The following is a 461,373-nucleotide window of genomic DNA, read 5'->3' on the forward strand; positions in this document are numbered from 1 at the left end:
AATTCGGCGTTTTGTGCTTTATCCAAAACCGACTCCAAACTGAGTCCAATGCTCCCTGTTTCCTTGGTATTGCTCCATAGATAATCGGCATTCGCATCTTTTAGAAATTTGGCCATCCAGCTTTCTCCCCCTGCTACGTACCACACATCCTTATAAAGTCCTCCGGTTAAAACAGTTGGTTTGGATGTTGCCTTTTTTGCCAATGTGGCGGCCTTTTTATAAGAGGATTCAATTTCTGTGAAAATACTATCGCCCAAAGTTTCCTTTCCAAAAAAAGGAGCGAAGAACTTGATCCATTCAGCTTTTCCCATAGGGGTTTGTTCTGCCCAATCACCATTATAAACTACGGGAATACCTACGCTTTCAATAACATCATAGGCCTTGTTCTCATCATTGATGCTGAACCCGATGATCAATTCAGGGTTTACCATAAGAACCATTTCCGTGTTGAGAACATCGTTCATCCCCAAATTTTTAATGTGTCCGCTTTCCACTCGCCCCCTTGCTTCGGGGGATGAGATATAATCTGTGTTTGGAAAACCCACAATGGAATTCAATTCCCCCAATTGTTTAATCGGTTCAATATGCGTGGTAGAGGTAAGCACTATCTTCTCCACAGGCGTGCCGATAATGGCATCGTACTCCCCTTTGGGGAAAGTTGCGGACGGTAATTTTTCCTTCGGTACCAATACATATTTAAAGCTATCTGCTCCTGGCCAGGCAGCGGTAATTTCGATTACGGTAAAGTCGCCCTCTTTTTCCACGGTAAAACCGGTTGCATACTTTATTGCGGAGGTTGATTTTTGGTTTTTAACGGATTGTGATTTTTTTTCTTGATTGCATCCTACAAACAGAGCCAGAAGAAATCCCAAGAGCAGAATTGTGTGCTGTTTTTTTGCCATGAGCCAAAAGTAAGATTATTTAAGTTTTGCGGAAAAAGATTAAACAGATTGATTAGCTTTGGCCCAGAATTTTGGTTCGCACGGAGTTTCCGTGGGATTAAAAGGGAATCCGGTGCAAAACCGGAGCTGTTCCCGCAACTGTAAGCTGTGCCGAATAGACACTGATGTTTTTAGCGTCCGTACTTAGTAGGTGATTGTCTCAACTTCAAAACCACTGCCCGACCGGGTGGGAAGGTAGACGACGATACGCAAGCCAGGAGACCTGCCAGGTTCAAACAAACAATGTTAAACTTTCGGGATAAAAGTTTACGTATGCATCACATACTATTCTCCCGTTTATTCAATTAAACGAAATGAAAAGAAATCATTTATGGTTGATTACCGCCCTATTGGCGGGTAAGGGGATTTTTGCGCAAAATGTACAGCAAGATTCACTTAAAGTGCAACAACTGGACGAGGTTGTTGTAAGCGATTCAAAATTTGAATTGAAAAGAGAAAACTCCGGTAAAACGGTGATCAAGATCACCGCTGAGGAAATGCAACGCAACCAAGGCAGGACGGTTGCGGAAATCATTAACACCAAAAGTGGTATTGAGCTAGCTGGTAGCCGCGGCCGGGACGGGGCAGTGCTAGGGGTTTATGCCCGTGGTGGCCGTGGACGTCAGGTTTTGGTAATCATTGATGGTGTCCGTGTGTCGGACCCGTCTACATTTTCTGCGGAGTACGACCTTCGTTTACTGTCACCCAATACCATCGAGTCCATCGAGATCATTAAAGGGGCGGCCAGTACACTTTATGGCACCAATGCGGTTACGGCCGTGATCAACATCACTACAAAAAAAAGCTCCAAAAAGAAGATTTCAGGGAATTTTGAAACCACTGTAGGGACCAATCAAACTGCCAATGACCAAAATTATAATCTTGGGAGCGTTCAAAATTCGGCAAACGTAAACGGTACTTTGGGCAAGTTCAATTATGGGGTTGATTTTTCCAATAGATATAAGAGTGGACTCTCGGCAGCGGTGACCACAGAGAACGAAGAGGATGTTTTTTCGCACTTTAGCACCAATGTAAAGTTGGGCTATCAGTTTTCGGAAAACTTCGGAATTCAGGTCTATGGGAACCAGACCAAGTTCAAAAATGAATATGACGCTTCGAGGTCTGAAGCCCCCAATTTGGGTGTGAACGAACAGCAACGCGTTGGTTTGTCCTCAGAGTTGAGCTATGGCAAAGGCTCGGTGCACTTAAATGCGGCTTTTGCAGATTATGAGTCCGTGGCCAACGATACTTTTGGCGAGAGCATTACCAAGGGCAGCAATTGGGTCTTGGATATGTATAACAAATATGTTTTTGGTGAGCAATTCCATACCATACTTGGTGTAAATTATATAAAGGACGAAGCCATTTTTGCAGATGAAGTGGACTTTACCATCGTGGATCCTTATGTCAATGTGGTTTATGTTTCGGATTTTGGGTTGAATTTGAATACGGGAGCCCGCTTGAACCATCATTCTGAATATGGAAATCATTTTGTATACAATGTAAACCCGTCGTATGTTCTTGATACCGATAATGGGTATGTGAAGCTGATGGGGTCTTTTGCCACATCGTACATCACGCCTAATTTAACACAACTTTTCGGCGCCTTTGGTGGCAACCCGGAGTTGGAACCTGAAGAAAATTCGACCCTTGAAGGTGGTGTGGAATTTAAACTGAACAATGCATTCCGAATAAGCGCAGTTTATTTTGATAGAAACGAGACCAATGCCATTGGGTACGATGCCAATTTTATGAGCATTAATGTAACGGACGAAATCGATGCCAATGGGGTAGAGGTGGAAGCTACGTGGTTGCCTTGGAGCAGTTTTAGCGTAAATGCCAACTATACCTATACGGAGCGAAAAGGGGACAATGCCATTCGTATTCCAAAGCATAAGGCCAATGTATCCTTATGGTATCAGCTTTTTGAGCGCACCAATGCATCATTGACATACGCGTACACTGGAGAACGTTTTGATACGGACTTTGCAACCTATTCGGACATTGCTTTGGAGCCTTTTTCCTTATTGAACTTTTCCATTAGGCACGAATTGGTTCCGAGCAAACTGAATGTGTTCTTTAACGCGGACAATCTGTTGAATAAAGATTATAGGGAGTTACTTGGCTTCACGACCCGGGGAAGAAACTTTAGAGTGGGTCTCAACCTGAGCCTTTAAAAAAAAGAAAAGCGGCCGATTGGCCGCTTTTCTTTTTTATTTGTTCAATTGCAATGGTTTTTCCAAATACATATTGTCCTTTAAACGAGTTTCCAGTCTGGAAGATGTAAAAGTCTCAGCAGGCATTTCAACGGTAAAGTCAAATTTACCGGATATTCCTGTAATTTCTTGAAGGGCGCGTGCCAAAAGAGGTTCGTTTACGTCACCCAATACACCAAGGTTGGTCAAATCCTCCCCAAGCTCAATATCAGGGATTAATCCGCTAGTGTAGTCATAAAAACCAATAGAGTTCTCATTTCTACCGACTAGGGGTTGTAATCCCCAAGAGTTTCCAGCGTTGATATCGCCCTCACGACTACTATTATATATATAGGAGTTGTTAGGATCATCTACCAAAGTAATGGAAAACTCGTTTTTCCCTCTGGTGGTTTCACCAATATGGATAACATCAATGTAGGGGTCAAGTCCGTTCATGACCAATTCACTGGCCGAGGCGGAATCACCTGTGGCTATCACAAAAACCCTACTCAAGTTAAGTGTGTTTATAGGGCTGGTCCCTGTAGTATTGGCAAAATAGTCGGTCAGGTAATCATCACTTAATTGCTCTTGTATCTTATCGTTCCAACGTTGTTTAATATAAACTTCATTGGTATTGGTACCATAGATCATACTGGCCAAGAGTCGCGATGTATTTACAGAACCTCCAGGATTGTAACGCATATCCAAAATAAGTTCGGTTGCACCTTGAGTTTTAAAATCCGCAAAGGCAGCGTTTAAATCCTCATTAAAGCTGCTTAAAAACCTATTGTACATCAAGTAAGCGACCTTTGTGCCGTTAACATCCAAAGTTTCGGCAATCAAAATAGGATCTTCCACTTGATTTTCTATTTTATTTAGGACCACCTCTTTATCACTGTCAGAAATGGTATTGTTCGTCACAGTGGCCATTCCAAGAGTATATGAACTATTATCCCCAAAAAGCAGATTGATATAATTGTTCACGGTGAGTTGAACGCCATTAACCCGTGTAAAGAACTCCCCTCTTTGAATATCCTTGGTGGAAGCATCGGAGTCTGGCCATATATATTGAACAAATCCAAATACATTATCGGTATCGCCGATTCGTCCCAATCCAAATTCCAGACCATTACTTTGGGATACCCCGGATAGGTTACTTACCAGCTCCGAATAATCTTCGTTGGCGAAACTAAATCGGTCTTCACCAAATAAAAGTGTATCATAAAAGAAACTTTCAGGGTCTTCATAAGATTCAAGGAACTCGGTATACTCGGTATTTGTGGAAAATCTGTCGTCAGCTAGATCATTTACATTGGCCTGCCAAAAATACCAGAGGTTCATGGCCTGCCACATAAAATTTTGCGACGTAATATCTACCGTCTCAGTTTCTGGTTCTGGAGTGCTGTTGGGGTTTGTAATTTGATTATCATCATTGCTACAAGCAACAATAAAAAAGGCAACTCCTATAAATAGGAAGAAATATTTTTTCATAGCTTCATTTTTTTTGAATTTACTCAAATTTTGTTCCAAATATATATAAGGTGTAGGCTGAATTGAGTAAATGAGCATGGGAGCCCATGCAAATTTTCCTTGCAAAATAGGTTTATATGGGGAAATTGCAAATTTTTTGTAACAAAATTCGATATGTATCGTCGTGATAGTGTAGGTCGATAAGAAAGACACAAAAACAACTAAGACAACCAAATGAAACAAACAGAATTTTTAAATGTGGTTTTACCCTTTCAGGATAAGCTATATAGGTTGGCAAAACGCCTGTTGGTCTCTCGAGAGGAAGCAGAAGACGCCACCCAAGAAATTTTGTTGAAGCTATGGTCAAAGAACGAGTCCATGGAGAAGTATAAAAACTTAGAAGCTTTTGCCATGACCATGACCAAAAACTTTTGTTTGGACCGTTTAAAGTCCAAGCAAGCAGGAAACTTAAAATTGGTTCACAGTAATTACACCGATGGAAACTCCTCCTTACAAAAACAACTGGAGGCCGAAGACAGTGTAAGTTGGATGGAACGAATTATGGAAGACCTGCCAGAACAACAAAAAATGATATTGCAACTACGGGATGTAGAGCAATATGAGTTCGACGAGATATGCGAGCTCATGGACATGAAACCCACAGCAGTGCGTGTAGCATTGTCGAGGGCGAGAAAAACAGTGAGAGAGGAATTAATTAAAAAACATAACTATGGAATTGGGTAACATAGAAAAAATATTGGAGAAGTATTTCGAGGCCACTGCCACAGTGGACGAAGAAAGGACACTTAGGGCATATTTTTCGCAAGATGAGGTTGCACCTCACTTGGAACAGTACAAGCCCATGTTCAACTACTTTTCCATGGCCAAGGAAGAAAAGTACACCAAGCAGGTACCATTAAAACCTAGAGTAAACTATTACAAGTGGCTATCCGTTGCAGCGGCAGTAGTTCTCACCTTTGGCATTTATTTTGGTAATCAGTACCAAGAAACAAAGCGTTTGGAACAAGAAAAGGCGGAGTACGCCTACGAGGAAACCGTAAAAGCTTTTGAGTTGTTAGCGGAAAATTTTAACCGTGGCACAGAAAAAGTGGCTTACCTCAACGAGTTCGAAGAAGCAAAACAAAAAATTTACAATAACAATTAAAAAACGAAACAAAATGAAAAAGTATATTTTAATCGCAGTAATGGCATTATTGCCTTTGGCAGGGTTCTCACAATCCCTTTTTGACAAGTTTGAAGATTTGGATGATGTAACATCCGTAGTGGTGAACAAAAGCATGTTCAATCTTTTGGCAAAAATCGATGTAGAGGTCGATGACCCTGAAGCACAGGATTTTATTGATATTACCAGCAGTCTTAAGAGTTTGAAGGTGTTCACAACCGAAAACAAGCAAATAGGAGAGGACATGAAGTCTTCTGTGGACAGCTACTTAAGATCTTCTAAAATGGAAGAGTTGATGAGGGTTAAGGACAAAGACGCCAATGTTAAATTCTATATTAAAGAAGGACGGGATGCAGACCATGTGAGCGAACTGTTGATGTTCGTAACAGGAATGAAGAACGTGGAGGCCGATGGCAGAAAGTTCGAAACCGTGATCTTATCCCTTACAGGTGATATAGATTTGAACAAGATCAGTTCGTTGACCAAGAAAATGAACTTGCCGGAAGAGCTTAACGAAGCAAGTAAGAATAACTAAATCAGGAATATCGGTTGGCAATAATCGGTTGGGAATTGTAACAAAACACAAAAAACTCCAACTAATTATTGTCAACTGATAATCAATTGATAGAATCAATCAAAAACAAAACAAGATGAAACATATTATTAAAACCATGTTGGTGGCCGGAGCAATACTTCTGGCTTCATGCGCTTCGCAGCCCAGTCTGCAAGAGTATTATGTGGACAATTCGGAAAACCCGAACTTTTTGTCTATCGATGTTCCCGCCAGTATTCTAAAACTAAATGAGGAGGATTTGAATCCAACTCAAATAGAAGCCATAGAATCCCTACGTAAATTTAATTTATTGGCCTTTAGGAAGAATGCGGACAATGAAGCTGAATATGAAATTGAAAAGAAAAAGGTACGCGAGATTTTAAAAAATGATGACTTTGTGGAGTTAATGAAAATCAACTCGCAATACGGTAAAGGTGTTATCAAATATTTAGGCGATGAGGATGCCATTGATGAGGTCATTATTTATGGGGATAGCAAGGACAAAGGTTTTGCCTTGGTACGTGTACTCGGTAAGGATATGAACCCGGCACACATTGTACAGTTAATGCAGGCCATTCAAAAATCCGATTATAAAGGTGAAGGCCTTGGCGAAATCGGAGACTTCTTAAAAGGCTAAGACCAAACATTATATATTTAGGAGAGGGCGACATTGGTCGCCCTTTTTTTAGTTGTGGCAGATATAAAGTGACCTAGTTTAGTATCTTAGTGTCTCACTATAAGAACACTAACAAAACCTAGGTATCATGGAAAAAGCACAAGAATGGTTTGATTACGGGATTGAACTGGCCAAAGAATTCGGTCCTAAATTAATTACGGCCCTTATCATCTACATTGTAGGTATGTGGGTGGTAAAAAAGATTATTGGAGGAACCCGAAAGGTAATGTCGAAAAGCAAGTACGACGAATCCCTGCAAAAGTTTTTACTCAACCTTTTTTCTTGGGCGTTAAAAGTATTCTTGATCATTATTGTAATCTCCCGATTGGGTGTGGATGTTACCACCTTTGCTGCCGTTATCGCAGCAGCAGGTCTTGCGGTGGGCTTGGCCTTACAAGGTTCACTGTCGAATTTTGCAGGAGGTGTATTGATCATGATTTTCAAACCTTATAAAATTGGGGACCTGGTTGAAGCACAAGGCATTTTGGGAAAAGTAAAGGGAATCGAAATATTTACCACAAAGCTGGTAACTCCGCAGAACAAGCTAGCCATTATTCCAAATGGTGCCATGGCCAACGGTAACATAATCAATTACACAGCTGAGGGGAAAATGCGTGTGGATACTGTAATAGGGGTTGGGTATAATGAAGATATCAAAAAAACCAAAGAAGTATTATTAAAGGTGTTGACCTCTAATGAAAAAGTACTTAAAGATCCTGCACCATCTGTAAACGTATTGGAATTGGCCGATAGCTCTGTGAATTTTGCAGTAAGGCCTTTTTGTAAACCAGAAGATTATTGGGATGTGTATTTCGCGACCCATGAAAATTGCAAAATCGCTCTGGACGAAGCCGGAATCGAAATTCCATACCCCCATCAGGTGGAGATTCATAAACAAGGATAACTGTAAAGTTGGATTCTTGGATATCCCGATTATTGGATTGTTGGCTTGATTGATTGTTAAGTTCTCAGGTCAACGGTAAAAGGGTTGGATAGGGATCGCAATGAGCATTGTGAACCGGTTCCTTTGTCACATCGAGCGCAGTCGAGATTTCTTAACTGGTTCTTGACTGCGGTAAATCAGTCTATAATCGAACCCCGGTGTAATTCGCTGGGGTTATTTTGTGGATGTATATCATGATAATTGTTCGTTTTTTCATCATAACAATAAAAATACTACATTTAAACATCCAAAGCCTTAATAGATTTCCATTCGGATTCTAATCGTAAGGCTTATCATTTTCTAGCCTGCTCCGGCAGATAACCTCCTTGAAAAATTTCAATCTCACTAATCAACCTTGTTAGGCAAGGGCTTTTTGCACATGTCTATTAAGGAAATAATTGTGTATAGCTAAAAAGGCACAACTAATTCCAAATCAATAAACTTTAATCTATTTATCATGAAAAATCTATGCTTAATCCTTCAACACTTTCCAATGAACCACCACCATTTACCCTTCATCGTGTTAAGCCTGTTCTTGTTAACTTTTATATCCTGCAGCAACGACGACAAACCCGAAAACCCCGTGGATGCCCTCCCGCCCATAACCCAGACCGGGGAGAATACCTTTGCCTGCCTGATCAATGGGAAACCGTTTTTTTCCAGTAGGGATAGGCGCGCTTTTTACACTTATGCTGACGGTGCTTATACCCTAAGTATAAGTGGATCAAGGTATGATGACATAGGTTTAAGATCAATACACCTATCGGGGTTGGATATTGTTAATGGAGTTACTGAGGGACTTCATCCATTAAAGGCTCGAATGAGTGGGGGTTATAGTGCAGAATATTTAATTGGTGGAGGTATAACTCTTGATACTGGAACCACTGATGATGCTCCAGGGCTTTTGACCATCACACGTTTTGATCTACAAGAATTTATTGTATCCGGCACCTTTGAGTTTTCGGTCAAGGACAAGGAGGGCAACACCCTGAACTTTACCGATGGCCGTTTCGACCTAAAATTTTGAATAACTCAACATTCAACATTTAAAATTTACCAAGTCAGCATACCCCAAATTCATAAACTATAAATCTATTTATCATGAAAAATCTATGCTTAATCCTTCAACACTTTCCAATGAACCACCACCATTTACCCTTCATCGTGTTAAGCCTGTTCCTGTTAACTTTTATATCCTGCAGCAACGATGACAAGCCCGAAAACCCCGTGGATGCCCTCCCGCCCATAACCCAGACCGGGGAGAATACCTTTGCCTGCCTGATCAATGGAAAACCGTTTTTCTCTAGTTCCGGAAGGAGAGCCTCCTATTCTCCTGCAGATGGTGCTTATACCCTCAGTATAAGTGGGTGGAGAAATGATGATATCGGACTTAGGTCAATACTTTTATCATGTTTGGATATTAAAGGGGGGGGTTAAAGAAGGAGCTTTTCCTCTCACTACTCGCATAAGTGGAGGTTATAGTGCTAAATATCTGATTGGAGGTAGTCGCTTACTTGATGCCAGAACTTCGGATGAAACCCCTGGTCTTTTGACCATCACCCGTTTTGATCTACAAGAATTTATTGTATCCGGCACCTTTGAGTTTGCTGTCAAGGACAAGGAGGGCAACACCCTGAACTTTACCGAAGGCCGTTTCGACCTAAAATTTTGAATAACTCAACATCCAACATTTAAAATATACCAAGCCAGCATACCCCAAATCATTAAACTTTAATCTATTTATCATGAAAAAATTACTGATTGCCATTATCCCTTTATTTTCTTTTTGGACCCATGCCCAATTGCATTTTGACCTTGAGGTGGCCGATAAGACCAATGCGGTTTTTCGCCTATTGGACAAAAGCAAGATTCCACACAGTATGTTATTGGACCATGGTTACGATTTTGTGGACGTGCCCAATTACGATGGGGTGTTACGGGACAACAATTATATAGTTCCTTCCATTTACCGCGATCTGTACAATAGCTTGGTATCCATGCGCACCTCTTTGGTGGTGCCCGAACTGGTAGACCCTGTCGCTTTGGAACAAGGTTGGAAAAGCGCTACCAAGACGGCTGCGTCCAAGTTGGGAAAAGGGGCACAAGCCACTGCGGTTTCCCTAAATGGGCTGTACTACCACTATTCCCGTATTCGTGAAGATGCCTTGGACCAGGGCTTGATCCAAGTTCTGGACGGTAAGTTTTACGAAGACGTGTACGAGAACAACGAATGGCAAAATCCGTATGAGACCTTGGAAGTTTTTGCTATGTCCTTGGCCTGTACCCAGATCAGTAACTCGAAGGTGTCACTGTTGTTGGAAGATTCCCAATGGCGCACCAACCAAGGCACCTTGGTGGAAAGTTTTGCCGTGGACTTTGGCGATGGGGGTGGTTATCAGTCCTTTGAGCTGGGAGAAGCGATTGAACATCAATTTCAAGAAGATGACGATTATGTGTGGACTTTTAGGATGAAGCTTACTAACAACACCTACCGCTATTGCCGTACTCCGGTAAAGGTTACGGGCAAGGCCGCCCAACAGACCTTGACTGCCCGAAATCCGGAATGTACGGCACCCTGGGGAGAGACGATTACGGATTCAAAGGCCTATTTGGGTGTACAGGGAGTTGCTGAATTACAGATTGCAGCCGCAAAGGAATGTAAAAAGATAAGCAGACCTTTGATTGTCGTGGAAGGTTTTGATTCGGGATTGACCCAAGATCATCCTTTGTATGGAGATACGCATTTGAATACTTTTTTGACGGAAGCTGGGGAGAAATCAAATAGCCAAGAATTACAGAACTTAATTTCCGAAGACACAGAAGAAAGCTTTGACATCATCTACGTAAATTGGGCAGATGGTACCGATTGGTTGCAGCGCAATGCCTATGCGTTGGAAGCTGTAATAAAGTGGGTCAATGAGAACAAGGAAGACGGTGCCGAGCCCAATGTAATCTTGGGGCAGAGTATGGGCGGTGTTATTGCCCGTTATGCACTGCGCGATATGGAGAACAATAACCTCGACCACGATACCAGCCTCTACATTAGCCACGATGCCCCGCACCAAGGCGCCCATGTGCCACCTGGCTTTTTGTATATGGCTAGGCATGTACTCAATGAACTGATCACTACACCTATCGGGGATATCTCGGTTGCGGTGGCAAGCGGTCAACTTCCAGTACACGAAGCCCGCGAATTGATAGATAAGCCTGCCGTAAAACAAATGCTCATCAATTATGTGGATTCCGACTACCAAATCAACAACGATGTTCACAAAGCCTGGCAAGAGGAATTGATGGCCATGGGCTATCCACAGCAAACATGGAATATTGCACTCAGCAACGGTAGCCATTGTGCACAGCCGTATGGTGTAGAGCCGGGACAAAGCTTATTTCGGTTACATGGGTCGGCCTCCACAAACTTTGGAGGGGATTTACTTTCATTTATCTCGCCTTTTCTTGGAGGGGCCGTTGGTGTAGCTTTTGGAGATATACCCACTATACTATTGGGTTTTCTTCCTGGGAAGGCCAAATTAAAGGTGGATTTTCAGACTTGGGCCATTCCGGGAGGCGATGATTTTGTCTATAAAGGTTGGATACAGTATGAAAAGAAAAACCTTTGGGTCCTGCCTATTACGCGTACAATTACCAACAAGGCATTTCCTTGGAACGAGGAAAACCTTTATTTGGCAAATTATCCAGGTGGTGCTATGCCCTTTATAAATACCATAAATGGGTTTGAGGAATTTGAGGCCAACTTTTTAGCCACTTATAACCTAAATTTAGAAATATTAGATTCCCCCATTAATTTTATTCCTGCGACCAGTGCTTTGGATGTGGGCAATAACAATACTCTATTGATGGAAGACGATTATTTGCGGATATACACCACAACAAACCCACCACCACAGGAGTTGGAAATTCCATTACACCACCACCTACGATATTTCCGGGGCCAACGCCACACATATTTCGTTTAATCGTACCAATGGGGATTGGCTGGCCAGTGAACTCAATAATGCCAGCACTTCTTTTGACTGCTCCTTTCTGTGCCAAGAATTTAAAATAGAAGGCAGTCCCAAACTTTGTGACCAAGAACTCTATTTTGTAAACGTTGGCGATAATGTACAAGTCCATTGGAGTTCCAGTGACCCAGAGGTGGCCTCCCCCACAGACCCCAATAGTTCGGCAACTGCTTTTAGCACTGCCCCTAATACCTTTAGCGAGCAAGTCACCATTACCGCTATGCTGACCTCGGAGGGCTGTGGTAACGACCCTTTGATCCTGCAAAAAGTAGTTCAAGTCGGAAAACCTGGCTTACCATCCGATTTGTGGGGTCCGGAAATTGTATTGACCGGTGCACTTGTTAAATATTACGGAGGACCTGCAGAGGGTGCCGATTCTTATGAATGGTGGTTGCCACATCCCTTTGATGTAGTGGACCAATTTGATTATTTTGGGGATAATTGGCAGATAAGGAATACTAATACTTATTATGATGTTGCTAACGTTTTTACCGGGTATGCAAAAAACGAAGGCTATGTTCAGCTTATGGGGGTAAATGAGTGTGGAAAAGGTCCGGCTAGGAAAATTTTTGTTCACCATGTGGAAGACGGTGAAATGGGTGAAGGAGGTATACCTTTTCAACAAGACCCAGACCTCGATTTGGGAATTAATTCAAATGCGAAAAATGATGGTATCGTACTTTACCCCAATACTGCTTCTGAAGTTGTAAATATTACTTTGGAATCAGCCTTTGTTCCAGAAGGGGCAACTCCTTCAAAAATATTAGATGTTACTTTGTACCAACAGTTGCAGCAAATACCGAAAAAGAGGTTGAATTTCCCAAGCCCTGGAGTTACATCAACAATTTTGGATGTGAGCGATATGAGGGATGGGTACTACCTTGTCGTAATACATACTGACGTGGGACCAATTACCAAGATTCTTCTGGTAAAATAAGAGTGGTTGTCACATCGAGCGCAGTCGAGATGTCTTAACTGGTTCTTGACTGCGGTAAATCAGACTATAATCAAACCCCGGTGTAATTCGCTGGGGTTATTTGTTTCAGCTCTGCTTTAATGGCATCGGAAACGTCCAAGGTTTCAATAAAATCGGCAATGGACTTTTGATTGATTTTCTCATTGGTACGCGTGAGACCTTTTAAGGCTTCGTATGGGTTGGGATAGCCTTCTCTTCGCAAAATCGTCTGAATGGCTTCAGCCACAACGGCCCAATTGTCTTCCAGATCCTTTTCGAACTTGGCCTGGTTCAATACCAGTTTGTTCAACCCTTTTAACGTGGATTGAAATCCAACTATGGTATGTGCAAAAGGTACACCTACGTTTCTTAAAACGGTGCTGTCCGTGAGGTCGCGTTGCAATCGGGAAATGGGCAGTTTGGCCGATAAATGCTCAAAAATGGCATTGGCCAAGCCCAAGTTTCCTTCGGAATTCTCAAAATCAATAGGGTTTACCTTATGTGGCATGGCCGAAGACCCTACTTCTCCTTTTTTGATTTTCTGCTTAAAGTAATCCATGGAGATGTACGTCCAAATGTCCCTGTCCAAATCAATCAAAATGGTGTTGATTCGCTTGAGGCAGTCGAACAAAGCGGCCATATGATCGTAATGCTCAATTTGAGTGGTGGGGAAGGAGTGGTACAACCCTAGCTTTTCCTGTACAAACTGTTTTCCGAAAGCTCTCCAATCGTTGTTCGGATATGCCACTTTGTGTGCATTGTAATTTCCTGTGGCGCCACCAAATTTTGCTGCACTGGGGATATCGTTCAATAAATTGAACTGCTCCTTGAACCGCTCCACAAACACGTCGATTTCCTTACCCAATCGGGTAGGGGAGGCGGGCTGACCATGTGTTCTGGCCAACATAGGGATGTTCTCCCATTCTTTGGAAAGCTCCTTCAGTTTTTCAAAAACTTCCAAATAGGAGGGCACGTAAACTTCGTTCATGGCCTCTTTGATAGAAAGTGGAATGGCCGTGTTGTTGATATCTTGGGAGGTTAACCCAAAGTGGATAAATTCCTTGTATTTTTGAAGCTTTAACCCATCGAACTTGTGTTTGATGAAGTATTCCACGGCTTTTACATCGTGATTGGTGGTTTTTTCAATGTCCTTTATGGCCTGTGCATCTTCCGGAGAAAACTCTTGGTAGATTTTTTGCAATTCTGGGAACAGAGCCGCGTCAAAATCGGCCAACTGTGGCAAGGGCACCTCACATAGCGCGATAAAGTATTCAATTTCTACTCGAACACGGTATTTGATCAGGGCCTCTTCCGAAAAATAGTCCTTTAAGGCCTTGGTTTTGTTTCCATACCTACCGTCAATAGGTGAAATGGCATTTAGTTGGTTCAGCGACATGGTCCAGAAAATTTTGAAAGCATCAAAGATACTTAAACGCTACGGTTTACACACCCAATTTGGCCAACTTATCCAGAGTTTTTTTAGCTCGGTTTTGATATCCTGTGCTTCCCAAGGCATAGCTATCTTCCAAAACCAATTTAAGTTCCGGGTGGACCCAATCAAACTTCAGGCCCAAATAATAAAGACTGGTCATGGCAAATACTTTTGGCGCAACGTTCATGGAGCTGATCAACCAATCAAAACAAACAGCCATGACTTTTTCCAATTGTGTATCCGTTATGTTTTGGACAAATTCAGGTTTCTTTTTTTTGAAATAGGCTTCACATATCATTTCGCAAACATGAGCCATGGGCCGAATGCAGGATTCGGTCTTTAAGACTGGCAAACCATTGACAAAATCTTCAAAAAAAGGAAGTAGGTAGGTAAGGTTTTTGCGCATCAAGTGATCAAATGTCCAGCTTGCATTAAAGGTGCCTTCTTTGTCTTCCAATAAAACCTCATCGTACAGAACTTGGGCCAATTGGGGTTCTTTCGCTAACTGGTTGACCAAGTCATCAATTTGGGATTTGGATATTCTACCAGAACTAAGTGCGGTATGAAGCTGCTCTTCGGTCACAAAAAAATCGATATATTTACTAAAATCCTGTATGTGATGAAAATAGTGAAAAAAACAGCAATTGTTCTATTGATCGTATTGATCGGGATGCAGTTCTACCGTCCTGAAAAAAATAGGGCCGAAGCCGATTATGTGGCCGCCTTTGAAGCCGAGACACAACCTTCCGCTGAGGTAAAGCAAATTTTGAAGACAGCTTGTTATGATTGCCATAGTGCCAATACCGAATATCCTTGGTACAATAACATAGCACCGGTATCCTATTGGCTGGCCGACCATATAGAGGAAGGAAAAGAACATTTGAATTTTTCCGATTGGGAAAGCTATGACACGAAAAAGAAAGATCACAAGCTCGAAGAGGTTATCGAAGAAGTGAAGGAGGGTGAAATGCCGTTAAATGAATACACTTGGACCCATGCCGATGCCAACTTATCCGAAGAACAAATAAGTGCTTTGGTGGCCTGGGCGGATCAAGCTAGGGCCAACTATTAAAAAGCTCTTTGACCAATTGGGGAACCCCCTCGGCGGCAGTTTCCGGAATCACGGTAAGGTTATTAAAATCGGCCGACCGAATATTGGGCTTGGGGTCAACAAAGTAAATTGGGGCCTGTTTGGGCGCATAGTGTATTAAACCTGCAGCCGGGTATACCTGCATGGATGTTCCCACGATGATCAATATTTCGGCCTGTTGTGTGATTTGCGCAGCGGTTTCCAGCATGGGAACCATTTCACCAAACCACACAATGTGCGGACGCAATTGGTTACCCTTATCGTCCGTATCGCCCAAAACCAAGTCTTTTTTCCAGTCCAACACATGGTCTTCATCTACCGTACTGCGCACTTTGAACAGTTCGCCGTGCAAATGCACCACATGGGAACTACCAGCTTTCTCATGAAGATCATCAATGTTTTGTGTAACAATGCTTACATCAAACCCTTGTTCCAGTTCTGCTAGCGCCAAATGGCCCTTGTTGGGCGAAACGTTCAATAACTGGCGTCTTCGTTGGTTGTAAAATTCAAGTACCAGTTCAGGGTTTCTGGCAAATCCTTGCGGTGAGGCTACTTGCATTACATCATGACCTTCCCAAAGTCCATTTTCGTCGCGAAAGGTTTTTAGTCCACTCTCGGCACTCATTCCTGCACCGGTCAATACAACTATTTTCTTCTTTGCCATTTATGGTGGGTAATTTATTGTTTTGGAACAAGTTGATCTTTGTCAACGGTGATCGATTCTATCTTATCTCTTGTGTAATAGACCGGAAAATATGTGTCGTTGGCCCAATCTTTAAAAAGGTTTTTGTAAAACGGACTATCAGGGTCACCGGATTGTCCGGGTGAATTTGTCCCTACGGATTCATTCCAGTCGTTTACATCAACAATAATCCTGAACGTAGCTCCCGATGTTTGGTTGTCGTTGCTTCCGGTTACTCCAGGAGTATATTGGTTGCCCCCTCTGGGCAATTTGTCCGTATTCAACTTGGATTGTAATTCGGCATTGACCACTTTGCCCAATGGATGTATGATTTGTACATGTTTGTAATCCGCTTGACCATACTGCCATGTTGCCATATCACTTCCAAATTTTTCGGAAAGGCCCTTTACGGCAGAAGCAAAAGTCCCAGATAGATAACGATTCCTTTTGTCTATTGCATTTTCACCAAACTTTGATTCTGGATGAAGAATCCATTGCATCAATTTGCTCATTTGTATCCTGGAAATGACCGATTGTACTTCGGGATCTGGGAAATATTCAAAATACTCATTCATCAGTTCCCTTTCCCAAGCCACATATATAGCTGCATTCACCGAGTTTTTATCCAAAACAAAATCCCAATCCAGCAACCCTTGTTGGGCTTGTATCAATAGGTCATCGGTAAAAGTTTGATTTTCCAATAGTGGAATAAGGGTGCGGGCCGGTATGGAGAGATAATCCGTTTGCAAAGCCTTCATGTCCTCCATGGACAATTTTTCACCAGAGCCCAAAACCTCTTTCAATCTATCCCCTCTAAATGGGTCACTCCACATAAACCCTATAGCATCCCATTCCGTATAATCGTCGGGAGTTACATTCTGATTGGCAGTTGAGATAAAACCGTTGGAAGGATTATAGTCGTTAGGTTTTTGTTTGATAGGGAGGTAACCGTCCCACTCGTACCTGCCGTCACCGGGAACGGGAACCAATCCGCTGAAATTTTTTCGGACAGGTGCGATTCCCACTGCTTGCCATCCTATGTTACCTTCTTTATCGGCCCATATCATGTTTTCGCCTGGAATGTTACTGTAACTACAGGCATCCCTGAATTCTTCCCAATTCTTAGCTTGATTCATTCTCAGGGAAGCTAGGTAGGGGGAGCTTCCAGGTTCCATCCAAGCACATCGCACAGCATAGGCCACATGATTCAGGGAATCGATATAGGTGACAGGACCATGGCGGGTATATCTCAGTTCAACCTGGGCATCTTCACTGTTCTTTACCGGAATGGTCTCGTTGATCACCTCCATGTCCTCCCAAGTGTCCTTATATTTATATTGATTGAGATTTTCGGGATTCAGCTCATAGACCATCAAGTCTTCCCCATCTGTTCTGAAAACCGTCAAACCCCAAGCACCATATTGATTGTGTCCGATGGAAATTCCAGGAATCTCTGGTTCACCACCTCCAATTACGTCCCAACCAGGGGCAGATAAATGTGTCCAATAGCGAAGGGAGGGTACTGCCACGGTTCTGTGCGGATCGTTGGCCATATAGGCATGTCCGTTTTCCGCAAGTGAAGGACTGGTTACCCAATTGTTGCTGCCAATCCACAGTTTATCGGATTCCGATGGATACATCTTTAGCTCGGAATTTTGGCTCAGACTGGGCTCAACACGGTAATCCGGCAAAATATCCTCTGGCTCAAATTTTACAGGAGTTCGATAGGCTTCATATAGCTCCAATATGTTATCGGACAATAGCTCTGGATCAATTACTGGATCTAACTCCAATTTAGGTTCTTTGGGGTGAAACCAATAGTATTCTTTTACTTTTTCAGGACCTAATTGAGCGACCGCCCTTCCGATGACCAGTTCATTGGTAATATTGCCCAAAAGGCCTTGATGACGTGAAATGACGACTTCTGGAGTCCATTTTTGTGGCTTGATGCCCAGCGCCTTGAAAGTGATGGGCAATAATTCGGGATTTTGCAGTACTTCTTCAATATATGCGTTTACACCATTGGTATATGCTGTGATAATTTCTTCTCCATCGGGGTGGTACTGTTGCATCTCGGTCTTCATATCACCTCTAAACTTGAACAATCGGGTACCGATATCTCGTTTAAGTTCCCTTTTCCCCAAAATTTCGGCTACTGTGCCCGTGGCTTGTCTTCGCCATATCTCAAACTGAAAGAGACGGTCTTTTGCGGCATAATATCCTTGGGCGAAAAACAGGTCGTGCTGATTTTTTGCATAAATATGGTTGATACCCACTTCATCACGAAGTACCTCCACAGTATCGGTCAGGCCATCAATTTGAATCGCATTGGTGGTATCTTGCTTTTTGCAGGAGGTGGCAAAAAGAAGAAGCGAAAACAGTAGACTTTGAAATGTTTTCATGGTAAATGTTGTTGGTTTCAGTTGGTTCATGTGTATTTTTAATAAGCTCTAGGATTACACCAGATTGGTAACTAAGATAAGGAATCTATTCTCTTAATGAAGGTATTACACTATTGGGACTATGTTTGTTTTCTGAATAAATTACGTACTTTCAACTTACAGTATCCAGCGAATCACAAACAATAGATGGTTCGATCCTAAAACAACCCAACCATAAACCAATGAAAAAAACTATTCTCTCGTTAGTTGCAGGTCTTTTTATGTTGACCGGTTTTTCCCAAAAAAACGATCAAAATGCTGAGAATGACAGTATTTCAATGACTACTGCCAAAATGGATTCCATAATGGGGGAGAAAGCAAAAGAGAGGCAAGAAATGATGGCCAAAATCGAGGCCGCTGTCACATATCCGGTACTTGAAGCTGGAACATTTTCCGGAGTTATTCCCGTGGAAGACATTACTGAAACCCCTGATCCAAATCTGGAATATAAATTGATGTTCGAACTGGTTAATTTTGATAGTGAAGCCCCCTCCAAATTGGACGCGAGCATTGTTGAGGTAGCGCGTATCATTAATTTACATGTGGCATCCGGTATTCCTTTGGAAAATATTTTTCCCGTGATCGTGGTCCACGCAGGTTCGCTGAACGCATTTACCACCAATGAATTTTATAACGAGAAATTCGGAATGGACAACCCGAACATGAAACTAATTGGGGAGTTGGAAGGTTTGGGAGCCAAGTTCATTTCGTGTGGACAGGCCATGTTTTTCTTCGAAGTGGACAAGGAGGCTTTACTTCCAATGTTCAAAGTGTCATTAACGGCCCAAACCGTACTTAGCTCCTATCAAATGAAGGGGTATGTGAAATATCGCATTAATAGATAAATCGATAATGTAAATGTGCTTAGGGGGATAATGGGAACTCAATACGTGGATTTGGTGTTCGAGAGCTCTATTATCCGGTCCATTGTTTTAGAAATATGATTTAGTTCCCCTGTCCAAGTGTTTGTGTTTACAATATTGTTGAGGTCGTTATACCTGTCGAGTACATAATTGTCAAAAGCGAGGGTTTCTAAAAAGGTCAAATCAATTCTTGGGTCCGACAACAGTTCTTTGTAGTCCAAACTATATTTAAAGTGCTCTTTTTCAAAAGGTTTTAAATGGTTGAGATAATTTTCACTGGCCCGTAATTCCTCTTCCTGATAATCGGACAGTACATCCTTCCAGCCAATGAGCAGTTGCCGTAGCTCATCATTGGAAATAATTTCTATCGTTGAATTGTTGAGCAAACTGTTTACGATTCCCGTGGAAGGGTTATAGGTGTAGGCAAAACTGACTGTAAATAGGTGATACGACAATGAGTCCAGGTTGTCTATAGTATTAACATCGATTGGCAAGCGCGATTTTAAGTATTCAGAAGACTTAAAGGTTCGTTTATGGTGGATCATTATAGAATCCAAAAGCTTTTTATTAGAGACGAATTCTTGGTGCAGGTCATTTAAAATAAATGTTTCCTTTTGTTTTTCCTTTCGCCTATCGTTCCAATTGTTTATTTGTAGCGCCAGTAAAATCCCGATTACTACAAGAAAAATTTCTCCAATGGCGTAGAGCACGTATTTTGTGAACTTGTTTTCGGTAAGCAATCGCTGCCGAATTTTTCGGAAAAATCTGATCATGGGAGGTTGGTTTTTCTAAAGATATGATTTTTATGTAATTAGGTGTTTGAGTATTACTTGGAGCTCTTGATAGATAGTATCCCACGTAATTATTTTTCTTTTAAAACATTTAAAACTATCGATTTGAACATCGAAAATCCAGTGGGGATTATGTCATCGGGAAAATCGTAATCCGCATTGTGCAAAGCTGGGGTCGATACCCCTGCACCAACACCAAACATGGCAGTTTTGTATGTTTTGGAGAACCAACCAAAGTCCTCCCCGAATTTGAAGGGTGTTTTTCTTTCGGTTAAGGTGAAATTATTTGCCTCGGCCGCTTTTCGAACAAACGCGTTACTTTCTTTGTCGACCATACTGGCCGGAAAATATTCCAACCATTCCAGCTCAAGTATCAGATTATGTTTCTTGGCGATAGTTTCCAATAAGAGGATCAAGTTTGATTTTAGCCTGTCCATTTTTAAAGTACTCCATGTGCGTAATGTATAGTGCAATTCGCCATTGGCCGGTGAAATCCCATAGGATTTTTGTCCCATGTTGATGTGGACAGGTGTTAAAATGGCAAAGTTTGCATTCGATGGGTCCGAAACATTCAATTGAGCTATTTTTTGAATCATATCTGATAGTCCCATGGCCGGATTGATTCCATTTTCTGGCTCTGATGCATGGGATTCTTTGCCCTTTACTTTTATGATGAGACTTTGCACTTCTGCAGAAAACCCGCTATTCATTAAGATAATTCGATGCCTAGGTTCCTTAGGGATATTGTGCAGTGCAAAGATATAATTGGTATGCAGGCTTTTGAATTTTTGATCCTCGATAATCCGTTTTGCGCCCTCTCCTGTTTCTTCAGCGGGCTGAAACAGTAAAATAACCGTACCCGAATCCACAGGTTTTTGTGCTAACCAATGTGCTATACTTGCAACAATGGCCATATGCCCATCATGACCACATTTATGGGATATACCCTTTTTTTGGGATTTATATTCCAATTTATTGGTTTCATCAATGGGGAGTGCATCCAATTCACAGCGAAAGGTGATGGTTTTGCCCTGCTTGGGAAATTTATATATGGCAGCTAAACCAGCTCCACCGATCCCTTCAATAATTTCAGTGGGATGGTGCTGTGCTATAAATTTTTTGATTATCTCCGCTGTTTTATACTCTTCGTTTGATAGTTCAGGGTTCGTATGCAATTTGTGCCGTAACTCAAGTATTTCCTTTTCAATCATTTTTAGATGCTGTAACCGCTTCAATCAAAGCTTTTAATACTGTTTCGGTTATCTTTTAGACTTAATGACCTCCCCGCCTCAATGGTCCAAATATCGTTTTCTTTTTTCTAAAGTTCAGCATTGAACTTGGTTCCCGCTTGAATGGTTTGCATCGGGGTCATTCCAAGATACCATTTCTATTTTTCTAAAACTCACATTTTCAATTTTTCCTATCTTGGTTTTATGTTTGATGATGATTTGTTGACATACCTTGAAACTTATCTTACCGAAGAACGAAAACAACGTTTTTTGGATGTCCTACAAAAGCGAACTAGGCATATCACCGTTGCTATTGAGGATGTTTACCAACTGCACAATACCAGTGCCATTATTCGTAGTTGTGATGTTTTTGGGGTGCAGGATGTTCATGTTGTGGAGGATCGATTTGGCAAACGTTTGGACAAGAATATTGCCATGGGCGCTGAACAATGGGTGGATGTAAGCAGGTATAAAGACACCACGGATTGTATTGCCCAATTAAAAAGTAAGGGTTACCAAATTATCGCTACCACACCGCACAATAATTCCACCTTACTGCCCGATTTTTTTCCTTCGAAAAAATCAGCTGTTTTTTTTGGAACGGAAAAGGAAGGATTATCTGAAGAGGTAATGCAGCAGGCGGATAGCTTCTTAAAAATTCCTATGGTCGGTTTTTCCGAGAGCCTGAATGTCTCTGTTTCAGCAGCCATCATAATACAGCAACTGGCCCAAAAAGTACGCGATTCCCACCTTGATTGGCAATTGACTGATATAGAGGTTCTTGAAAAACGATTGGATTGGACCAAAAAATCCATAAAAGATGTTCATGGCATCATAAAGAGATATCTGGCTGAACAATAATTTTTGTATTTTTAACTGTGAATCAATCAATTACACAGTTATGTTAGTACTTTATATCATTTTGGGCGTGGTGGTCCTTATTCTTATTTTGGCCGCCATTGCACCAAAAAACTACGATGTTTCCAGATCTATTGAGATCAATCGCCCCAAAAGTGTTGTTTTCGAATATCTCAAATCGTTAAAAAAGCAAGACGAATGGTCCCCATGGGGGAAACGCGACCCAAACATGGATAAGGAGTTCACGGGAACTGACGGTAAAGTGGGAGCCATCAGCCGGTGGAAAGGAAATAAGGAAGTAGGGGAGGGAGAACAGGAAATCACAAATATTGTGGATGGTGAGCGTATCGATTCCGAACTTCGGTTCTTGAAACCTTTTAAATCCACTTCGGATGCCTACATCATCACCAAAGAAGTTGATACGGATGTAACCAAAGTGGTTTGGGGCTTTTCTGGAAAGAACAAGTTTCCGATGAGCATTATGATGCTGTTCATGAACATGGACAAAGCGGTGGGAAAAGATTTTGAAGAAGGTCTTGAAAGTCTAAAACAAATTCTAGAAAACCAATAGTTATGGAAAGAAATATGGTAGGATGGTTCGAGATTCCTGTAGTGGATATGGACCGCGCAAAAAAGTTTTATGATACCGTATTCCAAATTACTGTCCAGTTGCACGATTTGGGAGGTACAAAGATGGGATGGTTTCCTGCGGATTATGATAAGCCTGGAACATCTGGGTCTTTGATTCAAAACAAGGATTGGTATAGACCGAGTAACACGGATGGGGTACTGATTTACTTTTCCAGTGCCGATGTGGACAACGAATTGTCGCGAGTGGAGAAAGCAGGGGGCAAAATTACGCAGCCCAAAACCCAAATCAGTCCGGACATTGGCTATATGGCTTTGTTCGTGGATACAGAAGGCAACCGAATTGCGTTGCATTCCAGACAATAAAGGTTATTCCACAAGCTCCAAGAGGGCGATGTCAAAATCATTTTCCAAGATTACCTTTCCGTTGGCCACAGTAACCTCGGTCCCGGAATAGGTATCGTACAGTTGGGTGCCATCACCGAAAAAACCTTTTACCCAGAGCGACTTTTTACCTTTTGGTAAATCCAATCCAACTACCACTTTGTCCCGATACTCCCCATTGTTATAAGTTCTGGAGAAAACATAGGGCGACTTGGCTAAACGCTTGTGCTTTCCAGCACCCACAGCAGGGTGGTTGGCTCGGAACTGACCCAATTTTTGCCAGTGCTCATGTATTTTTTTCGTTTCCGGTAGGCTGTCCAAATCTTCCCAATTCATAAATGATCGAAGCGAGGCATCGCCTTCGGTCCCTTCAATGGTCAAACTTCTTGAGGTTTCATCTCCATAATATACCTGTGAGGCACCTGGTGTGAGCAAAAGTACATTTGCTGAACGATAAGGCTTTGTTCGGTCCTTATCATATGGAGCGCCATCATCGTGCGAGGTTAAATAGTTGAGTACGCTTTTATCTTTTAGTTTGGTGTGGAGCAGTTTACTGTACTTTTTGAAAATGGTTTCGTAGCTTTTGTCCGCATCGTTTTTGAGTTCAAAATTGATAAGACTCTTGAACCCATAGTCAAAGTAGTCTACTTTTTTGTCACCAAAATCAAAATTTCTTCCGCCGGAAATACCGTAATTGTACACTTCACCGACCATATAAAATGGATTGTCGTCCAGAATTTTGTCCTGATGCTTTTTTTTCCACATTTCAAAAGCGTAGTTGGCCTCCTTGTGAAGGTCGGCCCATGCGTTTTCGTTTACATGCTTTACGGTATCCACACGGAAACCATCTACTCCTAAATCGTTAATGTAGTCCGTAAGCCATTTGATAATGTAGTATCGGGGTGCCCTAGGGTATCCAGTGCGGTCAAAAAACAACTGTAGTTCGTCGAGTTCCTTGCTCAAGCGGCCTTCCTCTTTCCATTTGGCCAACAGTGCGTCGGGCAGTTCCACGGGTTCATCCGATTCTGTAAGAATATCGGGCAAGTTTGCAACCAAAGTACAAGCGGTGGTATTCTCATAAGTTGTAAATTCACATTTAGGACCTGTCCTCACCCAATCATCTGGCCAAACGGGGTCTTTTTCGGTGACTGGTCCTGTATGGTTCAATACAACGTCCAACAGAATTCGTATACCCTTGCTGTGTGCGGTTTTTACTAAATTTTCAAGGTCTTTTTTTGTTCCAAAATTAGGGTCTATGGTGGTCCAATCCTTGGCCCAATACCCGTGATAACCATAGGTTTTCCCTGTGCCTTCGTCCGTTGCACCGTGAATTTGCTCTACAACCGGGGTAAACCAAATGGCATTTATGCCAAGGTCAGTAAAATACCCTTCTTCAATTTTCTGTATGATTCCCTGTATATCTCCGCCCTCAAAGCCTCTTAGAACAGCGGTTTCTTCGGTTCGGTCAAAATTAACATCGTTATCGGGGTTGCCATTGTTGAATCGGTCCGTCAGCAGAAAATAAATATTTGCACCTTCCCATACAAAGGGAATGTCCTTTCTTGGAGCTTCTTCTTCAACTACCTGCGCCTGTGTGACTTGCTGCTCTTTTTTAACTTTCTTGCAGCCAATAAGTGAGGATATGGAAAACAAAACAACAAGTAGTTTTTTCATGAATTGGGATTTTGTCTAAAGCTATAAAATGCGGGCGTAAAAATAAAATTTATTTATAGCCCTTTAAGCCGATCCCTTAGGTTTGAAATAGCGGTAATTATTGGTTTCTGTTCAGCACTTTGTACTCTTCGTAACAACTGGAAATAGCGTCCAGAATTTGAAGGTCGTTGGCTGTTTTTATGAAGGATTTGGAATAATTACAGTTGTTGAGAATATCCTCGATATCCACTTTTTCCAACTGGAGCAACTCTGTCAAGGTTTCTCTATCAAACTTTGACGCCAATAGATCTCTAATATTGTCATCATCCTTGATTTGGCGAAGCTTGCGCATTTGCCTTGGTTTTTTTCCAAAAAGATTTCGCAATAGATCGGCGGGGTTAAGGATAGCTCCCAAAACTTTGGTGACTGCACTTGGATTTCGGTTCCCGGCCTCATAACTGGTGGGAAGTCCTGAAATACTGTACTGTCGGGCATTGTTTATAGGGAGATTCTTTACATCAATCTCCAAATAACCTGTTAGTTGATAGGGTCTTACTACCACTTCTTCAAGGGCATAGGCAAGCTCCGTGAGGGCAATCTCGGTGTTTCCAAATCGAAACATATCGTTGGTGACCCTCACTTTTTGGGTTTTAAAGCCTAAATACGAAAAATAAAGAGTATCGTTAACCGCAGCTGGAATGGTAAACTTACCTTCAGAATTGGTAATGGTGCCTTTTACCTGATTAAGGTTGATCACGTGCACACTTTCCAAAGGAAACTCAGTTTGGGCATTGATTACCGTTGCGGTAAAATCCTTTACCTCTTGATTTTCTTCATTGTCTTCGACCTGTGAAAAACCAAACAGCGGAATTAGGGACAATAGTATAAGTAGTACTCTTCTCATGCAATCTTTGTGATAATAAAAATACTAAACAAAGAAAAATAAATAGCAGAGACTTACCATTTAATATAGAATTAACTAATAAAAGCCTTGTCTTTTCTTGCCTCCTTTTTTACTGTAACCGCCTTTTTTCCCTCCTTTGTAGGACTTATTGCCGCCTTTTCGGCCACCACCTTTTCGGCCTCTACGTTTTTTGCCTCCTTTTCCGCCACCACCACCTGGGTTTTTGGAAACCTCCACATTTACAAAGCGTCCGTCCACTTTAAAATCAGTGAAGGTTTGAAGGATGAACTCGGTAAGTTGCGCATCGGTATTAAAAAAGGAAAAAGAATCCTTGGTGTCCACATTGTAGACATCCTCCTTTTCCAGGTTCAACGTATCGCGGAGAAAATCTTTTAGGCTCATCCAATCGTAGCCGTCGCGTTCCCCAATGTTAATAAAGTAACGAACAGAACCTTCGCTAGGGATATCCCCCTTGGAGGAACCTTTCTCCTTGCCTGAATCTTGACTGTTAAGGTCTTTGGTCTTGCTATAGTAGTTGTAGAATTGGGTAAACTCTACGGAGAATATCTTTTTAATGAGCTCTTCGCGATCAATGCCTTCCAGAACATCGTTGATGGCAGGCAAATAGCTGTCAATCTCTTTGTTGACTTTGGTTTCTTTGATCTTATTTGCCAAATGATACAATTGAATCTCACAGATTTCGATGCCATCGGGAATCTTTTTTGATATAAATTCCTGTTGAATCTTCTTTTCAATGGCCTTGATCTTCCTCAACTCAGATCGTGTAATGATCACCATGGAGATTCCAGACTTTCCGGCACGTCCTGTACGACCGCTACGGTGGGTATAGGTTTCGATTTCATCCGGCAATTGATAGTTGATCACGTGGGTTACATCATCCACATCGATACCACGGGCCGCGACATCGGTAGCTACCAACATCTGCACCTGTTTTTTACGGAAGGAGTTCATTACCAAATCTCTTTGGTTTTGGCTTAAGTCACCATGTAGGGCACCAGCGTTGTATCCATCTTCGATGAGCTTTTCTGCCACACGTTGGGTATCTCTTTTTGTTCTACAGAAGACCACGGAGAAGATTCCGGGGTTGGCATCGGCCAAACGTTTAAGAGCCGCATAACGGTCACGTCCACCTACCACATAATACTCGTGCTGTACGGTGGAAGCACCTGCATTTTTGGACCCAACGGTAATCTCGATGGGTTTGTGCATGAACTTTTTGGCAATCGTGGCCACTTCCTTCGGCATGGTCGCCGAAAATAGCCATGTGAACTTTTCCTTTGGTGTATTGGACAAAATGTCCTTGATATCTTCGTAGAAGCCCATGTTCAACATCTCATCGGCTTCATCGAGGACACAATAGTCAATTTTTGAGATGTCGACCATATTTCGGCCGATCATATCCTTCATACGGCCAGGAGTGGCCACAACAATCTGTGCGCCTCTTTTTATTTGTCTGGCTTGATCGGTAATGCTGGCACCACCATAAATGGCGACAACATTAAGCCCTTTTACGTATTTGGAGTATAGTTTCAGTTCATTGGTGATCTGCAAGCAAAGCTCTCTTGTTGGAGAGAGGATCAATCCTTGAGTGGTTCTGCTGTCCTGTTGTATCTTTTGGATCATCGGAAATCCAAAGGCAGCGGTTTTACCTGTTCCTGTTTGGGCAAGGGCCACCAAATCGGTTTCCTGCTCCAATAATATTGGGATTGATTTTTCTTGTACTTCAGAGGGGGATTCAAATCCAAGGTCGGAAATAGCATCCAATAGGGGTTTGTCCAACCCCAAGGCTTCAAATTTTGTCATAGCGGTGTAAATACCTTAAATCGCAAATATGTTTGTGTTGTATAGAGCGATTTTTAGTATTTCCCGTTCAAGCCCATCACAACACCTTGCCCATACCGGCGGCGTTAATAAAGCGGCAAAGGTACACTTATTTTGATCGATGCAAGCTAAGTGGCGTTCTTTTTTAAGAATGCAGCCAATTTTTGAATGGCCCTACCGCGATGACTGATGGCGTTTTTGGTCTTGGAAGGCAGCTCACCAAAGGTTTGGTCGTATCCATCAGGTTTAAAGATGGGATCATATCCAAAACCACCTTCTCCATGTTGTTCGGTAGTAATTCGACCCTCAACAATGCCATCAAATGTAAAACTTTCACCTTGCAGGTTTAAATGGACCACGGTTTTAAAGTGAGCGGATCGAACATTGGTTCCTTCCAGTTCGGATAGTAGCTTTGTCATGTTGTCCGAGGCATTTTTTTGCCCTCCGGCATATCTGGCAGAATATACACCGGGAGCGCCATCCAAAGCATCAACAAGTAATCCTGTGTCATCGGAAAAACAATCCAGACCATAGGTTCGGGTTACATAATCGGCTTTGATCTTGGCATTTTCTTCCAACGTATCGCCAGTTTCAGGGATTTCATCAAAGCACTCTATATCTTTTAAGGAGAGTAGCTCAATGTTTTCGGGAAGCAACTGCTGAACTTCCTTTAGTTTATGGTCGTTATGGGTGGCAAAAACTAGTTTCAAATCAAAAAGGATTCTATTTTGAGTTTCAAAAGTAGTAATTTCGGACTTTAAGCGATTTTTATGAAAATGAAAGTGCCACCGGCCATAGTGATGTTGGTTTTTGGAGGATTAATGTATGTATTGGACAAATTTTTGCCTGTGGGTGAATTTGATTTTTTTGGCAAGCATGAACTGGCAATGTTTCTTTTTGGCCTTGGTGTTGTGGTGATTTTGATATCGGTAATCCAATTTTTCGCCAGAAAAACCACAGTTGACCCATTGAATCCCAATAAAACTTCAAAATTGGTAACCAATGGCATCTATAAATTTACCCGAAACCCGATGTATTTGGGCATGCTTCTTTTTTTGTTGTCCTTTGGTCTAAAATTGGGCAATGCATTCAATACGTTGGTTGCAGCTGGGTTTGTATCGTACATGAACCATTTTCAGATTAAACCCGAAGAAGAGTCCTTAATGGAACTGTTCGGTAAGGAATATAACATCTATTGCAAGCTGACAAGGCGTTGGTTCTGAGAAACGGAAGTTAAAAAATGTACTTTTTTGGGTGGCATTTAAAACAAATCGTAACGGATTTTTGATTTATCCGCAAATGTGTAAGGTTTTTGATAAGTTCCGATTATAAGGATAGAATTAATGTTTAATTTTATGCCTTAATTTTTTTGAAACAACTCATGGTGGAAACAGGACGCAAATATGTGTTCGATTTTGATAGTACGCTCACACGTGTTGAAGCGTTGGATGTTCTTGCGGAAATGACCCTGCAAGGCAACCCAAAAAGAGACGAGATCGTGGCGGAAATCCAAAAGATCACCAATTTGGGTATTGATGGGGATATTTCCTTTACGGAATCCTTGGAACGAAGAATCCGTTTGTTGAATGCCAACAAGAGCGACTTGGAAGACTTAGTGGTCGAACTCCGTCAAAAGATTTCAAAGTCTATTGAAGCGAACAAGGAATTCTTTTACGAGTATTCCGATGATATCTATGTGATTTCCTGTGGTTTCAAGGAATTTATAGACCCTATTGTTGAAGCGTACAACATACCATCCGATAGGGTATATGCCAATACCTTTACCTTTGATGAGGAAGGCAACATTACAGGTTTTGATGAAAACAATGTACTGGCGGCCCACAACGGAAAAATAGAATGTTTAAAAAACTTGGATCTGGAAGGCGAGGTCCAGGTAATTGGCGATGGCTATAGCGACTACGTAATGCGCGAAGCTGGTATCGCCCATAAATTTTTTGCCTACACAGAAAATGTGCATCGTGAAAAAGCGGCCAACAATGCCGACCACGTAGCGCCGAATTTAGATGAATTTTTATTTATAAACGATTTGCCAAGAAACTTATCATACCCCAAGAACAGAATCAAGATCCTTTTACTGGAAAATGTGCATCCAGCTGCTTTTGAAAATCTTTCTGAAGAAGGTTTTTCGGTTGAGCTGATTAAAACCAGTCTTTCCGAAGAAGACCTTATTGAACGCATTAAAGGTGTTCATGTGCTGGGAATCAGGTCCAAAACCCAGGTAACCCAAAAAGTGCTCGATGCCGCCGATAAATTGATGGTAGTCGGTGCATTCTGTATTGGAACCACACAAATAGACCTCGATTACAGCAAAAAGAAAGGAGTAGTGGTCTTTAATGCGCCGTACAGCAACACCCGTTCCGTTGTGGAGCTTGCCGTTGGGCAGACCATTATGCTCATGCGAAGCATTTTTCCACGAAGCACGGAAATCCATAGTGGAGAGTGGAATAAGACTGCTGCAGGTTCACAGGAGGTGCGTGGCAAAAACCTTGGTATTGTGGGTTACGGAAACATCGGTAAACAAATGTCTGTTTTGGCCGAAGCCATGGGGATGAAAGTGTATTACTACGATGTAAACGATCAATTGGCGCTTGGTAACGCTGTAAAATGCGATACGTTAGAAAATCTATTGAATGTTTCCGATGTGGTCACCCTGCATGTGGACGATAATAAGGCCAACAAAAACTTTATTGGGGAGCGAGAGATCAATCAAATGAAGAATGGAGCCAAACTCATTAACCTCTCCAGAGGGTTTGTAGTTGATATCGATGCCTTGGCCAATGCGCTTAAAAGTGGAAAATTGGGCGGCGCGGCCATCGATGTCTATCCATCCGAACCACGAAGCAACGGGCCATTTGAGACTCCATTACAAGGGTTGTCCAACGTGATTCTCACTCCCCATATTGGAGGTAGTACAGAGGAAGCACAACGGGATATTGCCGATTTTGTTCCCAATAAGATCATGGATTATATCAATTCTGGAAATACAGTGGATGCTGTAAACTTCCCCAATATAAGATTGCCCAAACAGAACAAGGCGCACCGATTTTTGCATATTCACCGAAACGTTCCTGGTATTATGGCAAAAATCAATGAAATATTGGCGCAATACGGGCTTAATATTTCCGGACAGTATCTTTCTACTGATAGTGAGGTAGGTTATGTGATCACCGATTTGGACAAAGAGTATGATAAGGATGTGATCAAGGCTCTCAAGAAAATCGAGAACACCATCAAGTTTAGAGTACTTTATTGATTATTGGTGATGATAGGGCTCATTTCTTAATATGGTGAACCCCCTATAAATCTGCTCCACAATGAACAATCGAACCATTTGGTGGGAAAATGTCATTTTCGACAGACTTATTTTTCCAGAACTTTTGGCGTAAACGTCATCGCTAAAGCCGTAAGGTCCACCGATGACCAATACCAGGTTTTTAATACCGCTGTTCATTTTTTTCTGTAAAAACCGGGCAAACTCGACAGAGGTGTATTGTTTTCCTTTTTCGTCAAGCAAAATTAAAGTGTCCGTTGGTTGCAGTTGCGCTAGGATCAATTCGCCCTCTTTTTCTTTTTGCTGGGTTTCGGAAAGATTTTTGCGGTTTTTTATATCCGGAATCACTTCCAGTTGAAACTTGATGTAATGCTTCAGTCGTTTCTTGTAAACGGTTATAAGTTCTTCCAGTTCAGACTTATCGGTTTTGCCAATGGCGATCAAAGTAATCTGCATGCCCAAAAATAAACGTTTCACCTTAAATTAAGCATGTCAAAGTGATGTACAACGAACAATGTTTTTATTATTTTCGTTTAAAACCCCAATTGGATGATTTCCGAAGAACAATTTCAAAACGAACTGGATTTGATCATTGCCAATGCCGTTAGGGAGGATGTTGGTGATGGTGACCATAGTTCCCTGGCCTGTATCCCTGAATCGGCAAAAGGAAAGGCAAAACTACTTGTAAAGGACGAGGGTGTCTTGGCTGGAGTAGGATTTGCCAAACAAGTATTCAACTATGTTGATCCGGATTTGACCATGGAGATTTTGCTGGAAGATGGAGCGCACGTCAAATATGGCGACATCGCTTTTTATGTGGAAGGTAGCTCACAAAGTATTTTAAAGGCAGAGCGATTGGTGCTCAATGCCATGCAACGTATGAGTGCCATTGCCACCAAGACGCAGGATTTTGTTTCTATTTTGGACGGGACCGGAACCAAGATATTGGATACTCGAAAAACCACTCCCGGTATTCGTGCTTTGGAAAAATGGGCCGTTAAAATCGGAGGAGGTGAAAATCATAGGTTTGCCCTGTATGACATGATCATGCTCAAGGATAACCATATCGACTTTGCGGGGGGAATCACAAAAGCCATTCAAAAAACACAGGATTATTTAAAAGAAAAGGACAAGAACCTAAAGATTATCGTTGAAGCCAGGAATTTGGATGAAGTAGATGAAATATTGAAATCAGATGGTGTATACCGTATTCTTTTGGACAATTTTGATTACGATGATACGCGCGAAGCAGTGCAACGAATAGGGGACAAGTGCCTTACCGAGTCTTCGGGCGGCATTACAGAGGATTCGATTCGAAAATATGCCGAATGCGGCGTGGATTATATTTCATCCGGAGCCTTGACCCATTCCGTTTACAATATGGACCTAAGTTTAAAAGCCGTTTAAATGTCCGCAGCTATAGAAGAGAAATTGGAAAAAATACCCGTAATCAATTGGATTGTACGGTTGTTGAAAAAAATTAAGCTCAAAGCTTTTGAGGGACTCTCTTTCTATGATCTTATTGAAATGTATTTGATGGGAATTGTCAAAGGAGCACTTTCTTCGAGGGCCAGTTCTATCGCTTTCAGTATTTTTCTTGCGTTGTTCCCTCTACTGATTTTTTTGGTGACCATGATTCCTTTCATTATTCCATACGTAAGCGTGGGCAATGAGAACTTCGATGCACAGTTTTTGGACTTTTTGGAGTCTTTTCTTCCTTCGGCAACGAGTGATTACTTTGGCGATATCTACCAGCAGATAAAAGACCAAAAGCAAGGAGGCCTATTGTCCTCTGCGTTTATTTTGTCCATTTTTCTTATGGCAAATGGCGTCAATGCCATATTTGGGGGATTTGAGAATTCCTATCATGTTGAATTGACAAGGAACTTTTTTCGTCAGTATGCTTATGCCTTAATGGTAGGCCTGATTCTATCCATTTTATTGATTGTGGGTGCTGTGGCCTTCGTTTATTTTGAATTTTATATTGTGGAATATACCAGTGAATATCTGGGTAAAACGTTAGGGTACGATGTGGAGAAAGGGGATACCATTGGCATACAAGTGGCGAAAATCCTTTTCTTCCTTTGTTTGTCTTACTTTACCACTGCCATACTTTATTATTTTGGTACTGCGGAAGGTAGAAAAGCCCGATTCTTTTCTGCAGGTGCACTAATGACGACCCTATTGTTTTTATTGACTTCATATCTTTTCGGAATATACGTAGAGAAGTTTGCACGCTACAACGAACTTTACGGCGCTTTGGGAGGATTGTTGATTTTAATGGTGTTCATATGGCTGAATTCTAATATATTATTGTTAGGTTTTGAACTGAACGCAACCCTTAACTCTTTAAAAAAACGACATGAAAAGCAGCAAAACCCTGAATAAATGGATATTTCTCGCCTGTTTTCTGCTTTGCCAGATAACTTGGTCACAATCCGTTTTCGGAAAATGGAAAACCATTGATGACCGCAATGGAATCACCAAGGCTATCATAGAAATATATAAGGAAGATGGATTGATGCACGCCAAGGTTGTTGAAATTTTGGAGGATGGCAAAAAAGGGGCTTTGTGCACTAAATGCGAAGGTGATAAAAAAGATAAGCCCATTCTCGGCATGAAGATCATGGAGGATTTCGAGAAGAACAATAAAGGTATTTACAAGGGAGACACCTTGTTCGATCCTGAACAGGCCATGACTTTTAAAGGAAGGGTGTGGTTGGATGAGGATAATGAGAACCGACTTAAAGTAAGAGGGTATTTGGCATTTTTATACAGAACCCAAACATGGCACAGGGTTGTAGAGAATTGATGTATGGATTATTTTTTGGACGTTGTTCTGCCCATTCCTTTAGAAAAACTCTTTACCTATAAGATTTCGGAGGCCGAAGCGGATTTTATCAAGGAAGGAATGCGCGTGGCCGTTCCTTTTGGTAAATCAAAAATATATACGGCCCTTGCGTATCGCGTACATCAAAATGCACCTGAAGCCTACGAACCCAAGGAAATTTATCAAATTCTTGATGAGCACCCTGTAGTAACAGAAGTGCAGCTCAAGCATTGGGAATGGGTGGCCAAATACTATATGTGCACCTTGGGAGAGGTAATTCGGAGCGCCCTGCCCAGTGCTTTTATGTTGGAAAGCGAAACACTGGTTTTGCCCAATAAAAATGCAGAAGTTGATGAATCGGAACTTACTGATGACGAGTTTCTGATATTTGAAGCATTACAACATCAAACTGCTTTGAAAATTTCTGAGGTAAGCGACATTGTCGACAAGAAAAATGTACTGAAGCTCATAAATATGCTGGTCCACAAAGGCGTGGTGCTGCAAAAAGAGGAATTGTACGAGCAATACAAACCTAAATTGGTCCGCTACGTCAAACTTTCCGAAAAATATGATGACGAAGAAAAACTAGCCGATTTACTGAACGAGCTAGCCCGAGCGCCCAAACAAAGCCAAGTAGTACTGTCCCTATTTCAACTAAAGGCCAAAAGCACCAAACCCATTCCCATTGCCGAATTGGAAAAGGAAAGTGGGGCTTCCCGAGCTGTTGTCAAGGCGCTAATTGATAAAGATATTCTAGAGGAATACCACATCCGGAAAGACAGGGTAGAGTTTGATGAGCGCTCCGATGCATCAAAGCATATAGATTTAAATGAATACCAGCATCAGGCTTTGGAGGATATCCATAAAGGTTTTGATCAAGGTAAGCCCGTATTACTACATGGAGTTACATCATCGGGAAAAACGGAAGTTTATGTGAAACTGATTCAAAAATGTTTGGATGAGGGCCAACAAGCCCTTTATTTACTGCCAGAAATAGCATTGACCTCCCAATTGATTAATAGGCTGAGGCATTATTTTGGACATCAAGTATCCGTTTACCATTCAAAATATAGTATCCATGAAAGGGTCGAGGTATGGAACAACGTACTGAAAAATGCCGAAAAGGCCCGGATAGTGATCGGTGCCCGTTCGTCCCTCTTCCTTCCCTTTTCCAATTTAGGTTTGGTCGTGGTGGACGAGGAGCACGAAAGCTCCTTTAAACAATTTGACCCTGCACCGCGCTACCACGCCAGGGATGCCGCTGTGGTTTTGGCCGCCCTACATAAGGCAAATATTGTTCTGGGGTCGGCAACACCGAGTATTGAGAGTATGTTCAATGCCAAGACCCATAAATATGGCTACGCTTCCATTGCACATAGGTTTGGCGATGTGTTGATGCCTGATATCAACTTGGTGGATATCAAAGAAGCTACCAGAAAACGCCGAATGAAGGGCCATTTTTCCGAAGTACTCGTTAAGGCCATTACCGATGCGCTGGAAGAGGGGGAACAAATCATTCTTTTTCAAAATAGAAGGGGGTTCGCTCCTGTGGTGGAATGTACTACCTGCGGTCATGTGGCGCAATGTCCCAATTGCGATGTAAGCTTAACGTACCACCAGCATAGAAACCAATTGCGTTGCCATTACTGTGGTTATCACATGGCGTTGCAGCAGGCTTGTTTGGCTTGTGGCAGTCCCACTTTGGACAATAAAGGCTTTGGTACCGAACAAATTCAACAGGAGTTGGGGCAGTTGTTTCCAGATGTTTCCGTGGGGCGAATGGATTTGGATACTACTCGAGGAAAATATGCGTATGAAAAGATTATCTCCTCTTTTGAAAATCAAGAGATGGATATTTTGGTAGGTACCCAAATGGTGACCAAGGGGCTTGATTTCAGAAATGTAAGTCTGGTAGGCATCATGAATGCGGATTCCATGCTCAATTTCCCCGATTACCGAGCCCATGAGCGTAGTTTTCAAATGCTGACACAGGTAGCGGGTAGGGCAGGGCGCACTCAAAAACGAGGTAAAGTACTGATTCAGACCTATAACCCCTACCATCAAATATTGCAGCAAGTCACCACGAACAGTTACGATAAAATGTTCAAGGAGCAGTTTTACGAAAGGGAACAGTTTAAGTACCCACCTTTGGTGCGTCTTATCAGAATCACGTTAAAGGATAAGGACTTCAATAAATTGAACGAAGCTGCGGATTGGTTGGCGGGTTCGTTGCGCAATGTGCTCGGTGCAAACATTCTTGGGCCCGAATATCCGCCGGTGGCACGAATTCGACGAGACTATCTTAAAAATATAATGATCAAGATTCCGCGAGATCAACCGTTGGCACAAACAAAAAATAGCATTAAAAGAATTGAAAAATCTTTTAATGCTATTTCCAAGTATAAAAGTGTAAGACTGGTCTACAATGTGGACCACATATAATTATACATTGGCCAGCGCTTCTGCTAGTTCTGTCTTTTTGTTTCTACTTAAAGGAATCTGTCTGCCCCCTACTTCAACATTTTTACTGTTGAATTTTTCAATCTTCTCCAGATTCACAATATAAGATTTATGGATACGTAGAAATTTTTCGGACGGCAATTGCTTTTCGAAAGATTTCATGGTGGAAAGGATTACGATATTGGCCTCATCTGTGACCAATTTAATGTAATCTCCCAAAGCCTCGATCCATTTGATATCATTTAGGATCACCTTACGTTTTTTGAGGTTACTCTTAACAAAGATGTGCTCTTCGTCCTCATCAACCCTGTTCATTTGTTCGTATTTGGCAACGGCTCTTTTTACAGAAGCTTCAAAACGTGCCAAAGTAATGGGTTTGTGAAGGTAATCGGTAACGTCGTAATCGAACGCTTTAAGTGCATAATCAGGTTTTCCGGTAATCAGAATAACCTGTGGAGGGTTCTCTAGGGCCTCTAGAAGGTCAAAACCGCTGATGATTGGCATTTCAACATCTAAAAAGATAAGGTCAATTTCATGGTTTTTCAGGCCATTTTTAGCTTCAATGGCGTTACTGTACTCAGCAACCAAAGCTAGGTGTGGATGATTGTTGACCAACTTCGCAACAGCCATGCGCTGCATCGAGGAATCGTCTACAATTATACTTTTTAATTTCATAGAATGGGGTGATTTGTAGGGTTTTAAATCATCGGCAAATTACATAAAAAAGCCGTTTAGGAGCAACAAAAGATGTAAACATGGTATATTTTGTTGTGTAAATTGCCATATGTGTTATTTAGGTTCATTGGGTTTTTTATTGTTGATAACTCTTGTACTTAAACGAAGTTTTTTTACTTTTCTTGCAGGGTGAAAGAAATATTATTAATTTTGCGCTCCTTTAAAAATATATTATAATGAACCATTACGAAACTGTTTTCATTTTGAATCCCGTTCTATCTGAGACCCAGATAGAGGAAACAGTCAAGAAATTTGAAGATTTCTTGATTAAGAATGGTGCCAAAATGGTCTCCAAAGAAAACTGGGGACTTAAAAAATTGGCCTATCCCATTCAGCACAAGAAAAGTGGATTTTACCACTTGTTCGAATTCCAAGCTCCAGGTGAGGCTATTGGCCCATACGAGTTGGAATTGAGAAGAGATGAGCGCGTTATGCGTTTTTTGACCGTTAAATTGGACAAGCATGCAATTGCTTGGGCGGAAAAAAGAAGAAACAAACTAAAAGCAAAGGCATAAGGGTATGGCATCTATTGAGCAACAAGCAAAATCGAAAAAAGACGGGGAAATCAGATATTTGACCCCGCTTAACATTGAAACCAGCAAACAAAAGAAGTATTGTAGGTTCAAGAAATCAGGTATCAAGTACATTGATTACAAAGACCCGGATTTTTTGATGAAGTTGGTTAACGAGCAAGGTAAATTGCTACCAAGAAGACTTACAGGTACTTCCTTGAAATACCAAAGAAAAGTGGCGCAGGCCGTAAAACGTGCCCGTCACCTAGCGTTAATGCCGTATGTTGGCGATATGTTGAAATAAAAAACACCAGAGAATGGAACTTATTCTAAAAGAAGATGTACAGGATTTGGGATTTAAGGATGATATCGTCACCGTAAAGAACGGTTACGGCAGAAACTTCCTTATCCCTCAAGGTTTGGCCGATTTGGCCACACCTTCTGCCAAAAAAGTTTTGGCGGAGAACCTTAAGCAAAGAGCTCACAAGGAGAAAAAAGTTATTGATGAGGCTACTAAGATTGCCGATGCATTGAAGCAATTGGAAATTAAGATTGCTGCAAAAGTTGGTGCAGGCGATAAATTGTTCGGGTCTGTAACAAATATCGATCTTGCCGCTGCCTTGGACAAAGAAGGACACCAAATTGATAGAAAATTCATCAACATTAAAGGTGGAGCTGTCAAAAGGGTTGGTCCTTACGAAGCTATTATCAGACTACACAGGGAAGTTATTGTAGAATTCCCTTTTGAAGTGGTTGCTGAGGCAAAATAAGCTTTACATCCTATGATATAAAAAAAGCCCTCCAATTTTGGAGGGCTTTTTTATGCAAAATTTTTACTTGCCTTATTGTTGCTGTTCCAAAGCAGCTCGCAATCTACCTTGGAGGTCGGCATCTGTTTGCAAGGCCATAGCTATTTTTTGGTAGCGTTCCATGGTCAAGCCTTCGTTTCCAATTATTTCTTCGATTTGTTGGGTGAAACCAACCTGCATTTGTTGAATCTTGTTCATTAGCATGCCAAAACGTTCTTTTTCCTCATCACTGGCATCAACTGTTTTTTCGGGAGAAGCCGAGGCTTGGTACATTTCGTTGAATCGGTTGGGGTCAAACCCACTCTCCTTAACAGTTTGCATTACCTGTTGCTGGGCTTCCATATTTACTTTTTGAATATCTTGAAAAGCAGAAGCTATTTTATTCAGTTCGGCATCGCTAACCTCCACCTGCTCTTGCGCGTTCACATGCGAAAATCCACATGCACCAATGGCTGCTATACAAACCACTAAAGTTTTAAATGATTTTAAAAATCTCATTCTCTACGTGTTTTATTAATAATGTTAGTTTCCGAAACTACAATAAATAAAAGGGCTTGCCAAAAATCAAAGCCAATAAGGATGTTAATCTAAACTTAAAGGAAATGAGGGAAAATAAGGTATTCCATGGTTTTCTTAATGTAAAAACAAGGCGGTTCTCCCTAGCCTTTTATATTTTTGCAGCATGAAGTACAGAAGATTGACAAAGGAGCAATTAGAGGAGCTCCACCCTGAATTTATCAACTTTTTGGCGACTCAATCCATCACCGCGGAAGAATGGGATACCCTAAAAAAAGAAAAGCCTGAAGTTGCCGAGGAAGAGATAGATGTTTTTAGTGATTTAATCTGGGAAGGTGTGTTGAGCAAAGTGGAATATTTGGAAAATGTATCCGAGCGGCACATGAACCTATTTCATTTGACAGAAAAGGAAATGAAATTATTGTCGGTAAAGATTTTGAACCCGGAAATTGATTTAAGGACCGAGGTAGGCTTCGGTTGGTTCAAGCGTAACTACCAATCCGATTTTGTTGAATATCTGTCCGCTTCCAAGGCCTATAGTGAAGACAAGAATGTGGATAAGTTCGAGTTGATCAAGCAAGGTGCTGTAATCACAAAAGGGGAGCTGTACCAATGGTTTGAGCAGATCATGGAACATTGATGGATAATATTTTATAAGTAATATTATCCGGTGAAAGTTAAGCGACCATAGAACCCTAAACCCTTTCACCTTTCACCCTCGACCTATGGCCCTTGACCCTTGATCTCTTCACCTTTGACATCGACCAAAAACGTATATTTGCACGAGAATTTAATACCACATGGCAAAGAAACCATCTATACCAAAAGGAACCCGTGATTTTTCACCTGCAGAGGTAGCCAGGCGCAACTATATCATCCAAACCGTAAAAAAGCATTTCGAAACTTATGGTTTTCAGCCGATTGAAACTCCTTCTTTTGAGAATTCGGAGACCCTAATGGGTAAATATGGGGATGAAGGTGACCGTTTGATATTCAAAATCTTGAATTCGGGTGATTTTATCTCCAAGGTGGATGATGTAACTTATAGTTCCAAGAACTCAGCCTCTTTAACTCCTAAGATTTCAGAAAAAGCCCTGCGTTACGATCTTACCGTTCCTTTTGCCCGTTATGTGGTCATGCACCAGAACGAGATAGATTTTCCGTTCAAGCGCTATCAAATTCAGCCTGTTTGGCGTGCGGACCGTCCACAAAAGGGGCGTTTTCGTGAGTTTTATCAGTGCGATGCCGATGTGTTGGGAGCGGACTCTTTGCTTCAAGAAGTGGAGTTCGTGCAGTTGTACGATGCTGTTTTTACCGATTTAGGCCTAAAAGGGGCAACCATTAAAATCAACAACCGAAAAATATTGTCGGGCATTGCCGAAGTGATCGGGGCCAAACATTTATTGGTGGACTTTACAGTGGCATTGGACAAATTGGACAAGATAGGAGAGGAGAAGGTAAAAGCGGAAATGTTGGAAAAGGGAATCTCCGAAAACGCCATTGCCAAGGCACAACCGTTATTTGATATGTCGGGAACTGCATCCGAGCAATTGGAAAAGCTAAAAACCATCCTTGCCGACTCCGAGATTGGAATGTTGGGTGTCTCCGAATTGGAAGAGATTATCTCCACCATTGATATGGTGGGACTGCAATCGGCCAGCCTTCAATTGGATGTGACACTCGCCCGTGGTTTAAATTACTATACTGGCGCTATTTTTGAAGTAGCTGCACCTGAGGGAGTAAAAATGGGTTCCATTGGTGGTGGAGGCCGTTACGATGACCTTACCGGTATTTTTGGACTCAAAGATGTGAGCGGCGTCGGTATTTCCTTTGGACTGGACCGTATTTACTTGGTTTTGGAAGAATTGAACCTGTTCCCTGACAGCTTGGATACTTCGTTGGACGTACTCTGCCTCAATTTTGGAAAGAAAGAAGGAACAGCGGCCTTAAAACTGGTATCTGGACTGCGTAAGCAAGGTCTAAGGGCTGATTTGTATCCTACGGACACCAAAGTGCAGAAGCAGTTCAAATATGCGGATAAAAGGGGAGTGCCTTACGTGATTCTTTTGGGGGACCAAGAGTTGACAGATGGTAAATTTGTGGTCAAAAATATGAAGACAGGTGACCAGAAGGACTATTCTTTGGATGCAACCGAAGCATTTGTGGAAAAGGTCAAGTCCGGTTTTTAATCTCTTTTATGATGGTTTTGTAATACGTAGGTCCGTGTGGCACATATTTGCCCATGCTGGCCAAGCCCCAAGTTTCCTCAGCGAATTTAAATAAAGGAACCAAGGCCAGATCCGCCACCTCATTTTCCTGTTTTTTAAGTTGATTCAAGGGCACCTGCAACTTGCACAAAAAAATGTGATGCAGTTCGGCATCAATAAAATTTTCTGAGATTTTATGAATGGCCTTAAAAGTGCCCAAGGGCTCCAAATCGGATTCCGAGATGGTCAGGCCCACTTCTTCCTCGACTTCTCGAATGGCCGCGGTAATAATTTCCTCTCCTGCAGAAACGTGCCCAGCGACCGAAACATCCCAAAGTAGGGGATGGGTGGCCTTGTTTTCGCCCCGTTGTTGAATCAAAACTCGGCCATCTGGAGTGTAGAGCCAAACATGGATGGTCGGATGAAGCAAACCTTTTCGGTGCGCTTCCGATTTTAAACAGGATTCACCTGTAGGTTTTCCTTGTTCGTCCAAAATGTCAACTCGCTCATCCATATTACATAAAGATAAAAAAAAGTCACCCTGAAGATGTTTCAGGGTGACATAATTTTAAATCTGATCAAGGATGATGCCTGCTCAGTTAATCAAAATAACTGAAGGTCTCTCCTTCTTTAATGTTCAATAAGGTTTCGTATATCAAACGGATAACGTTCTCTACATCATCTCTATGGACTGTTTCCACCGTGGTATGCATGTAGCGCAAGGGCAGCGAAATCAAAGCTGAAGCTACACCTCCGTTACTATAGGCAAAAGCATCGGTATCCGTTCCCGTGTACCGTGACGATGCATTACGCTGGAATGGAATTTTATGGGACTCCGCGGTTTCCAAAATACGCTCGCGCAATTTGTTCTGTACGGCAGGGGCATAGGAAATTACGGGACCGTCACCAATTTTGGTCTCCCCCTCGGTCTTTTTATTGATCATGGGAGTAGTGGTATCATGGCACACATCCGTTACAATGGCCACGTTGGGTTTAATGGTCTGCGTGATCATTTCGGCACCTCGCAGTCCTATTTCTTCCTGTACCGAATTGGTAATGTACAACCCAAAAGGCAGTTCTTTTTTGTTTTCTTTGAGCAAACGGGCCACCTCGGCGATCATGTAACCTCCCATTCTATTGTCCAATGCCCTGCAAACAAATTTGTCCTTGTTCAATATCTGGAATTGGTCGGGGTAGGTAATCACGCAACCTACGTGTACGCCCATTTTTTCCACTTCTTTTTTGTCCTTGGCACCTATATCTATAAAGATGTTGTCCAATTTCGGTGGTTCCTCCTTGGATTTGTCCCTGGTATGGATGGCCGGCCATCCGAACACACCTTTTACAATACCCTTTTTGGTATGAATGTTCACCCATTTGGAAGGTGCTATTTGATGGTCGCTTCCTCCGTTTCGGATAACGTAAAGTAAGCCTTCATCGGTGATATAATTAACGTACCAAGAAATTTCATCGGAATGCCCTTCGATCACAACCCTGTATTTTGCATCTGGATTAATGACGCCTACGGCTGTTCCATACGTGTCCGTTATAAACTCGTCCACATAAGGTTTTACATAGTCCATCCAAATTTTTTGCCCTTCCCATTCATAACCTGTGGGAGAGGGATTGTTCAAGTATTTTTCTAAAAACTCGAGGGATTTTTTCGTGATGATTTTCTCTTTTGCCATGAATCTGATTTAGTACACAAACATAAGAATATTCACTTTTATTTAATAACCAAATCATACCTTTATACGTACTTTTGGCAAGACTATTGAGGAAGAAATGTTATGCTGCGTAACTGTTTTCTTATTGTTTTTCTGGCATGCACTGCCCTCGGGTTTGCTCAGGAACCGCAGAAGGATTCCATTGTAAGCCAAAGGGATTCCATTGCCAATGATTCCATAGAGGATTATTACGTTCGGTTTGAAGGAGACTCTATTTTGATGAGCTCTATCGAATTGGATGAAGTATACCTTTTTGGCAAGCTCGATTTTGCCAACCGAAAGGATAAATTGCGTTACTATATTCTCCGCAGAAAAACACTGAAGGTGTATCCCTATGCCAAATTGGCCGCTGAGCGATTAGTGGAGTTGAACGATAGTTTACAACATATTAAAAAACGGAGGCACCAAAGGCGATACACCCGAAAGGTTCAAAAATATATTGAAGGTGAATTTTCTGAAGAGCTCAAAAAACTGACCCGTACCGAAGGACAGATACTGGTAAAATTAATTCATCGTCAAACAGGTACAACCGCCTTTGATTTGGTCAAGGATTTGCGGAACGGATGGCGTGCGTTTTGGTACAATACCACGGCCAGTCTATTCAAAATCAGTTTAAAGGAAGAGTTTCTTCCGGAAGAAGTGCATGAAGATTATTTGATAGAGGATATTCTACAACGCGCCTTTGCGGCAAGTAGGTTGGAGCGACAAAAATCTGTTCTGGATTATGATTACGCCCAGCTTACGAACAAATGGAAAAACCGACCGCCAAGTACCGGCAATTAGTTTTTGGATTTTTTTCCAAAAATGGCTTCCATTACAATGCTAACGGACCTAAAACCTAAATATATGGCCAAAATGGCACAGATAAAGCCCAAGATCAAAACAGGCCAATAAAAGGGGTGTCCTTCATTTTTAAATGCTTCGTAGATTAAAAAGGGTCCCATAAACATGGCTAGCACCGTGTATCCAAACGATTTCATTCCTTTTACCAGAAGTTCCTTGTTAGTTCGCTTCATAGGACCAAAGTAGGAATATTAGCTTATATTTAGGGGATATTGCACTAAAAATCAACCATGGAAATATTAGTTCTTGGGGTAGTGGTCCTCTTCATTATTATTGCTACCGTAAAATTTAAAATGCACCCCATTTTCTCCTTGACCATTGCTGCTATAGCTTCTGGTTTTTTATTGGGGATAACACCAAAAGATATCATGTCCACCATGGCCGAAGGCTTTGGAAATACCCTATCGGGCATAGGGTTGGTAATTGCTTTTGGGACAGTTATCGGTATTTATCTAGAAAAAACAGGGAGCACGCAAGTTCTTGCCAATAGTATTTTAAAAGTGATAGGCTTAAAACGTTCTCCTTTGGCCCTGAATTTGGCTGGATTTGTCATTTCCATACCAGTATATTGCGATTCGGGTTACATCATACTTTCTTCCTTGAACAAAGCTATCAGTAAGAAAACGGGTATTCCCACCTTGGTTTTTGCCATCGCCTTGGCTACAGGATTGTATTCTGCCCACGTTTTTGTCCCTCCCACACCTGGACCATTGGCCGCAGCTGCTATCTTGGATGCCGATTTGGGTATGGTACTGATTTTTGGGCTAGTGGTCGCCATACCTGTTTCCATTTCAGGATATTTTTGGGCACGGTTCATTGGAAAATCATTACAAGAGGATCTAACTGCCCAGGATGTTAAAGAAAAGGAAGAAGTTTTGTCCACGGTAAAGCCATTTCAAGCTTTTCTACCTTTACTTGTCCCTATAATTTTGATTGCGATGAAATCTGTTGCGGATTATCCAACCCACCCTTTGGGTGAAGGTTTGGTATTCAGTATTCTCAATTTTCTGGGCAGTCCCGTAATTGCATTACTTATTGGTGTTTTCTTTGCCTTTGCTTTAGGTAGAAAAGTTTCTGTTGAAGAGAAAACGGGATGGGTGCCCGAAGCTTTTAAGCAAGCAGGGGCCATTGTGTTGATAACGGGTGCGGGAGGTGCATTTGGGGCCATTCTTCGTACCATGGACATTGCCTCCATCATTAATTTGGAATCCAGCACAGGTATTGGTGGGCTTTTGATTGCTTTTGTGATTTCTGCTGTGCTCAAAACCGCCCAGGGATCATCAACAGTTGCCATTATTACCACTTCGGCCATAATTGCCCCTTTACTGGAAACTTTCGGCTTGGTTTCCATTACCGATAAGGCGTTGGCTGTTCTTGCCATTGGAGCAGGAGCCATGACGGTCTCCCATATCAATGACAGTTATTTTTGGGTAGTCTCACAGTTTTCAAATATGAAAGTGAAAACCGCTTTGCGTGGGCATACCCTTGGCACTTTGGTTCAGGGTACCGTTGGTATTTTGATGATCCTATTGCTTTATGCAATTGTTTAATGATGAATCATTGAATGGTAAGGGTCGCAGTGTATTCTTGTACTACTGCAAAATATCCCAGCGCATAATCGTTGGGACGTTCCACATTATCCAAAACGGTCACGTTGTCGAGCCCTGTTACATCAAAAACGTTGCCTCGAACAGTGGCAACGGGCGTTTGAAAAACACCGCCATTGTTTTCTGTTTGCTCCAATATTAAATCCATGTAATTGTAGAAGTCTTCGGTAGCCCCCAAAATGCTTACGGTAATATCTTGTCCTACCTCTAAATTTTCATCATAGAAATAGGAAAACTCAAATTGTTGTCCCTGAAAGAATTCATCTTCGACAGTTTGAAATTCACTGTTCATAAAATCGAACACGTAAAAGTTGTCATTGTCCCCATCATCGGTAAATGTTACGATGATTTCCGTTTCCTCTTCATCAAAAAGCGTATCGTCTCCCTGTTCCAAATTATCCAATGGAACGGTTGGGGCGTATTTTGTCTGGGCAAAATATTGTTTTCCTTTATGGGTGACCTGCAAAATAAATGTCACGTTAGGTTCGGCTGCAGCGGTCCTGATGCGTTGGTCTGTTGTAAAATCGGGGTCCGGAACATAAACTCCTGTCCCTGGCGCTTCCTCGGTAAGGTTGGAGAAAGCTAGGCTTTCAAACAGTCCGTTATCGTTGAGCACTCCATAACCAATTACGGCACTTTCAACTTGTGTGGGTTGGTTCTCATCGAAAAAAACACTGGTTTCGCGCATGGTAATTCTCACATCCACAAACTCCTCACTTTTATCCACACGCAAGAGCCCATCCACAACCAATCTGGTCTCCACTTCCGGTAAATCTACATCAACAACGTCTTCACAGGAGCCGAGGAACAAAACAATAAGCATATAAGCCATTAGATTCTTCATACCCTTAAAATTTAAAGTTATAGGTTACCGATGGGATAATGCCAAATATAGAAGTCCGTATGGCCTCGTTTCTTCCCGTATCTTCATTTTCCCTAAAATTAATGGATGCTGCATTTCTACGACTATAGGCATTGTAAATGCTGAACACCCATTCCGATTGTATTTTTTTACGTTTGTTGCGTTTAGGGGTTAAGATTGCGGAGATATCCAGTCGATGGTAGTCTGGTAGTCTTTCTTTGTTCCTTAGTCCATAGTAAGGAACATTTACGCCTTCAAATTCAAATTGACCTATGGGATAATTGGTAGGTTGTCCTGTTTGATAGATGAAATTGGCATTAAAGCTCCATTTTTCATTCAACTCAAAACTTCCGTATAAGGATAGGTCATGTGTTTTGTCGTAAGGAGTACTGTACCAGTCGCCCAGATTGATCCCTGTTTCCAAATTGGAACGACCGGTATCAAAGTTTTGGGTTCGCCCCGGTGTCCTTTGTTCCGATCGGGACAGCGTATAGGCCAGCCAGCCCTGAAAGCGGCCTTGATTTTTTCTAATAAGAAGTTCCAGCCCATATGCTCTTGCCTGGCCATTCAATATGACTTGTTCGATGGCATTGTTGGCAATGAGGTTGGCCCCATCGATATAGTCTATCCTGTTTTGGATATCCTTGTAAAAGACCTCTGCTTCCAAATTATATGCTCCGCTATTTATATTTCTGAAATAACCAAGGGCATATTGATCCAAAAGCTGTGGTTCAACAAAAGGCCCGCTGGGTGTCCAAACATCCAATGGAGTAGGGGAACTTGTATTGGAAAGCAGGTGAAGATATTGTGCCAATCGGGTATAACTGGCTTTAATGGAGTTGATTTCTTTAAAGCTATAGGACATGGAAATCCGAGGTTCCAAATTGAAAAAGCTTTTGAGCGTATTGCTCCTTCCCGGATTGATCGTGTCAATGGGCTCACCTTCTCGATACGTTAATGTAAAGGGGTCAAATTCGACAGGGTTGTCGTTTTCGTAAACGAAGAATTCGTCTTGTCCCAATCTGGCAAACTGACTTGCCCTTAATCCGTATTCAACACTTAAATTATCCGTGATTTGATGCTCAATATCTATATAGGCCGCATTCTCGTTGGCATATTTTTTTGTGAGTTGTTCTTCCACAATTCCTGAATCTGGGCTGTTAGGAACGATTTTACCTGGATTAAATACATAGTAAATGCTGTTAATCCCATAGTTAAGCTGAAATCTATCGTTCAGGTAGTGTTTTAAATCGTATTTAACATTGAAGTTTTGGATTCCTGAATTCCACTCAAATCCAACAAAATCCAGCTCTAAGCCATAGTAATAATCTGAGTAGATCAGGGAAAGGTTGGAGAATAGCCTGTCGGAAAACAAATGGTTCCATCTAAAGTTCCCTACCGCATTCCCATACACATTTACAAATCTGTCACTAACATTAAAAAGGTCTCTTCCAAAGTAACCGGATAGGAAAACACTGTTGTTCTCGTTGATTTTATGGTTGATTTTGGTGTTTAAATCGTAGAAATAGGCTTTGTTGTTAACATCGAACAATGGTAAAAATAAATGTGCGTAAGAGGCCCTGCCACCTACCAAAAAAGCGGTTCTGTCTTTTTGAATCGGTCCTTCGATCAACAATCGACTGGCCACAGCCCCGATTCCTCCATTTACTTTTAATTCTTTACTGTTTCCTTCTTTCTGAAAGATTTCAAGAACGGAAGAAACCCTACCTCCGTACCTTGCGGGAATACCACCCTTAAATAGTTTAACATCTTTTATGGCATCGGGATTAAAAACCGAAAAGAAACCGAATAGGTGGGAAGAGTTGAAGACGGTGGCTTCATCCAATAAAATAAGGTTCTGGTCTACTGCTCCGCCCCTTACGTTAAATCCGGAAGATGCCTCTCCCGCACTTGTCACACCGGGCAAAAGGACCAAGGATTTTATGACATCCGCTTCGCCCAATACCACAGGGATTTGCTTGATGGTTTGGGAAGCCAGCGAGGTAACGCTCATTTGTGGTTTTCGAATATCCAATTTCTCCACATCGTCGGTCACCACGACTTCTTGCAATTCTTCCGTTTTCTCCACAAGGTTAAAATCCAGCTTTAGGTTTTTATCAAGTGTAATGGTTTTTACAACTTCCTGGAAACCTAAATAACTAACAACCACTTGATATTCTCCTTCGGGAAGGGTGATGGAATAAAAACCGTATTCATTTGTGGTCGTTCCCGTTTTTAGTTCGGAGATGGCAATGGTTACGCCAATTAATGATTCGTTACTGGTAGCTTCGGAAACAGTACCGCTTAGTGTATGTTTTTCTTGGGCCTGTAATATGAAAAAATGCCCAAACAGGGCTAGCAAAAATGCAAGATAATGTCTGGACATTTGATTGGTTTCTTTAAAAATACATATTTATGGAGTAGAGAAAAAATCTAAGTTGTGGCCACGGCATATTTTAACATATGGTGTTATAAAAAAAAAGGCAGTCATTGATTTGACTGCCTTGTTAAACTATTGATCTCTTGTGCTTGATTATCCGATAGAACTCAAAATACTGTTTAGAGTTTCACTTGGTCGCATAGCTTTTGATGCCATTTCTGGATTTGGAAGGTAGTACCCCCCAATATCTACCGGCGAACCTTGGGCATCTATCAACTCCTGGGTAATCTGATCCTCGTTGGAAGACATTGTTTCGTGAGCTTTGCTGAATATGGCTTTTAATTCCTCATCCTTATCCTGCTTTGCCAATTGCTCGGCCCAATAAAGTGCTAGGTAGAAATGGCTTCCACGGGTATCGATCTCGTTTACCTTTCTGGATGGTGACCTATCTTGGTTCAAGAACTCCTCGGTTGCTTTGTCCAACGCATCGGCCAGTACCTGAGCTTTTTTGTTGTTGTTTTTATCTCCGAAGAATTCCAAAGAAACGGCCAATGCCAAGAATTCACCAAGGGAATCCCATCTTAAGTGACCTTCCTCCAAGAATTGTTCGACGTGCTTTGGAGCGGAGCCACCGGCACCAGTTTCGAACAGCCCACCGCCGTTCATCAAAGGAACGATAGAAAGCATTTTTGCACTGGTTCCCACTTCTAAAATAGGGAAGAGGTCGGTCAAGTAGTCTCTTAATACATTGCCGGATACGGAAATAGTGTCTTTTCCTTCCTTCATGCGCTTCAAAGTGAACTTGGTCGCTTCAATCGGTGAGAGGATTCTAATGTCCAATCCTTCGGTATCGTGGTCTTTAAGGTAAAGGGTTACTTTTTTGATCAATTCGGCGTCGTGCGCCCTGTTTTCATCCAACCAGAAAACAGCTGGAGTATCTGTGGCCCTTGCTCGAGAAACGGCCAATTTGACCCAATCCTGAACAGGAGCATCTTTTACTTGGCACATTCTCCAGATATCACCTTCTTCCACTGGGTGCTCTATTAATGTTTCGCCTGCGGCATTCACCACTTTTACCGTTCCATTTTTCTCAATTTCGAAAGTTTTATCGTGGGAACCATACTCTTCGGCTTTTTGAGCCATTAAACCAACATTGGGAACCGTTCCCATGGTTTTGGGATCAAAAGCTCCGTGTTCTTTGCAAAAATCGATAGTGGCTTGATAAACCCCCGCATAACTGCTATCAGGTATGATGGCCTTGGTATCTTGAAGTTCACCGTTCTTGTCCCACATTTTACCGGAATTCCTGATCATGGCGGGCATGGAGGCATCAATAATCACATCACTGGGTACATGCAGGTTGGTAATGCCCTTATCGGAATTTACCATGGCCAAGTCAGGTCCGTTTTCAATACTTTCCTTTATGGCCCCTTCAATCTCTTTGTGTTGTTCTTCGGGCAACTTTCCGATTTTATCCAACAAGGTTTCCAATCCATCGTTTGGATTGATTCCCAATTTTTCGAAAGTATCTCCGTAGTTTTTGAACAATTCCGAAAAGTAAACTTGTAAAGCGTGACCAAAAATGATAGGGTCGGAAACCTTCATCATGGTCGCTTTAAAGTGTAATGAAAGTAAGATGTTGTTTTTCCTCGCATCGGCAATTTCCTTGGTCAAAAAATCGACCAATGCTTTTTTGCTCATTACCGTGGCATCGATGACCTCTCCTTTTAAAAGGGAAAGCTTGTCTTTTAATACGGTCGTGCTTCCGTCTTTACCTATCAACTCAATACGGATTTCATCCGGATTGGCCATGGTCAACGATTTTTCGTTGGATTTAAAATCGCCGTGAGACATGGTGGCCACATGGGTTTTGGAGTCGGAAGACCATTCGCCCATCGTATGCGGGTGTGCCTTGGCGTAATTTTTAACGGCCTTGGGTGCGCGTCTGTCCGAGTTTCCTTCTCGAAGTACTGGGTTTACCGCACTACCTTTTACTTTATCGTATTTGGCCTTGATTTCTTTTTCTTCGTCGGTTTTAGGTTCGTCCGGGTAGTCCGGTAATTTATATCCTTTACCCTGAAGTTCCTCAATGGCTTCTTTCAGCTGAGGAATGGAAGCACTGATGTTGGGAAGTTTGATAATGTTGGCCTCAGGGGTCTTGGCAAGTTCGCCCAAAATGGACAAATCGTCCGGAACTTGCTGTTCCTTGGTCAACAACTCTGGAAACACAGCGGCAATTCTACCGGCCAAAGAAATGTCTTTGGTCTCTACTGAGATATTGGCGGTTTCGGTGAATGATTTTACAATAGGTAAGAAGGATAATGTTGCTAAGGCAGGAGCCTCATCTGTTTTGGTATAATAAAGTTTAGCCATTTATATGTATTTGTTTGAGCGATTGCAAATATACGATTTATGGACGGTGAAGTATGGATGGAAATAACTAAAAGTGTGGGTTTTTAATGAGAATTTGTTAAAAAACAAAAGCCATATCTATGTTTTCACTTAGATATGGCTTTCAGAATGGGATCAAGTTTTCTTTGCATTGCTACAAAACCAAACAATCTGATGATTGCCCTTGAAACCCTTCGACGTTTACTCTGCTATGTTCTTAATTTTTCAACTAAACTACATTCTACAAAGTGTACTGTTGTATTCCTAAACTTTATCAAAACAGAAAATTGCTCTCCTGTTCGCACATAAAATTTATTATTTCTCATCAGGTTTCGCCGAAGCTACTCCTCATTTGAAATTCCTTTTGTGATCAGTAGTGTTACCAATTAAAAGGGAATCCACAGTTTTAAAGAACGTCAACTTTAAATCGACACAATCGTGATGGTATCACTATCATATCTTCGACTAAAGTAGAACGCAAAACTAAAATTTGCAACTTTTTAAAACATTAAAAATCAACATGATATGAACCGAAGTTATTAACAATTGTTCATAAAAAAAGCACCCTTTTGAGGTGCTTTTTCCTGTTGTATGGAATATGGATTATCCCTTAACTTCTTTGATACGGGCCTTTTTACCGGTAAGACCTCTAAAGTAGAAGATTCTAGATCTACGTACTTTACCTTTTTTGTTTACTTCAATTCTTTGCAAAGCAGGCATGTTTACCGGGAAAATTCTTTCCACACCTACAGTACCTGACATTTTGCGAATGGTGAAAGTTTCGGTGGCACCGCTTCCTCTACGTTGTATCACTACACCCTTAAAGAACTGGGTACGCGTTTTTTCACCTTCCTTAATTTCGTAATAAACAGTGATGGTGTCACCAGCTGAAAATTTTGGAAATTCTTTTTTTGGAACAAATTCGTCTTCAACAAATTTTACTAAGGATTCCATTTTTGTTTTTTTTAGTGTTTTTACAAGACCAACTTTCACGGATTTCGTCAGAGGTTGATTTTGAGATTGCAAAAGTAATGCAATATTTAGAAATAGCAAGCAGTTTTTTGGCGTTTTTGAATTTTGAGCGCCTTATTCCTCCAAAAGGTCGGGTCTTCTTTCTTGGGTCCGTTCCAAAGCCTTTTGTTCCCGCCATTTTTCAATCTTTGGGAAATTACCGCTAAGCAGTATTTCTGGGACCTTAAGTCCTTTATAATCTGCAGGTCGCGTGTAAACGGGCGGGGCCAATAAATTATCTTGAAACGTATCTGTTAGGGCAGAGGTCTCATCGTTCAGAACACCTGGCAACAATCGAATTACGGCATCGCATAATATGGCGGCGGCCAATTCGCCTCCCGACAGTACATAATCACCAATGGAAATCTCACGGGTAACGAACATATCCCTCACCCGTTGATCCACACCTTTATAATGTCCGCAGAGTATTATAATGTTCTTTTTCAGCGATATCTCGTTGGCCATGCCTTGATTAAGGGTATTGCCATCGGGTGTCATGTAAATGATTTCGTCGTAATCACGTTCCGACTTGAGCTTTGAAATGCATTTATCAATAGGTTCGACCATCATTACCATGCCGGCGCCACCGCCAAACTGGTAGTCGTCTACCTGCTTATAGTTGCCGATTGAAAAGTCTCTTAAATTATGAAGATGCACCTCGACCAGTCCCTTTTCGATAGCGCGTTTTAAAATGGATGCTTCAAACGGACTTTTTAAAAGTTCGGGCAGTACGGTGATAATGTCTATCCGCATGGACATTGTTGCTGTCTATTGATTTGCCGCAAAAGTAAGGAATGCTAGCACAATTATGGCATAAAAAAGAAAGGCTTCCTTTTTTTGGAAGCCTTGATTCTTATTTTTTTTGTTTGTTCAGCTCATCCTGAAGCTGTCGGCTTATTTTCTGTTCCCGCTCCAAGGCTCTTCGCCTATGGTTCTGGTATTCTTCCTCCAGATCGGCAAGGGCGGATTTGGCCTGCTGTGTCAAGAAATTACTATTTCTAAACCTGTATATAAAGAACAATAACAGTAATAACAGTCCAAAAATAATGGACCACAATATAAAGTTGTAGGTTCCTTTACTGATCATAGCACCAAAAAATGAGATACTATCCTTTTCTTCGGTAACCGCATTTAAGTTGTTGGTAGTTTCCTGCAACTTGTTATTAAGGTCTTCTATTTCAGCGTTGTTTGCGGAAATGGTGGAAGAAAGGTCTTTAATTGTCTTATTGGCTGTATCAAGGGAATCGAATATGTTGTTTTTGGTTTCGTACAGATCCGACAATTTGATTACCTCATAACGAATACCATTGGCCCGATAGTTTCCGGACTTTCTTTCCAACTCTTCAAATTGTCCTCTAAGGGTGTTGTCCGTTTCATCGGAGGACCCATCTTCTTGAGCTTGGATTGCCAAGGTCGGGATAAGTAAGGCTAAGACGAATAAAATGCGTAAATGCTTCATGTTCAATAATGTTCTCGTATTAAATTTAGATTAAGGGCGGGACGAAATTACATCAATATACCAAATTTCAAAAAAAGAAAACAGGTTCTTTGAACAAATCGCACTCCACTAATAATACGTATAACGCCTAACTTTCGCTATATATTTCGCCAAACGGATAACTTGATGGGAATATCCATACTCATTGTCATACCAAATATAGAGCACCACATTTTTTCCACCGGGAGCTACAATGGTCGCCTTGCTGTCATAAATCGAAGGCGCTGTGGCTCCTACGATATCGGAAGAGACCAATTCATTGCTCAATGCATATTTTATCTGCTCAACCAAATCTCCCTCCAAAGCGTACTTTTTAATTATGGTATCAATACTTTCTTTGGATGTCTTGTTCTTCACTTCCAAGTTTAGAATTGCCAAAGAACCATTGGGAACGGGGACCCTAATGGCATTGGAAGAAAGTTTTCCTTTTAAAGATGGTAATGCTTTGGCAACGGCCGAACCTGCTCCTGTTTCCGTTATTACCATATTGAGTGCCGCTGCACGCCCACGTCGGTACTTTTTGTGCATGTTGTCCACCAAGTTTTGATCATTGGTGTACGCGTGAATGGTTTCCAAGTGCCCTTTTTTAATTCCGAGCGAATCCTCTATTACTTTTAGGATAGGGGTAATGGCATTGGTGGTGCAAGAGGCTGCGGAATAGATTTTGGTCTTGTCCGGGTCAAAGTCCTTGTGGTTTACACCGTGAACAATGTTGGGAACTTCTTTTCCGGGAGCGGTCAACAATACCTTGCTGGCACCTTTGGATTTTAAATGACGGGACAATTCCTTGTTATCCCTAAACGCACCGGTGTTATCTATTATTAAAGCATTGAAGATGCCATATTTGGTATAATCAATGTCTTCGGGTTGATTGGCACTAATAAACTTTACTGTTGTTCCATTAATGATGAGTGCTTGTTTTGCATCATCAATATCCACGGTACCCGTAAAAGGACCATGTACCGAATCGGTTTTTAGCAAAGCGGCTCTTTTTTCCAGAACTTCTTTGTTCAATTCACCTCGGATTACAATGGCACGCAATCGTAACTGACTTCCGCGACCTGTTTTTGCCATTAGTTCCCTTGCTACCAAACGACCAATACGTCCGAAACCATAAAGGACCACATCTTTTGGTTTTATGGCTTTGGAAGATTGCGCGCCCTTCAGCTTATCAATAACAAATGCTTTCACATTAAGGTGGGAGTTCTCATTGGAATTGTACTCATAGGTCAATTTTCCTATATCCAACTTTGCTGGTGGCAGGTTAATATCGTTGATTGCCCTAAGGATTTCAACAGAATCAAAAATCGACATTGGTTTTTGTACAAATTCCCCCGCATATTCGTGCAGGTTAATGATATCGCTTACATTTTTATCGATGATCTGGTTTTTGAACAGGACCACTTCAATGGCCTTGTCGTACCATAGGTCGCTGATAATTTTTATGAATTCTGTAGTTGCTTTTCTTCTATCTGCCTGAAAGGCAAGCTCTTTTTCGTAAGATGAAATGTCACTCATGGGTTGTGGTTGCGATTGTATCGTTTATTTTGCGGCTAAATTATATATTTCAAACGTTTTCGTAAAACATATTCGATATAAAAAAAGCGCCCTTTTTAAAGGCGCTTTTAAGTGTTTTTTCAGCACTTTTTTACTGAAGTATCATATGTTCCTTTTCACCATTTTCGTTGATCATGGTAAAACTGGTTCTGCCATATCTGGATAGTTGGCCAAAACGTTCCTTGGCATCATCAATATTATTGATCGGCTCACCATCCAATTCCACAATGACCTTGTTCTCCAAACCGTATCTTGAATAGCTTTCAGGTACATTGGTAATTTTTACGCCTTTTGAGATTCCGAATTTTTTTATATCGGCTTCGGATAAGTTTTTAACGGTAAATCCAGTGGAGGGCAAAACAACGCTAAGCTGTTTTTTAAGGACCACATTTTTAACGAGGCTTTTTCCGTCCCTGTTTAATGTAACCTCAACTTTATCCCCAGGTCTTTTGGATGAGAGATATCCAGAGAGCTCAGAAAATTTACTCACTTGGATGTTGTCTATTTGCTTTATGATATCACCTTCCTTTAAACCGGCTTCATAAGCCCCGGACTCTTCTTCCACACTGGCAATATAAACTCCTTCCAGGTCATCTATTCCCATTTCGGTTGCAGCTTCTGGATTAAGGTCTCCGCCCCTGATTCCCAGAAGTCCTTTTTGAACATTGCCAAACTCCATAATATCCTCGACTACCTTTTTGGCAATATTACTGGGCACTGCGAATGCATAACCAACATAAGAACCGGTCTGGGATGTTATAGCTGTATTGATACCGATAAGGTCACCGTTGGTGTTTACCAAGGCACCACCACTGTTTCCAGGGTTTACGGCAGCATCGGTTTGTATAAAGGACTGTGATCTTCTTGGCGATAGCGACCTGGCTTTCGCACTTACGATCCCTGCCGTTACTGTAGACGTAAGATTGAAGGGGTTGCCTACCGCAAGTACCCATTCCCCGATTTTGGCATTGTCCGAATTACCGAAAGCCAAATAGGGAAGTGCTTCTTCTGTATCAATTTTTAATAGGGCGATATCGGAATCGGCATCGGTTCCAATGACTTCTGCCTCATAAGATTTATTGTTGTTCAAGGTCACTTCCAACTGACTTGAGTTGGCGATAACGTGATTGTTGGTCACAATATACCCATCCGGAGAAATGATAACCCCGGAACCTGTCCCCACTTGAGGGGTTTGTTGACGTTCATATCCATAAAAGAATTCAGCTATACTGGAAGGGCCTCTACTACTAAGGGTCATATTTTTAACATGCACCACTGAATTGACGGTTTTTTCAGCCGCCAATGTAAAATCGGCTTCATTGATTCCGGCCCCTCTTGCAGAAGTATCCAGATTGCTGGTGGTCACCAAAGGGGTTTCTTGCACCGAAGTAACCCACCTATAGCTTTCTTTCTCAAAAAATAATTTGTAAGCTCCTAGTGTAATTGCGCCTGCAAATACAGATACTAGGAATAAACTCGCTATTTTCTTCATAATTCTATAATTATTTAACATTTAGCTTTACCAAAATTAAAGTTTTCAATTTTTGATCAGGTCGGTTTAACGCTGTTTTAACTCCAAAAAAAACCTTAAAGAATCCCATATATTTGTTCCTTTGCAGATAATCATGGAACTACAGTTTTTTAAATATCAAGGAACGGGAAACGATTTTGTAATCATTGACAATCGTCAACAGATATTTCCCAAAAACAATACCAAGCTTGTCGCAGCACTTTGTGACCGAAGATTTGGCATAGGAGCGGATGGTTTAATACTGCTCGAAAATGACAATATGGCGGACTTCAAAATGGTCTACTATAATGCGGATGGCGCAGAGAGCAGCATGTGTGGTAATGGAGGTCGTTGTTTGGTGGCCTTTGCCCATTATTTAGGGGTTATTGAAAAAGAGGCCAAGTTTAATGCAGTTGATGGATTGCACCATGCTACGGTTGAAGGAGATATTGTTAACCTGAAGATGATCGATGTGGACAAAATCCACGAAAAACAAAACCATAGCTTTTTGGATACAGGTTCCCCGCACCATGTGCAAATGGTCAAAGAACTGGAAAAATTTGATGTACAGAAGGAAGGAAAGAAACTCCGCTATGGAATTTACGGTGAATCTGGGAGCAATATCAACTTTGTGGAACAGACCAACGACAATGCTTTTGATGTACGTACCTACGAAAGGGGAGTGGAAGGCGAGACTTTTTCATGTGGAACTGGCGTAACCGCCGTTGCCTTGGCCATGCACGAGTCGGGCAAAACCGCTGCCAACGAGGTGCATATACATACGATTGGAGGCGATTTGACCATTTCTTTTGAGAAAAAGGATGGGAAATACAGTAATATCTTTTTAAAAGGACCTGCCATACAGGTATTTAAAGGAACCATAGAATGCTCAGTCTAAAAGGAGAACAAATCTATTTAAGAGCTTTGGAGCCTACCGACCTCGATTTCCTTTACAACTTGGAAAACGACACATCGGTTTGGGAGCTGAGCGGTACGTTGAAGCCCTACTCCAAAAAAGTACTCCAATTGTATTTGGATAATGCCCACAGGGATATTTATGATGTAAAACAGTTACGTCTTTGCATCAGCAATCACCAAGATAATTGTATCGGTTTGATCGATTTGTTCGATTTTGACCCCAAACACCGTCGCGCGGGCATTGGAATCATAATAGTCGAACCCGGGGACCGAAACAAAGGTGCTGGAGCGGAAGCATTGTCACTATTGTGCGATTATGCCTTTTCCACATTGGACATGCATCAGTTGTATGCCAATATCTTGGAGGAAAATGAGGCAAGTATCCATTTGTTCCAAAAAATGGGTTTTGAGGAAATTGGTGTCAAAAAAGAATGGATAAGAACCAGTCGAGGGTTCAAGAACGAAATAATGTATCAAAAGATCAACACGGATGAATCTTAAAAAAGTACTTTGGGCAACGGCCGTTCTAGGCCTTGTGGTTTGTGGTTTTATCGCCTATCAAATTTATAGCGCGATATTTAGTCCCAATACCCAATTCAATAATAATGAGGCATATGTGTACATTGCTTCGGACGCTACTTTTTCCGATGTAAAATCTTCTTTGGAGCCTTTGCTGAAGGATTTGTCCACTTTTGAAGCTGTTGCCAAGCGTAAAGGCTACATTTCCAACATAAAAGCAGGTAAGTATGCACTGAAAAAGGGGATGAACAACAACGAGATTATCAACACCTTGCGCAGTGCCAATATTCCTGTTCAGGTATCTTTTAATAATCAGGAATCACTGGCCTTGTTGGCGGGAAGGATATCGGAACAGATTGAAGCTGATAGTTTGTCGTTGCTCAAAACGTTCAACGATACAAGTTTTTTAAAGGAATCCAAGTTTGATGACGATACCAAACTGGCGATGTACATTCCCAATACTTACGAGTTTTTTTGGAATACCGACGCAGAGAGTTTTCGCGATAGGATGAAAACCGAGTACGATCGTTTTTGGAACGAGGAACGCCTCCAAAAAGCAAAAAAAATGGGCTTAACCCCAAATCAAGTAACTTCGTTGGCGGCAGTGGTGCAAAAGGAAACCGCTAAAGTGGATGAGCGTCCGCGCGTTGCGGGCGTATATTTAAATAGAATTAGAAGAGGAATGTTGCTCCAAGCCGACCCGACAGTGATCTATGCCATCAAAAAAGAAACGGGCAATTACGATACTATTATAAAAAGGGTGCTTTTCCGAGATTTGGAAATGGATTCACCCTACAATACCTATAAATACGCAGGGGTTCCACCTGGTCCGATCACTATGCCGGATATCTCATCCATTGATGCGGTTTTAAACCCTGAAAAGCACGACTATTTATATTTTGTTGCTGATGTTTCCAACTTCGGATATCACATTTTTGCCAAGTCTTTAGCGCAACATAACCGAAATAAAGTGCAATATACCCGTTGGTTGAACCAACAAAAGGTTCTTCGATAGTGTTCTTTACCGTTGATTTTCATCACTTTAACGGATTTTAGGCCTGATTTATGAAATCTTTAAGAGCTTTAAGGTACCCATTAACTTATCTCCACCTATATTTGCCGGCCAAATTGATTTTTGATACGTATATGTATCGAGATCACAAATATGAACATTATGAAAAGATGGATAGGTTTTATACTGCATCTTGCCATGATCGTAGTTTTGACAAGTTTTGGTTCTTATACCGTAATGAAAAAAGGGGATGTTGAAATTCCTGAATCATTGAAGGTAACAACCAATTTGGAATTCTTTGCACCGCAAGATTCCATTGCACTTCTTGACGATGACGAGGTTACACCACCTCCTTTTCTGGGTAAAGCTTTTAATGGCTTTAAGGAAGCACTTGCTTTTAAAGAGTCCCAGGGTAAATATCATAGCGTAAACACATTGGGTTATTTAGGGAAATACCAATTTGGTAGCAGTACCTTACATTTGATGGGAGTTTATGATATGGATGAGTTTTTGGACAACCCAGAACTTCAGGAAAAGGCCTTTGAGGCCAATATTGCCCGTAACAAATGGATTCTTCGAAGGGATATCAAACGCTTTAACGGAAAAACTATCGGAGGAATCAAGGTAACGGAATCGGGTATTTTAGCTGCGGCACATTTGGCTGGAGCCGGGAACGTGAAAAAGTACCTACGATCATATGGACAAAACGATGTAACTGATGCTTATGGAAGTAGTATCTCGTATTATTTGAAAAAATTTGCGGGTTATGATATTTCCAACATCAAACAGCAGAAAAACGCCAAAGTATAATTGGTAAAAGGATTGTTACTAAAAAAAGCCCCGAACTTCGGGGCTTTTTTATGCTTGAATAACGTATATCGTTGGTCTTTTATCTAAATCTATTTCTATTTCACTCCATTCGTGTACACTTTTCGTGCGGATAAATTCAGTGGGTAAAGTAATGTCGCAAGCTATGCACAAACGGGTGGATTTTTGCAAGGTTCTTAATAGTTCCTTGAGCAATTTGTTGTTCCGGTAGGGGGTCTCCATAAAAATTTGGGATTGTCCTTTGTCACGGGACAATCGTTCCAAACTTTTTACCATCTTTTTACGTTCGGAATTGTCAATAGGTAAATAACCGTTAAAAGCAAAGTTTTGACCGTTCATCCCACTGCTCATCATAGCCATTAAAATAGAGGAAGGGCCTACCAAGGGAACGACCTGTATCCTTCTTTCGTGGGCAACCCGAACCACATCTGCACCAGGATCTGCAATTCCCGGGCAACCAGCCTCGGATAAAACCCCAATATCGAAACCGTGTATGCATGGATCTAAAAACGAAGGTATTTCTTCAGGATTAGTGTATTTGTTCAGCGATTGTATGTGGAGTTCAGGTTGAGGTTTGCTCGGGCTTACCCGTTTAATAAATCGTCTGGCAGTCTTTTCATTTTCCACAATATAGTGGTTGATACGTTCGATGGTCCCTTTTACGGAGATGGGCATTACCTCCAAAGGGGCGTTGTCTCCCAAGGTGGTGGGAATCAAATAGATTTTTCCCATGACCAAACCAGGTTTTTCCTCTTCCATGGGCTTAATTTAGTTTTTTCGCAATTGCCTCACAAGCCCTGTCGATCATTTGGTAGACATTTTCAAACCCATCATCGCCGCCATAATAGGGATCGGGAACTTCCTTGACGCCCAATTCCACTTCGCTTAACAACAGTTTTATTTTACCGGCTTCTTCTTGATTTTTGGCAAGACTGGCAACATCGGAAAAATTGCTTCGATCCATCACATAAATATAATCGAATTCCGAAAAATCCTGTTCAGAAAATTTTCTGCACTTCTGATTGGTTATGTTTAAACCATATTTTCGTGCCACAGCAATGGAACGTTTATCGGGAGGATTGCCAACATGGTATCCAGCAGTACCGGCAGAATCCACAAAAACGGAATCTGCATCCACTTTGGATTGTAGAATACCTTCGGCCAATGGTGATCTGCAAATATTTCCTAAGCAGACCATCAAAACTTTGGTTTTCATAAAAAATGTTGTGAGGTAATTAAGAGAATTTCTTGTTCAGATCCTCGATGTACTTTCTGAATTGCTTATCGGTTTCCGCTAGATTGTCCACAGTTTTGCAGGCGTGGAGTACGGTCGCGTGGTCGCGTTTTCCAATTTGTGAACCTATGCTTGCCAACGATGCCTTGGTAAACTTTTTTGCAAAGAACATGGCCAACTGCCTAGCTTGAACTATATGGCGTTTTCTAGTTTTGGATTGAAGCGTAGCCACATCCATTTCAAAGTAATCCGATACTACTTTTTGAATGTAATCTATGGACACTTCTCGTTTGGTGTTCTTTACAAACTTCTCTACTACCTGTTGTGCCAGCTCCAAGGTAACCTCGCGTTTGTTGAAGGAAGATTGTGCGATCAACGATATAATGGCACCTTCCAGCTCACGAATATTGGTTTTGATGTTCTTGGCCACGTGGTCAACGATTTCCTCTGGCATCTCAACCCCATCGCGGTACAACTTGTTCTTTAAAATGGATACCCGGGTTTCGTAATCAGGACTTTGTAATTCTGCGGATAGGCCCCATTTAAAACGGGACAATAAACGCTGCTCAATATCCTGCATATCCACGGGAGCTTTGTCCGATGTCAAAATTACCTGCTTGCCATTTTGGTGCAAGTGGTTGAAAATATGGAAGAACACATCCTGCGTTCCAGATTTACCTGATAAAAATTGTACATCATCAATAATGAGTACATCGATCAATTGGTAAAAATGTATAAAATCGTTTCGGGTATTCTTTTTTACCGACTCTATATATTGTTGGGTGAATTTTTCCGCCGAAATATATAGCACGGTCTTTTCCGGATACTTGTCTTTTATCTCAACACCAATTGCGTGGGCCAAGTGGGTTTTTCCCAAGCCAACACCCCCAAAAACCAATAAGGGGTTAAAGGACGTTCCACCTGGTTTATTGGCTACCGCCATACCTGCGGATCTTGCCAATCGGTTGGAATCACCTTCCAAAAAATTGTCAAAATTATAATTGGGATTTAACTGGGACTCAATTTTAATGTTTCGAATTCCAGGAATCACAAATGGATTTTTTAGTTCGGGACTTTTGGAAGTAATGGGCACGTCCAATTCCTGAGGCCCCACAGCGGTGCGGTTGGAACTTGGAATCTGTTCCGTAAAAGGTTCCTTGTTGCCGTACTTGTTTTCCATTTTTATAACATAGATCAGCTTTGCATTGGTCCCCAACTCACGCGTCAAGGAAACTTTTAAAAGCTTTACATAATGTTCTTCGAGCCATTCGTAGAAAAACTTACTGGGTACCTGGATACTGAGCGCCTTATCGGTCAGCTTTATAGGTTTGATGGGTTCAAACCATGTTTTGAATGCCTGCGGTTGGATGTTATCTTGGATAAAAGCCAAACAGTTTTTCCATACGGAATTAGCAGTAGCACTCATAGAAGTTTTTCCTTGTTTTAATGGTTAGCTTTAATATTTAAGAGTAAACATCTAAAGGGTTATAAGATGCTTATTGGATGCGACAAATATGTGAACAAATCTTTTAAAAAAAAAATCAAATTGTCATTGAAAGTTTTGTTTTTTTTTCGCATGTTACCCTCAAAATAAGCAAGCCTCTAAATATATAATTTTTCAGTTAAAAATGGGTCTAAATTCATATTCTTTTCGGGTTCGATATGCAGAAACTGATCAAATGGGGGTTGTTTACCACGGTAATTACGCACAGTATTTTGAATTGGGTAGGGTAGAGTGGTTAAGGGCTATGGGGATCACCTACAAGAGCATGGAAGATAACGGTATCATGTTGCCCGTAATTTCTTTACATATTGATTATAAAAAGTCTGCGTTATATGATGATTTACTTACTGTGCGCACTCACTTAAAATCCAAACCTTTGGTGAAAATTGAATTCGATTACGAATTGATCAACGAGTCGGGTGAATTATTGGCCACTGCAAACACCGTTTTGGCATTTATGGATAAAAAAACGGGCAGACCTATTAAGTGTCCTCATTATATTTTGGAAAAACTGGAAGACTGATCAATCCAATTGAGAAATTTCCACGTTTTGCATTTCATCGAAAATTTGAAGTGTTTCCTCTGATTCGGTCATTCGGACAGAAATAACAAGTTCACAATCCAACTCCATTTTTTGGGAAACAATGTTCAAGTTTTTCTGTTTGATGATTCGCATGACTTTGTCCATTTCCGGATATCCAAATTGCAATCGGAATTTAGCTTTGATGGTTTTCTTGACTATTTTGGCGTTTTCCAAGGCCATTTGAGCCGCAGTTTTGTAGGCCTGTATCAATCCACCGACTCCAAGTTTGGTGCCGCCAAAGATTCGGGTTACTGTAATCAGCACATTGGTAACATCAAAAGATTGTATCTGCCCATAAATAGGCATTCCCGCAGAATTGTTTGGTTCACCATCATCGTTGGCCCTGTACATTGGGTTTTCGGTTCCCAATTGCCATGCGTAGCAAACGTGATTTGCCGTATGGTACTTTTTACGGAGTTCTTCCACGATTGGTTTTACATCATCTTCCGAAGCAATGGGATGGATCTGGGCATAAAATTTACTCTTTCGGTCCTTATATAAAATCTCGGGTGAAGGTTTGGTTACTGTCCTGTAAACATCTTCTTTTTTCTCCATCAGAACAAAGCTACCAATATTATACTCAAAACGGCCAATGCAACACCGCTCCAGTTTTTAAGGCTCAGTTTTTCTTTAAACAACAATATCCCGAAAAGGGTAGAGAACATCACAATGGCAACATTATTTAACGTAAAGATGGCAGCACTGCTTAAAATGTCCGCCCGCAGGGCACGAATCAAAAAATAAATCGAGAAATAATTGGGCACGCCAAGGGCAATTCCTCCTATTATATTTTTCAGGTTGATTTTCAATGGTGTTTTTACTGCCTTCGCACCAATAAATATGAATCCGGTCAGGGCCGCAAATCCAAATATCATGGAAGAGAACACGGGTATCTCTTGGTCGGTCAAATGGATTTCTTCAAAATATTGGATGCTTGTATCAATAATACCAGAGCCCAGAAATACTAATAAGGGAAGAATTAGTGCTTTTCGGTTTATTCGTATGCTCTTTTCTTTGATGGAGGCCAAATACACGGCGACCAAGGCCAAAACAATTCCTGTGATTTGCAGTGCACTTAAATGTTCGTTGTACAACAGAACCCCCATCATTACAGGAATGGCCAACGACATTTTAGTGGCCACCGAGGCTACAGATACACCAGAGACCTGTGCTGTTCGGGCCATTAAATTAAAGATGACAATAAAAAGGACCCCTAATAATATAGGACCGATCAACCATGGTTTGTTAGTGAGGTCGTCCACACCGACCGGGCCGTCGTACAAAAAGAAACCAACCGTGCAGGCCACCACATAATTGGTGATGATGGCATAAAGCGTCTGGATTTTAAAGACATCAAATAGTTTGAAGACCACAAAAATCAAAGTGGAGCTAAGTACGCTCAGTACAAGGTATATCATTTACAATTTTGATTTTAGTTGGGTTATTTCCTCTTTGCCCACTTGTAGGTTCCATACCTTAATGCCCAAGGTAGCTGCGGAATAGGTATTCTCTTTAACATCATCCACAAAAAAGGTTTCTTCAGGTGTTAGCTTGTTCTCTTGCAGCACAAAGTCAAAAATCTCCGTATCTGGTTTCCGCATTCCTATTTCGTAACTCAGATAAAACACATCAAAAGCATTTTTAAACCTGCCGTACCGTTCCGCTCCCATTTGTGCTTTAACACATTTAATATGTAAGTCGTTGGTGTTGCTCAGCAGTATCATTTTATATTGATTCTCTGCGGCGAGCTGCTCAATAAATTCCAGTCTGTGTTCGGGGAAATCCAATAAAATGGAATTCCATGCTGTAGTTAAATATTCCCTACTGGCGTTGGGGAAGTGTGCAGATACTTCATCCAAAAAATCGGAAGATGTGATAAGTCCTTTCTCATAATTTTGAAACAAATTTTCCAGATTTGGGGTCACTTCGGTAAACCCGTGCTGTACCATAGCTTTTGCTGTCGCAGGTTTGTCCAGGTTGATGAGCACATCACCAAAATCAAGAATAATGTTTTTAATCATTGCCGTAAATGGATAAGGTATCGGTCAATATTTTTTTTTGATGCTGTAAAGTTCCTTTTAATTTAGGAGCTGGCAAACCATGTTTAAAGCAAAGGGTGCCTTTAAAAACCCGTGCTTCGTCCCACAAGTTTTCATCCATAAAGGTTTGAAGCGTTTTTGCCCCACCTTCAATGATCACGCTGGTAATGTTGTGTTCATGCAGCACATCGCAGATTTGTTGTCCCAAGTTCTCCGAATAGTCGATTACTGCATAATCAACACCTTCCCTATATTTTGATGTGTCCTTGACCGCTGTCAAAATAAGGGTCTGTGTGGATTTGTCAAAAACATGGTAGCTTGAATCAATTCTTAAATCCCTGTCCAAAACAATGCGCATCGGGTCTTTGCCAGCCCAGTTGCGCGTGGTCAGTTTGGGATTGTCCTCCAAAACGGTTTTGGTGCCAACCAAAATGGCCTGTTCTTGGCTTCGCCATTGGTGTACCAACTGTTTGGAACAGGAATTGGTTATCCAGAAAGGCTCGGGATTATTACTTCGGAAGGATGGATCGGGAGCCAAAAACCCATCATCGGATTCTGCCCACTTTAAAATAATGTAGGGACGTTTCTTCTCTTGAAAGGTCAAAAATCGTTTATGGTGCTCCCTGCATTCATGTTCCAGAGTACCGACAGTGACTTTACACCCCGCATCCTCCAATTTTTGGATGCCTTTTCCGGCAACCTTATCGTGTGGGTCCTGTAGGCCTATAGCAACTTCTTTGAGCTGGTGTTCAGCAATCAAATCTGCGCACGGAGGCGTTTTTCCAAAATGGGAACAAGGCTCCAGGGTAACATATAGCGATGCTTCTTTGAGCAAACTCTTGTCCTTTACCGAGTTAATGGCATTGACCTCGGCGTGCGGGCCTCCGTAGGGACTCGTGAAACCTTCGCCAATAATTTTATTGTTGTGTACGATCACACATCCCACCATAGGATTGGGGGCCGTTGTTCCCAGTCCTTTTTTGGCCAGTTCTATGCAGCGAAGGATGTATTTTTGATGTATATTCACCCCGCAAAAATAGAACAATAAAAACACAATAATGGGAGATACGGTGATTCGTGAAATAACCCCCGAAGACAACGCACAGGTGGCCCAGGTAATACGAAAAGTTTTTGAGGACATGGGCGTTCCCAAGGTAGGTACGGCTTATGCCGACAAAGCTTTGGATGATATGTATTCCAATTATAACGTGCCAAAGGCTGCTTATTTTGTGGTAGAGCACAAGGGCAAGGTGATCGGTTGCGCCGGCGTAGCGCAACTGGACAATTACGAAGGAAACGTCTGTGAGCTTCAAAAAATGTATTTTTTAGAGGAAGCCAGAGGGAAGGGGCTTGGTGCCAAAATGATCAAGGCCTGTTTGGACAAGGCGAAGGAGTTCGGTTTTGAGGCCTGTTACCTGGAAACGATGCCCTACATGGAAGCTGCCCAAAAATTATATAAAAAGAACGGTTTTGAATATATAGATGCTCCAATGGGAAATACGGGACATTACTCCTGTCCCGTGTGGATGCTTAAAAAACTGTAATGCTCTTAAAAGAAATCAAAGATATTTTCCATAAAGAGTTGGGCGCCATATATCCGAAAGAGGAAATTGATTCCTTTTTCTACGCCTGTATTGAGCATTACCTGAAACTGGAACGGTTTATATTGGCCATTCGACCAGGCATTGCATTGACCAAAGAAGAAGAGCAGCCTCTTTTTGAAGCATTGTCCGAGTTGAAACAGGAAAAACCCCTTCAATATATTTTGGGAACCGCCCATTTTATGGATATGGAGATTATGGTCAATGAAAATGTACTGATACCACGTCCAGAGACAGAAGAATTAGTACGATGGATTTTGGATGACACCAGAAGTCAGATGTCAGATGTTAGAAGTCAGAAGTCAGGAGTTAAAAATCAACATGGGGATGATGAAACCGTTCACCCTTCACCTTTGAACATTTTAGACATCGGAACCGGAAGCGGTTGTATAGCCATAGCTTTGGCAAAAAACCTTCCCGATGCTAAAGTGTTTGCTCTGGATGTTTCCGAAAGTGCGTTGTTGGTCGCTCAACAAAACGCCAGATCAAACGGAGTGGATATCGGTTTTTTGCATCAAGATATCCTTATTTCTCAATTTGATGCGAAACAGGTTTTTGATATTGTCGTATCCAACCCACCATACGTCAGGGAGTTGGAAAAGAAGCAAATCCAAAAAAATGTAAAGGATTTTGAACCTGAAACCGCCTTATTTGTGCCGGACGAAGACCCATTATTGTTTTATAGGGCTATTATTGAATTTTCAGAAAAACATTTATCCAAAAGTGGAAAGTTGTATTTTGAGATTAACCAATATTTGGGAGAAGAAACCAAAGCGCTTTTCAATACCCGTAATTTTTCAGAAATTGAACTGCGAAAAGATATTTTTGGCAACGATAGAATGCTAAAGGCAATTAAAAAATGAACATCCAAGATAAAATAACCTCCTTGCGCGATGAGCTGAGGGAACACAATTATAAATATTACGTGCTCGATGAGCCATCCATTTCGGATTACGAGTTTGACATGAAACTCAAGGAGCTTCAGAAATTGGAGGCGGAGCATCCAGAATTTCAAGATCCTACTTCGCCAACTTTGCGAGTGGGTGGGATGGTCACCAAAAACTTTGAGACCGTAGTCCATGAACATCGTATGTACTCTATGGATAATTCATACTCCAAAGAGGACTTGGAGGATTGGGAGAAGCGTATCCAACGAATTTTAGGGGGTGTTGAGGTACAGTTTACGTGTGAGATGAAATATGATGGAGCTTCCATAAGCCTTACTTATGAAGATGGGAAATTGATAAGAGCTGTTACTCGTGGCGATGGTTTTCAAGGGGATGATGTGACCAATAATATAAAGACCATAAAATCGGTTCCTTTGCAGTTGAAAGGAGATTATCCGCCAAAATTTGATATTCGAGGAGAGATTATCTTAACGCTGGAAGGTTTTACAAAAATGAACGCGGAGCGTGTTGAAGCGGGAGAGGATCCCTACATGAACCCACGGAACACGGCCTCGGGAAGTTTAAAGCTCCAAGACAGTGCCTTGGTGGCCCAAAGACCTTTGGAATGCCTGTTGTATAGTATTGCAGGCGATAATTTGGGAGTAACATCCCAGTTTGAAGTACTGGAAAAAGCAAGGTCATGGGGTTTTAAGGTGCCAACGGTGGCCAAACTTTGCAAATCAACCGAGGAAGTGATGCAGTTCGCGGATTATTGGGAGGTAAACCGCCACAATCTACCTTATGAAACGGACGGGGTTGTGGTAAAAGTGAACAGTATCCAACACCAGGAGGAACTCGGTTACACTGCCAAATCACCAAGATGGGCCATGGCGTATAAGTTCAAAGCTGAGCAAGCCATCACTACCTTGAACAAAATAACATATCAGGTCGGCCGTACCGGCGCCATAACCCCTGTGGCCAACCTAGAGCCCGTTTTATTGGCAGGTACTACGGTAAAGCGAGCCTCTTTGCACAATGCAGACCAAATAGCAAAGCTCGATGTTCGCGAAGGAGACACTGTTTTTGTGGAGAAGGGCGGGGAGATCATCCCAAAAATTGTAAAGGTTGATTTTACCAAACGAGATGCTGATTCCCAACCCACGGAGTACATTACCCATTGTCCTGAATGTGGCACAGAGCTGATTAGAAAAGAAGGGGAAGCGCAGCATTTTTGCCCTAATGACATTGGTTGCCCACCCCAGATTACGGGAAGAATTCAACATTTTATATCCAGAAAGGCCATGGATATTGAAGGCTTGGGAGCGGAAACGGTAGAATTGCTTTTCAATGAAGGGTTGATTGACGATTATGCTGATCTTTACACCTTGACCAAAGAACAGATTTTGCCTTTGGAACGAATGGCGGACAAATCGGCCGAGAATTTGGTAAATGGCGTTCAAGCATCAGTTAAAATCCCGTTTGAACGCGTACTTTTTGCATTGGGTATACGGTATGTGGGGGAAACGGTGGCCAAAAAATTGGCCAAAGCCTTTAAAAATATCGATGCTCTGATGGCAGCTTCAGAAGAGCAATTGATGGCTGTGGACGAAATAGGGGAGCGTATCGCAGAGAGCGTTGTCAACTTTTTCTCTGAGCCTAAGAACATGGATATTGTTAATCGTTTGAAATCCCATGGACTACAGTTTTCCCTATCAGAAGAACAACTGGAAAATCAAACCGAATTGCTTAAAGGACAGACGTTTGTGGTGTCCGGGGTGTTTGAGACCATCAGCAGGAATGATTTGAAAAAGATGATAGAGGACAATGGTGGTAAGGTGGCATCATCGGTATCTTCAAAAACCAGTTTTTTGATAGCCGGCGATAAAATGGGGCCCAGCAAGCGAACGAAAGCGGAAAGCTTGGGAGTGCCCATTATCTCAGAACAAGAATTTTTACAAAAGTTGGAATCATGATACCCAAAACTTACGAGGAATTTGTGTCCACATTGAATCAAAGCACGCCTCCGAAGGTATGGTCTGAACCCTTAAAATCCCTTTGGTTTGATGCAAAAGGAGATTGGGAGGCATCACATGACATTGCCCAAGATCTCCATTCCCAAATGGGCAGTTGGATTCACGCTTACCTGCACCGAAAAGAAGGGGATAAGTGGAATGCCGGCTATTGGTACAATAATGCGGGCAAGCCTTTCCCGGAATATAGTTTGGACGACGAATTGAAAGTTCTCGTGGAGGCCAATCTGTAAACCATCCCCAGCCTCGATACTAAACAGTGATGCTTACGCCATTGGCCAAAGCATTTTTATCCGAATCAAAATAAAAATCAATCCTACCTAGATTAATACCGTAACAGCCTACTTGGTTTACAAGCACAGAATTCCCGTTCTGGTTGGTACGTACGTCTGGTTTATCCAAAAAGGTATGGGTGTGCCCACCAATGATCAGATCGGTATGGAAGGTTTGTTGTGCCAAACGGGTGTCGCATGGCCTTTCTGGATTTTTGTAATCGTATCCCAAGTGTGAAAGACAAATGATCAAATCACATTGCTCTTCTTCCTTGAGCTGCTTTTCCGTATCCAAGGCTATCTCATAAGGATTCAGATATTGGGTCTCTTTGTACAATCTTTTGGTCACCAAGCCATCTAGCTCAATGCCAATCCCGTAAACCCCGATTTTAATCCCATCAACCATATAAACCTTATAAGGTTTTACGTAACCATCCATCACCGTGTTGGAAAAGTCGTAGTTGGCGCTGATCATCTCAAAAGTGGCATATGGCATTTGGGCCAACAAACCCTCAATTCCATTGTCAAAGTCGTGGTTCCCAATAGTTGCAGCGTCGTATTTGAGCTTGCTCATCAACTTAAACTCCAACTCACCTCCATAAAAATTGAAATAGGGCGTGCCTTGGAAAATATCCCCAGCGTCAAAAAGTAGCGTGTTGGGGTTTTCATTCCTAATCTGTTCCACCAAAGAGGCCCTTCGGGCAATTCCCCCCAAATTTGGATACCTGGAGTGGGAAGATGGGAATGTGTCAATATGGCTGTGCACGTCGTTGGTGTGCAGAATAGTGATTTGCTTTTTTCCAAGATTGGCACACGAGCTCAAACTAAGACCTCCTAAACCGATTAGGGTAGAGGCGGCTGTGGTATTGGTAATAAAATCCCTTCTTTTCATCTAGTTCAATTGTTTTATACGATCATCAGCCACTGCCTTTAGAGTGTCCACTTTTTTAAAGTAGTCGATCAAAGCATTTCGTAATAGGTAATCGGTTTCTGTTGTTGAGATAATTTCGTCAAAAAAACCTACGCTTGGGCCTCCATTTACCAGATAGTCAGAAGTGGCCACATAATAATTTCGGTTTTCGTCAAAAGGTTGCCCCTGAATGTTTACCGATTCTAGCGAGCGGTTTTTATCAGTTACAATCTGAATATGGGACACAGGATGCCTACGTGAAGACTTGGCTACAAAATTGATCAATTGTCTCGTGGCCGAACCGCTAAGTTCAACCACTTCGATATAATTTTCAAAAGGCATTACTTCGTAAGCATTGCGAGCGCTTACATTGCCCTCTGAAATTACGGAACGTACACCGCCGGCATTCAGCACTACAAAATCCAGTTCTTTGCCTGACCTGGAATTAAATACGGGAGCGGTTTGCTCAAAAACAATATCAGCCATAAGGTTGCCCATGGATGAGGTACGTTCACCATCTTTTAATAATAATGGATTGGGCGCATATGCCAAAGTACTGTCCAGCACCTCGTTAATTCTGTTTCTGTAGGGTTCCACAAAACTGGCAATGGAATCCGTCTCAGCTATGGTAGAATCAATGGGGATTTGCCTGCCCTCAATTTCAGTAAGTTTCTCTGTATCGGTTTTACAGGATATTAAAAAACAAAAAGTTGTAAATACAACAAATTGTTTGAATTTTAGATTGTTCACGTGCGTATATTTGTTAAGTCGTCTTGGTAGATTATTTACCTTTGTAAAAATCATCAAAAATATGTTTTTGAAAGGACTCCAAGACAAATTTAAGGTTAAATCCGGGCTTAAATATTTAAAGGAGGAGATGGAAAAGCCTCCTAAGTCCGTGGCCAGGGAACAGGGGATTACCAGCATTGGTTGTATTGTGGATGTGGATAATTTTAAGAAAGCAGAGGCCTTTTACGAACTTATTGATGAGTTTGACTTGCGTCCCAATGCCATAAAAATAATTGGTTACAAGCGCGAGTACGACAAAAGCTCACCTTATGCCATCCAAATGTTTTCCGATAAGGACCTGGGATGGAAAGGTCAAATTGAAAATGGTTACGTACTCGAGTTTTTGGGCAGGGAGTATGATATGTTGATCAATTATTATGAAGATGATAATTTAATGATGAAGCTATTGTCGGTTAAAACCCAAGCGCGTCTCAAGGTAGGTCTTGGTGCACAAGACCCCAAGGTCAATGATTTGATTTTAAACACGCCCTTAAACGATTTTGAGTTGTTCAAGAGTGAATTAAAAAAATATTTAAAGGTCTTAAAAGAAATTTGAACGAATGGAACAATTGATCGGAACAGGAGTGGCATTGATAACTCCGTTCAGAGAAGATTTAACGGTTGATGTAGAAGCTTTGGAAAGCGTGGTGGAGCACAATATTCAAGGCGGTGTGGATTATTTGGTGGTGTTGGGGACAACGGCCGAATCAGCAACACTCTCACCTGCGGAAAAGCAGTTGGTGGTCGACGTTGTGGTGCGTACCAATGCAGGAAGACTTCCGTTGGTACTGGGTGTAGGAGGCAATAATACCATGTTAGTGGCAAATGAGTTGAAAACATTGGATTTATCCGATTTTGATGCTATTCTATCCGTTTCTCCCTATTACAATAAACCGACGCAGGAAGGGATATACCAACATTTTAAAGTTATTTCAGAGGCATCACCAATCCCGATCGTGTTATATAATGTGCCGTCAAGGACCGGAAGCAATATGTTGCCCGAAACCACCTTGCGGTTAGCTCATGATTTTTCAAATATTGTGGGCATCAAAGAAGCTTGTGGTGATTCTTTGCAAACAGATAAGATCATAAAAAACAAACCAGATGGTTTTTTGGTGATTTCTGGGGATGATGGAACTGCGCTGCCTACCGTGTTGGCTGGCGGTGCCGGGGTTATTTCGGTTTTGGGACAGGGATTGCCCTCACTTTTTTCCGACATGATCAAGTTGGGCCTAGAAGGCCGTGTAAAAGAAGCATACGCGATCCACCACAAACTATCACCTTTAATGTCCCTGATTTTTGAAGAAGGTAACCCAGCAGGCATTAAAAGTATTTTTGAAAGCAAGGGTGTTTCTAGAGCAACCGTAAGATTGCCGCTCGTAGAGGCTACTTCAGGTTTAAAGGGGAAAATTGCATCTTCCTTGAAGATGTTGGGCAGGGCACATGCATAAAATTCGTTAAATGTTGCCCAATTCCTTGGTTATTGGCCTTACTACCCTTTACATTTGAGTAGTGAAAATTCTTTTTTTATATCCATTCAATATCACTAATTTTGCAAAATGTTTTTGAAAATGAGGTCAATACTCCTTTTTTGTTGTGCAACACTGCTTCTCTTATCCTGTAGCGAGTACCAAAAGGTACTAAAGGAAACCGATGCGAAGGCTAAATACGAGATGGCCGAAAAGCTGTATGAGGAAGGTGATTATAAGAGAGCGGTTCGCTTGTTCGAGCAAATTGCGCCTAAATATGTAGGGAAACCTCAAGGTGAGCGTGTAATGTTTTTCTTTGCGGATAGTTACTTCAAGAACGGCGATTATTATTTATCGGGTTACCAATTCGAAAGATTCATAAAGTCCTATCCAAGAAGTGATAAAATCCAAGAAGCAAGTTTTTTGGGGGCAAAAAGTTACTATATGCTTTCTCCCAGGTATTCATTGGACCAGTCGGAAACCGACAAAGCCTTGTTAAAGCTCCAAACATTTATAAATAATTATTCTGAATCGGAATATTTTGAGGAAGCCAACAACATGGCACGGGAGTTGACCACAAAAAAAGAGAAAAAAGAATTGGAAATTGCCAAGCAATATGGTAAAATAGGTTCTTGGGATTTGCCAAGGCTTATTTCTGCAATAACTGCTTTTGACAATTTTCTTTTGGATAATCCAGGTTCCATTTACACGGAAGACGCCTTGTATTATCGGATTGAAGCAGCTACCAATTTGGCTGTGAACAGTACAGAGGACAAGAAGAAAGAGCGATTGGAAGAGGCTCTTGACTCATATAACAATTTATTACGTTATTTCCCAGAATCGAAATTTAAAGAAGAGGCGGATAAACTAGCCGAAACAATTCAAAAGGAATTGAGCGTATATAACACCACTTCCGTATCCAAATAAAAACTAGTTTTTAAACCACTGCATATGCAAGATTTGAAAAACACAAAGGCCCCAGTTTCCACGGTAACACTCAATAGAAACGAGTTTGACGAAAAAACTGGTAATATTTATGAAGCCATTTCCATTGTGGCAAAAAGAGCTATCCAAATCAATTCTGAAATAAAAAAGGAATTGTTGGAGAAGCTAGAAGAGTTTGCCACTTACAGCGACAGCTTGGAAGAGGTGTTCGAAAACAAAGAACAGATCGAAGTTTCCAAATTCTACGAAAAGTTGCCAAAACCACACGCTTTGGCGGTACAAGAGTGGTTGGAAGACAAAATCTACTACAGGAATACAGAGAAAGACGCTTAAGAAATGCTTGGCGGTAAAAATATCCTTTTGGGAATTTCCGGGGGAATTGCCGCGTACAAGACCACATTTCTTGTTCGTTTACTGATAAAAGCTGGTGCCCAGGTCAAAGTTGTTATGACCCAGAGCGCCAGCTCTTTTGTTTCCCCCCTCACATTGTCCACACTTTCCAAGAATCCTGTTTTGATGGATTTCATCAATGAGGAAGATGGGAGCCTTTCATGGAACAACCATGTGGAGCTTGGTCTTTGGGCCGATATTATGTTGATTGCTCCGGCCACAGCCAACACCTTGTCCAAAATGGCCAACGGAACGTGTGATAATCTTCTTTTGGCCACCTATTTATCAGCAAAATGCCCCGTTTATTTTGCTCCGGCCATGGATTTGGATATGTACAAGCATCCATCCACTAAAAACTCTTTGGATAAACTGGAATCTTTTGGCAATACCATGATTCCTGCAGAATCAGGAGAGCTCGCCAGTGGATTGCATGGGGAAGGACGTATGGCGGAGCCTGAGAATATTCTGGCCTTTATGCAAGAGGATTTGGCCAAAGGCTTACCGCTATCGGGAAAAAAAGTGCTCATTACTGCTGGACCGACACAAGAAGCCATTGATCCCGTTCGATTTTTAGGAAACCGTTCCACGGGCACCATGGGATTTGAATTGGCGAAGAAAGCGGCCAATCTTGGTGCAAATGTAATTTTGGTTTCAGGACCTACCCACTTGAGCATTGACCATTATAATATTCAATTGATTCGCGTGACCGCTGCACAGGAAATGTACGATGCCTGTCATGAACACTACGCGGACACCGATATTGCGATATGTGCTGCTGCTGTGGCGGATTATCGACCTAAAACCATTGCTTCGGAAAAAGTGAAAAAGCAAGAGGGTGATTTGAGAATTGATCTGGAACGAACCCCGGATATTCTGATGTCCCTTGGGGAGGCCAAAAAGAATCAGTTCTTAGTGGGATTTGCTCTGGAAACCCAAAATGAGCTGGAAAATGCCAAAGGCAAGCTGAAAAGAAAGCATTTGGATGGCATTGTGCTCAACTCGCTCAAAGATGATGGCGCTGGGTTTGGCGGAAGCACGAATAAAATCACCTTTATAGATAAGAATTCGGAGATAAAAACGTTTGATTTAAAGACGAAGTCCGAAGTGGCTTCCGATATTTGGGAAGAAATCATCTCCAGAATCCATGCGTAACATACTTTTTTCCGTTTTTCTTTTATTTGCTGCCTTCGGGATTTATGCACAGGAACTGAATTGTGAGGTGACCGTGAACTCAGACCAAGTAGGGCAGACCAATCAGCAGATTTTTAGAACTTTGGAACGTTCGCTCAACGATTTTGTGAACAAAACCAAATGGACAAACCGAACCTATCGTGAAAATGAACGTGTGAATGCGCGGATGTTCATCACGGTAACCCAATACGAATCGGACCGTTTTGAGGCCAATATCCAGATACAGTCCACACGCCCCGTTTTTAATACGACCTACGAAAGCCCTGTGTTCAACTATAAGGACAATGCTTTCAATTTTCAATATCAGGAGTTTCAGCCTTTGGTGTACAATCCGAACAATTTCAACTCCAATTTGGTAGGCGTTATTTCGTACTATGTTTACATTATTCTGGGATTGGACGCCGATACATTTTCGTTGGAAGGAGGCAATGATTTCTATCGACAGGCCCAGAATATCGTCACTCAGGCACAAAGTTCCAGTTACAGCGGTTGGAGTCAGGAAACCGGGGACCGTAGTCGTTTTGAATTGGTGGACAACCTATTGAGCAATTCTTTCAGGGAATATCGGATAGCCATGTATAATTACCACAGAAAAGGACTCGATATATTGGCGGACAATAATAGTACGGGCAAGCAAATCATTATGGGAAGTCTTCGCTTGTTTGAAACGCTCATTAGTCGTAGGCCCAACGCCTTCTTGATTCAGACCTTTTTTGATGCCAAATCTGAGGAAATACAGAATATATTCTCCGATGGTCCCAAGGTGGACATTGTAAAACTCAAGGAAACCCTCAACAAAGTGGCCCCATTTTATTCCACTACGTGGAATGAAATAAATTACTAGTGCAGTTCTCTAAAGAAATTTATCTTTACGGGTAAATTCTTCAATATTGCTAGCAAATCTATCCATCCAAAATTATGCACTCATTGATGACGTAAGTGTGTCTTTTTCCAATGGTTTCACCACCATAACTGGGGAAACCGGTGCTGGAAAATCGATACTGTTGGGAGGTCTTTCCCTGGTTTTGGGAAAGCGTGCCGATTTATCGTCCCTTAAAAACCAAGAACAAAAGTGTGTAATAGAGGCAGAGTTCGATGTTTCAAAATACCAACTCCAACCGTTTTTTGAGGAAAACGACTTGGATTACGAAGAAACTACGATACTTCGAAGGGAAATATTGCCCAGCGGAAAATCCAGGGCGTTCGTAAACGACTCTCCCGTTACTTTGGATGTTATGCGGGCATTGGGCAATCAATTGGTTGATGTGCACTCGCAGCACCAGACCATGCAACTTGCCGATAATGATTTTCAGATGAAAGTGCTCGATGCTTTGGCAGAGAATACCGAAAATCTTTCCGGATACACCCAAGAACTGGAAACCTTGAGAACAGCCTCGAAAGAGCTTCAAAAGTTGGTGGATTTTCAAGCGGATGCCGATAAAGAACATGACTACAATAGTTTTTTGTTGAAGGAACTGGAAGATGCAAAGCTCAAAGAAGGTATGCAGGAAGAGTTGGAGGAGGAGTATGAGCAGCTGAGCAATGTGGAGCAGATCATGGAGCACTTGTCCGCAGGACATCAGTTGTTGAACGATGAGCAATTGGGTATTGTTGGCCGACTTACAGATCTAAAACGTGCGTTCCAAGGGCTAATGGATTATGGATCGGACTACAAATCTTTGTACGATAGGATTCAATCGGTTTTGATCGAAACGGATGACATCGCCTCAGAATTGGAGCAGTTACAGGAAGGGGTAGAGGCCAACCCAGAACGATTGGAAGTGGTCAATGGACAATTACAGCAATTGTACGACCTTCAGAAAAAACACCATACCGATTCAGTTTCGGAGTTGATGGATATTCGCGAAGATTTGGCCCAAAAAGTGGACGCCGTGGCCAATATCGAGTCCAAAATCAAGGAAAAACAAGAAGAGGTCGATGCCATCACCGAAAAAGTGAATGCATGGGCCAATAAAATAAGTGATGGCCGAAAGGCCGTTATCCCCAATTTGAGTGAAAGACTTCAACAGAACCTGTCATCTTTGGGAATGCCGTCCGCTACTTTTAAAATTGAGGTAAACCCGTCCAAGTCGTTCAAAGCCAATGGAAAAGATGATTTGGTATTCTTGTTCTCCGCCAACAAGGGTTCCAGTTATGGCGAATTGAAAAAGGTGGCATCGGGAGGTGAACTTTCACGAATAATGCTGACCATAAAATCCATTTTGGCGGAGTACGAAAATTTGCCCACCATGATGTTCGATGAAATCGACACAGGGGTTTCTGGGGAAATATCCAATCGAATGGGGGAGATCATGCAGCAAATGAGCGGCACCATGCAAGTATTTTCCATAACGCACTTGCCGCAGGTCGCTTCAAAGGGGCGTTATCAATTCAAAGTATATAAAGAAGAAGGAGCTGAGGGAACAAGTACGCATATCAAACAATTAAGTACGGATGAACGTATACGGGAATTGGCGGAAATGTTAGGCGGCAAGTCTTTGTCCGAATCCGCTTTGGCGCACGCCAAGGAGCTGTTGCAATAAAACCGTTGAGCAGCCTCCCAAACTTCAATTAGTTTAAATATCTTTGTCACACAATCAACAATTGCAAGAAATTATGGCATACAATCTTTTAAAGGGTAAAAAAGGAATCATTTTTGGCGCATTGGACCCTAATTCCATTGCTTGGAAAACCGCAGAACGCGTTCACGAAGAGGGGGGCGAATTTGTTTTGACCAACGCACCTATTGCTATGCGAATGGGACAGATCAATGAACTGGCGGAAAAAACCAATTCAGAAATTATTCCCGCAGATGCCACTAACGAAGAGGATTTGAAGAACCTAGTGGAGAAGTCCATGGAAATTTTGGGCGGAAAACTGGATTTTGTGCTTCATTCCATAGGAATGTCCGTAAACGTTAGGAAAGGAAGACATTACACAGATGAGAACTATAGCTTTACTGAAAAGGGGTGGGATGTATCCGCTCTATCCTTCCACAAAGTAATGCAATCACTATACAAGGCGGAGGCCATGAACGAATGGGGAAGTATTGTTGCTTTGACCTACATGGCAGCCCAAAGAACGTTCCCAGATTATAATGATATGGCGGACAACAAAGCCTATTTGGAGTCTGTTGCAAGGAGCTTTGGCTATTTCTTCGGGAAAGAGCATAAGGTAAGGGTGAACACCATTTCCCAATCTCCGACCCCTACAACAGCGGGTCAAGGTGTGAAAGGGTTCGACGGATTCATCAATTACGCTGAAAAAATGTCTCCATTGGGCAATGCCACGGCGGATGATTGTGCCAACTATACCGTGTCACTTTTCTCCGATTTGACTAAAAAGGTGACCATGCAGAACTTATTCCACGATGGAGGTTTCTCCAATACAGGAGTAAGTCAAGAGGTAATCGATGAATTTTCGGAATAAACTGTAAAAAATACATGAGAAGCCATCCTTTTTCGGGATGGCTTTTCTATTTCAAATGAATATTCTTTTCTCCATAGTAGTTCCTGTATACAACAGGCCCGAAGAGGTCAGGGAGTTGTTGGAAAGTCTTCAAGAACAAAATTACCAGAAGAATTTTGAAGTGGTTATCGTGGAAGATGGCTCTTCGGAATCTTCAGAGGACATTGTGCTCAAGTTCCAGGACAAGCTCAACATATCCTATTACTTCAAAGAAAACTCAGGCCCGGGCGATTCCAGAAATTTTGGAATGCAAAACGCAAAAGGGAATTATTATATCATCTTGGATTCGGATTGTATACTGCCAAAACAATACTTGTCCGAAGTAGACAAGGAACTTGAAAGGGATTTTGTGCATTGTTTTGGGGGACCCGACGCGGCCGATGCATCGTTTACCACTGTACAAAAGGCCATAAATTATGTAATGACCTCCTTTTTGACCACTGGGGGCATCCGAGGAGGTAAAAAAGCCGTTGGCAAGTTTCAGCCACGTAGCTTTAACATGGGCATTTCCAAACAAGCATTTGAAAAAGCAGGAGGTTTTGGTAGAATCCATCCAGGAGAAGACCCAGACCTGACCTTCCGAATATGGAAAGCCGGATTTGATACAAGATTATTCCCCAAGGCTTATGTTTACCACAAAAGACGAATTGATTGGAATAAATTTTACATTCAGGTGAACAAATTTGGAATGGTACGCCCCATACTCAATAAATGGCATCCAGGAACGGCTAAACCCACATATTGGTTTCCTACTTTGTTTATGCTGGGTTTATGTGTGGCCTTCGTTCTTTCAATTTTTGAACTTTGGTTGCCCCTCATGTTGTATGTATTCTATTTTTCTATCCTGTTCGTGGATGCATTGATCAAGAATAAGAGCCTAAAGGTTGCCGTCTTGGCCATTTTTGCTGCTTTGGTTCAATTCACAGGATATGGCATAGGTTTTTTCAAGTCCACAATGTTGCTTAACTTTAGTAATGAGGAGCCTGAAGAACTCTTCCCAAAACTATTTTTCAAGAAAAAGTAAAAAGTGTTTAAAAAAGTATTGCGCGGCCTCAACCAAAAGAAAGTGAAGATATTTTCGCTGTTCTTGCTATGCTCTTTTTTGGCTTGGTTCATCAGTAACCTATCCGAAACCTATGAATCCCGTGCGTATTTTACATTAAATTATAGAAATCTTCCAGACTCGTTGTTGTTAGGTAAAAATTCCAATGGTGAGATTGAAGCTAAACTTAGGACCAGTGGCTTTCAGTTCTTGTATTATAAAATTTTCAAAAGCAGAATGGATATTGATGTGTCCCAAGCTGAATTGTTTAATGGGGAGTACGTACTAAGCGAAGATGCTTTAAAAAAGCAGATAGACCAACAATTGTCTCAAAACATCTCCCTCTTGGAATTGGACCGAAGTCAACTGGTAGTGGATATGTATCAAGTTGACACTAAAAAAATTCCAATTAGTGCGAAACTGGACCTCCAACTACAACAAAACTATATTCTTGACGGTAAAGTTAAGATAACCCCTGACTCGGTAGAGGTAAAAGGACCTAAAAGTGAGATTGATACAATTCGAGCAATCAATACATCCCTCATACAGTTGACCAATGTTAACGATGATTTTTCCAATGAAGTCACCTTGGTTTTTCCCAAAGGGTTGGACAATAGCATTTTTTCGATAGGTCGAGCCACTGTTTCCGGCAAGGTGTCAAAGTTTTCCGAAAAAGTGTTCGAAGTGCCTGTTCAAGTCATAAACATACCCGAAGGTTATCAAATAAAGACGTTCCCCAACCAGGTTACTATACTTTGTAAGGCAACAATAGAACGATTAAAGGAGATATCTGCTTCTGATTTTGAAATTGTTGCAGATTATAGTCAGCTTAAAGGTTCGGAGAGCAGTTCGTTGTTTTTGGAGGTTACAGAAAGCCCTCAAAAAGTTTACGATGTTCGCCTGGAAGAGAATACGGTAAACTTTGTTTTGGAGCAGCAATGATGATAGTTGGACTTACTGGAGGAATAGGCAGCGGGAAAAGTACTGTGGCCAACATGTTCAAAGAACTTGGGGTTCCTGTGTACAACTCCGATTTAGAGGCTAAAGTGTTGATGGAGACATCAAAGGAGGTCAAAACCGCCATTACGGATTTACTGGGCGAGGAAGCTTATACGGAGAGAGGGCTGAATAGGTCTTTTATAGCCAACAAGGTCTTTAAGGATGCAGAACTTTTGGAAAAACTGAATGGAATTGTGCATCCAGCGGTAAGGAAACACTTTTTGGATTGGGTCAGTCATCAAGATTCACCTTACGTTATACAAGAAACAGCGTTGATTTTTGAAAATGGCGTCCAAGACAAGTATGATCGCACTATCTTGGTTACAGCACCCGTAGAAACTCGAATTGAAAGGGTGGTGGATAGGGACAAGATTGAAAGACAGGCTGTTGTTGATCGTATGAACAATCAGCTGGATGATGAACAGAAGCTTGATTTGGCCGATTATTCAATTGAAAACCTTGAACTGGACAAAACCAAAGACAAGGTTAAAGAACTACACCTCAAACTTTTAGCGGTAGCATCTAAATTTTAACATTTATGTTAAGTTTTGGTTAAACGCTAAAATTACTAAATGTTAAATTTTTAATTTTACAAAAATGAACAAGAAGCTATTCGTTCTTCTGGTTGTTCTTATGAGCTTATCCCTTTTAGGGATAATTTTCGTGCAAGTTTATTGGATTAGAACCTCGATAAACGACAAAGAAGAACAATTCTCAAGGACAGTTACGGACATACTGGATAAAGTAGCGAGTAGGGTGGAGAAACGCGAGATGAAGGAGTACTCGGACCGTTTGGCCTCTCTTGCGGATAGTGTCGGCGAGCCAAAAAGTGCTCAGTTCAAAAATTTCATGTTCGTAGAAAGGGATCTGGATTCAGATGAAATCCTTTTTTATTCCCATGGGATTCTTGAAGAGGATTACAATATAACATCAGCGTTCTTTGATATCAACAATACTTTAGGTGGTGAGGACAGCACAACGCTGAAGAACTATACAAGTAGAAGAACCAAGCAGGTGTTCAAGCGGGAAACGGGGCTTGATGGTCAAAGCTACAGCTTAACTCCTATTGAAAAAGTTACAAGTATAGGTAACCTTAGTAGTATTGAAAGGGCGGCATGGGAAGATGTATTCATGGAATACGCCAAAAGCCAGCCCATACATAAAAGGGTTTCCAAACAAGAGTTGGAACTGCTACTTAGTCAAGAATTAAGCAATAGAAATATTGATATAGACTATGAGTATGGGGTGTACAGTCAAGGTTACCCGACCAAAGTCCGGTCCAGGAAATTCAAGTTTTCTGGTTCTAAAATATATAAATCCCCCATTTTCAAAGACAGTGAGGGAGTATCCAATTTCTCACTATTGCTAACATTCCCAAGCATGAAGAGGTATATTTTTGGATCGGTAATGGGAATGGCAATACTGTCTTTGGTCTTTACACTGGTAATTATGTTGGCATATTCCAGTGCCATCTATCAGCTGATCAAACAAAAGCGGATTTCTGAAATTAAATCCGATTTTATCAACAATATGACGCACGAGTTTAAAACTCCGATAGCGACAATAAACTTGGCAGTGGAAGCGATTCGAAACCCTAAATCCATCGAGGATAAGGAAAAGGTGTTGAGGTATTTGGGGATGATTCGTGATGAGAACAAACGAATGCACGCCCAAGTAGAAAATGTGCTCAGAATATCAAAACTGGAAAAAAACCAGTTGGACATCAGTAAGGATAGGGTCAATATGCATGATATAATTACAGATGCCATTGCCCATGTTGAACTGATTGTTCAGGACAGGGGAGGATATGTAAACGCCCACTTGGATGCTGAACGATCAGAAGTATTGGCCAATGAAATGCACATGACCAATGTGGTGGTTAACATTCTGGACAATGCAGTGAAGTATTCGCCGGAAACTCCTAAAATTGATGTGTACACCGAAGTGGTGAAAAACAGCATCATCATAAGGGTAGAGGACCAAGGTGCGGGTATGAGCAAGGCGGTGCTTAAAAAAGTTTTTGAAAAATTTTACCGGGAACATACCGGAGACATACATAACGTTAAAGGCCACGGATTAGGGTTGGCCTACGTAAAAAGAATTATAGACGACCATCAGGGTGAGGTTTATGCAGAAAGCGAAAAAGGAAAAGGAAGTACTTTTTTCATAAAACTCCCTTTAATTTAATAAACGAACTATGGATACAGAGAAAAAAAAGATACTATTAGTTGAGGATGACCCAAATTTTGGAATTGTCCTAAAGGATTATTTGACCATGAACGATTTTGATGTTGTCCTGGCCAAAAACGGAATGGAAGGATTTGAGAAGTTCAAAAAAGACAACTACGATGTATGTATCTTGGATGTCATGATGCCTTATAAGGATGGGTTTACCTTGGCAAAAGAAATCCGTGAAAAGAACGAAAACGTTCCGATTATCTTTTTGACCGCTAAGACCATGAAGGAGGATGTTCTTAAGGGCTATAAGGCAGGTGCGGATGACTATTTGAACAAACCTTTTGATTCCGAGGTTCTTTTGATGAAGCTTAAGGCAATACTTCAAAGGAAAGCATCAAGTTCTTTGGCCGATAGTAAGCAGTTTGAATTTCAGATCGGAAATTTCCATTTGAACTCGAAACTACGCTTCTTAAAGTACAAAGAAGAAGAGCCGATAAAACTGTCACCAAAGGAAAACGAATTGTTGCGCTTGTTGGCGCTACACGAAAATGACCTGATGCCACGTGAATTGGCGTTGACCAAAATTTGGAGGGATGATAACTACTTCACTTCCAGAAGTATGGATGTGTATATTGCCAAGTTGAGAAAGTATCTTAAGAAAGATGACTTGGTTGAAATCCTCAACATTCATGGAGAAGGATTTAGGCTCGTTGTAAAAGCAGAAAACGAACAATAATCAGTAATAAATAAATGAAAAAGCCACCTTTTTGGGTGGCTTTTTTTATACCAGAACGTAGACTATGGATACCGTGACGACTCCAATAAATGCCAGAATAGTGGTCATCATGGTCCACGATTTAAATGTTTGCTTTTCCGTAATCCCTAAATATTGACCAACAAGCCAAAAACCACTATCGTTGACATGGGAAAAAATACTGGCCCCGGAAGCAATGGCAATTACCATACAGGCCAACTCCAATGGGGCAAGGGATGTGTTTGCCAATAAGGGGGAAACCAATCCTGCAGCCGTGATCATGGCAACGGTAGAAGAACCCTGGACGATACGTACAATTGCTGCGCTGATAAAAGCAAACGCTAAAATAGGTATACCTGCATCGCTCAAAGAAGTAGCTAAAAGTTCACCGGCTCCGGTGTCGGTCAAAACCTGCTTAAAAACCCCGCCAGCACCTGTCAATAGGATAATGGTGCCAGCTGGCGCCAAAGATTTCGTTGAAATCTTCAGCAGTTGGTCTTTAGTGAAACCTTTGCGCAATCCAAAAAAGTACCACGCCAATAGATTGGCAATGATCAGGGCGGAAAACGGATGCCCGATCAAGGCAATGGTGTTTAAAAACAGCGGATCGGTGGCCCCGAATGTACCAGCAGCGACAATAGTGTTGAGCAGAATCAGTACAATGGGCAAACCAATGATCACCAATGTCTGACCTATGGGCGGTAGCTTTGGGTGATTTTCCTCTTCAATTTCTTCGGGAGCGGCAACAAAAATCTTTTTTGAAATACGTTTTCCGAACCAGAGCCCGGCAATTAAAGCAGTTGGAATACCAGCTATAAACCCCATTAAAATGACCCAGCCCAAATCCACCCCGATAATATCGGCAACCGCAATGGGTCCGGGGGTGGGGGGTATAAAGGCATGTGTAATGGCCAATCCGGCCAACAAGGGAATGGCATACAGCAACAATGATTTTCCCGTTTTACGTTGAAGGGCATACATCATCGGCACCAATATGATGAAAGCTACATCAAAAAAAACCGGAATGGCGATCAAAAATCCAGAAACCACCATTGCAGACGGAGCTCTTTTTAGTCCAAACTTGGATATCATAAAATTGGCAATTGCCTTTGCTCCCCCAGAAGCTTCAAGGATACCGCCAAAAATAGCACCGAGGCCCACGACCGTGGCAACAAAGCCCAGAGTGCCGCCCATCCCCTTTTGGATGGTGTTTATAATTTGGTTTGCATCTAAACCAGCAATAAGTCCAACAGCAATACTACCTATCAATAAGGCAATAAAAGCGTGTATTCGCAACTTTAGAATAAGAAACAGCAGGATGGCAATTCCTATAATGACTGCCATGAAAAGGTTGAATTCCATGATGTGTTAGAGTTGTTTTACAATTTCCTTGACAATCTTTTCCGGTGTCTTATCTATGGAAACTTTAATTGCTTTGGATGGAGGTTCCAATGTATCAAATTGCGACTTTAATAAGTCAATGGGCATAAAATGGCCTTTTCGCTCGTCCAGCCTGGATTTTATCAAGTCAAATGAACCCTCTAGATAAACAAATGCCAAACAACTTCCCATACCTGCCCTTAGCAGGCTTCTATAATTTTTTTTTAGGGCAGAGCATGCAATGATGGCACCTGTATGTTTATGTTCCACGGCAAGCTTGTTAAGTTGAATCAGCCATTCTTTCCGGTCGTCATCATTCAATGGATTGCCAGCACGCATTTTTTTTATGTTAGCTTTGGGATGAAAGTCGTCACCATCGAAAAAAGGTCGAGATAATTCTTTTGATAGCAGTTTTCCGATTTCGGTCTTACCCGAACCACTGACTCCCATAACCACTATCACAGTTTTACCGTTAGGCATAAAGGTCGGTTTTAAGTCGGTCTGTTACCATTTGGAGCACCTCTTTTGGTTCAGCATTGTAAGGTACCCACAAAATAGCATCGTTTTTTCGCAACCATGTAAGTTGCCGTTTGGCGAAGCGCCTGGTGTTCTTTTTTATTTCCGAAACGGCAAAATCCAAGGTGCAATGACCTTCAATATATTCAAAAAGTTCTTTGTAACCAACTGTTTGTAGCGCGTTCAGTTCTTTGTGGGGATAAAGTTTTTTGGCTTCTTCCAGCAGTCCTGCATCCATCATCAGGTCCACTCGGGTATTTATCCGCTGGTAAATCGTTTCTCTGGGGGCGTCAATGCCAATATAAAGGGTTTTGAACCGTCGTTCTGCTTTGGGCTGGTTCAAATACGATGAATAAGGTTTATCAGCTGTCAAACACACCTCCAGAGCCCTAATCAATCGATGTGGATTGTCCAAGTCAACAGTTTTGTAGTATTCGGGGTCCCGTTGTTCGAGTTCTTTCTGGAGACTTTCCAAGCCCTCTTCTTCCAGTTGTTGATTGAGCTGTTTCCGTATTTTCGGGTCAACCTCTGGAAAATCGTCCAATCCGGATACAACGGCATCAACATAAAGCCCACTGCCGCCGACCATAACCACGATATCTTTTTTCTGGAATACATCATCCAACAGATTAATGGCCTCCTTTTCAAAATCACCGACCGAGTAGGGCTCAAAAATACTTTTATGCTGAATGAAATGATGAGTGGCCTCGCTCAACTCTTCTTTGGAAGGTACTGCGGTACCAATTTCCATCTCTTTAAAAAACTGGCGGGAGTCAGCAGAAATTATTTCTGTGTCAAAATGTTTGGCCAATTGAATACCCAACGAGGTTTTCCCAATGGCTGTGGGCCCTACTACGGCTAACAAAACTTTTGTATTCATAAAGGGTGTCCGCAATTAAAGCAATGTGTGGCATCATCTCTATGGCCTTCTATTCCGCAACTAGGACAGGCCTGGGTGTTCACATGCACCATAAATCCATCATCCTCTTCGTCATGGCTATTATTTTTGTTTCGAGCAAATTCTGCCGTAACAATTCCGGTAGGCACTGCTATAATACCATAACCCAAAATCATGATCACGGTTGCCAAAAACTGCCCTAGATTGGTTTGGGGGGCAATATCGCCATAACCTACCGTGGTAAGGGTTACAATAGTCCAGTAAATACTTTTGGGAATGCTTGTAAAGCCGGACTCATCACCTTCTACAATATACATGATGGTACCCAGGATCACGGATAAAATCAAAACCACATAAATAAACACAGCGATCTTGGCTCGACTTGCTTTTAACGCTGACTGTAATTGTGAGGCCTCGCCCATAAATTTAACGAGCTTGAGTATCCTGAAAATCCGTAGCAAACGAAAAGCCCTTACTGCCAATAGAACCTGTGAGCCCGCTAAAATGTATGATAGGTAAAGTGGTATGGTGGATAAAAAATCAATGATGCCGTAAAAACTGAAAATATATTTCAAAGGCTTTTTTATGCTTATCAACCGCGCAATATACTCCAGGGTAAAGAAAATGGTAACTATCCATTCAAGGCTCAGTAACGTATCGTGGTGATGCTCATCAAAATCATCAATACTTTCCAACATCACCAAAATTACACTGATGATGATCAGTATAAAAAGCAGGATATCAAAAAACTTGCCCGATGGAGTGTCCGCTTCATAAATAACTTCATGAAGTTTATTTTTCCATTTGGGAAGTGGTTTGTTATCTTTCAATGATCAGGAGGTTAATGGTATGGTTTTAAGCCGATTGTTTTTTCTTAGATAGGTTTCAACAATAAATGTGGTATTTTCATCACCCCTCATGGGAGTCATTATAGATTCTAAGATATGAATATTATTGATTTGATGGTTGAGTTCTACATAGCCAAACCCTTGGAGCCTACCATTTTTTATCAAAATAAAACTACGCTCCCCTGTTTCCCTGCCACGATCTGTTAATGCAATGCTCTTTTCTCGAACACTGTACTTTTCAAAAGCGGACAATACTTTTTCGTTACAATTGGATGCATTTAGTTCGGATTGCTCGTGAACGCATTTATTTTCTGTTCCCAGTGAGGATGGACAAAGTTCAAATTCTGTAGATAACTTCTCCAAAAAGCTTTTGGCCGCTTCAGTTCCGTTGAAGGCCATTTTTTTGTGTTCGAGCGACCGATTCTTTTCAACTTCCAATATGATATGCTCCGTTCCGTTCTGGCTAAAGTCTATTGTATGTGTAAAGAGTTTACTTTTCGAAACGTGATTATGGCGAGGCTTGTTCTTTTTTTGCTCTACATAGGCCTTTAAAATGGCGATGAGCTCGCTGCCCGTGGTTTCATACGTGACTTTCTTGGTTTCTTTTTGAAGTTTGCGTGCCAGTTTGCCCACATTGGTAAAATGCTGGTTCACCCTTTTTTTAATGTCCTTGGTTTTTCCCAGAAAGATGATTTCACCATCCTTATCGTGCATATAGTACACACCGGTTTCCGATGGGAGGCTAAAAACCATATCCAATTGGTTTGGGGACAGTTCGCCATGCGTCTCTTCTCGGATAACTTCAGTAATGATTTTCTTGTCCGAATCTTTATCCAGCAACAATTTAAAGAGCTTCAAGGTGGCAAGTGCATCTCCATTAGCGCGATGTCTATCGCTCATGGGAATGCCCAAGGAACGGGCCAATTTCCCCAAGCTATGTGATTCTGCCTCCGGAATGAGTTGTTTGGATAAATCCACTGTACAAAGGGTCTTTCGCTGAAAATCATAGCCCAATCTTCGAAACTCCGTTCTAAGAATACGATAGTCGAACTGAGCGTTATGCGCTACCAAAACGGTACCTTCGGTAATCTCCACAATACGTTTGGCCACTTCGTGAAATTTGGGTGCCGAACGTAACATTTTATTGCTGATGCCCGTGAGTTTGACCACAAAGGGCTGGATTTCCCTTTCCGGATTGATCAAACAAATAAATTTATCCACGACCCGTTGCCCATCAAACCTGTGGATGGCGATTTCGGTAATGCCTTCCTCATTGTATTTTCCTCCTGTGCTTTCAATGTCTAGTATCGCGTACATGGAAATTACTGGTTATGAATAGTTTCTAGCCCCAAATATACTGCTTCCGATCCGTACCATGTTGCTGCCTTGCTCCATGGCTATCTTATAATCGCCGCTCATGCCCATGGAAAGGATGGTAATGTCGTTCAGTTTTGTTTTAAGGTCGTCAAACATGGATTTAAGTTGGGCAAACTCTTTACGGACCTGTTTTTCGTCATCTGTAAAAGTGGCCATGCCCATTAAACCAACAATTTTGATGTACTCCATGGCCTTAAATGCATCAGACTCGATGAGTTCATCCAGTTCTGCTTTGTCCAGACCAAACTTAGTATCCTCTTCGGCAATATGGATTTGAAGCAGACAAGGAATTACACGATCGTGCTTTTTTGCCTGCTTGTTGATTTCCTTCAGTAGGCGAGGACTGTCCACACCATGGATCAGTGAAACAAATTCGGCCATATATTTAACCTTGTTTCGCTGCACGTGGCCTATCATGTGCCATTCGATGTCCTTGGGCAGATCTTCCCACTTTTGGACCATCTCCTGCACCTTGTTTTCCCCAAACACCCTTTGCCCCGCCTCGTAAGCCTCCATAATATCCTTGTTGGGCTTGGTTTTGGACACGGCGACCAGGGTAACTCCTTCGGGGAGTTCGGATTTTATTGTATTTAGATTATCTTTTATGGACATAGTTTAAAATGATGTCATTCCGCACTTGATGCGGAATCTTTTAAATTTATGGATTCCTGCTTTCGCAGGAATGACATTTATTACAATTCATAAATAGCTAGCCCGCTGCGGAGCTTAGGTTCAATATACGTGCTTTTTGGGGGCATTACCAAACCAGCATCTGCAATTGCCTTGATTTCTTCAATGGTGGTGGGAACCAGGCTGAAACCCACCGCATAGCGGCCAGAGTCTACCAAATCCTTCATTTGGATAAGGTTGTTTTTGCCATAGCCGTAGCAAATTCGCTTATCGTTTCTAAGGTCTGTGATGCCCAAAATAGGCTCTAAAATGGTTTTGTAAAGGATTTGAGTGTCCAATTTGCTCAGTGCATCTGTAAACTCATGGTTGGTTTTCCTGAAATGCAGGGTGTAGAACTCTCCTTCCAAATACATACTGAACTCATGTTTTTTGGATGGTTTGCACAGTCCGTCTTCCCTTTTCTCTATTCTGAAATGCTCGTCCAACTGAATCAGAAATTCCTTTTTGGAATAACCGTTCAAATCTTTGACCATACGATTGAACTCAGAGATCTTCATTTGGGATTCAGGAATCAGGTAGGCCATAAAATAATTATAAGCCTCTTCTCCGGTATGATTATCGTTTTCGGACATTTTTAGTTCTGCCAATAAGCTGGACGAGGCACTGCGATGGTGTCCATCGGCGATATAGAGCGTATCGAGGTCACCAAAGGCCTTTTCCAGTTTTTCAATCCCTTCGGGATAAGAGATTTTCCAAAGTTTATGGTTCACCCTATCCGTTGTGGTGAAGTCGTATTCGGGCTTTCGTTCAATTTTACGCTGAAATATCTCATCTACCAATGCATTGTCCTCGTAGGTCATTAAAACGGGCTCTGCATTAAAACCTACGGTATGTAGGTAGTCTGCAAACAGCTCTTCACGATCTTGGATGGTGTCCTCGTGTTTTTTTATGACATTGCTCCTGTAGTCATCCACGCTGCAGGCACAAAAGAAGCCCAAGCTCTTAAAATCATCTTTTTCGATTTGATACAGATAAAAACTGGGCTCATCATCTTTTTGAAAAATGTTTTCCTCCAAAAACTCCAAATACCGATTGTGGACAAGTCCAAACCGTTCCTTGCCCTTGATGTTCTTTTCAAACTTGAACCCTGGGTTGATGATGTGCAGAAAAGAGAACGGGTTGTACTGCAATACCGCTTTCAGTTCCTCTTTGGAGTATTCCTCGTAGGAGCGCGATGCAACAAAAAAAGCTTTGTCCTTTGTTGGGCGTATGGCCTTAAAAGGTTTTACAATGGCCATGAAATCTTATTTGAATTGTGTGGAAACGTTTTCAGCTTTTCTGGATTCGGAATAATCGTAAAAACCTTCGCCCGATTTCACCCCCAATTTACCAGCCATTACCATATTGACAAGTAGGGGGCAGGGGGCGTATTTTGGGTTTTTAAACCCATCGTACATGACATTTAAAATGGAAAGGCATACATCCAATCCGATAAAATCCGCCAATTGGAGCGGACCCATGGGATGCGCCATGCCCAATTTCATTACGGTGTCGATTTCTTGAACACCGGCAACGCCATTGTAAAGGGTTTCGATGGATTCGTTGATCATTGGCATTAAAATGCGGTTGGCCACAAATCCAGGATAATCGTTTACCTCGGTCGGGGTTTTCCCCAATTTTCTGGAAAGCTCCATAATGGTTTCCGTTACCTTGTCCGAGGTGCTGTAACCGCGGATGATCTCTACCAGCTTCATGATCGGAACAGGGTTCATAAAGTGCATTCCGATAACTTTTTCCGGCCGATTGGTGACGGCACCAATTTGCGTGATGGAAATAGAGGACGTATTGGTGGCCAAAATGGTTTCTGCTTTGCAGGCCTCGTCCAAATCCTTGAAAATCTTGAGTTTGATGTCCAGGTTCTCCGTTGCGGCTTCAACCACCAAATCCGTATCCGATACACCATCTTTAAGATTCGTATAGGTGGAAATATTGCCGAGCGTAGCCTCTTTTTTGGCCTCGTCGATTACCTCTTTGGCGATCATCCGGTCCAAATTCTTGGTAATGGTGGCCATTCCTTTGTCCAAGGATGCTTGTGCAACATCCACCAAATTGACCTTATATCCGTTCTGTGCAAAAACATGGGCTATTCCGTTCCCCATGGTTCCAGCACCGATTACTGCTATTTGTTCCATAGTATATTATTTACAACTGTTGTCAATTCGAACAAGATCGAAAATAACGACGATTAATTTTCAAAAGACTCGATTATCTGAAGGGCCACGCGCAGGGCATTGGTGCCTTGTTCCAAACTTACGATCGGGGTGGTGTCGTTGTTGATGGCATCCGCAAAAGTTTCCAACTCGTCCAATATGGCATTGTTGACATCTATTTCGGGGTTTTCAAAATAGATTTGCTTTTTATCGCCTTCAGCATTTTGAAGGATCATATCAAAATCTCCAGGGTTTTCAGGAGCGTCCTTCATTTTTACCACTTCCACTTTTTTCTCCAAGAAATCCACGGAAATATAGGCGTCACGTTGAAAGAAACGTGACTTTCGCATGTTTTTCAAAGAGATTCGGCTAGAGGTCAGGTTGGCTACACAACCATTCTTAAATTGAATGCGCGCATTGGCAATATCCGGGGATTGACTGATGACGGAGACACCGCTAGCGTTGATTTTTTCAACTTCCGAAGGAACAACGCTCAAAATCGCATCAATATCGTGGATCATCAAATCCAAGACTACAGGAACATCGGTTCCGCGCGGATTGAATTCGGCAAGTCGATGGGTTTCGATGAACATGGGATTTTCTATTTTGCCCTTTACAGCCAAAAATGCGGGATTAAAGCGTTCCACATGCCCAACTTGGCCTTTTACGCCATGTTTTTTGGATAATACCAATAATTGCTCAGCTTCTTCAAGCGTGTTGGTAATAGGCTTTTCTATAAAGATGTGCCTACCTTTCTCAATGGCTTTTTTAGCACAATCAAAATGAGACAATGTCGGTGTTACAATGTCGACAACCTCCACGGCATCTATCAAATTATTGATGTTGTCGTAATGGGTATAACCAAATTCGGCGGCCACTTTTTTCGCATTGATCTCATCGGGATCATAAAAACCCACAAGTTCATATTTGTCCGATTGGTTTAAGAGCCTAAGGTGAATTTTCCCTAAATGTCCTGCTCCCAGGACACCAACTTTTAGCATATTACCTGTTTTTGTCAAAAATAAGGATATGATGCCAGTTTCCATAAATTTTTGAGTGGAACTAAGGAGATATTTTTAGGAACTTTTTAAATTCGTGCCACCAGACCACAGACCATGAAAGATACGCTCAAACATAGGGGAATGCGTAAGAACTTGGCGGAGATTGTTGCCACCAAGGGTGTTACGGACAAAAAGGTGCTCGAAGCCATAAAAACAATTCCAAGACACTTGTTTTTGGATAGCAGCTTTGAAGATCATGCGTATCAGGACAAGGCGTTTCCCATAGGTGCGGACCAAACCATTTCCCAACCATACACCGTTGCATTTCAAACAGAGTTGTTGGAGGTGGCGCCCAATGCCAAAATTTTGGAGATTGGTACGGGCAGTGGATATCAAACTGCTGTTTTGTTGCATTTGCGAGCCAAGGTTTACACCATTGAACGTCAATTGGAACTGTTCAAGACCACGCGATTGTTCTTCAATAAAATGCATTACCGACCCAAGAAAATGATTTTTGGCGATGGCTATAAAGGATTGCCGGAAGAGGCCCCTTTTGATGGCATCATTGTAACCGCTGGCGCGCCCGAAGTGCCAAGACCACTCTTATCCCAACTGAAAGTAGGGGGTAGGTTGGTGATTCCCGTAGGGACGGACGAACAAATTATGACCTTATTCGTGCGAAAGTCTGAAAAGGAATTCGAAAAAAAAGAGTTTGGCTCATTCCGCTTTGTACCCTTGTTGGAGGATAAAAACTAGTTGTTGAAACTCTTTTTGATTCGGTCAAGGTTCCGTTTGTTGTCCCTGCTTTTGATGGTTTCCCGTTTATCGTATAGTTTTTTACCCCTGGCCAGGCCTATGTTCATTTTGGCCAGACCCCTATCATTGATGAAAACCTTGAGCGGAACAATGGTGAGTCCCGTTGTGGCCACCTCTTTTTGAAGCTTTTTTAATTCCCGTTTATTGAGAAGCAATTTACGAACGGCCTTTGGGGCGTGGTTAAAATGACTTGCATGGCTGTATTCGTCAATCTGCATATTGACCACGAAAAGCTCACCTTTGTCATTAAACTCACAAAAACTCTGGGAAATGGAAGCCTTGCCCATTCGGAGCGATTTTATTTCGGTACCACCAAGAACAATTCCTGCGGTGTAGGTATCCAAAATTTCGTAATCAAATCGGGCTCTTTTATTTTTTATGTTGATATTTTGCTGCATTGTGGACAAAAATATAAACTCTTTGCCAAGAAAATTGTAATGTTATGCTAGATTTTACGAATAAGTATCAAAACAATCTCATGAGAAAACTTTTAATTCCCCTGATGCTTGTTTTTGCCATTGGATGCAAACAAGAGCCGAAGAAAGAACTGACTGTACAAGAAATAGTGGATAATTCCATTGCCGATAGTGGTGGAAAACTATTCAATGACCACAAGGTAACCTTTGATTTCAGGGACAAGAGCTATGTTTCTGAAAACGTTGATGGTCAACGTGTTTTTAAACGAATATCGGATTTGGATTCCATAACCATTATGGATGTAAAACGGGGAAATGATTTTGAGCGTTATATGAACGATTCTTTGGTCATGGTTCATGATACCATGGCCGTCAAATATGCCAACTCCGTCAATTCCGTGCATTATTTTGTTCGCTTGCCGTACGGTTTGAACGATGGTGCCGTAAACAAAGAACTTTTGGGCAAGGAAACTATCGACAACAAACAATATTATAAAGTAAAAGTAACGTTTGACCAGCAGGGCGGGGGCGATGACTTCGAGGATACTTACCTGTATTGGTTTGATATAGATTCGTTTAAACCCAACTACCTAGCGTATGACTTTCATGTAAACGGCGGTGGACAGCGTTTCAGAAAAGCGTATAACGAACGCTATGTCAACGGTATTCGATTTGTGGATTATGAAAACTATAAGCCCAAAAACGACGGCACGGATATCTTGGAAATCGGTCAATTGTATAACCAAGGGGAACTTGAGCTTTTAAGCAAAATTGAGCTCAAAAACATTACGGTGGAGTAGAATTCTAGTCCATTTTTAGGCGTATATCCGTAGGGACTCCGTCAATTATTCTTACGATAAATAAGCTGCTGTTGTCCGAATCATCCATTTGATCGTACTTCTCCATACCAATTATTTTATTTACGAGCATTGGAGTGGTGTTGCTATGGCCAACAACGAGTACGTTTTTACCTTCGTTCATCAATTTAAACTCCTCGATATCCAAAGACCGGGGATCATAGTACGCAATATCGATGTCTTTTTTTATTGATGTTGGCGCTGCCGTCATTGATGTACGCTCGTAATTGGTGGAATAGACCATGTCCAAAGGAATAGGGTCAAATACTTCTGCCCATCGGATGGCCCTGTCCAGTCCGTCTTGATTTAATTCTGGGTCTGGGTTTTCAGGGTCGGTCCTATCTTTTTCTGCATGTCTGATAAAATAGAAGGTGGAAATAACCGGGTCTTCTGCAATTTTCGTATCTTTTTTGCAGCCGATACTTCCAACGAGTATAATTGCAAGGGCAATTAGAGGTTTGATGGTTCGCATAGTTCTATTCAAAGTTCCCGTGTGTTTTTGTTAATCAGTTTAAAAGTAACGTTTAATTTTCATTTTCTCGTATGCCCAAGTTTTTGGTTTATTTGTTTGCATTGACAGTTTGCACTTTGGTCTGGGGGCAAGAAACAACATTGCCATCCGATTTTAGGCAGCATTCACTTACACAATTCAATGCCAGTCTGTTCAATCCTACCTATGCTCTGGATTGGAACAAACCGAATTCCCTTTCGGTATGGACCCGTTGGCAATGGCAGAGTATTGATGGGGATCCAACGACCATTTTTGCCAATTATACCCACCAAATAAGTAGTAGGTCGATAGCAGCGGCCGGTTTTTTACAGCATAATACGGGAGTGTTTCTTTACACGGGCGGGAATTTGAATTTTTCCCAAACTTTTGAATTGGATGAAGGTATACGTTTGATGGCTGGATTGAACACTTTTGCTTATCAACAAACCGTTGCCGATGAACTATATGTTCAAAGGGATGTGTTGGATCCAGTTGCATTGGAAGATTTTGAAGGCTTTAAGGTGCAATTTTCACCTGGATTACGCTTGTCGGTGAATACGTTTAGTGTGGGTTTGGCCATGGAAAATGCCATTGGTTTCAACGTTTCAGGAAATAACGGTGAAAGCATGGAAAGCTTCCAAAGTTTTACGGGAACACTGAGCAACGACTTTCCTTTGATGTTGTCCGAAGGTTTGGGTGATAGTTACCTTCGTCCAATAGCCTATGTAAAATCGGTTCCCAATGGTGATACCCAATTCGGATTGAACGGTTTGTTCTCCACTTCAAAATTTTGGGTACAGGGCGGATACAATAGTTTTTATGGTGTTTCGGGAGGATTAGGCGTCACTATCTCGAATACATTTTCCATCGGAGGGCTTATGGAGTTTGGTACGGACAGTTTAATAAGTGAAGAAGACCCCACTATCGAAATTGTTGCATCCTATCACATTGGAAAAACAAAATTCAGGGAGAAGGAAGAGAAAAATGAAGAATCGAACAAACTTGAAGAGGAAATTGAACAGCAAAGGTTAGAACAGGAGCAAAGGGAACTAGAAGCAAGGAGGCGAGCTCAACGCGAAAAGGATTCTTTGGCCGAAGTACAGAGAATTAAAGAGCAATTGGAACTGCAACGAAAAAAGGATTCTTTGGCCGAAGTACAAAGAACTAAAGAGCAGTTGGAACTGCAGCGAAAAAAGGATAGCATTGAACGTCTTCAAAATCAAAAAGTGGAGGTGCAACCGAATGAACGCTATGAGGAAGTGGAAAACGAAGAAGGCCTGGAACCCGGTTTCTATTTGATAGCAAATGTTTATGGCACCAAAAAGTACTTTGATAATTTTATGAAGACGCTCAGGGAGAAAGGTTTGGAGCCCAAATCATTCTACCGTAGCTTCAATAAGTACAATTACGTGTATTTGGAGCGATACAATACTATTGGCGAGGCCAGAAAGGCCCGAGATAGTAAGTTTTTTGGAAAGTATGATGGCAAAACCTGGATATTCAGGGTAAAAGGGAACTAATTTACTTCTTAAGCTCTTGCTTCACCAAGTATTCCAAATAAGTTATGGTATTGACCAAATATTTTCGGTCCTGTGTCATGGTGCTCATGGCTACGGCTCCTTGAATCATCGTGAACATTTGTTTGGCAAATTGCAAAGGCGGTACAGGCAATTTAATCTCCTCTTTATTCGCTCCATTTTCCAAAACAAGGGCGATTTTCCCCTCTATCTCTTTAATGGTTTCCTTAACGGCAGCGGCCAAAAGTTTGTTGTTGCCCTGTGCGTCTACCCCAACATTTAATAGGGGACACCCCCCCATTGGTAGCGTGAAAACATCATATTGTTTGTAAAAGTTCAATAAGGAGAATAATTTATCCAATGCTTCCAAACCGATTTCCAACTTATTGTCAATCGCTTCCAACAGTATATTTCGATTGTGTTCAAATGCGGATAACGCCAATGCCTCCTTGTTCTCAAAATTCCCATATATGGCACCCTTGGTCAGACCTGTGGCCTCGGTCAAATCACTCATGCTGGTACCTACATAGCCGAATTTATTGAAAATAGGGGCCACGGTCTCAATGATATAAGCGGTGGTCCTTTCTGCTTTCTTAGTCATTATAGTAAGGTTGGTGTTGGTGGAAACTAAGATATAAAAAATCAGATACTGTATGGTATTTTTCAAAACAAAAGCCCCTACTTTAACACAGTAAGGGCTTGTTTCTAAAGTGATTTGGTGTTATTCCACCAATTCATTCTGATTTCTGAACACTAATTCATCATCGAAAGAATCCAAGAGTACAATACTGTCGGAGGTTATTTTTCCTGACAATAATTCCTTGGAAAGGTTGTTCAAGACCTCTTTTTGAATCAATCGTTTTACGGGTCTTGCACCGTATTGGGGATCGTATCCTTTTTCAGCCAAATAGGCAACAGCTTCTTCGGTCGCATCCAAGGTGATGTTCTGCTTGGTCAACATTTTCTTCAAGTTGTCCAATTGGAGCCTAACAATATCCTTGATATCGGATTTGCTCAACGGAGTGAACATGATGATATCATCTATACGGTTTAGGAACTCCGGTCTAATGGTCTTGCGGAGCAACCCCAAAACTTCGACCCTTGCGGCTTCTGAAGCACTGTCCACGTCTATTGCATCCTCAAACTTCTCTTGAATAATATGGCTGCCCATATTACTGGTCATTATAATAATGGAGTTCTTGAAATCTGCCACACGGCCTTTGTTATCGGTCAACCTACCTTCATCCAATACCTGCAATAGGATATTGAAGGTGTCGGGGTGTGCTTTTTCAATCTCATCCAACAAGATTACGGAATAGGGTTTGCGTCTTACAGCTTCTGTCAACTGTCCGCCTTCATCGTAACCCACATATCCTGGAGGTGCACCAACCAATCTACTCACCGAGTGACGCTCTTGGTATTCGCTCATATCTATCCGTGTGATGGCATTTTCATCATCGAACAGATAGGCGGCCAAGGTTTTTGCCAACTCGGTCTTACCTACACCGGTTGTACCTAGGAATAGGAAGGAGCCTATCGGCTTCTTGGCATCTTGTAATCCTGCCCTGCTTCTTCGAATGGCATCGGAAACCGCAATGATCGCCTCATCCTGACCCACTACTCGTTTGTGCAGTACATCTTCCAGTTTCAAGAGTTTTTCCCGTTCACTCTGCATCATCTTGTTCACGGGGATACCGGTCCATTTGGCAACTACTTCGGCAATATCCTCATAGGTTACTTCCTCCTTGATCAATGTGCCTGCAGATTGTTGTTCCGCTAATTCCTCCTGAAGTTTATCCAGTCTTTCTTGGGCTTCCTTGATTTTACCGTATCGTAATTCCGCTACTTTGCCGTAATCGCCATTTCGCTCGGCGCGTTCTGCCTCTACCTTGTAGTTTTCAATATCCTCCTTTGTTTTTTGGATGTTGTCCACCACCGTTTTTTCACTCTCCCATTTGGCAAAGATCTCGTTACGCTCTTCTTTAAGATTGGCGAGCTCCAAATTCAAGGTTTTTAATTTGGCCTGATCATTTTCTCTTTTTATGGCTTCGATCTCAATTTCCAACTGCATTATCTTTCTGTCCATCACATCCAATTCCTCGGGTTTGGAGTTGATTTCCATGCGAAGTTTGGAAGCGGCCTCGTCCATGAGGTCGATTGCCTTATCGGGCAGGAACCTGTTGGTAATGTAGCGTTGAGAAAGTTCCACCGCACCGATTACCGCATCATCCTTGATACGAACCTTGTGGTGTGCCTCATATTTTTCTTTGATACCCCTTAGGATGGAAATGGCGCTCTCGGTATCGGGCTCGTCCACCATAACCTTTTGGAACCTACGCTCCAAGGCTTTGTCTTTTTCGAAATATTTTTGGTATTCGTCCAAAGTGGTGGCACCTATGGCTCTCAATTCGCCACGGGCCAAAGCAGGTTTCAGGATGTTTGCGGCATCCATGGCACCTTGTCCGCCACCTGCACCTACCAAGGTGTGAATCTCATCAATAAAGAGAACAATGTTCCCATCGGATGAGGTTACTTCTTTAATTACCGCCTTTAAACGCTCCTCGAACTCACCTTTGTATTTGGCACCTGCGATAAGTGCACCCATGTCCAAAGAATAGATGATTTTGTCCTTAAGGTTTTCGGGCACGTCACCCTGAATAATTCGGTGGGCCAAACCTTCGGCAATGGCAGTTTTACCCACACCGGGCTCACCTACCAACATAGGATTGTTTTTGGTGCGTCTGGACAAAATCTGCAAGACTCTTCGGATTTCCTCGTCCCTGCCGATTACGGGGTCCAATTTTCCACTGTCGGCCAGTTGGTTAAGGTTGTTCGCATATTTGTCCAAGGAATTGTAGGTTTCCTCCGCACTTTGTGAGGTGACCTTACCACCTTTGCGAAGTTCCTGTATGGCTACTTTCAAATCTTTTTCGGCTACGCCTTGATCTTTTAGGATTTGCCCGATTTTACTTTTGGATTTGAAAATAGCCAATAGCAAGTGCTCAACGGAAACATATTCATCGCCCATGTTTTTGGCAATGATACTTGCTTCGTTCACTGTTTTACTTGCTTCTCTGGAAAGCATTATTTCCCCTCCCGAAACTTTTGAAAAGCTTTGGAGTTCCTTGTCCAATATTTGGTTGATAAGGTTGGTGTTGACGTTCAATTTTTTCAATATGAAAGGCAACACGTTTTCATCGACCTCGCCAATGGCCTTGAACAAGTGTTCGTTCTCAATCTGTTGATGCCCAAATTCTTGGGCCAATTGCTGGGCCCTCTGAATGGCTTCCTGTGATTTTATCGTAAAATTATTAAAGTTCATAGTCGTTGTTTTTTTCTATAATGTCAACAACCTTACCAATGCGCCCCTACCGTCAAAATGTCCGACAAACCCTTTAAATACAGGACATTTAGTCAGTTGTAAGCTTTTTGTTCACTCACGACTTATCCCATAAATTTGCATTATGGGAATATTTGACAGCGTCTTCGGAAAGAAGGAGAAAACAAAAAAGGAAAAGAAAGCATTGCCGTGGATCCAATTGGAGTCTTTTGACCAATTGGAAGCGATCGCGGAAAACTCAAAAAACAAACCTCAGGTGATCTACAAGCACTCCAGTACGTGCGGTATAAGTAGAATGGTGTTGAACATGTTCACCGAGTCTTACGATACAGATTTGGATATAGACCTGTATTTTTTAACGATACAGCAACATAGGGATGTGTCCAACGCAATTGAGGACAAGTTCGGGGTTAGGCACGAGTCCCCTCAACTATTGATCATTAAAAACGGAGAGGTGGTTTTTCACACTTCGCACGGTGCCATTTCGGATACGGACCTTACAAAGTACTTATAAAAACGAAAGCCCCGAATCAACGGGGCTTTTTTTAATTGAACTGATATTGTGAGACAATGCTCTTGAGGCGCAATTTTAGGTCCTCTCCTGCATCGTAGACCATTTGTTCGTTGGAGGGAAATGGAACTTCCCTGGCGTTCAAGTACAGCATCAAATCATCTTCCAAAGCCCTCTTATCACCTTGATAGTTGGCGAAGATGTGTTCAAAGATAAATTCGCTGGACAGGGGGTAGGAATTGATTTCCTGCCCGTTTCTAAGGTCCGTAAAGCTGATTTTTGCTCCGATCTGGGCACTTTTAGTTTGCGTAAACTGGAACAATTTGCAAGTAACAGTTCGCATCTTGTCCACTTTTATTTTGTTACCCAGACTATCCTTCACCACATTTCCATCAGCATCCAAAAGGTATTGCCATCCATCTTTGATTTGTCTTTCTTTAATCACCTGTGTCTCGTTGATACGCTCAGGGGACACATTGATCTCCATGAAATCCAGATTCATGGCATAATCATATTTTACGCTTTCCAAAGGATTGGTGTGGTATTGCAACCAGAAATTGTCAATACCGAAAGCATTAAAATCCAAAAGTTCAGTTTCCAAACGCTCAGGAATGATCTGTTGGGTCTGATTTGCGATATCAACCCTAACAAACTCCAATCCTTTATTGTAGGCTTCATCCATTTTGGCGACGGTTTCCCTGTACCCTGGATTTATCTCCTGCAAATACTTTAGATCTTCGTAAGCGGTTCTGTAATCGGTTTTGTATTTGGCAGATGCCAATAGATTCAAAGCGTTTTGGTACAAATGTTCGGAAAGGTCGTCCTTGGTGTTTAAAATTCTGTTATCGTAGTTCACAAAACTGAATTCGGCCGTTCTTCCCTCGTCTTCGATATACAATGGTAATAGCGGTCTAATGCGTTGTTGAATCTGCTTCAATTGCAAATATTTATTGTAGATGGTCTCCAGATTGGATGGGTTACCATCATTTTGGAGAAAAGCAATTTCCTGCTGTTCCCTTTGGGTGTTTTTGGCAAATGCTTCTTCCAATAAAATAATATATTCCTGATGTCCTTTTTTGGTCTTGTTCTCGGCCAAGTTTTTAATGGCCTTGTTCATGGCCGCGGAATAATTACCCGTATTCAGGGCCTCCTGTGTTTTCTTTACGCCACTACAAGCGCTTAAAACTATAATCGTGGTTAAGAGTAAAACTTTTTTCATACTGGTCAACTTTATGGTTGTTTAGGGAGATTCAATAGCTGTGCCAAAAATCCTCACCCTATTAACGAAAAAGGACGCACGGTAGTATATTTTTGATAAAAAGCTTTGAAAACAGTAGTCCAGTGCCTCATTCCATTTTTTTAAAAATTGTTAATTGTCGTTTGATAAAATTAGGTCCCGATTGCATTTTAATAGATGGAAATCCCCTTTCAATTCGTAATTTTACGCCCTTAATTAAACAATGGGCAACATGCAACGAGACCAGAAAATTTTTGAACTTATAGCGCAAGAGAAAGAAAGACAGTTGGAAGGTATTGAACTGATAGCTTCCGAAAACTTTGTAAGTCCACAGGTAATGGAAGCCGCTGGATCCGTACTTACAAATAAATATGCCGAAGGATACCCTGGAAAGCGCTATTATGGTGGTTGCGAAGTGGTGGACCAAGTGGAACAGTTGGCCATAGACCGAGCCAAGGAATTGTTCGGTGCTGTTTATGCAAACGTTCAGCCGCACTCAGGCTCACAGGCCAATGCATCCGTTTACCATGCTTGCCTTAACCCAGGAGATACTATTTTAGGTTTCGATTTGTCCCACGGGGGGCATTTGACCCATGGTTCGCCCGTAAATTTCTCAGGGAAGTTGTATAATCCCGTTTTTTATGGTGTTGATGAGGAAACTGGTTTATTGAATTATGACAAAATCCAGGAAATCGCCGATAAGGAAAAGCCCAAATTGATTATTGCCGGTGCCTCTGCCTATTCCAGGGATATGGATTTTAAACGTTTCCGTGAAATCGCGGATAGTGTCGACGCTATTTTGTTGGCAGACATATCCCACCCCGCAGGATTGATCGCGAAAGGTATTTTGAGCGATCCTATCCCACATTGCCACATTGTTACCACCACAACCCACAAAACCCTGCGCGGTCCGCGCGGAGGTCTTATTTTGATGGGAGAAAACTTTGAAAACCCATTTGGTATCAAACTAAAAAATGGAAACTTGAGAAAAATGTCGGGTCTTTTGGATTTGGCGGTATTCCCTGGTAACCAAGGAGGTCCATTGGAGCACATAATCGCTGCCAAGGCCGTTGCTTTTGGCGAAGCACTCTCCGATGAGTTTTTGCACTACATGGTCCAAGTGAAGAAAAATGCTGCTGCTATGGCCAAAGCGTTTATGGACAAGGATTACAAAGTGATTTCTGGAGGAACTGACAACCACATGATGTTGATAGACCTTAGAAACAAAGGTATTACGGGCAAAGATGCAGAAAAGGTATTGGAGCACGCTGCTATTACCGCCAACAAAAATATGGTTCCATTTGATGATAAATCTCCATTTATTACCTCTGGAATACGTTTTGGAACTTCGGCCATTACCACAAGAGGTCTTAAGGAAGCCGATATGGAAACCATTGTAGGCTTTATAGATGAGATTATTACCGATGCGGAGAACGAGAAGAAGGTAGCCGAGATAAAACAAAAGGTCAACGACTTAATGAAATCGCGACCTTTGTTCAGTGTTTAGTATTTGCTTGTGAGGTTATTCATATAGGGAAATACCCTCTTCATAAAGTTTCTTTTTACCAAGAGAGTAAATAAGGGCTTCGTGCTCTTGTTTTTTGTCAAAGTACAAGCCCCAATAGTCAAAGTAGTTGCATTCGATACAGTCGTTGCTATTTATGGAGGTGTCTTCAAAAACAGGGATAAAAACTTCATACGGCATTTCGGTCAATCCTTTGGTGAAATATATGAAGTGCTTACCGATGGTGGTTAAAAGGGCACCGATTTGTTCCGGTATGCTGTACTGATAAAGTCTTGTTATAATTATGGAGGTATCCAAAAAGTGCATGGATATTTCCATTATATCTGCTGGATAGGTACTTTGTTCATTTAATTTATCTAGGGCCCCACTTACTACAAGTGAAATATCGGTACTGCTTTCTTCGGATAAGGAATAATTGACCCAGTCGCCATTGTTAAAATGTCTTAGGCAATCCGTTATGCCAAAATTAAAATGTAGGTCAATCACCAAATCCAGCTTTCCTTCAACCCTATTTTGTTTGCAACGAAGTTTGGCGTTGGCAAAAAAGTGCTTTTCCAAGACTTTTAAAAAATCATCCAAGCCCTCTGTGGCCTCGTATGTTTTTGCGCCTTGAGCGTTGTTTTTATTGTTGAATTTGTTAGGGAACGGCATGTTGATTGAATTCCAATTTTCTTTCAACATAAAATTAGAATGAATCTTTTGCATAGGATTACAGATAATCCTTAAAAATTCTGGGGTTTTCCCCTTGTTTGTAAGATTTTATGGTGATTTTAAACTTAAACCAACCACAAATGGTATGCGCTTAGTCTTTTTTAGGTATGGTCCATTAAATGAAACCTCTGTTTTTTGCCGCCAAAATCAACGCCAAATCATTTTCGTTCTCGGTGCCGAACAATGTTTTTAAGTGGCGCTTCCTATTTTCAATGGAGGAGGGGGAGAGCCTAATAAATTTTTCCAGATCCTTGTTTTTGGTTCCCTTGGAAAGATGGTAGAGAATCTGTTTGTCCTTTTCATCAATTTCAATGTCGTTGGCCATTTTCTTTCTAATGGCTCCCAATGCCTTGGATGAATAATACGGCGGATCCAACATTATTGTTTTTACTGCATCTTCAAGCGTTTTTGGGTCTATATCGGTCTTTACCAAATATCCATCGGGGTCCACGGATTTTAAAATACTGTTGATTCGAAAATTATCACTAAAAGAAGACATAAAAACAATTTTGCTATCAGGTACAATCTTGCGGGCCAATATTCCCAAGTCTTCACCGGTATAAGGTTGCTCCTCATTAGGGGCAAATAATTGAACATCCAAGAACAAAATATCGTACTGAAAAGAATTTACCGAGTCCTCGATCAGTTTTTTTCCCGTATCGTAGGAGGTGGCTGTATCAACAATTATATTGTATCCTTCAAATTCGATGCCTTCGAGTATAAACTTATACCCTAGCATGGTCATTTCGTGATCATCGATTGCCAGTATTCTCAATGTTTTCATTGTAGGTTTTATCTTTTTTTAATGGGGGATTTAGGCATTTAGTGCATTTATTTTCTCTGTGACACCCAATTCCATGTATTTGGCAGGTATCATTACTTTAATCTCAGTTCCTATTCCTGGTTTACTATCAATATCCAACTTTCCTTTGATCTTTTTTACCCTGGAAATTATATTTCTAAGGCCGATTCCTTTCTTTTTCTTATCAATATTAAATCCAACACCATCGTCTACAATGGTAAGTTTTAAAATATCGTCCACTACGGTAAATGAAATGGATACATTTTTACTTTTTGCGTGCTTCACGCAGTTTTTCAAGGATTCTTGAATAATCCTGTATGTATTGATCTTAATGTCCCCGAGTAAATTGTCCCAAGGTACTTTGTTGTCGTAGGTAAAGGAACAAGATATCCCGGAAGATTTTTCAATACCATCGATCATATCTTCCAACGATACTATAAAATTATGGAATTTTTCATAGGAGGCATGGTTAAGTTCATGGGAAATGGTCCGTATTTCTTCTTCAACTCCCTGCAATTTTTCAATAAGAGCTGCCCTTTGTTCAATGGAGGCTTGGTCCTCACGTTCGTTAAGCCCGCTCAAAATCAAGCGTATGCCCAACATTTCTCCCAAAATACCATCGTGTAGCTCTTCAGAAATACGTTTTTGCTCCAACTGTTTCCCTTCCTCCAGCTTTCCTTGTTGCGAGAGCATCAAATTATAGATTTCTTGGTTGCTTTCTTGTTGACGCTGTTTAAATTTTAATTGATTATTGCTTACATAAAGCGAAACAATGACCATAAAGCCGATACCAAAAACAACGAGCAGCATTGCGGCATATATCCATACTTGCTTTTCCTTGGCCAGGATTTGATTTTCCTCGATAATATCATCCGTTTCCATGCGAATACGGGCAAACTTGTCGCGCTTGGTGCGTTCCTCCTCTTTAATAGCTTCATTTAATTGAAAATACTCCTCGAAATACGATTGTGAATGGGCAGGGTCCAATCTGTTCAGTAATCTCAGGGCATCCAATGATCGATCATTGTTATAGGTTTCACGGGCAATGCTGTAAGCCTCTTTGGCTTCATCTATTGCCTTATCGGTCATTCCCTTGGTAGCTAATATTTCGGCGCGAAAATAATTAAGTCGCGCTTTATCGTAACGATTACCAGATAAAGAATTAATTAAAAAAGCTTCTTCTAAAAGTTGTTCTGCCTGCTCGGTATTATTGTCAACTTTTAGTATGGCATAGGCAAGACTGCCCAGTGCTTTTTCGTAGGTTTCCGGCAACTCTGATTTCAGGTTGTTATCATTCAGTAGTTGTTCATAAGATTGTTTTGCTTTTTCGAAATCACCAGAATTTAGATAAACACTGGCAATATTGTTTTCGATCTTCCATATCAGCTTACTATTGTCAGCCCTATTAGATTTGTATAAATATTCTTTGGCTTTATTGTATGAGGCTATTGATTTTTCACTGTCCCCCATTCCATTGGCCAAAACACCTAATATATTGTAAGCATTATACAATCTGTAATTGTCTTCAAGGTCATCAAAAATCTTGACTGCGGCAGTAGCGTTAATTTCGCCGCCCAAGTAGTCCTTGTAGGAATCCTGTACTCTGGCCATACTATAAAAAATGCGGGCTCTGAGTGATTTTGATGTGGAATCTACAGGTAATTGCTCAAAACTTTTCAATGCTTTTTTGTAATGGTAAAATGAACTGTCCGTAACCCCTTGGGAATTGAAAAATCCAGCTAAGTCCCAATGCGAGTACCCTAGAATGGTATTGTCTTTCAAGTTTTGCGACATTTCCAAGAGCAATTTATTTGTCCTCCTGAATTCAAGGGAATCCTCTAATCTTTTGTAAGCAAGCGAAATTTCCGAAAGTTGTTTTAACTGAACGGTGTCCTGCGATAATTCAGTAGTCAGTTTTTCAGCATCCGTTAAGTAAGATTTTCTATCCTGTAATGGGAGTTCCTTGGCCGTTTTGGCAATACTGATCAGTTCTTGAATAGAATCTACCTTAGATTTGGAAACCGATTCTTTTTCGGAGGTCTGCTGTGTACATCCCCATAAAAGAAGGATCAATAGTAAATAGGTTCCGTTTTTCAAGTTGAATAAGTTCATTAAATAAAATCCAAGGTAACAAAAAAGCCCCAAATCTCTTAAGGTTTGGGGCTCTGGTCAATATAGATGTCTAATTATAGTTGACGCTCATCGCTCAAACTACTGGCCAAACGCCTTCGACTTTTATTTTCTATGCCAATACGTACTTGATGAATTAAACTTTTCCTCTTGGTAATAGTGGACACCCTTTCTTTCTTAGTTCGGATACTGGGATTGTCCATAACCATTGTATCAGTTACATTTAAGAACATTATACATAAAACAGGCAGGTACAAAGTTGTGCGTAGCATTGATTTCATCTTTGGCAAAAGTAAATGGGGCGGTTATCTTGTTAAGTGCGATCGTCTGGATCAACTACATCACCATCAGTAGCATTCTGGTCCATTTGTAGTTGCTGGAACATTGCTTCGGTTTCCTGTACATCACTTTCTGCTTCGCAAGAGTAGAATCCAACGGTCAATAGTGCCAATGCTAAAATGCTAAATACTTTTCTCATAATGTTTGTTTTTAGGTGTAAATATTAGGTCTATACCACTAAAATAGAAGGCATTTTGAGCAGAAAGGCTACTTACAAATGGGGGATAGTATTTGCAGGGAATCTGAAAGAATTCTAACGTAATCTGAAAGAATTCTGCTAATTAAGGGTGTTTGTTGTGGTTTTGGAGAGCATTTCTTTAAGCCTATCCACTTTATCCTTATAGGTTTTGGAAAAAGGAAGTTCCTCTTCCTCACCATTTTTTAGGCTGCAGATGGATTTACCGTAGTTAATACGTGAAACATAGCTACTATTAAGGATATAGCTTTGGTGCACACGTATAAAATTCTTAGGCAACTTTTCTTCAAAGGACTTTAAGGTCTTGAACGCACTGATGACACTGCCGTCTTTCATAAAAAAATCCGTGGTGTTGTTATCGGATTTTAGATATAGAATGTTATTGGTGTCCAGATACCGATAGTCTTTATAGGATTTCAGACAAATCGTAGAGGGTGTATCTTGCTTTGGGTGCAGTTTTCTTAAACGTAGAATCGTTTTTCTGATATCGAACTCGTTATGCGGCAAGATCCAATAATCGAAAAAACCGCTTTTGATCGCATTGTAAGCGTATTTTTTTGATTTTGCATAGCCTATGATAAGGGGTAGGGTCTGCATATACTGGTTGAGTTCGGTAACCATTTGGAAGTAATCCATACCATCTTCCCCGAGATTGACAAGCACCAGGTCCGGATTGTATTTTAAAATGGAATTAAGACCGGAAGGAGCCGTGGTGTCAACACCCGCACAAACCAAATCTTGGTACTCCTCCAAATACAGCTGTAACTGTAGTTTTGAGGATGCGTCCGAATCGATTATGTTGTAGGTGTATTCCATGTGCAATTTGCTGATTGCAAGTTACTAACGCACAAAAAAAACTCATTGCAGTTTTCCCTTAAAAAAACTATGGGTTTCTTCCTAAAACGGGCTATTTTCCTACACTTTCCCATAAAAAATCGTTAAAATGGATTCAACTGTAACGAATCCCATGATTTTTTAATCCGATTTTATGGGGTGGAATTCTGGAAAATTTGGAATGTCAATTGGGTAAAGGTTGCGTTTAGTTGGTTCAACAAATAGGTTTAGTTCGTGTTTGGTTTACTACTATATTACAATTTGTTGGACCCGCTTCAAAATTTTGGGTAGTGGATTTTAAAATATACGCCTATATTTCGATGAAATACAGCATCTTATAACATTTGGGAGGGCTTTAACGCATAAAAAGCGCTTCAATTTCCTTTGGAACCCGTTTGGGACGAAAGGTTTTGGCATCCAATAAACACCATTCTGTGACCGCTTTTACCAAAAGCTCATCGGTTTCTTTGTTTTTGATTTCCACGACTCGTGTGGAAATAGGCCCTTTGTTACTTGCTATAAAGGTGTTTATTAGTATGGTGTTTCCCAATACGGCGGATTTGTGATAGGTGATATTGTGGTTCCGGACCACCCAGATCATGGAATTTTGAATCTCTTCCGTTGTCACATGCGTCCAATGCTTTTTGGAAATATCCTGAATCCACTCCACATATCTGATATTATTTACGTGGTTGAGGTCGTCCAGGTCGTTTGGGATTACATCAAAGGATTCCGTATATGTTTTCATTAGTCTTTTTTACGGATTTCCACTTCGAACAACTTGTCCCAATTTTTTCCTGTCACAAAAAATGTCTCCCGTTCCGGATGGTAGGCCACCCCGTTCAACACGGAGTTGCCCTCGTCCCATTCTGGGCCTTTTTTTACTTTGCTCTTGAGTCCACCAAAGTTAATGACACCTTCAATAGCACCAGAGGTCGCATCAATGATCATCATGCTTTCCTTTTGGTAGACGTTGGCATAGATCTTCCCATTAACGTACTCCAACTCATTGGCCATATTAAAAATGGATTTGTTGGTTACCGTTTCTATATAACCTTGCTCTTCCAAAGTCTCCGGATCCAAGAACCAAATTTTTTCGGTACCGTCGCTCTTGAATATTTTTTCATCATCGTGGCAAAGGCCCCATCCTTCGCGACTTTTGCCATAGGTGAAGTTTTTGATTTTTTCCAGATTGGATATATCGTATACATAACCTAAACCGCTCTGCCAGGTAAGTTGGTAAAGCTTATCGTTCATTATAGTGATGCCTTCTCCAAATACGGAAGCATCCATATCTATTTGCTGAAGCACTTCACCTGTTTCAAAGTTGACTTTCCTAACCGTGGAAGCGCCTTTTTTTCCAGTGCTTTCGTATAAAGTGCCCTCGTGGAACTCCAATCCTTGGGTGTAAGCACCTGTATCATGGGGATAACTATTTACAATTTCATAGGTGTAAACCTCTGGGGCTGCAGCGGCCAATAGCCTAAAATCCTTTTCCACCGCCACGTTCTGCTCTTCAATTTTAAATTTGGCAACCAAAGTTTTGTTCCCCAAGGCGGGTAGGTCCAACGTCAATTTGCCATTTTCAACGGGCATTTCCTTATCGTCTATATAATAGTGCAGGTCAGAAATCTCGATGTCTTTTTTGTTCTTGAGGGTCACGCCTAATTGCCCATTTTGCTGTATGGTTTTGTTTTCCAATTGAATGGAAAAATTCTTGGCCGGGTCTGCATTTCCGCCACAGGCCAAAAAGAAGAGCAATGCTCCTGAAATGGAAAAAAGTTTGCCCATTGTTCTTATTGCTTGTATCATAAATTATTGATCGTAAAACACCGAAATTAAGAATGAATTGGGATTGCCACAAATTTAAAAGGTCGTATATTTGCGGCCGGGCAAGTCCTACACGACCAGCTCCTGCAGAATCCCCCAGGGCGGGAACGCAGCAAGGGTATGCGGTCGTAGCGGTGCGATGTAGGTAGCTTGCCCTTTTTTGTACCCAAAAATCAGATGATCATGGATAAAAAAGTTGTACTGATCACAGGCGGTTCTTCAGGTATTGGTAAATCTATCGGGAAATACTTGACCCAAAAAGGATTTACTGTTTATGGTACTACGCGTAATCCTAAAAACTATCCCGATTTTACGGAGTTTGAACTTGTTCAATTGGATGTGAAAGATGTCGAAAGCATTCAAAATGCCGTTTCCTACATCATTTCCAAGGAAAACAGATTGGATGTATTGATCAACAATGCAGGTGTGGGTATCACAGGACCTATTGAAGAGACGCCCCACGAAGAAATACTCCATGTGTTCGACACCAACTTTCATGGCCCCGTACATGTAATGAAAGCCGTTTTGCCGCAAATGCGCAAGCAGGGAAAGGGAGTTATCATCAATATTACATCCATAGCAGGTTATATGGGGCTACCATATAGAGGGTTTTACTCTGCCACCAAAGGCGCTTTGGGGCTGATCACTGAAGCGCTGCGCATGGAAACCAAGGATTTTGGCGTAACCATAACCAATGTGGCCCCGGGTGATTTTGCCACCAATATTGCATCGGGCAGATACCACTCTCCGGTAATCAAAGGTTCCGCTTATGAAGAAAAGTACAGTCAAACCCTAAAAGGAATCGATGAGGACGTTGACAGTGGGGGAGACCCCATCCAAGTGGCCGAGGCGGTTTATAAGATCATCAACAGGAAAAAACCAAAGATACATAACCCAGTGGGTGCGTTTTTACAAAAGTTTTCCCTTAGGTTAAAGAAGATTTTACCCGACAAAGTCTACGAAAAATTGCTCCTCAACCATTATAAGTTGTAATTTTACACTTATTAGCGAACCAATTATAAATACTTAGAAATGAAGTTTTTTATTGATACTGCCAACCTTGACCAAATTAAGGAAGCCCAAGAATTGGGTGTGTTGGATGGTGTGACCACCAACCCTTCCCTAATGGCGAAAGAAGGTATTACAGGAAAGGATAATATTTTAAAACACTATGTGGATATCTGCAATATTGTTGATGGAGATGTTTCTGCCGAGGTAGTGGCCACTGATTTTGATGGAATGGTCAAAGAAGGTGAGGAGCTGGCAGAGCTGCACGAGCAGATTGTAGTGAAAGTTCCTATGATCAAGGATGGTGTAAAAGCATTGAAATATTTTTCCGATAAAGGTATTCGTACCAACTGTACATTGGTGTTCTCACCAGGCCAGGCCCTATTGGCCGCCAAAGCGGGAGCAACCTACGTTTCTCCGTTTTTGGGCAGATTGGACGATATTTCCACCGATGGTCTTAATTTGATAGCGGAAATCCGTTTGATTTATGACAACTACGGATTTGAAACTGAAATCTTGGCTGCATCCATCCGCCACACCATGCACGTAATTGATTGTGCCAAGCTTGGTGCCGATGTTATGACAGGCCCATTGTCTTCTATAGATGGATTGTTAAAGCACCCATTGACCGATATTGGATTGGCCAAATTCTTGGAAGATTATAAAAAAGGAAATTCCTAATAAGGAATCTAGATAAAAGCTAAGATAAGAGGCCCTGAATGAAAATTCGGGGCTTTTTTTTATAGGGAAGTATACAGGTTCGCAAACCCATCTACTACAACGGTGTCCTTTGCGATGACACATTTGTTGAGACCATCTATGATCATGGCCATTTGTAACTCTTTAAAATTCTCGCCAAAAAACTGCTTGCTCGTGTCCAGTTTGTAATCGTCCATGAGTTGCTTCCACTGGCTAAAATTGGTCCTTAAGTTAATGCCAACAAAGTTATAGTGAGGATATTTTTCCTCGAGGGAGGTAATATGTTTATTTACGTTTCTAAAATGACTCTTTTGATCGGCCGTCCAAAAATAGAAAACTGTATTTTTCTTATTGTTGGCCAAATCTTTTAAGGAAACAGATTCATTATTGATGTTCTTTACCGCAATATTGGGGATAGCGGTGTTTGGTTGCAAATTTTTAATGCCCTTGTACAATAAATCTATTTCCTCTTGATGTTCCTCGTTGGTGGAAAGGGATTTAAATTTATCTATAAACACGGTGGCCTCTTCACTCGGCTTGTGTTCCCTTAACAAATAATCCATCGCAACATTTCTGAAAAGGATATCCCTTAGCTCCGTCTGTTTCACAATACTGTCCACCAAAGTGAGCTTATGTTTATTGAAGTGCAATCTGTCGCTGACGGGTTGTCTGTTGGTAGAGCAGTTTTCCAAACAAGTCATGTAGGACATGTTTCCGAAGTGCCATTTCATAAAATCAAAATAAGGTCTAAAATACGTCAGGTCCTTATTATTGAGATCGATATTTTTTCGGTAACCATAAAAATCCTCACCAAGCTCATGAATGGTTTCCTCCCCAGTTTCCTTTTTATGGTAGAAAGGATATTTTTCCTTATTAACGTAAGTGTTGTAGTCAATTGAAGCTTCTGCCATGGCCAAAGCCTTAGGTGTAAATTGGTTGTCAGTGTTAAGTTCATTCAACAAAGCAGCCTTAATGGCATGCAAGGAATCTATTTTCTCACTAAATGCTTCAGGGGTTAAGCTGTAATACTCCTTTATAAGAGGCTCTTCTTTCTCGTTGGTCAAGAAAATCTCTATCAAAAAATTGTTGATTTCACTTCCTTTTCCGGAGTAAACCAAAGATTCATCAAATTCTACCGTATTCAAACGGGCCAGAAGGCTGTCGCCCTTGGTCAAATAAACGTATTGAAGTTCTGGTGTATGGTCAAAATGATAAAGTCCGTCCTCTATACCGTCAAGTTGAAAAGCAAAGTGATTGTTATCATCGAGCTTTACGGAATCCACATAAGAATCGTTGTGGTAGAGCACGACATACTCGCTTGTAGGGTTTACAATTTCTCCCCCAAAATATACTGAAGAACCGTTTTCTGGAGAATCAGAACACGATACGAGCGATAACAATAAGATAAGGCTGAGTAAAAATCTTACCATATATAGGGAACGATTCATTTGACTATCAAAAGTAAGCAACCCAAGAAGCCAAACTTGTTAAGGGGTAGTTAAATGTTGTTAAACGGCGATTTTTCATCGTTCAAATATGCGCTTTTAAATTAGAATTACGAATCCTATTTAGCTACTTTTGCAAAAAATAAAGATAGTTGCATGTTATCAGTATCGAATTTATCCGTACAGTTTGGCAAAAGAGTTTTGTTCGATGAGGTTAACGTAACCTTTGCCCAAGGGAATTGTTACGGTATTATTGGTGCCAATGGCGCTGGTAAATCTACGTTTTTAAAAATATTATCCGGGCAAATCGAACCTACTTCGGGCCATGTACATTTGGAACCTGGGAAACGGATGTCCATTCTGGAACAGAACCACAATGCATACGACGAGTACCCTGTATTGGAGACCGTGGTAATGGGAAATAAGCCCTTGTTCGAGATAAAAAAGGAAATTGATGCCCTCTACGCGGACTATACCGATGAGAACGCTGAGAAAATAGGTGAGCTTCAAGTGAAGTTCGAGGAGATGAACGGATGGAATGCCGATAGTGATGCAGCTGCCATGCTTTCCAATCTTGGCATTACGGAAGACCTGCACTATACCAACATGGGCGACCTGGATTCCAAACTTAAGGTACGTGTCCTCCTGGCACAGGCCCTGTTCGGAAACCCTGATGTGTTGATCATGGATGAGCCTACCAACGATTTGGATTACGATACCATCAACTGGTTGGAGAATTTCTTGGCCAACTACGATAATACGGTAATCGTGGTATCTCACGACAGGCACTTTTTGGATGCCGTTTGTACCAGTATTGCGGATATCGATTTTGGAAAGATCAACCTGTTTTCAGGAAACTATACATTTTGGTACGAGAGCAGCCAATTGGCAGCGCGCCAAAGAGCCCAACAGAATAAAAAAGCCGAGGAAAAGGCCAAGGAACTTAACGAGTTTATACAGCGTTTTAGTGCCAACGTCGCCAAAAGTAAACAGGCGACTTCTCGTAAAAAGATGTTGGACAAACTTAAGGTTGAAGATATTAAGCCTTCAAGCAGAAGATATCCTGCCATCATTTTTGACCGAGAGCGCGAAGCTGGGGATCAAATTTTGAATGTTGAAAAATTATCGGCCACTTCGGAAGATGGGGATTTATTGTTCAAAGATGTGAACATCAACTTGGCGAAGGGCGATAAAGTTGCCATTTTATCCAGGGATTCACGTGCGACCACGGCTTTCTACGACATAATCGCTGAAAAAACAAAGGCAGATAGTGGTAAGTTTCAATGGGGTGTGACCACCACCCAATCCTATTTACCTGCGGATAACTCCGATTTCTTTCAGGAGGATATCAACCTAGTCGACTGGCTACGTCAATGGGCCAAAACGGAAGAGGAAAGGGAAGAGGTGTACCTAAGAGGTTTCTTGGGCAAGATGTTGTTCAGTGGTGAAGAGGCCCTGAAAAAATGCACTGTGCTTTCCGGTGGAGAAAAAGTACGTTGTATGCTAAGCCGAATGATGATGCTCCGTGCCAACGTACTTATGTTGGACGAGCCCACCAACCACTTGGACCTGGAAAGTATTACCGCCTTCAATAACTCCTTGAAGAACTTTAAAGGAACAATTTTGCTCACCACCCATGACCATGAGTTTGTGAACACGGTGGCAAACAGGATCATTGAGTTGACACCCAACGGCGCTATTGACCGTTACTTGAGCTTTGATGATTACATGTCCGACAAGTCCATAAAAGAGCAGCGCGAAAAAATGTACGCGGTTACGGCCTAGGCATTAAAATACTTACTTTTCCAAATAGCTGGGTTAAAGTTTTTTCCCAGTGCAAATCCGTAGAAAATAACTATGGATGCTATGCATTTGAACATAAAAAAGTAGATGATCCAAAACTCTGCCGTGGTGCTTTTTTTGGAGAATAGGCCTTCAGGGATCATTAAGGTTACAAGATAACTGACCAAAAGGACCACCAACGTGAGGTTTGCAATGTTTTTAAATGGCCATGCAAACAATTTTCGCAAGGGGTGTAGATCGTTTCCCCATTTGTGGATCAAATAGAAATAGTCGTTTCCAATGGGAGCGAAGAGTAAAGGGTCGTCCTTATCTTCCAGTTTGAACAATTTGGAAGGAGCCATAATTTTAAATCCTTTGATTTCGGTATTGTGGGCAGTTTCCAAGTGCTTTATTTTGGAAATGGCTTCCTGTGGAATTTCACCTTTAAAGTAAGAACTGTTCAAAAAACGTAATCGGTAAGCAATACAGATGTCCTTGATTTGATCGATATGGAAGATTTTATCGGTTTCCAACAAATCAAAATCAAACTCATTGCTACGAGTATTGTTTTTGGAATTGAGCTGATCGGATATTTTCGATTCTTTCAATGCATCTTCCCGCAAAATTTGCTGGACTTCCGCTAAAATCCTCTCATGGTTTCCTTTCTTTTCTCTAATGTTTTGAAGTTTGTGTTCAATGTTTGTTCCTTTCAAAATCACGCATTTTTTTAGTAATCAACTCAAATTTAAGGATTTGAATTTTCGATACTGACATTTGTCATAAAAACGCAATGTTAAGTTTTTGTTAAATGAAATTTTGAAATGTTGAAATAGCGGGGATGTCATCAAAAAAGATGTATCTTATCGACGTTTTTGGCAGTTAGTCGTATAATTATACTAAAAAGAACAAGCCCTAAAATTTTGACCAATTATATGAATACCCCCGCAACTAAACTCTTGCTTGGCTTTTGCTTGGCTTTTTCTATTTATACAACTGCCCAAAATACTTCCAATGCGCTTTCTTACACCAGTAAGTTGGACAACCATAAAATTCTATTGAGTGCAGTAAATGCGACAGAGTTGGGTACGTTGCTCAAAAAATCAGGACCATTTACCATTTTCGCACCTTCCGATGCAGCATTCGAGAAATTTTCGAACAACAAAATGGCAGAGCTGATCAATGCAGAGGATAAAAGCGCATTAAAATCGTTGTTGTCCTATCATATTGTAGCCGGTCAGCTGACGGCATCTCGCATGCTTCGAGCTATAGGTAGAGGTAATGGGATTGCTCGTTTCACCACTGTACAGGGCAAAAAACTGACAGCACATTTGGATGGGTACGATATTGTGCTCACCGATCCTGTTGGTAATACCGCAAGAATAACTACAGCCGATCTTAATTTGGAAAATGAAGGTGTGGTTCACGAAATAGACAGTGTTATTTTACCTGCCCAAATGTAATTAGCGAAGTTCCGCTCCCAATTCCTTTTGATACTGGGCCAATAGTTTGCCCATTATTTTGTCGATTTGCTTGTCCGTCAAGGTTTTCTTTTCGTCCATCAAAGTAAAGCTTACTGCATAGGATTTTTTACCTTCAGGAAGGTTTTCACCTGTATACACATCGAAAAGATTCACTTTTTTAAGCAATTTTTTCTCCGTATTCCAAGCTATATCGTATACTTTTTGGAAAGAAACCGAGTCGTCCAGTAACAAGGCAAAATCCCTGGTTACTTCCGGGAACTTGGGAATTTCCTTGAAAGCCACGTTTTGAGTGCTTACGGACTCGAGAATGGCGTCCCAGTTCAAATCGGCATAAAACACCTCTTGTTTGATGTCCAATTGTTTTAGGGCGGCTTTGCCGACCAATCCGAGAGACACCATTGTTGTGTTGTTCTTCACATAAGAAATGCCTTCCGCATAATCTGGTTCCGATAAAGGTTTTGTATCAATGTCCCTGAGACCCAAGCGCTCAAAAACATTGTCAACAATACCTTTCAGGTAGAAAAACTCCGATTTTTTGGAGGCAACGGCCCAACTATTTTGTTTGCGGTCGCCAGAAATAAAAATAGCCAAGTGCTGCTTTTCTTTATGTTGGCCACTTACTTTGTGATAGGTTTTGCCAAATTCGAACAGTTTAAGATCTGTTTTTTGCCTATTGTGGTTATAGCTCACCGTTTGTAGGCCAGAATGAAGCATGGAGGTCCGAAGCACTGATAGGTCGGAACTCAAAGGATTCATCATTTGAACAGCGCTATCATCATCCGAAGTGATCTCGGATGAAACCAAACTGTTGGTCATGATCTCATAGAAACCTTTGGAAGCCAACATACTTCCGATAACATCCTGAATTCTGTAGTTTTCGAATCGTGAAGTTTTGGCGATGGAGGCATTAAGTTTTTCCTTGAAATCAATATTGTTATAGCCAAATACCCTTAGAATCTCCTCAATTACGTCAACTTCTCGGGTAACATCGACTCTGTAGGTCGGAATGGTCAATCCGAGACCTGACTCGGTAACGTTGTTGATTCGGATTTCGAGGGACGAAAGAATGGATTTAATCGTGTCCTGTGGGATTTCTTGACCAATCAGGGAGTTTATTTTACTGAACGTCAAGAACACCTGTCTTTCTTGTGGTTTCTTCGGGAACAAGTCGGCAATCTCAGATGTAATATATCCTCCAGCGATTTCCTTGATCAATAAGGCAGCCCTTTTAAGGGCGTATTTCGTTACATTGATATCGATACCTCTTTCAAATCTAAAGGAAGCATCGGTGTTCAATCCATGTCTTTTTGCTGTTTTTCTTATGGAAACGGGATCAAAGTAGGCACTTTCCAAGAAAATGGAAGTAGTGTGCTCAGTAACGCCCGAGTGGATTCCTCCAAAAACACCGGCAATACACATTGGTTTTTCGGCATCGCAGATCATGAGGTCATCCTCGTGCAGTTCACGTTCAACCTCATCCAAAGTGGTGAACTTGGTTCCAGCGGGCAAGGTTTTTACTTCAACCTTGTTGCCTTTGATTTTAGAAGCATCAAAAGCGTGCAACGGCTGTCCCAGTTCGTGAAGCACGTAGTTGGTAACATCCACCACGTTATTTATAGGGGTCAAACCAATGGCTTTTAACCTATTCTTTAACCAATCCGGGGAATCCTGTACCAAAAGATTGCTAATGGTAACACCGCAATATCGTGGTGCAAGGTCGCTGTCCATGACCTCCACATCCACCTTTAGCGAACGATTGTCAATGGAAAAATTACTAACCGATGGGGTAACCAGTTCCTTCTGTATTTCCTTTTGCTCCAAGCCTGCTTTTAAATCGCGCGCCACTCCAAAGTGACTCATGGCATCGGCTCGGTTGGGAGTGAGGCCTATTTCAAAAACTTCATCGTTCTCGATTTCAAAAACCTTGGAACAAGGGGTTCCAGGAGTCAATTCCTCATTGAGTACCATAATGCCATCATGGCTTTCACCAACACCGATTTCATCTTCGGCACAGATCATTCCCTGGCTCACCTCTCCGCGAATTTTACCTTTTTTGATCACCCAGGCTTCACCTTCTTTGGTGTAGAGCGTGGTACCTATAGTGGCAACGGGCACTTTTTGTCCAGCAGCTACATTGGGAGCGCCACATACAATTTGTACGGGGGCTTCCTGCCCTATATCAACAGTGGTTAATTTAAGTCTATCGGCATTTGGGTGTTTTACACAAGTAAGAACGTGACCGACTACAATGCCCTTTAGTCCACCCTTAACTGATTCGAATTCTGATATGCCCTCAACCTCCAGACCTAAATCCGTTAAAAGTTCACCTGTTTTTTGAGCATCCCAATCAATTTGTAAAAATTGCTTCAACCAGTTATAAGAAATCTTCATACTCCATTTTTAGAGGGCACAAATATATAACAATAGGGGAACAGATTCAACGATAATAATCACCATAAACCTTAAGTAGTGGTTTGTTTTAAAATGTATTTCCTACATTTAGGTTAAATCTTTCATTTTATGAACAACCTAAGAATAGCTATTATAGGATTTTTGGTTTTATGCGCTTCTTGTAAAAAAGAAGAAAAGCCCCAATTGATTACAGGTGATTGGTTGGCTAAAATTGAAGTTTCCGAATCTCAGGAGTTGCCTTTTGAGTTCACACTTTCCAAAAATGAAGATGGTGGATACGAAATGAAGGTCTACAATGCCGAGGAAGTGGTCACTATAGATGAATTCACGTTCAACGGGGATTCCATCAACATTCGCATGCCAATTTTTGAAGGCCATATCTCTGGTGCGTACACTGCGAATGGTATTACCGGTGAATTTATAGAAGAAAGTAAAGAGCGTAGAGTTCCCTTTAGGGCCGAACATGGAACAAGCGATCGTTTTGAAGTGAAGGAGGATGCAGCGGTGAATATTTCTGGTGTTTGGGAAACCTACTTTAAAGTTAATACCGAAGACGAGTATCTGGCAAAGGGTATTTTTATGCAGAGCGGAAATAAAGTTAAAGGTACGTTTAGAACCAAAACAGGTGATTATCGTTATTTAGATGGTGTTGTGACCGGGGATAGCATGAAACTTTCTGCCTTCGACGGTTCCCATGTATTCTTGTTTTTGGCCCATGTAACGGATAGCACTTTAAATGGCAAATTTTATTCTGGTAAACATACGGTTCAGGAATTTATGGGAGCAAGGAACGAAGGGTTTGAGCTTCCGGATTCCAATGAACTGACTTTTTTAAGGGAAGGGTACGACAAATTTGATTTTGCTTTTCCAAATGAAAAAGGAGAAATGGTAGGTTTGGATAATTCCATGTTCCAAGGTAAGCCCGTGCTCGTGCAGATTATGGGCACATGGTGCACCAATTGTTTGGACGAAACACGTTTTTATGTGGATTTCCTCAAGAACAACCCCGATTTGGACCTGCAGTTTGTTGGCTTGGCGTTCGAATATGCAAAGACAGAGGAAAAAGCTTTCGAGGGCATAAAAAGGCTTAAAGAACGAGAGGATGTCCCTTACCCAATACTATTGGCGCAATACGGGACTTCGAACAAACAAAAGGCCAATGAGAAATTACCAATGCTAAACCATATTCTTTCCTATCCTACAACTATTTATATTGACAAAACAGGAGAGGTGCGTAAAATCCACACAGGGTTTAATGGTCCTGCAACAGGTGAAAAATTTGTTGAATTCAAAGAAGAGTTTAATAAGACCATTCAGAAATTGACTTCTTCGGAAGAATCGGAAAAAGAAACCGATGAAGCTATATGATGGTTGATTTGCCCAAATCGATATTTTCATCGTTCATGAGGGAGTCATCTTCAATATCCACAATGTTGTGAGCAATAAAATCTCCGACTTGATTAGTTCCGTATTGGCTGTTTTCCTTTAAATCAGGGGTAACAACACCTTTTTTCAAAGATTTGTCGACCGCTTTTTTAACGGCCCAAGCCTCTTCGGTCAATCCAAAATGCTCCAACAGCATAGCTGCGGATAGGATGGAAGCAATCGGGTTGGCTATGTCTTTTCCCTTGGCTTGTGGATATGAGCCGTGAATAGGTTCGAACAAGGCGTTTTCCTCACCGATGGAGGCAGAAGCCAACAATCCGATAGAACCACCGATCACGCTACCTTCATCTGAAATAATGTCCCCGAACATATTTTCCGTCAAAATCACATCGAACTGTTTGGGGTTGAGTATGATTTGCATTGCGGCATTGTCCACAAACATAAAGTCCAAGGCAACTTCAGGATAGCTTTCGCCAATTTTGGTGACCACCTTACGCCAAAGCCTTGAAGACTCAAGAACATTGGCCTTGTCAATTAAAGTGAGTTTCTTTTTACGTCCCTTTGCAGCTTTAAATGCCAAATGGGCTATACGGCTTATTTCATCCTCGGTGTACTCACAAAGATCGGAGGCTTTGGTACCTTCGTCGTTCAATTTTTTCTCCCCAAAATATATACCGCCGGTAAGTTCTCGGTAAATCACAAAGTCGGTACCGTTGATCACTTTCTTTTTTAAAGGGGATTTATCCAACAAAGTCGGATGGGACAAAACAGGCCTGATATTGGCAAACAGTCCAAGTTCTTTGCGCAATTGCAGTAAACCTTGCTCAGGTCGGACCTTCGCATCCGGATCATTATCATATTTAGGGTCGCCAATGGCACCGAAAAGAACCGCATCAGACTCTTTGCAGAGCTTTAGCGTAGCATCCGGTAGTGGAGTTCCTTTTTTATCGATGGCAATGGCGCCAACAGGAGCTTCCTTAAAAATAAAATGTTGATTAAAGGTCTCTTCTACGGCCTCCAAGCATTTTACTGCCTGGGCCAACACTTCGGGTCCTACACCATCTCCAGGAAGCAATGCAATTTTTAATGCCATATGGTATGCGTAATTTAAGCTAGGCTTTTCATTCCGATATTGCTGGTCTCAACAATTTCGTGGATGTCCTCATCCAATATTTCTTTTTTAACATCGGCATACTTCAAAAAGTTTTGGTAAACGGCATCCAATTGAACTTTTGTTAGTTCGTAGCCAACATTTTTTGCTCTATAAGCCAAAGCGGCGCGACCACTTCTTGCTGTCAATACAATGGAAGATTCACTCACTCCAACATCTTTAGGGTCAATGATTTCGTAGGTTTCACGTTGTTTGATCACTCCGTCTTGGTGAATTCCTGAACTATGCGCAAATGCATTAGATCCCACAATAGCTTTATTGGGCTGGACTGGCATTCCCATTTTTTGTGAAACCATGGTGCTGGTGTCCCAAAGCAGTTTACTGTTGATGTCGGTGTCTAAATTTAAATAAGGGTGTTGCCTCATGATCATAACAACCTCTTCCAAAGAAGTGTTGCCCGCTCTTTCCCCTATACCATTGATCGTACATTCAATTTGTCTGGCTCCGTTGACTACGCCCGCGATGGAGTTTGCCGTGGCCAATCCTAAATCATTGTGGCAATGGCAGGAAAGAATTGCCTTGTCTATACCCTTTACATTTTCTTTCAAGTATTTCATCTTGGCACCATACTCCTCGGGCAAGCAATATCCTGTTGTATCGGGAATGTTCAGTACTGTTGCCCCGGCCTTTATGGCCGCTTCACAGATTCGAGCTAAAAACTCATTATCGGTACGACCAGCGTCTTCAGCGTAAAATTCAACATCTTCCACAAAAGTTTTGGCATAGGATACAGCTTCAACTGCACGCTCTATAATTTTATCCTGTGTGGAATTGAATTTGTATTTGATGTGAGATTCAGAAGTACCGATTCCAGTATGTATTCTTGGTCTTTTGGCATCCTTAATGGCTTCGGCTGCCACTTCAATGTCCTTTTTTACCGCGCGGGTCAATCCGCAGACCGTTGCGTTTTTGACCAACTTGGCAATCTCGTTCACCGATTTAAAATCACCAGGGCTAGATATGGGGAACCCTGCCTCGATTACATCAACTCCCAGTTCATCCAATCTTTCGGCAATGATTAATTTTTGTTCGGTATCCAATTTACAACCAGGTACCTGTTCTCCATCTCTTAGTGTTGTGTCAAAAATTTCTACCTTATCTTTACCCATTATATCAACCTGTTTTTTTCTATGACTTACGAAAATAGGGAAGGTGGGCTGAAGAGGAAAAGCAGTTAAGAGTATGTTACAACGTTAAACTGCTTTTTGAGTAATTTAAATAACTGAAAAACAAAGGTTTAAATAATATTTTTTACGATGACAAATGCCCACAAGGATGCTTTGTTTGTACTGGTAAAATCGCTTTCCAAGTCCGAAAAGCGCCAATTTAAGCTATATGTTGGCCGTTTGGGGGTGAATACGGATGCTAAGTTTTTGGCCCTTTTCAACCTTTTGGACAAGATGCGTAAGTACGACGAAAAGCAGATTCTGGATAGTGGCATCGTAAAAAAATCACAGCTTTCCAATCTTAAAGCACACTTGTACAAGCAAATTTTGGTAAGCCTTAGATTGAATCCCGTAAACCAAAATGTTCGAATTCAGATTAGGGAACAATTGGATTTCGCCACTATTCTTTATCAAAAAGGGCTCTACAAGCAGAGCTTGAAGATTTTGGAAAAGGCCAAAAGCTTCGCCATAGAAAATGAGGAAAAGAACGTGGCCTATGAAATTGTAGAGCTAGAAAAGGTAATCGAAACCCAATACATTACCAGGAGTATCCCTGATAGGGCAGATGAACTAGCGGTTGAGGCCAAGGAACTCTCCGAACAGAATGTTATTACAAGCAAACTCTCCAATCTTTCGTTGCAGTTATACGGAATGATGTTGAAAGTGGGCTATGTGCGTAGCGATGAAGATCTTCAAAAGGTAAAAAGCTACTTTGAAGAGCACTTGCCCAAGTACGATATTGAAAAGTTGGGCTTTCGTGAAAAATTGTGGTTGTACAAGGCACATTTATGGTATAACCTTTTGATTCAGGACTTTTTGTCAGCCTATAAATATGCCAGCAAATGGGTTGATCTGTTTTATGAAAACGAACATATGATTCCGTTGAATCCCGTGTTCTTTTTAAAGGGAAACCATTATTTGTTGGAGTCACTTTTCTTTGTGAAATACGCATCCCAGTTCAGGGAAACTTTGGAAAGATTGGAAGAGCAGGTAAAGGACCCTAAGTTTCCCAAAAATGATAATATTACCTCGCTTGCCTTTTTGTACATCAATACCAATAAGCTGAACCTTCATTTTCTGGAAGGGACATTTGACAAAGGGATTTACTTGGTGAACATTATCGAGTACGGAATCAAAAAACACAGGCAACAGATTGATGAGCACCACATTATGTTGCTCTATTACAAAATTGCCTGCTTGTATTTTGGAAATGGGGACAACAAAAACTGTATTGCCTACCTCAAAAAGATTATTTCCAACAAAAAGCTGAAGATGCGCGAAGATCTTATGTGCTTTGCGAGGGTATTGAGCCTAGTGGCACATTACGAAGCTGGAATGGACTATCACTTGGAAGTTCAGCTAAAAAGTACTTACAAGTTCTTATTGAAAATGAATGACTTACATGAAGTGCAAAAGGAAATGATCAAGTTCTTGAGAAATCTTGGGGACATTTACCCGACCGATTTAAAAGGAGAGTTCCAGAAGCTGTACAACGAGCTCAAAAAGTACGAGAACCATCCCTACGAAAAGCGGGCATTCTTGTATTTGGACATCCTTTCGTGGTTGGAAAGCCATTTGCAAAACAAACCGGTTTCCGAGATCATTAGGGAAAAGGCTTTGGCACTTACTCGCTAAGGCAGGCGTTCCAAACAGGGTCCTCTGGTGGAGGCGCCAAAAAAGCAATGGGCTCTTTTTGAACCGGGTGCATAATGGCCAGGCTTCTAGCGTGTAAATGTATGCCGCCATCCTTGTTGCTGCGGTCGGCACCATATTTCAAATCTCCTTTTATGTAACAGCCTATAGCGGCCAATTGCGCCCTAATTTGATGATGTCTACCTGTTTTCAAATCAATTTCCAGCAAGAAATAATTATCCAGTTCTTTTATGACTTTATAGTCCAACTCAGCCTTTTTGCTATTGGGAACTTCTTTGTTGTGCGCATAAGACTTGTTCTGCTTTGGATTGCGTACCAACCAATGGGTCAAAGTGCCGTTTTCCTGCGGAGGGGCATTTTTTACGACCGCCCAATACATTTTTTTAGTCTCCCCTTGGGCAAACATTTTATTGAGCCGGGGCAGGGCCTTGGAGGTTTTGGAAAAGAGTACAATGCCCGAAGTGGGTCTATCTAAACGGTGTACGACCCCCAAATATACATTACCTGGCTTGTTGTATTTTTCCTTTAAATACTGTTTTACGACCTCGCTCAAAGGATCGTCACCTGTTTTGTCTCCTTGAACAATATCCCCTACGCGCTTGTTGACCACAATAAGGTGATTGTCTTCATAGATCACTTGAAGGTTGGAGGGGGTGGAATGTGGGTTATTGTTACTTGACAATTGTTGATTGAAGTTTAGTATGATTCCTCGTCATTCGGGAAATCCCGACTTTTTACATCATCTACGTATTGGGAAATGGCATTGCTCATTTCATCATAAAGGTTCAAATACCTTCTCAAGAATCTTGGGTGGAACTCGTGTGTCATTCCCAACATATCATGTACTACCAATACCTGTCCGTCCACATGTCCTCCAGCTCCGATTCCAATAATTGGTATCGAAACACTTTCTGCTACCTCTTTGGCTAATTTTGCTGGAATCTTCTCCAAAACAATGGCGAAACAGCCCAATTCTTCCAATAATTTGGCATCCGACTTTAGTTTATCGGCCTCTTCTTCTTCCTTTGCACGAACTGTGTAGGTGCCAAATTTATAGATGGATTGTGGAGTAAGTCCCAAGTGGCCCATCACAGGGATTCCTGCTTCCAGGATTCGGCTGATGGATATTTTGATTTCTTCACCACCTTCAACTTTTACCGCATGTGCACCACTTTCTTTCATAATCCGAATAGCGGAGCGTAAGGCTTCTTTGGAATCTCCTTGATAACTCCCAAAAGGTATGTCCACCACAACCAAGGCCCTTTTTGCGGCCCTGACCACAGAGGTGGCGTGATAGATCATTTGATCCAGGGTAATGGGCAATGTGGTTTCATGACCGGCCATTACATTACTGGCAGAATCACCGACCAAAATGGCGTCTACATTGGCGCCATCCACAATTTTGGCCATGGAATAATCGTAGGAGGTAAGCATACTGATTTTCTCACCGGTCTTTTTCATATCCACCAACGATTTTACCGTTACCCTTTTATATTCTTTTTTAGCTGTAGACATCGTAATTGTATTTGATGGCTAAAAGTAAGCAGATTTGTTTAATTTAGGCTTCAATCAAAAAACTAATAAAATGAGAAAACTGTTCAGTTGTGTAGTGCTGTTTGCTATGGGGGTGTTCGGATATGCCCAAGGGCCAAATCCTTCAAACGACGAAACCAAAACCGAAATAAAACAAGTTATCGAAACTTTTTTTGATGGCTTCCACAAGCAAGATTCCACCATCATCAAAAGTACGGTTGCCGATAATATAGTCCTCCAAACTACTGGGAAAAATCAAGAAGGCAAGACACTTTTTAGGACGGAAGAATTCTCCAAATTTTTAAAATCCATTGTCGGCATTCCGGAAACGACAAAGTTTGAGGAAAAGCTCACTTCATTCTCCATTCAAGTAGATAGGACTATGGCCAATGCTTGGGTTGGTTATGAGTTTTGGTTGAACGGTGAGTTCAGTCACTGTGGCATCAACTCCTTCCAGCTCATCAATTTTAATGGCGAATGGAAGATTATCTACCTTATTGATACCAGGGGCAAGGAAGGCTGTATGGATTAGCAATCACTTAAGAATACGCCAACTGCGAGCCCGCCCTCGGAAGTTTCTTTGTATTTGTAGCTCATATCCTTAGCGGTCTCCCACATGGTGTTCACCACCTTGTCCAAAGGCACTTTACAATCTTTTGGGTCCGTGTCCAAAGCCAATTCCGCGGCGTTTATCGCTTTTATGGCCCCCATTGCATTGCGCTCAATGCAAGGAACCTGTACTAACCCCCCAATGGGGTCACAAGTAAGTCCAAGATGATGTTCCATTGCAATTTCGGCGGCAATCAACACCTGTTCGGGAGTACCGCCCATCAGTTCCGTTAATCCAGCGGCGGCCATAGCGGATGAAACCCCGATCTCTGCTTGGCATCCTCCCATAGCTGCGGAGATGGTGGCCCCTTTCTTAAAGATGCTCCCAACTTCACTGGCCACCAGTAAAAATTGTTTTACATCATCAAAATTGGCATCGTGGTTTTCGATCACCATATAATACATCAATACAGCAGGGATCACACCTGCACTTCCGTTAGTGGGGGCGGTAACCACTCGACCCAAAGAAGCATTCACCTCATTAACACTGAGCGCAAAACAGCTTACCCATTTAATAATTTGTCGGAATTTGACCTCCGTATCCCGAATACTTTCCAGCCATTCCTGCGGATTGGAGTAGGAGACTTCCCCTTTCAGTTTTTGATGCATCTCGTAGGCACGTCGTTTCACGTTCAATCCACCAGGGAGCTTTCCTTCGGTATGACAGCCAACATACATGCATTCTAGCATAGTGTTCCAGATGCGAGCAATACCTTCATTGATTTCAGTTTCGGTTCGCAGTGACAGCTCGTTTTCCATCACAATGGTGGAGATGTATTTGTTTTGTGCGGTGCAGTGCTGGAGCAGTTCATCGCCGGTCTTTACAGGATGCGGAAAGGTTTTGAACGTCTCTTTGTTCTCTTTGGCATGGATACGTTCTTCCTTTACTACAAATCCACCACCGATGGAATAGTAGGTTTCCGATATTTTTTTACCGTTGGACAGTTCAGCTTCAAACTGGATACCGTTGGCATGAAAGGGAAGAAATTCCTTCTTGAAGAGGATATCGTTCTGAAAACTGAAAGGAATCTCTCTTTTTCCACCAAAGTGAAGTTTGTTTTCGTCTTTAATCCTGTCAATTCTTCCTGAAATGCTGTCAATATCCACAGTCTCCGGGTCGGTGCCCAATAAGCCCATGACCACGGCAATATCGGTGGCATGTCCTTTGCCTGTTAAGCAAAGGGAGCCATACAAATATGCTTTGATGGATTGCACGTCATCAAAAACATGCTGCTCTTCAAGTTCGGCAATCCAGCGTTCGGCGGCACGCCAGGGTCCAAGGGTGTGCGAGCTAGAAGGCCCTACACCGATTTTTAGCATATCAAACACACTAATACACTCCATAAACTCAATTTACAGTTTCAAATATAGGAAGCTAAACGGGATAAAATTGCGAATATTTAAATATACAGGTCGCTTTTTCAATTTTCATTGTAGCATCTTCAATACAACCATGGTATTCAAGGGTTTTGGCAATAATCTGACACCTTGTCATATTCTTGGTCATGGCATAATCATTGACCTTTTATGATCGAGATAAAAAAGAATTTGTAAACAGATATAACTTTAGATACGATGAGCAAGATTATAGGTATAGACTTAGGTACGACCAACTCCTGCGTCTCTGTAATGGAAGGTAACGAGCCCGTGGTAATTCCAAATGCCGAGGGTAAACGAACCACTCCATCGATGATCGCATTTGTTGAAGGTGGGGAGATCAAGGTCGGTGACCCTGCAAAAAGACAAGCGGTGACCAACCCTCACAAAACGATTTATTCCATTAAGCGATTTATGGGTAACAAATACTCAGAATCCAGTAAGGAAGCGCAAAGAGTACCTTATAAGGTAACAAAAGGTGACAACGATACGCCACGTGTAGATGTGGATGGCCGTTTGTACACACCACAAGAATTGTCTGCCATGATTCTTCAAAAAATGAAGAAGACCGCAGAGGATTACTTGGGACAAGATGTAACGAGAGCGGTAATTACCGTTCCCGCATATTTTAACGATTCACAAAGACAGGCCACCAAAGAAGCTGGTGAAATTGCAGGTCTAACCGTGGAACGTATCATTAACGAGCCTACTGCCGCATCTTTGGCATACGGACTCGATAAAAAAGACACGGACCAGAAAATAGTGGTGTTTGACTTTGGTGGAGGTACGCACGATGTTTCCATTCTTGAATTGGGTGACGGAGTGTTCGAAGTATTGGCCACGGATGGTGATACCCACTTGGGTGGTGACGATGTTGACCAAAAAATAATTGATTGGTTGGCCGAAGAGTTCAAGAAGGATGAGGATATGGACCTTCGTGAAGACCCCATGGCGCTTCAGCGTTTGAGGGAAGCTGCTGAAAAGGCCAAAATCGAGTTGTCTTCTTCTGCACAGACAGAAATCAACTTGCCTTACGTTACAGCAACGTCTTCAGGACCAAAACACTTGGTAAGAACATTGTCTCGCTCCAAATTTGAGCAATTGATCGCCGATTTGGTGAAAAGAACAATCGAACCATGTGAGAAAGCATTAAAGTCCGCAGGACTTTCCAAAAGCGATATTGACGAGATTATCCTGGTAGGTGGTTCTACCCGTATACCTGCGGTACAGGAAGCCGTTGAGAAATTCTTCGGTAAAAAGCCATCCAAAGGTGTAAACCCGGATGAGGTTGTGGCCATTGGTGCCGCTATCCAGGGTGGTGTGTTGACAGGAGATGTAAAAGATGTACTCTTGTTGGATGTAACCCCACTTTCTTTGGGAATCGAAACCATGGGAAGCGTGTTCACTAAATTGATCGAGGCGAACACAACCATCCCGACCAAGAAATCACAGGTGTTCTCCACAGCAGCGGATAATCAACCTTCAGTTGAAATCCATGTGCTGCAAGGAGAAAGGCCTATGGCAGCGGACAACAAAACCATCGGTAGGTTCCACTTGGACGGTATTCCACCGGCACCAAGAGGTACGCCTCAAATTGAAGTGACCTTCGATATCGACGCGAACGGTATCATCAAGGTTTCTGCAACCGACAAAGCCACTGGTAAGTCGCAAGACATCCGAATCGAGGCTTCTTCCGGTTTAACCGAGGAAGAAATAGAAAAGATGAAAGCAGAAGCAGAGGCCAACGCCGAGGCAGATAAGAAAGCCAAAGAAACCGCTGATAAACTGAACGAGGCCGATGCCATGATCTTCCAGACCGAAAAGCAACTGAGCGAGTTTGGCGATAAATTGTCCGACGACAAGAAAAAACCGATCGAGGAAGCTTTGGAAGAGTTGAAAAAAGCCTACGAAGGTAAAGACTTAGCGGTTATTGAGCCTGCTTTGGAAAAAATCAACGAAGCTTGGAAAGTAGCATCCGAAGAAATGTACAAAGCACAAGCTGAAGCTCAAGGCGGTGCAGCCGGAGCAGGAGGTTCATCTGCAGGTGCCGACGATACAGCCAGTAACGGCGGTGCTTCTGAAGGTGACAACGTTGAGGATGTTGACTTCGAAGAAGTGAAGTAATTTAATTAGGTTATATAAATAGAAAAACCCTGACGATTTCGTCAGGGTTTTTTGTTGGATAAAGTTTTCTATATCCAATGCACTGAACGCAAGTTTTTCTGTGGGAAAACCCCTATGCTATTTTTTGTATATTTAAAACAATATAACAATGAGTTTGAAGAGGTTTCCACTCCATTGTTTAAAGTTCTCCCTACATCTGTAAACTTATATAACCTTAATGATGCAAAACAATAGCGGAGCAATCTTATTAATTTGTGCATTAACTTTTTCGCTGGTTGTGGGTTCTGCCCAAAACTCAAACTTTGACTATAAAAGTGCTCATTGGAAAGATTTCACGTTCAATTTTCAGGACAATTTCCAAGATTCATTGGCCATATGGCCCGAGCGTATATTGCTACAAGTAGCGAATAAACGAACGCAGCCTAATGTGCCCGTCTTTTTTAAGGCATATCTTTCTTCTTTAAACCTATCTTCAAATAATCGTAAAAGTGGTGTTTTAAATTTAGAGTTATTGGACGATGACGGAATTTTAATAAAACGGCAATTTCATAAAATAAAAAATGCAATGGTTCAAGGACAACTTGAATTGCCCAAGAATATTGAACCAGGCCAGTATACACTAAAGGCTTATACACGTTGGTCACAAAATTATGGGCTGTATTACTCTGCAATTGAGCAAATCCAAATTGGCGACCTTGACAATGTAATCAAAACTCCGAGCGAACATCCTGTCACCATCACACCAGAAGGAGGAACATTAGTAAATGGTTATAAGAATCGGATAATAATCAAAACTCCTACTGATGGCACATTGGAACCTATTAACAAAGGAAAAATAATAGATGAAAACCACGAAGAGATAGCTAAAGTAACTTTTTTTGCGAATGGCTTGGGAAGTGCCGTTTTTGAGCCGGAGGAGAACAAAAAGTATCACCTTGAACTGAAAAACGGAAGACTTGTCCCTTTGCCCAAGGTAACATCACAGGGTTATCTATTGCATGTTAACAATCTAGATGACAGTAACGCTAGTATTCGAATTACTGCTTCTTCCGGTACCCAAGAGCGCAATATATTACTTGTCGGAACATCTGGAGGCCTTACCTATTTTGAAAAGAAATTGAATTTCCAAAACGGTAAAGTTTTGGACTTGGAATTGGATAAAAGCAATTTTCCCTTTGGCGTTTTTGTGTTAAAGTTGGTGGATAACCTAGGTGATGAATTGGCAAAACGACCTATCTGGATAGCCCCTAAAAAGCTACATATTGCTATTGACAATATTGGCAAGGATATCAATATGGGGTTGAAAACCTACAAAATCAGGATAACCGATAGCAACAACAAACCTGTAAAATCAAAATTGGCCATAAGTGTTAATAGAGTGCAAGACGATTTCAGAGAGGAATTGAATTCAGGTTTTGTTGGACAACAAGGTCTCTTCACCTTTTTTAATGGTATGGATGGGAACAAAGTTTCGGTCTACAGGAAAGAATCTTTCCTCAAAGACCTTTATGTATTGTCCTCCAATGGAGAAATGGTAACACAGTTTTTGGATGAAGATTTAACGAAGGGTGTAAGATTCCCATTTCAAAAGGGATTGGAAATAAGTGGTCGTGCCTATGACCTAAACAATATGTTATTGAGGAATACCAAAATCCAGGTGATGGCTTCAAGCGATGAAGATTTATGGATCGGAGAGGTGAAAACGGACGCTATGGGATTTTTAAGGCTTAAGGACATTCAAATTGAAGGAAAGGCCACCTTGGTTGCAAGAACCGATGGTGATGAAACCAAATCGAGACTGGTGAAAATTGTGCCATTATCCGAATTCGAAGAGCAAACAGAAGTTCAGACACCAGTTATGTCAAAAAAATCACAACCATTGGAATATCAAAATCCAGACGGGGTGGAATCATTAAGTATGGAACAGCCAGAAAAAACCATAGAACTGGATGAAGTAGAAGTGTCCAAAGAAAACACCAAAAGAAATTATACACCATCACTTTATGGTCCCAGTGGACCATTCACAAAAGTAATCCGACAAGATTTTGAAAACCCCAAAACTTTGGCTCAAATGCTTATGAGCTTCCCAGGTGTTATGGTACGAGGAGCGGAAACGTTGAGCCCCTCCGTTAAAATTATGGGTACTTCCGGTACTATTCTATGGGTTTTGGATGGTTTTCCTTTATCTCAAGGTGGGAGTGGGGCCCAAATGGGCACCAGCGCCGCCAGTCCCTTAAATGAAATTTCGGCTCTGGCCAATAATCGCGATATTGAGCGAGTAGAATTGTTAAAAGGTCCAGATGCATCAATGTATGGGAGCAGGGCTTCTGCCGGAGTTTTTGTCATTTATACTCGAAAAGGAAATGAACGAGAATTTATTCGAAGAAAAGAAGGTCAGTTGGATTTTGAGGGTTATGTAATACCTATGGATTTTAACCGATACAAAGAGAGTCTTCCTCCAAGAAAAGGGAAAAAGATGAATCTAGTGTACTGGAACCCGAAATTGGAAACAGATGAAAATGGTGAAGCCGTTATTACTTTTCCTGCTTACCCTAATAATGCCAAAGTAAAAATTGAGACTACAACTATCGCTGCGGACGGTAAAATCGGTTTTGCAAGCCTTATTGATTGATATAGAAACCATGGAAAACAAAAAAGCGCGGCTTGCCCGCGCTTTTTTAAATGGAGAATCATCTATTTCTAAGCTGCATTCAACTGCTGCATTTCCATTTCCTTGAGCTTTCGCAAAGCTTCCGATTTTGAATTTACGTTGAGTTTAACGTAAATATTCTGAATATGGAAATTGACCGCGCTTGGGGTCACAAAAAGTTTGTCGGCAATCATCTTGTAGGTAAAGCCTTGGGTAAGGAGTTCAATGATCTCGTTTTCCTTTTTAGAGAACACATCGAACGACCTGGTTTGGAACGAATCAATAATTTTTTTCGCTACATCCAGTTCCAAAGCAATACCATGCTGGCCAAGAGCATCAAGCGCATTGAACAACCTATCCTTGGTGATTGGCTTGATCAGGTAGCCGCTAGCTCCTTTTTTGAAGGCTTCTTTTATGATCTTAAAATCATTTTCTTGACTCATCATCAATACCTTGAGGTCTTTGTTTTTGCGATAGAAATATTCAAGGCCATCAATGCCTGAAATTCCGTTCAGCAATGCCTCACAGATGACAATGTCCGGATGGGACCGCCCAAAATTGGACAATAGGTTGTGAACAGAGCTGTAAACTCCATGAAGTTCATACTGCTCATTGCCCTGAAAGTACTGATGGTAAATGCCGCCGAGCGTGCCATCATTGTCGATAATGGCAATTTTTAATACATTTTTTTTCATGATAAGAAAGATTAGGGGGATTAATGCTGTTACATAATTGTATTGTAGGTTAAGTTTTGGACAATATCGTCCGTATCCGCATTTTTAAAGTTGGGATAAACCAATGAGAATCAGGTGTATAATCCTAAAAAGGACAATACCAATGACAGTTCCATATTGGATTGCTTCAAAAATGGGTGTAATCCCTAAAGGGATTAAGCGCTAAAATTTGTGTTGGTCGAGGTCTGTTACCTCATCAAAAAAGTAAGGTGAAAAGAGGTTTTGGGACGCCTTTTTTTCGAGTGTTGTAGTTTTTGTTCATGACTTAATAGATTTGGGATTGTATTATTTCAAGAGTTAAATTATAATTTTTCACCTATTGAGCAGAATTTTTGTAGTGATTTTCGTTCAAATGCACTTTTTGTAAATCCCATCCATTTATAATAGTATAGGAAAGAAAAGAGGAGTGTATTCGTAAACAACTGCTTTTCAATTTATTGCATAAAAAAATAGGATGCCGTCCCATCAGCATCCTATTCTTGGAGTAAATCGGTCAGATTGAAATAATACAACCCGCTTTCTATGATAGTCTGTCAGTTTCCCCCTGTCTTTCTTATCATTGTCATGAGGAGTGTTTCTAAATTCGGCTATGAAACAACATCATTGGACACTTCAGGTTTGTTGACCGATTCAATAAGTTATTTAGTGAGCAGTTGTTATTCTTCGTCCTGGAATGAAGTATCCACGTATTCGTAGGTTTCCTCATTCATGGCGGCTTGGAGTCCTGCATCTCGCTCAGCAACATCGTTGTACTGATTCTGCTTACTTGAACGTCCATATGCCACAGTATATTGTGATATGGTGTTATTGAATCCTCTGTTGGATACCACAAACCCTAATTTTTTCTCTGGGCTCAACTGAATGGCGTACTCATCGCTATTACTATTGATGTGGGCACCAAGGTTCACCGATGTGGTAAGTGTGTTCTTTACAACTTGGGAAGCATAAAGGTCCAATCCACCAAAACCATCTCGTCCTTCGGAGGCAAAGAACAGCAATGTTTCGTTATAAATACTAGGATATAGCTCATCCTCTTTTGTGTTCACTTTAGGTCCAAGGTTTTTGGATACTCCCAAAGTTCCATCTGCAGCAATGTCGGCCACATATATATCGTATTTGCCAAAGGTGCCTTTCATGTTAGAGGCAAAGAACAAACGAGATCCATCAGCGTTAACAGTAGGGTGTTTGGCAGAGTAGTGTTTAGGGCATACATCCAATTTTGTTACGTTGGTCCATTCCCCGTTCACTTTTTCGGCACGGTAAACATGATATATCAATTCTTTTTTTGAGAAGACACCGTAAAGTGGCTTTTCGTACGTACCCTTGCTAAAGTACGCCGTTTTTCCATCCTTGGTAATCGACATGGATGGCACATAACCATCAATAGTGGAAACACTTCCTTCCATGGTGTCGTTGATCATATTTTCATCTGCCTGAGCAAAAACGTTTTGACCGGCCAGTATTACTCCTGAAATAAGTAGACTGTAAATCGTAGATCGTGTCATGATGTATAGATTTGGGGGTTAATACATGACAAAGATCAAAAACAATCGGAGTGATTACTTATTAATTTTTCATAGGTTTTTACTTTTAACGACTAAAAAGTGCATTTTATCGAATATTTTTTCGGTGTTTAACACTCGTTTAGGTTTAAAAATGCGTTTAAACGTTCATTTTGTGTCGTTTATCCATCAGAAGATACAATCCATTAGATTGGATAACATCAGCTAAATGTGGGTGGTGAAAGACCACAACTTAATCGTAAACTCTTTTAAAACCATGTATTAATTCGGTCTGTCTGGATGGAAAATTTGATCAATGGCCCTGGGAGGGTCGAATCGATATCCAAAGTAGAGCACTCCGTAAAACTGGTCGTTTTCTGTGGTCGAGACATCATCCTCGTTGTACCAATTTGTGCTAAAATTGATATTTACCCCGTAAATCACTCTTTTTGAGCTGTACCCTAAGTTTAGCCCACCGGATAGTGCCCGAGTGATATAAGTGTTGTTGTCAACGGTTAGATTGTTTTCCAGACCCGATTCAGCTTTGGAGATTCGCAAGCCCAGGGAAGGGGACAGGTTTGCGGACAAGAACCAATTATCATGAAGCACAAAGGTATAATAGTAGGCGGGTGCCAATCGTACATTAAAAAACTTCTCCCGGTTTACGGCGTTGGGTTCGTTCAAATCAAAAATATTGTAATCGTAATACAGGGAGCCAATAATACTCCCGCTACTTACCTTCTGCCACTCATTTTGGTACACGATATTTCTATAGGAAAAATTCGGATTAAAAACATAGGAAGTGGACATTCCGTATGTTTTAATGTATAGATTGTTGAATTGAATATATGGGTCTGACCCCTTGGTCCAAGTAGGAACAAAATCTTTGGTGTTTCTCACATAGTATCCGGAGATTTTTTTGTAAGATATTCCTTGAACCCATCTTCCCAGAAAAAACCGGAACTGATAATCGGTAAAGGATGATTCTCCTTTTAAATTTTCATCACTGTTCGCTCCTAAGAATTTCGGCACTATCCCTACACTAAAGCCTATAAACTCATAATCCAAGGAAAGGAACATTCGATATCTGTTATTGGGTTTGATATGTAGCCGACTACCATCTTCGTTGTTTTTGTAGAAAAAGGCATCGGTTTGGGTGTCGATATTTGCTTTGAGAATTATTTTGTCCCCATAGTTGACAATGGCAGTTGTATCTGTTTGGGCACTTAATTGGAACCCAAGAAAGGTTGCGAGAAGCACAAGACTCGCCGTAATGTGATGGGTGAAACCTCCAGAATAATCACAATATTCCATACGAGTACAAGATACACTGCTATTTGGATTAATCTGAACAGTAGTGTTCTATTTGTTCAAAAATGTAATTTGATTTCGGTTTGTCCACACTAGAACTACACAGAAAATAAAGGTAACCAATGCCAGAAAAAACAAGGTGCCCCCATCATTTTGTACAACAATGCCCAATGTGGTAAGATGCGAGAAGATGGCCCCGCCCATAATGCCTATACCGATCAAAGCACCCAGCCAGGTAGTTTTGGGAATAAGTATCAGTACGGCCACAATTAATTCAAGGACCCCAAGGCCTATTCTTCCCCATGGTTCAAGGCCAAGTTTTTCGAAAATATAGACAGATTCCGGGGCTGCGGTAAACTTAAAAAACAGCGTTTGCAATAAAATTACGGCGGGAACTATCCTTAAAATAGCGTTTACAATGGATTTTGTTCTCATAGTTGTGTATTGATAAGGTTGTTGTTTTTTGGTCGGAAAACTTGGATTTAAATAACCTTTGATGCGCAAATAATTCTACTTAAGGTTGGTTTTTGTATGAGGTGATGATGGGTTTGGTCGCAAAATCATCCTCAGAAATGGTTAATTTTACCGGCGTGAAAAATTTGTTTCTTGTATCCATAATATCAGTACTTTTTTTACAATCCTGCTCTCAAGAGGCATGGCTTTCCGGCACCCTGAACTTGAAAGGAGGGGGCGATTGGAAACCTATGGTTTACCTGGTTTATCCAGAAAAGTTTGAAGCGGTGGCCCAAAGTTTTGTGGGAAAGGTATTGGATTCCGCACAGGTAGATGAAAATGGTCGATTTGAATTTAAAGGCAACCCAGCATTTCAAGAACCGGTCTTGCTTGAAATAGTGGTTCAAAAGTTGGGGGAGAAGTACCCCAACCGATTATTGAACAAAAACCCTGAAACGGACAATTATTTCCCTTTGATTTACAATCCAGACAACCACCTGACGATTGACGCGGATATTGCCCATTTTCAATCCTCTTTTTCAATTAAGGAGCCATCCCCAAAAAATGAGGCTATGTTGGAATTGAGGGATTTGCGTTTAACGGCCTTTAAAAAATATCTGGAAGGTCAACAAGATGGGAGCGGGGCCGACGAGGATTTGTTGGAGCGGGAAAGCAACCAATATGGGTATCGGAAAGAATTGATTGATTTTTCAGACACTTCAGAAGAGTTGATGCCTGCAATGGTGGCTTTGCGATGGGCCAGTCCTGAGGGCGATTATGAACGAGTCGCTGAACTTGCTTATGCACAATCCAGAAAATGGAACAACGTATATCCGGAACATCCTTGGGCAAAGGAACTTGCTTCAATTGTAAGCAAGGAGAACCTTCCCATCTTGATCGGGAATACAATTCCTGATTTACAATTACCTATTAAGGATAATGGAACGGTTAACTTGAAAGAAATACTTGAGGAAAACAAGTTGACCTTATTGGATGTATGGGCATCCTGGTGCGCTCCTTGTAGGGTTGAGAACCGCAATGTTTTGGTCCCACTTTGGGAAAAATTCAATACTGAAGGTTTCCAAATTATGGCATATGGATTGGAAAGCAGTGAAAAAGCCTGGAATAATGCCATAGAAAAAGATGGCGCCCATAGATGGTTGCACGCTTCGCACTTGCAGGGTGATCAAAATCCTTTCATGGAAACCTTACGGTTAAAAACAATCCCTGCCAATTTTTTACTGAATGAGGAGGGGGACGTACTCGCCAAAAATCTTCACGGTCAGGATTTAATGGATTTTGTAAATGATTATATGTCCAGTCCTTAAAAACTTGAACACCGGGATGTCAGAATATCTAAAACAAAAAAGCCAGGTATAAGCCTGGCTTTCTTGATTATTTTAAAGCGTGCGTGTTTTAATTACCACCTTCGGTGGTATCCGTACTGTCGTCAGTGGCATCTGGATCCACTTCGAGCACAAAATGCTGTGTGGTAACATTAGCGGCATCGATCTGGACATCCAATGTATCGCTGGTAATGTAACCTTCCAATTCCGCAACTACTTCATACATGCCTGCCTCAAGACCAAGAACAGCATAATTCCCATCTACATCGGTAAATGAAGTAGTGTTCAATGTATCTGCGGCAAAAACGGAGATTTGGGTACCCTCCAAGGCAACGGATGTTTCTTCTTCAACGGTGCTGACATTGCCCGAAAGAGTACCTGCCGTTGACATATTGCTTGCCTTGATCACTGGTTTAAAATTGAAACCATTTAACCCTGCAGCGGTGTCCATGTTTCCTTTTGCAACAAAAGAACGACTTACGTCGAAATCCAATAGGAGGTCAGCCGAAAGTCCACCAACAACTGTAATTGCGGGTTCAACAAAAACTTTGATACCAGAAGCATCACCACTTGGTACTTTTAAATCATAAACAGTTCCATCGGTCAAAACCACATTTACTCCTTTTACATAAACACGAATCAAATCATAGGAACCTGCTGGAACATCAATTTCTGCCAATTGTTGTGTAAGTCCATTGGTCAATTCCAAAAGATTGACATCCATCTCTTCCTCCATTAATGTAATGTAAGGGGAGCTATCATCATCGGAAGAATCATCACTTGAATCATCATCGGTGGAGTCATCATTTGATGAGCTATCATCGTTCATATCATCCGAATCATCGCCATCTACCAAGCGGGCTTCGACCTTATAAACGGTGACATTGGCTTCTGCAACCAGTTCAGTGGGAAAAGGGGCATCTGTTAACTGAACTGATAAAGTTCCAGTACCTTCCGCGCTTCTTCCTTCACCATCTGAACAGCTCATTATAATAAGAGCCATTGCCATTAATAAACTGAAAATAAATTTTGTTCTCATAGTATGGGGTTTAAAAATTTTAGGGCATAATTATCCCTGCTTTGACTTTATCTTAATTCAACAATCAAAGTTTAAAAAACCCTACGGAATTCCATGAAAAAACCAATTTAATCGATGAAATGCATTTTTAGAAGAAAAATAAGTAGTCCTATTCTTACAATAATTAATTTTTGTAGATAAAATTCGGTGCCTGTTGATATTTATATGAAGTGTCCGTTAGAATCTTCATTTCTTTTGTTTCCCAATTCATTAATCCAATATGAAATTGGGATTGTGCATCATCAAAAAGTTCAATGGCCAGCCATTTTCCATCTGGGCTCCAATCATGCCAACCTTCATTTTCCTGATTGTCAGTCAATTTCCATTGTTTCTTACCATCAAGGCTAACAGCATACAGGCTATATTTTCCATCCTGCTTGCTTTGATAGGTAACAAAATTTTCGGTAGGATGCAGTTTCGGCGCTCCCGCCCTATAACCATATTTTCCAGCAGTGGAATCTGCTTCAGGATAATGTGTCAGCTGTTTTCTATTTTGTCCATCAACATCTATAATGTACAGTTCCTCATTAAACCCATCAATTAGTTTGTTTTTGGACAAACCACCTCTGAACACCACCTGCTTGCCATTGTTTACAAATAGGGGATCAGCGGCAAAGGGGAGGTCGGTATCTACTTCCTGAATCACTGTTCCGTCTTTATTTAGAATATAAAAAGTGGATTCAAACAAGGTTTTTGGTTTCACAATAATTTCGCTACCGTTTTTTCTACTGCTCATCCAGCTATCGGTAAGCTCAAGACCCGACACTTTTTGCGGGTTTTCTCCATTAAAATTTGATTTGTACAAGAAAAAGCAACGCTTACAGCTATTTCTGTCCGAAATAAAATACAGGGTATCTTGGTGTGAAAAATAAGACCATTCCACACCATAACGATTGGTGATGTTTTTTTTGTTCGAACCATCAAGGTTCATGGAGAAAACTTCGTAGTCGTCAATTTCGGCATCTCGAAGCACGTTGTACACAATGCCCAAATCCGGCTCTTCGGTTGAATTACAGGCAAAAAAGAGCGTGGTAAGCCCGATTATCACAATCATTCTCATCATAATCGATTTGTTTTTATACTAAAAGCTTTTAATTAGGTTATTAGCGGGCTGAAGTTACTAAACTCTACGATTTTTTAAAATGTTCTTTTGTGTTCCACTTTTGCCTTGTTGAGGGTAAAATATTTCTTTCTAAACCAAAAAGAAACTTTGACCAATAAGATCAGTGCAGGTACTTCCACCAAAGGTCCGATTACCCCTGCAAAAGCTTGACCGGAGTTTAATCCAAATACTGCTATGGCCACGGCAATGGCCAGCTCAAAGTTGTTTCCGGCAGCCGTGAACGCCACGGAGGCAGTTTTGTCGTATTCCGCGCCCATCGCCTTGGTAGCAAAGAAACCGACAATGAACATTAATGCGAAATAAATCAATAGTGGAATGGCAATGATCAAAACATCCATGGGTATCTCAACGATCAACTCTCCTTTTAAGGAAAACATGATTACAATGGTAAAAAGTAGTGCAATCAAGGTAATTGGGGAAATAGCAGGGATAAACTTTTTGACATACCATTGCTCCCCTTTCAGTTTCACCAAGATTTGACGGCTCAAAATGCCCATCAAAAAAGGAATACCTAGGTAGATGGCCACGCTTTCGGCAATAGTTCCAATGGAAATATCAACTATGGCCCCTTCAAAACCAAAATAGGGTGGGAGTATGGTGATAAAAATCCAAGCATAAAAGCTGTAGGCGAATACTTGAAAAATACTATTGAGCGCCACCAGCCCGGCGCCATATTCGCTGCTCCCTTCGGCCAAGTCGTTCCAGACCAACACCATAGCGATACAACGTGCCAAACCAATTAAAATAAGGCCTACCATATACTCTGGGTAGTCCCTCAAAAATATGATGGCAAGGGCAAACATTAACACAGGACCCACAATCCAGTTCAAAACGAGCGAAATGGACAGAATTTTAGTGTTTTTGAATACTTTCGGCAGCAAAGCGTATTTCACCTTGGTCAAAGGCGGGTACATCATCAAGATCAATCCGATCGCAATTGGGATATTGGTGGACCCACTACTAAAGGAATTGACAACATCGGGGAAGTTTGGAAAAAAATAGCCGATACCGACCCCTAGGGCCATGGCCACAAAAATCCAAAGAGTCAGGTTCTTATCTAAAAAGCTTAGTTTTTTGATGGCCATTATTTTTGAATTTGGGAAAAAACATAAAACATTTCGGTAGCAATCTGTTGGCTCCGTTCGCTGTATTTTTGGGCTTGCTGAGGCGTGTTATCGAACGCTTTTGGGTCTTCGTATGTGATTGGAATACGTTTTTCGGCACCGGGAACAAACGGGCAGTCTTCATCGGCCTGCGAACAGGTCATAATAGCTGCAAAGTCTGACTCAGGGTTGAAACCATCATCCATTTTTTTTGAAAAACAAATAACAGGGTGTTCGTTCTTCGAAAACTTGATGCCATAAACAGGATTACTTCCTTCAGAAAGCGTATGTACCTCAAAACCCGTGTGTGCTAAGGTAGAGGCCACCATAGGGAATAGGGCGGTCGCCTCCGTTCCGCCGGAATAGCAGTTCACATTGTTGATTCCAAAATGATGTGCCATGGCCTGTGCCCAAATCTGGGACAGATGGCTGCGTCTGGAATTGTGGGTACAGATAAAGTTGAGACGAATGGGTTTCTTGCTGTCCACTTTTTGTTGAATATACACTACAAGTGCTGACAAGATTTCCTTTCTGTCTTTTGAAATGGAGGCGATATCCAAATTAGAGACAAAATCGTTCAATGGGTTATTAAGGGCCATGTTCATGTATTGAAGTTAACAGCAACCACTTCCCGGAACGCATCCAGAATTTTGAAGCTCGGACAGTTTCACTTTTGGTTTTTCGGTAGGAACACCACATTTGTCCCTGGCCAAACAATCGGTTTGTTTAGTGGTCAACAAAAAGTTGGTACCGTCAAAGTCTAGGGCAAATTTCTCGATGGTCTGGCCTTGGTACTCTACTTCAACTTCCAAATTTCCGATATCCAATGTTTTTTGGGACAATTCAATAATATGGACCAATTTTTCGGGATGAAGCCTATGGTCGTAATCATTGGCATTCCAAAGCTGGAAGTTGACAACTTCCTCATGGCGAACGGTTCCGCCGCAATCGATAAAATGTTTTGTGATCTTACCTACTTCGGTCACGTGAAAATGGTTGGGGACCAAATCGCCATTGGGCAATTGAAAAGCTATGGTGTCCAATTGGGCCAATGCCGTTTTAATTTCTTCTAACTTCATGATTATGTTTATTTATTGTAATATTACGATTAATGAATTCAAATTTTTTTTAGCAACAATCCTTGTGGTCAAGATCTTGGTCCAAGAACTCCGACATAACGCTCTTCATCTTCTTCCAGTTGTCGGCATCAATACAATAGCAAACGCTTGTGCCCTCAACATTACCCTTGATCAAACCCATATGCTTCAATTCCTTTAAATGTTGGGAGATTGTGGGTTGTGCCAAACCGATTTCATCCACAAGGTCACCACAGACACAGGCATTCAGTTTGTATAAATACTGAAGGATCGCCACACGGGCAGGATGACCAAAAACCTTTGCATATTGTGCAATCCGGTTTTGTTTGTCGGTAAATATTTCAGTCTTCGTTAAACCCATGGATAATTTTATTCATTGCAATATTACGATTAATGATTGATAAAGCAAGGATTTCCTTTAAATTTTTCACAATGGTTTCAAAAATGTATGGAATTCGCCGTTATTCTTTTTAAATTGCGTTATGCACATCCATACATAACGACATAGATTTGTCACTGAAAGAAAAAATATATCTGGATTATAACGCAACTACTCCTGTCGACCCCAAGGTGGTACAGGCTATGCTCCCATATTTTACCGAAAATTTTGGTAACGCCAGTAGTGACCATTCTTTTGGTTGGTACGCTGATGATGCTGTGGAAACGGCGCGCAGTCAGGTAGCAAAGCTGGTAAATTGTAGACCTGTGGAAATAACTTTTACCTCGGGGGCAACGGAAGCTGCTAACCTAGTCTTGTTTGGATTTTGTAAAAAGAACAGGAGCAAGGGAAATCATATTGTTTCTTGTAAAACAGAGCACAAAGCGGTCCTGGATACATTGGAAGCGTTGGAGTCCGATGGTTTTGAAGTCACTTATTTGGATATAAATGGGCAAGGAAACATTGATTTGAATGAGTTGGAGGATTCGATAAGGCCATCGACCATATTGGTGTGTTTGATGCTTGCCAATAACGAGACAGGTCTTATACACCCTATAGAAAAGCTAACCGAAATCGCACATTCCAAAAATGTTCCCTTTATGTCGGACATTACACAGGCCGTGGGGAAAATTCCAGTTGATTTACGGCATTTAGGAATTGATATGGCTGTTTTTTCTTCACACAAGCTATATGGTCCCAAAGGTGTTGGTGCACTTTATTTAAATAAAAGGAACCATATTTCTATCGATAAACATCTTTTTGGTGGAAACCAAGAAAAAGGAGTACGACCAGGTACCTTGAATGTTCCCGGGATTGTTGGCTTAGGAGAATCATGTGAAATTGCCCAGCAAAGCTTGGAGGAAAACCATCAAAACTTTAAGGTTTTGCAAAATCATTTGGAGCAAGGGCTTTCAACCATGGAAGGAGCAACCATCAATTGCCAAAATCAAAATCGTTTGCCCAATACCACAAATGTTTCCTTCAAAAGTGTGGATGGAACTAAATTATTACGCCATTTGAACAGGTTGGCTTTATCCCGTGGTTCTGCATGTACTGCCAATCAAGTGAATCCATCCCATGTATTAAAAGCAATGGGGATTACAGATGAGGTGGCCCTTGCCAGTTTACGGATCAGCACCGGACGATATACCACTTTGGAAGACATTGAAAAAACCGTGACGGAAATTAAAAAAGCAGTCGACCAACTAAAAACCAGTACCGTATGAGGGAATTGGATGTCATTATAGAGCAATATCAAGAGCTGAGATCACGCAGTATCCGCTGTATTTTGGCCACCGTTGTGCACGTTGAAGGTTCCTCATACCGTAGAGCGGGCGCACGAATGTTGGTGGATGAGTACGGAAACATAACGGGAGCTATCAGTGGAGGATGTTTGGAGGGCGATGCGCTCAGAAAAGCACTTTTTGCCTTGGACAGACAAGAAAATAAATTGGTAACGTACGACACCAGCGATGAGGATGATGCGGTAATCGGGGCTCAGTTGGGCTGCAATGGAATAATTCAAGTGCTTTTTGAACCCATAGCTTATGGAGATGTAAATAATCCCTGCGAACTTTTGAAAATCGTTGCCGAGCAGGAGGTTCCCATGGCCATTTCCGTTGTTTTTAATCTGGATAAAACCAAGCAACAGCTTGGGACCAGTGTGGTTGTGGATGAAAATCAGACTGTTTTTGGAAAAAAGCTCCCCGATGATTTGCACAAAGTTTTGCTTTTTAAAGGTAGGGAGGTCATCAACGAAAGCGCTTCTTGCTTTGCAGAGCTATCAACTGAATGGAAAACCCATTTTGTTTTTATTCAGATACATCAACCACCTGTCAAGTTGGTTTTGGTAGGAGCAGGGAACGATGCCCAAATCTTGGCGCAGCAGGCCGAATTGTTGGGCTGGAAAGTTACCGTGACCGATGGTCGACCTACCCATGCCAACAAAGAACGTTTTGTTGGCTCTTGCCAGGTGATTGTGGCCAAACCAGAGGAAACGCTCAAGAATATCAACCTAGATAATCGAACCTGTTTTGTGCTGATGAGCCACAATTATAACTATGATCTATCGGTACTCAAGCTACTGCTAGGGAATTCTGAGTCACCCTACATCGGAATACTTGGACCATTGAATAAATATGACCGTATGCTCAACGAGTTAGCGGATGAAGGCATCGAAGTGTCGAAAGAAGATTTGGCCAAGATTCACGCACCTGTTGGATTGGAAATCGGGGCGGAGACACCCGCTGAAATCGGATTGTCCATTTTGGCAGAAATCCAAAGTGTATTGACCAACAAAGGGGCTCGACCGTTAAAACAGAAAACCGAGCCGATTCACGATATAAAAGAAAATCAATTTCAAAAAATATCCATGTGAGTGCAGAAGAAAACATAGCAGTAGTTGTTTTGGCAGCAGGAGGCTCCACTCGTTTGGGACGACCAAAGCAGTTGTTGGAATTCAGGGGAAAAACGCTTTTGGACCATACAGTTGACAAAGTGGATATGCTGGGGTTCCAGACCAAGATTTTGGTGCTGGGCGCAAAGCGGGAAGAAATTTTGGATAAGATTGATTCAAACGGCTTTAAAGTGGTCATTAATACCGATTGGGAGCAAGGAATGGCATCCAGTATCAAAGTTGGACTACAAGCTGCTTTGGCAGAAGAAGCCGGGTTGGACCATGTACTCTTCTTGGTATCCGACCAACCTTTTTTGGAGCGCGCTAATTTGATCAAGCTAGTCCACACGCAATTGATCAACAACCCAAAAGCAACGTATTCCCAATACGGGGGTAATATTGGGGTGCCAGCCATTTTTGGTAAGGCGGCATTTCCATTGTTGTTGCAATTGGAAGGAGACGAAGGCGCCAAGAAATTGACTCGCTTGGAGGATTTTAATTATTGTACGGAAACATTTAAAAAAGGTGGTTTTGATGTGGATACCGAAGAAGATGTGCAGCAACTAAAGCAAATGGATCTATGAAAGTGACCGTTAAATATTTTGGTTTGGTGGCCGAAGCTGCCGAAAAGTCGGAAGAGGTTTTGGAACTCAAGGGAGCACTTACGGCTTCCGAACTAAAAGCACAATGCCTGAACGGCTTGGCCATAGCGGACAAAGACTCCGTGCAGATAGCCGTAAATCAAAATTTGGACGATGAAACAACTATTAGCGATGGGGACGAAGTAGCCCTGTTGCCACCATTCGCTGGAGGATGAGCAGATACAATCGACAAATAAAACTCACAGAAGTTGGCCCAGAAGGCCAAGAAAAGCTTCACAATGCCAAGATATTGATTGTCGGTGTTGGAGGATTGGGCTGTCCTGCTGCTATGTATTTGTCGGGCACCGGAGTCGGCAAAATTGGTTTGATGGACCATGATAAGGTCGATGTGTCCAACCTGCACAGGCAAGTTTTGTTTCAAGAATCGGATGTGGGAAAATCAAAGGCCGTTGTTGCCAAGGAAAGGTTGGAAAAACAGAACAGTGATGTGCAGTTTGAGGTGTACAAAGAGCCTTTGACCATTGAAAATGCACAGAAAATCATTCAGGAATACGACGTTATATTGGATGGCACGGATAATTTTGAGACAAAATACCTCATCAATGATGCTTGCATACTTGCTGATAAACCTTGGGTTTTTGCCTCCATTTATAAAAATGAAGGACAATTGTCGGTCTTCAATTATGAGGATGGGCCCACCTACCGTTGTGTGTTTCCGAAAAGCACTCGGCAGAATATCAGTTGTGAAGCTACCGGGGTTTTAGGTGTGCTACCGGGCATATTGGGAACATTGCAGGCTGCAGAAGTCCTGAAAATTATTCTAGGGGCGGGCAAAGTGCTATCCGGTAAGCTAAAGCTTATCAATATGATGCAGGCCAGCGAGCAGACCATCAAAATAAACAAGCGTCCAGAGGAGGTCGAAAAAATAAAAAAAGAGGGAATAGCCCCTGTTTATATAGATTGCGATCTAAAAAATAAAGAACAGTGGTACCTCGATGTACGCGAAGTGTTCGAACAGCCAAAACCAAAAGGGAAAAAAGTACTGAGCATTCCTTTGGGCGATCTCACATCACGACACCAGGAGATACCGAACAATCAAGAAGTTTTTGTGTTCTGCCAGTCTGGAAAGCGAAGCAAAAACGCCATAGAAATCCTTAAGAATGAATTTGGCTTCCACAACTTGAAAAATGTGGAAGGCGGTATAGAAACAATAATTGATGGATAAGAAGAAACCAAAAAAAGTATTTGTACAAGGAGCGATTCCTCCCGAAAAAATAGCCAACTCGGTGGCCAACCACCAAAGCAAGACAAATATTGGCGCACACAGTATTTTTTTGGGACAGATAAGGGCCGACGAGGTGGAAGGCAAAACCGTGACAGCCATCGATTATACAGCGTATGAGGAAATGGCTGAAAAAGTGTTCCACGAAATACGTGAGGCCACTTTTGCCAAGTTCGACATTACCTGTGCCCATATTTATCACAGTTTGGGCAAAGTGAAGGTGGGGGAGCTCTGCTTGTTTGTATTCACATCATCAGCACATCGAAAGATAGCTATAGAGGCCACCAACTATTTTGTGGAAGAAATAAAGGCGAAAGTACCCGTATTCGGCAAAGAGATTTTTGAGGACGAAACCCATCAATGGAAAGTAAACAAGTAAATGGTAGATATTACACATAAAGTAACCACCTTGCGCGAAGCCACCGCGGAAGCCATCGTAAAAACGAGCGGTCAGGCAACTATTGATGCCATACAAAACAATGAGGTCCCCAAAGGGAATGTGTTTGAGATGGCCAAGGCGGCAGGCTTGTTGGGCGTAAAGAAAACACCGGACCTGTTACCCGACTGTCATCCACTTCCCATTGAGTATACAGGAATCGATTATGAAATCAATGGTTTGGAAATCATCATTTCAATGACGGTAAAGACCATTTACAAAACAGGGGTAGAGGTGGAGGCAATGCACGGGGCCAGTGTTGTGGCCCTCACCATGTACGATATGCTAAAGCCGATCGACAAAAATGTGGAAATCGGCACCATTCGCCTTAAATCGAAAAAAGGAGGGAAATCTTCGTACAAAATCCGTTCGGAAGGGCTGATTGCCGATGTTATTGTCTGTTCCGACACCATTTCCAATGGAAAAGGGGAGGACAGGGCAGGAGAGGCTATCATGGAGAAATTGAAGGCTTTGGGAGTGAAATCCCAAAAAAGCATTATTCCCGATGAAGCTGAGGAAATCACTAAAAAGCTGGAAAGCACTTCCGCAAACCTTGTGATTTTTACGGGAGGCACGGGTGTGGGGCCACGAGATGTCACCCCACAGACTTTAGAGCCATTACTGGACATTAAACTAAAAGGAGTAGAAGAACAAATGCGAAGCTACGGGCAAAATCGAATGCCGTATGCGATGTTTTCGCGTTCCATCGCGGGCATTAAGGACGGCAAACTCATTTTGGCGCTGCCAGGGTCCACCAAAGGAGCAGCGGAATCAATGGATGCGATTTTCCCCCATGTGCTCCATGCATTTAAAGTGATAGAAGGAAAAAGACATGATTGATACAAAACCACAAATAATAGACAATTTCGGTAGGCCACATACCTATCTCAGGATTTCATTGACAGACCGATGTAACCTGCGGTGCTTTTATTGTATGCCCGAAGAAGGTATTGAGTTGATGGAAAAGCCGAGCATCATGACCTTGGAAGAAATCATCGAAATGACAAGGAGATTCCGTGATTTGGGAGTGGATACTGTGCGGTTGACGGGTGGCGAGCCCTTGGTTCGTAAGAATTTCGGCTATTTGGTCGAGGAGCTGGCCAAGTTGGGCGTAACCCTAAAATTGACCACCAACGGAATAGTACTCGACAAATACCTGGACCTTTTTGACAAAATTGGACTGCGCAAGATCAATTTTAGTCTGGATACACTGGACAAAGCTAAATCCGTGTTCATTACCAAGCGTGATTATTACGAGCGTATTATGCGAAACCTGAACATGGCCTTGGATATGGACATGGACATTAAACTCAACATTGTACTGATAAAAGGTGTGAACGATAAGGAAATCAATGATTTTATCGCATTGACCAAGGATAAAAAGATAACGCCCAAATTCATTGAGTTTATGCCCTTTAAAGGCAATAAATGGGACTGGAGCAAGGGAGTATCCAAAGAAGAAATCTTAAAGACCGTTGGCGACAAGTTTGGTGAAATCGAGACCTTACAAAATCCACGACACAGTACCTCCACCAATTTTAGGGTGAAGGGCCACAAGGGCAGTTTTGGCATTGTGAGTACGATTACAAATCCGTTTTGTGATGAATGCAACCGTATTCGTTTAACCGCTGATGGTAAAATGAAAAATTGTTTGTTCGCAACTTCCGAAACCGATTTGTTGACACCGCTACGTAATGGAGAACAAATTGAAAACACCATTTTGGAGGCCATAAAATCCAAAAAGCATTCCCGTGATGGCATGGACGTGAAAATGGACGCCGACCATTACGAGCAAAACCGTTCAATGATTTCAATAGGAGGCTAATGGTTACGATTGAAGAAGCACTTCGTATTATTAAAGACCAAAAAATCAATTTAAAAAGTGAACCTAAACCTCTTGAAGAGGCACTTGGTCATGCACTTGCAACAAATACGGTATCTCCCTTTGATGTTCCAGAGTTTGACAATTCAGCGATGGACGGTTATGCCCTTTGCGGACTTTATCAGGAATACCGATTGGTGGGGGAGGTGGCCGCTGGCGATTCCAAAGACGTTTCTTTGAAAGATGGGGAAGCGGTTCGAATTTTTACAGGCGCAAAGGTGCCCAAGAACACGATGGCCGTGATGATGCAGGAGAAAACCTCCGTTAAAGAAAGCACGCTTTTTCTTGATGAAATGCCCAAAGCTGGGCAGAACATTCGAAGAAAAGGAGGGCAATTGACCGAAGGGCAGGCAGTATTTGAAAAAGGCCATATACTAAACCCACCTTCCTTGGCTTTGATGGGCAGTTTGGGATTGTCGCAATTGGAAGTTTTTTCCAAACCACTGATCAACATTATCACTACAGGAAATGAACTTGTAAAACCAGGCGACCCCAAATCTGTGGGACAGATATACGAATCCAACAGCTACGCAATTTCGGGAGCGCTCCAACAATTCGGGTTCCAGCACCATCAAAAAACACAAATAAAGGATGATTTTGAGGCTACAAAAGCGGGTATTAAAAGTGCATTGGAATCCTGCGATGTGTTGATCATCTCAGGTGGAATATCGGTAGGCGATTATGATTTTGTAAAACAGTCCCTCGAAGAAAATGGGGTCAATGAGTTGTTTTACAAGGTGTTTCAAAAGCCTGGAAAACCACTCTACTTTGGTCGAAAGGACAATCAGTTTGTGTTTGCGCTCCCTGGTAACCCGGCATCTTCATTAACCTGTTTTTATGTGTATGTACTTCCCTTGCTTCAGAAACTATCAGGGTATGGGAACTATGGTCTGCCCACCTATCAATTCCCCATAAAACATGCATATGAAAACCGTTTTGGACGTCCATCGTTTTTAAAAGCCGCTGTTGTTGATGGAAAAGTGGAAGTTTTGGACGGCCAAGGTTCTTCCATGATTCAATCTATGGCAAAGGGGAATGCACTTGCCTTTGTAAATGAAGGCGAAGTATTGAACGAGGGCGATTTGGTGAAGTGCAAATTAATAGCCTAAGGAATGAGCGTTGAATATTTGCCCATAGTCTTCTTTTTGATCGCATTGTTTTATAGCTCGGTCGGATTTGGGGGCGGGTCCAGTTATTTGGCAATCTTAAGCCTTTTCCTGACCGATTTTTACGAAATCCGTTCCACCGCACTTATTTTGAACATTTGTGTGGTAACCATTGGAACCATTGTATTTATCAGGAACCGGGTGTTTGATATGAAATTGTTCTGGCCCTTTTTGGTGATGAGCATTCCGTTTGCCTATTTAGGAGCTCAAATTCGCTTATCACAAACCGTGTTCTTTCTGGTATTGGGAAGTGCCTTAGTGATGGCAGGGGTTTTTATGCTGCTTCGCTTTGCAAAGAAAAAACTGGACTCCAAACAATTTTCCAACCCTAAAAAGTTACTGTTGGGAGGCAGTATCGGCTTGCTTTCAGGTATTTCTGGGATAGGTGGTGGTATTTTTCTATCACCCGTGCTTAACCTTTTAAAATGGGCAAACCCAAGAGTGGTGGCCTCTTTGGCCTCCGTATTTATTTTGGTGAATTCCATTTCGGGTTTAATTGGGCTCAATGTGGCGGGAACTTTCAAACTAAATAATGAATTGATGCTACAATTAGTGGTTGCCGTGGTTATTGGTGGAAGTATTGGTTCTTATTTGTCCAATAAAAAGTTCAACCTTAAGTTTTTGGGTGTGCTTACCAGTATTTTGGTGCTTTACGTGGGATTACGTTTGATTTTGCTGCACGGTTTCGGAATTAAGATTTAGATCAAGCCCAATATTTCATCCTTATGTTGCTCTAGGGTTTCATTTATGTTATCATTCATTTTTTGGAAGGTGCTGAGTACTTTTTTACCGGTCTCCGTTAATTCGGCCCCACCTCCCTTGGTACCGCCTTTATGCAGTTCCACATAAGGTTTTTGGCCGCGTTGGTTCATATCTTCAACCATTGCCCATGCCTTCCGGTAAGACATCCCCATTTCCTTGGCAGCTTTGGATAAAGAACCGTTTTTCTCAATCATTAACAACAGTTGTGCACGTCCAGGGCCAAAAAACTTTTTCCCGTCGATATCGATCCAGCATCTTGTCCGTAATTCCTTTTTACTTTCCATTACAGTTCAATTTAAGCATATAATTTTGAAAAGACGGCACGGAGTTTTGCCTTATAGTATGCCATCATTTCTTCTTGGCAAGTAGCAACAGGCCCTTTTTTACGGCCTCACTGTAATTATCATATGCTCCCCGATCGTATTTTTTCAAAGCGTTCAAAATATCCGGGATGTACTTAAAACTACGTTTGTTAATATAATTGTATCGGAGACGCTCTGCACGTTCCAGATTTCCCATTTTTTCCGCAATGATGATTTCACCTGCTCTAACGAAATGTTCGTAAAGGCATGCCTTCCAGGTATTGTAGCCTTGATTGGCCATTACTGACTTTATTGCTGTAAATAGGTGCTCCGATTTATTGAACAATTCGTTTGGTTGATCGGCAACCACGGGGTTTACAAAGGAGTGACCGTACTCATGGATGGTGAGTTCGGAAAGTTTGTCCAGATTGGCAAAGCCCATATCCAAGTTTTCGGGATTCTCAAAGTGTTGAAAGTCGACGGCCCCGAACACACTGTAGATCACATCGTCACTTTTTATTCCAAATCCCATTCCCTTTGGTATGGTCAAACTTGGTATCAAACGGTAGGAATCGAATTCGTTTTTATAGAATTCCTCCATTGCGGTGATAAAACCGTTATCGGATAAGGTCGTCAAAATCTCTTTTTTTGCCTGTACGTAATACGGTTTGGCATTTTCCATGTAGGAGTCAAGATCAATCTCTTGGGCAAAACCGTTCATTCCCTCAAGAAATATCTGTGCATTCTTTAAGGCTTCTTCTGGATTTTTATCCTTTGAAAAATTGAGGTAGTACCCCACATCCAATGAATCGTTGATTTTCGCGTTCGGCACATCATCCAATTGTAGTAAAAATGCGGTCAAGTAGTCGAGCCACAAGTGGTCTGCCACCGAGAAAGCCTTGAGTAAATTATCACTGTTCTGATAGGGCTCAAATTGCTGGTATATTTCAAAACCATAAGTATGCCATTCCTTTTTGGGTATGGTCTTGCCATCGACCTCCACGGTTTTATTCTCAATATCGATACCTTCAAACCCGATGAAGTAACCGATTCCCAATAATTCTATGTTCTTTTTCAGTTCAATATCCAGTTTGGAAGACCTGGTCGGACCAATTTGGGCACTTGTTATAATTGGCAATAAGAATGTAAATAGGATTGAAATTCGTTTCATTTTGTTTTTTTGGACAAAGCAATATTGATTTTTGGTCATTATCGCCTTTTTGGGTGTTTCCGGACGTCCGGAAACATGTTTCCGCACCTATTTGTTGTTAAGGTAGTCCGAGGGGTTTTTACCGGTTTGGGCCTTAAAGGACTGGTTAAAGGTGGATTTGGAATTAAAGCCCACATCCATGGCGATCCCCAGAAGGCTTTTATGGCTCTGCTGTGGATTCTGTATACGTTCAATGGCCTCCTTTACTCTAAACTGGTTCACAAAATGCCTAAAACTTGTTTTGTGGTGCGTGTTGATCAGTTCTGAAAGATATCTTTCGGGAAGGTCCAATTGCTCTGCGACTTGCGCCAAGGTCAGCTTTTGCTTCAGGAAAACCTTTTCTTTTTCGAACAAATACCTTAATCGTTCCAACTCCCTTGAATCATCCAGGTTTGGATAGTTGTTTTTTCTTTTTTGAAACTTGATGATTTCGGGGACATCAAAAAATCGGGGCTGAAAATAACCGAGGTAGCCCATGGCAAAGATGAACAGCAGCAGAAGCGTTTTTATAATATTGAACACTTCCATTTGGAAAAAGGATTGCAATGCCCAGAGCAAGGTCAAAAAAAGGAATACAGCAAAGAAGATGTAGAGCTTGGTGAGCGACTGTAACCCCATCTTTGAACGATAGTTTTTGAATTGAGCCGTCAATTGTAACAAAACGAAGCCGAAATATGCTAGAACCACGACCATTCCGATCAAAGGGAGTATTTCCGTCAGAAAAAACCAGAGTTGATTTTCGATCAAATGATAATCTGTGCCTAAAAGTCTGTTGGAATAAAATACAAAACCGGCCAACGCAATTTCAACACAGGCAGGAACAAAATATAGGATATCTTTTCTTCGGAACCGGAAGGAGTCTTTCGTATTGGCCCTCACAAAAAAGAGAAGTGCCGCCGGTAATATCAAATAAGACCCAAGAATCCAAAAAGGGAGCATATGTGGTGTGCTATGGTAACCAATGCCCGTTGCCCAAGCGTTTAAAATTTCCAGCGTAAAAACTAGAATGATCAGCCCCAAAAAAAAGGTTGACCATCTTCTTTTTAAAATGGTGGACAATAGGGCAAGACTTAAAAGAATCCCCTGACCCGAAATCAATAAAAGAACGATTTGTTCAAAATTCTTCAATACGGAACTTTTTTGGTAACAACTGAATTTTGTTTAGAATACGGCAAAATACAGAATTTGGGACGATTACCGATTTTTGAAATTACTGGTAATTTATACATTAGTGGACAACAGGACAAACAAATGGTTGTCACAATCTGTACATTGAACAAAGTGTTATATGTACGATCACTAAAATCAGATTGGATACCCAAATGGCCTTTTATACCCAGTATTGTAATCTTGTTCACAAAAAAATAAAAATGTTATTTCGCACTTTTAGCATCTTCAAAAAGTCGAGTTAAGGCCGATGTATGATGTCCACTTAAAGTTAGAGCCGGTTCTTTAAACAGTTTTAACCTTGATTAAACCCGCCATTTTATTTATTTTTTAGGAATCAACCAAAAAGACTGGACATTTACAGACCATTTCCACAATGCACTTATGGGTTCATATTAAGCACTCAGAAAATCAATCATATGGATTTATTTGAGAAGGAAATAATAAACCGATCGTGCATGCAAAAGGAAACTTTTAAAGTTTAAATGTCCAGTCATCCTGAAATATGAAAAGAACAACCTTAATTTTAAGTCTTTGCAGTTTGGTTTTACTAACCTGTAATACCAAAAACAAAGAAATTGATTCCAGTGTAGATAATTCAAATCATGTAAGCAAGGATTTTGAGGATATAAAAGAAGATGGGAAATTAAGAGCGCTTCTTGCCTACAGCAGTACAAGCTATTTCTTGTACAAAGGGAGGCCCATGGGTTACGAATATGAATTGTTGGAAAGACTCGCGGAACATTTTGATCTTGAGTTGGAAATCACAGTTTCAGAAGACTTGAATTCCTTACTATCAGAGTTGAACAAAGGCACGGTGGATATAGTTGCTTATGGTTTGGCCATAACTACCGAACGCAAAAAAAAGGCTGCATTTACAGATTACCTATATCTGACCAATCAAGTGCTTGTGCAGCGAAAGCCATCAAACTGGAGAAAATTAACCTTGGATAATATCAAAAAGAGATTGGTGCAGGACCCTGTTCAGTTAATAAACGACACGGTATCGGTCAGGTTTAGCTCTTCATACTTCGACCGTTTGCAAAATCTTTCCAAGGAAATTGGGGGACCTATTGTTATAGATACCCTGAAAGGAAAATTAGCTACAGCAGAGATTATAAAAATGGTTGCGGATAAGGAAATTAAATACACCTTGGCCGATAAAAATCTGGCTCAAATCAATGCATCCTACTTTCCAATTTTAGATGTGTCGGTACCCGTTAGTTTTTCTCAGCGAATAGCCTGGGCGGTAAATAAAAACTCCAAGGAATTTTTGGCCAAGATCAATAAATGGATTGAAAGCGAGAAGAAAAAAAACGACTATTATGTGATTTATAATAAATACTTTAAAAACAAACGAAACTTTAATCGTCGTATAAAAAGTGAATTTTATAGCCTTACCAACCATCAAGTAAGTAAGTATGATAGTATAATTAAAAAGAATGCCAAAAAACTGGGATGGGATTGGAGACTTTTGGCTTCATTGGTATATCAAGAATCGCGGTTCGATCAAGAAGCCAACTCTTGGACAGGAGCAGAAGGTCTAATGCAACTTATGCCAAACACAGCTGAGGAATTAGGTGTGGAAAACAGCTTGGATCCGGTAGACAATATAAATGCAGGGTCTAAATACTTAAAAAGTATTTACGAAAACTTTCAGGAGATTACGGATACCGTTCAGCGCATAAAATTTACGATGGGTGCTTATAACAGCGGTTACTACCACATTAAAGATGCTCGAAAACTTGCGACATTGAATAAATTAGACCCAAATGTTTGGGATGGGAGTGTCAATGAAATGCTTTTGGAGCTTTCTTATCCCAAAAACTATAATCACCCTTCAATTAACTATGGCTATGTGAATGGAATTGAACCCTATAATTATGTGAACCAAATTTTTGAAAGGTATGAGCATTATGTGAATGTTATTAAGGAGTAGCCGAATGACCATAATTTTTCAATTTGTTTTTTTGGAAGAAACGGAGTATAACCACGCCGAAGAATCGAATTGAAAACCGAGATTAAAGTTGATTAGGAGTTTGTTTTTGATGTATCATGAAGTATCGATTTACAAAAACTTTCAACCGAACAAAGCAAACGTGAAAATGTGAAGTTAGTTGATAAGAGGGCCGGTAATTACCGGCCCTCTATCTTCATTTGTATTTAAGACCTTGGAGGTAAATTCCTGATGTTTTGATCAAGGTCCTGCACATCAACTCCAAAGTCTGCAATACAAGAATCATCGTACTTACTGCAACTGGCTAGTCGCAGAGGCAACTAAGGCCAGTTCAACTGAGTAAATACGGGTCCTTTTAATGGATTAAATATTTGTTGTTGCACAATTAATCGTCCAACAGATCTATGTGCGCCTTAATGGCGTTTCGGATGCTTTGTGCCAATTCGTTGTTTCCGTCGGGGTCCGATGGACTGATTTCAATGGTGCCATCTCCATTTCCATCGGTAGCCTGTGATAGGTCCACGCCTGTGGTAGCGTCAAATATCATACTCAGATCAAAATCTATAACAATGCCCCCGGGGGTCGAGGAAATAGCGATATCGAAGGTCGGATCTTCAAAATCCACTTCGACCTCATCCTCAAAATTGTGCCAAAATATAAATGGAGTGTCCTGAACGGTACCCTGGATCAGTACCGATTTGCCAAAAAGATCACTGGTGGCATCTGTACTTTCATCAAACTTGAACTCCAATTCCTCAAAATTTCCCATGGGCATGGTCACGTTGATAAAACTGATTTGACCCGCCATGAGGTCTAGTTCAAAAGGCCCGGCCAGTTCAATTTCATCCTCGAAATCGTAATAGCCATCGTCATCCCATAGATCATCATCGGAATCTTGTAGGTCATCACCTGAATCTTCTAGGTCAAGCTCCAATTCAAATTCCTTAAGGTTCATTCGAAAATCAGTGACAACAACATCACTGTTGACCGTTTTGGAAGTAGCAGACTTTCCGGAAGCATTTGTAAAGGTGGTTTTAGCACTTACACTCAGCTTACCTGTGTTTTCGGGTATTTCATCCTTGGAACAACTGAAAAGTCCCATAAAAGAAAGCAATAATACAAAGGCTAAGGATTTTTGTGTAGATACATTAAAATTTTTCATGTTAAATAATTTGGGGTTTACCTATAAACAACTTGTTCTGAATAAACCCTACCGGAATGAAAAAAAATTATTGATAATGTAATAGTTGGCACGAGAGATGTGATTTTTTTGACGGAGTATGAAGAGAAAGAAGGGGGAGTTAAATTCTAAGCGGCTTCGTAATTTCAATAACGCATTTGATAAATGTCAATAGCATTAATGGTTGAAAAACAGAGTCAACTAAACGATTTGTAAATCTGAATCAGTATAAAATTGGAAGTTCTGTCAAGTAGACTGGCACCCAAAAAACAAAAGCCCCTAAAAAAGGGGCTTTTCACGTAATTAAGCGGAGGAAGAGGGTCTTCTTTAAATTGAAAAAACCACTGTTTTTAGGGGTTATGAAGGGTGGGTAATTTGTACTGACACCGAAAGGGACACCTTTTTAACAATAATTTAACGATTGTACACCTATAGGATACCAAATGGCCACAATAAGATTTAAAATAAATTAAAGAGCTTCAGAAGGACAAAATTTCAAATTGAACAATGCCAGGTAACGCAATCAAAATTTTAAAGAGACCATCTATTTAACTAAGATATGAAAATCGCTCAATGACATTTCCATTTAATTAACCATACTTTCCTGGCAGGCAAGCGGCCACCGGTTCGAATCCGGTATTCTCCACTAGGATTTATAGGGCTTCAAGAGTTTTTAACTTTTGAAGCTTTTTTTATTTGCACGCAATTTGCACGTAAACTCAGGTCAAATTTGTTTTTTGATTATTTGTTGCAAATTGGACTATTTCGATGTTTTTTCACATATTTCAGAGTAATTTGAAAAAGTTATATACCCATAAGATACCTTTAATCTTCTTTTCCTTTTATCAACCAGATTCCCGGCCATAGTAACTTTTGCCAACCAATCCTAACCGTTATTGTACAGATATCCGAATTCTAAAAAAAATGACTTCACAACTATTAGGGCACGATTCACAACAAAAACAGTTGATTTTATATCATCAGGGTAGGGAATTCGTAAGTATGATTGTTTAACCTATGGAAACTATCAAACAACAATTCTTAATTGATCAATAGTAAAGTATGAAAACCTCAAATCTATTTAAATCCTTAATAGCCGGAGTAATGGTCCTTACCGTCATTGCCTGTAGCAAAGATGATGACCCTTTTGCGAGTGTAACGGTCAATGGAACAACATTAAGAACAAGCCCTTCCGACTTTACCGTTGGTGACCGGTCGGATTTCAATGGTGACATCAATGCAAGTTTTACCGGCAACGGTGGTTCTACCACCCGTATATTCAGCTGGAACAACAACCTCAGTACAGCGGATTATAATGCCGATATCACTGCGACCACGGAAGGTACCTTCAATATGGTGGTAACAGATGCAGATGGAAATATCGTGTTGAATAGATCATTGAACGGTGCGATTGAGCCCGATTCTTTCTCTGGAGTAACCGACGCAGGCACTTCCGGAATATGGACCGTAACGATTACAGTAGAATCTTTTAGTGGTGATGGCAGTTTTTCTTTGAGCGAAGGAAACTAGTCAATTCTCCTACTTGTAAATACATAAAAGCACCTCATAAACGGGGTGCTTTTTTTTGAAGTAAAGTGAACAGGTTTAAAAAGCTAACCCTTTTCGAGACAGTATTCCAGAGCTACCTGAATGTTTTCATCCAATAATCAATCGTTTATTGGTGCCCAAAATTTTATATCTGTTTATTTCAATTGTTGATAACTCAATATCCTTGTATTCTAAGAAAATTCGATTGATGTCATTTGATTTGATTTAGAACAAAATTTTATTTGCCATTTTTCATTTGGTTTGATATGAACTGATATGATGTAAGTGTTTGCACATCAATTTTTTGTGGATAAAATTCAATCTATAAACCTTACTTTCCCTCCGACCTCTTTTATCTTTATCCAAAGAATTCTTCAAAGGAAAACAAAAGCGCTTTTGTTCATTTCTAATCGTTAAAAGAAACAAAATGGACAATTTTTTGATACTCGAACGGCTCGACCGTTTGGAACGACTTATGATAGCCAATAAAGAAGTACTGACCTTTGATGAGACCTGTGATTACACAGGCATATCAAGAAGTTATCTGTACAAGCTTACTGCTGCGGGGCAAATCCCGCACTCCAAGCCCAATGGAAAACTTATTTTCTTCGAAAGAAAAAATTTGGTGCGTTGGCTGCTCCAAAACGAACGAAAGCCTTTACCTGAAAACGATACGATTGGAGACAAAATGCTCTAGTCTGATTCATCATTAAAATTTGTCGATTCACCAAAAGTGGCTAGAATCACAAAATTTCAAAAACGACCAATATGAAAACCATTCCATATATTAGGGTGGGCACGTCTTTCTATAAAATCGTAAAGTACCCTACCATTTCAGGACATTTCAATGAGCAGCTGGTCCCTTGGAACGAGCATATCATCAAGCAGGACCATGGCAAGGACTATCTGGGCACGGTGCCCAAATATGATGGGTTCGCCTGTATTCCCTGCCATGTCGATTTCAAGAAGGAACACCATGGTTTCTACAATACCTATTCCCCTTTGGCGCACGAACCGAAAGAGGGAAGCATTAAAAAGACACAGGCTTTTTTGAAGCATATTTTCGGAAACCAGCTGGAATTGGGGCTGGACTATCTAAAACTTCTGTACCAAAGACCGGTGCAGGTGCTCCCCATCCTCTGCCTGGTCTCCACCGAAAGGAACACAGGAAAGAGTACTTTTCTCAAATGGCTCAAGGAAATCTTTGGGAACAACCTGACGTACCTGACCAATGACAGCTTTGCAAGCCAGTTCAATGCGGACTGGGCCAACAAGCTGCTGATATGCGTTGACGAGGTACTGTTCAACAAAGAGGAGCTTACCGAGCGCATCAAATATTTGAGCACGACAAATCGGAACAAACTGGAGGCCAAGGGAAAGGACAAACGAGAAGTGGAATTCTTTGGCAAGTTCATCCTCTGCAGTAACAACGAGGACAGTTTTATCAAGATCGATACCCATGAGACCCGGTTCTGGGTGAGGAAGATTCCATCGCTTAAGAAAGAGGACACTGATTTCTTGGATCAATTGGCCCAAGAAGTTCCCGCTTTTTTGCATTTCCTTTCAAAAAGGGAATACAGCACCAAGCAAAGAACACGGATGTGGTTCACTGCTAAACAGGTATACACAACTGCGCTAAAGAAACTGGTGAACAATAATCGGAACCGGGTGGAGAAGGAACTGGCCAGCCTACTGCTCAGTGCCATGGAAAAGTTCGAGATGGACTCGGTGGACCTTTGTCCCATTGATGCCCTTCACATGCTCAACCGCACGCGGGTCAAGACTGACCTGACCCAATTGAGGCGGTTGCTGAAAAATGATTGGAAACTGGACAACCAGCCCAATTCAAACAAGTACCTAAAAATCACCATTTGGAACAACGGTGAGATCAACACCGAGGACGCCAAGGGAAGGTACTTTACCATAAAAAAGAATTTTTTGGCCCAAAATTTTGATGATTTGATGACAGATTGATATAAGCCCAGTGTTTATAAAGGTTCAGGCTGTCATCACTTTGTCATCATTCTGTCATCAAAATAAAAAATGATGACAGGTACCATGAAGAAAAAAACAAAAGTGATGAAACGATGACAAAATGATGACGGGTAAACAACCAGTATTTACAGGGTCTCCCAGAGGTTTGTCATCAAATCATCAAAAATCGACTAAAAACAGAACCATGAAAGAAAAAAGAATGGACTGCGAAAAAGCCCGCAACATTGACATCGTTTCCACGCTTGCCAATTTGGGGCACTTTCCAGTCCGGAAAACGGAAAAAGAAGCTTGGTTCCTCAGCCCGTTCCGGAGCGAGACCCAAGCCTCTTTCAAGGTATCATTGAAGAGAAACTATTGGATAGACTTCGGGACCTTCGAAGGGGGCAGTACCATAGACCTGGTGATGAAAATGGAGAACTGTTCCGTAAGGGAGGCATTGGAACGATTGTCCGGGAACATGGACCATTTTTCTTTTCACCGGCGGCCGAATCCAACCAAAACAGAACACCGGTCCAATCCGATTGAAACCATCCAGGAAGAGGAAATCGAACACCGGGCCCTGCAAAACTATCTGAGCTCCAGAAAGATCTCGATCACAACAGCCAGAAAACTTTGCAAGGAGATACATTATCGAATAGGTGAGCGGACATACTTCGGCATCGGGCTACAGAACAGGTCTGGAGGCTGGGAACTGCGGAACAGCTATTGGAAAGGGTCCACATCACCAAAGGATGTTTCATTGATCAAGAACGATTCCAAAAACTTGACCATTACCGAGGGCATGTTCGATATGCTCACCCTATTGGAGCTGAAGCCGGATATCGTAAACAGCCATGACCTTCTGGTATTGAACACCACGGCCTTTGCAAAACGAATGATAAAAGAAGTAGGGGAATATGAAAATGTGGAGCTGTTTCTTGATAGGGACAAAACGGGAATGGGGATGACGGAACTTTTATTGGAAAAGTGCCCGAACAGTAGGGATATGTCCTCTCTCTATGAAGGATTCAAGGATATCAACGAATGGAAGGTAAAAAGCGCTAAGGATGAAGTTCGGCAACGAATTCAAGATGTGTCATTGTCATGACAAATCTTGCTTTTGCTCCCGAAGGTCGCAAAAGATGATGTGAAAATGAAGAAAGAGTTCGTCCAGTTCCGCTGCTCGGTCTACGAGAAGAAGCTGCTGAAGGTAAAGGCCCGGAAAAGCGGTCTTTCCATCAGCGAGTACTGCCGCCGTGCCGCCTTCGATGACCGGATCGTGGAGCGGATGACGGACAAACAGATAGAGGCGTATAAGCTATTGGTCAAATACCAACGAAATTTTAGGCTGATCACCAATATGTTCCGGAAGCGGAACCCCAGGTTGGCCGAGGAAACGGCGCAGCTGGCCAAAGAGATAAGACAACACCTTTTAAATTTCAAGAAATGATAGGCATGGGGAAATCCATATCGCACACCGCAGCTTCCATGAGCTACGGTATGAACGAGGAGAAGGAATCGGAGATCATCCACAGTCAATATCTGGCGGGGGAGACTCCAAGAGAGATCACCGAGGAGTTCAAGGTCATCCAAGAACAGAACGAACTGTGCCGTAAGAACACGCTCAGCTTTGTGCTCAGTCCCACCATCGAGGACGGCAGGAAACTCGAAAGCGAACGGCTCAAGGAAATGACCGAACGGTTCCTTAAGGAAATGAGGTTGAAGGAACGACAGGCTGTGGCCTTTGTACACAGGGATAAGGAACACGTACATGTCCACCTGTATGTGAACCGGATAAACTTTCAGGGCAAGGCCTATAACGACAGCTTTATCGGGAAGCGGAGCCAACAAGTAGCGGAGCGGGTGGCCAAACAAATGGACCTGACCACGGTAAGGGAGGTACAGCAGGAAAAACTCTACCGGATGCAACATGTCCGCTCTGAAATACAAAAGATCCATGAAAAGGTCATGGCCAGGGAACGGCCAAGGGACTTTGACCAGTACATCAAATCGATGGAGCAGAACAATGTAAAGGTCATTCCCAGCATCAATAAGCAGAACCAATTGCAGGGCTTCCGTTTTGAGTACAAGGGAACCAACCTAAAAGGAAGCGAGGTGCACCGGTCCATGTCCATGGGCAGGATCGCCCGTCAAATGAACTTTGAAAGAAATATGGCACAGCGGATTGCCAAGGAAAGGAGCATGCAGCTTTTGGGCAGGACAGTCAATGTAACAACGAGTTTGACCCAGACCATCATAAAGAAAACCATAAAATTGGCCATAAAAGTGGTCAGGGACAGTGGAATAGGAATCTAAACACAACATCATGGCAAAACTGGATGAAATAGCGGAACTGTTGACAGAGGAGATCAACGGATTTGAAAAGAGTATCGGCCGATTGGAAAAGGTTCATGAGGATTTCAAAAACTTTCCATTAAGGCCAGATACCAGCGAATTAAATGCTCTTCTAAAAGAGTATGGCAACAACCAAAATAACAACATTAAGGAACAACAAAGACTGATGGAAAGGATTCTTCATAAAGTAGAGCGGTCCGTTCTTTTGCCCAGTTGGGCCATAAAACTTACTTGGGGGTTGTTGGTCACGGTCCTGTTGGTCCTTGGTTTTTCAATCTATCAGGTATCAAGGATTTCCAAGAAAGAAGAGGCAGCATTCATCAAAGGTCAGGATGATGCCATTGAACACTACGGGACATTCCTTGACGATAGCCCAGAGGCAAAGGAACTCTATCAAAAATGGCTGGAAGATAATAACAAAAAGTAGGACAGCGCCCTATCCTATTTTTGCTACACGCTATTCTTTCCGAACCGCTACAAAAATAGGACGGGACCCTTGCGCGAAGTTCATGGTAAGTATTCTATGGACTTTCCAAATTAAATTGGATAATTTTTGGGCATTATTTTTCCCTATCAATACACCCCGTCCATTTGCGGGGGGCGATATTGAAGGAAAAAATAATAGTTAGGAGGCGTGTTTGTACACATTGACATACGGTGTTCCCCGATGAACGACGGCGAATGCCCGTGAGACGAGCTTGTTGCGGACGATGTTCACAGTGCTCATCTTGTTCTTTCCGGACGCGACCCTTTGTTCATAATAGCCTTTTATTTTCGCATCGTGCCTTATCGATGACAGTGCACACATATTCAACAGGCTCTTGATGCTCTTGTTGGCCATCTGGCTCACCCTGGACTTTCCCCTGATGCTGCTGCCCGATTGGTGCGGGTAAGGTGCTATCCCACAATATGCCGCGAACTGTCTGGCACTCTTAAACTTGGTGAACCCCTCGGTGTACACCAACAGGAGCATGGCCGCCTGTTTCCCGATGCACTTGATGCTCAGCAAGAGGGAGAAGATGCGGTCAAGTTCACTGTCCGATTTGATATTGGCCTCCATTTCGAGATCCAGGGCATCGATATGTACGGTCAGCTCCCTTATCATCTTTTCCTGGACCTTGAACAACAGTTTGAAGTCCTTTCGTCCAAGTACCTTTTTCTGTTCCTTGACACTTGCCTTGTAGCCCGCCCGTTGCCTTATGAGCCTTTCCCTTAGGGAGAGCAGTTTTTTCAATGTCCTGATGGTCCTTGAGGGGGACTTTGACAATGTGACCTCGTCCCTGAGCCTGTACCCATAAAGTGCAATTCTGGCAGCATCTATCCTGTCATCCTTTCCACGGACTATCCCGAGCGATCTCTTGATCTCAAGCCCGGACAGTATGGAATAAGGTATCCCTTCCTTGGAAAGGTGCTCCGAGAGCTTTTCCGAGTACAGTCCCGTGTGCTCAAAGATGAACAGTATATGTTCTTTGGAGTGCGGGCTGTTGGCGTAAGCCCATTTGACAAGTTTGGCAAACCCTTTTTCCGAGTTCTCAAAGACAGTACTTTGCCTGTTGGAGTGGATGTGGGCATCCAATGTCAATTTGCTGACATCGATGCCGATGGTCTCTTTGATTTCCATAACTTTATGATGTTTTAAAATGGTTACGTTGACTAAAACCTTTAACAGGAGGTTCCTAAAATTCTATATGGTCCTTGTAACCGGGTTAAGAGAGAATGGGGACTAATACTTACCATGGGCCATAAACCCTGATTTGGGCCGAGTTCACCCCATTCTCTTTTTGATTACTACCAAAGTTATCCATAAAATAAAGGACAAAGATTTAGTGCGATGACCAACTATTAGGAATCAACAATGACGGTTCTTAAATGGAAATCTAATCTAAAGGATTTGGGACGCATATTATTCTACGTATAAAAGCTCAGCTTTGATTATACTTAAAATAAAGATAGTTACCATTGTCTGTCCCCATTCACTTAGATTGAACATGTTCTTTTTGTAATGACTGGTCAGATGTGGTAAGTCTATTGTAGTCCCATAATGGCCATCCAAACTTACGTAAGTTGTTTTCGACTTTTCTATCGAGAAATTAACAATTATGAATTTTCCTGAAAAAGGAAAGATATCCAGATAATATATGTAACTTCATAAGGAACCCTCCTGCTTGATTTTGATATCAACATTCCGTGTACGTAAGAGTACAATAAAGTTGGTTTATGATTTTCGTCCAGCAAAAAATAAAGAAGACCATGGTGGTTTTCAGGCTATAATTGTTCCTTTTAATTTTAACATTCCATACCATGATCAACACACAATTTTCAAAGATGATTTCCAACGACATTACAGAAAAAATGACCTATGCCCCCAACGCCATATCCACAATCTCTGTGCTCAAGAAAAAAACAGGAGAGATCAAGGCATTGTCTTTTGATATGGGAATGGAACTGGAGGGTAAGGGGTCTACAAAATCTATATTTTTTGAGATCATAGAAGGTAAGGCCAAAATAACCATGGACGACGAAACGACCCTCTTGAAATTGGGAGACACCGTGGTTATCCCAAAATTTACGGATTATTTGATTGTTGCAACAAATAAATTCAAAATGATATTCATAGACTTAAATTTAACCCTGAAATGTTTACGACTGAATAAAAAGTCCACTGTAAACAAACTGTATAAAGCAGGACAAACGGTCTATTCTAGGAAGAACCCAAAAAAGGCTTTAATTGTCCGGGCATTTCTCAATAAAATATACTATTGCTATGTTAAGGATTCTCCGGACGAGAAGGAAGAGGTGTATTTTGAAAGAGAATTGTCCCTTTAACTTTCTTGTACGATATCAGGGTTCATTACTGGACACATCAAATGAAAAACCCCTGTTTCCAGGGATTCCACATTTATAAATCAGATCGATAGAACTTATTAGATACTAAGAGGTTTTGGGCCTTGGTTCTGGGTTGGGGCCATACTTTACAGACGTACTTCCAATTCGGAGCTTTTCCGTCAATTATCGCCAGAGCTTGCATGACCTCTTGGGCTCCTTTTGAAGCGGCATCGCCGCCAACGGTCAAGATCATTAATTGTTCCGGGGGTATGCCCAATGACTCCCGTACCGCCACAATTTTAGGGTCGCCCTTGTCAAAAGGGTTAAAAGATGTGGTGTCACACCCAACAGGGAGCACTTCGATAGTTGATGCCTTGATGCCATCCCTTACATACATTTCCTTGAACCAGTTGGAGGTTACCAAGATCAGCGGCAGTTCGTTCAGGACTTCTTGGTAGTTGGCAATATAGCCATCGGCAACCAACCAAGGGATGGGCACATTTCCATAGCGCTGAGGGTGCAGGACCAAATGTGGGGTATGGCCCCAATACCCAATGCCCACGACTACATCCGGCTCGAACCACCGGTAATACCATTCTTACTCCTGTGCTGATTCAAAATGGACCGCATGTGCGTCCACACCAAGTTCTAATAGGCCACGATAAAGCAGATCTCCCTGGGTCGCAAGACCACCGGGAGAGGGAGGATAATCGTAAAGGACCAGAACTTTCATGTTTTAAATCTTAAGTGGGTTGTTGTTGAATTCCCTCGTGTTCCAACCATTTTTGGGCATCTATACGGTCATCGAATATCCAAAAGGCTTCTTCCCTTGGTGTTGTTTTCGCTTCGAACCCTGTTTTTTCAAATTCGTATACTTCAGTAATTATCCGGTATTTTTCCTTCCAAATGGATTTTGGAAGCGTTTGATGGATATTTGCAGTTTTAATCGCTTGGGGATAGTATTTTTTGTAGCCATCCTCAAAAGCAAAGGTCCACAGTTCATCGGTGGAAATCTTTTGCTCGCTCCATAACTCGATTACCGCCCTGCCTATTTCTTCATGACGTAGATGCCTCGTATATTCACCAGTGGGACTGTGCGTTAGTACAAGGTGAAAATTCTGCTTGGGAAGCAGTTTTTCAATGGCCTTTTTCACCACTTTTTTGCTGAGCGGTCTTTGTTCCGCACTATCGTCCAGATTGCCCATGCGGCCCTCAGCTTTATAAATGGCAAGCACTTTTTTAAATTTTGGGCCACGATCAGGGTCATTTTTCCGGCATAAACAGGCAATGAACCAATGATGCTCTGGATACATAAGTAGGGTGCCACCGCACCACAAGGTTTCATCATCGGGGTGTGCAACAATGACCAAGATGTTTTTTTTCTCCTTGGTTTTGATGGTTTTCATAGCGTTTTTGGGTTTATTCCATTTTAGATTTTTTGGCAACCGGAAGCACTGCACCGGCCATTTCCCCGATAATGTTCACCAGTTCACTGCCCGCGGGCACCACTATTTTGGTATTCGTTTGTAAGGATGTTTCCACGGCCTGAAGTTTTCTGAGGATTTGTGCGTTCCCTATAAAAAATTTATCGGCAGCTTCGTTTACCAGCTTTATGGCTTCGGCCTCACCCTCGGCGTGGAGTATCTTCGTTCTTTTGTACCCTTCGGCTTCTTTTATTTTCGCCCTTTTTATTCCATCGGCGACTGTTTCTGCCGCAGTGGCGGAATCTATGGCCGCAATTTTTTCGTTTTCGGCCTTTACCACTTTGTTCATGGTTTCCTGCACATCCTTGGGCGGGTCAATTTCCTTTAACTCGGTCCTTACTATTTCAATGCCCCAACCCATGGTTTCCGTATGGAGCGTTTTGTACAGCTCCGCGTTGATCTTGCCCCGTTCACTATTGGCCGATTTCAAGGTCAATGTACCAATGATGTTCCTAAGCGTTGTACGGGCAAGATTTACGATTTGATACCTGTAATCGTTTACATTGTAAATGGATCCCTTTACACTCTCTTCGTTATCCTTGACCCTAAAATATACTTGGGCATCCACACTGGCATTAAGGTTGTCATTGGTGATGATCTCTTGGGGCTGCGCGTCCACCATTTGTTCCGTAACGTTGACGATGAATATTCGGTCAACGATCGGGATAATCCAATGAAAACCAGGACCGGCAAAACTGGAATATTTCCCCAATCTTTCAATCAAACCCCTTTGTGTGGGGCGAACGATTTTAACCCCTATTAATAGAGCAATCAGTACAGGAATAATAACCAGGAGGTAGGGATGCATATCACACGATTTAAATATTGTTGATGGGAAACTTTTATAAAATGATGTTACTCATAACCACTTTTAATAATGGTAGAGATCATTTTAAAGCGCTCATTGGCCTTAATGGTGTTTTTGGAATGTGCAGGGATGATAATGGCCTGTCCGGTTTCCAAGGTCTGTGAATTGCCATCGATCAAGATTTCGGCCCGGCCCTCGATGATTTGGATGAAAGTATCGAAAGGCGATATTTTTTCTGTTAGGTTTTCGCCTGAATCAAATGAGACTGCTGTAACATTACCAGTAGTCTTTTTTAAGATGGTCTTTATGACCACTGCATTGGGAACGTATTCAATGATTTCGACAATTATGAAGACTTTTGATTTTTCGACATCTACATTTTCCATAGCTAAGATTTTATGAGAAGGAAGGAAGTGGGGCTTTTATTCCCTCCATTCAACCAGCATAAAGGTGCAGAATCCTCAAGGATAATGTATTACACGGGAAAGAGGAATAGTTGCAGTTTTCCCACATTTATCGTGGGGTCAAGAGTTGGAGAAATAATCTCTTTGTTACATACCGAAAAGATTGAAATGGTAATTTTACCTTTCTAGAGCAATCACAGATCCTCCAGGTTTTTAAGGCGCTTCTTTTTTAGTTTTTTATAATACGAAGGCGTTAGTCCCGTAATTTTTTTAAACTGGTTTGATAAATGGGAAACACTACTGTAATGCAGTAAATAGGATATTTCTGTAAGGTTCAGTTCATCATATAGCAACAGTTCCTTTATTCTTTCTATTTTGTGCAAAATGATGAACTGCTGAATGGTAATTCCCTTCACCTCGGAAAAGGTATTTGCCAAATAGGTGTAGTCATAGCCTAATTTTTCGCTAATGTAATCGGAGTAGTTCATCTTGGGCAGTTCATCCGAATAATGGACCATTTCTGTAATAACGGACTTAATTTTTTCGATGATGATCTTCCTTTTGTCATCCAGAAGTTCTAGACCATATCTCTTAAGGTTCTTACGTAAAGCGTTTCTTTGAAAATTAGTGATGTCTCCCAAAATCTCTATGGTTCCTAAATCTACATTGACATAATGGAGCCCTAGCTTTTTGAGTTCTTCCTTGACCACCATCTTGCAACGCAAGCTAACCATGTATTTTATATAAAGGAACATTGTTCTTGAATTAGTTGTTCTTGAGCAAGCGAAGCGAAATGGTCGTTGATAGGTGATTTATACAACTCTTTTTGGAAATTATATAAACACCAGGATGGGATATATACTTACCTTTTAATGATATGAAAAGTAAGATTGTACATTACGAAAGAAAAGATAATCAACTGTTGCAAGAGATTTTTGATCTGACCCTTTCCTTTCAAATGGAGTTCCCTGAAATATACGACAATTTAATGGAAACACCACTCTTTTTAAACTATGAAAACAAAGGAATATCAGAAAATGAATTTGAGGAGTATTGCAAATTTCTTAAAGCACAGCTGCGGGTTTTCGAAAAGGGAGGCAGTATGATGTAAACCATTAAGGATATAAACGCAAGCTATGTTTGCTATTTATAGAAAATGTAATCAAAACACTGTTAACCTATGATATATGTAATATTTCTGAATATTTCTGTAGCTAATTCCTGAAGGGAATACACCAACTTTGTGTAGTTCATTTTTAATCAATAAACTAACAGTAATCATTATATGCTATGAAAAAGAAAAATGTTATACAACTAATCCCTTGGAAAATAAGATATTTCCTAAGACCGATATTTTATAACGGTACAAATGGAGCAGTCAAGATGGAGAAAAAAAACGACAAGGATTTTCCTTGGTTTGTTTAGATAAGAGAGGTTTTGGCAAGCCACATTAATTTGGCAAAGAACTTTCCAGTTACACAAAATGCCAATTTAATTATTAAGTAATCGTCCCTGATTTTATATCAGAGTCTCAAATAAGGGCAGGAACTAAAAAACACTGCCCTTTTTAATCCTTAAGTGCTGAACTCCCAAAAAGGACGATGGCCTGCATAATTTTAAGTTTTCAAATTAATATTCAATGGTAAATCAATATCCAAATGCGAAAATGTTTCATCTTTTTCACCGTCTATTTGGCAATTCTGTTTCTAGAGGCCATATTATGAAAAGTAAAATCCATATCAACTAAAAATAAGATCTATGTCCAAAGAAAAAGGAGGTAAGCGAAAATCAGACAAGACAGCTCCTTTAAAATCACCCAAAGAAAAAAAGGCGGCCAAAAAAGCAAAGCGGGATGCCAAAAATGGGTCTGAATAGAAGTAGAAATACCACAATCCTATCATAAATCATGCAAACCGAAGAATTTGAGGAGTCCAAAACGTTTAACCTCACCAATATACTGGAGTTTAATTCCAATGCCATTGTAGTAAAAAATATATGTATCCAAGATAATTGTGTACTACAGGCTTTCGCATTTGATTTCGGCAAGGTTTTGTCCCATGCCGAATCACCATATCTTCGGTTTGTTCATATCATTGAAGGAAAAGCTGAGGTGGTCATTGATGGCAATTCAACTTTCATGCTTAGAGGTGATTCCATAATTATACCCACCTCCACGGTCTGCTCTTTTGAAGCAAACCATAAATTCAAGATGCTATGTGCCACCATAAAAACTCTATGATCAGTTTTTTCATAATTAGAAAAGCATTTTTATCAAAAAGAATACTGAAGTGATAATATATAAAAAAGGCGATCTTGTTTTTGCCAAGGTAAGGCCCAGCGTCATTCTTGTGGTACGATTGTATGTACGTAAGGTCTATTATTGTACCATCCAAAACGGGCCTGGTACAAATGAACTGGTTTATTTTGATTGTGAACTTAAGCCGTATAGAGGTAAGTTATCGATTCTAAAACAGATAAATGATCATCATTGAAATTGAACATGGCATCTATAATTATTAAGTTCGTTCTAATTCACTTAACGGTGGGCTGTATCAGAGGAGGGTACAGATACCTTATGATTAAAAAACACCAATACAATTACTATCACCACTCCATGAAAATTGTAGGTAGATTGGCTCACAATTGGTTATATGGCACCTTCAATTCAACAACCCTTCTCATTTCAATCTGCTTGACTATTTTGGTATTTATCATCTCCATAGGCTGATAAGACATATCCCGATTCAGAATAACTGTGTTGATTTAGGCTTCTTAATCGGTCAAACTTTTTATGTCTTCATTTTAATGGACTTACTGCATTCGACCTGACTTTTTCCTGGAAACTCAGTTTCTTTTTCAATAACTGCATATCCTCACTGACTTTCCGGTTCAAAATTTTCGCATAATGTTGTGTGGTTCGGAGTGATTTATGCCCTAACATTTTACTTACAGATTCAATGGATACACCATTGGAAAGGGTTACTGTGGTTGCAAAAGTGTGTCTGGCCAAATGAGTGGTCAGGTGTTTTTTGATTCCGCTAAGGTCCGCTATTTCCTTTAAATAGGCATTCATTTTTTGGTTGGTCAATACTGGTAGCACCTTTTTATCTACAAGTAAGGGACTGTGCTCGTATTTTTCGAGTATCATCAATGCAGTGGGAAGAACAGGAATGTTGCTTTTGGTTTTTGTCTTGGTACGTTTGGTATTTATCCAAAGATCTCCATCAATTCCTATCACAAAATCATCATGTGTCAGTTTTTTTACATCTGCATAGGCCAATCCGGTAAAACAACAGAAAACAAAACAATCCCTTACATGCGCCAACCGTTCATTTGTAAAAGGATGATCCATTAGTCGTTGAAGCTCTTCATCAGTCAGGAATTCCCGTTCTACAGTTTTTAATCGTGCTTTCCAATTGGCAAAGGGGTCTGTTTTGATCCAACCATTGGCATAAGCGATTCTAATGATCTTTTTAAAGTTCACCACATATTTGATTGCCGTGTTATGGCTGCACTTTCTTTTTGTCTTTAGATAATATTCGAAACCGGAAATAAAGGAATGATCCACATCTACGACAGGAATATCTTTCTTTCGAAGCTCGTTCTGTAAATATTCGGCCAAATGACTTTTTGCGGTTTTGTATCGTTCTGCTGTGCCAGGAGCAAAATCTTTCCCAACTAATTTTTCAACCCTGTCATTATGTTCTTGAAAGATTTCCAATAACATTTTTGAGGGCTTATCCACACCTAGGTAAGAATTTTTAAGTGAAACAGCGGTCAATGGTCGGCCCTTGTCTTTCAATCTATCTGCATGCCGAAAAAGGTCGGTACGTATTTTCATTAATTGCGAATTCAGTTGACGTACTTCTTGGGAGAACCCCAATACCTTTCCATTGGTGGCATCCCAGGTGTTGGGGTAAATTTTGCGACCTGTGCTGAACTCCGAACGCTTTCCATTTACCGTGATTCTGATGTAGATCATTGCTCGACCTGCTTTATCGGTTTTGTGCTTTTTGATGTAGAATAAGAGAGATAACATAAAAGGGACACCTATTTTAACATTGTTCTCCTTGAAATTAGTAAAAAAAAATTAAAATTTAATCCTCGTAATGTATTGAATAACAATATTTTAACTGATATTAGGTGTCCCTTTTTGGCGAGATTGTAGGTGACACCGAATTGGGCACCTATTAGGATGAAATCAAATGATATCATTTGACATCAAAAAAAATAAAAACCCTGTAAATCAATAATTTACAGGGTTTCTTGTTTTGAGATGGTGTCTCTCAGCGGAGGAAGAGGGATTCGAACCCCCGGAGGTGTGACCCTCAACAGTTTTCAAGACTGCCGCATTCGACCACTCTGCCATTCCTCCTAAGCGGGTGCAAATATATAAAGCTTTTTGTTATCCCAAAAGACCTTTTTGCATTATTGTTTAATTCACTGGTTCAAATCATTTTACATCAACTGTATAAAAGTTTGTAAAAATCAGTTGGTGGGTTAAAAACAATGGTCATACCTTTGTTTTTATGCTAGAATGGTACCACTATTTGCTTTTGGTGGCTGTAGGTTTTGCGGTCGGATTTATAAACACTGTAGCAGGAGGTGGGTCTTTGTTATCATTGCCCACACTCATCTTTTTAGGCTTGCCGCCCGCCGTGGCGAACGGTACCAATCGAGTCGCTATTGTTATCCAAACAGCCATGGCAACCGCCGGTTTTAAGAGCAAGGGCATTTCCACCTACCCCCTTAATATATATTTGGGAATAGCTGCCTTTTTGGGATCTATTATAGGGGCCTATATTGCCGTGGATATAGATGGGGAAACCTTTAATAGGATTTTGGCCATTGTAATGCTGGCCGTAGTGCTCATTATCATATTTAAACCCAAGATGAGGGTGGGGGAATTAGAGGAACGGCTTACAGGCAAATATCTTTGGGTAAGTTTGATCGTATTTTTCTTCTTTGGAATTTATGGAGGTTTTATAAACGCCGGTCTTGGTTTTTTAATGATGTTGTTCATGCATTTTTACAACCGAATGAACTTGGTTCGGGTCAATGCCACCAAAGTTGCGGTTGTGTTTATATACATGTTGGCCGCCTTGGCCGTTTTCGCCTTTAATGATAAGATTGATTGGAAACTGGGGTTTATACTGGCCATCGGTAACGGTTCGGGAGCATGGTTCGCCAGTAGGTTCTCCGTAAAAAAAGGGGATGGATTTATAAAAACATTTTTAGTGGTTGCCGTAATCGTGATGGCTGTCAAACTATGGTTTGGAGACCAATTAATGGATTGGATCTGCAACTATATTCTAAGTGATGATTATTGTAGTTGAATAATTTTTTGATAAAGTAATATGCCTGGATTTGAACTTTTTGGAGACAAGGAAAGAAAAGAAGTACAAGATGTAATGGACTCTGGAGTGCTGATGCGCTATGGGTTCGATGGTATGCGCAACGGACATTGGAAAACCAAGGAACTTGAAGCAAATCTGTCCAAGCGTATGCAATCTAAATATACTCATGCCGTAAGCAGTGGTACGGCAGCATTGACGGTTGCATTGGCAAGTGCCGGCATTGGAGCGGGGGATGAAGTAATTATGCCCACCTTTACCTTTGTTGCCAGTTTTGAATCCATTCTAGCCCTCGGGGCCGTGCCGATTTTGGTCGATATTGACGACACCCTTACCTTGAAGCCCGAAGCGGTGGAAAAAGCCATCACACCCAAAACTAAAGTGGTAATGCCCGTGCATATGTGCGGTTCCATGGCCAATTTGGACGCTTTGCAGGCCATTTGTGACAAACATGGGCTCTTGTTGCTCGAAGATGCTTGCCAAGCTATTGGCGGCACTTACAATGGAAAACCTTTGGGCAGCATTGGCGACCTTGGATGCTTTTCTTTTGATTACGTAAAAACCATTACCTGCGGAGAAGGAGGGGCGGTAATTACAGATAATAAAAATTACTACGAAAATGCACATAAATACTCCGATCACGGTCATGATCATGTTGGAAATAATCGAGGAGCAGAAGAACATCCATTTTTAGGATACAATTTCCGAATCTCCGAGATGAATGCTGCTGTAGGAGTAGCCCAATTGGCCCGATTGGATGAGTTTGTCGGCATTCAAAAAAGGAATTATACCATTTTAAGGGAAGCATTGTCAACTATTTCTGAAATTGTTTTTAGAACGGTGCCCGATGGAGGCGAGGAGAACTATTCTTTTCTCAATTTCTTTTTGCCAAGTGGGGATTTTGCCCAAAAAACGCATCAAGCTTTGAGCGAAGTTGGTGTTGATGGTTGTTTTTATTGGTACAACAACAATTGGCATTATTACAAAAAGTGGGAGCATTTGACCGAAATGAAATCCTTGGGCAGGCTACCAAAAGATGTCCAAGAGTCTTTGCCCGATTACAGCAAGGCTGATTTCTCCGAATCCGATAAATGGATGTCCAGAAATATTTCCTGCTTGATCAAATTAGGATGGTCGGAAGAGGAAGTAACCGATCGGGCCAGTAAAATGGTGGAGGCTATTAAGTCGGTTCTTTAATATTTTACATACTCCACAATCTCCAGGCCGTAACCTACCATTCCCACACGTCGGGTTTGACCGGAATTGGTCAATAATCGAATCTTCGATATATTAAGGTCGTGCAAAATCTGAGCACCGATACCAAAATCCTTGTTGTCCATTTCAATTTTGGGCGCTTTGCTTATGCCTTCCTTTTGTAATTTTTTGAATTCGGATAACCTGCTCAACAAATTCATGGATTGGTTGCCTTGATTTATAAAGATCATGGCGCTTTTTTCCTCCTTGTTCAAAGCATCGAACATACGTTGTAAGCCTTCGTCCGGATTGTTGGTCAAGGTTCCCAACATATCGTTGTTTACCAACGTAGAGTTGATGCGGGTCAGTACGGGTTCACCACTTTTCCAATTTCCTTTGAGCAAAGCAATATGGACTTGGTCGTTGGTGGTTTGTTGGTATGCCCGTAATCTAAACTCACCAAACCTGGTGTTTATGGTAAAGGCTTCTTTAAGTTCGATCAAGCTATCATGCTCCATGCGGTAGGCAATCAAATCCTCTATGGAAACAATTTTAAGATCGAACTTTTTGGCGACTTCCAGTAGTTGGGGGAGTCTGGCCATAGAGCCATCCTCGTTCATAATTTCCACAATTACCCCAGCAGGTTCCAATCCGGCCAGTCGTGCAAAATCAATCGCGGCTTCGGTGTGCCCTGTTCTGCGCAAAACCCCTCCTTCTTTAGCAATTAGGGGAAAAATGTGTCCTGGTCGCGCCAATTCATGTGGCTTTGTAGTTTTATTGGTGAGTGCGAGAACCGTTTTTGCTCTGTCAGCTGCCGAAATTCCTGTGGTTACCCCATTGCCCCTTAAATCTACGGAAACCGTAAAGGCCGTCTCCAACGGGTCGGTATTGTGGTTTACCATTTTATGGAGTCCCAAATCCCTGCATCGCCCTTCGGTAAGTGGGGCACAGATAAGTCCTCGACCATGGGTGGCCATAAAATTGATGGTTTCAGGGGTAATCAGTTCAGCGGCTGCCAAAAAATCACCTTCATTCTCCCTGTTTTCATCATCTACAACAATAATCACTTTACCTTGTCTAATATCGGCAATGGCTTCTTCTATGGCATTTAGCTGTATTTTTTTGTCTTTGGCGATCATTGGTCTTCAGCTTCTTTTGCTTTCTTTTTAAATATTGATTTGATGCGGTCAATAAAATGACCAAACCCGATTAATCCTTTGTCTGCAGTGGCACGTCTGGTCAACGATATGCCCAAGGGCAACATGATCAATGTGGGGAGCCACGCCCCTAAGGCAGGGTGAATGTTTCCTTCTTTGGCATAGTTACCTGCAAAAACCCCAATAAAATAATAGGTCAAAAATAAGATGATTGCAACCACCATGGGCAATCCCAGCCCTCCTTTACGGATTATGGCCCCTAAAGGCGCTCCTACAAAGAACAAAATAATACAGGAAAGTGCAAGCGCGTATTTTTGGTGAAGCGATAAAATATGACTGTTATAGAACTTATACCTACTTTGCAGTTCGTCTTTTTTGGCAACTACTGTGTTTAAGATACTGGAAACCTCGTTTTGGGCTTTTTTCATTACTTGAATCTGCTCCCACTGCACTAAACTCTTGATGAACTCATCTATAGTTTTAATGGAATCTTGTTTGGCCTCTTCTATAGTGTCTCGCTTAATGGCCTCCAAGTTTTTCTGGGTACTGTCTTGAGGTACGGTATTTTGAAAAGCTCCCATGCGATTCACTACGTTTTTGGAGAATGCCGCTACTTTTTCCAAGTTGTTTTCACGGAGAGAATCAATATCCTTGATGAGTCGCCCTACGTTTTTCATCTTATTGGTGGTGATATTTTGATCCTCTTCCAAATCTTGTTCATTGAGCTCCGAAATGTCAATATTAATGGTATAGGTTTCGAAATTCGACTTAGCAAAAGGCTGTTTCCGCTTTTCTTTGGAGTCTTTCGGCAAAACTTCCTCATAATAATGTCCATCCTTCAATACCAGTTGAATAATATCGGATTCCTCACTACTGATCAATTCCCCCGATTTTGCCTTGATCACCGTGTTGTTGATGTTCTGCTCTGTTTTTTTATGGATGATGACATTGTCCAAAAAACGGTCTTGCTCTCCGTATTTTTTATCCACTTTGATGTTCATTCCCTCGCCAGTCCCTTCAAAATCACTGAAAACCCCTTCGGTGATGGCAGCCGCGGGCTTTACTTTAGCGATATTTCGCCTAAGGTTGAACATTTTTTGCTCAGATTTCGGTATCACATCATTTGCGAAAAAGAAGGTGACCAAACCTAAGAAGAGTACAAATACGATTAGACTTCGCATCCCACGTTGGAGCGATATCCCAGATGCTTTCATGGCGGCAAACTCGTAGTTTTCCGCAAATGTACCAAAGGTAAGGATGGAGGAGAGGAGTACCGTAAGGGGCAGCACCTTGTCCACCAATGTAGGGATAAAGTAGAAAATAAACTTGCCAATAATAACCATGCCCAGTCCTTTTCCCGCCAAATCATCGATGAACAGCCATATTCCCTGAAAGATGAATATGACGATCAGAATGAAAAAAGAACTGAAGAAGTTGTAAAGAAATCTTCTTAGTATATACTGATCAAGTATTTTCAATGCCTAGTTTCTTATGATATAGTACCCTTTGTCCTCGTACTTTTTCTCGTCAAAGGTAAACAGAGTACTCGATATGGGCTGATTGGTTTTGAAAGAATTAACGGTAATGGTGGTTTTGGTTCCATTATTGCCCGTTTGAATCAGCTTGTAGATATGCTTTGTTTGCGTATCAATCCCCAATAAAACTGATTTGATTTCTGTGTTGGAATCAATCGGAATCAATTTTACATATTGAATTTTTCTGCCACCTACATTTTGAAGAATGTCCCATTGGTAATTGTGTCCTGTTTTGTAAAAGGTCAACATTTTAGATGGGCTCACGTTGTCGTTATCCTCGTTTACGTCCTCAATGGTTACCTCCTCGTTTTCTGGAACCACGGTATATACTTTGTTTCCGTCGTACAATTGCTTGGCCCCGAAATAATTCAACAAATACTTTTCTCCTTGGAGTGTTACATTTCCGTTGGTTTCCTGTTTTAAATTGGCTTCAGTGTTTTCCAAAGTGGATTGGAAGTCAATATAAATATTGTCGTAGCTCTGCACTTTGTTGTATACCTCGTCCAAAAGCTCTTTGGCCTTATCTGAGTTTTGTCCATAGGAAAATAGCCCTACTGTAAACAATGTTATTAAAAGAATACTTTTCTTGATCATGGTTTTATTTTGCTTCATTTTCTAATAGTTGATCTAAGGAATACATATCGGGAACCAGAACTTGTCGCGCCTTGCTTCCTTCAAAAGGGCCTACGATTCCTGCAGCCTCCAACTGATCTATGATTCGACCAGCTCTATTGTACCCCAATTTTAATTTTCGTTGTATCAAAGAGGCGGAGCCTTGTTGAGCTGTTACAATTACTTCGGCAGCTTCCCTGAACATGGCATCTCTATCCGCGATATCATTATCAAGACTTGTGCCAGATTCTTCGCCCACATACTCTGGCAATAGATGAGCTTCTGGGTAGGCGCGTTGTGACCCGATATAGTCTGTGATTTTAGCCACTTCTGGCGTATCCACAAAGGCACATTGTAGCCTTGTTACATCGTTCCCTTGCGTGTAGAGCATATCACCTCGTCCGATAAGCTGGTCCGCTCCCTGTGCGTCCAAAATGGTCCTGGAATCAATTTTTGAGGTTACCCTGAACGCTATCCGTGCTGGGAAATTGGCCTTTATGATACCTGTAATAACATTCACCGACGGTCTTTGCGTAGCAATGATCAAGTGAATACCGATCGCACGGGCCAATTGTGCCAATCTGGCAATAGGTGTTTCCACTTCCTTGCCGGCTGTCATGATCAAATCTGCAAATTCGTCGATGACAAGTACAATGTAGGGCAAGAATTTATGCCCGTCGTTCGGATTTAATTTTCTGGCCTTGAATTTGGTATTATACTCCTTTACGTTCCTTACCATAGCTGATTTGAGCAACTCGTAACGGTTGTCCATTTCAATACAAAGGGAGTTCAACGTGTTGATCACCTTGGTGTTGTCCGTAATGATGGCTTCCTCGGAATCGGGAAGTTTTGCCAAAAAGTGACGCTCAATTTTGTTGTACAGGGTCAATTCCACCTTTTTCGGGTCGACCAAGATAAATTTGACCTCTGCTGGATGCTTTTTATAGAGTAATGAGGTGATGACAGCATTCAACCCTACCGATTTTCCCTGACCGGTAGCACCAGCCATAAGCAAGTGTGGCATTTTGGCCAAGTCCACTACAAAAGTCTCGTTGCTGATGGTTTTTCCGAAAGCGATGGGCAGCTCCATCTCCGCTTTCTGGAATTTGTTGGAAGCAATCACCGATCGCATGGAAACAATGGTTGCGTTTTTGTTGGGCACCTCTATACCCACAGTCCCTTTTCCAGGGATAGGGGCAATGATACGGATTCCCAATGCAGCCAAGGACAGGGCGATGTCGTCTTCCAAATTTTTGATCTTGGAGATACGGATCCCGGCCTCGGGAACAATTTCGTATAGGGTTACCGTTGGGCCAATGGTCGCTTTGATTTGGGCAATCCCTATTTTGTAATTTTTGAGGGTGCTTACAATCCGGTTCTTGTTTTCCTCAAGTTCTTCTTGGTTAATGGTAATGCCTCCCGAAGCCCCGTGGGCCTCCAACAGATCCAATGTTGGGAATTTGTAGTTGCCCAATTCCAATTTGGGATCAAACTCCCCAAAATCCTCTACCAACTTGGCAGCTTTGGCATCGGTCTCTTCCTCTATGGTGGTTTCTTCGACCTTTAGGTCGATATCGGATTCCTCTTCTTCTGGAATGTTTACATCAAGTCCTGCTTCATCCAAAGGAGGAATATCCTTTTTATGGGTGTAGGTATCTATTTTTTCGGGAACGGTATCCTCTGTGGTCAGCTCAATGCTTCCTTCTTCATTATCCAATGTGGATTCCGTAGTGGTTTCGGTTGATGGATCTTCATTAAAGTCCGACTTGATTTTTTGCTTTTGCCTTTTGAAGAAATTGGCGAATCCTTCTGGTGTAAAATTGAACAGTCTTACCAAAATCACCATCAAAACAAATATCAGAATCAAGAACACACCGATCTTACCTGTATAATCTTGGAGAAAATCGTTCATTTCATAACCAATGAGTCCTCCCAGCAGCGGAAAATCAGCAGCGAAAAAACCTAGGGCAACGGACACCCAGATGACCCCGACCAAGCCCCAAATCCATTTAGAGATCAAACGTGTTCCGTTTAGGCCAAGAAATAGATAAAGCCCGGTAATGGCCAATAAGATCGGAAATATAAAAGAGGCCAGGCCAAAGCCTTTGTACATGAAAAAGTGGCTTACATTGGCCCCGAATTTGTTCAGTAAGTTGCTGGCTTCGGCATTGCGGTCGGCAAACTGGGACAGCATACTCTGATCCTCCTGCCATGTAAAATAAAATGACATAAAGGAGAAGAAAAGAGCAATACTTAGAACAATCAAAAGGCTACCAAAAATAATCTTGTTCTGCTTGGAAGGCTTAAAGGAAACCTTCTTCTTGGCAGTTGTGGTAGTTTTTTTTGATTTGGATTTTGTTCGTTTTTTGGCCATTAATCAATTTTAAGCGGGGCTAAGTTACAAATTTACGTTGCTACTCGGGGTTATGGATTTTACTAAAAGATTTTGGGCACATAGATGATCAAACCAATAATACTTGCTATAACCGATACTATCATAACGGCTCCTGCGGAAATATCTTTTATCACACCAATTTTAGGGTCCATATTGGGCTGAATGTAGTCACAGATTTTTTCAACAGCCGTGTTCAACCCTTCGACGCCCATGACCAAACCAATGGCCAACAGCTGTAATATCCACTCTGTATTCGAGATTTGAAAGTAGAAACCGAAAGCTGTAACGACCACAGCAATAACAGCTTGAATTTTGATGCTGGATTCTGTGCGCAATAATAGAAACATGCCTTTTAGGGCATATCCCACACTTTTTATCCTGTCCCTAAAAAAAGATTCTTTTGGCATTTAAAATGCTTCAAGTATGTTTTGAAAATGGTTGCAATGCTGCAGTAAAGAGCAAGTTCGGTGCCAAAAATACTAAAAAACTCTCCTAAAAGTGTGTTGTAAAAGTATCTGGTCCACAACTATTTTAAAGGATGGCCCCATCGGCATTGAAACCATAAACAACACAATTGAAAAAGTTGGTCAGAATGACTAACTGCTTGGACTATTACTTGTGGCCAATTGCTTGATCTTTATTCTGAATGCAGCAAAAAGCAAGGTCATAAACGGGCTTAACCAGTTGAAGACAGCATACATGGCGTACTCTCCGACACCAACGCCCAAAACCCCACTATGGTAGGCTCCACATGTGTTCCAAGGTACCAAGACCGAGGTTACAGTACCTGAATCTTCCAAAGACCGGCTGAGGTTTTCAGGGGCTAGTCCACGTTCCTTATAGGCCTTGGCAAACATTTTACCAGGTACTACGATGGCCAAATATTGGTCGGATGCGGTTACGTTTAAAGCCAAACAACTCCCTACGGTACTGGCGAAGAGCCCAAAGGTGGTCTTGGCCAATTTCAGAAGGGATTCTGTAATACGCTCCAAAGCTCCGATACCGTCCATAATGCCTCCAAAAACCATGGCACATACAATCAGCCAAATAGTGCCGAGCATACCGGACATTCCGCCCGAAGAGAATAGGTCGTTCAAGGCTGGATCGTCGGTAGCTATGTTAGTATCAACGGTTATCGCATTTAAAATGCCTTTGTAGCCTGTTTCAAAGTTCAATGCGGATCCCCCACCAATGTTGGCGACAATATCGGGCTGAAAAATAAGTGCAAAAACACCGCCCAATAAGGTCCCGATCAAAAGGGCCATTAACGGAGGTGCTTTTTTTACGATCAATAAGATTACCACTAAGGGCACTAAAAACAACCAACCATTTATGTTAAAAGTGCCACCAATATTTTCTAGAAGAGAACTTGTATCTGCCACACCCGACGTATCAATGGTAAAACCAAGTATGATGAACACGATCAAGGTGACCACAATCGTGGGAACAGTAGTGTAGGTCATGTAACGAATATGGGAGAACAAATCGCCACCAGCCATGGCAGGTGCCAAGTTGGTGGTATCGCTCAATGGCGACATTTTATCACCGAAGTAAGCACCGGAAAGCACAGCTCCCGCCGTCATCCCTAAGGAAATGCCCAAGGCGTCGCCTATACCAATCAAAGCAATACCTACAGTTGCCGCCGTGGTCCAACTACTTCCGGTAGCTATGGATATTATGGCGCAAATAATTACGCTGGCGGCCAAAAATATAGTGGGATTCAGTATTTGAAGTCCATAATAGATCATGGCGGGAATAATACCGCTGACCAACCAAGTGCCCGATAAAGCGCCGACCATTAAAAGAATGAGTAAAGCTCCCGTGGTAGACCTTACATTTTCGGCCACTTCCGCAATCATCTGTTTGTAGGATACCTTATTGAAAATACCGACGATGGCGGCTACGGCACCCCCCATCAACAAAATGAATTGGTTGGAACCACTTAGGGCATCGTCCCCAAAAACATATACATTATAGGCCAACATGGCAACCAAGGCAAAAACAGGGATCAATGCTTCCCCAATGGTTAAATCTTTATTTTCTACAATGCGTTCATTCTCCCTAAATTTTGGCTTTTCCGTTTTTTTCGGCATTTGGTCTGAGTTTGTTAGAAGGTAATATTACGATTTTGCACTATGTTGTGCAAACAGCATATATTCCGTTCCGCTTAATCGTAGGTTAAGCGAATAAAGCCAATGTTCCGATATGTGTACTGGTTTTGGCAATTCAGAGTGGATTTAGTGGTAGTAGAATCCATTGGGATATTGAAAAATTGTTGTGAACGGTTTTAAATCAATTTTCTTTGGTTACAGGTCTTATTCCAAAAATCAATAAATACCCTATCATCCAGAACTCCCCGATCGTAGCAGGTAAAGTGAGTATTCTTGTCCATGAACCTGTTGTGACACCGGAATAGTTTATGATGGTACTTAACAGATAGCCAACTCCACCAACAATTAATGTTCTGCCCAACCACACAGGCATTCTTTTTGAACTGGTAATGATGTACCCCAATGGAATGAGCCAAAGGCCAAAGAACAAACCGCCAACGCTCCAAGAATTTGATATAACGTTGGACAGCACATCAATGGATATTATCTTATCTTCCAACAATTGAGAAGATAGGGCTATTTTAATGGAAGCGCCCATAGCTATGGCGCTGACCATGATAACAACTGCATTAACGGTTCCCCAGATCGCTGTTGCGAGTGCAGCCCATTCATTGCAACTTTTAAATAGGCGGTAAAACCAAATGGCAGTAAGTGCTTGTGAAACGATAATCACCAACTCCAACAATAACCTAAGCCTCGCAACTGTTTCTGCCTCTAGAATGTTGCTCAATGTTTGTTCGGGGTTGGCACTGTAGACCTGTGAGTGGAGTATGAGAAACCCTAAAATGCCGGATATAGCCATAAGTAGGTACCATATTCCGGCCGTTCTTGCTGTTGCCAATAACTTACTTCGTTTATCGTCAATATTCAGATTCAAACCTTTATCCATTCGCTCCTAAAATTTCAATTTAGCTGATTAAACTAATATGGGACGATAAAAAGTGCATTTTGATACAAGAAAACTTAGATTCTGTACTGCTAGCACCTATGTCAAACTAGTTTCGGGCGATAAAATATCCAGCTTTTCCATACAGCTTCGCATGGTAATATATGTTTTATGGATGTCGTTGTCCAGACCAATAGAGAAACGGATAAGTCCTTGGGACAGTCCGAGTTCTTTTTGTTCTTCTTCAGGTATTTCGGAAGAGGTGGAAGTTCCCGAAGCACTGAACAAGGTTTTGTAAAAACCAAGGCTTACCGCTAAATACCCCAACTTTTCTTTTTGCATCAATTCCATCAGTGCGTTGGCTCTTTCTACCGAACCGACATCGAGGGTAAGCATACCACCAAAACCGTATTCGTGGTTCATCTGTGATTTCATGAGGTCGTGGCCAGAATGACTTTCCAATCCAGGATATACCACTTTTAAACCATCCTTCTCAAATTGTTTGGCCAAGTAATGGGCATTTTCACTGTGTTTTTTGATTCGAATGTGCAGCGTTCGCATATTTTTTAAAATGGAAGCGGCACGTAAACTGTCCAATGTACTTCCCAATAACATTCCAGCTCCATTGTTCACATCTTTTAAACTCAAGCAGAAATCCGCCGTACCACAAACAGCGCCTGCCACACAGTCGCTACTGCCATTGATGAATTTGGTTAAACTGTGCACTACAATATCGGCACCTAGTTGTGCTGCATTAATGGTTAACGGAGAAAAAGTGTTGTCCACTATTAAAGGCATATCATTTTTCTTGGCGATTTTTGATAGTGACGGGATATCGGCAACTTCCAATAATGGGTTGCTAATGGCTTCACAATAAATCATTTTGGTTTTGGACGTGATGGATTTTTCTACGGTATCCAAATCGGTGATGTCAACAAAGGAAACATCAATGTTGAATTTCTTCACAAAATTCTTAAGAAAAGCATAAGTGCCCCCATAAATAGTTCTACTGCAAACAATATGATCGCCCGAATCACATAATTGTAGAATCACAGCGGTGATGGCGCCCATTCCGCTAGCGTACACATTGGCGGACTCCGTTCCTTCCAATTGTGCCATGGCTTCCCCCAAATATAGGTTGGAAGGGGAGGAGTGACGGCTGTACAGGTAGCAGCCTTCGGTGTTTCCTTCGAACGTATCGAACATGGTCTTTGCTGACAGGAAAGTGTAAGTTGATGAATCTGAAATAGAAGGGTTTACACCTCCGAATTCACCAAAATATTGAAGGTCTTGTATGTGTTCTGATGCTTTATAGTCCATAATGTACAGTTTTTAGTAAAATTATGAATTTGTAGACCCTAAGTCAAGAGTATTGTATAAATGAAGATTATTTGACATTAAAAATAATATTATTAGGAAAATAATCTATAAAATGTGATTTTAGCCGCATAGACTAGAAAATTCGTCGGTATGAAATTGGATAGCATAGACATTGAACTGATAAGATTGCTTCAAGCGGACAGTAAAAAAACAACCAAACAATATGCAGATGCGCTGAATTTGTCCAAAACGGCCGTTTATGAGCGTATCCGCCGGTTGGAGCGGAATGGGGTAATTACACAATACACCGCTTTGGTGGATAAGTTAAAGGTAGGGCGCGACTTTATGGTACTTTGTCAGATTCGATTGGTGCAACATACCAAAGAAAATGTCCTAAAGTTTGAACGCGAAGTACTGCAATTGGAAGAAGTCTCCGAATGTTTCCACGTGGGCGGGGATTACGACTACATTTTAAAGATCTATGTAAAGGATATGAAGAGCTATCGAGAGTTCATGGTCACTAAGCTCACAGCCATTGCAAATATCGGGAACACCCAAAGCTCTTTTGTGATCAACGAAGTGAAGAACAGCCCATCCGTTCATATCTAATATAAAATCAACAATTAACAATGACCAATAATCCAAACTATCTGACCATCTAGAAATCGAACCATCCAAAAATCAAATATTCTCCCTTCAGCCTTAACCCAACAATCCAACAGAATTGATTGGGACTGTCCCGAAAAACATTTGTATTTTTACGCTTGTTTTAACGAAACACAGTTTTTAAGCAATTATCCTTACAAATAATACAATATGAATCAATATGATGTAGCCATCATCGGCTCTGGACCAGGGGGCTATGTGGCGGCCATTCGATGTGCCCAATTGGGAATGAAAACGGCAATTATAGAAAAGTATGCCACGCTTGGTGGAACCTGCCTCAATGTAGGTTGCATCCCATCCAAGGCGCTTTTGGACTCATCACACCATTACGAAGATGCCGTAAAACACTTTGAGGAGCACGGCATTGATATTCCAGGTGAAGTAAAAGTGAACTTGGAGCAAATGATTGCCCGCAAACAAGGTGTAGTGGATCAGACCACCAAAGGCATCGATTTTTTGATGAACAAAAACAAGATTGATGTATATCACGGAGTGGGAAGCTTCAAAGATGCTACGCACATCAATATTGTAAAAGAAGATGGAGAGGAGACCATTGAGGCCAAGAAGATTATCATAGCTACAGGTTCAAAACCTTCGTCCCTACCGTTTATTGAAATTGATAAAGAACGAGTGATCACGTCTACCGAGGCGTTGAAATTGAAAGAGGTTCCAAAACACCTGATCGTAATTGGCGGCGGGGTCATTGGACTGGAGCTCGGACAAGTATACAAGCGCTTGGGTGCCGATGTAACCGTAGTGGAGTACATGGACCGTATTATTCCGGGGATGGACGGTGCATTGTCCAAGGAACTCACCAAAGTGATGAAAAAACAAAAAGTGAAGTTCAATCTTTCCCATAAAGTAAAATCCGTGGAGCGCAAAGGTGACGAGGTAATCGTAAAGGCCGATGACAAAAAGGACAAGGAAGTGACCATAAAAGGCGACTATTGTTTGGTCAGCGTTGGCCGTAAGCCCTATACCGATGGATTGAACGCCGAAGCTGCAGGAGTGAAACTGGATGAACGGGGCAGGGTAGAGGTGAACGAACACTTACAGACCAATGTTTCCAATATTTACGCTATTGGCGATGTGGTAAAAGGAGCCATGCTGGCGCACAAAGCTGAAGAAGAGGGAACCATGGTTGCCGAAATCTTGGCGGGTCAAAAACCACATATCGATTATAATTTGATTCCCGGAGTGGTTTACACCTGGCCAGAAGTTGCGGCTGTAGGTAAAACAGAAGAGCAATTGAAGGAAGAAGGCGTGGAATACAAATCAGGTCAGTTCCCCATGCGTGCTTTGGGAAGAGCCCGAGCCAGTATGGATATTGATGGTTTTGTGAAAATTCTTGCCGATAAGAACACCGATGAGGTATTGGGTGTCCACATGATCGGGGCGCGTTGTGCCGATTTAATCACAGAAGGTGTCACGGCCATGGAGTTTAGGGCATCCGCAGAGGATATTTCCCGCATGAGCCACGCCCACCCAACTTTTGCGGAAGCTGTTAAGGAAGCTGCTTTGGCTGCAACCGATGATAGGGCGCTGCACGTGTAGTCAGAGAAAAGTCAAGAAATATGAAAAGCATTCAGTCTTACGATTGGATGCTTTTTTTAGCTCCTAACAGTACGTAATAGACGACGTAGAAAAAGTCGGATACGAATAATACTTTCACGAAGTACGGGAACAGAAATCTCTTTCAATTCGATGAGCTGGTACTTGGCAAACGAAATGCCCCACGAGATTTGTGATTTGATGTTCGCTTCGTATTTATTGTATTGCAATGCCAAAAACGTACAGGCGACCATAAAGGCAAAGGCACCTGGGATCACAATTTCCGGTGACAGTGAACGATTGAAGAATCGATACAAGCCCAATCCGGTAAAACTTCCGTAAAGGATGACAAAGTGGATTACGTAGATGGAAAGTGTGCTCGCCCCGATTTTCAAAACGGTTTTGTTCGTCATAAGTTGGCGAAGTATCATAAATACGGCAAATACCACAAAAACATTCCCCAATCTTATGAACAAGTAGTTGTTGGACAAAATCAATTTAAGGAATTCAAAACCCGTCCAATCATACAAAACCGCAAAAGCCGAAGAGGATCGATAAATCAGCAAATAACCGATAACCAATGCTATGGAAATGGCAGCAGGGTACAAATATTTGTAATTTTTGAATCGGGTAAAAAGCACAGAGATAAAAGCACCTATAGTGGTATAGCCAAACCATGGAACAATGGTGAAAACCGAACCGTTGGCCTTGGTAAAGTAATTGGCCAAAAAGTCGGGCAAAAAGGCAAAGGACCAATCCTTATAAACTCTTTCGAACAAGAAAAGGACCAAGGTGACAATTACCAACACGGTAGGGAATACATACTTTTTCTTTTTAGCGGTGAGCACATAAATGCCAATAAGCCCTAAAATGGACAGCCCAATGCAATGCAGTACATCGATAAGATAGAAACCATTGTAGATCTGGCCCTTTAAAAGCCCGCCAAGATTCAACCGAAGCAAATAGCCAATGGCCAAAAGTTGCAATCCTCGCCGAATTCCTTTGGAAACTCTTGGATTTTTCATTCCGGTCTGGGGCACCCGAATCAACAAATAGGTGAAGATAAACCCAGAAACCGTAAAAAAGACAGGAGCGGTAATTCCCCTAAAATAAAGCCAAATATTGTAAATGGTACTGCTGGAATCCCTGAAAATGGGGTCCAACAATCCATCGATAAAGTGGCCTTGGAGCATCATCAAAATGGCCCATGCCCTCATGGCATCGATAAAAAATAACCTGTTGCTTTTGGCTGTCATCTGGTTCATGTTCACCCTATATACTTGTTTTGCAGGCCGTTTGGATGTTTGTCGCGCCAAAAATATGCAAAATAGTCGCACCTATGTTTTTATTGAGGTATTTTAGCGAAACAATCAATCAATTTAGGGTATGGCTGAAATTTTGGCATTTGCTGGTAGTAATTCTTCCACTTCTATCAATTTTAAATTGGTGGAACATACTGTTTCTTTGGTGCAAGATCATGATATTCAGACGCTCAACATGGCTGAGTATGATTTTCCAATGTACAGCGAGGACCATGAAGCTGAACATGGGTTTCCCGATGCTTTGGTGAAATTAAAGGAGCGATTGGAGCATTCGGATGCCATGGTACTATCCGTAAACGAGCACAATGGAAACCCTTCGGCCTATTTTAAAAATATATTGGATTGGCTTTCGCGTATGGACCGCAATTTCCTTCTTAACACGAAGTTCATGTTGATGTCCACTTCGCCAGGTCGTTTTGGAGGAGTCAGGTCTTTGGTTGTTGTGGAAGGTATGATTCCCAAATTTGGCGGAGAAGTAGTGTCCACTTTTTCCCTAAAATCATTCAATGAAAATTTCGGGGAAGCCGGTATTCTGGACGATGATATGAAATCGCAACACCAGAAGGCATTGGACACATTCTTGAATTCCTTAAATAAATAGGTATTGCGAACACAACGTTCCTTTAAGATTGATTCCCTTGCAAAGAGTAAAAAGGCTGTGTTTGAATGGTCACGAAATCATCGTCATGTGGTTTGGTTGGATAGTAATTCGCACATTGATAACTACTCGAGTTTTGAAGCCTGTCTTGCGGTTGGCGCTCCTAAAATATTCAAGGTAGCTGATGAACTCCACACTTTTTTAAAAGAAGAAAACGAATGGCTTTTCGGATACTTTTCCTATGATTTTAAAAATGAACTGGAGAATTTGTCTTCCGATAATTTGGATTCTTTGGCCTTTCCGACGATACAGTTTTTTTGCCCGAACAAACTTATCATTGTAGCGGACGGACAGCTTCATTTTAAGTATTTGGAAACTTTTGCCGATGAAATTGAAGTTGACCATAATGAAATAATCAAGAGTAAGCCACTTGAACCATCAAACAAAAAGGAGACCTCCATCAACATAAAAATGCGCATTCATAAAGATGCTTATTTTGAAAAGGCAAACCGTTTTTTGGAACACATTCACAGGGGAGACATTTACGAGGCCAATTTTTGCCAAGAGTTCTATGCAGATGATGTTTCAATTGACCCTTGGGAAACTTATCGTAAACTGAACGGTATATCCGAACCACCCTTTGCGGCCTTTGCTAGGTTGGGCGACAACTATTTGATATGTGCATCACCCGAAAGGTACGTTAAAAAAATCGGTGAGAAAGTGATTTCCCAGCCCATAAAAGGAACTGCAGGAAGGGGGAATAATGAGTTGGAAGATGAAAAAATCAAAAAAGAACTATCCCAAGATCAAAAGGAACGTTCTGAAAACATTATGATAACGGATCTGGTCCGTAACGATTTATCCAAAAGTGCATTACGGGGCTCTGTGGAGGTTGAAGAACTTTGTAAGCCATACACCTTCAAGCAAGTGCATCAGTTGATCTCTACCGTTGTTTCAAAGGTTTCACCGGATAAAAACCCATTGGAATTGATTAAGGAAACCTTTCCAATGGGTAGTATGACGGGCGCTCCAAAAATCTCCGCAATGAAAATCATTGAAGAACAAGAAGAGACTAAACGGGGCCTCTACAGTGGCGCTGTCGGCTATTTTGCTCCAGATGGGGACTTTGATTTCAATGTGGTCATTAGAAGTATTTTGTACAATGCCCCTGAAAAATATGTGTCCTTTTCCGTGGGGAGTGCCATTACCTCACAATCTGAACCGGAAAAGGAATATGCGGAATGTTTGCTCAAGGCCAAAGCCATGCGAACCGTTTTGGAAGAAGGCTAAGGTTTATTCGTAAATTCGCAACATGTTCCCAAAGTTCAAACAGCATATCACCAACGCAATGCCCTTCCTTAAAGGACAAAGTCTTCTATTGGCCTGTAGTGGAGGTTTGGATAGTGTTGTGCTGACTCATTTATGTATTGAAGAGGGAATGGATGTGGCCTTGGCCCATTGCAATTTTAACCTCCGGGGAAAGGAAAGTGATGGGGACGAGAAATTTGTACGGGAGTTGGCCTCAAAATTAAAGGTTGAAGTCTTTGTGAAGCGATTTGATACCGAGCAATATGCCGAAGAAAAGCGTTTGTCCGTACAGATGGCAGCCAGAGAGTTGCGCTATCAATGGTTTGATGAGCTTTTACGGACCAAGGGCTTTGATTATGTGCTAACGGCCCACCATGCTGATGATAGCTTGGAAACGTTCCTGATCAATTTGTCCCGTGGTACTGGCATCGAAGGACTATCTGGAATTCCTGAAGTGAACCAAAAAGTAGTCCGGCCCTTGCTGCCTTTTTCCCGCGACGAGATTTTGGGGTATGCCCAATCAGGAAACCACCACTGGCGAGAGGATAGTAGTAATGTCAGCACCAAATACCTTCGCAACAAGATTCGTCACAATATAGTGCCTAATTTAAAAGAGTTGCACCCAACCTTTTTGCAGAATTTCATCAATACACAGCATCATCTGCAACAAACCAATGGCATGGTCAAGCAGCATTTACATGAATTGAAGTCCGAATTGTTTTTAGAAGGTGAAGATGTGATCAATATACCTATTGCCGAACTGCAAAAGTTGCACCCCTTGGAATCCTATTTATACGGATTGTTCAAGGATTATGGTTTTACCGAATGGAATGATTTGAAAAACCTGTTGACGGCCATGAGCGGTAAACAGGTGTTTTCTAAAACGCACCAATTGCTCAAGGACAGAGACAATCTTGTACTATCTGAAATTAAAAATAGGGTGAATGGGACCTATACTGTCTATCTAGAAGGAAACACATCCAAGTTGCCCGTTCATCTATTGTTTGAGCATACAGAAACCGTCGAAAAACAGGGCGAAAATGTCGTATTTTTGGATAAGGAAAAGTTAAACTTTCCTTTAGTATTAAGGAAATGGGAAAAAGGCGACTATTTTTACCCCTTTGGAATGCAAGGGAAAAAAAAGTTGTCCAAGTTTTTCAAGGATGAAAAAATGAATCTTGTATCCAAAGAAAAACAATGGCTGCTCTGCTCAGGAGGTGATATCGTCTGGGTGGTGGGCAAAAGAGCCGACGAACGATTTAGGGTTGAGGATTCAACCGAAGAAATTATAAAGATTACATTAGTTAAATGAGATTTTTAGTACTCTTTTTAGGATTATTTTTTTTCAATACAACCATATTCGCCCAAACGGATGAGAATCCTGCAGTTTGGAGCCACGAAGTCCATAAATTGTCCGACACCGAATACGAATTGGTATTTAAGGCTAAAATTATGGACGGTTGGCACGTCTATTCACAATACACCGCCGAAGGTGGTTCGCTCCCAAGTGAGTTTACCTTTGAACAAGCTGGGGAGGATTACGAACTCGTTGGAAAAACAGAGGAAAGCGAGACCATAAAAGAGTATAGCGAAATTTTTGAGGTCGAAGAAACTTTTTTTAAGGGAGAAGCCACCTTTACCCAGAAAATTAAATTGTTGGACCCTGAGGTCAACCAAATTTCAGTGAATCTCTTTTATCAAATATGCAAGGAGGTTTGCCTTCCCGTTGATGAGTATTTTCAAATTTCGTTGGATGGAAGCGGGTTTGTTTCCGAGGAAACTTCTTTGGATGAAAGAAGCGTAGCACTGGGAGAATCCCTTAAAGTTGATCTAAAGAACAAACAACTGCTCAACCAAGGTGGAGTAACCGATTCCGAAGGAAAATCCAATCTATGGGTAATCTTCGGATTGGGCTTTATCGGCGGATTGATTGCCTTATTGACCCCTTGTGTTTTTCCAATGATTCCTTTGACCGTTTCATTTTTCACGAAACAAACACAAAACAAATCAAAGGGCATTGGTAACGCGTTGCTCTACGGTCTCTTTATTGTCTTGATTTATTTCTTGTTGAGTTTGCCTTTCCATTTATTTAATTCAGTGGATTCGCAGATATTGAATACCATCGCCACGAATATTTGGCTTAACGTGTTCTTTTTTGTCATTTTCGTATTCTTTGCCTTTTCGTTCTTTGGATATTACGAACTTACGCTGCCCAGCTCTTGGGCGAACAAGATGGATTCGGCCTCATCCAAAGTAGGCGGAGGACTTGGTATCTTTTTTATGGCTTTGACCTTGGCCATAGTATCTTTTTCCTGTACTGGACCTATTTTGGGCGGACTTTTGGGAAGCACCACATTGGCAGAGGGTAATGTGGCCACCAATTTAACCTCGGGAATGGTTGGTTTTGGTTTGGCTTTGGCCTTGCCATTTGCCTTATTCGCCATGTTCCCTGCTTGGTTGAACTCCTTGCCAAAATCTGGCGGTTGGATGACCACCGTAAAAGTAGTGCTCGGCTTTTTGGAGCTTGCGCTTGCGTTTAAATTTCTTTCCAATGCCGATTTAGTTGGGAACTGGGGCATTTTTAAACGTGAAATCTTTTTAGGGATTTGGGTGGTGCTCTTTATTTTAATGACGCTTTACCTTTTTGGAATCTTTAGATTTCCGCATGATGGACCAAAAAAGAATCTTTCGCCTGCAAGAAAATTAACGGGATTATTGAGCTTTGCCTTTACCCTGTATTTGATTCTTGGGCTATTCAACATCAGTAACTTAAAGCTGTTGAGCGGTTTTCCACCACCAAGTTTTTATAGCGTTGTGGAAACAGAAAGTGATTGTCCGTTAGGATTGGATTGTTACAAGGATTTTGAAGAAGGGGTGGCATACGCACAAGAAGTGAACAAACCCATTTTGCTGGATTTTACGGGTTGGGCCTGTGTGAATTGTAGAAAAATGGAAGAGAATGTGTGGAGCGATTCCAAGGTATACCCGATACTCAAGGAGGATTATGTGTTGATATCCCTTTATGTGGATGATAGAAAAGAACTTCCCGAATCCGAACAGTTCGATTTTAAATATGATTCTGGTAGGATAAAATCCATTGAGACCATTGGTCAGAAATGGGGGACATTCCAAACAATCAATTTCAACGCTGCATCACAGCCTTATTATGTTCTATTGTCCCCACAGTTGGAAATTCTCAATGAGGCGGTACAATACGTGGACGTTGAAACCTATGAGGAGTGGTTGAAATCCGGATTGGAAAAACACCATCTTTCCATGAACAAATAATTGACATTTGTCAAGATATTTTTTCAATCATCCAAAAAAATAGTTATACCTTAGGTTGGACTAAATTAACTTGACCCCATCTGTGAAAAAGTTCAAAAAGATTCTTCTTGTTCTAGTAGGATTGCTTTTACTTGTTGCCATTGGCATTGCTATATTTATCAATAGCTTAAAACCTGATTATAGCGGAAAAAAATCCCTACCGGGCATTTCCGATGAAGTAACCACATATTTTGACCCGTATGGGATTCCCCACATTTATGCTGAAAATGAAATCGATGCTGTAAAGGCATTGGGCTATGTCCATGCGCAGGATAGATTGTGGCAAATGGAGTTGTTGCGAAGGGTTGCAAAAGGAAAACTTTCCGAAGTTTTTGGCAAAGACATGGTTAAAACCGACAAGTTTTTCCTTTCGCTGGGAATAGACGATCATACAAAGGAAACCATTTCCAGTATTGATGACCAAAGTGAAGCTATACTGCTTTCCCATGCCTACCTACAAGGTATAAATGAGTTTATAAAGAACGGACCAACACCTGTCGAATTTTATTTGACAGGGATTGAAAAGGAGCCCTTTACTATTGAAGATGTCTACAATGCAGTGGGTTATATGGCTTTTAGTTTTGCCATGGCCCACAAGACCGACCCTTTGTTAACCAGTCTTCGCAATAAATTGGGTGAAGAATATTTAAGTGGTTTGGCTATAAGTTCAGATACTTCAACAGTGTGGATCAAAAACTACAAGGGAATGGATACGGATACTTTGGGAGCCAATATTACGGCAAGTGTTACCGCTGCCTTGGACAAACTCCCCATTCCGCAATTTGAGGGTAGTAACAGTTGGGTGGTTGCACCACAGAAAACCAAAAATGGCAAGGTGATTTTGGCCAACGACCCGCATATTGGATTTGCTCAACCATCGGTTTGGTACGAAGCCCATGTGAGCACACCTACCTACGAAAAATATGGTTATCATCTTGCAGGAGTGCCTTTTCCACTATTGGGGCATGATAGGAATTTGGCCTATGGCCTTACCATGTTCGAGAACGATGATATTGATTTTTATTATGAGGAAACCAATCCATCTGACAGTACACAATACAAAACTGTTGATGGTTGGAAGAATTATGAATTTGTAAACAAGACCATCAAAGTAAAAGATGGTGATGATGTTACGTTTACTTATAAGAAAACGCATCATGGCCCTGTTTTAAACAATATTGCCGATCAAATTTCTGGCGAATGCCCTGTAGCGATGTCTTGGATGTATACCAAACCCACGAATATGGTAATGCACGCATTATATGGGTTGAGCCATGCCACCAACATGGAAGAGTTTAAAAGCGCACTGCCCAATATTCATGCGCCCGGTCTCAATGTAATGTATGGTGACGCCGAAGGAAATGTGGCATGGTGGGCCACTGCCAAACTCTATGAAATGCCCGATAGCCTATCCACTAAATTCATTTTGGATGGGCCATCAGGAGATGAAGAACCACTACGTTTTCTGGATTTTTCAGAAAACCCTATGGCGGAGAACCCACCATGGAATTATGTGTATTCAGCAAACAACCAACCCGATTCCATAGCGGGAATGTTGTATCCAGGGTACTATTTGCCCGAAAATAGGGCAAAGCGAATTGTTTCTTTATTGGATGCTAAAAATGATTGGGACAAAGAGGCCATATCTAAAATGATACTGGATATAACTTCCCCAGTCAATACAGAGGTGGTTTCTGAGTTGATAAAGCTTTTCGACGTATCCCATTTTACAAGCGAACAATTGGTCTTGTTGGATTCCTTAAAGAATTGGAACGGTAAATATTCGCTAAATACGACCAGCCCGGTTATTTATCACAGAACATTGTATTATATAGTCAAGAACACCATGGAAGATGAGATGGGTCCAGAAATGTTCAAGCAATTCTTGTCCACTCACCTGTTTAAAAGACAAATTGCATGGGGAGCGAACGTGGAAAACGGAAAATGGTGGGATAATGTAAATACTCCCGATGTAGTGGAAACCAGGGAAGATATTGTGCTGATGTCCTTCAAACAAACATGGGAGTCCTTGGTAAAAGATTTTGGCGAGGATACTAGCCAGTGGACTTGGGATAAGGTTCATACTTTGGAGCACCAGCATCCTTTTGGACAAGTGGCATCACTCCGTAAATATTTTAATGTTGGACCTTTCCCGGTAGAGGGAACCCGTGAGGTAATCAACAATCTTGCTTTTCCTTATGACGGTACCGGTTTTTACAAAGTAAATTCCGGTCCATCAACTCGCAGAATCATCGACTTTTCGGATGTAGAAAACAGCATCAGTATATTGCCCACAGGGCAATCGGGCAACCCTTTAAGCAAACATTACGATGATCAAGCGGAAATGTACGTCAACGGTCAGTTCCGTAAAATGATGATGAACAAACAGGAAATAGAGGAAAAAGCGGAATCCATTTTAATATTCCGTTAATCCAGAAGATACTTTCATCAATTCAAATCGGGGTATCCATCAAAAGGGAATTCTTTTTGAAGCGGGATTGGCTACTTTTCAGTCTTTTTTCAATTAGAAACTCCATATGCTCATTAAAGTTTACGGAAGTGCTGTATTTGGCATTGAGGCAACCACCATTGTTGTCGAGGTGAATGTAGACAAAGGTATTGGGTATCATTTGGTAGGATTGCCGGATAATGCGATAAAAGAGAGCAATTATCGTATTGCGGCCGCTCTCCAAAATAATGGTTATCGAATTCCCGGAAAAAAAATCACCATAAACATGGCGCCTGCCGATTTAAGAAAGGAAGGTTCAGCTTACGACCTTACCTTGGCCATTGGCATTTTGGCCGCATCCAAGCAAATTCGTTCAGATAACATTGATAAATACTTAATAATGGGAGAACTTTCCTTGGATGGAAGCCTACAACCCATTAAAGGTGCCCTCCCGATTGCCATAAAGGCAAAAGAAGAAGGTTTTGAAGGATTTGTTCTTCCAAAATTAAATGCCAGTGAAGCTGCTATTGTCGATGGTTTAAAAGTATACGGGGTAGACAATATTAAAGAGGTGATCGATTTTTTTGATTCAGATGTTCCTTTGGAACAAACCTATGTGGATACCCGACAGGAATTTTACGAACACCTACAGTTTCCGGAATTTGATTTTGCCGATGTAAAAGGGCAGGAAAGTATAAAGCGATGTATGGAAATTGCCGCTGCAGGTGGACATAACATTATTTTGATCGGTCCGCCCGGTGCGGGTAAAACAATGTTGGCAAAGCGTCTGCCATCCATTTTGCCCCCGATGACACTTCACGAAGCATTGGAAACCACCAAAATACACAGTGTCGTTGGTAAGGTCAAAAACAATGGGTTTATGAGTCAACGGCCTTTTAGAAACCCCCATCATACCATTAGCAGTGCTGCTTTGGTAGGTGGGGGCAGTTATCCGCAACCTGGAGAAATAACAATTGATAATATTTAGGGTACCTACTGAATATTAAACAAGCCAAAAGTTTTTAACAAGAAGTCATACCTCAACAACATCCATTCATGTTCAATTTAATTAGGGCGTATGAGTACGTCCCAACTTTTTGATATGGTTGTTCATCTTGAAGATGATAAATCATTAAAAGGGTTTCCTGAAGTTCTTCCGAAGGGTTGTTCAAACTTTTTGAAGAGTTTGAATCTTCATTTTTCAAACAGATAAACGTAAAATCGAGACGCCACATTGAACAGAGGAACTTTTGTGTATTCTTTGGCCATGACCTACGATATACAGCTTTACATACAATAAAACACCGAAGTTGACCTTGCCATTGCAGTCCAGATGCATCAAAACATGATTTTTATCCTATTAAATAACCGTTTGGTGTAAGATTTTTGTTTTCAAGTATTTAGCATTTATATTTGAGAAAACCATTGACTATGTTGCCTTTTCAACCTCTGACCAACAGCCCCAAAATCTGGTGGCAAACAATTAGAAATACATTTTATGCCGTTATAGCAATCATTATATTAAATGGATGTGGAGGTGATAGCGGAGAAGAACCACCAAAACCAGAACCAACACCTACGCCAACTTCTTTAGTAGTAAATATTAATGCGCAGCAACCAGGCGTGAGATATGATGCGTGGAAAAATGGAGAGAGCTTAGATAGTGATACGAGTGGTTCAGATGGAGATGCACAATTAGTTATTAGTCCTGACTTGTTAAGCGTTACAGGAAAAGGTTCAAGCAACCCTACAGGAAAGACAGTTGGAACTCTAGATAGTATTACCGGAACAAAAAGTGGAAAACAAACATATATTCAAACAAATGTTTCCTTAAGTGATTCACAAGAAGTATCTGTAGATGTAAACGATTATGGTCACACTATTAATGTAGATTGCAATAGTGGAAATACAACCTATCACGGATATAAAAATGGAGAAAATATTGTTAATGGAACTGTTGATTATGATGGTTTTGGAGAAGCAACATTCTTCAATTTCGAACAACAAACAACTCTAGACAGTTTAGTTTTCAAACCTAACTATTTAGATTTCTTAAATCAAACATTTTTCAATCAAACTATAGGAGAATCAAAAGACTATTTAGTCACCTTCGTAAGAGAAAGCGCAACGCAAGCAGCAGTTGAATTTACTCCAACTCATGATGATGCTGTTGAAACTGGTTTTGAAGTAACTATCAATGGACAATCATACCAAACAGAAGGTTTACAATTAATAATTGAAGGTTTAGAACCAGGAACAAAAAATGTTACTATCGAAGACTTAGGCGCTGATGGAAATGCAAGTACTCAAGGCGACTCAGAGTTTTTACCTTACGAAACTACTTTAGAATTTGTTGCAGGAAATAATTCATTCTCACCAGATTTAGAAGATGTTCCAAATGTCGATACTATTGAATTTACTATCAGAAATAACGATACACAATCAATCGATACTAATGCAACTGTTGAAGTATATGATTCTAATAATAATTTATTAGGTTCTGGTTCTCCAGATGCAAATGGTGTTTTCAAAGTTGACAATGTTCCTTCAGGAACTGAATTTTATGTGAAAACAAGTGGCTCAGGAAAATATACTACCACGTTTCACGATAGAAATACACCTTCATCAAACGAAACTATTGATGACATGACTGAACAGTATGGCGCTATGACATTCTCACCAGGACAGTTAAAAGATGGTTCTCAAATGCAAGCTAGTCAAATCGATGCAATAATGCCAAAAATTAATTGGCCAATTACTTTGTTAACAACAGGACATCAAAGAGTGTATCTTCCAGATGATGGAAACATAAATAGAGGCGACATCATTGTTTTTTATGCAGAGATGTATGCTGCTCTTGGTAGAACTGTTGAAATTTTAACTACACCATTAGCTAATCCTAATGCAAATGGAGTTCAACCATATCAAGACCTTCCAAATTATTCATTTAACACAAACGAATATGGAGTAAATGTAGAAAGTTACACTGGTGGAGGAACAAATTATATTTTAGCACCCTTACCAAATAACGTATATGGTATTGCAGGTGTAGAATCTAATTTAGACAATGCTAATTTTGCAGGTACTGGACATGAAGCTTTATTACAAGTTGGTGTTCGACCATCTTCAGCAGCAGAAGTAGGTGGTGCAACAGCAACCCATACAAACAAAGCTCTCAATATTGATCCTCGAGAGTCTAATGTTGATTTTCCCATCACCAAGTATTTCTTAGATGCAGGAGAATATAGAATCAAACCAGATGCTAATGGTGATATGTGGTTATATTCATTTCCAAGAAGTTTTGAATAGAGGTATAGGCTTTGTATAATAACTTGGCCCGCCTGTACTGAATAATTCACAAGTATGCCTCCTACTTGGATGCTTTGGCATAGTTCCATTTTTCAATCGATTAATGGGATGGTCACACCTCAACCCTTGCCCGATTCCTATCAACCAAGTAAGGTGTTCACAATTAGAACAAACCGTTTCCGAATCTTTCAAAACTCTAACATTTATATCTCCTGTAAAATTATGGATAATGCTAAATACCAATGAGTTGAAATGATGTTGAGGTATAGAATGGAATTTACCTTCTCAAAATCATTTTAAGGGGATTTCCAGAGGCATCTCTATTTTGATGTATAAGTTGTTGGTTCAGATGAATGCTGTTCGTTAGAAGGATTTCCTGAAGTGATTTAGAATGAATGTTCAAGCTTTTTGAGGAGTTTGAATTTGAAGATTAAGGGATAATGAAACATCTTCTTTGGCAAATGTTAGGAATCTATAAGGCTTAATGAAATTCCTTAACTTGAATATTTTTCTGGCTGCTTTTTGAGTATCAAATACATTAAAATCTTCGAAGATGAATTAGTTGCCATTGAAAAGGTGGATGGTACTGTATATAACTGCGTGATAGATTCTACTAAAAATGATTTGAACTCACTTGAAAACCTTTCCTCTGATTTACAGGATTTTTATGGTATTACGGTTACGTTGGAGGGAAAAGAATCCTTGGATGTGGAGATTAGAATAAAGGATATTCATTCAATTGAAAGGCTGAATCAATTATAATTCATTCTTCATCCAATGTTTTACGGTTTAATTTATTTTCACGTTTCAATCTTTCATAATGGCTTGTTTTTTTAAATTCATTTTGTAAGTCGTGATTTAAATCGTCAAATTTTATTTGCTTTCTCCAAATCCATTTTGATATTTTGACGATATTTTCCCATTCAAGAGGAGTGGTTATTGTTTTTAAGATTTCACGAACGACAGGTATTGCTTCTTTATCAGCAATTTCAGTCTCCTTTTCATTTAGCTTAATTTCCTCTTTCCATTCTTCTTTACTTAACTTTTTTTGTAGTAGAACATGAATTTTGCCTTTTATTGTGTTTTCTCTTTGAAAATCATTAATGAAGTCAAACATTAAAGTTTCAATAAAAATATCGTCCAATTTTTCAATAAACTCTTCTTCCGATTCCACACAAATTCTCCATAATTCCCCTGTTGCCTCTAATTCCTTTTTTTGTTCCCTATATTTTTCTATGTAATGATTCCGTAATTTCATGAGAAGTGCAGATTGACATCAAGGATATGCATTCTATTGAAAGAATTGGTTAAGCTTAATTCCTTGTTATTTAGTGGTACTTAAACTATCAGGCATTAAACATTAGCTTTTCAAAAAACCCCTATTAATCAATTAAAATTAAATAAAAGACAATTACTTAATATTGATTCTTTACTACCGTTTTTAATGATTTATATCTCTTTCTATCAATGTGATATTTGAACACTACTAGATATCTTAAAATGCCAATTTTCCAAAGCTCCTTGAAATAAAATATAATTTCTATATACAATACATTTAATAACGATTATGTCAGAGGAGTCGATTTCTGATAAATAAATTTCTGTTACATCCGGAAGATTGTCAATTCGTACTATTTGAAAACGAGTATCATTAAAAACCTCTTCAAACTGGTCGCCTTGAATTAAAAATATGTTGGTTTCAAAGTTGAATATGATTTTTGTTAAACTGTTCTTTTTCTTTATTTGACTTTGTTTAATTGAAATTTCCATTTCATCTATTGAAGAAATGATCAGTCTTAATTGCAAGCTAATGGACTTTTGAAATTCTTCCTGTAATTTACTTGGTCCAAAAAGTTTACGTATCATACTCATATTTCAATAAATCTTATTACGAACGAACCTTTCTATTTCCATATCAAACTCTTCTTCAGATGCCCACTGATTTTTAAGCTCGTATTCCTGTCCGTTTTTTAACGTTATTGTTGCCTTTAGCTTCATAGTAAAAGGATGCACCTTTACCATAACATAAGCAATTGGCTCACCAAAATGGTTTATATTGTAACTTTTAACTTTTGCGTATAGATTCATAGTAAAAATTATTTAAAAGTTTAAATAGAAGAAAACGCTTGATGGAATTAATAAAAATAATAATGCAGCCAAACACCCAGTGCTTTTATTTTTTAATGAGCTTTCGTCACTATTGAATATAATACGATTAATTTCTTCATGCATGCTATCAATATCCTCATCTCCTCTAACTTGAGTGGATAGATTTGCTCGAAAACCATTTTTTCCAATTTTCTTGATTTCAGTTCTGCCTGGCAGAATGGTCAACATATAAAGTTCAGGAGCTTGAGGACAAAAATACATGTCCTTTGCATGGTATGGTTCACCATTGATTACCTTTACATCTCTGTATCCTAAATCTGTCAGCTTAGGATATATTACATTTACAAATTCTTCCCTTGTCAAATTATTAATTATTATGGTTTATAATTGATTGTAGGAAATTCGCTTGTTGTATTTCCTGCCGTAAATAAATATTCGTTCTTTTCCTCCAATAAATAATCTCTTTTTAATTTCAGTATTTGAGATTCAATTGAGTCGTTGGAAAACTTCAGATGGTTATTTTCATTTTTTTCGATTTTTAAACTGTCCTATTTTTAGGGAAGGCTACAAGAAAATATTAATTAAAGAAACCTTGTTCTGGAGCACCATATGTTCCTATCAGACTTGACCTGTCCAAAAGCCTATTGAATTCCTCACAACTGGTTTCAGGTACAATTGCACAGTTATGACAAGCTGCTCCGTTCAATGAATCGGGACCTTGACCGTTCGAAATTCCAACATCCATACAAACAGGATCGGCTGAACACCACCTAGCATCTTCTATAATTTCCTTCAGTAAGTCATAGAAATTGGACTCTCTTCCTTGTCTAACCAATCCTCCCATAGAACCTTCCGAATCACCTGATGATGTATATATTAATACTCCGTTCATTCGGGTCTGATCATTACTTGAAAAATAGATTCTCTCTCTTAACGATGAAGAACCATAACCACAATTGAAACAAAGTCTATTAATTAACAAATGAGCAAAAGTATGAATCATTACAAATGCCGGAGATAAATCACGTTCCTCATATCCATCCCAACGACGTAGTCTTTCCCGATGATATCTCGTGATAAGTTCATTGATTCCATTAGGTGCTCTTTTTAACCATTCATCAATTTTGTCATCTCTGAATTTGATAAATATTCCTTCTCCATAAACAACATGGGCAGGTAACCAATTGACATCATTTCTACTTAAATCTGTCATCTTATCAAAGATACTTCGCCCGTCTTCTGCGTTTATCCTTGAAAATCCAGCAAAAACTCGTGTCTCTCTGAGCTTTTCAATCAAAACTATGTGCTCGAAAAATTGTGACAGGAATTCACCCATTTTTGTATCTGAAAACTGACTAACTACAGCTTTGAAATCAGAGTTTTCCGAATCTCGTCCAGAATTTAAATAATCATATTCTTGAGTTCTTATGTCAAGCTCTGAAGTGACTTCTAATACATCCTCATCCGCACTAGCCAAATATTCTGTTACATGGCGTACTAAGTCTTCCAAAGCAATTATTCCTGAATTGACTTCTGGTTGGTTTTGAAGAAATATCCTCAATGACCTCAAATCGTTATCCACTTCCGATAACTGCTTAATTAAAGCTTCACTTCTTTCAATGATTCTAACTATTACCTCTGGTGTTGTTACTCCTGTATTTGGCAGATATAGGGCGGACCTAATGGCTGCATAATGTACATTGGAACCGCCTCTAATCAACACTCTTAAAGGATTCTCGCAATTCTGAGGTTGGGAAATACCCACGGGCCCAAGCCAAGGTCTATGACCTTCGCAAGTCGTTATGCTATCTAAAGCTCCTACATTCATTATTCCTCCAAGAGTCCTGCGCTCTCCACAAGAACATTCAATTGCTATACTTGATAAATCTCCTGAACCTTTTCCTGCTTTAAAACTGAGTATGTGATTTCCTTCCGGACGCTCTCCTTGGTGCACCCACTCCATGAAAGGAACATCTTGAATATGTCCTTGAGGACAAACCGCCACGAACCTTACAGGTATTAATCTACCTTTACATTTATCTTCCGAACACCTTGGATTCTCTTGTCTAGTTAATTCAATTTTTCTCATGACATCACATCGTATACAATAATGCCACTGGGGAAATCTAACAGCTGGAATGGTCAATTTGGAATTAACTCTATTGCTATCCCTAAATGGAAAAGGTTTCTTGAAATGATCCACATTCAATAGCCTTTCTAACCTAGGTTCATGAATTTCAAATTCAGTAATGTCAACATACTCCGGTCCAACATTTTGGATTCTTTGATCTAAAACACCCTCCCATGAATCTAACCCACAAATCATGAGGGTCTCATCATGAGGGAAATTCACTAATTGACCTATACCAAAAGGAGATAGTAATTGACCTAACCTAATATTTCTATTCATCCTAATTATTATTTAGTATTCCAACCTTACCTTCCTCATCAACTCCTCTCATAGAAGTCTGAGTCGGTAATGATAATCCACCCGATCTTATTTCTTCCGTCACTTCACTTCCTTGCGTATACATCAAAGGAATTCTACCTTGATTAAGCATGCCAGTGTTTCTAGCATCTCCATAATATTGGAACCCACTCTTCCAGAATTCTACTCTTCTTTCAAAGAGATTCATAGTATTCTGAAGTTCGGACGGATCAATAAGTGAACACCTATCATGAATCAAATCACGAATCCATGAGACCAATTCTTCAAATTCATTTTCATTGTTGCTAATATCTGGATTCTCTGTTAAACTAGAATCTGAAAAATTTCTAACAAGTCCAATTAGCACAGCATGCAGAGCCCTTTCTCTTGCACTTATTGAAAACGGAGTGACCGATGTTGGTTCTACATATGAGTAAATCTTATTATGAAAAGACTGAAAATGTTCATATTGAGATTTATCTCTAGGTTTAGACGGACTGTATAACATAACTACCAATCCAGGTCCTTTCTTTGTGTCTCGTCCGACCCTCGAACTTGCCTGAATATATTCTGCAGTAGTTTTTGGTTGACCATGAATAATCATCAAACCTAACCTAGAAACATCAACACCTGTCGCAATCATATTAGTTGCAATACAAACGTCTAATGCTGAATTACGAGTACCGTTATATTTTTTTTCAAGTTCCTTTAAAGAGTTTGGGATTTGAGAACTTGGGATACGGCTTGTTAACTCTTTCAATAAGTTGAGCCTTCTCCTTTCATCAAAAGGGATTAATTTTCTATTCTGAAGCGTAGATAAATACTCTCTGATATCGGCATATACTAAAGAAGCTGCCATACCCAATTCTCTTATGGAATTAAAAAACCCTAAAAGCGTCCAATAATAATCTTTGACTTCTGGAGTATACTCTGCTTCTTGAACTGATTGTAAAATCGAAGAGTACAATCTTACGACAGAGGTTTGTCCTGATCTATACCCAGGAGCCAAAATACCAATGTACTTTCTTCCTGGCACCCCCTTCGAAGGCTCCATTTCTTTAGAAAACCAAGTATTTCCAAAAGATATTCCTTGAGGTGGAAAAATATTAATATTTTCACTCGAATAAAGTGCTTTCACTTGTTCTGCTGCTCTACTTATAGTTGCAGAAGAAGCAACTATTTTGGCAGTGACGTAATTGTCTCTTGAGTAAAATGGTGAAGACGATCTATAGTAGTTATTACAAAGAGTTTGAATTAGCGTTTCATACAAACCAACCATAGTACCAAGAGGTCCTGAAATTAGATGCAGCTCATCTTGTATAATAAGTTCAGGTGGGGTAATTCTAACCTTATCGTTCTTCTCTCTAAAACCAAATATCGATGCGGATTCCGGCTTCCACGGAACCATGGCAAATTTATCTACAGTTCCTAGAACCAAAGTTGGACATATTTGAAATATATCTTCATCTACCACATATAAAGGAAGTTCTTCATTATGAAACTCACATCTGTCATTTTCACAGGAGAAGTATACTCTTGAATTGTTAGATTTACCATCAGATTTTCTAATTCCAACCAGTTTTTTCTGCCGAGAAGGTTTTTCCAACTGTCCGATACCAGATCCACAACAAGGACATTTCATAACGATGAAATTGTACTCGGCTGTTCTAAAATTATCTCCTGTTAAATCTTCATATAATTTAGAGGCATCTTTTCTTGTATTTGGGGTTGAGGCACTTCCTACCCATAATCCAATTGATATTGGTTCAATTCCTAATTCAGGATTCTTTCTTCGAATCAATTCACTTGCGCATATCAGTGATGATGCTCTTTCGTATTGTTGAGTCGTCAAAAGTCTAAGAGTATACCTCATGAGTATAGAAGTTCCTCCGTGATTTTTTATGTCTATAAAGTCTCTCCCTCTAATTCTTCTTGCGAAAATTGTAAACCCAGCTAGGCCCAGATAAGCTTCTGTTTTACCTCCTCCAGTGGGAAACCAAATTAAATCAACGATATTTCTAGCATCGGATTCAGGTTCCCAAATTGATTTAATATTCATCAATACAAAAGCAATTTGAAAAGGCCTCCAATTACCGCTATAAGGTTGATCATGAAACTCACTCAATGTCACAAAATCTTGAGAACCATCTGGCAGTGCTTCTAACGAATACTCAGAGTCTCTCCAAGTCCCACTTTGAATCCATTCTCTCCTTGGTGTTTTAGATCTTTGTTGTTGCCATATCATGGCTCTATTCATCCATCGAAAACACTTGACTATTTCACTTCCCTCACCAGCTTCCACCAACATATTCACCCCTTCTTCAATTCTTGATAGGTTGTCTCTACATTTTTCAATATTTCTCATAGCTGCATCAACAAATCTACCATCAAGTTCTTGCGCGGAGTCTTGAAGATTGCTTATCCATGTTCCATAGCTAGACACCAAATTTTGAAGACTCCTTATGGCGGATTCCCAATCTCCCATATCAGAAAGTTCAAACATGCTCAAATTCACAAAGTGGGTAGGAGAGACTTGTGGCAATTCGTAAACTGGGATTACAGTTGAATAAAGGTTGTTCACCGAAGAATCTTGTTCATCCCATTGAACTGAGCATCCATGACCAATTCCATAAGTCTTTTTGTCTCGATATAATAATCTTAACTCCTCTTCCTCAGGCGTATCATTCGCTGATTGTCTTTCAACATATGGCAATATTGATTTACCAGAATCATCTTTTAACATTAATTCATTCTGAAATAAAATTGCTCTATCATCTTCTTGAAAATCCCCTGTAGCTCTAATATTATTTATAATCGTAAAAGTGAATATCCGCTCACCTTTATCGATATCTTCTTGTCTTGACCTATCAAACACTTCTAATCTCAACCATCCTTGGCACTGATCCCATGGAGTATTTACCAAGGTCTGTTCAAATACTCTTCCTCGTCTGTTCCCAATTTCTGAAATGTTCAACCGAACTGGTTTTATTTCTAACACCCTTCGTCTCCAATTCCTTCTTAATACAACTTCCTGAGTTGCCATATTGAGTTTATCATCATATCCCGGTGGATCAGGGACAACTCTTTTTTCAGGCACCTCGTCATCCGACCTTTCATACCAAGCAGAATTGATATTTACAACAACTTCGTTTTCGCTGTATTTTAATTTACATGTGAAACCAAGTGCCGATGGAAGAAATTCATTTGCAAGTCCAATGGATTGATCGGAGTCCGGCTCATCAGAAAGTCTAGCCTTAGTATTGTGTATATCAGCTTCTACCTCATCATCGTTTTCTTCCTCTTCAGCTTCATTATTTTCATCAACTTCTGCTAATTCAGTTGATTGTGGGTATAACATTCCTGCACCATACCTCAACTTTGGAGAGCCGTGAACTCTTTCCAAAAGAACTTCTTCTCCAGTATCTGGATCTATATATGCAGGGTGAGGGTCTGGTCCACACACCTCTTTTTTAATATCCTCAATTATTTGATCTCTTATCATGACATCATTTCTTTAAATCTCTTATCCAATAATTTGTTGTAGGACTCCTCCACATCTTTATCAAAAACAACATATAGCTTTAATCTCGCACGACTAATTCCAATGTAAAGTAGGCTAGTCGAATAATCAGTATCCAATTCATCAAACTCAGCTAGAACAATAAATGAATTTTCGAGTCCTTTATAGGAATGTACGGTTGTATGCAATAAACCTTGTTCTTTCCATTTTAATGCTTTGTCTGAAACAAGTACTTGAGAGTTATCTATCCTCTTTTTGGAAAGAACGGTGATTTTGTAGAGGGGTATCCCTTTAGAAATAAGGGAGGATATTATTTCGTCCACCTTTTCTTCAACTTTGTTTTTTCTTGGAAAGAAATGTTCAACTCGCTCACCAGTCATCATCCCTTCTGGACTAATCTGCAATTCACAACCAGTAGAATTATGATTGAAGAGAACTATATTCTTAGTGTTTCTGCAATTGACTTTAAGTGGTGGTATCTTCGTAAATGCTGATTTACTTGCTACCTGATCAATTATTTCAGCTGGATTAGACCGATATATCAGTTGATTGCAAAAGTCCCCGAACATAACCCAATTACCATTAGAGATACCTCCTTTTATCATTGCGTCAAAAACTTCAACATAAAGTTCACTCATTAAGTCTTGTGACTCATCTATAATGATTAAATCAAACTTATCATTCTCATCTACTTCCTCAAGTTCTATAAGGCACTGAAAAGGTAAATCAACTTCAAAAAACTGGCTAACATCTATACTAGGTGGGGTCATTTTACATATGGACATCATGTAACCGTGAAAACTTCCTATTTCCGATTTCGATTGTGTTATATCAAGGGTTGAAGTGATATCCTTATAAAGCTTATTTCCAAGATTTTTATTGTAGCAGAAAAAACCAACCTTCTTGCCATCTTTATGATTTCGCATGAAGATTTCTGTTGCCATCAAGGTCTTACCTGTTCCAGCTCCTCCTTGAATTAGACAACGATTATTAAATTCCAAAATTGAAAGAATACTAAATTGCTCTTCTGTAAAATGATTAATTACTTTCTCCTCATCTAATATGGAGTTTATATTTGAGTAATCATAAGAAAAGTCACCTCGGAGTAATTTGTATATCAATTCACAGTCCTTTTTGGAAGGCCTAGACATTGTTGGATCATACCATGATTTTCTTTCAACTTTTTTATGGAATCCTTTAGATAAAGCATGGATAAAATGACTTGATGGAGCTCGAAAACCTGTTCTTGTAAATATTTGCCAAGTTTCAGCTTCAGGGCCATAATCATTAAATTCATTTAAGCTTGTAAACATAACTCCACAGCCAAATAGAAAATCGCCTATTCTTTCCTTTAGCCTTGGAACATCCTTTGCAAGTTCCTTTAGATAATTTCTTAATGAATGCATGGTGTCATTGACCTGTCTGAAAGGCCCAATCGTCGAAGTTGTTATTTTTCCATGCCGGTTCTCAAATTTCCAAGTACCGGCATTTCTACTCACCTTTCCATGTTTTACCTCAAGTGCAAATATTCCTAGCCCTGGCGCAAGAACCAAAAAATCTAATTCTCCAGAAATTCTTGTCAGGTGCTTACTAACGAAAAGGGAATGAAGAATTATGAAATCTTTAGCATTAATATCATTTTTGAAATGATTGAAAACTAGCTTCTCTCCTCGAGAGTTATCATTGGTTATTTTATTTGGAACTAACATTAGTCGTATATAAATTTCATTGTGGAATGATATTCAACTGATAAATCATTCCTTTTCTCAATTCCTACTATTTCGGCTTTCCTACCTGCTACATTAATTCCATTAATCGCCACTGTAAATTCATTCTCTAACTCAGAATATGAGTCAGTCATTAGCTTTGATAGTCTTTCCTTTACTGTTCGGTTAAGTTTGTTCTTCGCCTTTATTATTATTCTTCTTGATCTTACTATCTCATCAACCAATTGAGGAATATCTTCTTGGTTATAATGGATTGAAAGAATCATTCTCAGGTTCTCTTCATTTGGAGACAACAGGCTGTCATCATGTAACCATCTAGCAACATTGTAAATTTCAGGACTTCCACCTATGTCGAAATCATCATTTGCCTGAGATAATGAATCCATCAAACGATGAATATCTTGGTATTTTTCAAATTCAGAGATTAGAACATTTCTCCATACATCCAATTTATCTAAGTCATTTCTTATTGCTCCAGAATCTTCCAAATAATCACTTATAGAACGTCTAGAAACATTTAAATCTACTGCAATATCACCTATTGAAATATTATCTACGAGTGCATATTCAGACTTCATTTCATGTGTCTGAGACTCCCTGAGCAATAGGATTCTTCTTTTATGTGGCATAAATAAGTAACCACCATCATTAAAATGAAGAACATCACATTTCAAGATGTAAGCTCCATCTGATTCCCCGTTTGAATTTGAAGTTTTAAATTCTGAATACCTAATATCGTTCAATAACTTTTCAAAATTGTCAAATTCAATCATTTCTTCATCATTCCCTTGAATGATTTCTTTATCTGAAGAGAAAATATCAGCGATTAAGTCATCTACTTCTTCTTGGGAGGTAATCAAATAAGACTCTAACCCCTCTACTGTGTTTGGAAGTGATTCCACGAAATAACCAGCTTTAAACTTGCTTATCAGGAAATTCTTGGTTACTGAGGACTCGCATTCATTTAAATAGAGTTTCAATTTTGGAATTATGAAATTAAAACAACTTCTAGCTAAGAACTTGAAATAATAATCTCTATACGGGTACCCAAAGAAAGTAATTGACTCTTCTGATTCATCAATGTCATTATAATGCCTAACTAATGATTCATCTCGCTCTTCGGGTATGGTACATTTATGATCATTAATTAAAATGTTCTGAAAGAAATAAGAATCATCAACTTCTTTATGTGGTTTAGGCTCTTTACCCGTTAGAACATATTTTTTGAAGCCTGAAAGTCCCTCGAAAATCCTTTCTTTTATAGCCTCATTTAAACCTGCAGAAGATTCCTTAAAAATCTTTTCAAATGCATTAAGAGATTCAATGATTTCTGTAGTATCAATTCTTTGACTGGAGTTTTTAACAACATAAAGTATTGGACGAAGAATTTGATAGTATGCCTTTTGAAGTAGCTCAAAATCATTAAGCTGTCCAAGTAGATCTTTTGATTCGAATATTTGATAAATCGAGTCAAACTCTCCACTCTCAAACTCAATAATTTTAACCTCTTGATTTATTGAATTCACACACAAATTGTTTAAATGGAAGTCAATAAACCTTTCCCTGTTATCCCTTTGAAGGTTTAATAAATCTAATTTTATCTTGTCCCAATTAAATCTAAAACATTCTCGATAAGTCTCTGAATTGAATAGGTTCTTGTATAAATCGAATTCTTTAAATTCTGTTATTACACGATCTGAGATAATTATAACTGGAATTTTATTTGTTAAAATCGTTCCAATGGTTTCAGGGTATTCATTGAGTTGTTGTATCTCGTTTATGATGACTGCATCAACGCTTTCTAAAATGTTTTCTTCGATACCAGGATAATGGCTAAACAACCCTTTCAGCTTATTTCCAAACACAAGCAAGTCGTCTTCTTCAGATAAATCATTAATCAATTTAGTTAAGGCTTCTACGAATACTCTAGTCCTTAATTCAGTCTCTGCAATAGTGAGCAAATATTCAATATCTTTTCTGAGGTCACTATCATCTGATTGAATACTATTCAATATTGAAGTCATCGCAGAGGTAAAAAAGCTCTCGTTTGTACTTACTGATTTATCCTGTATTCCATCAAAGTAGGATAGATCAGGTGAAATTATAAGATTCTTGTCTAACAGGACTGTATCCGCTAAACTTTCATCATATAGCTCAGTGTCTTTAAGAGTTCTTCTAAATGAACCTACCTTTCCACGTCCCGAAATCAAAATAATCTTGGATTCTAAAGCATCCAAATTAGGGTTCAAATGCAGATTCAAAATCTGAGTTATTGCTTTTCTTTGCCTTAAAAAGCTTCTTTTTTTCTTAACGAAATGGGCGAACTTGTTAACCATGTTTTTTCGAGCACTATTGACGAATTGAGCATTCTGAATATCAATATATGCACTAGCACCATCTGAAAATGAAATAACCAATTCATCATTAGGATTAATCCCTTTAAAGATTGCCGTGGAAGAAAAAATATCAATTTTATCTCCCGCCTTTAAGCCTAGTTTTTTTATTCTATTATCACTTTTAGAAACACAATCATAGAAGAACTTATTAATCAATAATAGGCTTGACAACCACAGTGCAGCGTTATGTTTAGAAGGAAAGGTAAGAATCAAAGGACTAGAAGTATCTGAATTCTTTACTGCCTCAAAGTAGTCTAATGAAATTGAAGTTGAAAGTTGAACAACTGGACTGAACTCGTATTTACCTAATTTAAGGTGATACCTTCGTATCGAGTTATTTAGAAAATCTTTCATTCAACGATACCTTTTACGATGTTAGCTATTTGGAAGGCAAGGTATGGTGGTACGGCATTTCCGACTTGATGATATTGCGCAGTTCTTGAACCACAAAAAAGATAGTTATCTGGAAATGTTTGTATACGAGCAGCTTCACGAACAGTCAGACTTCTACATTGATCTGAATCATAATGAATAAAGTAATGCCCATCTTTTGATATGTGAGATGTTATTGTTGTAGCTGGCTCATGGGGCAATTGGACTCTGAATCGATCCGCAAACTTACCGGTAATGGCGCTCTTGTGATCGGGCACTAATTCTTCGTTATGCTTTTTGTATTCATGCAATCTCGGAAATCGTTTGTATTTAGCCGCATACAGACTAGAAAACATATACCTCATAAGATCTTGAGTTAAATGTGATCTCGAGATATGATTACAAACTCCTTTAAGACGAGGGTCAAAATACCAATTGTGAAGAGGGTTTTTCTTTGAAGGGGTCTTATATTCAATATACTCAGAACCAATATTTAAGAACCTTAAATCCTTATTTTTCGATTCTTTCTTAAACCCATTCCAAGAAAGAATCATTTCTTTGTATCTTGTTGTAAGGTCTTTCCAAGTATCAAAATCGTCATCAACTTTTTTGTAAACTCTTTTCTTTTTTCCAGAGCTTAAATAAGATTCAATAAAAGTTCTATTCAATCCACTTCGAACTTTAGGAAGATCTCCTATAATAGATTTCAAATCAATAGTAGATTTATTTTTGTTCAATACCTCTGGTTTTACTTTTATGTCTTCCCTTATGCCTAGCAAAATTACCCGATGCCTTTTTTGAGGAACACCAAACTCCTCCGATTTAATCAGGTAGTCAGAGTCTTTCTTATAACATGGATTGCCTTTATCGTCAAAGTATTCGGGTACGGTGGATAAAGAATACACGTTATACTTTGGAGATTCAAATTCAGGAAACAGCTTAGAGGGATTGCTCAAATCTCTTTTAATCCAATTAAAGACACTTTGTCCCCCAACTTTAGCGGATAATAAACCCTTGACGTTTTCCATTACGAAAACCTTTGGATGAAACTTTGCAATTATCCTGAGATATTGGCGATATAAATAAACTCTGTAATCTTCTTTATCTATTCCTCCTACACGGCTTCTGCCGGCAAGAGAATATGCCTGACACGGAGGTCCTCCAATCAAAAGCCAGTCCTTGCTTGCTCCAATGCTATTACGGATTCTCTCATCAATAAGTGATTCCGGATATTTTTCCGACCCCAATTCTGCATTCCAAGCTTCACTAGAAGCTGTTTCAAATTCTTTGGGGTATGTCTCATATAAGTGTTCTAATTTTTTGTCTCTTGAAGCTAAATCCTTCTCTTTTAGCACATCATAGTATTCTTCTGGCAATTCGTTTATTGGAAACTGTCGATAGAAACTCCTTAATTGAAGCGTCTTGTGAGCATTAATGTCTTTTTCAATTGATAGCTTAATATCAAACAATCTAGATTCATTTTGAATCACAGATGAAAATCCTTCCCCTAAACCTCCTGGACCAGCGAACAAATCAATAACTGGGATTGGTTTCATATAGTGATCTTTTTGTCTATCTCTTTTGTCATTTAAACTTATACCTTTCTATTATTTTATGTCGTTTTCATTTCTCAAATTCAATGGCATACAAACTTTTTAATTTACAATTACATCCATATACCCCAAAAATGGAATAAAATTGATGTATTTAATCGTCTTATTTTGAAATCGTTTATTTGAAGTTTTCTAAATGTAGGAAATTTCGATTAACCAAGATTCCGGTTTTCTGTAAAATGTAAATTATAATGGTCCTAAGGGCTTCTCAGTAGGGCTAATTAAATGTATACATTGCAAACCAATTAAGTGTACGGGAAAAGTAAACTCTTTAGAATCAGTGGAATCGTTTCACACTAAAAGTTCAATAAAACGGTGGATTGATTTCAGAGCGTAATTCTTTGTTCAATCCCAATAATAAGTTTGAACCTTCCCTATCATTCAAACTAAATTAAAAGTTTGAATCTCAATTCTTGATCAAGGCTGCCTGAGATATCCAATAAAAAACTCCCAACATTCCCACCATTTCAACATTCAATCATCACATTAAATTTTTATCCCATTATTCTGTTCGATTATTTCATTTCCCAATATTTATATATGGTACTGGCATCCAATCATAGGGTAAAATGCCAAATACGGCCACGAGGGCTTGAATGAGTAGTTAGTGGGTTAGACATCGGGTAGTATTCTGTGGGATTGAAATAACATCCAGACATAACGGAAGAGGTTTCTCCGGTAGTACCGAAACTGAGAATACTATAAATCAGATATGGGTGAATAACGGACTGGTCTGGTGAAATGTATGATCGATCACTGAGGAAGGGAACATTAATCTCCGAAAGGGGCTTTTTGTGCTTAGTTGAGAACTAATTAATAATGAGGAATAAAATGGAAAAGCTAGAAGAGATAATCACCAAGAAAGAACTGATGGACTACTATGGTATTCACAGGGATACAATAGAAGTATGGGTAAAGAAATATAATCTACCACTGATAGAAATATCAACTCATATAAAGTATGTAAAGAAAGATGAATTTTTAAAGTGGGAAGAAAATTTGAAAAAGAATTCAAAGTGAGAAGTTTGAAAAAAGCAATGGCAAGGACCACTTCAGCACTGTCCTTGCTACTGTTTTTAAAATACTCTGGTCAGGGATAATTTAAGTGGTTCCTGTGAAGTTTATTTCAAATTTAGATATTCCAGAGCTGTTTCAGTTCTTTTAAGTAATCATTCTCTGATTTGTTTTCAGGTTTGAAATGGATCTGGACTATGTCCTCTTCAGATTTGAACCGTATCATGTTCCGAGTATCTTTCAGTATATATTTATATAAGAATGGTTTTGAGTTTTCAAAGTCAGTAATATTGAACTTCAGCAGCGTTATATCCTTCAGTCCATAATTTACAGATGCCAGTTCAATTGAATCCTTATCTATTCTCAGTTTATTCTTTATATGGTGCCAATAATAATTACCTGATGCAGTACTGGCAATTCTACCAATAATTCCAGCCAATATTATTAACAATCCCAGAATAATTATCACTGTTTGATTTACATCTTCAGTTAACCAATTATAAAACAGAAGTGAAATGAGTGCCAGTACAGCAACTCCGTAGGAGTAAATACTCAATCTATAAACAGTGGTGTTGGTTATATATGAATCAGCTTTGATTTCCAAGTCAATTTTGGTTACATTAAATAATAGTCAACCTTTTTTCCTTAAGCAGGCCATATGCTATTTCCATAGCTTCAATACCTTCGTTCCAAGTTGGAAACTGATTTTTAAAATGCTTTATCATATTTATAAATCTTCGCCCTTGATGTAAAACCGAAGTTTCATTTTCGCTTAAACTCTTGAATTCTGAAAGCTTATTTATTACATCAACTAAATTTTCCCTAGGTTCAATTAAGTTATTATTATTAGCATGCATTCTAATGCTTATTTCAAATAATGCTGCAATACCGTAAATAGAATTTGGTATATCAGGATCTATTATTTGACCATACTTGTCATAACATTTTTTATGAAATTTAAGCAAAGATGGATTTGCATTGAATAGCCCTAAAAAATCAGAATCATCCTTTCTAGCAATATTGTCTGATTTAATCACGCCTTCTGAATAAACCACTGTATGCGGCACACCACCTTTTACAGAATTGATAAATTCAAAATAATCTCCATGCCTGATCATTTTGAATTCTTTGTTGAACTCATCAATAATCAGGTTCATTTTCAATACTTTCAACATGTATCCGACAGTAGTGGCAAATGGAATAATTAATTCTTTCATTTTTGTATAAAGGATAGGCCTAAATAGATTTTAATCATAATAGAACATATATAATTCATATAAGGGATTTTATAAATGTAGGGATTTGCTATTGATTGGAATTATGATTGGGTTCAATCCCCCTGGAAAGATTAAACATTCAAACTTTTTAAAATGTTTGAATTTCAGTCAAGATAGTAGAAAATGTATGAAGTAATTAATGAAGCTTATTGAATCAAAAGGAATCGAGAAGTAAAAATGACATACTAACTTAAAGGATAGATTACTTCCATTGTATAAAAGGCACAGGTTTATATTACTCTCTTTGTTGGCCTAATCATCATTTTCATCTGAACCCATTGTCATATAGGTAACCCATTCGAATGGAGAATATTCTTGCTGATCCAACTTTTCGAAGAACTCTTTAGCTTTCTTCTCTTCGTAGATTTTTCTGAGTTCTTTTTTTCTCTTTTTACTTATCATACTGTTTGATTTAATTGTTCGTTCATTTTTATCACCTTATAAATGGTGGAATTGGAACAGTTCCTCATTCTTGAAATCTCCCTAACCCCATAACCATTATTAAGATCCTTCAAGATCTCCTTTGATTTTGTTTTGTTCAGGAATGATTCATGGGTTTCTTTGGTTCCGATCTTCCTGCCTGAATATTTCCATGGCTCCAACTGTTTGGTTCTCTCAATCCCTTCTTTTCTCCTCATATCGATCATATCTTTTTCGAATTTGGACATCATGGAAAGAATGGAGACCATCATCTCGGAGAACCGATCTACTTCACCTTTTTCATCAAGATTCTGAATATTGGGATTACGGCAAACAACTCTAATACCCATATCAGTGAGTTCTTTCCATCTAGATAGAACATCAATGGTATTTCTGCCAAGACGGTCAATCGAGTGGATGTGCAACTCCTTCAGTTTTGATTCATCAATCAGTTCCTTAATCTGTTTGCCGCGGGGACGATCCCATAAAGGCATCGAACCTGAACACTTATCGGAGAGAATGTAATCAAATCCAACTTCGGTATCCTTTAGCTGCCTAGCATCTGATTGTTCTTTGGTACTTACCCTACTATAAAACACCTTCATATCGTTACTGTTTAAGGTTGTTAACTATCATACCTTAATTTACGATTTTTACCTGATGCCTGAAAGATTTTTGAACGCATTATCAGTTACTTACAAGGCTATTCCCTAAAATGATAACAGCTTTGTAGTTAAACCAGAGTGGAGACTGAATTTCTTGAAACCAGCAAAATTTGATTAGCCATCCATATGGTAATACTCGTTTTCATATCGAGGTTTATTTTTTTACCACGGTTTGAACTTTTTTGAGTGAAAAACCAATCTCAGTGATATTTATTGGAAACCACACGAACCAATGAGAACGGATATGATGAAAACTGAAAGGGAAGATATCTTTATGGATTATAAAACAAGATTGGAAGAATACAAATGGATAACTGTGGACGATCTATCAGAACTTATGGATATTTCCAAAAGGTCGGTATTTAAATTGTTGGAGAAAGGCTCTATCGAAGGAATAAAATGGAAAAATAGAAGATTGATCGATACCACTTCAGTAATAAAGTATCTTCACGATAAAGGATGCCTCAATTTGGTTTATGGAGTAAATATTTAGGAAATCATTTTATTGTCAGTTCAAAATCTTTAAATAGTTTGAACTTTATTATTTGGGGATATCGGAAACGGTTTCCCTTTTTTATGCTCAATAATTTATCCCATTACTGATCAAGATGATTCCGATGATTATTATGATTATACCTGAAACTATTCCAGAAACCACACCAACTGACAAACCATCGAAGTTCCTTTTGAACCAACTATCATTCTTCAAAGGATCATTCTTCTTTGTTCCAAAACTCAACGCATCCTGCATCCTCTTCATATTCCATTTTACTACATCACGAAGAATCAAGTTCCTGTCATAGTGTTGGAAACCAAGAGGATTCAACTTGAACCTTCTTGGTTCTTTCCTTACAAGATTCTTCCCTGAATTCGAATCGATCAACATATTGAATTTAAGTTCACCAGTCCTTTCATCCACCTTCCAAAGTTCATATATCCCATGGTAATCGGTTATGGTGTAATTACGGTACTTTCCCGAACTCAGGTATCCAGTCTGCCATGACCTAAGTGGGATAGGGTAAGATTCATCCATATCATTGTGTTTTATCTTCATAACTCACTGTATTTGAGGGTAAAATTACAACGATTAAAAGTTCTGCAGAATTCAAAATGCCAAATCACTATTTTAAGTTTAGTCTTTATAGTGATTTCCCCCGTTTTCAATAGGGAAACTGATCATTTCACGATTTTAAATTTGTTTTACTGAAGAAACCAATATTCAGATATATCATATGTCTGGTATTTTTTGCTAAATTGGTTCTATGTGCTTCAGTACCACATTACGGAAATCAGAAAGGGATGTCACCAAACGGTTTCAGGCTAAATTGTCCGTTCAACTCGAATTCACTCCCTACTACCACCTGAACGGGTTCACACATGGAAACCTTTATATAGTTCCTATGGAAGAACCTGATTCGATCTACCCATCCATGTGGGGTTATATTCCCCCGTTTGGTATGGATGATCCCAATGGATTCATGAAACGCTATAACACTTTGAACGCACGTAGTGAATCCGTTTTCAGTTCCAATACCTACAAACATTCCATCCATGATAAAAGATGCTTAGTAATCGCTGATGGATTCCATGAACCACACCATCATAAGAACATATCATATCCTTACTTCTGCCACTACAAGGATGATTCCCTTTTCGCATTTGCTGGATTGTATTCCGAACTGGACAATGAACTCTTTTCGTGTACCATATTGACAGTTGAAGCCAATGAGCGGTTTGAATTTATCCACAACAAGAAGAAAAGAATGCCATTGATACTTGATGAACATTGGGAAGAGGATTGGTTGTCACCAGACCTTCACGAACTTGGTATCAAGGAACTGATTAAAGCAGGGTTCACAACATCTGAAATCGAAGCCTATCCAATATCACGTAATCTGTACAAAAGAGGAATCGATACCAATAATGAAATCGCCATAACCAAAGTGGATTACCCAGAACTAAACGAACAAGGGAGTTTGTTTTAACAGGTGTGGGTTTTTGGATATTTTGGGGGTGATTGATATTGCTTTGGCAATGTCAACGGGTTATATAACCAATTCAGTACTGAAATTACAGTACCCCCTATCTTCGAGAACGCTTTCCTTCCTTACATCCATTAACCATATCGATGATTTTAAAATCAGTATGTTTTATCTCACGAACGTTCTTTCTTTCTTATATCACACCATCTAATGTGAAAGAAATAATCTTCGGTCATTGACAAATTGTAGGTGTAGACTTACATATCACTTATTAATCAAAATTAAATGTTAAATATTTTGGTAGTTTGACGAAATATGCTTAATAAATTTTTTTATACTTGAATATGGGCGTATATTCACACCGTAATAATGATTGATCCTCTGAACTGGAGAGTTCTTGGATTGGTTTTTTTTGTTTGGTATTTGGTGAACGTCCTGTTCATTTCATACCAAAGAAGTACACTTTACTTCACATATAGTTAGAGAGGTAAGAGACCTCTAACCGAATTCCAAGAGAGAGTTAAATAAGAGAATTCGATGTATGCGATCGATGCATCGAACAAGGGATTTCTGTTTCCATTCCAGATGGTTTCAGAACTCCCAACAGGAGAACTATATCCGATTTCTATCGGTATGGGAAATCCTTCAACTGGTTCATTCACTTGAATCGGTACGGGTATCATTATACCCAAAAATTAATTTAATAATCCATTAAAAATATAAGAAATGGAAAATTTTAAATCTCTTGGGATGAACCAAGGAAACAATGAAAAATACATCGGATTAAATGATCATACAAAAACAACATTCGGTGAATTATTGGAAGTAAAGGGTATGCCTGTTGCTCATATCCTATTACAGACTATGATAAAAACATTCGAACAAAAATCCAAGGTAGATGAATCCTACCGATCACTATTGGAAAACATAGATGTGTTTTGTGGGATTGCATGTAATAATGCATGGTTTAATCCAAATGATTTATTGGATTTAGCCAGAAAGAAGATGATCGGTGATAATGATACCATATACGGTTTCACCATGGATGAATTTGATTTATTGGATGAAGATTTTGTTAGGTATCTATGGATGATTACAGGAGTAAGATATTCAGAAAATGATATGGAACACCCATGGGAAATGATGAAGGAATTTCCATGTGGTTATCGTCTAATCGATATCATTAACAATGTGGATAACATCTTCATGTCATCACTATATATTTCACCTGATGAAGTCATTGAACAGTTCATTGAGCGGATGGGTTTGGAATGTGATTCAGATTGGGCTTCGGTTTATACTACCATGAATGAAAAATACGGTATGGATTCGAGTGAAATAGGAAGTATTGAACTGATGAACCTTGCGAATGAATTTTTTAACCAAAATGAAGTAGCATAATAATGGAAAATGAAGTAGAAATCAGAATTCAGGGATTTACCAAACATCAATTCATGCGTGGTTTGATCTTGGAAGAACAGATCGATATTCTCGAATCCTATGGTATTGAATTACCAATTGATGAAGATACCACCGATGAACAAATAGATTTTTTTGTAAAAGGTGGATGGGAACAAATGGTAAGAGAGAATAAAATCATTACACGTACCGAAACCGAAAAGGATTCGGAAGAAACATTGGATGTTAGTGTGATAGATAAGAAGTTTCCAAGATGTGGGAAGATGTATTCTGAACTCGAATCCATGGAAGATGAAGAAAGATGGAAGTTCGGATTGTCCTATTACCATAGCATGACCAATTGGTTCACACCACATTTGAAATCAGGGAAATTCACCTTGGATGAACTATGGAAGTTCCTTGGTGAAAGGGATGGTTCTGAAATGAAACTGAAAAGTGAATTCTGTAATTGTGATTTGAATTGGTTGTTTCAGTGGGATTTAAATGATATGGATATGGATTTGGAAGATTGTAGATTGTCCCATGTTGACTTTGCTAACACAACTTATGGTGAGATATGGGTTTCAATGGTTGAAATGGATAGATTGTACCATTCAGGTAATTTCTATTTTCAAAGTGGTGATAATATACCAAGTGAATACAAACATCTGATGATTGAGATTGATGAAAATGAAGAAAGATGTGGTATCACTTATTTAGATCTAGAATCTATGAGCCACATGGAAAAAAGGATGTTAGCAATATCCTTTGATGATAATACCATTTTAACTCCAAAACTCAGAAGTGGTGAGTTCACCATAGATCAAGTTTGGGATTTTCTCAAGGATTTCGATGAAAGTGAAAGGTTTAAATACAGTATTGAATATAGAGTTGGAATTCAAGATTTCAAGGAATGTGTTACCAAGGATGATTTCATTGAAGTAATAGATTCCATTGAGAGATTTACCGAATATACATTCTCATTGAAGGATTTCATCAAATCGTATGATATCAGTTCAGTGTGGATGATGATAAAGGAAGTTAGAATAGCTACAAGAATGGCTGAAAATCGTTGTGAAATGGATTGTTGTGAAGATGGATATTACGAATACATTTTCGAAAATGTAAGTGAACAAATGGCCTACTGGTATTCAAAAAATTAAAATTAATATGAAAAAGTTAGATAGTAAAATAAGTACCCATACCGAAAAGGGTTTGGAAGAAAGTATCAATGTTGAATCATTGAATCAGAAGTTGGAAGAAAAGATTCCAGAAGTAGAAAAAAGAGGTGGTAAAACCTATTCGGAACTCGAACAGATGAATGAGTTCGATAGGTGGGTTCACGCACTCGAAAACTATCCACCTCAAAGAGCCGATAAATATATATCTCAATTGAAATCAGGGAAGTTCACTATGGATGAACTATGGGATTATCTTGAATTGGTTGATGGACATGATTCATTTTTATATTCAGAATACTTCAATGGATTTTGGTTTAGAGGTCTTACAGAAGCATTCGTATATGGTGGATTGGAATCAATGAGAAAAACTATGGACGATCATAGTTTACCACTATCTGGGGAATCAGGTTTGACTTTGGGGTTGGCTTGGATATATGCAATGGAAGTTACTGAATGTTATCAAGAAGCACTTGAGGATATTGGAGAAGATGATGGTGAGGATAGGTTCGATGAAAATGGTGATTGGGTTGATTACTATGAGTTACTGGATGAAACGGTTGATGATTATATCATCCGTTATCAGTTATTCGAAAGAATTTTAAAAGAACGTGTTAAATACTACGATTAAATTATGAAAAAGATAGATAGTAAAATAAGTAACAAATCCACCAAAAGGTTGGTGAAGGATATCAACTTGGATGGATTGAATCAGAAGTTGGAAGAAAAGATTCCAGAAGTTGAAAAACGTGGTGGTAAAACATTATCTGAATTGGAAGAAATGACACACCAAGAACTTTGGGCATATGCACTGATGTTCTACAAACCTTTTCAAGTACACCCATTTGTACCAAGATTAAAATCAGGGTATTTCTACGCTAGTCATGTTTGGGAATATCTTCCAAAAGGGAATGAAATACCATCAAGAATGGTATTTGATGAAAGTAAATATTTTGGAGAAGAAACACTGACCATTGATGATATTTTAAAAGAAGTTAGGCAATATGGAAATATGGGTTTGAAAGATTTGATAGAATATTCACGTGTATCACCTTTCACCGAAAATTTCACAATGGGTACTGTATGGACCACCTTGATCGAATATGAATATTGTGATGAAGATTTATGTGGTAGAGTACAATGGTATGATGATGAAGGAGAAGATGAATATCATGTTGATTCGTGGGAAGATGAAGGAGAAACCCATATTTTTTCAGCTTCGTGTTGGTATGAAGAAGTAAGTTCATTACAAGGGTTCTATATCGAACAACAGGAGAATGAAATCAAAGAAAACGGTTATGGAGGATCCGTCCTAAAATCCCCCTATTATGTGCATACTGATTCGATGGTATCAGTTCTCTAAAAACCATCAAGGTAGATGTACGGTTCTACTTCTCAAAGAAACCGTTCAGATTGGGTTGCAGGATCCCTCGATAAAATCTGACAATTGAATTATTAATTTAATAGAATAAGGTTATCACACGTGGTTGGGGTATCCACTCAAAAACCCCGAATTTTATAGCTGATTGATTTTTAAGAAAAGGTGGGTGTCAACTCACCTTTTTCTTTAACTCTAAAATATTGATTAAATGAACAAAAAAGGAATTATAAGAAACGATGGTTCCCCATCTCGATTGAAGTTCCATGGGTTTGGTTTCTATATCAGGTCACGTGGCAATCTATTGAAAAAGGATAGGGAAAAGCTTTTAAATGAATCAAGAAACTGTTTGGCAGAAGTAAACGATTTAACAGGAGAATCTTTTGAACTTGATCCTTCTTGGAGCGATCAAGAACTTTTGGAACAATGGAATGAATGGTATAGGGATTATGGGCATTTGATGAGTAGGTTTAAAGACAAATGGGAAGATGACATCTTAAAGGAGAAACTTAATGAAGTTCCCAAATCCGTAATGGGTTACATAAGAGACCTTGAAGAAAAAGTGGAGGGATTGGAATCTAGATTGAATAGACTAGAAATAGAAAGGAATATGAAAGGTATAAGACAGTTTGGGCTTGGATAATGGTGTTCAAACTCTGAAATAAGTTTGAACGCTACTAATCTTTTTAATTATTTCTTTCTTTTGAATCTCTTTTGGTTCAAATCCTTGAAGTAAGTAATCTTTTGATATTCGTGTTCAGTGATACTATCATCTTCTAAATTAATAATGCCTTCAAAATCGTAAACATCAGAATTCAATTCGTTTGGAAGCTCCCAATTATTGCAATCTAATTTCTTCTTGGCAAATTCAACCAATGAACTCTTCGATATTCTGAATTTAGGTTTCAATAAATAGAAATCTTTGAATTCAGGATGGTACATCAAGTATTCCGATTTGATTTTTTTAAACACCGTTTTCTTCTTTTGTACTGAATTGAAGATGATTGTTTCATTATTACCATCTTGATACTTCACGAATACCACCGTTTTGAACATATCGAGTTTGAAAAAAGTTACTTCCATTACCAAACTTGATATGAAGGATTTCATCTCTTTTCTATCGGTTACCGAATTAATTTCATTCTGCCTAGATGAAAGTTTATCAGCATTCCTCATTCTACGTTCAACCGATCTGATATTCCCTTTCAGTTCATTGATACGACGGGTGCAATCCTCTTTTTCCTTGTTGATTTTACCAATCTCAATATCATATTCATCATCAATATACCCATCATTTTGATAGATACGGTTTATCTTTCTTCTGCGATTATCAATATCACCAAGTAGTTTTTCAAATCCTTCGACATCCCTTTTTAAATCCTCGATTTCTTGTTTTGAGGTTTCAAAGATTGAATCAAACCCATGGAGTTTTTTGTGAACCCAAACATCCTTTACACGTTCCCAAATGATTCCATCTAGATTACTGATTGAAATGTTGCTCCCTTTACATTTAGTTCCTTTGATATGTTTGTTGGTGGGATGGTTGTGGGAACATTGGTATGCATCATCAGTTTGTTTACCCAAATAATAGTTTTCACAATAGGAACACTTCAAAACACCTCTCAGAAGATAGGTATGTTTCCTTCCCTTGTCTGCTTTGGTTTTGTTCTTATCAAGAAGCTCTCCAACTTTGAGGAACTGTGATTCCTCGATTATAGGTGGAACTGGCCTCCTTCCCAATTTCACATCTTTGTAACCGATGTAGCTAGTATTTCTTAAGAGCCTGGCAAGTGTATGTGGTGAACAAACGTGTTTCGGGTATCCCTTGGCTTTACAGTGCAATGAAATCTTGGAACAAGTATCACCATTCTCATACAAATCAAAAACCTCTCGGACAATATCTGCCTCAGATACATTCAATCCTTCAATGGGTTCTTCATTGATGATGAACTTCTTATCCGATTCATTATCTGTGGCTCCGAATTTCCCAATAGTATATCCAAAGGTTATATGGCCGCCATTATACTTTCCTTCCCTAACATACCTTTTCTTGGCTGAGATAAAACGTTCTTTGGTTAACCGAGCTTCATACTCAGCATTCCAACCAAAGAAGGAAATCAGAAGTTCAGCGTTGGGATTTATTTTATTGGTATGTTTATCAAACAACCAAAAACTCTGCTGGAAGAAATATATGTTAACCTTATTTTGAACAAGAGTATCCTTTATTTGCAAAAGTTTGGATTGTGATCTTGATAAACGAGAGAGTTCCCATACCAATATCACTTCAATGTTCTTGGTTGAAATATCGTTCAAAAGTTGACTCAAACCTTTTCTTTCATCTTCACTTTTGAATCCACTTATCTTATCTTCATACACATCATCATCACCAAATATGAGACTATTCGATTTGGCAAATGCAGATAAATCATCCTTCTGTCTTTGATAATCCTGAAGATCAGAGGAAACCCTCAAATACAATACACATTTATTACTCATAGTCAATGGATTAATCAAATATAGTTTAATATTTATACTTACCCTAAATATTTAATTGTGTCATATCCCTTTCCCATAACGGAGTGCTTTTTCTCGATGAACTTCCGGAATTCGAGCGTCGGGTATTGGAAGTTATGAGGCAACCAATGGAAGACAGGGAAGTGACCATAGCCAGGGCTCAATTTACGGTAACCTATCCCAGCAGTTTTATGTTGGTAGCCAGCATGAATCCGAGTCCCGGAGGCTATTTTAACGACCCCGACGCCCCTGTAACCTCTTCACCCGCTGAAATGCAACGTTATTTAAGCAAAATATCGGGACCGTTACTGGATAGGATAGACATCCATATTGAGGTTACGCCCGTTCCTTTTGATAAACTATCGGATGAACGGAAAGGAGAGAGCAGCATTGTTATTAGGAAAAGGGTAGAGGTGGCAAGAGAAATCCAAACTCGAAGATTTAAAGGATTGGAAGGCATACATTACAACGCCCAAATGGGAATAAAACAAATACGTGAGTTTTGCAAGCTGAACGCTTCTTCCAAAAATCTATTAAAAGATGCAATGCAACGTTTGAACCTTTCAGCCAGGGCCTACGATAGAATTTTAAAAGTAGCCAGAACCATTGCCGATTTGGAACAATCCGAACAAGTCGAACAAAATCACATTTCCGAAGCGATACAATACCGAAGTTTGGATCGGGAAGGTTGGTTGGGTTAACTTTAATTAAATCTTTTGATCAAATTATAGGTGAAAACTATCATTTCCTTGTAGTTGTCCTTACCGATTTTTTCATCTATCCCATGGAACCGTGTCATGCTATCGGGACCTAATCGAATAGGATAGAACCGGTAAACGTCGTCAGAAACACCATAAAAATACCGTGCATCTGTTCCTCCTCCAATCAAACCCGGAACCACAACAGCTTCGGGAAAAACGGAACGAATGGTTTTTTCAAGATTTTTAAAGGCTTCCGAATCTATCCCGGATACAGGGGACGGATTCGTCGCAAAACCGGCCAATTCCACTTTGACCTTATCCCCGACAACTTCAATAATATGTTCCTTGACCGATGCAATGGTCTCACCGGGCAAGATTCTAAAATTGATGGTCGCTTTTCCAACAGTGGGAATAACATTGTCCTTTACGCCACCTTCAATTATTGTGGGGGCCGTGGTGGTGTGGGCATTTAACGCTTTGAGTACAGGTCCTTTGAACAACCACGGATTGGCAAATGCCATTTTTTTGAAAAAAGGCATTTCCGCTCCCATATACTCAAATTGATAATCAAGGGGCTTTACCAACTTATAAGGAAGTTGATTGTCTTCCAAATCCACGATTGCCTGTGCCAACATGCCCAGTGTATTATCTTCAGGTGGAGCAGAACTATGTCCTCCAGTGGTTTCAACAATAAGATGAAAAGATGCATAGCCCTTTTCCGCCAAGTTCACCATCGCTACGGTTTTGTCAAAATCCGGAACCATATGCTGCGCAAGGAATCCACCTTCATCCAAAGTCATGGCAGCATGCACACCTTTTTTTTCCAAATGGGCAGCTATTGCTTTGGCTCCATGTTCACCACCCAGTTCTTCATCATGGCCAAATGCAAGATAAATGGTTTGTTTTGGAGTAAATGATTCTTCCAGCAACACTTCCACAGCTTCCATTAGTGCCATTAAGGAACTTTTATCGTCCAATGTTCCCCGCCCAATAATATAACTGTCGGTTATTGCTCCCTCAAATGGTCCCGCCTCCCAATCATCGATGGTGGGCTGATCCACTGGCACTACATCTTGGTGAGAAAGCAGAATAATTGGTTTTTTGGATGCATCGCTACCTTTCCAAGTATAGAGAAGACTATAATCATTGATCTTTTCCAATGCCAGGTTTTGATGAATTAAAGGAAAAGATTCTTCCAGAAATTGATGAAACCCATTAAAGGCAGTGGAATCTGGTATGGCGTCCTCACTAAAGGAAATAGTTTTGTACTGCACTGCTTTTGAGAGGTTTTCGAACGCATTATTGGGAAAACTCATAGCTTCCAAATCCTCGGGCTCAACCTGTTTTGAGTTAAGGGACACGGTGTTAAAAATCAATACTGCAGCGAGAATTACGATCAGGCCTAGAACGGCAAGGAGAATTTTTTTCATGGTTGGTTTGGTTGATTGCCCCAAATTAGATAAAAATCGGTTGGTAATCAATCAAAAAAAAAATAATTTAATCGACTGTTCTTGAACAATTTCTCAATACAACCAGCTTTAAAGGCAATAAGTTCATCGCTAACATTAATTGTTGTTTAATGGGCTGTAATCATGAGGTTTAAGGTCTATTTTTGTCCGGTTTCAGAAAATTTGGAGAACATGCAATTTGTGGAGTTGAACCAGTGGGCAATTTTGACCCATGTGAAAAGGAGAAGATTGATGAGTTGCTACATCAAGATATTAAAGAGTCGTTGAGCAACCGATCGGTTTTTGAAAATGAGACCATGAAGATCTGGGACCTTCGTCTTTTCCCGGGAGAACGACTTTCCTTTAGAAGGCATAATGCCAATTATGGGTGGATATGCACCACGGGTGGACTAGTGATCACCCGGTATGGAAATGGGAAAATCGATATGGTAAAGCTCAATCTGGGCGATACCGAATATTTTGAAAACAGGGGTGAAAACTATATCAACGATCTGGAAAACGTGGGAGAAGAAATAGTTGTTATCCATATTTTGGAATACAAACAGACCAAAAAAGAAAAAACTGCACTGTTCTGGAACTAAATGGCCTTGATATTTGCTTTTAGCCCAGAGATGATTCCCAAAATATTTTCCACGGTCTCATCCAAGTAATATTTAATGGCCAAATGTGGTATTCTAATCGTCGTAAATCCGTTTTTGAAGGAGTGCATGGCATCTTCAAGATCGTTTATGGCCTGCTCATGGGTAATCATATTGCAATTTTCGTCAATCTCGATATTGAGTTTAACTCTTGAAATTGCAATATCCACGGATTTTTTACCATCCCACCATTCCAGCATCGGGTAGACTCCAGCATCTTTTAGTGCATAAAATAAGTGAATGGCATCAATTGGGGTATTGTTGTCCAGGATTACCTTTTTAATCAGGCGTGTGTGTCGTTCGCAAAGCGCTACACCTAAAGACTCTTTTGAGTCCTTAAACTGTTGGGGGTCAATGTCTTTGCCGCAATCCTTACATGTCATAAGTTTTGTCAGGTTTAAGTCTAAGTATGATTTGGGACTATTATAACTTTGAGATTTTTGAAATCGTATAAAAATTCGACGTACTGCATTTCACTTTTAGACGAAATACACTTTTTCGGATGAAATGCATGATTTGTCCATTTATCCTTTTATTTTCATCACACCAAAACCAAAGATTCCATGTTAAAAAAAATAGGACCTGGTGTTCTGGTCGCAGCAGCTTTCGTAGGCCCCGGAACCATTACCATGTGTACCTTGGCGGGTGTGCGTTTCGACTACTCCTTAATTTGGGCCTTGTTGGTTTCCATTATCGCGACTATTGTATTGCAGGGCATGGCCGGGAGAATTGGGCTAATCACCCAAAGTGGGCTTGTGGATGTGGTGCGGACCGAACTTAAGACTCCATGGGTCAGGAACGTTGTAATTGCTATTGTTTTAGGCGCTATTTTGGTCGGTAATGCGGCTTACGAAGCTGGTAACATTGGAGGTGCGACCCTTGGACTTGAACAATTGTTGCCCCAACCTCGGTTAAGACCTTTTTTGCCCGCTATTATCGGAGGTATAATATTTATGTTATTATGGTTCAGTAGCTACAAGATATTGGAAAAAATATTCGTTGGTCTGGTCGGCATCATGGGTGTAAGTTTTGTTCTTTGTGCCATCATCACAAAACCATCTATTACAGAAATTTTGAAAGGAATGTTTATTCCCAGATTGCCCGAAAACGGATTGCTTACGGTAATTGCTCTGGTGGGAACCACTGTAGTGCCCTATAACCTCTTTTTACACGCTTCTTTAGTGAAGGAAAAATGGAACCTCAAAAGTGATTTAAAAGCGGTGAATTGGGACACCCTTATTTCCATTGGATTGGGAGGGTTGGTTTCCATGGCCATATTGATCACTGCTTCTGCCGCCCCTATTTCGGAAATAAACAATGCTTTGGATATGGCCAAGGCATTGGAGCCCTTGTTTGGCAACATAGCGTTCCTGTTTATGGCCATAGGGCTTTTGGCAGCGGGCATTACATCGGCCATTACCGCTCCTTTGGCCGCAGCTTATGTGGCTAGTAGCTGTTTTGGCTGGGAAGGTGGAATGCAGAATAGAAAATTTAAAATGGTATGGACCATTGTACTTTTATGCGGTGTGGTGTTTCTTTCTTTTGATATAAAACCAATCGAGGTGATTCAATTTGCACAAGTGGCCAATGGTATATTGCTTCCGGTGATGGCTTTGTTGTTATTGTGGGTGGTGAACAAGAAATCGGTAATGGGCGAAAATAAGAACACTTTGGTTCAGAATGCATTTGGGGTGGCTATTGTGGCTTTTGCGATATTTCTCGGTGCAAAAAGTATATTTAAGGTAATTGGATTGTTTTGATGCATAAGTTCAAGATAGATATTAATTGTGATGTTGGCGAAGGGGTTGGTAATGAGGCCGACATTTTCCCTTTTATAAGCTCATGCAATATAGCCTGTGGCGGTCATGCAGGTGATAAGAAAACCATGTTGAAGGTAGCTTCACTCGCTAAGCAGCATAACATCAAAGTAGGTTCGCACCCTTCATACCCCGATAAAGCCAATTTTGGTAGGGAAGTGATGGATATTTCCGACCAAGATTTAATACAAAGTATTAAGCGGCAATTATTGGATTTTGACGAGGTCTTGGAGCAGGAAGGGATTCCATTGCACCACATTAAGGCTCATGGAGCCCTGTACAATCAAACCGCAAAGGACGAAAATTTGGCAAAAGTTTATCTGGACGCCATCAAAGATTATAAAGAAAGGGTCTTGCTCTATGTGCCTTTTAATTCAGTGATCACAAGAATAGCAGAAGAGCGCGGATTTAAAATTTGGTTCGAGGCCTTTGCGGACAGAAATTACAATTCCGACCTGTCCCTTGTTTCCAGAAAAGAAGAAAACGCGCTCATCGAAGCTCCCGAAGCAGTATTAAAGCACATTCTTCCGATCATAAAAAAGAATGAAGTTTTTACTTTGAATAGTGAATCGCGCAAAATTCAAGCAGATACGCTTTGTATACATGGCGATACGGTTTCTGCCTTAAAAATATTAATGTATCTTTCTAAAGAATTACCCAAGAACCAGGTAGAAATACAAAAGTGAAAAGTTACCCCATCAGTATCAAACCATTTGGAGAACGAGCTGTTTTAGTAGAATGGCCCGAAAAGGTGAGTGAATCCATTTTGGCAGACATCCTCGATTTTATGGACGCTTTCAAGGAGCTGGAAATTCCGGGTTGGGAAATGTCCGTGGCCTATAATTCCTTGACGATGGTCTACAATAAAGACCATATTGATTTTGAGGAGACCAAAAACATGATTTTGGAATGCCAAGAAAAGCAGGCCAAATCCAAAACGGAGCGCGTACAACATTTATGGACATTGCCTGTGTGCTACGATCTTGAATTTGGAGTGGATATCGAAGAGACTTCCAAAACATTGGGTTTATCGGTCGAAGAACTTATTAAACAGCACACATCGCATCAATATGTGGTGTACGGCATCGGTTTTTTACCTGGATTTATGTATTTGGGCGGACTCCCATCTTCTTTGGAGATTCCTCGAAGAGCCGAACCAAGATTGAAAGTCCAGAAAGGTTCAGTGGGCTTGGCCAGTAAGCAAACGGGCATATATCCACAGGATTCACCAGGTGGTTGGAACATTATCGGCAATTGCCCAGTTGATTTGTTCGATCCCGGTAAACAGGATCCTTGTTTTGTGAAAGTAGGGGATAAGATACAGTTTGAAAGCATTTCCAAAGCAGAGTATGAACTTCATAAAATTGAAGGCGAAGTAGGTATTTACGAACCCGAAAAAGTTGTACTGAATGCTTAAAGTGTTGAAAGCTGGCCTTTATTTGAGTATCCAGGACCTTGGAAGGTTCGGCCATCGAGATATTGGCGTGCCCATTGCCGGTGCCATGGATGTGGAATCGGTAAAAAAAGCCAATCTTTTGTTGGAAAATGATGAGAACGATGCGGTGCTGGAAATTACCATGACAGGTCCTACACTTCAATTTGATACGGATACATACATTAGTTTGTCAGGAGCACATATCGTTGCTACACTGAACAATGAACCTGTGGATAATTACACCGTAATCAAGATTGGTAAGGGGGATATTCTCTCCTATGGCCGTCTTGAGAAAGGTTTTAGGGGGTATTTGGCCGTTAAGGGTGGTTTCCAATCTAAAAAGGTACTCGATAGCCGTTCACAGTTTTATCCCGTAACCCAAACGGCCCGTCTTAAAGATGGGGATGAAGTGCCTTATGAAGAGACAACGGATTACACACCTAAAATTACCGAAGTAAAGATCGAGGAGCATTTTGAAAATACAACTTTAAAAGTATATAAAGGGCCTGAGTTTTCATTGTTATCCGACGCTCAGCTCACGGAAATATTCGCAAGGCCCTACACCGTTTCCAAGGAAAATAACCGAATGGCCTACCAACTTTCCGAATTGATAACGGGGCATTCACATTCCATGTTGACGTCCGGAACGTTGCCGGGCACCATCCAACTCACCCCAGCAGGCCGTATGATCATTTTAATGAAAGATGGCCAAACCACGGGTGGTTATCCCCGGATACTTCAACTTAGCGAGGAATCCATTTCGGTACTTGCGCAGAAAAAGTATGGGGATGAGCTTAAATTCAAGCTTTCCTAGTTAGAATTCCAGAACACATTACAGCTTATTTACCCATTTTAGGGTATTCGTTAATTGGGTTACGGTATTCGTCAACCCAAATGATGTATTCGTCAATCACACTTCTAAATATTCTCACAAGTTCATTAAGCTTGAGGGAATATTTAAATCAAACGATATGAGAAAATTATTGTTAATTGGGGTTCTTGGACTTCTATCTTTGAATAGTTTCGCATCCTATGAGAGGCCAAAAGAATCCTCTTATTACCCAAAAATCCATGTCTATTGCGATGGCGAATACGCTGGTTTTTTTTACAACCACCCTTCTTATTCTAGTTGGGATATTATAGATATGGCAACATCCATGTGCTAATAGACGTAAAGCATTAATGCAATGCGCTTATTTTTCAGCGTGTTGCTTTTTCATTACTATCATTTATATTATGAAGTATATTATTTTTTGTGTCATATTATTTTTTTTGACATCAGCTTGGTCACAAAGTAAAGGCTTGGTTTACTATGGTCATATTGAAAGTCCGGGAATGAGGAGTGCTGCAGGTCCTGATTTAAACGCATATTTAGTTTTTGATGAAAATGAATCTTATTATGTTACAGCAAAGGACTCTTTGGAATCGTCAGTAAATGAAACTACTGTGGTAACTGGTTCTGACGGGCAAACTACTGTTTATTCGGGTGGGTCAAATTCCTTCCAATACGGGAAACAGGTTTATTTTAACAGGGGATCCGATTCTTTGTGGTGGAACCAAAGGTTTAAAGGGAATATATACGTTGCTGAATCCCGCCCCAAAATAGAATGGAAGTTAATAAATCAGACAAAGAAATTTGGTGATTTGACCGCATTTAAGGCTACAGGTGAATTTAGGGGAAGAAATTATACAGCATGGTATATTCGTGAAATCCCCGTGCCTTATGGCCCATGGAAATTACAAGGTCTTCCGGGTTTAATCGTAGAAGCTTATGATGATAGAAAAGAAATGTTTATTTATTTCAAAAGCTTCGAATTTCCTACAAACAACCAAACACCTATTTCGAAAGTACAAAGAGCTTCCAATGATTCGCAATGTTGGATGACGATACATGAATTTAAAGATATGCTGGTTGAGAGTTTGGAAAGGGCATATAATAAAACGGTAATAATGTCCGAACGGTATGGAGGAGGTGCTCCGGAAAGACCTGTCTTTAGCGATGTTTATATAGAATCCTTCGAAAATTAAGCTTTATTTGTTACGAACCTTAATATTTGCAGTTTCTCTTATTTTACATTCTTTACATTTTTACTCGCAAGAACGAGTTTCCGGACATGTTCTCGATTTTAATAAAAACCCTGTAGTAGGAGCGAACATTGTTGTTGCCAATGAACAAGAAAAGATTTTGGTGTATGGTTTTGCAAATAATCGTGGTTTTTTTAGTGTAGACTTCCCAAAAGATATTCCTTCCAAAGTACTTGTCATCGTTTCAGGCTTGGGGTTTGAAACAAGCCAACACATCATTAATATTGAACCCAATAAATCCGAATACCAAATCACTTTTATTTTGAACGAAAAAGTGGAGCATTTGGATGAGGTAACATTGAAACCCAATGAAAAAATATACAGAACCGGTAATGTTACGAAGATCAATGTGGATGCATTCAAAGACGGCACAGAACAGACAATTGAGGATATCCTACGCGAATTACCTGGAATAGAAATACTACAAGATGGCTCAATAAAGGCACATGGTAGGTTTATTAGCAAATTACTCGTGGAAGGTGATGATTTATTTGATGACAAGTATAAGGTGCTTTCAAAGAACTTAGATGCAAAGATCTTGGATGAGGTCGAAATTATTGATCAATTTGAATCCAATCCAGTCTTATCAAAAGTCACAGAATCAGAAAATGTAGCTTTAAATTTAATTTTAAAGGATGAGTACAAAAATGTTTGGTTTGGCAATGTGGGCCTTGGTTTGGGAAATAACGACAGAATCAAATCTTCAGCAAATATTGGATTGATTAAGAAGAAGGTGAAATTCTTCTATTTAGGGGGCTACAACAATCTTGGACAGACTGGTACTGGGCAAACGGGGAATGCTTCCAAAACAATAAACATAAACACCTTGGTTCAAGAAAAAAGGGTTGAATCTTCTTTGTCGCCAATCTATGAAGTTGCACCAATTCGAATAAATCAAATGGATGAAAAAGACATTGTTTTGAATAATGCATCCCTAAACTCGATAAGTTTGGTGTGCAATCTCAATTCTGAATTAAAAATTAGGGGAACAGGCATTTTTGCCAATGACATAGAGGACCAAATGATTTTCAAAGAGACGTTATTTACTACAGGACAAGAACTTTTTCGATATACTGAAAACCAACATACATCCTTTGAAAAATCCAATGCAACCGGTGAATTAGAACTACAATATTATCCAAGAGAAGAAGCTTATTACAAAAATCTAGTCAAGTTTAATTCCAGCCCGCAATATACTGAAATGCTGAATGGGTTTAATGGTAACGATGTTCAACAGGACTTAACGAACTATGATACTTCTTTTTACAATCATTTTGATTCGAGCCATCTTTTATGGAATAAACACTTAATGCACAACTATGCATATTTTGGTATGCAATCCATTGGGCATAATGGACGGTTGATTTCACCCACTTTATATAACCTTCTAGCGGATGGCGAAGTTGGGGAAGTACATCACATATCCGATGGTTTTTCTAAAATTTATGGGGTCATATCCAAATTGATTTTCAACCAAAAAAAATATAAACAATCATTGGAATTAGAGAATCAGAAAAAAAAAGTAACTAGAGAGAATCAATTTATTGTCAACAAAAATCATCAGGGTGCACATATTGATTCATTGGAAAATCATATCACATTTGATTCCAATAAATTTCAGGCTTCATTCAATTCCTCCTTCGACATATCAGAACATCTTAGAGTAAAAACAGAATTCTCAATTGAACATTTGAACATAAATTTTGATCAATCTTTTTTCTCTAAATGGATGTTAATCCCGAAAATCATATTACGTATCAGAAATACGTCAATTGGAAGTTTTGGTCTAGACTATCAAAGAGATTTTACTGAACCATTGCTAGACTATTTTCTGATGAATTTTCAACTCACAGGTTACCAATCTTTCAAAAAGGGCGTTGATTTTATCAATGTGCCCAGAAAAAATCAATTTAGTTTCCATTATCAAATAGCAAATAAAATCAAGACACAACAATTGACACTAAAGTCAAAATTCAAAAGAAATGAAGCTGAGTATGCTCAAAATATTCAAATTGATGAATCAATTATTCTTAAAGGATATGATTTTGTGAAAGGCGGAACTAATTTTACTACTACATTGGATTACACCTCCTTTTTTAAAAAATTGAATTTTTCATCCAATTTAGGAGCGAATATCAATTGGTCCAAACTTCCATATAAACTGAATACAAGTAATTTTTCAAACCTTGGGTTGTTTTCTAAAGGAATCAATATTTCTGGGACAACATATTTTGAATTTCCAGTAAATCTTGATTTTGATTTCAGTAGCAACTGGACTAGGTCCAATTACAATGGTATAGTGTCGTACTCTAATTGGATTAATCTGTCAGCCAATCTATTATTGAAAATAAACAAGGAAATATCAGGGTCTTTTTCCAATAAATATCTCAAAATGCCAAATGCTACATATTTTAGTGAAGACTTCGATGTGCATTACACACCTCAAAATTCGAAATTTTCATATCAAATAATGGGCAATAATATTGCCAATCAAAGGATTTTTACAATTTTAAATATTGATGAATATTCAACCACGAGCACACAAATTAAACTCATACCCAGATATATATTGGCGTCGATTAAATACCGTTTTTAAATTCTCCAAGTTTACACGTGTATCAAACCCCCAAATTCATAATATTTTTTTGTACCATTGATGTATGAAAGTAAATCAACAAGTCATTATCGAAGTAACTATTATCCCAAAAATGGGGTGATACGGACTTTCAATTGACTGAAAAAGGCCTGTATCCCATACGATACGGGCCTTTTTCATTACAATAAAATTAATTGAATGTTGGAATTTTAATCAATCTAAAAACCTGAAATACAGTAATTTATGTTTATTATGTTTCCAGTGGATTTAAACAGCCAACAACTGTTAAAAATCTAGGGCTTTTTAAACATTTATCTTTGAATTGCGGTATATATTCAGAAGAATACTGTATTTGAATGAAATTTGACAATGGAATTGAACAAGTTTAGTAAGAAAGTAACTCAAGACCCAACGCTGCCAGCCGCTCAGGCCATGTTGCATGCGATTGGACTAACAGACGAAGATCTACAAAAACCTTTAATTGGAATAGCGAGCACAGGGTACGAGGGCAACCCCTGCAACATGCACCTAAATGATTTGGCCCTCGACGTAAAAAAGGGAGTGGAGTCCTCCAATTTGGTGGGGCTTATCTTCAATACCATTGGGGTGAGTGATGGAATTTCCAATGGAACCCCGGGGATGAGGTATTCGTTACCGTCAAGGGATATTATTGCAGATTCCATTGAAACCGTGATCCATGCCATGAGTTATGATGGTTTGGTGACGGTGGTAGGGTGCGATAAAAATATGCCAGGTGCCCTAATGGCTCAGTTGCGATTGAACAGGCCATCCATTTTGGTCTATGGTGGAACCATTGCACCAGGATGCCACAACAACAAAAAACTCGATATTATCTCGGCTTTTGAGGCCTACGGACAAAAAGTGGCCGGAGCTATTGATGAGAAAGAATATAAAGAAGTCATCCACAAGGCCTGTCCAGGAGCAGGAGCCTGTGGAGGGATGTACACCGCCAACACTATGGCATCTGCCATTGAAGCTATGGGCATGTCCATGCCGTTCAACTCTTCAATCCCAGCAGTGAACGATAAAAAACAAGCGGATTGTGAAGCGTCGGGCGCTGCCTTGTACCATTTGCTGAAAGAAGATATCAAACCAAGGGACATCGTGACCAAAAGGTCCTTGGAAAACGCATTTAGGTTAGTGACCGTGCTAGGAGGGTCAACCAATGCCGTACTTCACTTTATGGCCATAGCACACGCCGCCGAGGTGGACTTTACGTTGGAGGACATCACAAGAATTAGTGAATCCACCCCTTTGTTGGCCGATTTAAAGCCAAGTGGAAAGTATTTGATGGAGGACCTTCATAAAGTTGGAGGAGTTCCTGCCGTATTGAAATATATGCTGAAGGAAGGTATGCTTCATGGTGATTGTATGACCGTTACAGGAAAAACCTTGGCAGAAAACTTGTTGGATGCCCCGGATTTGGCGGAAGGTCAGGACATTATCAGAAAGAAGGAGCAACCCATTAAAGATACAGGTCATATTCGTATATTATATGGAAACCTTGCTTCAGAAGGTGCCGTTGCAAAAATCACAGGTAAGGAAGGTCTCGAATTTACAGGGACTGCTCGTGTTTTTGATAGTGAAGTAGCTGTTAATGAAGGCATCCACACAGGCAAGGTCCAAAAGGGCGATGTGGTGGTCATCCGTTACGAAGGCCCAAAAGGAGCGCCTGGAATGCCCGAAATGTTGAAGCCCACTTCCGCTATTATGGGAGCAGGTCTTGGAAAAGATGTAGCCTTGATCACTGATGGTAGGTTCTCCGGAGGTTCCCACGGATTCGTGGTGGGCCACGTGTCCCCCGAAGCACAGGTGGGTGGTGGAATAGCCCTTGTGAAAGATGGTGATGAGATTACCATTGACGCTGTCAAGAACACCATTAACATTAACATATCGGACGAGGAGTTCGAGCAACGAAGAAAAGAATGGAAGCAACCCGAACTTAAAGTTAAATCGGGAAGCTTGTACAAATATGCCAAAACGGTATCATCCGCAGCAAAAGGCTGTGTAACCGATTTGTTTTAATTATTATGATAGGGGTATCTCCCTAAATACAGGCTTATGGAGACATTAAAAGCAGAAAAAAAAGATAGTAAAAGTCAAAAAGCGATCAGAATTACTGGCGCCGAGGCGATTATACATTGTTTGCTCGCCGAAGGAGTGGATTTGATATATGGCTACCCTGGTGGTGCCATTATGCCCGTTTATGACGAATTATATAAGTTTCAAGACAAACTGACCCATATCCTGACGCGTCACGAGCAAGGTGCCACTCATGCCGCACAAGGCTACGCCAGGGTTACAGGTAGAGTAGGGGTTGCCATGGCGACATCTGGGCCTGGCGCCACCAATTTGGTGACCGGAATTGCCGATGCTCAGATAGACTCCACGCCAATGGTTTGTATTACGGGTCAGGTAACGAGAAGTCTTTTGGGTTCGGATGCCTTTCAAGAAACGGATATCGTAGGGATTTCCACACCTGTGACCAAGTGGAACTACCAGATTACCAAAGTAGAAGAGATCCCAGAAATCATGGCAAAGGCATTTTACATTGCCCGGTCAGGAAGGCCAGGGCCCGTATTGGTGGATATTACCAAAAATGCGCAGTTTGATGAACTTGACTTTGTATATGAAAAGTGTACGGCTGTACGAAGCTACAAACCCGTGCCTAAGCCGCAACCAAGTAGTCTTGAAAAGGCAGCAGAGCTCATCAATAGCGCTAAAAAGCCTTTTATCGTATTTGGTCAGGGTGTTATTTTGGGAGAAGCCGAGGCTGAACTCAAAGCTTTGGTGGAAAAAGCTGGAATCCCTGCAGCATGGACCATTCTTGGTCTTTCTGCCATGGAGACCGACCATCCGCTAAATGTGGGTATGGTGGGCATGCATGGAAATTATGGCCCAAATATGCTTACCAATGAATGCGATGTGCTCATTGCCATAGGAATGCGTTTTGATGATCGTGTAACAGGTGACTTGAACACCTATGCAAAACAGGCCAAGATTATTCATTTTGAAATAGACCCTGCAGAAGTCAATAAAAACGTAAAAGTCGATGTTGCTGTTTTGGGCAATGCCAAGGAAACATTGGAACAGATTCTACCAATGCTCGATGAAAAAGAGCACAAGGAATGGAAGGCCGAGTTTGATAAAATGTATCAAATTGAATACGATGCTCTGATCAACAAAGATATCTATCCCACTAAGGAGGGCTTGACCATGGGGGAGGTGATCGAACAGATCAATGTGGCCTCTGGACAAAAAGCAGTTATTGTTTCTGATGTGGGGCAACACCAAATGATCGCATGTCGATATGCCAAGTTCAAGCAATCCAAGAGTAACATTACTTCTGGAGGTTTGGGAACTATGGGATTTGGGCTTCCCGCTGCCATCGGTGCGAAAATGGGGGCCATGGATCGCGAAGTGGTCGCTATTATTGGAGACGGTGGTTATCAAATGACCATTCAGGAGCTTGGTGTTATTTTCCAACACAATGTACCTGTGAAGATCGTGGTATTGAACAACGACCACTTGGGGATGGTACGCCAATGGCAAGAACTATTCTTTGACAGGCGCTATGCATCCACGGTAATGACCAACCCGGATTTTGTAAAAATCGCGGAAGGATATCATATCAAATCAAGAAGGGTTACCGAAAGAGGAGACCTTCAAGATGCAGTAGAAGAAATGATGGCGTCCAAAGACCCTTACTTTTTGGAAGTGAAAGTGGAAAAAGAGGACAACGTATTCCCTATGATACCATCAGGAGCATCCGTTTCAGACATCAGATTAAAATAAAAACAGATTAACCTCGATGAAGGAAAAGCTTATTTTGCTTTATCGGGGCACAAGCGTATAAAGCACTATGGAAAAACAATGGTATACCATCTCGGTGTATTCCGAAAATCATGTGGGGTTGCTCAATAGAATATCTGGAATATTTTTAAAGCGACACATCAATATTGAAAGTTTAAATGTTTCAAAATCAGAGATAGAGGGTGTTTCTAAATTCACGATTGTGGTTTTTACCACCGAGGATTGGACACGAAAAATCGTAGGTCAGATAGAAAAACAAATAGAGGTCATCAAGGCATATTATCATACCGATGATGAAACCATTTATCAAGAATCTGCCTTGTTTAAAATTGCTTCACATTTGTTGTTCGATGAACGTCAGATACAAAACATCATCAAAGAAAGCAATGCGCAGATCGTTACCGTGAACCGTGAGTTTTTTGCATTGGCCAAAACGGGTCGTAGGCACGAAATCGACGAAATGCACGATGCATTGGAACCTTACGGTATTATGCAGTTCGTGCGCTCGGGCAGGATAACGGTGACCAAGGCAGCAATGCCCATTAGCGAAATATTACAGGAATTTCAAGAAAACTAAATAGCATAAAATCAAATATTAAAAATGGCAAATTACTTTAACACACTATCACTTCGCGAACAACTGACACAGTTGGGAAAATGTAGATTTATGGATTCCAGCGAGTTCGCTGATGGTGTTACCGCACTAAAAGGAAAGAAAATTGTAATTGTTGGGTGTGGTGCCCAAGGGTTGAACCAGGGGTTGAACATGCGTGACTCCGGATTGGATATTTCGTATGCCCTTCGTCCAGCGGCTATAAAGGAAGAAAGACAATCCTTTAAAAACGCAAAAGAGAACAACTTTGTAGTGGGTACTTATGAGGAATTGATTCCGGATGCTGACCTGGTCATCAACCTAACACCGGATAAACAGCACACCAATGTGGTAAGCACAGTAATGCCTTTGATGAAAAAAGGGGCCACCTTATCATACTCCCATGGTTTCAATATTGTGGAAGAAGGAATGCAGGTGCGTGAGGACCTTACCGTGATCATGGTAGCACCAAAAAGTCCAGGTTCCGAGGTGCGTGAAGAGTACAAAAGAGGATTTGGTGTGCCAACCTTGATTGCCGTTCACCCAGAAAATGATCCAGAAGGGAAAGGTTTGGAGCAGGCCAAAGCATATGCTGCAGGAACAGGAGGGGACAAGGCCGGAGTTCTTGAATCATCATTTGTGGCGGAAGTAAAGTCAGATTTGATGGGAGAGCAGACCATTCTTTGCGGTTTGTTACAAACAGGATCTATTCTTTCCTTCAACAAAATGATCGAAAAAGGAATCGATGAAGCATACGCCTCCAAATTGATTCAGTATGGTTGGGAAACTATTACGGAAGGTTTGAAACAAGGAGGTATCACCAATATGATGGACCGTTTGTCCAATCCAGCCAAGATCAAGGCTTTTGATTTGGCAGAAGAGTTGAAGCAAATCATGCGTCCATTGTTCCAAAAGCATATGGACGATATTATGAGCGGACATTTCTCCAAAACCATGATGGAGGACTGGGCCAATGGCGATAAAAACCTATTGGATTGGAGAGCTGCCACAGGGGAAACTGCTTTTGAAAAAACACCAGCCGGAGATATGGAAATCGCTGAGCAAGAATATTACGACAATGGGGTGTTGATGGTCGCTTTTGTGAAATCCGGTGTGGAATTGGCCTACGAGACCATGACCGAATCCGGAATTATCGGTGAGTCCGCTTACTACGAATCGTTGCACGAGACGCCATTGATCGCAAACACCATTGCAAGAAAGAAATTGTTCGAAATGAACCGTGTAATCTCGGATACGGCAGAGTACGGTTGTTACTTGTTCGATCATGCTTGTAAGCCACTTTTGACCGACTTTATGAAGAAAGTGGATACGGACATCATCGGTAAGCACTTTGGTGAAGGCAAGGATACCGGGGTGGACAATGTAAGGTTGATCGCGGTGAACAAGGCTATCCGTGAGCACGACGTGGAAGTCGTTGGTGCTAGATTACGTGCATCGATGACGGCAATGAAGCCAATCGGATAATCCAAAAACCATTGGCCCTATGAACGAAACTGTGGAAATCTATTTTCCGCAAATAGCGGATATTTATCAAGCAGCAAAGACCATTGCCCAAGTGGCAGAAGTAACGCCTTTGCAGCAAAGTATCCGCTATTCCAAAACCCATGGGGCCAATATTCTTCTTAAACGGGAAGACCTTCACCGTGTACGTAGCTATAAAATACGTGGGGCATACAACAAAATAAGCTCCCTTGGTCAAAATCAATTGGATAGCGGTGTGGTGTGTGCCAGCGCTGGGAACCACGCACAGGGCGTTGCCTTTGCCTGTAGTCATTTACGGGTAAGAGGCACCATTTATATGCCCGTAGTCACTCCAAAGCAGAAAATAGACCAGACCAAGATGTTCGGCGGGGAATGGGTCGATGTGGTTCTGGAAGGGGACACCTTTGACGATTCCAAGAAAGCAGCCGAATTGTTCTGCGAGCAAGAAGGCAAAACCTTTGTCCATCCGTTTGATGATGAAAAAACCATTGAGGGTCAAGCAACGGTTGGTTTGGAGATATTGCAACAATCCAGCGAGCCCATCGATTATGTTTTTGTGGCTGTTGGTGGCGGTGGATTGGCATCGGGACTTTGCGGTACGTTCCAGGCATTATCGCCCAATACAAAAATAATAGGGGTGGAGCCCGAAGGAGCACCATCCATGCTAAAATCAATTGAACAGGGGGAGTTGGTGGAACTGGAAAAGATAGATAAGTTTATTGATGGAGCGGCTGTTCAAAAAGTTGGGTCGCTGACCTATCCCATTTGCAAGGAATATCTGTACAAAATGGTGACTGTTCCCGAAGGAAAAGTATGCCAGACCATTTTGGACCTCTATAACAGGGATGCTATTGTGGTGGAGCCCGCTGGCGCCCTAACTATTGCTGCCCTGGATTATTTTAAGGAAGAAATCAAGGATAAAAATGTGGTTTGTGTGGTAAGTGGAAGCAACAACGACATTACCCGCACCGCCGAAATCAAGGAAAGGGCCTTGCTATACGCCCAATTGAAGCACTATTTTATTGTGAGGTTTCCACAGCGTCCAGGAGCGCTGAAGGAATTTGTAGTTGATATCTTGGGTCCAAACGACGATATTACACATTTTGAGTATTCCAAAAAATCGAGTAGAGAAAATGCACCTGCCATTGTTGGGGTGGAACTAAAATCGCCCGATGACCTCGAGCCTTTGGTCCAAAGGATGAAGGAAAACAATTTCTTTGGGGATTATCTCAACAATAAACCTGATTTGTTCCAGTATTTGGTGTGATGCCACCAACATTTTCAAGCATCATTATTATAAAGTTTGGTTTTCAATAGATACAAAAGGCCACCTATAAAAACAGTGTGATTTTCAATGGTTTTTATGTTAGCTTTGTGTAGCATGGGTGACCATTTATCAACACTAATCGCTTAAACAACAACTAATGGCAACAAATACAACAGCAATACCGGAAGCTTTTCAAATTACCGAAGAGATTCATCAAAAAACATATTTGGTCAATGGGGAACTGCGTAAATGGGACGGGGATACTACCCCCGTGATCTCCACCATATCATCCACGGAGGAATATGTGCCAACTACTTTGGGAAGTGTGCCCGATATGGGAGAGCCCGAGGCAATGGATGCTCTGGATGCAGCTCTGTCGGCATATGATAGGGGACAAGGGCTTTGGCCTACCATGAAAGTAAAGGACCGTATTGAGTGTATGGAGACGTTTGTGAAGAAAATGGAGCAAAAGCGGGAACAAGTAGTAAAGCTTTTGATGTGGGAGATAGGGAAGTCCAAACCAGATTCCTACAAAGAATTCGATCGTACCGTTGAATATATTTATGATACCATCGAGGATTACAAACAGCTAGACCGTGATTCGGCAAAGTTTCAGAAACACGATGGTGTTTACGCCCATATCCGTAGAGGTCCGCTTGGGGTGGTATTATGTCTTGGGCCATACAATTATCCATTGAACGAAACCTTTGCCTTGTTGATTCCTGCCATCATAATGGGAAACACTACAATTTTTAAACCTGCAAAGCATGGTGTTTTGTTGATCACACCGCTTTTGGAGGCGTTTCAGAGCAGTTTTCCCAAAGGAGTGGTGAATATACTTTTTGGTAGGGGAAGGGCTGTAGCAGCGCCAATAATGAAAACTGGAAAGGTGGACGTGTTGGCCTTGATCGGTAACAGTAAATCGGCCAATGCGTTGCAGGACCAGCATCCAAAAAGTAACAGGTTGCGATTGGTTTTGGGTCTAGAGGCCAAAAACCCGGCCATTGTGCTTCCGGATGCCGAGTTGGACCTGACCATCAACGAATGTATTTCAGGTACATTGTCCTTCAACGGGCAGCGCTGTACCGCTTTAAAGGTGGTTTATGTGCACGACGAAGTAAAAGATGATTTCCTGAAGCGTTTCGCAGAGAAAGTAGATGGATTGAAATTCGGGAACCCTTGGGACGATGGTGTGAATTTGACCCCACTCCCCGAGCCTGATAAGCCTGCCTATATTCAGGAGTTGTTGGATGATGCTTTGGCCAAAGGGGCCAAGATCATCAACAAAAAGGGAGGCAAGCATTTTGATAATTACATATGGCCTGCAGTACTGTACCCTGTGACAAAAGATATGCGAGTATATCAAGAAGAACAGTTTGGCCCTATAATTCCCGTGCTTTCTTTTAAAGATATAGAAGAGCCTTTGGACGATATGGCAGAATCCAACTACGGACAGCAGGTAAGCTTGTTCGGCAAGGATGTATATACTTTGTCTCCACTTATTGATACTTTGGCAAACTTGGTTTGCCGCGTAAACCTGAACAGTTCCTGTCAACGTGGACCGGATGTGTACCCATTTACGGGTAGAAAAGATTCTGCGCAGTCCACTTTGAGTGTACACGATGCGTTGCGTTCCTTCTCCATCCGAACATTTGTGGCTTTCAAGGACAATAGTTTGAACAACCAGACCGTGGAGCAATTAATGGAAGCTAAAGTGAGCAACTTCTTGAGCACGGATTACATCTTGTAAAAGAAAGTTCTCAGAACTAAAAAAGCCCCGAAATTCGGGGCTTTTTTATTGGTTTTATGTGAAGTTGGTTAAATGTTCTTTGCCAACCAGTCGCCAACTTCGCTGGTCTTGTATGATTTTCCACCATCGGAAAGATCTTCGGTAACTACACCTTCGGCCAATGATCTGTTCACTACCTCACGGATGGCTTCGGCTTCGTTTTTAAGACCAAAAGCCGTTTCGAACATCATTGCGGCGGATAAAACAGTTGCCAATGGATTGGCAATATCTTTTCCAGCTGCTTGTGGGTAAGAACCATGAATAGGCTCGAACAAAGATGTTTTTTCGCCCAAAGAAGCTGATGGCATCAATCCCATAGATCCGGAAATCACAGATGCTTCATCTGTTAGAATGTCTCCGAACAAGTTTTCTGTGATCAAAACGTCGTAAGCACTCGGCCATTGTACCAAACGCATGGCTACGGCATCCACAAATTCATAGGATACTTCCACTTCAGGATACTCTTTTTCCAATTTCTGAACGGTTTCCCTCCATAAACGTGAAGTTTCCAACACGTTGGCCTTGTCCACGCAACAAAGCTTTTTGGAGCGCTGCATGGCCATTTCAAAACCTTTTTTGGCCAAACGCTCTACTTCTGCGCGTGTGTAGGTGCAGGTATCATAAGCGGTGTTGTCGTTATCCTCACGGCCTCTTTTACCAAAATAGATGCCTCCTGTCAGTTCACGAAGGAAAACAAGGTCGGTACCCTCAATTCTTTCTTTTTTCAAAGGAGATTTTTCTATCAATGAAGGAAATGTAAAGGTTGGACGAACGTTGGCGAACAACCCCAGTTTTTGTCGCATTTTCAACAAACCTTGCTCAGGGCGTACCTTGGCGGATGGGTCATTGTCAAAACGTGGATGACCGATTGCGCCAAAAAGAACGGCGTCGGCAGCAACACAGGCTTCGTGGGTTTCATCCGGGTAAGGTTCACCAACGGCATCAATCGCTGCAGCGCCGGTTAGGGCAGGGGTCCAGCTAATTTCGTGACCGAACTTTGCAGCTACAGCATCGGATACTTTTACGGCTTGATCAATTACTTCGGGGCCAATCCCATCTCCGGCCAAGAGCGCTATGTTTAGTTTCATTATATCAATTATCGGTTATCAATAAAAATTATCAAAGTCTGTTATACTAAATTCAACATTTTTTCCGTGGCTTTAATGGCGGATACCGTTTGGTCCGAATCTAGCCCACGGGTGGTAAACTCCTTTTCTTTGGTCTGCCATGTGATCACCGTTTCGCAAAGTGCATCGGAATTACTGCCTGGAGGGATCCGCACGGCATAATCCACTAGTTTGGGTAATTCACGTCCCTCTTTTTTATATACCTTTTTCAAAGCGTTGATAAAAGCATCGAATTGTCCATCTCCCTGAGCATTTTCCTCATAAGTCTTCCCCTCAATTTCAATGGAAAGGGTGGTGGAGGGTTTCAATCCTTTGGAATGTGTTAAGACATATGATTTTACAAAAACCTTCTGCTGATGCAGATTGCTGTCCAATACATCGGAAATGATGTAGGGCAGGTCATCTTTTGTGACGCGTTCTTTCTTGTCGCCAAGTTCAATGATCCGTTCGGTGACCTTTTTCAGTTCATCATCGTTCAAGGTCAATCCAAGCTCCTGAAGATTCTTTTGGATGTTTGCCTTTCCTGATGTTTTGCCCAACGCATATTTACGCTTTCTACCAAAACGCTCTGGCAATAAATCATTAAAGTATAAATTCTTTTTACTATCTCCATCTGCATGTATGCCAGCTGTTTGTGTAAACACATTATCTCCAACAATAGGTTTGTTGTCAGGTATGCTGAAACCTGTAAAGGCGGATACCAGCTTGCTTACTTTGTAAAGGGATGATTCCTTCACGCCAATCTTGATTTCCGGTAAAAAGTCATTGATTACCGCCACGGCGCTGGCCAAAGGTGCATTGCCCGCACGCTCGCCCATCCCGTTTACGGTAAGGTGCAACCCATGGGCGCCAGCTTTTAAAGCCTCCATCACGTTGGCTACGCTCAAATCGTAATCGTTGTGACCATGAAAATCAAAATGGGTACTTGGGTACCGTTCAATGATTTCCTTGAAAAACTCTCCTGTCTCGGTATGGGTCAGCACACCCAAGGTATCCGGTAACAGAATTCGTTTAATGGGTTGTTGGGTCAGAAAATCCAAAAACTGAAAAACATACTCTTTGGAATTCCGCATTCCATTGCTCCAATCTTCCAAGTAAACATTGGTTTCAATACCGAGTTTCTGTGCTTCTGAAACCACATTTTCAATTTCTGTAAAATGCTGTTTTGGAGTCTTTTTGAGCTGATGGGTTAAATGGTTCAATGAACCCTTGGTGAGCAGGTTTTGAACTTTTGCTCCTGCTTCTTGCATCCACTTAAGAGAAACCCCATTGTCCACAAAAGTGAGTACTTCAACTTTGGAAATATATCCTTCGGCAGCGGCCCAATCGGTTATGTTTTTAACCGCTTGCAACTCTCCTTCGGAAACACGTGCGGAAGCCACTTCAATGCGGTCCACCTTGAGTTCTTCCAACAAGAGTTTGGCCAAGGTAAGTTTTTCCGAAGCCGAAAAGGAAACCCCAGAGGTTTGCTCACCATCCCGTAGGGTGGTGTCCATAATTTCTATGGTACGTGTTTTCATTTTTTAGTGCCGTAGTGTTCCGAGCAATTGATTATAAGGGCGTGCTTTCGGCGTATTTCTCAATATCTTTCTGGATGTTCAGTAAGTAATCGATATCATCAAAACCATTGAGCATATTGCCTTTTTTATAATCGTTGATGTCAAAGCTTTCGTGTTCTCCCGTAGCTAAAATGGTAATCTTTTGTTCCGGTAGATTGATTTCCAATTCTGATTTTGGGTCTGCTTCGATTGCCTTGAAGATTTTATCCAAAAACTCAGGGCTCACTTGAACTGGAAGTACACCGATGTTCAGGCAGTTGCCTCTAAAAATATCTGCAAAAAAGCTGGATACCACACAGCGGAAACCATAATCATAAACCGCCCAAGCTGCGTGCTCTCTGGAAGAACCTGAACCGAAGTTTTTTCCTCCCACCAGGATTTTTCCTGAGTAGATGGGATTGTTCAGTACAAATTGTTCTTTTGGTGTTCCATCGGAATTATATCTCCAGTCTCGGAACAAATTGTCTCCAAATCCCTTACGCTCGGTAGCTTTTAGAAATCGTGCTGGGATGATCTGATCGGTATCCACATTTTCGATAGGTAATGGTACCGCTGTACTTGTTAGTATGTTGAATTTATCGTAAGCCATCTTATTTCGATTATCAGTTATTCAATTATCAATTGCCAATTGATTGTTAATTGCCAATTGTTTATTGCTCATTGTTTATAGTTACGCCAATACTTCTTCTCTCATTAATTCCCTTGGGTCGGTTACTTTTCCTGTAATGGCTGCAGCTGCGGCCACCAAAGGACTTGCCAATAGTGTACGTGCTCCAGGACCTTGTCGTCCTTCAAAGTTTCTGTTGGAAGTACTTACGGCATATTTCCCAGCTGGGATTTTATCATCGTTCATGGCCAAACAAGCGGAGCAGCCCGGCTCTCTCAATTCAAAACCAGCTTCGGTCAAAATATCCAAGATACCTTCTTCTTTGATGGCCTCTTCCACTTTGTGGGAACCGGGGACCAACCAAGCAGTCACGTTGTCGGCTTTTTTCTTTCCTTTTATGATTGAGGCAAAGGCTCTAAAATCTTCAATTCTACCATTGGTACAGCTGCCAAGGAATACGAAATCAATAGGTTTGCCTACCATGGCTTCACCTTCGTTATAGTTCATGTATTCCAAGGATTTTTTGTAGGTGGCAGGAGAACCGTCGATGCTTTCTGCCATAGGAATATCCTTGCTGATACCGATGCCCATCCCAGGGTTGGTACCGAAAGTGATCATAGGTTCTATCTCGCTGGCATCAAAAGTCACCTCTTTGTCAAACTCGGCGTCATCATCAGAATAAAGGGTGCTCCAATATTCCATGGCAGCATCCCAATCCTTGCCTTTTGGCGTGTATTCCCTTCCTTTAATGTATTCAAACGTGGTTTCGTCGGGAGCGATCATACCTCCACGGGCACCCATTTCAATACTGAGGTTACAAACCGTCATCCGGCCTTCCATGGACATATTTTTGAAGACATCTCCTGCATATTCGGCAAAATAGCCGGTTGCACCGGAGGTGGACAGTTTAGAAATGATGAAAAGTGCTACATCCTTTGGCGTTACCGCTTCACTCAACTCTCCATTTACATTGATGCGCAAACTCTTTGGTTTGGGCTGCATAATGCATTGTGTGGATAATACCATTTCCACTTCACTGGTTCCGATACCAAAGGCAATGGCCCCAAATGCACCATGTGTAGAGGTGTGGGAATCACCACAAACAATGGTGGCACCGGGGACGGTAATTCCGTTTTCCGGGCCAATTACGTGTACAATTCCATTTTTCTTATGTCCAAGTCCCCAATATGGAATGTTGTGGGCGTTGGCGTTTTCTTCCAAAGCCTTTAGTTGATTGGCGGACAATGGGTCCTTAACGGGCAAGTGTTGGTTTCGTGTTGGGGTATTGTGGTCTGCCGTTGCAAAAGTGCGCTCTGGGTACAATACTTTTATTCCTCGGTTCTTTAATCCTAAAAAAGCTACGGGACTCGTTACCTCATGAACCAAATGCCTGTCTATAAAGAGTACATCCGGACCGTTCTCAATATGCTTTACCACGTGGGAATCCCAAACTTTATCAAATAGTGTCTTGCTCATTGTGTCTTCAATAATTTGTAAGCCTACAAAGTTAAAATTTGTATGTAAAACCGGTTTTCGGTTAGTGGTAAAATTACGATGTTCAACCGCAATTTCAATAGGTTGTTTTTAAAGTTAACAAATCTTAAGAGTTGATATTCAGTTTGTAACAAAGATGTACGGCGAATTGTCCAACCTTTCAATTACAAACCTAAATCGCTGCTAACTAATATAATTCCAAATGGTTTTGTTGGCCATCATTTTGGAATAGGCATTTAAGATGGGCGCGTTTTCGGCTTTTTCCAGTTTTGGGTCGTGCTTCAGTAGTTGAATCGCATGATAACGAGCCGTTTTTAGAATTTGGTTGTCCTTAACGATGTCCGCTATTTTGAGGTTCAACATACCGCTCTGTTGAGTGCCCATTAAATCGCCAGGCCCACGAAGTTTAAGGTCGACCTCCGCGATCTCAAAACCATCGTTGGTGCCCACCATGGTTTGTAAACGGGTTTTGGCATCTTCGGATAGTTTGTGTCCTGTCATTAAAATACAAAAGCTTTGTTCTGCACCTCGGCCCACTCGACCCCGGAGCTGGTGCAATTGAGACAGTCCAAACCGTTCTGCGCTTTCAATGATCATAACAGAGGCATTCGGTACGTTCACGCCTACTTCAATGACCGTCGTGGCAATCATAATTTGGGTTTCGCCCTTAACAAAACGCTCCATTTCGTAATCTTTGTCGGTAGGTTTCATTTTTCCGTGCACAATGGAAATTTGATACTCGGGTTGTGGAAAATCACGGACAATGCTTTCATAGCCATCCATCAAGTCCTTGTAATCAAGTGCTTCAGATTCTTGGATAAGTGGATATACAATATAAATCTGCCTTCCTTTTTTGATTTCATCTTTTATAAACCCAAACACCTTAAGTCGATTGCTGTCATATCTATGGACCGTTTTAATGGGTTTTCTACCAGGAGGAAGCTCATCAATCACCGAGATATCCAAATCACCGTACAGACTCATCGCAAGGGTTCTTGGAATAGGAGTGGCCGTCATCACCAAAATATGGGGAGGCGTTTGGTTTTTATGCCAAAGTTTGGACCGTTGTGCCACGCCGAATCGGTGCTGTTCGTCCACTATGGCCAAGCCAAGGTTTTTGAACTGCACTTTATCCTCCAAAACCGCGTGGGTGCCGACCAGAATGTTCAAATTGCCATTTTCGAGCTGATTGTGCAGCAAGGTGCGTTCGGATTTTTTCGTGGAGCCTGTCAACAAGGCAATCTTAACGTCCATATTTTCCAAAAGTTCCTTGAGACCATTATAGTGCTGCGTAGCCAGAATTTCGGTCGGGGCCATCAAACAGGTTTGGAAACCGTTGTCAATGGCCAGCAGCATGCACATTAAGGCCACAATTGTTTTACCTGAGCCCACATCACCTTGTAACAAGCGGTTCATTTGGGCATTGCTGCCCAAATCGTTTCGGATTTCCTTGATCACCTTTTTTTGTGCCTTTGTAAGTTCAAAAGGCAAGTGGTTTTCAAAGAATTCGGTGAACTTTTCACCCACAGCCTCAAAAGGCATTCCTTTGATTTTTTGCTTGCGGAGCATTTTTTTTGAAATGAGCTGCAATTGCACAAAAAACAACTCTTCAAATTTTAGTCGAAACTGCGCTCTGGCCAATAATTCCTGATTCTTCGGGAAATGAATGTTGAAAAGAGCGGAACTCTTCGAAATCAATTTTAACTCTTCCATAATCGTGGGCGACAAAGATTCTGGAAACTTACCCTGGCATTCCAGGAACAATTGTTGGATCATTTTGCCAATGACTCGATTTGTGATGCCTTTATTGCTCAATTTCTCCGTAGAAGGGTATATGGGCTGCATCACCATTTTTAACCCCTGTTGATGTTTTTGTAAGGTCTCCATTTCGGGGTGCGGCATCGAGAATGTGCTTCCGTATTTGTTCACCCTGCCAAAAACTACGTAGGGTTCGTTCAATTTTAAATTTTCCTTGATCCATTTATGGCCACGGAACCAAACCAGGTCCATTTGTCCGGTTTCATCCAAAAAGGTCGCTACTAAACGCTTCCCTCGTTTCTGCTCTACTGTTTTTATATGGACGATCTTTCCCACTACCTGCACATCGGCACCACTGGGCTGTAGTTGATTTATTTTGTAATAACTGGTTCGATCTAGATAGCGGTTGGGGAACAGGTGCAACAGGTCCCTAAAGGTCTCAATGCCCAATTCGGCCTTTAGGGCTTCGGCCCGGTTGGGGCCAACACCTTTCAAATATGCTATGGGAGTTTGCAGAAAATTGGGATTCATCGAACTAAAATATGTAATTTGGAAGGACTTTTGATAAGATGATGGTATGAAGCTGAGCCCCATAGTTGTTTTTTTCTTATTGGTACAGTTCCTGTCCGGCCAAATTCAGGATAAGGTCAACTTTGTCCATGCCGATGTTGTGATCGAACCCATACCTGTTGAGAACCGCATAAATGGGAGGGTAACGTATCAATTCAATGTACTGGAAGATGTGAATTCCATTTTTTTGGATGCTGTAAACCTTGAATTTTTAAATGTTTCTTTTGATGGTGTAAAAGTAGATTACGATTACAATGGCAAAAGAATCACCGTGAATAAAGAGTTTAAAAGCGGGGGGAACCATACCGTGTCAATGGATTATGTGGCAAAACCAAAACAAACAGTATATTTTTTAGGATGGGACGATGCCGTTGGAAACAATGAGCAGGTTTGGACCCAGGGCCAAGGAAAATATACCAGTCATTGGTTGCCCAGTTTTGATGATATGACAGAAAAGGTTGAGTTTGACCTAGAAATTATCCTAAAAGAGGATTACACCGTAGTTGCCAATGGAAACCTCATTAAAAAGCAGATATTGCCCGATTCCAACGGGTATTTATGGCAGTTTGATATGAAAGAGCCCATGAGCAGTTATCTGGTCGGTTTTGCGATTGGGGACTATGATAAGAAAACGATTGAATCATCTTCGGGAATACCGATTGAACTGTATTACGAACCTTCAGACTTTAAAAAAGTAGAACCCACATACCGACACACCAAACATATTTTCGATTTTTTAGAAGAAGAAATAGGGGTTTCGTATCCATGGCAGAACTACAAACAGGTTCCTGTTCAGGATTTTCTGTACGCAGGGATGGAAAACACCACCTGCACCATATTTTCCAATCAATATGTAATAGACTCCATAGCTTTTATGGACAAAAACTACGTGAACGTCAATGCGCACGAGCTGGCCCACCATTGGTTTGGCGATTTGGTAACAGAAACCAGTAGTGAGCACCATTGGCTGCACGAGGGTTTTGCAACATTTTATGCTTATTTGGCGGAAAAAGACATTTTTGGTGACGACTACTATTATTGGCACTTATTGAATACTGCACAAGCATTGCAGAACTTTTCCGAGGATGATCAGGGCGAAGCATTGCAAAATTCAGGAGCGGGCAGCCTAACCTTCTACGAAAAAGGAGCTTGGGCCTTGGTGATGCTGCAAGATAGAGTGGGAGAGGAGACCTTTAAAAAAGGGATTCAGAACTATCTGAACAAATTCGCATTTAAAAATGTGACCATTTCAAATTTAATGGAGGAGCTGGAAAAGGTATCGAGCGCTGACCTTAAAGATTTTGAGAAATTGTGGTTGAAGAATCCCGATTTCCCTTACGACCAAGTGGTTTCGTTTTTGCAGAAGAAGAATTCATCTATCGAAACCTATTTTTATCTGAAAGATAAAATGGCGGAACAGCCCGATAAAACCGAGGCAATTTTAAAACGCAATTGGAGAAAACTTAAATCGAGTCAATTAAAGGAAAACCTTGTTTTAGATTATGGGGCCAAGTTGTCACCTGAGTTTTTGGGCTCCATTCTGCAGTCTGGAGATTTAAAAACACGGCAAGGGGTAATACTGTCCCAGAACAACATTCCTGTGGAGCTCAAGATTGCGATGGAAGGTCTTTTAAAAGATAAAAGCTATAAGACGGTTGAAGCTGCTTTATATCGTTTGTGGACAGACTTTCCACAAAATAGGAGTAAATACCTCAATGAAACCGATGGAATTAAAGGTTTTCCCAATAAGAACATTCGATTACTATGGTTGACACTGGCCTTGGTCACGCCTGAATATAACACCGATTCAAAGGCACTTTATTTTGATGAATTGAGCGGGTATACTGGTTCTGAACATCATTTTGAGACCCGTTTGATCGCATTTCAGTATTTAAAGAGCATAGGTGGCTTTACGGATACGGTACTAAAAAATCTTGTGGAGTCCTGTAGTCATCATGTGTGGCACTTTAGAAAATCGGCCAGGGAAATATTGAACGACTTTTTGCAATCCGAAGGAAACACTGCCCGCATTAAGGGACTTTACCCTTTGTTAAGTCAGGAAGAAAAACAATATTTGGAGAAAACTTTAGGTGAATGAGGGCATTGGTCATTTCGGGAGGTGGTAGCAAGGGTGCCTTTGCAGGCGGAGTTGCTCAATTTTTGATTCAAGAAGCCAAACACGACTACGATCTTTTTGTAGGAACATCCACCGGGAGCCTTTTAATTTCCCATTTGGCACTGAACAAACTGGATAAGATCAAGGACATTTATTCAAATGTTAATCAACATAGCATTTTTAACAATTGTCCTTTCATCATCAAGAAAAAACATGGGGTCGAGACCATTGCTATCAACCACTGGAACGTACTCAGGAATTTTTTAAAGGGCAAAAAAACCTTTGGTGAGAGCGAAAACCTTCGGAAACTGATCCGAAGGTCCATTACCGTTCAAGAGTTCAACAAACTCAAAAAAAGTAAAATGGATGTGGTGGTCACGGTTTCCAATCTATCTTTGAACCAAGTGGAGTACAAATCCATAAACGATTGTACCTACGACGAGTTTTGTGATTGGATCTGGATATCCTCCAACTATACTCCCTTTATGAGTTTGGCCAAAAAGAACGGCTGTGAATATGCTGATGGTGGTCTGGGAACTTTAGTCCCCATCGAAGAGGCATTGAATCGTGGTGCGACCGAGGTGGATGTAGTGGTGCTACATACCGAGGTAAACCATTTGAACCGTATGTCGTCCAAAAACCCATTTGATCTGATCACTACCATTTTTGGCTTTATGCTCGACCGTATCGAGAACCAAAATATCAGGATCGGTAAATTGGTGGCGAATCAAAAGGATGCCATCATCAATTTTTACTATACGCCAACGGTTCTCACCACAAACTCATTGATCTTTAACAAGGAACGAATGACCTTGTGGTGGAAGCGCGGTTATTTGTACGCCAAGAACAAGAATGAGGAAACAAGCCCCATTGAACCTGAAAAGCAGGAATAGCTTATTTCCAAAGTTCGCTCACCTCTTTTTTAACGTAGGCCAAGGCGGCGTTGGATGGTGACTCCTTTTCCATAGTTTGGTTCAGGATGTCCTCTCGCAATTTATCAGGTGAATCGGTTTCGCTCATTCCAGCGGAACGGATAATCTGTATGGTCGTATTTTTTGCGGTCTTGATGATGTTCCAGCAGGAATCCGACATATAAATCTGTTGCGATAAATTGTGTTCAAATTCCGTTTCAATCTGTTTGATCAAAAGGTTTTCGTAATCACTTTTGTTTTTCCCAGTTGGTGATACACGAACCACTAGACTGTTCAAGGCAATACGTTCCAAAAAAAGGGCCATGCGCTCGTACGCCTGCAATCGGATAGGGAGGGTTTCCTTTTGGGAATCCTTGTGCAATAAAAATCGTCTGCGGCCATCTTCGTTTCGGGTGTGCAATCTAAAAAAGTAGAATGCCACAGCACCAGTAACAACGGCTGGCAGTAAATAAGAAAATAACTGAAGGATTTGATCTCCACTCATAAGGTAGTCTGGTTTTTTATTGATTTTACACTACCAAGAACGCATCAAAACCACAAAAATTATGTTTAATGAAAGGTTATTGGGCCGCTTTGGCGCTTTCTTTTGCCTTGGCATAAAAACCTTTGTAATCGGGTTGTAATTTAATGTTGATGCCTTCCCTGAAATTACCGTCCTTGGCAGAAATTGAAATACCATCTGCAGGAACCTCCAAAGTGCTCACCAATGTTGAAGCAACAGATGCCACTTGATTATAGGTGGGGCCAAATTCGCCAGTAATGTTCAATCCTTCAATTTCAGCTTTAAAGTTGGGGTTGGCCTTGATTACATCGGCAACACCGCCCAACCAAGTTTTCCCCTCTTCGGTCAACTCAGCGGAAGTGTCCGAACCAAAAAGTGTATTCAAACTATTACTTATAATGATAATACCGCCCTCAACACCTACTTTGGCGTTTTCGCCCAAGGTCTGCTTTATTTGTGTCAACGAAACAATGGCAGTAGAGTCGTTGGCGGAAATCATATCGTTGATGCCGCTGAGCTGCTTTTCTTTTCTGGAAAGGGCCGCCATGGCCTTGTTCACGTTTTCGGAATTTTGTTTGGAAAGTTCGGAGAAGTTGCTCAGGTTGCCCAATAGGGTAGCGTTGGCATCTCGCAGGCTTACATTTTCCGCTCTTAAAGCCTCGGCCTCTGCACTGCTGGACGATATTTCCCGTTTTGCCTTGGCCAATTCCTGCTCCACTTTGGAAATTTTTGTTTTCAACGTATCAATTTCAGCAAAAAGCTCACTTTTTCGTTGAGAAAAAGCACTTGTGGCTATCACTAACAACAGGATCAGGGGTAAGTTTCTTTTCATAAGTAGTACAATTTGGTGTTTAAATATCTGGGTCTAAATTATAATGTTTTTTCCAATGACGGTTTTCCGCCTAAGTGTGCGCAATCAAAAAGATGCTGCATGGATTTAAATGCCACTTGTTCCTTTTGATACCCATAAACGGATTTCAAATCGCTGCTAAGATAATCATCATCTACATTCACTTGCACATCATCCATCTTAAATTGACATGGATGTTCGTATCCTGCGGCATGGGTGATTTCCAAAAACTCTTTCTTGAAAGTTTTAAAGTATTGCGCCAATCTATCCGACTTTAAGGGCACATTTATGCCATTTTGAAGCCATTTCTTTTGTGTGGCAACACCGGAAGGACATCTATTGGTGTGGCAAACCTGTGCTTGTATGCACCCTATGCTCATCATAGCTTCCCGAGCAACATTGATACAATCGGCACCCAAGGCAAATGCCATTGCCGCCTTGCCTGGGAAACCTAACTTTCCACTGCCGATAAATACGAGTCTTTCCGTAAGTCCGCGTTCCATGAACAAGCTATATACTTTGGAAAAACCATAAGTCCATGGAAGGGAAACATAATCTGCAAAACTTGGTGGGGCTGCTCCAGTACCCCCTTCACCACCATCAATAGTAATAAAATCGGGGCCTTTGCCCGTTTTTTTCATTAAATCGGCCAATTCGATCCATTGATCAACTTTTCCGATAGCGCCCTTTATGCCCACGGGGAGGCCTGTTTCATCCGCAATAGATTCTATAAATTCCAAGAGCTCTGGAATTGTGGAAAATGCTTTGTGAGTGGGAGGGGAAATCACATCTTTGCCGACTTCAACACCTCGTATCTCGGCAAGTTCCGGGGTTATTTTTGAGCCGGGAAGCACACCGCCTTTACCAGGTTTAGCTCCTTGGGAAAGCTTGATTTCAATAGCTTTGATGCAAGGGTTTTCATCGACCAGGACTTTTAGCTTGTCCATGGAAAATCCTCCATCTCTCGACCTCACTCCAAAATATCCCGTTCCAAAATGAAAAATAACGTCACCTCCTTGTTTGTGATAAGGTGAGAGTCCTCCTTCACCTGTATTGTGGTATGCACCGCACTTTTCCACACCTCTGTTCAATGATTCGATGGCCGCAGCGGACAACGAACCAAAGCTCATGGCCGAAACATTGATGATGGATGCAGGGCGATATGGCTTTTTACGTTTGTTATAAGCGCCCATTACCTTAGCGCATGGCAAAAAATAGGGGTGTTCTTTATTTGGGTGGTTTTCGGGGACCTGAAACCCGATCATGGCATTTTTAATGAAGATGTGCTGATGTTTGTAAATATCCCTGTCCGTGCCAAACCCCTCGTAATTATTCTCTTTTTTGGCCGATGCATAAATCCAGCCACGTTCTATACGATTAAAAGGGAGTTCTTCCCGATTGTTGGCAACAAAATATTGGCGCATTTCAGGTCCTATACTCTCCAACCAATACCGAAGATGGCCTACCACAGGGTAATTGTGACTAATGGTATGGGCTTTTTGGAAAAAGATATCGCGAATAGCAACCAATATCAGAAAAATCAAAACCCAGGCCCACCAAGGGATATCGCCCAAAAAATCAAGGAATGCTTCCATTTGTATTGTTAAAAGTAGTGATTACAAATATCAAGCCCCAATATCCAAATTCCAAATAATGGAGGATATTGGGGCTGATCGGATGTTTTGTTCTTTATGTACTACTTGTCCGAATTTTATTTTCTGTCCAAGAAATCCAACGCTATGTTGGTCATGGCCTTTACGCCCAACAACATTCCACTGTCATCAATTTTAAAATCCGGTGTGTGGTGTGGATAATGCTCGTCCGGACCTGCATTTGGGTCTTTACCTCCCAAGATGAAAAAGAAACCGGGCACTTCTTTTTGATAGAATGAAAAATCCTCTGCTCCAGTGGTGGCGTTTACCAAGTTTACATTTTCATCACCAGCAACTTCTTTCAGGCTTCCTATGGATGCTTCTGTCAATGCTGGATCATTGTATGTGATCAAAGTACCTTTTGCAATATCCACAGTGGCTTCCGCACGGTAAGCTTTGGCAATATTGGCGGCCATTTCCTTCATTCTTGCATTCAGTTTTTCCTGCATATCATAATCCAAAGTACGGATGGTACCGACCAATTCGGCACTCTCTGGTATGATGTTGTTTCGGACACCTCCAGAAATTTTACCAACGGTGATCACAGCAGCTTCTTTTGTCAATTCCATTTCACGGCTGATGATGGACTGAAAGCCATCGATAATTTTGGCAGCCACGTATATTGGGTCAACTCCGCTCCAAGGTGCGGAACCATGGGATTGCTTTCCTTTGATGCTGACTACAAAACGTTGTGCTGCTGCCATGGCACCACGCGGTTTATAGGCAATTTGGCCTACAGGAAGGTAAGAACCTATGTGAAGACCGTAAATCGCGTCTACCTTTGGATTGTCCAAAACCCCTTCTTTTACCATTAATTCCGCACCTCCTTCTTCTCCAGGAGGCGCTCCTTCTTCAGCAGGTTGGAAAATAAATTTTACAGTTCCACGAATCTTGTCCTTGTTTTTGGCCAATATTTCTGCGGTACCCATTAAAATGGCAATATGAGTATCGTGCCCACATGCGTGCATTACGCCAACTTCTTGCCCCAAATAATCGGATTTCACTTCCGATTTAAAGGGAAGGTCGTTTCTCTCGGTTACGGGTAGGGCATCGATGTCCGCTCTGAGAGCAACTACTTTTCCTGGTTTATTTCCTTTTAGTATTCCCACAACTCCCGTATGGGCTACACCTGTCTGCACTTCAATACCTAGAGATTCAAGGTGTTCGGCAATTTTCTCGGCCGTTTTGAACTCTCGGTTGCTCAATTCGGGGTTTTGGTGGATATCGTGTCGCCATTCGATCACTTTGGATTCAATGGCGGCAATGTCTTTTTCCAGCCCGTGTTGGGCATACATGGATAAACTTGCAGAACATAGTGCAAGTGCTAAAATTTTCTTCATAATAGAGTTAGTTTATAATTTAATTGGACGGTATCCTTGGTTTTGTAATTGAATGTTGGCGGTCATTGCCGAGAGGGCAATTTTCACACCGGGAATCAAGTCTTCCTTTGGAAGCCCCCTTGTTTTTGAGGATTGCCCGCACATGATTACTTCTACTTTGGCATCCAGTAATTTTTCGACAAGCTCTCGATTGGGGTTTTTAACCCGATATCTGCTTTGATAAGCCTCATCTGAAAGTAGGTTTCTTGCCGCTGTTCCATGAACAATCAATGCTACCTTTAGTTGGGATAATGGTATGCCATTTTGTGCGTGCAAGTTTAAAAAACGGGCAACCGTATTGAGATTTATATTGATTTCGGTGTCAGACTCTGGTCCGTCCTTAACATCGAACACTACTTTGAACTCTTGTGAGGTATCCGTTTTGAAATCGGGATTTTCTATGGCCCAAACTTGACCATAACCTTCTACAACGGGACCAGATTTTTTTTCTTGGGAAAAACCAGAAAATGTCATAAAAATTAAAAGAAATAGGGGGAAAGAGTAATAATTCATCAGCAAAATTAATTGAGGGCTTAAATATATTTAAAAATAAGTCCAAATCCGAAAACGATGTTTATAAAAATTGAAAGCTTGATTTCAGCAAAAGGTCAATATTGGCTAATTTCACGCCTACTTTTAAAAGTTTCTGGCCCTTGAGTGATTTTATAGATGAATTGAACGATGCGCAGCGTGCTCCCGTACTGCATAAGGATGGACCGTTAATGGTGATTGCAGGCGCAGGCTCTGGAAAGACCCGTGTGCTTACTTACAGGATTGCCCATTTGATGGAGCAAGGGGTGGATTCCTTTAATATTTTGGCTTTGACCTTTACCAACAAGGCAGCGCGTGAGATGAAGAAACGTATTGCGACCATTGTGGGTAATTCGGAAGCAAAAAACCTTTGGATGGGTACCTTTCACTCCGTTTTTGCCAAATTACTCCGTTTTGATGGTGACAAATTGGGGTACCCCAGCAACTTTACCATTTACGACACCCAAGATTCCCAGCGTTTGATCGCTTCCATCATCAAAGAAATGGGGCTCGATAAGGATATTTATAAATACAAGCAGGTCCAGAACCGAATCTCATCCTATAAAAACAGTTTGATCACCGTAAAGGCTTATTTCCAGAACCCGGAGTTGATGGAGGCGGATGCCATGGCCAAACGGCCAAGGTTAGGAGAGATTTATCAGAACTATGTGGATCGATGCTTTAAGGCGGGTGCCATGGATTTTGACGACCTTTTACTTCGTACCAACGAGCTGTTGACACGTTTTCCAGAAGTGTTGATGAAGTATCAGGATCGTTTCCGATACATTTTGGTGGATGAGTACCAAGATACCAACCACTCCCAATACTTGATCGTAAAGGCTCTTTCCGATCGCTATCAAAACATTTGTGTGGTGGGGGACGACGCACAGAGTATTTATTCTTTCCGGGGGGCGAACATCAGTAATATTCTCAACTTTCAAAGAGATTATGATGATGTGGCTGTTTATCGTTTGGAACAGAACTATCGTTCCACCAAAAATATAGTCAATGCGGCCAACTCCATTATTGCCAACAATAAAAATCAGTTGGAAAAGAATGTGTGGACCTCCAATGATGATGGGGGACTCATAAAAATACACCGTAGCGTGACCGATGCCGAGGAAGGCCGCTATGTTGCAGGCTCCATTTTTGAGAGCAAGATGCAGAACCAGATGCAAAATGGGGATTTTGCCGTGTTGTACAGGACCAATTCACAATCCCGTGCCATTGAGGATGCATTGCGTAAAAGAGACATACCATATCGCATTTATGGAGGATTGTCCTTTTACCAGCGTAAGGAGATCAAAGATGTATTGGCTTATTTGCGACTGATCATCAATCCAAAGGATGAAGAGGCCCTGAAGCGGGTCATTAATTTTCCAACACGGGGGATAGGGCAGACCACGGTGGATAAATTGGTGGTGGCCGCGAACCATTACGGGCGTTCCATCTATGAGGTCATGGACAATTTGGACAAACTCAATCTGAACATTAACGCGGGAACCCAGCGTAAGTTGACGGATTTTGTTACCATGATCAAGAGCTTTCAGATCATGAACGAAGGTTCCGATGCCTTTACGTTGGCAGAGCATGTGGCCAAAAAAACGGGACTGTTGTTAGAGTTCAAAAAAGATGGTACTCCTGAAGGGATAGCCAAAATGGAGAACATTGAGGAACTTTTGAACGGTATCAAGGACTTTGTGGAAGGACAAAAGGAAGTTGCCGACGCCACAGGTAGCTTGACCGAGTTTTTGGAAGATGTGGCACTGGCTACAGATATGGATAAAGAGGTGGAGGATGATGACCGAGTGGCCCTAATGACCATCCACTTGGCCAAAGGACTGGAGTTTCCTTACGTGTACATTGTTGGGATGGAGGAAGACTTGTTTCCATCTGCCATGAGCATGAACACACGAAGTGAGTTGGAAGAAGAGCGGAGGCTCTTTTATGTGGCACTTACACGTGCAGAAAAGCAGGCATTTCTGACCTATACCCAAAACAGGTATCGCTGGGGTAAACTGATCGATGCCGAACCGAGCCGTTTTTTGGAGGAGATAGAGGAGCAATATGTGGAGAATCTAACACCGGTTAACGATGGCTATCGTTATAAGTCCATGATCAACAAGGATATTTTTGGCGAGGTGGACAAAAGCAAGTTACGACAGGTAAAGCCCAAGAATGGTACGCCACCAAGTGTGCAAAAACCGAACGAAAACCAACTGCGCAAGCTACGAAAGCTAAAACCCGAAATATCCTCTCCCGCCAAGCCTATGGACCTTGACCCTGGTTTGGTCATTGGTGCACGGGTTAACCATACCCGATTTGGAAGAGGAAAAATACTCAATATAGAAGGAGCGGGGAACGATAAAAAAGCAGAAATCCATTTTGATCAAGGCGGTATCAAAAAACTATTGCTTCGTTTTGCCAAACTTGAGGTTTTGGACAAGGCCTAATGTATATTTTCGCTTTCTCATAATGAAACCGTTACTTGTTTAGCAATTTTCCAATTAATTTTCGAGAGTTCAGTTGAGTGGTTAAAAATCCTTAAATTCAAATCCATTATTTTGAATTTTTAGACCAAACCAACCACCTCTATGAAGAATCTCTTTCTCAAACCTGTTTTTTTGGCAGTTGCTATACTTGTGATCACCCTTTTTGGAGTTGCAGGTTATCATTACGCTATTGGTTATCCTGCCTGGGTAACTATGATTTTAGGCATATTGATAGGCATTGTAATGCTCATTGTTTTAAAACTGCTGCTTAACTGGTTGGTTCCCTTTTTAAAAAAGATACCCTTACCGTTTGTCACAACTTTTGCGGCAGGACTTTTGGCCCTTTACATTATGCGGATGTATGCCTTTAGGTGGCCACCGATTTTGTTTTATGGTCTCGCATTGTTCGGTTTTATTTGTTTGGTATTGTTCACCTTTGGGATTTGGCAAATCATCAAAAAGAAGAACCCGGGAACTGGAAGCATGCTTGTTGTTTCGGGTATCGTGCTGATGGCTTTTGGGTTTTATGGGTTCAACGCTTTGGATGGCGACCCTTATGTGAATGCATCATCGGAAGCAGGAGTCTTAGATATTACTACATTAAGTGAAATGGGTGTCGATGACCCATCCACAAAAGGCAAATTCGATATAGAGGTTTTTACCTACGGCAGCGGAACCGACGAAAAAAGATCGGAATATGCCGGTGGTGTGAAAATAGAGACACCTACCGTGGATGCATCAAGATTGCTTCCCGATTGGAAGGGAAAAAAGAAAAAATGGCGCGAAAAATATTGGGGATTCGGTGTGGACAGTTTCCCGCTGAATGCCCGTGTATACATGCCCAAAGGCGAAGGTCCTTTCCCCATGGTAATGATGGTGCACGGGAACCACAGCATGCTCGATTATTCTGATGGCGGCTACGCTTATCTTGGGGAACTTTTGGCAAGTAGGGGGATTATTGGTGTTTCCGTTGATGAAAATTTTATCAATGCCCATTGGTCCGGTGACTTTAGGGGAAAGGAAATGCCTACTCGTGGATGGTTGTTGCTCAAACATCTAGAGCAATGGCAAAAATGGAACCAAGACAGTAATTCCGAATTGGCTGGTAAAGTTGATATGGACAATATTGTTCTTGTGGGGCATTCCAGGGGCGGGGAGGCCGTATCCATAGCCGCCGCGTTTAACAAACTGGATAGATTTCCGGATAATGCCAACGAAAAGTTTGATTTTGGTTTTGGTATAAAGGGCATAATCACCATCGCTCCTACGGATTATAGATATAATCGTGAAATTAGTTTAAGAGACATCAATTATTTGTCCATACAAGGCGCTTACGATTCGGATGAAACCAGTTTTTGGGGTATGCGTCCTTTCCATCGATTGCAGTTTTCGGATGATTTTGATGGTTTTAAAGCAGGTTTGTACATGAACCATGCGAACCATGGCCAGTTTAACTCTACTTGGGGACGCTCCGATTTTGGGGCTCCCATGAAATGGTTGCTAAATCTTGAACCCTTGGTTAAGGGTGCGGAACAGCGTCAAGTTGCCAAAGTATATGTGAGCGCTTTTGCAGAGGCCGTGCTAAAAGGGAACAAAGAGTATCAACCCATGTTCAAAAATGTGGAATTGGTCAGTGATTGGTTGCCCCAAGAAGATTATAGAAGCCAGTACAGTGATGTTCATAAAAATATACTTGTGAATTTCGAAGGTAATCTGGATGTGACAAAAGCAGCCAATGGAATAAAGCTAAAGGCGGAAAATTTTAAGGTCTGGCGCGAAACAGAACTGGATGCCAGGGATGGAGGAAGCCAACAAAACAATGCTTTGGTCCTTGGTTGGAGCCATGGCAAAGAGGTGAATAGTGATTCCATTCCCATATATAAAATCAGATTGCCAGATACTTTAAAGAATTTAGGAAAAGCCGATACCTTGGCGTTTTCCTTGGCCATGGGCGACATTTCCGAATTGGAAGTCAATAAAGGGAAGGAAAAGACCGAGCCACCAAAAGCCGGATATAATTTTAGCATCATGCTCAAGGACAGTGTTGGTAATTCGGCAGCAGTGGAAATAGCTGAAACAAATAAGCTTCCAGGAATCATTAAGACCAAATTCACCAAGTTCAAGTTTTTGGACAAGGATATGATCGGAGAAAACTCGGAAACCCAATTGAAGAGTTGTTACGTCCCCATCTCTGCTTTCTTGGAGCAGAACGATAGTTTGAAGTTGAACAACTTAAAAAGCATCAACCTGATTTTTGACAAGGACACGTTGGGGGTTGTTGTTTTGGATGATATTGGGTTTTACAGTAACGAGGATTGATTGATTTTAAAAACATTACTCAGCAAATCCACAATATATCTGTCCTGTAGCTTTTACCATTGGATAGGCTGACCTGTATTCCAGTAGAATGGTTTTATAATAACTCGTTTGGTCTCCATACGCAGGATTACAGTTTGGCTTATTATCCAACACATCCATATGGCTGATGGGTTGTGAAAACAATAAGGCATCCTTGTAAAGTTTGACTCCTGATTGGGAGATGCTGGTAACATATTGCTGTTTTTGGATGTCATAAATCAATAAAGGGGAACTGTTTGGAGTTCCGGATAGTTCCAAAAACAAGTATTGTTTTAACTTGGCCAATAGTCGAGCATTGTATGCACTGTAAGAAAGTTCTATGGGTGGGATTATGTTATTTGCCATAATCTTTAATTCTGTTGTTCCTTCATTTGGATTATAGCCATAGTCAATTTTGGTACTGTCCTTAAAAACGAGTTGGTAAGAAGGCGAATCTCCGTTTTGTATGGTAACGATAGGTTTTTCCGAGCCATTTAAAAATCCGTTCTCATAACTTTCAACTCCGTTAAAAGCATTCTCTATTAGAGTTTCATCTATTTGTGCCATTTCTTGTTGATAGCTTTTTCCGTTAAAGGAGAGTATTTCGTAGGTTAATCCCCAATTGTTGTCTGGATAGGCTCTATTTGGAATGTATATTTTGGAAGCGCCATCAATTATGATAAAATCCATAGGATTATCCAAAATATGGTTGATGCTCATTGAATATCGATTTCCAGGAAAAATATGGGCCTTTTTTAAGCCATTATCATCCATGACAAAGGCATTGAGTGAGATAAAAATGTCGACATCCGATGATCGACCGGAGCCTTTGAACAGATAAACGGGTTGTTGCGTTTTATGGTTAAGCTTGTGAATGTCGGTGAATCCTGTAGATGTGTCATTTAAAACAAATGATTCCAAACCATGAGTGCTGCTATGCAATACGATGCATTTCAATTCAGGACTTGAACCTCCTAACCTGGTGTCCCAAGAAAAGGCGATGATTGAGGTGTCTCTCGAAATCGCAATGGACAACTCTTCCTCAAGGTCTACTTTCAAAAATTCATAAACAGTATCAGGGTGATTCATAGCATTTAGAAATCCTGCTATTTTCTGGTTTATTTTTACAGCTTGTTCGTAAAAATCGGTATCGTCTGTATCAAGCTGATTGAGTTTGATCAAAAGATTGGGAATGGAATCAATTCCAGAAATGCTGTTGTTGGAACCAAGCGTATCTGGCGCCTTATTTTTGCACTGAAGAAACAATATAGCTAAAAATGGGAAGACGAGTAATGATTTTAGGGTTTTCAAAGCACTAGTTAAGTAGGTTGTTAACATAAGTTTTTTCTGCTACCGGCATCGTTGATTCCACCAAGTACCCATTGGTTATGGTATACCCCAATATGGTTGGTTCTTCCGAGACTCTGTCGCCATTTAAGAGGTAGACTACGTTGCCGTTGTCCTTTTGAACTGAACCTATACTATTGAATATCAATGATTTACCATACAAGGATGAGGCGGTCACTTTATCTTTGGATTTGAAAAGAGCTATGTTTTTAATAACATGTCCCAAACAGTCCATTTTTGTATACCAAGAGAACACTCCCATCTGTTTGTCTTCGGAAAATGAGAAGGTGATTTGATGCTCCTTGGCTTGATACGCTTCGACCAGCCTATCAAATTCATCAATGGTTCGAATGTTTTCCACAATCCCCCGCATATCTTCATTAATGGTGACTATCTCATCCAGATTTTTACAATCTATGGTGTCGATATCCTGGAGCTCGGCCAGAAGTTTGTCCATTTGCTCCAAAGTTGCATGTGCATTGAAAGGGTTTTTATTGGATCTGGTGGAGCTGTTACAACCATATAGAGATAGCAGTAACATGAGGCATATTAATGGCGTAACCATTATATTTAATCTCATTGGGATGTGTTTTTTAATTAAAGTTGGGGCATTTATCTCATAAAAGATGGGGTCGATTAACCAATATGCCTTATGAATTGATGAATGACTCTTTTCTATTTATGTAGATTTCAAAATATTTTCAGGTTGGGTGCTTCTTAATGTGTCAAATAGGATTTGAACCTATGTTATGCACGCCGCAATAAGTACTATCTTTGTGTTCAATTCCTTATGCTTTTTTGCACTTATTTTAACAAAGGATGGCGGAGCTTATAAAACTTTACGAAGAAAACCCTAACCCAAAGCAGGTTCAGCAAGTAGTGGATGTGCTCAAGAAGGGCGGACTTGTAATTTACCCTACCGACACGGTGTACGGACTTGGTTGCGATATTACAAACTCCAAGGCACTACAACGAATTGCCCGTATAAAAGGAGTAAAGCTGGAAAAAGCGAATTGGTCCTTTATTTGTGCAGATTTGAGCAATTTATCGGATTATGTTAGGCAAATAGACAGTCCTACATTTAAGATTTTGAAAAGAACCTTGCCTGGACCATATACTTTCATTCTACCGGGAAACAATAACCTTCCAAAGGATTTTAAAAAGAAAAAAACAGTAGGTATCCGTGTTCCTGACAATAACATTGCCCGCGCATTGGTCAAGGGATTGGGGCACCCCATTGTTTCTACTTCCATTCGTGATGACGATGATATTTTGGAATATACTACAGACCCGGAACTTATTTTTGAGAAGTGGCAGAACCTTGTTGATGTTGTGATTGATGGGGGATATGGTGATAATGTGGCTTCTACGGTAATCGACCTCTCCGGAGATGAACCCGAAGTGATTCGTGAAGGCAAGGGAAGTCTTGAGATATATTAAATAAAAAAGCGGCCAATCGGCCGCTTTACTATTTTAAGCTTATTAAGCTCAGTTCTTATTTTCCTGTACCACCGATAGCAGGATCTTTCATTCCTTCTTCGATCATGTTATAGAACTGATCGATTTTTGGAAGTACAACAATTCTTGTTCTTCTGTTCTTGGCTCTATTGGCAGAAGTATCATTGTCAACAAGTGGCACGTAGTAGCTACGTCCAGCTGCTGTCATTCTTGCAGGATCAACACCAAAATCGTTTTGAAGGATTCTCACAACGGATGTTGCTCTTTTGGCGCTCAAATCCCAGTTGTCCAATAGAACACCGCTTCTGTAAGGTACGTTATCGGTGTGTCCTTCTACCATAAACTCAAAGTCAGGCTTGTTGTTTACCACTTTGGCCACTTTTCCAAGCACTTCTTTAGCTGCACTTGTTACGTTGTAGCTTCCGCTTCTAAACAACAATTTGTCAGAAATGGATACGAATACCACACCTTTTTCAACACTGATTTCGATGTCTTCGTCGTCCAAGTTGCCCAGCACGCCTTTAAGGCTCTGTACCAAAGCAAGGTTAACGGAGTCTCTTCGTGTAACGGCATCTTGTAATTTTCTGATGGTAAGGTCTTTTTCTCGAAGACTTTCCAATGATTTTTCAAGGTTTTCAGCACCTTTTGTAGTAAGCGTTGTCAAGTTGCCCATGTTGTTGATGAGCTCTTGGTTGTTCGCTTTAAGGAATGCGTTTTGGTCTTCGAGGGTTTTCAACCTAGAATCTGCAGTTGCTTTTTCTTCCAAGCAATCGTTCAACTTAACGGTTGCAGAATTCAATAGGTCTTGGGTTTCTTTGTGTTTGGCTTCCAGTTCGGCATATTTCTTCTGCGATACGCAAGAGGATAAAAGAACTGTCATTGCCAATGTTCCTAGGAAAACTTTTTTCATAGTTCAGAGTATAATTTAAGGATTGTTAGATTTTTCAAATGTTAAAAAACTACACCAAAATTAGATAAAAAGCAAGGCACCTATATTTCGGCTTCGTTAATCTTTTACTAAAATGTTAAAATTCTTTACTTGATGTACGAAGTAAGACCACACTATGGATGTCGTAACGTAATACTTTAGTATAAAATTAGCTTTTTCCCGTTTTCTATACATTTTTATAAAGTTAGCATAAAAACTTAGATGCGCCTTTAAAATGGCAAAGCAGTGATCAAACTTTAATTGAAAAATAAAGCGCAGGGCTGCAATCGCATCGAAGATCAGTCTGGCAAACACCAATGGCAACGCCTTTTTTCTGGGAAGGTTTTTGGTAATGGAATACAGGGAGTTCCTAAAATTGAGAAAGGTCTTTTTTGGATTCATGTTGGATAGCGTACTGCCCCCTAAATGGTACACATGGCTGTGCCCCACATAATACACGCTGTGCCCTGCATTTTTGGCCCGCCAACAGAGGTCGATTTCCTCCTGATGTGCAAAGTAGTCCTCGTCGAAGCCTTCCAGTTCCCGGAAGACCTCACTTTTAATGAACATGCAGGCTCCTGTGGCCCAAAATACTTCCTTGATGTCGTTGTATTGGCCCTCATCCTTTTCTATGGTCTGGAAGATACGTCCCCTGCAGAAAGGGTATCCGAACATATCAATGAATCCGCCTGCGGCCCCAGCGTATTCAAAATGGTCCTTTTGGATCAGGTCTAAAATCTTGGGTTGTATGATAGCGGCCTCTGGCAGTGTATCGAAAGCATTTTTGATGGGCTCCAGCCAATTAGGTGTTACTTCCACATCAGAATTCAAAAGACAGAAGATGTCGGCCTCAATATGTTTGAGACCATCGTTGTAGCCTTTGGCAAAACCGCCATTGGTGTTGTTCTGAACGATTCCGACAGTTGGGTAGTGTTGCTTTAGAAAATCTACCGATCCGTCGGTACTGGCATTGTCCACCACAAAAATATCCGCTCCTTTGGAATACTCCATGACCGAGGGCAGGAACCTTTCGAGCAAGGCTTCCCCATTCCAATTGAGTATGACTACAGCGATTTTCAAAACGGAGGCAAATTAACGGCTAAAATCAGGAATATCCTTCAAAAACGTATACTTTTCATTCTCGTGGTCCATTTTGCAGTAGTAATGGTCCAAACCGTTGGTCACCATCAAATACTCCGCCTTTAGTTCGTAATTGTACCTCGCTATTTGGTCAAAAGTATCTTGGGTGATCTTCACCTCGGGTGCCTTACACTCTATCAAAAGAAAAATGGAACCATCGGGATTGAACACAACAACATCGTATCGTTTCTTTAAATTGTTGACGGTGAGCTGCTTTTCCACATTGATCAAGCTTTTTGGATAATTTTTTGTGAACACCAAATACCTTAGCACATGTTGGCGTACCCATTCCTCAGGTTGGAGCACCACAAATTTTTTACGTAACCCATCAAAAATGTACTGCCTATTTTGGCTATTTTTGATTCGAAACGAATAAGGTGGAAAATTCAAATCTTGCATTCTACAAAACTGGTGATATAATTTGAATGGACAAAGTAAAAGAGATTGTATCGGAAATCAATAATGGAAATCCAAAACCCATCTATTTTTTAATGGGGGAGGAACCGTATTACATTGACAGAATTTCCCAATATATTGCCGAAAACGTCCTCACCGAAGATGAAAAAGGGTTTAACCAAATGGTACTTTACGGTAAGGACACCTCTGTTGATGAAGTTGTGGAAAATGCCAAGCGCTTCCCAATGATGGCGCAGTACCAGGTAGTTATCGTAAAAGAAGCGCAACATCTGTCAAGAACTATCGAAAACCTTGTTCCTTACGCGGAGAATCCACAACCCACCACAATTTTGGTGCTTTGTTATAAGTACAAAAAGTTGGACAAGCGTAAAAAACTCTATAAGTCCATTAATAAGACCGGGGAGCTCTTTGAAAGTAAAAAACTGTACGATAATCAGGTGGCGGACTGGATTCGTAGAACCATGGCCAGTAAAAAATATAGGATTTCTCCCAAGTCCTGTGTAATGCTGGTGGAATTTTTGGGAACTGATCTAAGCAAGATCAGCAATGAACTGGATAAGCTGACTTTGATCGTGCCTCCAACCACAGAAATAACGCCGGAGTTGATCGAGGAACATATAGGGATCAGTAAAGACTTCAATAATTTTGAGCTAAAGAAAGCGATAGGGGAGCGAAATGTAAAAAAAGCGTCACGTATCATCGATTATTTTGCGCAAAACCCAAAGGACAATCCTTTTGTGGTCACAGTAACCCTGTTGAACACTTTCTTCACCCAATTATTACAATATCACGGGCTCAAGGACCATTCCCCCGGTAATGTGGCCAAAGTGCTTGGGGTCAATCCTTATTTTGTTAACGAGTATGTCGTTGCAGCTCGCAATTATCCTATGAAAAGGGTGAGCGGTATTATTTCCAGCCTTAGAAAGTTGGATTTAAAAAGCAAAGGGGTAGGGGCCAGCAACATGGCGCAAGCCGATTTGCTGAAAGAACTCCTTTCCGAAATAATCTAGATTACTTTTTGTCCACGCTGTATTTGCCAGGACCCAATAACATTATTACCACAAATACGGTAAGGTATAGCAGTGCCGTTTCTTTTCTTCCGAACGGATCTGCTCCATGGATAACGAAACCGGCAACAAACATGGTAAATGCTGTAGGGATAGCTGCCCATCGTGTTTTAAAACCAATAATTATCAATAGCGGACATACGACCTCGGCAATAACGGTTAAAAAAAGAGAAGGTGCTTGACCAATTCCAAAGGGGTTGGCAAACTCCGTATTACCGTTGATAAGATTCATGAGTTTGGGGTATCCGTGGGTAAGCATAAAAGCGGATGGTACAATTCTTAACAGTGCCAATCCGAGGTGTATCAATGTATTGTTTTTCATGTGGGGAAATTTTAATCCACGTGAAAATATAAATTATGTTTTAAAAAACGCAACAATAATTGATGAAAGGTATTTTTGAATTGATCTCACTTAACAATTTATCTTAGTGCTGGATAAGATTTTGGGTCGGATTCGTTCATAATTTGGTATACCTTCTCAAAAATATCTTCTGCATTTGGTTTGGAAAAATAATCTCCATCCGACGCATATGCAGGGCGATGGGCCTTTGCGGACAATGTTTGAGGGGCACTGTCCAAAAATCTATAACCACCTTGTTTTTCAATAACTTCCTGCATTAAATATGCTGAGCATCCACCTGGCACATCTTCATCAATTACCAAGAAACGATTGGTTTTTTCCAGACTTTTTACAACATCATGGTTTAAATCGAATGGAAGCAACGACTGCGCATCAATAACTTCCGCGTCAATGCCGACTTCCAAAAGGTCTTGAGCTACTTTTTCAACAATTCTGAGTGTAGAGCCATAAGACAACAAGGTAATGTCCGTTCCTTCTTTAAGTGTCTCCACTTTGCCGATCGGTGTACAGAATTCCCCTAAGTTGGATGGCATATTCTCTTTTAGTCGGTAGCCGTTCAAACTTTCTATAACCAAGGCTGGTTCATCACTTTTCATTAATGTGTTGTAAAAACCAGCTGCTTGCGTCATGTTTCTTGGAGCCAATACATACATTCCTCGTAGCAAGTGAATCAATCCGCCCATGGGTGATCCTGAGTGCCATATCCCTTCCAAACGATGCCCTCTAGTGCGAACAATCAGTGGTGCTTTTTGTTTTCCGACCGTGCGGTACATTAGGGTCGCCAAATCGTCACTTAAAGTTTGGATGGCGTATAATATGTAATCCAAATATTGGATTTCGGCAATTGGTCGCAATCCACGAAGCGCCATACCGATTCCTTGTCCTATAATCGAGGTTTCCCTAATTCCGGTATCGGAAACCCTTAGTTCCCCATATTTATTCTGAAGCCCTTCCAATCCTTGGTTTACATCGCCAATGTTACCGGTATCTTCACCAAAAACAAGTGCTTCTGGATATTTACTGAATAGAGCGTCGAAATTGTCTCTTAATATGACTCTTCCATCCACTTGATTTGCCTCGTTCGGGTATGTTGGCGGTATCGCCTGAACGTTAGTGGCTTTATTATCCAACTCGTTGTATAGATGGGAACCATATTCGAATTCATTGGTACGCACAAAATCGTTTATCCATTCTTGGAGCTGTTTTTTCTCTGGGTTGGACTCCCCTAACAGATAACGTAGTGCTTTTCTTGATTTCGAAGCCAAATCCTTTTTCAAAGGTTCTTCCGTGGCAATCAAATCGTTCTTTATTTTATCGATAAAGGCCCGATTCGGACTTTGTTTGGCAACTTTTTCGAGCAATTGCACCAATTGCTTTTTAGCTGCCAGTTGTGGTTTTAAGAACTCGGACCAAGCCTCTTTTTTAGCAGCACGGACCTTATGTTTAATTTCCCGTTCCACTTTTTTCAATTCCTCTTCGGTACTTATACCGTTATCAATGATCCATTCTCTAAATCGCTTGTTGCAATCATTTTCACGTTCCCATTCCAAGCGTTCGGAGGATTTATATCTTTCGTGCGATCCGGAGGTAGAGTGGCCCTGTGGCTGGGTTAGTTCCGTTACATGTATCAAAACGGGCACATGTTCTTCACGGGCTATGTCCGACGCATTTTCAAAAGCATGGATAAGCGCAGTATAGTCCCATCCTTTAACTTTTAGTATTTCAAACCCATCATGGTCTTCATCTCTCTGCAATCCACTAAGCGCCTCGGAAATGTCGCCTTTGGTGGTGTGGTATTCAGATGGAACCGAAATACCGTATTCATCGTCCCAAATACTGATTACCATTGGCACTTGCATAACACCGGCCGCATTTAAGGTCTCAAAAAAGTGACCTTCACTTGTACTGGCGTTTCCGATAGTTCCCCAGGCCACTTCGTTGCCATTATCGGAAAAGTTGGTCTGATCTATGCCCTCCACATGCCTGTATATTTTGGAAGCTTGGGCCAGGCCTAGTAAGCGAGGCATTTGACCTGCGGTACAGGATATATCGGCACTACTGTTTTTTTGAGCTGTTAGGTTTTTCCATGAACCATCCTCGTTTAAACTGTGGGTCACAAAATGACCACCCATTTGCCTTCCGGCGCTCATGGGCTCCTTTTCTATATCCGTGGTGGCATAAAGCCCATGAAAAAAGGCTTTTGGACTTAAATAACCCAATGCCATCATAAACGTCTGGTCTCGATAATAACCACTTCTGAAATCACCATCTTGAAAAGCACGGGCCATGGCTAATTGGGGAAGCTCCTTTCCATCTCCAAAAATCCCGAACTTGGCTTTACCAGAAAGTACTTCTCTTCGTCCCATTAAACTACATTCCCTGCTGGTTACAGCTGTCTCATAATCTTGAAGAATCTGAGATTTGAAATCGTCGAAGGAAATATCGTTACTTGTACTAGGATTAGGTTTCATGGATTGTTGAAAGATTTTTGCGAAAGTACTAAAAATCCGTCAAAAATGCAATATAGAGCTGCGTTAATAAAATAAGAATAATTTAAAAAAATGTTATTTTATTTTACTATTTGACAATATATACTTTTTAAAATACCCCTGTATTGTCAATTTGATAATTAAAACCACTTTCTGGTGAATAGCCCAATTAAGGTTCTGGGGCTTATGGTAACCACAAAACGAATGCGCTCTCCGTAATCGTCATCGGCTATTTCCCAGCCTCTATTGGAATACACCGGGAAGTACAATTCAAAATAATCGGTCACCAAATTTAAACGTATGCCGGAGTCGTAAACAAAACGTGCATTGTCTCCTTTATTTTTTAAAAATCCGAGGTCGCCATAAGCCTCTACCCATCTCCAAATGTTGGTACTGGCATTGGTTGTCGCAATCCAATCGTTGGCAAATGGATTTTCCAATTTGGATTTAAATCCACCTTCGGCAATGATCACTTGCTGACTGTAAAGGCCGGAATCTTCTGACCTACCCAAATAAGCAAGATCGAACATGTAATCCGTTGGTCTGTCGAGGGCAAAACTAAAAAAGTCCGATTGTGTCTTGTTTCGCAAAAACTTTCCGGCGTAAAACCGCAGATTTAACTGCCGATTGCTTTGGAACAGTTTGCGATATTCCAATTCAAAGGCAAGTTTGGTAAATTCGCTGGAATGCTGTGCATCCACAGACCAGGATGAATAATTCAAAATATTATTGTCAACATCGGTATAGCGTACATTCATTACCCCATAGTCAGGATCTGTATCCAGTTCACCTATCAAACTATCGTCGATACTCCTAAATACGCTTCTATACCTCAATAAAAGGAATTGTCTTCGGTTGGAAAGCAGGTCATTGGGTCTCCAGCCAAAGCTTACTGCCGGGGTTAAAGTTGAGAATCGTGAATTTTCCTGAAAGTGGGAAGTAGATGCAGAAAATGAATAATTTGTTACATACAATCCTGTTTTATTATGATACTTACGGTATCTGAGACTAGCCTTGCCCACAATGGTTCGCTCTAAAAAGGAGTAGGTCGGGGATATATCGTATTGAAAAGGTCTCTCCAAAAAAGTTTTGTTGTAGAGCCTTAGTCCTGGAGTTATACCATCATAAAGGTTGAAATTGGCTATTGGGACGTAAAAGATCTGATTGTAATAAGGGTTCTCGGTATCTTTAAAAAATTGAAATTTTAGTTTTTTATTACTGGAAAAGAACCCATTCAAAGTTTTCCAATTATCACGCTGATTGAATTCTGGGATATTTTGGTCGTAGTTCAGCACTAAGCGGTCTTCACTTTTTCTGGGAATAGTAATTGTTTTTGTAGTGTCTATATCTGAAAACCAATAGTTGGAAACAACGGAATCATTTTCAAGCCCAAAAACAGAGATCGGAACGTTGGTGCCCCGTTTATTTTTCAGCACAAAAGTGATGGAATCTTCGGTTTTCTCGACTTTCTTGATTTTAAAATCAATTTTTTTATCGGTGGCTACATATTCTTCAAAAAACCAATCCACGTTTTTATGAGCGTATTTTTCAATGGTTTTTCTAAAATCCAAAGCGGTTACTTGCTGCTTTAGCTTATAATTTTTATAAAAGTCCAGCACTGTACTATCTATTTTTTTCTCTCCTAAATAGGCAGATAGATAAGACATGCCCAGTCCAGCCTTGTAGCCATTGGCAATTTTCTGATTGAATTTGATCAATGAATCATTGGAGACGGTAAGCGCTTGATCAATATTCTTTCGGGCAGATAACATGCTGAAGAGCGAATATTGTTCGTTGAAGTCCATTTTTGCAAAATGAAAGTTCTTTATCCCCCAGATTTTAGAGAGTTTTCCGGCCAGTTTTTGATTTGGATAATTCTCTTCTACATACTTTATCATTAGATAATATCCGATGGCGTCGTTTACCCATCGCTCTTTTCTTGGGTCTAGGTAAAGTGATTCCTTTAAGTAACTACGAATGGCCGTTTTCAAAAACTTCATTTCAAATTGAAATTTTTCTTCATAAGGCCTTATGAATGAAGGTAACTGACTTATTCCGTACAATGGGGATTTATTGTAATCGAATTCACTTACCAGAAGGTTGTCATGGGGATACTTGCCCAAATTTTCATACAGAAACTGGGCAATGTTATTGATCGAGACCCCCTGTGTAATTTCTTCATATTTATTGGACTCTATATCTGTTGTGATGGTCAAATAATCAGTCACATGTTTGGTGAACCTGTCATCAATGGTCAGTATGAGTTCACAATTTTTCCTTTTGTTGCCAAAAAGCTGAACATGTTGACCTCCCGGGAAACTTGAAACGTTGGATTTTCTATAATTGGAGGCTAGGAACAGGTTTTCAGGATAGGTGAAATTGATTCTTGTCTCTGTGACATCCGTATAGAGGTCGTCCAGATTAATGTTGTTATATAACTTCCATTCCCCATCAAAGACGGCAGGGGTAAAATACCAATCCACTATATTGTACCCTATGTTCCCGTTATGCCCATACCCTGTAAATTTAGCTTCGGGCAATCTTATGGTATAGGTAAAGAACAGTTGGATCGATTCACCTGGCTTAAGGACTTCATTCAAACTAACGGAAATAATGTCCATGTTGCCTTCGCGTATCCAATCCAGTCCTGCATAGTTGTCATCTACAATGGTCCTAATCGTGGTCTTACCTCGTTCCCTGTCTTTGGCAAGGTGTAGGCTTCTGTTGAATTCCTCGGCAAATCGCTTGGCAAGTGCGGTGTTTTTATTGGAATATGCATGGTTCCAATCATTGAAATAAAGGGTGGAAAGTCCTTTGTTCGAATGGTTGATGTAGGTGAAATGTTGCCGTATACGTATTTGATTGGTGGGACCATCGAGCGTGGCCACTATCTCATTCTGATGTTGCCCCCAAACTTTGGGACACATCATAAGGATTAGCAGCGAAACGTTAAATAATATTCGATATTTGGTCAACGCGATACGATTAAAAATTTGGGCTCAGTGTTCTGCCTTTGTAGAAGGCATCTATAATTTCAACAACTTCATCTTCAGTGTCCACTAATTTAATCAGGTCCAAATCTTTTGGGCTTATATTGCCCGCTTCAACCAAGGTGTTTTTAATCCAATCCATTAAACCTTTCCAGAACTCTGTTCCCACAAGAATAATAGGGAAGGTGTGTATTTTATGTGTTTGGATAAGGGTAAGGGCCTCAAAGAATTCATCCAAGGTCCCAAATCCACCTGGCATTACAACAAACCCTTGGGAATATTTCACAAACATGACCTTGCGCACGAAGAAATAGTCAAAGTCGAGGCTCTTATCTTCGTCGATAAAAGGATTGTCGTGTTGCTCAAAAGGGAGGTCTATGTTCAACCCAACGGAAGTTCCTCCCGCTAAGTTGGCCCCTTTATTACCGGCCTCCATGATTCCTGGGCCTCCACCGGTGATGACCCCATATCCGGCTTCGGATATCCTTTGGGAAATCTTCACTGCCAAATCGTAGTAAGGATGACCTTCGCGCACCCTGGCCGACCCAAAAATGGATACGCATGGGCCGATTACGCTCATTTTTTCAAACCCATTGACAAACTCGCCCATAATTTTGAATATGGCCCACGAATCGTTTGTCTTTATCTCATTCCATCCTTTGGAATGTTTTTCTCTTCGCATGTGCATCTTTGTTCAGTATTTTTAAACTGCTCGTTTAATTTTTTGATTTGTATTGTCCAATTCTTTCTTTAAAAACTTAGCCGTGTAGCTTTTGTCGTCTTTCGCAACTTCTTCTGGAGTTCCCGCTGCAACAACTGTTCCACCACCTCTTCCTCCTTCGTATCCAATGTCTATTATATGGTCCATCATTTTTATAACGTCCATATTATGTTCTATCACCAATATGGTATTGCCTTTATTCACTAGGCGCTCAAGTACTTCCATAAGTACCCGGATATCTTCAAAATGTAAGCCTGTGGTCGGTTCGTCGAGGATGTAAAACGTGTTTCCAGTATCTCTTTTGGAAAGCTCTGTTGCCAATTTCACCCTTTGGGCCTCTCCACCAGAGAGGGTAGTGGATTGCTGTCCTAAAGATATATAACCCAAACCTACATCTTTTATTGTCTTAAGTTTACGATGAATTTTTGGAATATTCTCAAAGAAATCCACTGCTTCGTTGATGGTCATCTCCAACACATCCGCAATGGATTTTCCCTTGTAGCGTATTTCCAAGGTTTCCCGGTTAAATCTTTTGCCATTACAAGTCTCGCATTCCACGTAAACATCGGGCAAAAAGTTCATTTCTATGACTTTGAGCCCCCCACCTTGACAGGTCTCACATCTTCCACCTGCCACATTAAAGCTAAAACGGCCAGGTTTGTAGCCGCGAATGGTAGCTTCCGTGGTTTTGGAGAAAAGTGAACGTATTTCACTAAAAACACCTGTATAGGTGGCTGGATTTGACCTTGGTGTACGCCCAATCGGTGATTGGTTGATATCAATGACCTTGTCTATGTGCTCCAGCCCTTTAATTTTTTTGTAAGGCATCGGTTTTTTAACTCCATTAAAGTAATGGGCGTTCATAATAGGGTAGAGGGTTTCGTTTACCAAAGTGGACTTGCCACTGCCCGATACTCCCGTGACCCCTATTAGGTTTCCCAAAGGGAAATCCACGGTAACATTCTTAAGGTTGTTGCCCGTACAACCGGATAGGGTGATTTTTTTGCCCGTTCCCTTGCGTCTTTCCTTAGGTACGGGAATTTCCATCTCGCCCGTAATGTACTGTGCCGTGATGGTGTGGTGGTCGATAAGTTCTTTTGGACTTCCTTCAGAAATGATTTCACCCCCATGTTTTCCTGCTTTTGGGCCAATGTCGATAACATGGTCGGCACATTCGATCATATCCCGGTCGTGTTCCACTACGATTACAGAATTACCAATATCGCGAAGTGCTTCCAGGGAATGGATCAGTCGTTCGTTGTCACGTTGGTGCAAACCTATACTTGGTTCATCCAAAATGTAGAGCACTCCCACCAATTGCGAGCCGATTTGGGTGGCCAATCGGATGCGCTGTGCTTCGCCTCCCGACAACGATTTGGAGCTTCGGTTCAATGAGAGGTAGTCAAGCCCCACATCCAATAAAAAACCAACTCGGGCCTTAATTTCCTTAATGATTTCCTCGGCGATTTTCTTTTGGTTCCCCTCCAAGGTATCTTCCAAATGTTTGAAGAAGTTGGCAAGTTCGGCAATGTCCATCTGGGCCAACTCCGCAATATTTTTACCATCTATTTTAAAATAGAGGGATTCTTTTCGCAATCGGGAACCTTCACAAGCAGGACATTCCACCTTGTCCATATACTCCTTCGCCCATCGTTTTATAGATGTCGAGTTGGCTTCTTCGTACTGTGTTTTGATGAAGTTGGAAATGCCCTCGTAATCAATTTTGTACTGTCTTTTTACACCCAGGCTTTTGGAATCCACTTCAAAACTTTCCTTACCGCCATTTAAAATAACGTTCATGGCTTCTTCTGGAATCTTTTCAATTGCATCCGATAGGTCAAAATTGTAGCGTTGTGCAATAGTTTCCAATTGTTTGAAGGCCCAGGATTTTTTGTATTCGCCAAGGGGAGCAAGTCCGCCGGATTTGATGGATACTTTTTTGTTCGGGATGATTTTATGCTCGTTCACCTGAAACACGTGGCCCAATCCGCTGCATTCGGGACACATCCCTTTTGGCGAGTTAAAGGAAAACGTATTGGGCTCAGGAGTGGGGTAGGAGATGCCCGATGATGGACACATTAAATCCCTACTGAAATACCTTGGCACGGATTCACCCTCCTCCAGAACCATGAGGACGTTGTCCCCACTGTACATGGCGGTGTTGATGGTCTCGCTCAATCGTTTGTGGAAATCTTCACTATCGCCCACCTTTAAACGATCTATTACAATTTCGATATCGTGGGTTTTGTACCGGTCTACTTTCATCCCCTTGGTGATGTCCATGATCTCACCATCCACTCGTACCTTTACAAAGCCTTGTTTAGCAATCTGCTCAAAAAGTTCGCGATAGTGCCCTTTTCTCGATTTGATAATAGGGGCCAATACATTTATTTTTTTGTCTTTGTACGATGCAATGATCAAATCTTTGATTTGCTCATCGCTGTAGCTCACCATTTTTTCGCCCGTGTTGTAACTGTAAGCGTCACCAGCTCTGGCAAACAAAAGTCGGAGGAAGTCATAGACCTCGGTAATGGTGCCTACTGTGGAGCGAGGAGACTTTGAGGTTGTTTTTTGTTCAATGGCAATTACAGGGGACAACCCGTCGATTTTATCCACATCGGGGCGTTCCAATCCGCCCAAAAACTGTCTAGCGTAGGCCGAAAAAGTTTCAATATACCTTCGCTGGCCTTCGGCGTAGATGGTATCGAAGGCCAAAGAGGATTTTCCACTCCCGGAAAGCCCTGTGATCACGACCAGCTTTTCGCGTGGTATGGTAACATCTATATTTTTGAGATTATGGACCCTTGCGCCCTTAACCTCAATATTTTCTTCGTAATTGATCATAAATCATAGCAAACCTCAAAAGTAGCGATTTGAGACGTAAAAAGGAAGTGGCCCGGGGTTTCGTTTTTGATACCGAAAAATGCAAGGAGCCTTATTTTTCACATCAAATTATGAGACGTACCCCGCCCAAATCCTGTAAAGGGTATGGGAATCTGTCACTAGGGCTCCCAATGAACATAAAATTGATGGGAATGTTCCATTTTTCGGATAGTTCTTTTATCAAATTTGGGGTAAACTCCCCATGTAATTGGATAAATTCAACTTTGATTTCGGGATACTCCCTGTCCAACACATTCAAGTCAGACACAAAGTTATCCGTGGCCTTTTCCCCTTCAGGAAAAACGGATACAATTTTTAATTTCCGTGTATGCTCATTATTTCGAATATAAAGCAACACTTTGTTTAGGGCCGCCACATCATCCTTTTTAGTGAAATAAACAAACTCTTGGTCGTTGATGCGGTCGATCACCTGATTGATGCCACGATAGGATTTAAGTAAAAAACGGTTGACGGGATCAAGAAAATATCGAATCAATCGCAACAGCAACTTTAAAAGGGCCGTTCTGTTGAGCATTACCAAAACCAAGGCGATGGTGGGAATAAAGTATTCCATGAATACAGCCAGGTAATCCGGGTTTAGCAATATGTTGCCCACCAAGGCCAAAATTACCGCAGCAATGGCAATCAATAGGGATAACCAACCAGAACGCTCAGGTCTAGGTAGATTTTTGCGTCTAACCTTCAACAAAATATTACCAATGCCAAAAAGTGCCATCACCGACAAAAATGCTATCGTGTAAACGCCCGCCAATGCCTCCAGGTTTCCTTCGGTAATCAATAGGATAGAGACACACAGCATAAAGAAAACTATGGCGATGCGATAAGTACTTCCATTTTTATTTCTTTTTAAAAGAAATGGGGGTAAAATTCTATCCAATGTAATACGCTCCACCAAACCAGACACACCCACAAAAGAGGTGAGTACGGCACCGCTTAATACCAACACAGCATCCACGGAAACCAAAAACGATAGCCAGGAACCGCTTACTTGGTTCCCCATGATGGACAACAAGGCTTCACTGTTGGATTCTATATCCGAGATGGGTAGTACGGCCAAGGCCAAAAACGCGATCAAGGGATTAAAAATGGTGACCACCACCCACATGTTGCGCAAAGTTTTTGGGAACACTCCTTTTTTCTGTTCCTCAACAAAGTTGGCTGAACTTTCAAAACCGCTGATTCCCAACATGGCGGCAGAAAAACCAAAAAAGAGGGCCATGGGCAAGGCTCCGTGCTTTACGGGCAATGCATTGTTGTTGGAAAACACTTCCCATCCATGTTCAAAAAGGTAAATACCTGCAAAGGAGGACAATAATATCAAAGAGGATAAGTGAAAAATGAATATAGCTATGGCAACTTTAGAGGATTCACCAATACCGATGATCACTAACCCCATAAAAATGGCCAGCAGACAAATAGTGGCCAAAATAACAGGAAGCTGGGGTACGATATTCTTAAGATATGCCATGGCTTCATTGGCAGAAATCACAGCAGTTGCCATGTAAGACAATAACGTAAGGGATGCAGCCAAAGATGCCATGCTTTTACTGGTAGTATTGAGCAGGGCATTGTATGCACCACCGTTCATAGGAAGGGCTCCGACCACTTCGCCATAGATTTTTCGAAATAAAAAGAGAACGACTCCTACGATGAGTAAAGAAATCCATGCGTATTGACCGGCATGTAAGACGGCCAAGGCCGACACGTAAAGGCATGATGAACTGATGTCGTTACCACTAATGGACGTTGAGGCCAACTCTCCGAGCTTTGCTCTAAGTTTGTGTGGTTCCATGAATGCTGGTTTATAAAACCGACAACGAAGTTAGGGCTTACAACCAAAAATTCTAAATTTGAGAACAGAAAATAATTATGATTATGAAATTATTGGGCATTGGCTCCAGAATAGACCACCCGGAATATGGCAAGGGTGTGGTCACTAACGTATCATCCAAACATTATTGGGTTACCTTTTTGGAAAACGGGTTGGAAACCATAGATCTCGATGCTGATTTTGAAGTAATCGAAGGTGTGGAGGACGAAGTGGACAGTGTAAGTTTTTTTGATGTGGAACGCTCCTTGGTGAAAATACTGGAGAAATGGAGCGACACCCATGAAAAAGTGGCCATAGCGGATAAATGGAAAGGCGGGAAACTGATTTTGGAACCCGATGATGGCACAGCAAACAAGGAAATGCCGATTGAGACTTTTTTCCATAAAATTGTAATGGTGCGCGATCGCATCCGTGTGATGGAGCAAAAGATTAACAGCAGCAAGAACCTGGAAGACCAAGAAAAAGTGTATCTACAGCAATATATCACACGTATTTATGGTAGCTTAACCAGTTTTAATGTGCTGTTCAAAACCAAAAGCGACCATTTTGTGGGGGAGAGGGGAAAGGGATAATTAAACCGCCTCCTTTTTCTCACTCAAATATTTCCAATATCGTTTTGGCACATGTTGGGTATGTAATTTAGGATTGATACGTGAAGAGATATTGGTGCTTTTAAAATAATCGTTCCAAAGGGTCTGGTATTCGTATTCCTCATGTGTAAAGACGTCACTTTTCGCGGTTTTGTTGTGATGTATGTCCTTTAAGTTCAAGGAAACCATCTCCACATGGTCCAAATCGTAATAAATACCATATTTGCGTTTTACATCGTAGATCAGCCATTTTTGGTCCGCGTACCGATCACGAAAATGTTTGGAGATTAAGGGCAATACATCAAAATCGGGTTCAATATTGGCAAAATATATATCGTCCTTGGTCAATTGAAACCTAACAAAAGCTTCCATTCGATGCTTTTCACGTCCCACTTTTCTGGCCAGTTGGGCTATGTATAGTACAGTGCTGTCCGAATAATCCAAATACTTGCCATTTTTGGTGCGCATTAATTTTTGAATATAGGAGTAAAGCATCATTTCCACGCCTTCGGTTTCGCTCAAAAAAGCAAAATAGACGTTCGAAATGGCGTTGTGGCTCCTGTTGCGGATACCGTTCCAAACTCGTTTGGCTTTTTCTACATGGGTAAAAACGGTTTCGGTTTCTGAAAACAATCCGTTTTGGGATTGATTGTTCTTTTGAATGTCCGCCACATTGATCTTTTCATCAAAGGCGACGAAAACGGCGGTCAAGAATCCGTTAAAACTACCGTCATAAATTAAGGTTGTTGAAGCATTCATAGCGCTTATATTTTGTGTTTTTTTGTGTCACTATTAATTGAATAATGACAATTGCGTGCTGTACTGATTCCGAAATTTCCCAGAGGAGTTTTGTAGTATCATACCTTTTATTTTATCCGCGTCCAAGTCGCGACGCTCCCAATGCCGGGAGTCGCATACCATGAAATATTGTGCACGGTTGAGGGCCACACCAATCTTTTTGAGATGGTCCCAGTTCAATTTCCTAAACTTTCTTGCTTTTATAATTTTGTCCACCGAGCGCATGCCAATGCCTGGAATTCGGGCCAAAAGGCGCTTATCTGCCGTATTTACATCCACTGGAAAATGATGAAGGTTTCGCAAAGCCCAAGAGAGTTTCGGGTCCACATCCATGTCCAAGTTGGGATGCCGGTTGTTCAAGATTTCCCCGATGGAAAAGCCATAAAAACGCAACAACCAATCCGTCTGGTACAATCGGTTTTCGCGCAACATCGGCACTTGCGACCCAATGGCAGGCAAACGCGAGTCGTGGGTCACGGGAACGTACCCGGAATAGTATACACGCTTCATATGGAACGTTTTGTAATAATAGGCCGCGGAATACATGATATCCTTGTCCGATTCTCCAGATGCTCCTACAATCATTTGAGTGCTTTGACCCGCTGGCGCATATTTTGGGGTACTTTTTATGATTTCCCGCTCGGATTTATAACGTACGATTTCGTTTTTCACCTTCTCCATAGGTTTGGTGAAATCTTCATGCTTTTTGTCAGGCGCCAATAATTTGAGCCCAGAGATAGTGGGAACTTCAATATTTACGGAAAGCCGGTCGGCATAAAGCCCAGCTTCGTACATTAATTCATCGCTTGCCCCAGGGATTGACTTTAAATGGATGTATCCATTAAAATTTTCCTCTTCACGAAGTTTTTTAGCTACGGATACCAAGCGCTCCATAGTATGGTCTGGACTTTTAAATATGCCGGAACTCAAAAAAAGTCCTTCAATATAATTTCTACGATAAAAATTGATGGTAAGATCGACCACTTCTTGCACCTTGAAAGCAGCTCTAGGCACATCATTGCTTTTTCGGGTAACACAGTAGGCACAATCAAAAATGCAATGGTTGGTCAACAAGATCTTTAATAGGGACACACACCGCCCATCTGCTGTGTAGCTATGACAAATTCCCATTTTGGAAGCATTGCCCAACCCTTTTCCTTTATTGGTCCTATCGCTTCCGCTACTGGCACAGGAGACATCGTACTTGGCCGCATCTGCCAATATGTTCAGTTTTTCACGTATCCTATCAAAATTCATAACTTGGAAATATTCCAATCAAATATATGGATATAATCCAAATAATGGAAATAATCCATAAAAGTTTTTGGAAATATTCCAAAATAGCTATATTTGAGAATGGATTGTCACTTCGATATGTTCGATTTGATATTATCAACATGATGATGGAAAATGAAATAACCCTAAAACGATTTACCGATATCCGCAGGGAACTTGGCTACACTCAAACCGAGTTTGCCAAATTACTGGGGGTTAAAAATACCACGGCCGACATAGAGCGTGGTAGAACCAAGCTTTCCGGTAAAGTAGTGGCCGAACTTTTGAAGCAATTCAAAATAAATCCGTTATGGCTTTTCGGCGAAAGTGATCAAAAACATTTGGATACTTCCAAAACCAGTGTTATTCCAAAAGTAGTTACGGTTGACAATTCCGAAAATGACAACATGGTGATGGTAAACGCCAAGGCTGCTGCAGGGTATCCACAGAATATTTCTGATACTAGTTGGTATAGGCAGTTGCCTGCTTTTGATATGCCCATTCCCGAGTTCCGAAATGCCACCTATCGTGGTTTTCAGGTTGAAGGAGACAGTATGCTTCCCAATTTAAGACCCAATGATTGGGTGTTGGCGCGTGCCATTGAACATATCGATCATGTGAGCCCCAATAAAATGTATGTTGTGGTATTGCAGGATTCAGTAATGGTAAAAAAAATAGAGCGCAAGCCCAATTCCAATAACATCACCTTGGTCTCTTTAAACGAAACCTACCCTCCGTACGAAATCAAACCTTTTCAAATACAGGAAATCTGGGAGGTGAGCAGTAAATTGACCTTTAACGTGGATGCAACTACGGAAACTGGCTTGTTAAAACAACTTCAAGAATCCATGGAGGAGTTGAAAAAACAAATTGCCAAGTAAGTTTTAAGCAAAGAATTTGTTTTTGATCGCGGTGGCCATGGTGTGGGCCGCACTCTGGTTTAAACGAAACCAGAGCTCAGGTTCAAAAATTTCCAGTTCGGCCAACGCCCAGTTACCGTCATTGTCCTTAAAAATATCGACTCTTGCGTAAATCGGCATCTCAGGTGCGGCATGTACAACACTTTTGGCAAATGCTATCTGCTCTTGACTTGGTTCATAATCATGAACCGTTCCACCGAAGTCATCCTGAACCCTGAAATCACCTGGTTTGGCAATCTTTAATACGGCGTGGGTAAACTCTCCATTAAAAACCATCATGGAGATTTCACCTTCGGAAACGATGTTCCCTTGAAATTCCTGAAGCATCATGGCCTCATTCCCGACCAATTCCTTAAAGATGGATTCGTAATTGTTAACCTCGTCTTTTCCTATTTTGTAGGTGTGTCGAGCCGCTCCCGATACACAGGGTTTTAAAATATAGGTGTCAGCAGTAAAACCATATTCCGATTTTGCCTTTGCAATGGCATTGGCAAGTGTTATCTCTGAATTTTTTTCGGCAAAAACAGTTTTGGGAATGCTTACTCCAGCGTTGGATAGATCTTGCAAATAGTGCTTATCAATGTTCCAATAAATTAGGTCTTTGGAGTTGATGAATTGTGTTTGTTTTGAAGCTTTCTCCAACCATAAGGAAAACTCCGCATAACGGTCAAAATAGTCCCAAGTGGTTCGGAACAGGGCATATTTGGTGTTCGACCAATCAAAGTCAGGGTCGTCCCAAGCTTTACGCACCACATTTAATCCTTGACTTTGCAAAGCTTCCAAAACAAGTTGGTCTTCTTGCAGTACATTTTGGATGTAGGGTGTCTTTTCTTTTGGGGCCACGTAACGGTGGTCCGTTAAAACAACAACGTCGAATTCCATTGAATGTTAATTAATAACCAACTGCGGTATCATCTCCGCGTTTGTCCGCTCCACCTTCCAATTTTCCGTTGGGCAGAACGCGTATTGCATCCACCTTTCCTATGATAGGTGTACGCTCTTCGTTAATGATGTACCCTTTGGATTTTAATTCGGCCTTGAGTTCTTTGGAGAAACCTTCGGGCTCAAAAATCACCATATCGGGTAACCATTGATGGTGGAAACGAGGTGCATTTACCGCTTCTTGCATGCTTAGGTTAAACTCATAAACATTTAAGATGGTCTGTGCAACCGCTGTAATTATTGTTGAACCACCAGGAGTGCCTACAACCATGTATAGTTGGCCATCTTTTTCCACGATGGTAGGTGTCATGCTGCTCAGCATACGCTTTTCCGGTTCAATGCTGTTAGCTTCGGCGCCGATAAGCCCAAACATATTGGGTACACCGGGTTTGGCGCTAAAATCGTCCATTTCGTTATTCAAAAAGAAACCAAGTTCGGCACAGTATAGTTTGGAACCGTACCCTCCGTTTAAAGTAGAGGTAGCTGAAATGGCATTTCCTTCGCTGTCCACGATGGAGTAGTGAGTGGTCTGTGCGCTTTCAATGATCTCTACTTCACCATGGCTTACATCGGAAGACAACGTAGCCTTATCAAAAGAAAAGTCGGCCATTCTCTCTTGTAAGTAGTCATCGTTTAAAAGCACATCATAAGGAATGTCCACAAAGTCTGGGTCTCCAAGAAAGAAGTTTCTATCGGCATAGGCCCTTCGTGAAGCTTCGGTGAACAATTGTATGGTCTTGGTAGTGTTATGCCCAAACTTTGAAACATCATAAGGCTCCATCATTTTAAATATTTGATTGATGGTTACCCCTCCGCTACTGGGCGGACTCATGGAAATCACTTTAATGTCCTTATAATTAAAAACGATAGGGTCTCTCCAGACGGCTTCGTACTTTTCCAAATCTTCTTCGGTGATCAAACCTCCATTTTCTTGAACAAAAGCAGCTAGTTTTTGAGCAACCTCACCTTTGTAGAAACCATCACGACCCTGCTCCATTATTTTCTGGAGAGTTTTGGCGTAGGCAGGGTACTTTATGGTATCGCCTGCAACAAAAGGGTGGGCAAATTTGGTGCTGTCGCCATTGGCTTCAATAAAGCGCTCGCGTGTTCTTTCCAATCGATTGGCCTGTTTCTCGGTAACAACAACACCTTTGTTGGCGAGTTCGATAATGGGTTCGATGATATCCTTTAAAGGGAGTTTTCCAAATTTTTTGTGCACCTCCAATACTCCGGCAACGGTACCGGGAACTCCTACAGCAGTACCGCCAGATGTGCTTAAACCTGGGATTACATTGCCCAAGGAATCCAAATACATGTTTTTATGGGCTGCCAAAGGGGCTTTTTCGCGATAATCGATTCCACCGACTTCTCCATTGTTTTTGCGGTAGACCATAAAACCACCACCACCAACGCTTCCAGCAAAAGGATAGGCGACTACCAAGGAAAGTTCTGTGGCGACCATGGCATCAAAAGCGTTTCCGCCTTTTTTCATAATATCCACAGCCAATTGTGATGCTTCTTCACGGGCGGATACCACCATGGCCTTTTCGGCGACCAGTCCGGTAGGTGCTGCTGGTTGTTGTTTACAATTGATAAAAAAGATAAGGGGTAGGAAGAGGAGTACTAGTCTTCGCATAGAGAAATGAATTTTTGGTTGGAAAAGGTAATCAATTCTTCAAAAAATGACGTGAATTCATTTTCGAATTCTGTATAATTTTCTTCAAGGTCCAAAATGGCAAAATTCATTCGGGACTTGTTTTTGGTTCGTCGGTTCATGCCATTGAGTACACGGTCAATCCCAGCTAAATTCGCATAGTTGAGCAGCCAATTGTCAGCAATCATGTAGGGCATCATCCGTTTGGTCGCCATGGGAAGGATGTCATAATTGTCTTCCAATAAATCGTAGAACTTTTCTACATAGGTGTCCAAAGGCACATCTGAATAACTGCTCCAGTTTTTGGCCAAAAAATGATCGTAGTAAATATCAACGATCACTCGACTGTAATGATGGTAATTTTTGTGAAGGCGTTTACTGCTTTTTCTGGCGGTTGGGTGTGCATCGGTGAAGGTGTCGATTTCCCGGTGCAACAAAATGCCTTTTTGAATTTTTTCCGGTAAATGCTTGTACCTGTTGCCGCGAATGTGATCGGCAAAGAAATTACCCAAAGTTATTTCCTCATCATCAAAAGATAAATAGATATGCGCTAAGAAGTTCATCGGGGCAAATTCCTTTTCTGTCGAAATTTACAAATTCAAAACATGGAATCGGTTAAGCCCGACTATATTTGCAAAAACTTTTTTAACAATTATGACACTGATCAAATCCATTTCTGGCATACGAGGCACCATTGGTGGCCACACAAACGACAACTTAACGCCTGTAGATGCGGTAAAATTTGCAGCAGCATATGGCACTTGGTTAAAATCGTACTCGGATAAGGATGAATTAAAGGTCGTAATTGGTCGTGATGCTCGTTTGTCTGGTGAGATGATCCAAAATTTGGTCGTCTCCACCTTGGTAGGACTTGGAATGGATGTCATCGATTTAGGATTGTCCACCACACCAACAGTAGAGATTGCGGTTCCTTTGGAAAAAGCCGATGGAGGTATCATTTTAACCGCAAGTCACAACCCCAAGCAATGGAATGCCTTAAAACTCTTGAATGAAAAGGGGGAGTTTTTGGATGCGGAGCAAGGAGCAAAGATTTTGGCCTTGGCCGAAAAGGAGGATTTTGACTTTGCCGAGGTCGATGATTTGGGAGAAATCACCAAAAATGATTCCTATATCGACATTCATATTGATGAAGTCCTGGAATTATCCTTGGTAGACGCCGAAACAATTGAAAAAGCTGGGTTTAAAGTAGTTGTTGATGGTGTGAACTCAACAGGAGGCATTGCCATTCCCAAATTGCTTGAGGAATTGGGGGTGGAAGTGGTAAAGCTCTATTGTGATCCAACGGGCCACTTTCCGCATAATCCCGAACCTTTGAAAGAGCACCTGGGCGACATCTGTAAAAAAGTAGTCGAGGAAAAAGCTGATTTTGGTATCGTGGTCGATCCCGATGTGGACCGTTTGGCATTCATCAGCAACGATGGAGAAATGTTCGGCGAGGAATATACGTTGGTGGCCTGTGCAGATTATGTATTGTCCAAAACCAAAGGAAACACCGTTTCCAACCTATCATCCTCCAGAGCTTTGCGGGATGTTACGGAAAAACATGGAGGAACCTACGAAGCCGCTGCAGTAGGAGAGGTGAACGTTGTGACCACAATGAAAGCCAATAACGCCATTATTGGTGGTGAAGGCAATGGCGGAATCATTTATCCGGAAAGCCATTATGGTCGTGATGCCCTGGTAGGAACAGCCTTGTTCTTGATGTTGATGGCAGAGCGTGGAGGGACGGTTGCCGAGCTACGCGCCAGCTACCCTAGCTACTTTATGAGCAAAAAGAAAATTCAACTGACCCCGGATTTGGATGTGGATGCGCTTTTGGAAGCCATGCACAACAAATATAAAAATGAAGATGTGTCGACCATTGATGGAGTAAAAATTGATTTCCCAGAAAACTGGGTACACTTAAGAAAATCGAACACAGAACCTATTATCCGAATTTACACTGAGGCAAAATCACAGGATCAAGCGGATGGTTTGGCCGACAGAATCATTGGCGAAATAAAGGAAGTGGCGGGAATCTAGTTGTTCGCCGCTTTGGCAGGTGTTTTCTGGAACTCTTTTGGCACTTTGTCTTTGTGTTTCCAGCGTTTGTGCGTCCAGAAGTAATATTCCGGTGCCTCACGAATAGATTTTTCCGTTTCTCGTAGAAAGGCATCGGTAATTTCATAATTAGGAACTTCGGAAGGATTTTCAGACAGAATTTTAAAGGTACCTTCGTAATATCCTCTTTTCTTTTTACGAACCTTGAGGTAGATCGGGATAAAGTCGTTGGCTTTGCAGATTTCTTCGCCGCCAACATGAGCAGGAACCACAATTCCCATAAAGTCTGTCCAGTACTTTGTTCTACTGACCATAGGGGACTGGTCGCTGATTATACCAACCATCAATAATTCTTTACTTTCTTTTGCGGCCTTAAGAATTTTTCTGGATTCTCTGGTGGATATGAGTTCAGTATTGTATTTGCCCCTGATGTCTCTGACCAACTTATCAAAATACTTGTTTTCCACTTTTTGATAAATACCGTAGCCTTTGGATTTGATTTGTAAATTCAGGGATAGTACCCACTCCCAACTGGCATAATGGGGAAGCATGAGCATAGTATTGAGACCTTTTTCTTCCAATCCGTTGACGAGCTCAATATTGGTTACCGTAAAGCGATCTTGAATTTCTTTTTTGCTCATGCCCATGGTCTTCATCATTTCCAGAAATATGTCGCACATATGCTTGTAGAACTTTTTCTCTATCAGTAATCGTTCTTTTTCCGACTTTTCTGGGAAAACCAAAGCTAAATTGTTGCGGACCACCTTTTTACGGTAACCGATTACATGATATAAGAGCATGTAAACACCATCAGAAATAAAATAAATGATTTTAAAGGGAAGTCTGGAAATCAACCAGAGCAATGGATAAACAAGGATATAAACTACGAGTTGCATAGGCTATTCTTGTGTGCAAATATAGCTATATTTGGACCCAAACCTTTATTTACATGCTCAATTTACATATTGCTACTATTGCCATTATGGTCGCTAATGTTCTAGTTTCCCTGCGTGGATTCAATAACTCTGCTTTTTTTGATAGGTACAAGTTCAGTATCAACGCCATACAGGCCGGTCAGCGAGAACGGATGGTGACTTCGGGCTTTTTGCACGTGGACATTTCACATTTGTTCCTGAACATGTTTACCCTTTATTTTTTTGCTCCTGTGGTCATCGGATGGTTTGGTCCCATAAAATTCTTGATTATTTATTTCATTAGTTTAATTGCAGGGAGCCTGTTAGCACTTTTCTTTCACAAAAACGAGCCTTTTTATAGTGCCGTTGGTGCCAGTGGGGCCGTGATGGGCGTCCTATATGCTGCTATATTGTTGAACCCGGACATGCAATTGGGCATTATGTTCATCCCTATTCCATTGCCTGCTTATGTGTTGGGTATTGCTTATTTGCTGTATTCCATTTGGGGGATGAAGAGTAGGATGGGCAACATTGGCCATACCGCACACTTTGGTGGTGCCATTGGGGGCTATGCAACCACCTTGCTCTTTAAACCAGAACTTTTTGCTACGGACACTCTTATTGTGGTATTGTTGGCCATTCCAATCATTATACTTTTTGTGCTGGATAAAATGGGCAAAATATAGTTTACAAAAAAAGGCCTTGAAATTATCAAGACCTTCTTTTACTTTACCTATATTCTATTGTTCAGCTCTTTCCAAGAATTTCAGCTACTTTTTCTTCCAAGGCTGGACCTCTGAGGTCTCTTGCTACAATAACGCCATTTTCATCCAACAAAAATGCCGCCGGTATCGCGTTGATGTTGTACATACGAGCAATCGGGTCCTGGAAACGCTGTAAATTGGAAATGTGGTTCCATTCCAAACCATCGGATTCGATGGCATTGGTCCAATGCTCTGCTTTGTTGTCCAAAGAAACACCCAGTACATCAAACCCTTTGTCGTGATATTTCTTATATACGGAAACAATGTTTGGGTTTTCTGCTCGACATGGTCTGCACCAAGCTGCCCAAAAGTCTACCAAAGTAAGTTTGGCATTGCTGGTCACATCGCTTAGAGCAAGTACTTCACCCGTTGGAGTAGGGGCTGAAAAGTCCGGTGCCACAGCACCTATTTCAGTTGATTTAAGATTTTCGAGCTGTTCTGCAATTCTTTTACCGGGCTCTGTGGCCTTCATTTCAGGAGAAAGTCCTTCGAACAGTGCTTTGACCTCATCAACGGGAAGTGCCTTTGTGGCCAAGAAATTACCAACAATAAGTACGGACACAAAAGCATTGGGATGCTCTTTGGCGTAGTTTAAGTTAAAGTCCTTAGCATCTTCTTGAAACTCCATGAACTCTTCGCGAAGTGCTGCAACCGTAGCAGTATCTCTCTGCTGTGCCGCCATACGCATATCGTCTTGCATTGATCGCGCACGTTGCGATAGTTTCCTGGACTCTGTCAAAAAGTCCATGAACATTTCGTTCTGTTCGGTGCCTTTAATTTTGGCCTGATCAATACTATCTTTCTGGAATTCCACTTCAATGGTCCCATTTTCAACGATTACAGGAACATTACCGCGAACTTGGTCCACAAAAATGTAATGCATTTTAGGTTCAACTTGGTTTCCACTGAAACTGAACATACCATTTTGCACAGCTGCAGTATCAATATCTACCAATTGATTGATGGAGTCCGTTGTTTTTAAGAATATTTGGGTACCATTTTCGGGTTCACCATCTATGGTACCGTTCAAAGTGTATCCTTTAGGGTCGGAATTACAGGAAGTTAGTAATATAACCCCAAGGGATAGTGTAACTAGTCTTTTCATTTAAAAATCTTTAGGTTGCTAAGGTATTCAATGTTTATGGCATAAAAAAACCCCTGACCGTATTGAGCCAAGGGTTAACTTTTTATTTAGAACAGATTTAGAACTGGTATCGGATACCCAACGCTATATCAAAATCAAAATCATTGTCAAAGCCATCATAACCAAGTATGCCGATTTCGGGCCTAAAGTCCAATGATAGCAGCAATGGGATGTCAAAATCGTATTCTACACCAATGTCTCCTGCTGCGAATACAAACAACCCGTCATTATCATTGTTGAAATCTGGATTAGGTTCAAAATCCACGCTTCCTAATCCTCCACCAACACCGTAATACCAATTAAAGTTACCGTCCAATTGGTGTACCCATTGGTAAATACCCGCCAACTTAAAGGCGTCAAAATCTCTACTGTCCCTCCAGCCAAGATCGAACTCGGCTCGATTGTATTGTCCTATTGATTTTTGATAGGAAATCTCGGCTCCGAAGCCGTCACTATCACCCAAACGCAATCCCAAGGCATGCTCGGAAATATTCTGTGCGCTAAGGCCAACTGTTGCAAACAAAAATAAAACTGAAAATAATGTGGTAATCTTCATAAGGGTCTCGTTAAGTTAAAAATTAGAGATAGTTTTGTATTAGATTTACGTTGTAAAACTAGTTTTAGTTCCCAAAAGTATTCCGAATTGGATAAAAAATTGTTAAAAGACCTCTCATTGGCCTTAAAAGGTGAGTTGTTGTTCGATAATTTGAGCAAGGCCATCTATGCCACAGATGCCTCCGTATATAGAAAGTTGCCCATGGCGGTGGCCTACCCCAAAAATGCTGATGACCTTAAGGTTTTACTGAATTTTGCCAATGGGAATAAAATTGGATTGATTCCAAGAACAGCGGGAACATCTTTGGCCGGACAATGTGTGGGAGAAGGGATTGTGGTCGATGTAAGTCGTTATTTCACCAAAATCATTAGTCTGGACAAAGACAAAAAACAAGTTACCTTAGAGCCTGGCGTGGTACGTGATGAGCTTAATCAATATTTAAAACCTTTCGGTCTTTTCTTCGGCCCCAATACATCTACGTCCAACCGATGTATGATTGGCGGTATGGTCGGCAACAATTCTTCTGGGACAACATCCATCCAATACGGTGTTACCAGGGATAAGGTTGTTGCCATGCAATGTGTGCTTTCGGACGGAAGTGATGCTTATTTCTCCGATATTTCCGAAGAAGAGTTTGAAAAGAAGAAACAAGGGCATTCATTAGAAGCCAAAATCTACAATGAACTTTACGAGGAGCTTTCCGAACAAGAAACTCAGCACCATATAAAATCCGAATTTCCAAAACCTAGTATTCACAGAAGAAATACCGGGTACGCAGTGGATGAACTGCTCAAAAACAACATTTTTGGGGATGATGAAGTCAACTTCAACATGTGTAAATTGTTGTCCGGAAGCGAAGGTACACTGGCCTTTACCACATCGGTAACACTGCAACTTGATGACTTACCTCCGCCATATGCAGCCATGGTAGCCACGCATTATAGAACATTGGAGGATTGTTTGAGCGATGTTGCACCTGTTATGCAACATAGCCTCCATCTATGTGAAATGATGGACAAAGTAATTCTGGACTGTACCAAAAACAACAGGGCCCAATTGGCCAATCGTTTTTTTGTGGACGGTGACCCAGCGGGTATTTTGATGTTGGAAGTAAAGGCCGATTCCAAGGAAGATTTGGACAAACAACTGGATGAGTTGTTAAAAACGATTGAAAAGTCCGGCTTGAGCTACGCCAATCCTATTTTATATGGAGAGGACATCAATAAGGCGATAGAACTTCGTAAAGCAGGTCTTGGTCTGTTGGGCAATATGGTGGGGGATAGAAAAGCGGTGGCCTGTATTGAGGATACGGCCGTTGCTTTGGAGGACCTAAAAGATTTTATCGGCGAGTTTTCCCAGATCATGAAAGGGTATAACCAAGACGCTGTATATTATGCCCATGCAGGTGCTGGAGAATTGCATTTGCGGCCCATACTTAATTTAAAGAAATCGGAGGATGTGGTGTTGTTCCGAAGCATTACCACCGATGTGGCCAAGTTGACCAAAAAATATCATGGAAGTTTTAGTGGAGAGCACGGGGATGGAATTGTGCGAGCAGAGTTCATACCACTGATGATAGGCGATACCAACTATGGGCTCTTGAAAAGGGTAAAAGCACTTTTTGACCCAAATTTGGTGCTGAACCCGGGGAAAATTGTGGATGCATACCCAATGGATGAGTCTTTGCGCTACAAAGTTGACCGCAAAGAGCCCGTGGTAAAAACACTGCTGGATTTTTCGGATAGTGAAGGGATTTTAAAAGCTGCCGAAAAATGCAATGGTAGCGGTGATTGCAGAAAGAGCCATAACATGAACGGTGGTATGTGCCCGAGCTACCAAGCCACCAAAGATGAAAAGGACACTACACGTGCAAGGGCCAATGCATTGCGTGAATTTTTGACCAATTCTGAAAAAACCAATCGGTTCGACCACAAAGAACTTAAAACGGCATTCGACCTTTGTTTGAGCTGCAAGGCCTGCGCCAGCGAATGTCCCAGCAATGTGGATGTTGCCGCCCTAAAGGCCGAATTCCTATATAATTACCAAGAGGCCAACGGATATTCCTTGCGAAGCAAGCTGTTTGCCCACAACACCCGATTGAATGCCATGGGAAGCACGGTTTCCGGCATCGCGAACTGGATGTACGAGTCCAAAATGGTCGGGGGAACACTTAAAAAAGCAGTAGGGGTGGCCCCGGAGCGCAACTTACCCAAGGTTGGCCGATTCAATTTTAAAAATCACCTAAAAAAGCATCGTGCAAAGCGAACCTACCTTTCCAAAAAACAGGTCGTCCTTTATATTGATGAGTTTGTGAAGTATCTGGATATCCAGATCGGGAAGGATGCCATAGAGCTATTGTGCAAATTGGGGTATGACGTGGAACTGTTCTATGGTGAAAGCGGGAGAACTTACCTATCCAAAGGATTTTTGAAACAAGCCCAAAAATTGGTGGTCCAGAATATGGAGAATCTGAAAGGTATTTTAAATGAAGGAACCCCGATTGTGGGATTGGAGCCTTCTGCCATACTTTCGTTCAGGGATGAGTACCAGCGATTGCATGATGACAAGGAACAATTACAGAAATTGGCATCCCAATCATTTTTGATAGAAGAGTTTTTGGCCGCTGAAATCGCAGCGGGCCATATCACCTCCGATAGCTTTACCGATCAGGAAAAGACCATCAAAATTCACGGACATTGCCATCAAAAAGCGTTGAGCAATCAAAAAGTAACGTTCGATGTGTTGAATCTCCCCAAAAACTATAAAGTGACGATTATACCATCGGGTTGTTGTGGTATGGCAGGTTCTTTTGGTTACGAAAAAGAACATTTTGAAATAAGTATGCAGGTAGGTAAGCTAAAGTTGTTTCCCGCGGTGGAGAAAAGTGATGCCGATACTCTGATTGCGGCCAACGGAACAAGTTGCAGGCATCAAATAAAGGATGGGACGAAAAGGGAGGCGCAACACCCCGTTTCAATCCTGAGACAGGCCCTTATCGTCTAGGTAATCCTGATCTACATTTTCTTCGCTTTCGCCAAAGTGTTCCTCGGTAACGTCCTCAATCTTGACTTCTTTATCGGTGATCGAAGCGATGAGGTCGTTCATATCCATTTCCTTTAAATCCTCGTCCACAAAGAAAGGAGAAAGTCTATCGTGATTGTAATGGTATATTTTCCAGCGTTTAAAAGAATACTCCAAAGCTGTCAGGTTTTCCACCCAATCCCCGGAATTTAAATAGGTGCAACTGCCATATTTGTTCTCGTACACCTCTTTTTTGGGTTGATGGATGTGTCCACAGACCACATAATCATAATTGTTTTCTATGGCGAGCTCTGCCGCGGTCTTCTCAAAATTGTTGATGTACTTAACTGCACCTTTCACGCTATTTTTTATTTTTTTGGACAACGAATATTTCTCACGTCCCATTTTGGCCAAGCACCAGTTCAGGAAGCTATTGATCAAAATAAGGATGTCGTAGCCGTAGCCGCCCAGCTTTGCCAACCATTTGGCATTTTGTATGGAGACATCGAACACATCACCATGAAAAACCCAAGCTTTTTTACCATCCAGATTAAGCACCAGCTTGTTCATGATTTTAAAATTGCCCATTGAAGTATCACTGAACTTACGAAGCATTTCATCGTGATTTCCAGTGATATAGTAAACCTCGGTCCCTTTTGAGGCCATCCCGATGATTTTTCTCAACACTTTGAGATGGGAAGGCGGGAAATACCGTTTGCTAAATTGCCAGATGTCAATAATATCTCCGTTCAAGATCAGTTTTTTTGGCTGTATGCTATTGAGATATGTAATGAGTTCATCTGCATGGCAGCCATAAGTTCCCAGATGTACATCCGAGATAACCGCCAATTCTATCTTCCTTTTTTTCAATGGTATAGGGTTTACTGCAAAATAAAATGGTTGGGATAAATTAAAAATGAAATCGAAGTCATCAATTCATGAGGATAATGTTAAAAAATCATCATGCTGAAACTAAATATGTTACAATAATATTAAGGCATGACATCGTTTTTGAATTAGATTTGTATCGTCTACCTTTGGGGACATCATAATTTATATACCGAATGGCAGGAAATTCTTTTGGACAACTTTTTAGGCTCACCACCTTTGGTGAATCTCATGGAAAAGCATTGGGAGGTATCATCGACGGTTGCCCTGCAGGGATAACATTGGACTTGGATAAGGTTCAAGAGGAGTTGAACAGAAGAAAGCCCGGGCAATCTGCCATAGTTACACAGCGCAAGGAACCCGATACGGTAGAGATATATTCGGGTGTGTTCGAAGGAAAAACTACAGGAACGCCCATTGGTTTTGCCATTCACAACACCAACCAGAAGTCCAAGGACTATTCACATATAAAAGACTCGTACCGACCATCCCATGCGGATTATGTGTACGATAAAAAATATGGTTTCCGTGATTATCGCGGTGGGGGTAGAAGTTCTGCACGTGAAACCGCCAGTCGGGTTGTGGCAGGTGCCATTGCAAAGCAATTTTTAAGCGATATTAAAATAAACGCCTTTGTCTCCCAAGTTGGGGAGATGAAATTGGAAAAGCCTTATCAAGAATTGGACTTTGCCAAAATCGAGTCCAATGCCGTTCGTTGTCCCGATACCGAAATGGCCCAAAAAATGGAGGATTACATCAAATCCATAAAGAAACAAGGCGACACCATTGGTGGGGTAATCACATGTGTGATCCAAAATGTACCAATTGGTCTGGGAGAGCCTGTTTTTGATAAACTACATGCCCGTTTGGGTGAAGCTATGCTTTCCATTAATGCGGTAAAGGGTTTTGAATATGGCAGTGGGTTTGCTGGAGTGGCCATGAAGGGCAGCGAACATAATGATGCCTTTAATGCCGACGGTACCACAAAAACCAACCGTAGCGGTGGTGTGCAGGGTGGTATCAGTAACGGTATGGATATTTACTTCAGTGTGGCTTTTAAACCTGTAGCAACCGTGCTGCAATCCTATGAGACGATCAATAAGGAAGGTGAACAAGTAACCACACAAGGCAAGGGGAGGCATGACCCCTGCGTTGTTCCAAGAGCTGTACCGATTGTGGAGGCCATGGCAGCATTGGTATTGGCAGACTATTCACTATTGGCCCGGACCAACAAAATCTAGTCCACGTTAGGACGTTTCCATTCAAAAAAGTATCTTTCCATCCATAATCTTACTTTATGAAGAAATTGGAATTGCACTGGCAAATCCTGATAGGAATGCTGCTTGGTATTGTTTTTGGATTTGCGATGACCCAAATTAGTTGGGGCAAGGAATTTGTAAATGATTGGATCCAGCCTCTGGGAACCATTTTTGTGAAACTTCTTAAGCTTATTGCCATACCTCTTATTTTGGCATCCTTGGTCAAAGGGATTTCCGACCTCAAGGATATATCAAAATTTAGGAATATTGGTCTCCGCACCATTGGAACCTATATCGTAACAACTGTAGTGGCTATCACCATTGGGCTTTTATTGGTAAATGTCCTGAATCCAGGTAGTGGAATTTCGGAAGATACGGTGACCAAATTGACCGATACGTACGCGAATGATGCCGGGGTTACCTCAAAATTGGAAGAAGCTTCGCGTCAAAAAGATAGTGGACCCCTCCAATTTCTTATTGATATGGTGCCTGACAATGCTTTGGCGGCCATGACGGATAATGCGCTGATGCTTCAAGTGATATTCTTCACCATTTTCTTGGGCATCTCCATGTTATTGATTGGGGAGAAAAAGGCAAAACCACTTAAAGATTTTTTTGATGCTCTCAACGATGTGGTTCTTAAAATGGTCGATTTGATTATGTTGACGGCTCCTTACGCCGTTTTCGCCCTATTAGCGGGTGTTGTAGTGTCATCAAGTGATCCAGACTTGTTATTGGCCCTGTTGAAATATGCGGGTGTTGTTGTCTTGGGTCTTTTAATAATGATTATTTTCTACGCCACCGTGGTAGGTCTGGTTACCAAAAAGAATCCGTTTTGGTTTTTAAAAGAGATAAGTCCAGCGCAACTGTTGGCTTTTTCAACCAGTTCCAGTGCCGCTACTTTGCCGGTGACCATGGAAAGGGTAGAGGAGCATATTGGTGTGGATAAAGAAGTATCCAGTTTTGTACTTCCCGTAGGTGCCACTATCAATATGGATGGGACGAGTTTGTACCAAGGTGTTGCCGCAGTATTCATTTCGCAGGCCCTTGGGTTTGATTTGACTTTTGGAAATCAATTGACCATAGTGTTAACCGCTTTGTTGGCCTCTATTGGTTCAGCGGCAGTTCCCGGAGCGGGAATGGTAATGTTGGTGATTGTTTTGGAGTCCATTGGATTTCCTCCGGACAAATTGGCGATTGGCCTGGCCTTGATTTTTGCGGTTGATAGACCGTTGGATATGTGCAGGACCGTAGTGAATGTCACCGGTGATGCCACAGTTTCCATGGTTGTTGCAAAATCTGTGGACAAACTTGGCGACCCACATGTGGAAGAATGGGATGACCATTATGATGAGGTCAAGTAAACCAAAGAAAGAAATACTTAAAATAAAAAAGACCTCCATTTTTGGAGGTCTTTTTTGGTTTTAGAGGGATATATATCTTCCTTTTGGGAACCTAACTTGAAAAGAGAAGCTTTCCTTTTCCACGGATTTAGGTTCCATTGCCATATTCCAGGTCAATAAGCCTTTGTTCTGGTCATAGGTTGCATTATTGGTCACAATATCATCCACTTTGATCTCCTTGTTCTGTGATTTTGGTATGCGGTCCATGAGTTTTAGATTGATCTTGCTGTTCTTGTTATTTTTAACCTCCAGTACATAGCTGCGATCTAATATCCGGTTACTGCCCACAAAGGGTTTACTTTTAAAATTACGTTCCTGCTGCCTTGTTACCGTAATATTGTGCTCAATGCCCAACGATAAGATCATTTCTTTTTTTGTTGTGTAAGGATCTAAGACCGTTTTACCGGCGTAGGAACCTTCAAAGTAGATATTGGCTTCACCTGGCAATAGCTGGTGTTTCTCCCAATCTTTAAAACTGGCGGTGAGATATACATTTTCATTCAATATGGGAGCTGCAAAATATTCGTATGTAGCCGGTATTTTATAGGTGTTCACTTCAACGGACGTAATATCGCCATCGGATATAACGGTGTAAGGTTTTTTAATGGTAAATTCTGTTCTGGTTGCTCCTTCTTGGGTCTCGCTTTTCTTGGTTGTTATGACTACGACACCATTGATTCCACGGTTTCCATAAATTGCGGAGGCATTGGAGCCTTTCAGCACCTCAATGTCCTGGATTTCATTTTCATCCAAGTCACCCTCAACAAAATTGTCAACAGGTACTCCATCTATAATGTAAAGGGGTTGGGGGTTGCTGGTCACCTTGGAAGCTCCTCTAATGGAAACCCCTGCCACTCGGCCTTTCAAAATTCGTTCGCCGGTAACCGCCCCTACAGCAGCAGTACCATAAGCTGTTACCACCACTTCATCCAAATGTTGTGCATCTTCTTCCATACGAACGTTCATAATGGAGGAGTAAATGGGCAATTCGTAAGGACGCATCCCGATATAGGAAAAGGTCAATTCTTGACCAAAGGGCACCTCCAAAGCATAATTGCCATCAAAATCGGTTTGTGTGCCCTTGGTGGTGCCTTTGATCACAACATTTACTCCGGGCAGTGGAGTACCGGATTCGTCCGTAATGGTCCCGACCACTTTTTTTACATTGGGATTAAAGGCATATCCCTTTTTCTTTGTGGCAGGGGTGTACCTTTTTTGGTAGGCACTCACAAAGTTCAAATAATGGGCCTCAATTTTGGGTTTGCTGATATTGTGATTTGGATTACCGGTGGACAAAGCGATTTTTACATTTTTCCAATCCTGCCCCGTGTTTTGGTAAACATTGCCCTTGTATGCCAAGGAGAGCGGTGCGTTTAATCCAGTGGATTTAATGTCGTAATTGGGCACCCACCCCGCATCTTTCACCAAGTAGGACAGTGAAGCGTTCAGGTTGGTGGAAATCGGTGCATCAAAAGTAATGGTTATTTCCCCTTGTGGAGTCGCTTTGGCATTGTTTGCCTCGGCCAACTGTTGCTGTAGATCGTTGATTTCCAGCTTTAGTTTGTTGATTTTTAAATGGGCCTTGAATATTTCATTTTTAATGCTGGTAATGCGCTCTCTGTAATATTGACCGACCTGTTTGATTCTTTCCAAATCCAGAACCTGACTGTCGCCATTTACAATTCTATTGGAGGTGATTACCTTTTCCTCTTCCTCGAGACCTGCAATGGTATTCTTTACCAATGAAACTTCATATTCCAGTTCTTCAATAGTGTTTTCCCATGCTTTGATCTTCGGGTTGCTCTCGGTTTTTTCAAGGTAATTGGTGTCGTAGGCAATAGCTAAAATGGAAACGGCACCTAAACCTGAAATTTGAATGCTGCTCTCATCAATTTTATGGGATAGCCCTGTAAAAACCACTTCGTTCGATCCTTCTTGTAATAGACAGGAAGCTGCTCGTGTAATCTGGGCCCCATTGAGATAAACGGTAACCTCCTTTATTTTAGAGGTAGTTTTTATCGTATTGGCAAATAGCAAAAAGGGTGCGCACAAAAATAGAATGACTGTATTTTTCATAATGGTTGGATATTAATTGTTTATCCAAACCTATGATTCAATTGTTCCAATTAAAACCGGGAATGGTGTGAATGGGTTGGTTGGCTGAGGGAACCCTGGGTTTTGATGAGTCAATCCAAAAACTTGGCTTTGAGCTCTGGGGTCGGAACCATGCAAGACTCCTGTTTACCGAACCATTTATAGCGGTTTTTGGCCACAAAGTCATAGATGGCGTTTCGGATGGAGGTAGGAATCCACGTAAAAACAGCGGTCAATTTCCATAAGCCTCCCAGGTCTTTTGCGATTTCCAAGGCAGCGTCGGATTTGGTATAATAGGCCACGCCGGGCTCAATAAGGATAATGGAATCCACTTTGCTGGTATCAATATGGCGTTGACCCACCAATTGTTGCCCCGCTTTGCTCTGTAGGGCCGCATAGCGGAATACATCTTTTTTGTCCCGTTTTATGACAAACTGGACAGAGCTGTTGCAAAGGTTACAGACCCCATCGAACAAGATTATTTTTTTACCGTTTTCCACGGTGCAAAGATAGTGTGGAAGTAGCTGTCTTAGAAATATTAACTCATAACAGCACGTGTAATTTTATAACCGATAAAATAGACCGAACGATAAAGCGGGCAACACTTTGGAGTCGGCCGTGGAGGATCCCCAGTCAAAATTGAACCAATAGGGGAGTACCACGGGTTCTTTTTCGGTTCTGTTATACGAAAGTTCCAACAAGAGCCCAAGATCTAAAGTAATCCCAAACCTTTTGGATAGATTAAAATCCCTGCCCATCCGAAGGTTCGTATACAGGTAGGTGTCCTTAAAACTGCTTGTTTCATCTACCAGATAATTGAGTCCACCCCTAAGGTACCAAGGTCGCCTATCCGTATATTTGGATTGTCCACTAAAGTGATTGAAATAATCCAGTGAGATGACATAAGTAGTATTGTAGGAATCATTTATGGTCCCAAAACCATAGCTTAGCCCCAACTGGGATTGCTTCATCTGAAATCGGGCTCCGATACTTATTAAATCAGGTACTCCGATCGTTGCTGCCAGGTTCACTTTCTCTTGCCCGGAAACACTTAAAAAACAAAGTGCACATAAGCCGGTAACGATAAAAATCTTAAACGGTTTTTTCATCTTACTTATAGGTTTGGTTGCTCTATTTTGAGCCAAAGAAGTAGGACGAACGTTTTTAGACTACCGGGCAAACAATTAAGATACAAATAATGTGCTTGTATTCAGTAAATTAATTTGATTTCCGACAACGAAAAACAATACCGTTTCCTTTCAATACCCGGCCAACTGATATATTTCATTGGGCGTAAGTTCGCTGAGTTCAAGAACGTCCTTGCCCGATTGGGCCATCGCCTTTCTGATCAGATAATTTCCGGTACGGTATCCAACTGCCAAACGGCCATCGGGGTGTTGGAACATCCAATGTTGATAGTTGGCATTTAGGGGCAACGACCTGATCTCTTCCACCCATTGCTCCGCAATGGTTGCTTCTGGTGGTGTATCCGCTTCCATGCTTTCACCGGTATAATCTTCGGAGAATACAACGGCCAGCCCTTCGTTTATGGCTGCTATGGATATGCCGGGGCCGTATTTGTTGTCCTGAATGGCCCAACCGCGCGATAAATGGTGGAATTCGTGGAAAATGGTATGCTTAAGTGCCGTTTGCGTTGCTTGGGTCACGCCTCCTGGATATTTATCGGATATTTGAATGAGCACTACGGGAGGGGCATTGGTTTCCGTACGACCGGTAACGCCTCCGACCAGATCAAGGTCCCAATCCACAATTTCCAAGGATACGTTTATGCTATCCGGTAGGGTGGGCAATAGGGCCCGGATTTCTTTTTCCGATTCCAATACCACTTCGCGAACAAGCTCTTTTTGTGATGGGGTGAATTTTCCACCTTCATCGGTAAAGGCGATGATGGAACTTGTGGGTTCCGTGTTTTTCGATGCATTTTTGCAATTGCTGATGACTAGGAGTCCAAGAACTAGTGATAGGATTTTGATTGATTTCATTGATGTTTGTTTTACCTGTAGACTCTGTAGACGTAAAAATGTTACATCAAAAGAAAAGGGAGCGCTACAAATTGTGATTCGGAACCGGTCGAAGGCCTGGGTTTATCGATTTTTCCATAATTAAGATGATTAGAATAAAACAACGATTTTGATATCTTTGCACAGTTATGACACTTTAATAGACATATCCGACCAAGTACATTTTACGAAATGACTTTTTTCCATCGGGATTGAACTTCATGATTCCAATGCTTGGTCACCTATCCATTTATTTTACTATTTAAACCGCAGTACTTCATTGGATTGAAAGTCCTGCACAATTACAAATAATTATGTCTATCAAAGAATTAATAAAACAGACTGCCATGCCCAGTCTATATGAAAAAGGCAATGCATTCATGTGGGATGACCCACATATTTCAAAACAGTTATTGAATGTTCATTTAAACAAGGATATTGATCTTGCGAGTCGTAAACAATCCTCAATCAATTCTACAATTGATTGGATTTTACAGCAATGTCCACAAAACGGCATGTCCATACTTGACCTTGGATGTGGTCCCGGATTGTATTGTGATATTCTTCATGATAAAGGTCATTCAGTAACGGGAGTTGATATATCCGGTAGTTCAATTGAATATGCAAAGGCCAAGGCCATTGAAAGTTCAAAGTCTATCGAGTATGTAAAAGCCAACTATTTGAATGTTGACCTCGAGTCCAATAAATACGATTTGGTCATTATGATTTACACTGACTTTGGTGTGTTATCGCCTAATGAACAAAAGGGTCTTTTACTCAAGGTTCACAAATCATTGAAACCAGGGGGTATATTCATTTTTGATGTTCTTAACGATACAGATCTTGACTCCAAGCTGACCCCTGTAAATTGGGAAGTAGCCGAAAGTGGTTTTTGGTCCGATAAACCATATCTGGTCCTGTCCAATAGCTTTCTGTATGAAGAACAAAAGACGATTCTTTATCAGCATAATGTTATGACAGGTGAAGACGAGTTAAAAACATATCGTTTCTGGACCCAACATTTTTCTAAAGATGATATCATCGATATTGTAGCGGATACCAAATTCACGTTATCCAATACTGAAACCAATGTTTTACCAGAATCAGATTTATGGGGCGGAAGGTTTGTTGACTTTTATGTACTCTTAAAGTAATTTCAAATCAATAGAGAGCTCGGGTTCTTAATTTTTTGAATCCGAGCTATTTTAAATCATTATTAAGATTGTTGTGCTTTCTTACTGTTTTAATTATCCCAAAGGTCCGTACACAATAGCTTTATCCCCAATATCGATAAGTTCGCAACTTTTAGAGAAGCTGCTGTTATCCTTTTTAATATGGAATCTTACGTTTTTGTCCTCTCCATTGGAATCTATCGGAAGCCAGCGATACGGTAGATCCAGTGTTGATTCTTTTGGGTTTATAAGTTCTAGAATAGCATGCTCACCGTTCAGGTTTTCAAAATAGGCTGGTTTAGCAAAGGATAATTCCAGTATATGGTCATCTATTGTTTTGCGTTCCATCAACTGAACCACCCTGTCATCAACATACTTTTCATCATCACATTCTGACCAAATTTTATCTTGGTTCATTTGTAATGCGGCCAAGAAACCTCCCTGAATTGATCCTTCAAAACCACCTCCTGGGAAAGCCCATGCCGATGCAAAGTATACATTGGGGATCAAGAAATTGTTTCTAAATCGCTTATTTGCTATCTGGTCTTTAGTTTGAGCGTAGCCATAGACCGAACCGCTTGGGTTAAGGGTATAGCGTTCAATGGTCATGGATGTGGATACTTCGTAGTACTCTATACTATTTCGGATTCCTGGATATTGATTTTCCAAACGTTGCAATAAAATTTGGGCTACTTCTTCTTTTTTGGCATCGTACTCTTCTTTGCTTAAAGTATCCCAGTCTTCAATATAGTCAACCGTACAAATCACACCTTCAGATTTGTCAGGTGGTGCAAGTCCAGCATCTACCTTGTTATAGTCCACAAAAATGAATCTACGTTTGGCCCAATCACCATGATGGTTATTTTTAATATCCTTTAAGGCCATTACACCGTCCCCTTGAAAAACGTTCGAATAGTATTTTACGCCAAACTTTTCCACATCGGTATTGAAGCCGAGATACATGCATAACAGCGAACATGAATTGGTTTTTGAGCTTATTTTTTGTTCGAGCTGGGTCGAATAAGGCTCATCCAACATCGATGGTACCAAAGGAATGGCACAATTGGCTATCACATTATCACATAAAATAGTAACGGGTTCTGAATTCGTATTAAAGCTATCACGAAACATAACTCCGGTTGCCTTGCCATTTTCCGTGATGATTTTTTCCGCTTTTTTACCCAAGAGTACGGTACCACCGTTATTTTCGATATAGGATGCAAGGTAATTGGAAAGCTGTTGTGACCCACCTTTTACAAAATGGCCGCCATTCTCAATAAAGCCCGAAAATGGTACGGCAAAGTAGAACATGGATAATGTATAAGGGTCATCTCCCCAATAAACAATATGAGCTATGAGGTCTAATTTCGCATCTTCATTGGTAATGTACTTATCCAACCAAGACCCAACGGTATGTTTGGTTGCCTCTACAAGATTAGGGTAAAGCAATGGCATCAATGGATAGATCAGTTTTTGTACCAAAGGTGAACGTGGAAGACTGGTGGCATCCTTCCGGGTTCCTGCTATCAACTTCATGAAATGTTTGATGCCTTTTTTTTCTTCAGGATATTTATCTATCAATGCCTTGGTAGCTGCATCATATCCATGAGGCATTACAAAATCCTCTTTGTCGGAAACCACCCCATAAAACTCAGGTACTTTTTCAAAATCCACATGTTTTTCTACGTCGAGCATTTTAAATATTCGCGTTAATGAACCATTTTCGGTCAGCCCGCTCATTTCGTGTAGACCAACTTCTATAATAAAATCTCCTCGTTTAAATGTGGTTGCACAGCCACCAGGCTTGTGATGCTGCTCCAATAAAAGAACTTTCTTTCCAAATTTTGTGAGCGTCGCTCCAGCGGTTAATCCTGCCAGTCCGCCTCCTATGATAATGGTATTGTATTTCATGACTGATAATAGGTTGTAATTAATTGATAGTTAATTGTTTAAACAACCTTTAAAATTATCAATTCAAACCCTATTAAGTAATGATGATCGTCAGTTCCCTATCTTTTTTTTAAAGCAGGGAATTTATTTTAAGGAAGGAGTAAACAATGCATCATTGCAATTGTTTTAGCACACTTTTATTGATGGTTAAATTAAGGCAAACCGTCCAAGAAAGTATCAGTATAAAAGCAATTTTCTGAATGATAGGGGAATATTGAGTTAGATTTTCATTGTAGTAGAAGAAGTTGTTCAACCCAACAATTATTATACAAAACACTCCCATCACCATTAAAAAGGTCAACTGGTTTTTGTGCAGTGCCCGTAACATTCCAATGATTACCAAAGTACCAAATACACTTAAGATGGTCGTCATGATATCATGGTATTTGGTGAAAATGAAACTTGCGGATAACATTGCCAAAGTACCTGAAATCCTAATTATTGTTTTCCAACTTCTGCTTTTTTCAAAGTGATTTGCAAATTGAAAGAAAAAGATGATCATACTACTGCAAAGGATGGTTATACCGGCAATGGCAACGGGTCTTGCTCGATTTTGAATTCCATTCAAACCACTTTCGCGCATTAAGTTGCACCAATGATTATTAAGCCAATCAAAACCTGCTGAATTGATATCTGTCAGCGAACCTCCGGGGTATAGTTTGGAAGCATAAATGTAAATACCTATGAACACCAGTATTCCTATGGTGGGAAGAAATTTTAATAATCCTTTTAGGTTTATCATATTCCTCATTTTAAACAAATGTATGGAAACAGTCTTGGCTATGGATTCTTTGCGATTGGCGGCCGGTACGATTTTCCAGCGAGCCAAGGCCACAGTACGAAACCATTCCTTTGGTTGTTTGCTTACTTAAAAGTAGGGAATTTAGTTCAAGGCAGGAGGGAACAATTACTTAAGGCTATTATTGGATATAATGCTTTACTATTTTGACAGTCCACATCATTCTTTTATCCCATGTTTTTTTCTTTGAATCCTACCATATTCTATAAAAGAGCCATCAAAAAATTTGCTGAACGGATGTTTTAACAAAGCTCCAAATCCAGCGGAGAGTACAACTCCATCGACCAGTGCTTTTCTAGACTGCCAATTTTTGGCGCTCAACATTTTGTTCTCGTTTTGCAAAAATAAATTTTCGACGTGCCGAACTTCCGAACCGAACAAGTAAAAACCATGATTTTGTTCCTCTTCGTTCAAGGAATCCGGATCATCTCTAAATGTTGTGATTATTCGGGCCAGTTCTTGGGAACTACTAAAATTGAGAAGTATGTTGATGTCCAAAGCTGCAATTTCGTGAAAAGTTGATGCCTGTGTTGCTTTTGTATTGGCTTTGATTTGAACACCAACAAATATCAAAGAGATAATAATGGCGACCGCTGATATTATTTCAGCGATCAATGCATAGTCTTCCAATGTTTCAATCATAGTCCTTAGTTTTTTTCCAGTTCTGATGTTATTTCTTTTGCCTGGGATTTCATTTCTTTTATTGCGTAACTGATATTTCTAACGGCAATGGGGATATAATCACCGGAAACAACCAGGAAGTCATCGAATTGATCGTTGGTATGGATCAACTCATGATTTATGATATATTCCACTTTTATACCATTTGTTGTGTCGGGGACAATTTCTTTCTCAAATATTGCAGCGACCAAATCATTTTTTTTATACAGTTGTCTTCTAATAAATTCATTGACCCAAAACTCAACTGCTTTTAATTTTACCTCGTATAAATTCGTAATGTTGTTTCTAAGTTCGGAATTTGAAATTTTATCCAATCCTGTAGACTTGATGGACTCATACGGACTATAATTGATTGCAACCGCAATACCTCCTTCGCTTACATTGTTAAAATGGTAGACCAGTGAATCGTGAGGGTAAGTTGATCCATTTCGAACAGTTGCCAATACAATAACGCTTTGTTTTAAATCTTCAAGAGCTTTAAGTCCGTCCTCCATGTTGTTGATGTCTTTATCCAGGGCCTCCTTAATTTCCCTAAGCATGGTAAGTTCGTAACCTCTATTGATTCTTTCTTGATTCTTGTTGTTGATTTGCAATGCGATCAAAATCCCAATGACCACAAGCACTATTTCGCCAATCGCATAGGTCAGGTATTTTCCGAACTTATTTTCTGCGAGTAGTTGTTGGCGGATTTTCCGGAAGAACTTGATCATTGGAGGTTGGTTTCCCTAAAGATATGATTTTAAATGAATTGGATGCTCAAGGGATGAGGTGCAAAATTTCCGCTATGGTGCCACTTGGAAATCGGTGGCTGATAATACTTTTATTTTGGTGTGGCACAAAAGGAAAATGAACGATAGCGAATGTTAGCTGTATTTTCCGTAGCATATCTTTTGTTCTTGAACATGTCCAACGTATCGTGACAAAAGAATAATTACCACTTATCAAATTTTGCCTTATCCGTTTTGTTGACCCTGCTATAGGTCCCTCTGATCATTCGAATCTGATATAAATGACCAAAAAAATGGGTGGCATGGATAACCAGAATTGTTTTGAGGTCCACCTCAGCTCTTTTTTTGTCGTAATCGTTATAGAGATACTGTGATGGTCTATTTATTTGTTCTACGGTCAGATTTTGAACCAATGCATTGTACTTTTCGTGAGCTTTGGTAAACCTTGTCTTCATTTCCTCTAGGGTATCGGCCTGAAAGGAAGTGGAAGGTTGATTTTTGATTAAGTACAATCCCTTTTCTTCTATGGCATCGCACGCCCATTCTTCAAACCAAATCAGATGGCCTATGATCCAGCGGATGGAATTGGCTTCTTTATTGATTTTCCAATCAAGTTCTTCGTCTGAAACACCTTTTAATATGCCCCAAATCCAACTAAATGAATCATTGTCCAATCCATTCAGCAATTTTACTTGTGCTACTAATTCGGCATCATTTTCGTAGTGTGTGGTTGGAACAAAGGCCAATGAACAAAAACCTGCAGCCGCTGGTATTGATCCTAGTAGAAACTCTTTTCTTTTCATGTCGTTTGGATTTTATGGTTTGATGTTCAAGCATCGATACTAATTACTGGCAACGGTCCCGGCAGTGAATTAGACCTATGGTTATGTTGTCTAAAAAGTAGGGAATTCAGTCAAGCTTGGGTGGCAAGCCATCATTTCTACCCTTAGTCTAGTCGTCCTTTGTTAGTTTAATCCTTCTCCAATACGTTAAGTAGATTTTCTATACCCTGTCTTACCTTACTGTTTTGATCGGTTCGGAAATAATAAGTTCGTAAAGCGGTCAATGCCATATTATTAAATAGTCTGTATTGTTCCGAGTTTAAATCAAATCTCCAGTCTTTCGGGTTTTTGAATTCATCGGTTGGAAGCTCATTAAATGAAAGCATATCCACCGCTTTTTCAAATTCAAGATTGCTTAAGACCCATTTTTGTACCACTTCGTCCCTGTTTTTATCATAAAATTCCTGAGTGGCTCTAAATTCCAAAATGGCATGTTTGATCTCTTTATTAAAAAGTTCTAGGTTGCCCGTATTAATAATGTCGTCAATGGTAAATACAATGCTTTGGTAGAAGTCACCGTAATAAATAACATTTTCCATTCTCTGGATTACTGTCCTAACTTCCTTATCCGGCTTTTTGAAATATGAGAGATAATTATTTATGTCGACCTGCTTTCTCCGACATATAGTGTCTAACTCGTTAAGTCTGGTTAAATCAGCTTTGAGCTCGGTAATCAAGGTTGTTTTGTAGTTATTTGTTTTCTGTTTCTGTTTTGAAACTTCATTTGCATTGTTGATTTGTAGGGCAATCAAAATACCAATGACCACAAGCACTATTTCCCCAATGGCATAGAGTAGGTACTTGCTGAACTTATTTTCGGAAAGTAATCGCTGACGGATCCTACGGAAGAACTTGATCATTGGAGGTTGGTTTCCCTAAAGATATGATTTTTAATGAATTGGATTTGAAAGTGTTTAAACACTACGATGTATTACAAGCTTTCTTGTTTTATTGCTCTTCTGAAATATATGCCTTATGTATATAATCCAATTTGGGGTAATTTTTCCTTAAATAGGAATTGCCCTGTGCAGTAATCACATCCTGCTTATCATCCAATTCGGCTTTATAGCCATCATAAAATGATTCTACTATATCAAAACCTGAAATGACTTGGGCTACTACTGGAAACCCCTTTACATCCATGAATGAAATAGTATCTAAACGAGGGGAATTATCCTTTAGATTAATAAACAATTGTGTTCCCCTGGTTTCCGGTCCTCCACGGGCAAAACTTACCGAACCTTGTGTGTTGGCTTTTAGTACCGGCTCATCTTTTATTTTCACCTTATTCCAGGATGATGTAATTGTACTATCATTGTGGATTCCAAATTGGGCAACATAATTAGGAAGTACCCTAAAGATGGCTATGTCCGTATAGTATTCGTGTTTTATTAATTGATAGAGTCTATCAACAGCAACTGGCGACCATTCCCTCCTCGATTCGATTTCAAAATCACCTTTGGTAGTTTCAAATTTTGCTGTGAAATATTCCGGTGCTTCTTCATTCGTCCACTTTAAATTAAAATTGGATTTACATGAAAGAATTGTCAATAATACAACCCCAATTAGTATGTACCTGTATTTTACTTTTTGCATCTGTAATTTATTATTCGGTTAGTTGTGTTTTCATTATACTTTAGGTTTCTTTAATTCTGTTCTAATCAAACTATCCAACTTGCTTACCTGTTTATATCTGGCATTGAGTGCGTTGCCGTACCTGGCCCTCATCGAAATTATGGATCTAATGATACTTAAATACGTTGGGTCTTCTTGTAATTCGTCGAAGTTTACGGGCTGCATTGTAACAAAGCCATAGGAAGTGAAGAGCGGTTGAATATGTGGTAAAACTACTGTTGACTTATAATCTTGAAACCTATCTTCCACAACGCGAATGTAATCGAATATATAACCGTTTACCTTTGCACTGTAAAATCTAATGGAATCATTGGTGATCATATACATGCCCTTTTCTTTGGCCATTTCAAAAGCCGTGTTATTTGGTGACAAGGACCATAATCTCAATGCATGGGCAAAATGCTTGTTCAACGAATCGTGATATGCGGTTTTGTTTGTTAAGACATGCTCTATAACAAAAGAAGACCTTTGGCTTGCTTTTAAAGAATCCAATGCGGTTCTCGTTTCTTTAATATCTTCTCTTACATCAATTGACAATTATGCAATAACCTTTCTTTCGAACACGGAATTCTCATTATTCTCTTTCCATTTATTGATCTGTAGTGCGAATAAAATCCCAATGACCACCAATACAATTTCCCCAATGGCATAGGTCAGGTATTTTCCGAACTTGTTTTCAGCGAGTAGTTGTTGGCGGATTTTTCGGAAGAACTTGATCATTGGAGGTTGGTTTCCCTAAAGATATGATTTTTAATGGATTGGATTCGGGAGCAAAGGGTTATGTCCTTAATTGTATCAAGTATTTAATTTACTGAGTATTCTTAAAATTATCTTCAAAGTTCTTTGTCCAATTTCCATTGATCCATTGTTCCCCATATTCTATAAAGCCTCCCTCTGGAGTGCTGCCGAAAAAAAACCGGGTCTTTTCATCTCTCCACACGATGAGTTTACCTTCCTTGAATTCGGCAGGGTATCTAGCGGCACCTTCTTTGGAAAATCGGTAGTAGTAATATGTTTGTTCCGCTTCATCATAAAGGATGATGGTATGGAGTTGCAAAAACTCAGTGTTCAGCTCAATTACCAGGATGCTCCTGTCCAAATCATAGGAGATCTTTTCGTATGCAGCACCTTGCTTAGTGACCACCCCATTTTCGTAGGTTTTGGATGTGCCCACCCATTCTCCGACCAAGAAGCTTAGTTGCTCCATTTTTTCGTGCTTGGGTTCTTGGGCCAAAACCGCATCGAACAGTAAAAACACTACAATGCAACAAAAGAATTTAGACGTTTTTCGATATCCCATATGTGTTCGTTTTCCAGTGAGCACCACCGTCCAGGCCATAATGCCGACCTTGGGTTGTTTGTTTTCTTAAAAGTAGGGAATTTAGTTTAGGAGGAGGAGGGTATTAAAATATTCAAGGTTAGGGCGTGGTGCTTTACTATTCACCCAGTGTTACAAAAAGCTGTGATTTAATTTTCCACACACCGGACGCTTTGGTCCACATGGCCGAATAATTCCCGTTGACTATGGAAGCTTCCCCTTTTTCCGGGTCATATCCGTTCCAAATCCCAGTTTCCCAGGCCAAGCCTCTTTTAGCATTGATTATAATGTCTTTGGTATCCCGCACCCAATACATTTTACTTGTTCCACCCGCTAAAATATATTTTTCCAATTCCGTTTTTCCACATAAGAGCGTTCCATTGCCTGTGGTGGTCAATGCATCATCCGTTAAATAAGAAAGTACTTCATTGGTATCATACGACTTCAATGCTGAATTGGAAGCCTTTCTAATGGATACTATTTGCTCTTTATCGGTTTGGGAAAATAGTTCCGATGTAAAAATCAGCGTACATAACAATGCAAAAAGAATAGGTTTTGTTTTTTTCATTGGGTATCGGTGTTTGTTATTGCTACAGGGTTTCGTTATTTTTTAACATCCAAGCTGGTATTTATTTGCTGTATCAACTCCTGTGCTTCTTGTTTTACTCGCTTAAAGTATTCTAGCATACCTTTCCTGTGGATATAATTTTCCTTAATAAAATTTCTTCCCTCAACACTTTGAGCAAAGGCAATTAGGTCTTCAGTCTGTTCTTTTCCAATAGGTAACATTGGAAAACCGCTTAAATTTATTTCTGATTTTTTACGAATGACCTGATTTATTTCACTGTAAAATGCGTAATGTTTCTCCTCTTCATTGTACGCATCTAAAAGATATTTAGTGTCGGTGTAATATTTCGTGAGATTGTTTTGTAAATTTTCAAAACCAGAGAGATTGGGGTTTTCAGAATTCTGTAGTTTATTAAATGTTCTTACTGTTATGGGTTGTTGATAATACGGACCTAAAAAGACAAGTTTTAAGCTGTCTATTTGACTGGTGTCATAAGAAATTATATTAAGCGCCCACGATTCAATTTTTATCTGACGTGCTAATTTACCTGTAACGTAATTGCTTTCCACTGTATCTCTGGCAAGGTCTCTTCTAAACTCTTCCAATAGCGCTTTGGACTTTCTGAATTCTTTTCTGTCTTCATTCCAATTATTGATCTGTAAAGCAATCAAAATTCCGATAACAACGAGAATTATTTCTCCAATGGCATACAACAGGTATTTCCTGAATTTATTTTCAGTAAGCAGCTTTTGTCTAATTTTCCTAAAGAATTTTATCATTGGTTAGTGCTTACATTATTTATTTTCAATTTCATCATTAATCTGGTGTAATAGGGCATTGATTTTTGGAGTAAATTTTTCGATGGTATTTTTTGCACTGGTTGCTCTCCACTCAATATCCGCGAGAAGCCAAATAAATTCAGGTTTTTGTAAGATGTCGTTAGGAATACTGTTAACTACCCAATTGTTTTTATTGTCAATGTACGGGTCTTCACGTAAGGCGAGTAATTGCTCAACATTGGATCTATAACGCCTTGTTGCATGGTCAACTTGTGCTCTAAATTTTATTAACTCGAAATCAAAAAAGTTTATTAAGTGATTCCGTAAGCTGTCATTGGATACACGATCTATTCCGGAAGATTTTAATGCTTCATATGGTCCAGTATTAAACTGAAAATATCTTCCAATATTTAAATTCCATAATTCGGTTTGCATGGAATCATGGAAAACAACCATATTTTGAGTCAAACTTGTAAACTTATCTGCCGTATTCTTAAGAACTTCATAAGCCTGGATTTGCTCTTGTAAATTAATTTGATCTCCGATCAATCCTCTTTTGATTTCCGATAACATTTTTACTTCATAGGCTCGATTTTTTTGAGCCTCATTCCAATTATTGATCTGTAATGCAATCAATATTCCGATTACCACAAGAATGATCTCGCCCATGGCATAGAGGAGGTACTTGCTGAACCTATTTTTGGAAAGCAATCGCTGACGGATGCTGCGGAAGAACTTGATCATAGGAGGTTGGTTTCCCTAAAGATATGATTTTAAATGGATTGGATGCCGGAGGAATGTGGCACAGCATTCCTGGCCATGATTTCGACCTTTGGGTGCTTGTTTTCTTAAAAATAGGGAATTTAGTTTAGTGGAAGAGGGGGCAATGGGTTATAGCCAATGTCACCATAAGTTATTATTCTGCTATCTTTTTTAACAACCCCGCTGTTTTTGGTTCAATTTCTCCGTTAAACTTTAGTCCGGAAGCTTTTTTACCTGTTAGCATTTGATAAAAAATGCAAGCGTTTAAAAAAGCACCATTTGTATTGGGATGGATATTGTCCCCGTACACACTGAGTTCAGGATACTCTGTCAATATTTCGTAGAATTTGTTCCCATTGTCCGATGCTGTGAGTTCATATTTCTCGGCCAACAAATCATACGACTCGTTGATCAAAGCCATTTCCTGTTCTAAATTCGCTATTTCTGGTGAGCAATACTCATCATTTTCCAATGTATGATCAATCGCCCATTTGGAATAGCAGTATTGTTTTGGATATTCCTTTTTTGACGGCCAAGTTTTAAATAAAATAAACTCACAATTTGGATTTGAAATTCGATTCTTTATTTCTTCAATTGCGGTTTCGACTTTGTATGCTTTGGCCTCCGGAATTAATAGTCTAACGGTCCCTTCTTGTAGAATTACAACATCCCAGTCCTTTTCGGATAGTTTAATCTCCGTTTCGGTCTTTTCACCTGCTGTTTTTCTTCGCGTATTGATTTGATCTTCGGTTCTTGATTCAATGATGTTGTTCAAATGCCAATCCAATGACATTCCTGGAAATGTACTTTGTTCAATGTTAAAATTAGAGGCGGTCTCATTCAACATTTTTTGTAAAGTTTCGGGCATATCGTGGTAATAGGTCAAACTATTTCCAATAAACAGCACATTTATTTTTTCGGTTTCCCTTGTTTCTTGAGATTTACAACTAACAGAAATAACTAGAAATACTAGCAGCAGAATATTTTTCATAAAATACAGGTAATGGTCGTGGTTATACGTGTTTAGTTTCTTAAAAATAGGGAATTTAGTTTAGTGGAAGAGGGGGCAATGGGTTATGGCTATTGATAGGTGCAGACCTATTTAATTTCTCCAAGTATAATGTTATCGTTATATCTTTTCCTTTTGAATTTGTTTAAAGTTTCTGTTGTTCCGCGCAGAATATTTTCAAACTGATCAATCTGTTTAGGATTCTTCATATTTACTAATATTAAACTTCCATTGTCGAAGACATACTTTGAAGCTTCTTTGAAATTTTCTTCAGTTAGTTCTTTTTTAAAATGCTCTCTACAGGTTATAAATAGAAGACGGTTAAACCATGCTTTAGGCCTAAAGTCAAAATGTTTTGAAATCCTTTCGGTAAAAGAATTTGATCTAGCCTTTCCAATCAACAGAATTTTTTCTTCTGTTTTGAAAATATATATTCCGTGACCAGGTAAAATAGGCTGTTCATTAAAGTAACTAAGATCTTTAACTTTAAGTTGATTCAGTTTTATTCCCTCAGTTTTGTTGATTAAATCAATAAACTGTTTTACGGTTAAATTGATATGATCTTCAAAATCGATGAGATAGTCTTTCATTGGTATGTTCTCTTAAAAGTAGGGAATTTAGTTTAGGGGGAGGAGGAGCAATGAGTTATAACCAGGGTTAGTGAATTATATGTTTAATTCTATTCTTGTGTTCTTGTAAAGTAGCCCATTAACGGAATAATTTTCGTCAATTAAAAAACTGATTTTTTTATTTATTCTTTCATTACCTCCGATCATTAAGAAAATTTTGCCATTTGTATCATCTCTAGCACCTTGAACAAATTCCACCCTACGGATGTTATTTTGACTATCAATTAAGTTAAGGTCATCAAAATCTATTTCAATACCATTTTCGGAGTTGTTGATTATTGTAAAGGTTATAGTGATAAAATCCGTTCCAGGTGGAGCCCCATATTTTGTGTTTGAATAACTTTCGGGTTTAAAAACAAGGTTTTCATTTACCAAAGCGTCACTGTATATTGTGTACCGCGCACAGCTAATGTTCAAAACGAACAATATGAGCATGGAATAGAAAGGGTTAAATCTCATTTTTTGCTTTGATTAAAGTCAACTTGTCATTGATCAAAAAGTAGATTCTCTGATTTATTTCGTAGACGTAATTCAATATGAATTTTTTGCTTTTGTTGGGTTTTAGTTCAAAGGTAGGCTTCATTTTGGAACCAATACCTGCAGTATTAAACCACTTCAGGTCGTATTTTCTTTTTGTTTTTGGATTTGCCAAGTAAATATCCTTTAAATTACCTTCAACTGGTTGATCCGAATTATTGGTGAACTTCAGATAAAATGTATAAGAAGTATAACCTCTCAACGGAGTATACCCAATACCTCTATCTGCTGAGCCTTTAAGTCTGGTAATTTGAAAGGTTATGTTGTCGTCATAATTGAAAACTTGACTCGAATACATTTGTGAATAAGCAAAATTGCTTATAAGGAATGTTGTAATAAGGATATATTTCATTTGTTTTTAAAATTATAGTCAAGGTTGGGCACAGTATTTTTTAATCGGTTATTTTACTTTGCATTTTAATTGGTTGTATTCCTACAACTTTGTCTTTGTCGTCAAAAATCAATTTTATCATTTCACTTGGCGGACTTGAATTGTCGTCCGAATATTTATACTGAAGCAGTGTGAACATACTTCCGTCAATTCCCATTTGAACTCCGCTGTAAATTAATTCCGTTTGTCTATCAAAATTGATATTGTCAATCAGCATATTAATTTGTTCATCGGTAACTTTTTCAATTATCAGGTCTGATAAAAACTCTTTTGATTTGGGTAAATCCCTTGCACTTAAAGCAGTGAAAAAGTCCGTTTTTATTCTTTCCAATTCAGTCAGCTTTTTCTCGTCAAGTTTTGGAATTTCTTTTTCCTTTTCCTTTGATTGATTCCTGATGTAAAGTCTTATCCTATGAACTGGATTAATGGTCACTGCACCTTTCTTTTCATAATAGTTGGAAACTGTTGCGTACATTTCTATTTCGGTACTGTCATTAGGTTTCCAAGTTGAGCTTTCTACAAAAGTGTTTATAGAATCCAATCGACTTATATTGGAATAATTCTTCTTTACTTCTGGTTTTCCGAACTCATTTGAAATTTCTTTTTTGAGTCCTTTGTATTTTGCAATTAAGGCTTTTTGAAATTTCTCCGATTTTTGATTATTGTCTTGTTTCTCAAAATTTGAAACGTCCCATTCGTAGAGAACGTAAGACATTGTTGAATCCGCTTTTTTGAAAAAGTAGAAAGCAGTTAAATCAGGAATAACTTTCTCTTTTCTTAAATATTTAATTGGTTGTGCTTCTCCGCTAAAAGAAACATGGTTAGAGGTTGTTGGGGTTTTTTCACTTCCCAAACTTTCTTCCATTTTTATATATTCAGCAAGTGATGTGTTGTGAATATCAAAATTAAACTCCTGTCCAAAAACAGAAGTTGAGATAAATAAAATTCCAAAAATTAAGTTTTTCATTAGATGTTCTTTCATATTGTTGCCAACGGCCTCGGCTATGCGTGTTTAGTTTCTTAAAAGCGGGGCATTTGGTTTAGGGGAGGAGCAGGCAATGGATTATAGTATTTGTTATTTCCCATTTTCTATTCGTTTAATGGTTTTTACAAATACAGAATAATATTCTAGGTGCTCGGTCATAAATTCTTCTAAACTTTGTTTTAATAAAGGAAGATTAACATAAAGTTTATCATTCCTGTTGTCGATAAATTTTAATGGGTCTAGTTCAAAAAGCTTTTTTAAATGATTTTGGTCAGTAAAAAGGTTACTTAAATATTCCTTTTCAATAAATTCCACAATTTTTTTTCTTTTTGGCCCTGTACAATATTCTTCCATTGCCCTAAATTCCAATGCATCTAGTTTTCCGTTAGCTAAATTTCCAATATTAAAACACGTACGAAATCCAATGTCTTCTTTTGATTTTAAATATAAGGTTTGAAGAACACAGCCATAAAGGATGACAGCCATATATTCTGTCGGATTTTGAACTTCTCCATTTTCAATATATCCTTTGGGTTTTATTGCTGTTGCTCCTCCAGAGTAATCAGTAGTATCAGGCAACCTACAAGGCTCGATATAAATTTGTTCAGTTCCAAGACCGATTTTATAATGTTTATAATTTAATTCACGGGCTATAAAATGTCCGACTTCGTGAATAAATACTCTTTTTAAATTAAGAATGTTCATATTTCAAATTGACAGCTAACGGTTTTGTATAAGCGCAGGAATAATTAGGCCCTAACTTTTCAGTTAAACAGTGACTTCTAATTTATTTTATTTACTTAAAGCAGATTTAGTGTCTATTTCTTAGTGATAATTTTTGTTATAATTTTTTACATCGAAATAGGCACATCAATTCTATCAGTAGCTACACAAACTCCATTTTTAATAATATAGCATTCCACATAATGTTCTCCATTGAAATTTGAGTTTTCATTTCTAATTTCTTTTCCTTTATCGTTTAGAATCTGACCTCTAAACATATTTCTTCTTTTAGCAATTGGCCCCAAATTTTTTACTTTCCATTTCACTTGGTATGGTTGTGGCACCTCATTTTCAGTTATATAAAATTTCAATTTTTTTGTGCTTCTCAGTATTTTTATTCTACTTAACAAATCGTCTCGAAATCCCTGTTGTTTTACCAGGCAATCAATATTTAAATTATATTTTATATCAACAGGATATTGGTTTTCAATAAACTCCTCACTGTCTGTATAGTTTTCAGAGTTTTCAAGAATTTCTTTTGGGTATGGGAACTTGTAGCCATAAATTTTTCGCCAAATTCCATATACTGTTTTATTTTCTTTTTTGTCAATAGCTTCTACCGCATTATTAAATGCTTTTTTAGCTTTTGAATGAAAATCAGATTTCTTATAAACTTTTTGATTACTACCAGGCGCATACCAAAATTTCTGTTCTTTAGAAAGTTCAGACATATACTGAAAAAAATCTCTAACTAATTCATCATAATTTGAATAAGTAGATGAATGATGGTTTTCATTTTCTTTTAAAAAATTATAACAAAAAGTATCTATTAATAAACCTCCCATTTTAACACCATTTTTATTTTTCCAAGTCCTTGTCATTTTACACAAGTTTTTTAAGTTCTGGGATGTGGTTTGATTAAATGAATTTAATTCTGATATTTCTTGTCTTGGTTTAGTTATTTTCCAGCTTCCTCCATTTTTGGAATCTGGATATTTATATGAATTATCACTTTGTAGGTTTGCAGGACAAACTTCAATAACGTAATTGTTGAAATCGACGACAACAACTTGTCCATCTCCTCTTATGTCAGTATTTGAGTAAGTTTTCTGGATCGATTTTTTTGTATCTTGAAGTAAATCCGATTGACCATTATGTTTTCTTGAATCATATTTTTTGAAATCAGCATCAGATATTTCAAATATCATATCTAAATCACTTATTCCATCAATTGCCGTTTTTCTTCCATAACTGCCTACTTGTAATGAATGTATTGTAGAACTATCTAATTCATTATAAAAAGATTTATTTAAAGCTTTTGTTATTCGATTGTATTTATATGAAATATCATCTTTGTTTGATATTTTCAAGTTATCAACAAAAGTTTTAAAGGTTTCTGAAGTATTCATAAATATTAGGAAGTGTGTTTATAGCGATAAAGACGATTGTTATAAAAATTATGAAATAGACCAACCATTTAAGTGAATTTGGAAATTTATCCTTCCAGAATTTGAAGTGTAACTCCTTGTCCAACCAATCTATTTGGAATTCATAAAAGAATTTAAAATGAGCATACCATTGTGATAGAAATATTTGTTTTGTTATTGAAGTATTATAATAGGATTCTAATAAGTTATCAAGTTCCTTTTTTTCATCTTTAAATTTTTCATTTTCACTGGCTTCAACATTCAAATATAGTTGTCTGAGTTTGTTGTAAATTTGAGTAAGTTCTTCACCTGCTTTTTTATACGTATTGATTTCTTTATTTGAAAAATTTATATAAAGCCCTGCGATTGAAATAATAATAAGTAATACAGATATTTCTTTTTGATTTGAAAATTCAGCATATGCCACTTGTATTATTCCAATAGCCAATCCGGTAAAACTTATCCAATTCGGAAGCTTGGTCAGTATGTCATAAGAAGCAAAATGTTTTTTTGCCCCGAACCCAACATTGTATGCATTTTCAGCAATTTCCTTCTTAAATTGTTTTTTGTTCATAGATATTCTTTCATCTTTCTCAAAATAAACTACAACATGTTTATAGAAACGCAAATTACATTGCTATACTCCCCAAATCGGAGTAATAGCGCTGCTTTTGATTAACAGCTACCTAATATCACCGAAATTTCCTTCAAAAACAATAAGTCAACTAAAGGAGTTGTAAGAAGTTATCAACGCACCCCTGTTTTCCGTTTCCGGATAAAATGTATATTTGGAGTGCGAAACACATCTTTATTTTACTACCTCTCCCAACCTCAACATGTCTTAAATAGTAGATACAGGGTAGGCAAACGGGTGCAAGTCCCGAAGACCAATCAGGGCGTAGCTTTGATGTGTTTCGCGGTGACCTATCCTCATTTTTAATTTTAACCACTCTTGTTATGCGAAACACAGAAGGTCAAGAAAACTGCCCACAAGGCAGTAGCGCGGAGGCGCACAGCGCTCCCAAAATTTCCCAAATGCTTACCCCGGCCCAAGTACAATTGTTGGACTATGCCAATTATTTGGATGGCCCCGATCTGGTAAAATCCCTAAAACTGCTGCACGATATTGCCGTGTATTTTTCCAACGACCCTATTGATGAAAAAGAAAAGTATGCGCTCTTCAGTGTTAAAGTGCTGTGGGAGTGTATTGAGGAGATTGTAGGTGAGACGGGGAAAGGGTGAAGGGTGAAAGGTTGAAGGGTGATGGGTAAAAGGTAAAGGGTGAAGGTGAAAGGTGATGGGTGAAAGGTGATGGGTTAAGGGTTAAGGGTGATGGGTGAAGGGTTAAAGGTGAAGGGTGATGGGTTAAGGGTGATGGGTGAAAGGTGGGAGGGCCTTGTACGGCCCTCTTTCCTTTTGTTTTATGCTGCGATTAGTCGGTAATCGTCTTTAAATGCTCCTTGGAGCCCGTCATTTGCCAATGCCCCAACGAAATAGGGATGTTGCCGATACTGTTCAACGTATCAAAAAAGTCCTTTACCACAAAGGGTTCACCCTGCAGCTCTTGCAGTCGGGCATAATCGGCCAGGGCGGCTTCCAACAAATATTTACCGGTAATATAACTTGTTCCGTACCCGGGTTGGCGCAAATAGAGGTGTTGCTCAAAAATGAGCAGTTCTTTTTCGGTCTTCATCCAACCGCGTGGGGTGTATTCGCTGTGGATGCCCCCGGCCTCTTCCATGGTCATCTCGTTGGCGTGCGCATATAAGGAGCCCAAACCTCTGGCCGCACGCTGTGCGATCATAATATATACGATCTCCTTGGCCCTTGGGCTATCGTTGTACAGACCGGCCTGCATAAACATTTCTTCCACGGCCGTGGCGGTCCCTTCGTTTCTGGAATCCCAAATATTGTACAACAAGGGGCCTTTCCTGATTTCACTTTTATGGGGCTCGATATCCATGCGCGCCAGCTCGAACCAATGGTAAAAATGGGAGTAGAGGGGCCTGGCATCGTAATGCTCACCAATCTCGAAAAAATTACGTTTTTCCTTGGGAATAAATTCCCCCAAATGCTCGCGCAGGGCGGGGTCAAAATACGGTTTTACGGTAACAATGTCCTGTTGCTCCAAAAAGTCCATCAAGCTTTTGGCGGAGGCATCGGCCATGCTATCATAGGATTCGGGGGAGTCCACGGCTTCCAGTTCCGGTAGGTTCCTGTTGTTGTGCTCCACCAATTTCAATGAGGCCCACGCACGGGCGAGCTCCCGTTTTAGGATCATCACCTCATCTTCCCAGGTAAGCGGCACGAGGTGCACATGTTGCAAATACCAGGTGTAATTGTCCTTCCCAATGCCCGAAGGGCCGGTTTTGGATTCGGATTCGGCCTGCAACCACTCAACAAGGTCGTTGGTAGCAGCTATACCCTCATCGATTACGGCCACCAGTTCGGCATCGTTGGTAATGGCATCGTTTTCTTTTAGGTCAGTGAGTACCACACTCTGGTTTTTAATATCCCGAATACCGGTGATCCATAGATCGCGGGCGTTCCCGGTCAGGTTTTTCTTGGCCTGGGCATAAAAGGGCGGAATCACCTGTAGGTCGGTCAGGAGCCTGGCCCGTTCCTCCTCGGATAAGGGAAAGGTATAGGTCCACAGTTCCGTAGTACCGTGATTGGTGGGCCCTTCGTGGGCGGGCACATCGCTTTTGTATTCCCAAACCACTTTGTAATAAGCGGGATCGCGGACCCAAGGTTGTAATACGCGTTGGTTAAAATCGTAGCCGTTCATTTCGGCCCACACGATCATCCAATCCACTTGGTTCTCCACGGACCAATCGGTGGTATCTATGGCCTGTAGCTTGGATTGCAGCTCCTTGAACTTGGGCCAACGTTTCTCGAAGGTTTCCGCGGTATAATCGGGAGCTCCATTCAACAGCGGAGGGTTTTCGAAGGTTCTCCATTCCTTGAACAGGGCCACTAGATCTTGGTAATCGTTGGAGGTGAAATGTTCAGTTGTGGAGGCGGTTTCCGAGGAACTTTCTTTTGTATCGGTTTGGCAGCTGAGCAAGAACAGCATTGCCAAGGACAGGAGGGTGGTGGTTGTTTTCAATGGGTTGATGTTTTTATGGATGTTGAAGTTCGTTGAAATTTCTGCAAAAGCAAAGGTGCAGATAAAAGGATTTCCAAGTATTTGTACACAGACCGGTCAATTCTTCCCTTGATGAGGCTTTTGTTACTGTTCCTAAAGCGTTTGATCATTGGTGTGAAGATGGTCATCGATTAGGTTTTTTGTTTTTTTGATCTGCATCAAGGTGAGCTTCAGGTCGTATAAATTGTCCCGATTTATTTGTTCACTATAGTGCAGCAGCCTTAAAAAATCTGAATCATCTTTTAAGGTCTCAAAGTTTTTGGGGGAGTAGCGTTTGGATGGAACGGCTCCTACAGGATCACTTTCCGTTTTTAGGTCTTCAAAATATTCCAGGTACCTCGGTATCAAATATTCGTAGGTGGTTTTTTTAGCGGCAGCTTCCCGTTCCTTGATAAAGGAATAATGGGTTTCGTATAGGTTGGTAATGGATTCTCGAAGGGTGTCGTTGGTAAGAATATGAAACCCGATATTGGAAAGGTTTTTATAACCGCTCCATTTTAAGGTATAAGTGGCGCTAAAAGTGACAAAACCAAAACTACGCATTAAACTATCTGAAAGGGGAGCATTGTTTTTAAGTGCTTTTTCAATAGCACGGACATTTTCAATGGAAGTTTGGTTTAAATGCACATCATTTTCCAATGAAAGCATATCCTCCCCGAGGTTTTCCGATATCTCGCGGAGCACTTGAATTTCCATCCGGGAATTTTTTCGATCCTCGTTCCAATTGTTGATCTGCAGGGCAATCAAGATCCCGATCACCACCAAAACGATTTCCCCCAGGGCATATTTGAGGTACTTGCGGGTTTTACCTTCATTGAGGAGTGACTTGCGGATGTTTCTAAAGAATTTTATCATAATTCATTCAATTCTTTATCAATTAGGTCGAGAGATTGTCGGGTAAGGGAAAGGAGTCCGTATTTCACCCAAATTTCTTCGTCCCTAAAGTTTTTATAAAGACTTTTCAGCGCCAGATAGGTTTCGGGTTCTTTTATAAGTGTGACAAGGGCGGCATCGTCCAATTCAAATTCGGGATGCATGGGGATTAGGGGATGAGCTCTAATTCGCTCCGGTACAGGTGGTTCTATGGATAATTTGGCCATTATCGCTGCAAGCTCATCTGTACTGTTGTAATAGTAATTCTTTTGAATCTGATCAGCGATGGAGTTTCTTGAATTGGCATAATCCTTTAATAGGGAAAGCCTTTGCCTAAGGCTATCGCTCAATAGCTCAAATTTACCGGATGAAATGGCTTCTTCTTGAACGGTAGTTAAAAAGGACAGTGTAATTGAATATACCATTTGAGATAAAAACTGCCTCAGACTATCTGTGGGCAGCGATGTGTTACCTGCTGAGAAACTGAGGACTTTATTGAATTTGGAATTGCTTTGGTTTAAACCGTTATCGTAATCCTCTAAAGTCTCCAGGTTGATCAATAATTCTTTTTTTATGGACAGCATCAAATTCACCTTGCTGTTTTCCAGCTTTCGGTTTTCATTCCAATTGTTGATCTGCAGGGCGATCAGAATCCCTATCACCACCAATATGATTTCCCCCAGGGCATATTTGAGGTATTTGCCCGTTTTGCCTTCATTGAGGAGCGACTTGCGGATGTTCCTAAAAAATTTGATCATTGGCATTTATTTTTAATAAAAGCTGATTGGCCTGGTCTATCGCCTCTTTATAAAGCACATGTTGTTGTTTTATCTGAAAATGCCTTCCAAAAACCATGGCCTCAAATGGATTGTCGTTTAAAAAACTTGTGCTGTCAAGGGTTTTAGGCGTTCTTGGATCCTTTTTGTAATAATCCTGAACCGTTTTCCAACGTGTTTTTGGGTTTACGGTAAAACTGTAATGTTCAAAAAAATAGGGTTCGTACCTATTCTTGATAAACGTATTGGAAATTTCTTCACGAGCCAGAATATGATCCAGGGTGGTGTAATAATTTAAGATCATATCCTGAATGTCTTTATCCACAAAGGACAATTCACCTGAATTGTTAATGGTTTCTATGCCGCTTTTATTGGGCGATGTCGACTTTTCCAGTAAAAGGTAAAACATATACTTTGTTGTTTTATCGTCTATAGGATCCAATGTCTGGAATTGTCTGGTAAGTTTCTTGGAATACGTTAAGGTAGTGTCGGTAAACTTATGCATGAAATTGAGTTGTGCAAGATCTTCCTTGATATTTTGGGATACCGTTTTTAAATGAAGATTTGCCAATGCGGTGTTGCTTCTGTTTTGGTTCCAGTTGTTAATGGCCAAAGCGATCAAGATCCCTATCACCACCAATATGATTTCCCCCAGGGCATATTTCAGGTATTTACCTGTCTTCCCCTCGCTGAGAAGATTTTGTCGGATGTTTCTAAAGAATTTTATCATTGGTCAGTGAGTTTTTCATCAATCATTGCAACGAGTTCCGAAGATTCGAGCAATGCTTTTTCCATGGCTTCTATGGTTCCTTCCGCATTGCCTAAATTGACTTTTAAAGTGATCAGGATGTATTCATCGTTTACAAATGCCTCAAAGTCTTTGGGTGTCCCGTACATTCCAAATAACCAATCTGTAAAATGTTCACGGACATAAGGCAGCCAAATAGTTTGAAATTCCATGGTATCATCATCTATTTCGGCATAAATCCTAGGTAATGAAAGATCGTAATAGGAGGTTAGTTTAATGCGAAAGGCATCGTCTTCAATTTTGCCAATGCCCATATCTTTTAGTAGTTCGAATCCATTTTTGGTGAATTCAACATTGCGTTTTAGCATTAAGTGACCCAAGAGTTCATCAAAACCTTTGACCATCTCTTTCTTTTGGCCCAAAATGTCTATCACAGTTTGCTGCATGTCATATTCTTCTTGTTTAATACGTAAAGCTTCATTCAATACCTGTTGATCTAAAAGGAGGTCGTTTTTGATTTCCATTAATGCATTTTCAATTTCCTTTTGTTGTTTGTTGCTTTCATTCCAATTGTTGATTTGGAGCGCCAGAAGAATTCCGATCACCACTAATATGATTTCACCTGTTGCATAGAGCAGGTATTTTTTGACCCGATTTGTTTCCACTAGTTTTAGTCTGATTTTCCTAAATAATTTCATGTGTTCAAAAACAATTGACCGTAATTATCTTTTAAAGACGGTTTCTCCCTCTTTTATGGATTCCAGAACCTCGATGGTATGAATGTCCAAGGGATCAATTTTCAAGGGATTCTTGTCCAAAATCACCAAATCGGCCAATTTACCTACGGTCAAGGTACCTTTGGTGTCTTCTTCGAAGTATTGATTGGCCGCCCAAATGGTCAAGGTCTTTAATCCTTCATAAGGTGAGATTCGTTGGTTTGGGCCCAAAACCTGTCCGCTTCGGGTCACTCGGTTTACGGTGGCATCCAAAACCCGCATCGAATTGGGAAAGGTTACCGGAGCATCGTGGTGCGACGTGAGGTTTAAACCGGCATCCAACACATCCCTGCAGGGTGAAATATAATCTGCTCGCGGTTCTCCCAGCACGGACTCCCTGTGCCAATCGCCCCAATAAAAGGTATGCATTGGGAAAAGTGAGGGATAAATATCGAATTTCACCAAGTCTGGAATTTGGTCTTTCCGCAATGTTTGCCCATGAATAAGAACGGTTCTGTGGTCGGGGTAGCCAAATTCTTCCTGTGCAGCCTCCACCGCCATTAAATATTGGTCTATGGCAGCATCTCCATTGCTATGACAAAGCATTTGCCATTTGTTCTTAAAGGCGGTTTTCACATAGCCTATCGCCGCCTCATCATCCATAACGGGGTACCCTTTGTAACAACCCGACCTTCCTTCGGGGTTTTCAAAATAGCAATCTGTCAGCCATGCGGTTTTGCCCTGTGGAGAGCCATCGAGGGTAAGCTTTACGCCTCCAATTCTGAATTTGTTTTTATAGGAATGGGAGGGCACGTATTCGCCTTCCTCCAAATAATCGGTGCCCAATGTAATGTCGGGATAAGCAACCACATCAATATAAAACGAACTGTTTTTCGCCCCTGCGATCAACAGAGCAACTTGGTCCGTCGTGCTTCTTCCATCTTGAGCAGTGAGGTACCCTTTCTTGGCATATTCTTCCTGTCCTTTTTGAATGCATTGCATAGCCAACTCTGCATCCATCTTTGCGAATATGGGAAATAGCACGTTAAACAAACCAGCTTCCTCCAGAACCCCATTCGGGTTTCCTTCATCATCGCGTCGCAATGCGCCTCCATCGGGGTCGGGAGTATCCTTGGTAAAGCCCAAAATCTCCATGGCCTTGGTATTGATCGAACCAAGATGTCCGGATTGGTGCAAAATGATGACGGGAAGTTCAGTACTTACTTGATCTAAATCCACGGCTTTCGGATGGTCGCCTTCCTCAAGTTGGGAATCGTCGTAGCCATTGCCAATAATCCACCCTAGCTTTTCAACAAGGTATTTCCCGTCTTCTGAATCTTTAAATTCGGTCAGGGTGGCTACAATAGTACCAAAGTTTGCTCCAGGGCCATCCGGTGGGGGCAATATATTTGCACATAGCGAAGTAAAACCAACACTGAAAAAGTGTCCGTGAGCATCTAAAAAGGCAGGGGCCAAGGTGTTGCCCTGTAAATCGATTTGATTGACCTCTTCGGTAAACCGGTCCAAAGCATCTGCCTTGGAGCCCACAAATACGATTTCACCATCGGTTTCAACCAACGCTTCCACATAATTGGGGGTATCGCCCTCCATGGTCAAGATATCTCCATTATGGTAAAGGTTTACAGAGGTCTCTACAGTTGATTCTGAAGATTCTTTGGAGTTTTTACAGGAAATAATCCATAGGGATACCGCCAAAATGGCAACGCATACTTTTTTCATGGCGTTCAGTGTTTAGTTTTTATGGCTTGTCCCACTAAGTTCGATGAAATAAGTATGATAAACAACCAGTTCGGTATTGATTTTAAGATATTTACAGGCTATTGAGGAAATCTACCAGGTCGGTTTCCTTGTCCAGTCCCAATTTCTTCTTTAAGCGGTACTTGGATTTTAATATGCTATCGGGCAACACATTGAGGGTTGCTGCAATCTCTTTGGTGGTCAGGTTCATCCGCAAAAAAGCGGCCAATCGAATCTCTTTTTCCGATATGTCCGAATAAATGGTCTTTAGTTTCTGGTCAAAGTCGTTGTGGACCTCGGCGAAGTAGGTTTTGAATACTTCCCAATCCTTATCCGAGGCATTTTCCTTTTTCAGGAGCATTACCATACGCCTGAACTCCATTTTAAATTTTTCGGGGGAGTTTTTAATGTTCTCCAAGTTCTCCATCAGCTCTTGGATAAAGGTATTTTTTTGCACCAAATGCAGGGTCTGGCTGGCAAGTTCCTTCTTTTTGTGCGCTATTTCCTGTTGATAGATTTCCTCCTGCTTTTCCCGTTCAATTTTGTTCTTTTTCATTTTTTGACGATAACCGAACACCAATAATCCAGAAAGGGCTAGGGCAGAGGCCATGCCTCCGGCATAGAGCCCTTTGGTGAGCTTATCCACTTTGGCTTTTGCATTCAAGGTGTTGATCTCCTCTTCCTGCAGAGCGATTTCGGCTTCCTTTTTCTCGGTTTCGTAAATCGTTTGAAGTTCGGACAGCCGCTGACCGTTTTCAATGTTGTAAATACTGTCGTTCACTATTTTATATTGTTTGAAATAGCGTAAAGCATCACCTTGTTTGCCTTCCCTTAGCGCAATTTCTGACAGAAGCTGATAGGCTTGCGCCTGATCTTCCGATAAATCTGTTTTTTTTGATAGCGTCAAGGCTTGTTGCGACCAGGACTTGGCTTCATTAAGACTATTTTCTTGAAGGGCAATCCCAGCCAATTCCAATTGGTTGTCCACCACACTGCCTATTTGGTTCAATGAATCAGCGAGGCCCAACGATTCCTTAAAAAAGGATTGGGCCCTTGCCATGTCATTCTTTTTCACATAATACTTGCCCAAACCCAAAAGGGTGAAAACTTGGCCGCTGGGGAATTTCATGGACTGCGATAGCTCCCAACTTTCGTCCAACATTTCTTTGGCGATTTCCAGACTGTCACCTATGCTCGTGTAAAGTATCCCTAAATTGCTTAAATCGGAGATTAAACCATGTTTGTCATTATCCTCCCTATTCATCTGCATCAATCTTTTCAGATACCTTACGGTGTTGGTGGTATCCTTCATTTTGAGATAGTTTTGGTGAATGTTTCTTAGGGAAGTTTTGGCATCACGACGGTCGTTATGCCGTTCCGATATCCCCATAGCCTTCAGGGAACTTTCCAGCGATAATTTATATTGACCTTTATTAAAATACATGCCCGCAATAACGTTGTAGCAGGCAGCGATTCCCGTAGAGTCATTCTCTTTTGCGAAATTTTCTATGGATTTGTTGGCATAGGTCAACGTGCTGTCATGTTGGTTCATAATGGAATGGTTGATGGCAATATTGATTTGCATGGCAGCTGTGGAGCTATAACGCTGACGCTCCTCACTCAGTTTCATGGCTTTTCTGTAATAGATATTGGATGATGGGTAATCGTCAATGTAAGAATAGGCAATTCCCATTCTTTGATAGCCTGTATGCTGAATGGGAACATTGTCCAACTGTTTCCCTAAATCAATGAGTTGGTCGGCATAGCCAAAAGCCTTGTCAATATCACGATCAATATGGGCTCTCCAGAGATTAACCAATATAGGGGTTCTGGATGAATCAATAGGGGTGCTGGCCAATACTTCCAGAAGACTATCGATTTGTTGCGGGGTGGCATCATATTGGCCAAAACTTAAGCTGGGTGCCAAAACAAGTAAAAAGAGGATGTGTAAGACTGATTTTCTCATAGTTAAGGTTGCATGTTGTTCTACAAGGTAGAAATATTATGCCTTTGAATCCCAATGGATTATAAAGTCAAAAAAGGGCTTGTCCATATAAAATCCATGTTTCTTTTCTTCGATTCTGATTCCAAAACCTCTTTAAAGTATTGATTTTGTTGGGGTTAATCGATGAACTGCACAAATTTTAAAATCAGGCTGTCCATATGGTTTTTGGGTATCGTCCATGGTGGCTGTCCATACTTTGTCCATGCCCGAAAATAGGTTTGAGGAGCTTACGCCTCTAATTTCGAGCATGTTGAACTTCAAAAAACTAAAAATTATGAAAACAAAGCAATCACTTTTTAAGAACAGTGCCTTACTAATGGTGCTGTCATTGAGCTTGATCATCTGTGTCGGATGCTCAAAGGATGAATCCTCTGAACCGTCGATTACGGGCACCGAACCTCCTACTGAAGAAGAGCAAACGAACTTCAATACCGTATTGGCAAGTCTACAATCGTTTGAACAGGAAAGCGAAGCGGCTACCGAAGAAGTGAGCGAACCGGAAAACCCAGAGCGAAATCCAGATGATGTCACGGAGGAATGTGTGGTACAGCGTTACAAAACATCTCCGGGCTTTGACGAAATGCTTTCGTTGGATCCCACCACCGATGTGATCTATCCTGGGGCCATGCTCAAAGGTGAATCTATTCCAACAGGGGAATATATTGGCATCAACGGTGGACGGGCACCAATTACGTTATCGGTTTCCTTGCAGAATATCGATGGAACATCATCGGTTGAGATCGAGGACCCTAAACTGTCCACTGTCAGGGAAGGGGTCAATAGCGTATTGCAACAAGGGGTCACTGGTGCCACCGCTGCCAAGTTGAACTTCACTATTGAAGAAGTGTACTCCGAGCAACACCTCAGTGTAGCCTTGGGAGCTAACTATCGCACCAAGAACAGGGATGTTTCGGCCTCTTTCAATTTTGACAATTCGCAATACAGCTATAAATACGTCATCAAATATTTTCAGGAATACTATACGATTGATCTAGACCTGCCACCCAATAACAACCCGGGTTCCTTGTTCTATGAAATGCCTGTGCTAAATTCCACGAGCCCCGTAATTGTGTCCTCGGTAAAATATGGACGTATGGTGCTATATACCGTGGAGTCCAACTCCAGTATCACGGATGTACAATCCGCGTTCAATGCCTCGTTCAACTCAGCGAACGCCAATGGCAATGCCGAATACCAGAGTATCATCAATAACTCCAAAATTGAAGCCTTGGTCGTGGGGGGCAGTGGTTCCGATGCCGCCGGGGCGGTAAGTGGTCCTGCCGGTGTATACGAGTACATTACCAATGGGGGCAACTACTCGGCAGATTCCCCTGCCGCACCTTTGGCCTATACGTTGCGCTATATCCGAAATGATTTTCCGGTGGCGAGAGTTGTGTTGAGCAGTGAATACAACATCAGGACCTGTTATGAGGCCTATCAAAAATATCGAATTGAATTGGGAGGTATCGAAATGATTTCGCACGCCGGCGAAAGCGGGGATCTGTCCTTGCGCGGCAATCTGAACATCAAACTGTTCCAAGGAGGTCAGCAAATGGCTAGTGAATCCTACACCAGAACCTCAAACAATTACATAAGCATCAGGGAAGGCGTGTTTTGGTCGATTCCGGGAGACGAAGCCAGTGAAGTGGAGCTTTATAAGCCTGATTTGGAGAATGATTATGTTCAGATTGAAGCGGAATTCTCTGAAGATGATTTATTTAGTTCGAATGAATACTTGGGCAAGAATTCACGCAAAATATATTTAAAGGACATCAAAATGAACTTTGACGATAATGGTAACGCCATACTTCAAAATGAGGTGTTGAAATTAGAAGAGGATTCTGGAAGTGATTTTGAAGTAACATTTTACATGTCCAGAATATATTGATTTAGTCATTTACTAGGGCAGTCGGCCGCTCAAGTGGGGTTCAACCATTTGATGCCGGCTGTTTTATTTAAACAGTAATGAACTTCAATACAACCCCGATGGTTAGCCAGAAATAGCTTAGTATAGCTATCCATTTTAAGGTTTTCTCCAATAAAGGACTTTTCGGCGCCATTTCTTTATGGTAATGAACATCCTTCCCTTTAAATAGACCGAGGTAGATCATTATTCCGGATATGGCCAGAAAAGCAATGTTCAAGAAAAAAGTGTAATCAACCGAAAAATATTCTTTTCCTGAAATTTTATCGGCAGTGGCACTGGGTATGGCATCGAAAAAATCAAAGCCATAATGAAGCAGCAAGGAGGCACCTATAAGAGAGGTGAACAATAGGAAAAGTATAAATAAGGACATTTTCCAACCATAATATTTGGCATTGATGCGAAGCACTGGAAAAACCACCAAATCGCTAAATATAAAGGCCATTACACCAGCAAAACTTACTCCTTTGCCAAATAATAAAGCCGCTAGGGGAATGTTTCCCATAGAACCTATAAATGTAAGAAAGGCAGCAACGGGACCCACAACCACATGTTCCAAAAGGGTAAGAAAGTCAAACGATTGTTGCCCTTGTCCCGTATTGATAAAAAGTGTTTCAAAAAAAGCATCCGGAACAAAGGCGGCCACTATTCCGGCAATGGTAAAACCGACGGTGACATCTTTCCACACCATTTTCCACTCCATAAAGTATTGCTTTCCCACCTTGGCCCAGTTTTCATGCGAGGTAATTTTTTCGCGCAACGAAGTTTGCTCAACGTGTTCTTCCTTGGCTTCATCCAAACGTTTTCTTGCATTTTGGATCAACTTTTTTGGATTGATAATCCTGATCAGCAACCAACTGCACAATATAAGTAACACTCCGCCAACATACTCTCCAACAACAAATTGCCAGCCCAAAAAGATAGATATGATGATTCCTAATTCAATCACCAGGTTGGTGGATGCCAATAAAAAGGCGATTGATGAAACAAAGCTTGCCCCCTTTTTAAAAAGGGATTTTGAAGTTGCCAGAGCAGAGAAGCTACAGGAACTGCTTATAAAACCAAAAAAGGTGCCCAGTAGAACACTTTTCCCGCCTTTGTCACCCATAACCTTTTGCATTCGCTTTTCCGTAACAAAAACTTGTATCATGGAACTGATAAGGTAACCTAGGGCAAATGCCCATAGTGCCATCCAGAAAAAGCCTAGACTGGTATAAGCGGCCTCTCCCCATGCATTCAAAAAGGTATTCATGTAAACTGTTTATTTAAATATGGTTTCTAGATTCAGAACTTGCCTACCTCTATAAGTTCAGGGATTTTTTGTCCAATTCAAAAGAATCCATTCTCTATTTTGTGATACATCCGCATCTAACCATAAAAAAAGGCCGCTTGATAGCGACCTTTTAATGTATTGGGTTCATTTTAAACATCTTGCATGCCCCAACCTTCGCGGTAGGTTCGGGTCACAAACTGGTTGGCATCCTCAAAATTGGTGATTTCCATGTTATCTCCATCCCATAGCAGTTTTTTACGACCATAAAATTCCATGTTGCCTTTATCATTCTCCCTGCGCAACATGTAGCTGCGTATGGCCAGGTTGCCCATCAATACTGTTTCTGTCATCGGGCCCGCATAGTCGAACGAGGAGGTCAATCCTTGGTGTTCTTTGCTACCAAATCCAGCCTTACAGGCATCCACCCATTTTCGTTGGTGGCCATATTCCGGTTCTGGCATTTCTTCTACCTCTGGACCAAACTCGGTAACCCCATTGCTCATGTATAATTTAGGGGTCAAAGGGGAGCTGTCGTTTATATTCGTGGAGATTACTCCGTGCTCTCCGTGAATCAAAACTCCATTGTAGCTACCAGGGCCTCCTATGTCGCTATCAGCTGGAATAATCTCTGGGTGGGAGGGACGTATACCACCATCGCTCCAGGTCATGGTCAATGGGGCGGCCGTTTTGTCCGTGGCCTCATAATTCAACGTAATGAACGAGGATGGAGGGCACCCTTCCGGATGGTAGTCGGGATTCCACATTTGCGAGAATACAGTTCCTACGCTACATTCGGCCGCAGTGGGATATCCCAATTTCAAAGTTCGGTATGGAATATCGATCAAATGACAGCCCACGTCACCCAAGGCTCCTGTTCCGTAATCCCACCAACCTCTCCAATTAAATGGATGTAGATTTGGTGTATAAGGTCGCTCGGGGGCGGGGCCTAACCATAGATCCCAAAACAAATCATCGGGTTTGCTTGCAGGGTCTGGTTGTGGCATTGCATTTCCTTGTGGCCACACAGGGCGATTGGTCCATATTTCCACTTTGGTGATTCTTCCCAAGGCTCCAGAATCCACCCATTTTTGAACCAAGCCCAATAACGGATTGGATGCCCCTTGGTTTCCCATTTGGGTCACCACCTGTTTGTCTCGGGCCATTTGCGTCAGCATACGTGCCTCACTGATATTGTGGGTCATGGGCTTTTGTACATACACATGTTTACCTCGTTCCATGGCATAGGCCGCCGCAGGGCCGTGTACATGATCGGGGGTACTTATGGTAACCGCATCGATATCCTTCACAGTATCCAGCATTTCGCGGTAATCATTGAATAGTTTTGCTTTGGGAAAACGTTCTACCGATTGCTTTGCTGACCCAGAAAAGTGAACATCGCAAAGGGCAACAACATTTTCCCGACCATTGACGGATGCGTTGGCAATATCGGATGCACCTTTACCTCCAGCGCCTATGGCGGCAATGTTCAAGCGGTCGCTAGGGGCCAAAAATCCAGGGCCTCCCAAAACGTGGCGGGGAACAATAAAAATACTGGAAGCGAGTGCGGTGTTTTTTACAAAATTTCTTCTACTGGAAGAAGTCAGTGGCTTTTTCATTTCTTGTTTAGGTTGGTTTAATTCTTATTGCTAAACAAGATAGGAAAAATGAACTGTGCCTTGATCGGAATTTATAATATGTTTTAAAATCAGCCTAAATCCGGGGAGTTTCAATGATCGATATTCATTACAAACTTTATTGTTTTAATTGCTCTAATCGGTTGATGGCATTCTGATTTTTGGGGTTTAATTCCAAAGACTTCTTAAAACTCTCAATAGCATTTTCCTTTTTTCCCATAAATAAATATCCCTCCCCCAAACTATCGTATAAATTTGAAGAACCAGGATAAAGTTTTATCGCCAATGAAAACACCTTAATTCCTTGTGATGATATATCTGGGTTAAAAACAAGTTGAAGGCCTAAAGTATTTAAATTACCCTCAGGGATTTTAAACCTAGGATGCTTTTGGGCAATTGAATCGTAGAGTGATTGCAGGTTTTCATAGTTTTCCTTTGATGCCAAATCGTTAAAATCCTGAAACGTGACCCCATCTTTTTCCGGCTGTTTGGATTCTTTGGATATCAAACCATCGTCAACCATTTTGCCCGACATTGTGTTATTTAAAAATTTTAATGCGTTTTTGTCCCTATTCAAGCTAGCTTCCAAAAAATTTAAAGTATAACGACTAACCCATTTATAGGATGTCATGATCTCTGAATCGCTTTTATCCTGTCTTTTGTCCCTATTTCCAAAAAGTATACCTAAAGTGCTGAAATGGCCATGGGTTAAATTGTTAAACTTTAATTTATGGGCCTTACTCCTTGTGATGCTATCAAATAATTGAAAAACAGTATTGAGTTGGGGGTCAATATTGTCTTCTTTTAACACTGTTTCAGGAATTTTTTTTTGGGCCATATGAAGGTAGGGAACATCGATACGTTTAGCATCGAAAAAAGGAGATTGCTGCAGTAATCCGTATTGATATCGTTCTGTGCCATCAAGACTTATAATCGCTTTGACGTAATCGTTCCGATTTTGCACAATAATATTTGCCAAACCACCGAAACTGAAACCCATAATTGCAATTTTATCATAATCGGAAATTGGTAATTTACCCGCTTCCTTTATCAAAAACTCGACATCTCTAGCTTGGGTTTCCATTTCCATGGTGTTGTCACCACTGAACCATCGAGTCTTAGTGCCTCTGCTCGGACTAGAGAGCACAATAAAACCATGATTCGCCAAATACTCGCATAACGCAAAATTCTCAATTGAAGATGCTTGAAAGCTTGGCGCATAAATAATTACTGGGAATTTACTTTTTCCAAATGCCAGATTGGCGTAGGCTGTTGTTGTCTCTTCAAGATGTTTGCGGTTGGCAGGTGTATTGGGATAATAAAACCAATTTAATATTTGTTCATTAGGCAAATACTCCCATTCCTCTTCTTCTTTGAGGATTTCAAAATAATGTATGACCTGTAATGGTTTGGAATCAGCAACATTTTGCTTTGAAGGATACCACATGCTTATGTGAATTGGCCTAGGCATTTTTTTGTTTGAGTAATCAAAAATCCTACTGTAAGTTCTTGTGGAGTCAAAAGCAGTGTAGTGTTTAAATCCTACATTATAATTTCCATTTTCAAGGTCAATTTTATTTAAAGAAGTTTGTGCAGCAATTGGCTTTACTAGAAAAAGAGTTAAAGCAAATAAAAGTATCTGTCGCATGATAAATGGATTAGTGTTGCTTTAAAGATGCGATTTTTCATCCATTATAACGTCATTTATGACGGTCTTGATTGGTCGGATAGTATTCCAATATGCCAAAAATCAATGAGTTGATATGGTTTCTTGATGGGGGAGATAGGTGAGGAACCTTCGTGTCCTTGAAGAATAATCGGGCTACTTTTTCGCCTCCACCAAGTCCAATTGATCTACGCTTACATTGGTCGTAAACATGCCATAATTGACCACGGCCTTGCCTTTTTCGAGGGTATCGATGGTGCCAACGGCCTTGCCGTCCATTAAACGAACACGGTCTCCAATTTTAAATACTGGGCGTGGTTTGTTCTTTTCGGCCTGGATCGCTTTTTTCTTTTTGATTTTCTTCTCTACACGTACTTTCTTGATCTTTTGCTCCAGTTCTTGGGCCACCTGTTTCTTTTCCTGCTGTTTGGCCTTGGCCTTTTTAGCCGTGGTTTTTTTACGCTTACTGTTTTCCGTTTCCACAATACGAAGCATTTCCGAGATCAATGGGCGTTTCTTTTTATCAATGAAATACTTTTCGGCAGCGGTATTCAATTTGTTGCCCAATTGAATCATACGCTGGTTGTGGTCGTACATTTCCTGATAGCTCTCCAACTTGGATTTGATCTTGGAATTGAGTTTCTCCAAACGTTCATTTTCCTCACGGGCCTTGGACTCCTCTTCTTTGAGTTTAGAGCCCGTCTCCACCATTTTACTACGTTCTTTTTGCAGTTTGGCAATAGTGGCATCAAAACGAACCTTTCCGCGCTCTATCTTCTTCTTGGCCTTGTTGATCAAAGAGTAGGGGATACCGTTCTTTTGGGCCACCTCAAACGTAAAGGAGCTTCCCGCCTCACCCAAAACCAATTGGAAGGTGGGTTCCAAAGTTTTGGAGTTGAACAACATGTTGGCATTGGTGGCGTGCGGTAGTTCGTTGGCCAAAGCCTTTAAATTGGCATAGTGCGTTGTGATGACCCCATAAGCTTCGCGCTCATAGAACACTTCCAAAAAAGCTTCAGCTAATGCACCGCCCAATTCGGGGTCACTTCCTGTTCCAAATTCATCGATCAAGAACAGGGTTTTGTCGTTGCACTTCCGAAGGAAGTAGTTCATGTTCTTGAGTCGATAACTGTATGTACTTAAATGATTTTCAATGGATTGATTGTCACCGATATCCGTTAAAATCTTATCGAAAAAGCAAACGGAACTGCGTTCGTGCACGGGGATCAGCATGCCACTCTGCAACATCACTTGAAGCAACCCGATGGTCTTCAACGTGATACTTTTTCCTCCGGCATTCGGCCCCGAAATCACAATGATTCGATTCTCCTTGTGCAGTTTTATGGTCTGTGGCCAGGTTTTTTCGTTCTTTCGTTTGTTGGACAAATAGAGTAGGGGATGAAAGGCATCGCGCAGAAACAATTCCCGTTCCTCATTGATTTCGGGCAACAAGCCGTTCATCTCGTTGGCATATTTTGCTTTGGCTGCGGTAATATCCGTATCGGACAAATACTTTTGATACTGCTGAAGTACCTCGAGATATGGTCTAATTTCGTCCGTTAGCTTGTTTAAAATGCGTTGAATCTCCTCTTTTTCCTCAAATTCGAGATTATTCAGCTCTCGTGTATAGGTCAATGTGGCCTCTGGAACAATATACACGATGCTTCCCGTTTTAGAGGTTCCCATCACGGTACCTTTCACTTTTTTGCGGTGCATCGCTTTTACGGCCAATACTCTGCGGTTTTCCATTACGGACTCCCGGATTTCATCCAAAAAATCGGAAGATTGATAACGGCCCAGTGCAGCGCTAAAACTCTGATTGATCTTACTGCGCACATGATTGATCTGGCTTCGAATGTACCGTAGCTCATCCGAGGCGGAATCCTTGATTTCTCCGAATTTGTCGATGACATCATCAATGGCAGCTGGGATTTCGGGATGTAGTTCCAAGGCATTCACCTTATCAAAAAGCAGCGGATAGTACTCCTTGAACTTCTTAAAGAATTTCTGGTGAATGGCCACGGTTTTGCAGATACCTCCAATTTTTCGAAAACCGGCTACTTCCAAAGTGCTGTTGTCGATCTTGAGCAGCCCCAATTCATTGTTGATATGGTCGAAACCATGATTGGGAATACGATTGTCGTTGGAAAAAGAAGCCAAATACTCCGAGGTTTGCCCCAGTACATCCATCAGTTTCTCCTTATCTCGGAAAGGTTGTATGGACAAGGCATCTTCTTTACCCAGTTCTGTATTGCATCGCGAGGCGATTTGACTCAATACCGTCGGAAACTCTAGATCTTGAAGTGTTTTGGGGTGAATGTTTCGCATCTTTTTCTACTAGCAGCGCAAAGATAGGATTTTGATGTGTTTTTGAGGTCTTCCCGTTTAGCAAAAACAATTCGCTTTGTGTACTTTTGATTTGCCCCTGTGTTATTCAGTAAAATCCAATTAAAATGAGGAGCGACAATACGGTGATCTATATTATTGCAGGCGTTGTCCTGCTCCATTTTGTCGTAGGCATTGGGTATTTGATTTATAAACTGACCAAAAAGAAGTAAAATCATCGCATGGACGTAAACATTGAGCCGAGTTGGAAGGGACAATTAAACAACGAGTTTGAACAGCCTTATTTCCAAGAATTGACCACTTTTGTGAAGCAGGAATACCAACAAAGTACCTGTTACCCAAAGGGTAAGGATATTTTTGCGGCCTTTGACCATTGTCCGTTTCAAGAAACCAAAGTGGTGATTATTGGTCAAGACCCTTATCATGGGCCCGATCAGGCAAACGGATTGTGTTTTTCCGTGAAAGATGGTATCCCGCATCCACCGTCCTTGGTGAACATTTTCAAAGAAATCAAAACTGATATGGAAAAGCCCTATCCAAAGAGTGGTAATCTGGAACATTGGGCGGACCAAGGCGTGTTGTTGCTGAACGCTACACTGACGGTTCGTGCACATCAGGCAGGGAGTCACCAAAAAAAGGGCTGGGAGCAGTTTACCGATGCCGTGATCAAAACGGTTTCCGCGGAACTGGAAGGTGTTGTTTTTTTGCTTTGGGGCGGATTTGCGAAGAAAAAATCATCTTTGATCGACAAAACCAAGCACCATATCCTAACATCGGGACATCCTTCCCCTTTGAGCGCCAATCGTGGATTATGGTTCGGTAACCAGCATTTTAGCAAAACAAACAGCTTATTGGTCAAAATGGGTAAAGAGCCCATTGATTGGTAGTATGTGTCACTTCGAGCGCAGTCGAGAAGTTATTTAATCATTATTTGATTTGTGCGGTCTCGACTGCGCTCGACCTGACAGCTATCTATTTCCAAAGGAATTCCGATGCCTTTCTGACTTCATCGATCAATTTAAGATCGTGTAATCTGGTCTGTACCTCGTTTACCGTTGCTTCCGAGAGCTGTTCCTGCCCCCAAGTGGTTTTAGACAACCATTCCTGTATGTCCTCCAGTTGTTGTTCGTATCGGTTGGATAAGGTTCTGTCGATGCTTGGAATTTGCTTGAATTCGGAAGTATAGGTGTTAATGACTTCCAAAACGTGCTTTAGTAAACCTTCATTTTCTTCAATAAACTTATCCGAAGCGGCAATCACAAAACAGGGCCAAGGGGTAGGGCAGTCGCCCACACGTTTAAAGGTGCCATTGTCCACTAAGGGCTTTGTGGTAAAATGTTCCCACATAAAATAGGCATTGGACCCACTTGTGAGGTTGTCCACGGCACCATGGAGATTGTTGATGATCTCGAACTGGAGTTTTTCCGTATCCCACCCTTGGTTTTGAGCATTGATATAGGCCATTAAATGACTTCCGCTGCCCATCCGGCTGATGGCTACTTTATCGTCTTTTAAATCTGCAATTGAGTTTCGCTCACTGTTTGCATCTACATGAATACCCCAAAGTAAAGGAGAGGAAACGTATTCCTGAACAATTTTACTGGGATTTCCATGCGAGATACTTTTAATGATTCCTTCGGTAAGGATAATGCCAAGGTCGGCTTCACCATCTTGAAGCATCTTGGTCATTTTTCCCGTTCCTTCGGGAACATCGGTCCATTCCAATTGAATGCCTCGGTCTTCAAAAGCATTGTCTTCCATCGCCAAGTGCCAAGGAAGGTTAAAATGTTCGGGGACTCCGATTATTTTTATGGTTTTCATTTGTTTGGCTTGTTTGTACAATTAAAATTATGATGCCATGCGGTATTTTTCAAAAAATGTCCTTCGAAAAATTATACCAACTGACTTTTGGCTATGCAGCTTAAGGTGTATTGGATAAGTTCATCAATGGTTTGATGACCTTGCTTGGAGAACTCGCTTGTGGCCCTGTTGGCCAATATGGCGTTTAAGGAAACAGCTCGATGTCCATGCAGTTTTGCGATACCGTACATGGCGGCGGTTTCCATTTCCAAGTTGGTTATACGTGTTCCCCCAAAGGAAAAGGCCGCTAGTTTGTCGTTAAAGTCTTTAATGGCGGGAGATATACGGAGCGCTCTTCCTTGCGGTCCGTAAAACCCTGAATTTGTACCTGTTAAGCCTAATCGTATACGATTTGAAGAAAAAACATTACCCAAATCCGAATCAAAATCCACCACGTAAGGATGGATGTTATGCTTGCCCCAGCCCAAGTAATCGGTAACGGCGAGTTCCAGCTCTTGATTTTTGATGTGTCCACAGTCATAAAAATGCAAAAGGTTGTCGAAACCGATACCGGCCGTACTCATTAAAAAGGAATCAATGGGTATGTCGGGTTGTAGGGAGCCAGATGTACCGACCCGTATATAATTGAGTTGTTTCTTATTGGTTTTTATCTGGCGTGTGTCAAAATCTATGTTGGCAAGAGCGTCGAGTTCGTTAAAAACAATATCTATATTGTCCGTTCCTATTCCGGTGGAAATCACACTGATCCGTTTGCCCTTGTAAAATCCGGTATGAGTGACGAACTCACGTTTGTTTTTTTGTACTTCAATGGAATCAAAGTATTTGGATACTTCTCTCACACGATTTTGGTCACCTACCGTAATAATCGTGGTCGCGATGTCTTCTGGAAGAAGGTTAAGATGGTAAATGCTCCCATCAGGATTCAGAATAAGCTCTGAACCGCCCAGTGATGAGCCCATGTATTATAATTTTAGGATTCGGTCTGTGTCGGTGTTGTATAAGAAGTTGTACTTTAAGGAACCTCCTAAATACATCTGATTATCACGTAGTTCCGAATAGTAATTCGCTTCTTGTTTTAGCACATCCAATCCTTTTTTGGTCAATTTGACCGGATCGAAAGAACTGAATAGCGGTTTTAAGGAAGTTACCATGCGTTCATACTGTGTATCCCCAAAACCATAAAATCCTTGATCGGTCAATAAATTATGCAGTAATTCTTTTTTGGACCTTGGTTTTTCCTGCTTGGCCACCTCTAAAATGTGGTTCTCCAAGTCGTTAAGTCCATTTTTAATGGTAGGGAATCGTTTTAGATGCGTTTTAAGCGCATCCGATAGGTACTCGAATTGAAAATCGTTGTTGTCGATTTGGTTTTCCAATCGGATGGGATTGTCGCTACAGTATAATTGCCAAATATAATCGGCGTATTCTATATCGTCTTGTGAAAGCACTTTTCTATTTTCGTAAAGCTCCATCAACTTGTCGTCGTCGAGCTCGTTTAACCCATAGAGTTTAGTGGAGCCTTCCACTTTGCCACTGCACACCAAAGAAATTTCCGCGTGTCTCCGGTGCTGTTTCAACCAGCTTATTACGGCCAGCATATTGATTTGGCAAAAAAGGTCGTATTCGAACCAAAGAACAATTTGGTCCTGTTGTTTGTGGTTACAAAGCGATCGATATTCCTTGAGGGTTTTTTCGATGAACCAAGACTTGGAAACTTTGTAATTCTTGTTTAGGAACTCGAACCTTGTTTTCCAGAACGACTCGCTTCCTACTGTGGAGAGCGTTTTGCCTTCGCAAAGCATTTCCCTCCATGTGATCACATCCCCTTTAAATTCCAGAGTTTGTAATCTAGACGTGAAACTGTCCCCGTTGGTTATGTGCAACAGTGATTTCATTTTCAGCTATGTTTTCGTTGGTTAGGAATAATAAAAATAAGGTTTAAAGCAGGAACACAAAAATTTTTTCACAAAACATTGGTATTCCGGCCAACTTTTTAACATGTGGAAAAAAGCAATTCCTTTTTTTGAAGAATCGGCAGTTATCCGCCAACGCGCTTCACAGAAAACCCGTTCTCCTTTAGGAAATCCATGATTTTATCTCGGAAATCGCCCTGTATGATGATGGTTTCGTTTTTAAAGCTTCCTCCTACGCCCAAGAGTGTTTTTAGGTCTTTAGTCAGCTTTTTAAAATCACTATCAGCCCCATTGTACCCTTCTAGAATGGTTACAGGTTTTCCTTTGCGTTTTTCATATTTGCAGATAATCGGGTCGTCCTGGAGCCAATATGGGGATTTTTCCTGTTCTCCGTCGGAATCCTCTTCCGGAACGTGATCTGGGAATAAGTTTTTGAGCTGGTCTCCTAAATCCATATTTACTTTTTAATCAGTCCCAATTCTATCAATCTTTCGTGCAAATACTCTCCTGCGGTAATATCCGTAAAGGCTTTTGGGTGCTCCTCGTCGATACAGTTTTCCAGGCAGTTGAGCGGCATGTCGCTAATAGGGTGCATAAAAAACGGAATGGAGTATCTGGATGTGCCCCAAAGTTCTTTTGGAGGGTTCACCACTTGGTGAATGGTGGATTTAAGCTTGTTGTTGGATAATCTGGACAACATGTCCCCAACATTGATCATCAATTGGTCCGGTTTGGCAATGGCATCGACCCAGTTTCCTTGATGGTCCTTTACCTGAAGCCCTTTTCCGTGAGCGCCCATCAGCAAGGTGATCAAATTGATGTCGCCATGCGCCGCTGCTCTCACTGCATTTTTGGGTTCTTCGGTAATGGGGGGATAATGAATCGGCCTTAAAATGGAATTGCCATTTTTAATATAGTCGTCAAAATAGGTTTCTTCCAGATTCAGATGTAAAGCCAATGCCCGCAATACGTATTTTGCTGTTTTTTCCAGCATTTTATAGGTTTCCTTTCCTACTCGATTAAAATCGGGAAGTTCTTCTACGGTAACATTGTCTGGGTATTCAGCTTCCAGCTTTGGATTGTCTTCCACATACTGGCCAAAATGCCAGAATTCTTTCAGGTCGCCTTCTTTTTTGCCTTTGGCATGCTCCTTTCCGAAGGAGGTGTACCCGCGTTGTCCTCCAATACCTTCAATCTCGTATTTGTCCTTTGTTTCCTGTGGTAGGTTAAAGAATTTTTTTATTTCTGCATATAGGTCCTCGACCAGTTTGTCGGACAAAAAATGTCCGCTTAGGGCCACAAAACCGATATCTTCGAAAGCAGCACCTATTTCTTTGACAAACTTTTCTTTTCTTTTTGGATCGCCTGAAACAAAATCTTTCAGGTCCACGCTTGGAATAGCACTCATATTGTCATATTTGAAATATGGCCAAAAATAGGGAATAATGCCGAAGGTTTTGGAATTTTAAGGCGTTTTGAAAGGCTTTTTACTACTTTTAACGAACAGAATTTTATTGTATGAGGTATCATGTTGGCAGCTTCGAACGCGAAAAGTTGCTTGATTTGTACAAAGGCATGCTGAAGCCCAGATTGATAGAGGAAAAAATGCTGATCCTTCTTCGGCAAGGCAAAATTTCCAAATGGTTTAGTGGTATTGGGCAAGAGGCAATTTCCGTGGGTGTTACCAAGGCGCTCAAGGAAAGTGAATACATTCTTCCCATGCACCGAAACCTTGGGGTGTTCACCTCAAGAAACATTCCCCTGAACCGACTTTTTGCGCAGTGGCAAGGCAAACAAAGTGGTTTTACCCAAGGCAGGGACCGTAGTTTCCATTTCGGAACCCAGGAATATAAGATTGTGGGGATGATTTCCCATTTGGGCCCTCAATTAGGGGTGGCCGATGGGATTGCCTTGGCGGATATGCTCCGCAGGAAAAAGCGTGTCACCGCTGTTTTTACGGGTGAAGGAGCGACCAGTGAAGGGGATTTTCATGAAGCTTTGAACGTAGCCTCGGTATGGAAACTTCCTGTGTTGTTCTGTATTGAAAACAACGGTTACGGGCTTTCCACGCCCACCAACGAGCAATACAACTGTGAGCATTTGGCAGATAGGGCTAGGGGATACGGTATCGAGTCTAGAATTATTGACGGAAACAATATTCTCGAGGTGTTTGCCAAAGTGGACGAATTGTGCAAAGCTATTCGTCGAAGGCCAAGACCTGTGTTGTTGGAATTCAAAACTTTTCGCATGCGCGGGCACGAGGAAGCGAGTGGCACCAAGTATGTTCCCGATAAGTTAATGAAAGAGTGGGGCAAGAAAGACCCAATTTCCAACTTCGAAAGCTTTTTATTGGAAGAAGGTGTGCTCACGGATGAAATCATCGAGGAATACAAGGCGGAAATCATGGAAGAAATCAATTCCAATCTGCAGTTGGCCTTTGATGAACCCGAAGTTTCTTCAGATGAAAGTAAAGAGTTAAAAGAAGTATATCAAGATTTTGATTATCAAGATGTTGAACCAGAACCAAATTCAACAGAGAATATAAGACTTGTAGATGCCATTTCCCAAGGATTGGAGCAATCCATGTACAGGCACAACGAGCTCATTATCATGGGGCAAGATGTGGCGGATTACGGAGGTGTTTTTAAAATCACCGAAGGTTTTGTGCCCAAATTTGGGAAAAGTCGGGTGCGCAATACACCCATTTGTGAGTCAGCGATAGTTTCCACCGCCATGGGATTATCCATTAACGGTATGAAAGCTGTAGTTGAGATGCAGTTTGCTGATTTTGTAAGTTCTGGGTTCAACCCAATTGTCAATTATTTGGCCAAAGTACATTATAGATGGAACGAGAACGCAGATGTGGTCATTCGAATGCCCTGCGGGGGTGGAGTGGGGGCAGGTCCCTTCCATTCACAGACCAATGAGGCCTGGTTTACCAAGACCCCGGGCTTAAAAGTGGTGTACCCCGCTTTCCCTTATGATGCCAAAGGTTTGTTGAACACGGCCGTGAACGACCCGAACCCCGTTTTGTTTTTTGAACATAAAGGATTGTATCGGAGCGTAAAGGGCGAAGTGCCCACCGATTATTACACCTTGCCCTTTGGTAAAGCAAAACTTTTGCGGGAAGGTGAGTCCATTTCCGTCGTCACGTATGGCGCCGGAGTGCATTGGGCTCTTGAAGTATTGGAAAAACACCCGGAGATTGATGCAGATCTGATTGATCTTCGAACCCTTCAACCATTGGATACGGAAACTATTTTCAATTCAATCAAAAAAACAGGAAAGATGATCATTTTGCAAGAGGACACCTTATTTGGAGGTATAGCAAGCGATATTTCTGCCATGGTAATGGAAAACTGTTTTGAGTTTTTGGACGCCCCGGTGAAAAGAGTGGGCAGCTTGGAAACCCCAGTGCCCTTCGCAAAATCGCTGGAAGCCAATTTTTTGCCCAAAAAGCGATTTGAATCGGAATTAATTGAATTATATCAATATTAAAACCAGTTGGTTAGCTAATTTTTTAATAATTTAACAACTAGAAGCATATCCCCAATCGTATATTTTTTGAACATTAACTTACACAACTATGATGAAACGATCAATTTTAATGATTACCATGATGGGGCTTTTGCTCTCGTCATGTTCAATTTCCAAAAGCGCTAGGACGCAACGAAATCTTTTTAGCGGCACCTGGAATTTGGACAATGTCTACTACGAAAACAATTCAGGTAACTTCAAGTCTGTCATTTTTAACGATGCAGAGGATATCTGTTTTGAGGACAGTGAATGGTTCTTTAGGGATAATAATAGCACAGGACGCTATACCATCGCTCAAAGTTCACTCTGCCAAGGAGGAGACCGTTTTTTTAGATGGTCGGTGGTCGAACCCGAACAAAATTACCAGAGCCAACTTCAATTCAAGTTTATTGACGAAAACCGAAAAGATATCTCGGGAGGCTATGGATACCGGTTGAACATTGTTAGTTTGTCCGAACAAGCCATGACGCTTAAATCCAACGTTTCCGTTGAAGGTCAGCCTGTGACCATAGTTTACGAATTCTCAAAAAAATAATTTCATGAAAAATATAGTATTAAAGGGTGCAACAGCTTTTTTGGCGTTGACCATGATCATTAGTTGCGATGCCATTAAAAATGCCAACAACACTCAAAAAGGTGCCGCTATCGGTGCTGGTGGTGGCGCTGTGATAGGTGGTGTCATCGGTAACAACGTAGGAAAAGGAAATACAGCCTTGGGCGCCATAATCGGTGCTGTGGTAGGTGGTGCTGCCGGGGGGTATATCGGTAATCGAATGGATCGCCAAGCCGAAAAAATAGAACAGGAAATTCCAGGGGCCGAAGTACAACGTGTAGGCGAGGGTATCAACGTTACCTTCAGCGGTGAGAACGGTGTTTATTTTGACACCAACAAATCCGACATTAAAGGTGCTTCCGCCAATACATTGGATAAATTGGCAGGAATCTTTAAAGAATATCCAAAAACAAACATCTTGGTTGAAGGCCATACCGATAGCGATGGTGCAGCGGAATACAACATGGGACTTTCCCAGCGTAGGGCGCAGGCCGTAACCGGTTATTTGGTGGCCAAAGGTATTTCCAGTGGACGTTTCACTACCAAATGGTATGGAGAGGAGCAACCTGTTGAAAGCAACGAAACTGCTGCAGGTAAAGCAGCAAACAGACGTGTAGAGCTTGCGATTATTGCCAGCGATGAGCTGAAACAGGAAGCGTACGAGCAAACCGAAAATTAAGGGAATTCCCTATCCACTATATAAAGCCCGGTCGTTACCGGGCTTTTTTGTTGATAGATGTTAAATAAATTATTAAATGTGGGTTAAGCCCACAAGGTTTTGACAGAATTTAGTTAACTTCAAGGGTGTCAATTTCTTAATACTTACAAATCTTTTCTAAGTATATGCAAAACGCCACCCAAAATAGTATCAAATACCAACAGGAACTCCTGGTAAAGGTGGAACGAAACAATAGAATGGTGCAGCGCCTGTCAGAAAAACTGAGCTCATACACTTACGAACCCAAATGTCCCCAACAGTTTGAAAAGTATTACGAGCTCAATAAAAGCATTCAAAACTTTAAAAAGCACCAGAAACAGGTGATGTCCAAAATTAGGAAGCACGAGTTGGATTTATCTGACGCCAACAACAAAGAGGTAGCAAACCACTTAAAACGATTTAAAGAGCTTGAGCGGGATTTTGCTTCATATCTACTGGATTAAAAAATCGAAGCATTCAATTTCCAAAATTTTAGGCACACTCTTATTTTCTTCCATAAACATACGTAATATTGCAGGGCGGTTAAACTGTCTTTGAATGGGAAAATCCTCAAACTCTGCTCTCGTCATTCTGGCTTTTTTTGCCATCTATGTTATTTGGGGGTCTACGTATTTATTGAACAAGATAGCCGTTCTGGAGTTGGAACCTTTTATGCTGGCAAGTTGTAGGTTTACCTTGGCGGGTCTTTTCATTTTCCTACTGGCAAAAATCATGGGTATTTCGCTCAGGATAACACAAAAGCAACTTTTCAACACCATAATAGCTGGAATTCTGTTCTTGAGTATCGGCAACGGATTGGTGGTTTGGGCCTTACGATATGTGGACACGGGGTTTGCCGCCCTCGAAATTTCTTCCCAACCGCTCATTATCCTATTGATGATGCGAATCCTACAGGGCAAAAAAATACAGCCCATGTCCGTGGTCGGCGTTGTTTTTGGAGTGGTCGGAATTTATTTATTGGTGAGCCAAAAACAAATTATAACCCAGGAAGAATCCATTGTGGGCATGATCATGATTTTTTTCTGTATGCTCTGTTGGGCCTATGCCAGTCTTTTTGTGGCCAAAGCGGACTTGCCCACCAACTATTTTGTGAATACGGGCTATCAAATGTTTTTTGCCGGCATTATTTTAAGTTTGATGAGTCTTGGTTTTGGTGAGGAATGGTCCTCTCCGCTAGCTTGGAGTGGAAAAGTACAGATCGCCATGCTTTTGCTCATCTTTTTTGGGAGTATTGTGGCCTTTACCTCTTTCAATTACTTGCTTAAGGCCGTTTCCCCGGAAAAAGTGGCTACGTCTACCTACGTGAATCCGATAGTGGCCCTGCTGCTGGGATGGTATTTTTTGGATGAACAAATTACGCTGCAATCTATTATCGCTGCTGCCGTTCTTTTAACGGGGGTGTATTTTATCAACACCAAAAAGACATTGGCCATTTTTGAACGTTTTAAACGTTAAGACACCGTTATTTATCTCGGAATTGGTTCTTGGATTTTGTAATTTGTAGGAAGTTAACTCTTACACAAATGAAGTCCCTGATAAAAATTGGCGCCTATATACTATTATTGTTTTCAATAGCGTGCGCTTCGAGCAAAGACAAAGCCACTCCGGAAGAGATTGCCGCTTTCGACAACATGATCGCGCAAAAACATTTTGAAGTCAAAGTTCTTTTGGCACAGCCCATGGCCACCCAGAGTTTAAACAGTATCGCAAATGCAGGGTTATTGCCACCGGGCAGTACCGCCAGCCGAATTGATGTTTCGGGAACCGGGGGCTATTTTCGTATGGTAGGGGACAGTGTTATGGCCGACCTGCCCTTTTATGGGGAACGCAGAATGGGCGGCTACTACAATCAAAACAAGACAGGGATCTTATTTGAGGGAGTTCCCAAAGAACTTTCGTTTTCACCCATCAAAAATGGAACGGGCCAAACCATGCGCTTTACCATCGATCACGAGTCCGAAGGGTTTCAGGTGATTGCCCAACTTTATCCCAATGGCAGGGCAAGACTTACCATATCCAGTACGCACAGAACAAATATGTGGTACCAGGGCAATCTTTCCGAATTTAAGGAAAAAGAGTAGGTCAGGTCACAAAAGAATGCCGCAACGGGCATGAGGTTTCCATCATTTTATCATAGCTTTATTGATTCAAAAACCAAAACACCTAATATAACAAGATGAGAATGTATACGTTGACCTTAAGGTCTGTGCTGATGCTGCTACTTTCCGTAGCATTTATAGCATGTAAAGGAAACAAAGAAAGTAAAGAGGAGGAAACTACCGAGGAAGTAGCGGAGAATGCTGAAGAAACACCGGAATACACTGGTGATTTGCCCCTGGACCGCCTTAATCTACCAGATGGTTTTAGTATAGACGTTTATGCCGAAAACATTGAAGGAGCCCGCTCCATGGCCATGGGCACGGATGGAACCCTTTTTGTAGGTACCCGAAATGAAGGAAAAGTTTATGCGCTAAAGGATGTCGATGGCGATTACAGGGTAGATGAAACCTATACCATAGCCACAGATCTGGAGCAACCCAACGGAATGGCCTTTAGGGATGGCGCCCTGTATGTTGCCGCAGTCAGCAAATTGTTCAAGTATTCGGACATTGAGTCGCAGTTGGAAAACCCTGCGGAACCCGAATTGATCTACGACGATTACCCGACCGAATTTCACCATGGATGGAAATACATCGCCTTTGGGCCCGATGATAAACTATACGTTCCCGTAGGTGCCCCATGTAATATTTGCGACCGCACCGATGAAGATGAACGTTTTGGAACCATCACCAGAATGGATCCCGATGGGAGCAACAGGGAAATTGTGGCACATGGGGTTCGGAATACCGTTGGATTTACCTGGCACCCGGATACCAAAGAGCTTTGGTTCACGGATAACGGTAGGGACATGATGGGCGACGATGTACCTCCGGGCGAATTGAACAAACTTACCGAAGTTGGGCAACATTTCGGCTACCCATTTTGCCATGGGGGAACGGTAAAGGACCCAGAATTTGGCGACCAGCGTCCATGCTCCGATTTTGTGCCTCCCGTACAGCCGCTAGGGGCCCACGTAGCAGCATTGGGGGTTAAATTTGGTCAAGGGCCCATGTTTCCCGAGGCCTATACAGGACAGGCATTTTTGGCGGAACACGGTTCTTGGAACCGCTCTTCCAAAGTGGGGTACAGGGTAACCTTGGTAACATTGGAAAATGGTGAGGCCGTTAGTTACGAGCCATTTATTGATGGCTGGTTGGATGAAGAATCACAAGAAGCCTTTGGTAGGCCCGTGGATCTGCTTTTCTTGGAAGATGGCTCCTTGCTGATCTCCGATGATGAGGGCAACGCCATTTATCGAGTGACCTACAAAGGATAATAATCAAGACAGATTACGAAAGTACTTGGGTATGGGCAATTGTTCCATTTTCCAAGTACTTTTTTTATGGCTTTCATCCGATACCTCTAGAAAAAAGAAATGAGCTCCCCCATTTGTTGTCGGTGGGATGCGTTCCACGGTAAAAACCCGTTCATCGTGCAGGAAAATATATTCGGTGGTTTCACCATTGGAAGCCTTTTTTGTTTTCCCGTTTCTTAATATTAGATTGGGTTTTGCCAAAATACTATTGCTTTTGTGCCAGCACAAATACCGTATTTCCCCTGTGTGTAATTGATCTATTTTAACGGTAAACCGGCTATCTCCAAAGTAGGCCAGTATGCATGCAATATGGGGGTCTTTCCAAAAAATGGTAATGTAGGTTTAAGTAGGTTTGGATGGGGTTGAACGTGTATAAACGTAGCGTATTGTGCTAAAACCTATTTCTTTTCCCCCACATGGCACCGGCCAACCAACCCACCATAAAAATGATCCATCCCAACAATACCAAACAGATGATCTGTAAGGTGTTTATAGTTTCCAAGGTAGTCATATCCTATTTTTTTGGGCAAACTACAGTATACGCAATTATTTTGCGCACTTAATTGATGCATGCTTCCTTTGGATTGAGGAATGCCCTATTTGAAATGACCAAAATTTAACATGCATGAAAACTGAAGGAAAAAATGTCCATTCACTGGCGTACTCTGTCCATTTTTTCAACCGTGGTATCGCCGCAACTTTGTTCCATCAAAATTTAAGTTTAATCAGTTAAAGAAAAATACCATGAAAAATTTGATGCGAACACTAACAGTGTTCATGATTACCATTTCGGGACTACACGCCCAATTGCCAGAACCCGGTTTTACCATCGATGGAACAACCGCCATTGTGATCACCGATCCACAAAACGATTTCCTTAGTCCCGATGGAGTGGCCTGGGGTGCCGTGGGACAAAGTGTTCAGGAGAACAACACCATCGAGAACCTGGAGACCATTTTTAAATTGGGTGAAAAGTACAACATCCCCATATTTATTTCTCCCCACTACTATTACCAGCACGATCATGTGTGGAAGTTCGAGGGAACCCTTGAAAAATTGATGCACAACATCAGCATGTTCGACCGTGGAGACCAGCTTAATGTAGAAGGTTTTGAAGGTTCCGGAGCCGATTGGTTGCCTCGCTACAAAAAGTACATCAAAAAGGATAGGGTAGTGGTGACCAGCCCGCACAAAGTGTTCGGTTCCGAATCCAACGATTTGGCCTTGCAGTTGCGCAAACAAGGGGTGGACAAAGTGATCTTGGCCGGAATGTCCGGTAACCTTTGTGCTGAATCACACATGAGGGAATTAGTGGAAAACGGTTTTGAAGTAGCCGTTGTGGGCGATGCCACAGCTTCTGCCAAATTACCTGGATTGGACGGCGACCAAGCTGCCCAGACCAACTACAAAATGATTTCCAGCCGTGTATTCACCACCAAAGAATTGGTGAAAGAGTTAAAAATGCACCCCATGAAATAAAACGTCAGTGAGAGTGATGTTGTAGTTGAGTGTAGAGGGGTCGAACCATGGGTTCGGCCCTTCTTTTTGTTTGATGTTCAGCAAATTATTGTCAGGTGGGGAAAATTGTCCAAGGACTTGCGACATCTGTCCATTTTATTCACGACAACATCACCGCACCTTTGTAATGTCAATATTGACAAACGAATTATTCATTAAAAAACAGAAAGTTATGACACGTTTACAAGCATTGGATCCAAAGGAAGCCACCGGAAGATCAAAAGAATTATTTGAAGGTATCCAAGGCAAGTTGGGCATGGTTCCCAACATGATGAGAACCATGGGGAACTCCTCAGTGGTATTGGAAGGTTATTTGAACCTTAGCGATATTTTGGGCAAAGGATCTTTGGGCGGTAAACTGGGCGAATTGTTGGCCTTGACCGTAGCAGAATCAAATTCCTGTAACTACTGCCTGTCCGCACACTCCTTTATCGGTGAAAAATTGGTGGGTATCGATACGGATACGCTTCAAGCTGCCAGAGAAGCCATCAATAATGACCCAAAAATTGCTGCTGCACTGCAGTTTGCCCAAACCTTGATCGCCAAAAACGGACGCGTTTCCTCCGAAGATGTGGAAACTGTAAAAGCGGCCGGGTATACCGATGGAGCCATTGGCGAGATCGTGGCGCACGTTGCCTTGAACGTATTCACCAATTACTTCAACAATACGGCCAACACCGATATCGATTTTCCAGTAGTGGAAGCCGCTACGGTATAGTAATTCCTAACACCTAAAATCAAATACAAATGAAAACGTTTAGAAATCTTTTTCTTTTTGGATTCTTATGGTTTGCCGCTATCAGTGTGCAGGCCCAAACCCCTCCGGTAGACGATAACGGTCTGGCCATTGGTGGGTACGATGTAGTCTCCTATTTTACTGGAGAAGCACAAAAAGGCAGCAAAAGTTATGCGGTAAAGCATCATGGTGCTACGTATTATTTTGCCAGCAAGGCGAACCAAAATGCCTTTAAAAAATCCCCGAACAATTATTTACCCCAGTTTGATGGCTATTGTGCCTGGGGCATTGGGGCAAAAGAGGCCAAGTTTCCCATCAACCCGGAAACATATGCGGTGATCGATGGTAAACTGTACCTGTTCTTTAACGGACCTTTTAACGGAGAGCCCTTCAATACCTACGAAGATTGGGCACAACGTACTTCGGTGCTAAAAAAGGCGGCACACGCCAACTGGCCCAAAGTGCAACGTAGCAAGTAGTTTTAATTAGCTCATAGGGTAGGGCCCCGCCATAGGTCCTGCCCTTTTTTGTTTTAAAAATTCACGACCATGGAAATAGAAAAAAAATATCCCCTGCCACCCTTTACCGAGGAAACCGCACGCGAAAAAGTACAATTGGCCGAAGATGCCTGGAACAGCCAAGACCCCGAAAAGGTAAGCAAGGCCTACTCGGTGGACACCGAATGGCGCAACCGTTCCCAGTTTATCAACGGGCGCAAGGAAGTAGTTTCCTTTTTGACGGAGAAGTGGCAAAAAGAAAAAAATTACAAATTAAGAAAGGAATTGTGGGCCTATACCGACAATAAGATTGCAGTTCGTTTTGAATACGAATACCAGAATGCCGAAGGAGCGTGGGTTCGCGCATATGGAAACGAGAATTGGGAATTCAACGAGCACGGGCTTATGCAAAAGCGCTTTGCCAGTATCAACGACCTGCCGATCGCAGCATCGGAGAGAAGACTTTGATGAGTTTCAAGGCATTGTCACTTCGAGCGCAGTCGAGAAGTCATCAAATTCAATGGCTCATTGTGCGGTCTCGACTGCGCTCGACCTGACAAATTCAATCTATAAAATCAAAAAATGGACATCTACAACACCAACACGCTCATCGACGAACAAACGGGAAACCTGGCCTTTAAGCTATCCACTTTTGACGATAGCTGCCAGTTCTGCGATACGCACCGGTTGAATCACTATTCCTTGATTTGGATAAAAAAGGGGAGGGGCACCGCCCATGTGGACTTTTTGGAGTACACCTTTACGCCGAATACCTTAATTGCCGTAACGCCCTATCAACCTTTTACCATTACCGAGGAAGAACCGTTGGAGGGCGTAGTGTTGAATTTTCATCCGGATTTTTTCTGCATCCACAAGCACCACGAACAGGTGGCCTGCAATGGGGTGCTCTTTAACAATATTTACAGTCCGCCCATGCTCTGTGTTACCGAGGAAATGTGCCAAAATTTTGAACTGATGCTGGAGCAGATGTACACCGAGGTGCAAAAATCGGAGCTGGCGCAGTACGAGCTGTTGGTCTCTTACCTTAAAATATTTTTGATCACGGCCTCCCGCGCCAAGGCCAAGCAACAGCCTGAAGCCTTGGAGGGCACATCGGACGAAAAAGAGCCCTTTATCCTGCAAAAGCTCAAGAACCTGATAGAGACGCACTACAAGACCAAGCACTCCGCCGGGGAGTATGCCGATCTGTTGAACATTAGCCCCAAGGCCTTGGCCAAGATGACCAAGAACCACTTTAACAAGACCATGACCAACCTGATCAGCGAACGGATCATTATAGAGGCCAAGCGCGAACTGTACCTCACCAACAAAACGATAAAGGAGATCGCTTACGACCTTGGCTACGACGACGAGCACTACTTTAGCCGATTTTTTAAGAACAATGCGGACATCTCGCCCAAAACCTATCGCGAAACCGTGGGCTTTGCCCGTGCCGCCATGGCGTAACCTTTTGTTATGAAAGCACATGTAATACACCAAACCCTGCCCGTGCCCTTTGGGCAATTGTACGGAGCGTTGAAAAAACGCATTGTGGAGCACGGCTTTTTACTCCTGCACGAAATTGACACCCAGGCCATTGTGGCCAAACATGGGGTGCGTATACCCCCGTTAACCCAATTGCTCTTTTTTGAGCCCAAATATATTGCCCAGATCATGGCGAACGACCCTTTGGCCATAAACGATATCCCCTTAAAACTGGTACTGCACCAACTGGATGAAACTACCACCCAACTGAGTTTTAAAAACCCGGTGGGCAGTTTACAGGATTATGGGTTGGACCCTGCTATGGCCGATGAGCTGTTGGAACGGGTGCAGGGTATGCTTGCTTTTTAGGGTAGATGGGATCGTTGGATTTTTTGGAATGTTAGAGAAAGCTCTTTTTAGGTTTTTTTTGATTGTATTAAGGGAAAACCCCAGTTTTAATAAGGTTTTTATGCAATGAGGTTTAAGCATCAATAATTATATTTGAGTACTTCCCTCAAAATAAAAATTTAAAAAACCTACTAACAACACAACCAATCAATTAATGGAAACATTTTATTTTGGAAGATTAAATTACAATCGCATAACTGATGGAGATGTTGATAAAAATGCACTTCTTTTTGATTTATTAAATTTTGGTAATAAGTTCAGACCTAAAAAAACTGATTATCAATATGGCATTTTTTCTCTGCAAGTAATAGAAGTACAAACAATGAAACTATTAAAGAGATACATATTATCATACGATACAATTATAGCTTTGTTTTTGACAATAGCTTGTTTGTTTTTTTTGCAATCTTGGGTAGATGGTAATTTGATTAAAGATTTGTTGAGTATGGGTATAGGAGTGTTATCCATAATATTTTCAATTTTCTTTGCGGCTCTAGCTTTTATTATAGGAGCAAGTGATGATGAGTTTGTTTCTTTTTTAGAAGAAACGGGTCTTTTTACTGCTTTAATAGGTTCTTTTAGATGGACTGTTGGGAGTTTATTTATCGCTCTGTTATATTCAATATTTACATACATTCTTATAACTTTTAAGTTATCTGAAAATAAATGCTTTGTTTTTAGTGAATGGATAGTGGTGATTTTTTGTTTTTTGTTTTTTTACAGTTTGATAGCAACGATGATATCTACCAATGATGCAATTAGATACTCTAAAAGACGAATTAAGTTTGTGAATTTGAAAAAAGTTGACAAAAAAGTACAGGAAGAATAATGGATATTCTAAATTTTAGAAAAAAGTAGAAACTATAGCTTGATAAGAAAGTAAATGAACAAAAGAAAAAACCTGTCTAAAGCAATAAAAGAGGGAGAAAGACCACTTTTTGTGCATGAAATAAAGGATGCTAAAAAAATTTATATCGTAGATGAAAAGGATTTTGACAATCCAGATAAATCATCATTAGACGGTATTGCATGTTTGGTTCTTGAGTATTACGAGAAAGAAGACGAGTTGGTTTATTCTATTAAACAACCAGAAACTTTTGTGGTTTTAAAACGAGGAGAATTAGCAAGCTTGTTTTTAACAGATTAAAATTATGCTGAAAGATTATAAAGCAGTTGCGTTGAAAAATTCAGAAGGCAGTGGTTGTGATTCGTACACTTTTATAATTAAAGGTAATAACAGAGAAGAGGCTTTGTTAAATGCGCAAAATCATATCGAATTCGACCATAAGGCAAGTGCAAAATATCACATTGAACTTTCCTATATCGGAAAGAGTCTTACGGAATAAATCAATCTAGTTTTTGAATAGATTTTTATATCCTCCCAATCTCCTTCAAGCTCAATCCTGTGTGCTTTTTAATGTCGGCATCGGACATACCACTTGCTTTTAAGGATTTGGCAATAGCTTTGGCTTTTTCTTTTTCAGCCCGTTTGCGTTCCGTTTCCAACTTAAAGGCTTCCAGTTCCTGCCTTTCGGGGCCCATAATTTCAAACAGGCCGTTTTTTAGGAGCTCGTCCATCACCCCTTGGTCGGCAAAACTGGTGTAATTAGTTTCGGTGATCACCAAATGGTCGAGTACTTCCACCTTGATCAATTTTCCCGCTTTTAGCATGTGGTCGGTAAAGGTAATATCGGCATCGGTAACCTCGTGCGAGCCGCTGGGGTGGTTGTGCACCAAGATCAGTTTACTGGCCAGTTTGTAGATCGCCATCCGGAACACATCGGGAGGGTCGGCATTCACCCGGTTGCTGGCCCCCAATCCAATCAGTTCCACAAACAAAATCTTGTTATTGTGGTTAAGGCCCACCACCCAAAAATGCTCTTGGTTGCGGCGTATCTTGTTTTCGCGCAGCAATACCTGCTGCATGATCTTGTATATGTCCGCGGAGTTGAGCACTTTGATCTTTTGTTCTTTGGTAAGCCGTACGTTCATGGTAGGTGTTTATAACATTTGGGTCTGGGCAAGGTAGTCCATGCCCGCGAAAAAAACAAAAAAGCAAAAGATGCCACAAAAACAGATTACCCTACGAACAGGTTTCCCCTAAAAAAGAAGCACAGGCAACTTCAAAGTTTTGTACATTTAAAAAAACCACAACTAAAACAGAACACATTATGGACACTATAGCCGTAAAGGCCTTTGGCACCCAGTCTGCCGAAACCGACCTAAAACAAATGCAGATCGACCGAAGAACGGTCCTCGAAAAGGACGTGGAAATTGATATCCTGTACTGTGGGGTCTGCCATTCCGACCTTCATTTTGCCCGAAACGATTGGGGCATGACCCAATACCCAGTGGTTCCCGGCCACGAGATTGTGGGCAAGGTCACCCAAGTGGGTTCCGGGGTTTCCAAACACCAAGTGGGCGATATTGTCGCTGTGGGCTGTTTGGTGGATTCGTGCCGTAGCTGCCAGAGTTGCAAAAACGATGAAGAACAGTACTGCCCCGAGTGGGTGGGCACCTACGGAGGCTTTGACAAGCATTTGAACAGCCCTACCCATGGCGGCTATTCCGAAAAAATTGTAGTGGACGAGGACTTTGTGCTTAGCGTTCCCAAAAATCTGGATTTGGCGGGCGTGGCCCCTGTACTTTGTGCTGGTATCACCACCTGGTCCCCGTTGCGCCACTGGAAGGTGGGCAAGGGCAGCAAGGTAGCCGTGGTAGGCTTGGGCGGCTTGGGCCATATGGCGTTAAAATTGGCATCGGCCTTGGGTACCGAGGTGACCTTGTTTTCGCGATCCACCAATAAAATAAACGATGCCAAGGCCTTGGGTGCGGACCATGTGGTCATTTCCACGGAGGAAGCCCAAATGCAACAGGCCGCAGGCCAGTTCGATCTGATCATCGATACCGTGCCCTACGAGCATGATCTTAACCCTTATGTGGCCACCTTGGCCACCAACGGAACCTTAGTGGTGGTGGGCTATTTGGGTCCATTGGATCCCATGTTGGTCACCGTGCCCATGATCATGGGCCGAAAAAGCGTGGCAGGTTCCTTGATCGGGGGCATTGCCGAAACCCAAGAACTGTTGGATTTCTGTGGCGAGCATAACATTACCTCGGATGTGGAGGTGATCAACATCCAGGACATCAATACCGCCTATGAACGCATGCTCAAAAGCGATGTCAAATATCGTTTTGTCATAGATATGAAATCATTGAAGGACTAGTTGGCACTGTACAACCCAATCAACAGGCCGGATTAGGTATTCATCCAATAAAAACGCCCTTTGCAAAAATTGCAAGGGGCGTTTTTGGTTTTTCAGCGGAATCCAATTACTGCACTATGCTGTTCAGTTGTTGTACCTGCGCATTAAAATTCTTTAGGGTAGTGGCCAATACCCCGATTTGTTCCTGTGCTTCTTTCCATTCCTTCTGTTCAATGGCCTCGCGCACGCCTGGAAGTGTTTTTACCCCATACCCGGTGTAAAATCCGGGGGCGTAGATCTGGTGCTTGAACCAATCCCTACGGGGTAGTCCCTTATCCTGCAGCAATACCTGCTCCATACCCATCAACTCTTGGTTCAGTTGTGCCTTTTTGGCGCTGGACAGGGCAAGTACATCGGCCTTGGAAAAGGTGGCTATACTTTTCTTTAGATCGGCAACCACATTTTGTATGGGCGAAAAGTCCAAATAGGGTACTTCGTCCTTCATTTTTGCGGGTGCCACGGGTTTTTTGGGGTCCATGGTCAGTTGGTAAGCATCCTGCTTTACCAGTTTGTTGTGTTTTTCCACTTCGGCACGCATGTCCTCCAATGTTTTCATTACTTCGCCCAAATAGCCTTCAATGGTGCTGTGCCATTGGGTAAGTTCAAACGGCAGTACCTCGGCATTCGCCAAACGTAACGAAATACGCCCTGCGGTGTTGGCCAAAGCCACACCATAGTCAAAACCAGGGTCTTTAAAACGGGTGTAGTGGGTGTAGGTATCGTAAATGGTGTGGTATTCCCCACCACGGCCTTCGCCACCGTAGCCCAAGTTCAACGAGGCAATGCCCGTATGCTGTATAAATGGCGTATAATCCGAACCAGAGCCCAAAGCGGACAATTTAAAGGAGTTGTCGCCACCGCGCATTACATTGGCGGCCTTGCGACGCTCCGCAACGGAAACGCCTTTTTGCGGGTCGGTCACCGCATTGGCCACTTGGCCCACCATGGCCTGTAGGGAGTGGGAACCTCCAACGCCCAAATACCCACGGCTGTTACCATCGGTATTAATGTAGGCCACGGCCTTTTCCTTTAACTCTGGAATATGGTCCTCCACCCATTCGGTGGAACCGATAAGTCCGGGCTCTTCGGCATCCCAGGCACAGTAGACCATGGTACGCTTGGGCTTGTTGCCTTCTTTGGCCAATTGGGCCACTACGCGGGCTTCTTCCATTAGGGCGACCATACCACTAATGGGATCGCTGGCACCGTGTACCCATGCATCGTGGTGGTTGCCACGGATCACCCACTCGTCCGGAAATTCATCGCCTTCCAAGGTAGCGATCAGGTTGTGGGCAGGTTTCAATTGCCAGTCAAATTCCAATTTCAGGTGTACCTTGGCAGGTCCAGGCCCAATATGATAGGTAAGGGGCAAAGCACCTCTCCAAGAAGCCGGGGCCACAGGGCCTTCCAATGCCTCCAATAAAGGTTGTGCATCTTCGTAGGAAATAGGCAGTACCGGGATTTTGGTAATGGTCGGGGCCTCTTCGCGGTCCAAACGTTTCGCATTTTTGGTGGCGGCATAGCCGGGCGTCAATACATCGCCGGGATACAAGGGCATGTCCATTACGGAACCGCGCTGCACGCCTGTTTTGTTCTTAAAGGCACCTTTGGGGTATACATCGCCTTGGTAATAGCCATCATCTTCCGGATCGGAATAGATGATACAGCCAATGGCCCCTTTTTCGGCAGCCAGTTTGGGCTTGATGCCTCGCCAAGAACCGTAGTATTTGGCAATAACGATCTTTCCTTTTACATCGATGCCCATTTTTTCAAGTTCTTCGTAGTCACTGGGAATACCGTAGTTTACAAAGACCAGTTCGGCCTCTACGTCGCCATCGGTAGAAAAGGCGTTGTAGCTGGGCAACAGTTTATCGCCCTGCGCCGTGTAGGGGTCACCCTCCACGGGAATGGCTTCCAAAGAGGCGGTATATGTGGTGGGAGCAGTCAGCTCCAGCACCCGTACCTTGGGATAGGGAAAAAGCACTTGGTAAGTATCGATACGGGTCTTGTACCCCCACGATTTAAACTGCTTTTCCATCCATTTTACGTTCTCTTCGCCATATTCTGTACCTACCCAGTGGGGTTCGGCGGCCATGCGTTTCATCCATTGGTCGAGATTGTCGGCGGAAAGTTGTTTTTCGTATGCTGCTTCGAGCTGTTCTTGTGCTTCCGAAGCTGTTTCACTGAACCCAATAATGTTGTCCTGGGCCGAGACGCTGATTACTCCTAAAAGAAGGAGTAAGGGAAGTAATTTATTTTTCATTGTTTTGAATTAGCTCCCTAAATTTAAGGGATTGTTTAAAGGTAATGAAGTAAAAAGGCAAGAAGTGATGTCAAATTTTCAAAGAATTTGCATTTTCTTTGAAAAGCCCTGTTTAAATTGATAAAACGGATAGTGAACCTCAGCTGATTTCTTATTTGAAAAGATCTTTTTGGATATTTGAGCTTCATAGGAACATTTTTTGTGCCTAGGTATCCAAGGGGCACTATTAATCCCAGCTAACCTCCATGGTTTAATATATTTTCATTAACTTGTTGAAATATAGGCGGATAAATATCTGCCCAATAAAATTCTCCTTCCCATTTCTATTAATTTAATTATCGTTTACCCTCTGCCATAAACGATATTTTGGTACACGTAACAACCTAAACAAACATAAAATGGAACGCACACTTTTTGAACGACTTGGAGGAAGAGAAGGTATTTCCGCCATTGTGGATACCACTGTAAACAATCATATGGAGAACCCTGCGGTAAATGCCAGGTTTCTGCCTTTAAAAGACCAACAGGAGCGTTTACGGATAATAAAAGATCATACTATTGATTTTTTCAGCATGGGCAGTGGTGGTCCAGCAAATTATACCGGTTTGGACATGGTAGCTGCTCATACAGGAATGAATATTAGTCCAGGTGAATATTTTCATGTAATGGATGATATTATGCTTGCTTTGGATGCAAACGGAATTGATGAGGATTCTAAGAAAGATGTTCTTTCCGTTTTATGGTCCTTAAAAGGTATGATTGTTTCAAAATAGTATTTGGCAATGTCCGAGTCGGTTGTTTAACATTGGGGAATATTGGTTATTTTAGAAGCAATCAATCCAACCGATATGTCACAACGCAGAAAATTTTTAAGGCAGGGGGCAGCGGCCATGTTGTCCTTGCCCTTATTATCTTTTGACCCCCAAAAAGACTGGTCCATTCAATCTCTAAAAACCAATGCTCCCAAAGATGAGGCCTATTGGAACATGGTGCGCAAACAGTTTCCATTGAAAGAAGGACAGACTTACTTTAACAACGGTACCATGGGGCCAACGCCAGGGTATGTGCTCGATAAAATGTTCGACCATATGATGCACTGGAACGTGGAAGCCGCTACGGTGGACTATAAAAACGGGTCGGGCCCTGAGTTGTTGACAGGCTATTTTCCCTACGAGGAACTGCGAACCAAATTGGGCAAGATCATCAACTGTGATTTTAAGGAAATCTCCCTGACACAAAATGCCACCTTTGGCATGAACTACGTGGGCATGGGTCTTGATCTAAAAGCCGGGGACGAGTTACTCAATACGAACCAAGAACACGGCGGTGGTTTTGGTGCTTGGCAACTCTTGGCAAAACGTAAAGGCTGTGTGTACAAACAGGCCACCATGCCCGAACCTGCCAACGACCCTCAGGAAATTGTGGATGCTATTTTTAAGGAAGTCACGCCAAAGACCAAAGTAATTGCTATTCCACATATCGTATCGGGCTTTGGCACTGTAATGCCCGTTAAAGAAATCTGTGCCGAGGCCAGAAAACGGGACATTTTCACCGTTTTGGACGGAGCGCAGTGTGTGGGACAAATTCCCGTGGATGTTAAAGATATTGGTTGTGATGCGTATTACTCCAGTTTGCACAAATGGCTTTTGGCCCCTTCGGGCAGCGGGTTGTTGTACATCAATAAGGATGTGGTGGGCGATATCTGGACCACCATTGCGAGTTATAACTGGGACAATCAAGATGATCACGGTTTCCGTTTGATGCAAAATGGCACCGGAAACGCCGGTCTTATGGCGGGCTATGAAGCCGCTGTGGATTTCTTTAATACCATCGGCCATGATGTGTGGTTGGCCCGGGTAAAGGAACTGGGCAACTATTTGCGCGATGGCCTCAAGGAAATGAAACATGTCACTTTTTACTCCTCCACTAATGAAGCTATGGCCGCTGGCATCACTACCTATGGTGTGGAGGGCATGTCGGGTCCCGAACTACAGAAATATATGTGGGAAAAAGAGCGCTTGCAGCCCCGTTCAGTGGGGAGCAAGATGCTTCGCCATTCCGTTCATATTTATAATTCCAAAGCAGAGATCGACAAGGCTTTGCAATTGGTCGAGGGGTTGGGGTAGTTGACAAAGTAAAGACTTAAAAAAAGGCGCACTGATCAGTGCGCCTTTTACTTTTTATAAAGGTATGTTCTTATTTCTGCATACCTGGTACGCCTTCCGGTTTTTTGGTTTGCCAGTGGAAGGGTTCTGCTTCTTTTTTCACGGGTGCCACTTCATCAAGCGTGCCCGCATCGTAGACCTTACCGTTTTTGATCACATGGGTAAGCGTATTGGTGTTACGTATATCCTCCAACGGATTTTCATCCATAATGAGGAGGTCTGCCAATTTACCTTCTTCGATACTTCCCAAATCACCGTCCAAGCCAAGGGCTTCGGCACCCAAAATGGTGGCTACTTTTAGGGCATCCATGTTCTCCATGCCGCCACTGGCCACGGACCATAGCTCCCAATGGTAGCCCAATCCTTGCAACTGACCATGGCTTCCAACACCGCCAAGTCCATTATCTTCTACCAAATCTTTCATAAACTCGGCATGCTTGGGGAACACATGTTCTTCGGGCATAAACCAAGCGCCCCTTCTGCGTGATTTTTGTGCCAACTCTTCGTAAGGAGTGAAGTATTGGAGTTTTTGGTCATGATAGGGTTCTTCGGTCGCATAATAATAGTTCTCCGCCCATGGCCCACCGTAGGATACCAAAAGGGTAGGGGTAACGGCCATTTTGGACTCGGAAACGGAATGCACGACATCCTTATAAATGGGATAAATAGGGAAGGAATGTTCATGCCCCGGGTATCCATCCAACATTTGTGTCATGTTCAGTTTAAAATCCAATCCACCTTCGGTAGTGGGCATTAACTCCAATTCTTTGGCCGCCATAATGATCCATTGGCGCATTTGACGATTTCCTACCAAATACATTTTTATGCTTTTGGTGTCGTAGTACTCGCTGTATTGTTTCAACACTTCTTTGGCATGCTCCAACGATTTGATCTTATAGGCCCAATAACCGACACCGGGTCCGGTGCTGTATACACGTGGACCGTGCATCATACCGGCATCCACCATATCGGAATAGGTCAACACATCGGTAGTTGCCGTTTGTGGGTCGCGGGTAGTGGTTACACCATAGGCCAAATTGGCGGAATAGATCCATATCTGATTTTTATGGATTCCCCAATTGGGCCACATGTGGGCATGGGTATCCACAAAGCCCGGGGTAATTGTTTTACCGTTGGCATCTATTTCAACGGTTCCCCTGGGCACATCCAAAGATCCCGATGTTCCTACTGATTTTATGCGATTGTTTTCAATTAGGATATCACCGTTTTCAAGGACCTCATCATTTTTCATGGTAATGATCCTGGCGCCTTTAAGCAGTACCGTACCTTCGGGAATATCTTTGGTGTAGGTTACTTTTACCTTCAATTCCTTTGCTGTATAGCCTTTATCTTCTTCCTTGTCTTCTTTATCCTCATCTTTCTCGTCATCTTCATCCTTCTCTTCATCCTCCAATTTTTCGGCCTCTTTTTTGGCGGTAGCTACGCTGTCCGCATAGGCTTCAGCTGCTGGGATGTTATAGATAAAATGGCTTGACCCCAAGGACCAATGTACATCTTTGCTGTTACCGGCCCATGCAGGGAATTCACCGCCCATCACGGTCAGTTTTTTGGCCGGAAATGCTGCTTTATCGGCATTGGCGACCGAAATTTTAGGAGTTTTTCCAAATTTTGGAATGGTCACCGTGTAAATATCATTGTTGATCTTGGCCAGTGCTGTGGTCCCATCAGGGGATATTTTTATTTCCGATGGTGAAGACGATTTATCCTGTGGTTCCTGGTATTGTTCTGAACCTGGCAGGATATTGTGCCCTCCATTTTCATCATGAAAGCCAAAAGAGGAGGAACCATACGTGGTGATACCACTTAATTTTAAATGTTCTTTTTGATCGGTACCGTCCCAACGAATGGAGAGTAGGTCTTTTCCTTTGTTTAGGTAAATACGATCGTCCACTTTGGTAAAGTGCGGATTTGAACGCCCCTCTGCTTTGTCAATAACGGTAACTTTTCCACCATCTGCCGAAATCCATGCCAAATCTTCTTGTGCACCACTGGCCCTTGGTCCAATGGCATCCCTATACACTTGTGCCGAACCTTTGGTGAATACTATTCGGTTGTTTTTATAGGACCACGCAGGGTTACTGTAAATGGCCGCTTCTTCGGTTAATTTTTGAGCCCTTCCACGTCCATCGGCATTCACTTTGTACAAATGACCACCGTCTGTTTCCCAAGAGGCGAAAACAATGCTTTCCCCATCTGGCGACCACGTGGGCTGTGCTTCTGTAAAATCGTTTTTGGTCAATCGCTCCGGTGTTCCGTTGGGCAGGTCCATCACATAAAGTCTGTTTAAAGCTGTAAAGACCAATTTACTCCCATCTGGCGAGGGTACTCCATCGCGAATCTGTGTGACCAGTGCTTCAGGGGTATCTTCAATAGGGTATTTAAATTTGAGTTGTGGTCCCAACTCAATGTTCACATCTACTTCAAAAGGTATTTCTGTGGCCGTATTGGAGTCAATATTGATCGTATATATTTTACCTCCATAACTGGCGACTAAATTTTTACTGTCTGGAGTAAAGGCCATACCTGGCAATACGCCCAGGGGAGCAATGGATTCCTGTTCGTCCCTTTGAACCGGGTACGCTAACCAACGCTCATCACCATTCTCCAAGTTTCTCAGTACAAGTCCTGTTTCTGTTTCAAATCGGCTTCCGTATACCAACCATTTGCCATCTGGGGAAAGGGTAGGGGTGAATGCAGAACCGTAGCGGGAGGTGATGGTAGAAACGCCACCATCATCCATACTATAAGTGCCCAATTGATATTGAGGCAGTTGTGCATTATAGTTCCATGCCCTCATCCTTCTTGAAAAATAAATGAGCTTGCCGTCAGGGGCAAACTCTGGGTCGATGGTTTTCAGATTGTCCGGTTTATCGATCAGCTGTGCACCGCTGCCGCCATCTTTATGGTACATGTGCAGTTTTATGTTTCTGCGACCGCGTGCACCGACAATATATTCACCGTCAGGACTCCAATCGGCCGAAAAGAAATTCTGGTTGCTGTCCTTGGTGATCTGTTTGGTTTCTTCGGATTCCAAATCCATGGTCCAAATATTATCGGATCCACTTTTATCGGAAATAAATACAATGGACTTACCATCGGGGCTATACCTTGGGTGTACATCATAGGCCATTCCTTCGGTGACTTTGGTAGCTTTTCCACCTTGTACGGGGATGGTGTATAAATCGCCCATCATATCAAAAATGATGGTTTTCCCATCTGGGCTTACGTCCAAAGAAAGCCAAGTGCCCTCTTCGGTGGTAAAGGAGATTGATCTTTCAGGTTCCAAAGGAAGTTCCTTGGTTGCTTTTTTGGTACTGTCGGTTTCTTGCTTCTTGTCTTGCGCGAAAAGCGTTGAAAACCCTAAAAACATGGCCAAGGCCAATAGGTAGAGATTTTTTTTCATTTAGTTAGTTTATTGATGACTAAAGCTAACAAGATATGAAAAAATGGGATAGTTCTTGGGGAGGTTTTGGTTGTTGAAAAAAAACTAGGTTCAAAGCAACTCTTTCTCTTGCAGGATTTCCTTGAGCCGATCATGGTTCTCCCAAAATCGATCCTCTATTTTTTGCATAACCGCTTCGTATTTTGGGTTAGTCTCAAGTTTTTGAAGATTGGGGTCCAGTCCCATAAACAAAAGGATCCAATATTGAAAATGGTTCTTGGTGGCAAATGCCTCCAATTGTTCAATGGCTTGGTCCGTTTTTCCTTCGTAGGCATATTTTACGGCCATACTTGCTGGTTGATAAATGGATTGGTCGTTCTCACAATACTGGGTATAGGATTTCAACAATTTATCGGCTTCTTCTTGGAATCCCATTTTCTCATAGGTGACCCCGATTTTAATATCCTCTTGTGGGTAAATAGTTAACCCTCTTTGTTCTCTTATATCATGAAAAGGTTTGTAGTAATGATATGCGCTATCATACTCCTTTTGAAAATAATGTAGTTTGGCCACTTCTTGTAAAAGATCCAATCGAGAAGTATCTTTCTGCAGTTCTCGTTTAAGGTCATTTAAGGTTTGCTTGATGTCTCTGTTCTTTGCATATAGTATATAAGACTTAAGGTATGGTGCATAAGGGTTTTGGGGAAATAGTTCAAGGGATTTGTCGATATATTCTAAAGCCTCGTCTGTAAATCCAGACTGTATCAAGGCATTGCTCAGATGCAGATATATATAGCTCTCGGCCGTATCGTTATCAGCAACATCCAATTGAATGCCCTTTAGGGCATATTCCAAATACTTTCCGGTATTGGGCAGGCTATTTGCATAAAGGGAGGACAACATATTCACTACCGCCGAAGAATTGGGGTTGTATTCCAAAGCTTTTTCCAAATGCGGGACTGCTAACCTATAATCCCCGATGTGCATATAATACAAGGCTTTTGCTATCAAACTTTCTGTTAATTTGGAGTCGTGCAAGAGCGCCTTGTCCGCATAGTTATTGATGGTTTCCGTATACTGTTTTTCCTTTTTGTAGATATCAAGATAATAATAGGCTATGGCCAAATCTGCGTAGACCAATGCAAAACCCGGGTCTTCTTCCAAGGCTTTCTTGAACAATGGAATCGCTTCTTCGAGTCCTTCAGCAGTTCCGCGGTTAAATGGCTCCAATGCCTGTAGATAATAATCGTAGGCAGCGATATTTTCGGTAGGCTTTTTGTCAATTTGTTCCAATTCGGATGGAGTCACCTTTGCCTTGATGGCGTCGGCAATTTTCTTGGCCACCTCATTTTGCACGGCAAAAATATCTACTAACTCATGGGTATATTGTTCTCCCCAGATTCGGGTATCGGTAACTGCATCTATCAATTGGATGTTGAGCATTACTTGGTCGCCCACTTTCTGACCACTACCTTCCACAATATAATTTACATTCAATTCTGAAGCAATATCACTTATGTTCTGATCGGAATTTCGATACTTTTCCACCGATGTCCGACTGATTACCCGCAAATCTTCAATTTTTTGAAGGTTGCCCAAAGAAGCTTCCATCAATCCATTTACAAAATATAAGTTTGTTGTATCACTGCTCTCATTTTTAAATGGAAGTACGGCAATGGACCTTTCCAAACTTGTTTTTTCCACTATATCCGCAGTACGAGGGTAGGAGGGCATTAGGATATATGCGATACCACCACCGATTAAAATGGCCAAGGCTACAAAAGCCCATCTATACCTTTTTAGAAAAGAAGGCGATACAAGCTCTTTTTTTTCTTCCATGCCCTGTTTGCCAACTTCACCGGGAGGATAACCGTAATGTTCCCGGAAACATTTGATAAAATAGGAGGTACTGCCAAAACCTACCTGATAAGACACTTCCGAGACGGTAAGGTCGGAATCATTGAGCAATTCCATGGCTTCCTCCAACCGTATTTGCCGAATAAACTGACTGGCAGACAATGCTGTATGTTTTTTGCATTTACGTAGCAGACTGGAGCGGCTCATGTTCATGGCATTGGCCAGTTCCGATACGCCAAAGTGTTCATCGCTAAGATGTTGTAGAACAATGGCTTTGGCCTCGTCGGTAAATTTCTGCCCTTTCGGTTTGTCTAGCATGGTGGTTTGCAGATTGATAGCTGCATGGACATAACAAATATAAGTGATTCCTTTTCAGGGCAAAAATGCAGGTTTTGCCGCATAATTTATATCGCTGCACCATAATTTTCATGGACTGCGCAGGACTTATATACAACGCAGCATAGGTGATTAGTGCTGCATCGTGTTTTGGAGAACCTTTGTAGTGTAAAATTTATTGTTCAATACTTAAAACGAAAAGTCATGAAAAATTTTAAAAACAATTCAATGAAAAATGTAATCTACGCACTCCTTATTGTAACACTAAGCTTATCCGCTTGTGGACAAAAAAAGTCAGGGTCCGATAGAGCATCAACAGCCCAAACAGAAGTTAAAGCGCCAGACATGGCCCTTTCTGCTGCCGTGGTCGCTGGAAACTTGGATGCGGTTAAACAGCATATTGCGGCAGGAACCGATATTGACGAGAAGGATGCACTGAGTGGGTCTACCCCATTGATTACGGCCATTACTTTTGATAAAAGGGATATTGCCCAAGCATTGGTCGATGCCGATGCAGACTTGACCATCAAAAACAACGATGGTGCCACTGCTCTCCATGTGGCTGCTTTTTTTGGTAGGGTTGAGGCCGTTCAAATGTTGATGGATGCTGGTGCCGATAAGTCGGCAAGAAACAATTTTGGCGCGACTCCAAGAGAGACCGTTATGGGTTCTTTTGAGGATATGAAACCTATTTATAAAATGATGCAGCAGCAATTGGCTCCGATTGGACTACAACTCGATTTAGCCGAGGTGGAAAAGGCACGCCCAACCATTGCGATAATGCTACAGTAATCAAACAAAAAACAACAGTCATGAAAACCGCACGTAGACACGATATTGATTGGTTGAGGGTCATCACCATCGCCTTGCTCTTAATGTATCATATTGCGATTATTTTTCAGCCTTGGGCCATGTTTATAGGCTTTGTAAAAAGTGAACAACCTTTGGAGAATTTATGGATACCGATGACCATGCTCAATGTGTGGCGTATCCCGATCTTGTTCTTTGTATCGGGCATGGGACTTTATTTTGCCATGCGCAAACGGAACTGGAAGCAATTGATCGGGGAACGGTCCAGACGGATATTGTTGCCATTGTTATTTGGAATCGTGGCCATTGCACCCTTGCACATGTTCATATTTCAAAAATTCTATTCCCTGCCATTAGGGTATTATCCACACATGGGACACTTGTGGTTTCTGGGGAACATTTTTATCTACGTGTTGTTGTTTTTGCCCATTTTTTATTTGTTAAAACATAGGGAGGGAGGGAAGTTCAAACAAATTTTGAACAAGCTGATGTCCAATCCCTTTGGCCCATTGTTGGTGTCCCTTGTTTTTATGTTGGAAGCCATTTGGGTAAAGCCACAGATATATTCCTTGTATGCGGAAACCTGGCACGGCTTCTTTTTAGGAGGATTGGCTTTCTTTTTTGGTTATCTATTGGTTTACAGCGGTCAACATTTTTGGGACACCGTTAAAAAATGGCGTTGGGGCTATTTGGTACTTGCCCTGGCATTATATGTGGTGCGTTATCTTGAATTCCAATTGGAAGCACCGGGTTATCTTATGGCTTTGGAGTCCAATTACTGGATTTTTGGCGTGTTCGGACTTGGATATCGCTATCTTAACAAGCCGCACCGAATATTGGGTTATTTGAGCCAGGCTGCCTATCCCGTATACATCATCCACATGTTTGTCATGTATTTTGGAGCTTTGTTGATCTTGCCTTTAAAGATTGACCCATGGATTCAATTGTTGGGAATAATTGTTTTCACTTTTGCCATGTGTTATCTTATTTATGAGCTCCTAATCCGTAGGGTTTGGTTTTTACGGCCCCTGTTCGGTTTAAAAGGAAAGCAAAAGATGGTGACTGCAAAAAAAGTCTTGGTGAATAAACCTTGAAAACATTGGAGGGAAGGTTAACTGAAGAAAATAACTCGGAATAGCGTAACAGATTTGAAATCAAAGCGTCAGATAGGTTGTTGAAAAGTCAATTTTTTATTTAATGAAACTATTAAAAAGGATTTTAAGAATTGTTTTTGCTCTTGTTGGTCTTCTGATCATCGCCGTTCTTATCATTATTGGGGTCGATTCCCAAAAAACGAGTTATTTGAAAATTGACAATCTGTCCGATGGGAATGTCAACACTTATCTGATCACGCATGCGAATGTTATCCCGATGACTAACGACACTGTTCTAAAAGATCAAATGGTGTACATCAAAGATGGGGTTATTGAGGAGGTTGCAGCTAATATCGCTATTGAGGGCGTAGATGTTATTGATGCTAAAAACAGCTATCTAATGCCTGGCTTAATTGATATGCATGTCCATGTTTGGGACAGATACGAATTGGGACTTTACCTTTCCAATGGAGTTACCGCTGTTCGAAATGTGTGGGGAATGCCCATGCACTTGCGGATAAAGGAAGATGTGAATACCAATGAAATTGTTTCTCCCTTGTTCTTTACTTCCGGCCCAAAACTTACCGGGCCTGAGTTTATAGGTGATGATAACTTGAATTTGACAACTCCAGAAGAGGCAAAGGACAAACTGGTTTCCTATAAGGAGCGAGGTTATGATTTTATTAAAACCTATTACGGGTTGACCCCGGACATATTCGAAGCTGTCCTTGAACAAGCGAAGATATCGGATGTGGATGTTGTTGCCCATCCTTCGCAAAAAGTACCGTATTCCTATCATTTTGACCCTCAGATTAAGTCCATAGAACATACGGAAGAGTTTATTCAACAACCACTGAATTATACCTTGGATACGGTTAAACTAAAGGAAGTGATCGATCTATATGCGGGAGCAAAACACAGTGCCCATTGCCCAACATTGGTTGTTTACCATAATATCTATCAGATGTTGATAGACGATAATATCTTGGAATCCGAGGCATTGGATTATATGAATCCAATGATCAGAAAGGAGGATAGCAAGGCGCAGTTTGATAGATGGCACAATAGCAAACTGGAAGACGCTTCGGTAACGGAACGGATTAAGGATCAACATGATTTTCATTTGTACATCATAAAAAAACTGCATGAAGCCGATGTGAGGATCATTTGCGGCACCGATGCCGGTATCGGTGTTACAGCCCCTGGGTTTTCCATTCATAAAGAATTGGAGTTTTATAAAGAAGCCGGACTGTCCAATTACGAAGTACTGAAAACGGCTACCGTAAATGCTGCCCAAACACATTCGATTATGAATAAGATGGGAACTATTGAAGGAGGGAAGGTCGCAAATTTCATACTGGTTGACCGTAATCCCTTATCGGACCTTTCTACATTGCAACATCCATCCACGGTTTTTATAATGGGCAGAAAGTTGGATAGAAGTATCCTGGATTCTTTCGAAGAAAAAGCCAAAAACCGTAAAAATCTGATCGCCTCGGGATTACGATACGCAGAAAATTTGATGATTGAAAAATAGATGGGCTTATACCGTTAAATATTTGTTTAAAAACCCATTTTTCAGAAAGCAAGGGCCAACTCTTTCGTTTAACCATTTTATACCTCATATATTTGCAACGTTTTGATTTTAAAACTGTAAACAAACATTATGAGTAAAGTAAAAGAAAATGACACTGTAAAAGTTCATTACACGGGTAAATTGACCAATGGGCAGGTTTTTGACAGCTCATTGCAAAGAGATCCGTTAGAAATAAAATTGGGCGAAGGTCAGTTGATACCTGGTTTTGAAAAAGGACTTATTGATATGGCCGTTAATGAAAAGAAAACCATCACCATCGACAAAAAAGATGCGTATGGAGAGGTTAACGAGGCGCTTTTTCAAAAGATATCCAAGTCACAATTGCCGGAAGACCTTACACCGGAAGTTGGAATGGGCTTGGTTGGAGCCAATGCTGCTGGTCAAGAACAACAATTTAGGGTAGCTAAGGTAGAGGAGGAAGACATTATCATTGATGCCAACCATCCTTTGGCCGGACAAGATTTGGTATTCGACCTAGAAGTGGTGGAAATACTATAAGCATACCTTTTTAACATATTCTCTTTTATACAAGAGTAGAAAAGCCACCCTTTGGGTGGTTTTTTTGTGGTCAAATGTTATTGATTGGAAACAAAAGCGCCGACCTATCCGCAAGTAATTAAAATATCGGTTCGCTAATTTCAATACCAACTTTTTTAGAATAGCCCCCATAATTTGGGTCTACTATCCTTATATTTAAAGGAATAAACCAACAATTGAACTAATCCAATGATTTTGAATCACTTCGATTCAAATCGGAACTACCTTTTAAAAAGTTGAAAATGAAAATTTTATCTTCCTTCATTGCCATGGTCCTATTGGGAAGCATGGTTAATGCACAAGACCGATTGACAGGGGAAACCTTTACCACACGCTCTGAAATTTTGGCACAGAACGGGATGGCCGCAACAAGCCAACCCTTGGCCACCCAAGTTGCTTTGGATATCTTAAAAAAAGGAGGGAGCGCAATTGATGCTGCCATAGCGGCCAATGCCGTACTAGGACTTGTAGAACCGGCAAGTTGTGGTATTGGTGGCGATGTATTTGCTATAGTTTGGTCGGCCGAAGAACAGAAATTATATGGTTTAAACGGTAGTGGCAGGGCGCCGAAATCCTTATCCATTGATTATTTTATGGAAAAAGGGATGAAATATGTTCCTCTTTATGGTCCATTACCGGTATCGGTTCCAGGCTGTGTAGATGGCTGGTTCAAATTGCATGAGAAATTTGGACGGTTATCCATGGAAGACATTTTGCAACCAGCCATAGATTATGGAAATAATGGATTTCCGGTATCCGAGGTTATTGCCTATGAAATGGCGTCCAGTTACGAAGGACTAAAAGATCAACCGGGTTTCGCCCAAACCTATATGCCTTCTGGAAGACCTCCGGTGAAAGGAGAGGTATTTGTAAACCAGGATTTGGCCAACACGTATAAACAAATTGCCCAAGGGGGTCGTGATGCCTTTTATAAAGGTTCCATTGCGAAGACCATTGATAGCTATATGAAAAAACATGACGGGTTTTTAAGTTATGAGGACTTGGCCAGTCACACCTCCAATTGGGTAACGCCGGTTTCCGTGAACTATCGGGGTTACGACGTTTGGGAACTTCCACCCAACGGACAAGGTACCGCAGCGCTGCAGATGCTGAATATTCTTGAAGGCTTTGATATCGGCGAAATGGGTTTTGGTAGTGCCGAATATCTACATGTGCTCACAGAAGCCAAAAAGTTGGCCTATGAAGACAGGGCCAAATTTTATGCTGACCCCGAATTCAACAAAATTCCTTTGGAAACACTCTTATCAAAGGAATATGCTTCACAACGAAGAAACCTTATGAGTCCCGACAAAGCGGCTGATACCTATCCTGCCGGTGATATGGAAATAGAAACAGGAAATACAACCTACCTGACCGTAGCCGATAAAGACGGCAATATGGTTTCGTTTATACAAAGTATCTATTCCGAGTTTGCATCCGGTATGGTGCCCGATGGATTGGGCTTTGTACTTCAAAATCGTGGGCAAATGTTCAATGTTCAAGATAGGGACCATGCCAATGCACTGGAACCCGGTAAACGCCCATTTCATACTATCATTCCTGCATTTATGACCAAGGAAGGTAAACCGTGGGTGAGTTTTGGTCTTATGGGTGGAGCAGTGCAGCCGCAGGGGCATGCGCAGATTGTGGTGAACATTGTTGATTTTGGAATGAACTTGCAAGAAGCCGGGGATGCACCAAGAATGCGACACCGCGGCAGTTCGCAACCTACAGGGTCCAAAATGACCAATGGGGGTACCTTATATCTCGAAACTGGTTTTGCACCCGAAACGCTTAGGGAATTGCGTAAAAAAGGCCATCGTATTGGCTTTGGCGTGGGGATGTTCGGTGGCTACCAAGCTATAGGTGTTGATTTGGAGAACCGAGTGTATACAGGTGCATCAGAATCAAGAAAGGATGGTCAAGCCGCGGGTTATTAAATCCGAGGCACAAGCTGTCAAGGAAATGAATGCAGCTGGTTTGAACTTGGAACGGAATGATGATGATCTACCATGGCAGCACTGTATGGTCTTTATTAAAGAATAGTGTTCCTGTTCTTGCACATGCTTCCTTCTTTTTCTTGAACACAACAATATGAATATACCCCCAATTAACCTTTTTATAGTTTTATGACCCATGAACCGCTAATTGAGCACGTGAAGAACCAGGTGGTCGCAAGACCTGAAGATTTGCTTTTGTTCACTTCTAAACTTAGGGAAGTCGCTGTAGCCAAAGGCAAATTTTTATTACGTCCGAATACCTATGTAAAACATGAGTATTTTGTGGTAGAGGGCTGTTTAAGCGCTTATTATTTGGACAAGAAGGGCAACAAAAATATAGTTCAATTTGCCATAGAGAACTGGTGGCTCGGCGATTTTGACGCATTTTACAATGGGGTGCCCTCCAAATTATACATTGAAGCCTTGGAAGATTCAACTTTGTTGGCCATCAACCACGATGATTTACAGACGCTGTTTCAGCAGGCTCCCATATTCGAACGTTATTTTAGGTTATTGGTCACCAGTGCTTTCATTTCGCTCCGTAAACGTATCCTATCCTCCTTGGGAAAAAGCGTTAAAGAACGGTATTTGGAATTCTGCGAAAGTTATCCAAATATCGAGGACCGTGTCCCCAACTATCAAATAGCCAATTACTTGGGGGTTTCCGCAGAAGGCCTTAGCCGTGCCCGAAGAAAATTGGGAGCGTTAAAAAAAACCTAATTGATCTAAGTCAATCATTTTGGCCTTACATCATTGTATATTTCTGATAAATAAATGAGACATATGCAAAACTTACTTACTCCTTACAACAATAACATTAGCTTAAAAAACCGTGTCGTAATGGCACCAATGACCCGAAGCAGGGCTGTTAACGACGAAAATAAGCCAACCGACGAACTCCAAGGGCTATATTATGAACAGCGTGCTTCCGCGGGTTTAATCATCACCGAAGGTTCCCAGGTATCCGAACGTGCGGTAGGATATGTAAACACCCCCGGGATACATACCAAAGCCCAAATGGAAGGCTGGAAAAAGGTGACCAAACGGGTTCACGACAAAGGCGGTAAAATCTTTATCCAGTTATGGCATGTCGGTAGAATGTCACATCCGGATTTCCATGATGGGGAATTGCCTTTGGCGCCATCAGCGATAAATCCAAATGAGCAATCGTACACCCCCGATGGTTTTAAAGATACCGTAACCCCAAAGGAAATGACCAAAGAAGATATTAAAACCACGGTGGAAGATTTTAAGAATGCAGCCAAAAATGCGGTAGAAGCAGGGTTTGATGGGGTGGAAATCCACTCCTCCAACGGCTATCTCTTCCATCAATTTTTTAATGGCACATCCAATAAAAGGACCGATGAATATGGTGGAAGCCATGAAAATAAAGCGCGGTTCTTTTTTGAAGTATTGGACGCGGTCAAGGAAGTTATTCCAGAGGAAAAAATCGGAGCTCGATTCAACCCTTCATTAAATGGGGTGTTTGGAATGACCATGGATGAAGACACCATTCCCACATTTGAATACATCATCAAAAAATTGAATGACTATAATCTGGCGTACATCCATTTATCCGAGCCATTTACGGACGTTTCCGATATACCCTACGCGGTAACGGAAATAGCCAAACATTTTAGACCCTTGTACAATGGTACGCTAATGATCAATGGAGGATTTGACCAAGATTCCGGAAACGAGGTCATTGCCTCAGGAAATGCAGATTTGGTGGCCTTCGGGAAACCATACATCTCCAACCCGGACTTGGTGGAGCGCTTTGAGAAAGGTCTTGAATTGGCCGATTGGGACAAGGATACGTTCTACACTCCTGGAAAAGAAGGATATACCGATTATCCTATGGCCAACACCAAACAAGAAGCATAAATAGATTTTAATAAAATTAAAAAGATAACACATGAAATTTACAAGAAACGCACATGCCCAGTGGAAAGGATCGGGCAAAGAAGGAAAAGGAACATTAAATACAGCCAGTGGCGTATTGGACAAAACACCGTATTCGTTCCACACTCGCTTTGAGGATGGGAAAAAAGGTACGAACCCCGAAGAATTGGTAGGGGCGGCACATGCCGGCTGTTTTGCGATGCAGTTAAGCTTTTTATTGGGTGAGGAAGGATTTACCCCAGAAAGTTTGGATACTGCTGCCACCGTAACCTTTGAAGATGGAGAGGTGACCACAATCAATTTGGATTTGGAGGGTGATATTCCCGAGATAGATGCCGAGCAATTTCAGCAAATAGCACACAAGGCCAAAGAGGTATGCCCCATTTCAAAATTGCTAAAGGCGGATATTCAACTAAAAGTCACTTTAAAAAAGTAGTGCTGGGCATCCGCTGAATGGAGAAGGGTGCTGGAGTTTAAAAGGTAACACAGCTTTTTAAGGGCGGACACCCTAAAAAAGAATAGAATACATTTTTAACGATTAAAAACACTACATGCCACATAAAGTAAAAATTCAAGAAATAGGTTTTATAACCCATAACGTACTTCAAATCCGGACCCAACGACCGGCCGACTATGATTTTGAGCCAGGTCAGGCTACCGAAGTTGCGCTGGATAAGGAAGGCTGGCGGGAAAAAAAACGCCCGTTTACCTTTACGGGGCTTCCCGACGATGGCTTTTTGGAGTTTACCATAAAAGTGTATCCCGACCACAAGGGCGTAACCGATATGTTACAAACGCTGGAACAAGGCGACCATTTGCTGTTGGAAGATGTTTGGGGTGCGATATCCTACCAAGGTCCCGGCGTATTTTTGGCCGGTGGGGCAGGGGTTACCCCCTTTATCGCCATCTTTAGGCATTTGGCCCAACAGAATCAGTTGGAAGGAAATCGACTGTTGTTCGCCAATAAGCGCGAAAGGGATATTATAATGGAAGCGGAATTTGAAAAATGGCTGGGCAAGGATTTTATCAATATACTTTCCGAGGAGCATAGCAGTAAGTATCCACACGGTTTTATGGACACCCAGTTTCTAAAAGAACACATTACGGACAAAGACGCCAAATTTTATCTCTGTGGACCACCACCCATGATGAAGTCCGTACAAAAAGATTTGGAAGCACTCGGTATTACAAAAGACCAAATGGTAGCTGAAGAGTTGTCCTAAAAGGAAATACCATTATAATCAAAAACAGAAAAGCCAACCTTAAGGTTGGCTTTTTTAAATGGTATTCGCTGCCCTCTACAAATAGGCTTGTAATACGTGATTGTGCGAACGTCTTCTCAGCATCCGTATGGCTTTTTCCCTAATTTGCCGCGCACGTTCCCTGGTAATACCAAATAGTTCGCCTATCTCACCTAGACTTTTTGGAGTCCGTTGTCCAAGACCATAATAAAGTCGTATAATTTCGCTCTCACGGTCTGGGAGGGTTTTTAATGCTTGGTTAATATCGGCGCTTAGGGAATCCTTTATCATTTGATCATCGGGACTCGAAGCGTTCTTTGATTCTATGACATTGTAAAGGTTGGAAGATTCACCATCCTTAAAAGGCGCATCCATGGACAGGTGTTTTCCTGAATTTTTCATGGCCAGTTTAACCTTGGCGGAAGTCATATCAAGTTCGTTTGCTATTTCCACCGCGCTTGGAGTTCTTTGGTGCGTTTGTTCCAAAGATGAAACGACCTTCTTTATTTTACTTATTTCACCGATTTTATTGAGGGGTAACCGTATCATACGGGAGTTTTGTGAAATGGCCTGTAGAATGGACTGTCTGATCCACCAAACCGCATAGGAGATGAATTTAAATCCCCTTGTTTCATCGAAACGTTTGGCGGCTTTCACCAAACCTATGTTCCCTTCGTTGATCAAGTCGGAAAGTCGTAAGCCACTTCCTTGGTATTGTTTGGCAGTGGACACCACAAAACGCAGATTGGCATTTACTAGTTTATTAAGTGCAGCTTGATCACCTTCACGAATTCTTTTGGCCAGTTCTACTTCTTCTTCCGCAGTTATCAAATCGATTTTGGAAATCTCTTGAAAATACTTTTCCAATGATTTGGTATCCCTGTTCGTAATTTGTTTGGTAATCTTTAGTTGCCTCATATATTAATTTTAGTTTACAATTCCTTATTATAATCTAATACTTTTTTGCAGAAATCCTAGTAAAAAAGGATTTTCTTTGAATATTTAATGGTGTAGTATCCAAATTTGATTTGTTTTTTATTAAAACTGTATACTTTTCTTCCTTTTTCACATGGTAAACCCTCAAAATAGGATACCACCACATTTGTGTTGAAGCTGAAGCATCAGCACAAGAACAAATTACAGGAGATAACCTAATACCCTTGGTTTTCTTCTTTTTTTATACATTGTTCTGTATTCAATCATTGCAATATGAAAATAGCAGGAAGGCTTCTCTTGATGCTTTTATCATTATTGGTCGTATTTCATGTATTGGTACTATTGGATGTGCTACCCTACGATCAAACTTGGGGTGGGTCAATTGAGGACAAATCGCAAGTAATCGCCTATGAGGGATTTGCTATTGTATTGACCCTTGTTTTCATTTTGATGGTTAGCATTAAACTGGATTACCTCAAGATCAAAAGATTACAAAAGGTCGCGGATATGGCGATTTGGATAATGGTAGGCTTTTTTGCCATAAGTCTAATAGGGAACCTAATGGCCAAGGGTGCTATGGAACGAACCATTTTCATCCCTTTATCCATTGTATTGGCATTGTTGAGCTTTGTGTTGGCCGTATCCAAAAGGAAATAAACAAGGTAATGGACGTTCGCCCGAGAAAAGCAAAGCTTGCTCCCCGATCTTGGTGAAAAGTCAATCTAGAACTATCTTAATAAAGGTATGGTTTGGACTGTCTTGTCCAATGTTTATTTTTTGATGCCCAATAGCAGAAAATCCTGTGAACCGCGATTGCTTAAGAAAAGATCGTTGATGCCATCGCCGTTCAGATCCACAAAATCGATATCAAAGCCTCTACCGGATATGCCCTCTGGAATTATTTTCTCAGTTGCCTCAACGAACTTTCCTTTACCATCGTTAAGATAAACGCTGTATGGCGTGTTGCCAGCAAATCGCGCCCCGTTTGTATTTCCGGTCATGATGTCCGGATCACCATCACGATCAATGTCCAAAAAGGCCACCCCAAAACAACGATTGTCATCTTTGGGCAAATGGGTGGCGGTAATATCCGTAAAAAAGCCTTTTCCGTCGTTCAGTAACAACCGGTTTTGCCTCAGGGCATTGTCCACAAAAGCCTGAACATTTCCGTATAGGATGTCCAGATCACCATCCCCATCTATATCCGCTACATCCACTTCGCGGGTTTCCTCGGGTTCACTGCGGTAGGGGAGCCTATCGGAAGATTGATCTTCAAAAAAGCCATTTCCGGTATTGATCAGTATTCTATTGGCATCCTCATTGCCCACTAGAAGATCTTGGTCCCCGTCCGTGTCCACATCGGCAAGGGTAAGGTCCTGTGTAACATCCAAAAATGCACCAAACCGCTCAAGGGTCTCATCTTTAAAATGGCCCGTTCCGTCATTGATCAAGATATTGTTCTGGCCATTGTTGCCTATTAAAATATCGGGGGCACCATCGGAATTGATATCAAAAACAACTACCGAATTGGAAGTTCCGGTCACCGGAATCCTGTCCCCACCATCGCTGAACGTGCCATCACCATTGTTCAGGTAGAGTTCATTGGTCTTGTCGTCTTCACTGACCACGATGATGTCCAGGTCGCCATCCAAGTCAAAATCGGCAAAACCGATATCCTCACTATCATGATCTACCTGAGGTATCCGCAAGGCACTCTCGTTAGTGAAGCTCCCTTTCCCGTTATTGATGAGCAGGATGTTGGGCCTGTGCTCATTGGCAATCAAAATATCCATGTCCCCATCCTGGTCCAAATCAGCGATTCCGGCATCCATGCTGAGCAGTTGTAGGTCTTTGTAAGGCAAATGTGATGTGGTGACGTCTGTGTAGAAAGCGGTCGAACCAGCAGGGGTTCCTTCGTTCTGTTGGGCATGACCGGTCTGCAAAACCACAAAGGCCAAGCTCAACAGTATCATTTTCTTGTACATGGGTGTTTTTTAGAGATCCGCTACTAATATAAGGTATTTGCACTTCGGCTTGTACTATAATGTGCCAAGAGCGAAGCCGAAGGGGAGTGGGGGAGGTGGAAGTGTAATAAATGGGTAAAAACCCCAGAATTTTTAAGGTTTTTCTGCAATGGGAAGTGAGAATCAATTTCTAACTTACATTGCTCCAAGTTATTGACTTCCTACGACTTACTTCCCCCGTTATTCTTTCACCTTATGGGTGCACAGTATTTCCCTTCATCATTAAAAGATTTTGTCTTTTGATTTTTGAAGGTCTGCCTAAAGGCATGAAACCATTTTTCCCCCAATTAAAAACAATACTAATTAAACAAGCAACAATCATGAAAAACAATCACGGAAGACACAGCTTTTACGGAAAAAATGAGTTATGTACATTCAATTCATACGGGGAAGAATCCATCGGTAGGTTTGGACGTATGTTTAGGGAAGTTTCGCCTTTGTATGTCAACCCTTTAGAACTGGCCAAATTGGGAGCCCCGGGGGGACCTATGGAGGCTACCAATGCTGAATTGACCTCTGATGTACCCTTGGGTATGATCTTTTTTGGTCAATTCGTAGATCACGATATTACATTTGACACCCAAACCAATTTCAGCAGTATCAATAATCCGAGGGAAATTGAAAATACCCGTACCGCTACGTTGGATTTGGACTGTATTTTTGGTGGAGGTCCAGAGGATGAACCTTTTTTGTATGATAAGCCTGATGGTAGGGGACTTTATCTATTGACAGGAAAAACCAACCAGAATCAAGGTCAGGCTGCCAATCTGGAAAAACATGACCTGCCTCGAACAGGCACCGAAACAGCCATTATCGGAGACCCAAGAAACGATGAAAATAGGGTGATTTCACAGTTCCAATTGGCCATGATCCGGTTTTACAATGCAAATTACGATGCCATAAAGAATGCAGATCCCCATAAGACATCGGATGAGATTTATGAAGAAGCGCGGCAACTCGTCACGTGGCACTATCAGTGGGTTGTAGTGAACGAGTTTTTGCCCCTATTGTGCGGATCAAAATTGGTAAGTGAAATATTGGGCGCCGGTCGCAAGTTCTACAAGCCGTGCCACAGTGCCTTCATTCCTGTGGAGTTTTCGGTGGCTGCCTATCGTTTTGGCCATTCCATGATCAACCAACAACTTAAGTTGAAGCCGTCGGGCGATGTACACAGTATCTTTTCCAGTGAGTTCGGACGGGGCTTTGAAAAGATAAAGAACCAAAAACAAATAGTGGAGTGGGAGGCCTTGTTCGATTTTGACGGCAATTACCAACGTGCAGAAAAATTGGACACCCAGCTCGCGGCCATTTTGCTCAACCTCCCCTTTATCGATTCCACCAACCCCGCTGATAAATCGCTGGCGACTAGAAATTTGCGTAGGGGCCAAAGCTTTTTATTGCCTTCTGGGGAATCCGTAGCCGCTTGTATGGAACGTGACGAAGGCGAAATCAATGATGTAAAGAACCTAATTCGAAATGTATCGCAAGCACATAATATTAATCTGGACAATGGGACTCCGCTCTGGTTTTACATTTTAGCCGAGGCAGAGGAGATTGGAAGGATTGACAATGGTGGCAGCAAACCTGGCGAAGGTTTAGGTCCGGTAGGTGGTTCCATTGTGGCAGAAACGCTCATCGGCTTGTTGGAAATGGATGAAGAATCTTATTTGGGACATAATCGGGATTGGTCGCCCACTTTGGGGACAAACGGTGTATTTACCATGAAAGATTTACTCACTATAGCGAATACAGCAGTGGAATTGTAATGTAATTTGGGGGTAAGGGACCGGTAATTATAAGGGACAACCTAGAATCTTTAAGGGTTTCCCATAGTGGATTTTCAGCGGCAACAGCTATCTTTTTGGTCTGCAAAAATTATTGACTTACCCCTTCTATTTACTGCCCCCTGTGAAATATCCTATAATGGGTGTTGCTCGTATTATCAATACCAAAACAGTTTACTCAAAAAAAAATTAAATAATTCAATATAAAATTATGGCTGGTAAGTTTAAATTCACATTTTTCCTTTTTTGTATGGTTTCCATGTTATCCTCTTCTCAAGAGAAGGATAACCTGGTGGAACTCTTGACCGAGGTTAATTTGCAAATCGAAACCAAAGTTTTAACAGATTACTGCAACTGTAATGACAAGAAGCAATTCATTGAGTCGTACCAACAAGTTGCCATCAAATTCAATAAAATAATAAATAAGCATATGGCTAATTTGTCTGTGTTAAAAACGAGAAAGTCATTAGATGAATTTGGTCGAATCAATAACCCGGATTTTGTCGCAAATGATCTTTCCTTAAAAAATGCTTTAAATGAATTAAAAAAGTTCCAAAATCAGAATTGCGACAATAACAAAGCCTTTTGGCCCGCCGCAATAACAATTGCTGAAATTACAGGAATAGCCAACTCAGTCATTGGTCTAATTAATGAAGGAAAAAAAAGAAGGGATGCGCAGCGGGATAAACTAATTGCAATATTGGAAACTTTAAAGATTCCAAGCATTCAGAATTATAAATGCGAAAAGGACAGTAAGCTAGATTAACTGGTAAAAGATACAGTTCAGCCCATGAAAATGAATGGATTGGATTTTAAGCAGAAATGATTTGCTCCATATGGATTTTTAGAACAGCTTCCTTGAGCTCCATAAGCACATGACACACATTTTGGCGCTCCGTTGCTGAAAAAGCATCTACAGGAAGGTAATGGAACATATAAATGGCCTTGTCCAACCATTGGACAAAGGAAAGCAGGTCTCCTTCGTGGCAATGTTCAAAGTAGGAGATAAGGGGGAGTAGGTTAATCTCTTTGGGAATCATATGACTGTCAGTATAAAGTTATTAACAACTAGAGGTTAACCATGACTTTTATTTATATAAAAAAGAATTAAATAAAGTTAAGATAAACTTATATAAAAATATTTTAAGAACAAAGTGTTGGTTATATAAATGAAAGTTGAAGTTACACTTTAACAAGCCTGAATTATATCTTGTAGTATCTAAACAATATCATGGCAGATAGAATTAACAGGATAAAAGAAGTGTTGGTAATCCAAGGAAAGTCACAAGTTTGGCTTGCAGAGAAACTTGGAAAAAGCACAACTTCAATAACCGCTATCTGCAACAACAAATCCCAACCGCATTTAAAAGATCTTAAAAAGATTGCTGAAATTCTTGATGTGGATATTCGAGAGCTTTTGGTTTCTACAAAAGGGTAAGTTTTAGCAGTAAAAAAACTCTAGTGTTTAATGCAGATTGCTTTGACATCCGTGGCGAATAAAATTATCCAGTGGATGATTTTATTTGATGGCGAGATGAAGCGTTGGACTTAGTAGCAGAATTTCTTTTACATAATGTCATTTCCGATATGAGCCTAAAGGCAGTCATATCTGATATTATATAAAATAGCGAGCTATACAGAAATTCTGAGCAATTTACTATATGTTAACATTTGTACTATAATTTATGTTATGTAAAATAGAAAATGTTAAACTCCACTACCCAAAGGTGCAAAACCCATTAAAATAAATGCTTTATTCGCTTTATCCAACCTATGGGAATGGTATACGGCGGATATCGCAATGGTACATCCAACCAGGTGCCTCTTTTGGAAATCGCTTTGTGATGGGAAAATAGATCAAACGTATATTTTCCGTGGTAACCGCCAATTCCTGACCGGCCCACGCCGCCAAACGGTAAATCCTTATTGCTGATGTGTACCACGGTATCGTTGATGGTTCCGCCACCAAAGGAATAATGGTCCATCAACCGTTTTTGAAACTTTTTGTTGCCCGAAAACACATAAAACGCCAGCGAATTCGGGTATTTGGAAATATAGGTGTCCAGTTCGCTTTCATCCTCATAACTGATGATCGGCAATATGGGACCGAATATCTCGCCTTCCATAATGGTACTGTCCAGTTCGGGTTCATCCACTAATGTGGGTGCTATATATTGGTCTTCGTCCTTAAAATCCCCTCCAAACAACACCTGCTGTCCTTCAAGCATTGCTTTAAGTTCCTCGTAGTGTTTATGGGTCGCTATTCGGGCAAAATCGTTGGATGCTTCTATGTGTTGGCCATAAAACTCCGTGATATGCTGTTGGATATGGTTCACCAGGGCATCTTTTACGCTTTTGTGCACCAATATATAGTCTGGCGCAATACAGGTTTGCCCTGCATTGATCAATTTTCCCCATGCAATTCGTTTGGCGGCCAGTTTTATGGTAGCCGTTTCGTCCACAATACAGGGATTTTTGCCGCTCAGTTCCAGGGTAACGGGAGTTAAGTGCTCGGCAGCGCTTTTATAGACGATCTTGCCCACTTTGGTACTTCCCGTAAAAAAAATGTACTCCCATTTTTCGGCCAGTAATTGGGTAGCGACCTCTACTCCACCCTCAACCACCGTAACGTATTCGGGCGGAAACACTTTGTTAATGATCTGTGCAAGCATCTTGGAGGTATGCGTACTGAACTCCGATGGTTTTATGATGGCCGTGTTCCCTGCCGCCAATGCACCGATCAAAGGGGAAATGGCCAACATGAACGGATAGTTCCAAGGGGAAATAATGAGCACCTTTCCATAAGGCTCGGGCTGTATCCATTCCTTAGCGGGAAAATTGGACCAAGAGGCCGAAACCCGCTCAGGTCTGCTCCAGGCATCCATGTTTTTTATGGCGTGCTTTAGTTCGGCCAGTGCCAATTGGGTCTCGGTGGCCAGGCTCTCGAACTTTGGTTTTTTAAAATCGGCATACAGTGCATCACAAATGGCATCTTCTTGTGCTACAATCTCTTGCTGCAGTTTTTTGAGATACTGTTTTCTAAAGCCGACATCCTTGGTTTTCTGTGTGGCAAAAAAGTCGTTTTGGGCAGCCACCAATTCCTTCACCATAAACTGATTGTTTCTTTAAATATAACCAAACTAAACAGGAATGCTATCAAAATAAAAAAGCACCAGGGTTACTGGCGCTCTTTCATATATATTTTGCAGGAAATTACAAAGTAATCTCTTCGGTAGCTCCGTTCGGATAAATGATGGTGGCCACATTGTCGCACTCTCCGCTTCCGAAATCAACGGTAACGGCCAATCCATTTTTGGATACGGTCATGGAACCAGTGGTTATATATTCACAGGAGGCGTTTCCTTGAAGGTCTTCCAAGGTGGTTACGGCATAGGTGTTTCCATCGGCCTCTACGGTCCAATTACCGGAAAGACTAAAAACAGTGGTTTCCAAAGAATCACCAAAAGTAATGCCGAACGTTTTGGTGCCGTTTTCGGAAATAATACTGCCGTCTTCCATTTCTACGGACATATCGCTCACCACCGTAAAGGAAACGGATGTTTGGTCTCCACTTGCGGTGATTTCGTAACTTCTTGTTCCGTTTATTTTAACGGTGCCCACATAAAAATCCTGATAGGTCGCTGTAAAAGAGGAAGCCTCCTGCCCTGCTTCATACGTTACGGTAACGGTTCCGTTTACATTGTCCGTTCCGTTGAGCACGCAATTGTTAAAGGTTGCCACAAATCCGGTTTCGGTATACTCGGCCATATAACAATCCCCTTCTTTTGCTGTGGACATTTTGGCCGAACTTCCTACAAAAAGTTCTGCCAGAGTAGTATCCGCAGCTCCTGCGATTTCATCGGTGGTCAAAATAGTTCTTAATTCCGCTTGGGTAAGTTCTTCGCCTTCACCTAGCATGGCGTCTTCGCTACAGGACTGAAAACCAATGAGCGTGGCACCAATGAAAGCAATCGATAAGATTTTTTGGGTAAGTTTTTTCATTTTATCGGTTTATTATTTATGATGAACTAACGAGTTTCCGCGAATTTTAGTGCTTTAAAATATTCCTGATCGATGAAATGCGGGGGCAATTCAAATAATATTCTTGAAATTGTAGTATTTTCATCAAAACCTAAAAAGGGATTTCATGAAAAATATCAAGTCGTTTTTTGTTTACCTCTCCATAGTCCTGATGGTTGTTTCATGTAGTGATGACGATGGCGGCAGCGGTGGTTTTTCCAGTGCGGAGCTTGTAGGTACCTGGGATTTGGTTGCGGTAAACGTGAGTTCAGCTGTGGATGTTAACGGAGATGGGAGCTCGTCGAAAAACTTATTGGATGAAGAGGATTGCATCGTAGGGTCCATTGTTTTACGAGATGACACCACGTATCAATTTGAACTATCAAATTTTAATCTTACCCCAATAACCAACAACCAATATGCTGTGCAGTGTTCAGGAGCATCACGTGCCACTGGCGCTTGGGCCAGCGATGGAACGGAGATTGTTTTCCAGGGCAGTTCCTTATTGGGAACATTGCAATTGAGCAACAATACCATGATCAAAGTAGTGGCCAGCGAACTGCCGGGAATCGCTACGTATGTTTACGAACGTAGGTAGTTGGCTTTAGTTTGGGCGATTCAAATCCTCCAATATTTTTTTAAATCCCAAGGCCACACCGTTGGTCCAACCAAAACCATCCTGTGTAGGGTACTCCCCTCCTCCGGAAAGTAGGGACAAATCCTCTACGTTGTATTTCTCCATCATTTTGCCTGTGTTGGCGTAAACCTTTTCGTTGAGCGTCAACCATCGTGTCATAATTTCCTTGGCCTCGTCCACATAGCCATAGTTCAGCAATCCGTTGACGGCCAACCATTGCAAAGGTGCCCAACCGTTCGGTGCGTCCCATTGTTGCCCACTGTGCTCCAATGTGGTGACCAACCCACCTTCTTTTAAAAAGGTATTCATGATCACATCTTTGACTTTTGCTGCTTGGTCTGGAGTGGCAATTTCAAAAAATAAAGGGGTAACACCTGCCAAGGTAAGTTGAGGGGTCATGGAATTGTCCTCAACATTGTAATCGAAATAAAACCCTTCGGTTTCGTTCCAAAAATACGCTTGAATCACGGCCGCTCTAGTTTCGGCCAAAGCCAAATAGCGTTGTTGGGATGCTTCGTCACCTTTTAAGCCATGGGCCTTGGCTATTGTTTTTTCCATAAAATAAAGCAGACAATTAAGGTCTACGGGCAATATGGAAATGGTTTCCGTGGAGGCAAGTCCCCCTGCTTCACCAAACCATCTGCTGCTAAAATCCCAACCCGATGCGGCGGCAGAACGTAAATTTTTATAAAGCTGTTGTTTTAACGAATCTGATTCCAAATTTTCGGCAAGCAGATAATCTTCTTTATACGATTCGGGTCGAGGCGTATTGCCAGCATCCCAATATCGGTTCAAGGTGTGCCCGTCCCCAAGGTTCACCACCCGTTTTGTTGGATTTAGGCTATCCCCTACTTCGGCTCCGTCCATCCAATAGTTGTACTCTTTGGTCATTTGCGGAAGGTATTCGAGCAGTAATGTTTCATTGTCATGGGCAATGGCATCCACCATCAAGGAAAAATAAGGTGGTTGCGAACGTGTTTTGTAATAATCTCGAGTGCCATTGGGGATGAATCCCAAGGAATCTATCAAAAACGCAAAATTGTTTACCATTCCTTGGGCGACTTCCTCTTCACCATCTACCATAAGTCCTTCCAGGGTAAAATAACTGTCCCAATAATAGATTTCCTGAAAACGTCCTCCGGGAACAACATAGTTGTACGGAAGGGCAATACGGGATGAATTGGCAATGACACTATCCGGGCTTCGCTTTAAAATATCCCACATATTAGAGATATGTTCGTACATGTTTTTGGTGGTGTCCAGCTTAAACTGAAGCCCTTCCAGGGATTTGTTCTCAAAATTTTTGAGCACAAAACTATCTAGTCTAAATCCCTGATTATCTTTAGTGTTAAGGTACTCTTCCTCAAGTGTTGCTATATCCTTTTTGGGAACCAGGTCCACAAAGGTTTTGGAATCCTCAAAAACACCGGACATCTGCACAGCCTTGAACAATTCTGTTTCGTAGAGGCCGATAGGTTCTTTTTTGGTGGTTTCGGATTGTTTACATGCCACAATAAACAATGGTACCAATAGACCCAACAACAGTTTTTTCATGATTTTTAGAATTTTATAGGCTTAAATATATAATAATAAGCCCAATAGAATTCCGTTTAATCGTATACGATTTCTATTTTAGTACCATGGGCAAAAGACATGTTTTAAGGGACAGCATCAAGGAACATCTGTTGTTTCAGATACAAAAGGGTGAATTACAGGTGGGCAAGACCATTAATTTGGCAGCGCTTTCCAGAGCTACGGGGATTAGCGTCACCCCTATTCGCGAAGCCTTGAGCCAATTGGAGCATGCGCAGGTGTTGCAAGCCGTTCCCAATCGAGGTTTTGTGGTGGCAAAGCTTTCCAAGACCGAAGTCAAGAACCTTATCGAAATTGTGGCCCAGTTGGAAGTAATGGCCGTGGAGCAATCCGAGTTCAAACCAGAAGAAATGGAAGTTTTGGCCAAACTGCATTCTGAAATGGAGGCTACCACAACTATTTCGGAAGGACTGAGGGCCCGATTCAATTTCCATAATCATTTGGTACAACATTGCACCAATAAAGTGTTGTTGCAAATTTTGAAGGACCTTAAACTTCGACTCCATTTTTACGAATACGATTTTATACAAGATTTTGAATTCTTCAAAAAGCTGAATACCCAGACCCGTTCAGTTGTGGAGGCGATCCAACAAGACAATGTACCTACAGCGGCCTTGATCCTGCGAATGCATTGGATGTCGATTTTAGAGCATATCGAAGCACAAATTCACGTTAAAAATGGTTAATCTTCTGATTGTCAAAATAAAATAACGCTAATTTCGTTTTAGGAAAAATAGTTCACAATGAATTACCTGAACAAAGAAATAGAAACACGGACCAAGCGAAAGAAATCCAAATCACTTGTAAAAAGACAGATTTCTTGTGGAACTTTTCAAGATTTGGAGACTTTGGATTTGGACGGTCATAAAAGTAGGGCCACTAAAATCTAGCTTCCCTCCCGCTCCAACAATTTCTTTTTTACAATGTCATGATCCAACACCGAATTGGCATTGAAAAGTACTTGGTCATCTTTTGCATGCACCAAGGTACTATCTGTATTCATCAAAAATTTTTTTGGGCTTTTTTGATCGGAGTTTTGCAAAAAGGCTTTGGCCTTTTCCAATCCTTTGGGCTCCCAAATACAGGCCAATGGTTCCGGTTCCCCAGTCTCGGGACTTACAAAGGCGGTCGCGGACGTATCGGGCTGTCTTTTCACTACCAGTTGTTGCAAAGCTTCCAAAGTCATCAAAGGAAGATCACAGGCCAGCACAAGCCAGCCCACATCGGGATATGCATCAAAAGCACTTAATATACCATTAAAAGGACCCTTGTACCTGTTTTGGTCCACGATGGTCTTGAACCCTTTTGGTACGGTTTCCAACTGTTGTTCCCTAATACTTAAGAATACCTTATCGCATACTTGGTCAAGGAGGTTGTACACGTACTCACGTTGTGGGATGCCATGGTAATCCAACAGCCCTTTGTCCCTCCCCATCCGGGTACTGGCGCCACCCGACAACACCAACCCAAATAATTTGGATGTATTTTCACTTGATGATGTGGATTTTGGCTTCACAATGATGGTTTACATATCATACCCGTGGCGGCGGAATGAGTGCAATTTCGTCGTAGGAGTTTATTTGATCATTATCCGAAGCGTAATTTTGGTTCACGGCAACGGTCACCTTGGAGATGGATTTGAGTTCCGGGTATGTATGTTCAAGAAACTTTTTAAGCTCTCCTACCGTATTTGGAATTTTTTTGCCGCTTAGGCTAGCTGTAGGAACAGAAAGCGTTGGGGTTCCGATAATATCTTTGGTAGCTCCGAACAAAAGTATTGTCATAGTTTCAACCTATTAGTGTTATTGTTTGCTTTGATTTTTGGTTAGATAGGTCGGTAGGTTTTGTTGAGGGTGAAAATATTAAAAATTGATGGGAACCCTATCATTTTAACAAGTGCAAATTTCTTTTAACTTTTCTTTAGTTTAATTCTTTGGATCATGCATACTTTTCCGTCTTATTCCACGTTGTGCATGGTGGACCTTAACTTTAAAATGAAAATGAAACACATACTTCAATTTACAATCCTATTATCATTTAGCCTTATTTTGTTTTCCTGCGGAAACGCGGATGATGATGTCAGTTTTGACATAAACGACAGGGAACTTGGCCTTGGTGAAGAACCTGATGATTGCCTTGGATTTGGAGAGAATGAATTGTTGCTGTCCATTCAGGATGAATTTACGACCTTGCCCGGAAAGGTTTCCATACTATTTCGGGTATCGGATTTAATGGGCAATCCCATTTCGGGCCTGTCCGCAGACCAATTTTCCATTTACGAACAAGGTAGAAACGATGACTGTTTCAATTCCATATCCTCTTCGGAATCCTTTGCGCGAATTTCCCCAAACTCACAGGTGTTCAACAACAACACCCTATTGGTGCTGGATTTGAGCAATAGTGTATTGGAGGGTAGTTTGGATGAGTTAAAAGCGGCCACTACGAGCTTTATCAACAATGTAATGCCATCACCAGGCTCGGAATCTTATAGAATGGCCATTTATTGGTTCGATGGTGAGGACGAGCTTCATTTGTTGAACCCGTTGACATCATCGGCTGCCGAATTAACCGCGTCCGTAGACGGAATAACTGCCGATATCAGCAACGATCCATCAACGGATCTATATGGTGCTGTGATAAAATCAACAAACATCGCAGCCGATCTGTTGGCCGAGAATGCCGAAGTCATCAATGCGGCATCAGTGGTATTGTTCACCGATGGAACCGACCAAGCATCTCGCTACAGGGAATCCGACGCCCTACGTGCCGTTGAGGAAGCAGATAGAAACATCTCCTTCTTCACCATTGGATTAGGTGCCGAAATCGACACCGAAGTGTTAACTGAAATTGGAAAGACCGCTAGTGTATTTGCCAGTAATTCTCAAGAATTGGAAAATACCTTCAACGAAATCTCGCAACGGGTGGAAGAACAGGCAGGCAGCTATTACCTGTTCGAATATTGTACCCCAAAACGTGATGGTAGCGGTGAAAGCAACTTGGTGATCCAGCTTGCACACAATGGACTCCAAGGAGCCGTACAGACCAAGTTCAGCGCCAATGGCTTCACTGGAGGTTGCGAATAGATCAAGCGCTTCTGGAATCAGTTAATTTTTGGATTATACGTATCTTGTTCTTCAATTTAACTAAACATACGTATGAATACCCAAAGAAAAACAGTTTACACTTTTATTTGCGCCTTACTTTTAGGTTTTACAAGCCATATATACGCCCAGCAAATCAGTCCGTTAGAAGGCCGATGGGACCTGGAAATGGATTTTATGGGGAAGACCTCCCCTTCTTGGTTGGAAATTAGACATTCGGGAACTGCTACACTCGTAGGCCGTTTTGTTTTTGCTTTTGGTAGCGCAAGGCCCGTTGCCGAAGTAAAAACTTTTGGTGAGAACAAATTCACTTTTAGTATTCCCAACCAATGGGAACCAAAGGGTAGCGATATGATTTTCCACGGTGAGCTGGACGGTGATACATTAAAGGGAACCATGATTTATACCGATGGTTCCATTATTCATTGGACCGGTGTAAAAGCTCCAGAATTGGAGTACACGGAAAATCCAAAATGGGGAAAGACCATTGATGTTTTCAACGGTAAAGATCTTTCGGGATGGCACGTGGATGGAGAAAAGATCCAATGGGTAGTAAAAGATGGTATTTTGACCAGTCCAGAGTCCGGTTCCAACTTGATCACCGATGAAAAATTCCAAGATTTTAAACTGCACGTGGAATTCCGCTACCCCGAAGGAAGCAACAGTGGCATTTACCTGCGTGGACGTTATGAGGTTCAGATTGTGGATAGCGAAGGGTACGAACCTTCCGATATTTACCTAGGTGGTGTATACGGCTTTTTGGAGCCGAATGAAAATGCATCCAAGCCAGCGGGTGAATGGCAGACCTACGATATCACTTTAATTGGACGAAGGGTCACCGTAACGCTGAATGGGAAAACTGTAATTTCCGATGCCACCATCCCTGGAATTACAGGAGGTGCTTTGGACAGTAAGGAGGGAGAACCAGGTCCGTTCATGATTCAGGGGGACCACGGCCCTATTGAGTACAAAAGCTTTGAAGTAACCCCTTTGAAAAATTAGGAGTTATTGTTTTAGAGATAAAAAAGCCCGATTTGAAAATCGGGCTTTTCTTTTGTTGTTAATCCAAAGGAACTAGTTCAATATTGCGCCATTTTACTCGAATACCACCTCCATCGTGTATCTGGAGCGCAATGGCACCTTCGCCTTCCCCAATTTTTTCATCTTCCAAATGAACCATTTCCACTCCATTGAGCCAAGAAGTGACTTCAGGGCCTTTCACCCGAATTTTCATGGTGTTCCACTCCCCCATTTTTAATGCCTTGTCTTTTTCGGGGTCGGGCTTTATCAACCAACCACGACCGTAGGATTCATAAATACCACCCGTATCTTTTCCTGGAGGGGCCACTTCAACCTGCCAGCCACTTACTTTATTGCCTTCAAAAGTGGATCGGATAAAAACACCACTATTGCCATCGGCCTCTTGTTTAAATTCCAAGGTCAACTCAAAATCCTTGTAGAATTTTTCCGTGGATAAATAACCGTACTCACCTTTTGGGCCACTCTCGCAGATGAGTTCGCCATCCTCCACAAACCATTTTTCTTCTCCGTGATTGACCCAACCATCCAGGTTCTCCCCATTAAAAAGAGCAATGGGTTCTTGTGCAAAAGTCAATTGTGCCATCAACAGGCAAAGTCCTACCAAAATTTGTTTTTTCATTTGATTTAAAATAAGGTTGTTTGTTAATTTTTGGTTTTCTATTTGTTCAGCAGAAAAGGGGAATAATCCCCTCCCGATTTTTTAAGGATATTACTTTGAAAAGAGATGATCCTATTGTTTTCAATAATAATGGGCAATGCTATTTCTCCACTACAGATAATAAAATAGACTTGTTTAAATTTCGAATAATTTTTTACGTATTGATGAAAAGTACTCAAGCTGGAATTTTTAGCTTCATCATAGCTTAACACTTCGTAATCCATGTTGCAATCATCCACTAATTCCTTCCTCATATATATAAAGTACTTTTCTAAAAACGCCAGATAGTTAGGCTTGGACCTAACTTCTTCACCTAGACCGTGAAATTCTTCAATGTTGTTGATTTTACCAGAAACAACCAATTCATAAACAAAGTTATTGATCAGAAGTTTTGATTGATCTTGGGCACAACCGTAGAACAATACAACCGCCAAAAAACTTAAGAAAATCGCTCTTGTTTTCATATTGACGTAAAATATTGGGATGTAATCCAGAGCTTAAACATCAATCAAGAATCAATCCATTACCTGTATGCTGTGCGTCCAAAGGTTTGGCCAGGTCTATCAGAAAACCATTGACCACGGCGTGTGTCAACTTTCCTTCTTTCTTTAAAAAGAAGGTCGGGTTGATACCGGGCTGTAGCCTAAAGTCCGTTATTTCGAATTTATCGTCCACCAAAATCAATGGGAAATGTACAAAGGCACTCTTTTCCGGTCTTTCTGTTTTCACATAGGCAACACCTTCTTTTAATAAGCGCATGGGATCTTCAATGCGATCCACTTTCTCGACTTTTGGAGGAACCACGGTGTAGCCTTCTGCATCAAAAGTTTTGTAGGCATAGTAAGTGGACAGGTCACCTTGATCGGCAACTGTGCTTCTGAAATAAAATTCGTTGTGGTTTTCCAAATCCACTTCATTGTTAAAAATCCCCAAGTCAAGAATATAATCATCTCCTAAAAGTTCATAGGTCGCATTTTCAATTTTAAGATCGAACAACATACGATCGTTACGAGGAATTTTTTCATAATCTTCTATAGGAATATCCTTGTAAGATTCGTTGGCCATGGTGTACAGGGCGGAAAGAATGGATACATAATTGAGTTTACGGATCTCTTGCTTTTCCGGATCCCCTGGGTACCCTCCAGATTCAATCAAGATCAAGCTGGTGCCCCACTTGGCGATATTATCACCAAAGGCCCTAGGTTCAAAATCATCACTATAGCGCCCTACTTGTCCTGGGGCATAGTTTTGTATGATCTTGTTCATGTACACAATCACTTTCATGGCATTGGCACGTACTTCGTTGATGTCCTTTTCGTAATTGTAAGCCGTTGCCAAATACGAAATGGTGGCGGGTTTTTCGGTGCGTTCGGCATTGTAGTATTTACTCTGATCATGAAGGTTAAAACCAAAATCGGCATCCAGACTGTCCCGAAGCCGTTTTAAGGTTTGTCCTTCTGGAGACTGTAACCGAAGAGCATCTCTGTTAATATCGACTCCCAATGCATTCCTGCGTGTAAACACTTCCGCCCCATCGGGGTTGAGCATAGGTAAAAAGTGAAGTTTCAGGTTGGAAAGTATCGCCTCCTTCTCTTCTTTGAACTCAGGGGCATCCAAAAAATTAAGAATGTCAAAAATCGCTTGGGTGGCCGTAGGTTCATTTCCGTGCATTTGCGACCACAAAAAAATATTGCTATCCCCGGAACCGATGCTGATCAAGTGCAAATCCCTGCCTACAATGGAGGCTCCAACTTTTTGAACCTCAAACTTGGGATTGTCCTTAAATTTTTGAATCAAAGGCTGAATGTCGGCATGTTTGATTCTTCGTTCCCCAATACTGGATTCTTTATAGTTTCCATACGTCTCGTAGAGTTGGGATGTGAATTTATCCTGTGCTTGCAGGGAAAATCCAAACAATACTATCAATAAAGGTAAAAGCTTCTTTTTCATTCGTGTTTTTTTCTTGGTACAGGTTTAAAATTAAATCTTTTAGTGGCATTCCTTACTTTTTCAACAAAATCCATTCCTGGGTCTGTTTTTTCGGTTCGATACCCATCGTCCACTTCCAACCAAAGGGGGTGCCCTTCGAACAAGGTGTATTCTTGATGACCGATCACATAGTCAATATCATATTTTGATGCTAAATAGTTCACCAAAAAAATATTGGATTTGAGCTGTTGTCTGGTCAAGGGCATTCCATCGGTTCCGCCAACATTTTCGATGCCAATGGCACAATGGTTTAAGCCAATTGTATGTCTTGCCATGGTGGTTTCCGGCATTAATCGGTAAATAGTGCCATCTTGATCAACAAGGAAGTGCGAGGAAACATTTAGGCCGCTCACATTCTCCAAATCGGGCCGCCAATTGGGCAATGTAGATCTATTAAAGGCTTCAAAGGATTTTTTTAGGGAAGGTATGGCGGTCCAATGCAGGACTACCATTTTGGGGACTATCTTTGGAGTATCCTGATCAAGTTCGTACCTGTTCAACAAGTATTCCTTGGTCAATTCAATCCGTTGCTCATCAAAAATAATGGGAATATCCACGATTTCCCTTTGCGTGGAGCATGCTCCAAAAACAATCAAAAATGTAATAGCAATGCCAACTTTTTTCATTTAGTGGTATTATTTGTGTCAATTTCCAAAGGAACTGCGTAACATATCATTACTTGTTTTTTACCCCATTCCCTTGCTTTTTTTACGTCTTTGCCCATATAAATATCAATTCGGTTTCTCCACCGATAATGCATCTTGTCCTTTACATAAAACGTATCGGGAAACGTATCTATTTTGACCATGGTATTGTGGGTCAGCCCCGATTCTACAAGGTCTCTTGAGACAGCAATACATTTCATTCCAGGTTTTAATGTATCTCCCCATGCCGCTACGGTTGGGCTAATACTATCAGTTTGCCAATAAACGGAATTGTAGGCCGATGCCGTAACTTCGTGACCGTACCACTTATATTTTGAAATAGGCTCTGCCGGTGTTTGCTCTTTTGGTGAACAAGCAATGAATGTTATAAATGCTATGGCGATCCATTTTTTCAATGCAATAAATTTTCCAAAACCACAATATCGACATTGCTTTCTTTCCATCGTTCCGATAAAACCTTGGGGACTGGTGTAAAGCCCAGTGTAAGGGAACTTAAAACGATATCTTCATCACCATCATTATCAATGTCCGCGGCGTCCATTAAAAACCAACGCGCTAAAGTGGGGTCTTCCAGAATATTGGTGGAAAAAACATAATTTTCAGAGTCCTTGTTTTCCAAGTAAATAAAAGTGAGCTCAGGAAACTCCATATAATTGGGGAAAGTACTGATCAATGCAAAGTCTAGGTCACCATCTTGGTCATAATCCCTGGATACCACTCTTGTAGCTCCATATAAAGGGTAAAAGTACGATTCCGAATATGTGCCATCCCCATTGTTGAGATGTATTCTCATCCCATGGTAGGGTTTGTTCACATAGGAAATATCGGCATTGTCCCCCTGCACTGTAATGATATCGTCTAGACCATCACCATTATAATCGACGAGCTCGAACCAACTGGTCCCATAAACAGGGCTGAACTCCAATACCTTTTCAGCTTGGAAAACCAAATCGTCGGTTTGATAAAAAACAGTGATGCTTTCATTGCTTTGGGTCATCAAGGCCACAACGTCCTTTTTCCCATCACCGTCCATATCACGAGCTACCGTTCTTATTGCCCCGGGTAGGTTCAATAATACTTTTTTGTCATATTGTCCCGATTCGTTTTCGGTCAACAGGGATAATCGTCCGGACTCATTTCCGAATTCACTGACCACAATTTCATTTTTGCCATCGCCATTTAAGTCCTCCAGAAGGGTATGCACTGGCCTGTGAAAGCTGTTTGGTAAGGAGGTGGTGTCTTTTCCAATTTTACGGGTCAGTTTTCCTTTTTCCAATTCGGATGGTCCCAAAATCCCCACTTCACTGATGATTTCAACCGAGTCTTTTTTGCTATACCATGTAACGGGGGTTTTTCCTTGATAAAGCTGTTCTGTGGTTTCTTCTGAATAATCAAAAGAGCTCAAATTTCCTGTAAGGTCCCCAAAGAATAAGGGATTCTCTCCGTTCATGAACTCCACATAGGTGATAAGGGCTCCATTCTGGCTATCCAAGGCATATGGTTTGACCGTGAAAGATTGTAGCGTGTCCGCCTTGGGAACTTGTATTGTTTCCAACTTTTCGGGAGCATTGGATATGATATAGTTTTCCAGTTGCGCCCACTCTTTTAAAGTGATTTGTGGTCTAAAACCCGGCTTGACTTCATTCGGATCCTGATACATTCCTTCAACATCCATGCGAGCTACCATGGCCGGGAGTACGGATTTTTCCCAAACTTCTTTGGGCAATTCTTCAATTTTTGGGGCTAAATGGCAACTTGCGCAGTATTTGTTGTAAAGTTGTGCTTCTTCTTGTTTTGGTTTTTCTTTTTTGCAGGACCCCATTAAAACAAGGAGCGCAAGCATGGTAATCGAATAAGATACTCTTAATTGGTCTGGCATTAGTTGGTTTTGATATTAAGGTTTTAGCTTGGCAATGGAACATAGGTGTCATCATTCGCCATCATCGGAAAAGTTTTATCCTTCCATGACTTTTTGGCCCGTTCCAGTTCTTCTTTACTGGAAGAAACAAAATTCCAATAAATATAGCGTTCTTCAGGAAAAGGCTCTCCACCAAACAACATTAAATGGGTGTTGGGTTTAAGTTTGATGTTACAGGTATCCTCCACTTTGGACACCAAAATGTTTCCTTCCCCCACCTTTTCACCACAGGCCTCTATACTTCCCTCAACGATGCAAATACCTATTTCTCCTTTTAAATCTCCATTTACATTGAGGGTGTAGGCATCTTTGTTTTTGACTTCTACCATAAAAAGATTGGAATGAACGGGTACGGGCGATTTTTTGCCATAACCTTCTCCGGCCACTAATTTGAACTCTGTATTGCCGTCGGTCCATTTGGGTATATCCTTTTCATCAATATGGTGGAATTGTGGCTCCATATCTTCCAATTCTTTTGGTAGCGCCACCCAAATTTGATAACCATGGGCGGTAAATGAATTGCCGTTGCGTAAATCCTCAGGTGTTCTTTCCGTATGGGTCACACCCTTTCCTGCCGTCATCCAGTTTACAGAACCGGGTTTTATACGTTGATGGGTGCCAAGGCTGTCCTCATGGATCAACTCTCCTTCCAGCATAAAAGTTAAAGTGGATAGACCTAGGTGCGGATGCTGATCTACATCCATATACTTTGTGGGCCCCAATTTTGTGGGCCCCATGTGGTCTATAAAAATAAAGGGACCTATCATGCGCTTTTTTCGAAAAGGAATAAGTCTTCCCACTAAAAAGTCGCCGATGTCCCTACTCCGTTCTTCAATAATCAATCCGATGTTGGACATGTATAAATGTTTATATTTAGATGCAGAAAGTTACAAATACATCCTATAACCATGAAACTACTTAAGCGTGTTTTGCTGCTCCTTATAATCGTAATTGGAGCGGTCATCTATTTTAATTATCCCAAATTGAACATTATATCTGGATATGCCGCCAAAAATATGGCCTCCGGGGTATTTGTGGCCCAGCGTTCGGCAGCAAGTATGAACCTTTATGACAATAGTGCTCCTCTTATTGAAATAGCTTCGACAGAGGTAAATAAAGATGAAGAATCCGCATCATCAACGGTTTACGGTCTTATGGAACGTACAGCGGTTTATAGAGATGGGCTTGGAGCGGTTTTGATCAATGACGATTACGACCCAGAAAAACTGACCATTCGTCCACAAAGAACCCAACCCGCAGATACTATTCCGTATCCTTATGGGCAAGCTGCCCCTGTTGACAGTGTTCTTACGGAAGTTGATATGGATCAAATCAATAAGGCGATCGCCATGGCATTTGCGGAACCTGAAACACAAAAAACAAGAACGCTACTAATCCTTTACAAGGGCCATTTAATCGCTGAAAAATATATTGATGGTTTTGACAAAGACACCCCTATTTTAGGTTGGTCCATGACAAAAAGTGTTTTGGCCACTTGTTATGGGATTTTGGAACACCAGGGGAAATTGGAAATGGATTGGCCAGCTCCAATTCCAGAATGGAAAGACGATGATCGAAAGAACATAACCTTGAACCACTTACTTCGTATGCAAAGTGGTTTGGCCTGGGATGAAGATTACACAGGTATATCCGATGTTACCCGAATGTTGTTCTTGGACAGCGACATGACCCAGGCCCAGCGCAATAAAAAAGCAATTGCAAAACCTACAGAAGTTTGGAACTATTCTTCTGGAACAACCAATCTGTTATCCGGAATTCTAAGGCAACAGTTTCGAAGTCACCAAGAGTATTTGGATTTCCCCTACTCCGCTTTGATCGATAAAATTGGAATGTATTCCATGGTTTTGGAGGCAGACATAGCAGGAAATTATGTGGGGTCTTCCTACGCATGGGCCAGCACAAGGGATTGGGCACGTTTTGGACAATTGCATTTGGACAGGGGGAATTGGAATGGAGAGCAACTGTTCGATTCCACTTGGGTCGATTATATAAGCGAGCCCACTGCTAATTCCGACGGTACCTATGGAGCTCATTTTTGGCTCAATGCCGAAGGTAAATATCCCGACGTACCCAAAGATATGTTTTCCTGCAATGGTTTTGAAGGTCAACATGTTTTTATGATTCCTTCCAAAGACTTGGTCGTTGTGCGGACAGGTTTGGCCGAGGAACCGTATTTTGATATAAACGGCGTACTGTCAAACATCGTAAAAGCGGTACCTTAAATCGATGAAATATACTAAAACGTCCAAAAAACCACAGAATACGGCCACTTCACAACAATAATTTCGTTTACGGGAACAGTATGGGTAGTTTTACTATGTAATAAAAACGAAAGTAATTTTTTCATTTTCATATAGTGTTCTCGTAAAAGAGTCTTGACCCAAGTGGCAGGGCTCTTTTCAATTTTGGGCAACCCTGGATCAATCATTTCGCGTCTCGATTGCGCTCGATGAGACAACTTAGCCCTGGTTCCATGTCATTCTGAGCAAAGCGAAGAATCTCATCCTTCAAATTGATTCATATGCTACAGTCGCTGCTCTCCTTCAGCATAACCTTGAATTGATTCAAACAGGAGTGTTCATTTACACGAATTCCACGAATTGCTCTAATTGATTCAAGAGCCGAGAGAATGTACATGCTTTTTCCATTTACATTTCAAGTACCTTAGAGAAATCTATATTCTTCAGTAGTTTACTCTTTCCGAGAATGCCCCTTACCATGTCAAAAATGAAGCACAGGATTACAGAAAAGTTCAGATGACAACAAGTAAATGGCACTTCACAACAATAATTTCATCAAAGCGGAGGTACGAGGTACATTTACATTGTAATTAATTCAGAAAGTAATTTTTTCATTTTCATATAGTGTTCTCGTAAAAGAGTCTTGACCCAAGTGGCAAGGCTCTTTTCTTTTTTAGTAACTTTCCCTGCTACAACTCTACAATCCACAGGTATGCAATCAAAACCACCTGAGAGGCTCACTACCATACTGCTTTTGGATGGAGAAAACTATCATCTGATGGCCGTACTCCAATGCTTGTCCAGAGTTAAAAACATAAGACTTGTTGTTATATCTGATAAGCCTACTTCGAGCATGCGATATTCGCGTTTTGTATGGAAGTACATACACTGTCCTATGGATGCGAAAAGTTGGGTGAATAAGGTGAATGGTTGTATTGAGCGTTACCAAATTGATGTTGTCATGCCTATTTCTGAGGACACTTTGGAAGGACTGCTTTTAAATAGAAATAAATTACATGTTGAAAACAAAATACTTGTTCCTGATACGCTAAAACAACTTAATACCATTCGTGACAAGCGCCTTTTGGCACTTCACTTGTCCGATATTGGTATTACACCACCCAAATTTTGGGCACCAACAAAAAACTGTCCCAACGAATCAAAAAATTTAATGAAACACTATCCCGTATTGGCAAAACCGGCAATTACCAGTGGAGGAGGATTGGGTATTTTGAAAATAAAAAATGAGGAGGAACTGGATGATTTTCTATCAAAGCATGATTCAGGTAAGGACTATCTAATACAAGAGTTCATTGAAGGGCATGATTTGGGTTGCAATGTAATTTGTAGGGATGGGGAGGTTATGGCCTATACCATTCAGGTGGGGAACATGTTTTTGAAAAAAGCATATACTCCACAAGTTGGATTGGACATCGTACATAACGAAAAGGTAATCAAAATAGTAAGAGATCTTATGAAATCACTACGTTGGAACGGGGTTGCCAATGTAGATATGCGTTATGACAACCTGACCGGTCAATATTATGTGTTGGAAGTAAATCCACGATATTGGTTAACCCTCTTGGCATCCTGTATGTCAGGGATCAATTTCCCCTGGTTGTATTGTCGGATAGTTCTTGATGATAAATTCCAATTGCCCGATTATAAGGAAATTGAATACTGGAACCTTAAAAGACTACCGTACCGATTAAAAAAAGAACCTTTGTTGTTGTTTCGGTGGAAGTATTTATGGAACAATACCCCTTTTTCTTATTTGATAAACGATCCTATCATGACGGTTTATCATTACTCATGGACTTTAAAAAATATTATTGTTTCCCTATCGAAGAGGGTCTTCAATCGACAGGCTTAAGGTATCCATTTATCCTTGCCAAAATCTGGTTTTCGTTTTTCCAGAAACGCATTCCTTCCTTCTTTGGCCTCCTCGGTCATGTAAGCTAAACGTGTAGCCTCACCTGCAAACACTTGCTGTCCTACCATACCGTCGTCGGTAAGGTTCATGGCAAATTTTAACATTTTTATGGATGTTGGGGACTTGGCCAGAATTTCCTGTGCCCATTGGTAAGCGGTATCCTCCAATTCATCATGGGGTATAACGGCATTCACCATTCCCATTTCGTAGGCTTGCTGTGCAGAGTAGTTTCTTCCCAAAAAGAAAATTTCACGCGCTTTTTTCTGCCCCACCATTTTGGCTAAATAGGCTGAACCATAACCACCATCGAAACTGGTTACATCGGCGTCGGTTTGTTTAAAAATGGCATGTTCCTTACTAGCTAGGGTCATATCGCAAACTACATGTAGACTATGTCCACCTCCCACGGCCCACCCAGGAACTACGGCAATAACAACTTTGGGCATAAAACGAATCAATCGCTGTACCTCTAAAATATTCAACCTGTGGTAACCATCTTCTCCAACATAACCTTTTTGCCCACGTGCTTTTTGGTCTCCGCCGCTACAAAATGCCCATTTTCCATCCTTGGAGGATGGTCCTTCACCGGATAGCAATACTACTCCAATTGATGTATCTTCTTGGGCATCATAAAATGCTTTGTAAAGCTCGCTAGTGGTTTTGGGGCGGAACGCGTTTCGGACATCTGGTCGGTTAAAAGCGATACGGGCCACGCCGTTACATTTTTTATAGGTGATATCCTCAAATTCCATGGCAGTTTGCCAGTTGGGTGATTCCATAACTGTATATTTTATTGTGTCACAAAATAACGGAAAATCTAGGTTATGACCATTGTAGAAAAAAAGGTTTAAATTTTTGAGAGATCAAAAATGTTATCTTTAATCCAATACAACATCCCATCAGAGCAAATAAAATAAAGATACCTTGATGTTGGTATAAATCTTGGATTAAACATGAATGAATCAGTGATAAAAGGCAATGAACTTAAAGTTGCGTTGGCGCAGATAGCGCCGGTATGGCTCAACAAGGGCAAAACCATCGAAAAAATTAAATCCTGTATTATTGAGGCCGGAAAAAGTAATTGCGAACTCATTGTTTTTGGCGAAGCCTTGTTGCCAGGCTATCCGTTTTGGGTTTCCATCACCAATGGCAGTGAATTTGATTCAACATACCAGAAAAAACTCTTTGCACATTATGCCAACAATTCCGTTCAAATAGAAAATGGAGATCTGGATGAACTTTGTTCGTTGGCAAAAGAGTATAACATCGCCGTGTATTCGGGAATCATAGAAAGACCAAAAAACCGCGGCGGACATAGTCTATATTGTTCTTTGGTATATATTGATGCCACTGGCAGCATAAAATCGGTCCACAGAAAACTACAACCCACCTATGAGGAACGATTGGTGTGGTCCCCCGGCGATGGCAATGGTCTACAGACCCATAATCTTAAAAAATTTACTGTCGGTGGACTAAACTGTTGGGAAAACTGGATGCCTCTTTCGAGAACTGCCTTATATGGCTTGGGGGAAAATTTGCATATCGCAGTTTGGCCCGGTTCAGAATATAATACCCGGGACATTACAAGGTTTATTGCAAGAGAATCCCGATCCTTTGTTATTTCGGTATCCGGTCTAATGCGTAAATCGGACATTACTTCGGATATTCCAGGTTTTGAAAGGATCATCGAAAATGCCCCCAAAGTTATGGGAAATGGAGGTTCTTGCATTGCAGCTCCTTCAGGTGAATGGATTCTTGAACCAGTGGTGGACAAGGAAGGCCTAATAATACAGACCATTGATTTTGACAGGGTTTTGGAAGAGCGGCAAAATTTTGACCCTGTCGGACATTATTCCAGGCCGGACATTACAAAATTGTCTGTGAACAGGGAAAGACAAGCGATTGTGGATTTTAATGATTTTTAAATTAAAATTTGGACACATTTGGTCAGTCTTACAATTTCCATTCATCGGTTATAAGGATTCGACAACAGTAAGCCTTACAACAACATTTATTTCTTTTTCAGCGGATTAACAGAAAATAAAGTACCTTTAAGTACCAACCGCCAGACTATTATGGAAACTTTTAAAACCCCTCTCGAGGCATTTTTGCACTGGTTGCAAAAAGACCCGAATCATATTTTTTTAAGACAGCCCATTAACCGAAAGTTTATTGAGTATTCCCGCCAGGATGCCTTTGACGAGGCTTTGAAAATTGCGGGTGCTTTGCACGACATGGGATTGAAACGAGGCGATCATGTAGCACTTTTATCCAAAAACTGCGCACACTGGTTCATGGCCGATCTGGCCATTATGCTCGGAGGGTTTATTTCTGTTCCCCTATATCCCACGTTGGACGGGGAAAGTATTCGCGAAATTCTGGTGCATAGTGAAAGTAAGGCCATTATAGTGGGGAAACTGGATGATTATGGTTCCCAAAAACCCGGCATTCCACATATTCCAAAAATTGGGGTAGCGCTCTACGGAACTCAAGATGACCATATATGGGAGGATATTGTAAAAATACCTACCGACTTTCAACCTTTTGAACAGAACCCAGAGGATCTTATTACCATTATGTACACTTCAGGTACCACTGGAAACCCAAAAGGAGTGATGCATAAGGTAAAATCGTTCAACCAGGTTACCAATACAGGGGTCGAGGTGCTGAACATTAAAAACCAGTCAAAAATGTTCTCCTATTTGCCTTTGTCGCATATTGCGGAACGTATAGGAATAGAAATGGTTTGTTTGTACACCGGAAGTACAGCTAGTTTTCCGGAGTCTTTGGAAACATTTCCCGAAGATTTGGCATCTGTGCAACCGGATACATTTTTTGCTGTTCCGAGAATTTGGCAAAAATTCAAAGAAGGCGTATTGCAAAAAATCCCTCAAAAAAAATTGGACATATTGCTGTCCATTCCAGTTATCAATAGCATCATCAGGAAAAAAATCGTGCACAAGTTGGGACTTTCCAAAGCCTCTTTCTGTGGTTCTGGAGCTGCACCATTGGCCGTAAGTCTTCAAAATTGGTACAAGAAACTTAGTATTGAGATTCAACAATGCTATGGCATGACGGAGGATTGTATCCTTTCTCATTTCAATCTTCCTACAACAAATAAATTTGGCACAGTGGGCAAGCCATTGCCAGGGGTTACTTCCAAGCTATCTCCCGAAGGTGAAATTCTTATTAAAAGTGAAGCACTGATGGTGGGATATTTTAAATCTCCAGAACAAACCGCAGCTATGTTCACCGAAGATGGATTTTTAAAAACGGGTGATCTTGGTGAATTTGACCATGATGGGTTCTTATCCATCGTTGGTAGAATAAAGGATCAATTCAAGACAGATAAAGGAAAATACGTGACCCCCTCACCAATTGAGTTGGAGTTATCAAAAAACACCGATTTAGAGCATATTTGCTTGGTGGGTACTGGGATTTCACAGCCCATCGTTTTAATTATTCCGTCAGAGGCTGGGTGGGCCAAAGGCAAAGAACTTTTAAATTCATCAATTTTGGCATCCATTAATGCTTTGAACCCCCAGTTAAAAAAGCATGAGAAAATTGAAAAAGCGGTCGTTATGAAAGAAAATTGGACTGTGGACAATGGATTGATGACTCCCTCCATGAAAATTAGGCGAAACCGGATAGAAGCTATCCATCAGCCCATGTATTTGGATTGGTTTTCCAGAAAAGAACGGGTGGTTTACGAAAGTGACCAATGATTGGGCTGTGCCAGTAATTCTTCAAAACAATCCCGTTCATAAGATCAACACGGGCATTCATCAATTGTAGCAGGATACATAATGGATTTCGGGATATCTTGAAGATATGTCACGAAATAAAAAAATGTGAATCCAATTTTGTTTTTTAATTTGCTTGGGGGTTTTAGGTTATTTAATGATCACTCGGAAAATAAACCCAGATCATTATTTTAAGCACAGCATAGACCCCATTGAACTATCCTATATTTCTGTTAAGCATTCCGAAAGCAGGATTCTTATAACCTCAGATCTTGATAACCTATCCAAACCTGTTCCGAACTAAAAAATGAAATGCCCTATTAACAGGGAATATCCGCTATATGCTGATGAATACTCCTTTGAGATAGACCAAAACAATAATTTTAGATTAACACAATTAAAAGACGATAAATCCATGCTATTGGGAATCATAGTTGAAAAACCTATCTGGATTACCCTCATTGCGATCTTTATAAAATAAAATTACCGAAAGCTTATAAAGCTTTCCTCGAATATTCAAGAGGTATATTCCCCTATTATGTCCCTGTTCGATTTAGCATGATGTCCAGCGGAGGTTTGAAATATAGCTCAGAGACTCGAATAACTTTAATATCCACCAAAGGAGATACACTCAAGCTTTATACAAGTTCCGGCCATATAATGAGCAATGAAAAGACAGGTATTTATTAAGGTCCCCACTATATTTTTTTCGAAAGCTCTGTGAATAGGTGTAATTTTAATACCTAATTAAATTTGTGCAATGGATAGTGAATGGCTTAAGATGTGGAATACCAAGTTTGGACAGACCACCTATTTCTATGGTACCAAACCTAATAAGTATTTAAAAGAAAAGCTTAAAGGCATTGAGCCAGGTTCCATTCTGTTTGGTGCTGAGGGCGAAGGAAGAAATGCCGTTTATGCCGCACAGATAGGTTGGGATGTTTCCGCTTTCGATATCAGCGAAGCAGGACAACAAAAAGCCTTGAAATTGGCTAAGGAAAAAGGGGTTTCCATAGACTATAAAATTGGGGAACTTGTCAGTTTGGGCTATCAACCCGAACAGTTTGATGCCATAGCTTTGATCTATGCCCACTTTCCTCCGAATATTCGTGGTGGGTATCATAAATTGCTTCATACGTACCTAAAAAAAGGCGGAATCATCATATTTGAAGGTTTCAGCAAAGATCATTTGGAATACAAAAAGAAAAACCCAAGCGTAGGCGGACCTGGAAATTTGGATTCCCTTTTCTCCTTGGAGGAGTTGAAAACCGATTTTAAGGATTACGAAATATTGGATCTTAAAAAAACAACCGTTGAACTCAACGAAGGAAATGGCCATGTGGGTAAGGGCTCTGTCATCCGATTTTTAGGGAAGAAAAAATAAAAAAGGAACCTTGGCTAAACTTCATGTAGCTAAGGTTCCTTTCTTTTACAGTGGAAGCTTCAGATTATTCCAAGTCCACTTCCTTTGTTGTTTGGATTTCTCTTGAAGAAGCCCCTGCTTTAACTATATATTTTCCAGGCTCCAAACTCCATTGTGAGCTGCTTTCGTTCCAATATCTAAGATCCTTTACAGGAATGTTTACTCTTAAGGTATCGGTAGCACCTGCTGACAGTAGACTTGTCTTGGCAAATGCTTTTAACTCTTTTATAGGTCTATCTATTTGGGTGGAATCTTTAGAAACATAGAACTGCACCACTTCTTTCCCTGCAATATCACCGATATTGGTGACAGGAATGACTACTTTAATGAAATCATTTTCATGGACCAAGTCCATTTCACCATACTCGAAATTGGTATAGGACATACCAAAACCAAAAGGATAGGAAACATCCAAACCAGCTTTATCAAAGTGGCGATAGCCTACATAAATACCTTCTTCGTATTCGGTATAATCCACATTTTTCACCATTTCACCCTCTGGCACTTCATCCTTTCCAAATAACATATCGGTCATTTGCATGGGCAAACCGTTCTGCGGAAAGTTTACGTTGCTCGCATGATCATCGACATTGATGGGAAACGTCATGGTCAATTTGCCACTTGGGTTCACATTTCCGCTTAAAATATCCGCCACGGCATTACCTCCTTCTTGGCCACCTTGCCAAGCCAGAACAATGGCATCGGGTTGGTCTTTCCACGAAGCAGTTTCAATGACCCCACCTATGTTTAGCACTACGATAACTTTTTTGTTGGCCTCGTGGAATGCTTTGCATGTGGTGTTCAGCATGTCCTTTTCTTTATCCGAAAGTAAAAAGTCGTCTGCTACTACTCTATCGCCGCCTTCTCCACTGTTTCTTCCAATAGTGATTATGGCCAGGTCACTTTCTGCCACAATATCCTTCATCATCGCTTCATCATAAGACATTTCTGGTGGAAGGTAAGGATTGAACATCGCCGCCATCCCTTCTGGCTTAACAAAGGCCTCTGGATTGGAGTTTTTATGTTTTTGGTAAGCTTCTTTTGCCTTTTGATTCACAGTGAAACCGGTATTGGTCAACCCTTCTTCCAAAGAAACGGTATACGCTTCGTTCACATCCCCGGAACCTGTTCCTCCAGCAATAAAATCATAGGAGTATACCCCGATGAGTGCTACATTTTCACCTTTATCCAAGGGAAGTGCTTCATCATTCTTTAACAATACCATTCCTTCGGATGCCGATTTTCTGGTGATGTTGGCATGTGCTTCCAGATCAGGATTTTCTCCATAGGTATAATCTGTCATCTTTTTGCTTTTAAAGACCAAGGTCAAAATTCTTTTTACCGAGGTATCCACTGCCTCCATATTCAGAGTGCCGTCTTCATATCCTGCAGTAAGGGCTTTCCATTGTTTTTTTGTGCCCGGCTCCAATAAATCGTTCCCTGCATTTACCATGGCCACAGCATCATTGCCGCCGAACCAATCCGACATAACCAAACCTTCAAAACCCCAATCGTCTCTAAGAATATCGGTGAGTAAATCACGGCTCTCAGCAGTGTAGGTACCATTCACCTTGTTATAAGAAGACATAATGGTCCAGGGTTGTGCATCCTCTACAATAATTTCAAATCCTTTCAGGTATATTTCGCGCATGGCACGATCGGAAACTCGGGTATCGTTAAAGTTTCTATTGGTTTCTTGGTTATTGGCCACAAAGTGTTTTACCGAAGTACCTATTCCATTGGATTCGATACCATTGACCATTGCGGCCCCAATTTTACCCGTTAGGAAAGGATCCTCGGAATAATACTCAAAGTTACGTCCACAAAAAGGATGGCGATGAATATTGACACCAGGGCCCAGTATCACATCTATGCCATATTCCAGAGCTTCATTGCCCATGGCGTCTCCCACATTTTCCACTAGTTCTGTATTCCATGTAGATGCCAATAAGGTGGCAATGGGAAAAGCTGTTGCATAAAATGTTCGGTCCACTCCCTCACGTGTCGGTTCAATGCGAAGTCCGGCAGGGCCATCGGAGAGATTTATTGCGGGAATTCCCAGTCTGGGAGTCGCTACAATGGTTCCCACAACTCCGGGAATACCCTCTTCCGGGTCTACTCTTCCCATGGCAGAAGCCAATCCAGAACCTTTGAGCAAATGGATTTTCTCTTCCACGGTCATCTGGGAGAGTACATCCCCTACCCTTTCTTCAATGGATGCCCTATCATCTTCATACACATCCAAAGTTCCATTTTCGTTTCTGTCCAAAAAAGTATAACCATCCACGGTTAATTCAGGTATATCTTTCTTTTCGGTATAATCGTCTTCAAAACTTAAAAATTGTGAACTTAGGTACCACCATCCTAGCAGTCCGCCAATAATTAGGATAATCAAGATGATCCCCAATGTTTTTAATGTAATTCGAAAGAATTTTTTCATAGTCGTTTAGTTTGTGACAATAAGTCACAAATATATAAATCTTTTATTTGTGGCCAAGTGACACAAATCATTATTTTTGTGAAATGGATTTTAAGGAATTTATAGAAAATGGTGAGAAATTATATCTGCCCAACCTTTCGGTAGATATGGTCATTATAGCCTTTCATAAAGGTCAACTCAAGTGTTTGTTGCTACAAATAGGTGGCAAATGGCTGCTACCTGGAGGGTATATTCTTCGAACTGAATCAGTGGAAGATGCTACTGTAAGAATATTAAGGGAACGTACGGGATTGAAGGACCCACATTTTAAGTTCTTGTCCGTATTTGGTGGTGAAGACCGAAAATTCACAGAGGAATGGAGACAGTTTTTAGAAAATAACAATATTTATTTTACCGAAGGTTGCTGGTTAAACGACCGCTTTGTAACCCTTGCCCATTACTCCTTGGTAGATTTTGAAAAGACTCATCCTGTGTTAGGGGATATTGATTCGGCGTTTCAATGGTTCAATATGGATGCCCTTCCTAACATGTGGATGGACCACAAGGATATTGTTCTAACGGCCAAGGAACGATTGAAGGAAGACATCAAGCAGGAACAACTTACCTATAATCTGCTCCCCAATGAGTTTACAATGCCTCAACTGCATCAATTGCATGAAACTATTTTGGGAGAGACCTTGGATCGTAGTCGTTTTCAAAAGAAAATGATCGCATCAGGAGTTTTTGAAAGATTGCCCAAACTTAAAAAAGAGTCTCCTGGAAGAAACCCTTATCAATATCGGGTGAAAAAAGCTTAGACTCAACAAGTTCCTCTTGGCTTTGCGGTTAAAATAGCATAAATTGGTTATCTCACTAAATAACCAAACTATGAAACCAACCAAGCTCTTTACACTTTTAATCATCCTTCTTTTTTTTGCCAGTTGTTCACAACCCCAACATTTTGATATTCTAATTAAAAACGGGCAAATCGTGGATGGTTCTGGGAAACCGTCGTATACCGGAGATGTTGGGATAAATGCAGATACCATTGCCGCCATTGGAGATTTGGGCGATGCCACGGGAACACAGGAAATCGACGCCTCAGGTTTGGTAGTGGCTCCAGGGTTCATCAATATGTTGAGTTGGGCCACAGAATCCTTGATCGAGGACGGACGATCCATGGCGGACATTAAACAAGGCGTGACCCTCGAAGTTTTTGGTGAAGGTTGGTCCATGGGGCCGCTCAACGAGGCCATGAAAAAAGAAGAGCAGGAAAGTCAGGGGGACATTAAATTTGATATTGAATGGAACACCTTGAACGAATATCTGGAATACCTCACCAATAAAGGTATATCTCCCAATGTAGCGTCATTTGTGGGCGCAACCACTTTACGCATCAACACGGTAGGTTTTGAAGACCGTGCCCCTACTCCACAGGAATTGGATTCCATGAAGCTAATGGTAAAACAAGCCATGGAAGAAGGTGCTTTGGGCGTTGGTTCTTCCTTAATATATGCACCTGCATTTTATTCCACTACCGAAGAATTGATTGAACTCTGTAAGGTTGCCTCCGAGTATGATGGCATGTACATCAGTCATATGCGTAGTGAAGGTTCAAGATTATTGGAAAGTTTGGATGAATTGATCCGTATTGCAGATGAGGCCGATATCCGTGCAGAAATTTATCACCTCAAACAAAGCGGCAAGGAAAATTGGCACAAGTTTGACGATGTAGTGGCCAAAGTTGACTCTGCCAATGCTGCCGGACTCCACATAACCGCCGATATGTACAATTATGTTGCAGGAGCAACAGGATTGGATGCCTCCATGCCACCATGGGTTCAGGAAGGCGGGTATGATAAATGGGCAGAACGCTTACAGGATCCTGAGATTCGCAAAAAAGTAAAAGAAGAAATGACCACTCCAACGGATGAATGGGAAAGTTTGATGCAAGCCGCAGGCGACCCCAGTAAAATTCTGTTGGTGGGCTTTAAGGCAGATTCCCTAAAATATCTCACGGGGAAAACATTAAAGGAAGTAGCGGAAATGCGAGGCACCTCACCTGAGGAAACAGCCATGGATTTGGTGGTACAAGATGGCAGTCGTGTAGGAACCATCTATTTTTTAATGTCCGAAGAAAATGTAAAAAAGCAGATTGCGCTGCCTTGGATGAGTTTTGGTTCCGATGCAGGTTCCCCAGCCACCGAAGGTGTTTTCTTAAAGTCTAGCACCCATCCCAGAACGTATGGGAACGTTGCCCGTTTATTGGGTAAATATGTTCGTGAAGAAAATGTTATCCCATTGGAAAGTGCCATTCATAAATTGACGCAGTTGCCGGCCACCAATCTTAAGATAAAAAAACGGGGCAGTCTTGCCGAAGGGAATTATGCTGATGTGGTCCTTTTCAATCATGAGACCATCATAGACAAGGCAACTTTTGAGGCCCCCCATCAATACTCCGAAGGAGTTCAACATGTTTTCGTAAACGGTACCCAGGTTTTGAAGGATGGGGAGCATACAGGCAATATGCCTGGCCGCGTGGTGCATGGTCCTGGATATATCAAAAAATAAACACTAACCATTGTATATGAAAAATTGGATAGTATCAGTCTTATTGTTTTTAAGCTGTTTGGCGTGGTCACAAGAATTCGATTCCGTCAAACTAAATCAATATTTTGATCTTCTTGAGGAAAACGATAAGTTCATGGGCAGTGTCGCCGTTTCTAAAAATGGGGAATTGGTCTATACAAGGTCTGTGGGCTATTGCGATATGGCTTCTGAAACGAAGGCAACTTCCGATTCCAGATATAGAATTGGTTCCATTTCCAAAACATTCACTACTGTACTGGTATTTAAGGCTGTAGCAGCAGGTAAACTGGCTTTGGACCAAACATTGGTTGATTTCTTTCCTGAAGTGCCCAACGCAGATAAAATCACCATTAAACAAATGCTGGGGAACCGGAGCGGCATACACAATTTTACCGATGACCCTGTATACATGACTTACATGACACAACCGAAAACTGAGGACGAAATGGTGGAAATAATTGTAAAAGCAGGCAGTGATTTTGAACCAGACAGCAAATTTCAGTACAGCAACTCCAATTTTGTGTTGTTGACGTATATTTTGGAGAAAAGCTTGGGAAAACCGTACGCATCATTATTACAAAAATATATCACCGAACCTTTGGGACTTTCCGACACCTATCTTGGCGGTAAAATTGGAGCAAAAGACAACGAATGCAAGTCGTACAGGTATCTGGATAGTTGGCAGGAACAACCAGAGACCGATATGTCCATTCCCGTAGGTGCAGGTGCCATAGTTTCAAATCCAACGGACATTGTTAAATTCAGTCATGCACTTTTTGATGGTGACCTGCTCAATATGGAGTATGTGGAACAAATGAAGAACATTCAAGAGGGTTACGGATTGGGGTTGTTCAGTTTTCCTTTTCGCGGACGAACCAGTTATGGTCACACCGGCGGTATTGATGGTTTTTCTTCCATGTTCGCACATTTTAATGATGGTGATGTCACCTTTGCCATGACCTCGAATGGAGCCAACATGTCAACCAACGATATTGCCATAGCGGTTTTGAGCACGGTTTATAATGAAGATTTTGAAATGCCCGAGTTTAACACCTACGAAGTAACCCCAGAACAATTGGAGGTTTATGTTGGTATATATTCCGCTCCCGAATTTCCTTTGGATATAACAATAACCGTGGAGGAAGGTGTATTGAAAGGAAGAGCTACGGGCCAGCCAGCATTTACATTGGAAGCTATAGATGAACATGAGTTTGAGTTTGTTCCAGCAGGCATCAACATGACCTTTGATCCAGAAGAGCATACCATGCTTTTTAAGCAACGTGGAGCCACCGTAAATTTTACAAAGGAATAACATAGGCCTAACCTAACTTAGAAGAATAGATTTAACTTTATGGAAAAAAGCTATGAAAAAAGTATTTCTATTGCTCCTGTTCCCATTTTTTATGTCGTTTCAATGCGAGGACGACTTTGTTGACTCTGGATTTGAGACCTCTTATAGTATTGAAAACAGTACCGATACCGATTTGTTTTTAATTGATGATTCCAATCAAATTACGGAAATAGCGAAGCGATCTTCGATTACCATTGGGTCCACCCTTAATACAGAGACCATTTCTGTAATGCCCTCTGAATCCCTCTTGTTTCAGAGCATTAAAATATATACCTCGGAAAACGATGATTTTTTCTTGAGGTATGAACAAAATCCTATTGACGACGAATCATGGATTTTGAGTGAACCCATGGAAAATGCATTTGAATACACCTTGATCATTACAGACCAATTGCTCGATTGACGTCCCAAGTAGTTAAGTATATATCGGAGTTGGTTTGTTCAAGAATCAACCTTTATTCTTCTCCTCAATCCATTTAGCCATATACTTGGTACTGGACATTGTTTGGTGCTGCAATAATCTCCCTATAAAATTTTGCTGACGATGGATTTCCAAAGATTTGCTTAGTTGTTGTATCTGTTCTTTAAGTTGGTCCTGCAAAATTTGTTTATCATAAAAAGTTCGAAGCAATTCAAAACCCTGTTTTTGGGCTTGTTCCCATAGTTCTTGACCTTGATGCAATTCCACCGCAGCTTGTGCAAATTCATCCCAATCATCCGCAATGGTTCCATTCCAAGGTAGGTCAGCGTGCATTCCCTCTGCTCCTATCTTGGTTGTAACGCTAGGAGTGCCCACCCGCATTGCATCCAATAATTTGCCTTTGATGCCTGCACCAAACTGCAAAGGAGCCAATACAACCCTTGCATTTTTCAGTACAGTTGCCACATTATCGGCCCAGCCTTCAATATAGAACCCTGATTTGGGATGGTGCATTTCGTTCACTTGTTGTGGCAAATACGCACCATAAATATGGATTTCCGCATTTGGCAGATGCTTTCGTACGTTGGGCCAAATCTCTTGCTTCAGCACTTTGACCGCATCAATATTCGGCCCGTGTTTTCCATTACCAATGCTAACAAAACCTTTTCTAGCTTCAAACGGTACAAATTGGTCTTTGGATGTGGCTGAAACATCTACCATAAAAGGCAAATACAGCAACAAGTTCGATGGAATATTAAGTTCTTGTTGTAAAATTTCCATTTCGTACGTGGAAATCATCAAACTTATGTCACAACGGTACATACTGGCCGTCTCTCGTAACGTCATGGGATGGTTTTTCCAATCATCGATCCCAAAGGGTTTTCCTTTTTTGTGGGCCTCTTCCCTAGCCTTTCGCAAAGCGTGGAGATCTTCCGTATTTAGAATCCGAATAGCCTGAGGTGCAAATTCTGCCACTCTCCAGCCAAATTGTTCTTCGACCATAAAACGATCGAACAACACAAGGTCGGGAGAAAGTTCCCTCACAAAAGCATCAAAACTGGAATGGTTGAGCTGTATGGGAACTTCGGTGATTCCCATTTTTTCCAAATCCAGACTATACTCGGTTTTACTGGCCGTACTGGCAAAGGTTATATCGTAGCCAAAAGTTAAAAAAGCCTCCAATAACTGTTGCATGCGACATCCCGCAGCCGTTGTTGTGGGTTCTGGCCAAACATAACCAATGACAAGCAGTTTTTTTAACATGCTAAATTATAGGTACATGGGTAAAAGGTAAAAGTACTACGTGCAAATTCAATAGTCAAAGCCATTTAGATGCTACTTCGACTGCGCTCATGCTGATAGCTCTTTGTGTCAAGAAATCGATCAATCCAAAAATCTGCCTTACATTTTTGCCGCGAACATTTTGGATATGCTGGACCGCAATTTTCGCTCATAGTCCTCCTCCAACCACTCCTTATAGTTTTTGGTATTGTTCATGATACAATAAGAATACTGCTTTACTCGATATTGGATTTCATCCTTCAACTCCTTGGCCAAAATACGGGCATCGAACACATCCTCGCTATTCTCCACACAAATCTGGGCATGCTGTTCAATACTTTTTTCCAATACGAGCTTGGATTTTTTGCCTTGGGCAAAGATTTTCTTGTATTCCTCTTTTACATCAAAAGAGATGTTGTCGGACTTGCTAAACTTGGCGCGAAGTTCTTCGGGCATCTCGTAAACAAATTCACGTTCGATTTCTTCATCATTCTTGATATTCTCCAAATAGAAATCTGGAAAATAAAAGATTTCTTGCCAATCCACTGGTGCATCCCAAGGTCCAAAACGGGCAATATTGTTACCCATATCAATTACATTGAACTCATTTTTATTCGGCAAAACCCTAGAGCCCCTACCGATCATTTGAAAATATAGCGTAAGTGATCGAGTAGCCCTGTTCAATATGATGCTTTCCACCGTTGGTTCATCAAAGCCAGTGGTCAAGATACTTACCGAGGTCAAAATAGCATCGGGGGTTTCGGCAAACCACTCTAAAATCTCTTTCCGTTCGGTCGCGGTGTTTTTATTGTCCAAGTGCCTAACGTTGTACCCCGCTTTTTTAAAGGTCTCGTATACGTAAAGGGAGGTGTTGATACCGTTGTTGAAAATAAGTGTTTTGGTGCCTTTGGCAATTTCCTCGTAGGCTGTCAGTAATTTGCCCAACATGCTGTGGGCACTATAAAACTCGTCCGATGATTTTACGGTATAATCCCCGTTGATGCCCAGTTTTAGCGTGCGTAGGCTCACATCGTAGTTGTAAAGATTGGCCTTGGCCAGGAAATTTTTATCGATCAACGATTGTATGGATTCACCAATGATCAAGTGCTTGTAGTTATCCTTCATCGGGAGTTTGATGTTGGAACTCAGAGGGGTTGCCGTTACGCCCAAAATGGTGGATTTATCAAAGTACTTGAACAGCTTTCTAAAAGAATTGTAGTGGGCCTCATCAATGATCACCAAACCGATATTGTTGATTTTCACCTTTTCTTCCTGCAGTCGATTGTTCAAGGTTTCCACCATGGCCACAAAGCACATGTAATCATCCTGATCGTAAAGTTCTTTTACTTCACTATTGATGACCTTGTTGGCCACTCCGAAACCTTTCAGCATTTTAGAGGTTTGTTTACTGAGCTCAATACGATGCGTCAGTACCATTACTTTTTTGCCCGTACGCTCGATAAACCGTCTGGCAATCTCTGAAAACACCACAGTTTTACCTCCGCCCGTGGGCAATTGGTACAAAATATTGGTGCCCTCCGGAAGCTTGTCCAGCTGGGTAAAGATTTTATTCAGGTCTTCTTCCTGATAATCGTATAATGTTTTCTTCTTGATTTCTTTGTTTACCTCCAAAGGGAAAATGCGTTATGGATTCTTAAATAAAAAACCCTACAAAATTAGGGGTTTTTTGTGCTTGAGACCAATACTCGGATGCTTTTATATCAAAATTGTATCAACAATTAAAAATTGACCACTTTTTTACATAAATCCCCTATTTGCTCATAACATTTTGATAAGAATAACATTTTCGACTTGGAAAAATGGAGATTATAATGTATAATGATAGCTTATAACACTAGAAAACCAGATATAAGAATGAGGCAGCTAAAAATCATCAAACAGGTCACGAACCGAGAGTCTAAATCGCTTGACAAATACTTGCAGGATATCAGTAAGATCGATTTGATCACCGCGCAGGAAGAAGTTGAGCTAGCACAGAAGATCAGGGCCGGTGACCAAGCTGCTTTGGAAAAATTGACCAACGCCAACCTTAGGTTTGTGGTCTCCGTGGCAAAGCAATACCAAAACCAAGGGCTAAAATTGCCCGATTTGATCAACGAAGGTAATGTGGGGCTGGTAAAAGCGGCCAAACGTTTTGATGAAACCCGTGGGTTTAAGTTTATTTCCTACGCGGTTTGGTGGATACGCCAGTCCATTCTGCAGGCCTTGGCAGAGCAATCACGTGTGGTTCGACTTCCCTTGAACAAGATCGGGTCCATCAACAAGATAAAAAAGACCTTCTCTTACTTGGAACAAGCCCACGAGCGTCCGCCATCTCCAGAAGAGATTGCCAAAGAATTGGATATGACGGTTTCCGAAGTAAAACAATCATTAAAGAATACTGGGCGTCACGTGTCCATGGATGCTCCGCTAAAAGAAGGGGAAACATCCAATTTATATGATGTACTGAATGCCGGCGACTCGCCAAAACCGGATAAAGGCTTAATGCACCAGTCTTTGAATACCGAAATAAACAGAGCTTTGGATACCTTGTCGCCAAGAGAAGCAGATGTGGTCAGGCTTTATTATGGGATTGGTGACCAACCATCCATGACCTTGGAAGAAATCGGTACTACCTTTGATTTGACCAGGGAGCGTGTGAGACAGATCCGTGAAAAGGCAATTAGAAAATTGAGGCACACCTCAAAAAGCAAAATTTTGAAATCTTATTTAGGATAAGATATTAAGCTGTTGAAAATAAAAAAGGGGATGCTGTTGTCAGCATCCCCTTTTTTATGATATAAACTTAAACATCATGGTTTGCTCAAAAGACTAATATCAAAATCAGTGAGCATGTCTTTCAAATCTTGAATAAAATTCAAATAAGCTGTGTTTTCTTTGTTATTGTTTTTCATGGTAACAAGTTTTGGGGTGGTTGTCTACTATAGGTAATCAAGTTCGGCAAGCTCGTTAACTGTCAAAATTTCGTTCAGTTCTTGTAAAAAGGCCAAATACTCTTCTCCGTAGGTGTCGTATAACATGATAATCTTTGGTTTTTGTTCGGGGTTTTAGGTATAACGTTAATTCATTTTAAAGATTATTCCATAATCAAGAAATGTGGTGTACATCCTATTTTGAGTGGTGTAGTCCTATTCTTTTTTCATATTTAAAATGTCCAGTTCCACTTCAAAATCAAGGTCCTTATCAACTTTACTTGGCCTTATATCAAATTCATCGTAGATAAAGCAAAGGTTCATCGGCAACCTTCTTCTCTCTGTATTGGACATTACACCAAGTTTGGATTGCAATTCCTTTTTTATTTCAAAAGCTTTATTACTTATTTTGGGGTCGTCATGAGACTCCAGCTCGGCAAGAAAAGGTATTTCTTTCCTATCCCCCACTTTTAGCATTTCATCCATCAACATTAATCGGCATTCCATATCCTTGGCGTGCTGAAACAATGGATAAAATATACTTTGTAGGTACTTTGGAAGTTCTTTGCTTGCCATGTTCGGGGTATTTTACATAGTTCTGAATATTTCCATTTCAAAATCTATCTGCTCCTGAATACGTGGATATTCCTGTAGAAACTGGTCATACAGAAAATTAAGATGCTTTACATCTTTGTCCGTTTTACACAATCTTGAAACCTGTTGGATAACTTCCAAAAGACCAAAAGCCTTCATCATTCGAAGTGATGGTATGATTTTTTGGCATGAAAGTTCCAGTTCCGCAAAGTTTTCGTTGATCAGATTGACTTTGGCACTGCCGATAAACTCAAAAATATTTTGTTTGAACATGCGGACCAGTTCTTCCAGCAATTCCATTTGTCCCATACAGTCCTCCAAAACAGGCTGTAGATCAACACTTTGAGAGGAAAACCCAGCCTGAAGGCTCTTTTCTATAAATTCAAAATCGGACATACGCTCTGTATCTTTACGCTGACCTTGATCTTTTTCAGCTGTTTGCTGCACCAGTTTCTTTAATTCTTCTACTATTTCTTGCTGATCTTTGGAAAGGGGTGTCCCTTCCAAGGCCTGAATCAACGATAAAAGTTTACCACTACAGTTTTGGTCGGAGTCTTTGGTGTCAAGACTTTGAATACCTACTTTTTTGTAGATGCTTTCGAGCTGTTTCATTTCAGAAACACCAAAAACCTTATTCTCCAGTCCTATTTTAAAGACTTCAAAAGATTTTTTGAGCTCTCCAGCCTCAACCACACCCAGTTCTTCATAGGAGAACGAGCTCAATCCGATTTCCAACTTTTCTAGATATGTTAACAGTTCACGTGTTCTCAACTTATTGCTATAAAGGTTATTAATCATTCTAAAAATGTTGATAAAACCTACGGATTACAATTTATTGTTCCGTAGCATTCGTATTTTGTTGTCAAATTGCTTTATTTGTATGTGTAAAAAACCAACCATGAAATATTTTTATCTACTCCTAAGCATTACGCTATTTATCTCCTGCGGAGAAAAAAAACAAGAAAAGACCGAAACCTTGGAAGAAAAAGCCCAACGGATTCACGATTCCGTGATTACGATTGACACGCATGATGACATCAACGTTCAAAATTTTACGGACAGTATTAACTATACCCAAAAATTGGACACCCAAGTCAACCTTCCCAAAATGAAAGAAGGTGGTTTGGATGTGGCTTGGTTAGTGGTGTACACAGGTCAGGACACTTTGACTGCCGAAGGTTATGCCAAAGCTTCCGAAAATGCAATCTCCAAATTCGAGGCCATACATAAGTTGTGTGAGGAAATTGCTCCGGATCAAATTGAATTGGCACTTACCTCCGACGATGTGAGAAGAATTGTGTCAGCTGGGAAAAGAGTGGCCATGATCGGTGTTGAGAATGCTTATCCCATTGGTGAAGACCTCTCTAAAATTGAAGAATACCAGCAACGCGGCGCCCGCTATATGTCGCTTGCTCACAATGGACATAGCCAGTTTAGCGACTCCAATACAGGAGAGCGAGACAGTGTTTGGCTTCACGATGGATTGAGCGAACTTGGTAAGAAGGCCGTTGCAGAAATGAACCGAGTTGGAATAATGATCGATGTTTCCCATCCGTCCAAAGAAGCCATGAAACAAATGATCGAACTTACCAAAGCCCCTATCATTGCTTCACATTCTTCTGCCAGAGCACTTTGCGGCCATAGCCGTAACTTGGATGACGAGCAATTAATGCTTTTGAAAGAAAATGGAGGGGTTGTGCAGACCGTAGCCTTTAGTTCTTACTTGAATACTGAAAAACACGAAGCCCGTGCTGCCTACATGACAGAAATCTATAAAAAAGTAGCCGACTCCTTGGATGTTGCTTGGTACGAGCGTTCTCAATTTGGTTCTTTAACGGACGAACAGCGCGAAGAATTCTTTGCCAACTACAGAAATATTAGGAACATTGGCGAAGAATTGGCAGCAACCGACCCCAATGTGCCACCCGCAGTAAACGTGTCCGATTTTGTGGACCACATAGACTATATGGTGGACTTGATCGGTATTGACCACGTGGGTATCAGCTCTGATTTTGACGGAGGTGGTGGCATTGAGGGGTGGTCGGATGCATCCGAAACCTTCAACGTAACCTTGGAACTGGTAAAAAGAGGTTATACCGAAGAAGAAATAGCCAAATTATGGGGTGGCAACTTATTACGAGTACTGGACGAGGTTCAGGCCGTAGCCAAAACCATGGGCTAAGAAGTAGCTTTTTGTTCTTCTTTTTCCTTTTTGGCCAAGCGGTCCTTAACGTATTCTATCTTCGTTTTGCCGTGGGCCTTGGGATTACCGTTGTCGTCCAAGTTCACCATAATGATATTGTCAACCGTGACAATACTTTCGTGGGTCATCTTATTTCTAACTTCACAATTCAGTGAAATGGAGGTGACCCCGAATTTTATCACTTCGATACCAATTTCTATGATATCGCCCTCGCGGGCAGTGCTCATAAAATTGATTTCGGACATGTATTTTGTAACAATTTTTTTGTTCTCAAGTTGGATAATGCTATACAACGCAGCCTCTTCATCAATCCAAGCCAATACCTTTCCTCCAAAAAGAGTTCCATTGGCATTCAAATCTCCTGGTTTTACCCATTTTCGTGAATGAAATCGCATAGTTGAAACGTTTAGAATTCTAGTACAAAGTTAGATCAATCCGTTGAAGATGGTTCTTCTTAACCCCTTTAATTTATGCGAATTACGAATTTGAAATATTTCGCACTGGGCAAGTATTGAGTAAACAATTTTAAATACCCAAGATTTTAAACTTGATCAATTTGGGGCCTATTTAATCAAATAAACGCTTTTGTGGGGGCAAAGTGGTTTTGGGAATGTGCAAATCAAAACCTAATTTTTCGTTTAGCCGCTTTATGAAATAGGCGGACAACAAAGGTGATTCCAACTCAAGGTTTTGATGCACAAAGAAATGAATGTTTTCCAATCCCATGGACATCCAAGAAGACAAACGATCGACCCAATCATCCAAACGGGAATAATCGGATTCGTGATTGGCACCAACATATCGAACAAAAGCCTCATTCTTGGTCATTAGCATGTGCATAAGGTCTCTCCTGCCAGATGTATCCACCAAAATATTGGCAATGTTGTTTTCTTCCAATAAATGATAAAGTTCATCGGCCACTTTTTGATCGTTGAACCAATCGGTGTGCCGAAACTCCATGGCCAAAGGAAACTCTTTGGGCCAGTATTCCACAAAACGGACTACCCTATCCCAATTTTTAGGTCCGAAGTTATTGTGCATTTGCAGAAAAATAGTCCCCAACTTTTCTCTCAATAGAGGGGTTACTTCCAGATATCGGTCTGCTGCTTCCAATGCCTTATCGTTCATTCGTCGAAGATGGCTTACTTCCCTGGTCATCTTAGGAAAGAATTTAAAACCCTCTGGAGTCTTGTCATACCATTTTTCATACTGTTCGGCAGGAAATATACGATAGAAGGTGGCATTCAATTCAATACTGTTGAACTGAGTGGAATAATAGGCCAATTCATCCTTTGTGCCTCTTGGATAGAAATTTTTGAGTTCCTGCCTGTTCCACTTGGCGCAGCCCACATGTATTTTGGTTTTTGCACCTGTCTTGTTTTTAGATAGTACTACATGGGTATCGGGATGGTCGGGTGGTATGGTAAAGTCTATAAGTTCTGGATGGTCTACTTTTCCGAATTTCATTTAATGTAATCTCTGTGGTAATTGGTTTTCCCGCAAACTCTTTGTCATGAATTTTGTTGTAATGCAATTTCCATTTTTTCTTTGAAGTCATGGGGTTCATCAACATAAAACCCAATGGTTTTATACTTTTTCTTGATGCCGTAAAGACCTTGCAATGTATTTTCTTTTTTCAAATTGATTACAACATTGTGCTGTTCCAGTTCTCCTAGAGGGGACAACTTCAAAGTTGATTTGTCCTTTTTCAGGTCCGTTGTCGATAAATCTACATGATCTATAATGGAAAAGGGAATCTCTGTTTCGCCCATGATACCATATCGTAATATAAGCGATTTATTACCCATAAATATTGGCCTTTTAGATAAGGATTTTGCAAAACCCAACAGTTGGAACACGCAGTAAATGCTAAGGGCGGTCGTAATCCAAGCTGCTGTTTCGCTCCATTTGGAAAGTAAAAAATGTAATCCCACGGTTTCAATGGCCGCGACCATCAGCAACCCTATAAATAAAGAAGGTGAGCCGCTTTTTTTGTGATAGGTAAACTCACCATCTTGGACTATCCTTTTTTTCCAATTGATTAAGCCATAATAAAATACGGCCACTTCCATAGCAAAGATGGACGCCAAGTTTTTGGGCAAAATTTCACCGGAGCTGTTCTTTAGTGCATCATAAAAGTCAAGAGTTAAATTCATTTTCGCTTTATAATGCTTTACAGCTTTACGAACCTTGAATATCACGAAACTCAAAATGGAAATTTCAATTAAGGGCAAAATCCATTTTTTAAATAATTCCAAATAAGTCTGACTTTCCTTTGGCAAAAAATATGAGCCGACCAATAATCCAAGGATCAGTACTGGGACAATTGTTGTTTTTGGTGTTTTTGTTTTTCGGATGAGCAGGAAATAAACCAATGGAACTGTAAACAATAGATCAATGGTAATGGACAGGTCCAATATATCGTTCCCGACCATCTGGGAGGATTGCGTAATAAATATTAGAATTGCCAACAAACCAATTGGAATTCCCAAATTGATAATATTTCGGGTTAATTGTGCACTTTTCATAATGGTTAAGTTCAATAATCTTTAATGGTGCCATTGGAGCTTTGTTCTCATTTTGACAGACGAATCACGTTGCTTTCAAAGGCTGGATATATTGCGACACTAAGGTAATTAAATAAAAAGGTTGTTCATAACATCGTTGACAACTATTGCGATATTTAAAAGTGTGCGATTCATCATTCTGTAATTTTATTAAAAATCACAACCATGGATTCACAATCCGACCGTCGATTGGACATTCGTCCAAGCATTCCCGAGTCACATTTTAACAGCCAAATGGGGTTTGACGAGCATTTTCAGAACAAGACCCTTCGCCCAGTCATCAAACTTCAAAACTATTTGTTGGTAGAGGCTTTCAAGAATTATGCGAACAAGCATAAAGGTGTTTTTTACGAGCTCTCTTTGGAGAAAAAACTCCACTACATTGAGCGGGCCATCCAAAAGGATATCAAATTCAGGAACTCCCTAAAGGGAATGATCATTGGGCAATTTACCGTTGAAGAATACCAAAATTATATCACCAATTCTTCTGCCCTGAACAAAAGAATGATGAATATGGTGGTGGAACGCCTTAAAGATCAGATCCAACTGTTGGAAGAAGAAGCCTTATTCCAAAATTGATTCCCCGTTTAAGTTGGTGGTAAGGATATCGCTCATTAAGTCAAAATACGGGCGTATGGCCCTGTACGACTTATCCACCTCGTCCAAAAAGGAAGATGAGAGCACTTCATCGTCAGAAAGTTGACGCATGAAAACAAACTGCTTTTTTCGAATGAGGTCAATATCCGGATGTTCCTTGTCAAAACCTTTCGGGGCCGTTTTTACCTCTTCTCCCTGTAATTCTCCCCAAACGGATTTCAGTTCTTTTTGGTTAATGACCTCCCGAAATTCATCGGCATCCATTTCCAGTTCCTTTCGTATTCTGAAAAGATCTTCTTTGTTCGGCGCCCAGAATCCAGCCCCTAAAAAAGATTCCCCTGGTTTAATATGAACATAGTAACCACCTCTTAAATGTGCCCCTAAACGGGAAAAGAATCCGGCAAAATGGGTTTTGTACGGTGTTTTGTCCTTAGAAAAGCGCACATCCCTGTAAATACGGAACAGCTTCATTTTTTCAATATCATCATGATGGCTTAAATTGACCTTTGCCGCTTCAAGAAAATTCTTTACTTCGGATTGATGTTTTTTAAAAATAGGCTTCTGTTCTTCGAACCACTCCCTATTGTTATTGTTTTTAAGTTTGGTCAAAAAATCAAAAACCTCCTTTGATATCGTAACATTAGACGCCATATATCGATAATATGTTATTTTTAAATTAAAGTTACCCTTTTATACTGGCGTATGGTAAGGATTTGTCTAATTTTAAGACAATATAGTGTAGTATGGACAAGGAAAAAATTATCGCCGAACTCAACAGACACAAAAAACTGCCTTATCTCGATTACAGGTTAAAGCAGGAAACAGAGGATTTCACTGACACTCTTTTTTATACTTTATTTGATGCCAATACCCCTGTGGCCATTAACTTAGAGTTGTTGGAGAAGAAATTCAATAAGCTTATGGATATGGCTTGTTGGGATTTGGAAAAACCAAATGAGGAACTGTGGGGCAATTACATATCACATTTGCCACAAATCTTGGAAAATCTAAATCTAGATGCCGAAGCCATTCTAAATTGTGATCCAGCATCATTGTCCATTCAAGAAATTTATATGGCATACCCCGGTTTTTATGCTATCGCCATATATCGTTTAGCACATGAGCTTTATAAAGAGGATGTACCTCTTATACCAAGAATGATGACGGAATACGCTCATAGGCAAACAGGAGTGGATATAAACCCAGGGGCCAAAATCGGAAAGTCCTTTTTTATAGATCACGCTACAGGTGTGGTCATTGGAGAAACAGCCGTAATACATGATAATGTGAAAATTTATCAAGGTGTCACTTTGGGAGCACTTTATGTAGCAAAGAATTTAGAGAAAACGAAACGTCATCCCACCATAGAGAACAATGTAACCATATATGCCAATGCTACAATTTTGGGTGGTGATACCGTGGTAGGAAGAAATTCAATTATAGGTGGTAATGCTTGGATTACTTCGTCTGTTCCACCTAACTCCAAAGTTTATCATACACCGGAAATTAAAATAAAGACTACCCCAAATGTCTAACAGCATACTAGATCTTATTGGAAACACACCTTTGGTGGAATCCAAAGTATTGAATACCAATCCCAATGTAAAAATCCTGTTTAAACTTGAAGGGAACAACCCCGGAGGCAGTGTAAAGGACAGACCTGCTTATAATATGATTAAAAGCGGACTGGAACGCGGTGACTTTACCAAGGAATCCAAATTGATAGAAGCCACTAGTGGAAACACGGGCATAGGATTAGCTATGATCGCCGGTCTTTTTGGGCTTGATATTGAATTGGTAATGCCAGAGAATTCTACCAAAGAACGCGTTCAGACCATGCGTGCCTATGGAGCCAAGGTTACCTTAACACCAGCTGATGTAGGTATTGAAGGAGCTCGGGATTATGCAGAGGCCAAGGTCAAGAATGAAGGTTTTAAAATGCTGAATCAATTTTCCAATAATGATAATTGGAAGGCACATTACAAAACCACGGGTCCAGAGATTTGGAGAGATACAGAAGGTGCAATCACCCATTTTGTGTCCAGCATGGGAACAACAGGTACTATTATGGGTACATCCACTTATTTAAAGGAACAAAACCCAAATGTTCAAATTGTTGGTGTTCAACCCACCGATAATTCCAAAATCCCTGGAATCCGTAAATGGCCAAAAGAATACCTTCCTAAAATTTTTAATCCGGAAAAAGTGGATACCGTAATGGAGGTCAGTGAAAAAGATGCCGTAGAAATGGCAAAAAGATTGGCGAAAGAAGAAGGTATATTTGCTGGAATGAGCAGCGGAGGAGCTGCAACTGTAGCATTACGACTTGCCGAAAAATTGGAAAGCGGCACCATAGTTTCCATAGTTTGTGATCGTGGCGATCGTTATTTATCCTCTGATTTATTCGATTAATCAAGATTTTATTTCGTGTCGGTTTTTTAGGGTTTCATGTCGGATTTTTCGCATTATCCAACATAGTTCGCAGGTCATCGATTTCTTTAAAATAGTGCTTTAAAAAGCTCGTTCTTTATATCAAATATTAGTCCCAAATCTAAATTTGACATGAATAACATTTCTAAAATCATCACCTGGAAAAGAAACATATTGGCTAGTGCATTAGTTTTGCTAACCCTTGCTGTACTGAGCTTTTATGGTGTTTATACCAATCAATTTTACTTTTTAAAAGCAGACAACTATATTTTTCCGTTACTTACTTCAGTTCATTTTATCTACATGTATGTTATTTGGTTCAAGATTTCCGAGGATGAACTTCCAGACCCAAAAATGCGAAATATAGAGTATATCCTTTATGTTATTATGATTGTTTATCTCTTTAAAATTTACGACAGTGCTGTTGTATTGAATTCCATAAATGTCTTTGATGAACATGTAATACCGGCTACCTTTAAACCAATAGCTACCCTTTCGTTGGTCCTTTACAGTATATTGCCAATTCTGACGCTTTACACTTTTTGGCTGAGAAAGCGATATATTGGCATCTACAATTTTGAAAACTACAACGACAATCTAAATATTTGGCAATAGTTTATAGTCCTCGGATGTAACTTCCGTAGAGGTCCTTGAACTGATAACCCTGCTGAAAACGATGCTTGCTCAGTTTTTTGTGGGCAACCAATCCCCAAAGCAATAGCTCTTTCAAGAAATAGGCGTCTTCTTCCGATACTTCTGGTTGATATTCTTTTATGAGGTTATTGAGTGGGCCGATAGAATCCAGTTTGGATTTGTAATCCGCTTCTTTTTCATCGTCCAAAAGGTCAAAGCCTTCTCCATCAAAAAACCAACTGATCAGTTCATCATATTCATTTTCTTCTTCCTTTCGTTGGAGTTTATCGATTTTGGGGAAAAAATTCGGGAACAGGGATTTTGCAGCATCTTCTATCAAATTCTCCGCTACGGAACCTGCTCCTTCTTGCTCTCCTTCATATACCAACTCAATTTTTCCCGTGATGGATGGCACAACTCCCATAAAGTCGCTTAAACGAACGGCGGTCTTTTTATCACCAGCTACTATGGCTCTGCGTTCGGCAGTACTCAATAAATTTTCAAAAGCCGTAATGCTCATACGTGCACTTACACCGCTTTTAGCATCCACATATTCACTGTTTCTAGCCTCAAAACTGATTTGTTCCAACAGGTCCATCGCAATTTCAGGCACATATACAAAATCAGATTGACGTTTATCGAGTTGCGCTTCTTGTTTGGTAATTTTCTTGGCTATCTCGATACTCTCAGGGTAGTGGGTCAAAATTTGTGAACCGATCCTGTCTTTCAACGGTGTTACGATACTTCCCCTATTGGTGTAATCTTCAGGGTTCGCGGTAAACACAAACTGAATATCCAAATGCAAACGAAGTTTAAAACCTCGAATCTGTATATCACCTTCTTGCAGTATGTTAAACAGAGCCACTTGAATTCTTGCTTGAAGATCAGGGAGCTCATTGATCACAAAAATGCAACGGTTGGCCCTTGGAATCATTCCAAAATGGATAACACGATCATCTGCGTAGGATAATTTAAGATTGGCCGCTTTGATCGGGTCTACATCGCCTATCAAATCCGCTACCGTAACATCGGGCGTAGCCAACTTTTCATAAAAACGCTCGCTTCTATGTACCCAACTTATGGGAGTATCATCTCCCTTTTCCTTAATGAGTTCCATAGCATATCGAGATATCGGGTCCAATGGGTCATCATGGATTTCAGAGCCTTCCACAATAGGCATCCATTCATCCAGCAGCTGCACCATTAAACGGGCCAAGCGTGTTTTTGCCTGTCCTCGCAAACCCAATAAATTAATATTATGACGGGATAAGATAGCTCTTTCCAACTCTGGTATCACGGAGTTCTCGTACCCCCAAACACCTTCGAACACCTGCTCTCCCTTGGATATTTTCTCCAAAAGGTTTTCCCTGAGTTCGTCTTTAATGCTCTTACTTGTATAACCAGCTGATTTAAGCTCACCTAGTGTTTTAATGTTGGTGTGGTCCAATTTCATATGTTGTGTTATCCTTTTATTCTTCTTTTTCTGTTTTGTTCATAGTCTTCGAAAATCATTTCACCCAAACCTTTAAGTCCTGTGTAAAAGGCTTTCCCTTTGTTTGCTTTGGTAAATTCACGTACAAATTGCATCAGATATGGGTCTTCTGCAATCATAAAGGTGGTTATGGGAATATGAAGTTTTCTGGCCTGTTGGGCCATGGCGTAGCATTTTTCAACGATATATTCATCCAATCCTACACTGTTCTTGTAATAATCTCCATTCGGAAGCCTTAAGCACGATGGCTTTCCGTCCGTGATCATAAAAATCTGCTTGTTGGTGTTCCGCTTTCTACGCAGCATGTCCATTGCGAGCTGTAATCCTGCTACTGTATTGGTATGGTATGGCCCTACTTTTAAATAAGGCAGGTCTTTGATGGGAATGGGCCAGGCATCGTTTCCGAACACCAAAATATCCAAGGTATCCTTTGGATAACGGGTCGTAATCAACTCAGCGAGTGCCATCGCCACTTTTTTGGCAGGTGTAATTCTGTCCTCGCCATACAAGATCATACTGTGGCTGATATCGATCATCAATACGGTGCTCATCTGGGCCTTGTACTGTGTATCTTCCACCACCAAATCCTCTTCACTCAAGGAAAAGTTATCCAACCCATGGTTCACCTGGGCATTTTTGAGACTTTCCGTCATACTGATATGCTCAAGCGAATCCCCAAAACGGTATTCACGGAACTCACCTGTATGTTCATCGCCTTTACCGGATTTCCCTGTTTTGTGGTTACCAGAACCACTTCGCTTGATCTTTCCAAAAATTTGGTCCAAGGCTCGTTGGCGGAGTATTCGCTCCAACTTGGCGGTAACGGAAAGATTTCCGCCTCTACCAGTTTCGTCACCCTCTTCGCCTTCGCCTCCTTGTGGACCATCCATGTCAAATTCCTCGCGGATGTATCCTTTGGACTTAAGGTCTTCTATAAAATCATCAATGGTGTAATCATCGTCGGTAAGTTCGTATTCCTTGTCCAATTCACGGAGCCAATCCAGAGCTTCCTCCACATCACCCGAAGTGTGGGTAACAAGTTCCTGAAAAATCTCAAAGAGTTTTTCGAACGGAGTTTGGTCCGGCGCCTCGTAATTGGTAAAACGAAACCCTTTTCTTGTGTTCATAGCCATTACATAAATTTACGGTATTTCGCTGTAAAGGCTAAACGTTTAGAAAAAACTTAACGGATTTGTTTAATGTCGCTTTTCCAGTACTTGGGCAATATCGCTCAATGAATAGCCTTTCGCCTGCAACAAAATCAGGTAGTGAAACAGTAAGTCTGCGCTCTCGTTCAGGAAAAGTTCCTCGTTGTCGTCTTTGGCTTCTATCACCGTTTCCACAGCTTCCTCCCCTACTTTTTGGGCTATTTTGTTGATGCCCTTTCTAAATAGCGAAGCAACATAACTATCTGGATTCTCTTGGTCGTTCTTTCTGGATTGGATGACTCCTTCCAAAGTTGATAGAAAACCATATCCTTGAACATTTTCCTCGGCCCAACAGGTATCAGTTCCTTTGTGGCAGGTTGGTCCAACAGGGTTAACTTTTACCAAAAGCGTGTCGTTGTCGCAATCTATTTGCATATCCACAAGGTTCAAAAAGTTACCGCTTTCCTCGCCTTTTGTCCATAAACGTTGTTTGGTACGGCTAAAAAAGGTGACTTTTTGGGTTTTCTTGGTTTTTTCGAACGCTTCTTGGTTCATATAACCCAACATCAACACATTTTTGGTGCTTGCATCTTGAACTATGGCCGGCACAAGACCGTCCGGATTTTTATTGAAGTCTATTTGCATTGTAAATCTTTCTTAAGCTGTCAAATCGAGATGTCATCCTGAGTGCAGACTAAGGAGCATCGAGATGTGAATTTTATATTCGCACAGGGATTCCTTCTTCCTTTAATTCTTTTTTGAGTGTATTGATTTCAATTTCCTTAAAATGAAAAACACTGGCAGCCAAAGCCGCATCAGCCTTTCCATCCTTAAAAGTATCGGTAAAGTGTGCTATGGTCCCCGCTCCACCTGATGCGATTACGGGAATGTTTACCAAGTCCGACAATTCCGCCAGAGCTTTGTTGGCAAAACCATTTTTGGTACCATCGTGGTCCATGGAAGTAAATAAAATTTCTCCCGCTCCCCGTTCTTCCACTTCTTTGGCCCAATCAAAAAGATCTAGTTCTGTGGGGACCTTTCCTCCTACCAAATGGACTTTCCATTGTCCGTTAACCTGTTTGGCATCAATGGCCACAACGATACATTGCGAACCAAATTTGGCCACCAATTCATTAATAAGGTCGGGTCTTTTTACTGCTGAAGAGTTGATGGAAACTTTATCTGCCCCGTTTTTCAGGAGAATATCTACATCTTCCACAGATGAAATTCCTCCTCCCACCGTAAAGGGTATATTGATGCTCTCTGCTACGTGATAGACCAGTTCGGCCAAGGTCTTTCTCTTTTCCTCGGTTGCTGAAATATCCAAGAACACCAATTCATCCGCACCTTCTTTGGCATAAATGGATGCCAGTTCCACCGGGTCTCCCGCATCACGTAGATTCACAAAGTTAATTCCTTTTACAGTCCGTCCGTTTTTAATGTCGAGACAGGGTATGATTCTTTTTGTAAGCATTAGTTTTTAGTTTCATTCTTGACGTTAAGATCTACGTCTCCATAAAACCCAAGGTCCTTGTTCTTTAAAATTTTGGTCCAAAGTGCTATTTGACCTGTGTGATAGGATAAATGCTCCGTAACATGAACAATGTTACCGACACCGGAAAAGTTGAAGCCCTGAACATTTCTTTTACGTAAAAGTTCTTTGAGCGGAGCATCATAAAATGCCCTTTTGGCATCGGATATGGTGTCCTCGAGTTTTTTTATGAGTTCTTCCTTGGTGTAGCCGGATTCAGTTGAAAATTCTTCATCCCGTTTACGTTCATCTTCCGAATTTTGGATGGATGCAATTCCGTATTGGGTAATGTTTCCACATAAATGAAGAATGAGGTTGGCAATGCTATTGCTCGATTCGTTAGGTTTCTCCCAAACCTGCTCCTCCGATAACTGCTCCAAACAAATTTTAATCATGCGCAGGCTTTCATTCATGCGGTATCCCGCATTCCATACCAATTCTTCCTGAAGTTCTTTTTCCTTATCCATTTTCAAGAATATAACGTTCCAATTGCTTTAAACTGATCTTGCCTTCATAAATAGCTTTTCCTATGATTGTTCCTTCACAACCAATTTCGGCAAGTTTGGGGAGTTCGTCAAAGGTGGATATACCACCACTGGCAATTAAATTTAAGCCTTTTTTGGTTTCGGATAACATTTTTTGATACAAGTCGAAAGCAGGACCCTGTAACATGCCATCCTTGCTGATATCGGTACAGATAACATATTGGACACCTTCGGATTGATAATCCTGAACAAAAGGAATAAGGTCCAAATCTGATTCTTCTTGCCAACCCGAAACTGCAACTTTTTCATTATTGGCATCAGCACCCAGAATTATCTTCTCGGATCCATATGATGACAACCAGCCCAGAAAGGTTTCTCGGTCTTTTACGGCAATGCTTCCGCCCGTAATTTGCTGTGCTCCACTTTCAAAAGCGATATGTAGATCTTTATCGGATTTCAAACCACCACCAAAGTCGATTTGCAAACTGGTTTTAGATGCAATCGTCTCCAAAACTTTATGGTTGACAATATGTCTGGATTTAGCACCGTCCAAATCTACCAAATGCAAATATTGGATACCATGGGCCTCAAATTCCTTGGCGACTTCCAACGGATTTTCGTTATATACTTTTTTGGTGTTGTAATCACCTTTGGAAAGACGAACACATTTTCCGTCAATGATGTCTATGGCCGGTATCAATCTCATTTTCTAATCATATTTTACTCGTTCTATCGACATCCACATTTTTGAATTGCCTACGCTTTTAAACCCTAAAGTTTTATAAAAACTGTGGGCGTCCATTGTTTTAAGGGCAACTGTGTTAACATTTTTCACATCGGGGCGATCCAAAATATGTTGCACCAATTTTTTGCCAAGCCCTTTGCCTTTGTACGGGTCAAAAACAACGACATCCATAATATAGGCAAAAATCAGCCCGTCTGTAATAATTCTGGCATAAGCAATTTGTTCGCCTTCTTCATTATAAATGCCAAAACAAATGCTTTTTTCAATAGTCATCATCGTTTCTTCCATGGTTCTGTTTTCAGCCCAATATGTAGACGAAACTTGCTGATGAACCTTTTGGATATCCAATTTATCCTTCTCCGTTGAAATATGGAATTCCATGTCAGATAAGGGTTAAAAAATTCTTCAATATTTCACTGCCCACATCGCTGCTCTTCTCAGGGTGAAACTGGACTCCATAAAAGTTGCCTTTCTGTAAAGCAGCACTATAATTCACTTCATATTCCGAACTAGCAATTGTTTCCGGTCCAATCGGAGCATAAAAACTATGTACCAAATAGATATAGGATTTCTCAGCAATGTTTGTGAACAGCTCACTTTTTAAATTTGAAATCTGGTTCCATCCAATTTGAGGAACCTTTACTTTATTAGAGAATTTTACCACATCCAAATCAAAAATACCCAACCCCTCTGTACTTCCTTCTTCGGATGAATGACACATGAGCTGCATGCCCAAGCAAATGCCCAGAACAGGTTGTTTCAGGGTTGGAATCACCTTATCCAATCCGGTTGCTTTCAATTTGGCCATCGCGGAACTCGCTTCCCCCACTCCAGGAAAGATAACTTTATCGGCATTTTTAATTTCTTCGGCATCGTTACTTAAAACAGCTTTGTATCCTAGCCGCTTTATGGCAAACATGATACTTTGAATATTGCCTGCTCCGTAATCGATTATTACAATTTTCATAACATCCCTTTAGTTGATGGCAATACCATTTTTTCCGCATCCCGTTTTACTGCCATTTTAATGGACTTGGCAAATGCCTTGAAGATGGCCTCGATTTTATGGTGTTCGTTCGTGCCTTCGGCTTTGATATTCAAATTGGCTTTGGCACCGTCCGTGAAGGATTTAAAAAAGTGCATGAACATTTCCGTGGGCATATCCCCTACTTTTTCACGCTTGAATTCGGTGTCCCAGACCAACCAATTACGTCCGCCAAAGTCAATGGCTACTTGTGCTAGGCAATCATCCATTGGCAAAGCAAAACCATAGCGCTCTATACCCAATTTGTTGCCCAATGCTTTGGAAAACAACTCGCCCAAAGCAATAGCGGTATCCTCGATAGTATGATGTTCGTCCACCTCTAAATCGCCAACTACCTTGATATCCAAATCCATTTGACCGTGCCGGGCCAATTGGTCCAGCATATGGTCAAAAAAGGCCAGACCTGTGTTGATGTCACTTTTTCCGGTTCCATCTAGGTTTATCTTGATTTGAATATCGGTCTCATTTGTTTTTCTTGATATTTCCGCTAACCGGTTCTCTAATTTCAGGAACTCGTAGATTTTCTGCCAATCACTGCTTTCCAGAGCGATATGGTCATCCAATTCTTCACGTTTTACAGTGATTTCCCCTGTACCCAAATGAGTTTCATCGTTAATGAATATTCCTTTGGCGCCAAGGTTTTTGGCCAATTCCACATCGGTCAAACGGTCACCGATCACAAAGGAGTTTTCCAAATCATATTCCTCGGAAAAATAAGAGGTCAGCATGCCGGTTCCTGGTTTACGGGTGTCTGCATTGTCTTTTGGGAATGTCCTGTCGATAAAAACATTGTCGAACACCACTCCTTCATTTTCAAAAGATTTGATGATGAAGTTGTGTATGGGCCAAAACGTATCCTCTGGAAAAATATCGGTACCCAACCCATCTTGGTTGGTAATCATCACCAATTCATAATCCAGTTCCTTGGCAATTTTGCCCAAATAGGTAAAGGCCTTGGGATAAAAAACCATTTTTTCAAAGGCGTCTATCTGCTCATCGGCAGTCTCCTTGATGATGGTTCCATCACGATCAATGAATAGTACTTTTTTGCCCATTAGTTCAATTCTTTTAAAATGGCTATCAATTTTTTGTTCTCCTCTGGTGTGCCAACGGTAAACCGCAGTGTGTTTTCACAGAGTGGCTGTGTACTTCGGTTACGCACCACAACCTGTTTTTTTAATAATTGTTCGTAGCGTTTGTTGGCATCGTCCACCTTGGCCAATACAAAATTGGCGTCGGTTGGATATAAAACTTCCACAAAGTCCAAACGGCGCAATGCTTTGATCAAATCTGCTCTTTCGTTGAGAATCCGTTGCACCTCTTGATTGACCAAATCTTGGTTCAATACACGCTGTAAAGCCCGTTGCTGCGTTAATTGATTGACGTTATATGGAGGCTTGATTTTATTTAAAACACCAATGATTTCCTCGGATGCATAGCATATTCCCAACCGGATACCTGCCAATCCATAAGCTTTGGACAAGGTTTGGGTCACGATTAAATTAGGGTACTTGTTGAGTTGCGACAACCAACTTTCATCTTTTGAAAAATCGATGTAGGCCTCATCAATGACCACTAAACCTTTAAAGGATTTCAGTAATTTTTGAATTCCTTCTTTTTTGAAAGAGTTTCCCGTGGGGTTGTTCGGCGAACAAATAAAAAGCAATTTGGAGTTGGAATCCACCGCCTTTAAAATTTCATCCACGTTGGGTTCAAAATCAGAGGTTAGCAATACTTCTTTGTTCTCCACTGCATTGATGCCTGCCAGCACCTTATACATTCCGTAAGTGGGCGGCAAAGTGATGATGTTATCCTTATTCGGTTCACAGAATGCCCGGTAAATCAAATCCAGTACCTCGTCACTGCCATTGCCCAGTAAAATTTGGTTTTCCGATACTCCTTTTTGTTCCGACAAAAGCGATTTTAAGCTTCGTTGGTATGGGTCTGGGTAGCGGTTGACCCCATTATCAAACGGGTTTTCATTGGCGTCCAAAAATATCATCTCAGAGCCATCGGAAACATACTCGTCCCGTGCCGAAGAGTACGGCTGCAGCATAAGAACCGACTCCCTGACCAATTTATTTAGATCAAAACCTTCCATTATTTCAAACTTTTTAATCTAAGGGTCACTGCATTTTTATGTGCTTGCAATCCTTCGGCTTCGGCCATCAACTCAATAGCACTTCCAATGCCTTGGATGCCTTTTTCGGATATTTTTTGAAAGGTCATACTCTTCATAAAACTATCCAGATTTACACCGCTGTATTGTTTCGCGTAGCCATTGGTCGGCAAGGTGTGATTGGTCCCCGATGCATAGTCGCCTGCACTTTCCGGGGTATAGTTTCCAATAAAAACCGAACCTGCATTTTGGATGTTCTCTATATAAAATGCCTCATTTTCTACACAAACAATAAAGTGTTCCGGACCATATTCGTTGATGAGTTGCAAAGCTTCTTGGTCGTCTTTGACCAGGATCAGCTTGCTGTTGCCAACGGATTTCCGGGCAATTTCTTTTCGAGGCAGCTGTTGTAACTGGTTTTCAATTTCTTTTTCAACCGCTTCAACCAAGTTTTCTGATGTAGAAACCAAAATCACTTGGCTATCTGCACCATGCTCGGCCTGACTAAGCAAATCCGAGGCTACGAATGCTGCATTGGCTGAGTCATCCGCTACCACTAATAACTCACTTGGACCCGCAGGCATATCGATTGCCACGCCATGTTTTGTGGCCAATTGCTTTGCAACGGTCACATATTGGTTCCCAGGGCCAAATATTTTATACACTTTCGGAATGCTCTCCGTGCCAAATGTCATTCCCGCAATGGCCTGGATGCCTCCAACCTTAAATATTTGCGTTACCCCACACAATTGGGCCGCATATAAAATCGTTGGATCGATATCGCCATTTTTGTCTGGTGGACTACAAAGTACAATTTCTTTACACCCAGCAAGTTTGGCCGGAATGGCCAACATTAAAATGGTTGAGAACAGTGGTGCTGTGCCCCCGGGAATGTAAAGCCCAACTTTGTTAATGGGACGTTTCTCTTGCCAGCACTTCACACCGGGCATGGTTTCAACGTCAACTTTTGATGTTATTTGCGCAGCATGAAACTTCTCAATATTTGATTTAGAGAGCATTATGGCCTGTTTCAAGGCATCGGAAACGGTTTCGTTGGCCCTTTCAATTTCGGCATTTGTCACCAAAAGGGAATCTAATGAAACCTTGTCAAATTGAGCTGTATATTTTTTGATGATGGCATCGCCATCTGCTTGCACCTCTTTAAAGATACTGTTTACAATCTCCTCAATATCGGAAACGGTCTGGGTAGGGCGCTTTAAAATGTCCTCCCATTCCTTTTGTTGTGGATAGTTGATACGTTGCATTACAATACCATTTTTTCAATTGGACAAACCAAAATTCCTTCCGCGCCAGCTGCTTTCAGCTCATCGATAACTTCCCAAAAGGTCTCCCTGTTGATGACGGTGTGCACGGAGCTCCACCCTTCTTCTGCCAAAGGCAAGACCGTGGGACTTCGCATTCCCGGAAGTATGGAGATGATCTTATCCAGTTTGTCGTTTGGGGCATTCATCAAAACATATTTGTTCTGGCGAGCCTGTAACACTGACTTGATCCTGAACTGGATTTTCTTCAACAGTTCCTTGCGCTCTTCAGAAATGGTAGGCGATACCGCCAATACGGCCTCACTTTTCAGCATTACCTCCACTTCTTTCAGATTATTTTTAAAGAGTGTACTGCCACTGGAAACAATATCACAAATTCCATAAGCCAAGCCAATATTTGGAGCAATTTCCACCGAACCGTTGATAATGTGCAAATCAGCTGTCACACCTTTTGCGGCCAAGTATTCCTTGACCGTATTCGGGTACGAAGTGGCTATCTTTTTACCTTCAAAATCCTTGATGGAATTATAGTTTACACTCTTTGGTACAGCGAGTGAAACACGGCATTTGGAAAAATTCAAACGTTCTGCAATGGAAATATCCTTTCCTTTTTCAATCAAAACATTTTCACCGATAATGGCAATGTCCACTACCCCATCCCTTAAATATTGGGGGATATCCCCATTACGTAAATAAAATACTTCCAAAGGAAAGTTTCGGGAGGTAGCTTTCAACTGATCCTTCCCATTGTCGATGGAAATGCCGCAGTCTTTTAAGATTGCGAGGGAATCCTCGTTTAATCGGCCACTTTTTTGAACAGCAATTCTAATTTTTGTCATTTTTCAATCGTTTTGTCTGAAAAAACCAAAAGGGGTACAAAAAATAAACCCGTTTGATTTCTCAAACGGGTTAGAATATATTTTAAAAACAACAATACATTTCTATCTCGCTTGAGGGCAAGTATAAAAATGATGATGTGTGTTTTTGTTTCTCATGATAGTTCAAAAATAGAACATATTTTTATATCAAAAAAGGGGAATTTAGTTATTTCCCAAGATTAGTGGCAATCCACTATCTCCAGATCCCACTATCACTGTCTTGGCATTTGGGGATTCTGCCAACTTCAATGTTGCATCTATACCCTTGTCCTGTAATATCTTATCCGTTAAAGAAGCACTTAAAATACGGTTGGCATCGGCCTTACCTTGTGCTTCAATTCGAACTTTTTCAGCTTCTTTTTCTGCCGTTACCAGTCTAAATTCATATTCCAAAGACTCTTGTTCTTGTTTTAATTTACGTTCAATAGCGTCCTTGATGGTTGCCGGTAAGGTTACATCCCTAACCAAAATTTCGTTCAATTGAATATATTGCCCATCCACAATGTTTTTGGTTTCCTCAAAAATCTCTTGCTGAATGGCATCCCTTTTACTGGAGTATAATTGTTCTGGGGTATACCTACCCACAACACTACGCGCAGCAGATCTAATGGCGGGAAGCAGAATACGGTCTTTGTATTGCTCACTTTTTTCTTGGTGGAGTTTTCCTAAAAATTCATATTTAGGCTGAAACCAGGCAGAAGCATCCAATTGAATATCCAGTCCATTAGAGGAAAGAACCTTCATTTTTTCAAAAACCTCTTGTTGTCTTACTTCATAAATAAAGACGTTATTCCAAGGTGCCACCAAGTGGAAACCTTCTCCCAATGGAGGCTCATCGGTAACTACACCGCCTCCAAAAGTTTTGTAGAGTACACCAGCCTCACCGGATCCGATGGTAATAGCTGATTTTGAAATAATAATAATCAAAAAAATAATCGCTGCCAATGCTGGTAACGCAATCTTTGGTAATCTATCCATTAGTATATGGTTTTATATTAGTCCATTATATTTTCTGATAAACCATTCCAAGGTTAAGGAAAGTGCTATCAGTCCGAGTAAAATACGGAAATCTATTAAAGATACAACATTATCTCTGCTCTTTTGAACGGGAAGGAATTCTTGGGACGTTGATAAATTGGTCTGTAGTTCTTCCAACTTGTCCAAATAATATACCTGCCCCTTGTTTTTGATGGCCAGACGCTCCATTTTTTTATAATTGGCCGAAATCAATTGCTTTTCTGGATTAAAATCCATTATACTAAAAGTTCCCGAGCGGTTGAGGTTTTCGTCCTGAACCGTTACGGTAAACTCGTATTCCCCTGCTTCCAAATCGCTTAAATCCACTTCGTAAAAAGAGCCTTTCAACAACATTGGCGAGACCCGTGAAAAATCGTTTTCCTTACCCTTTATGTTGATGGAAATGTTGGCATTGGAATCGAATTGATAGCTTTCATCAAAATAAGAGGCTCTGACCTTGGCCATGCCGGCATTGTCAAAAACCAGTTCGTAATCCAGTTCCAAACGGTTTCTTTGTTTATTGGAGCTGAGATACACCATTAAATTTCCCATCAATTCATCAAAAGTATCAAAGCCTTGCTCATTTCGGTACACCTGTGCGCGCCAGCGCCAAATATCCTCCCCAAAGAGGACAGCTTCCTTGGTATTGGATTCTGTTAAAATAGCAAACAAGGGTTTTTCCAAATTGATGCCCTGCAGTTGCTGGTATACTAAAATCTCGCTATCCTTGTTCAGTTGAATATCCGCTAGGGTCCCTTTAAGGGGCGGGAACCCATCCAGTGTAAAATCACCAAGGCCAAACAACCCGAAGGTATTGTTTAAAACGGGTAGAATATCTTCTGTTTGTCCACTGCCCGAAATGGTAAAACTTTCTTGAACACTATTTAAAAAGTTCCAATCCGTTTTACTTCCCGTGATAGTAAAATAATTAGCTCCGGAATTGCTCAGATATTCGTAAACACTCCTGAAATTACGGTTGGGCTGATATAAGATCAGTAATCCCATATCTTCCAATTCAGATTCACTGGCAGTGGGTTTTAAAAGGGTTACGGAGCGTTGCTCGTTGGATTCAATGGATTTTTTCAGCGCTCCAATATCGGGGTGCAGCATATCGGAGATGATGGCCACGTTGGTTTTTTCATCAATCACCTCGATGGCGGTTTCTTTGGAGTTGTTGGCAGTATTGCGCTCATTTTGCAAAGACTCTACTTCAATTTTGATGGTCTTGAAGCCAACGCTCTGTGCCTCGACCAAGGTGTTCAAAGTTTGACTGTTCTTAGTTTCGCTAAGTTTGATTCGTTCTTGATGTACTCTATTCCCATTAATGGAAACGGTTACGGTACTGGATATCGGTCGGTTTCCCTGGTATCGAATAGTGGATTCTATAGGGAAGCTATTCCGCAAAAAAGCATATTTGTTGACATTGATGAGCCCAACGGAAATATCTTCATACTGTGTGGTATCCCCTATTACCACAGGGTGAACGTTTGAATTTTTATTCAGAGTAATGTATTCGTAATCCCTACCAAGGGTTTGATTTCCATCAGAAAACAGCACTATGGCATTGTTTCCGTTAACAAAAACATCGTTCAACGTAGAGAGTGCATTGGAAATATTGGTATTTCCTTCATCAAATTGGATAGAGTCGGTGGCAGCAATGACATTTCCAAACCCGTATTGATGAATGGTAAACCGCTGGCTAATATCATCATTCCCTTTGATTTGTTCCACAGCTTTGGTAACTTCTTCTTCGGAAGAAGCATCTTCCATAGAGATGGAATTGTCCACCAACAAAATCAAATTCGCTTTTTCAACAAAATACTCCTTGCTGACGAACTTTGGGTTGATCAAAAGCAAAAGGCCGCAAAACAAGGTAATAAACCTTAGTGCGGCCAAAATAAACTTAAGTGAACCCTTTTTTCCAGGGTTTTTATAGAAGTATTGAAAATAGACAAGCGTAAGCGCGGCAGCAACTGCTAAAACAATAAAAAATACCGTGCTCAACTCCATTCATCTATGTTAACATTCCACCATCAACGTTCAAAACCTGCCCTGTAACGTAGTCGGATAGGTCCGAAGCCAAAAACACGCAGGCATTGGCAACGTCTTCAGGGCTTCCGCCACGTTTCAAAGGAATACCTTCTCTCCAACCTTGAACAGTTTTTTCATCCAGCTTCTCGGTCATTTCTGTTTCAATAAAACCTGGAGCAATGGCATTGCAGCGAATGTTTCTAGATCCCAATTCCAAAGCTACGGACTTTGTAAAACCTATCATGCCCGCTTTGGAGGCAGCATAGTTGGTCTGTCCGGCATTACCTTTCACCCCTACCACACTGCTCATATTGATAATTGAGCCTTTGCGCTGCTTCAGCATGGTGCGCTGTACAGCTTTGGTCATATTAAATACGGATTTTAGGTTGATTTCAATTACTTTATCGAAATCCTCTTCCCCCATTCGCATCAACAAGTTATCCTTGGTAATCCCTGCGTTATTGATCAACACATCAATTTTACCATCAAAATCTTCTAAAACCTTGGCCACTAATGCTTCAGATTCCTCAAAACTGGCGGCATTACTTTTATAGGCCTTTGCCTTTACGCCCATTTCGGTCAATTCCTTTTCCAATTCCAAGGCCGGAGCTTCACTGGAACTATAGGTGAATGCCACATTTGCTCCGTGCTTTGCAAATACTTGGGCAATTCCTTTGCCAATTCCCCTACTGGCTCCTGTTATAATTACGTTTTTCCCTTCCAAAAGTTTCATCTGTTGATATTTATTTGTTTAACAGTCAGGTATAATAGCCAACTAAAACCTTGGTTGATATCCAAAATTTCCATGGCTCATTCATACAATGATTGTGTTTGAATGGTTATTAACCAAATATAGTTGTTGTTTTATGTTTAGACGAAAAAAAATCCCGCATAAAACGGGATTTAGTATGGTTTTAACGGTTGGTTACCCAACCACTTCCTTAACTTTTACGCCTATTTCGGCAGGTGAATCCACTACGTGGATACCACAATCCCGCATGATTTTTTTCTTGGCTTGGGCCGTATCATCGCTACCGCCCACAATGGCACCGGCGTGTCCCATGGTACGTCCAGCAGGTGCTGTTTCTCCAGCGATAAAACCAACAACTGGTTTTTTACTACCGCTTTCTTTGTACCATTTTGCTGCTTCGGCTTCCAATTGACCACCAATTTCCCCAATCATCACAACACATTCGGTTTCTGGGTCATTTATTAAAAGCTCAACAGCTTGTTTCGTCGTAGTTCCGATGATGGGGTCACCACCAATTCCAATGGCTGTGGTGATTCCCAACCCTTGACGAACTACTTGGTCGGCAGCCTCGTATGTAAGTGTTCCGGATTTTGAAACAATCCCCACTTTTCCTTTTTTGAAGACAAATCCTGGCATAATACCAACTTTGGCCTCACCTGGGGTAATTACACCTGGACAGTTTGGACCGATCAATGTACAGTCCATATCCTTGATATAATCATTGGCTTTTACCATATCCGCTACGGGAATACCTTCGGTAATGGTTATGATCACCTTGATTCCTGCATCGGCAGCTTCCATAATGGCATCCGCAGCAAATGCGGGTGGAACAAAAATAATAGTGGTGTCGGCACCAACTTCTTTTACAGCATCTTCCACTGTATTGAAAACTGGTTTTCCCAAATGTTCTTGACCACCTTTACCTGGGGTCACACCACCAACTACGTTGGTTCCATATTCAATCATTTGTTCGGCATGGAAGGTTCCTTCACTACCTGTAAATCCTTGTACAATTATGTTTGAATCCTTGTTTACTAAGACGCTCATATATTTAACTTAATGTAGAGATACAAAAATATGGTTTACTAAAGTTTTTTTCTATTGATTTCTTAAATCTTTTTCAGTTTTTTCAAGATTTCTGGAATCTTTTTGATAGATGCGATTTGTTTGAGTTTTTCACGTGCTTCCTCGGCCGGGTAACCAAAATAGGTTTTGCCCCCTTCAAGTGATTTTGAAATACCTGATTGTGCCAAGATCACCGCTTTTTTACCGATTGTGGCCCCACTTGTGATACCTACTTGTCCCCAAAGGGTGACTTCATCCTCAATAACGCAGCAACCTGCAATTCCCACATGGGATGCAATCAAACATTTTTTTCCGATGACGGTGTCGTGCCCCACTTGGATTTGGTTGTCCAATTTGGCACCCTCCTTAATAGTGGTTGAACCGGTTACTCCTCGATCAATGGTGCATCCGGCTCCGATATCCACATTGTCCCCGATAACGACGTTTCCTCCGGAAAGCAATCTATCAAAGCCTTCGGGCCTGTTTTTGTAGTAGAACGCATCCGCTCCCAAAACGGTTCCTGCATGGATAATTACATTATCGCCAAGCAAACATCCATCATAAATGGTCACGTTCGGATGGATTACGCAGTTTTTACCGATTTTCACGTGGTTCCCGATAAAAACGTTGGGCTGAACAATGGTCCCCTCGCCTATCTGGGCTGAATCAGCAATGGAAGAGGCTGCCGTTTCAAAAGGTTTGAAATAACGGGTCAGTTTGTTGAAATCCCTAAAAGGATCGTCCGAAACCAGCAATGCCTTGCCTTCGGGGCACTCTACCTCTTTATTGATGAGTACCACCGTAGCTTTGGATTGCAGGGCTTTGTCATAATATTTGGGATGATCCACAAATACAATGTCACCTTCTTCCACTACATGGATTTCATTCATGCCCAATACCGGGAAAGCATCATCCCCCACAAAATCGGCATCAATGATTTCCGATATTTCTTTTAAGGTATAGGTTTTAGGGAATTTCATGTAGGCTACTCTTTGGCACGTTCCAAATAGGCTGCTTTCTCCGTATCAATTTTAATTTTGTCGCCTTCATTGATGAAAAGCGGTACATTGATCGTTGCTCCTGTCTCCACAGTAGCTGGTTTGGTAGCATTTGTAGCGGTATTCCCTTTTACGCCCGGCTCGGTATGGGTTACTTCCAATACCACACTTGCTGGCATTTCCACGGAAAGGGGCATATTGTCCTCTGCGTTGAATATAATTGTCACCACTTCACTTTCTTTCAACAGGTCGGAAGCATCCAAAGCATCTTTTTGCAAAGCGATCTGGGTGTAATCGTCCGTGTTCATAAAGTGGTAGGTTTCCCCATCATTGTATAGAAATTGATAGGAACGTGTCTCTACACGAACATCCTCGATTTTGTGACCTGCAGAAAATGTATTGTCAACTACCTTGCCGGTAGTCACACTTTTTAATTTTGTACGGACAAAAGCTGGTCCCTTACCTGGTTTTACATGAAGAAACTCTACAATCTTGTAGATATCGTTGTTGTACCTAATGCACAATCCTTTTCTTATATCAGAAGTACTTGCCATAAATTTAATTTGAACTAAAATAACCTTTCATAATTCCACGCTGCGAATCTCTTATAAATTGAAGGATTTCGTCTCTCTCCGGAGTTGCCTCCATCTCAGCTTCAATAATGGATGCCGCTTGGGAATTATTATAGTTTTGTTGATATAGTAGTCTGTAAATATTTTGAATCTCACGAATTTTGTCGGATTCGAAACCTCTTCTTCGCAATCCAATTGAATTAATGCCCACATACGAAAGAGGCTCTCTTGCTGCCTTCACGTACGGAGGTACATCTTTACGAACCAAGGAACCGCCTGTTACAAAAGCGTGGTTTCCAATGGATACAAACTGGTGCACGGCAACCATTCCCGCCAAAACTACATTTTGACCAATGGTAACGTGTCCTGCCAAGGTTGAATTGTTGCTGAAAATACAACCATCACCCACTAAGCAATCGTGTGCAATGTGACAATAGGCCATGATCAAACAATTGTTTCCGATCACCGTTTTCATGCGGTCGGAAGTACCTTTGTTGATGGTAGCACACTCACGAATAGTGGTATTGTCCCCAATGTGGACCGTGGTATCCTCGCCTTGGTATTTTAAGTCTTGTGGCATTGCGGAAATTACTGCGCCGGGGAAAATACTACAGTTTTTCCCGATACGGGCGCCTTCCATAATGGTTACGTTGGAACCAATCCACGTGCCCTCGCCAATAGTGACGTTGTTGTGTATTGTGGTGAAGGGCTCGATTACCACGTTTTTGGCAATTTTGGCCCCTGGATGTACATATGCTAATGGTTGGTTCATCTACGAATCTGTATTTTTTGTTTTCACGATTTGGGCCATCAACTCGGCTTCGGATACCAATTTCCCATTGGCATACGCATAAGCTTGCATGTGGCAGATTCCTCTTCGGATGGGAGAAATCAAATCGCATTTAAATATTAAAGTATCCCCGGGAACTACTTGTTGTTTAAACTTTACCTTGTCGATCTTCATAAAGAAAGTCAGATAGTTTTCCGGGTCCGGAACTGTACTCAGCACAAGAATACCTCCTGTTTGAGCCATGGCTTCCACCTGCAACACACCTGGCATTACAGGAGCTCCGGGAAAGTGGCCCACGAAGAACGGTTCGTTCATGGTCACATTTTTCACTCCCACTACATGGGTGTCGGAGAGTTCCAAAATTTTATCCACCAATAAAAATGGAGGGCGGTGAGGCAACCTAGCCATGATTTCATTCACGTCCATTAATGGCTCTTGATTTAAATCATAACTGGGAACCTTGTTCCTTTTCTCTATTTTAATGATTTTGGATAGTTTTTTCGCAAACTGGGTGTTCACAAAATGTCCTGGCTTGTTGGCAATGACTTTACCCCGAATACGGGTTCCGGCCAAGGCCAGATCTCCGATTACATCCAGCAGTTTGTGCCGTGCAGCTTCATTGGGGTGGTGCAGGGTCAAGTTATCCAGAATACCGTTTGGCTTAACAGATAGCTTCTCTTTGCCAAAGGCTTTTTCCAGTTTTTTCATTGTGGATTCCGATATTTCCTTATCCACATACACAATGGCATTGTTTAGGTCCCCCCCTTTGATCAGGCCATTTTCCAGCAACATTTCCAATTCATGAAGAAAACTAAAGGTACGGGAATCCGCAATCTGTTCCTTAAAGTCGGACATTTTCTCCAAAGTGGCGTTCTGGGTACCTAAAACTTTGGTCCCGAAATCCACCATGGTCGTTACTTGATATTCATCGGCAGGTATGATGGTGATTTCACTTCCTGTTGTTTCATCTTTATAGGAAATCACATCTTTTACCACATATTCTTCCCGCTCTTGCTCCTGTTCCACGATACCTGCTTCTTCCAGTGCTTCCACAAAAAATTTGGAAGAACCGTCCATAATGGGAGGTTCTGGAGCATCGAGTTCAATCAATACATTATCGATGTCCAACCCCACAAGTGCAGCAAGCACGTGTTCCGAGGTATGTATCTTAACACCGTTCTTTTCCAAATTGGTCCCGCGTTGGGTATTTACCACATAATTGGCATCTGCCTCGATTATGGGCTCACCTTCCAAATCAATTCTTTTGAACGCAAAACCGTGGTTCTCGTCCGCAGGAAGAAAACTCATGGTTACCTGTTCCCCTGTATGCAGTCCTACACCTTGTAGCGTTACCTTTTTTGCTATGGTGCGTTGTTTGTTACTTGGTTTGCTCACCTTCAACTCTTTTTTCTATGTTGGAGATTTGATTTGCCAATTTCGGCAAATTCTTAAAGTGTACATATGATTTGTTGAAGTCCCCATAGTTCAATGCTGGCGATCCTTGGAGTACTTCATCATCTTTTACGTTTCTTCCGATTCCGGATTGGGCCTGAATGCGGACCCTGTCACCTATAGTGATATGGCCTACAATACCGACTTGACCCCCGATCAGACAGTTTTTTCCGATTTTAGTAGAGCCTGCAACCCCTGTTTGTGCAGCAATTGCGGTATGTTCGCCTATTTCAACGTTATGTGCTATCTGGATTTGATTGTCCAACTTAACACCTTTTCTTAAAATGGTAGAACCTAATGTTGCCCGATCAATTGTGGTTCCTGCACCCACATCTACATTGTCTTCTATAATAACATTACCGGTCTGTGGTACTTTGCTGTACTCGCCATCCGAATTCGGTGTGAATCCAAATCCATCTGCTCCGATAATCGCTCCTCCATGGATTACACAATTGTTGCCAATAATGGTCTCGGAATATATTTTGGCACCCGCAAAGACAATAACGTTATCGCCTATACTCACATTGTCTCCAATATAAGCGTTGGGATATACCTTTACATTGTTGCCAATTTTCACGTTCTCCCCCAAATAGGCAAAGGCACCAAGGTAAAAAGCTTCTCCGTAGCTGGCGCTTTCGGAAATATAGCAAGGGTTCTCCATCCCTACCTTGTTATTTTTAACCTGATTGTAGTATTCCAGTAATTTGGAGAAAGATTTATATGCATCATCCACTTTTATCAGTGTGGTAGAAACGGACTGTTCAGGAACAAAATCTTTGTTTACAATAGTTATGGATGCCTTGGTGGAATAGATATAAGATGTGTATTTTGGATTTGCCAAAAAGGTCAATGATCCTTTTTCACCTTCCTCGATCTTGGACAATTTATGGACAGCGATTTGAGGATTTCCCTCAACTTCCCCTTCTAAGATTCCGGCAATTTGGGTAGCTGTAAATTTCATTGGTGCAAAAGTAACAAAATTTGTTAAACGGCTTTCTTCGGATAGCAGCTATAATATTTGGTAACGGTTTTTGCCAATGCTTTTAAGCTAAGCTGGTCCGACTCTTTTAAAACATCTGAAATTTTACCGTTCTTTTTTAAAATTCTAATGGCTTCGTCTTTACTGTATGCCTTGTTCGATATTTCACCTTGAAACACAAAATTTGAAGCATCCTCCACGGAAAGGCCGTACTTGTCTATGATCCAATCAAGTTTCTCATTCAATTTTTCAGTGGTCAGTGGTCTCTTTTTCACCTTTACATGAAGCAATCTTCTGTCCAACAACATCTCACACAGCTTGGAAAGCACAAAATCATCATGAAATCGCCAACTTTTCAGGGCGCCAAGAATATCGATGTCATCAAGTTCGGCAAAAGTTTTTAAAACTTCAGCATCAAAGGTTAAAGTACCGTTTTGTTGTAGAAAAAACAACAATGGTCGACTACCCTCCAAGTTATCGCCTTTACTCAGTAATAGTCTTGCTCGCTGCATAATTCGGACAAGCAATTGCTCTGCGACCAAACCTGTTTTGTGAAGATATACCTGCCAATACATAAATCTACGGGCCATCAAAAACTTCTCTACGGCATAAATAGCCTTCTCTTCCACCACCAAAGTGCCATCCACTACATTAAGCATGGAAATTAACCGGTCGGAATTAATGTTTCCTTCGGTAACCCCTGAGTAAAAACTATCCCGTTTAAGGTAATCCAAACGATCCATGTCCAATTGACTGGACACCAATTGATTTAAAAATGGTTTCGCGTAATCTCCCTGAAAAATGGAAATGGCCAGATCCAACTGTCTATTGAATTCCTTGTTCAGCTCTTTCATGAATTTCAAAGAAATCTGTTCATGACTGATATCCTCAGCTACAAAACCTTCAAGCGCATGTGAGAATGGTCCATGACCAATATCGTGCAGCAAAATAGCACACAACAACCCCTTTTCTTCCTCTGGTGTGATTTCAATTTTCTTTAACCTTAAAACCTGTATGGCCTTGGTCATTAAGTGCATACTGCCCAGCGCATGATGAAATCGAGTGTGGTGCGCTCCGGGATATACCAAATAGGACAGCCCCATTTGGGATATTCGTCTCAGCCTTTGAAAGTAAGGGTGCGAGATCAGACTAAAAATTAGTTCGTTGGGAGTTCCAATAAAACCGTAAATTGGATCGTTGAAAACATTAAGCTTATTGGTTTTTACCAAAGTTTTTTGTTTTAATTCCCACAAAGATAACTACTATATGAACAAGATAACAATTCTTTGGGTCGATGATGAAATAGACCTATTAAAACCTCACATATTATTTCTGGAAAGCAAGGGATATAAAGTGGTGACCAGTCAAAGTGGACAGGATGCCATCGAAGAGATCAAGGGAACTTTTTTCGACATTGTTTTTTTAGATGAAAATATGCCGGGCCTATCAGGATTGGAAACCTTGACCGAGATAAAAAAGTACGATGGGTCTATTCCTGTGGTGATGATCACCAAGAGTGAAGAGGAATACATCATGGACGAAGCTATCGGTTCCAAAATTGCGGATTACCTTATAAAACCTGTTAACCCCAATCAAATTTTGCTTTCGCTTAAAAAGAGTTTGGACAATTCCCGTTTGGTATCCGAGAAAACTACAGCCAATTACCAACAGGAGTTCCGAAAAATCGCCATGGACCTTTCCATGATCAATACACAGGAAGAATGGGTGGACCTTTATAAAAAATTGATTTATTGGGAACTTGAGCTGGAGCAAATCGAAGATTCTGGCATGTTCGAGATATTGGAGTCCCAAAAAGTGGAGGCCAATTCGCAGTTTGGAAAGTTTGTGGACAAAAACTACAAAAATTGGTTCAAAGATGGCGATGCCCCTGTAATGTCCCACACCCTGTTCAAAAATAAAATTCAGCCCGAATTGGAAGACAACAAAACCTTGTTGGTGGTCATAGATAATTTAAGGTACGACCAATGGCTCGCTTTTGAGAAAACGCTCTCGGTCCATTACAAAAAGAAACAAGAATGCGCTTATTTCAGTATTCTTCCAACAGCTACACAGTATGCCCGTAATGCGTTGTTTTCTGGACTAATGCCCTCGGAAATGGAAAAACGTTATCCGGATTGGTGGAAAAACGATACCGATGAGGGCGGCAAAAACCTGCATGAAGCAGAGTTCTTGGGAGAACAGTTAAAACGATTGGGGCTGGACCTCAATTGGGAATATCATAAAATCAGCAACCTTAAACAGGGGAAACAATTGGCCTCTAATTTTAAATCACAAAAGGACAACGACCTTACTGTGGTTGTCTACAATTTTGTGGATATGCTCTCCCACTCCAAAACAGAAATGGAAGTGGTAAAGGAACTTGCCTCCAACGATAAAGCGTACAGGTCGCTTACTTTGAGCTGGTTCAAGAATTCGCCCTTATTGGACATCATACAGCAGGCACAGGATTTGGGCATGAAGCTGATACTGACCACGGACCACGGTACCATCAATGTGAAACAGCCCTCCAAAGTAATAGGAGACCGAGAAACGAGCTTAAACCTTCGCTATAAAACCGGACGGAGCCTTACGTATCAAGACAAAGATGTTTTGGCCACCAAAAACCCACAGGAAATTCACTTGCCGAACATTAACTTGAGCAGTAGTTTCATTTTTGCGAAGAACGATCTGTTTTTTGCATACCCGAACAACTATAATCATTATGTGAGCTATTACCGGAATACCTATCAGCATGGGGGTGTTTCTTTAGAGGAAATGATTGTTCCTTTTGTAGTTTTGGACCCAAAATAAGACTGGAGTGAAGCAAACTTTTCAATTGAATGAGATTCAAGAGATAGCCAAAGAATTATTGCACAAGGCACCAAATAAGATTCTTTGCCTGTATGGCAATATGGGTGTCGGCAAGACCACATTGGTCAAAGCTTTGGTTAAAGAGCTTGGTGCCGTGGATGTGGCCAACAGCCCTACCTTTGGTTTGGTAAATGAGTATTATGACGAAAATGACACGCCCCTGGCCTACCATTTTGATTTTTACAGGTTAAATGATGAAATGGAAGCCTTGGACATGGGGTTTGAGGATTATTTGAGTACCGATGCATGGTTGTTTATAGAATGGCCCGATAAAATCTCTTCCTTACTTCCAGAAGACGCTGTACGTGTATTCTTGCAGTTTATCGAGGAAAACACTCGTTCAATCGAGTTAAATGTTTCTTAAAAAGCAATCAATATATCTTCAGAGAAATTATTGCACAGAACAAGCCGATTTCGATAAAAGGACTGTTTTTTACGTTTAAATTCCAATTTTATCGATAAAAGGCATGGTTAGTTGAAATATTTTCCTACATTTGTTTTGTGAATGAATTCATTTATTAACCAAAAACTCTTTTACGATGAACACTAAAAAAGTTTTTTTTGGATTGCTAGCCGTTGCATTTTTGGCAATGACCGCTGTTTCAACCAGCACTATTTCCATTGACAAGGATCAAACAACTAGCATTAGAAAAGATCAGCTAAAAAAGCTTTAGTAATCTTTTTCCAAACCGAAACAATAATCCCTTTTTTCGAGAAGGGATTATTTTTTTTACAATAATCTTTCATTTTTATAGTTATCTACAACAATGAAGGATAAAACTAGGATTAGGAAAAAGTTTGTAATCGAAGGGGTGGTAGCATTATTCATTGCTATTTCTCCCATACTTTTTTATGGGTATAAGTATTTACCGGTAGGTACGGATACATGGACTTTTTTAGGTATTGAGTTTACGGACAATGGGTTTGACAATGATGTAAGTCTAGCTTTCTATTATTACTTAAACAAATTGGTGCCCTTGCTTCTTTTGGTCATATGGTTCGTTACCTCTAAAAATTGGTGGTACCATGCTATTTTGATTCCTATTGCCATGTACAGTTTTCAATTGTACACCGTATTGAATTATACCAATAGCGAGCGAATAGATGAAAACGAAATTCTTTATGTTATTGCCGTGACTATGGTCGTGGTTCCCATAGTGTATTTTATTAGGGTAAAACTGGTGGATAAGCACGTCCACGGAATAGACCTGGAAGCCATGGATACAGAACTTCAAATCCTTAAAGAAAAAGAGGAATTGCGCAAGGAACGTGAGAAACTGGAACAACGACAAAAGACGGTGTCAAAAAAAATGTAAATTTGTTTTAATACCCTATGGTATTTTGAATAGATTTACCCTTTTATGAGCCAAGCTTCCTCTCCATTTAGCAAACAGCAATTACTTCCACAAGAAGAAACCCTCGAAGTCGTCACACAAAAAGGGGAGCTTTTCATAGGAATTCCAAAGGAAAACCAATATCAAGAAAAACGAGTATGCCTTACACCGGATGCGGTCAATGCCATCACGGCAAATGGGCATCGCGTGCTTTTGGAATCCGGAGCCGGTGAAGGCGCCAATTTTTCGGATATAGATTACACTAATGCGGGAGCAGAAATAACCCGAGACACCAAAAAAGTATTTTCATGCCCCATTATTTTAAAGGTAGAGCCCCCTACCCTTTCGGAAATTGATTTGTTGAATCCACAGACGATCATAATTTCCGCCTTACAGATAAAGACCCAGAACAAGGAGTATTTTGAAATTATGGCCAAAAAAAGACTTACGGCCATAGCCTTTGAATATATAAGGGACGACGACGGGAACTACCCCGCTGTACGGTCGCTCAGTGAAATCGCTGGAATCTCTTCCATTTTGATTGCTTCTGAATTGATGGCCAACACCAGTAAAGGTAACGGACTTATGTTCGGGAACATTAGTGGTGTACCGCCCGTGGAAGTGGTAATTATCGGAGCTGGAACCGTAGGTGAATTTGCTGCCCGTTCGGCTTTGGGACTTGGTGCAAACGTTAAGGTGTTCGACAACTCCATCAGTAAACTTAGAAACCTTCAAACCAGTTTAAACCAGACATTGTACACATCAACCGTACAACCAAAAAACTTGATCAAATCCTTAAAACGCTGCGATGTTGCCATTGGCGCCACCCGCGGAAAGGACCGTTCTCCGGTGGTTGTTACGAGTACCATGGTCGAGAACATGAAAAAAGGAGCCGTAATCATCGATGTGAGCATTGATATGGGAGGCTGTTTTGAAACCTCGGAAGTCACTACGCACAGAAAGCCCACATTTGAAAAATTTGGTGTCATCCATTACGGGGTTCCCAATATTCCATCGCGCTACCCAAGAACTTCTTCTATTTCTATAAGTAATATCTTTACGCCCTATTTATTAAAAATCGGCGAAGAAGGAGGTCTGGAACATTCCCTAAGGTTTGATAAGGGCCTTCGCAATGGGCTTTATATGTACCACGGCATCTTGACCAATAAATCCGTGGGGGATTGGTTCGGTTTGAGCTATAACGATATTAATTTTCTTATTTTTTAATGTAGATGGCATTTTTGAAACGATTGGGATGGTACTTGGTTGGACTGTCCATAGGATTGATTTTTTTGGTTTTCTTCTTAAAGAAAAAATCAGGTGAAGAGGGGTTGGATTTCTGCTATTTCCCCAATTGTAGGGTACTCAAGGACATGCGCTCCAAAACATTGGTTTTTTCTGAAGCCCTTCCAGAACAATATCGCGATACCCTTATGGTTAATGCATTTTTAAATGACGGCGATGTGGATTTTGGCAAGAGCGACACCAAATCCGAGCCCTGTAAAACGTACTTTATTTCACATGAGTACAATGGGGAAGCATTGGAATTAAAGGCCAAAAATTGTGAGGAGGAGGTAGTGATCGAAAGTATAAATCAATTTGTCAATTGATATGGTGTATAGGTCAATTCAACCAAGCCATCCATCAATTTTTACGAAGTAAACCATTCATGCTGCATTACATTTCTTGTAGTAAGTGAAGTAAAATCTTCACAATTGTTAACCTACAAAGTTTATGTATTATGGCAGCACTTGCTAAAAAAGTAGTTGATGTCCTGATTGACATCATTGACGTTTTAATTTAAACCAAACGTATTTGTGAAAAGGCCGGATTACCTGGCCTTTTTTATTTTCGATCAATTAAATGTTTTAAATTCTGTGTCAAATCATCAAAATTTAAAATAAATCTGCCATAAATAAAGTTGTAAGCTCTATATACTAATAAGGTGAAAATTATAGCGAAGGTAGCACCAAAAAGTAGTAGTGCCAGATACATGAAACTCGATTCATTTTTTAAGATTCCCGCTATCTCTTCATTGTTGTTCAATTCCCAAATATAACTCATCAAGAATGTCAGGTTAAAGATAATTAGGTTAAATGTGATATACCCTTTGACCACTTTTTTCACTCTAAAAATTCTTGTGATTAAGTTTAGAATATTATTAGTTGTATTAATTGATTTGAAGCTCCAAAAGAACAAGGCAAGAAATGCAATTAGAACGACAAAATTTAATTTTTCAATATAAATCAATGGTTGAAAATCAAGAAAGGATTGTGGCGTAAATTCTTGAAAGAAGTACTGTAGCCCTATTGCTGCCACTCCCCAGAGTGAAAATTCTATTAGAGAATATCGGAAAAGTTTTTTTGTAATGGTTTTGGCCGTAATTATTGATTTAAGCCCTTTAATCTCTTTTATAGAAGATGCGTTTTTCTGTTCTAAGTCAAAATCTATTTTTTGCCAGTTTTTTTTAAGTAGGTCCAATTCCATATGGGCATGTTTATCCCATTGGTATATAATTTCTCCCAATTGTTACATAAATCTTAAAGAAAAATTGGCATGATCATTTTTTATAGGTCTGACAGTGAAGATATTGCTATCAATCCGCCAACTTCCTCCGTTTCCGTTCTTTGGTGATCAGGGCAAGCTCACGAGACGTTTGTCCGGCCACCGAAGTGTTTTCCTCTGCCCTTCTAATCAGGTAGGGCATTACATCACGAACTGGTCCGTAAGGCAAATATTTAACGGAGTTGTATCCGCTGGCCGCTAAATTATAGGTGATATGGTCACTCATACCGAACAATTGACCAAACCATATTCTTTCATCGTTGGCAGGCAGGCCGTATTTTTCCATCAAATCGATCAACCTATAAGTGCTTTGTTCGTTATGCGTGCCAGAGAAGATGACGAATTCATCCAAATGCTCCATCATATAATCCAATGAAGCATTGAAGTTTTCATCGGTCAAGCTTTTGTTTGCACATATCGGAGTCTCATATTCTTTGTCTTCGGCTCTTTCGTTCTCTTTTTCCATATATGCACCCCTAACCACTTTCGCTCCTATTTTAAAGCCTTCATCAACAGCTAATTTGTAGAGCTTTTTAATATAATCCATCCGGTCCCAACGATACATTTGAAAGGTATTGAACACAACAGCCTTCTCCTTGTTGTATTTTCGCATCATATCCAGTACCAGGTCGTCCGCGGCATCCTGCATCCAACTCTCTTCTGCATCTATCAATAGAGAAACATCTAGGTCATGTGCTTTTTTACAGACCTTTTCAAACCGATTGACAATCCTATCCCACTCTCCTTTTTCTTTTTCAGTAAGTTCGCTGCCTGCGGTGACTTTCTCAAATATCTTAAAACGCCCAAAGCCCGTAGGTTTAAAAACAGCAAAGGGCATGGCATCTTTTTCCTTGACAAAATCGAGTATGTCCAAAGTCTTTTCCATGGCAAAATCAAACTGATTGTCCACCTCTTTTCCTTCGGCCGAATAGTCTAAAATCGAATATACACCGTTACCGTACATATTATCAATTATGGGAAGGCAATCTTTCTCACTTACCCCACCACAGAAATGGTCGAATACAGTGGCCCTGATCAAACCCTCTACGGGTAAGTGTGCCTTAATGGCAAAATTGGTCACCGCTGCCCCAATACGGACCAAGGGTTCCATGGAAATCATTTTAAAAAGAAAATAGGCTCGCTCCAACTGGGAGTCCGACTTAAGCTCAAATGCTATTGCAGTATTCTCAAAATTTGGTCGCATTCTTAAATATCCATTAAAGATTCAAAGATAAGTACGCAAACTAGAACCTTATATATAAAAATAGTCTTTATTTAGCAGTGTAATTAAATTTATGGAATCGGTTAAATCACAGTCTTACGACGTACATATTAACGAATTGGCAGAAGCCTCTCTAAACCAACATGTTGCCAATAGGGATTACTCCAAAATATTTGTGTTGGTGGATGAGAACACCAAAACGCATTGTTTGCCAAAATTTGAAAAAATATTTCAGCACCCCATTGATGCCATTTTGGAAATTCAGTCCGGAGAAGAGAACAAGCATATCCATACCTGTTTACAGCTCTGGGAAGATTTGTCCAATTTAGGAGGGGACCGAAAAAGTTTATTGCTCAACCTAGGAGGTGGTGTACTGACCGATATGGGAGGTTTTGTGGCTTCTACCTTTAAACGAGGAATCGATTTTATCAATATCCCCACTACCCTACTATCTATGGTAGATGCCTCCATTGGTGGAAAAACCGGCGTTGACCTCGGTTCGTTAAAGAACCAGATTGGGGTAATCAACCAACCAGAAATGGTATTGATTTTCCCTGAATTCCTGAAAACACTAGATCAACGGCAAGTAATCAGTGGATATGCAGAAATGTTGAAGCACGGACTTATCCAAGACAAAGAATATTGGGAAGATTTAACTGAAAAAGGAGGTTTTACGGATGCGTCCTGCATTCAAAGGTCTATAGCCATAAAGAACAAGGTGGTTCTGCAAGACCCTACCGAAAAAGGACTGCGTAAAATCTTAAACTTTGGCCATACGCTTGGCCATGCCATTGAGTCCTATTGTTTGGACAATCCCGACAAAAAAACTTTGCTGCACGGAGAGGCCATCGCTGCCGGAATGGTTCTGGAAGGGTATTTATCGCATGAACTGCGAGGTCTGCCCAAATTGTCCCTTGACGAAATCAAAAAAGGCTTTTCAAAGTATTTTGACAAGGTAGACTTTACTACGGATGACATTGAAGCTATACTTCAACTACTGAAATACGACAAAAAAAATTCTCACGGTAATGTGAATTTTGTTTTGCTGCAATCCATTGGCGAAGCGGTTACCGATGTTAAAATTCCTGAAGAATTGTTTCATAAGGCATTCGCTTACTACAAAGAATAAACACTTCGCATACTTATTTTTTGCTTTTGCAACTCTAAGAGTCCATCAAATTCAAAAATTCCTAGTTTAGGAACACTATTAATAACTAACCATTATGAAACGAATTTTGATTGACTACAAAAAGTTGGACCACAAGGTGGCCGTTACATTAATTGACTCCTATCCAGATGGTTATGGTGATGACGACATGATTACCATTAAAAAGCCAAATGGTGAGGTAATCGAAGCTGTTGAAGTGAAAACGGCAGATACCATCTATCTGGTAAAGATCAGTAAGAGTCTTTCCAATTTTATGGCCAATTTCGAGGAGACCATAGAAAAGGAACTGGACAAGGCACTAGTTGCTTCTGATTTTGAGGGTGATTCTTTTGAAGGAATTGACTCCCCTGCTGAAGATATGGAGGAGGATAATCAATATTGATCTAGGCTAAATACCTTTCTTTTATAATTCGGACATGGTGCGCTTGGTGTCCGCTAATAATAAACCCTAGCGCTCGAACACTCATTTTTGAATCACTGGCCAAACCAATTCTTTTTATAGCTTCTTGGTCAAACGAATTAAAGAGTGCTATGGTGGAATCCCTCACCGCTTTATACTCTTGAACCAAAGAAGCTTTTGAACGGTTCGCTGCGTTGGAATAAGGAACATAATCATCTTGATCAAACCCAGGAAGTGGGGTTTTGTCATTTCTTGCAATACAAAGCGCACGGTATTGAAAAACCCTCTCGGTATCGATTACGTGGATCAATGCTTCCGCCAAGGACCATTTGCCCTTGGCGTAGGCATAATCAAGTTTTTGTTCGGGTATTTCTTTTAACAATGACAATAACTCGTCTTTACCCCTTACCAATTCCTCAATCAATTCCACATTGCCCAATGCCATGACATAGGTCTGGTAAAATGGGTTGTATTCAGAAGACGGTAGTTCTGAAAGTACCATAAAAAAGAAATATTATAGCTCGTTAAAGATGGTATGCATCAAACGTCTTTTATCGTTAATGCTTTCTTCCAAGGAGATCATTGTTTCTGTACGGCTGATACCTTCAATATCATCAATCTTGAAAATGATGTTTTTGGCATGTGTTGTATCCCTTGCCCTGATTTTACAGAAAATATTGAACTTGCCAGTTGTAATGTGAGCCACGGTCACGTATGGTATTTGGCTCAATCTTTCCAGTACAAATTTGGTCTGATGCGTTTTTTCCAAGAATATCCCAACATAGGCAATAAATGAATAGCCCAATTTGACATAGTCAAGAGTTAGGGAAGAACCTTTGATAATACCTGATTCTTCCATTTTTTTGACTCGGACATGAACCGTACCTGCGGAAATCAACAATTTTTTTGCAATATCCGTAAATGGAGTACGGGTATTATCGATTAACATGTCCAATATCTGGTGATCTATCTCGTCTAGCTTAACTTTGTTCATCACATTAAATTTAGCAGCAAAAGTAGTTAAAAAAGGAAATTTACGTAATAAAAATGGTTCTTTTTTAAATAAAATGCAAGAACTAAGAAAAAATGGTTCTTATTTATTGAAATTTAGAAGTAAATCTAGGATTTCTTTTTGTGAAGTTCTAAAGCCAAAATCCTTGTTATCAATACATTCTATGGTTTGGTGCCCATAAAACTCCTCAAGGGGCCCTATTTCCGCAATTTCGGGCTTAAAAGTAATTTTATCGCCATCCAACACTTCTTTATATCTGATGCCCACAGCATGTCCTGTTTCAATTTCAGG

Annotated in this window: 435 protein-coding genes, 1 tRNA gene, 1 other RNA gene, 2 pseudogenes and 1 riboswitch (2 of these 440 only partly in view); of the genes and pseudogenes, 199 read left to right on the plus strand and 240 right to left on the minus strand. The window is 41.0% G+C overall.

The genetic code is table 11. From position 1 onward, the window contains the following. Nucleotides 1-902: the 5' portion of an ABC transporter substrate-binding protein gene (locus tag J0X13_RS03255; protein WP_207070027.1), read on the minus strand. Its footprint begins 250 nt before the window's first position; only the first 902 of its 1,152 coding nucleotides appear in the window; it begins with the start codon at nt 900-902; the stop codon falls past the left edge of the window. A 55-nt stretch (nt 903-957) separates the two neighbouring features. Beyond that, nucleotides 958-1,186, plus strand: a riboswitch (cobalamin riboswitch). A 69-nt stretch (nt 1,187-1,255) separates the two neighbouring features. Here J0X13_RS03255 and J0X13_RS03260 point away from each other — a divergent pair. Next, nucleotides 1,256-3,118 carry a TonB-dependent receptor plug domain-containing protein gene (locus J0X13_RS03260; RefSeq protein ID WP_207070028.1) on the plus strand — a complete coding sequence of 621 codons (1,863 nt, stop codon included), beginning with the start codon at nt 1,256-1,258 and terminating at the stop codon, nt 3,116-3,118. Nucleotides 3,119-3,154: 36 nt separating this feature from the next. On the opposite strand, the gene J0X13_RS03265 is transcribed toward J0X13_RS03260, so the two are convergent. Further along, nucleotides 3,155-4,627, minus strand: coding sequence for a GFO_1087 family putative carboxy terminal peptidase (locus J0X13_RS03265; protein WP_207070029.1), 1,473 nt, complete (start codon nt 4,625-4,627; stop codon nt 3,155-3,157). A 213-nt stretch (nt 4,628-4,840) separates the two neighbouring features. Between J0X13_RS03265 and J0X13_RS03270 the strand changes: the two genes are divergently transcribed. The 10 genes from J0X13_RS03270 (at nt 4,841) to J0X13_RS03310 (ending at nt 12,920) form a co-directional block, all read left to right on the plus strand. Continuing rightward, the gene (locus J0X13_RS03270) at nt 4,841-5,350 is read left to right on the plus strand and encodes a GFO_1088 family ECF-type sigma factor (RefSeq protein ID WP_207070030.1); all 510 of its coding nucleotides are present in this window, start codon (nt 4,841-4,843) and stop codon (nt 5,348-5,350) included. Continuing rightward, nucleotides 5,337-5,771: a PG0215 family putative anti-sigma factor gene (locus J0X13_RS03275; protein ID WP_207070031.1), complete on the plus strand. Its 435-nt coding sequence runs from the start codon at nt 5,337-5,339 to the stop codon at nt 5,769-5,771. The genes J0X13_RS03270 and J0X13_RS03275 overlap by 14 nt, the downstream gene beginning before the upstream one ends. Before the next feature lie 13 nt (nt 5,772-5,784). Further along, a complete protein-coding gene (locus J0X13_RS03280; RefSeq protein WP_207070032.1) occupies nt 5,785-6,324 on the plus strand; it encodes a GFO_1090 family protein in 540 nt (179 codons plus the stop codon). A 115-nt stretch (nt 6,325-6,439) separates the two neighbouring features. Then, entirely contained in the window at nt 6,440-6,979 is a 540-nt protein-coding gene (locus J0X13_RS03285; RefSeq protein ID WP_207026935.1) for a GFO_1091 family lipoprotein, read from the plus strand. A gap of 127 nt (nt 6,980-7,106) precedes the next feature. Next, entirely contained in the window at nt 7,107-7,922 is an 816-nt protein-coding gene (locus J0X13_RS03290) for a mechanosensitive ion channel family protein (RefSeq protein WP_207070033.1), read from the plus strand. 496 nt (nt 7,923-8,418) lie between these two features. Next, entirely contained in the window at nt 8,419-8,988 is a 570-nt protein-coding gene (locus J0X13_RS03295) for a Riean_0653 family protein (RefSeq protein ID WP_207070034.1), read from the plus strand. 110 nt (nt 8,989-9,098) lie between these two features. Continuing rightward, nucleotides 9,099-9,398 carry a Riean_0653 family protein gene (locus tag J0X13_RS15720; RefSeq protein ID WP_493506336.1) on the plus strand — a complete coding sequence of 100 codons (300 nt, stop codon included), beginning with the start codon at nt 9,099-9,101 and terminating at the stop codon, nt 9,396-9,398. Continuing rightward, complete coding sequence (locus J0X13_RS03300) at nt 9,337-9,633, plus strand: Riean_0653 family protein (protein ID WP_207070035.1); 297 nt, start codon at nt 9,337-9,339, stop codon at nt 9,631-9,633. Before J0X13_RS15720 ends, J0X13_RS03300 begins: the two co-directional genes overlap by 62 nt. Before the next feature lie 73 nt (nt 9,634-9,706). After that, nucleotides 9,707-11,938 carry a lipase family protein gene (locus J0X13_RS03305; protein WP_207070036.1) on the plus strand — a complete coding sequence of 744 codons (2,232 nt, stop codon included), beginning with the start codon at nt 9,707-9,709 and terminating at the stop codon, nt 11,936-11,938. Between the two features lie 178 nt (nt 11,939-12,116). Next, nucleotides 12,117-12,920, plus strand: a complete 804-nt coding sequence (locus tag J0X13_RS03310) for a T9SS type A sorting domain-containing protein (protein ID WP_207070037.1) — start codon at nt 12,117-12,119, stop codon at nt 12,918-12,920. Between the two features lie 70 nt (nt 12,921-12,990). On the opposite strand, the gene purB is transcribed toward J0X13_RS03310, so the two are convergent. Together purB and J0X13_RS03320 are read right to left on the minus strand one after the other, a co-directional pair. Beyond that, nucleotides 12,991-14,334, minus strand: a complete 1,344-nt coding sequence (gene purB, locus J0X13_RS03315) for an adenylosuccinate lyase (RefSeq protein WP_207070038.1) — start codon at nt 14,332-14,334, stop codon at nt 12,991-12,993. A gap of 46 nt (nt 14,335-14,380) precedes the next feature. Beyond that, nucleotides 14,381-14,953, minus strand: coding sequence for a HEAT-like fold family protein (locus J0X13_RS03320; protein WP_207070039.1), 573 nt, complete (start codon nt 14,951-14,953; stop codon nt 14,381-14,383). A 36-nt stretch (nt 14,954-14,989) separates the two neighbouring features. On the opposite strand from J0X13_RS03320, the gene J0X13_RS03325 reads away from it, so the two are divergent. Then, nucleotides 14,990-15,442, plus strand: a complete 453-nt coding sequence (locus tag J0X13_RS03325; protein ID WP_207070040.1) for a heme-binding domain-containing protein — start codon at nt 14,990-14,992, stop codon at nt 15,440-15,442. Here the strand turns inward: J0X13_RS03325 and J0X13_RS03330 are convergent. After that, entirely contained in the window at nt 15,426-16,124 is a 699-nt protein-coding gene (locus J0X13_RS03330; protein ID WP_207070041.1) for an SIR2 family NAD-dependent protein deacylase, read from the minus strand. The two genes, J0X13_RS03325 and J0X13_RS03330, sit on opposite strands and share 17 nt — an antisense overlap. 14 nt (nt 16,125-16,138) lie before the next feature. Further along, nucleotides 16,139-18,544: a penicillin acylase family protein gene (locus J0X13_RS03335; RefSeq protein WP_242535604.1), complete on the minus strand. Its 2,406-nt coding sequence runs from the start codon at nt 18,542-18,544 to the stop codon at nt 16,139-16,141. Between the two features lie 221 nt (nt 18,545-18,765). Here J0X13_RS03335 and J0X13_RS03340 point away from each other — a divergent pair, with 221 nt between their 5' ends. Further along, entirely contained in the window at nt 18,766-19,428 is a 663-nt protein-coding gene (locus J0X13_RS03340; protein WP_207070043.1) for a DsrE family protein, read from the plus strand. A 38-nt stretch (nt 19,429-19,466) separates the two neighbouring features. Here the strand turns inward: J0X13_RS03340 and J0X13_RS03345 are convergent, their stop codons facing one another. After that, a complete protein-coding gene (locus J0X13_RS03345; RefSeq protein WP_207070044.1) occupies nt 19,467-20,219 on the minus strand; it encodes a DUF6090 family protein in 753 nt (250 codons plus the stop codon). An 89-nt stretch (nt 20,220-20,308) separates the two neighbouring features. Beyond that, on the minus strand, nt 20,309-21,448 hold the full coding sequence (locus tag J0X13_RS03350) for an amidohydrolase (protein WP_207070045.1): 1,140 nt from the start codon (nt 21,446-21,448) through the stop codon (nt 20,309-20,311). Between the two features lie 222 nt (nt 21,449-21,670). On the opposite strand from J0X13_RS03350, the gene J0X13_RS03355 reads away from it, so the two are divergent. The 3 genes from J0X13_RS03355 to J0X13_RS03365 are packed head-to-tail and all read left to right on the plus strand — an operon-like array spanning nt 21,671 to nt 23,278. After that, nucleotides 21,671-22,327: a TrmH family RNA methyltransferase gene (locus J0X13_RS03355; protein ID WP_207070046.1), complete on the plus strand. Its 657-nt coding sequence runs from the start codon at nt 21,671-21,673 to the stop codon at nt 22,325-22,327. A gap of 40 nt (nt 22,328-22,367) precedes the next feature. Next, on the plus strand, nt 22,368-22,895 hold the full coding sequence (locus J0X13_RS03360) for an SRPBCC family protein (RefSeq protein ID WP_207070047.1): 528 nt from the start codon (nt 22,368-22,370) through the stop codon (nt 22,893-22,895). Between the two features lie 2 nt (nt 22,896-22,897). Further along, nucleotides 22,898-23,278 (plus strand): VOC family protein, encoded by a 381-nt coding sequence (locus J0X13_RS03365; RefSeq protein ID WP_207070048.1) that lies wholly within the window; start codon nt 22,898-22,900, stop codon nt 23,276-23,278. A 3-nt stretch (nt 23,279-23,281) separates the two neighbouring features. Here the strand turns inward: J0X13_RS03365 and J0X13_RS03370 are convergent, their stop codons facing one another. The 4 genes from J0X13_RS03370 to J0X13_RS03385 all read right to left on the minus strand — a co-directional run bounded on the left by J0X13_RS03370 (nt 23,282) and on the right by J0X13_RS03385 (nt 28,405). Continuing rightward, a complete protein-coding gene (locus tag J0X13_RS03370; RefSeq protein ID WP_207070049.1) occupies nt 23,282-24,970 on the minus strand; it encodes an alpha-amylase family glycosyl hydrolase in 1,689 nt (562 codons plus the stop codon). Between the two features lie 97 nt (nt 24,971-25,067). Next, nucleotides 25,068-25,853 carry a carboxypeptidase-like regulatory domain-containing protein gene (locus J0X13_RS03375; protein WP_207070050.1) on the minus strand — a complete coding sequence of 262 codons (786 nt, stop codon included), beginning with the start codon at nt 25,851-25,853 and terminating at the stop codon, nt 25,068-25,070. A gap of 75 nt (nt 25,854-25,928) precedes the next feature. Then, entirely contained in the window at nt 25,929-27,677 is a 1,749-nt protein-coding gene (locus J0X13_RS03380) for a DEAD/DEAH box helicase (RefSeq protein ID WP_207070051.1), read from the minus strand. 146 nt (nt 27,678-27,823) lie between these two features. After that, nucleotides 27,824-28,405 (minus strand): non-canonical purine NTP diphosphatase, encoded by a 582-nt coding sequence (locus tag J0X13_RS03385; RefSeq protein WP_207070052.1) that lies wholly within the window; start codon nt 28,403-28,405, stop codon nt 27,824-27,826. 60 nt (nt 28,406-28,465) lie between these two features. Between J0X13_RS03385 and J0X13_RS03390 the strand changes: the two genes are divergently transcribed. Then, nucleotides 28,466-28,918 carry a methyltransferase family protein gene (locus tag J0X13_RS03390; RefSeq protein WP_207070053.1) on the plus strand — a complete coding sequence of 151 codons (453 nt, stop codon included), beginning with the start codon at nt 28,466-28,468 and terminating at the stop codon, nt 28,916-28,918. A gap of 158 nt (nt 28,919-29,076) precedes the next feature. Then, complete coding sequence (serA, locus tag J0X13_RS03395; RefSeq protein WP_207070796.1) at nt 29,077-30,969, plus strand: phosphoglycerate dehydrogenase; 1,893 nt, start codon at nt 29,077-29,079, stop codon at nt 30,967-30,969. Here the strand turns inward: serA and rlmH are convergent, their stop codons facing one another. Next, nucleotides 30,970-31,443, minus strand: a complete 474-nt coding sequence (rlmH, locus tag J0X13_RS03400) for a 23S rRNA (pseudouridine(1915)-N(3))-methyltransferase RlmH (protein WP_207070797.1) — start codon at nt 31,441-31,443, stop codon at nt 30,970-30,972. Between the two features lie 93 nt (nt 31,444-31,536). Here rlmH and nadC point away from each other — a divergent pair, with 93 nt between their 5' ends. From nadC to priA, 4 genes are read left to right on the plus strand one after another with little or no spacing between them, the layout of a single operon-like run. Further along, nucleotides 31,537-32,394 carry a carboxylating nicotinate-nucleotide diphosphorylase gene (gene nadC, locus J0X13_RS03405; protein ID WP_207070054.1) on the plus strand — a complete coding sequence of 286 codons (858 nt, stop codon included), beginning with the start codon at nt 31,537-31,539 and terminating at the stop codon, nt 32,392-32,394. Further along, nucleotides 32,395-33,375, plus strand: a complete 981-nt coding sequence (locus J0X13_RS03410; protein ID WP_207070055.1) for a YihY/virulence factor BrkB family protein — start codon at nt 32,395-32,397, stop codon at nt 33,373-33,375. Next, the gene (locus J0X13_RS03415; RefSeq protein ID WP_207070056.1) at nt 33,350-33,799 is read left to right on the plus strand and encodes a DUF2147 domain-containing protein; all 450 of its coding nucleotides are present in this window, start codon (nt 33,350-33,352) and stop codon (nt 33,797-33,799) included. The genes J0X13_RS03410 and J0X13_RS03415 overlap by 26 nt, the downstream gene beginning before the upstream one ends. A 3-nt stretch (nt 33,800-33,802) precedes the next feature. Continuing rightward, on the plus strand, nt 33,803-36,259 hold the full coding sequence (gene priA, locus J0X13_RS03420; RefSeq protein WP_207070057.1) for a replication restart helicase PriA: 2,457 nt from the start codon (nt 33,803-33,805) through the stop codon (nt 36,257-36,259). Here priA and J0X13_RS03425 read toward each other — a convergent pair whose 3' ends face one another. Continuing rightward, on the minus strand, nt 36,260-36,952 hold the full coding sequence (locus J0X13_RS03425; protein ID WP_207026886.1) for a LytR/AlgR family response regulator transcription factor: 693 nt from the start codon (nt 36,950-36,952) through the stop codon (nt 36,260-36,262). 236 nt (nt 36,953-37,188) lie between these two features. Between J0X13_RS03425 and rpsF the strand changes: the two genes are divergently transcribed. From rpsF to rplI, 3 genes are read left to right on the plus strand one after another with little or no spacing between them, the layout of a single operon-like run. Continuing rightward, complete coding sequence (gene rpsF, locus J0X13_RS03430; RefSeq protein ID WP_207070058.1) at nt 37,189-37,527, plus strand: 30S ribosomal protein S6; 339 nt, start codon at nt 37,189-37,191, stop codon at nt 37,525-37,527. 4 nt (nt 37,528-37,531) lie between these two features. Further along, the gene (gene rpsR / locus J0X13_RS03435; RefSeq protein WP_014031368.1) at nt 37,532-37,828 is read left to right on the plus strand and encodes a 30S ribosomal protein S18; all 297 of its coding nucleotides are present in this window, start codon (nt 37,532-37,534) and stop codon (nt 37,826-37,828) included. A 13-nt stretch (nt 37,829-37,841) separates the two neighbouring features. Then, nucleotides 37,842-38,294, plus strand: a complete 453-nt coding sequence (rplI, locus tag J0X13_RS03440; protein ID WP_207026882.1) for a 50S ribosomal protein L9 — start codon at nt 37,842-37,844, stop codon at nt 38,292-38,294. A 72-nt stretch (nt 38,295-38,366) separates the two neighbouring features. Here rplI and J0X13_RS03445 read toward each other — a convergent pair whose 3' ends face one another. Further along, nucleotides 38,367-38,831 (minus strand): DUF4168 domain-containing protein, encoded by a 465-nt coding sequence (locus tag J0X13_RS03445; protein WP_207070059.1) that lies wholly within the window; start codon nt 38,829-38,831, stop codon nt 38,367-38,369. Between the two features lie 184 nt (nt 38,832-39,015). Here J0X13_RS03445 and J0X13_RS03450 point away from each other — a divergent pair, with 184 nt between their 5' ends. Further along, nucleotides 39,016-39,489: a DUF6495 family protein gene (locus tag J0X13_RS03450; RefSeq protein WP_207026878.1), complete on the plus strand. Its 474-nt coding sequence runs from the start codon at nt 39,016-39,018 to the stop codon at nt 39,487-39,489. 160 nt (nt 39,490-39,649) lie between these two features. Then, entirely contained in the window at nt 39,650-41,038 is a 1,389-nt protein-coding gene (gene hisS / locus J0X13_RS03455; protein WP_207070060.1) for a histidine--tRNA ligase, read from the plus strand. Here hisS and J0X13_RS03460 read toward each other — a convergent pair. Beyond that, nucleotides 41,022-41,570, minus strand: coding sequence for an NUDIX hydrolase (locus J0X13_RS03460; protein ID WP_207070061.1), 549 nt, complete (start codon nt 41,568-41,570; stop codon nt 41,022-41,024). The two genes, hisS and J0X13_RS03460, sit on opposite strands and share 17 nt — an antisense overlap. An 85-nt stretch (nt 41,571-41,655) precedes the next feature. Further along, nucleotides 41,656-42,744 carry a M42 family metallopeptidase gene (locus J0X13_RS03465; RefSeq protein WP_207070062.1) on the minus strand — a complete coding sequence of 363 codons (1,089 nt, stop codon included), beginning with the start codon at nt 42,742-42,744 and terminating at the stop codon, nt 41,656-41,658. A 102-nt stretch (nt 42,745-42,846) separates the two neighbouring features. Here J0X13_RS03465 and J0X13_RS03470 point away from each other — a divergent pair, with 102 nt between their 5' ends. After that, complete coding sequence (locus J0X13_RS03470; RefSeq protein ID WP_207070063.1) at nt 42,847-43,566, plus strand: DUF4294 domain-containing protein; 720 nt, start codon at nt 42,847-42,849, stop codon at nt 43,564-43,566. Here J0X13_RS03470 and J0X13_RS03475 read toward each other — a convergent pair. Next, on the minus strand, nt 43,563-43,799 hold the full coding sequence (locus J0X13_RS03475) for a DUF6095 family protein (protein ID WP_207070064.1): 237 nt from the start codon (nt 43,797-43,799) through the stop codon (nt 43,563-43,565). The genes J0X13_RS03470 and J0X13_RS03475 overlap by 4 nt on opposite strands. 57 nt (nt 43,800-43,856) lie before the next feature. On the opposite strand from J0X13_RS03475, the gene J0X13_RS03480 reads away from it, so the two are divergent. Beyond that, nucleotides 43,857-45,176 carry a GntP family permease gene (locus J0X13_RS03480; protein WP_207070065.1) on the plus strand — a complete coding sequence of 440 codons (1,320 nt, stop codon included), beginning with the start codon at nt 43,857-43,859 and terminating at the stop codon, nt 45,174-45,176. A gap of 7 nt (nt 45,177-45,183) precedes the next feature. On the opposite strand, the gene J0X13_RS03485 is transcribed toward J0X13_RS03480, so the two are convergent. From J0X13_RS03485 to J0X13_RS03520, 8 genes are all read right to left on the minus strand, one after another. Beyond that, nucleotides 45,184-46,077 carry a DUF4249 family protein gene (locus J0X13_RS03485; RefSeq protein ID WP_207070066.1) on the minus strand — a complete coding sequence of 298 codons (894 nt, stop codon included), beginning with the start codon at nt 46,075-46,077 and terminating at the stop codon, nt 45,184-45,186. A gap of 4 nt (nt 46,078-46,081) precedes the next feature. Next, nucleotides 46,082-48,481 carry a TonB-dependent receptor gene (locus J0X13_RS03490; protein ID WP_207070067.1) on the minus strand — a complete coding sequence of 800 codons (2,400 nt, stop codon included), beginning with the start codon at nt 48,479-48,481 and terminating at the stop codon, nt 46,082-46,084. Nucleotides 48,482-48,628: 147 nt separating this feature from the next. Continuing rightward, nucleotides 48,629-50,848: an NADP-dependent isocitrate dehydrogenase gene (locus tag J0X13_RS03495; RefSeq protein ID WP_207070068.1), complete on the minus strand. Its 2,220-nt coding sequence runs from the start codon at nt 50,846-50,848 to the stop codon at nt 48,629-48,631. A 621-nt stretch (nt 50,849-51,469) separates the two neighbouring features. Continuing rightward, on the minus strand, nt 51,470-51,820 hold the full coding sequence (rplS, locus tag J0X13_RS03500; RefSeq protein WP_163627495.1) for a 50S ribosomal protein L19: 351 nt from the start codon (nt 51,818-51,820) through the stop codon (nt 51,470-51,472). 132 nt (nt 51,821-51,952) lie between these two features. After that, nucleotides 51,953-52,630 (minus strand): tRNA (guanosine(37)-N1)-methyltransferase TrmD, encoded by a 678-nt coding sequence (trmD, locus tag J0X13_RS03505; protein WP_207070798.1) that lies wholly within the window; start codon nt 52,628-52,630, stop codon nt 51,953-51,955. A 100-nt stretch (nt 52,631-52,730) separates the two neighbouring features. Further along, the gene (locus J0X13_RS03510; protein ID WP_207070069.1) at nt 52,731-53,336 is read right to left on the minus strand and encodes a tRNA (guanine-N1)-methyltransferase; all 606 of its coding nucleotides are present in this window, start codon (nt 53,334-53,336) and stop codon (nt 52,731-52,733) included. A gap of 108 nt (nt 53,337-53,444) precedes the next feature. Further along, the gene (locus J0X13_RS03515; protein ID WP_207070070.1) at nt 53,445-54,893 is read right to left on the minus strand and encodes a glyceraldehyde-3-phosphate dehydrogenase; all 1,449 of its coding nucleotides are present in this window, start codon (nt 54,891-54,893) and stop codon (nt 53,445-53,447) included. A gap of 130 nt (nt 54,894-55,023) precedes the next feature. Then, nucleotides 55,024-56,424, minus strand: coding sequence for a trypsin-like peptidase domain-containing protein (locus J0X13_RS03520; protein ID WP_207070071.1), 1,401 nt, complete (start codon nt 56,422-56,424; stop codon nt 55,024-55,026). A gap of 133 nt (nt 56,425-56,557) precedes the next feature. Between J0X13_RS03520 and dapF the strand changes: the two genes are divergently transcribed. The 4 genes from dapF (at nt 56,558) to J0X13_RS03540 (ending at nt 59,701) form a co-directional block, all read left to right on the plus strand. Continuing rightward, nucleotides 56,558-57,340 (plus strand): diaminopimelate epimerase, encoded by a 783-nt coding sequence (gene dapF, locus J0X13_RS03525; RefSeq protein WP_207070072.1) that lies wholly within the window; start codon nt 56,558-56,560, stop codon nt 57,338-57,340. Then, nucleotides 57,328-57,861: a GNAT family N-acetyltransferase gene (locus J0X13_RS03530; RefSeq protein WP_207070073.1), complete on the plus strand. Its 534-nt coding sequence runs from the start codon at nt 57,328-57,330 to the stop codon at nt 57,859-57,861. Before dapF ends, J0X13_RS03530 begins: the two co-directional genes overlap by 13 nt. After that, entirely contained in the window at nt 57,851-58,894 is a 1,044-nt protein-coding gene (gene mltG, locus J0X13_RS03535) for an endolytic transglycosylase MltG (RefSeq protein ID WP_207070074.1), read from the plus strand. Before J0X13_RS03530 ends, mltG begins: the two co-directional genes overlap by 11 nt. 159 nt (nt 58,895-59,053) lie before the next feature. Beyond that, complete coding sequence (locus J0X13_RS03540; RefSeq protein ID WP_207070075.1) at nt 59,054-59,701, plus strand: lysozyme family protein; 648 nt, start codon at nt 59,054-59,056, stop codon at nt 59,699-59,701. A gap of 48 nt (nt 59,702-59,749) precedes the next feature. Here J0X13_RS03540 and J0X13_RS03545 read toward each other — a convergent pair whose 3' ends face one another. The 3 genes from J0X13_RS03545 to dnaA are packed head-to-tail and all read right to left on the minus strand — an operon-like array spanning nt 59,750 to nt 62,379. After that, the gene (locus J0X13_RS03545; protein ID WP_207070076.1) at nt 59,750-60,478 is read right to left on the minus strand and encodes an SAM-dependent methyltransferase; all 729 of its coding nucleotides are present in this window, start codon (nt 60,476-60,478) and stop codon (nt 59,750-59,752) included. Nucleotides 60,479-60,482: 4 nt separating this feature from the next. Then, nucleotides 60,483-60,935, minus strand: a complete 453-nt coding sequence (locus tag J0X13_RS03550; protein ID WP_207070077.1) for a low molecular weight protein-tyrosine-phosphatase — start codon at nt 60,933-60,935, stop codon at nt 60,483-60,485. A 19-nt stretch (nt 60,936-60,954) separates the two neighbouring features. Then, complete coding sequence (gene dnaA / locus J0X13_RS03555; RefSeq protein WP_207070078.1) at nt 60,955-62,379, minus strand: chromosomal replication initiator protein DnaA; 1,425 nt, start codon at nt 62,377-62,379, stop codon at nt 60,955-60,957. A gap of 202 nt (nt 62,380-62,581) precedes the next feature. On the opposite strand from dnaA, the gene J0X13_RS03560 reads away from it, so the two are divergent. Continuing rightward, the gene (locus J0X13_RS03560; RefSeq protein ID WP_207026837.1) at nt 62,582-62,980 is read left to right on the plus strand and encodes an acyl-CoA thioesterase; all 399 of its coding nucleotides are present in this window, start codon (nt 62,582-62,584) and stop codon (nt 62,978-62,980) included. Here the strand turns inward: J0X13_RS03560 and J0X13_RS03565 are convergent, their stop codons facing one another. From J0X13_RS03565 to ribD, 4 genes are read right to left on the minus strand one after another with little or no spacing between them, the layout of a single operon-like run. Beyond that, complete coding sequence (locus J0X13_RS03565) at nt 62,981-63,595, minus strand: IMPACT family protein (protein WP_207070079.1); 615 nt, start codon at nt 63,593-63,595, stop codon at nt 62,981-62,983. Beyond that, nucleotides 63,595-64,458: an EamA family transporter gene (locus tag J0X13_RS03570; RefSeq protein WP_207070080.1), complete on the minus strand. Its 864-nt coding sequence runs from the start codon at nt 64,456-64,458 to the stop codon at nt 63,595-63,597. The genes J0X13_RS03565 and J0X13_RS03570 overlap by 1 nt, the downstream gene beginning before the upstream one ends. Continuing rightward, the gene (locus tag J0X13_RS03575) at nt 64,459-65,061 is read right to left on the minus strand and encodes an HAD family hydrolase (protein WP_207070081.1); all 603 of its coding nucleotides are present in this window, start codon (nt 65,059-65,061) and stop codon (nt 64,459-64,461) included. Continuing rightward, nucleotides 65,054-66,106 carry a bifunctional diaminohydroxyphosphoribosylaminopyrimidine deaminase/5-amino-6-(5-phosphoribosylamino)uracil reductase RibD gene (ribD, locus tag J0X13_RS03580; RefSeq protein WP_207070082.1) on the minus strand — a complete coding sequence of 351 codons (1,053 nt, stop codon included), beginning with the start codon at nt 66,104-66,106 and terminating at the stop codon, nt 65,054-65,056. The genes J0X13_RS03575 and ribD overlap by 8 nt, the downstream gene beginning before the upstream one ends. A gap of 31 nt (nt 66,107-66,137) precedes the next feature. On the opposite strand from ribD, the gene J0X13_RS03585 reads away from it, so the two are divergent. The 4 genes from J0X13_RS03585 to J0X13_RS03600 are packed head-to-tail and all read left to right on the plus strand — an operon-like array spanning nt 66,138 to nt 69,830. Then, the gene (locus J0X13_RS03585; protein ID WP_207070083.1) at nt 66,138-66,623 is read left to right on the plus strand and encodes a GNAT family N-acetyltransferase; all 486 of its coding nucleotides are present in this window, start codon (nt 66,138-66,140) and stop codon (nt 66,621-66,623) included. Then, the gene (gene prmC, locus J0X13_RS03590) at nt 66,623-67,543 is read left to right on the plus strand and encodes a peptide chain release factor N(5)-glutamine methyltransferase (RefSeq protein ID WP_207070084.1); all 921 of its coding nucleotides are present in this window, start codon (nt 66,623-66,625) and stop codon (nt 67,541-67,543) included. Before J0X13_RS03585 ends, prmC begins: the two co-directional genes overlap by 1 nt. After that, nucleotides 67,540-69,540 carry an NAD-dependent DNA ligase LigA gene (gene ligA, locus J0X13_RS03595; protein WP_207070085.1) on the plus strand — a complete coding sequence of 667 codons (2,001 nt, stop codon included), beginning with the start codon at nt 67,540-67,542 and terminating at the stop codon, nt 69,538-69,540. Before prmC ends, ligA begins: the two co-directional genes overlap by 4 nt. Continuing rightward, the gene (locus tag J0X13_RS03600; protein WP_207070086.1) at nt 69,537-69,830 is read left to right on the plus strand and encodes a hypothetical protein; all 294 of its coding nucleotides are present in this window, start codon (nt 69,537-69,539) and stop codon (nt 69,828-69,830) included. Before ligA ends, J0X13_RS03600 begins: the two co-directional genes overlap by 4 nt. A gap of 19 nt (nt 69,831-69,849) precedes the next feature. On the opposite strand, the gene J0X13_RS03605 is transcribed toward J0X13_RS03600, so the two are convergent. Beyond that, a complete protein-coding gene (locus tag J0X13_RS03605) occupies nt 69,850-70,761 on the minus strand; it encodes a metallophosphatase (protein ID WP_207070087.1) in 912 nt (303 codons plus the stop codon). Further along, nucleotides 70,762-71,583: a 5'-nucleotidase C-terminal domain-containing protein gene (locus J0X13_RS03610; RefSeq protein ID WP_207070088.1), complete on the minus strand. Its 822-nt coding sequence runs from the start codon at nt 71,581-71,583 to the stop codon at nt 70,762-70,764. A 7-nt stretch (nt 71,584-71,590) separates the two neighbouring features. On the opposite strand from J0X13_RS03610, the gene J0X13_RS03615 reads away from it, so the two are divergent. From J0X13_RS03615 to J0X13_RS03675, 13 genes are all read left to right on the plus strand, one after another. After that, complete coding sequence (locus J0X13_RS03615) at nt 71,591-72,124, plus strand: DUF6913 domain-containing protein (RefSeq protein WP_207070089.1); 534 nt, start codon at nt 71,591-71,593, stop codon at nt 72,122-72,124. Between the two features lie 4 nt (nt 72,125-72,128). Further along, entirely contained in the window at nt 72,129-73,019 is an 891-nt protein-coding gene (dapA, locus tag J0X13_RS03620; RefSeq protein ID WP_207070090.1) for a 4-hydroxy-tetrahydrodipicolinate synthase, read from the plus strand. Between the two features lie 108 nt (nt 73,020-73,127). Continuing rightward, nucleotides 73,128-73,964 (plus strand): outer membrane protein assembly factor BamD, encoded by an 837-nt coding sequence (locus tag J0X13_RS03625; RefSeq protein ID WP_207070091.1) that lies wholly within the window; start codon nt 73,128-73,130, stop codon nt 73,962-73,964. 24 nt (nt 73,965-73,988) lie between these two features. Next, nucleotides 73,989-74,315, plus strand: coding sequence for a DNA-directed RNA polymerase subunit omega (locus J0X13_RS03630; RefSeq protein WP_119608194.1), 327 nt, complete (start codon nt 73,989-73,991; stop codon nt 74,313-74,315). Nucleotides 74,316-74,318: 3 nt separating this feature from the next. Next, complete coding sequence (gene coaBC / locus J0X13_RS03635) at nt 74,319-75,524, plus strand: bifunctional phosphopantothenoylcysteine decarboxylase/phosphopantothenate--cysteine ligase CoaBC (RefSeq protein WP_207070092.1); 1,206 nt, start codon at nt 74,319-74,321, stop codon at nt 75,522-75,524. Beyond that, entirely contained in the window at nt 75,517-76,407 is an 891-nt protein-coding gene (porD, locus tag J0X13_RS03640) for a type IX secretion system protein PorD (RefSeq protein WP_207070093.1), read from the plus strand. The genes coaBC and porD overlap by 8 nt, the downstream gene beginning before the upstream one ends. A gap of 46 nt (nt 76,408-76,453) precedes the next feature. Then, nucleotides 76,454-78,106, plus strand: coding sequence for a DNA repair protein RecN (recN, locus tag J0X13_RS03645; RefSeq protein ID WP_207070094.1), 1,653 nt, complete (start codon nt 76,454-76,456; stop codon nt 78,104-78,106). 73 nt (nt 78,107-78,179) lie between these two features. Beyond that, a complete protein-coding gene (locus J0X13_RS03650) occupies nt 78,180-78,992 on the plus strand; it encodes an enoyl-ACP reductase FabI (RefSeq protein ID WP_207026802.1) in 813 nt (270 codons plus the stop codon). A 55-nt stretch (nt 78,993-79,047) separates the two neighbouring features. Beyond that, nucleotides 79,048-80,055, plus strand: coding sequence for a glycosyltransferase family 2 protein (locus J0X13_RS03655; RefSeq protein ID WP_207070095.1), 1,008 nt, complete (start codon nt 79,048-79,050; stop codon nt 80,053-80,055). A 42-nt stretch (nt 80,056-80,097) separates the two neighbouring features. After that, nucleotides 80,098-81,015 carry a CdaR family protein gene (locus tag J0X13_RS15685; RefSeq protein ID WP_207070096.1) on the plus strand — a complete coding sequence of 306 codons (918 nt, stop codon included), beginning with the start codon at nt 80,098-80,100 and terminating at the stop codon, nt 81,013-81,015. Next, nucleotides 81,012-81,605: a dephospho-CoA kinase gene (coaE, locus tag J0X13_RS03665; protein WP_207070097.1), complete on the plus strand. Its 594-nt coding sequence runs from the start codon at nt 81,012-81,014 to the stop codon at nt 81,603-81,605. Before J0X13_RS15685 ends, coaE begins: the two co-directional genes overlap by 4 nt. Nucleotides 81,606-81,669: 64 nt before the next feature. Next, entirely contained in the window at nt 81,670-83,259 is a 1,590-nt protein-coding gene (locus J0X13_RS03670; RefSeq protein WP_207070098.1) for a sensor histidine kinase, read from the plus strand. A gap of 10 nt (nt 83,260-83,269) precedes the next feature. Then, entirely contained in the window at nt 83,270-83,986 is a 717-nt protein-coding gene (locus tag J0X13_RS03675; RefSeq protein ID WP_207026797.1) for a response regulator transcription factor, read from the plus strand. A 45-nt stretch (nt 83,987-84,031) separates the two neighbouring features. On the opposite strand, the gene J0X13_RS03680 is transcribed toward J0X13_RS03675, so the two are convergent. The 9 genes from J0X13_RS03680 to J0X13_RS03720 form a co-directional block, all read right to left on the minus strand. Then, complete coding sequence (locus J0X13_RS03680; protein WP_207070099.1) at nt 84,032-85,366, minus strand: GntP family permease; 1,335 nt, start codon at nt 85,364-85,366, stop codon at nt 84,032-84,034. A gap of 6 nt (nt 85,367-85,372) precedes the next feature. Continuing rightward, the gene (locus J0X13_RS03685) at nt 85,373-85,864 is read right to left on the minus strand and encodes a gluconokinase (RefSeq protein ID WP_207070100.1); all 492 of its coding nucleotides are present in this window, start codon (nt 85,862-85,864) and stop codon (nt 85,373-85,375) included. Beyond that, nucleotides 85,857-86,780, minus strand: a complete 924-nt coding sequence (gene miaA / locus J0X13_RS03690) for a tRNA (adenosine(37)-N6)-dimethylallyltransferase MiaA (RefSeq protein ID WP_207070101.1) — start codon at nt 86,778-86,780, stop codon at nt 85,857-85,859. The genes J0X13_RS03685 and miaA overlap by 8 nt, the downstream gene beginning before the upstream one ends. Continuing rightward, nucleotides 86,777-87,628, minus strand: a complete 852-nt coding sequence (locus J0X13_RS03695) for an ion transporter (protein WP_207070102.1) — start codon at nt 87,626-87,628, stop codon at nt 86,777-86,779. The genes miaA and J0X13_RS03695 overlap by 4 nt, the downstream gene beginning before the upstream one ends. Nucleotides 87,629-87,631: 3 nt before the next feature. After that, nucleotides 87,632-88,963: an exonuclease domain-containing protein gene (locus tag J0X13_RS03700; protein WP_207070103.1), complete on the minus strand. Its 1,332-nt coding sequence runs from the start codon at nt 88,961-88,963 to the stop codon at nt 87,632-87,634. A gap of 12 nt (nt 88,964-88,975) precedes the next feature. Continuing rightward, on the minus strand, nt 88,976-89,635 hold the full coding sequence (locus J0X13_RS03705; RefSeq protein WP_207070104.1) for a YggS family pyridoxal phosphate-dependent enzyme: 660 nt from the start codon (nt 89,633-89,635) through the stop codon (nt 88,976-88,978). Between the two features lie 80 nt (nt 89,636-89,715). Next, the gene (locus J0X13_RS03710; RefSeq protein WP_207070105.1) at nt 89,716-90,951 is read right to left on the minus strand and encodes a DUF1015 domain-containing protein; all 1,236 of its coding nucleotides are present in this window, start codon (nt 90,949-90,951) and stop codon (nt 89,716-89,718) included. Nucleotides 90,952-90,957: 6 nt separating this feature from the next. Beyond that, complete coding sequence (locus J0X13_RS03715) at nt 90,958-91,845, minus strand: 3-hydroxyacyl-CoA dehydrogenase family protein (RefSeq protein WP_207070106.1); 888 nt, start codon at nt 91,843-91,845, stop codon at nt 90,958-90,960. Nucleotides 91,846-91,898: 53 nt separating this feature from the next. Beyond that, a complete protein-coding gene (locus tag J0X13_RS03720) occupies nt 91,899-92,864 on the minus strand; it encodes a Gfo/Idh/MocA family protein (RefSeq protein ID WP_207070107.1) in 966 nt (321 codons plus the stop codon). A gap of 114 nt (nt 92,865-92,978) precedes the next feature. Between J0X13_RS03720 and J0X13_RS03725 the strand changes: the two genes are divergently transcribed. Next, nucleotides 92,979-93,620, plus strand: a complete 642-nt coding sequence (locus J0X13_RS03725; protein WP_207070108.1) for a protein-L-isoaspartate(D-aspartate) O-methyltransferase — start codon at nt 92,979-92,981, stop codon at nt 93,618-93,620. Here J0X13_RS03725 and smpB read toward each other — a convergent pair. Continuing rightward, nucleotides 93,617-94,078 (minus strand): SsrA-binding protein SmpB, encoded by a 462-nt coding sequence (gene smpB / locus J0X13_RS03730; protein WP_207070109.1) that lies wholly within the window; start codon nt 94,076-94,078, stop codon nt 93,617-93,619. The genes J0X13_RS03725 and smpB overlap by 4 nt on opposite strands. A gap of 80 nt (nt 94,079-94,158) precedes the next feature. Here smpB and J0X13_RS03735 point away from each other — a divergent pair, with 80 nt between their 5' ends. After that, complete coding sequence (locus J0X13_RS03735) at nt 94,159-94,896, plus strand: DUF6503 family protein (protein WP_242535606.1); 738 nt, start codon at nt 94,159-94,161, stop codon at nt 94,894-94,896. A 4-nt stretch (nt 94,897-94,900) separates the two neighbouring features. On the opposite strand, the gene J0X13_RS03740 is transcribed toward J0X13_RS03735, so the two are convergent. Further along, nucleotides 94,901-95,425 (minus strand): SixA phosphatase family protein, encoded by a 525-nt coding sequence (locus J0X13_RS03740; protein WP_207070111.1) that lies wholly within the window; start codon nt 95,423-95,425, stop codon nt 94,901-94,903. A gap of 71 nt (nt 95,426-95,496) precedes the next feature. Here J0X13_RS03740 and J0X13_RS03745 point away from each other — a divergent pair, with 71 nt between their 5' ends. Next, the gene (locus J0X13_RS03745; protein WP_207070112.1) at nt 95,497-96,963 is read left to right on the plus strand and encodes a PorP/SprF family type IX secretion system membrane protein; all 1,467 of its coding nucleotides are present in this window, start codon (nt 95,497-95,499) and stop codon (nt 96,961-96,963) included. A 1-nt stretch (nt 96,964) separates the two neighbouring features. On the opposite strand, the gene J0X13_RS03750 is transcribed toward J0X13_RS03745, so the two are convergent. Beyond that, a complete protein-coding gene (locus tag J0X13_RS03750; protein WP_207070113.1) occupies nt 96,965-97,561 on the minus strand; it encodes a TetR/AcrR family transcriptional regulator in 597 nt (198 codons plus the stop codon). Nucleotides 97,562-97,681: 120 nt separating this feature from the next. Next, the gene (gene clpB / locus J0X13_RS03755) at nt 97,682-100,282 is read right to left on the minus strand and encodes an ATP-dependent chaperone ClpB (RefSeq protein WP_207070114.1); all 2,601 of its coding nucleotides are present in this window, start codon (nt 100,280-100,282) and stop codon (nt 97,682-97,684) included. A 142-nt stretch (nt 100,283-100,424) separates the two neighbouring features. On the opposite strand from clpB, the gene ytxJ reads away from it, so the two are divergent. Next, entirely contained in the window at nt 100,425-100,814 is a 390-nt protein-coding gene (gene ytxJ / locus J0X13_RS03760) for a bacillithiol system redox-active protein YtxJ (protein ID WP_207070115.1), read from the plus strand. Nucleotides 100,815-100,845: 31 nt separating this feature from the next. Here the strand turns inward: ytxJ and J0X13_RS03765 are convergent, their stop codons facing one another. Next, nucleotides 100,846-102,030 (minus strand): hypothetical protein, encoded by a 1,185-nt coding sequence (locus tag J0X13_RS03765; RefSeq protein WP_207070116.1) that lies wholly within the window; start codon nt 102,028-102,030, stop codon nt 100,846-100,848. 250 nt (nt 102,031-102,280) lie between these two features. Here J0X13_RS03765 and glyA point away from each other — a divergent pair, with 250 nt between their 5' ends. After that, a complete protein-coding gene (gene glyA, locus J0X13_RS03770; RefSeq protein WP_313786329.1) occupies nt 102,281-103,555 on the plus strand; it encodes a serine hydroxymethyltransferase in 1,275 nt (424 codons plus the stop codon). A gap of 15 nt (nt 103,556-103,570) precedes the next feature. Here the strand turns inward: glyA and J0X13_RS03775 are convergent, their stop codons facing one another. The 7 genes from J0X13_RS03775 to J0X13_RS03805 all read right to left on the minus strand — a co-directional run bounded on the left by J0X13_RS03775 (nt 103,571) and on the right by J0X13_RS03805 (nt 110,376). Beyond that, nucleotides 103,571-104,278, minus strand: coding sequence for a hypothetical protein (locus J0X13_RS03775; protein ID WP_207070118.1), 708 nt, complete (start codon nt 104,276-104,278; stop codon nt 103,571-103,573). A gap of 121 nt (nt 104,279-104,399) precedes the next feature. After that, entirely contained in the window at nt 104,400-105,068 is a 669-nt protein-coding gene (locus tag J0X13_RS03780) for a response regulator transcription factor (RefSeq protein ID WP_207070119.1), read from the minus strand. A gap of 30 nt (nt 105,069-105,098) precedes the next feature. Next, entirely contained in the window at nt 105,099-107,183 is a 2,085-nt protein-coding gene (locus tag J0X13_RS03785) for a tetratricopeptide repeat-containing sensor histidine kinase (RefSeq protein WP_207070120.1), read from the minus strand. Nucleotides 107,184-107,529: 346 nt separating this feature from the next. Then, entirely contained in the window at nt 107,530-107,694 is a 165-nt protein-coding gene (locus J0X13_RS03790) for a hypothetical protein (protein ID WP_207070121.1), read from the minus strand. 138 nt (nt 107,695-107,832) lie between these two features. Beyond that, nucleotides 107,833-108,567 carry a LytR/AlgR family response regulator transcription factor gene (locus J0X13_RS03795; RefSeq protein ID WP_207070122.1) on the minus strand — a complete coding sequence of 245 codons (735 nt, stop codon included), beginning with the start codon at nt 108,565-108,567 and terminating at the stop codon, nt 107,833-107,835. A 373-nt stretch (nt 108,568-108,940) separates the two neighbouring features. Beyond that, a complete protein-coding gene (locus tag J0X13_RS03800) occupies nt 108,941-109,333 on the minus strand; it encodes an acyl-CoA thioesterase (protein ID WP_207070123.1) in 393 nt (130 codons plus the stop codon). Beyond that, a complete protein-coding gene (locus tag J0X13_RS03805) occupies nt 109,333-110,376 on the minus strand; it encodes a glutaminyl-peptide cyclotransferase (RefSeq protein ID WP_207070124.1) in 1,044 nt (347 codons plus the stop codon). Before J0X13_RS03805 ends, J0X13_RS03800 begins: the two co-directional genes overlap by 1 nt. 99 nt (nt 110,377-110,475) lie before the next feature. Here J0X13_RS03805 and ffs point away from each other — a divergent pair. From ffs to fsa, 3 genes are all read left to right on the plus strand, one after another. Beyond that, nucleotides 110,476-110,574: signal recognition particle sRNA small type (gene ffs, locus J0X13_RS03810), an RNA gene on the plus strand. 24 nt (nt 110,575-110,598) lie between these two features. Further along, complete coding sequence (locus J0X13_RS03815; RefSeq protein WP_207070125.1) at nt 110,599-111,408, plus strand: SDR family oxidoreductase; 810 nt, start codon at nt 110,599-110,601, stop codon at nt 111,406-111,408. A 39-nt stretch (nt 111,409-111,447) separates the two neighbouring features. After that, on the plus strand, nt 111,448-112,104 hold the full coding sequence (gene fsa, locus J0X13_RS03820) for a fructose-6-phosphate aldolase (RefSeq protein ID WP_207070126.1): 657 nt from the start codon (nt 111,448-111,450) through the stop codon (nt 112,102-112,104). A 59-nt stretch (nt 112,105-112,163) separates the two neighbouring features. On the opposite strand, the gene J0X13_RS03825 is transcribed toward fsa, so the two are convergent. Beyond that, entirely contained in the window at nt 112,164-113,552 is a 1,389-nt protein-coding gene (locus J0X13_RS03825; protein ID WP_242535607.1) for a TlpA family protein disulfide reductase, read from the minus strand. Between the two features lie 171 nt (nt 113,553-113,723). Between J0X13_RS03825 and J0X13_RS03830 the strand changes: the two genes are divergently transcribed. Beyond that, nucleotides 113,724-115,352 (plus strand): ABC-F family ATP-binding cassette domain-containing protein, encoded by a 1,629-nt coding sequence (locus tag J0X13_RS03830; protein ID WP_207070128.1) that lies wholly within the window; start codon nt 113,724-113,726, stop codon nt 115,350-115,352. On the opposite strand, the gene J0X13_RS03835 is transcribed toward J0X13_RS03830, so the two are convergent. Further along, nucleotides 115,349-116,068: a hypothetical protein gene (locus J0X13_RS03835; protein ID WP_207070129.1), complete on the minus strand. Its 720-nt coding sequence runs from the start codon at nt 116,066-116,068 to the stop codon at nt 115,349-115,351. The genes J0X13_RS03830 and J0X13_RS03835 overlap by 4 nt on opposite strands. A 213-nt stretch (nt 116,069-116,281) precedes the next feature. Between J0X13_RS03835 and J0X13_RS03840 the strand changes: the two genes are divergently transcribed. Beyond that, on the plus strand, nt 116,282-116,809 hold the full coding sequence (locus J0X13_RS03840; protein WP_207026749.1) for a fasciclin domain-containing protein: 528 nt from the start codon (nt 116,282-116,284) through the stop codon (nt 116,807-116,809). On the opposite strand, the gene pheT is transcribed toward J0X13_RS03840, so the two are convergent. Continuing rightward, on the minus strand, nt 116,810-119,221 hold the full coding sequence (gene pheT / locus J0X13_RS03845; RefSeq protein WP_207070130.1) for a phenylalanine--tRNA ligase subunit beta: 2,412 nt from the start codon (nt 119,219-119,221) through the stop codon (nt 116,810-116,812). A 129-nt stretch (nt 119,222-119,350) separates the two neighbouring features. On the opposite strand from pheT, the gene J0X13_RS03850 reads away from it, so the two are divergent. Next, complete coding sequence (locus tag J0X13_RS03850) at nt 119,351-120,610, plus strand: peroxiredoxin family protein (RefSeq protein WP_207070131.1); 1,260 nt, start codon at nt 119,351-119,353, stop codon at nt 120,608-120,610. Here the strand turns inward: J0X13_RS03850 and leuB (J0X13_RS03855) are convergent. Both leuB (J0X13_RS03855) and J0X13_RS03860 read right to left on the minus strand, forming a co-directional pair. Then, the gene (gene leuB / locus J0X13_RS03855) at nt 120,603-121,721 is read right to left on the minus strand and encodes a 3-isopropylmalate dehydrogenase (RefSeq protein ID WP_207070132.1); all 1,119 of its coding nucleotides are present in this window, start codon (nt 121,719-121,721) and stop codon (nt 120,603-120,605) included. The two genes, J0X13_RS03850 and leuB (J0X13_RS03855), sit on opposite strands and share 8 nt — an antisense overlap. Before the next feature lie 14 nt (nt 121,722-121,735). Then, the gene (locus tag J0X13_RS03860) at nt 121,736-122,908 is read right to left on the minus strand and encodes a 2-isopropylmalate synthase (protein WP_207026745.1); all 1,173 of its coding nucleotides are present in this window, start codon (nt 122,906-122,908) and stop codon (nt 121,736-121,738) included. 147 nt (nt 122,909-123,055) lie between these two features. Between J0X13_RS03860 and J0X13_RS03865 the strand changes: the two genes are divergently transcribed. Beyond that, the gene (locus tag J0X13_RS03865) at nt 123,056-124,600 is read left to right on the plus strand and encodes a hypothetical protein (protein WP_207070133.1); all 1,545 of its coding nucleotides are present in this window, start codon (nt 123,056-123,058) and stop codon (nt 124,598-124,600) included. Here J0X13_RS03865 and J0X13_RS03870 read toward each other — a convergent pair. Continuing rightward, nucleotides 124,590-125,300, minus strand: coding sequence for an RluA family pseudouridine synthase (locus J0X13_RS03870; RefSeq protein ID WP_207070134.1), 711 nt, complete (start codon nt 125,298-125,300; stop codon nt 124,590-124,592). The genes J0X13_RS03865 and J0X13_RS03870 overlap by 11 nt on opposite strands. 14 nt (nt 125,301-125,314) lie before the next feature. Further along, complete coding sequence (panB, locus tag J0X13_RS03875; protein ID WP_207070135.1) at nt 125,315-126,133, minus strand: 3-methyl-2-oxobutanoate hydroxymethyltransferase; 819 nt, start codon at nt 126,131-126,133, stop codon at nt 125,315-125,317. 70 nt (nt 126,134-126,203) lie between these two features. Here panB and J0X13_RS03880 point away from each other — a divergent pair, with 70 nt between their 5' ends. Further along, the gene (locus tag J0X13_RS03880; protein WP_207070136.1) at nt 126,204-126,683 is read left to right on the plus strand and encodes a nuclear transport factor 2 family protein; all 480 of its coding nucleotides are present in this window, start codon (nt 126,204-126,206) and stop codon (nt 126,681-126,683) included. Here J0X13_RS03880 and J0X13_RS03885 read toward each other — a convergent pair. Then, nucleotides 126,680-128,104 carry an L-serine ammonia-lyase gene (locus tag J0X13_RS03885; RefSeq protein ID WP_207070137.1) on the minus strand — a complete coding sequence of 475 codons (1,425 nt, stop codon included), beginning with the start codon at nt 128,102-128,104 and terminating at the stop codon, nt 126,680-126,682. The two genes, J0X13_RS03880 and J0X13_RS03885, sit on opposite strands and share 4 nt — an antisense overlap. A 231-nt stretch (nt 128,105-128,335) precedes the next feature. Between J0X13_RS03885 and dnaK the strand changes: the two genes are divergently transcribed. Then, nucleotides 128,336-130,261, plus strand: a complete 1,926-nt coding sequence (dnaK, locus tag J0X13_RS03890; RefSeq protein ID WP_207070138.1) for a molecular chaperone DnaK — start codon at nt 128,336-128,338, stop codon at nt 130,259-130,261. A gap of 565 nt (nt 130,262-130,826) precedes the next feature. Continuing rightward, complete coding sequence (locus J0X13_RS03895; protein WP_207070139.1) at nt 130,827-132,893, plus strand: TonB-dependent receptor; 2,067 nt, start codon at nt 130,827-130,829, stop codon at nt 132,891-132,893. Between the two features lie 68 nt (nt 132,894-132,961). Here J0X13_RS03895 and J0X13_RS03900 read toward each other — a convergent pair whose 3' ends face one another. The 4 genes from J0X13_RS03900 to J0X13_RS03915 all read right to left on the minus strand — a co-directional run bounded on the left by J0X13_RS03900 (nt 132,962) and on the right by J0X13_RS03915 (nt 136,893). Beyond that, nucleotides 132,962-133,606: a response regulator transcription factor gene (locus J0X13_RS03900; protein ID WP_207070140.1), complete on the minus strand. Its 645-nt coding sequence runs from the start codon at nt 133,604-133,606 to the stop codon at nt 132,962-132,964. 695 nt (nt 133,607-134,301) lie between these two features. Continuing rightward, on the minus strand, nt 134,302-135,150 hold the full coding sequence (locus J0X13_RS03905) for a TolB-like translocation protein (protein WP_207070141.1): 849 nt from the start codon (nt 135,148-135,150) through the stop codon (nt 134,302-134,304). Between the two features lie 279 nt (nt 135,151-135,429). Beyond that, nucleotides 135,430-136,461: a DUF4421 family protein gene (locus J0X13_RS03910; protein WP_207070142.1), complete on the minus strand. Its 1,032-nt coding sequence runs from the start codon at nt 136,459-136,461 to the stop codon at nt 135,430-135,432. Between the two features lie 48 nt (nt 136,462-136,509). Further along, a complete protein-coding gene (locus J0X13_RS03915; RefSeq protein ID WP_207070143.1) occupies nt 136,510-136,893 on the minus strand; it encodes a DoxX family protein in 384 nt (127 codons plus the stop codon). A gap of 155 nt (nt 136,894-137,048) precedes the next feature. On the opposite strand from J0X13_RS03915, the gene J0X13_RS03920 reads away from it, so the two are divergent. Further along, nucleotides 137,049-138,239, plus strand: coding sequence for a TlpA disulfide reductase family protein (locus J0X13_RS03920; protein WP_207070144.1), 1,191 nt, complete (start codon nt 137,049-137,051; stop codon nt 138,237-138,239). A gap of 88 nt (nt 138,240-138,327) precedes the next feature. Here the strand turns inward: J0X13_RS03920 and J0X13_RS03925 are convergent, their stop codons facing one another. The 6 genes from J0X13_RS03925 to J0X13_RS03950 form a co-directional block, all read right to left on the minus strand. Then, nucleotides 138,328-139,296, minus strand: coding sequence for a DUF4382 domain-containing protein (locus J0X13_RS03925; protein WP_207070145.1), 969 nt, complete (start codon nt 139,294-139,296; stop codon nt 138,328-138,330). 163 nt (nt 139,297-139,459) lie between these two features. After that, on the minus strand, nt 139,460-140,389 hold the full coding sequence (locus tag J0X13_RS03930; protein ID WP_207070146.1) for a TolB family protein: 930 nt from the start codon (nt 140,387-140,389) through the stop codon (nt 139,460-139,462). Nucleotides 140,390-140,472: 83 nt separating this feature from the next. After that, a complete protein-coding gene (gene arsB / locus J0X13_RS03935) occupies nt 140,473-141,543 on the minus strand; it encodes an ACR3 family arsenite efflux transporter (RefSeq protein WP_242535609.1) in 1,071 nt (356 codons plus the stop codon). Beyond that, nucleotides 141,543-142,160 (minus strand): arsenate-mycothiol transferase ArsC, encoded by a 618-nt coding sequence (locus J0X13_RS03940; protein ID WP_207070800.1) that lies wholly within the window; start codon nt 142,158-142,160, stop codon nt 141,543-141,545. Before J0X13_RS03940 ends, arsB begins: the two co-directional genes overlap by 1 nt. 15 nt (nt 142,161-142,175) lie before the next feature. Continuing rightward, nucleotides 142,176-142,640, minus strand: coding sequence for a DUF6428 family protein (locus J0X13_RS03945; protein ID WP_207070147.1), 465 nt, complete (start codon nt 142,638-142,640; stop codon nt 142,176-142,178). Nucleotides 142,641-142,689: 49 nt separating this feature from the next. Further along, nucleotides 142,690-143,019, minus strand: a complete 330-nt coding sequence (locus J0X13_RS03950; protein ID WP_207070148.1) for an ArsR/SmtB family transcription factor — start codon at nt 143,017-143,019, stop codon at nt 142,690-142,692. A 149-nt stretch (nt 143,020-143,168) separates the two neighbouring features. On the opposite strand from J0X13_RS03950, the gene J0X13_RS03955 reads away from it, so the two are divergent. The 10 genes from J0X13_RS03955 to J0X13_RS04000 are packed head-to-tail and all read left to right on the plus strand — an operon-like array spanning nt 143,169 to nt 151,562. Continuing rightward, entirely contained in the window at nt 143,169-144,323 is a 1,155-nt protein-coding gene (locus tag J0X13_RS03955; RefSeq protein WP_207070149.1) for a cysteine desulfurase family protein, read from the plus strand. After that, on the plus strand, nt 144,320-145,474 hold the full coding sequence (locus J0X13_RS03960; RefSeq protein ID WP_207070150.1) for an XdhC family protein: 1,155 nt from the start codon (nt 144,320-144,322) through the stop codon (nt 145,472-145,474). The genes J0X13_RS03955 and J0X13_RS03960 overlap by 4 nt, the downstream gene beginning before the upstream one ends. Next, nucleotides 145,471-146,076: a nucleotidyltransferase family protein gene (locus J0X13_RS03965; RefSeq protein WP_207070151.1), complete on the plus strand. Its 606-nt coding sequence runs from the start codon at nt 145,471-145,473 to the stop codon at nt 146,074-146,076. Before J0X13_RS03960 ends, J0X13_RS03965 begins: the two co-directional genes overlap by 4 nt. Beyond that, nucleotides 146,073-146,309 carry a MoaD/ThiS family protein gene (locus J0X13_RS03970; RefSeq protein WP_207070152.1) on the plus strand — a complete coding sequence of 79 codons (237 nt, stop codon included), beginning with the start codon at nt 146,073-146,075 and terminating at the stop codon, nt 146,307-146,309. Before J0X13_RS03965 ends, J0X13_RS03970 begins: the two co-directional genes overlap by 4 nt. Further along, nucleotides 146,306-147,319: a HesA/MoeB/ThiF family protein gene (locus J0X13_RS03975; RefSeq protein ID WP_207070153.1), complete on the plus strand. Its 1,014-nt coding sequence runs from the start codon at nt 146,306-146,308 to the stop codon at nt 147,317-147,319. Before J0X13_RS03970 ends, J0X13_RS03975 begins: the two co-directional genes overlap by 4 nt. Next, nucleotides 147,312-147,755 carry a molybdenum cofactor biosynthesis protein MoaE gene (locus J0X13_RS03980; RefSeq protein WP_207070154.1) on the plus strand — a complete coding sequence of 148 codons (444 nt, stop codon included), beginning with the start codon at nt 147,312-147,314 and terminating at the stop codon, nt 147,753-147,755. Before J0X13_RS03975 ends, J0X13_RS03980 begins: the two co-directional genes overlap by 8 nt. Then, complete coding sequence (gene moaCB / locus J0X13_RS03985) at nt 147,756-148,652, plus strand: bifunctional molybdenum cofactor biosynthesis protein MoaC/MoaB (protein ID WP_207070155.1); 897 nt, start codon at nt 147,756-147,758, stop codon at nt 148,650-148,652. It begins immediately after the preceding gene. Further along, complete coding sequence (gene moaA / locus J0X13_RS03990; protein WP_207070156.1) at nt 148,645-149,637, plus strand: GTP 3',8-cyclase MoaA; 993 nt, start codon at nt 148,645-148,647, stop codon at nt 149,635-149,637. Before moaCB ends, moaA begins: the two co-directional genes overlap by 8 nt. After that, on the plus strand, nt 149,637-150,803 hold the full coding sequence (locus J0X13_RS03995; protein WP_207070157.1) for a molybdopterin molybdotransferase MoeA: 1,167 nt from the start codon (nt 149,637-149,639) through the stop codon (nt 150,801-150,803). Before moaA ends, J0X13_RS03995 begins: the two co-directional genes overlap by 1 nt. A gap of 3 nt (nt 150,804-150,806) precedes the next feature. Beyond that, nucleotides 150,807-151,562: a sulfite exporter TauE/SafE family protein gene (locus J0X13_RS04000; RefSeq protein ID WP_207070158.1), complete on the plus strand. Its 756-nt coding sequence runs from the start codon at nt 150,807-150,809 to the stop codon at nt 151,560-151,562. Here the strand turns inward: J0X13_RS04000 and J0X13_RS04005 are convergent. The 3 genes from J0X13_RS04005 to J0X13_RS04015 all read right to left on the minus strand — a co-directional run bounded on the left by J0X13_RS04005 (nt 151,559) and on the right by J0X13_RS04015 (nt 154,262). Next, nucleotides 151,559-151,906 (minus strand): winged helix-turn-helix domain-containing protein, encoded by a 348-nt coding sequence (locus J0X13_RS04005; RefSeq protein WP_207070159.1) that lies wholly within the window; start codon nt 151,904-151,906, stop codon nt 151,559-151,561. The two genes, J0X13_RS04000 and J0X13_RS04005, sit on opposite strands and share 4 nt — an antisense overlap. A 64-nt stretch (nt 151,907-151,970) precedes the next feature. Then, nucleotides 151,971-153,095: a DUF4932 domain-containing protein gene (locus tag J0X13_RS04010; protein ID WP_207070160.1), complete on the minus strand. Its 1,125-nt coding sequence runs from the start codon at nt 153,093-153,095 to the stop codon at nt 151,971-151,973. Nucleotides 153,096-153,182: 87 nt separating this feature from the next. Continuing rightward, nucleotides 153,183-154,262, minus strand: coding sequence for a helix-turn-helix domain-containing protein (locus J0X13_RS04015; RefSeq protein WP_207070161.1), 1,080 nt, complete (start codon nt 154,260-154,262; stop codon nt 153,183-153,185). A 544-nt stretch (nt 154,263-154,806) separates the two neighbouring features. Between J0X13_RS04015 and J0X13_RS04020 the strand changes: the two genes are divergently transcribed. After that, nucleotides 154,807-156,240 (plus strand): MltF family protein, encoded by a 1,434-nt coding sequence (locus J0X13_RS04020; RefSeq protein ID WP_207070162.1) that lies wholly within the window; start codon nt 154,807-154,809, stop codon nt 156,238-156,240. Nucleotides 156,241-156,643: 403 nt separating this feature from the next. Here the strand turns inward: J0X13_RS04020 and J0X13_RS04025 are convergent, their stop codons facing one another. After that, nucleotides 156,644-157,420 carry a hypothetical protein gene (locus J0X13_RS04025; protein ID WP_207070163.1) on the minus strand — a complete coding sequence of 259 codons (777 nt, stop codon included), beginning with the start codon at nt 157,418-157,420 and terminating at the stop codon, nt 156,644-156,646. A gap of 1,080 nt (nt 157,421-158,500) precedes the next feature. Between J0X13_RS04025 and J0X13_RS04030 the strand changes: the two genes are divergently transcribed. From J0X13_RS04030 to J0X13_RS04060, 7 genes are all read left to right on the plus strand, one after another. Then, entirely contained in the window at nt 158,501-158,968 is a 468-nt protein-coding gene (locus J0X13_RS04030; RefSeq protein ID WP_207070164.1) for a hypothetical protein, read from the plus strand. A 445-nt stretch (nt 158,969-159,413) separates the two neighbouring features. Further along, nucleotides 159,414-159,683, plus strand: a complete 270-nt coding sequence (locus J0X13_RS04035; RefSeq protein WP_207070165.1) for a helix-turn-helix domain-containing protein — start codon at nt 159,414-159,416, stop codon at nt 159,681-159,683. 71 nt (nt 159,684-159,754) lie between these two features. Beyond that, nucleotides 159,755-160,960, plus strand: coding sequence for a primase-helicase family protein (locus J0X13_RS04040; protein ID WP_207070166.1), 1,206 nt, complete (start codon nt 159,755-159,757; stop codon nt 160,958-160,960). Between the two features lie 205 nt (nt 160,961-161,165). Beyond that, complete coding sequence (locus J0X13_RS04045) at nt 161,166-162,068, plus strand: DUF8464 domain-containing protein (protein WP_207070167.1); 903 nt, start codon at nt 161,166-161,168, stop codon at nt 162,066-162,068. A gap of 45 nt (nt 162,069-162,113) precedes the next feature. Then, on the plus strand, nt 162,114-162,410 hold the full coding sequence (mbpA, locus tag J0X13_RS04050) for a mobilization protein MbpA (protein ID WP_207070168.1): 297 nt from the start codon (nt 162,114-162,116) through the stop codon (nt 162,408-162,410). Nucleotides 162,411-162,415: 5 nt separating this feature from the next. Continuing rightward, on the plus strand, nt 162,416-163,276 hold the full coding sequence (locus J0X13_RS04055; protein ID WP_242535610.1) for a relaxase/mobilization nuclease domain-containing protein: 861 nt from the start codon (nt 162,416-162,418) through the stop codon (nt 163,274-163,276). Between the two features lie 10 nt (nt 163,277-163,286). Further along, a complete protein-coding gene (locus tag J0X13_RS04060; RefSeq protein WP_207070170.1) occupies nt 163,287-163,742 on the plus strand; it encodes a DUF6730 family protein in 456 nt (151 codons plus the stop codon). 198 nt (nt 163,743-163,940) lie between these two features. Here J0X13_RS04060 and J0X13_RS04065 read toward each other — a convergent pair whose 3' ends face one another. Then, on the minus strand, nt 163,941-164,936 hold the full coding sequence (locus tag J0X13_RS04065) for an IS110 family RNA-guided transposase (RefSeq protein WP_207070171.1): 996 nt from the start codon (nt 164,934-164,936) through the stop codon (nt 163,941-163,943). A 680-nt stretch (nt 164,937-165,616) separates the two neighbouring features. On the opposite strand from J0X13_RS04065, the gene J0X13_RS04070 reads away from it, so the two are divergent. Then, a complete protein-coding gene (locus J0X13_RS04070) occupies nt 165,617-166,141 on the plus strand; it encodes a cupin domain-containing protein (protein WP_207070172.1) in 525 nt (174 codons plus the stop codon). A gap of 73 nt (nt 166,142-166,214) precedes the next feature. Here J0X13_RS04070 and J0X13_RS04075 read toward each other — a convergent pair whose 3' ends face one another. The 5 genes from J0X13_RS04075 to J0X13_RS04095 all read right to left on the minus strand — a co-directional run bounded on the left by J0X13_RS04075 (nt 166,215) and on the right by J0X13_RS04095 (nt 169,592). After that, on the minus strand, nt 166,215-166,703 hold the full coding sequence (locus tag J0X13_RS04075; RefSeq protein WP_207070173.1) for a glycosyltransferase family protein: 489 nt from the start codon (nt 166,701-166,703) through the stop codon (nt 166,215-166,217). 181 nt (nt 166,704-166,884) lie between these two features. Then, nucleotides 166,885-167,547, minus strand: coding sequence for a PIG-L deacetylase family protein (locus J0X13_RS04080; protein WP_207070174.1), 663 nt, complete (start codon nt 167,545-167,547; stop codon nt 166,885-166,887). A gap of 13 nt (nt 167,548-167,560) precedes the next feature. Beyond that, nucleotides 167,561-168,433: an SPFH domain-containing protein gene (locus tag J0X13_RS04085; RefSeq protein ID WP_207070175.1), complete on the minus strand. Its 873-nt coding sequence runs from the start codon at nt 168,431-168,433 to the stop codon at nt 167,561-167,563. 47 nt (nt 168,434-168,480) lie between these two features. After that, the gene (locus J0X13_RS04090) at nt 168,481-168,819 is read right to left on the minus strand and encodes a cupin domain-containing protein (protein ID WP_207070176.1); all 339 of its coding nucleotides are present in this window, start codon (nt 168,817-168,819) and stop codon (nt 168,481-168,483) included. 212 nt (nt 168,820-169,031) lie between these two features. Then, nucleotides 169,032-169,592 carry a helix-turn-helix domain-containing protein gene (locus J0X13_RS04095; protein WP_207070177.1) on the minus strand — a complete coding sequence of 187 codons (561 nt, stop codon included), beginning with the start codon at nt 169,590-169,592 and terminating at the stop codon, nt 169,032-169,034. A 122-nt stretch (nt 169,593-169,714) separates the two neighbouring features. On the opposite strand from J0X13_RS04095, the gene J0X13_RS04100 reads away from it, so the two are divergent. Further along, nucleotides 169,715-169,948, plus strand: coding sequence for a hypothetical protein (locus J0X13_RS04100; protein ID WP_207070178.1), 234 nt, complete (start codon nt 169,715-169,717; stop codon nt 169,946-169,948). A gap of 795 nt (nt 169,949-170,743) precedes the next feature. Beyond that, complete coding sequence (locus J0X13_RS04105; RefSeq protein ID WP_207070179.1) at nt 170,744-171,076, plus strand: cupin domain-containing protein; 333 nt, start codon at nt 170,744-170,746, stop codon at nt 171,074-171,076. Nucleotides 171,077-171,634: 558 nt separating this feature from the next. Here J0X13_RS04105 and J0X13_RS04110 read toward each other — a convergent pair. Both J0X13_RS04110 and J0X13_RS04115 read right to left on the minus strand, forming a co-directional pair. Beyond that, nucleotides 171,635-172,876: a site-specific integrase gene (locus J0X13_RS04110; protein ID WP_207070180.1), complete on the minus strand. Its 1,242-nt coding sequence runs from the start codon at nt 172,874-172,876 to the stop codon at nt 171,635-171,637. A 251-nt stretch (nt 172,877-173,127) separates the two neighbouring features. Next, nucleotides 173,128-173,212: transfer RNA gene (locus J0X13_RS04115), tRNA-Ser, on the minus strand. A gap of 154 nt (nt 173,213-173,366) precedes the next feature. On the opposite strand from J0X13_RS04115, the gene J0X13_RS04120 reads away from it, so the two are divergent. Further along, a complete protein-coding gene (locus tag J0X13_RS04120; protein ID WP_207026703.1) occupies nt 173,367-174,173 on the plus strand; it encodes a sulfite exporter TauE/SafE family protein in 807 nt (268 codons plus the stop codon). Between the two features lie 21 nt (nt 174,174-174,194). Beyond that, nucleotides 174,195-175,388, plus strand: coding sequence for a DegT/DnrJ/EryC1/StrS family aminotransferase (locus tag J0X13_RS04125; RefSeq protein ID WP_207070181.1), 1,194 nt, complete (start codon nt 174,195-174,197; stop codon nt 175,386-175,388). On the opposite strand, the gene ribB is transcribed toward J0X13_RS04125, so the two are convergent. From ribB to J0X13_RS04165, 8 genes are all read right to left on the minus strand, one after another. Beyond that, nucleotides 175,385-176,524 carry a 3,4-dihydroxy-2-butanone-4-phosphate synthase gene (gene ribB / locus J0X13_RS04130; RefSeq protein ID WP_207070182.1) on the minus strand — a complete coding sequence of 380 codons (1,140 nt, stop codon included), beginning with the start codon at nt 176,522-176,524 and terminating at the stop codon, nt 175,385-175,387. The two genes, J0X13_RS04125 and ribB, sit on opposite strands and share 4 nt — an antisense overlap. Next, nucleotides 176,521-178,020 (minus strand): LptF/LptG family permease, encoded by a 1,500-nt coding sequence (locus J0X13_RS04135; RefSeq protein WP_207070183.1) that lies wholly within the window; start codon nt 178,018-178,020, stop codon nt 176,521-176,523. The genes ribB and J0X13_RS04135 overlap by 4 nt, the downstream gene beginning before the upstream one ends. Nucleotides 178,021-178,023: 3 nt before the next feature. Further along, a complete protein-coding gene (gene lolA1, locus J0X13_RS04140) occupies nt 178,024-178,671 on the minus strand; it encodes an outer membrane lipoprotein periplasmic chaperone LolA1 (RefSeq protein ID WP_207070801.1) in 648 nt (215 codons plus the stop codon). Between the two features lie 4 nt (nt 178,672-178,675). Beyond that, complete coding sequence (locus J0X13_RS04145; RefSeq protein WP_207070184.1) at nt 178,676-181,063, minus strand: DNA translocase FtsK; 2,388 nt, start codon at nt 181,061-181,063, stop codon at nt 178,676-178,678. Between the two features lie 62 nt (nt 181,064-181,125). Continuing rightward, on the minus strand, nt 181,126-181,491 hold the full coding sequence (locus J0X13_RS04150; protein ID WP_207070185.1) for a diacylglycerol kinase family protein: 366 nt from the start codon (nt 181,489-181,491) through the stop codon (nt 181,126-181,128). Nucleotides 181,492-181,680: 189 nt separating this feature from the next. Then, the gene (nhaC, locus tag J0X13_RS04155) at nt 181,681-183,177 is read right to left on the minus strand and encodes a Na+/H+ antiporter NhaC (RefSeq protein WP_207070186.1); all 1,497 of its coding nucleotides are present in this window, start codon (nt 183,175-183,177) and stop codon (nt 181,681-181,683) included. A gap of 199 nt (nt 183,178-183,376) precedes the next feature. Next, complete coding sequence (locus J0X13_RS04160; protein ID WP_207070187.1) at nt 183,377-184,084, minus strand: DUF4386 domain-containing protein; 708 nt, start codon at nt 184,082-184,084, stop codon at nt 183,377-183,379. 96 nt (nt 184,085-184,180) lie between these two features. Beyond that, nucleotides 184,181-185,401, minus strand: a complete 1,221-nt coding sequence (locus J0X13_RS04165; RefSeq protein WP_207070188.1) for an aminotransferase class I/II-fold pyridoxal phosphate-dependent enzyme — start codon at nt 185,399-185,401, stop codon at nt 184,181-184,183. 150 nt (nt 185,402-185,551) lie between these two features. Between J0X13_RS04165 and J0X13_RS04170 the strand changes: the two genes are divergently transcribed. Both J0X13_RS04170 and lpdA read left to right on the plus strand, forming a co-directional pair. Beyond that, entirely contained in the window at nt 185,552-186,010 is a 459-nt protein-coding gene (locus J0X13_RS04170) for an Lrp/AsnC family transcriptional regulator (RefSeq protein ID WP_207070189.1), read from the plus strand. A gap of 207 nt (nt 186,011-186,217) precedes the next feature. Further along, nucleotides 186,218-187,621 carry a dihydrolipoyl dehydrogenase gene (gene lpdA / locus J0X13_RS04175; RefSeq protein WP_207070190.1) on the plus strand — a complete coding sequence of 468 codons (1,404 nt, stop codon included), beginning with the start codon at nt 186,218-186,220 and terminating at the stop codon, nt 187,619-187,621. Between the two features lie 56 nt (nt 187,622-187,677). On the opposite strand, the gene J0X13_RS04180 is transcribed toward lpdA, so the two are convergent. Next, complete coding sequence (locus tag J0X13_RS04180) at nt 187,678-188,874, minus strand: heparan-alpha-glucosaminide N-acetyltransferase domain-containing protein (protein WP_207070802.1); 1,197 nt, start codon at nt 188,872-188,874, stop codon at nt 187,678-187,680. 130 nt (nt 188,875-189,004) lie between these two features. On the opposite strand from J0X13_RS04180, the gene J0X13_RS04185 reads away from it, so the two are divergent. The 8 genes and pseudogenes from J0X13_RS04185 to J0X13_RS04220 all read left to right on the plus strand — a co-directional run bounded on the left by J0X13_RS04185 (nt 189,005) and on the right by J0X13_RS04220 (nt 200,693). Next, entirely contained in the window at nt 189,005-189,541 is a 537-nt protein-coding gene (locus J0X13_RS04185) for an NADPH-dependent FMN reductase (protein ID WP_207070191.1), read from the plus strand. A 3-nt stretch (nt 189,542-189,544) separates the two neighbouring features. Further along, nucleotides 189,545-190,828, plus strand: a complete 1,284-nt coding sequence (locus tag J0X13_RS04190) for an anthranilate synthase component I family protein (RefSeq protein WP_207070192.1) — start codon at nt 189,545-189,547, stop codon at nt 190,826-190,828. A 22-nt stretch (nt 190,829-190,850) separates the two neighbouring features. Then, nucleotides 190,851-192,158 carry a tRNA lysidine(34) synthetase TilS gene (tilS, locus tag J0X13_RS04195; RefSeq protein WP_207070193.1) on the plus strand — a complete coding sequence of 436 codons (1,308 nt, stop codon included), beginning with the start codon at nt 190,851-190,853 and terminating at the stop codon, nt 192,156-192,158. After that, the gene (locus tag J0X13_RS04200; protein WP_207070194.1) at nt 192,155-194,134 is read left to right on the plus strand and encodes a protein-disulfide reductase DsbD family protein; all 1,980 of its coding nucleotides are present in this window, start codon (nt 192,155-192,157) and stop codon (nt 194,132-194,134) included. Before tilS ends, J0X13_RS04200 begins: the two co-directional genes overlap by 4 nt. A gap of 82 nt (nt 194,135-194,216) precedes the next feature. Further along, nucleotides 194,217-196,604, plus strand: a complete 2,388-nt coding sequence (locus J0X13_RS04205) for a penicillin acylase family protein (RefSeq protein WP_207070195.1) — start codon at nt 194,217-194,219, stop codon at nt 196,602-196,604. 106 nt (nt 196,605-196,710) lie between these two features. After that, nucleotides 196,711-197,598, plus strand: a pseudogene (locus J0X13_RS04210) (YifB family Mg chelatase-like AAA ATPase); the annotation flags it as partial. A 455-nt stretch (nt 197,599-198,053) separates the two neighbouring features. Continuing rightward, a complete protein-coding gene (locus J0X13_RS04215; protein ID WP_207070196.1) occupies nt 198,054-199,931 on the plus strand; it encodes a collagen binding domain-containing protein in 1,878 nt (625 codons plus the stop codon). Nucleotides 199,932-200,453: 522 nt separating this feature from the next. Further along, on the plus strand, nt 200,454-200,693 hold the full coding sequence (locus J0X13_RS04220) for a hypothetical protein (protein WP_207070197.1): 240 nt from the start codon (nt 200,454-200,456) through the stop codon (nt 200,691-200,693). Between the two features lies 1 nt (nt 200,694). Here the strand turns inward: J0X13_RS04220 and J0X13_RS04225 are convergent, their stop codons facing one another. The 9 genes from J0X13_RS04225 to J0X13_RS04265 all read right to left on the minus strand — a co-directional run bounded on the left by J0X13_RS04225 (nt 200,695) and on the right by J0X13_RS04265 (nt 214,039). Next, nucleotides 200,695-201,189, minus strand: a complete 495-nt coding sequence (locus J0X13_RS04225) for a hypothetical protein (RefSeq protein WP_207070198.1) — start codon at nt 201,187-201,189, stop codon at nt 200,695-200,697. Between the two features lie 206 nt (nt 201,190-201,395). Further along, a complete protein-coding gene (locus tag J0X13_RS04230) occupies nt 201,396-201,797 on the minus strand; it encodes a hypothetical protein (RefSeq protein ID WP_207070199.1) in 402 nt (133 codons plus the stop codon). A 9-nt stretch (nt 201,798-201,806) separates the two neighbouring features. Continuing rightward, entirely contained in the window at nt 201,807-202,019 is a 213-nt protein-coding gene (locus J0X13_RS04235; RefSeq protein WP_207070200.1) for a hypothetical protein, read from the minus strand. Between the two features lie 12 nt (nt 202,020-202,031). Then, nucleotides 202,032-202,403, minus strand: a complete 372-nt coding sequence (locus tag J0X13_RS04240) for a hypothetical protein (RefSeq protein ID WP_207070201.1) — start codon at nt 202,401-202,403, stop codon at nt 202,032-202,034. A 214-nt stretch (nt 202,404-202,617) separates the two neighbouring features. Continuing rightward, on the minus strand, nt 202,618-204,450 hold the full coding sequence (gene drmB / locus J0X13_RS04245) for a DUF1998 domain-containing protein (RefSeq protein ID WP_207070202.1): 1,833 nt from the start codon (nt 204,448-204,450) through the stop codon (nt 202,618-202,620). 1 nt (nt 204,451) lies between these two features. After that, the gene (locus J0X13_RS04250; protein ID WP_207070203.1) at nt 204,452-207,970 is read right to left on the minus strand and encodes a helicase-related protein; all 3,519 of its coding nucleotides are present in this window, start codon (nt 207,968-207,970) and stop codon (nt 204,452-204,454) included. Continuing rightward, nucleotides 207,967-209,697, minus strand: a complete 1,731-nt coding sequence (locus J0X13_RS04255) for a nuclease-related domain-containing DEAD/DEAH box helicase (RefSeq protein ID WP_207070204.1) — start codon at nt 209,695-209,697, stop codon at nt 207,967-207,969. The genes J0X13_RS04250 and J0X13_RS04255 overlap by 4 nt, the downstream gene beginning before the upstream one ends. Continuing rightward, nucleotides 209,697-212,465 carry a hypothetical protein gene (locus tag J0X13_RS04260; protein ID WP_207070205.1) on the minus strand — a complete coding sequence of 923 codons (2,769 nt, stop codon included), beginning with the start codon at nt 212,463-212,465 and terminating at the stop codon, nt 209,697-209,699. The genes J0X13_RS04255 and J0X13_RS04260 overlap by 1 nt, the downstream gene beginning before the upstream one ends. Next, nucleotides 212,462-214,039 carry a DNA cytosine methyltransferase gene (locus J0X13_RS04265; protein WP_207070206.1) on the minus strand — a complete coding sequence of 526 codons (1,578 nt, stop codon included), beginning with the start codon at nt 214,037-214,039 and terminating at the stop codon, nt 212,462-212,464. The genes J0X13_RS04260 and J0X13_RS04265 overlap by 4 nt, the downstream gene beginning before the upstream one ends. 888 nt (nt 214,040-214,927) lie before the next feature. Here J0X13_RS04265 and J0X13_RS04270 point away from each other — a divergent pair. Then, complete coding sequence (locus J0X13_RS04270; RefSeq protein ID WP_207070207.1) at nt 214,928-215,116, plus strand: hypothetical protein; 189 nt, start codon at nt 214,928-214,930, stop codon at nt 215,114-215,116. A gap of 112 nt (nt 215,117-215,228) precedes the next feature. Here the strand turns inward: J0X13_RS04270 and J0X13_RS04275 are convergent, their stop codons facing one another. The 4 genes from J0X13_RS04275 to J0X13_RS04290 all read right to left on the minus strand — a co-directional run bounded on the left by J0X13_RS04275 (nt 215,229) and on the right by J0X13_RS04290 (nt 217,412). Then, nucleotides 215,229-215,714, minus strand: a complete 486-nt coding sequence (locus J0X13_RS04275) for a hypothetical protein (RefSeq protein ID WP_207070208.1) — start codon at nt 215,712-215,714, stop codon at nt 215,229-215,231. 16 nt (nt 215,715-215,730) lie between these two features. Further along, the gene (locus tag J0X13_RS04280; RefSeq protein ID WP_207070209.1) at nt 215,731-216,327 is read right to left on the minus strand and encodes a hypothetical protein; all 597 of its coding nucleotides are present in this window, start codon (nt 216,325-216,327) and stop codon (nt 215,731-215,733) included. A gap of 312 nt (nt 216,328-216,639) precedes the next feature. Continuing rightward, a complete protein-coding gene (locus J0X13_RS04285) occupies nt 216,640-216,789 on the minus strand; it encodes a nucleoside-diphosphate kinase (protein ID WP_207070210.1) in 150 nt (49 codons plus the stop codon). Next, nucleotides 216,786-217,412: a recombinase family protein gene (locus J0X13_RS04290; RefSeq protein WP_207070211.1), complete on the minus strand. Its 627-nt coding sequence runs from the start codon at nt 217,410-217,412 to the stop codon at nt 216,786-216,788. Before J0X13_RS04290 ends, J0X13_RS04285 begins: the two co-directional genes overlap by 4 nt. Before the next feature lie 292 nt (nt 217,413-217,704). Here J0X13_RS04290 and J0X13_RS04295 point away from each other — a divergent pair, with 292 nt between their 5' ends. Next, complete coding sequence (locus tag J0X13_RS04295) at nt 217,705-217,965, plus strand: helix-turn-helix domain-containing protein (RefSeq protein ID WP_207070212.1); 261 nt, start codon at nt 217,705-217,707, stop codon at nt 217,963-217,965. A gap of 87 nt (nt 217,966-218,052) precedes the next feature. Here J0X13_RS04295 and J0X13_RS04300 read toward each other — a convergent pair whose 3' ends face one another. Then, nucleotides 218,053-218,526, minus strand: coding sequence for a hypothetical protein (locus J0X13_RS04300; RefSeq protein WP_207070213.1), 474 nt, complete (start codon nt 218,524-218,526; stop codon nt 218,053-218,055). A 208-nt stretch (nt 218,527-218,734) separates the two neighbouring features. Between J0X13_RS04300 and J0X13_RS04305 the strand changes: the two genes are divergently transcribed. From J0X13_RS04305 to J0X13_RS04330, 6 genes are all read left to right on the plus strand, one after another. Beyond that, nucleotides 218,735-219,457 (plus strand): SOS response-associated peptidase, encoded by a 723-nt coding sequence (locus J0X13_RS04305; RefSeq protein WP_207070214.1) that lies wholly within the window; start codon nt 218,735-218,737, stop codon nt 219,455-219,457. Between the two features lie 723 nt (nt 219,458-220,180). Continuing rightward, nucleotides 220,181-220,855, plus strand: a complete 675-nt coding sequence (locus J0X13_RS04310) for a hypothetical protein (protein ID WP_207070215.1) — start codon at nt 220,181-220,183, stop codon at nt 220,853-220,855. Between the two features lie 2 nt (nt 220,856-220,857). Continuing rightward, nucleotides 220,858-222,015 carry a hypothetical protein gene (locus tag J0X13_RS04315; RefSeq protein ID WP_207070216.1) on the plus strand — a complete coding sequence of 386 codons (1,158 nt, stop codon included), beginning with the start codon at nt 220,858-220,860 and terminating at the stop codon, nt 222,013-222,015. Between the two features lie 7 nt (nt 222,016-222,022). Then, entirely contained in the window at nt 222,023-222,661 is a 639-nt protein-coding gene (locus J0X13_RS04320; RefSeq protein ID WP_207070217.1) for a hypothetical protein, read from the plus strand. 3 nt (nt 222,662-222,664) lie between these two features. Then, nucleotides 222,665-223,393 carry a hypothetical protein gene (locus J0X13_RS04325; protein WP_207070218.1) on the plus strand — a complete coding sequence of 243 codons (729 nt, stop codon included), beginning with the start codon at nt 222,665-222,667 and terminating at the stop codon, nt 223,391-223,393. Between the two features lie 226 nt (nt 223,394-223,619). Continuing rightward, nucleotides 223,620-224,051 (plus strand): hypothetical protein, encoded by a 432-nt coding sequence (locus J0X13_RS04330; RefSeq protein WP_207070219.1) that lies wholly within the window; start codon nt 223,620-223,622, stop codon nt 224,049-224,051. Nucleotides 224,052-224,098: 47 nt separating this feature from the next. Here the strand turns inward: J0X13_RS04330 and J0X13_RS04335 are convergent, their stop codons facing one another. Continuing rightward, nucleotides 224,099-225,904 (minus strand): recombinase family protein, encoded by a 1,806-nt coding sequence (locus tag J0X13_RS04335; protein ID WP_207070220.1) that lies wholly within the window; start codon nt 225,902-225,904, stop codon nt 224,099-224,101. Between the two features lie 62 nt (nt 225,905-225,966). On the opposite strand from J0X13_RS04335, the pseudogene J0X13_RS04340 reads away from it, so the two are divergent. Beyond that, nucleotides 225,967-226,623 (plus strand): annotated as a pseudogene (locus tag J0X13_RS04340) (ATP-binding protein); the annotation flags it as partial. Between the two features lie 2 nt (nt 226,624-226,625). Here J0X13_RS04340 and J0X13_RS04345 read toward each other — a convergent pair. Further along, nucleotides 226,626-228,053 (minus strand): M20 family peptidase, encoded by a 1,428-nt coding sequence (locus J0X13_RS04345; RefSeq protein WP_207070221.1) that lies wholly within the window; start codon nt 228,051-228,053, stop codon nt 226,626-226,628. Between the two features lie 233 nt (nt 228,054-228,286). Between J0X13_RS04345 and J0X13_RS04350 the strand changes: the two genes are divergently transcribed. Next, entirely contained in the window at nt 228,287-228,673 is a 387-nt protein-coding gene (locus tag J0X13_RS04350) for a hypothetical protein (protein ID WP_207070222.1), read from the plus strand. Here J0X13_RS04350 and J0X13_RS04355 read toward each other — a convergent pair. Further along, complete coding sequence (locus J0X13_RS04355; protein WP_207070223.1) at nt 228,670-229,113, minus strand: hypothetical protein; 444 nt, start codon at nt 229,111-229,113, stop codon at nt 228,670-228,672. The two genes, J0X13_RS04350 and J0X13_RS04355, sit on opposite strands and share 4 nt — an antisense overlap. Nucleotides 229,114-229,293: 180 nt before the next feature. Here J0X13_RS04355 and J0X13_RS04360 point away from each other — a divergent pair, with 180 nt between their 5' ends. The 12 genes from J0X13_RS04360 to J0X13_RS04415 all read left to right on the plus strand — a co-directional run bounded on the left by J0X13_RS04360 (nt 229,294) and on the right by J0X13_RS04415 (nt 245,609). Further along, nucleotides 229,294-230,490, plus strand: coding sequence for an Nramp family divalent metal transporter (locus J0X13_RS04360; RefSeq protein WP_207070224.1), 1,197 nt, complete (start codon nt 229,294-229,296; stop codon nt 230,488-230,490). Then, nucleotides 230,490-231,233 (plus strand): 5-oxoprolinase subunit PxpA, encoded by a 744-nt coding sequence (pxpA, locus tag J0X13_RS04365; RefSeq protein ID WP_207070225.1) that lies wholly within the window; start codon nt 230,490-230,492, stop codon nt 231,231-231,233. The genes J0X13_RS04360 and pxpA overlap by 1 nt, the downstream gene beginning before the upstream one ends. Further along, on the plus strand, nt 231,230-231,964 hold the full coding sequence (gene pxpB, locus J0X13_RS04370) for a 5-oxoprolinase subunit PxpB (RefSeq protein ID WP_207070226.1): 735 nt from the start codon (nt 231,230-231,232) through the stop codon (nt 231,962-231,964). Before pxpA ends, pxpB begins: the two co-directional genes overlap by 4 nt. Then, nucleotides 231,957-232,796 carry a 5-oxoprolinase subunit C family protein gene (locus tag J0X13_RS04375; RefSeq protein WP_207070227.1) on the plus strand — a complete coding sequence of 280 codons (840 nt, stop codon included), beginning with the start codon at nt 231,957-231,959 and terminating at the stop codon, nt 232,794-232,796. Before pxpB ends, J0X13_RS04375 begins: the two co-directional genes overlap by 8 nt. Before the next feature lie 422 nt (nt 232,797-233,218). Beyond that, nucleotides 233,219-234,010, plus strand: a complete 792-nt coding sequence (locus J0X13_RS04380; RefSeq protein ID WP_207070228.1) for a GLPGLI family protein — start codon at nt 233,219-233,221, stop codon at nt 234,008-234,010. A 7-nt stretch (nt 234,011-234,017) separates the two neighbouring features. Next, the gene (locus J0X13_RS04385) at nt 234,018-236,663 is read left to right on the plus strand and encodes a carboxypeptidase-like regulatory domain-containing protein (protein WP_207070229.1); all 2,646 of its coding nucleotides are present in this window, start codon (nt 234,018-234,020) and stop codon (nt 236,661-236,663) included. A 369-nt stretch (nt 236,664-237,032) separates the two neighbouring features. After that, nucleotides 237,033-238,709 carry a dihydroxy-acid dehydratase gene (gene ilvD, locus J0X13_RS04390; RefSeq protein WP_207070230.1) on the plus strand — a complete coding sequence of 559 codons (1,677 nt, stop codon included), beginning with the start codon at nt 237,033-237,035 and terminating at the stop codon, nt 238,707-238,709. Between the two features lie 36 nt (nt 238,710-238,745). Then, a complete protein-coding gene (gene ilvB / locus J0X13_RS04395) occupies nt 238,746-240,479 on the plus strand; it encodes a biosynthetic-type acetolactate synthase large subunit (RefSeq protein ID WP_207070231.1) in 1,734 nt (577 codons plus the stop codon). Nucleotides 240,480-240,546: 67 nt separating this feature from the next. Continuing rightward, nucleotides 240,547-241,074, plus strand: coding sequence for an acetolactate synthase small subunit (gene ilvN / locus J0X13_RS04400; RefSeq protein WP_207026678.1), 528 nt, complete (start codon nt 240,547-240,549; stop codon nt 241,072-241,074). 24 nt (nt 241,075-241,098) lie between these two features. Beyond that, nucleotides 241,099-242,574: a ketol-acid reductoisomerase gene (gene ilvC / locus J0X13_RS04405; protein WP_207070232.1), complete on the plus strand. Its 1,476-nt coding sequence runs from the start codon at nt 241,099-241,101 to the stop codon at nt 242,572-242,574. A 19-nt stretch (nt 242,575-242,593) separates the two neighbouring features. Then, complete coding sequence (ilvA, locus tag J0X13_RS04410; RefSeq protein ID WP_207070233.1) at nt 242,594-243,859, plus strand: threonine ammonia-lyase; 1,266 nt, start codon at nt 242,594-242,596, stop codon at nt 243,857-243,859. A gap of 157 nt (nt 243,860-244,016) precedes the next feature. Continuing rightward, nucleotides 244,017-245,609 (plus strand): NADP-dependent glyceraldehyde-3-phosphate dehydrogenase, encoded by a 1,593-nt coding sequence (locus J0X13_RS04415; RefSeq protein WP_207070234.1) that lies wholly within the window; start codon nt 244,017-244,019, stop codon nt 245,607-245,609. Between the two features lie 68 nt (nt 245,610-245,677). On the opposite strand, the gene leuB (J0X13_RS04420) is transcribed toward J0X13_RS04415, so the two are convergent. From leuB (J0X13_RS04420) to recG, 5 genes are all read right to left on the minus strand, one after another. Beyond that, nucleotides 245,678-246,736 (minus strand): 3-isopropylmalate dehydrogenase, encoded by a 1,059-nt coding sequence (gene leuB / locus J0X13_RS04420; RefSeq protein ID WP_207070235.1) that lies wholly within the window; start codon nt 246,734-246,736, stop codon nt 245,678-245,680. A gap of 41 nt (nt 246,737-246,777) precedes the next feature. After that, the gene (locus tag J0X13_RS04425; RefSeq protein ID WP_207070236.1) at nt 246,778-248,295 is read right to left on the minus strand and encodes a hydroxymethylglutaryl-CoA lyase-like TIM-barrel protein; all 1,518 of its coding nucleotides are present in this window, start codon (nt 248,293-248,295) and stop codon (nt 246,778-246,780) included. Nucleotides 248,296-248,326: 31 nt separating this feature from the next. Further along, nucleotides 248,327-248,923 (minus strand): 3-isopropylmalate dehydratase small subunit, encoded by a 597-nt coding sequence (leuD, locus tag J0X13_RS04430; protein ID WP_207070237.1) that lies wholly within the window; start codon nt 248,921-248,923, stop codon nt 248,327-248,329. Nucleotides 248,924-249,004: 81 nt separating this feature from the next. Continuing rightward, a complete protein-coding gene (gene leuC, locus J0X13_RS04435) occupies nt 249,005-250,417 on the minus strand; it encodes a 3-isopropylmalate dehydratase large subunit (protein ID WP_207070238.1) in 1,413 nt (470 codons plus the stop codon). Between the two features lie 201 nt (nt 250,418-250,618). Next, the gene (gene recG / locus J0X13_RS04440; protein ID WP_207070239.1) at nt 250,619-252,724 is read right to left on the minus strand and encodes an ATP-dependent DNA helicase RecG; all 2,106 of its coding nucleotides are present in this window, start codon (nt 252,722-252,724) and stop codon (nt 250,619-250,621) included. Nucleotides 252,725-252,770: 46 nt separating this feature from the next. Here recG and J0X13_RS04445 point away from each other — a divergent pair, with 46 nt between their 5' ends. Both J0X13_RS04445 and J0X13_RS04450 read left to right on the plus strand, forming a co-directional pair. Then, entirely contained in the window at nt 252,771-254,861 is a 2,091-nt protein-coding gene (locus J0X13_RS04445) for a M1 family metallopeptidase (protein WP_207070240.1), read from the plus strand. Further along, complete coding sequence (locus tag J0X13_RS04450; RefSeq protein ID WP_207070241.1) at nt 254,858-255,772, plus strand: patatin-like phospholipase family protein; 915 nt, start codon at nt 254,858-254,860, stop codon at nt 255,770-255,772. The genes J0X13_RS04445 and J0X13_RS04450 overlap by 4 nt, the downstream gene beginning before the upstream one ends. 1 nt (nt 255,773) lies before the next feature. On the opposite strand, the gene J0X13_RS04455 is transcribed toward J0X13_RS04450, so the two are convergent. The 5 genes from J0X13_RS04455 to J0X13_RS04475 form a co-directional block, all read right to left on the minus strand. Beyond that, a complete protein-coding gene (locus tag J0X13_RS04455; RefSeq protein WP_207070242.1) occupies nt 255,774-256,295 on the minus strand; it encodes a DUF7935 family protein in 522 nt (173 codons plus the stop codon). 76 nt (nt 256,296-256,371) lie between these two features. Then, nucleotides 256,372-257,145, minus strand: coding sequence for a hypothetical protein (locus tag J0X13_RS04460; protein WP_207070243.1), 774 nt, complete (start codon nt 257,143-257,145; stop codon nt 256,372-256,374). Between the two features lie 38 nt (nt 257,146-257,183). After that, nucleotides 257,184-258,758, minus strand: a complete 1,575-nt coding sequence (locus tag J0X13_RS04465; protein WP_207070244.1) for an FMN-binding glutamate synthase family protein — start codon at nt 258,756-258,758, stop codon at nt 257,184-257,186. 116 nt (nt 258,759-258,874) lie between these two features. Next, nucleotides 258,875-260,155 (minus strand): amidohydrolase, encoded by a 1,281-nt coding sequence (locus J0X13_RS04470; RefSeq protein ID WP_207070245.1) that lies wholly within the window; start codon nt 260,153-260,155, stop codon nt 258,875-258,877. A gap of 12 nt (nt 260,156-260,167) precedes the next feature. Next, the gene (locus J0X13_RS04475; RefSeq protein ID WP_242535612.1) at nt 260,168-260,668 is read right to left on the minus strand and encodes a DsrE family protein; all 501 of its coding nucleotides are present in this window, start codon (nt 260,666-260,668) and stop codon (nt 260,168-260,170) included. Between the two features lie 179 nt (nt 260,669-260,847). On the opposite strand from J0X13_RS04475, the gene J0X13_RS04480 reads away from it, so the two are divergent. Both J0X13_RS04480 and J0X13_RS04485 read left to right on the plus strand, forming a co-directional pair. After that, complete coding sequence (locus J0X13_RS04480; protein WP_207070247.1) at nt 260,848-263,178, plus strand: ATP-dependent helicase; 2,331 nt, start codon at nt 260,848-260,850, stop codon at nt 263,176-263,178. Nucleotides 263,179-263,319: 141 nt separating this feature from the next. Further along, nucleotides 263,320-265,536 carry a hypothetical protein gene (locus tag J0X13_RS04485; protein WP_207070248.1) on the plus strand — a complete coding sequence of 739 codons (2,217 nt, stop codon included), beginning with the start codon at nt 263,320-263,322 and terminating at the stop codon, nt 265,534-265,536. Between the two features lie 15 nt (nt 265,537-265,551). On the opposite strand, the gene J0X13_RS04490 is transcribed toward J0X13_RS04485, so the two are convergent. Both J0X13_RS04490 and J0X13_RS04495 read right to left on the minus strand, forming a co-directional pair. Beyond that, nucleotides 265,552-266,865 carry a hypothetical protein gene (locus J0X13_RS04490; protein ID WP_207070249.1) on the minus strand — a complete coding sequence of 438 codons (1,314 nt, stop codon included), beginning with the start codon at nt 266,863-266,865 and terminating at the stop codon, nt 265,552-265,554. Between the two features lie 4 nt (nt 266,866-266,869). After that, on the minus strand, nt 266,870-267,481 hold the full coding sequence (locus tag J0X13_RS04495) for a hypothetical protein (RefSeq protein ID WP_207070250.1): 612 nt from the start codon (nt 267,479-267,481) through the stop codon (nt 266,870-266,872). 239 nt (nt 267,482-267,720) lie between these two features. On the opposite strand from J0X13_RS04495, the gene J0X13_RS04500 reads away from it, so the two are divergent. Continuing rightward, a complete protein-coding gene (locus tag J0X13_RS04500; RefSeq protein WP_207070251.1) occupies nt 267,721-268,341 on the plus strand; it encodes an L-threonylcarbamoyladenylate synthase in 621 nt (206 codons plus the stop codon). Nucleotides 268,342-268,396: 55 nt separating this feature from the next. Here the strand turns inward: J0X13_RS04500 and J0X13_RS04505 are convergent, their stop codons facing one another. The 3 genes from J0X13_RS04505 to J0X13_RS04515 form a co-directional block, all read right to left on the minus strand. Continuing rightward, on the minus strand, nt 268,397-269,269 hold the full coding sequence (locus tag J0X13_RS04505) for an OmpA/MotB family protein (RefSeq protein ID WP_207070252.1): 873 nt from the start codon (nt 269,267-269,269) through the stop codon (nt 268,397-268,399). 96 nt (nt 269,270-269,365) lie between these two features. Next, the gene (locus tag J0X13_RS04510) at nt 269,366-270,367 is read right to left on the minus strand and encodes a glycosyltransferase family 2 protein (RefSeq protein ID WP_207070253.1); all 1,002 of its coding nucleotides are present in this window, start codon (nt 270,365-270,367) and stop codon (nt 269,366-269,368) included. A 12-nt stretch (nt 270,368-270,379) separates the two neighbouring features. Then, a complete protein-coding gene (locus J0X13_RS04515; protein WP_207026655.1) occupies nt 270,380-270,826 on the minus strand; it encodes a type I restriction enzyme HsdR N-terminal domain-containing protein in 447 nt (148 codons plus the stop codon). A 26-nt stretch (nt 270,827-270,852) separates the two neighbouring features. Between J0X13_RS04515 and holA the strand changes: the two genes are divergently transcribed. Then, nucleotides 270,853-271,854, plus strand: a complete 1,002-nt coding sequence (holA, locus tag J0X13_RS04520; RefSeq protein WP_207070254.1) for a DNA polymerase III subunit delta — start codon at nt 270,853-270,855, stop codon at nt 271,852-271,854. A 1-nt stretch (nt 271,855) separates the two neighbouring features. On the opposite strand, the gene J0X13_RS04525 is transcribed toward holA, so the two are convergent. The 6 genes from J0X13_RS04525 to J0X13_RS04550 form a co-directional block, all read right to left on the minus strand. After that, complete coding sequence (locus J0X13_RS04525) at nt 271,856-272,233, minus strand: DoxX family protein (RefSeq protein WP_207070255.1); 378 nt, start codon at nt 272,231-272,233, stop codon at nt 271,856-271,858. A gap of 98 nt (nt 272,234-272,331) precedes the next feature. Continuing rightward, nucleotides 272,332-274,743, minus strand: a complete 2,412-nt coding sequence (locus J0X13_RS04530) for an alpha-ketoacid dehydrogenase subunit alpha/beta (RefSeq protein ID WP_207070256.1) — start codon at nt 274,741-274,743, stop codon at nt 272,332-272,334. Between the two features lie 158 nt (nt 274,744-274,901). Then, the gene (locus J0X13_RS04535) at nt 274,902-277,691 is read right to left on the minus strand and encodes a gluzincin family metallopeptidase (RefSeq protein WP_207070257.1); all 2,790 of its coding nucleotides are present in this window, start codon (nt 277,689-277,691) and stop codon (nt 274,902-274,904) included. Nucleotides 277,692-277,746: 55 nt separating this feature from the next. After that, complete coding sequence (locus J0X13_RS04540; RefSeq protein ID WP_207070258.1) at nt 277,747-278,433, minus strand: LOG family protein; 687 nt, start codon at nt 278,431-278,433, stop codon at nt 277,747-277,749. A 21-nt stretch (nt 278,434-278,454) separates the two neighbouring features. After that, complete coding sequence (gene uvrA / locus J0X13_RS04545; protein WP_207070259.1) at nt 278,455-281,316, minus strand: excinuclease ABC subunit UvrA; 2,862 nt, start codon at nt 281,314-281,316, stop codon at nt 278,455-278,457. A 103-nt stretch (nt 281,317-281,419) separates the two neighbouring features. Further along, entirely contained in the window at nt 281,420-283,168 is a 1,749-nt protein-coding gene (locus J0X13_RS04550) for an APC family permease (protein WP_207070260.1), read from the minus strand. An 83-nt stretch (nt 283,169-283,251) separates the two neighbouring features. Between J0X13_RS04550 and J0X13_RS04555 the strand changes: the two genes are divergently transcribed. Next, on the plus strand, nt 283,252-283,779 hold the full coding sequence (locus J0X13_RS04555) for a DUF8685 domain-containing protein (protein ID WP_207070803.1): 528 nt from the start codon (nt 283,252-283,254) through the stop codon (nt 283,777-283,779). Here J0X13_RS04555 and J0X13_RS04560 read toward each other — a convergent pair whose 3' ends face one another. Together J0X13_RS04560 and J0X13_RS04565 are read right to left on the minus strand one after the other, a co-directional pair. Continuing rightward, entirely contained in the window at nt 283,780-284,556 is a 777-nt protein-coding gene (locus tag J0X13_RS04560; RefSeq protein WP_207070261.1) for a TIGR03915 family putative DNA repair protein, read from the minus strand. Nucleotides 284,557-284,589: 33 nt separating this feature from the next. Next, the gene (locus J0X13_RS04565; RefSeq protein WP_207070262.1) at nt 284,590-285,852 is read right to left on the minus strand and encodes a putative DNA modification/repair radical SAM protein; all 1,263 of its coding nucleotides are present in this window, start codon (nt 285,850-285,852) and stop codon (nt 284,590-284,592) included. Between the two features lie 146 nt (nt 285,853-285,998). Here J0X13_RS04565 and J0X13_RS04570 point away from each other — a divergent pair, with 146 nt between their 5' ends. Then, nucleotides 285,999-286,751, plus strand: coding sequence for an XRE family transcriptional regulator (locus J0X13_RS04570; protein WP_207070804.1), 753 nt, complete (start codon nt 285,999-286,001; stop codon nt 286,749-286,751). Nucleotides 286,752-286,754: 3 nt separating this feature from the next. Here the strand turns inward: J0X13_RS04570 and J0X13_RS04575 are convergent, their stop codons facing one another. From J0X13_RS04575 to J0X13_RS04585, 3 genes are read right to left on the minus strand one after another with little or no spacing between them, the layout of a single operon-like run. After that, the gene (locus J0X13_RS04575; protein ID WP_207070263.1) at nt 286,755-287,672 is read right to left on the minus strand and encodes an ATP-grasp domain-containing protein; all 918 of its coding nucleotides are present in this window, start codon (nt 287,670-287,672) and stop codon (nt 286,755-286,757) included. Between the two features lie 10 nt (nt 287,673-287,682). Further along, nucleotides 287,683-289,368 (minus strand): gamma-glutamyltransferase, encoded by a 1,686-nt coding sequence (gene ggt / locus J0X13_RS04580; protein WP_207070264.1) that lies wholly within the window; start codon nt 289,366-289,368, stop codon nt 287,683-287,685. Further along, the gene (locus J0X13_RS04585) at nt 289,356-289,949 is read right to left on the minus strand and encodes an acyl carrier protein phosphodiesterase (protein ID WP_207070265.1); all 594 of its coding nucleotides are present in this window, start codon (nt 289,947-289,949) and stop codon (nt 289,356-289,358) included. Before J0X13_RS04585 ends, ggt (J0X13_RS04580) begins: the two co-directional genes overlap by 13 nt. 91 nt (nt 289,950-290,040) lie before the next feature. Between J0X13_RS04585 and glmM the strand changes: the two genes are divergently transcribed. Then, nucleotides 290,041-291,429, plus strand: a complete 1,389-nt coding sequence (glmM, locus tag J0X13_RS04590) for a phosphoglucosamine mutase (protein ID WP_207070266.1) — start codon at nt 290,041-290,043, stop codon at nt 291,427-291,429. On the opposite strand, the gene J0X13_RS04595 is transcribed toward glmM, so the two are convergent. Continuing rightward, nucleotides 291,426-292,343: a lysophospholipid acyltransferase family protein gene (locus J0X13_RS04595; RefSeq protein WP_207070267.1), complete on the minus strand. Its 918-nt coding sequence runs from the start codon at nt 292,341-292,343 to the stop codon at nt 291,426-291,428. The genes glmM and J0X13_RS04595 overlap by 4 nt on opposite strands. Before the next feature lie 53 nt (nt 292,344-292,396). Between J0X13_RS04595 and J0X13_RS04600 the strand changes: the two genes are divergently transcribed. Continuing rightward, nucleotides 292,397-293,047, plus strand: a complete 651-nt coding sequence (locus tag J0X13_RS04600; RefSeq protein ID WP_207070268.1) for a rhomboid family intramembrane serine protease — start codon at nt 292,397-292,399, stop codon at nt 293,045-293,047. A 61-nt stretch (nt 293,048-293,108) separates the two neighbouring features. Here J0X13_RS04600 and J0X13_RS04605 read toward each other — a convergent pair whose 3' ends face one another. Together J0X13_RS04605 and J0X13_RS04610 are read right to left on the minus strand one after the other, a co-directional pair. After that, nucleotides 293,109-294,230, minus strand: coding sequence for a TlpA disulfide reductase family protein (locus J0X13_RS04605; RefSeq protein ID WP_207070269.1), 1,122 nt, complete (start codon nt 294,228-294,230; stop codon nt 293,109-293,111). Between the two features lie 97 nt (nt 294,231-294,327). After that, the gene (locus tag J0X13_RS04610) at nt 294,328-294,825 is read right to left on the minus strand and encodes a hypothetical protein (protein WP_207070270.1); all 498 of its coding nucleotides are present in this window, start codon (nt 294,823-294,825) and stop codon (nt 294,328-294,330) included. A gap of 87 nt (nt 294,826-294,912) precedes the next feature. Here J0X13_RS04610 and J0X13_RS04615 point away from each other — a divergent pair, with 87 nt between their 5' ends. Then, entirely contained in the window at nt 294,913-297,828 is a 2,916-nt protein-coding gene (locus J0X13_RS04615) for an FAD-binding and (Fe-S)-binding domain-containing protein (RefSeq protein ID WP_207070271.1), read from the plus strand. Here J0X13_RS04615 and J0X13_RS04620 read toward each other — a convergent pair. Next, entirely contained in the window at nt 297,799-298,716 is a 918-nt protein-coding gene (locus J0X13_RS04620; protein ID WP_207070272.1) for a UDP-2,3-diacylglucosamine diphosphatase, read from the minus strand. The genes J0X13_RS04615 and J0X13_RS04620 overlap by 30 nt on opposite strands. A gap of 194 nt (nt 298,717-298,910) precedes the next feature. Between J0X13_RS04620 and aroC the strand changes: the two genes are divergently transcribed. Then, nucleotides 298,911-299,975, plus strand: a complete 1,065-nt coding sequence (gene aroC, locus J0X13_RS04625; RefSeq protein ID WP_207070273.1) for a chorismate synthase — start codon at nt 298,911-298,913, stop codon at nt 299,973-299,975. 56 nt (nt 299,976-300,031) lie between these two features. Continuing rightward, nucleotides 300,032-301,357 carry a dicarboxylate/amino acid:cation symporter gene (locus tag J0X13_RS04630; RefSeq protein ID WP_207070274.1) on the plus strand — a complete coding sequence of 442 codons (1,326 nt, stop codon included), beginning with the start codon at nt 300,032-300,034 and terminating at the stop codon, nt 301,355-301,357. Nucleotides 301,358-301,417: 60 nt separating this feature from the next. Here J0X13_RS04630 and J0X13_RS04635 read toward each other — a convergent pair whose 3' ends face one another. From J0X13_RS04635 to J0X13_RS04650, 4 genes are all read right to left on the minus strand, one after another. Beyond that, nucleotides 301,418-303,472, minus strand: a complete 2,055-nt coding sequence (locus tag J0X13_RS04635; protein ID WP_207070275.1) for a DUF4139 domain-containing protein — start codon at nt 303,470-303,472, stop codon at nt 301,418-301,420. Between the two features lie 110 nt (nt 303,473-303,582). Then, a complete protein-coding gene (locus J0X13_RS04640) occupies nt 303,583-303,990 on the minus strand; it encodes a thiol-disulfide oxidoreductase DCC family protein (RefSeq protein ID WP_207070276.1) in 408 nt (135 codons plus the stop codon). A 63-nt stretch (nt 303,991-304,053) separates the two neighbouring features. After that, nucleotides 304,054-304,599, minus strand: a complete 546-nt coding sequence (locus J0X13_RS04645) for a hypothetical protein (protein WP_207070277.1) — start codon at nt 304,597-304,599, stop codon at nt 304,054-304,056. Nucleotides 304,600-304,749: 150 nt separating this feature from the next. Continuing rightward, a complete protein-coding gene (locus tag J0X13_RS04650) occupies nt 304,750-305,493 on the minus strand; it encodes a DUF2268 domain-containing putative Zn-dependent protease (protein ID WP_207070278.1) in 744 nt (247 codons plus the stop codon). Between the two features lie 365 nt (nt 305,494-305,858). Here J0X13_RS04650 and J0X13_RS04655 point away from each other — a divergent pair, with 365 nt between their 5' ends. Further along, nucleotides 305,859-306,665: a class I SAM-dependent methyltransferase gene (locus J0X13_RS04655; RefSeq protein WP_207070279.1), complete on the plus strand. Its 807-nt coding sequence runs from the start codon at nt 305,859-305,861 to the stop codon at nt 306,663-306,665. A 93-nt stretch (nt 306,666-306,758) separates the two neighbouring features. On the opposite strand, the gene J0X13_RS04660 is transcribed toward J0X13_RS04655, so the two are convergent. From J0X13_RS04660 to J0X13_RS04760, 21 genes are all read right to left on the minus strand, one after another. Next, nucleotides 306,759-308,594 carry a phytoene desaturase family protein gene (locus J0X13_RS04660; RefSeq protein WP_207070280.1) on the minus strand — a complete coding sequence of 612 codons (1,836 nt, stop codon included), beginning with the start codon at nt 308,592-308,594 and terminating at the stop codon, nt 306,759-306,761. Between the two features lie 151 nt (nt 308,595-308,745). Further along, the gene (locus J0X13_RS04665) at nt 308,746-309,375 is read right to left on the minus strand and encodes a hypothetical protein (protein ID WP_207070281.1); all 630 of its coding nucleotides are present in this window, start codon (nt 309,373-309,375) and stop codon (nt 308,746-308,748) included. Between the two features lie 216 nt (nt 309,376-309,591). Beyond that, entirely contained in the window at nt 309,592-310,074 is a 483-nt protein-coding gene (locus J0X13_RS04670) for a hypothetical protein (protein ID WP_207070282.1), read from the minus strand. Between the two features lie 5 nt (nt 310,075-310,079). Continuing rightward, nucleotides 310,080-310,823, minus strand: a complete 744-nt coding sequence (locus tag J0X13_RS04675) for a DUF6090 family protein (RefSeq protein ID WP_207070835.1) — start codon at nt 310,821-310,823, stop codon at nt 310,080-310,082. Between the two features lie 221 nt (nt 310,824-311,044). After that, complete coding sequence (locus J0X13_RS04680; protein ID WP_207070283.1) at nt 311,045-311,644, minus strand: DinB family protein; 600 nt, start codon at nt 311,642-311,644, stop codon at nt 311,045-311,047. 167 nt (nt 311,645-311,811) lie between these two features. Continuing rightward, nucleotides 311,812-312,543 (minus strand): DUF6090 family protein, encoded by a 732-nt coding sequence (locus tag J0X13_RS04685; RefSeq protein ID WP_207070284.1) that lies wholly within the window; start codon nt 312,541-312,543, stop codon nt 311,812-311,814. A gap of 88 nt (nt 312,544-312,631) precedes the next feature. Further along, nucleotides 312,632-313,279: a peptidylprolyl isomerase gene (locus J0X13_RS04690; RefSeq protein WP_207070285.1), complete on the minus strand. Its 648-nt coding sequence runs from the start codon at nt 313,277-313,279 to the stop codon at nt 312,632-312,634. 33 nt (nt 313,280-313,312) lie between these two features. Beyond that, entirely contained in the window at nt 313,313-313,663 is a 351-nt protein-coding gene (locus J0X13_RS04695; RefSeq protein WP_207070286.1) for a hypothetical protein, read from the minus strand. Nucleotides 313,664-313,855: 192 nt separating this feature from the next. Then, nucleotides 313,856-314,038, minus strand: a complete 183-nt coding sequence (locus J0X13_RS04700) for a DUF6090 family protein (protein ID WP_207070836.1) — start codon at nt 314,036-314,038, stop codon at nt 313,856-313,858. A gap of 88 nt (nt 314,039-314,126) precedes the next feature. After that, entirely contained in the window at nt 314,127-314,657 is a 531-nt protein-coding gene (locus J0X13_RS04705) for a hypothetical protein (RefSeq protein WP_207070287.1), read from the minus strand. A gap of 97 nt (nt 314,658-314,754) precedes the next feature. Then, entirely contained in the window at nt 314,755-315,204 is a 450-nt protein-coding gene (locus J0X13_RS04710; RefSeq protein WP_207070288.1) for a nuclear transport factor 2 family protein, read from the minus strand. Between the two features lie 35 nt (nt 315,205-315,239). Next, on the minus strand, nt 315,240-315,983 hold the full coding sequence (locus J0X13_RS04715; RefSeq protein WP_207070837.1) for a DUF6090 family protein: 744 nt from the start codon (nt 315,981-315,983) through the stop codon (nt 315,240-315,242). Between the two features lie 15 nt (nt 315,984-315,998). Next, nucleotides 315,999-316,652, minus strand: coding sequence for a DUF6090 family protein (locus J0X13_RS04720; protein WP_207070838.1), 654 nt, complete (start codon nt 316,650-316,652; stop codon nt 315,999-316,001). Between the two features lie 247 nt (nt 316,653-316,899). Continuing rightward, the gene (locus tag J0X13_RS04725) at nt 316,900-317,736 is read right to left on the minus strand and encodes an SGNH/GDSL hydrolase family protein (RefSeq protein WP_207070289.1); all 837 of its coding nucleotides are present in this window, start codon (nt 317,734-317,736) and stop codon (nt 316,900-316,902) included. Between the two features lie 107 nt (nt 317,737-317,843). Beyond that, the gene (locus tag J0X13_RS04730) at nt 317,844-318,344 is read right to left on the minus strand and encodes a hypothetical protein (RefSeq protein WP_207070290.1); all 501 of its coding nucleotides are present in this window, start codon (nt 318,342-318,344) and stop codon (nt 317,844-317,846) included. 75 nt (nt 318,345-318,419) lie between these two features. Further along, on the minus strand, nt 318,420-318,758 hold the full coding sequence (locus J0X13_RS04735) for a hypothetical protein (protein ID WP_207070291.1): 339 nt from the start codon (nt 318,756-318,758) through the stop codon (nt 318,420-318,422). Nucleotides 318,759-318,831: 73 nt separating this feature from the next. Further along, the gene (locus tag J0X13_RS04740; RefSeq protein WP_207070292.1) at nt 318,832-319,272 is read right to left on the minus strand and encodes a hypothetical protein; all 441 of its coding nucleotides are present in this window, start codon (nt 319,270-319,272) and stop codon (nt 318,832-318,834) included. A 40-nt stretch (nt 319,273-319,312) separates the two neighbouring features. After that, nucleotides 319,313-320,278, minus strand: a complete 966-nt coding sequence (locus tag J0X13_RS04745) for a hypothetical protein (protein ID WP_207070293.1) — start codon at nt 320,276-320,278, stop codon at nt 319,313-319,315. A gap of 108 nt (nt 320,279-320,386) precedes the next feature. Continuing rightward, the gene (locus tag J0X13_RS04750; RefSeq protein WP_207070294.1) at nt 320,387-321,001 is read right to left on the minus strand and encodes a hypothetical protein; all 615 of its coding nucleotides are present in this window, start codon (nt 320,999-321,001) and stop codon (nt 320,387-320,389) included. 146 nt (nt 321,002-321,147) lie between these two features. Beyond that, a complete protein-coding gene (locus J0X13_RS04755; RefSeq protein WP_207070295.1) occupies nt 321,148-322,428 on the minus strand; it encodes an SMODS domain-containing nucleotidyltransferase in 1,281 nt (426 codons plus the stop codon). Beyond that, on the minus strand, nt 322,406-323,020 hold the full coding sequence (locus J0X13_RS04760; protein WP_207070296.1) for an SLATT domain-containing protein: 615 nt from the start codon (nt 323,018-323,020) through the stop codon (nt 322,406-322,408). The genes J0X13_RS04755 and J0X13_RS04760 overlap by 23 nt, the downstream gene beginning before the upstream one ends. Nucleotides 323,021-323,403: 383 nt before the next feature. On the opposite strand from J0X13_RS04760, the gene J0X13_RS04765 reads away from it, so the two are divergent. Further along, on the plus strand, nt 323,404-323,688 hold the full coding sequence (locus tag J0X13_RS04765; RefSeq protein ID WP_207070297.1) for a hypothetical protein: 285 nt from the start codon (nt 323,404-323,406) through the stop codon (nt 323,686-323,688). Nucleotides 323,689-323,878: 190 nt separating this feature from the next. Here J0X13_RS04765 and J0X13_RS04770 read toward each other — a convergent pair whose 3' ends face one another. The 7 genes from J0X13_RS04770 to J0X13_RS04800 form a co-directional block, all read right to left on the minus strand. Then, nucleotides 323,879-325,555, minus strand: coding sequence for a hypothetical protein (locus J0X13_RS04770; protein ID WP_207070298.1), 1,677 nt, complete (start codon nt 325,553-325,555; stop codon nt 323,879-323,881). Nucleotides 325,556-325,687: 132 nt separating this feature from the next. Next, the gene (locus J0X13_RS04775) at nt 325,688-326,449 is read right to left on the minus strand and encodes a DUF6090 family protein (protein WP_207070299.1); all 762 of its coding nucleotides are present in this window, start codon (nt 326,447-326,449) and stop codon (nt 325,688-325,690) included. Further along, on the minus strand, nt 326,446-327,225 hold the full coding sequence (locus tag J0X13_RS04780; protein WP_207070300.1) for a DUF6090 family protein: 780 nt from the start codon (nt 327,223-327,225) through the stop codon (nt 326,446-326,448). The genes J0X13_RS04775 and J0X13_RS04780 overlap by 4 nt, the downstream gene beginning before the upstream one ends. Further along, nucleotides 327,209-327,973 (minus strand): DUF6090 family protein, encoded by a 765-nt coding sequence (locus J0X13_RS04785; RefSeq protein ID WP_207070839.1) that lies wholly within the window; start codon nt 327,971-327,973, stop codon nt 327,209-327,211. The genes J0X13_RS04780 and J0X13_RS04785 overlap by 17 nt, the downstream gene beginning before the upstream one ends. Next, the gene (locus J0X13_RS04790) at nt 327,970-328,689 is read right to left on the minus strand and encodes a DUF6090 family protein (RefSeq protein WP_207070301.1); all 720 of its coding nucleotides are present in this window, start codon (nt 328,687-328,689) and stop codon (nt 327,970-327,972) included. Before J0X13_RS04790 ends, J0X13_RS04785 begins: the two co-directional genes overlap by 4 nt. A 24-nt stretch (nt 328,690-328,713) precedes the next feature. After that, on the minus strand, nt 328,714-330,447 hold the full coding sequence (locus J0X13_RS04795; protein ID WP_207070302.1) for an amidohydrolase: 1,734 nt from the start codon (nt 330,445-330,447) through the stop codon (nt 328,714-328,716). A 91-nt stretch (nt 330,448-330,538) separates the two neighbouring features. Next, the gene (locus J0X13_RS04800; protein ID WP_207070303.1) at nt 330,539-332,431 is read right to left on the minus strand and encodes a tetratricopeptide repeat protein; all 1,893 of its coding nucleotides are present in this window, start codon (nt 332,429-332,431) and stop codon (nt 330,539-330,541) included. A gap of 313 nt (nt 332,432-332,744) precedes the next feature. Between J0X13_RS04800 and J0X13_RS04805 the strand changes: the two genes are divergently transcribed. Beyond that, on the plus strand, nt 332,745-334,358 hold the full coding sequence (locus J0X13_RS04805) for a thiol-activated cytolysin family protein (RefSeq protein ID WP_207070304.1): 1,614 nt from the start codon (nt 332,745-332,747) through the stop codon (nt 334,356-334,358). A gap of 67 nt (nt 334,359-334,425) precedes the next feature. Here J0X13_RS04805 and J0X13_RS04810 read toward each other — a convergent pair whose 3' ends face one another. From J0X13_RS04810 to J0X13_RS04825, 4 genes are all read right to left on the minus strand, one after another. Continuing rightward, nucleotides 334,426-335,646 carry a permease gene (locus J0X13_RS04810; RefSeq protein ID WP_207070305.1) on the minus strand — a complete coding sequence of 407 codons (1,221 nt, stop codon included), beginning with the start codon at nt 335,644-335,646 and terminating at the stop codon, nt 334,426-334,428. A gap of 170 nt (nt 335,647-335,816) precedes the next feature. After that, nucleotides 335,817-337,283: a Gfo/Idh/MocA family protein gene (locus tag J0X13_RS04815; RefSeq protein ID WP_207070306.1), complete on the minus strand. Its 1,467-nt coding sequence runs from the start codon at nt 337,281-337,283 to the stop codon at nt 335,817-335,819. Nucleotides 337,284-337,419: 136 nt separating this feature from the next. After that, entirely contained in the window at nt 337,420-338,748 is a 1,329-nt protein-coding gene (locus J0X13_RS04820; protein WP_242535613.1) for a tetratricopeptide repeat protein, read from the minus strand. Nucleotides 338,749-339,123: 375 nt separating this feature from the next. Then, entirely contained in the window at nt 339,124-341,295 is a 2,172-nt protein-coding gene (locus J0X13_RS04825) for an endonuclease MutS2 (RefSeq protein ID WP_207070308.1), read from the minus strand. 239 nt (nt 341,296-341,534) lie between these two features. Here J0X13_RS04825 and J0X13_RS04830 point away from each other — a divergent pair, with 239 nt between their 5' ends. After that, nucleotides 341,535-342,200 carry a uracil-DNA glycosylase gene (locus J0X13_RS04830; protein ID WP_207070309.1) on the plus strand — a complete coding sequence of 222 codons (666 nt, stop codon included), beginning with the start codon at nt 341,535-341,537 and terminating at the stop codon, nt 342,198-342,200. A gap of 85 nt (nt 342,201-342,285) precedes the next feature. Here the strand turns inward: J0X13_RS04830 and J0X13_RS04835 are convergent, their stop codons facing one another. The 5 genes from J0X13_RS04835 to J0X13_RS04855 form a co-directional block, all read right to left on the minus strand. Then, nucleotides 342,286-343,134: a substrate-binding domain-containing protein gene (locus J0X13_RS04835; RefSeq protein ID WP_207070310.1), complete on the minus strand. Its 849-nt coding sequence runs from the start codon at nt 343,132-343,134 to the stop codon at nt 342,286-342,288. A 71-nt stretch (nt 343,135-343,205) separates the two neighbouring features. After that, complete coding sequence (locus J0X13_RS04840; RefSeq protein WP_207070311.1) at nt 343,206-344,093, minus strand: nucleoside phosphorylase; 888 nt, start codon at nt 344,091-344,093, stop codon at nt 343,206-343,208. Nucleotides 344,094-344,096: 3 nt separating this feature from the next. Further along, the gene (locus J0X13_RS04845) at nt 344,097-345,029 is read right to left on the minus strand and encodes a DUF1835 domain-containing protein (protein ID WP_207070312.1); all 933 of its coding nucleotides are present in this window, start codon (nt 345,027-345,029) and stop codon (nt 344,097-344,099) included. A 143-nt stretch (nt 345,030-345,172) separates the two neighbouring features. Then, on the minus strand, nt 345,173-345,502 hold the full coding sequence (locus J0X13_RS04850) for a translation initiation factor (RefSeq protein WP_207070313.1): 330 nt from the start codon (nt 345,500-345,502) through the stop codon (nt 345,173-345,175). 2 nt (nt 345,503-345,504) lie between these two features. Next, a complete protein-coding gene (locus J0X13_RS04855) occupies nt 345,505-346,455 on the minus strand; it encodes an isopenicillin N synthase family dioxygenase (protein WP_207070314.1) in 951 nt (316 codons plus the stop codon). Nucleotides 346,456-346,565: 110 nt separating this feature from the next. On the opposite strand from J0X13_RS04855, the gene J0X13_RS04860 reads away from it, so the two are divergent. The 7 genes from J0X13_RS04860 to J0X13_RS04890 all read left to right on the plus strand — a co-directional run bounded on the left by J0X13_RS04860 (nt 346,566) and on the right by J0X13_RS04890 (nt 353,231). Next, nucleotides 346,566-348,545 carry an alpha-ketoacid dehydrogenase subunit alpha/beta gene (locus J0X13_RS04860; protein ID WP_207070315.1) on the plus strand — a complete coding sequence of 660 codons (1,980 nt, stop codon included), beginning with the start codon at nt 346,566-346,568 and terminating at the stop codon, nt 348,543-348,545. An 88-nt stretch (nt 348,546-348,633) separates the two neighbouring features. Next, nucleotides 348,634-349,119, plus strand: a complete 486-nt coding sequence (locus J0X13_RS04865; protein WP_207070316.1) for a lipocalin-like domain-containing protein — start codon at nt 348,634-348,636, stop codon at nt 349,117-349,119. 4 nt (nt 349,120-349,123) lie between these two features. Next, nucleotides 349,124-349,816 (plus strand): YiaD family glycine zipper/OmpA-like lipoprotein, encoded by a 693-nt coding sequence (locus J0X13_RS04870; RefSeq protein ID WP_207070317.1) that lies wholly within the window; start codon nt 349,124-349,126, stop codon nt 349,814-349,816. Between the two features lie 164 nt (nt 349,817-349,980). Continuing rightward, nucleotides 349,981-350,298 (plus strand): hypothetical protein, encoded by a 318-nt coding sequence (locus tag J0X13_RS04875; protein WP_207070318.1) that lies wholly within the window; start codon nt 349,981-349,983, stop codon nt 350,296-350,298. 94 nt (nt 350,299-350,392) lie between these two features. Then, nucleotides 350,393-351,310 (plus strand): EamA family transporter, encoded by a 918-nt coding sequence (locus J0X13_RS04880; protein WP_207070319.1) that lies wholly within the window; start codon nt 350,393-350,395, stop codon nt 351,308-351,310. Between the two features lie 68 nt (nt 351,311-351,378). Further along, complete coding sequence (locus tag J0X13_RS04885) at nt 351,379-351,936, plus strand: DUF4251 domain-containing protein (RefSeq protein WP_207070320.1); 558 nt, start codon at nt 351,379-351,381, stop codon at nt 351,934-351,936. Nucleotides 351,937-352,031: 95 nt separating this feature from the next. Further along, entirely contained in the window at nt 352,032-353,231 is a 1,200-nt protein-coding gene (locus tag J0X13_RS04890; RefSeq protein ID WP_207070321.1) for a PQQ-dependent sugar dehydrogenase, read from the plus strand. Between the two features lie 3 nt (nt 353,232-353,234). Here the strand turns inward: J0X13_RS04890 and J0X13_RS04895 are convergent, their stop codons facing one another. Continuing rightward, nucleotides 353,235-353,471 (minus strand): hypothetical protein, encoded by a 237-nt coding sequence (locus J0X13_RS04895; protein WP_207070322.1) that lies wholly within the window; start codon nt 353,469-353,471, stop codon nt 353,235-353,237. 555 nt (nt 353,472-354,026) lie between these two features. On the opposite strand from J0X13_RS04895, the gene J0X13_RS04900 reads away from it, so the two are divergent. The 9 genes from J0X13_RS04900 (at nt 354,027) to J0X13_RS04940 (ending at nt 359,260) form a co-directional block, all read left to right on the plus strand. Further along, on the plus strand, nt 354,027-354,749 hold the full coding sequence (locus J0X13_RS04900; RefSeq protein ID WP_242535614.1) for a cysteine hydrolase family protein: 723 nt from the start codon (nt 354,027-354,029) through the stop codon (nt 354,747-354,749). A gap of 211 nt (nt 354,750-354,960) precedes the next feature. Further along, nucleotides 354,961-355,506: a carboxymuconolactone decarboxylase family protein gene (locus J0X13_RS04905; RefSeq protein ID WP_207070324.1), complete on the plus strand. Its 546-nt coding sequence runs from the start codon at nt 354,961-354,963 to the stop codon at nt 355,504-355,506. A gap of 29 nt (nt 355,507-355,535) precedes the next feature. Continuing rightward, nucleotides 355,536-356,003: a YHS domain-containing (seleno)protein gene (locus J0X13_RS04910; protein ID WP_207070325.1), complete on the plus strand. Its 468-nt coding sequence runs from the start codon at nt 355,536-355,538 to the stop codon at nt 356,001-356,003. Between the two features lie 69 nt (nt 356,004-356,072). Then, nucleotides 356,073-356,489: a nuclear transport factor 2 family protein gene (locus J0X13_RS04915; RefSeq protein WP_207070326.1), complete on the plus strand. Its 417-nt coding sequence runs from the start codon at nt 356,073-356,075 to the stop codon at nt 356,487-356,489. A 114-nt stretch (nt 356,490-356,603) separates the two neighbouring features. Further along, nucleotides 356,604-357,488 (plus strand): helix-turn-helix domain-containing protein, encoded by an 885-nt coding sequence (locus J0X13_RS04920; protein WP_207070327.1) that lies wholly within the window; start codon nt 356,604-356,606, stop codon nt 357,486-357,488. A gap of 9 nt (nt 357,489-357,497) precedes the next feature. Continuing rightward, nucleotides 357,498-357,875: a DUF302 domain-containing protein gene (locus tag J0X13_RS04925; protein WP_207070328.1), complete on the plus strand. Its 378-nt coding sequence runs from the start codon at nt 357,498-357,500 to the stop codon at nt 357,873-357,875. 193 nt (nt 357,876-358,068) lie between these two features. Beyond that, complete coding sequence (locus J0X13_RS04930) at nt 358,069-358,743, plus strand: hypothetical protein (RefSeq protein ID WP_207070329.1); 675 nt, start codon at nt 358,069-358,071, stop codon at nt 358,741-358,743. A gap of 54 nt (nt 358,744-358,797) precedes the next feature. Next, complete coding sequence (locus J0X13_RS04935; RefSeq protein ID WP_207070330.1) at nt 358,798-359,061, plus strand: hypothetical protein; 264 nt, start codon at nt 358,798-358,800, stop codon at nt 359,059-359,061. A 4-nt stretch (nt 359,062-359,065) separates the two neighbouring features. Then, entirely contained in the window at nt 359,066-359,260 is a 195-nt protein-coding gene (locus tag J0X13_RS04940) for a hypothetical protein (protein ID WP_207070331.1), read from the plus strand. 25 nt (nt 359,261-359,285) lie between these two features. Here J0X13_RS04940 and J0X13_RS04945 read toward each other — a convergent pair whose 3' ends face one another. Continuing rightward, a complete protein-coding gene (locus J0X13_RS04945) occupies nt 359,286-359,906 on the minus strand; it encodes a JAB domain-containing protein (protein WP_207070332.1) in 621 nt (206 codons plus the stop codon). 179 nt (nt 359,907-360,085) lie between these two features. Here J0X13_RS04945 and J0X13_RS04950 point away from each other — a divergent pair, with 179 nt between their 5' ends. Further along, on the plus strand, nt 360,086-361,141 hold the full coding sequence (locus tag J0X13_RS04950) for an NAD(P)-dependent alcohol dehydrogenase (protein ID WP_207070333.1): 1,056 nt from the start codon (nt 360,086-360,088) through the stop codon (nt 361,139-361,141). Between the two features lie 106 nt (nt 361,142-361,247). Here J0X13_RS04950 and J0X13_RS04955 read toward each other — a convergent pair whose 3' ends face one another. Further along, nucleotides 361,248-363,443 carry a transferrin receptor-like dimerization domain-containing protein gene (locus tag J0X13_RS04955; protein ID WP_207070334.1) on the minus strand — a complete coding sequence of 732 codons (2,196 nt, stop codon included), beginning with the start codon at nt 363,441-363,443 and terminating at the stop codon, nt 361,248-361,250. A 398-nt stretch (nt 363,444-363,841) separates the two neighbouring features. Between J0X13_RS04955 and J0X13_RS04960 the strand changes: the two genes are divergently transcribed. Both J0X13_RS04960 and J0X13_RS04965 read left to right on the plus strand, forming a co-directional pair. Beyond that, a complete protein-coding gene (locus J0X13_RS04960; RefSeq protein ID WP_207070335.1) occupies nt 363,842-364,216 on the plus strand; it encodes a group I truncated hemoglobin in 375 nt (124 codons plus the stop codon). Nucleotides 364,217-364,291: 75 nt separating this feature from the next. After that, nucleotides 364,292-365,569, plus strand: a complete 1,278-nt coding sequence (locus J0X13_RS04965) for an aminotransferase class V-fold PLP-dependent enzyme (RefSeq protein WP_207070336.1) — start codon at nt 364,292-364,294, stop codon at nt 365,567-365,569. A 70-nt stretch (nt 365,570-365,639) separates the two neighbouring features. Here J0X13_RS04965 and J0X13_RS04970 read toward each other — a convergent pair whose 3' ends face one another. Beyond that, complete coding sequence (locus tag J0X13_RS04970) at nt 365,640-369,032, minus strand: amidohydrolase family protein (protein WP_207070337.1); 3,393 nt, start codon at nt 369,030-369,032, stop codon at nt 365,640-365,642. Between the two features lie 90 nt (nt 369,033-369,122). Continuing rightward, a complete protein-coding gene (locus tag J0X13_RS04975; RefSeq protein WP_207070338.1) occupies nt 369,123-371,186 on the minus strand; it encodes a helix-turn-helix domain-containing protein in 2,064 nt (687 codons plus the stop codon). A 222-nt stretch (nt 371,187-371,408) separates the two neighbouring features. Between J0X13_RS04975 and J0X13_RS04980 the strand changes: the two genes are divergently transcribed. From J0X13_RS04980 to J0X13_RS05020, 9 genes are all read left to right on the plus strand, one after another. Beyond that, complete coding sequence (locus J0X13_RS04980) at nt 371,409-371,996, plus strand: ankyrin repeat domain-containing protein (RefSeq protein WP_207070339.1); 588 nt, start codon at nt 371,409-371,411, stop codon at nt 371,994-371,996. Nucleotides 371,997-372,016: 20 nt separating this feature from the next. Further along, nucleotides 372,017-373,108, plus strand: a complete 1,092-nt coding sequence (locus J0X13_RS04985; protein WP_207070340.1) for an acyltransferase family protein — start codon at nt 372,017-372,019, stop codon at nt 373,106-373,108. Between the two features lie 103 nt (nt 373,109-373,211). Beyond that, a complete protein-coding gene (locus J0X13_RS04990) occupies nt 373,212-374,645 on the plus strand; it encodes an amidohydrolase family protein (protein ID WP_207070341.1) in 1,434 nt (477 codons plus the stop codon). A gap of 129 nt (nt 374,646-374,774) precedes the next feature. Next, nucleotides 374,775-375,203, plus strand: a complete 429-nt coding sequence (locus J0X13_RS04995; RefSeq protein ID WP_207070342.1) for an FKBP-type peptidyl-prolyl cis-trans isomerase — start codon at nt 374,775-374,777, stop codon at nt 375,201-375,203. Between the two features lie 281 nt (nt 375,204-375,484). Then, complete coding sequence (gene ggt / locus J0X13_RS05000) at nt 375,485-377,182, plus strand: gamma-glutamyltransferase (protein ID WP_207070343.1); 1,698 nt, start codon at nt 375,485-375,487, stop codon at nt 377,180-377,182. A 189-nt stretch (nt 377,183-377,371) separates the two neighbouring features. Further along, nucleotides 377,372-377,962, plus strand: a complete 591-nt coding sequence (locus J0X13_RS05005; RefSeq protein ID WP_207070344.1) for a Crp/Fnr family transcriptional regulator — start codon at nt 377,372-377,374, stop codon at nt 377,960-377,962. 63 nt (nt 377,963-378,025) lie between these two features. Next, nucleotides 378,026-379,126 (plus strand): alkene reductase, encoded by a 1,101-nt coding sequence (locus J0X13_RS05010; RefSeq protein ID WP_390821833.1) that lies wholly within the window; start codon nt 378,026-378,028, stop codon nt 379,124-379,126. Between the two features lie 31 nt (nt 379,127-379,157). Beyond that, a complete protein-coding gene (locus J0X13_RS05015) occupies nt 379,158-379,580 on the plus strand; it encodes an OsmC family protein (protein ID WP_207070346.1) in 423 nt (140 codons plus the stop codon). Nucleotides 379,581-379,695: 115 nt separating this feature from the next. Further along, nucleotides 379,696-380,367, plus strand: a complete 672-nt coding sequence (locus J0X13_RS05020) for a ferredoxin reductase domain-containing protein (protein ID WP_207070347.1) — start codon at nt 379,696-379,698, stop codon at nt 380,365-380,367. A 75-nt stretch (nt 380,368-380,442) separates the two neighbouring features. Here the strand turns inward: J0X13_RS05020 and J0X13_RS05025 are convergent, their stop codons facing one another. Then, nucleotides 380,443-381,303 (minus strand): sigma-70 family RNA polymerase sigma factor, encoded by an 861-nt coding sequence (locus J0X13_RS05025; protein ID WP_207070348.1) that lies wholly within the window; start codon nt 381,301-381,303, stop codon nt 380,443-380,445. Nucleotides 381,304-381,594: 291 nt separating this feature from the next. Here J0X13_RS05025 and J0X13_RS05030 point away from each other — a divergent pair, with 291 nt between their 5' ends. Beyond that, nucleotides 381,595-381,978: a hypothetical protein gene (locus J0X13_RS05030; protein ID WP_207070349.1), complete on the plus strand. Its 384-nt coding sequence runs from the start codon at nt 381,595-381,597 to the stop codon at nt 381,976-381,978. Between the two features lie 113 nt (nt 381,979-382,091). On the opposite strand, the gene J0X13_RS05035 is transcribed toward J0X13_RS05030, so the two are convergent. Then, nucleotides 382,092-383,306, minus strand: a complete 1,215-nt coding sequence (locus J0X13_RS05035) for an FG-GAP repeat domain-containing protein (protein WP_207070350.1) — start codon at nt 383,304-383,306, stop codon at nt 382,092-382,094. 359 nt (nt 383,307-383,665) lie between these two features. Between J0X13_RS05035 and J0X13_RS05040 the strand changes: the two genes are divergently transcribed. Together J0X13_RS05040 and J0X13_RS05045 are read left to right on the plus strand one after the other, a co-directional pair. Further along, complete coding sequence (locus J0X13_RS05040; RefSeq protein WP_207070351.1) at nt 383,666-385,111, plus strand: peroxidase family protein; 1,446 nt, start codon at nt 383,666-383,668, stop codon at nt 385,109-385,111. Between the two features lie 229 nt (nt 385,112-385,340). Next, nucleotides 385,341-385,895, plus strand: a complete 555-nt coding sequence (locus J0X13_RS05045; protein ID WP_207070352.1) for a hypothetical protein — start codon at nt 385,341-385,343, stop codon at nt 385,893-385,895. 46 nt (nt 385,896-385,941) lie between these two features. On the opposite strand, the gene J0X13_RS05050 is transcribed toward J0X13_RS05045, so the two are convergent. Beyond that, on the minus strand, nt 385,942-386,169 hold the full coding sequence (locus tag J0X13_RS05050) for a hypothetical protein (RefSeq protein ID WP_207070353.1): 228 nt from the start codon (nt 386,167-386,169) through the stop codon (nt 385,942-385,944). 191 nt (nt 386,170-386,360) lie between these two features. Between J0X13_RS05050 and J0X13_RS05055 the strand changes: the two genes are divergently transcribed. Then, nucleotides 386,361-386,567 (plus strand): helix-turn-helix transcriptional regulator, encoded by a 207-nt coding sequence (locus J0X13_RS05055; RefSeq protein ID WP_242535615.1) that lies wholly within the window; start codon nt 386,361-386,363, stop codon nt 386,565-386,567. A gap of 301 nt (nt 386,568-386,868) precedes the next feature. Here J0X13_RS05055 and J0X13_RS05060 read toward each other — a convergent pair whose 3' ends face one another. Together J0X13_RS05060 and J0X13_RS05065 are read right to left on the minus strand one after the other, a co-directional pair. After that, the gene (locus J0X13_RS05060; RefSeq protein WP_207070354.1) at nt 386,869-388,239 is read right to left on the minus strand and encodes an aldehyde dehydrogenase; all 1,371 of its coding nucleotides are present in this window, start codon (nt 388,237-388,239) and stop codon (nt 386,869-386,871) included. Between the two features lie 103 nt (nt 388,240-388,342). Further along, complete coding sequence (locus J0X13_RS05065; protein ID WP_207070355.1) at nt 388,343-389,131, minus strand: hypothetical protein; 789 nt, start codon at nt 389,129-389,131, stop codon at nt 388,343-388,345. Nucleotides 389,132-389,276: 145 nt separating this feature from the next. On the opposite strand from J0X13_RS05065, the gene J0X13_RS05070 reads away from it, so the two are divergent. Then, nucleotides 389,277-389,747, plus strand: coding sequence for a hypothetical protein (locus J0X13_RS05070; RefSeq protein ID WP_207070356.1), 471 nt, complete (start codon nt 389,277-389,279; stop codon nt 389,745-389,747). Nucleotides 389,748-389,753: 6 nt separating this feature from the next. On the opposite strand, the gene J0X13_RS05075 is transcribed toward J0X13_RS05070, so the two are convergent. After that, nucleotides 389,754-391,340, minus strand: a complete 1,587-nt coding sequence (locus tag J0X13_RS05075; protein WP_207070357.1) for a trehalase family glycosidase — start codon at nt 391,338-391,340, stop codon at nt 389,754-389,756. Nucleotides 391,341-391,426: 86 nt separating this feature from the next. Here J0X13_RS05075 and J0X13_RS05080 point away from each other — a divergent pair, with 86 nt between their 5' ends. Together J0X13_RS05080 and J0X13_RS05085 are read left to right on the plus strand one after the other, a co-directional pair. Further along, nucleotides 391,427-392,065: a GntR family transcriptional regulator gene (locus J0X13_RS05080; RefSeq protein WP_207070358.1), complete on the plus strand. Its 639-nt coding sequence runs from the start codon at nt 391,427-391,429 to the stop codon at nt 392,063-392,065. Between the two features lie 57 nt (nt 392,066-392,122). After that, nucleotides 392,123-392,269 carry a hypothetical protein gene (locus J0X13_RS05085; protein WP_207026547.1) on the plus strand — a complete coding sequence of 49 codons (147 nt, stop codon included), beginning with the start codon at nt 392,123-392,125 and terminating at the stop codon, nt 392,267-392,269. Here the strand turns inward: J0X13_RS05085 and J0X13_RS05090 are convergent. Both J0X13_RS05090 and J0X13_RS05095 read right to left on the minus strand, forming a co-directional pair. After that, on the minus strand, nt 392,266-392,895 hold the full coding sequence (locus J0X13_RS05090; RefSeq protein ID WP_313786397.1) for an NTP transferase domain-containing protein: 630 nt from the start codon (nt 392,893-392,895) through the stop codon (nt 392,266-392,268). The two genes, J0X13_RS05085 and J0X13_RS05090, sit on opposite strands and share 4 nt — an antisense overlap. Before the next feature lie 16 nt (nt 392,896-392,911). Beyond that, the gene (locus J0X13_RS05095; protein WP_207026546.1) at nt 392,912-393,163 is read right to left on the minus strand and encodes a MoaD/ThiS family protein; all 252 of its coding nucleotides are present in this window, start codon (nt 393,161-393,163) and stop codon (nt 392,912-392,914) included. Between the two features lie 216 nt (nt 393,164-393,379). On the opposite strand from J0X13_RS05095, the gene J0X13_RS05100 reads away from it, so the two are divergent. Together J0X13_RS05100 and J0X13_RS05105 are read left to right on the plus strand one after the other, a co-directional pair. Further along, on the plus strand, nt 393,380-394,462 hold the full coding sequence (locus tag J0X13_RS05100; protein ID WP_207070807.1) for a vWA domain-containing protein: 1,083 nt from the start codon (nt 393,380-393,382) through the stop codon (nt 394,460-394,462). Nucleotides 394,463-394,534: 72 nt separating this feature from the next. Then, nucleotides 394,535-395,482, plus strand: a complete 948-nt coding sequence (locus J0X13_RS05105; RefSeq protein WP_207070359.1) for a 3-keto-disaccharide hydrolase — start codon at nt 394,535-394,537, stop codon at nt 395,480-395,482. A gap of 58 nt (nt 395,483-395,540) precedes the next feature. On the opposite strand, the gene J0X13_RS05110 is transcribed toward J0X13_RS05105, so the two are convergent. Genes J0X13_RS05110 through J0X13_RS05140 form a run of 7 tightly spaced genes read right to left on the minus strand, consistent with a single transcriptional unit; the run spans nt 395,541 to nt 401,608 of the window. Continuing rightward, complete coding sequence (locus J0X13_RS05110) at nt 395,541-396,140, minus strand: 3-keto-disaccharide hydrolase (RefSeq protein WP_207070360.1); 600 nt, start codon at nt 396,138-396,140, stop codon at nt 395,541-395,543. 38 nt (nt 396,141-396,178) lie between these two features. Continuing rightward, a complete protein-coding gene (locus tag J0X13_RS05115; protein ID WP_207070361.1) occupies nt 396,179-396,643 on the minus strand; it encodes a hypothetical protein in 465 nt (154 codons plus the stop codon). 40 nt (nt 396,644-396,683) lie between these two features. Next, nucleotides 396,684-398,129, minus strand: coding sequence for a M14 family zinc carboxypeptidase (locus tag J0X13_RS05120; RefSeq protein ID WP_207070362.1), 1,446 nt, complete (start codon nt 398,127-398,129; stop codon nt 396,684-396,686). Next, nucleotides 398,126-398,794, minus strand: coding sequence for a peptidoglycan recognition protein family protein (locus J0X13_RS05125; RefSeq protein ID WP_207070363.1), 669 nt, complete (start codon nt 398,792-398,794; stop codon nt 398,126-398,128). Before J0X13_RS05125 ends, J0X13_RS05120 begins: the two co-directional genes overlap by 4 nt. Next, complete coding sequence (locus tag J0X13_RS05130; protein ID WP_242535616.1) at nt 398,791-399,228, minus strand: 3D domain-containing protein; 438 nt, start codon at nt 399,226-399,228, stop codon at nt 398,791-398,793. The genes J0X13_RS05125 and J0X13_RS05130 overlap by 4 nt, the downstream gene beginning before the upstream one ends. Next, the gene (locus tag J0X13_RS05135) at nt 399,225-400,712 is read right to left on the minus strand and encodes an FG-GAP-like repeat-containing protein (RefSeq protein ID WP_207070364.1); all 1,488 of its coding nucleotides are present in this window, start codon (nt 400,710-400,712) and stop codon (nt 399,225-399,227) included. Before J0X13_RS05135 ends, J0X13_RS05130 begins: the two co-directional genes overlap by 4 nt. Before the next feature lie 23 nt (nt 400,713-400,735). After that, the gene (locus J0X13_RS05140; protein ID WP_207070365.1) at nt 400,736-401,608 is read right to left on the minus strand and encodes a pirin family protein; all 873 of its coding nucleotides are present in this window, start codon (nt 401,606-401,608) and stop codon (nt 400,736-400,738) included. Between the two features lie 51 nt (nt 401,609-401,659). Here J0X13_RS05140 and J0X13_RS05145 point away from each other — a divergent pair, with 51 nt between their 5' ends. Together J0X13_RS05145 and J0X13_RS05150 are read left to right on the plus strand one after the other, a co-directional pair. Then, nucleotides 401,660-402,994, plus strand: a complete 1,335-nt coding sequence (locus J0X13_RS05145) for a serine hydrolase domain-containing protein (protein ID WP_207070366.1) — start codon at nt 401,660-401,662, stop codon at nt 402,992-402,994. A 730-nt stretch (nt 402,995-403,724) separates the two neighbouring features. Further along, on the plus strand, nt 403,725-404,885 hold the full coding sequence (locus tag J0X13_RS05150) for an ATP-grasp domain-containing protein (protein ID WP_207070367.1): 1,161 nt from the start codon (nt 403,725-403,727) through the stop codon (nt 404,883-404,885). On the opposite strand, the gene J0X13_RS05155 is transcribed toward J0X13_RS05150, so the two are convergent. Then, nucleotides 404,882-405,724, minus strand: a complete 843-nt coding sequence (locus J0X13_RS05155; protein ID WP_207070368.1) for a 1,4-dihydroxy-2-naphthoyl-CoA synthase — start codon at nt 405,722-405,724, stop codon at nt 404,882-404,884. The two genes, J0X13_RS05150 and J0X13_RS05155, sit on opposite strands and share 4 nt — an antisense overlap. Before the next feature lie 174 nt (nt 405,725-405,898). Here J0X13_RS05155 and J0X13_RS05160 point away from each other — a divergent pair, with 174 nt between their 5' ends. From J0X13_RS05160 to J0X13_RS05175, 4 genes are all read left to right on the plus strand, one after another. After that, on the plus strand, nt 405,899-406,870 hold the full coding sequence (locus J0X13_RS05160) for a carbon-nitrogen hydrolase family protein (protein WP_207070369.1): 972 nt from the start codon (nt 405,899-405,901) through the stop codon (nt 406,868-406,870). Nucleotides 406,871-407,020: 150 nt separating this feature from the next. Next, a complete protein-coding gene (locus tag J0X13_RS05165) occupies nt 407,021-408,670 on the plus strand; it encodes an AMP-binding protein (RefSeq protein WP_207070370.1) in 1,650 nt (549 codons plus the stop codon). A 325-nt stretch (nt 408,671-408,995) separates the two neighbouring features. Beyond that, nucleotides 408,996-409,169, plus strand: coding sequence for a hypothetical protein (locus J0X13_RS05170; RefSeq protein WP_207070371.1), 174 nt, complete (start codon nt 408,996-408,998; stop codon nt 409,167-409,169). Between the two features lie 279 nt (nt 409,170-409,448). Continuing rightward, nucleotides 409,449-410,072 (plus strand): class I SAM-dependent methyltransferase, encoded by a 624-nt coding sequence (locus J0X13_RS05175; RefSeq protein WP_207070372.1) that lies wholly within the window; start codon nt 409,449-409,451, stop codon nt 410,070-410,072. Between the two features lie 64 nt (nt 410,073-410,136). Here the strand turns inward: J0X13_RS05175 and J0X13_RS05180 are convergent, their stop codons facing one another. Further along, nucleotides 410,137-412,551 carry a glycoside hydrolase family 3 C-terminal domain-containing protein gene (locus J0X13_RS05180; protein WP_207070373.1) on the minus strand — a complete coding sequence of 805 codons (2,415 nt, stop codon included), beginning with the start codon at nt 412,549-412,551 and terminating at the stop codon, nt 410,137-410,139. A gap of 83 nt (nt 412,552-412,634) precedes the next feature. Here J0X13_RS05180 and J0X13_RS05185 point away from each other — a divergent pair, with 83 nt between their 5' ends. The 4 genes from J0X13_RS05185 to J0X13_RS05200 all read left to right on the plus strand — a co-directional run bounded on the left by J0X13_RS05185 (nt 412,635) and on the right by J0X13_RS05200 (nt 416,873). After that, complete coding sequence (locus J0X13_RS05185; protein WP_207070374.1) at nt 412,635-413,348, plus strand: NUDIX hydrolase; 714 nt, start codon at nt 412,635-412,637, stop codon at nt 413,346-413,348. A gap of 70 nt (nt 413,349-413,418) precedes the next feature. Next, a complete protein-coding gene (locus J0X13_RS05190; protein ID WP_207070375.1) occupies nt 413,419-415,101 on the plus strand; it encodes an N-acyl-D-amino-acid deacylase family protein in 1,683 nt (560 codons plus the stop codon). Between the two features lie 16 nt (nt 415,102-415,117). After that, on the plus strand, nt 415,118-416,431 hold the full coding sequence (locus J0X13_RS05195; RefSeq protein WP_207070376.1) for a serine hydrolase domain-containing protein: 1,314 nt from the start codon (nt 415,118-415,120) through the stop codon (nt 416,429-416,431). Nucleotides 416,432-416,483: 52 nt separating this feature from the next. Then, entirely contained in the window at nt 416,484-416,873 is a 390-nt protein-coding gene (locus J0X13_RS05200) for a hypothetical protein (RefSeq protein ID WP_207070377.1), read from the plus strand. 45 nt (nt 416,874-416,918) lie between these two features. Here J0X13_RS05200 and J0X13_RS05205 read toward each other — a convergent pair whose 3' ends face one another. Both J0X13_RS05205 and J0X13_RS05210 read right to left on the minus strand, forming a co-directional pair. Beyond that, entirely contained in the window at nt 416,919-418,154 is a 1,236-nt protein-coding gene (locus tag J0X13_RS05205; protein WP_207070378.1) for a glycosyltransferase family 4 protein, read from the minus strand. 138 nt (nt 418,155-418,292) lie between these two features. Then, entirely contained in the window at nt 418,293-419,804 is a 1,512-nt protein-coding gene (locus J0X13_RS05210) for a DEAD/DEAH box helicase (protein ID WP_207070379.1), read from the minus strand. Nucleotides 419,805-420,047: 243 nt separating this feature from the next. Between J0X13_RS05210 and J0X13_RS05215 the strand changes: the two genes are divergently transcribed. Further along, on the plus strand, nt 420,048-420,911 hold the full coding sequence (locus tag J0X13_RS05215; protein WP_207026523.1) for a sigma-70 family RNA polymerase sigma factor: 864 nt from the start codon (nt 420,048-420,050) through the stop codon (nt 420,909-420,911). A 410-nt stretch (nt 420,912-421,321) separates the two neighbouring features. Here the strand turns inward: J0X13_RS05215 and J0X13_RS05220 are convergent, their stop codons facing one another. Continuing rightward, the gene (locus tag J0X13_RS05220) at nt 421,322-421,681 is read right to left on the minus strand and encodes a hypothetical protein (RefSeq protein WP_207070380.1); all 360 of its coding nucleotides are present in this window, start codon (nt 421,679-421,681) and stop codon (nt 421,322-421,324) included. Between the two features lie 12 nt (nt 421,682-421,693). Further along, entirely contained in the window at nt 421,694-422,497 is an 804-nt protein-coding gene (locus J0X13_RS05225; protein ID WP_207070381.1) for a hypothetical protein, read from the minus strand. A 100-nt stretch (nt 422,498-422,597) separates the two neighbouring features. Between J0X13_RS05225 and J0X13_RS05230 the strand changes: the two genes are divergently transcribed. Continuing rightward, a complete protein-coding gene (locus J0X13_RS05230) occupies nt 422,598-423,881 on the plus strand; it encodes a dipeptidase (protein WP_207070382.1) in 1,284 nt (427 codons plus the stop codon). Here J0X13_RS05230 and J0X13_RS05235 read toward each other — a convergent pair. The 3 genes from J0X13_RS05235 to J0X13_RS05245 all read right to left on the minus strand — a co-directional run bounded on the left by J0X13_RS05235 (nt 423,878) and on the right by J0X13_RS05245 (nt 426,430). Further along, complete coding sequence (locus tag J0X13_RS05235) at nt 423,878-424,297, minus strand: acyl-CoA thioesterase (RefSeq protein ID WP_207026519.1); 420 nt, start codon at nt 424,295-424,297, stop codon at nt 423,878-423,880. The genes J0X13_RS05230 and J0X13_RS05235 overlap by 4 nt on opposite strands. Nucleotides 424,298-424,469: 172 nt before the next feature. After that, entirely contained in the window at nt 424,470-425,369 is a 900-nt protein-coding gene (locus J0X13_RS05240; protein ID WP_207070383.1) for a DUF72 domain-containing protein, read from the minus strand. Nucleotides 425,370-425,413: 44 nt separating this feature from the next. Then, nucleotides 425,414-426,430, minus strand: coding sequence for a hypothetical protein (locus tag J0X13_RS05245; RefSeq protein ID WP_207070384.1), 1,017 nt, complete (start codon nt 426,428-426,430; stop codon nt 425,414-425,416). A 204-nt stretch (nt 426,431-426,634) separates the two neighbouring features. Here J0X13_RS05245 and J0X13_RS05250 point away from each other — a divergent pair, with 204 nt between their 5' ends. Then, complete coding sequence (locus J0X13_RS05250) at nt 426,635-427,048, plus strand: glyoxalase (protein WP_207070385.1); 414 nt, start codon at nt 426,635-426,637, stop codon at nt 427,046-427,048. Here J0X13_RS05250 and J0X13_RS05255 read toward each other — a convergent pair. Continuing rightward, entirely contained in the window at nt 427,034-427,717 is a 684-nt protein-coding gene (locus J0X13_RS05255; RefSeq protein WP_207070386.1) for a DUF2461 domain-containing protein, read from the minus strand. The two genes, J0X13_RS05250 and J0X13_RS05255, sit on opposite strands and share 15 nt — an antisense overlap. Nucleotides 427,718-427,809: 92 nt before the next feature. Here J0X13_RS05255 and epsC point away from each other — a divergent pair, with 92 nt between their 5' ends. The 3 genes from epsC to J0X13_RS05270 all read left to right on the plus strand — a co-directional run bounded on the left by epsC (nt 427,810) and on the right by J0X13_RS05270 (nt 430,111). Next, complete coding sequence (epsC, locus tag J0X13_RS05260; RefSeq protein WP_207070387.1) at nt 427,810-428,601, plus strand: serine O-acetyltransferase EpsC; 792 nt, start codon at nt 427,810-427,812, stop codon at nt 428,599-428,601. Continuing rightward, a complete protein-coding gene (cysM, locus tag J0X13_RS05265; RefSeq protein WP_207070388.1) occupies nt 428,594-429,478 on the plus strand; it encodes a cysteine synthase CysM in 885 nt (294 codons plus the stop codon). The genes epsC and cysM overlap by 8 nt, the downstream gene beginning before the upstream one ends. 150 nt (nt 429,479-429,628) lie before the next feature. Continuing rightward, nucleotides 429,629-430,111, plus strand: coding sequence for a hypothetical protein (locus tag J0X13_RS05270; protein ID WP_207070389.1), 483 nt, complete (start codon nt 429,629-429,631; stop codon nt 430,109-430,111). A gap of 1 nt (nt 430,112) precedes the next feature. On the opposite strand, the gene J0X13_RS05275 is transcribed toward J0X13_RS05270, so the two are convergent. From J0X13_RS05275 to J0X13_RS05380, 22 genes are all read right to left on the minus strand, one after another. Next, a complete protein-coding gene (locus J0X13_RS05275) occupies nt 430,113-431,582 on the minus strand; it encodes a magnesium chelatase (protein WP_207070390.1) in 1,470 nt (489 codons plus the stop codon). A gap of 8 nt (nt 431,583-431,590) precedes the next feature. Then, complete coding sequence (locus J0X13_RS05280; RefSeq protein WP_207070391.1) at nt 431,591-432,754, minus strand: vWA domain-containing protein; 1,164 nt, start codon at nt 432,752-432,754, stop codon at nt 431,591-431,593. 63 nt (nt 432,755-432,817) lie between these two features. Then, nucleotides 432,818-433,414 (minus strand): bifunctional phosphoribosyl-AMP cyclohydrolase/phosphoribosyl-ATP diphosphatase HisIE, encoded by a 597-nt coding sequence (gene hisIE / locus J0X13_RS05285; protein ID WP_207070392.1) that lies wholly within the window; start codon nt 433,412-433,414, stop codon nt 432,818-432,820. A gap of 73 nt (nt 433,415-433,487) precedes the next feature. Next, complete coding sequence (hisF, locus tag J0X13_RS05290; RefSeq protein ID WP_207070393.1) at nt 433,488-434,243, minus strand: imidazole glycerol phosphate synthase subunit HisF; 756 nt, start codon at nt 434,241-434,243, stop codon at nt 433,488-433,490. Then, on the minus strand, nt 434,243-434,767 hold the full coding sequence (locus J0X13_RS05295) for a DinB family protein (protein WP_207070394.1): 525 nt from the start codon (nt 434,765-434,767) through the stop codon (nt 434,243-434,245). The genes hisF and J0X13_RS05295 overlap by 1 nt, the downstream gene beginning before the upstream one ends. Beyond that, on the minus strand, nt 434,760-435,491 hold the full coding sequence (hisA, locus tag J0X13_RS05300) for a 1-(5-phosphoribosyl)-5-[(5-phosphoribosylamino)methylideneamino]imidazole-4-carboxamide isomerase (protein ID WP_207070395.1): 732 nt from the start codon (nt 435,489-435,491) through the stop codon (nt 434,760-434,762). Before hisA ends, J0X13_RS05295 begins: the two co-directional genes overlap by 8 nt. A 3-nt stretch (nt 435,492-435,494) precedes the next feature. After that, complete coding sequence (locus J0X13_RS05305; RefSeq protein WP_207070396.1) at nt 435,495-435,911, minus strand: GNAT family N-acetyltransferase; 417 nt, start codon at nt 435,909-435,911, stop codon at nt 435,495-435,497. Between the two features lies 1 nt (nt 435,912). Next, nucleotides 435,913-436,497 (minus strand): imidazole glycerol phosphate synthase subunit HisH, encoded by a 585-nt coding sequence (gene hisH, locus J0X13_RS05310; protein WP_207070397.1) that lies wholly within the window; start codon nt 436,495-436,497, stop codon nt 435,913-435,915. After that, nucleotides 436,494-437,630, minus strand: coding sequence for a bifunctional histidinol-phosphatase/imidazoleglycerol-phosphate dehydratase HisB (hisB, locus tag J0X13_RS05315; protein ID WP_207070398.1), 1,137 nt, complete (start codon nt 437,628-437,630; stop codon nt 436,494-436,496). The genes hisH and hisB overlap by 4 nt, the downstream gene beginning before the upstream one ends. Continuing rightward, nucleotides 437,630-438,676, minus strand: coding sequence for a histidinol-phosphate transaminase (hisC, locus tag J0X13_RS05320; RefSeq protein ID WP_207070399.1), 1,047 nt, complete (start codon nt 438,674-438,676; stop codon nt 437,630-437,632). The genes hisB and hisC overlap by 1 nt, the downstream gene beginning before the upstream one ends. Beyond that, nucleotides 438,676-439,959, minus strand: a complete 1,284-nt coding sequence (hisD, locus tag J0X13_RS05325) for a histidinol dehydrogenase (RefSeq protein WP_207070400.1) — start codon at nt 439,957-439,959, stop codon at nt 438,676-438,678. The genes hisC and hisD overlap by 1 nt, the downstream gene beginning before the upstream one ends. Further along, the gene (hisG, locus tag J0X13_RS05330; protein WP_207070401.1) at nt 439,959-440,816 is read right to left on the minus strand and encodes an ATP phosphoribosyltransferase; all 858 of its coding nucleotides are present in this window, start codon (nt 440,814-440,816) and stop codon (nt 439,959-439,961) included. The genes hisD and hisG overlap by 1 nt, the downstream gene beginning before the upstream one ends. Before the next feature lie 201 nt (nt 440,817-441,017). Beyond that, nucleotides 441,018-441,833 carry a prohibitin family protein gene (locus J0X13_RS05335; protein ID WP_207070402.1) on the minus strand — a complete coding sequence of 272 codons (816 nt, stop codon included), beginning with the start codon at nt 441,831-441,833 and terminating at the stop codon, nt 441,018-441,020. Between the two features lie 12 nt (nt 441,834-441,845). Further along, complete coding sequence (locus J0X13_RS05340; protein ID WP_207070403.1) at nt 441,846-443,882, minus strand: vWA domain-containing protein; 2,037 nt, start codon at nt 443,880-443,882, stop codon at nt 441,846-441,848. Between the two features lie 4 nt (nt 443,883-443,886). Then, complete coding sequence (fabG, locus tag J0X13_RS05345; protein WP_207070404.1) at nt 443,887-444,636, minus strand: 3-oxoacyl-[acyl-carrier-protein] reductase; 750 nt, start codon at nt 444,634-444,636, stop codon at nt 443,887-443,889. 192 nt (nt 444,637-444,828) lie between these two features. Continuing rightward, nucleotides 444,829-445,701: a succinate--CoA ligase subunit alpha gene (gene sucD, locus J0X13_RS05350; protein WP_207026482.1), complete on the minus strand. Its 873-nt coding sequence runs from the start codon at nt 445,699-445,701 to the stop codon at nt 444,829-444,831. A gap of 62 nt (nt 445,702-445,763) precedes the next feature. Beyond that, nucleotides 445,764-446,699, minus strand: coding sequence for a UDP-3-O-(3-hydroxymyristoyl)glucosamine N-acyltransferase (locus J0X13_RS05355; protein WP_207070405.1), 936 nt, complete (start codon nt 446,697-446,699; stop codon nt 445,764-445,766). 5 nt (nt 446,700-446,704) lie between these two features. Continuing rightward, entirely contained in the window at nt 446,705-447,271 is a 567-nt protein-coding gene (gene efp, locus J0X13_RS05360; RefSeq protein WP_207070406.1) for an elongation factor P, read from the minus strand. Nucleotides 447,272-447,275: 4 nt separating this feature from the next. Next, entirely contained in the window at nt 447,276-448,061 is a 786-nt protein-coding gene (gene lpxA / locus J0X13_RS05365) for an acyl-ACP--UDP-N-acetylglucosamine O-acyltransferase (protein WP_207026479.1), read from the minus strand. Then, on the minus strand, nt 448,062-449,474 hold the full coding sequence (locus tag J0X13_RS05370; RefSeq protein WP_207070407.1) for a bifunctional UDP-3-O-[3-hydroxymyristoyl] N-acetylglucosamine deacetylase/3-hydroxyacyl-ACP dehydratase: 1,413 nt from the start codon (nt 449,472-449,474) through the stop codon (nt 448,062-448,064). Next, nucleotides 449,458-450,492: a UDP-3-O-(3-hydroxymyristoyl)glucosamine N-acyltransferase gene (lpxD, locus tag J0X13_RS05375; protein ID WP_207070408.1), complete on the minus strand. Its 1,035-nt coding sequence runs from the start codon at nt 450,490-450,492 to the stop codon at nt 449,458-449,460. Before lpxD ends, J0X13_RS05370 begins: the two co-directional genes overlap by 17 nt. 23 nt (nt 450,493-450,515) lie before the next feature. Next, complete coding sequence (locus J0X13_RS05380) at nt 450,516-451,739, minus strand: HD domain-containing protein (protein WP_207070409.1); 1,224 nt, start codon at nt 451,737-451,739, stop codon at nt 450,516-450,518. A 37-nt stretch (nt 451,740-451,776) separates the two neighbouring features. Here J0X13_RS05380 and porX point away from each other — a divergent pair, with 37 nt between their 5' ends. The 5 genes from porX (at nt 451,777) to J0X13_RS05405 (ending at nt 456,325) form a co-directional block, all read left to right on the plus strand. Then, nucleotides 451,777-453,321, plus strand: a complete 1,545-nt coding sequence (gene porX / locus J0X13_RS05385) for a T9SS response regulator signal transducer PorX (RefSeq protein ID WP_207070410.1) — start codon at nt 451,777-451,779, stop codon at nt 453,319-453,321. 7 nt (nt 453,322-453,328) lie between these two features. Then, nucleotides 453,329-453,745, plus strand: a complete 417-nt coding sequence (tsaE, locus tag J0X13_RS05390) for a tRNA (adenosine(37)-N6)-threonylcarbamoyltransferase complex ATPase subunit type 1 TsaE (protein ID WP_207070411.1) — start codon at nt 453,329-453,331, stop codon at nt 453,743-453,745. Nucleotides 453,746-454,148: 403 nt separating this feature from the next. Next, entirely contained in the window at nt 454,149-454,697 is a 549-nt protein-coding gene (locus J0X13_RS05395; RefSeq protein ID WP_207070412.1) for a hypothetical protein, read from the plus strand. A gap of 45 nt (nt 454,698-454,742) precedes the next feature. Continuing rightward, nucleotides 454,743-455,942, plus strand: coding sequence for an alanine dehydrogenase (locus J0X13_RS05400; RefSeq protein WP_207070413.1), 1,200 nt, complete (start codon nt 454,743-454,745; stop codon nt 455,940-455,942). A 5-nt stretch (nt 455,943-455,947) separates the two neighbouring features. Then, complete coding sequence (locus tag J0X13_RS05405; RefSeq protein WP_207070414.1) at nt 455,948-456,325, plus strand: DUF4258 domain-containing protein; 378 nt, start codon at nt 455,948-455,950, stop codon at nt 456,323-456,325. Nucleotides 456,326-456,560: 235 nt separating this feature from the next. Here the strand turns inward: J0X13_RS05405 and J0X13_RS05410 are convergent, their stop codons facing one another. After that, complete coding sequence (locus J0X13_RS05410) at nt 456,561-457,202, minus strand: DUF8845 family protein (RefSeq protein ID WP_207070415.1); 642 nt, start codon at nt 457,200-457,202, stop codon at nt 456,561-456,563. A gap of 109 nt (nt 457,203-457,311) precedes the next feature. After that, nucleotides 457,312-458,484 carry a proline dehydrogenase family protein gene (locus J0X13_RS05415; RefSeq protein ID WP_207070416.1) on the minus strand — a complete coding sequence of 391 codons (1,173 nt, stop codon included), beginning with the start codon at nt 458,482-458,484 and terminating at the stop codon, nt 457,312-457,314. A gap of 91 nt (nt 458,485-458,575) precedes the next feature. Here J0X13_RS05415 and aroB point away from each other — a divergent pair, with 91 nt between their 5' ends. Both aroB and J0X13_RS05425 read left to right on the plus strand, forming a co-directional pair. Next, the gene (aroB, locus tag J0X13_RS05420) at nt 458,576-459,631 is read left to right on the plus strand and encodes a 3-dehydroquinate synthase (protein ID WP_207070417.1); all 1,056 of its coding nucleotides are present in this window, start codon (nt 458,576-458,578) and stop codon (nt 459,629-459,631) included. A gap of 94 nt (nt 459,632-459,725) precedes the next feature. Next, nucleotides 459,726-460,052 carry a hypothetical protein gene (locus J0X13_RS05425; RefSeq protein ID WP_207070418.1) on the plus strand — a complete coding sequence of 109 codons (327 nt, stop codon included), beginning with the start codon at nt 459,726-459,728 and terminating at the stop codon, nt 460,050-460,052. Nucleotide 460,053: 1 nt separating this feature from the next. Here J0X13_RS05425 and J0X13_RS05430 read toward each other — a convergent pair whose 3' ends face one another. The 3 genes from J0X13_RS05430 to J0X13_RS05440 all read right to left on the minus strand — a co-directional run. Continuing rightward, nucleotides 460,054-460,572 carry a DinB family protein gene (locus J0X13_RS05430; protein WP_207070419.1) on the minus strand — a complete coding sequence of 173 codons (519 nt, stop codon included), beginning with the start codon at nt 460,570-460,572 and terminating at the stop codon, nt 460,054-460,056. Between the two features lie 12 nt (nt 460,573-460,584). Then, nucleotides 460,585-461,064: an Lrp/AsnC family transcriptional regulator gene (locus tag J0X13_RS05435; RefSeq protein WP_108246105.1), complete on the minus strand. Its 480-nt coding sequence runs from the start codon at nt 461,062-461,064 to the stop codon at nt 460,585-460,587. Nucleotides 461,065-461,163: 99 nt separating this feature from the next. Continuing rightward, on the minus strand, nt 461,164-461,373 hold the 3' portion of the coding sequence (locus J0X13_RS05440) for a M14 family metallopeptidase (protein ID WP_242535618.1). Its footprint extends 891 nt past the window's final position; the window shows 210 of its 1,101 coding nt (coding positions 892-1,101); the start codon falls outside the window, past its right edge — the gene reads right to left on this strand; its stop codon occupies nt 461,164-461,166.

It is taken from the genome of [Muricauda] lutisoli (nom. illeg.), from assembly GCF_017313105.1.
In the GTDB taxonomy this organism is placed as follows: domain Bacteria; phylum Bacteroidota; class Bacteroidia; order Flavobacteriales; family Flavobacteriaceae; genus Flagellimonas; species Flagellimonas lutisoli.

What these genes read in the sequence shown, in the direction of transcription:
- J0X13_RS03260 (WP_207070028.1), top strand. Translation starts at nt 1,256, where the DNA reads ATGAAAAGAAATCATTTATGGTTGATTACCGCCCTATTGGCGGGTAAG.
- J0X13_RS03265 (WP_207070029.1), bottom strand. Translation starts at nt 4,627, where the DNA reads ATGAAAAAATATTTCTTCCTATTTATAGGAGTTGCCTTTTTTATTGTT.
- J0X13_RS03270 (WP_207070030.1), top strand. Translation starts at nt 4,841, where the DNA reads ATGAAACAAACAGAATTTTTAAATGTGGTTTTACCCTTTCAGGATAAG.
- J0X13_RS03275 (WP_207070031.1), top strand. Translation starts at nt 5,337, where the DNA reads ATGGAATTGGGTAACATAGAAAAAATATTGGAGAAGTATTTCGAGGCC.
- J0X13_RS03280 (WP_207070032.1), top strand. Translation starts at nt 5,785, where the DNA reads ATGAAAAAGTATATTTTAATCGCAGTAATGGCATTATTGCCTTTGGCA.
- J0X13_RS03285 (WP_207026935.1), top strand. Translation starts at nt 6,440, where the DNA reads ATGAAACATATTATTAAAACCATGTTGGTGGCCGGAGCAATACTTCTG.
- J0X13_RS03290 (WP_207070033.1), top strand. Translation starts at nt 7,107, where the DNA reads ATGGAAAAAGCACAAGAATGGTTTGATTACGGGATTGAACTGGCCAAA.
- J0X13_RS03295 (WP_207070034.1), top strand. Translation starts at nt 8,419, where the DNA reads ATGAAAAATCTATGCTTAATCCTTCAACACTTTCCAATGAACCACCAC.
- J0X13_RS15720 (WP_493506336.1), top strand. Translation starts at nt 9,099, where the DNA reads ATGAACCACCACCATTTACCCTTCATCGTGTTAAGCCTGTTCCTGTTA.
- J0X13_RS03300 (WP_207070035.1), top strand. Translation starts at nt 9,337, where the DNA reads ATGATGATATCGGACTTAGGTCAATACTTTTATCATGTTTGGATATTA.
- J0X13_RS03305 (WP_207070036.1), top strand. Translation starts at nt 9,707, where the DNA reads ATGAAAAAATTACTGATTGCCATTATCCCTTTATTTTCTTTTTGGACC.
- purB (WP_207070038.1), bottom strand. Translation starts at nt 14,334, where the DNA reads ATGTCGCTGAACCAACTAAATGCCATTTCACCTATTGACGGTAGGTAT.
- J0X13_RS03325 (WP_207070040.1), top strand. Translation starts at nt 14,990, where the DNA reads ATGAAAATAGTGAAAAAAACAGCAATTGTTCTATTGATCGTATTGATC.
- J0X13_RS03330 (WP_207070041.1), bottom strand. Translation starts at nt 16,124, where the DNA reads ATGGCAAAGAAGAAAATAGTTGTATTGACCGGTGCAGGAATGAGTGCC.
- J0X13_RS03335 (WP_242535604.1), bottom strand. Translation starts at nt 18,544, where the DNA reads ATGAAAACATTTCAAAGTCTACTGTTTTCGCTTCTTCTTTTTGCCACC.
- J0X13_RS03340 (WP_207070043.1), top strand. Translation starts at nt 18,766, where the DNA reads ATGAAAAAAACTATTCTCTCGTTAGTTGCAGGTCTTTTTATGTTGACC.
- J0X13_RS03345 (WP_207070044.1), bottom strand. Translation starts at nt 20,219, where the DNA reads ATGATCAGATTTTTCCGAAAAATTCGGCAGCGATTGCTTACCGAAAAC.
- J0X13_RS03350 (WP_207070045.1), bottom strand. Translation starts at nt 21,448, where the DNA reads ATGATTGAAAAGGAAATACTTGAGTTACGGCACAAATTGCATACGAAC.
- J0X13_RS03355 (WP_207070046.1), top strand. Translation starts at nt 21,671, where the DNA reads ATGTTTGATGATGATTTGTTGACATACCTTGAAACTTATCTTACCGAA.
- J0X13_RS03360 (WP_207070047.1), top strand. Translation starts at nt 22,368, where the DNA reads ATGTTAGTACTTTATATCATTTTGGGCGTGGTGGTCCTTATTCTTATT.
- J0X13_RS03365 (WP_207070048.1), top strand. Translation starts at nt 22,898, where the DNA reads ATGGAAAGAAATATGGTAGGATGGTTCGAGATTCCTGTAGTGGATATG.
- J0X13_RS03370 (WP_207070049.1), bottom strand. Translation starts at nt 24,970, where the DNA reads ATGAAAAAACTACTTGTTGTTTTGTTTTCCATATCCTCACTTATTGGC.
- J0X13_RS03375 (WP_207070050.1), bottom strand. Translation starts at nt 25,853, where the DNA reads ATGAGAAGAGTACTACTTATACTATTGTCCCTAATTCCGCTGTTTGGT.
- J0X13_RS03380 (WP_207070051.1), bottom strand. Translation starts at nt 27,677, where the DNA reads ATGACAAAATTTGAAGCCTTGGGGTTGGACAAACCCCTATTGGATGCT.
- J0X13_RS03390 (WP_207070053.1), top strand. Translation starts at nt 28,466, where the DNA reads ATGAAAATGAAAGTGCCACCGGCCATAGTGATGTTGGTTTTTGGAGGA.
- serA (WP_207070796.1), top strand. Translation starts at nt 29,077, where the DNA reads ATGGTGGAAACAGGACGCAAATATGTGTTCGATTTTGATAGTACGCTC.
- rlmH (WP_207070797.1), bottom strand. Translation starts at nt 31,443, where the DNA reads ATGCAGATTACTTTGATCGCCATTGGCAAAACCGATAAGTCTGAACTG.
- nadC (WP_207070054.1), top strand. Translation starts at nt 31,537, where the DNA reads ATGATTTCCGAAGAACAATTTCAAAACGAACTGGATTTGATCATTGCC.
- J0X13_RS03410 (WP_207070055.1), top strand. Translation starts at nt 32,395, where the DNA reads ATGTCCGCAGCTATAGAAGAGAAATTGGAAAAAATACCCGTAATCAAT.
- J0X13_RS03415 (WP_207070056.1), top strand. Translation starts at nt 33,350, where the DNA reads ATGAAAAGCAGCAAAACCCTGAATAAATGGATATTTCTCGCCTGTTTT.
- priA (WP_207070057.1), top strand. Translation starts at nt 33,803, where the DNA reads ATGGATTATTTTTTGGACGTTGTTCTGCCCATTCCTTTAGAAAAACTC.
- J0X13_RS03425 (WP_207026886.1), bottom strand. Translation starts at nt 36,952, where the DNA reads ATGAAATTAAAAAGTATAATTGTAGACGATTCCTCGATGCAGCGCATG.
- rpsF (WP_207070058.1), top strand. Translation starts at nt 37,189, where the DNA reads ATGAACCATTACGAAACTGTTTTCATTTTGAATCCCGTTCTATCTGAG.
- rpsR (WP_014031368.1), top strand. Translation starts at nt 37,532, where the DNA reads ATGGCATCTATTGAGCAACAAGCAAAATCGAAAAAAGACGGGGAAATC.
- rplI (WP_207026882.1), top strand. Translation starts at nt 37,842, where the DNA reads ATGGAACTTATTCTAAAAGAAGATGTACAGGATTTGGGATTTAAGGAT.
- J0X13_RS03445 (WP_207070059.1), bottom strand. Translation starts at nt 38,831, where the DNA reads ATGAGATTTTTAAAATCATTTAAAACTTTAGTGGTTTGTATAGCAGCC.
- J0X13_RS03450 (WP_207026878.1), top strand. Translation starts at nt 39,016, where the DNA reads ATGAAGTACAGAAGATTGACAAAGGAGCAATTAGAGGAGCTCCACCCT.
- hisS (WP_207070060.1), top strand. Translation starts at nt 39,650, where the DNA reads ATGGCAAAGAAACCATCTATACCAAAAGGAACCCGTGATTTTTCACCT.
- J0X13_RS03460 (WP_207070061.1), bottom strand. Translation starts at nt 41,570, where the DNA reads ATGGATGAGCGAGTTGACATTTTGGACGAACAAGGAAAACCTACAGGT.
- J0X13_RS03465 (WP_207070062.1), bottom strand. Translation starts at nt 42,744, where the DNA reads ATGGCAAAAGAGAAAATCATCACGAAAAAATCCCTCGAGTTTTTAGAA.
- J0X13_RS03470 (WP_207070063.1), top strand. Translation starts at nt 42,847, where the DNA reads ATGCTGCGTAACTGTTTTCTTATTGTTTTTCTGGCATGCACTGCCCTC.
- J0X13_RS03475 (WP_207070064.1), bottom strand. Translation starts at nt 43,799, where the DNA reads ATGAAGCGAACTAACAAGGAACTTCTGGTAAAAGGAATGAAATCGTTT.
- J0X13_RS03480 (WP_207070065.1), top strand. Translation starts at nt 43,857, where the DNA reads ATGGAAATATTAGTTCTTGGGGTAGTGGTCCTCTTCATTATTATTGCT.
- J0X13_RS03485 (WP_207070066.1), bottom strand. Translation starts at nt 46,077, where the DNA reads ATGAAGAATCTAATGGCTTATATGCTTATTGTTTTGTTCCTCGGCTCC.
- J0X13_RS03490 (WP_207070067.1), bottom strand. Translation starts at nt 48,481, where the DNA reads ATGTCCAGACATTATCTTGCATTTTTGCTAGCCCTGTTTGGGCATTTT.
- J0X13_RS03495 (WP_207070068.1), bottom strand. Translation starts at nt 50,848, where the DNA reads ATGGCTAAACTTTATTATACCAAAACAGATGAGGCTCCTGCCTTAGCA.
- rplS (WP_163627495.1), bottom strand. Translation starts at nt 51,820, where the DNA reads ATGGAATCCTTAGTAAAATTTGTTGAAGACGAATTTGTTCCAAAAAAA.
- trmD (WP_207070798.1), bottom strand. Translation starts at nt 52,630, where the DNA reads ATGCGGATAGACATTATCACCGTACTGCCCGAACTTTTAAAAAGTCCG.
- J0X13_RS03510 (WP_207070069.1), bottom strand. Translation starts at nt 53,336, where the DNA reads ATGAAGCATTTACGCATTTTATTCGTCTTAGCCTTACTTATCCCGACC.
- J0X13_RS03515 (WP_207070070.1), bottom strand. Translation starts at nt 54,893, where the DNA reads ATGAGTGACATTTCATCTTACGAAAAAGAGCTTGCCTTTCAGGCAGAT.
- J0X13_RS03520 (WP_207070071.1), bottom strand. Translation starts at nt 56,424, where the DNA reads ATGAAGAAAATAGCGAGTTTATTCCTAGTATCTGTATTTGCAGGCGCA.
- dapF (WP_207070072.1), top strand. Translation starts at nt 56,558, where the DNA reads ATGGAACTACAGTTTTTTAAATATCAAGGAACGGGAAACGATTTTGTA.
- J0X13_RS03530 (WP_207070073.1), top strand. Translation starts at nt 57,328, where the DNA reads ATGCTCAGTCTAAAAGGAGAACAAATCTATTTAAGAGCTTTGGAGCCT.
- mltG (WP_207070074.1), top strand. Translation starts at nt 57,851, where the DNA reads ATGAATCTTAAAAAAGTACTTTGGGCAACGGCCGTTCTAGGCCTTGTG.
- J0X13_RS03540 (WP_207070075.1), top strand. Translation starts at nt 59,054, where the DNA reads ATGAAAAGATGGATAGGTTTTATACTGCATCTTGCCATGATCGTAGTT.
- J0X13_RS03545 (WP_207070076.1), bottom strand. Translation starts at nt 60,478, where the DNA reads ATGGAAGAGGAAAAACCTGGTTTGGTCATGGGAAAAATCTATTTGATT.
- J0X13_RS03550 (WP_207070077.1), bottom strand. Translation starts at nt 60,935, where the DNA reads ATGAAAACCAAAGTTTTGATGGTCTGCTTAGGAAATATTTGCAGATCA.
- dnaA (WP_207070078.1), bottom strand. Translation starts at nt 62,379, where the DNA reads ATGAGTGCTACTGCTAATTCCGTATGGAAAAACTGTTTGGCTTTTATC.
- J0X13_RS03560 (WP_207026837.1), top strand. Translation starts at nt 62,582, where the DNA reads ATGGGTCTAAATTCATATTCTTTTCGGGTTCGATATGCAGAAACTGAT.
- J0X13_RS03565 (WP_207070079.1), bottom strand. Translation starts at nt 63,595, where the DNA reads ATGGAGAAAAAAGAAGATGTTTACAGGACAGTAACCAAACCTTCACCC.
- J0X13_RS03570 (WP_207070080.1), bottom strand. Translation starts at nt 64,458, where the DNA reads ATGATATACCTTGTACTGAGCGTACTTAGCTCCACTTTGATTTTTGTG.
- J0X13_RS03575 (WP_207070081.1), bottom strand. Translation starts at nt 65,061, where the DNA reads ATGATTAAAAACATTATTCTTGATTTTGGTGATGTGCTCATCAACCTG.
- J0X13_RS03585 (WP_207070083.1), top strand. Translation starts at nt 66,138, where the DNA reads ATGGGAGATACGGTGATTCGTGAAATAACCCCCGAAGACAACGCACAG.
- prmC (WP_207070084.1), top strand. Translation starts at nt 66,623, where the DNA reads ATGCTCTTAAAAGAAATCAAAGATATTTTCCATAAAGAGTTGGGCGCC.
- ligA (WP_207070085.1), top strand. Translation starts at nt 67,540, where the DNA reads ATGAACATCCAAGATAAAATAACCTCCTTGCGCGATGAGCTGAGGGAA.
- J0X13_RS03600 (WP_207070086.1), top strand. Translation starts at nt 69,537, where the DNA reads ATGATACCCAAAACTTACGAGGAATTTGTGTCCACATTGAATCAAAGC.
- J0X13_RS03605 (WP_207070087.1), bottom strand. Translation starts at nt 70,761, where the DNA reads ATGAAAAGAAGGGATTTTATTACCAATACCACAGCCGCCTCTACCCTA.
- J0X13_RS03610 (WP_207070088.1), bottom strand. Translation starts at nt 71,583, where the DNA reads ATGATTTTTACAAAGGTAAATAATCTACCAAGACGACTTAACAAATAT.
- J0X13_RS03615 (WP_207070089.1), top strand. Translation starts at nt 71,591, where the DNA reads ATGTTTTTGAAAGGACTCCAAGACAAATTTAAGGTTAAATCCGGGCTT.
- dapA (WP_207070090.1), top strand. Translation starts at nt 72,129, where the DNA reads ATGGAACAATTGATCGGAACAGGAGTGGCATTGATAACTCCGTTCAGA.
- J0X13_RS03625 (WP_207070091.1), top strand. Translation starts at nt 73,128, where the DNA reads ATGTTTTTGAAAATGAGGTCAATACTCCTTTTTTGTTGTGCAACACTG.
- J0X13_RS03630 (WP_119608194.1), top strand. Translation starts at nt 73,989, where the DNA reads ATGCAAGATTTGAAAAACACAAAGGCCCCAGTTTCCACGGTAACACTC.
- coaBC (WP_207070092.1), top strand. Translation starts at nt 74,319, where the DNA reads ATGCTTGGCGGTAAAAATATCCTTTTGGGAATTTCCGGGGGAATTGCC.
- porD (WP_207070093.1), top strand. Translation starts at nt 75,517, where the DNA reads ATGCGTAACATACTTTTTTCCGTTTTTCTTTTATTTGCTGCCTTCGGG.
- J0X13_RS03650 (WP_207026802.1), top strand. Translation starts at nt 78,180, where the DNA reads ATGGCATACAATCTTTTAAAGGGTAAAAAAGGAATCATTTTTGGCGCA.
- J0X13_RS03655 (WP_207070095.1), top strand. Translation starts at nt 79,048, where the DNA reads ATGAATATTCTTTTCTCCATAGTAGTTCCTGTATACAACAGGCCCGAA.
- coaE (WP_207070097.1), top strand. Translation starts at nt 81,012, where the DNA reads ATGATGATAGTTGGACTTACTGGAGGAATAGGCAGCGGGAAAAGTACT.
- J0X13_RS03670 (WP_207070098.1), top strand. Translation starts at nt 81,670, where the DNA reads ATGAACAAGAAGCTATTCGTTCTTCTGGTTGTTCTTATGAGCTTATCC.
- J0X13_RS03675 (WP_207026797.1), top strand. Translation starts at nt 83,270, where the DNA reads ATGGATACAGAGAAAAAAAAGATACTATTAGTTGAGGATGACCCAAAT.
- J0X13_RS03680 (WP_207070099.1), bottom strand. Translation starts at nt 85,366, where the DNA reads ATGGAATTCAACCTTTTCATGGCAGTCATTATAGGAATTGCCATCCTG.
- J0X13_RS03685 (WP_207070100.1), bottom strand. Translation starts at nt 85,864, where the DNA reads ATGCCTAACGGTAAAACTGTGATAGTGGTTATGGGAGTCAGTGGTTCG.
- miaA (WP_207070101.1), bottom strand. Translation starts at nt 86,780, where the DNA reads ATGAATACAAAAGTTTTGTTAGCCGTAGTAGGGCCCACAGCCATTGGG.
- J0X13_RS03700 (WP_207070103.1), bottom strand. Translation starts at nt 88,963, where the DNA reads ATGTACGCGATACTAGACATTGAAAGCACAGGAGGAAAATACAATGAG.
- J0X13_RS03705 (WP_207070104.1), bottom strand. Translation starts at nt 89,635, where the DNA reads ATGTCCATAAAAGATAATCTAAATACAATAAAATCCGAACTCCCCGAA.
- J0X13_RS03710 (WP_207070105.1), bottom strand. Translation starts at nt 90,951, where the DNA reads ATGGCCATTGTAAAACCTTTTAAGGCCATACGCCCAACAAAGGACAAA.
- J0X13_RS03715 (WP_207070106.1), bottom strand. Translation starts at nt 91,845, where the DNA reads ATGGAACAAATAGCAGTAATCGGTGCTGGAACCATGGGGAACGGAATA.
- J0X13_RS03720 (WP_207070107.1), bottom strand. Translation starts at nt 92,864, where the DNA reads ATGCTAAAAGTTGGTGTCCTGGGAGCAGGACATTTAGGGAAAATTCAC.
- J0X13_RS03725 (WP_207070108.1), top strand. Translation starts at nt 92,979, where the DNA reads ATGAAAGATACGCTCAAACATAGGGGAATGCGTAAGAACTTGGCGGAG.
- smpB (WP_207070109.1), bottom strand. Translation starts at nt 94,078, where the DNA reads ATGCAGCAAAATATCAACATAAAAAATAAAAGAGCCCGATTTGATTAC.
- J0X13_RS03735 (WP_242535606.1), top strand. Translation starts at nt 94,159, where the DNA reads ATGAGAAAACTTTTAATTCCCCTGATGCTTGTTTTTGCCATTGGATGC.
- J0X13_RS03740 (WP_207070111.1), bottom strand. Translation starts at nt 95,425, where the DNA reads ATGCGAACCATCAAACCTCTAATTGCCCTTGCAATTATACTCGTTGGA.
- J0X13_RS03745 (WP_207070112.1), top strand. Translation starts at nt 95,497, where the DNA reads ATGCCCAAGTTTTTGGTTTATTTGTTTGCATTGACAGTTTGCACTTTG.
- J0X13_RS03750 (WP_207070113.1), bottom strand. Translation starts at nt 97,561, where the DNA reads ATGACTAAGAAAGCAGAAAGGACCACCGCTTATATCATTGAGACCGTG.
- clpB (WP_207070114.1), bottom strand. Translation starts at nt 100,282, where the DNA reads ATGAACTTTAATAATTTTACGATAAAATCACAGGAAGCCATTCAGAGG.
- ytxJ (WP_207070115.1), top strand. Translation starts at nt 100,425, where the DNA reads ATGGGAATATTTGACAGCGTCTTCGGAAAGAAGGAGAAAACAAAAAAG.
- J0X13_RS03765 (WP_207070116.1), bottom strand. Translation starts at nt 102,030, where the DNA reads ATGAAAAAAGTTTTACTCTTAACCACGATTATAGTTTTAAGCGCTTGT.
- glyA (WP_313786329.1), top strand. Translation starts at nt 102,281, where the DNA reads ATGCAACGAGACCAGAAAATTTTTGAACTTATAGCGCAAGAGAAAGAA.
- J0X13_RS03775 (WP_207070118.1), bottom strand. Translation starts at nt 104,278, where the DNA reads ATGCAAAAGATTCATTCTAATTTTATGTTGAAAGAAAATTGGAATTCA.
- J0X13_RS03780 (WP_207070119.1), bottom strand. Translation starts at nt 105,068, where the DNA reads ATGAAAACATTGAGAATACTGGCAATCGATGATCACGAAATGACCATG.
- J0X13_RS03790 (WP_207070121.1), bottom strand. Translation starts at nt 107,694, where the DNA reads ATGAGAAAAGTATTTAGCATTTTAGCATTGGCACTATTGACCGTTGGA.
- J0X13_RS03795 (WP_207070122.1), bottom strand. Translation starts at nt 108,567, where the DNA reads ATGGAATACACCTACAACATAATCGATTCGGACGCATCCTCAAAACTA.
- J0X13_RS03800 (WP_207070123.1), bottom strand. Translation starts at nt 109,333, where the DNA reads ATGAAAACATATACGGAATCCTTTGATGTAATCCCAAACGACCTGGAC.
- J0X13_RS03805 (WP_207070124.1), bottom strand. Translation starts at nt 110,376, where the DNA reads ATGGGCAAACTTTTTTCCATTTCAGGAGCATTGCTCTTCTTTTTGGCC.
- J0X13_RS03815 (WP_207070125.1), top strand. Translation starts at nt 110,599, where the DNA reads ATGGATAAAAAAGTTGTACTGATCACAGGCGGTTCTTCAGGTATTGGT.
- fsa (WP_207070126.1), top strand. Translation starts at nt 111,448, where the DNA reads ATGAAGTTTTTTATTGATACTGCCAACCTTGACCAAATTAAGGAAGCC.
- J0X13_RS03825 (WP_242535607.1), bottom strand. Translation starts at nt 113,552, where the DNA reads ATGGTAAGATTTTTACTCAGCCTTATCTTATTGTTATCGCTCGTATCG.
- J0X13_RS03830 (WP_207070128.1), top strand. Translation starts at nt 113,724, where the DNA reads ATGTTATCAGTATCGAATTTATCCGTACAGTTTGGCAAAAGAGTTTTG.
- J0X13_RS03840 (WP_207026749.1), top strand. Translation starts at nt 116,282, where the DNA reads ATGAATACCCCCGCAACTAAACTCTTGCTTGGCTTTTGCTTGGCTTTT.
- pheT (WP_207070130.1), bottom strand. Translation starts at nt 119,221, where the DNA reads ATGAAGATTTCTTATAACTGGTTGAAGCAATTTTTACAAATTGATTGG.
- J0X13_RS03850 (WP_207070131.1), top strand. Translation starts at nt 119,351, where the DNA reads ATGAACAACCTAAGAATAGCTATTATAGGATTTTTGGTTTTATGCGCT.
- leuB (WP_207070132.1), bottom strand. Translation starts at nt 121,721, where the DNA reads ATGGCATTAAAAATTGCATTGCTTCCTGGAGATGGTGTAGGACCCGAA.
- J0X13_RS03860 (WP_207026745.1), bottom strand. Translation starts at nt 122,908, where the DNA reads ATGGGTAAAGATAAGGTAGAAATTTTTGACACAACACTAAGAGATGGA.
- J0X13_RS03865 (WP_207070133.1), top strand. Translation starts at nt 123,056, where the DNA reads ATGACAAATGCCCACAAGGATGCTTTGTTTGTACTGGTAAAATCGCTT.
- panB (WP_207070135.1), bottom strand. Translation starts at nt 126,133, where the DNA reads ATGTCTACAGCTAAAAAAGAATATAAAAGGGTAACGGTAAAATCGTTG.
- J0X13_RS03880 (WP_207070136.1), top strand. Translation starts at nt 126,204, where the DNA reads ATGAGAAAACTGTTCAGTTGTGTAGTGCTGTTTGCTATGGGGGTGTTC.
- J0X13_RS03885 (WP_207070137.1), bottom strand. Translation starts at nt 128,104, where the DNA reads ATGGAGTGTATTAGTGTGTTTGATATGCTAAAAATCGGTGTAGGGCCT.
- dnaK (WP_207070138.1), top strand. Translation starts at nt 128,336, where the DNA reads ATGAGCAAGATTATAGGTATAGACTTAGGTACGACCAACTCCTGCGTC.
- J0X13_RS03895 (WP_207070139.1), top strand. Translation starts at nt 130,827, where the DNA reads ATGGTTCAAGGACAACTTGAATTGCCCAAGAATATTGAACCAGGCCAG.
- J0X13_RS03900 (WP_207070140.1), bottom strand. Translation starts at nt 133,606, where the DNA reads ATGAAAAAAAATGTATTAAAAATTGCCATTATCGACAATGATGGCACG.
- J0X13_RS03905 (WP_207070141.1), bottom strand. Translation starts at nt 135,150, where the DNA reads ATGACACGATCTACGATTTACAGTCTACTTATTTCAGGAGTAATACTG.
- J0X13_RS03910 (WP_207070142.1), bottom strand. Translation starts at nt 136,461, where the DNA reads ATGGAATATTGTGATTATTCTGGAGGTTTCACCCATCACATTACGGCG.
- J0X13_RS03915 (WP_207070143.1), bottom strand. Translation starts at nt 136,893, where the DNA reads ATGAGAACAAAATCCATTGTAAACGCTATTTTAAGGATAGTTCCCGCC.
- J0X13_RS03925 (WP_207070145.1), bottom strand. Translation starts at nt 139,296, where the DNA reads ATGAGAACAAAATTTATTTTCAGTTTATTAATGGCAATGGCTCTTATT.
- J0X13_RS03930 (WP_207070146.1), bottom strand. Translation starts at nt 140,389, where the DNA reads ATGATTGTGATAATCGGGCTTACCACGCTCTTTTTTGCCTGTAATTCA.
- arsB (WP_242535609.1), bottom strand. Translation starts at nt 141,543, where the DNA reads ATGGCCATCAAAAAACTAAGCTTTTTAGATAAGAACCTGACTCTTTGG.
- J0X13_RS03940 (WP_207070800.1), bottom strand. Translation starts at nt 142,160, where the DNA reads ATGGCCCTTAATAACCCATTGAACGATTTTGTCTCTAATTTGGATATC.
- J0X13_RS03945 (WP_207070147.1), bottom strand. Translation starts at nt 142,640, where the DNA reads ATGAAGTTAGAAGAAATTAAAACGGCATTGGCCCAATTGGACACCATA.
- J0X13_RS03950 (WP_207070148.1), bottom strand. Translation starts at nt 143,019, where the DNA reads ATGGGTTTAACGAAGACTGAAATATTTACCGACAAACAAAACCGGATT.
- J0X13_RS03960 (WP_207070150.1), top strand. Translation starts at nt 144,320, where the DNA reads ATGAGGGAATTGGATGTCATTATAGAGCAATATCAAGAGCTGAGATCA.
- J0X13_RS03970 (WP_207070152.1), top strand. Translation starts at nt 146,073, where the DNA reads ATGAAAGTGACCGTTAAATATTTTGGTTTGGTGGCCGAAGCTGCCGAA.
- J0X13_RS03975 (WP_207070153.1), top strand. Translation starts at nt 146,306, where the DNA reads ATGAGCAGATACAATCGACAAATAAAACTCACAGAAGTTGGCCCAGAA.
- J0X13_RS03980 (WP_207070154.1), top strand. Translation starts at nt 147,312, where the DNA reads ATGGATAAGAAGAAACCAAAAAAAGTATTTGTACAAGGAGCGATTCCT.
- moaCB (WP_207070155.1), top strand. Translation starts at nt 147,756, where the DNA reads ATGGTAGATATTACACATAAAGTAACCACCTTGCGCGAAGCCACCGCG.
- moaA (WP_207070156.1), top strand. Translation starts at nt 148,645, where the DNA reads ATGATTGATACAAAACCACAAATAATAGACAATTTCGGTAGGCCACAT.
- J0X13_RS03995 (WP_207070157.1), top strand. Translation starts at nt 149,637, where the DNA reads ATGGTTACGATTGAAGAAGCACTTCGTATTATTAAAGACCAAAAAATC.
- J0X13_RS04000 (WP_207070158.1), top strand. Translation starts at nt 150,807, where the DNA reads ATGAGCGTTGAATATTTGCCCATAGTCTTCTTTTTGATCGCATTGTTT.
- J0X13_RS04005 (WP_207070159.1), bottom strand. Translation starts at nt 151,906, where the DNA reads ATGGAAAGTAAAAAGGAATTACGGACAAGATGCTGGATCGATATCGAC.
- J0X13_RS04010 (WP_207070160.1), bottom strand. Translation starts at nt 153,095, where the DNA reads ATGAAACGAATTTCAATCCTATTTACATTCTTATTGCCAATTATAACA.
- J0X13_RS04020 (WP_207070162.1), top strand. Translation starts at nt 154,807, where the DNA reads ATGAAAAGAACAACCTTAATTTTAAGTCTTTGCAGTTTGGTTTTACTA.
- J0X13_RS04025 (WP_207070163.1), bottom strand. Translation starts at nt 157,420, where the DNA reads ATGAAAAATTTTAATGTATCTACACAAAAATCCTTAGCCTTTGTATTA.
- J0X13_RS04030 (WP_207070164.1), top strand. Translation starts at nt 158,501, where the DNA reads ATGAAAACCTCAAATCTATTTAAATCCTTAATAGCCGGAGTAATGGTC.
- J0X13_RS04035 (WP_207070165.1), top strand. Translation starts at nt 159,414, where the DNA reads ATGGACAATTTTTTGATACTCGAACGGCTCGACCGTTTGGAACGACTT.
- J0X13_RS04040 (WP_207070166.1), top strand. Translation starts at nt 159,755, where the DNA reads ATGAAAACCATTCCATATATTAGGGTGGGCACGTCTTTCTATAAAATC.
- J0X13_RS04045 (WP_207070167.1), top strand. Translation starts at nt 161,166, where the DNA reads ATGAAAGAAAAAAGAATGGACTGCGAAAAAGCCCGCAACATTGACATC.
- mbpA (WP_207070168.1), top strand. Translation starts at nt 162,114, where the DNA reads ATGAAGAAAGAGTTCGTCCAGTTCCGCTGCTCGGTCTACGAGAAGAAG.
- J0X13_RS04055 (WP_242535610.1), top strand. Translation starts at nt 162,416, where the DNA reads ATGGGGAAATCCATATCGCACACCGCAGCTTCCATGAGCTACGGTATG.
- J0X13_RS04060 (WP_207070170.1), top strand. Translation starts at nt 163,287, where the DNA reads ATGGCAAAACTGGATGAAATAGCGGAACTGTTGACAGAGGAGATCAAC.
- J0X13_RS04065 (WP_207070171.1), bottom strand. Translation starts at nt 164,936, where the DNA reads ATGGAAATCAAAGAGACCATCGGCATCGATGTCAGCAAATTGACATTG.
- J0X13_RS04070 (WP_207070172.1), top strand. Translation starts at nt 165,617, where the DNA reads ATGATCAACACACAATTTTCAAAGATGATTTCCAACGACATTACAGAA.
- J0X13_RS04080 (WP_207070174.1), bottom strand. Translation starts at nt 167,547, where the DNA reads ATGAAAACCATCAAAACCAAGGAGAAAAAAAACATCTTGGTCATTGTT.
- J0X13_RS04085 (WP_207070175.1), bottom strand. Translation starts at nt 168,433, where the DNA reads ATGCATCCCTACCTCCTGGTTATTATTCCTGTACTGATTGCTCTATTA.
- J0X13_RS04090 (WP_207070176.1), bottom strand. Translation starts at nt 168,819, where the DNA reads ATGGAAAATGTAGATGTCGAAAAATCAAAAGTCTTCATAATTGTCGAA.
- J0X13_RS04095 (WP_207070177.1), bottom strand. Translation starts at nt 169,592, where the DNA reads ATGTTCCTTTATATAAAATACATGGTTAGCTTGCGTTGCAAGATGGTG.
- J0X13_RS04100 (WP_207070178.1), top strand. Translation starts at nt 169,715, where the DNA reads ATGAAAAGTAAGATTGTACATTACGAAAGAAAAGATAATCAACTGTTG.
- J0X13_RS04105 (WP_207070179.1), top strand. Translation starts at nt 170,744, where the DNA reads ATGCAAACCGAAGAATTTGAGGAGTCCAAAACGTTTAACCTCACCAAT.
- J0X13_RS04110 (WP_207070180.1), bottom strand. Translation starts at nt 172,876, where the DNA reads ATGTTATCTCTCTTATTCTACATCAAAAAGCACAAAACCGATAAAGCA.
- J0X13_RS04120 (WP_207026703.1), top strand. Translation starts at nt 173,367, where the DNA reads ATGCTAGAATGGTACCACTATTTGCTTTTGGTGGCTGTAGGTTTTGCG.
- J0X13_RS04125 (WP_207070181.1), top strand. Translation starts at nt 174,195, where the DNA reads ATGCCTGGATTTGAACTTTTTGGAGACAAGGAAAGAAAAGAAGTACAA.
- ribB (WP_207070182.1), bottom strand. Translation starts at nt 176,524, where the DNA reads ATGATCGCCAAAGACAAAAAAATACAGCTAAATGCCATAGAAGAAGCC.
- lolA1 (WP_207070801.1), bottom strand. Translation starts at nt 178,671, where the DNA reads ATGATCAAGAAAAGTATTCTTTTAATAACATTGTTTACAGTAGGGCTA.
- J0X13_RS04145 (WP_207070184.1), bottom strand. Translation starts at nt 181,063, where the DNA reads ATGGCCAAAAAACGAACAAAATCCAAATCAAAAAAAACTACCACAACT.
- J0X13_RS04150 (WP_207070185.1), bottom strand. Translation starts at nt 181,491, where the DNA reads ATGCCAAAAGAATCTTTTTTTAGGGACAGGATAAAAAGTGTGGGATAT.
- nhaC (WP_207070186.1), bottom strand. Translation starts at nt 183,177, where the DNA reads ATGCCGAAAAAAACGGAAAAGCCAAAATTTAGGGAGAATGAACGCATT.
- J0X13_RS04160 (WP_207070187.1), bottom strand. Translation starts at nt 184,084, where the DNA reads ATGGATAAAGGTTTGAATCTGAATATTGACGATAAACGAAGTAAGTTA.
- J0X13_RS04165 (WP_207070188.1), bottom strand. Translation starts at nt 185,401, where the DNA reads ATGGACTATAAAGCATCAGAACACATACAAGACCTTCAATATTTTGGT.
- J0X13_RS04170 (WP_207070189.1), top strand. Translation starts at nt 185,552, where the DNA reads ATGAAATTGGATAGCATAGACATTGAACTGATAAGATTGCTTCAAGCG.
- lpdA (WP_207070190.1), top strand. Translation starts at nt 186,218, where the DNA reads ATGAATCAATATGATGTAGCCATCATCGGCTCTGGACCAGGGGGCTAT.
- J0X13_RS04180 (WP_207070802.1), bottom strand. Translation starts at nt 188,874, where the DNA reads ATGACAGCCAAAAGCAACAGGTTATTTTTTATCGATGCCATGAGGGCA.
- J0X13_RS04185 (WP_207070191.1), top strand. Translation starts at nt 189,005, where the DNA reads ATGGCTGAAATTTTGGCATTTGCTGGTAGTAATTCTTCCACTTCTATC.
- tilS (WP_207070193.1), top strand. Translation starts at nt 190,851, where the DNA reads ATGTTCCCAAAGTTCAAACAGCATATCACCAACGCAATGCCCTTCCTT.
- J0X13_RS04200 (WP_207070194.1), top strand. Translation starts at nt 192,155, where the DNA reads ATGAGATTTTTAGTACTCTTTTTAGGATTATTTTTTTTCAATACAACC.
- J0X13_RS04215 (WP_207070196.1), top strand. Translation starts at nt 198,054, where the DNA reads ATGTTGCCTTTTCAACCTCTGACCAACAGCCCCAAAATCTGGTGGCAA.
- J0X13_RS04225 (WP_207070198.1), bottom strand. Translation starts at nt 201,189, where the DNA reads ATGAAATTACGGAATCATTACATAGAAAAATATAGGGAACAAAAAAAG.
- J0X13_RS04230 (WP_207070199.1), bottom strand. Translation starts at nt 201,797, where the DNA reads ATGATACGTAAACTTTTTGGACCAAGTAAATTACAGGAAGAATTTCAA.
- J0X13_RS04235 (WP_207070200.1), bottom strand. Translation starts at nt 202,019, where the DNA reads ATGAATCTATACGCAAAAGTTAAAAGTTACAATATAAACCATTTTGGT.
- drmB (WP_207070202.1), bottom strand. Translation starts at nt 204,450, where the DNA reads ATGAATAGAAATATTAGGTTAGGTCAATTACTATCTCCTTTTGGTATA.
- J0X13_RS04250 (WP_207070203.1), bottom strand. Translation starts at nt 207,970, where the DNA reads ATGATAAGAGATCAAATAATTGAGGATATTAAAAAAGAGGTGTGTGGA.
- J0X13_RS04255 (WP_207070204.1), bottom strand. Translation starts at nt 209,697, where the DNA reads ATGTTAGTTCCAAATAAAATAACCAATGATAACTCTCGAGGAGAGAAG.
- J0X13_RS04260 (WP_207070205.1), bottom strand. Translation starts at nt 212,465, where the DNA reads ATGAAAGATTTTCTAAATAACTCGATACGAAGGTATCACCTTAAATTA.
- J0X13_RS04265 (WP_207070206.1), bottom strand. Translation starts at nt 214,039, where the DNA reads ATGAAACCAATCCCAGTTATTGATTTGTTCGCTGGTCCAGGAGGTTTA.
- J0X13_RS04270 (WP_207070207.1), top strand. Translation starts at nt 214,928, where the DNA reads ATGGAAAAGCTAGAAGAGATAATCACCAAGAAAGAACTGATGGACTAC.
- J0X13_RS04280 (WP_207070209.1), bottom strand. Translation starts at nt 216,327, where the DNA reads ATGAAAGAATTAATTATTCCATTTGCCACTACTGTCGGATACATGTTG.
- J0X13_RS04285 (WP_207070210.1), bottom strand. Translation starts at nt 216,789, where the DNA reads ATGATAAGTAAAAAGAGAAAAAAAGAACTCAGAAAAATCTACGAAGAG.
- J0X13_RS04290 (WP_207070211.1), bottom strand. Translation starts at nt 217,412, where the DNA reads ATGAAGGTGTTTTATAGTAGGGTAAGTACCAAAGAACAATCAGATGCT.
- J0X13_RS04295 (WP_207070212.1), top strand. Translation starts at nt 217,705, where the DNA reads ATGAGAACGGATATGATGAAAACTGAAAGGGAAGATATCTTTATGGAT.
- J0X13_RS04300 (WP_207070213.1), bottom strand. Translation starts at nt 218,526, where the DNA reads ATGAAGATAAAACACAATGATATGGATGAATCTTACCCTATCCCACTT.
- J0X13_RS04305 (WP_207070214.1), top strand. Translation starts at nt 218,735, where the DNA reads ATGTGCTTCAGTACCACATTACGGAAATCAGAAAGGGATGTCACCAAA.
- J0X13_RS04310 (WP_207070215.1), top strand. Translation starts at nt 220,181, where the DNA reads ATGGAAAATTTTAAATCTCTTGGGATGAACCAAGGAAACAATGAAAAA.
- J0X13_RS04315 (WP_207070216.1), top strand. Translation starts at nt 220,858, where the DNA reads ATGGAAAATGAAGTAGAAATCAGAATTCAGGGATTTACCAAACATCAA.
- J0X13_RS04320 (WP_207070217.1), top strand. Translation starts at nt 222,023, where the DNA reads ATGAAAAAGTTAGATAGTAAAATAAGTACCCATACCGAAAAGGGTTTG.
- J0X13_RS04325 (WP_207070218.1), top strand. Translation starts at nt 222,665, where the DNA reads ATGAAAAAGATAGATAGTAAAATAAGTAACAAATCCACCAAAAGGTTG.
- J0X13_RS04330 (WP_207070219.1), top strand. Translation starts at nt 223,620, where the DNA reads ATGAACAAAAAAGGAATTATAAGAAACGATGGTTCCCCATCTCGATTG.
- J0X13_RS04335 (WP_207070220.1), bottom strand. Translation starts at nt 225,904, where the DNA reads ATGAGTAATAAATGTGTATTGTATTTGAGGGTTTCCTCTGATCTTCAG.
- J0X13_RS04345 (WP_207070221.1), bottom strand. Translation starts at nt 228,053, where the DNA reads ATGAAAAAAATTCTCCTTGCCGTTCTAGGCCTGATCGTAATTCTCGCT.
- J0X13_RS04355 (WP_207070223.1), bottom strand. Translation starts at nt 229,113, where the DNA reads ATGACATGTAAGGATTGCGGCAAAGACATTGACCCCCAACAGTTTAAG.
- J0X13_RS04360 (WP_207070224.1), top strand. Translation starts at nt 229,294, where the DNA reads ATGTTAAAAAAAATAGGACCTGGTGTTCTGGTCGCAGCAGCTTTCGTA.
- pxpA (WP_207070225.1), top strand. Translation starts at nt 230,490, where the DNA reads ATGCATAAGTTCAAGATAGATATTAATTGTGATGTTGGCGAAGGGGTT.
- J0X13_RS04375 (WP_207070227.1), top strand. Translation starts at nt 231,957, where the DNA reads ATGCTTAAAGTGTTGAAAGCTGGCCTTTATTTGAGTATCCAGGACCTT.
- J0X13_RS04380 (WP_207070228.1), top strand. Translation starts at nt 233,219, where the DNA reads ATGAAGTATATTATTTTTTGTGTCATATTATTTTTTTTGACATCAGCT.
- ilvD (WP_207070230.1), top strand. Translation starts at nt 237,033, where the DNA reads ATGGAATTGAACAAGTTTAGTAAGAAAGTAACTCAAGACCCAACGCTG.
- ilvB (WP_207070231.1), top strand. Translation starts at nt 238,746, where the DNA reads ATGGAGACATTAAAAGCAGAAAAAAAAGATAGTAAAAGTCAAAAAGCG.
- ilvN (WP_207026678.1), top strand. Translation starts at nt 240,547, where the DNA reads ATGGAAAAACAATGGTATACCATCTCGGTGTATTCCGAAAATCATGTG.
- ilvC (WP_207070232.1), top strand. Translation starts at nt 241,099, where the DNA reads ATGGCAAATTACTTTAACACACTATCACTTCGCGAACAACTGACACAG.
- ilvA (WP_207070233.1), top strand. Translation starts at nt 242,594, where the DNA reads ATGAACGAAACTGTGGAAATCTATTTTCCGCAAATAGCGGATATTTAT.
- J0X13_RS04415 (WP_207070234.1), top strand. Translation starts at nt 244,017, where the DNA reads ATGGCAACAAATACAACAGCAATACCGGAAGCTTTTCAAATTACCGAA.
- leuB (WP_207070235.1), bottom strand. Translation starts at nt 246,736, where the DNA reads ATGAAACTAAACATAGCGCTCTTGGCCGGAGATGGGATTGGCCCCGAA.
- J0X13_RS04425 (WP_207070236.1), bottom strand. Translation starts at nt 248,295, where the DNA reads ATGAAAACACGTACCATAGAAATTATGGACACCACCCTACGGGATGGT.
- leuD (WP_207070237.1), bottom strand. Translation starts at nt 248,923, where the DNA reads ATGGCTTACGATAAATTCAACATACTAACAAGTACAGCGGTACCATTA.
- leuC (WP_207070238.1), bottom strand. Translation starts at nt 250,417, where the DNA reads ATGAGCAAGACACTATTTGATAAAGTTTGGGATTCCCACGTGGTAAAG.
- recG (WP_207070239.1), bottom strand. Translation starts at nt 252,724, where the DNA reads ATGAATCCCAATTTTCTGCAAACTCCCATAGCATATTTGAAAGGTGTT.
- J0X13_RS04445 (WP_207070240.1), top strand. Translation starts at nt 252,771, where the DNA reads ATGAAGCTGAGCCCCATAGTTGTTTTTTTCTTATTGGTACAGTTCCTG.
- J0X13_RS04450 (WP_207070241.1), top strand. Translation starts at nt 254,858, where the DNA reads ATGAGGGCATTGGTCATTTCGGGAGGTGGTAGCAAGGGTGCCTTTGCA.
- J0X13_RS04455 (WP_207070242.1), bottom strand. Translation starts at nt 256,295, where the DNA reads ATGAGTGGAGATCAAATCCTTCAGTTATTTTCTTATTTACTGCCAGCC.
- J0X13_RS04460 (WP_207070243.1), bottom strand. Translation starts at nt 257,145, where the DNA reads ATGAAAAGAAACTTACCCCTGATCCTGTTGTTAGTGATAGCCACAAGT.
- J0X13_RS04465 (WP_207070244.1), bottom strand. Translation starts at nt 258,758, where the DNA reads ATGGAAGCATTCCTTGATTTTTTGGGCGATATCCCTTGGTGGGCCTGG.
- J0X13_RS04470 (WP_207070245.1), bottom strand. Translation starts at nt 260,155, where the DNA reads ATGAAGAAAATTTTAGCACTTGCACTATGTTCTGCAAGTTTATCCATG.
- J0X13_RS04475 (WP_242535612.1), bottom strand. Translation starts at nt 260,668, where the DNA reads ATGACATTTTCTGGTTTTTCCCAAGAAAAAAAATCTGGTCCCGTTGTA.
- J0X13_RS04485 (WP_207070248.1), top strand. Translation starts at nt 263,320, where the DNA reads ATGAAGAATCTCTTTCTCAAACCTGTTTTTTTGGCAGTTGCTATACTT.
- J0X13_RS04495 (WP_207070250.1), bottom strand. Translation starts at nt 267,481, where the DNA reads ATGAGATTAAATATAATGGTTACGCCATTAATATGCCTCATGTTACTG.
- J0X13_RS04500 (WP_207070251.1), top strand. Translation starts at nt 267,721, where the DNA reads ATGGCGGAGCTTATAAAACTTTACGAAGAAAACCCTAACCCAAAGCAG.
- J0X13_RS04505 (WP_207070252.1), bottom strand. Translation starts at nt 269,269, where the DNA reads ATGAAAAAAGTTTTCCTAGGAACATTGGCAATGACAGTTCTTTTATCC.
- J0X13_RS04515 (WP_207026655.1), bottom strand. Translation starts at nt 270,826, where the DNA reads ATGCAAGATTTGAATTTTCCACCTTATTCGTTTCGAATCAAAAATAGC.
- holA (WP_207070254.1), top strand. Translation starts at nt 270,853, where the DNA reads ATGGACAAAGTAAAAGAGATTGTATCGGAAATCAATAATGGAAATCCA.
- J0X13_RS04525 (WP_207070255.1), bottom strand. Translation starts at nt 272,233, where the DNA reads ATGAAAAACAATACATTGATACACCTCGGATTGGCACTGTTAAGAATT.
- J0X13_RS04530 (WP_207070256.1), bottom strand. Translation starts at nt 274,743, where the DNA reads ATGAAACCTAATCCTAGTACAAGTAACGATATTTCCTTCGACGATTTC.
- J0X13_RS04535 (WP_207070257.1), bottom strand. Translation starts at nt 277,691, where the DNA reads ATGATGTGTCCCAAAGTTTGGGGGCAACATCAGAATGAGATAGTGGCC.
- J0X13_RS04540 (WP_207070258.1), bottom strand. Translation starts at nt 278,433, where the DNA reads ATGCGAAGAGAAAAACATTCCAAAGGATGGAATGAGATAAAGACAAAC.
- uvrA (WP_207070259.1), bottom strand. Translation starts at nt 281,316, where the DNA reads ATGATCAATTACGAAGAAAATATTGAGGTTAAGGGCGCAAGGGTCCAT.
- J0X13_RS04550 (WP_207070260.1), bottom strand. Translation starts at nt 283,168, where the DNA reads ATGGAACCACACAAACTTAGAGCAAAGCTCGGAGAGTTGGCCTCAACG.
- J0X13_RS04555 (WP_207070803.1), top strand. Translation starts at nt 283,252, where the DNA reads ATGAAATTATTGGGCATTGGCTCCAGAATAGACCACCCGGAATATGGC.
- J0X13_RS04560 (WP_207070261.1), bottom strand. Translation starts at nt 284,556, where the DNA reads ATGAATGCTTCAACAACCTTAATTTATGACGGTAGTTTTAACGGATTC.
- J0X13_RS04565 (WP_207070262.1), bottom strand. Translation starts at nt 285,852, where the DNA reads ATGAATTTTGATAGGATACGTGAAAAACTGAACATATTGGCAGATGCG.
- J0X13_RS04570 (WP_207070804.1), top strand. Translation starts at nt 285,999, where the DNA reads ATGGAAAATGAAATAACCCTAAAACGATTTACCGATATCCGCAGGGAA.
- J0X13_RS04575 (WP_207070263.1), bottom strand. Translation starts at nt 287,672, where the DNA reads ATGGAATTCGACGTTGTTGTTTTAACGGACCACCGTTACGTGGCCCCA.
- ggt (WP_207070264.1), bottom strand. Translation starts at nt 289,368, where the DNA reads ATGCGAAGACTAGTACTCCTCTTCCTACCCCTTATCTTTTTTATCAAT.
- J0X13_RS04585 (WP_207070265.1), bottom strand. Translation starts at nt 289,949, where the DNA reads ATGAACTTCTTAGCGCATATCTATTTATCTTTTGATGATGAGGAAATA.
- glmM (WP_207070266.1), top strand. Translation starts at nt 290,041, where the DNA reads ATGACACTGATCAAATCCATTTCTGGCATACGAGGCACCATTGGTGGC.
- J0X13_RS04595 (WP_207070267.1), bottom strand. Translation starts at nt 292,343, where the DNA reads ATGCAACTCGTAGTTTATATCCTTGTTTATCCATTGCTCTGGTTGATT.
- J0X13_RS04600 (WP_207070268.1), top strand. Translation starts at nt 292,397, where the DNA reads ATGCTCAATTTACATATTGCTACTATTGCCATTATGGTCGCTAATGTT.
- J0X13_RS04605 (WP_207070269.1), bottom strand. Translation starts at nt 294,230, where the DNA reads ATGAAAAGACTAGTTACACTATCCCTTGGGGTTATATTACTAACTTCC.
- J0X13_RS04610 (WP_207070270.1), bottom strand. Translation starts at nt 294,825, where the DNA reads ATGAAGATTACCACATTATTTTCAGTTTTATTTTTGTTTGCAACAGTT.
- aroC (WP_207070273.1), top strand. Translation starts at nt 298,911, where the DNA reads ATGGCAGGAAATTCTTTTGGACAACTTTTTAGGCTCACCACCTTTGGT.
- J0X13_RS04630 (WP_207070274.1), top strand. Translation starts at nt 300,032, where the DNA reads ATGAAGAAATTGGAATTGCACTGGCAAATCCTGATAGGAATGCTGCTT.
- J0X13_RS04635 (WP_207070275.1), bottom strand. Translation starts at nt 303,472, where the DNA reads ATGAAAAATACAGTCATTCTATTTTTGTGCGCACCCTTTTTGCTATTT.
- J0X13_RS04645 (WP_207070277.1), bottom strand. Translation starts at nt 304,599, where the DNA reads ATGAAAAAACCGTTTAAGATTTTTATCGTTACCGGCTTATGTGCACTT.
- J0X13_RS04650 (WP_207070278.1), bottom strand. Translation starts at nt 305,493, where the DNA reads ATGAAATCAATCAAAATCCTATCACTAGTTCTTGGACTCCTAGTCATC.
- J0X13_RS04655 (WP_207070279.1), top strand. Translation starts at nt 305,859, where the DNA reads ATGCCCAGTCTATATGAAAAAGGCAATGCATTCATGTGGGATGACCCA.
- J0X13_RS04660 (WP_207070280.1), bottom strand. Translation starts at nt 308,594, where the DNA reads ATGAAATACAATACCATTATCATAGGAGGCGGACTGGCAGGATTAACC.
- J0X13_RS04665 (WP_207070281.1), bottom strand. Translation starts at nt 309,375, where the DNA reads ATGATAAACCTAAAAGGATTATTAAAATTTCTTCCCACCATAGGAATA.
- J0X13_RS04670 (WP_207070282.1), bottom strand. Translation starts at nt 310,074, where the DNA reads ATGATTGAAACATTGGAAGACTATGCATTGATCGCTGAAATAATATCA.
- J0X13_RS04675 (WP_207070835.1), bottom strand. Translation starts at nt 310,823, where the DNA reads ATGATCAAGTTCTTCCGGAAAATCCGCCAACAACTACTCGCAGAAAAT.
- J0X13_RS04680 (WP_207070283.1), bottom strand. Translation starts at nt 311,644, where the DNA reads ATGAAAAGAAAAGAGTTTCTACTAGGATCAATACCAGCGGCTGCAGGT.
- J0X13_RS04685 (WP_207070284.1), bottom strand. Translation starts at nt 312,543, where the DNA reads ATGATCAAGTTCTTCCGTAGGATCCGTCAGCGATTACTTTCCGAAAAT.
- J0X13_RS04690 (WP_207070285.1), bottom strand. Translation starts at nt 313,279, where the DNA reads ATGCAAAAAGTAAAATACAGGTACATACTAATTGGGGTTGTATTATTG.
- J0X13_RS04695 (WP_207070286.1), bottom strand. Translation starts at nt 313,663, where the DNA reads ATGGCCAAAGAAAAGGGCATGTATATGATCACCAATGATTCCATTAGA.
- J0X13_RS04700 (WP_207070836.1), bottom strand. Translation starts at nt 314,038, where the DNA reads ATGATCAAGTTCTTCCGAAAAATCCGCCAACAACTACTCGCTGAAAAC.
- J0X13_RS04705 (WP_207070287.1), bottom strand. Translation starts at nt 314,657, where the DNA reads ATGGCCTGGACGGTGGTGCTCACTGGAAAACGAACACATATGGGATAT.
- J0X13_RS04710 (WP_207070288.1), bottom strand. Translation starts at nt 315,204, where the DNA reads ATGAAAAAAACAAAACCTATTCTTTTTGCATTGTTATGTACGCTGATT.
- J0X13_RS04715 (WP_207070837.1), bottom strand. Translation starts at nt 315,983, where the DNA reads ATGATAAAATTCTTTAGGAAAATTAGACAAAAGCTGCTTACTGAAAAT.
- J0X13_RS04720 (WP_207070838.1), bottom strand. Translation starts at nt 316,652, where the DNA reads ATGGGCGAGATCATTCTTGTGGTAATCGGAATATTGATTGCATTACAG.
- J0X13_RS04725 (WP_207070289.1), bottom strand. Translation starts at nt 317,736, where the DNA reads ATGAAAAATATTCTGCTGCTAGTATTTCTAGTTATTTCTGTTAGTTGT.
- J0X13_RS04730 (WP_207070290.1), bottom strand. Translation starts at nt 318,344, where the DNA reads ATGAAAGACTATCTCATCGATTTTGAAGATCATATCAATTTAACCGTA.
- J0X13_RS04740 (WP_207070292.1), bottom strand. Translation starts at nt 319,272, where the DNA reads ATGAAATATATCCTTATTACAACATTCCTTATAAGCAATTTTGCTTAT.
- J0X13_RS04745 (WP_207070293.1), bottom strand. Translation starts at nt 320,278, where the DNA reads ATGAAAAACTTAATTTTTGGAATTTTATTTATCTCAACTTCTGTTTTT.
- J0X13_RS04750 (WP_207070294.1), bottom strand. Translation starts at nt 321,001, where the DNA reads ATGAACATTCTTAATTTAAAAAGAGTATTTATTCACGAAGTCGGACAT.
- J0X13_RS04755 (WP_207070295.1), bottom strand. Translation starts at nt 322,428, where the DNA reads ATGAATACTTCAGAAACCTTTAAAACTTTTGTTGATAACTTGAAAATA.
- J0X13_RS04760 (WP_207070296.1), bottom strand. Translation starts at nt 323,020, where the DNA reads ATGAACAAAAAACAATTTAAGAAGGAAATTGCTGAAAATGCATACAAT.
- J0X13_RS04765 (WP_207070297.1), top strand. Translation starts at nt 323,404, where the DNA reads ATGCGAAACACAGAAGGTCAAGAAAACTGCCCACAAGGCAGTAGCGCG.
- J0X13_RS04775 (WP_207070299.1), bottom strand. Translation starts at nt 326,449, where the DNA reads ATGATAAAATTCTTTAGAAACATCCGCAAGTCACTCCTCAATGAAGGT.
- J0X13_RS04780 (WP_207070300.1), bottom strand. Translation starts at nt 327,225, where the DNA reads ATGATCAAATTTTTTAGGAACATCCGCAAGTCGCTCCTCAATGAAGGC.
- J0X13_RS04785 (WP_207070839.1), bottom strand. Translation starts at nt 327,973, where the DNA reads ATGATAAAATTCTTTAGAAACATCCGACAAAATCTTCTCAGCGAGGGG.
- J0X13_RS04790 (WP_207070301.1), bottom strand. Translation starts at nt 328,689, where the DNA reads ATGAAATTATTTAGGAAAATCAGACTAAAACTAGTGGAAACAAATCGG.
- J0X13_RS04795 (WP_207070302.1), bottom strand. Translation starts at nt 330,447, where the DNA reads ATGAAAAAAGTATGCGTTGCCATTTTGGCGGTATCCCTATGGATTATT.
- J0X13_RS04800 (WP_207070303.1), bottom strand. Translation starts at nt 332,431, where the DNA reads ATGAGAAAATCAGTCTTACACATCCTCTTTTTACTTGTTTTGGCACCC.
- J0X13_RS04805 (WP_207070304.1), top strand. Translation starts at nt 332,745, where the DNA reads ATGAAAACAAAGCAATCACTTTTTAAGAACAGTGCCTTACTAATGGTG.
- J0X13_RS04810 (WP_207070305.1), bottom strand. Translation starts at nt 335,646, where the DNA reads ATGAATACCTTTTTGAATGCATGGGGAGAGGCCGCTTATACCAGTCTA.
- J0X13_RS04815 (WP_207070306.1), bottom strand. Translation starts at nt 337,283, where the DNA reads ATGAAAAAGCCACTGACTTCTTCCAGTAGAAGAAATTTTGTAAAAAAC.
- J0X13_RS04820 (WP_242535613.1), bottom strand. Translation starts at nt 338,748, where the DNA reads ATGTGGTATCCTTCAAAGCAAAATGTTGCTGATTCCAAACCATTACAG.
- J0X13_RS04825 (WP_207070308.1), bottom strand. Translation starts at nt 341,295, where the DNA reads ATGCGAAACATTCACCCCAAAACACTTCAAGATCTAGAGTTTCCGACG.
- J0X13_RS04830 (WP_207070309.1), top strand. Translation starts at nt 341,535, where the DNA reads ATGGACGTAAACATTGAGCCGAGTTGGAAGGGACAATTAAACAACGAG.
- J0X13_RS04835 (WP_207070310.1), bottom strand. Translation starts at nt 343,134, where the DNA reads ATGAAAACCATAAAAATAATCGGAGTCCCCGAACATTTTAACCTTCCT.
- J0X13_RS04840 (WP_207070311.1), bottom strand. Translation starts at nt 344,093, where the DNA reads ATGGGCTCATCACTGGGCGGTTCAGAGCTTATTCTGAATCCTGATGGG.
- J0X13_RS04845 (WP_207070312.1), bottom strand. Translation starts at nt 345,029, where the DNA reads ATGAAATCACTGTTGCACATAACCAACGGGGACAGTTTCACGTCTAGA.
- J0X13_RS04850 (WP_207070313.1), bottom strand. Translation starts at nt 345,502, where the DNA reads ATGGATTTAGGAGACCAGCTCAAAAACTTATTCCCAGATCACGTTCCG.
- J0X13_RS04855 (WP_207070314.1), bottom strand. Translation starts at nt 346,455, where the DNA reads ATGAGTGCTATTCCAAGCGTGGACCTGAAAGATTTTGTTTCAGGCGAT.
- J0X13_RS04860 (WP_207070315.1), top strand. Translation starts at nt 346,566, where the DNA reads ATGAGGTATCATGTTGGCAGCTTCGAACGCGAAAAGTTGCTTGATTTG.
- J0X13_RS04865 (WP_207070316.1), top strand. Translation starts at nt 348,634, where the DNA reads ATGATGAAACGATCAATTTTAATGATTACCATGATGGGGCTTTTGCTC.
- J0X13_RS04870 (WP_207070317.1), top strand. Translation starts at nt 349,124, where the DNA reads ATGAAAAATATAGTATTAAAGGGTGCAACAGCTTTTTTGGCGTTGACC.
- J0X13_RS04875 (WP_207070318.1), top strand. Translation starts at nt 349,981, where the DNA reads ATGCAAAACGCCACCCAAAATAGTATCAAATACCAACAGGAACTCCTG.
- J0X13_RS04880 (WP_207070319.1), top strand. Translation starts at nt 350,393, where the DNA reads ATGGGAAAATCCTCAAACTCTGCTCTCGTCATTCTGGCTTTTTTTGCC.
- J0X13_RS04885 (WP_207070320.1), top strand. Translation starts at nt 351,379, where the DNA reads ATGAAGTCCCTGATAAAAATTGGCGCCTATATACTATTATTGTTTTCA.
- J0X13_RS04890 (WP_207070321.1), top strand. Translation starts at nt 352,032, where the DNA reads ATGAGAATGTATACGTTGACCTTAAGGTCTGTGCTGATGCTGCTACTT.
- J0X13_RS04900 (WP_242535614.1), top strand. Translation starts at nt 354,027, where the DNA reads ATGCGAACACTAACAGTGTTCATGATTACCATTTCGGGACTACACGCC.
- J0X13_RS04905 (WP_207070324.1), top strand. Translation starts at nt 354,961, where the DNA reads ATGACACGTTTACAAGCATTGGATCCAAAGGAAGCCACCGGAAGATCA.
- J0X13_RS04910 (WP_207070325.1), top strand. Translation starts at nt 355,536, where the DNA reads ATGAAAACGTTTAGAAATCTTTTTCTTTTTGGATTCTTATGGTTTGCC.
- J0X13_RS04915 (WP_207070326.1), top strand. Translation starts at nt 356,073, where the DNA reads ATGGAAATAGAAAAAAAATATCCCCTGCCACCCTTTACCGAGGAAACC.
- J0X13_RS04920 (WP_207070327.1), top strand. Translation starts at nt 356,604, where the DNA reads ATGGACATCTACAACACCAACACGCTCATCGACGAACAAACGGGAAAC.
- J0X13_RS04925 (WP_207070328.1), top strand. Translation starts at nt 357,498, where the DNA reads ATGAAAGCACATGTAATACACCAAACCCTGCCCGTGCCCTTTGGGCAA.
- J0X13_RS04930 (WP_207070329.1), top strand. Translation starts at nt 358,069, where the DNA reads ATGGAAACATTTTATTTTGGAAGATTAAATTACAATCGCATAACTGAT.
- J0X13_RS04935 (WP_207070330.1), top strand. Translation starts at nt 358,798, where the DNA reads ATGAACAAAAGAAAAAACCTGTCTAAAGCAATAAAAGAGGGAGAAAGA.
- J0X13_RS04940 (WP_207070331.1), top strand. Translation starts at nt 359,066, where the DNA reads ATGCTGAAAGATTATAAAGCAGTTGCGTTGAAAAATTCAGAAGGCAGT.
- J0X13_RS04945 (WP_207070332.1), bottom strand. Translation starts at nt 359,906, where the DNA reads ATGAACGTACGGCTTACCAAAGAACAAAAGATCAAAGTGCTCAACTCC.
- J0X13_RS04950 (WP_207070333.1), top strand. Translation starts at nt 360,086, where the DNA reads ATGGACACTATAGCCGTAAAGGCCTTTGGCACCCAGTCTGCCGAAACC.
- J0X13_RS04955 (WP_207070334.1), bottom strand. Translation starts at nt 363,443, where the DNA reads ATGAAAAATAAATTACTTCCCTTACTCCTTCTTTTAGGAGTAATCAGC.
- J0X13_RS04960 (WP_207070335.1), top strand. Translation starts at nt 363,842, where the DNA reads ATGGAACGCACACTTTTTGAACGACTTGGAGGAAGAGAAGGTATTTCC.
- J0X13_RS04965 (WP_207070336.1), top strand. Translation starts at nt 364,292, where the DNA reads ATGTCACAACGCAGAAAATTTTTAAGGCAGGGGGCAGCGGCCATGTTG.
- J0X13_RS04970 (WP_207070337.1), bottom strand. Translation starts at nt 369,032, where the DNA reads ATGAAAAAAAATCTCTACCTATTGGCCTTGGCCATGTTTTTAGGGTTT.
- J0X13_RS04975 (WP_207070338.1), bottom strand. Translation starts at nt 371,186, where the DNA reads ATGCTAGACAAACCGAAAGGGCAGAAATTTACCGACGAGGCCAAAGCC.
- J0X13_RS04980 (WP_207070339.1), top strand. Translation starts at nt 371,409, where the DNA reads ATGAAAAATTTTAAAAACAATTCAATGAAAAATGTAATCTACGCACTC.
- J0X13_RS04985 (WP_207070340.1), top strand. Translation starts at nt 372,017, where the DNA reads ATGAAAACCGCACGTAGACACGATATTGATTGGTTGAGGGTCATCACC.
- J0X13_RS04990 (WP_207070341.1), top strand. Translation starts at nt 373,212, where the DNA reads ATGAAACTATTAAAAAGGATTTTAAGAATTGTTTTTGCTCTTGTTGGT.
- J0X13_RS04995 (WP_207070342.1), top strand. Translation starts at nt 374,775, where the DNA reads ATGAGTAAAGTAAAAGAAAATGACACTGTAAAAGTTCATTACACGGGT.
- ggt (WP_207070343.1), top strand. Translation starts at nt 375,485, where the DNA reads ATGAAAATTTTATCTTCCTTCATTGCCATGGTCCTATTGGGAAGCATG.
- J0X13_RS05005 (WP_207070344.1), top strand. Translation starts at nt 377,372, where the DNA reads ATGACCCATGAACCGCTAATTGAGCACGTGAAGAACCAGGTGGTCGCA.
- J0X13_RS05010 (WP_390821833.1), top strand. Translation starts at nt 378,026, where the DNA reads ATGCAAAACTTACTTACTCCTTACAACAATAACATTAGCTTAAAAAAC.
- J0X13_RS05015 (WP_207070346.1), top strand. Translation starts at nt 379,158, where the DNA reads ATGAAATTTACAAGAAACGCACATGCCCAGTGGAAAGGATCGGGCAAA.
- J0X13_RS05020 (WP_207070347.1), top strand. Translation starts at nt 379,696, where the DNA reads ATGCCACATAAAGTAAAAATTCAAGAAATAGGTTTTATAACCCATAAC.
- J0X13_RS05025 (WP_207070348.1), bottom strand. Translation starts at nt 381,303, where the DNA reads ATGAGGCAACTAAAGATTACCAAACAAATTACGAACAGGGATACCAAA.
- J0X13_RS05030 (WP_207070349.1), top strand. Translation starts at nt 381,595, where the DNA reads ATGAAAATAGCAGGAAGGCTTCTCTTGATGCTTTTATCATTATTGGTC.
- J0X13_RS05035 (WP_207070350.1), bottom strand. Translation starts at nt 383,306, where the DNA reads ATGTACAAGAAAATGATACTGTTGAGCTTGGCCTTTGTGGTTTTGCAG.
- J0X13_RS05040 (WP_207070351.1), top strand. Translation starts at nt 383,666, where the DNA reads ATGAAAAACAATCACGGAAGACACAGCTTTTACGGAAAAAATGAGTTA.
- J0X13_RS05045 (WP_207070352.1), top strand. Translation starts at nt 385,341, where the DNA reads ATGGCTGGTAAGTTTAAATTCACATTTTTCCTTTTTTGTATGGTTTCC.
- J0X13_RS05050 (WP_207070353.1), bottom strand. Translation starts at nt 386,169, where the DNA reads ATGATTCCCAAAGAGATTAACCTACTCCCCCTTATCTCCTACTTTGAA.
- J0X13_RS05055 (WP_242535615.1), top strand. Translation starts at nt 386,361, where the DNA reads ATGGCAGATAGAATTAACAGGATAAAAGAAGTGTTGGTAATCCAAGGA.
- J0X13_RS05060 (WP_207070354.1), bottom strand. Translation starts at nt 388,239, where the DNA reads ATGGTGAAGGAATTGGTGGCTGCCCAAAACGACTTTTTTGCCACACAG.
- J0X13_RS05065 (WP_207070355.1), bottom strand. Translation starts at nt 389,131, where the DNA reads ATGAAAAAACTTACCCAAAAAATCTTATCGATTGCTTTCATTGGTGCC.
- J0X13_RS05070 (WP_207070356.1), top strand. Translation starts at nt 389,277, where the DNA reads ATGAAAAATATCAAGTCGTTTTTTGTTTACCTCTCCATAGTCCTGATG.
- J0X13_RS05075 (WP_207070357.1), bottom strand. Translation starts at nt 391,340, where the DNA reads ATGAAAAAACTGTTGTTGGGTCTATTGGTACCATTGTTTATTGTGGCA.
- J0X13_RS05080 (WP_207070358.1), top strand. Translation starts at nt 391,427, where the DNA reads ATGGGCAAAAGACATGTTTTAAGGGACAGCATCAAGGAACATCTGTTG.
- J0X13_RS05085 (WP_207026547.1), top strand. Translation starts at nt 392,123, where the DNA reads ATGAATTACCTGAACAAAGAAATAGAAACACGGACCAAGCGAAAGAAA.
- J0X13_RS05095 (WP_207026546.1), bottom strand. Translation starts at nt 393,163, where the DNA reads ATGACAATACTTTTGTTCGGAGCTACCAAAGATATTATCGGAACCCCA.
- J0X13_RS05100 (WP_207070807.1), top strand. Translation starts at nt 393,380, where the DNA reads ATGAAACACATACTTCAATTTACAATCCTATTATCATTTAGCCTTATT.
- J0X13_RS05105 (WP_207070359.1), top strand. Translation starts at nt 394,535, where the DNA reads ATGAATACCCAAAGAAAAACAGTTTACACTTTTATTTGCGCCTTACTT.
- J0X13_RS05110 (WP_207070360.1), bottom strand. Translation starts at nt 396,140, where the DNA reads ATGAAAAAACAAATTTTGGTAGGACTTTGCCTGTTGATGGCACAATTG.
- J0X13_RS05115 (WP_207070361.1), bottom strand. Translation starts at nt 396,643, where the DNA reads ATGAAAACAAGAGCGATTTTCTTAAGTTTTTTGGCGGTTGTATTGTTC.
- J0X13_RS05120 (WP_207070362.1), bottom strand. Translation starts at nt 398,129, where the DNA reads ATGAAAAAGAAGCTTTTACCTTTATTGATAGTATTGTTTGGATTTTCC.
- J0X13_RS05125 (WP_207070363.1), bottom strand. Translation starts at nt 398,794, where the DNA reads ATGAAAAAAGTTGGCATTGCTATTACATTTTTGATTGTTTTTGGAGCA.
- J0X13_RS05135 (WP_207070364.1), bottom strand. Translation starts at nt 400,712, where the DNA reads ATGCCAGACCAATTAAGAGTATCTTATTCGATTACCATGCTTGCGCTC.
- J0X13_RS05140 (WP_207070365.1), bottom strand. Translation starts at nt 401,608, where the DNA reads ATGTCCAACATCGGATTGATTATTGAAGAACGGAGTAGGGACATCGGC.
- J0X13_RS05145 (WP_207070366.1), top strand. Translation starts at nt 401,660, where the DNA reads ATGAAACTACTTAAGCGTGTTTTGCTGCTCCTTATAATCGTAATTGGA.
- J0X13_RS05150 (WP_207070367.1), top strand. Translation starts at nt 403,725, where the DNA reads ATGCAATCAAAACCACCTGAGAGGCTCACTACCATACTGCTTTTGGAT.
- J0X13_RS05155 (WP_207070368.1), bottom strand. Translation starts at nt 405,724, where the DNA reads ATGGAATCACCCAACTGGCAAACTGCCATGGAATTTGAGGATATCACC.
- J0X13_RS05160 (WP_207070369.1), top strand. Translation starts at nt 405,899, where the DNA reads ATGAATGAATCAGTGATAAAAGGCAATGAACTTAAAGTTGCGTTGGCG.
- J0X13_RS05165 (WP_207070370.1), top strand. Translation starts at nt 407,021, where the DNA reads ATGGAAACTTTTAAAACCCCTCTCGAGGCATTTTTGCACTGGTTGCAA.
- J0X13_RS05170 (WP_207070371.1), top strand. Translation starts at nt 408,996, where the DNA reads ATGAAATGCCCTATTAACAGGGAATATCCGCTATATGCTGATGAATAC.
- J0X13_RS05175 (WP_207070372.1), top strand. Translation starts at nt 409,449, where the DNA reads ATGGATAGTGAATGGCTTAAGATGTGGAATACCAAGTTTGGACAGACC.
- J0X13_RS05180 (WP_207070373.1), bottom strand. Translation starts at nt 412,551, where the DNA reads ATGAAAAAATTCTTTCGAATTACATTAAAAACATTGGGGATCATCTTG.
- J0X13_RS05185 (WP_207070374.1), top strand. Translation starts at nt 412,635, where the DNA reads ATGGATTTTAAGGAATTTATAGAAAATGGTGAGAAATTATATCTGCCC.
- J0X13_RS05190 (WP_207070375.1), top strand. Translation starts at nt 413,419, where the DNA reads ATGAAACCAACCAAGCTCTTTACACTTTTAATCATCCTTCTTTTTTTT.
- J0X13_RS05195 (WP_207070376.1), top strand. Translation starts at nt 415,118, where the DNA reads ATGAAAAATTGGATAGTATCAGTCTTATTGTTTTTAAGCTGTTTGGCG.
- J0X13_RS05200 (WP_207070377.1), top strand. Translation starts at nt 416,484, where the DNA reads ATGAAAAAAGTATTTCTATTGCTCCTGTTCCCATTTTTTATGTCGTTT.
- J0X13_RS05205 (WP_207070378.1), bottom strand. Translation starts at nt 418,154, where the DNA reads ATGTTAAAAAAACTGCTTGTCATTGGTTATGTTTGGCCAGAACCCACA.
- J0X13_RS05215 (WP_207026523.1), top strand. Translation starts at nt 420,048, where the DNA reads ATGAGGCAGCTAAAAATCATCAAACAGGTCACGAACCGAGAGTCTAAA.
- J0X13_RS05220 (WP_207070380.1), bottom strand. Translation starts at nt 421,681, where the DNA reads ATGGCAAGCAAAGAACTTCCAAAGTACCTACAAAGTATATTTTATCCA.
- J0X13_RS05225 (WP_207070381.1), bottom strand. Translation starts at nt 422,497, where the DNA reads ATGATTAATAACCTTTATAGCAATAAGTTGAGAACACGTGAACTGTTA.
- J0X13_RS05230 (WP_207070382.1), top strand. Translation starts at nt 422,598, where the DNA reads ATGAAATATTTTTATCTACTCCTAAGCATTACGCTATTTATCTCCTGC.
- J0X13_RS05235 (WP_207026519.1), bottom strand. Translation starts at nt 424,297, where the DNA reads ATGCGATTTCATTCACGAAAATGGGTAAAACCAGGAGATTTGAATGCC.
- J0X13_RS05240 (WP_207070383.1), bottom strand. Translation starts at nt 425,369, where the DNA reads ATGAAATTCGGAAAAGTAGACCATCCAGAACTTATAGACTTTACCATA.
- J0X13_RS05245 (WP_207070384.1), bottom strand. Translation starts at nt 426,430, where the DNA reads ATGAAAAGTGCACAATTAACCCGAAATATTATCAATTTGGGAATTCCA.
- J0X13_RS05250 (WP_207070385.1), top strand. Translation starts at nt 426,635, where the DNA reads ATGGATTCACAATCCGACCGTCGATTGGACATTCGTCCAAGCATTCCC.
- J0X13_RS05255 (WP_207070386.1), bottom strand. Translation starts at nt 427,717, where the DNA reads ATGGCGTCTAATGTTACGATATCAAAGGAGGTTTTTGATTTTTTGACC.
- epsC (WP_207070387.1), top strand. Translation starts at nt 427,810, where the DNA reads ATGGACAAGGAAAAAATTATCGCCGAACTCAACAGACACAAAAAACTG.
- cysM (WP_207070388.1), top strand. Translation starts at nt 428,594, where the DNA reads ATGTCTAACAGCATACTAGATCTTATTGGAAACACACCTTTGGTGGAA.
- J0X13_RS05270 (WP_207070389.1), top strand. Translation starts at nt 429,629, where the DNA reads ATGAATAACATTTCTAAAATCATCACCTGGAAAAGAAACATATTGGCT.
- J0X13_RS05275 (WP_207070390.1), bottom strand. Translation starts at nt 431,582, where the DNA reads ATGAAATTGGACCACACCAACATTAAAACACTAGGTGAGCTTAAATCA.
- J0X13_RS05280 (WP_207070391.1), bottom strand. Translation starts at nt 432,754, where the DNA reads ATGGCTATGAACACAAGAAAAGGGTTTCGTTTTACCAATTACGAGGCG.
- hisIE (WP_207070392.1), bottom strand. Translation starts at nt 433,414, where the DNA reads ATGCAAATAGACTTCAATAAAAATCCGGACGGTCTTGTGCCGGCCATA.
- hisF (WP_207070393.1), bottom strand. Translation starts at nt 434,243, where the DNA reads ATGCTTACAAAAAGAATCATACCCTGTCTCGACATTAAAAACGGACGG.
- J0X13_RS05295 (WP_207070394.1), bottom strand. Translation starts at nt 434,767, where the DNA reads ATGGATAAGGAAAAAGAACTTCAGGAAGAATTGGTATGGAATGCGGGA.
- hisA (WP_207070395.1), bottom strand. Translation starts at nt 435,491, where the DNA reads ATGAGATTGATACCGGCCATAGACATCATTGACGGAAAATGTGTTCGT.
- J0X13_RS05305 (WP_207070396.1), bottom strand. Translation starts at nt 435,911, where the DNA reads ATGGAATTCCATATTTCAACGGAGAAGGATAAATTGGATATCCAAAAG.
- hisH (WP_207070397.1), bottom strand. Translation starts at nt 436,497, where the DNA reads ATGAAAATTGTAATAATCGATTACGGAGCAGGCAATATTCAAAGTATC.
- hisB (WP_207070398.1), bottom strand. Translation starts at nt 437,630, where the DNA reads ATGGGCAAAAAAGTACTATTCATTGATCGTGATGGAACCATCATCAAG.
- hisC (WP_207070399.1), bottom strand. Translation starts at nt 438,676, where the DNA reads ATGGAAGGTTTTGATCTAAATAAATTGGTCAGGGAGTCGGTTCTTATG.
- hisD (WP_207070400.1), bottom strand. Translation starts at nt 439,959, where the DNA reads ATGCAACGTATCAACTATCCACAACAAAAGGAATGGGAGGACATTTTA.
- hisG (WP_207070401.1), bottom strand. Translation starts at nt 440,816, where the DNA reads ATGACAAAAATTAGAATTGCTGTTCAAAAAAGTGGCCGATTAAACGAG.
- J0X13_RS05335 (WP_207070402.1), bottom strand. Translation starts at nt 441,833, where the DNA reads ATGGATAGATTACCAAAGATTGCGTTACCAGCATTGGCAGCGATTATT.
- J0X13_RS05340 (WP_207070403.1), bottom strand. Translation starts at nt 443,882, where the DNA reads ATGGAGTTGAGCACGGTATTTTTTATTGTTTTAGCAGTTGCTGCCGCG.
- fabG (WP_207070404.1), bottom strand. Translation starts at nt 444,636, where the DNA reads ATGAAACTTTTGGAAGGGAAAAACGTAATTATAACAGGAGCCAGTAGG.
- sucD (WP_207026482.1), bottom strand. Translation starts at nt 445,701, where the DNA reads ATGAGCGTCTTAGTAAACAAGGATTCAAACATAATTGTACAAGGATTT.
- J0X13_RS05355 (WP_207070405.1), bottom strand. Translation starts at nt 446,699, where the DNA reads ATGAAATTCCCTAAAACCTATACCTTAAAAGAAATATCGGAAATCATT.
- efp (WP_207070406.1), bottom strand. Translation starts at nt 447,271, where the DNA reads ATGGCAAGTACTTCTGATATAAGAAAAGGATTGTGCATTAGGTACAAC.
- lpxA (WP_207026479.1), bottom strand. Translation starts at nt 448,061, where the DNA reads ATGAACCAACCATTAGCATATGTACATCCAGGGGCCAAAATTGCCAAA.
- lpxD (WP_207070408.1), bottom strand. Translation starts at nt 450,492, where the DNA reads ATGAAATTTACAGCTACCCAAATTGCCGGAATCTTAGAAGGGGAAGTT.
- porX (WP_207070410.1), top strand. Translation starts at nt 451,777, where the DNA reads ATGAACAAGATAACAATTCTTTGGGTCGATGATGAAATAGACCTATTA.
- J0X13_RS05395 (WP_207070412.1), top strand. Translation starts at nt 454,149, where the DNA reads ATGAAGGATAAAACTAGGATTAGGAAAAAGTTTGTAATCGAAGGGGTG.
- J0X13_RS05400 (WP_207070413.1), top strand. Translation starts at nt 454,743, where the DNA reads ATGAGCCAAGCTTCCTCTCCATTTAGCAAACAGCAATTACTTCCACAA.
- J0X13_RS05405 (WP_207070414.1), top strand. Translation starts at nt 455,948, where the DNA reads ATGGCATTTTTGAAACGATTGGGATGGTACTTGGTTGGACTGTCCATA.
- J0X13_RS05410 (WP_207070415.1), bottom strand. Translation starts at nt 457,202, where the DNA reads ATGGAATTGGACCTACTTAAAAAAAACTGGCAAAAAATAGATTTTGAC.
- J0X13_RS05415 (WP_207070416.1), bottom strand. Translation starts at nt 458,484, where the DNA reads ATGCGACCAAATTTTGAGAATACTGCAATAGCATTTGAGCTTAAGTCG.
- aroB (WP_207070417.1), top strand. Translation starts at nt 458,576, where the DNA reads ATGGAATCGGTTAAATCACAGTCTTACGACGTACATATTAACGAATTG.
- J0X13_RS05425 (WP_207070418.1), top strand. Translation starts at nt 459,726, where the DNA reads ATGAAACGAATTTTGATTGACTACAAAAAGTTGGACCACAAGGTGGCC.
- J0X13_RS05430 (WP_207070419.1), bottom strand. Translation starts at nt 460,572, where the DNA reads ATGGTACTTTCAGAACTACCGTCTTCTGAATACAACCCATTTTACCAG.
- J0X13_RS05435 (WP_108246105.1), bottom strand. Translation starts at nt 461,064, where the DNA reads ATGAACAAAGTTAAGCTAGACGAGATAGATCACCAGATATTGGACATG.